The following is a 461373-nucleotide window of genomic DNA, read 5'->3' on the forward strand; positions in this document are numbered from 1 at the left end:
CGCCCCGGAGGCCCGGGTGGCGCTGACCCTGCGCATGGTGGCCGGCCTGACCGTGCCCGAGATCGCCCGCGCCTTCCTGGTCCGGGAGACCGCCATGGAGCAGCGGATCACCCGCGCGAAAGCCAAGATCAGGGCGGCTCGGATTCCGTACCGGGTGCCGTCCGAGGAGGATCTCCCGGTGCGCGTGGACGGCGTGCTGGCGGTGCTGTTCCTGGTGTTCAACGAGGGCTATCTGACGACGAGTTCGGGTGCCGATCCCGTACGTCATGATCTGACCGCCGAGGCGATCCGGCTCACCCGGCTGGTCCGCCGGTTGATGCCGGGCGACGGCGAGGTGGCCGGGTTGCTCGCGTTGATGCTGCTCACCGACGCCCGCCGCGCCGCCCGGCTCTCGGCCGGGGGTGAGTTGGTCGTGCTCGGCGAGCAGGACCGCGGCGCCTGGGACACCGCGCTGATCGCCGAGGGGCACGGCCTGGTCCGTGAGCGCCTGGCCGCCGGCGTGGCGCCGGGCCGCTATCAGATCCTGGCCGCGATCAACGCGGTCCACACGTCGGCCCGCGATGTCCGCGACACCGACTGGTCCCAGGTGGTCGCCCTCTACGACCAGCTCGTGCGCCTCGATCCGTCGCCGATCGTGGCCCTGAACCGGGCCGTGGCGGTCGCCGAGCTGGACGGCCCGGAGGTGGCCCTGGCCGTCGTGGACCGTATCGCCGACCGGTTGGACGGCTACCACATCTTCCACGCCACCCGGGCCGACCTGCTGCGCCGTCTCGGCCGCAGCGCGGAGTCCCGGGCGGCCTACGACCGCGCGATCGCCCTGACCGCCAACTCGGCCGAGGCCGCCCACCTGACCCGCCGGCGCGATCAGCTGGCCTGATCGGGGTCCGGCCGGAAAGGATCGTCCACCACGGACTGGCGACTTCGTCCTATCCTGTCGGCGAGACCAAGGGGGCACCGTGACCGATCCGCAGCCGGAGTTGTCCACGCGGGAGCTGAAGCGGCGATGGACCGGCCAGTTCGGGGTGGCCGCCGGCCTGCTGATCGGCTTCGCCTTTCTCGTGGTGGCGATGATCCTGCTGGCCGGCGGGGACGACGTGGTCTGGCAGCGGCGGGTCTACGTCTTCGGTGCGGTCGAGGCCCTGGTCTTCACCGCGATCGGCTGGCTGTTCGGGCGTGAGGTGCACCGATCGGCCGCGCAGGCGGCGCGCGCCGACGCCGACGCCGCCAACCAGGCGGCCGAGCAGGCTCGCGCGGAGACGCGGACCGAGACCAGCGAGGCGGCCGCCGCGCGGGTCGCCGCGGCCGAGGCCGCGACCACGCTGCGGGCGGTGCGGGCGGCGGCCCTGGCCGCGCCGGCACCGGAGCCGGGCGGCCCGCGCGACGTCGGTCTCCGCCCGCGCGGCGAGGTGGGTTTCGACCTGCGCGGGCTCATCACGGAGTTGACCGATCCGCCGATCCGGCCGGGGTCCGGCGAGCGGGATTGAGATCGGCCGTCCACATTATTCCGTCCGGCCCAGGACCCGAATACAGTCAATCGCGCTCTCCCGATGACCGCGCGAGGACCAGCCTGTTCATGATCGAATTTCGCCGTTTCCGGATCCGACCGGCATGACCGACCCGCAAGACGATTTCGTCCGCCTGGTGCGCCGCTGCCTGGTCCGGATCGACACCGCCGACGGTGGCGCCGGCAGCGGCTTCTGGATCGCTCCCGGACTGGTCCTGACCTGTGCCCACGTCGCGCCCCAGGGGACGGTGACGGTCACCTGGCAGTCGCATCGGCTGACCGGGAAGGTCCGGCAGGCGTCCCCTCCCCGGCGCGCCGACCTGGCCGGTTCCTGGCCCTATCCGGACGTCGCGCTGATCAGCGTTCCCGGGGTCGACAACGACTGTGTCTGGTTGAGCGAGCAGAACCTGCCGATCAACGCGCCGCTGTTTCTGATCGGACACTCGGCGGTCTACGCGCCCGATCTCCAGGTGCACTCGGCCAGTGGCAAATTGGCCGGAACCTATGGCGACGACGCGGAATTCTGGCGTTTCACCGGCGACGAGATCGCTCCGGGCATGTCCGGTGGTCCGGTGCTCGACCTCACCAACGGAACGGTGTGCGGCATGGTCAAGACCAGCCGCGACGTGGAGGCCGAACGGGGCGGGCTGCTGGTGCCGATCCGGGCCCTGGATCACCTCGACCCGGCCGAGCAGGCGGCACTGTGGGAGGGGCACGACCGGTTCCACGCCGCCGGCTCGTGGACCGAGGTTCGCCACCGGCGGACGGTGGAGCTGGAGGCGACCCGCCCGGCCGCCCTCCTGGCCCAGGAGGAGGCCGGGCTGTTCGACCTGCTGAGCCGGTTGAGCGGCACGCCCGACCTGATCGCCCTCTACGCCGAGGCGGTCGGGCCGGCGACCGGTCTGCCGCCGGAGCCGATCACCAGCATCCGCCGGCTCGGTCACCTGCTCGCCGACCGCCCGGCGGGCCGGCCCGGGCAACTGCATCCCCTGCTGCGGCTGACCGATCGGCTCGCGCGGGCGGAATCGAGCGTGACCGGTGCGGCCCTGCACGAGTGGACCGTGCGGGTGGCGGCCCGGCGCGGGGAGTACGGCGAGCTCGAACAGTGGCGACGGACGCCCGCCGAGCCGGGCCGGCACCGCGCCGGTGAACGGCCGTCGATCATCGTGCGGGTCGATCCGCACTCCCTCGACCACACCCGTTACAACGTCACCCTGTGGGTGCACCAGACGGGCAAGCACAGCCGGAAGGTGTACTGCGACGACGGCCTCGGCCAGGACCTGGCCGGCACCCGGGCGACCATCACCGAGCAGCTCCGCTCGCTGCTGAAACGGCTGGAGGGCCGGGCCGGGGTGGAGTTCGTCGTGCCCGCCGAGCTGTTCGAGGAGGACTTCGAGGACCTGGCGGTGACCCGGTACTCCCGGCTGGGCCGGACCAACCCGGTGGTCATCCGCGACCTGGAACGGTTCACCGATTCCATCAGCTGGTCGTCGTGGAAGGAACGCTGGCGAGCCCTGCACACGGGTACGGGCAGTACGGAGTGGCTGGCCTGCACCGATCAACACAGCGAGCCCGAGTTCGACGCCGGCCTGCGCCTGTCGCCCGAGATCGCGCTGCTCGGCCTCGCCCGGCAACCACGCCAGTTCGCCGGGGACACCCTCGGGGTCGCCATCGGCGTCGGTATCCCGGCCGCGGTGTGGAGCCGGAACACCTGCCCGGAACACCAGGCCGACGAGGCCGCCGAGAGCTGCTCGGGGCACCGGTTCCGGCACGGCCTGTCGGAGGCGCTGGCCGGGCACCGGCTGGCCGACCTGCCCGACGTCGTCCAGCGGCTCCGCAACGAGGCGGCGGCCGGCCGGGAGCCGATGTGGGCCGGCATCGTCCTGCTCTGGGACGACCCCGAGCACAATCCCGAGCCTGCCGTCCCGCTCGTCGAGCTGGCGTGACCGAACGGAGTTTCGATGACCGACTGGCACGTCTTCCAGGGTTCGGGGACGCCCCACGACTGGACCATGCCGCCCGCCCCACCCTGGCGGAACTTCGCCACCGAGCCCAGCCTGCACCTGGACGAGGACGGCTGGTGGGAGCGGAATCCGATCAACCTGGAACGGGCCCGGACGTATCAGCCCGAGCCGAAGGAACTGGAATCGCTCAACGTCGCCCTGTTCCTGCGCCGGCCGCTGCTGATCACCGGGCCGCCGGGCACCGGCAAGTCGACACTGCCGTACGCGGTGGCTCATGAGTTGGGTCTCGGCCCGGTGCTGCGCTGGCCGATCAACAGTCGCTCGACCCTGCAGGAGGGCCTCTACCGTTACGACGCGGTCGGCCGGCTGCAGGACAGCAATCTGTCCGGGTCGGACGACCGTCCGGCCCCGGCCGGGATCGGCCAGTACATCCGGCTCGGACCGCTCGGCACCGCCCTGCTGCCGTTCCATCGACCGCGCGTACTGCTGATCGACGAGATCGACAAGAGCGACGTGGACCTGCCCAACGACCTGCTCAACGTCCTTGAGGAGGGCGAGTTCCCGATCCCCGAGCTGATCCGCGGCGGGGAGCGGGGCGAGCAGATCTTCATCCACGGGCAGGACGAGCCGGTGCCGCTGCCCAGCGGGACCGTGCGGTGCAGCAACTTCCCCGTCGTGGTGCTGACCAGCAACGGCGAGCGCGATTTCCCGCCGGCCTTCCTGCGCCGGTGTGTCCGGCTCGAACTGTCCGCGCCGGACCCGGACCGGCTGGCCCGGATCGTCGAGTCCCACCTCGGGCCGGACTACCGGGAGCGGTCGGCCGACCTGATCCAGCACTTCCTGACCCAGCGCGGTTCGTCCCAGCTCTCGACCGACCAACTGCTGAACGCGGTCTTCCTGACCATGAACGTGACCGCCGACGATCGCCGCCAACTCATCGACAGCGTCCTGCGCAGCCTGTCCTCCACGAACTGATCATGCGCACCGGCGAGTTCATCGACGTCCTGCGACGGGCCGGTCTGCCCGTCGAGGCGATGGAGGTCGCCGAAGCGTTGTGGCTCGCGAGCACGGCCGGCACGCTGGCCCCGGCCGCCACCGAGGAAGCCGTCCCGCAGCCGCGGATCCGCCGGCCGCCGAAGCGCGGACCCGCGCTGCCCTCATCGGCGGGACCACCCGGCCCGGACCCCGGCGCGGCCGTGGAGGACCCCGACCCGCTGCCGACCGGGCAACCGGTGCTCGACCCGGGCGCCGAGAGTGTCCCGCTGACGCTGCCCGCAGCCGGAGAACGAGCGGTCACCGAGGTGACCGGCCGGGCCTTCCTGGTCCCGACCGGGCCCACACTGCCCGACCGGGGCGCCTTGCTGCGCGCGTTGCGGCCGCTCAAACGGCGGATCGACTCCCGGCGCGACGAAGTCCTGGACGAGGACGCGACCGCGCAGCGCATCGCCGGCGGCGGACCGCCCAGCCCGGTGCTGCGTCCCGCGCAGGAGCGCTGGCTCGATGCCGTGGTCGTGGTGGACTCGGCGCCGTCCATGGACCTGTGGGCGGGGACGGCCGGCGAGTTGCGTTCCGTGCTGCGTCAGCTCGGCGCGTTCCGCGACATCCGGCTCTGGCGGATGGTCCACGACGGAAACGCCGGGCTGGGCGTGACGCCGTACGGCGCGGCCACCCACCTCGACCTGGGCGTCCGCAGTGGCAGCGAGTTGATCGACTTCTCCGGCCGGCGCCTGTTCCTGGTGTTCACCGACGCGACCTCGCAGGCCTGGCGCGACGGTTCGGCCGGCTCGCTGCTGGCCGCCTGGAGTGCACGGGGCTTCGTGGTGATCGTGCAGCCGCTGCCGGAGCGGCTGTGGTCGCGCACCGGACTGCACGTCCGCAACGGGACCTTCGTGTCCTTCCGGCCCGGGACATTCACCGGTGAGCAGACGTTCGTGGAGCGACGCCGCCGGCCGCGCGAGCTCGCGGCCGTGGAACGTCCGGTGCCGGTGGTCGAGCTGCGACCGGCCTGGATGGCCTCGTGGTCCCGGACGGTGGCCGGGGCGACGGACGGCGGCATCGAGCTGGCGGCCGCGATCATCACCTCCGAACCGTCGGCGCGGGCCGCGCCACCGGCCGAGGGGGTGCCGGACGACGCCGAGACCCTGGTCGGTCAGTTCTTCGCCACCGCCTCACCGGACGCGTGCCGGCTCGCCGTGTGCCTCGCCGCGGTACCGCTCGACCTGCACGTCATCCACCTGGTCCAGCGCGCGATGGTGCCCGCGTCCGGGCCGACCCACGTGGCCGAGGTGCTGCTCTCCGGGTTGCTGCGGCGGGTGGCCAACGGCAGCGCGGCGCTGCACCGGTTCGACTTCCGCCCCCGGGTTCGTGGCCTGCTGCTGGACGAGTTGCGGGTCTCCGAGATGCGGCAGGTCCTGGACCTCGTCTCGGACTACGTCACCACGCACGGCGGCTTCTCCGACGCGACGTTCGGGGCGGTCGCGGCCGTCGCCGGCGGCTCGGCGGCCGAGGTCGTGGCGCGCCCCTTCGCCTGGATCCCGTACGAGTTGGTCGAACGGCTCGAACCGCGGACACCGGTTCCGCCGCCGGGCCAGGTGCCCACCGGGGACGGTTCCGGGGAGGAACCGGCCGACCTCGTCCCCGGCGTCACGGTCGATCACCGCTATCGGCTGGACGAACAGATCGGCGGGGGACGGACGGGGGACCTGTGGCGGGCCACCGACCTGCAGCTCAGTCAGACGGTCGCGGTCAAGGTCTCACCGGCCGAGTTGTTCCCGGACGCGGCGGCCACGGCGGCGTTCCACCGCCGGGCCCAGGCCGTCGGGCGCATCGAGCATCCCGGCGTGGTGCGGGTCCACGGCTCCGGGACGATCGCCGCGAGCGGTGCCCAGTACGTGGTCATGCAACATCTCGACGGCTCCGATCTGTCGGAGATCCTCGGTCCGGGCGAGCAGGTGCTGGCCGCGGGCTCGGCGCTGCTGGTGATCGCCCAGGCCGCGGAGGCGCTGGCCGCGGTCCACGAGCAGGGCCTCGTGCACGGTGACGTCGACCCGGTCGCGCTGCGGGTGCTGTCCAGCGGCCGGGTGGTCCTGACCGGGTTCCGGTTCGCCCGGCCGGCGGCCCGCGGGACGGTCCGGGCCGAGCTGCTCGTCGGTGACGCCGAGTACATCTCGCCCGAGCATTCCCGGTCGGAGCCGCAGCCGAGTTCCGACGTCTACTCGCTCGGTGTGGTCGGATACCGGTGTCTCGCCGGGCAGCCGCCCTTCACCGGCCTCGACGCCCTGGAGGTCATCCAGAAGCACCTGCGGGAGCTGCCGCCGCTGCTGCCCGCCTACGTGCCGCCGGAGGCGCGGACCCTGATCTCCGGCACGTTGCGCAAGGCGCCCGCGGAGCGGCCGGCCGCGCGGGCGCTGGCCGCCGAGGCCTGGGTCGTGCTGAACGGGCCGGGGTTCGAGGGCGTGCGCACGGCCTCCGGACCGTTCCCGCCGGTGACTGTCCGGCCCGGGCCTGATCAGGGGTTCGGCCTTCTCGGCGAGCCGCGGGCCGACCGGCCCGGATTCCTGGAGGGCGACACCGAGGTGTTGCCGGAGGTCCCGGTCCGCGGAGCCCCGCCGTATTACACGGACCCGGAGGGACCGGACGACGACCAGCCGCCGGCCGACGACCCGGAGCAGGTGGCCCGGGCCGAGCAGACCCTGGTCGAACGTTATCCGCCCGCGGCCCGGCGGTTCCTGCGCGGGCCGCTGACCGCCGCGACGATCATGCGGGAGATCCTCGCCGTGGCCGAACGCGGCGTCGAGCCGGAGTCGTCACCGTTCCCACCGGTGCCGAACCGCTTCACGGTCTCGCTCGCCCCGCCCGACCACGAGCATTTCGTGCGGCTCCTGCCGCCGATCGAGGAGGCTTTCGCGGGGCACCTGGCACGTGTTTTCCGCGTTCGCGGCTGGTACCCGGCCGGGACCGTGACCGTCGGGTTCGTGGCCGATGACCTGATCCGATCACCCCAGGTGTCGGTCATCGCGGACAGCGTCCCCGGCGGGGGCATCATCGCGTGACCGGGACCGGCCCGGCTGAGTCAGCCGGCGGCCAGGGCGGCGCGGGCGGCGGCGATCAGGTCGGCGTTGGTGTGGGCGTGGCCCCACAGACCCCAGCCGCCCTCGGGGGCCTCGGTCAGCAGGACCCAGGTGCGCTCGGACACCGACGGGTCGCCGGCCTCGTCGGCGATGATCGCGGTGAGGCGTTCGACCACGGCGAGCTGCTTGTCCCGGTCGAGGGCGCCGGCGTTGGTGAGGACCTGGACCCGTACGTAATCACTGTCCCCGTCGACGTTGGCGATGGCGTCGGCGGGCAGTTCGTGCACGAACGCGGCGGTGTTCTTGCGGAACATCGCGATGTCCGGGACCTGTTCGATCTCCTTGACCGCGGTGGCCAGGGCGATGGCCAGCCGGTGCCGGTCGGGGAACGTGCCGGCGGCCGCGTAGACGTCGATCATGGGCATGGTGGGTCACCTTTCTCCGGGAACCCGCTCATCTGATCAGCCCGTGAGCAGCCGGGACATCACGCGAACACGTGAGGGTCGAGCGCGTCGAGGGCGGTCGTCGCCTCCGGGTCGAGTTCGATGGCGGCGACCGCGATGTTCTCGGCCAGGTGGTCGAGGCTGCGGGTGCCGGGGATCAGCAGGGTGGCCGGGCTGTGGCCGAGCAGCCAGGCCAGGCCGGCCTGGGCCGGGGTGATGCCGAGGCGCGCGGCGTGCGCGGCGACCACCGGGTGACCGGCGACGCCGGGGAAGCCGTCGAAGGCCGAGCCGAGCGGGAAGAACGGGACCCACGCGATGCCCCGCTCGGCGCACTCGGCCAGCAGGTCCTCGTGGCCGCGGGTGAGGACGTTGTACAGGTTCTGCACGCAGACGATCCCGGCCGGCAGCGCCTGGCGCAGCTGGGCCAGGGTGACGTGGCTCAGGCCGATGCCGCCGATCTTGCCCTCGTCGCGCAGGGCGATCAGCTCGGCCAGCTGGAGGTCCAGGTCGACGACCTGGTCGCCGGCGGCGGTGATGCCGGGGCCCATGTCGGCCCGGCGCAGGTTCACCACGGCCAGGTGGTCGGTGCCGAGCGAACGCAGGTTCTCCTCGACCTGTTCGCGCAGCTCGGACGGTTTCTGGGCGGCGATCAGGCGCTCGGTCGGGTGGGTCACGGCGCCGACCTTCGAGACGAGGCGCAGGCTGCCGCCGTACGGATGCAATGCGGTTTTGATCCTGTCGTTGACCTTGCCCTGGCCGTAGAACTGGGCCGTGTCGATGTGGTCGACGCCGAGTTCGACGGCGCGGCGCAGCACCTCGACGGCGGCTTCGGGCTCGCCGTGTTCGAGCTGCATGGCGCCGAAGCCGACGCGCAGGACCTCGTGGTCGCCGAGTTTCCCGTGCATGGTCATGAGGGCCCTCCCGATAGGATGTCGTGTAAGCGGAATCGATTCCGCTTGGCCGGACCGACCATAACAGAAGCGGAATCGATTCCGCTTCGGAGGTGATTGAAGTTTCCGAGCAGCGCCCCACGACGCGCCGGGACGCCCAGCGCAACCGGCAGCGGATCATCGACGCCGCCACCCAGGCCCTCGCCTCCGGCCAGGACCTCGTCAAGATCGAGGCGATCGCGCGGGAGGCGGGCGTCGGCGTCGGCACGCTCTACCGCAACTTCCCGTCGCGCGAGGCGCTGGTCGAGGAGGTCTACCGCAGCGAACTGGCCCGCCTCTGCGCGATGGCCCCGCACCTGGTCACCGACCTCGCACCGCCCGAGGCGATGCGCGAGTTCATGCGCCGCTACCAGGACTTCGTCGCCACCAAGCGCGGCATGGCCGAGGCGCTGCGCGCGGTGATCGCCAGCGGCGCGATCACTTCCGGTCAGACCCGCGAGCACCTCAGCGGGGCGATAAGCACGATCCTGGACGCGGGGCAGGCCGACGGCAGCCTGCGCGCCGACGTCCGGCCCGGCGACGTCACCGCCAGCATGGCCGGCGTCATGCTGGCCGCGGCCGACCCCGAGCAGGCCGGGCGGATGCTGCGACTGCTGGTGGACGGACTGCTCACCACTCGATGACGGCGATGTCGTCCTCGGTCAGGCTGCCGATGACGACCGTGCCGTCCCGCTCGGCCACCGAGGTGACGAACCCGTAGGAGCCGTCGTCGGCCCGCAGATCGTGCACCAGGGTGCCGTCGAGACCGAAAGCGATCACCCAGGCGATCGGGGTGGCCTTCGGGCGCACGGCCGGCGGCAGGTTCCAGACCAGCAGCCGCAGGAAACCCGGCAACGGCAGCAGCCGGTCGACCAGCGGGTTGCGCGGCGCGGCGATCGCCACCCAGAGCAGACCGTCGCTGCCCAGCCACATGTTGTCCGGGAAGCCGGGCAGGTTCTCCACCAGCATGTCGGTGCGCCCGTCGCGCCGGTGCCGCCGGATCCGGTAGCCGGCCGTCTCGGCGACCAGAACGTAGGACTCGTCCGGCGCGAGCACCAGCCCGTTGGCGAACTTGAGGTCGTCCAGCAGCGTCGTCAGTGTCCCATCCGGATCACGACGGATCAGCCGGCCGGTCGACGTGTGCTCCAGGATGTCGCCCTCGTACTCGTCGAGCGTCCAGCGACTGGTCGACGTGGTGAACCAGATCGTGCCGTCGCGCCCCTCGACCACGTTGCTGGCGAACGTTTCCGCGGCCAGGACGTGGGCGGTGCCGTCCGGCCGTACCTCAAGAAGCCCTTGATCGTGATCGCAGACCAGCACGCTGCCGTCCGCCCGCGGATGCAGCCCGAGCGGCCGCCCGCCGGTCTCACCCAGCACGATCCGCTCGCCGGAATCCGGATCAATGCTGACGATCCGGCCGTCCGCGGTGCCCGTGACGACCCGCCCGGCCTGATCAAAAACGACATCCTCGGGCCCGTGCCCGCCGGTCGCCAGCCTCCGCCGCACCCGCAGCCGCGCGGTCGGCCCACGGTCGGCGAGCACGGGCGGCGTCCAGCGCCGGGGCCGGATGAGACGACGCGGCACGCGAACCTCCAGGGGACGGCGAGCTCAGATCAACATCACATTCACAACCATGATGTCCTATCTTCGCCGTGGTCCGGATCGTCGCTCCCGCGGGGACCCTTCCGGCCTGAGCAGGGCGCTGGCGCGCCCAGAACGCTCAGCCCGCAAGGGCGACGTGGTCGGCTGGTTGCGGTCAAACCGCAAAACCCCGTGGTCCCGGTCAGGGCAAAACGGTCAGCGACCGTACTTGTCGAAGGAGACGGTCCAGTCGCCGAGGCCGTTGTAGATCGGCAGAGCGCGCGGGCTGTTCTTCACGTCGACGACGTCACCGAGGATGAAGTTCTCATACACCCACTTGGCGTCGGCCATGCTCAGGTTGATGCACCCGTGCGACAGGTTGGCCCGGCCCAGCGAACCGTTCCACGGCGCGGCGTGCAGGAACTCGCCCGAGTAGGTGATGCGGGTGCAGTACTCCACATTGTCCGACACGTAGTAGTTCGGGTTGCTCGGGTCGTTGACGCCGTAGCTCGCCGAGCTCATCGTGTGGTACCGCTCCTTGGAGAGCACGACGTGCGGCCCGCCGGCGGTCCAGAAGCTGATGTGCTGACCGTTCGCCCCCGTGGTCCCGCCGCCGCGGCCCAGGCTGCTCTTCATGGTGCGCACGAGCTTGCCGTTGATGTAGACCTTGGTCATGTGCGTCCGGTTGTCGCTGATCGCGATCAACTGGCGACCGATCTTGAAGTTGGTCGACGCGTTCTTCTCGCCGTAGACACCCTTGGCCAGCCGCACGCCGAGCACGTTGACGTTCACCTTGATCGACGTGCCGGCGGCCCAGTACTTCGCCGGGCGCCAGTGCACGGTCTTCGAGTCGGCCCAGTAGAACTTGCCCTCGACCGACGGCGAGGTGGTGATCTCGATGGCCTTCTCGGCCACCGACTTGTCCACCTCGCGGCTGAACGCCACGATCACCGGCTGGCCGGCACCGTACGTCTTACCGGTCTTGATCGACGCGAGCCCGTTGGCCTGGAACGTCACCTCGGCCAGGTGCGCCGGCTCCAGCGTCTTGAACGTGTAGGTCTTCGAGGTCGTCACGCCCAGGCTGTCGGCGGCGGTCGCGACGATCTTGTACGACTTGTCGTAGCCCAGATCGTCGGTCGACTTCCACGACCCGTCGGACTGGATCTCGCCGTCGACCTTCGTCTTGCCGGTGGTGACGACGACCGACTTCAGCGTGCCCTCGGTCGCGGTCACGACGATCGGCTTGACCGGGGAGACCCCGGTGGCCTTGTCGGCCGGCGTCACGGTCAGCTCGACCGGCACGGCCGTGGGCGCGGGGGCCGCGGCCTCGTTGTTGGCCACCGACTCGGTGAAGACGGTGTTCGAGTCGCCCGACTTGCTGCCCGACGAGGAGCAACCGGCGGCTGTCGCGGCGGCGGCCACGCCGAGTGAACCGATGATGACCTTGCGTCGCTGAATCATGGCTCTCACAATCGAGGGGGGTCACGGCCGGCGCCCATCGAGGCCGCACGTTAGAAAGACGCGGCTGAGACCCGAAAAGTTGCCCGCTAAGTCGATCAATTTAGCGACGCCGCGCAACCTCGACAACCCGTTCCTGACTGTTATGTCGGTCATTGGATCTCGTGGTTGATTTGTCCCCCGGCGAGGTGCCTCACCAACGCTGTCGTGAAGCCGACGATGGTCGCGCAAAGCCCGAAACAGGTCGCGGCGGGCGATCCCCGGCAGACGGTCGAACTGGTGGATCCCGGGGCCTCAGCCGTAAAATACGTCGCATCGACCCTTTGGGGGCGGGTGATGGACAGCAGCGTGAGCCCGGCCGTTCAGCGGAGGCGCCTTCGGGGGATCCTCCGCCGGGAGCGGCTGGCCCGGGGCCTGTCCCAGGAGGACGTCGCCCAGAAGCTGGAGTGGTCCAAGTCGAAGGTCCTGCGCATCGAGAACGGCCAGAGTTCGGTCTCGACCACGGATCTGCGGGCGCTGCTCTCGCTGTACGACGTGCGGAATCCCGCTGAGGTCGAGGACGTCGTCTCGCTGGGTCGCTACGCCCGGCGTCCCGGGCTGCGTGAGCGCTACCGGGATCTGCTGCCGCGATCCTTCGCCACGTTCCTCGAGGACGAGCAGGCGGCCACCGTCATCCGTCAGTACGAGACGGCTTTCGTCCCCGGTGTGCTGCAGACCGAGGAATACGCCCGGGCTGTCCTCCGAGCCTTCAACCCGGGAAGCAGCGGCGACAGGATCCAGAGTCTGGTCCGGGTCCGGATGGACCGCGCCCGGTTCGCCGCGGGCCACGAGATGATGCACGTCGTCCTGGATGAATCCGCCCTGTGGAGGCGTGTCGGAGGCCGGACCGGTCGGCCCGGCTTGATGATCGATCAGTTGCGCCGCCTCGGCGAGCTGAGTGCACGACCCGAGGTGTCGATCCGGATCCTCCCCTTCGATGTCGGCGAGCATCCGGGAATGAGCACAGGCGCCTTCACGATCCTGACCTTCGAGGCGCCCACCGACGATGAACTGGTCTATTTCGAGCAGCCCGGTGGTGGCGACGTCGTGGAAGGTCAAGCCGCCGAGCTGCCCCGCTATCGGGACGTCTTCGATCAGCTCACCGATCTGACGCTGTCGTCGGCGGAGTCGGCCGACCTGATCGGTGAGCGTATCGAGGAACTGCTCGGCGAGGGCCGGTCGCCACCGCGAGCGGATCCGTGAATGCGGAAGGGGCCGGAAGCAACTTGGCTTCCGGCCCCTTCCGCATTTCTGGTCAGGACGCTGTCGACGGGTGACTCCGTTGATCGATCTCCGGAATCGCGGCGGCGACGGCGGAAAAGAAGGCTGCGGCCGTGCCCAGAATGGCCGTGAGCTCGCCGGCCGTCAGCCCGCACCAGCGGGACGTCGGCAGCAGGACCAGCACGAACACCAGAGCGATGACGATGACAACAATTCTTTTACGCATTCCCGGCTCCTTCTGAATTCGTCGGGACGACTTCAGAAATACTGACATCGCCACGTCGCCGGCGGTATGCCCGCGGCCGAGCCCGACTGAGGAGTCAGAATGCACCCGGCGATTTGCTACGTAGCAGAACGCCGAGTGTCACGGGAGCCCGCTCGACCACGGGACGGCCCGCCGGACGCCGGCGGGCCGTCTTTTCCGGATCGGGTCAGCGGACGCGGCGCGGATCGCCGCCCAGCATGTCGTCGAGCGGAATGTCCGACGCCTGCTTGGCCGCGAACGTCGTCGACACCCCGGCCCACCGGCGCAGCATCGCCGTCGCCGCGGTCGCGTCGGCCGGGTCGAGCTTGGCGATGTTCGCGCCGTGGTTGGCGCCCGGCGCCACGAACAGCGCGGAGTCGCGCCGCGACGGCGTGAACCGTTCGGCGCTCCACGGGTCGTTCTGGCCGTACACGAACAGCATCCGTTCCGAGGCCGTGCGCACCCACAGGTCCACGTCGATCATCGGCACCGGGTTGTGGGCCCGCCGCAGCTGCGGCGGCAGCGACGAGTTGGCGGTGTAGAGCCCCGGATAGTTCCGCAGCCCCCGCAGGTGCTCGAACCGCAGGCTGGGCCACCCGAGCTGGCTCGCCGCCTGGTAGTAGTACGGCCAGTACGGCGCGAGCCCCTGATCGGTGTAGAAGCTCCACCCGGCCACGGTGTCGATCCACTCGTAAAGTTCGTCGTCACCGGCGGTCGACGCAGGCACGGTCGCACAGTCGGCCGCGGTGCTGTACTGCCAGAACGCCCACACCGAGTCCAGCACGGTCATCTCGAACGACTTGTCGGCCGTCCCGATCGACCCGGCGAACGTCCACCCGTTCGCGCTCGCGTCGGCCTCCAGCCGGGCGACCAGCCGCTCCCGGCGACGGAGAGCCTCTCGCTGGACGTCGTCCAGGGCCGTACGGCAGGAAGCAGTGCCGACGGTGTCGAAGAACTTGTCGTAGGCCGAGTCCTCCGGATTGATCACGTCGTCCGGGGCGACGTAGGCCACCACACCGTCCACGTCACCCGGGTAGAACCGGCGGTGGTAGACCGACGTCATCCCGCCCTTGCTCCCACCGGTCTGAATCCACCGTGCGGCATAGATGCTCTTCAGTGCGGTGACGATCCGGTGCTCGTCGGACGCCTCCTGCCAGATGTTCAGGTCGGACCAGTCGGCCGGCGCCGGCCGCGACGGCGTGAAGAACCGGTGCTCCACCGAGACCTGGTTGGCCCCGAGCAGCGCCGTCGGCTCGGTCTGGGTGGCGCGCGGGCTGGCCGCCAGCCCGTACCCGTTGGTGTAGAGCACGGTCGGCGCGGCACTGGACCGATGCAGCAGGGTCAGCCGCTGCTCGAAACTCCCCGCCTTCGGATGGCGATGATCGGCGGGTTGGCGGTAGGTCAGCACGAAGAACCGGTAGTCACTCCCGGTCGTCTCGGAGACGACGCTGAGCCCGGGAACGGCTTTCAGCTGATCGAGCAGGGGGTCGTCCGCGGCCCGCGCGGCGGTAGCCGGCGACAGAACCACGAGAAGGGCGGCGAGAATGGCCACGATGCGAGATCTCACGCCCGCCACCATATCGACGCCCAGCGATCACAAGAAGTGGCGCCGGTCGATGAAATTCAAAGGACGACCCTTGCTTGCGTACCGATCCGGCCGCGCCCTCCTCCCCGAATCCGCCGCCCTGGAAGCGGCCGGCGCGAACCCGCAAGTCGCCACCGACGGCACGGTCCTCTACGCCCGGGGCGACGACGCGCTGGTCATCATCGTGGCCGCCGGCGACCGCCCGACCGGCACCGGCGTGCACACCCGCAACCGCCTGGTGCTCCGGGCCCCGTTCCCCGGGCCCGCGGCGACGTGGGTCGGGGAGACCGGCCGTAAGACCCATGCCTTCGTCCGCCTCGACGAGGGATGCTTCCCGCTCGGCCGGCTCGGCGGGTTCTACCGGGGGCCCCGCGAGGTCACTCGCACCCTGACCGAGCCGCTCACCCCTGAGGAACTCGCCCTGGTCCGCCCGCCCGCCGCCGAGACGCTCCCGCCGATCGACTGGGTGTCGTCGGTGCCGGACGACCCGATTGCCGCCCTGCGCGGATTCCTGACCGGCTGGTACGCGGACATCCCGACCGCCGCCCCGGACGTGGTCGAGGCGCCCCCGCCTCTGGCCGCCTACTTCGAGGCCGCGGCCGGCCGCCACGAAGTCCTCGACACCCTCGACGAGCTGCTGCCCCCGGATCAGTGGCGCCCGGACAGCAGCGGCCTGCAGACCTTCGCCGTCGCCCATCAGGGCGTGTGGACGGCCCTGTTCGACCCGGCCGAGCCCGACCCGCCGGTCTGGTACTGGGGGATGGCCGCCGAGCTGCTCCCGGAGCGCAGCCGGCTGAGCGGCTTCCTCCTGCAGTTCGCCCTGTGCCAGGCGGCCCTGTGCAGCCCGGTGACGGTCGCCGGCGAGATCGCCCCCGACCAGCTTGAGGTCCTGCTCGCCCCGCTGACCAGGATCCCGCTGCCGCCCTCATCCCATCCGGCCGACGTCACCCACTACTACGTCGGCCCAGGCCTGGTGATCGGCCTGATGGAGTATCCCGACGGCCGTTTCGAGGTGTTCGGCGGCAGTCGCCGGCGCTCCCCGGTCCGGCCGTTGCGGGCCCTGGACGTCGACTGGGACGCGCTCGACGACTGAGCTCAGGGCACCGGCGACCCGTGCTCCGGGGCCGGGTCGTCGCGCAGGCGGCTGTAGAGGTGGCCGTCGCGCCACCGCCCGGCCCGGAACTCGCAGGCGCGAATCACGCCGTCCAGCCGGAACCCGGCTTTCACCAGGGATTTCTGCTCGGCGATGTTCTCCGGGTGGGTGCCCGCCTGGATCCGCTGCACCGGCGTGTGGGTGAACAGGTAGTCGCAGAGCACGGCCTGCGCCCGCCAGCCGAGGCCGCGCCCCCGCCAGTCCGGCAGCAGCGCGATGCCGATCTCCCAGCACCCGGTCGTGGCCGGGTTGCCGAAGTCGCGCCGCGACCAGGCCACGTACCCGGCGGTGAGCTGATCGTCCTCGACCATGAGCCGTCCGCCGTCCGGGCCGAGGAAGCCGTCGACGGCGAACTGCCGGGCCGGTTCGCGGGCATCCTTGAACCCGGTCCAGTCCAGGCCGATGAGTCCCGGCTCGGTCCGGAACCGGCGGAAGATGTCGAGGTCCTCTTCGGACACGGGCCGCAACCGCATGCCACCGATGGTAGGACCTCAGGCGGTCAGGGGAACCGCGGCGATCAGGTCGGGCGCGGGCATCGGCCGGGCGTAGTGGTAGCCCTGGCCGCGCTCGCACCCGATGGCCCGCAGCAGCTCGCCCTGGCACGGCGTCTCGATGCCCTCGGCGACCGTGGTCAGATCCAGCGCGCGGGCCAGCTCGATCACGGCCCGGACCAGCGCGATCTGCCTGGTGTCGCGCTCGTCGGCCGGCATCAGCGACCGGTCGATCTTCAGGGTGTCGATGGGCAGGTCGCGCAGGTAGGCCAGCGACGAGTACCCGGTGCCGAAGTCGTCGACGGCGATGCGGATCCCGTCGGCCCGCAGCGTCTCCAGGTGGGCGAGCGCGTGCGCGTTGATCAGGACGCCCTCGGTGATCTCCAGGGTGAGGGCGGTCGCGGGCAGACCGCTGTCGGCCAGCGCGCGGCGGACCTTGGCGGTGAACTCCTCGTCGGCGAGCTGCCGGGGCGACACGTTGACGGTCAGGGCGACCCCCAGGGGTACGGCCTCGGCGCAGGCGCGGCGCAGCACCCACTCGCCCAGCGCGATGATCAGCCCGCTGTCCTCGGCGGCCGGGATGAACGCGTCCGGGCCGATCGGCCGCTCGCCCGGGGGCAGCCAGCGGACCAGGGCTTCGACGGCGACGGTCCGGGTGGTGTCCAGGTCGACGATCGGCTGGTAGTAGACGGCCAGTTCGTCGGCGTCCAGGGCCTGGCGCAGGCGTTCGACGAGGCGGATGCGTTCGGTCTGCCGGTCGCGGAACGCCGGCTCGTACCGGACGACGCAGTCCTTGCCGGCCGCCTTGGCCGCGTAGAGCGCCAGGTCGGCGTCCCCGAGCAGATGATCAGGATCGGTCGTCGCGTCGGCCGGCCGCACACCGATGCTGGCGGTGACGTGCAGCGTGTGCTCGCCCACCGACACCGGCGTGCGCATGGCCCGGACCAGCGCGTCGGCCCGCGCGACGGCCTCGCCACCGGGCACGAGCACCGCGAACTCGTCGCCGCCGGTCCGCGCCAGCAGCTCACCGGGGGCGAGCGCGGCCCGCAGCCGCTCGGCGACGGCGAGCAGCAGCCGGTCACCGATGGCGTGCCCGAGCCGGTCGTTGACGTCCTGAAAACCGTCAAGATCGAGAAGCACGAGACTGTACGGCGTTCCCGACGCGATCCGCTGTTCCAGGAGCCTGCGGTTGGGCAGCCCGGTCAGCGCGTCGTGCTCGGTGAGGTGCCGCAGCGAGCGCTGCGACTCGGCCAGCGAGGCGGCGTGCCGGTGCAGCTGCCGCTGCGCGACGGTCATGCGCATCACGAGCAGCAGCGCGATGATCGCGGTCACCGACAGCGGCACGATGAAGTCGTACCCGTTGAGCTCGCCTTCCCGTTCGTCCTGCAGCAGCGCGTACCCGGTCGCGGCCGGCCCGATCAGCACCAGACCGCCGTGCAGCACCGCGGTCCGCCAGCCGCCCGCGCCGGTGTCCCGGGCCGGTTCGGCGATCGGTTCGGGCGCCGGCTGCAGGGCGGCGACGCCCGGCAGCGCGAACGCGATCAGCCAGGCCATCATGCTGTAGGTCGGCCCGGACCAGGCGCCGCCGAGCGTGACCGAGAGGAAGTACGGGATGTCGGCCGCGGTCAGCAGCACGGCCATGACCAGCAGCAGCACGTGGGTGCGGCGCAGTCGCCGCTGGGCGACCACCATCCGCACGGCCATGGCCACCAGCAGGATGTCCAGGACCGGATAGGCGCCCGCCCCGGCGTCGGCCGGTGACCGCCCCTGGTCGATGAAGTACGGGTCGTAGAGCAGCACCCACACCAGCGTCGCCCCGGTGCAGGCCACGATCCCGGCCTCGGCCACCCCGGCCCAGCCCCGGCGGCCCGGCAGCATCGCCAGCGCGGCCGCGACCAGCGGATACATCGCGAAGTAGACGACGTCGACGGCGGAGAACCGGGGCGGCGGCAGATGCAGGCCGAGTTGCACGCCCCACACGGTGTTGGCCAGCGCCCCGCAGGCCAGCCCGGCGGCCAGCAGCAGCCAGGCCGGGCGCCGGGCGAGACGGTGCCGGCGCACCCCGGCGACGACACCGGCCGCCGACAGGAAACCGATGAGCGCGTACGCGAACTCCTGCCCGGCCGGCCCGGTGAACGGCGCGACCAGGACGAGGACCCCGGCGACCGCCAGAAGTCCCCACGCCGACCGCATCCAGCCCCGCACCCGCGCACCCGCTTCCCGTTCCACCCGCCGTCGCAGTCATCGGCAGGCAAGTGACCGGGATGAGGACCGCGATAGGTTTGGCGGCATGTCGAAGACGCATCGGTACGAGGTGAGCGTGACCTGGACCGGCAACACCGGCACGGGCACGAGCGGGTATCGCGACTACGCCCGCGACCACGACGTCGTCGCCGCCGGCAAGGCCCCGATCGCCGGCAGTGCCGATCCCACGTTCCGCGGCGACCCGTCCCGCTGGAACCCGGAGGAGCTGCTGCTCACCGCCCTGTCGCAGTGTCACATGCTGTCGTTCCTGCACGTGTGCGTGACGGCCAAGGTCGTGGTCACCGACTACTCCGACACGCCCTACGGCACGATGACCACGACCGCGGACGGCGGCGGTGCGTTCGACGAGGTCGTCCTGCGTCCGCGGGTCACCCTGGCCGACCCGGGCCAGGCCGGGCTGCTCGCCGACCTGCACGAGCACGCCCACAAGCTGTGCTTCATCGCGAACTCGGTCAACTTCCCGGTCCGCCACGAGCCCGAGCCGATCGCCTGACTCACTCGCCCCGCGCCGCGGCCGGCCCGGTCATCCGGCGCAGCAGCGGCATCGTCGACAGGATCACCGCCAGCGACGCGAGCAGCCCGCCGATCACGGTCACGTAGTACGCCGGGCCCGGAGCGTGCAGGTCGTAGTGCATCTGCGACCGCAGGAACAGGTGCGCGGCGAGAAGGCCGGCGCCGACGGCGACGATCGAGACCACCATCAGGGGTACGGCCGTCTCCAGCGCCACCACCCGGCGCAGCTCGGCCAGCCGGACCCCGGTCAGTCGCAGCATCGCGAACGGGCGCTGCCGCTCGGCCAGCCCACCGGCCACGCTGACCGCGAGACCGCACCCGGCGATCACCAGACTCGCGATGATCACCACGTCGGCCAGGCGCTGGAACTGGGCCAGCGTGCGGGTCAGGTCGCCCCGGAAGTCGGCCTCGGTCGCCGCCGACCGCCCGTACGGGAAAGCCTGGTTGAGGGTTGTCCGAGCATGCTCGATCGCCGCCGGACTCCCGTCGGTCGCCACGACGACACCCATGACGTCGAGCGTGGCGAGCTGCGCCGCGCTGTGGTCCGACGCCGGCCAGGCCTGGCCGGTGACGTAGCCGTCGAGGGTCTGCAGTCCGGTCAGCCCGGGGAACACCTCGGCGACCTGCGCACCGGCCGGGCACGTGCCGGCGCCGGGCGTGGCCGCCAGGTCGGCGCAGGAGATCAGTCCGGGCAGGTGCCGGTTGCCCGGGTCGGGGTCGGGATTCTTCACGACGAGCCGCGCGGCCACCGACGACGGGAGACGGACGGTGTTCGCCGGGACGCCGGGCGCGACGAGCACCGACACGAGGTCGTGGCCGGCCGAGCCGATCGTGCCGCCGCCCCGCTCGGCCACGATCGTGGTGATCACGCCGGTGGCCGTGCTGGTCACGAAGAGCGCCAGCATGAGCCCGCTGACCGCCCGGAACCCGGCCCGCGGGTCGTCGGCCAGCCGCCGCCCGGCGATGAGCGTGGCCGGGCGGCGGGCCCGGGACGCCAGCAGACGCGAGCCGGCCATGGTCAGCCACGGCCCGGCGATCATCAGGCCGATCATGACGCCGACGATCCCGGACAGGTACCCGAACGTCTGCCCGGCGCGGGTCGGCGGCCGGTTGCCGACCAGGTACGCCAGTTCGGCCAGGGCGACCAGCAGCGGGATCACCCGCCACCCGCGCGGCGACCTCGGCGTGACCCGGCGGGTGACGCCGAGCGGGGAGATCCGCACCCGGCGCAGCGCGATCCGCGCCGCCAGGGCCGCCGCGACCGGCACACCGAGGGCCACGATCAGCCCGTCGGTGCGTGTCAGGGACAGGTCGGCCGGGAAGAACGGCTCACCGGTGAACGGGATCCGGGCCAGCCCGGCCCGGATCGCGAAGAACACCCCGAACCCGGCGAGGGTGCCGGTGACCGCGGCGACCGCCGACTCCACGACGGCGAACCGGGTGATCTGCCGCGGGGTGGCGCCGACCAGGCGCATCGCGGCGAAGCGCTGTTCCCGGCGGGCGGCCGAGAGGCGGGTCGCCGTACCGATGAAGATCAATAGTGGGAAGAGCAGCGCGGCGGCGACTACCGACAGGATGAGGACGATGCCGTCGGAGCCGATGCCGACCTCGCACCCGCCGCAGTCGTCCGGCGCGACCGTCACCACCCGGGTGATCTCGGTCGCCCCCGCGATGCGCCCGACCTGCTCCCGCGTGCCGCCGACGACCACGATCAGCGACTCCGGCGAGGGCAGGGCCGCGTCGCCGAGCACGCCGGCCTCCCGCCCGGGGAACCGGTCCCGCAGCTGATCGGCCGGGTACTCGCGCAGCAGTCGGTCGAGCGCGGGGGAGACCAGGAACTCGCCGGGCCCGGGCAGCGCCGTCATCCCGGGCGCGACCGGACCGTCCGGACCGGAAACGGCCACGTCGACGCGGGCCATCGGATGCCCGTGGAAGTAGTCCTCACGGACCGACCACAGCGCCGGATCGGGGGCCGGCGGCCCGGTCGCGGCGTCCGTGATCACGCTGTTCAGCCAGGAATAGCGCTGGTTCTGCGCGTGCACGGCGTTGATCCCGGCGACCGCGGCGAGCAGCATCCCGACACCGAGGGCGACCGCGGCGGCCAGCACGGTCAGGCGCGTGACTGCCGGCCGGCCACCGGCAACGGCGAGTCGAAGACCGAGACTGATCACGGTGCGACCGCCTCGGCCGGACTGGTCACGCGGCCGTCGCGGACCATGACCTCCCGATCCGCGTACGCCGCCACGCGCGCCTCATGGGTCACCAGCACCACCGTCGTCCCCTGCTCGCGAGCGGTCTCGACCAGCAGGTCCATCACCTGCTCGCCGGTCAGCGAGTCGAGTGCGCCGGTCGGCTCGTCGGCGAACAGCACCCGCGGCCCGGCGACCAGCCCGCGGGCCAGGGCGACCCGCTGCGCCTGCCCGCCCGAGAGCTCCCCGGACCGCCGCCCCTCCAGGCCGCCGACGCCGAGGCGTCCGAACCACTCGCCCGCCCGCCGGATCGCCGCGTCGCGTCGCACGCCGGCCAGCAGCAGCGGCAGGGCCACGTTCTCCACCGCGGTCAGCTCGGGGACCAGCTGCCCGAACTGGAACACGAACCCGAACCGGTCGCGCCGCAGCTCACTGCGGTCATTCTCGGAAAGATCATTCAGCCGTACGCCGTCGAGGACGATCTCGCCGGCATCCGGCACCAGGATCCCGGCCAGGCAGTGCAGCAGCGTCGACTTGCCGGACCCGCTCGGCCCCATGACCGCGACGATCTCGCCCTCGGCGACGGTCAGGTCAGCCCCGCGCAGGGCCGGGGTCGCGCCGAACGACAGCTCGACACCCCGCGCGCTCAGCCCGGCGGTCACGGCTTGACCTGCAGGATCTCGGCCCGCAGGGCGTCCAGCCGGGCGGCCGTCGTGTCGACCCAGCGCAGGTCGGCCTCCAGGTGGAACAGGGCGTGGTCGGCCAGCATCTTCTCGATCAGGCCGCCGGTCTGCTTGATCGTGGTCAGCTCCCGCATCCGGGCCAGGTGGGCGCGGCGCTGACCGTCCAGGTAGGCGTCGGCCGGCCGGTCCAGCATCAGCGCCAGGACGACCTTGGTGAACAGGACGCTCTGCAGGTGCGGCTCGGGTGCGACCGGATCGGCCAGCCAGGTGTTCACCTCGGTGGCACCCTGCTCGGTGATCACGTAGCGCTTGCGCTCGGGGCCGTCGCCGGGCGCGACCTCGTCCATCACCACTTTCCCGTCCCGGGTCAGGCGGCTCAGCGTGGCGTAGACCTGCCCGAACGGCAGGGACTTGCCGACGCCGAAGAACGCGTCGTAGTCACGTTTCAGGTCGTAACCGTGGCTCGGTGCCCGTTCCAGCAGCCCGAGCAGCGTCAGCGGAACACTCATGGCCGCCACTATACGCCGAGAGTATACGCCGCGTACATACCGGCCTAGCGGTCCGCGGCATGGGCCTTACGGGCGGTGTCGACGTCGGGCAGGTGGGTCGTGGCCCAGGTTCACACCGTTCTGGGCCGGGCGCCGCGCCCCTTTGCCGAATGGGTGCGGCGCCACGTCCAGGACTTCACATAGCGCGGGCGAGCAGTTCCCGGCGGGGTGCGGGCCGGGGGAGTCCGTAGTGTTCGCGCAAAGTGGTGCCGGTGTATTCGGTGCGGAACAGGCCGCGTTCCTGCAGGATCGGCACGACCTTGGACGCGAACGCCTCGATGCCGGAGGGCAGCACGGCCGGCATGATGTTGAAGCCGTCGGCGGCGCCGTTCTCGAAGTAGTGCTGGATGGTGTCGGCGATCTGCACCGGCGTGCCGGTGAACGTGCGGTGCCCACGCCCGCCGCCGAGCCGGCCGATCAGCTGGCGGACGGTCAGGTTGTCCCGGCGGGCCCAGTTCACGATCAGCGTGTAGCGGCTCTTGGCGCCCTCGATCTCGTCCTCGTCGGGCAGGTCGGCCGGTAGCGGCTCGTCCAGCACCAGGCGTTCCCGGTCGACGCGCAGCAGGATGGACAGCTGGGCCAGGGCGTGTTCGGGCGAGATCAGCCGTTCCAGTTCGGCGTCGAGCTCGCGGGCCTCGGCCTCGGTGTCACCGATCACCGGCACGATCCCGGGCAGGATGACGACCTGCTCGGGATCGCGCCCGGCCGCGGCGGCCCGGCGCTTGAGGTCGGCGTAGAACGTTTGGCTCTCGGCCAGGGTGGGCTGCGCGGTGAAGACCGCCTCGGCCCACCGGGCCGCGAACTCCTTGCCGTCCTCGGAGGAGCCGGCCTGCACGAGCAGCGGATGCGCCTGCGGCGAACGGGGCACGTTGAGCGGGCCCTCGACCCGGAAATAGGTGCCGTGGTGATCGATGGGAAGGATCCGATCCCGTACGGCGTGAATTCCCGCCTCTTTGTCGGCGATGATCGCGTCGTCGGCCCAGCTGTCCCACAACTTCGTCGCGACCTCCAGGAACTCGTCGGCCCGGTCGTAGCGGCTGCGGTGCAACGGCTGATCCTGCAGCCCGAAGTTGCGCGCGGCGGCATCCCCGGCCGTGGTGACGATGTTCCAACCGGCCCGCCCGCCGGACAGGTGGTCGAGCGAGGCGAACCGGCGGGCCAGGTTGTACGGGTCGTTGTACGAGGTGGACGCGGTCGCGATCAGCCCGATCCGGGTGGTCGTGACGGCCAGCGCGGCCAGCAGCACGGTCGGCTCCAGCTTGCCGGACGGGCGGCGGCCCGGCTCGGCGTACAGGGCCGGGCCGTCGGCCAGGAAGACCGAGTCGAACTTGGCGTCCTCGGCGACCCGGGCCAGGTGCTGGTGGGCTTCCAGGGACAGGTTGGCGTGTGGATCGGACTCCGGCAGCCGCCACGACGCCTCGTGGTGACCGGTGTCGTGCAGGAACAGGTTGAAGTGCAGTTGGCGGCTCATCGCAGGTTCTCCTCGTCGACGCCCAGTTCGTCCAGCAGGTATGTGCGCAGTTCGGCGAAGGCGGCCCCGGCGCGCGAGCGGTCCGGGAGATCGACGCGCACGTCGGTGCGCACCACCCCGCCGTCCAGCAGGATCACCCGGTCGGCGAGCACGATCGCCTCGTCCACGTCGTGGGTGACCAGCAGCACGGCCGGGCGGTGGGCCTCGCAGAGCTTGCGCAGCAGCGCGTGCATCCGCAGCCGGGTCAGCGCGTCCAGCGCGCCGAACGGCTCGTCGGCCAGCAGCAGCTGCGGCTCCCGGACCAGCGACCGGGCCAGCGAGGCGCGCTGCTGCTCGCCGCCGGAGAGCTGGTACGGCCAGGCCCGCTCCCGCCCGGCCAGCCCGACCTCGGCCAGGGCCTGACGTCCGCGCTCGGCCGCGCCGGATCCGCGCAGCCCGAACGTGACGTTGTCCAGGATCCGTTTCCACGGCAGCAGCCGGGAATCCTGAAAAACAACGGACACCGATGGGGGTACGGCGATCCGGCCGTGCCCGGCCACCTCGCGGTCGAGCCCGGCCAGGGCCCGCAGCAGCGTGCTCTTGCCGGTGCCGGAGCGCCCGATCAGCGCCACGAACTCGCCGGCCGCGATGTCCAGGTCCAGACCGTTGAGAACGCCGCCGTTGGCATTGAAACTGCGGTGCAGATCCCGTACGCGGACCGCCGGTTCCGTGGTCAGTCCTCCAGGGTTCGTCGCCATGAGAGCACCCTCCGTCCCGTGAATCGCACCGCGGTGTCGGCCAGATAGCCGAAGACCCCGTAGATGACCAGGCCGACCACGATCACGTCGGTCTGCCCGTACTGCTCGGCCAGGGTGATCATGTGGCCGATGCCGCTGACCGCGTTGTACTGCTCGACCACGACCAGCCCGAGCAGCGCCGACGTGACCGCGAAGCGCATGCCGAGCAGGAAACCGGGCAGCGCCCCGGGCAGCACCACGTGCCGGACGAACTCGCCGCGCCCGAGGCCGATGGTCTCGGCCAGCTCGGCGTACCGGCCGTCGATGCCGCGCAGCCCGTTGTGCGTGTGCACGTAGATCGGCACCAGGCTGATCAGCGCGATCGTGACGATCTTCATCTGTTCGCCGATGCCGAACCAGGCGATGAACAGCGGGATCAGCGCGAGCGTGGGGATCGAGCGCTTGATCTGGATCGGACCGTCGAACACCGACTCGCCGATCCGGGACAGCCCGGAGACGACCGCGAGCACGACCCCGGCGGTCACCCCGAAGGCCAGGCCGACCACGGCCCGCTGCAGGGAGGAGAGCACGTTGCCGAGCAGGTCGTGGTCGCTCCACTGGTCCCGGAAGGCGGTCACCACGTCCCACGGGGCGGTCAGGACGGCCGGTTTGATCAGGCCGGTGGACGAGCCGATCGACCAGACGGCCAGGACCAGGATCGGACCGACCCAGAAGGAGAAGCGGAAACGGCGTCCGGGACCGAGGCGACGGCGTACGACCCGGTCGTCCACCCGGGGGTCATCGGTGGCGGTCCGCCGGAGCGGGATCGTGGCGGTCACGAGGCATCCCCGCTGACCGTCCGGCTCCCGGCCGCTGCGGCCTCGACCGGCTCGAACCGGCGGTCCACGAGCGTGCTCACGTCGAGCTTGTCGTGCTTCTGCTCGGTGGCCAGCAGATCGGCGGTCTCCTGCAGGCGGCTGACCGCGTTGTCCCAGCTGGCCGGGATGCCCTTCTGCCCGTACAGGGTCACCACGGCCCTGGCGTCGGCCGCGGTCAGGCCCTGCGAGTCCTGGTAGTACAGCTTGGCGTAGTCGTCCGGGTGCTCGTTCTGCCACAGCAGGGCCTTGGTCCGTACGCTCACGTAGACCTTGAGCGCGGCGGCCTTGGCCGCGTCCTGCACGGCCGAGGTCAGGCAGTAGAGGGTGGACGCGTCGTCGCGGATGCCGGTGCCGATCGTCGTCGCCCCCGGGTATTTGGCCTCGTAGACCTTGACGAACTGGGCGCCCAGCGGTGCGACGTCGACCGCCTTGGTGCCCAGCGCGGTCACGTACGAGTCACCGGTGCTGGTCAGCTCGACCAGCTGCACGTCCTTCTGGGTCAGCCCGGCCTGTTTGAGCACGCGCAGCACCAGTGCGCCCTGGGCCTGCCCGGCGCTGTAGGCGATCTTCTTGCCGCGCAGGTCGGCCAGGGACCCGACGGCGACGCCGGGCGCGACGCCGAGCTGGTAGATCGGGAACTTCAGCGGATCGACCGTGACCGACTGGAAGACGATCTTCGTGGAGGTGCCGGTCCAGGCCGCGAAGAGCGACGGGATGTCGGCCACTGCGCTGCAGTCGAGCTTGTCGGCGCGGAACGCCTGGATGCTCTGCGGGCCGCCGCTGATGTTGGCCCACTCGACCTTGATCCCGGCGTCGGCCAGTTCCTTGTCGAGGCCGGCCGCGCCGAGCACGGCCTGGACGGGCGGGTCGCCGAGACGGAGAGTGGTGCCGCTGGGCACCTGGTCGGGCAGCGCGGCCGACAACTCCAGGCTGGTCGCGGCCTGGTCACTGCCGCAGGCGGCGACGCCGAACGACAGCAGAGCGGCGAGCGCCAGCGTGGGGAGGGTTCTTCTGGGCATGCAATTCATACTATGCAGATAGGACTAAGGGGCAACTATGCGCCGGATTGAATTAAGTGATCCCCAGCGGAGCCGCGTAGACCCGGTGCAACGCGACCGCCCCACCGGCCACGGCCAGCACGGTGCCCGGGAAACTCGACGCCCGCACCACCCGCTCCGCGTCCACCCCGGCCACCTCGCCGCGCAGCGTCTCCAGGCAGACCGGCAGCCGGTTCGCCCCGGCCTCGGCCACCACCAGCACCTCCGGGTCGAACAGGTCCAGCAGCATCGCCACGGCCCGGCCGACCAGACGCGACCGCTCCCGCAACATCGCCACCGCCTCGGCGTCACCACCCACCGCGACCTCGACCAGGTCACCGATCTCCGGCCGGTCGATCAGCCCGGCCGCCAAGGCCCGGCGCACCACCACCTGCTCCGAGACCGCGGCCTGCAGACAACCCACCCGGCCGCACGAACACGGCTCGTCACAACCCTCCACCGGTAGATGCGCGACCGCCCCGGCCGCCGAGCGCGGCCCCTCGTGAACCACACCGCCGGTCGCGAACGCGACGTCGACCACGTTGCCCACGAACAGGTGCACCGCACTGAGCCCGGCCTCGGCCGCCGCCTCCCCGAACAGCTGCTCGGCCCGCAACAACGCCCGCGAGTTGCTGTCCACATGCACCGGCAGCCCGGTCGCCTCGGCCAGCGTCGCCGCCACCGGCACGTCCCGCCAGCCCAGGAACGGATGCTCGACGACCGTCCCGTTCGCCGTGTCGACCCAACCACCGGTGGCCAGGCCCAGCCCGAGAATCCGGCGCCGACCCCGGTTCTGCCCGCGCACCGCGGCGATCCGAGCGGTCAGTGCGGCCAGCACACTGCGCGGATCGCGCTCCTCGTGCGGGTCACGCCGCTGCAGAATCACCCGGCCCCGCAGATCCAGCAGCGCGACAGTGGTCCGCGGCACCGCGATGTGCACGCCCAGCACGGCGACCGCGTCCGGGTCGATGTCCAGCGGCACATGCGGGCGCCCCATGCCCGGCGGGCCGGCCGCCTCCGGCACCTCCCGCACCAGCCGCGCCCTCAACAGCGAACCGGCCACCCCGGTCACCGTCGCCGACGACAGCCGGGTCACCCGGGCCACCGAACTGCGCGCGATCGGGCCGTGCCGGAGCACGGCCCGCAGCACCGCCGACGCGGAATCCGGTGCCCGGCGTGGACCCGGCACCGGCAGATCGCCACGGCGGGTGGTACGCCGCTCGGCAACGGGCCCGCTCATGCGGCGAGGCTATCCCGGGCGGCGCCCGACCACGGCGGATGGTTACCGGACGTTTTACAGAAGGTAACAACCAGTCCGGCCCTGGCCCGGGCGGCGTTCGTGGCTCCGCGCGTCGTCACCCGGTGGTCGCCGGCCTCGGCCCGTCGGGGCGACCGCTAAGCTCGGGCGGTCGAAAGGGTGGGCATGACGGACACGGTGCGGTCACTGCGGTGGTACGGCGGTCTCGCCGTCCTCTTCTTCGGAGTGCTGCCGGCGGTGATGGTGAGCCTGCTGGTCACGCAGGGCAAGACCCCGCAGTCGGTCGGGTTCGTCCTCGTCCCCGGGATCGCGCTGGTCGTGGCCGCCCTCGTCTACGCGGTCAAGGGCATCACCGGCACCGACCCCGACCTGAGCGCCCGCTGGATGCAGCGCAGCATGGCCTTCGTCGCCGGCGCCGACCTGCTGATGCTCGGCGGCAACGCCCTGATCCGGATGGCCACCAGCTGACCCGGTAGCTATACGGTGACCGGCTTGGGGAAGTGCGGGCGCAGATCGGCGGCCATCATCCGGTCGAGCAGGCGGTCGGGCAGGAAACGGGACAGGCGGGTCATCAGGGCCGCGTCGCGGCCGATCGTGTAGCGGGTGCGCGGGTTGCGGGCGGTGGTGGCCTTGGCGATGATCCGGGCGGCAGCCTCGGCGGTCTGGCCGGCGCGGGTGAACGCAGCCGAGTGGGCCACGATGGCGCGCACCAGATCTCCGTACCTCTCGGTCTGCTCTTCGGTCATGCCGGCGGCGATGCCGCCGGCCGTGGTGGCGCCCCGCTCGGCCATCTCGGTCTGCACGCCGCCGGGTTCGACCACGACGACCTGCACGCCGTGCGGGGCGAGCTCGCGGCGCAGTGAATCGCTCACCGCTTCCAGCGCGAACTTGGTGCCGGCGTAGGCACCGTAGGTCGGCATGGCGACCTTGCCGCCGATCGAGCTGATGTTGACCACCCGGCCGCGGCTGCGCAGCAGCGCGGGAAGAAGGGCCTGGGTCACCGCGATGTGGCCGAAGAGGTTGACCTCGAACTGCCACCGCCAGTCGCTCATCGGCAGGGCCTCCACCGGTGCGTTGACGGCGATGCCGGCGTTGTTGACCAGCGCCCGCAGCGGCCGGCCGAGCGGATCGGACTCGACGCGGGCGGCGACGGCGGCGACCTGGGCGGGCTCGGTGATGTCGAGGAACACCGGCTCGATCCGCTCCGACCGCAGGGCCTCGGCATCCTGCGGCCTGCGCACGCCGGCCAGCACGTGGAAGCCGCGCCCGGCCAGCTCGCGAGCGGTGGCCGCGCCCATCCCGGTCGACGCGCCGGTGACCACGATGATTTCATGTGACAGTGTCATGTGAAATACGGTAGGGATTTCATGTGACGCTGTCAACCGTAAGATGGTCGGCATGGTCACCCGTGCCGAGACGGCCGCCGCCACCCGCCGCGCCCTGCTGGACGCCGCCGCCGAACTACTCGACCAAGGCGGACCCGAAGCGGTGACACTGCGCGAGGTCGGCGCCCGGGCCGGAGTGAGCCGAGGGGCGCCCTACGGCCACTTCGCCGACAAGGAAAGCCTGCTCACCGCGGTCGCGGCCGAAGCCTGGCTCCGGATCGGCGACCAGATCGCAGCGCTGAACGGGGATCCAGCGGCGCCCGCAACCTCACGGCTGCACGCCGCGCTGACCGGGCTGATCGCGGTCGGACGGGGGCAGCCGCACCTGTACCAGCAGATGTTCCGGCCGCCGGCCGGGGACATTCAGGCTGCGCTGAACGCGGCCCAGCGCAGCCAGGACGAATTCCTGACGATCGTGGCCGACCTGGTCGGTCCCGGGGAGGCCCGCCGATACGGCGCGTTGCTGCTGGCCGGGGCGCACGGGATCACCGACATGGCGGTCAGCGGGCACCTGAGCACCGAGAAGTGGCAGACCACCCCCGAAGAGCTGGCCGAGACCCTGGTGGCATTGGTCGCGAGCCGCGCGTGAAGGCAGCCGGGTGCTGGGCGTCGGTCGGCGCGACTGGAACGGTGGCGCCCGCCCTTCCTCGACGTGCCACGAGACGACCGGCAGTCGGGAACCTGGCGAAATCTCATTGTGGCCCGGATAACCGCCATCAGAACCAGCAGAAAAAATTCGCGGTGGTATGCCAGCGGGCCTTGCTGACCCCCTCCCAGAATGCGCGGCAAAATTAATTTCTGTAACCCTGGCCACAGAACGCTGAGTCGCTTCGGCCCGTCGGCATCGGATATTGTTGAGCTCCACCGCTACCAACGGCGCGCAGCAACCAAACTTAATCAATAATGATCCACCTCGCGCCAGCAAATGAGCCTGTGCCACACACGGCTTCGGTTGTTGTCGTGGCAAGACCGTCGGCTCGGGCCGCACTGTGTGCCGGGCCGGAACCGTCGGCACTGAGCCCTCCGAACGCGAGGCCGAACCATTGGCTCGCGAAGTCGGCTCAACCGGCGGCATAGGTGCAGGCCGCGTCTCCGAAGTTCCAGGCTCCGACGTCGCCGGCCGTGGAACTGGTGTGGTGGGGCACAGGGCTGGGCTGGTGGGCGGCCCGCCCGGCCCGGCGGCGTGCGGGGTTGGGGCGGCAGGCCGCGCGCCCGGAGCGGTGGACCTGGTGAGCCGCGTGCTCGGACCGGCGGCGGAGCGTGCGGTTGGTCTTGTGGGCGGCGCGCCCGGGACGGTGGAACGTGGGGTCGGGCTGGTGGGCCGCGTGCCCGGACCGCCGGCGTGCGGGGTCGGGCCGGTAGGCCGCGTGCTCGGGGTGGTCGATCGTGAGGTCGGGCTGGTGGCCCGCATGCCCGGACCGGCGGGGTGAGGAGCCGGAGCGGCAGAGCGCGAGGCCGACGCCCGCCCAGCCCCCACGGAATCACCCTCCCGCAGCCGACGCAGCTTCTCGGCGTGCCGCCGCTTCAGCCCCCAATTTCGCCGAATCTGCTGTTCACGACGAAATTCGTCACGCTCAGCAGAATAGTTCCGCCCCAACGTCCGATCCCGCATATCAGCCGTTTCCGCCCGCCCGAACAACGACAACTGCCCCATACCTAAATTGTCCCAGAAGAAAACACCCTCACGTCAGTAAATGATCATGCCAAATTGACATTCGTGGAGCGCGGAACATTATCAGCTCGCCCCGAGCACCGACAACAACTCCAGCTTCTGATAACTTTCACTCCCGGCCGCCGCCGTATAAACCACCAACGCCTGCGACTGATCCGGATCCACCAGTTGCTGACAGTGCAGATCAAGCACCCCCACCACCGGATGCACCAGACGTTTCGGCGCACAATACGGCCCCGCCACCGGCTGCCCCCGCCACAACTCCTCGAACTCGGCACTGGCACCCCGCAACGCCGCCACCACCTGCCCGGCCCGGGATTCCGGCCCGTCCCGGGTGAACGCCGCCAGCAGATGCGCCACCATCCTCAGCCCGTGCGAGGCCCGCTCCTCGACCGGTATCAGCTCCTGCTCGCCCGGCGAGGTGAACCACCGATAGTGCGGGCTGCGCTCCAACCCGCGGCGCACACTGTCGTCGCCGAGCAACGCCCGAGCCAGGTGTGTCTGCCGCAGCGTCTCCCCGACCCCGTTGACCACGATCGCCGCGGCGTCTCCGAGCCCGTCGAAGACCCGCATCATGCCCGGGTTCAGATGATCGCCCCCGCTCGAACCGCGGCGCGGCGGCGTGTACCCACCCAGCCGGAACAGATGATCCCGTTCGTCCGCGGTCAGTCGCAGCCCGCGCGCGACCGCGGCCAGCGCCTGTTCCGACGGGTGCGGCCCGCGCGGCTGCTCCAGCCGGGTGTAGTAGTCCACCGACAGGTCGCTGAGCAGCGCCACTTCTTCCCGCCGCAGCCCCGAGGTCCGGCGGCGGGCCCCGCGCGGCAGCCCCACGTCCTGCGGTTGCAGCACGTCCCGCCGACTGCGCAGAAAGGCCGCCAGTCGTTCCCGCTCCACCGCCCTATTCTTCCTCGGCGATCCCGCTGACCTGGTGTATCACCCGCCACAACCGTTCGCCGTCCCCGGCCCGCCGCGCCGAGCGGTACACGGGCAGTTCGGTCGGCCCACCCCGGAACTCGCCGAAGCCGTCCGGCCCGTAGAGCCGCCCACCCGCGTCCGGCGCGGTCGCCGCGAGCAGCGGCGGCAGCACCCCACGTTCCGCCGTCTGCGCGAACCGCCCGGTGATCGCCCGCAGCAGCCCCGGCGTCGTCCGGTACAGATTCGTCAGCGTCGTCCCCGGATGCGCCGCGTTGCTCGACACCTCATCGATGCGACGATCAAGTTCAAGAGCGAAGATCAAATTCAAGAGCTTCGAGCGCCCGTACGCCGTGGTGCCCCCGTATTTTCGGTCCCCGTTCAGGTCCTCCCAGTCGATCCTGGCGTGCTTGGCGGCCGAACTGGTAAGTGTCGTCACCCGCGCGCGCCCGGCCCGCAGCAGCGGAAGCAGCCGCAGTGTGAGCGCCGCGTGCCCGATCACGTTCGTGCCGACCTGCAGTTCGAAGCCGTCCGCGGTCACCTGCCGGGCCGGCGGCAGCATCACCCCGGCGTTGTTGACCAGCAGGTCCACGGGACGACCGGCCCCGAGCAGCCCTTCGGCGAACGCGGCCACCGAGGCCAGGTCGGCCAGGTCGAGCCGTTCGAGCTGGATCTTGGCGGTCGGCACGGCCCGCCGGATCAAGGCGGCCGCGGCCTCACCCTTGGCCGGGTCACGCACCGGCAGCACCAGGTCGGCGCCGGCCCGCGCCAGATGGATGGCCAGTTCCCGGCCGATACCGTCGCTGGCCCCGGTCACGACCGCCCGGCGCCCGGTCAGATCAGTTGTCATGCGCTCAAGGCTGCGACCCGGCCGGTCCCACGACCATGCTCTGTCAGGACAAGGCTGGCCGAGAGAAGCGCCCGGCGGCCGATCCGCTGCGGAAGGCCGCGATGAGGCGGCGGCCGGCCCGATGCGGAAGGCCGCGATGAGGTGGCGGCCGGGTCACTGCGGAAGGCCGCGGCGAGGTGGTGGCCGGCCCGGGGCAGGTCAGGTGTCGTGGACCCAGCGGTCGACCAGCGACTCGTGGGCCTCCAGGCGTTGCTGGGTGCGGTGCGGGTCGGTCTTGGCGATGGCGTCGAGCAGGCTGATGGCCAGGGTGACCACGGCCGCGTGGGAGTCGAACACCAGCCCGGTGCCGACCGGGGCGACCAGCAGCACGTCGGCGTCGTCGGCGAACGGGACGAGCGCCGTGTCGGTGACCACCACCGTGGCCAGGCCCAGGCCGCGGGCCAGCCGGACGGCGGCGACGGTCCCGGCCGGGTAGCGCGGCATGGCGAAGACCAGCAGCGCGCTCGCCCCCTGCTGGCTCAGCTGCAGGACGTCGTCGTCGACCGCTCCGGCGTCGGTGCAGACGGTCACCGCGGGCAGGACCCGGCGCGCGAAGTAGCCGAAGTAGCAGGCCAGGGCGGCCGACGCGCGCAGACCGACCACGCCCAGCGGGCCACTGCCGGCCAGCAGTCGTACGGCCTGGTTCATCGGGTCGCCCCCGACCACGCGTTTCAGGCTCTCCAGGTTGGCCCGTTCCTGCTCGATCGCGGCCACCGCGGCGTCCTGGCGGTGCGGGATCCGCTGGTCCGGGATGCCGGCCAGGACCGCGTCACGCAGCGCGGCCCGGAACTCGGGGAAGCCGGCGAAGCCGAGTGCGGCGGCGAGCCGGGTGACCGTCGGCTGGCTGACCCCGGCCCGTTCGGCGATCTCGACGGTGGACAGGAACGCGACGTCGGGGAACATGCCGAGCATGCGCTGCACGATCTGCCGCTGCGCGGGGGAGAGGCGGTGTGCCTGCGCCAGGTCCAGCAACCATTCCCCGGCCCCGTCGTGTGCCATCGATCTCCTTCGTCCTCAGGCCGCCCCTGAATACTCTAAAACACACAGGAGTTATGGTGCATTCGATGATTCACAACGAGCAGGCGATCTGGTTACGGTTCCTGTCCGGTGCCGACATCGACGAGCTGGACATCCGGACGGACGAGGTCATCGCCGCGGTCGAGAACGTGGTCGACGCGCACGGGCGCGGCCGGACGGTTTTCGAGCCGCGCACTCATCTGGTGCCCGACAACGGTGGCGCCGGGCACTTCAACATCCTGCGCGGCCACGTCTCCACCCTCGGCGATCATGGGCTGAGCGGGGTGAAGGTGGTCGGCGACTTCGTGCCGAACTACCAGAAGGGGCTGCCCAGCGAGCTGGCCCTGATGACCCTGCTCGACCCGGCCACCGGCGTCCCCCTGGCGATCATGGACGCGACGCTGATCACCGAGGTCCGCACCGGGGCGATGACCGCGGTCGGCGCCAAGCACCTGGCCCGGCCCGACTCGCGGATCCTGGGGCACGTCGGCGCCCGCGGCACCGCGTTCGCCAACGTCACCATGCTGGACCAGCTCTTCCCTCTGGAGGAGATCCGCGTCACCAGCCGGAGGCCGGAATCGCGCGAGGCGTTCGCCGAACGGCTGCGCGCGGTCACCGACACGCCGGTGCGCGTGGTCGCCACGGCCGACGAGGTCTACCAGGACGCCGACATCCTGGTCGAGGCCTCCCGCCTGCAAGAACCACAACCCTTGTTGCGTACGGCCATGGTCAAGCCCGGCGCGTTCGTGGTGCCCTACGGCACCGTCAGCGCGGTCGAGCTGGACCTGCTCGACGTCATGGACAAGGTGGTGGTCGACGACTGGCGCGAGTCGCGGTCGGGCCGGTTCGGGGCGCTGCGCGCACACGTCGACACCGGGCGGCTGAGCGAGGAGACGCTCTACGCCCAGATCGGTGAGATCGTCAGCGGGGCCAAGCCGGGGCGGGAGAGTGCCGACGAGCGCATCCTGTTCTGGCACCGCGGGCTGTCGATCCTCGACGTGGCGCTGGCCCACCTCATCCTGACCCGGGCCGAGGCGGCCGACGCCGGAACGATGCTGCGCTACCGGTGAGCGGCGAGGTGCGGGTGCGGTCGGGGGCGGACCTCGACCGTACGCGAATCGGTCTTGTGTCTCGAAGAGGGACCCGCGTCGTGCTGGAACCGGCGCTGCTGGCCGAGTTGGCCGCAAGCCGGGCCGAGGTTGTGGCGGCGCTCGCCGGTGACCAGCCGGTGTACGGCGTGAACACCGGGATGGGGGCGCTCTCGGGGGTTCGGCTGGACGCGGAGGCGCAGTCGCGGCATCAGGACACGCTGATGGCCGGGCGGGCCGTGGGGTCGGCGCCGTGGCTGCGGCGCGATCAGGCCCGGGCCGTGCTGGCCGCCCGGTTGCGGACGCTGCTGCATCCGGCGGCCGGGGTGTCGCCGGAGTTGTGCCTGCAGCTGGCCGAGCTGTTGAACGCCGACGTCGTGCCGGCGATCCCGGCGCGGGGCAGCGGGGCGGCCGGGGAGATCCTGCCGCTCGCGCACGCCGGCGCGGTCCTGATCGGGACCGGTCAGGCGCTCGATGACGCCGGCCGGGCGGTCGAGGCCGGGTCGGCTCTGGCGGCGGCCGGGCTGCGCCCGCGGTCGTTCCGGGCCAAGGAGGGCATCGCGTTCCTGCAGGGGGTTCCCGGGCTGACCGGGCTGGCGGTGCTGGCCGGTGCGGACGTGCGGGTGCTGGTCGACCAGGTGATCGCCGTGGCCGGGGCGGCCCAGGGGGTGACCGGCGCGAGCACGGATCCGTTGCGCCCGGAGTTCGCGGTCGGGGACGAGCATCTCCGTACGCTCAATGCCGCCCTTCTGATAGCACGCGGGGACGGGCCGGTCCGAGCGCTGCAGGCGCCGGTGTCGTTCCGGGTGACCGGGCCCGCGCTGGCCGTGGTGGTGCGGGCGGTCGAAGCCCTCGAAGCGGCGGTCGAGCGGGCGTTGATCGGGGTGACCGACTCGCCGGCGTTCCTGGACGGGCGGTTCTACGGCAGCGCCGGGTTCGCCGGGACCGACCTGGTCGCGGCCTGCGGGGCTCTGACCAGCGCGCTTGTCCACCTGGCCGAGGTCGGTGCGGCGCGGCTGCATCGGCTGCTCGATCCGGCCGTCACCGGGCTGCCCAAGCAGCTGTCCGACGCGCCCGGGTTGCATGCCGGGATGGTCGGGGTGCACAAGCGGGCGGCCGGGGTCGTGCACCGGATGCGGCGGTTCGCGATGCCGGCGCTGGTCGGGGCGGTGGAGACGTCGTCCGGGCAGGAGGACGTGCAGAGTTTCGGGTTCGAGGCGGCGGAGTGCCTGGGGGAGGCGATCGACGGGCTGCGGGACGTGCTGGCCTGCGAGTTGCTGGCCGTGCACCAGGCGCAGCTGTTGTCCGCGGCGGCGTCCCAGGCGCAGCTGTCGTCGGCAGCGATGGCGGCGATCCTGCCGGCGGGGACGCTGCCGGCCGGCACCGCCGATCGGCCGTTCGGCCGCGACCTCGACACGCTCATCGACCTGTTGCGCTCGGGCTGGTCGAGTTCCGCGCGGTGAGTCAGGGCGCTTTCACGATCGGGCTGGTCGAGTTCCGGATGATCAGATCCGGTCGGAACATGGGGAAGTCGGCCGGTTCGTCGAGCTGGGCGACGGCCGCCTCCACGATGGCGTCCTCGTCCCAGGCCATCGTCGTCAGGCCGGGGTCGACCAGCGCCGCCAGTTGGTGATCGTCGTAGCCGACCACCGACAGGTCGGCCGGGATGCTCAGCCCGGCCTCGCGGGCGGCCCGGTACACCGCGAAGGCCAGGGAATCGGTCAGGCAGAACACGCCGGTCGGCCGGTCGGGGCCGGCCAGCATCGCGGCCGCCACGGTGACCGCGTCGGTCGTGGCGGCCGGCGCGGAGACGACGGTCAGCTCGATCCCCAGGTCGGCGGCGACCTCCCCGGCCAGGATCTCGGCCGGGCGGCCCGGCGTGGTGGGCAGCGACGGCGCCAGCAGCCCGACGCGGCGGTGACCCAGGTCGGTCAGGTGGGCCAGGGCGGCGCGCACACCGTACGCGTTGTCGAACAGCACGCTGCCCGAGCCCGGACGGTCGACCAGGGCGTCACCGATGGCGACGACCGCGATCTCCGGCCCGAGCAGCCGCCAGTAGTCGGCCGCCGGGTCGACCGGGGAGACCAGCGCGCCGTCGACCCGCTGCGCGGCGAACTGCTCGACGATGAGGCGTTCCTGCTCCGGGTCGGCGTCGGCGTCGGCGATGGTCGCGTACCGCCCGCGGTGCCGCAGCGCCCGGGTCAGCATCACCGAGAGGTCCTGCTGCCACAGATCGCGCAGTGAACCGCTGACCCCGACCTGCCCGGTGCGCCCGCTGGCCAGCGCCCGCGCGATCGGGTCGACCGTGTAGCCCATCTGCTCGGCGAGCTCGCGGACCCGGCGGATGGTGGCCGGGGAGCCGCGGACGCCGCGCAACGCGTACGAGGTGGCGGCGAGCGAGAGACCGGCGGCGGTCGCCAGGTCCTGCAGGGTGCGCCGGGACTGCCCTCGTTGCGTCGGGCCTCGTTGCATCGGCCGAGGGTAACACCGGGACGGAGATACCGGTCTCTGAGATCACCTTGCGCAAACGGTGGTGAAGCGCTTCACTTCACGCATGGAGTGAAGCGCTTCACTCCTATGAAAGTGATGGGAGGTGCCGGGATGCTGTTCGACTGCCACCAGCACCTGTGGCCCGAGCGTTTCGTGGCCGCCCTGCGCGAGCGCGACACGTACCCGTACCTGCGGGAATGGACCCTGTTCCTGCCCGGCGAGGCACCCTACGAGGTCGACCCGGCCGCGCACGACGTCACCCGGCGCCGCGAGCGCGAGCTGGCCGAGGGCCGCGAACGGGTGCTGCTCTCACTCTCCAGTCCGCTCGGCATCGAGCACCTGCCGGCCGGCGACGCGGCCGAGCTGATCACGATCTGGCACGAGAGCGCGCTCGAACTGCCCGACCCGTTCGAGATCTGGGCCGCCGCCCCGGTCGGCGACCCCGACCCGTCGGCGCTGGCCAAGGTGCTGCGCGAGGACCGGGTGGCCGGCCTGCAACTGCCCGCGACCGCCCTGGCCGAGCCGGACGACATCGCGCGGATGCGGCCGCTGCTGGAAGAGGCCGAGGCCGCCGGCAAACCGGTGCTGGTGCACCCCGGGCCGGCCCCGGCCTGCGCGCCCGATCTGCCGTCCTGGTGGCCGGCCCTGGTGCCGTACGTGGCGCAGCAACAGAGCGCCTGGCTGGCCTGGCACATCGCCGGGCGCCGGGCCCACCCCGGGCTGCGGATCGCGTTCGTCGCCCTGGCCGGGCTGGCCCCGCTGCACCACGAGCGGCTGGCCGCGCGCGGGGGAGCGCTCGGGCCGGTCGACCCGTTCGTCTACTACGAGACCTCGTCGTACGGGACCCGGGCGATCGACGCGATGGTCCGGGTGGTCGGTGTCGACCCGATCGTGCACGGCTCCGACCGTCCGTATGCCGAACCGGTCGACCCCGGGCTCGGCGCGGCCTTCACCCACGCCATGTTCACCGCCAACCCCCGCCACCTCCTGAACGGAGAACCACGATGACGACGGTCGCCGGCCCCGGCGCGCTCCCCGCCCTTCCCGGCCGTGTCCTGACCCCTAAAGAACTGCAGCTCTGGGTCGCCGAGCTGGCCGCCCACCCGGAACACTGGGAGCACCTCGTCCGGCACGACACCGGCGGGCGGCACTACGCCTCGCTCTACCGCGACGGCGACATCGACGTGTGGGTGCTGTGCTGGAACGTGCGGGACGACACCGGCTGGCACGACCACGACGTCTCCTCCGGCGCGGTCGCCGTCGTGCGCGGCGCCGTCACCGAGGCCAACCCGCGCATCGGCGGGGAACCGGCGACCCGGGTCGTACCGGCCGGGCGCACGTTCGCCTTCGGGCCCGACCACATCCACCGGATGGGCGGCGCCGTGGACGGGTCGGTGTCGCTGCACGCGTACTCGCCGCCGCTGTGGCGGATGGGCCAGTACTCGATCAGCGGGGACGGGGTGCTGCGCCGTCAGGCCGTCAGCTACGCCGACGAGCTGCGCCCGATCGACGCCTGAGCGCTGCCGAGGCCGCTCATCCGGGCCATCCGGGTCCGCGGGCGAGGCGGATCGGGCCGGTCGCGGTCGCCGGGTCGACGTCGTGGCCGTGCCGGCGGACGGTGATGAGGCCGTCGCGGGCCAGCTCGGTGGCGACCTCCCGGGCGGCGTCCATCAAGTCGCGCCAGGACTCGCCGCCGGCGACCCGGGCCGCGTCGCTCGGGCAGATGGTCGCGTCGGGGCGGCGGTGGCGCAGCAGCGCGCGCATCGCCGCGGCCAGCCGCACCCGCCGGCCGTCGGGCGTGGGTTCCCACCAGGGGTCGCCGCGCTCGCCCAGGGCGACCTTGGCATCCTGTACGCGTGGGCGGGCCGTGTGCGGGTCGCTGCGGACGAGCCGGCGGGCCGCCATCAGCTCGTTCACCAGTTCCTGACGCAGCGGCTCCGGGATCGCCGGGTCGGTGGCTCGCCAGCGCCGGCCGGACACGACCAGGTAGCGGCCGTCGTCGGTCAGCGTGCCGTCATCGCGCCTGCTCACCGGCCCATTGTCCCGGCGAGCCCAATGGATGTGCTGCAGGTCACAGTCGCGGCGCCAACCTTTTCCGGGCCGGCGCGTCCTACCGGGCGACAGTGCACCCGACCGACAGTGCTGGAGCTTTGAGATGCGCAGATCCACCCGGGCCCTCGTGGTCGCCGCCGGAGCCGTGGCCGTCGTCGCCGCCGGCGGTATCTCCGCCGCCGTGGCGTTCGCCGACGACGCGACTCCCGCGCCGGTCCCGGCCGCGACCACGTCGCAGGCCCCGACCGCCGCACCGGTGCCGACGGCCTCGACGAGGAAGCCGACCGCCGCTCCGGCCCCCACCTCCTCGTGGAAGCCGACCGCGGAGCCGGCCCCCACCCCCTCGGGCAAGCCCACCGCGGCCCCGGTGCCGACCGCCTCCTGGAAACCGACCGCGGAACCGGCGCCCACCGCCTCCACCCGCAAGCCGACCGTGGCTCCGACGCCGAGCTTCTCGGCCGCTTCCTGACGGTTCGCGCGCCGGCCGCCTGTGCGGCCGGCGCCGCCCGGTCCACCTACTCCCGACCTGATCCGCGAGGCCCTTTGTGATCTTCGTGTTGCCGATGCCCACGTCGCTGCTGCGCTGGAGGCGAGGGGCCGCCTCGGGCCCGGTCGTGACCGCGGCGGCCGCGGCGCCCTCGGTCGCCGAGCTCTACCGGGAACGCCGTCTGCCGCTGGTCCGGCTGGCCGTGCTCATGGTCGACGACCTGCCCACCGCCGAGGACATCGTTCAGGACGTCTTCACCCGGCTCTACCGCCGGCACGGCGCCGCCCTGGACGCGCTCGACGACCCGAACGCCTACCTGGTGTCGGCCGTCATGAACGCGGCCCGGTCGGCGCTGCGCCGGCGCCGGATCACCCGGGCCTACCGGCCGCCGCGTCCGGATCCGGCACCCGCCGCCGAGGACGAGGCCCTGCTCGGCACCGGCGATCGGGAGGTGATCCGGGCCCTGGGCCGGCTGACCACCCGCCAGCGCCAGGTGATCGTCCTGCGCTACTGGTCGGGACTGTCCGAGCGGGAGATCGCGGCCACCCTGCGGGTCACCGCCGGAACCGTCAAGTCGACCGCGCACCGCGCCCTGACCCTGCTACGCGCCCAGTTGGGGGAGCGATGACCGAGACCGACCTGGAGCAGCGCCTGCGCTCGGCCCTGTCCGCCCGGGCCGCCGCCGTCACGACCCGCGACCTGCGCCACGAGCCGGCACCGTCCGCGACCGGCGGGGACGAAGCGGCGGCGTTCCGGGCCGTCCGCCGCGGTGCGCCGGCGCGGTGGTGGCTGCCGCTGTCGGCCGGCCTGGCCGCCGCGGCCGTCTCGATCACGGCGTTCGCCCTGCTGAGGCCCGATGATCCGGCGCCCGTGCGGCCGGCCTCGCCGGTCCAGGTGACCTCGCCGGCTACGCCGTCCCGGCCCGCCTCGCCGAGCCCGCCGACCTCGGCGCCGAGCATCTCGCCGCCCGTGCCGTCGTTCTCGTGGCCGACCGCCGAGCCGACCCCGACCGCATCCGGGTCCAAGCCGAACGTCACGCCGGCCTCGCCGTGAGGCCGGCAGGCCGTGGGCGGCCAGTCGGGCGGTCGGTCCCGGCCCGCGACGGCCCACGCGCTACCGTCTGTTTGTCGCGGCATCCGCAGCGATTGGTCCGGTCCTGAAACAGCATGAGGAGAAACCGATGACTGACGCTACCGGCGACGCCGAGCCCACCACCGAGGCCGAGGAGCAGCCGTTCGAGAACCGGGCGGCCCGCCGGGCCAAGGGCAAGAAGGCCGCCGCCCAGGCCGTGTCGGCCACGGGTCACGTGCACGGCCGCTCCGGCACCGTGCAGAGCCCCCGCCAGTACGGCAACCGTCGCAGCGGCTGATCGGTGAGTCGCCGGCTCGCCGCGGTGGCTGCTGTCGCGGTCACCGCGGGCGCCGGGGTCATGCTCGCCGCGCTCGTCGCCGATCCGGGGCCCTGGTGGCGGGGCTATGTCAGCGAGGCGGGCGCGGCCGGTCACCCGTACGCAATAATTTATCGTCTCGGTCTGGTTCTTCTCGCCATCGGCGTCGCGCTGCTCGGTCGTGCTCAGCCCCGGATCGGGCTTCTGCTGCTGGTCGCGGCCGGTTTGGCCGGCACGTCCGGGGTGGTCCCGTGCAGTGACGGTTGTCCTCTGCCGCCGTTCGAGCCGACGACCCTCACCGATGTCGTGCACACCGCCGCCAGCATTCTCGGCATGTTCGTGCTGGCCGCCGCGATGGCCGCGCGTCCGGCGCCCCGGTCGCTGAGCACGGTCGCCCTGGCGCTGACCGTGCCGCTCGGCGCCGCCCTGGGTCTGATGATGCTGTTCGCCGGCCGCGGCGCCACGAGCGCGATCCTGGAGCGGGTTCTGCTCGTGGTCGCCGTCAGCTGGCTGGTCGGCATCGCCCTGGCCACCGTGTTCGACCCGGCGCCGGAATCTGACCGTCGGGTGGAGCCGGCCGTCAGACGGTGATGACGGTCTTGCCGGGCAGCGTCGCGCCGGCGGCCTGCGCGTGCACCGTCGCCAGCTCGGCCAGCGGGACCCGCTGCCCGACCTCGACGCGCAGTTCACCGGCGTCGACCATGGCCACGAGCTGGGCCAGCTGACGGGCATCGCTGCGGACGAACAGGTTGATGCCGCGGACGTCGCGCTCGTCGTCGGACGGCGCCGGCATCCACACCGTGGTGTTGACCAGGATCCCGCCGGGGCGGATCACGGTGAGCAGACCGGCCAGCTTGGCCGGCTCGACCGGCGCGAGGTTGAGCACGACGTCGACCGGCTCGGTGACCGCGGTGATCACGTCGGTGGTGTGGTGGTCGATGATCTCGTCGGCGGTGGCGCTGCCCGGGCCGGCGGTGGCGATCACGTACGCCCCGGCGTTCTTGGCCAGCTGCACCGCGTAACCGCCGACCGCCCCGCCCGCGCCGTTGATCAGCACGCGCTGCCCGGCGGTCAGCTTGGCGTGGTCGAACAGGGCCTGCCAGGCGGTCAGGCCCACGGTCGGCAGTGCCGCCGCGTCGGCCAGCGGAATGCTCGTGGGGGCCGCCGCCAGGATGTCGGCCGGGGCGGCCACGAACTCGGCCGAGGCGCCGGTGCCGGTCATCGGCAGGAACCCGACGACCGTGTCCCCGGCGGTGAAGCCCTCGCCGTCCGCGACCACGGTGCCGGCGACGTCCAGGCCGGGCGTGTGGGGCAGGGTCACCGGGATCGGGCCCTGCATGAATCCGGCCCGGATGTTGCCGTCGACGCCGTTGAACGACGTCCCGGCGACCCGGAGCAGAACCTGCCCGGCGCCGGGCGCGGGCTGCTCGACGTCCTCGAACCGCAGGACGCTCGGGTCGCCGTACTCGTGGAAACGCACTGCCTTCATCGCTGGCTCTCTTCTCTCGAACCCTGCCGAGTGCTTCGTATTCGAAGCACTTCTGAACCATAGCTTGCTTCGAGTTCGAAGCAAACCGGAAGTGGTGTGAGCCGCCCGACATTCGGTGCGGCGGCCTGAGAACAGCCTGTCGTGAACCGCGTACCGGGAGAATGTCGCCGTTATCCGGGGATCGATCGTCCGTGGATAAAACGCCCGGAAGCCGGATCAATCCAGCAGGTGCCGGAGCTTCTCCTCGCTCGGTGAACCCGCCTGCGGCAGGAAGACCAGCAGCTCCTGGCCCTCGTCGGGATCCACCAGCCACTGGCTGTGCAGCTCCAGCTCACCCAGGCGCGGATGCCGGTAGCGTTTGAGCTCCTGATGGTGGGTCACGTCCACCTCGTGCAACCGCCACACCTCGGCGAACTCGGGGCTGACGGCCAGCAACGCCTCGACGATCGCCCCGGCCGTGCCGTCCGGGTCGGCCGTGTACGCCGCCCGGATGTCCACGGTGAACACCCGCCCGCGCAGCTCGTGATCCTCGGGCGGATAGAGCGCGCGCTGCTGCGGATCGGTGAACCAGCGATACACGAGGTAGCGCGACATCCCGCTGAACCGCGTGTAGTCGCCGAACATCGCGACCGCCCCGGCGTTCTGCAGCAGCGCCTCGCCGAAACGGGAGAACACGATCGCCGGTGTGTCCCGGGGCAGACGCTCGACGATGCGCCGCATGGTCGGGCTGGCCTGCTCGTCCGGCAGGTCACGGCGCGGCGCCGAGTGCCCGCCGAGCGCGAACAGGTGATCCCGCTCGCTCGGGCTCAGGCTCAGCGCCCGCGCCACCGCGGCCAGCATCGACTCCGACGGCATCGGCCCGCGCTGCTGTTCGAGCCGGCTGTAGTAGTCGGCCGACATGCCGGCCAGCACCGCGACCTCCTCACGCCGCAACCCGCCGGTCCGGCGGCGCGAGCCACGCGGGAGCCCGACGTCCTCCGGTTGCAGCGCCTCCCGGCGGGCCCGCAGGAAATCGGCCAGCAGGGCCCGATCCATTCAGCCGGCCCGGTTACGCCCGGCGCGAGGCTTGGCCGACCGGGGCGGCGTGGCCCGCATGTGGTCGCGGACCCGGCCGAGCACCCCGCTCAGGTCGGCGAGATCGGTGCCGGCCATCGGCTCGATCAGCAGCCGCCGCACCCGCTCGACATGCCCGGGGAGCACGTGGGCGACCAGGTCCCGCCCGGCCGCGGTGACGGTGACGATGACGCTGCGCTCGTCGTCCGGCGACGGCGCCCGGGTGATCAGGCCGCGCTTGTCGAGCAGCCCGGCCTGGTAGGTGAGCCCGCTGCGGCTGAACACGAGACCGTCGGCCAGGTCGGTCATCCGCAGCCGGCCCTCGGGCGCGTCGACCAGGCGGGCCAGGATCTGGAACTGCACGTAGCTGAGGTCGCCGTCGGCCCGCAGGTGCTCGTCGACCGCGTACTGAAGAAGGCTGCTGACCTCCATCAGAGCGAAGTACGCGCCGAGCTGTTCGGCGCTCAGGCCTTCCGGATCACCCACCCGAGACATGCTAGAGCAGCTCGGCCAGGGCGGGCAGCGCGGCGACGGCGCTCTCCAGGTCGGTGCCGAGCGGCCGGTCCTCGAAGCGCGGATCCAGGTTCTTGGCCGCCACCTCGAACGCGTCGCGGGCGGTCCCGTCCGGCAGCCGCCCCGGCGCCATCCGCAGCGCGCGCACGGCCGCGACCAGCTCGGCCGCGAGCAGGGTGGGGGCGAGCCGGGTCATCCGGCGCAGCGAGCGGGCGCCCTGGGTGGCGAAGCTGGCGTGTTCCTCCAGGCCGAGCGAGATGGTCAGGGTTCCGGCGGCGATCGGCTGCATGCCGACGCGGATCTCGGTGAGCACGTCCTGGACCACGTACTCGCTGATCATCACGCCGGAGCTGCCGCCCGGCCCGTCGGCCAGGAAGGCCCGCAGCCCGGTCATGTCCGGGCGCATCAGCAGGCCGACGCGCGCCGAGGAGAGCGACAACACCGGAAGGAACGCGCTGCGTACGGCGTCGAGCCCGGCCGCCAGCGTCGCGGTGTGGAACTGGCCGTGATGCAGGACACCGTCGTCGGTCACCAGGGGGTTCTCCACGGCCGCGTTGAGTTCGGCGGTGAGCACGTCGTGCAGGGACCGGGCGGCGTGGATGGCCGGCGCGGTGACCTGCGGCACCACCCGCAGCCCGAACGGGTCCTGGATGCGCAGCGGCGGCGCGCACCCGGCGACCAGGCCGCTGAGCAGGGTGGCCACCTCGACCTGACCGGGGTGGGCGCGGGCCCGGTGGACGGCCGGGTGGTAGGCCTCCGGGTTGCCGCGCAGGGCCAGGAACGACAGCGCGGCCACCACCACGGAGGCTCGGATCAGCTCTTCCACCTGGGCCAGGGCGAGGATCGAGGTGGCCACGGTGAGCGCGCTGGAACTGATCATCGGCAGGGCGTCGGTGCCGTCGATGGTGATGACCGGGCCGTTGCCGGAGCGCCACGGGCGTTCCCCGGCCAGGGTCAGCCCGAGCTCGGCCAGGGCGGACAGGTCGGCCGTCCCGATCGCACCCCACGGATGCAGACTCGGCACCGCACCGTCGCGCAACGCGGCGGCCAGCGCCTCGGCCACCCGACGGGAAACACCGGAACCACCGGCCAGAATCTGATTGAGACGTACGGTCATGGCGGCGCGAGCCGTCACGTCGTCCTCTTCCGGCCCGACCGCCGCGCAGTGGCTGCGCAGCAGGCGCAGTCCGTGTTCGGCCCCGTCGTCGGCGTTCTCGTGCCGGTTGGCGCCCACGCCGGTGTTGGCGCCGTAGACCGCCCCGCGTTCCCGGGCCGCGTGCAGGCGCGCGTGCCGGGCCTCGACGAGCCGCAGCGCGGCCGGCCCGACCTCGGCCGTGGACCGCCCCGATGCGATCGCGAGCAACCCGGAGATCGACAATGTTCGTCCGTCGAGAGGTACGGCACTGGCGGACTGCATGTAACCTCCTGCCCGCGTGTTAACGAGCCGTAACACCTCTCACGTGCCCGTTGACTTGTTATTCACCACCACACAAGTATGAATAGCAGTATTCACGAGAACGTTCGCCACCGCCAGGAGCGCCATGATCACATTTGCGGACGTCGTCAAGGTCTACCCCGGTGGCAGCACCGCGGTGGACCACCTCTCGATGGAGATGCCCACCGGGAAGATGACGGTGCTCGTCGGCCCGTCCGGGTGCGGCAAGACCACCTCGCTTCGCATGATCAACCGGATGGTCGCCCCCACCTCGGGCCGGATCCTGATCGACGGCCAGGACGTGGCCGGGCAGGACGAGGCGGTGCTGCGGCGCGGCATCGGCTACGTCATCCAGCACGCCGGTCTGTTCCCGCACAAGACGGTCCTGGACAACGTGGCCACGGTGCCGCTGCTGCTCGGCCAGACCCGCCGCGCCGCCCGGGCCGCCGCCCTGGAGCTGCTGGAGCGCGTCGGGCTGTCGGCCGAGTTCGCCGGGCGCTACCCGGCCCAGCTCTCCGGCGGCCAGCAGCAGCGCGTCGGCGTCGCCCGCGCCCTGGCCGCCGACCCGCCGGTGATGCTGATGGACGAGCCGTTCAGCGCCGTCGACCCGGTGGTCCGCGAGGGCCTGCACCGCGAGTTCCTCCGGCTGCAGCAGGACCTGGGCAAGACGATCGCCATGGTCACCCACGACATCGACGAGGCGATCAAGCTGGGTGACCTGGTCGCGGTCTTCCGGCAGGGCGGGCGCCTGGCCCAGTTCGGCACCCCGCAGGAACTGCTGGAGCACCCGGTCGACGACTTCGTGGCCGAGTTCGTGGGCCGCGACCGCGGTCTGCGCAGCCTGTCCTTCGACACCGCGGCCGACCTGCCGGTGCGCCCGCTGACCGAGACCGACGGCGCGGACCTGGTCCTGGACGACGCCGGCCGGCCCCTGGGCTGGCGGCGCGGCGCCACCGGCCCGGTCGAGCCGACCGCCGGCGTGTTCACCAAGGCCGACTCGCTGCGGATGGTCACCGACCTGGCGATCACCTCCCCGGTCGGCGTCGCCGTGCGGGTCGGTGCGGACGGCGCCGCCGACGGTCTCGTCCGCCACCACGACCTGGTCGACTTCCTGGCCGCCCGGCGTGACCGGCGGGCGGCGGAGCGCGACGCATGATCCAATACCTGTCGAACAATCACGCGGTCGTGCTGGCCGCGCTGCAGCAGCACATCTACCTGGCCCTGCTCCCGATCCTGATCGGGCTCGTGGTGTCCCTGCCGATCGGCTACCTCGGGGTGCGCTTCCCCTGGTTCTACCACCCGCTGGTGAACGTCTGCGGCGTGCTCTACTCGATCCCGTCGCTGGCCCTGTTCGTGTTCCTGCCGGTGATCCTCGGCACCAAGATCCTGGCCCCGGCCAACATCGTCGTCGCGCTGACCATCTACACCGTGGCGCTGCTGGCCCGCACGGTCGCCGACGGCCTGCGCGCGGTCGACCCGGTCATCGTCCAGTCGGCCACCGCCATGGGGTACCGCCGGACGCGCCGCCTGCTCGACGTCGAACTGCCGGTCGCGCTGCCGGTCATCCTGGCCGGCCTGCGGGTCGCCACGGTCTCCAACATCAGCCTGGTCAGCGTCGGCGCCCTGATCGGCATCGGCGGTCTCGGGCAACTGTTCACCCGCGGCTTCCAGCTGTTCTACCTGGAGCCGATCATCATCGGCATCATTCTGTCCGTGCTGCTCGCCGCCGTCGCCGACCTGATCATCGTGCTGGTCCAGCGGGCGCTCACGCCGTGGACCAAATACCAGGGCGGGGGCGCCGCGTGAACCTCTCGTACCTCTTCGACTCCGCCCACTGGGACCTCAGTGCGCCCGGCGGCATCCCGCAGCTGATCCTCGCGCACCTCGGCTACGTCGCCCTGGCGCTGCTGATCGGCACGATCATCGCGCTGCCGGTCGGCCTGTACATCGGGCACACCGGCCGCGGCTCGTTCATCGCGATCAACGCCGGCAACGCCGGCCGGTCGCTGCCCACCCTGGGCCTGCTGATGCTGATGGTCACCCTGCTCGGGCTCGGCCTGATGCCGGTCCTGATCGCGCTGACCGTGCTGGTCGTCCCGCCGATCCTGACCTCGGCCTACGCCGGCATGCGGACCCTGGACCACCGCGTCGTCGACGCCGCCAAGGGCATGGGCATGCGCCCCTGGCAGGTGCTGTTCAAGGTCGAGGTGCCGATGGCCCTGCCGGTGATGATGAGCGGCTTCCGCAGCGCCGCCCTGCAGGTCGTCGCCACCGCGACCGTGGCCGCCGCGGTCGGCCTGAGCGGCCTGGGCCGCCTGCTGATCGACGGCCTGGCCGTCAACGACTACTCCCGGGTCCTGGCCGGCGCCATCGTCGTCGCCGTCCTCGCCGTCCTGCTCGACCTGTTCCTCGCGCTCGTACAGCGCTGGATCGTCTCACCGGGCCTGACCGGACGGGCCCAGTCCCGTACCCGCCGGGCCACCCCCTGAAATCCCGCATCGGAAGGTCGAACATGTCCCGCATACGTACCATCGGCGCCGCGATCGCCGGCGTCAGCCTCGCCCTGTCCCTGACCGCCTGCGGCGCCGACAGCGACCCGCTGGCCAGTGGCGACAGCAACAGCAGCGCGTCGGCGTCGGCGGTCACCGTCGGCTCGGCCAACTTCGCCGAGAGCGAGCTGCTGGCCGAGATCTACTCGCAGGCCCTGGAGTCCAAGGGTGTGCAGGTCAAGCGGCAGTTCAACATCGGCGCCCGCGAGCTGTACCTGAAGGCGCTGCAGGACGGCTCGATCGACCTGCTGCCCGAGTACAACGGCGCCCTGCTGGCCGCGCTCTCCACCGGCGGCGTGCCCGAGGGCGTCAGCAGCCCGACCGACGTGCTCGCCGCGCTGAAGAAGGTCCTGCCCACCGGCACCGAGGTGCTCGACCAGTCGGCCGCCGAGGACAAGGACACCCTGACCGTCACCTCGGCGACGGCCACCAAGTACAACCTGAAGAGCATCGAGGACCTCAAGGCGGTCGCGCCCACCCTCAAGGTCGGTGCCGGTCCCGAGTTCCAGGAGCGCTACCAGGGCCTCAAGGGCCTCGAATCGGTCTACGGCGTGAAGTTCAAGGAGTTCAAGGCGCTCGACGCGGGCGGCCCGCTCACCATGAAGGCGCTGGTCGACGGCAACATCGACGTCGGCAACATCTTCTCCACCGACTCCGGCATCGCCACCAACAAGCTGGTCGTCCTCGAGGACCCGAAGAACCTCTACACCTCGCAGAACGTCATCCCGCTGATCCGCACCGAGGCCAAGAACGACAAGGTCTCGGCCGCGCTCAACGCCGTCTCGGCCAAGCTGACCACCGAGAACCTCACCACCTACCTGGCCAAGGTCCAGGTGGACAAGCAGGACAGCGCGACCGTCGCGAAGGCCTTCCTCACCGACAACGGCCTGCTCTGATCATCGACTGACCCCTCACCCGCCGGTCGGTCACGGCCGGCGGGTGAGGACCTGCGGCCCGTCCTCGGTGACGGCGATCGTGTGCTCCGAGTGAGCGGTCCGCGAGCCGTCGGCCGACCGGATCGTCCAGCCGTCCTTGTCATACTTGATCTTGTCGGTGGTCGCGCACAGCCACGGCTCGATCGCGACCGTCAGACCGGGCTGCAGGCGGATGCCACGCCCCGGCCGGCCGTCGTTGTGGATGTGCGGCGCCTCGTGCATCGTCCGGCCGACCCCGTGGCCGCCGAACTCCATGTTCACCGAGAACCCGTACTCCCGGGCGACGCCGCCGATCGCGGCCTCGATGTCGCCCAGCTTGCCGCCCGGCTTGGCCGCGGCGATGCCCGCCTCCAGCGCCACCTCGGTCGCCTCGATCAGCCGCAGGTCGGCGTCGGCCGGCGTACCGGCGATCACCGACACCGCCGAGTCGGCCACCCAGCCGTCGATCGCCACCGCCATGTCGATGCTGAGCAGGTCGCCGTCGCGTAGCTTGTACGAGTGCGGCAGCCCGTGCAGCACCGCGTCGTTGACCGACAGGCAGAGCACGTTGCGGAACGGGCCGCGCCCGAACGACGGCGAGTAATCCCAGTAGGACGACTCGGCGCCGCGCTGCTTGATCCGCCCGCGAGCGTGGTGTTCCAGATCCATCAGGTTGACGCCGGGCTGGGTCATCCCAGCCAGCTCGGCCAGCAGTTCGCCGACGAACTGCCCGGTGACGGCCATCCGGGCGATCTCCCCGGGCGCCTTGAGCTCGATCACGTTGACCCCTCCTCTATGCGGTATAGTTATACCACCGCCGGAGAGGAGCCCCATGATCCGCCCACCGCTCACCCCGGACCTGATCGCCGCCGGCCGGCGTCTCGGCGCCGCGCTGCGCACCGCCCGCGGCGACCGCAGTCAGGCCGAGGTCGCCCTCGCGGCCGGCATCTCCCCGGAAACCCTGCGCAAGATCGAGGCCGGCCGCGTGCCCACCCCGGCCTTCGGCACCATCGTCAACCTCAGCGAGGTCCTCGGCGTGCCTCTGGCCGACCTCGCCGACACCTGGCTCACCGCGGTCCCGGTCAATTCCTGAAAGATCAAACCCGATTCGGCGTACGGTGTTGAGCCGCCCCCGCGTTACGATGCCGCCACCGTAGGAGATGTCCACCCGGGGGCGAGAGCGTGGCCGCGACGACCCGTTCCGTGCAGATCCTCGGCCCGCTGCGACTGCGGCGCGACGGCGCCGACGTCGATCCCGGCCCCCGCCGCCAGGCCCTCCTGCTGACCCTGCTCGCCGCCCGGGCCGGTCGTCCGGCCGCCACGAGCGAGCTGATCGACCTGCTCTGGGGCGACGACGTCCCGGCCAGCGCCCTCAACATCCTGCAGAAGTACGTCGGAGCACTCCGGCGACTCCTCGAACCGCACCGGCCGGCCCGCGAGGCCGGCTCGTTCCTGCAGCTGCGCGGCAACTCCTACCTGTTCACGGCCGATCCGTCGGTGCTCGACGTGGCCGCCTTCCGCGACCTGGTCCGGGCCGCCCGTGGCGCCGACCCGGAGACCGCCCTCGACCACTACGCCGAGGCGCTCGCCCTCTGGCGCGGCCCGGCCGGCGACGGCCTTGCCGACGGGACGGCCGCGGCCACGATCCTGGCCGACCTGGACGCCGAGTTCTACGCCGAGTGCGTCACCGCGGCCGAACTCGCCGCCCGCCTCGACCGGTCGTCGCGGATCCTGCCCGCGCTGCGCCTGGCCGCCTCGATGTCCCCGTTCCACGAACCGGTCCAGGCCGCCCTGGTCACCGCGCTCGGCGCGACCGGGCACCCGGCCGAGGCCCGGTCGGTGTTCCGCACGGTCCGCGACGGGCTCGCCGAGGAACTCGGCCTCGACCCGGGCGCCGCCCTGCAGGAGGCCCACCGGCGCGTATCGGGGCAGGTCACGGCCCGGCCGGCACGGGAAGAGGAGCCGGCCGGGACCGGGCTGGTCGGGCGCGTCGGCGAACTGGCCGTGCTGCGGCGGGCCGTGCAGAGCGCCGTCGCCGGCCGCACGGCCATCGGCATCGTCGAGGGCGAACCCGGCGCCGGAAAGACCCGCCTGCTCACCGAGGCCGCCGCCCTGGCCACCGGACACGGCGCCCTGATCGCCTGGGGCACCTGCCTCGAAGGCGGCGGTGTCCCGTCGATGTGGCCGTGGGAGCAGGCGCTGAGCCGGATCGCCGCCGACCTGCCGGACCCGGACCGGGAGACGTGGCTGGCCGGGGACCTCGGGATCCTGCTCGGCCCGCGCGGCGATACCCGGGCGATCCCCGGCGGCGACGCCCGGTTCCGGCTCTTCGAACAGGTCGTCGCGTTCGTCCGGCAGGCCGCCGTGCGCCGGCCGACCCTGCTGGTCCTGGACGACCTGCAGTGGGCCGACGCCGGGTCGCTGCAACTGCTCGGCCACCTGGCCGCACGGCTGCCGGCCGGCACCGCGATCATCGGCGCGCTGCGTGACCGGGCCCCGATCCCCGGCTCGGGGCTGTCGCGGGTCCTGGCCGCGGCCGGCCGGCTGCCCGGTCACCGGCGGCTGCGGCTCGGACCCCTCGGGCCGGGCGAGGTCGCCCGGCTGATCCGGCGCGAGACCGGGCACGAGCCGGAGGAGGCGGTTGCCCGGGCGGTTCACGCCCGTACGTCGGGAAATCCGTTCTTCGTCCTTGAAGTGTCCCGACTGATCAGCGAAGCCGGCGGCAGCGCCACCGTGCCGGCCACGGTGCGTGACGTCGTCCGGGACCGGATGGCCGGACTCGACCCACGAGTCACCGAACTGCTGCACGTCGCCGCCCTGATCGGCCGCGACGTCGACGTGCGGCTGCTGGCCCGCGCGGCCGGGCTCGGCGTCGCCGCATGCCTGAGCCGCCTCGAACCGCTGCACGGGCTCGGCCTGCTCGAACCCGGCCCGGACGACCCGGCCGCGCTGCGGTTCGCCCACGACCTGGTCCGCGAGTCGATCTCCGAGACCACGACCCGGCCGCACTCCGTCCGGCTGCACCTTCAGGTCGCGGACGCGTTGGAGAGCACGCACGGTGACGACGAGACCGTTGCCGAGCGTCTCGCCTACCACCTGTGGGCGGCCGGTCCCCTGGCCGAGCCGGAACGCACCGCGGGCGCCCTCATCCGGGCCGGACGCCGCGCCGCGACCCGGCTCGCGTTCGAATCGGCCAACCGGCAGCTGCGCTCGGCCGTGCAGGTCACCCGCGCGTCCGGGCTGATGGACCTCGAACTGTCCGCGCTCACCCTGCTGGCCATCGTCGTGCGCCGCGAGTCGGGCTACGACGCGTCCACGTTCGACCTGCTCGAACGCGCCGAATACCTGGCCCGCGGCCTCGGGCGGGACGCCGAGGCGGCCGACTTCTTCTTCATCCGGGTGATGGGCGCCTACACGTCGATCGAGCCGGGGCGCGGCGACCTGGCCCGCCGGATGCACGACCTCGGCCTGGCCTCGGACGATCCGGCCGTGCGCCGCTACGGCCGGCAGGCGTGGGGCCTGCACCGCTGGGACGTCGGCGACATCGACGGCGCCTACCGGTCGTTCACCGAGGACGACGACGGCGACCCCGGCCCGCCGACCCCGCTGCGGCTCGACGGGGCGATCCCGGGGGAGGGGCCGGGCTGGCGGGCCGTGACCACCGCACTGCACGGCGACGTCGGCACCGCCCTGGCGTTCGTCGACACCTGGGACGATCCCGGCGACCCGTACGCGACCTCGGTCTGGGTCTACTACACAACCATGATCGCCACCATGGCGGGCGACCCGGCCCGGGCCGTGCACGCCGCCGAACGTTGGGACGAGAACGGCCTCGGCTCGCAGATCGACCATTACATCCGGCTGAACCGGTGCTGGGCCCGAGCCCTGACCGGCGACGACCCGGCCGGGCCGGCCGCGGAGGCCGAACGTCTGCTCGCCGCCCACCTGCTCGACCCGCCGCAGTGGGGCGTCGCGTTCCACTACGGCCTGATCGCCGAGATGTGGCTGGCCGCCGGGGATCCCGGCCGGGCCGCCGACGCCCTCGACCACGCCGACCGGGCCGTCCGCGAGCACGGCCAGCGCTACGCCGAGGGCCTGCTCCTGATGCTGCGGGCCCGACTGGCCCAGGCCCGCGGTGAGCCGGCCGTGGTCGTGCGCGCCGCCGCCGAACAGGCCGGCACTCACGCCACCACCCGCGGCGTGCACCTGTTCGCCCGCCGCGCCCAGCAGTTGCTATCCGAGCGTCTTCACCATTAGAAGCGTCGGGCCGTCCCAGATCAGGCCCCGGATCTCCTCCAGCGCGACGAACCCGCGGGCGCGATAGAACGCTCGCGTCTGCGCGTACCCGTCGTGCTCGAACGACTCGCCGGTGGTCTTCACCTGCAGGAGCCGCACCCCGTCAGCCCGAAGATCGTCCTCGACCGCCGCGACGAGCAGCGAGCCCACGCCGGTGCCCCGCACCTGCGGATGCACGGCGATGAGATGCAGCTCTGCCGACTCGGGAAAATGCCGGCGAACCAGCGCGACCCCGACCGTCTCGGAATCCCTGACCGCCAGGTAGCTCGGCAGGACGGCGGCGTCGTCCACGTAGTCCAGGACCGCCTCCTCGATGCCGAACCAGGACGGCAGGGCCCGCAGGATCCGGCCGGTCGCCGAGGGGTCGGACCGTCGCTCGATTGTCGTCACGCCGCGACCCAAGCACCGACCACCCCGCAGCGCGAGGGAATTTCGCCGCCCACCTCGGGCCGCGTCGATGCCGTGGTCGAATAGTGCCCTCGGACGGAGGGATCGCATGACCGACCTGAGTGCACTCGCCCGTGGACTGTCCGCGCCCAAGGGCTTCGTCAGCGCCAGCCTCGCCGGTCCCGCCGGTAAGGCGATCCGCCTGCTCGGCGGCATCCCCGCGCCCGAGGCACTGCCGGTCGAGGCGATCGCCCGAGCCTCGGAGCGGGTGTGGCGCGACGCCGGCGCGGACGCCCTGCAGTACTCGGCGCCGCACGGTTTCGACGCTCTGCGGAACTGGATCGCGACCCGGGAGGGCGTCGACCCGCGCCGGATCGTGGTCACCAACGGCGGCATGCACGGGCTGACCCTGTCGGTGCTGACCGTGGTCGAGCGCGGCGCTACGGTGGCGGTGGACGACCCGGTCTTCCCCGGTTTCCTGTGGGCCCTGGAGGTCAGCACGACCCGGGTGCTGCCGGTTCCGGTCCGCGGCGACGGCTTCGACGTCGACCATCTGGCGGCACGGCTCGCGGCGGGGGAGCGGATCGCCGCCGCCTACACGGTCCCCGACTTCCACAACCCGGCCCAGGTGAGCCTGCCGGCGGCGAAACGGCGGGCCCTGATCGAGCTGGCCGAGCGCTACGGCTTCTACGTGATCGTCGACGACCCGTACCGTGAGCTGCGGTTTTCCGGTGTTGATCAGGGTGTTGCGGATTTTCACGACTCGGACCGGGCGATCCACGTCAATTCGTTCACCAAGACGCTGGGGGCGGGCTGGCGGGTCGGCTGGCTGGTGCTGCCCGAGCACCTGGTCGAGCCGGTGACCCGGCTGCGGAACCGGCTCGACGTGCACACCGGTTCGGTCGCCCAGGCGATCGTCGAGCGGCTGCTGCTCGACGCCGACCCGGCCTTCGACGACATCGCCCGCGCCGCCGCCGGGCTCTATCGGGAACGGGCCCGGGTGCTCGTCGACGCCCTGCGAGCTGAGCGCCCCGCGGGAGGCCGCCCGGACCGCCCAGATGTGCGCGATCAGGCCGATGCCCCAGGCCACGATCGACCACAACGGCCAGAAGAACTTGTCCGGGGTGGCCAGCCACCAGACGATGACCTGCGCGATGTTGGCCACGATGTACCAGAGGACGTGGATCCGCACGCCCCACCGGGCCGCGCTCTCACTCTTGTGCATGGTCGGTCGCCGCCTTCTCGATGAGGGCCGCCGCCGCGCCCGGGTGGGAGATGAACACCAGGTGGGAGGCGCCCGGCACGGTCTCGACGTGGGCGCCGGAGCGTTCGGCCATGAATTTCTGCGCGGCCGGCGGGATGATCCGGTCGGCACCGCTGATCAGGTTGTAGGTCGGGATCGTGTGCCACGCCTGCGGCCCCGACGCCGGCTCACCCAGCGCGGCACCGCTGGCCGGACGCTGCGTCAGGGCCAGCAGCGCGGCCTCCTCGGCCGGTAGGTCACCGGCGAAGTTCGGGTGATAAACGGCCGGATCGATGTACAGATCGACCTGCCCGCCCGGCAGCGGCACCGGCCGCAGCGATTCGCCGACCGTGCTGCCCGGGAACTTCTCGACCAGCGACTGCGCGCTCTCCCCGGCCTCCGGCACGAACGCGGCAAGATAGACGAGCGCCCGCACATCAGAACGCGCGGCCGCCGAGATCACCGCGCCACCATAGGAATGCCCGACGAGGACGATCGGTCCCTCGACATGGTCCAGCAGCGCCCCGAGATAGGCCGCGTCCGAACTCAGCCCGCGCAGCGGATTCGGCGCGGCCACCACCGGATAACCGGCCAGGATCAACTGCCGGGCGACCGGCTGGAACCCGCTGCCATCAGCGAACGCGCCGTGCACCAGCACGATCGTGGGTTTCCCGCTCACCATTCACCACCCCTTTGGCTCGGAGAGAAAAGGCACGCCGGGAAAGCTACGAGCGCCCACTGAACGGCCAATTGACCGGGCCGGTCACTGGCGATTCAGTCGGAATAAAGCCGGATTCCGCACCATCAACCCCACGATCAAAACAATGGGGGGGGTACGGCGGTGAAGGTGCACGAGAGAACCGGCGTGCGGCTGCCGCTGCGCGCGCTCGTCCCGTTCGCGGCCGGCTCGATCGGCATGGGCATCTGGGTGACCGTCCCCGGCATCTTCCTGCTCTACTTCCTGACCGACGTGCTGGCCGTGCCGGCCGCCGTGGCCGGCCTCGCGCTGCTGGTGCCCAACGTCCTCGACGTCGTGCTGCACCCGGGCGTGGGCCGGCTCTCCGACGCCGACGTGGCCCGCAGCGGTCACCGGCGGCGGCTTCTGCTGGCCGGCTGCCTGGTCGTGGTCGCCTTCGTGGCCCTGTTCGCGGTGCCCTCGGGCCTGCGCGGCACCCCGGCCGCGGTCTGGGTGGCCGGGGTGCTGATCGCCGGGAACCTGCTCTACTCGCTCTATCAGGTGTCCTACCTGGCCACCCCGGCCGACCTGGGCATCGGCTACCACGAGCGGACCCGGCTGATGGCCTACCGCAATGTGGTCATCACGGTCGGCGTCCTGGTCAGCGGGGTGGCCGCGCCCCTGCTGGCCGGGGCCGCCCCGGGCGTCGGCGACTACGCGCGGATGGCCGTGCTGCTCGGCGCGGTCATGCTGGTGGCGATGCTGACCGGGGTCGGCGGGGTGGCCCGGCTCAACCGGGCCGCGCCCGGCCGCCCGTCCGGGCCGGGCGAGCGCGGGGGACTGCTCGCGGCGCTGCGCGACCGTCAGTTCCGGGCGCTGACCGCGTCGTACCTGACCATGGCGATCACGATGAACCTGGTGCTGGCCGCGATGCCGTACTTCGCCCGGTACGAACTGGGCCGCCCCGAACTGACCACCGTGCTGGTCGGCGCGTTCATGACCCCGGCGGTGCTGGCCACGCCGCTGTGGGTGCTGGTCGCGCGGCGGTTCGGCAAGCAGCGCGGGCTGCTCGTGGCCCAGGCCGCGTTCGTGGCCGGCACCCTCGTACTGGCGCTGGGCGGCGCGGCCGGACTGTCGGTGGTGATCGGGGCGGTGGCCGTGCTGGGCGTCGCGTTCGCCGCCATGCAGCTGATGCCGCTGTCGATGGTGCCCGACGTCATCGCCGCGTCGGGGCCGGGCGGGCCGGCTCGCGCGGGCAGCTACACCGGTGTCTGGACCGCGGCCGAGGCGACCGGGGGCGCGCTCGGCCCGTACGTCTTCTCGGTCTGCCTGGCTCTTGGCGGTTTCGTCGCCGGAACCCGCGATCCCGAGGCGCTGGCCGCGGTCCGCTACGGCTTCACCCTGGTGCCCGCGGTCCTCATGACCCTGGCCGTCGCCCTACAGCGGCGCTACACCCTGGATGCTGCTATCGTTCTGTAAACAGAACGACGGGAGTGCTGGTGAGTGAGTCGGTGGGGGCGAAACTGCGACGGCTGCGCGGCGAGCGCGGGGTCTCGCTGTCCGAGCTGTCACGACGCAGCGGCATCGGCAAGGGCACCATCTCCGAGCTGGAGAACGAACGCCGCGGCGCCCGCCTGGACACCCTGTTCGCGCTGACCACCGCCCTCGAAGCGCCGCTCGGCGCGCTGCTGGACGACGCGGTCCCGGTCGAGGGCGCGTCGGTCGCGGCGGTCCTGCTCGGCCGGTGGCCGATCGAGCCGGACCTGGTCGAGGTCTACCGGGCCACCCTGCACGACACCCCGCAGGACTCGTCGCCGCACGCCACCGGCGTCGAGGAGACGGTGACCGTGGTCCGGGGCCGCGTCCTGGTCGGCCCGGCCGGCGCCGAACGGGAACTCGGCGCGGGCGAGAGCCTGCGCTACCCGGGTGACCGGCCCCACCACTTCCGATCCCTGGGCGGCCCGGCCGAGGTGATCCTGCTCATGCACTACCCACAGCGCACCTCCCAGGAAGGAACCGTTTGACGATGACCGTTGACCAGGAACTGCCCGAACGCAGCCGGATCGTCCAGCAGCACCTGACCGACGCCGGGGTCACCGCCCGGGTCCGGCAGCTCCCGGACTCCGCGCGGACCGCCGCCGAGGCCGCGTCCGCGCTGGGCTGCGAGGTCGGTGCGATCGCCAGCAGCCTGCTGTTCCTCGCCGACGAGGAGCCGCTGCTGGTCATGACCAGCGGGCGCCATCGCGTGGACACGGCCGTGCTGGCCTCGGCGGTCGGTGCCACCACGGTCGCGATGGCCAATGCCAAACAGGTCCGGGCGGTGACCGGGCAGGCCATCGGGGGAGTCTCGCCGGTCGGTCATCCGGCGCCGGTGCGCACGGTCGTGGACGAGGCGCTGAACGAGTACCCGGTGATCTGGGCGGCGGCCGGCACGCCGCACACGGTCTTCGACCTGACCTACGCCGACCTGCTCACCCTGACCGGCGGCCGGCCGTTGAAGGTCGCCGCGGACTAGCTCCAGCCGTGGGTGCGACCGGGCTACCGGGCCGGTGTCGCAACGGCGTGCAGCAGGAAGTCGACCAGTTCGCGGGCGTGCTCGGCGGCGCCCGCGGTCAGTGCGGCCCGCTCGCCGGGCGGGGTGGTCAACGCGTGCATCATCGCCCCACCGGCCAGGGTGTCCAGCAGCAGCGTCACCGACGTCCCACCCGGCAACTCACCCCGGTCGATGCCGCGCCGGATGATGTCCCGCGCCGCCGCGATCTGCGAAGTTCGCAACTGCGCGTAATGCTCGGCCACCCCACCGATCGACGCCGCCTCCAGGTTGAGCCGCAGCGCCGCCTTGCTGCACGGCCCGGCGTAGAGCCCGACCATCTGGGTGGCCAGCTCCACGAGATCCCCGTGCAGCGTCCCGGTGTCGACGTCACTGATCCGCGGCAGCCCCGCCGTCAGCGCATCCGTCAGCAGCGCTTCCTTGCTGCTCCAGCGCAGATAGAGGGTGGCCTTCCCGATCCCGGCCCGCCGCGCCACCGGCTCCATTGCGAACCCGGCCCACCCCGCGTCCCCGAACACGTCCAGCGCCGCCTGCGTGATCCGCCGATCCACCTCCGGGTCCCGCGGTCGTCCCGGCCCGGCCGGCGTCACACTGGTCATCGCCGCCACCCTCCGTATTGCTGAACGGCTCCCGTCAGAATACAGACCAGAACGACCATCATTCCGTACGGGAAGAAAGGTCCTCCTCGGTGATGGGCCGAACCACCCGGCAGGGCACGCCGACCGCGACCGACATCGGCGGGATGTCCCGGCTCACCACACTGCCTGCACCGATCACCGACCCGTAGCCGATGCGCACACCGGGCAGCACGACCACGTTGCTGCCGATCCACACCTTGTCCTCGATGACGATCGGCTCGGAGAACCGCCGGAAGTCCTCCCGCAGGTTCGGGTGGATCGGATGCCCGGTGGTGGTCAGCGTGACCCCCGGCGCGATCATGACCCCGTTCCCGATCCGAATCTCGACATCGTCCACGAAGGTCAGGTTCACGTTCCCGAAGAAGTCGTCACCGATGTGCACGTTGCTGCCGAACCCGGCATGGAACGGCGACAGCAGCACGGTCCGCTCACCCACCGACCCGAGGATGCGTTCCAGCAGCTTGCGCCGCGCGTCCCCGTCGCCGGGCGGCGTGTGGTTGTACTCGAACACCAGGTCGGCCCGCCGCAGCGGATTCTGGAACGACGCCTCCGACTCCGTGTAGAGAAGCCCCCGCCGGATCCGCTCCAGGACCTCGTCCCGCTCACCCATGATCGCCATGAATCCGGTCTACCACGCTTCCCGGCCACGCCGCTCACCCCGGCCGGCGGCCGTTACTGAGCGCAGTTCGTATCAGGCGGGGTCGATCCCTCGGTCGAGCACGCCGGTCAGCGCGCCGGCGAGCACGGCCGTGAACAGGTCCGGTGACGGCGACGTCGGCTCGGCCCGGGACCTGGCGAACTGGGCGGCGAGATAGGGATGCCGGCCCGCTGCGGCGGCGTGGCTGAGGTATGCGCCTTGGCGTGCGGCATTCTCGTTCTGGACGAACAGCGCTGTCAGTCCGGTGGCCCACTGCGCCGGATCACCGCGCGGACCAGCGGATCCTGCACGGTGAACAGGATCCGCTGGTCCGCGTGAGCGCCGCCCGGGCCATCGCCGCCGCCGTGCCCGCCGCACGACTACGCCTCGTGCCCCAAGCCGGCCACTTCCTCTCGCGCGACCTGTGGAGCGTCTACGCCGACGAAGTGCACACCCTCGTCGCCGCCCCCTCAACCATCTGAACCCCAGGATTGTGTACGGACCGGCCGCCGATCGCTTGCCGTCGATTTCTACCGTCGGGGGATGCCTGCCTTCGCCGCCACTGTCGTCACCCTGGTCCTCGGCGCCGGTCTCGGATTTCTTCCGACCTTCCTCATGGAACGGGCCAAACAGCGAACCCAGATCGACACCCGCTGGGATGCCGAGCTGTACCGGGTGTGCGCGGACTTCACCGCCACCGCCCGGCAGCTGATGCACGCCACCGGCCGGCCGCCCGAGGAGCGTGAGCTGGTCGACGACCTCCACGCGCGGCTGCGGGCGCTGCGTGAGCAGATCCGGATTCTCGGGAGCCTGGACGTCCAGGAGTCCGCCCGGCGCATCCAGAGCCATTCCTTCTGGCTGCGCGCCCTCCGCGAAGGCCGCGCCGACGAGGGCGAAGGCAACGACCTCCCGCCGGACCAGCGGGTGATGGCGGAACTGCCCCGGTTCTACGCCGCAGTCCGCCGTCAGCTGCGCGTCCCCGCCGCCGACCAGGTGGATCTCGTCCCGTTCGGCCCGGCCGACGCGCGAATCTCCTGAGCGTCCCGGTCCGAGTCACCCTGCCGTTCGCCACGGCCGCCGTGCTCGTCAGCTATCTATCGAAAGCCATTTCTCGCGAAGCGGCTCATAGCCGCTGCATGTCAATGTTTCCCGAATTTGTGACGGCCGAGCGATAGCTCGACCTGCCGAACAACTCTGACTCGCCCGCGTAGAGAGCCACCAGCATCCCCGGCCGATACCACCAGCCATTCGTAATCCCGTCGACTGACCCCACCGGTTGCATGGAGGACAGGTCGAGACTGTCGACCGCCTCGCCGGACAGCCTGGTGACGGTGTCGGCGACGTCCATGGCTGCGCACGCCATGGCCAGGGACTCAACCCAGCCATCGATACTGCCGTGCAGCGGCACCCACCTTCCGTCTGCACCGCCGGCGACGCCGAAGGTGCCGTCCGAGCTGATCAGGAACGAGTAGGGCACCGCCGTTCGTTGAGGAGCGCCTCGAAGACCCAGCCTTGACCAGGGAAACCGTCTTCTCGCTCCGGGGTGTCAGCCCTGAGCACGCGCGGGCCGGCGGCATCTTCGGGCAGGCCAGGCGCGGCGGGCAGGGCAAGGCCGCCCCATCGAGCGTGATGCTCCACGGCGCGATCTATGACCGCAGGCGGAATTCCGGCTGCTTTCCGGAAGCGCATCACGTAGGCATGTTATCTGCCGCAACTGGTCTCAGAAGATGTTGCGTGACAGACGCAGGTACTTCTGCATGCGGCGGAGGCATTCGTCGCGTTCCGCGGTCTGATCGAATTTGTGCCTGGGGCTGATCTCGATGTCCACGTCCTTACCGGCCGGCGGCGCGGCGAGGGCTTCCTTGCGGAAGGTCTTGTTCGTGAGCTGAATCTTGTCGACCAGGGCGTCGTAGGCATCGCCGAGTTCGGCGGCGTCCATGCGCAGCCAGCGGCGGTGAAACGCCAGGGCCACCTGGACGTCGGCCAGCATCCGGGCCAACTCGTCGCGGATTTCCGCCGTCTCGTTGTGCCGCCGCCGGAATGTGTAGGGAAGCTGTTGGTAACGCTCCACGGAGTCGAGGGCGTCGGCATAGCGGCGCATGCGTTCCGTTCGACGACCGGCGGCGCTGTTGAGCAGGTATCCCACGAGAGCGGTCATGGCCGCCACCGCCGCCACCAGGAGCGGAACGTAGTCCTTCACCGGGCCATTGTGGACGGTCGTTGATCGCGGTGGCAATCGTGCCGCCCGCGCGGATCCGCGGTCCTGCTCGTCGGCCTGATCGAGGAGGCCGCGGGCAACCGTGGCACTCGGTGCGAAGGACGAGTGGCTCAAGGGCAGGGCCGGACTTGCTGGATCTCGCCCGTGTCGGCGTCCAGGACAACCGTCTGGGTGTGGACGGGACCCGCACCGCCGATGAACGGGTCGCAGCCGCCGATCGGAATCGGCTCTCCGCGGAGACCGAGAACGATCAGCGCCACCGGCAGCACGATCAGGAATCGCGGCACCCGCCCCGGAGCGACCGGCGTCGGCGTGTCGAGGTCGATGAGAGGCACAGGGCGAAAGCGTAGGCGCAGTCAGCTGGCCCGCCGCTGAGCCGGGTTACAGCATGCTCGGCGCGGAAGCGTTTGATGAGGTAGCTGACGTTCGGATATCCGATGGCCGCGCCCGGGCCCGGTTCGGCCGGGTGGCGTACTACCGGGCCACCAATTGACCGTTTGGAATCGGCGTGGCCGGGCACGCACCGCCCGGCGCCCGGTAGGTTGAGCCGGCGTTGCACCGTGTCGGCAGAGAAGAGGCGCCCCAGCATGACGACGGACCAGGACCGGCGGGCGCTGTTCGGGCAGTCCACCGCGCTGTTCGCGGTGCTCGCCGGGCGGGATCATCGGCTGGAGTCGGCCAACCCGGCGTTCCTGGCCGCGTTCGGCGAGAACCTGAGCCGGGACCGGCTGGATCACGTCTACCGCACCGGCGCGCCGGCCACCGACCGTGACGTCCGGGTCGAGTCGGGCGCCGGTCCGGACGTACGCGAAGCGTTTTTTGATCTCACGTATGAACCGCGTCTGGATGCCGACGCCGAGGTGACCGGGATCCACGTGATCGGGGTCGAGACCACCCAGGTCAAGCAGGCCCAGCGGCTGATGGCCGAGCAGAGCGCGCTGCTGGAGCAGATCGCCCGGCAGGCGCCGCTGGCCGACATCCTGGACGGGATGGCCCGCCGGATCGAGGAGCTCGCCCCGCAGGAGGTGCTGGTCTCGGTGCTGCTGGCCGACCCGGACGGCCTTCACCTGCGGCACGGCGCCGCGCCCAGCCTGCCCGACTTCTACAACCAGGCGATCGACGGGATCGCCACCGGCGAAGGGGTTGGCTCGTGCGGGACCGCCGCGCATCGGCGTGAGCCGGTCATCGTCACCGACATCGGGAGCGACCCGTTCTGGGACGACTTCCGGGAGCTGGCCGGCCGGGCCGGGCTGGCCGCCTGCTGGTCGACGCCGATCCTGACCCGCGACGGCAGTCTGCTGGGCACGTTCGCCATGTATCACCGGGTTCCGCGCGTGCCGCAGGAGCCGGATCTGGCGTTGGCCCGGGTTTTCGCCGGCACCGCGGCCCTGGCCATCGAACGCCACCACATCGAGCGGGACAAGGCGGTCGCCGAGGCGCAGGCTCGGTCGGCTCACGACGAGCTGGCCAGGGCGGTCCGGGCCGAGCGGGAGTTGCGGGCCGAGGCCGAGCGTCGTGTCGCCGACGCGGCCGAGCTGGCCGCCCGGATGCGCGACGCCGCGGCCGCGCAGGCTGTCGCGCCGCATCCGGAGCGCTGTCAGCTGGGTGGCTCGGCCGGTTGCGCCGAGCCGGCCGAGATCAAGATCGCCGACTCGTGGGGTGACGCGGCGTGGGGCTGTGCCGACCACGTCGAAGAGGCGATCATCAACGTACGGTCGGTGTTCATCGCCAGTGAGGAGCTGGGCGGCCTGGCCGCGTACCGGCATCGCTGAAACGATGAGCCGATGAGGATTCTTGACGGGGATGCCGTTCGTGCTGCCTGCAGCCCCGCGGAGGCCGTGCGGGCGATCACCGCGGCGCTGCGTGGCGGGCTGGACCCGGGCGTCGATCCGGCTCGTCACGGTGTTGCCGTCGGCGCCGGTCAGTTCCTGTTCATGCCGTCGGAGAACGCCCGGCACGCCGGCACCAAGGTCGTGACCATCGCGCCCGGCAACGCGGCGCGCGGGCTTCCACGGATTCAGGCAACCTATTTGCTGTACGACGCGGGAACGCTCGAACTTCGGGCCGTGCTGGACGGGACCGCGCTGACGACGTTGCGGACGCCCGCGGTGTCGGTGGCCGCGGTGCTGCCCCGGCTGGGGGACGAGCTGCGGGTGGCGGTGTTCGGTTCAGGACCGCAGGCGTACGGGCATGTCGCCACGCTCGGCGCGTTTCGGCAGCTCACCTCGGTCACCCACATCGTGCGCGACCCGAGCCGGGTCAAAGGCGCGGTCGGGCTGGGCAGCGCGGCGGCCGAGGAGGTGCTGCGCGGGGCGGATGTCGTCGTCTGTGCCACTTCCGCCCGTACCCCATTGTTTGCCTCTGAATTGATCAAGGACTCGGCCGTGGTCGTCGCGGTCGGGTCGCACGAACCGGACGCCCGGGAGGTGCCCGGCGAGCTGTGCGCCCGCGCCACGGTCGTGGTGGAGGACGTCGCGACCGCGTTGCGCGAGGCCGGGGACGTCGTCCGGGCGATCGGCGAGGGTTTTCTGAAGCCGGCCGACCTGGTGCCGATGAGCGAATTTTCCGCCGGCCCGCTTGATCGGCCGCTGTTCTTCAAGAGCGTCGGCATGTCCTGGCAGGACCTGGTGGTGGCTGAGGCCGTCATCGCCTGAGAAGCGCCGTCATTGCCTGAGAAACAAGGAAGGGCCGGCGAACCGGCCCTTCCTTGCCGGGGGAGTACTAGCAGGTGGGCTCGCCGGACTGGGCCGGCAGGCTGACGGCGTTCCAGGCGGCCTTGACCGCGTTGAAGTTGGTGCAGCTGCCGGGGTACAGGTTCTTGGCCGCCTGCAGCGTCCACACCCGGTACTTCGCGTACGAGGAGCTGGACGTCTTCAGCAGCATCGCGTTGTACATGATCTTGATCGCGGTCTGGATGCCGACCCCGGTCACGCTGGAGCTGTTGCAGGTCGGGCTGGCCGGCTGGCCGTTGCCGCCGCTGCCCTGGGCCAGCAGGTAGAACCAGTGGTTGCCGGGCCCGGCCGCGGCGTGCACCTCCTGGCTCGGGGTGCTGCTGGAGTAGCAGTTGCTGTCACCGGCGAGCGACGGGTTGTACATGTACCGGATCGGGCCGGAGCCGACCAGGTTGACCTCTTCGCCGACCTGGTAGTCGGCCGGGTCGTTCGGGTTCGCCGCGTACGCCTCGGTGGCCGCGCCGAACGTGTCGGCCACGAACTCCTGGGTGCCGCCCTTCGAGATCCCGCCCGGCGTCTTGTCGTCGATGCCGTGGCCCAGTTCGTGCCCGACCACGTCCAGCGACGAGATCCACTTACCGGCGGTGTTCTTGCCGATCTGGAGCTGGGTGCCGTCGTAGTACGCGTTCTGCTGGTTCAGGCCGACCCGGATCGGCCACGCGCCGCCCGAACCGTTCTGGGCGTTGCGGCCCAGCCACGACGAGAGCATCCCGACCTGCTTCTGCGCCACGTACAGCGCGTCCACGCAGCCGGTCTCCTTGCTGGTGCCGACCCCGTTGCCCCACACGTTGTCCGAGCCGGTGAACGTCGCCCGGGTGGACGCGTCCTGGCAGCTCAGGTTCGTGACGGTCGGGTCCTTGAGCGAGTACGTCGAGCCGGACAGCGTCGTGTTCAGCGACACCGAGCCGTTGATCCAGCCGGTTCCGGAGCCGGTCACCTCGGTGACGTGCTCCTCGGTGCCGAGCACCTTGCCGGTGACCGCGTCCACGTCCACGGTGAGCCGGCTGGCGCCCTCGGCGCTGGTGCCGTTGACCGTGGTCTCGTAGGCGAGCTTGGCCGCGGTGCCGTCGGCGGCGACCACGATCAGCCGGGTGCCCTCGACCCCGCTGACGGTCTTGAGCTGCGCCTTCGCCGTCGCCGCGGCCGTCGCGGCGGAGATCGCCGGCGCGGTCGACAACTCACCGATCGGGCTGCTCTGCGCGACCGACGTGTACCGGGTCTGGCCGGCGCCGTCGGTGACCACGACCAGGTCGCCGCCCTTGACGGAAAGACCCTTGTAGGTGCGGTCGTAGGCCGCGTAGGTCAGGCCCTGCGACTGGAGGACCTGCCGCCGCTGGAACGCGTCATGTGAACTGGCCCGCAGCGCGGCCGGCCGGGCGGCCACCACCGAGTCCGCGGCCGCGACGGCGTCCACGGCCGGCGCGGTCGGCTGGGCGGCCGCGGGACCGGAGACCGCGACCAGCGCCGAGGCTGCCGCGGTGCCGACGGCGAGGCCGACGACAAGGGATTTTCGTGCCATCTCGAGCACTCCTCTCCCGCCCGTAGGGGTGTGGGCGGGCTAGACCTCCGATGCGGCGGGGTGGCCGGCACCGGCTGAGCTAGGAGTGACGATATATATGAAGGTCTATTGAAGGAATAGTTTCCTGTGCCTTTCCTATGAACGCCGGAAACATGACCGCTTTACGACGGTTACGACGGTTTCGTGGCGCGAACGGTCACCGCCGGTGTGACCGCCGTTACCAAAGGCCGGATGGTGGAAGAAACCTCCGGCGGGCCGACTTGTCGAGGTCGTGGCCGAGACTCAGACCGTGACCCCACCCGACGACGCGGTGTCCCCCGGGGAACTGCTCCCGTTCGGGCGCCGCTTCCGGATCGTTCTCGTGCTCGGGTTCCTCACCGCGCTCGGTCCGCTCACCATCGACATGTACCTGCCGTCCCTGCCGACCATCACCACCGACCTACACGCCACCGCCGCCGCCGTGCAGCTCACGCTGACCGGCACCCTGGTCGGCCTGGCCTTCGGGCAGCTGCTGGTCGGCCCGCTCGCGGACGCCGTCGGCCGGCGGGTTCCGCTGCTGGCCGGCATCGCCGTGCACGTGCTCGCCTCGGTGCTCTGCGTCCTCGCGCCCAATCTGGCCGTCCTCGGCTCGCTGCGGGTGTTGCAGGGCCTGGGGGCGGCCGCCGCGGCCGTCGTCGCGATGGCCATGGTCCGTGACCTGTTCGACGGGATGGCCGCGGCCCGGCTGTTCTCCCGGCTCATGCTCGTGGTCGGCGTCGCACCGATCCTCGCCCCGACCATCGGCGGCCTGGTCCTGAACTGGACGTCCTGGCGCGGTGTCTTCGTCGTGCTCACCATCGCCGGGGTCGCCATCATGGCGGCGTCGGCGCTGGTCCTGCCGGAGACGCTGCCGCCGGCCCGCCGCCGCAACGGCGGGGTGCTCGGCACGATCCGCGACTACGGCCGGCTGTTCACCGACCGGGTCTACGTCGGCCTGATCCTGGTCGCCGGCCTGGCCATGGCCGCCTTGTTCGCCTACGTCAGCGGCGCCTCGTTCGTCTTCCAGGACGAGTTCGGCCTCAGCGAGCAGGAGTTCGCGTTCGTCTTCGCCGGTGGCGCGGTCGGCCTGATCGGCGCCACCCAGATGAACGTGCGCCTGCTGCGCCGCTGGAACCCGCAGCAGATCATGGGCGGTTCCCTGGTCGCCGGCGTGGTCTTCGGCCTGGCCCTGCTGATCCTGGCCGCCACCGGCACCGGTGGCCTGGTCGGCATCCTGATCCCGCTCTGGCTGGTGATGGTCACGGTCGGCCTGGCCATGCCGAACGCGCCGGCCCTCGCGCTGGGTCGTCACGGGGAAGCCGCCGGCACCGCGGCCGCGCTGCTCGGCGCGGTCCAGTTCGGCGTCGGTGCGCTGGCCGCGCCGCTGGTCGGGGTTCTCGGCACCGGCGCGGTCGCCATGTCGGTCGTCGTCTTCGCCGGGATGCTGGCCGCGACCGTGGTCTGCTTCCTGGTCGTCCAGCCGCACCGTCTCCCGGTCGAGCAGTCCGGCGAGCCGGTGATCGCGCTCGCTCACTGAGGCGTCTTACGCGGGCGTGGCCGGACGGCTGCGCCCGTAGTGGCGGCGGGCCTTCATCCGGTTGCCGCAGACCGCCATCGAGCACCAGCGCGCGCTGTTCGACTTGCTGCGGTCGATCAGGAACAGGCGGCACTCGGCGTTCGCGCACGCCCGCAGGCGCCCGGGGCTGTCGACGCGCAACCCGTCCCAGGCCAGCACCGCGCGGGCCGCCGCCGACCGCCCCGGCGGCAGGTCGAGGGTCCACTCGATCCCCTCGGCCCCTAGCGCGGGACGCCGGGTCACGCCGTCGAGAAACGGCGCGAGGGTTGTCACATCACCCTTTTCGCGTACGAGATCCCGCAGCACCGAACGCACGTCGACCAGCGCCCGCCACTCGTCCTGAGTACCGGGCTGTCCGTGTGTGACCAGCCAGTCCGGGCCGATCAGGTCGTCCCGCGGCACCCCGTCGATCACCGGTGTCGTGTTGAGCAGGGCCAGCAGCAGGTCCTCGTCGGTCGTCGCCACGCTCGCCATTCTAACCCCCAAACGTCGCTTGACAGGTTACACGCTTCCGTGCTTTTGTTCTAACCATCAAACCGACGTACGGAGGTTAGTCATGACCGTGGTGCATCACCGCTACGCGACCGTCCAGGGCCGGCAGCTGTTCTACCGCGAGGCCGGACCCGCCGACGGGCCGGTGATCGTGCTCCTGCACGGCTTCCCGACCAGCTCGTTCATGTTCCGCAACCTGATCCCCGCGCTGGCCGGGCGCTATCGCGTCATCGCCCCGGACCATCTCGGGTACGGACTGTCCGACGCCCCCGCGGCCGACGAGTTCGAGTACACGTTCGACGCGCTCGCCGGCCTCACCGCGGAATTGCTCGCGCAGCTCGGCGTCTCGCAGTACGCGATCTACGTGCAGGACTACGGCGCCCCGATCGGCTGGCGCCTCGCCCTGGCCGACCCGGGCGCGATCACCGCGATCGTCACGCAGAACGGCAACGGGTACGACGCCGGGTTCGTCCCCGGCTTCTGGAAAACCGTCTGGGACTACCAGCAGGAGCAGAACCCGCAGACCGAGGGCGGCATCCGCTGGGCGCTGACCCTGGAGGCCACCCGCTGGCAGTACGTGACCGGCGTCGCCGACGAGAGCGTGGTCAGCCCGGACACCTGGCACCACGACTTCGCGCTGCTGTCGCGGCCCGGCAACGACGAGATCCAGCTCGCGCTGTTCCGTGACTACGCGACGAACCCGCCGCTCTACCCGGCGCTGCACGAATACCTGCGCACCCACCGGCCGCCGGTCCTCGCGGTGTGGGGCGAGAACGACCCGATCTTCGGCCCGGACGGGGCCCGCGCGTTCACCGGCGACGTCCCCGACGCGGAGATCCACCTGCTCGACGGCGGCCACTTCCTCCTGGAATCGGCCGGCGACCAGGTCGCCGACCTGATCAACGACTTCCTCGGCCGGACGGTGAAGGCATGAGCACCACCGGCAGCGACACCTCGGGCGCCCTCGGCGGCAAGACGGTCCTGGTCATCGGCCGCGCCGGTGGCATCGCGGCGGCGATCACCCGGGCCGCCCGTGAGGCCGGCGCGACCGTGGTGGTCGCCGGCCGTGATCCGGAAGCGCTGGCGGCCGCCTACGACGATCCCGGCATCACCGCCGAGCAGGTCGACCTGGCCGACGAGAGCAGCATCGCGGCCCTGGCCGGCCGCCTCGGACACGTCGACCACGTGGTCTCCACGGCCTCGGCCCGCGCTCGCGGGGCCGTCGGCGACCTCGACCCCGGTGCCGTGCTGGCGTCGTTCGAGGTCAAGGTGGTCGGGCCGATCCTGCTGGCCAAACACCTCGCGCCGCGGATGCCGGCCGACGGCTCGTTCGTGCTCTTCTCCGGCGCGTCGGCCCGCAAGCCCACCGTCGGCATGCTGGCCGTGGCCGCGACGAACGGCGCGGTCGACGTGGTGACGCGCGGGCTCGCCGTCGAACTCGCGCCGATCCGGGTCAACGCGGTCTCACCCGGCACGATCGACACGGGTGCCTACGACGCCCTCGGCGACCAGCGCAAAGCCGAGCTGTTCGCGGCCCGCACGGCCACCAGCCCGGCCCGCCGCATCGGCACCGCGGCCGACGTCGCTTCGGCGGTGCTCTTCGCCCTGACCAGCAGTTTCACCACCGGAACGGTCCTGGCCGTCGACGGCGGCGAGCCCCTGGTCTGATCGGCCCCGGCCGGGCTGGACGGGCCGCCCTAGACTCCACGGAAATCGCTCGCGATGGATTCGAGGGGACTGGCCCGATGGCCGAATACGTGCGGGATCTGGCCATGTCCGCGGTCATCTTCGGCTTCTTCGCGTCCAGCTGGTTCGGATGGGCCCAGGAGGCGCCGCCTCGCCGGTGGCGCCCCTGGCTCATCGCCGGTTCCGTGCTCAGCTTCGTCACTCTCGCCGCCGGAATCGTGCTCGCCGTCCGGCACTGGAACGACGGCAGCGCCTTCGACGGCGACACCAGCCGCGTGTTCGGCATCGTCGTCGGCATCGAGTTCGGCGCGGCCGGCCTCGGCGCGATCCTGCTCGCCGTGCGCCACCGCGCCGAACTCATCCCGGTCTGGATCGCCTTCGTGGTCGGCGTCCACCTGTTCCCGGTCGCCGTGATCATGAACTACCCGCTGGTGCACGTGACGGCCGCGCTGGTCACGCTGGCCTCCCTGGCCGCGATCCCGCTCGCCCGGTCCCGCCACCTCACCCCGAGCGCGGCGGTCGGTGCCCCGACCGGCGTGATCCTCGTGGCCACCGGCCTCGTCTCGGCCGTCGCCGCCGCGATCTGAGGTGCCCGGCCCGGCCGGAAACGGTCAGCGGGCGTGAGCCAGGGCCCACTCCAGAGCCTTGTCGGCCACCTGCTCCCAGCCCGGCTCGGCGCAGGTCCAGTGCGAGCGCCCGGCGAATTCGTGGTATTCGGTGACCGTGCCGGGCGCCTTGTAGTGGTGGGCGTTCGACTTGTTCACCGACGGCGGCATGATGTGGTCGGCGCCGCCGGCGATGAACAGCAGCGGGGCCCGGTCCGGGTTGTGGTAGTCGACCCAGGTCTCCTGCTTGCCCGGCTTGAAGTTGGCGATCAGCCCGTACGCCCACACCCAGCTGCCCGGCGCCGGGATCGCATAGCGTTCGTAGGCGGCCAGCGAATCAGAAGCGGACAGCGTGTTGGTGAACGCGTAGTGGAACTGGTCCGGGGTGAACCCGGCCGCCTGATGACGCTTGGCCGGGTTGTCGAGAATCGGGAACAGCGACTTGACCTGCGACGGCGGGGTGACCCGGATGCCCTCCGTCGGCGCCGAGTCGATGACCACCCCGGCCGCGCCGTGGCCGCGGTCGAGGAGCAGCTGGGTGAGGGTGCCGCCGAACGAGTGTCCGATGATGATCGGTTTCTCGGGCAGCGCCGTGATGACCTTCTCGAGGTGGGCGACGGTTTCCGGGACGGTGACCGTGGCGATCGGGGTGGGGTCGGCGCGCAGGGCCTCGACCTCGACCTCGAAGCCGGGGTAGGCGGGGGCGATCACGGTGTGGCCCTGCGCCTCGTAGTACGAGATCCAGTGCTCCCAGCTGCGCGGGGTCACCCAGAGGCCGTGGACGAGAACGATCGTGCTCATGCTTCGTACTCCTTCAGGAACGTCAGCAGGTCGTGACCGAGCTGCTCCTTGTGCGTGTCGGTGATCCCGTGCGGCGCGCCCGGGTAGACGATCAGTTCCGCGCCCTTGACCAGGGCCGACGACGCCATGCCGCCGACCTCGAAGGGCACCACCTGGTCGTCGTCGCCGTGGATGACCAGCGTGGGGACGTCGAATGCGGCCAGGTCGTCGCGGAAGTCGGTGGCCGAGAACGCGGCGATCGACTCGTAGGCGTTGCGGTGCCCGGCGGCCATCGACTGCAGCCAGAACGCGTCCCGGATGCCCGGCGACACGTGCGCACCGGGCCGGTTGTGTCCGAAGAACGGCCCGTCGGCCAGGTCCTTGTAGAGCTGGGAACGGTCGGCCGCGGATCCGGCGCGCAGGCCGTCGAAAACGGACACCGGCACGCCGAGCAGCATCAGCGGCGGCACCGCCGAGACCAGCACGGCCTGGGCGACGCGGGCGGTCCCGTGCCGGCCGATGTAGCGGGTGATCTCGCCGCCGCCGGTGGAGAACCCGACCAGCGTCACGTCCCGCAGATCCAACGCTTCCAGGAGCGAGGACAGATCATCGGCGTACGTGTCCATCTCGTTCCCGTGCCACGTCTGCGTCGACTTCCCGTGGCCGCGCCGGTCGTGCGCGATCACGCGGTAGCCGTTCTCGGCCAGGAACAGCTGCTGCGCCTCCCAGCTGTCGGAGTTCAGCGGCCAGCCGTGGCTGAGGACCACGGGCCGTCCCGTACCCCAGTCCTTGTAGAAGATCTGCGTCCCGTCACCGGTGGTCACGTAGCTCATCGGGCGGCCTTTCGGATCAGGTCGGCGGTGGCGCGGGGCTGGGAGATCATGGCGGAGTGCGAGGAGTTGACCTCGACCTTGTGCGCGCCGGCCCGGGTGGCCATGAAGCGCTGCACGGCGGCCGGGATCAGTTGGTCGTCGCGGGCGACCAGGAAGTACGACGGGATGCTCTTCCACGCCGGCGGCCCGGACGGCGTGCCCAGCGTGCTGGTGTCGCCCGGTCGCTGACCGGCGGCCATCAGGTCGGTCGTCGAGCGGGGCAGATCCCCGGCGAACACCTCGCGGAACACCGCGGGCTTGACGTAGCCGTCGTACCCGCCGGGGTACTGGCGGAAATCCAGCTGCTCCTGACCGAGCTTGGTGCCGGGGTACTTGAGCTGCAGCCCCTGCACGGTGTCGCCCTCGTCGGGCGCGAACGCGGCGATGTAGACCAGCGCCTTCACGTCCGAGCGACCGGCCGCGGCGTTGGTGATCACGAAGCCGCCGTACGAGTGACCGACCAGGACGATCGGCCCGGGCAGGGTGTCCAGGACCGAGGCGATGTAGGCCGCGTCACCGGCGACGCTGCGTAGCGGGTTGGCCGGGGCGATCACCCGGTAGCCGTCGTGCTGCAGGCGACGGGCGACGTCGTTCCAGCCCGAGGCGTCGGCGAAAGCGCCGTGGACCAGCACGATCGTGGGTTTTTGGGAGGAGGCCGCAGCCGGCGCCCCGATCAGGGCACCGGTGGCGACCGCGGCGGAGCCGGCGATCAGGTTACGGCGTGTGGTTGGCATGCCACCAACCTGCTTGATCCACTGATCGCCGGTCATCAGTACCTTGACTGCAAAGGCAACCAGTGCAGCCGGTCGCCCAGCCCGTCGGGTGCGCCCGCGAACGCCCGCTCGACCACGTCACGTCCCTGACTGAAGTGCGACCAGCCCTCGTAGTGCACCGGGATGATCGTCCGCGGCTGGACCAGCCGGCACAGTTCGACCGCGTCGGTCGCGGTCAGGCTGTAGTGCAGGCCGCCGGTGATCGGGAATTTCACCGCGCCCAGGTGCAGCACCATCGTGTCCACGGTCAGCCGCTGCGGGACCTCGCGCAGCTCCGGGTAGAGCACGGTGTCACCGGTGATCCACAGGACGCCGTGCTCCTGGCTGTCCCACTCCAGGGCGAAGCCGATCACCTGGCCGACGATCGGCCTGCTCAGCGCCGGTCCGTGCCGGCACGGGGTGGCGGTCACCCGGATGTCGGAGCGGTCCGGGTCGCTCAGCGTCGTCGACTCCCAGGCCTGCAACCCGCGCCCGCCGACCCGCCGGGACCCGGCCGCCGTGGTGACGACCAGCGGCGCGTCGGCGAGGAGCCGGCGGCCGCGATCGTCCAGGTTGTCGGCGTGATGGTCGTGGCTGAGCAGCACCACGTCGACCGGCCCGACCTCGTCCGGGGTCAGCGCCGGACCGGCCTGCTTGCGCGAGCTCGTCCCCCAGCCGAACGAGTACCGCCGCCCGGGCGGGTCGAACGTCGGGTCGGTCAGGATGCGCCACCCGCCGACCTCGATCAGCGTGGTCGGACCCCCGATATGCGTCACTCGTAGGTCTTTCATGCCCCGACCATGCGCGGCCGGCCGGGCCCACGCATCCGTAACTTGACTGCGTCGCGGCGTCCCGGAACCGGGGCGACCTGGATGTTCGGGTCGGGTTGTTTACAGAGACGTATTTAAGTTTTACGATGCCGTAACGCTAGCGAACGCACATAATCGCGCACAAGCGCACGCAGGAGGACTTCGTGCAACGTCGTACGCTCCTGGCCGCAGCGGCAGTCGCCCCCTTTGCCGGCGCCACTGCAGCCCAAGCCGCCGCCGCTCCCGGATACGTCACGAACCGCGCCCCGCTGCAGCCCGACGCCTTCCTGCGACTGCCGCCCGGCGCCACGCGGGCCGCCGGATGGCTCGCGACGCAGCTGAACTACCAGCTCAACGGCATCAACGGGCGGATGACCGAGATCTCGCACTTCCTGCAGTACGACAACACCGGCTGGATTCATCCCAACCTCGGCGGGTGGGAGGAACTGCCGTACTGGCTGAAGGGTTTTTCCAGTCTCGGTTTTGTCACCGGTGATTCCCGGGTGCAGACCGAGACGACGAGATGGGTCAACGGGGTGCTGGCGACGCAGGCGAGCGACGGCTTCTTCGGGCCGTCGTCGCTGCGCACGAGCCTGGGCGGCGGGCCCGACTTCTGGCCGCACATGCCGATGCTGCACGCACTGCGCTCGTACGCCGAATACACCGGCGACAGTCGCATCGTGCCGTTCTTCACGCGGTTCTTCCGGTTCGTCAACGCGCAGGGCACGGGCGCGTTCAACCAGAGCTGGGGGAGTCTGCGCTGGGCCGACACCCTGGAAGTGGTGTTCTGGACGTTCAACCGCACCGGCGACACGTTCCTGCTCGACCTGGCCCGCAAGATCCACGCGAACTCGGCCAACTATGTGAACAACCTGCCGTCGCTGCACAACGTCAACCTCGCGCAGGGGTTCCGCGAGCCGGCCGTCTACTCGGTGCTCAGCGGCGACGCCACGCACCGGCAGGCCAGCTACAACGACTACAACCAGATCATGAGCACGTACGGGCAATTCTCCGGCGGCGGATTCGCCGGCGACGAGAACGCCCGGCCGGGCTTCGGTGACCCGCGCCAGGGCTTCGAGACGTGCGGCATCGTCGAGTTCATGGCCAGCCACGAGATGCTGACCCGGATCACCGGCGACGCCGTCTGGGGTGACCGCACCGAGGATCTCGCGTTCAACTCGCTGCCCGCCTCGCTCGACCCTCAGCAGCGCGGCATCCACTACATCACCAGCGCCAACAGTGTCGCCCTGCTCGATCAGCCGGGGCGCTCGGGGCAGTTCCAGAACGGGTTCGCGATGCAGGCGTACATGCTGGGCATCGACAACTATCGGTGCTGCCCGCACAACTACGGGATGGGCTGGCCGTACTACGTCGAGGAGATGTGGGTGGCCACCCCGGACGGCGGGCTGGCGGCGACCCTGCACGGGCCGGCGACCGTGACCGCCAAGGTCGGCGACGGCACGACCGTGACGGTCAAGGCGGACACCGCGTACCCGTTCGGGGACACGATCACCTACACCGTGACCACGCCCAAGGCACTGGCGTTCCCGATCTACCTGCGCGTGCCGGGGTGGTGCGCCGGGCCGGCGCTCACCGTGAACGGATCGGCGGTGGCGGTCGCGGCCGGACCGACGTACGCGAAAATCTCCCGGACGTGGAACACGGGCGACAAGATCGTGCTGCGGCTGCCCATGCAGGCGAAAACACGGACGTGGGCGACCAACCACAAATCGGTCTCGGTCGGATTCGGCGCGCTCACGTTCTCCCTGGCCATCACCGAGAACTGGTCGGCCACCGGCGGCACCACGACCTGGCCGACCCGCGAGGTGCGGCCCGGCTCGGCCTGGAACTACGGACTCGACGGGGCCACCCAGTTCGCGGTCACCACCGGGCTCGGCAACGTCAACGACCCGTTCACCCCGGCTACCGCGCCGATCCGGATCACCACCCCGGCCCGCAAGATCCCCGGCTGGACCGCGGACGCCGACTCGATCGTCACCCCGCTGCAGGACAGCCCGACCCCGTCGGCCGAACCGGTCGAACAGGTCGCGCTGATCCCGATGGGCGCGGCCCGGCTGCGGATCACCTCGTTCCCGACGATCGGCGCCGGCACCCCCTGGCAGACCCTCGGCGTCGCGTTCCGGATCCAGAACCAGAACAGCGGCAAGGTCCTCGGCGTCGACGGCATGTCGACCGCCAACAGCGCCCGCGTCGTCCAGTTCGGCGACACCGGCACCGCCGACCACCTGTGGCGATTCGTCGACAACGGCGACGGCTGGCTGAAGATCCAGAACGTCAACAGCGGCAAACTGCTCGGCGTCGACGTGATGTCCACGGCCGACTCCGCGCAGGTCGTGCAGTACGAGGACAACGGGACCGCCGACCACCTGTGGCAGGTCGTCGACAACGGCACCGGCTACGTGCGGATCAAGAACAAGAACTCCGGCAAGGTCCTGGCCGTGGCCGGGATGTCCACGGCCGACTCGGCCGATGTCGTGCAGTTCACCGACAACGGCACCGCCGACCACAACTGGCGGCTGATCCCCGACGGCAACGTGAAACTGCAGGCCACCCACTCCGGGCAGGTCCTGGCGATCAACAACATGTCGACCACCAACGGCGCCCAGCTGCAGCAGTACCCGCCGGTCGGCTCGGCCGACCACATCTGGACGTTCCAGGACGTCGGCGGCGGATACTTCCGGATCACCAGCGTCATGGACGGCAAATGCGTCGACATCTCCGGGCAGTCCACGGCGGACGGCGCCAAGGCCGTCCAATGGGACTACGCGGGCGGCACCAACCAGCAGTGGCGCCTGCTGTGGTCCGCCCCCAACGTCTTCGCGATCGTCGCCCGCCACAGCGGCAAGGTCCTCGAAGTCCAGGGTCAGTCCACCGCCAACAGCGCCGACGTCGGCCAATGGCCCGACCTCGGCCTGGCCAACCAGCGCTGGCGCGTCATCCCCGCCTAAGACCGAAACCGATTTTCCCGTACGGGTGGTGGAGCGCGCCGACCACACTCCACCGCCCGGCTGGAAAACCGGCGAAACCGCCCGCGACCAGGCACGGACGGTGAGAACGTCAGGCCGATATCGGCGGGCTCATCGGTTGCGGGCGGCTCTCTTGGCACCTTTCGTGAAGTCTTCATCGTCGGCCCTGGAACCCTCCGGGCCGGCCGTCGGGCGGCCCACGGTCGACGCGCGCGGCGCGCTGCGGCGCACCCTCACCTTCGTCGCGGCGCTGCTCACCCTCCTGGTGTTCGCGCGATCGGGCCAGGGCGCGCTGACCGTCTGGGTGGTCTTCGCGGTCTTCGTCGCCGCGGCGACCGTCTGGCTGCGCGGGCAGTACGCGGACAGCCTCGACGGAAAGCAGTGGGTCATCCCGTTCTGGGTCGGGTCCGCGATGGCCGGGGTGGCGGTTCCCGTCCTGGCGGTCTCCCTCGTGGCGGTCCACCGCGGTTGGCACCCGAGAGGGGTGGACTTCGGGCTGCTCGGCATCGGCGCGGTGATCCTGATCTACCTGGTGATCGGGTCGGCGATCACCCAGATCCGGCAGACCTGCTCGATCCGCGTGCGCGGCCGGATCCTGTCCCTGCGCCCCTGGGGGCTGCTGCTGACCGTGGCCGGACTGGTGCTCGGCGTCGGCGGCGGCGCGGTGCTCGGCTGGGGCAACTGGATCACCGGCGTGGTGCTGCTCATCCTCGGGGTGGCGGTGCTGGTTCCGGCCGGCATGGCGCTCGGATCGGAGCAGGCCATCCGGTGGATCTGCCGCCGGCGCGAGGCGACGCCCTGGCTGTGGGGGCTGGGCGCAGGTGGTGCGGTGCTGTTCACCGGGATGACCACGGCGGCGGTGGCGGTGTCGAAATCCGATTGGCTGACCCCGGTCATGGTGGTGTTCGGCCTGTTCGTGGTCGCGATGGTGTCGACCACCCACGCCGACGTCGTCGCCGTGATGGCCGGGATCGCGCTGATGGGCATCACGCCCCCGCAGGTGCCCGAGAACCTCATGCCGCACCCGACCGACAAGAACACGAAGGTGCTGGTCGCGCTCGGCGACTCCTACATGTCCGGGGAGGGCGCGTCGATCTTCTACGGCGGCGGCGACCGGCGCGACAAACGGTGGTGCAACCGGGCCCCGACCGCCTGGGCGGTGCTGATCGCGCAGGACGACCATCGGTTCGACGGGCTGAAGTTCCTGGCCTGCGCCGGTGCCCGGGAACAGCAGGTGAGGGAACAGGTCGACGACTATGTGGCCGACGCCGCGCGGGACCACTACGCCAAGCCGGCCATGGTCGTGCTGAGCCTGGGCGGCAACGACGCCGGGTTCGCGAAGATCGCCGAGACCTGCCTGGCCCCCTACGACTGCGACGAGATCAAGAAGAACTGGCTGGGCATGGTCGACCAGATGCCGAAAGTGCTCGACGCGGTGTACCAGAAGGTGGACGACGCGTTCCGTGGCGTGCCCGTCGTGGTCGTGCCGTATCCGCTGCCCATCAAACCTGACGTCGACGGATGCCCCCAGATGGCCTTCTCCCGGAGCGAGCGGGGATTTGTCGAGGAGTTCACCACCAAACTCAACCGGGCGATCATCGACACCGCGGGCCGGCACGGCTTCTACTACGTCGCGCAGATGCAGGAAGCCCTGGCCAAGGAACATCTGCAACTGTGCGACCCGACCAACGGCCGGGCTCCCGGGATCAACTTCATCGGACTGCGTTCCGTGCACGGGCACGCCGGTGAACGGTTCAACCCGTCCAACTGGACGCACATCAGCCTGCACCCGAACGAGAGCGGCCACATCGCGATGCGACGGGTCTTCCGGGAGTGGCTCGACGCGAACTACGCGAGAACGCAGGCCAGCCCCCGCAACTTCCAGGCCTCGTCCTGGAAGGCGACCGGCCCGGCACCGTGCGGCATCGAGGAATGCAAGTCGCTGGCCCGGGCCTGGGAGGCCCACCAGGTCGGCAAGCGGCTGATCAAGCAGTGGCTGTGGCTGTTCCTGGCCGGGACGGCGGCCGGGGCGTGGATGGTGGCGGTCGCGTTCTTCGCCTACCGGCGGCGGGCGCACGCGCCTCGCGGCTGAACCCACCGATCGGCGGACATCAGGAGAGTGACCGAGGGACGCCGGACCTCGAACCCGACGACCGGACCATCATCCGCAGCACGCTGCCGCGCCACGGCAAGATCTCGTCTCTGCTGCGCTGGAACGACGAGGACCCGCCGGACGCGGGTGAGAAGTACCGGAACGACGTGATCTTCGAGCGCTGGCAGCACAACCGGAACCCGTTCATCGACCACCCGGAATGGGTCGACGACATCTACGGCTGATCGTGCGGTAGCGCCTCCAGCGCGGCCCGCAACTGCGCCCGCCCGGTGATGCCCAGCTTGGGGAAGATCCGGTACAGGTGGGAGCTGACCGTCCGGTGGGACATGAACAGGCGCTGGCCGATCTCGCGGTTGGTCAGGCCGGCCGCGGCCAGCATCGCGGTCTGCAGTTCCTGGGCGGTCAGCTGTTCGCCCGACGGTGTCGTGCGGCCGGCACTCTCCTCGCCGGCCGCACGTAGTTCCTCCCGGGCCAGCCGGCCCCAGGCGGTCGCGCCGAGGGCGTCGAAGCCGTCGCGGGCGGCCCGCAGCGGGACGCGTGATTCCAGGATGCGACGGTTGCGGCGCAGCCAGGAGCCGTGGGCGAGCTGCAGCCGGGCCCGGTGGACGGGCCAGGCGGCAAGATCGACGGCGAGGGCGCGGCGGTACGCGGCGGGTGCGTCCGGCTCCGGGCTGAGAACGGCTTGCGCGTACGTCAGTGACCGCTTCAGCATCGGTGACGGCAACCGTGACTCCCGCTCGACGGCCCGGGCCAGGATGTCGTGGATCTCGTCGCGCCGGCTCGCCCGTACGGCGGCATCGGCCAGGTCTGGCAAAGCCCAGCCGGACATGTCCGGATGATAGGTCTCGTCCTGCGGGTCGAAGACCCGCAGCAGCAGGTCGAGCGCCTCGTCGTGGCGGCCGGCGGCGTTGGCGGCGACCCCGCGGGCGTGCTGGGCGGCGTTGGCGACGAACCGGACGCCGACCACGAGCGGGCTGGCCAGCACCGAGTCGGCCAGCCGGAACGCGGTCTCGGCGTTGCCGTACATGGCTTCCTGCAGTGCCTGGGCCGAGCGGGCGGCGACGATCCAGAAGTGGTCGCCGATCTCCTCGGCCAGCGATTCGGCCTCTTCCAGGTCGGCCCGGACGGCCGGCCACCGGCCCAGCCAGAGGCGGATGAATCCGGTCGAGGACAGGTTGCGGGCGAGCAGCGCGGCCCGGCCCTGGCTGCGGTAGCCGGCCGAGGCGGTGCCCATGAACGACGACGCGGTGACGAAGTCGCCGAGGATCAGCGCGGCCCCGCCGAGGAACCGCATGCCGTCGACGTCGGTGCGGTCCGGGACCAGCGCCGGGAGTTGACGCAGCACCGTGGGCCCGTGCACGTCCGGCTGGGCGTAGGCGGCGACCGCGAGCGCGGCCGGGTCGTCGGCGCCGAGCCCGAGCTTGCCGAGCACCGCGGTGACCCGGGTACCGGCCTCGGTCGGCAGGCCGGCCCACCAGCAGCGGGACGCGGCCCGCCAGCACAGCGCGGTGGCCAGGTCGGTGTGCCCGCCGGCCAGGGCTTCCAGGGCCAGGTCGCAGAGCAGGTCGAGGCGGCCGGTGTCGCGGAAGTCGCCCGGTTCGACGATGTCGCGGACCAGGGCGAGGCGGGCCCGGTCGGCGGCGTCCCCCTGGGCCGGGTCGGCCTTGGCCACCAGCTCGGTGGCGATCTGCCGGTCGAGCAGCTGGGAGGCGAGTTCGGCCGCGCGCAACAGCAGCGACGAGCGGCGGGCCGGGTCGGCGGTCAGTTCTGAGGCGCGGTCCAGGTCGGTGACGGCGACACCGAGCGCACCCCGGTCCAGGGCCCGGGTGGCGGCCTCTTCCAGTTCGGTGCTGACCTGCTCGTCGGTGCCGAGGGTGGCCGCGCTGCGGTGCCAGGCCCGCCGGTCCGGGTCGCCGGCCAGGGCGTCGGCCAGCGCGGAGTGGACGGTGAGCCGGGCCATGTCGCCAGCTGCCCGGTAGACCGCGGACCGCACGAGCGGGTGCCGGAAGCCGAGCCGGCGGTCCTGGATCTGCAGCAGCCCGGCGTCGATGGCCGGCTGGATGGCGGTCGCCGCGATCGGGGTCCCGGTCAGGGCCTGCGCGGCGGCCAGCAGCGTCGGCAGGGGGCAGCCGGTGTCGGCCGAGAACGCCGCGACCACGGCCCGGGTCGCTTCGGGCAGCTGCGCGAACCGGTCGGCGAACGCGGTTTCGAGGCGCTCGTTGAGCGGCAGCAGTTCGGGTAGGCTCGCGCCCGGGGTGAGCACGCGCGGCAGCTCGACCAGGGCCAGGGGGTTGCCGGCGGCCTCGGTCAGCACCCGGTCGCGCAGGCCGGGGGAGAGCTCGGGGGCGTGGTCGGTGAGGACCCGGCGGGCCGCGGTCTCGTCCAGTTCGGCCAGTCGCAGCTGGTTGAGGCCGGTGCCGGAAAGCACGCCGGTGTACTGCGCGCGGACCGCCATCACGGCCGCGATCGGTTCGACGGTCAGCCGCCGGGTCACGAAGACCAGCACGTCGAGGGTTTCCGGGTCGAGCCAGTGAGCGTCCTCGGCGACGATCAGCAGCGGGGTTCGGGCGGCCCGGTCGCCGAGCAGTTCCAGCACGGCCAGGCCGACGGTGAACAGGTCGGGCCAGGCGTCCTCCTGCCCGAACGCGCCGCGCAGGGCCCGCTGCAGCCGGGGCGTCAGCGCCCGCACGTTGCCGAGCAGGGGGCCGAGGAGCTGGTGCAGGCCGGCGAACGGCAGCGCCTTCTCGGCCTCGGCGCCGTTGGCGGTCAGCACCACCATCCCGGACTCGGCGGCGATCCGGCGGGCGGCGGTGAGCAGCATCGTCTTGCCGATGCCGGCGTGGCCGCGGACCACCACGGCGGCGCCGTGCCCGGCCCGGGTGCGGACCAGCAGCCGTGCGACGGTGGCCAGCTCGGCGTCGCGGCCGTGCATCAGCCGCTGTGGGGCGTCCAGCTCGATCACACTCTCACCCTAGGTAACGTGGGAGCGTTCTCGGTGTCCGTGATCTCGTAGTCGTCACTGTGGACCTCGTAGTCGTCGCACCGCGTCACGTAGTCTGCTGCCGTGCTGCTGGGACGTGACACCGAACAGGCCGCCCTCGATACCGTGCTCGCGCAGGTCCGGGCCGGGATGAGCCAGGTCGTGGTGCTGCGCGGGGAGGCCGGGATCGGCAAGACCGCGCTGCTCGACGCGATCGCCGCCGCCGGGGCCGATCTGCGCGTGCTGCGGGTGGCCGGGGTGGAGGCCGAGGCCGAGTTCCCGTTCGCCGCGCTGCATCGGCTGCTCATCGCGTACGTCCAAGATCTTGAAGGTCTTCCGGTCACGCAGCGCGAAGCGCTGTCGGTGGCCTTCGGCCTGGCCGACGGCCCGGCCCCGGACCGCTTCCTGGTCAGTCTGGCCGTGTTGTCGCTGCTGGCCGGGGTGGCCGCGCGCGGACCGGTGCTGTGCTGCGTGGACGACACGCAGTGGCTGGACCGGGAGTCGCTCAACGTGCTCGGTTTCGTGGCCCGCCGGGTGCACGCCGAGGGCATCGGATTGTTCCTCACCGTGCGCACCGGCACCGAGGACGTGGCCGTCCTGGAGGGACTGCCCGTGCTCACCGTCGAGGGCCTGGCCCAGGCCGACGCGCTGGAACTGCTGCGGTCGGTGGTGCACGGCGTGCTCGACCCGGCCGTGGCCGCCCGCATCGTGACCGCGACCCGCGGCAACCCGCTGGCCATCACCGACCTGTCGGCCTCGCTGACCGGCAACCAGCTGGCCGGGGCGCTGCTGCTGCCCGAGCCGCTGCCGGTCGGCACCCGCCTGGAGGCGCACTACCTGGAGCAGGTGCGCCGGTTCGCGCAGGCGACCCAGCGCTGGCTGCTCGTCGCGGCCACCGAACCGCAGGGCGATCTGGGGTATGTCACGGCGGCCGCGGCGGAGCTGGGTGTCCGCCCGGAGGCGGCCGACGAGGCCGAACGGGCCCGCCTGGTCACCCTGGACACCGCGATCCGGTTCCGGCATCCGCTGGTGCGGTCGGCCGTCTACGGCGGCGCGACCAGTTCCGAGCGGCGGCGCGCCCACCAGGCGCTGGCCGGCGCGACCTCGCGGGCCGTCGACGCCGACCGGCGGGCCTGGCATCGGGCCTCGGCGGCGCTGCAACCGGACGAGACGGTCGCCGCCGACCTGGTCCTGGCGGCCGGCCGGGCCGCCAGCCGCGGTGGGTACGCGGCCCGGGCCACGTTCCTGACCCGGGCAGCCGAACTCACCCCGGACGAGCGGGCCCGCGCCGGCCGGCTGCTCGAAGCGGCTGACGCCGCGTTCACCTCGGGCGCGCCCACCCAGGCGCACGCGCTGCTCGACGCGACCGACCCGCAGCTGCTGGACGCCACCGAGCAGGGCAACCGGCTGATGCTGCGGGCCCGCACGATCGTGGCGCTCGGCGCCGAACGGGCGATGGCCCAGGTACCGGCGGTCTGCGTGGCCGCCTACGAGGCGTTCCGCGACGTCGACCCGGTCCGGGCCCGGGGTGCGCTGCTGCGCGCCTACGACGGCATCGTCACCTCCGAGTATCTGACCGAGGGCATCAACCTGCGGCAGCTCGCCGAGACCGCGGCCGCCCGGCCGGGACCCCGCGACACCCCGGGTGACCTGCTGCTCGACGCCATGGGCACGACCACCCGGGACGGGATCACCGCCGGGGCGCCGCTGCTGCTGGCGGCGACGGCCGCGTTCGCCACCGGGGAGCTGTCCGACGAGGAACTGCTCAACCACTTCGTCACCGGGGTCACCGCGGCCTCCCGGGTCTGGGCCGACCGGGACCGGGAGGCCATCCTGCACCGGGCCACCCAGGTCGCCCGCCGGACCGGCGCCCTGCACGTGCTGGAGGTCGCGCTCTTCTCCGACGCCCTGCACCAGACCCTGATGGGCCGCCTCGACACCGCCGACGAGCTGCTGCTGGAGGTGCACTCGCTGCGCAGCGCGGCCGGCAGCACGGCGCACATGTGGGAGGTCTACCGCAGCCCGGAGCAGGTCGCCTGGCGGGCGCCGGACGACGCCCGGGAACGCATCGAGCAGGCCCGGCAGGCCGGCTATTGGCTGGGCATGGGGGCCAGCGTGTGCCTGACCGGCCTCGGCCTGATCGTGCTGGAACTCGGGCTGGGCAACTTCGCCGCGGCGGTCACGGCGGCGCGGGAGATCCTGGACGGCGACTACGCGTCGTCGTACTCGCGGGTGCTGCCCGACCTGGTCGAGGCCGCCTTCTACGCCGAGGACCCGGAGACCGCCGCGTGGGCCCTGGAACTGCTCACCGAGCGGGCCACGGCCAGCGGCACACCGTGGGCGCTGGGGCTGCTCGCCCGTTCCCGGGCGGTGCTGGCCGGCCCGGGAGAGGCCGAGAAGCTGTTCGCCTCGGCGATCGAGCAGCTCGGCGCAACCGCCTCGGTCAGCGACCTGGCCCGGGCCCACCTGCTGCACGGCGAATGGTTGCGCCGGCAGCGCCGCCGCAAGGACGCAAGAGATTCCTTGCGTACGGCCTTGACCATGTTCGAGGACATGGGCGCGCCGGCCTTCGCCGACCGGGCCCGGCAGGAACTGCACGGCACCGGCGAGACCGCCCGGCGGCGCGAGGCCGGCACCGCCGGTGAGCTGACCACCCAGGAAGCGGCGATCGCGGCGCTGGCCCGGGACGGCCTGACCAACCCGGAGATCGCCGAGCGCCTGTTCGTCAGCGCCAGCACCGTCGACTACCACCTGCGCAAGGTCTTCCGCAAGCTCGGGGTCGAGTCGCGCCGGCAGCTGGGCCGCGTCCTGTAGGTGCGGTCACGCGGCCGTCTCCGGCCGGAAACATCTGTCAATCGGTTGTCGTGAGTACGTCCACCGTGGGCGGGTTGCCTGTGGCCCATGCGGGGGCCGCTGACGTACCTGGCGACATCGGCCGTCGCCGTGCTGCTGGGCCTGCTGACCGGGCCGCACGGCTCCGCGCTGGTCGCGGTGTTCGGCTGGCTGCTGCTGGCGGCCGGGGTGGAGGTGGCCGCGGGCCGGCCGCCGCGGCTCAACGTGCTGCCGCTCGCCCTGGTCGCCGCCGTCGTGGTGGCCGTGGGCGGCCCGGGCGCGCCGACCGCGCTGCTCGGCGTGGCCGGCGTCGTCTACGGCACGGCCACGATCGTCGCGATCCTGCGGCCGGGGCTACGCCGGGTCCTCCGAGCCGTGCGGGTCGGCCGTGGTGTACGGCAGGGCGGCCAGGGTGAGCACGTGCTGGGCGACGCTGCCGGCCGGCGCGTAGAGACGCAGGCCCGGTGACCGGTACAGGACGGCGACGGCGGCGCTGGCCAGGTGGGTCACGCCGGTCAGGTCGACGATCAGCTCCTGGGTGCCGCCCAGGGTGAGCCGGCCCAGCTCGGCCGAGAGCCGCTCGGTGTTGATCGCGTCGAGCGGCCCGTGGATGGCCAGGCGGCTGCTCGGCGCGGCCGGCCGATCCAGGAAGACGGTGGGCTCGGCCGGCGTGACCGGCCGGTACTCGGCGCCGCTGCTGATCTCGTCGGTGGTCAGCAGCGCGGCCGGGGTGGAGAGCCGGCGCCGGATGGTGACCGTCGTGCCCGGCCCGTCGTGGTCGACGCGCAGCTCGTCGGCGAGCCCGGCCGCCATCGCCAGGCCCAGCCCGTGATCGCGGCGGAAGTCCTGGTCGCCGGGCCGGTCCCGGGGATGCCAGTGGCCGTCGTCGCCGACCGCGACCCGGACGATGCCGCCGGTGTCCAGGTCGGCGGCGACGGTGAGCCGGCCGCCGCCGGTGTCCGGGTGGCTGTGCTCGGCCGCGTTGGTGACCAGCTCGACCACGGCATGTGACAGCGCGGCCAGGTCGGACTCGCCGGCGCCCAGGTCGAGCAGCCAGCGGACCAGCGCGTCGCGGGCCGGGCGGATCGCGGTGGCCCCGGCCGGCGCCGACAACCGCAGCGGCGGCGCCGGGGTGCGCCGGGCCGCGGCCAGCAGCGTGATGTCGTCGCTGTGCCCGGTCTGGCGCACCAGCAGTTCGATGCCGTGCAGGCAGACCCGGCCGGCCGGGGCGAGCTCGGAGTCGTCGAGCCCGCGCCCGGCGACCGCGTCGACCGCCACCCGGGCCAGCTCGACGGTCGCGGTGGCCGGGGTGCGGCCGGGCCGCTCGATGATGCCGTCGCTGTACAGCAGCAGCACCTCGCCCGGGTCGAGCCGGGCCGTGGCCAGGGTGAACGCGGCGCCGGTGCCGAGCGCGCCGACCGTGCCGCCGGCCAGGTAGCGCGACTCGCGCGGCCCGGCGATCAGCGGCGGCGGGTGCCCGGCCGAACAGTAGGTGATCGCCCCGTCGGCCGGGTCGAGCACCACGACGCAGACCGTGGTGGCCCGGGCGCCGGGCACCCGGCGGGCCACCCGGTCGGCGGCGGCGATCGCCACCAGCGGGTCGCCGGTCTCGTCGAGCCGGTCGTGCAGCACCGCGCGGATCTGGCCCATGGCGGCCGAGGCGGCGACCCCGTGCCCGACCACGTCGCCCACGGCCAGCGCAACCCGGCCGTCGGGCAGCGGCACGGCGTCGAACCAGTCGCCGCCGGCCGCGTCACCGGCGTCGGCCAGCAGGTAGCTGCCGGCGATCTGCACGGCCGGCAGCACCGGCAGCCCGTCCGGCAGCAACTGCCGCTGCAGCGTGTTGATCACCTCGCGGGCGTCCTGGTAGAGCCGGACCGCCTCGGCGGTGGCGAGCCGGGCGCGGCGCTGTTCGAGGACGCGTTCGGTGGCGTCGAGACCGAAATAGTTCAGGCCGATGACGGTGCCGTCGGCCGCGAATCGGGGGGACATGGTGAAGTCGACGTACAGCTCGACGAGCTGGCCGGAGCCGGAGTCACGCTCGATGTGGGCGCGCCAGCCCTGCCCGACCTGGGGGACGCCGGTGCGGTAGACGCGGTCGGCCATCTCGTACAGCTGCTGGCCGGCCAGCTCGGGGAAGACCTCGGCCAGCGGGGTGCCGAGGAAGTCGGAGCGGCCCAGGGTCGCGCGGTAGGCGGCGTTCGCGGCGATCACCCGATGATCCGGCCCGGCCAGGCCGCAGAGGATCACCGGGGCGGCGTCGAAGACCTCCCGGACGGCGTCGGCCTCGCCCACGTCCTTGTCGAGACTGCTCATCGTTCCTCTCCGTGTTTCGTCCCTTACATGATGAATTGTAGAGATTGTCAAATGCGGATGCCGCGCCGACGGGGCGGTACGATGCGGTTCTGGTCGCTCCGAGAACCGGGAGTCCGCTGTGGCCGAGGCTGATGTTCAGAATTCGCTGGCCCAGGTGAGCAAGGCGGCCGAGCTGTACGGCGTGACCGACCAGGACGTCGAGCGCTGGCGCGCCGGCATCGAGGAGCGCCCGGCCTGGGCGCAGCGCGCCCACGTCTCCGGCATGCTGGCCCAGCGCCTGGTCATGACCGCCCTGGAGCACCGCGGCGAGTGCGAGCGGGAGGACTGCCGCACCTGCGCCGGCCTGCGCGAGATGCTGGTGATCGCCCTGGCCGGGGTGCGCACGGTGGTCGACGACCGGCTCAACGAGCTCTACCGCCGTCCGGCCCGCTGGCCCTGGCGTCGCCGCAGCTTGTAATAGATAGGTTTCCGGCCTTGCGGGCTCCGTGATCTAGGTATTTACTTTCCTCGCTCTCCGCGATCTCACGCGGATCATCGTCATGCCACAGTCCACAGTGGATCTGCGGCGTCCGTACCTCTCGTCGGGGAAGAGGTGTCACCGCGCGGTGTCCATCGACAAGTTCGGTTACCAGCAGCAGCTCAGACGCGAACTGCGCATTCGCGACCTGATCGCGTACGGCCTGGTCTTCATGGTCGTGATCGCCCCGTTCGGCATCTTCGGCAGCGTCTTCCAGGCCAGCGGCGGCATGATCGCCCTGGCCTACGTGGTCGGCGCCGGTGCGATGATCCTGACGGCGTCCTCGTACGGCGTGATGGTCGAGAAATATCCGGTCGCCGGCTCGGTCTACGGCTACGCCGGCCGCGCGATCCACCCCGCGGTCGGCTTCCTGACCGGCTGGGCCATCCTGCTCGACTACGTGTGCATCCCGCTGCTGCTGTCGCTGGTCGCCGGCGCCGCGATGAACTCGATCGTAACCGGCGTGCCGGTGTGGGCCTGGGTCATCATCTTCATCCTGGTCAACACCGTGACCAACGTGCTCGGCATCAAGACCACCAAGCTGCTCAACTGGGTCTTCCTGGCGGCCGAGCTGGTCATCCTGGTCATTTTCCTGGCGTACGGCCTGAAGGCGCTGGCCGACGGCAAGGGGCAGGGCTTCAGCTTCGACCCGTTCTACAACGGCACCAGCTTCACCTGGTCGCTGATCCTGGGCGGCGTGTCGATCGGCATGCTCTCCTACCTCGGCTTCGACGCGCTGGGGCTGCTCGCCGAGGACGCGGCCGACGGCGCCCGCACGGTCAGCCGGGCCATGTACCTGTCCCTGCTCGTGGTCGGGCTGCTGTTCGTCGCCCAGACCTGGGTGGCCGCGCTGCTCGTGCCCGACCCGGCCGGCCTGATCGCCAACGGCGACGCGGCCGGCACGGCGTTCTACGACGCGGCCGAGGTCGCCGGCGGCCACTGGCTGGGCACCCTGACCGCCCTCGCGACCGCCCTGGCCTGGGGTATCGCCAACAACATGGTCGCCCAGGTCGCCACCAGCCGCCTGCTGATGGCCATGTCCCGCGACGGTCAGCTGCCCAAGTTCCTGTCCCGGGTGTCGCTGACCCGTTCGGTGCCGACCAACGCGATCCTCACCACCGCGGCCGTCTCCCTGGTCATCGGCCTGTGGATGGCTTCGCGCGACGACGGCATCGCGCTGATGGCCGCACTGGTCAACTTCGGCGCGCTCATCGCGTTCGTGGTCCTGCACATCTGCGTCATCTGGGAATGGGCCCGGACCGGTCGGCAGAGCGGGGTGCTGCGTAACGTGGTCATCCCGGTCGTCGGCGCGCTGGTGCTGGTCGCGGTCATCGTGAACGGCAGCTACCTGGCGCAGACGGTCGGCCTGATCTGGCTCGGCGTCGGCGCGGTCGTCCTGATCGTGCTGCTCGCCACCGGCCGCAAGCCGAGCCTGCCCGAGGTGCCCGGCGACGACGACGCGGCCACGACCCCCAAGGCGGTGGAGAATGTCTGACCCGATCCACATCCCGGCCGACCCCGGTCAGTACGGGTACACGTTCGGCGGGCGGGAGGCGATCGCGGCGGTCAAACCGGGCGCACCGATCACCCTGCGCACGCTCGACTGCTTCGGCGGCAAGGTGCGCACCGTCGACGACCTGCCCAGCCAGGTCTGCGAATTCCCGTACCTGAACCCGGTCACCGGCCCGCTGCACGTCGAAGGCGCCGAACCGGGTGACACCCTGGCCGTGCACATCGTGGCGCTGACCCCGGCGTCGGCGTTCGGCATCTCCTCGACGTTTCCGCACTTCGGCGCGCTCACGTCGACCGGCTACACCCGTACGCTGCAGGAACCGCTCGAAGAGCGGGTGTGGCTCTACGACATCGACCTGGCCGCGCAGACCGTGCGCTACCAGGCCCGGCGCAGCGACTTCACCGTCGACCTGCCGCTGGCCCCGATGCTCGGCACCGTCGGCGTCGCGCCGGCCGCCAACGAGGTCCGCCAGACCATCGTCCCGGACGTGCACGGTGGCAACCTGGACACCCCGCTGCTCGGCCCCGGCGCCACCCTCTACCTCGGCGTCAACGTGCCCGGCGCGCTGCTCGCGCTCGGTGACGGGCACGCCCGGCAGGGCGACGGCGAGGTGTGCGGCGTAGCCGTCGAGGTCGCCATGGACGTCACCCTGGTCGTCGACGTGATCAAGGGCGTGCCGACCGGCACCCCGCGGCTGGAGACCGACGACCAGCTCGTCTCGCTCGGCGCCGCGCGGCCCCTGGAGGACGCGTTCCGGATCAGCCAGGACGACCTCGTCCGGCACGTGGCCTCGCTGACCGGGCTCGACCTGCTCGACGCGTACCAGCTGGTCTCCCAGACGACCAGCGCCCGGGCCGGCAACGTCGTCGACCCGCAGTACGTGATGAGCGCCGGCATCGACAAGAAGTACCTCCCCGGCACGGTCGCCTACGGCGGCGTGCACGAACGGCTACGGAACGGCTGATCCTTTGCGACGCCCCGGACTCGATCCGACCCTCGTACGTGAGCAATTCTTTGTTCTTGCTCACGACGAGACCCGGCACATGCGGCCCCGCCTGCACGTGCCCGCCCTGGCCGCCGGCCTGGCCGGCGCGACGGTGATGGATCTGCTCATCACCCAGCGGGTCAGCATCGAGTCCGGGAGCGTCGTGCCGGACTGGCATCAACGCGAACCGACCGGCGACCCGGTCACCGACGACGTCCTCGCCGCGATCATGGAGAAGGCCCCCGGCCCGGCGCTGCCCGCGCTCATCCGCGCCGCGGCCCCCGGACTGTACGAACGCACCACCGCCGCCCTGGTCCACCGAGGCCTGATCGTCGAGGAACCGGCGCGGCGGTGGCGCAAGAAGGAGTACACGATCGCCGACGAAGGCGTGGCCGTCCGGGTCCGCGCCAAGGTCGGCTACCGCATGGACGGCCGCGACGGCCCGTCACCGGACGCCGACTGCCTCTGCGGGCTGGTCTCCGCGCTCGGCCTGCACGGCGCGCTGCTGCGCGGCACCCGGGCCGAGGTCGAACCGCTGCTGCAGCAGGTCATCGAGGAGTTGCCGGAACGCGCCCGCCCGTCCCGGCACCCGGTCGGGCAGGCGCCGGCCGTCGCCGCGGCCGTCCTCGCCGTGGTCCAGGACATGGCGACCTCGGCGATGTAGCTTCAGCGGTGCTCGCCGGCCTTCAACATCTCCAGGGTCTTGGCGACACGGTCGGTGCGGGTCGCCTCGCGCTTGGCCTCGGTGATCCAGCGGGCGAACTCCTTGCGATGCGAATACGCCAACTTCTCGTACGCAGCCCTGGCCTGCGCGTCCCCGGCCAGCGCCGCGTCCAGCTCCGGCGGCGTCTCCACGGTGCGCTCGCCGGCCTCGGCCGCGATCGTCACCTCGTACGCCGAACCGATCTCGACCTTGGCCTTGGCCCGCACCGCCTTGGCCAGGCCGATCATGTTCTCGCCGCCCATCCGGGCCAGGCGCAGCGCCAGCGTCACGTCGTTCACGGTCACCTGCACCGGGAACGCCTTCTTCCCGTCGCCGACCGCGGCGACCTGCTCGTCGGTGAGCAGGAACGCCCCCGCCGGCCCGCGCGACTCCAGCGTCAAAGTCAGATTCAGGATCTCAGCCACGGTGACACGGTAATCAGTCCCGGTCCCGATCGGTCGAAAAAGTCTTGGCCAGGACGGCGGCGAGTCCCACACCGACCACCGCGATGCCGACCTGCACACCCACCACGGCCCAGTCGAAGGTCCGCCCGGTGACCGTGAAGAAATGGCTGCTGTGCAGGTCGTACCGGGACGACACCCACGTACCGGCGACCGCCGCGCCCATGCCGACCAGCACGGTCGCGATCAGCCCGATGTTCTGCCGGCCCGGCAGCACGATCCGGGCCACCACCCCGATGATCGCACCGAAGATGATCGCCGCGATCAGATCCTGAGCATCCACTCGTGTACCTCCCCATCAACATTCCGACCATGCCCATGGTGAGGCCCGCGTCAAACCCGATCATGAACCGATCTCGAAGAGGGTGTGTACACCTATGCGGAGCATCGATTCGGCTTGATCGGCTCGGGTTCGTCGGCCCGGGCTCGCCGACCTGGCTTCATCGACCTGGCTTCATCGACCTGGGGGAGTGGACATGACCGATCAGCTGGACGTCGACCTGGCCCTGCTGGACACCATCGCCGACCGCCTGCGCCGCGCCGGCGCCCTGCTAACCGCCACCGGCAGTCCGGCCACACCGGACGCGGACGAGGCCACTGCGATGGTCGCCGAACTGCTCACCCGCGTCTCCACCAACGTCACCAACCTCGCCGGCGGTCTGCGTTCCGCCTCCGGCCGGGTCGCCGTCGCGAGTCACACTTCCGAGCACGCCCTGCCGATCCGCCAGTTGCCGTGAGGCCGGCAGTTGCGGGGTTGGCCGGGCGGCCCCGATTCGGGTTCGGGGCCACCCGGCCGGGATCAGTAGACGTAGGGCCAGGCCGACGAGTCCCACCCGATCAGGTTGATGCCGAGCTTCGCCGCCCCGGACGACGTGTAGTAGTGGTAGACCAGCACATCGGCGTCGCTGTCGGTGAACACCGCCGGATGCCCGGGCCCGTAGATGCTCCCGTGCGTGGCCAGGATCTCCGTCCCGCCCCCGGCCGTGGTCAGCGTCCCGGCCCGGTCCTTGTAGGGCCCGGTGATCGACGTCGACCGGGCCACCATCACCCGGTACGTGCTGGACGCCCCCTGGCAGCAGAAGTCGAACGACATGAACAGGTAGTAGTAGCCGCCGTGGGAGAACACGAACGGCGCCTCGACCGATTTACTGTTCACGAACCGTTCGGCGATGTTGTACATCGTGCTGTCGGCCCGCTTACCGGTCGACGGATTGATCTTCACCATTTTCAGTCCGGACCAGAATGATCCGAAGGTGAGCCACCATTCGCCGGACGCGGTGACGGTCAGGTTCGGGTCGATCGCATTCCAGTTGCTGCTGGTCGTCGATTCGATCACCAGTCCGGAGTTGGTCCAGCTCCCGGCCGCGCCGGTGGTCGACTGGGCCAGGAAGATCGCGGATTTGCTGGAGCCGAACGTCGAGGCCGCGTAATACATCAAGTACTTGCCACCACGGTACGAGATGTCCGGCGCCCACAGGTTGGCGCTGCCGCCGGTGTACGCGTTCGCCCAGGACGTGCCGCTGGGGAATGCTTTCCCGGCGTCGGCGAACGCCGTCCGGTCCGACGAGGTCTTCAGCGTGATGCCGTCGCCGGTGGTGGCCAGGAGATAGCCGCCACCGGGCTTCTTGACGATGGACGGGTCGTGCGCGCCGGTCGAGCCGGTGACGACGCCCGGGTTGGGGTAGGTGGCGGCTTCGGCGGCCCGCAGGCCGACCGCGCCGGCGGTCACGGCGAGCAGGCCGGTGACGCCGGCCAGGAGCAGTTTGCGGAAGCGAGACGACATGGGGGATTCGCCTTCCGGGAGGGTGCGGTCGCCCGATCGGGGAACCGGGCGACCGCCGGGGGATAGTCATCGACGTCGATTCGATTACCGTCATGTTAACGATCACATCAGTCAAGTCAACCCACTCTTTGCAACGCTGCAAAAACATTTCCCGTACGCCCTGCTCCGCGCGTTGATCCACACCACGATCACCCGGGATCGCGCCGTGCTCGACCGGGAGGAAGTCGTCACGGCGCCCCGTCGACACCTTCCCGGCCCGCCACCAGCACGAATTCACCGCTGCGGGTCTGCCACTGGCCGAGCGGCCCGTACCCGGCCGACGCCCGCATGGCGATCAACTCGTCGGCCGACCGATGCTGATAGCGCCACAGCTGGACGGTCCGCCCGGCCGGCAGCGGGACCCGATTCGCGACCAGCACCGGACCGGTCAGGTGAATCCGGAGGAACCGTTCCCGCGTCACCGCGTCGAAGCCGATCTCCGGCTCATAGCGGTCGCGCGGAACGCCGAGCCGATCGAGCAGCCGGCGTGACTTGTCCGGGATGTCCTCGCCGTTCCCGCCGACGCTGAACCGCCCGACCGGGCGATCGGCGGCATCGGTGCGGCCCGTGTAGACGATGACCTCCGCGGCCGGGCGAAGGTGCCGCAGAACCGCGGCCGGGTCGGCGAAGTTCAGCAGTGTGCCACCGAGCAGGAGCACCATCGTGGCGGTTCCGCGCAGGTCGTCGAGGGGGCTGCCGGTGAAGTCCCGGCAGTGGAATTCGAGCCGCGGGTCCGGTCCGAGCCGGGCGCGCAGATGCGACCGGGCGATCTCGATCATGTCGGGGCTGACGTCCACCCCGACGTACCGCTCCAGGCGCCCCGCATCCAGCAGCCGCTGCAGCAGGCCGAGGATCGGGCTGCCGTTGCCCGGCCCGAGGTCGACGACCCGGATCGGCCCGGGCAGCGCGGCGACCAGGTCCTCGTGGGCGTCCCGAAGCAGTTCGTGCGTGGCGTGCAGGGCGTTGGGCTCCGGGTCATGCTGCTGCCAGGTCGCGAGCCGGTCCCAGGCCGCCGCGCCGTCACCGCGGTACGAGAACCGGCTGTCGATCTCACCCGTGGCCGCCAGGTGCGCGGCAAGCTCGTCCAACTCCTCCGGTGTAAATGTCATGTCGAGCATTGTCGATCGCTAGGACGACGATCCGGTGCGGCGGAGCACCCGGAGCAGGTATTCCTTGCGATCGAGGGGATCCGGGCCGGTCCGCTCCCGGGTCGGTGCCGGGCCCTGCGCCGGCGCATGATGATCAAAGACGCTTTCCAGTACGCCCTCGCCGCGCGTCAGCGCGGGCAGCCGTCGCTGCAGCTCGTGGACCCGGGCCGCCGGGATCTCGCCCGAGATCACGGTCGTCGACGTCGCCAGGGGCACCGCCCGCAGCCGCGCGAGCAGCGGCAGCACCGCGGGCACGGTGTCCGGCGGCACCTCGGCCCGGAACGCGTGGATCGGCTCCAGCACGACCGTTCCCGCTCGGCGGACCGCCTCCAGCAGCACCAGCGGCGTCAGGTTACGGAAATCCCCGGCGGTGCTCGACATGCTCTTGTCGAAGATCGCGTGCGAATGCGACTGCCGCGCCGAATACCCCGAGTGCGTCATCACCACCGCGCAATCCGGCACCGGCCAGCCCCGCAACCCCTGGCGCAGGGTCTCGTGCACGGTCTGCTCCACCGCGGTGAAGAACGCCGGCGGCATCGACCCCGGCTCCACCTCCAGACCGAAACTGACCCCCGCCCCGACCGGCCCCGGCGCGACCCGCAGGCCGATCGTGGCCAGGAACGGGTTCGGCTCGACCTTGTTGAACTCGACCGCCTCACCGACCCCGAGCAACCGCTCGACGTGCAGAGTCGTGGTCTCCCGGAACGTCACGGCCAGCCCGTACTGCTCGGCCAGGGTCGACCCGATCACCTCCTTCTGCACCTCGCCGTAGAGCGACACGTACACTTCCTGCCGCTCGTCGTCCTGACGCAGATTGATCAGCGGATCCTGCTCGGCCAGCTCGGACAGGGCGGCGTGCAGGGCGCCGCGCTCGGCCGGTCGGGACGCGACGACCGCCGTCTCCAGGCTGGGCGGGGCAAAGGATGATTCGTTCGCGCCTATCTCCCGTACGCCGAAATCGTCCCCGATCCGAGCGGAGCTCAGCCCGCGAATCCGGCCGATCCGCCCCGCCGTGATCGCGCCGCAGGCGCGGGCGGCGCCGTCCGCGAACATGTCGATTCCGGTCACCCGGTCCGCGCCCAGGGTGTCCCGCACCCGCAGGGTTCCGCGGAACATCCGCACGTAGGCCAGCCGTTCCCCGGCCCCGCCGCGCTCCACCTTGAAGACCCTCCCGGCCGGCGGACCGTCCTCCCGGATCGTCGCCGCCGGCAGCAGCCGGGTGATCCCGTCCACGAGATCGTCGATGCCGGCGCCGGTGATCGCCGACCCGAAGTAGACCGGATGCACCTTTCCGCGCACCCGGATCCGCGGCATCGGCCGGCCCTCCACGAACGCGGAAAGCACCTGGTCATCGTGGTCAGCGAGCCGCACCATGTCCACGTCGGCGCCGACCTTCGCGTCGCGGGTGCCGATCCCGTCGACCCGGCTCATCGGGATGATCGCCGGACTGATCCGCCCCGCGATCTCGTCCAGAACCCCGTCGAACCGTGCGCCGCCACGGTCCACCTTGTTCACGAAGATCAGCGTCGGAATGCCCAGCCGGTGCAGCGTCCGGGCGATCACCCGGGTCTGCGCCTGCACGCCCTCGACCGCCGAAACCACCAGAACGGCACCGTCAAGAACGGACAGCGCCCGCTCCACCTCGGCGATGAAATCCGGGTGCCCGGGCGTGTCGATCAGATTGACGGTACGGCCGTGCACGCGGAACGAGACGACCGCGGATTTGATGGTGATCCCGCGTCGCCGTTCCAATTCCAGGGTGTCGGTCTGCGTGGAACCGTCGTCCACGCGCCCGATCTCGTCGATGACACCGGCGGTGAAGAGAAGCCGCTCGGTGAGACTGGTCTTACCGGCGTCGACGTGCGCCAGAATGCCGAGGTTGAGGATGCTCAAGCGTGATGTCCTTAAGGATGGGAACGATTCCTTCCGTGGGTGACATGCACGCAGCTCGCATCGCTCGGTTCGCCTTCCGGTCGGGGCACTGACCTTCCCACCCCATCAGCCGGCCCCGTACCCGGGCAACCGATTAACCCGTCTGCGGCGTCCGCTCCCTGGCCACCAGCCGCTGCTGGTCACGATGCCTGCCGCCGCTCGCGCTCCGCTTCTGGTCGCGGCTTGCTTGCCAGGCACCCTCCGCTGCTGGTCACGGTTCCTGCCGCCGCTCGCGCTCCGCTGCTGGTCGCGGTTTGCTTGCCAGGCACCCTCCGCTGCTGGTCACGGTTCCTGCCGCCGCTCGCGCTCCGCTTCTGGTCGCGGTTTGCTTGCCAGGCACCCTCCGCTGCTGGTCACGGTTCCTGCCGCCGCTCGCGCTCCGCTTCTGGTTGCGGTTTGCTTGCCAGGCACCCTCCGCTGCTGGTCACGGTTCCTGCCGCCGCTCGCGCTCCGCTGCTGGTCGCGGTTCCTGCCGCCGCTCGCGCTCCGCTTCTGGTTGCGGTTTGCTTGCCAGGCACCCTCCGCTGCTGGTCACGGTTCCTGCCGCCGCTCGCGCTCCGCTGCTGGTCGCGGTTTGCTTGCCAGGCACCCTCCGCTGCTGGTCACGGTTCCTGCCGCCGCTCGCGCTCCGCTGCTGGTCGCGGTTTGCTTGCCAGGCACCCTCCGCTGCTGGTCACTGTCCCTGCCGCCGCTCGCGCTCCGCTTCTGGTCGCGGCGGCTTCGGAGGTACGTCGTTGGTCCCGGCCCGCCGACGGCCCAGCCCTGGCCGGCTCTCCGGAGGAACCGAGCTGAAGCAGCCCTCAGCACCAGCCAAGCCCGCTCAGCTGGTGGTGAGGGCTGCATCGAGGCCCGAAAACAACCGTGAGCACCAGCTAAGCCCGTCCAGCTGGTGCTCACGGCTGTGTTGGGGCCCGAAAACGACCGTGAGCGCCAGCTCAGCCCGTTCGGCTGGTGCTCAGGGCTGTGTTGGGGCCCGAAAACGACCGTGAGCGCCAGCTGAGCCTGCTCGGCTGGTGGTGAGGGCTGCGCGGAGGCCACGCACCAGCCGTGAGCACCAGCCGGGGCAGCGAACTCACGGTCTGTTTCCGGCCCACCGTGACCAACCGCCGACCGCGGCTGGCGGCAACCGCCGTGACCAGCGGCGGAGGGTGCCTGGCAAGCAAACCGCGACCAGAGGCGGAGCGCGACCGGCGGCGGCCACCGCTGACCAGCAGCGGCGCCCGCCAGACCCCTGAGCGATCCGTCAGGCCCCGCCCACCCGCAAAACCTCGCTCAGCCGGCGCCGCCGCCGAGCCGCCGCCTCCACCGAAACCACCACTACCACCATGACCAGGAACAACACCCCGACCACGGCGATCAGCACCCACGGCAGTACCAGCACCGGATCATCGGTCTGCCCGGTGAGCAGCCGCAACGACAACGGCCCCAGCGTGATCCGCGCGAACAACGCCCCCAGCAACGGCCCCGCCAACGCCGCCACCAGCGCAAGTGGCAACAGTTCAGCCCCCGCAACCCGCCGCGCTTCCCGCGTGCGCAGCCCAAGCGTCCGCAGCCGGCTCAACGTCTGCCACCGCTCCGGCGCCCCCGCCGCCGCCCCGAGCGCGAACCCGAGGAGCCCCAGCGCGACAAGTGTCCCCGCCGCCGCCCAGGCAAGCCGGATCAACCCGGTGACCAGCGGCGCGTCCCGACGCCCCCGCTCCACCTCGGTCCGCAGCGTCACCAGCCCGTCATTACCGTGGGCGGCCACCGCAGCGACGGCTCCTGGCCCGGTCGCCCAGATCGTGTCCGGTTCCACCGTGAACCCGGCCGCGGTCATCGCCGCCGCATCCACCAGCACCACGTCCTCGGCCCCGTCCACCGGCGGCGCCGTCCCGGCCGCCGTGAACGTGATCGGCCGATCCCCTTGGCGGGACAGACTCAGCTGGTCACCGGTGTGTACGAAGGCCGACCGGACCAGCGCGGGCACAACCCCACCCGAGGCCGCCGGCAACGTGGACGACTGGGGGAGCGGTGTGTCCGCGAGCAGTTCCCGATAGGTCGCGCTGTCCACGATGACGAGCCGGGCCGGCCGGGAGGTGTCCCCGACCACGATGGGCGCCTGATCCTGTACCTGGCCCGCCACCGCGTGCCGCACCCCGGACGCCGCCGCGATCTGTTTCACCAGCTCAGGGATCCGCACCCGGGTGTCCGAGGCCACCTCCAGCCGGGCGTCGGCCCCCACCGTCCGCCACGCCCCATCAGTCAGCCCCCGATCCGCGGTAGCGGTCACGGTGAGCGCGAAGCAGGCCAGCCCGGCCGCGCTGACCAGCGCGAGCACCGGCAGCGCGCGCGACGACACGACCGCGGCCCGAGCCGCCCCGAACACCGCGAGCGGCCGCGACGACCGCAGCGCCTGCCGCAACGTCACCCCGGTGACCAGTGGCAACAGCCGGAGCAGCACCACCGACCCGGTCAGCACCCCTAGCGCCGGCGCCGCGGCCGGCAGCAGCACGGTTCCGCCGGTCGACGGCAGCACCCCGTGCCGATCGAGCAGCGACCAGGCCACGGCCGCGGCGGCCAGGACGGCCGCTTCCAGGGTGAGCCGGCGCAGCGCGGCGGTTCGTTCACCGATCCGGCGGGCGCTGCGGTTGGCCGGGACCCGGCGGTCGCGCGTGGCCCGGTAGGCGGCCACGATCCCGAACGCCGGCCCGGCGAGCACCGCGGCGAGTCCGACCGGGAGCAGCCAGCCCCAGGCGACGCCCCCGGCGAACAGCACCGAGGCGAGGACGCCGAGACCGGCCGCGACCGCCGCGACCAGGACCGATTCGAGCAGCAGTTCGACGCCGAGCGCGGTCAGCGACGCCCCGCGCTGCCGGGCCATGGTCAGCGCCGGGGCGCGGCGGGCCACCAGCAGTTGGGCGGCCAGCAGCAGGATCAGGACGCCGACCACAGTCAGCGCGGTGAGCAGCACGGACGCCTGGGCGGTGGCCGCGTCGATCTGGTCCTTGACGTCGCGCAGCACGTAGTCGAGCTGGGTCGACCATTCGGCTTCGAGGGAGCGGTCGCCGGAGCTGGTGGTCGAGGACGCCTTGAGCGCGACCACGGCGGCGACCATCCGCTGGGCCGAGTCGAGGGTGAGCAGGTTCGGGTCGGGGCGGAAGCGGATCGTGCGGGGCATGTCGTCCTGGCCGAACGCGAGGCGGGCGTCGGGCAGCGAGTCGGCCGACAGCATCCCGCCGAACCGGGTGATCCCGGCGCCGTCCTTGCCGTAGATCGGGTCGAGCAGCCAGGGCGCCACCTGCCAGGCCGGGTCGGCGGCGTCGACCGGCCGGAAGACGCCGCTCACCCGTACATTCTTGGGGTTGCGCTCGTTGTCCTCGACCTGGACGCGATCGCCCGGCTTGACCCCCAGCTGGGCCGCGGTCTTCTCGGAGACGCCGACCTGGACCGCCCAGGGTGGCGCGTTGAACGGCACCTCCAGGTCAGGCTCTTCGGAGGTGGCTTTCGGGGCGTTGCCGGCGATCCAGGTGACCGCCGGTCCGCCGGGGCCGGCGACGTAGTCGAGCCGGAAGCTGCGCGGCGACATGCCGTTGACGATCTTCAGGTACGGGCTGTCGGCGAACTCGATCGGCGGCAGCAGCACCGAGCCGAGCGCCCCGAGCTGGCTGAGCGAGCGGTCGCGCAGGTCGTCGAGGGCGGCGGCCGAGCCCGGGGTGCGCAGCCGGCCGCCGTCGGGGCCGTCGTCCCACTCCCAGCGGGCCCGCACCTGCACGTCGCCGTCGTCGCCGGCCTGCCGGACGGCGTCCTGGACGGCCCGGTCGGCGGTGCTGCGCAACTCCACCGGCACGGCGCCGGCCAGGAGCGTCACCACGAGGACGACCAGGGCCGACAGGGTCAGCGGCCCGGCGTCGGCCCGGGCCCGCCCGAGGATGCTGGGCCAGTGCAGCGGGGATCGGATCATGACGCCACCCGGAGTTGGGCCGCGCCGGCGCGGCGGGCCTGAGCGGTCGCGACCGCGCCGACGGCGAGGGTGCATCCGGCGACGAGCAGGGCGATCAGCAGCAGTTCGGACGTCCAGGGCCAGGACGGCAGGACGGACGGGACCGGGGTCGCCCCGGTTTCGGAGCGGATCAGCAGCGGCGCCACGATCACCGTGGCCAGTCCGCCGACCAGCGTTCCGGCCAGCAGCAGTGGCAGCAGGATCGCGGCGTGCTGGCCGAGCAGCGTGGTCCGGATCTCGCGCCCGGTCATGCCGAGTCCGCGCAGCCGGGCCACCTCGACCGCCCGGTCCCGCAGGTCGTGGGTGACGTGCAGCAGCACCCCGGCCAGCAGGAGCAGGACGGCGGCCGGGACGAGCAGGCGCAGCACGGCCGGCAGCCCGGCGTTGAGCGGACCCGAGGTGAGCCGCTGGGTCTCACCGGCCCGGGTGGTGGCCGTGCCCAGGTGCAGCGCGGCCAGGTCGGTGTGAGCGGGGGTGCCGGCCCACCAGGCGTCGGCCGGGTAGGCCAGGTCGCCGTGCAGGGTCAGGACCCGTGACAGCGCGTCGATGTCGGCCAGGACGGCGGCGGCGCCCGGTGCGCCGGGCACGGCCGGCACGATGCCGGCAATTTTGATGGGTACGACGCTGGTCCCGACCGTCACATCGAGGGCCGACCCGGTGGTGACGCTGAGTCCGTCGGCCAGCCGCTGCGAGACGACCACGGGCACCGCCTCGGGCGCGTGGAACGCGGTGGTGACCACGGTCAGATCGGCGATCGAGGCGCCGTTGAGCACCGCGGTCCCGGTCACCCGGAGCCCGTTGCCGGCCGCGGACGTCTTCGGGCCGATCAGGTTGGTGGACTTCGGCTGGGCCGCCACCGTGCTCCAGCCGCCGACGTCACCGGCCGGGCCGGGCAGCCCGAGGGTCACGGTGAAGTCGCTCTGCACGACGTCGCTGAGCCAGCTGAAGTCGTAGTCGATCGGCAGCGCGACCGCGACCAGGCGCATCCCGTCGGCCGGGGCGCAGCCGGGCACCGGGTGGCGTTTGCCGTCCAGCGGGACGGCCGAGCCGGCGCAGACGGTCCGCAGTCCGGCCGAGTCCTGCATGAGCAGCTGCGGGGCGACCCGGATCGGGATCGGCCCGGTCGCCGTCCCGGTCACGGTGAGTGTCGTGCCGGCCGGGACGGCGACGCCGCCGGCCGGGTCGGCCGGGGCCAGCCCGCGGGTTGCCGTCGCCCAGTCGTGGCCGGCCGGCAGCCGGCCGCGCAGCAGCTCACCGGCGTGCACGGTGTCGATCGCGACGAGCCGTGGCGTGTCGTTGGCGCCGCCGAGCCACTGCCCGATGGCGACGCCGCGGTCGGTGGCCGGGCTGACCACCCGCGCGCCGGTGGCCTGGGCGATCGCGGCGCCCTGCCCGGCGACCGGCGGTGTGCTCAGGGTGAGCGCCAGGTCGGTGCCGACGGCCAGGTCGGCCTGGTCGTGCTGGCTGCGGTCCCAGGTCGAGGCCAGCGCGACCCCGAACGTGCCGGTGGCCGCGGCCAGGCAGATCAGCAGTCCGGCGGCGGCCGCCTGCGGGCGGCGGGCCGCCTCGAACGCGGCCAGCGGCAGGGGCAGGCTGTCCGAGCGGGCGGCCAGCCGGTCGGCCAGCCGCAGGGCCGGCGGGACCAGGCGCAGGGCCAGGGCGGCGCCGGCGGCCAGCAGCAGGCCGGGTGCGAGCACCTGCAGCACGTCGGCCTCGGTGCGCCGGGCGTGCAGCTGCCACCAGCCGAGCACGGCGAACCCGACCAGCAGCAGGTCGGCGCCGGAGCGGGCGAGCAGTTCACGACGCCCGCGCGGACCGTGGGCGGGTTCGGCCCGCAGCGCGGTCAGGGTGAGCACGACGGTCAGGATCAGGGCGCCGGCCAGGACGGTGACGATCTGCGCCGGGGCGAGCAGCGGACCCGTGGTCAGCCCGGCGCCGGACATCGGCGCGAGGTGGCTCAGGGCGCTGTGCAGCAGCGACGACCCGGGTACGGCCAGTGCCGCCGAGATCAGCGTGATCAGCCCGGCCTCGGCGGCGGCGGTGACCGCGAGCTGCACCCGGCTGGTGCCCAGGGCCGACAGCAGCGCCGTCTCCCCGGCCCGCAGCCCGGCGGTGAGGCGCCCGGCCAGGGCCAGCGCGGCGGCGGTGAGCACGGTCCCGAGCACGGCCACGGCGAGCACCGCGGCCTGCGTGACGTCCTGCTGGTTGCGGGCGGTGAACAGCGTGTACGGCAGATCGGAAGCCACCCGCGTGAACGTCGCCCGGTCACCGAGCGTCCCGGTCAGCCGCGCGTCGGCCTCCCGCACGTGCGCGCTCGCCTCGTCCAGGGTTGCCGGGGTCGCCCCGGCCAGGTCGGGGTGGGCGGTGATCTCCATCCGCAGCAGCGACGAACCGCCGCCGAGCAGGTCATGCAGGTCGACCAGGAACGGCCCGTACACCGGGAAGTCCCGCATCGTGGTGCCGTCGTTGTGGTTCGGGTCGAAGCCGGTGCCTTCGAGCAGGTCACGGTCCCAGCCGGCGCCCGGTGCGGGCCGGGCGACACCGACCACGGTCAGGTCGACGGCCGGTGCGGGCGCGTCCGAGGAGGTGTCGGCCTTCAGGTGCACCCGGCTGCCGACGGTCAGGCCGAGCAGTTTCGCGGTCGGTTCCAGCAACACCGCCTCGGCGTGCCGCGGGTCGGCCCCGGCTTTCGGCCAGCGGCCGGTGACCAGGGCGGCCCGCTCGGGCAGGTCCTGCACGCTGGACAGGTAGGTCTGCGCGTCGTCGGAGCGGCCGGGCAGCGTCCGCATCACCGACGACGCCCGGACCGCGGAGGTCGCCGGGAACGGCGCGATCGCCGAGGTCAGCACGTCGTGGGTGGTCTGAGTGACCGCGGCCGCGTCCTTGCCGGCGATCGTCGAGGTGTACGCGGTCACGGCCAGGCGGTCCGGGGCGGCCTGCCGGGCGGCGACGGCCAGGGCGACCGGCGCGGTCCGGGTCACCAGCAGCGCGCACACGCCGAGCAGGGTGGCGCCGAGGGTGACCACGGCCAGCAGCGCGGCCAGCACCGGCCACTGGGCGCGGGCCCGGCGCAGCAGCAGGGCGATCACTCGTGCAGCCGCCCGTCGCTGATCCGGATCACCCGGTCGGCCATGGCCATCATCACCGGGTCGTGGGTGGAGACGAGCGCGGTCACGCCCTCCGACTCGACGACGCCGCGCAGCAGCGCCATCACCGAACGGCCGGTCTCGGCGTCGAGCTGGCCGGTCGGTTCGTCGGCGATCAGCAGCCGCGGGGAGGCGGCCAGGGCGCGGGCGATGGCGACGCGCTGCTGCTGGCCACCGGAGAGTTCGCTGGGCCGCTGCTCGGCGTGATCGGTGAGCCCGACCAGGTCGAGCAGCAGTTTCACGCGTTTCTCGCGGTCGGCCGCCGGGGTGCGGGCCAGCCGCAGCGGCGCACCGACGTTCTCGGCCGCGGACAGCACCGGGATCAGGCCGAACGTCTGGAACACGTACGACACCTTGTCGCGCCGCAGCTGCGACAGGCCGTCCTCGTCGAGCGTCGTGATGTCGTCGCCGTCGACGACGACGGTGCCGCCGTCGGCCCGGTCCAGCCCGCCGATCACGTTGAGCAGGGTCGTCTTGCCCGAGCCGGAACGGCCGACGAGCGCGACCATCGTGCCCGGTTCGATGTCGAAGGAGATGTCACGCAACGCGTGGACGGCGGTCGCTCCGCTGCCGAAGGTGCGCTGGATTCCCCGTACGGAAACAATCGGGTTTGAATTGGTCATTTCCCGTTCCGATCGGGATGAATTTGCACGTGGTCGGCTTCGAGGGCGAGGCGCACGCGGTTGGTGAGTTCGAGCGCGTCGCGGTATTCGCGGGGGATCTGGACGCGGCCGGCGCGGTCCATCACCGCGTATTCCTCGGCGATGACGTGGGTGTCGCCGTCCTCGTTGGTCGCGGTCCGGCGCAGCACCTCGCTGCTGGTCCGGCCGTCGCGGATGGCCACCGTCCGCTCGACCTGCCCGCTGACCGCGGCGTCGTGGGTGACGACGACGACCGTGACGCCGTACCGTTGATTGACGTCCCGCAATGCCTCGAACACTTCCGACGAGGTAGTGGTGTCCAATTCGCCGGTCGGTTCATCGGCGAAAAGAACGTGCGGCCGATTCGCCAGGGCGACCGCGATCGCCACCCGTTGTTGCTGCCCGCCCGACATCTCGCCCGGTTTCCGGTCGGCGCAGTCCAAGACCCCAAGAGCCTCCAGCAATTCGGACGTACGTTCACGGCGCTCTTTCGCCGGTTTCCGGGCGGCCGTCATCGGGAGGTCCACGACCTGCCGCGCGGTCAGATAGGGCACCAGATTGCTGGCGGTCTGCTGGCGCACGAACCCGACGGTCTGGCGCCGATAGCGGACCCGGTCGGCCCGCGACATGGCGAGCAGGTCCCACTGCTCGACGCGGGCCTTACCGGCGGTCGGCGCGTCGATGCCGGCCAGGATGGACAGCAACGTCGACTTCCCGCTGCCCGAGGCGCCGACCACGGCGACCATCTCGCCCTGGTTCACGACCAGGTCGAGGCCCTGAAGCGCCTGCACCTCGATCGAGCCGGTCTGGTAGATGCGGACCAAACTTTCGCAGACAATCAGTGCCTCGGACATCGTCCCCCCGATCTTGGGCGTGCCTTTCTACCACGTTTCCTAACCGTCGAGGTACCGGCCCGGGGTAGTGCCGAACGCGATGCGGAACGCCTCGATGAACGCGCTCGGGCTGCGGAAACCGCAGTCGGCGGCCACCCGGGTGACCGGCCGCCCGGCCGCGAGCAGGCCCAACGCGTGGTGCAGGCGCAGCTGCGCCCGCCACTGCGGAAAGGTGAAGCCGGTCTCGGCCCGGAACAGCCGGCTGAGCGTACGTTCGGCGGCCCCGACCTGCCGCCCGAGCTCGTGCAGCGAACGCTGGTCGGCCGGATCCCCGGTCAGCAACTCGCAGAGCGCGACCAGCCGCGGATCGCTCGGCGTGGGCAGCATCAACGGCAGCGACTCGGCCCGCCGCACCTGATGCAGCGCCACCTGCTCCAGGTGGAAGCGGTGCTGCGCGGTCAGGTCGCCGACGTCGCTGAGCGCCCGGATCACCTCGCGCAGCAGCGGCCCGACCTGCACCACGGCCGGCTCGTCGAGCGCGGCCACGTCGAAGATGACCGAGCGCATCTCGGTCGGCCCGTCGGCCTGATGCGCGTGCGGCACCTCGGCCGGCAACCAGACCGCCCGGTTCGGCGGCACCACCCAGACACCGCGCCCGGTGTGCACCCGCAGGACACCGTGCAGGGGATAAACCAGCTGGTGTACGGCGTGATCGTGCCACTCGATCCGCTCCCGGTGCCCGAGCGGGCGGATCGTCGGCCCGGTCAGATCGAGGCGTTCCAGCGACACAATCGGGCAGAATATCGGAAGCCCGCTCCGCCGTCCTTTGACAGCGTCGTCACCATGAGTGATTCCAGCTGGCGGCGAATGCGACTGTGGGGCACCGCGCACGCCGTCGACGACCTGTACCAGGGTCTGGTCCCGGCGACCGTGCCCTACTTCGTGCTCGACCACGGCTACAGCTACGTGGCCGTCTCCGGGCTGACCCTGGCCGCGGCCCTCGGCAGCTCGATCCCGCAGCCGTTCCTCGGCGTGCTCGTCGACCGGTACCGCCTGGACTGGCTGGCCGCGGCCGGCGTCGCCCTGGCCGGCCTCGGATTCGGGCTGTCCGGCCTGGTCGGCGGCTGGTACCCGGCGGTCTGGACGCTGATCCTGCTCTCCGGCCTCGGCGTGGCCATGTTCCACCCGGCGGCCGGCCGCGCGGCGCGGGCCGCGGCCGGCGACAGCACCGGCGCGATGAGCGTGTTCGCGGCCGGCGGCAGCGTCGGCTTCTTCCTGGCCCCGGTGCTGGCCACCCCGCTGCTGGTGCACCTCGGGGTGCCGTCGACCGTGCTGTTCGTGCTCCCGGCCCTGGTCATCGCCGTGTTCCTGCTGCGCCGCCATCAGGCGACCCGGGCCGCCACCTCTCCTCAGCGGACGGGTGCCGATCAGTGGCGGCCGTTCCTCGCGCTCACCGGCATCGAGGTGGTCCGCTCGGCGGCATTCTTCGCGGTGAACACCTTCATCGAGCTGTACTGGCTGCGGCACCTGCACAGCAGCCGCGGCCTGGCCGGCGTGGCGCTGGCGGTGTTCCTGGTCGGGGGAGTGGCCGGGACGCTGCTCGGCGGGCGGATCGCGGATCGGATGGGCAGTGTCCGTACCGTCCGATGGGGTGCCCTGGCGGGATTGCCGGCGCTGGCCGGACTGGCCTTCACCGGCGGCCCGGTCCTGCCGTTGATCTTCGCCGCCCTGGCCGGCGTGGCGCTGAACATCCCGTTCGCGGTCCTGGTCAAACTCGGACAGGACTACCTGCCGTCGCGTCCCGGCACGGCCGCCGGCGTGACCCTGGGCCTGGGCGTCAGCATCGGCGGCCTGTTCGCCCCGCTGTTCGGGCTGACCGCCCAGCACCACGGCCCGGAGGGCGTGTTCGCGCTGCTCTGCTTCACCCCGATCCCGGCCTTGCTGCTCGGCCTGCTGCTCACCGAGCCCCGGAACGCCCCCGCCCGGGAGAACCCGGATCTCGCCGAGGCCTGACCGCGGGCGGTGGACTTCAGGGCGCGATAGTGGCGGCCTCCATGGTGGGGTGACATATCGACGACGCGGTGCGTGGGTTGTTCTCCACCAAGGCCGTATTCTCCCGGGACCGGTGCGTTCGGCGCGGCCTCGGGTTCGGTGTGGCCGGGCACCTGTGACGAAGCCGAGAGCCTGAGTGAGGATGATCGGCGGAGCATCGGGAGGAGCACTGCCCTGATCGACAGACCCTTCGAAAACGACTACACCCAGCAGGTTCGCCGACGGGAGGAGGCGGCGTGGCAGCGTCACGGGCCGGTGGCGTACCGGCTCGTGAAACTGCTTCGCCTCGTCCTCCTGCTCGCCGCGAGCGGTATGGCGATAATTGTCCTCAACACTCTGGCGGCTCTTTACCAGGGCACCGGTTCGGTGGGGGCAACGGGACCGGACGAGCGTCTGGTTCAGGTCCGAGTCGACAGTTGTGATCGGCGCGGTCCCCTGCACGACTGGCGGCTCGGCTTCTGGTGGACTTGTCAGGTCAGCGTGCCGGGTGGTGGTCAGGCTGAAGTCGACCGGTCGATCGTCACCGATCAGGACGTCGGTCGTACCGTCGAGCTCCTGCAGGCCTGCTTCAACCCGCCGGGCGCCCACTGCAACCTGGGTAAACCTGCCAGCGCTCTCGGAGAGGTCTATGCCGGTGGGCTGGGCTTGCTGAAACGGGTCGGCCTGATCGTCGTGGCGGGGTGGGCGTTCACCTATCTACTGGCCGCGGTGATCGGAGCACGCGGATTTATCGGCTTCATCGCGTGGTGGGGGCGCCTGCGATGAGACAGTCGAGTTCCGGCCGGCGCCGTGGGGTGACGGCGCCGGCAACTCCCTGATCAAGAATCGGAAGCCCGCTCCGCCGTCCTTTGGCAACGGCGTCACCATGAGTGATTCCGGCTGGCGGCGGATGCGACTGTGGGGCAGCACGCACGCCGTCGACGTCACATCGGCGGCCTGTTCGCCCCGCTGTTCGGGCTGACCGCCCAGCACCACGGCCCCGAGGGCGTCTTCGTCCTGCTCTGCCTCACCCCGATCCCGGCCTTTCTGCTCGGCCTGATGCTGACCGTTCCCCGGGTGATCCCCGACAGGGAAAGTCCGGATTTCGCCGAAGCGTGAGCGCGACCAGGCTGAGGCTGAAGTCCCAAGAGGAGGATGCTGATGTCTGGACGTACCATCACCGCCCTGATCGCGGCGGCCGCGGTCATGGCCGCCGCCGTGCCGGCCGCCGCCGCGCCGGGCCCGTTCTGGGACGACCTCGGCGCGGTCGTGGCGGGCGGGCCGACCGGCGCGCTCGTGCAGGTCCGCGACGGTCACAGCCGGATCAGCCTGGGGATCGGGGAGCGGAAGCGCGGCACGGGGGAGGACGTCGACCCGACCGGGTGGTTCCGGGCCGGCAGCGTGACGAAGATGATGACCGCGACCGTGGTGCTGCAGCTCGTCGGCGAGCACCGGGTCGGGCTCGACGACGTGGTGTTCGGCGGTGACATCACCGTGCGGCAGTTGCTCGGGCACACCAGCGGGCTCTACGACTACACCAGGACGTTGCCGTTGAGTCCGCCGTCGGCGTTCCTGCCGCTGCGGTGGAAGACGTGGGCACCGCAGGAACTGGTGGATCGGGCGCTCGCCCAGCCGCGGCAGGACCCGCCCGGGTACTCCAGCACCGACTACATCGTGCTGGGCATGCTCATCGAGAGGCTGACCGGACACCCGTACGGGAAAGAAATTGAACGTCGTCTGCATCTGCGGCCCGGAAGTTTCCCCGGGACCCGGACCCGGCTGCCCGAGCCGCACGCCCAGGCTTATCTGCCGGACGGCGACGGTGACGTCATCGACATCACCGAGATGAACCCGTCGGTGATGGGCGCCGCCGGTGAGCTGGTTACCGACGCCACCGCGCTCAACGATCACCTCGCGGCGCTGCTCGGCGGGCGTCTGTTGCGGCCCGCCGAGCTGACCGCGATGAAGAGCGGCCTCGGCCTGGAGGTCCGGACGCTGACCTGCGGCCGGACCGCCTTCGGTCACAGCGGGGACGCGCTCGGCGCCTCCGCCTGGTCGTTCGCCACCGACCCGGACCACGCGATCACCCTGTCGGTGACCTGGGGGACCGGGCGCCCGAGCAACGCGGCCGTCACGAAGCTGATCGACGACGCGCTGTGCCGGAGGTGAGGATGACCAGGCGCTGCGTCGCGCGGGTCATGGCGACGTAGCGGTCGACCGCGCCCTCGATGCCCTCGCCGAACTCCTCCGGGTCGACCAGGATGACCAGGTCGAACTCCAGACCCTTGGCCAGGGTCGGGGTCAGCGAACGAACCCGGTCGCGCTCGGCGAAATCCGGGTCGCCGATGACGCAGGCGATGCCCTCCGGGTTGGCGTCCAGCCAGTCGCCCAGGATGGTTTCCAGCTCGGCGGCGTCGGCGTGCAGGACCGGCAGGTCGCTGCTGCGGATCGAGGTGGGGACGTTGGCGTCCGGCAGCACGGCCCGGATCACCGGCTCGGCCTCGGCCATCACCTCGGCCGGGGTCCGGTAGTTGATGGTCAGCGACGACATGGTGATCCGGTCCAGGCCGACCCGCCGCAGCCGCTCCTCCCACGACTCGGTGAAACCGTGCCGGGCCTGCGCGCGGTCACCGACCACGGTGAAGCTGCGCGACGGGCAGCGCAGCAGCAGCATCTGCCATTCGGCGTCGGTCAGTTCCTGCGCCTCGTCGACCACGACGTGCGCGAACGGCCCGGCCAGCAGGTCCGGGTCGACCTTGGTCAGGGTGCTGCCGGCGTCCAGGACCTCGCGCAGGTCCTGCTGGCGCAGCATGGTCATCAGGCCTTCGCCGTCGTCGTACTCGTTGGAGGCGATCAGGTCCTCGACCACACGGTCCATGTCCTTGCGGGCGGTGGCCGTCGCGGCCGCCTGCTGCCGCTGCCGGGTGGAGACCTCGGCGTCGCCCAGGCGCTGGCCGACCGCGTCGAGCAGCGGCAGGTCGGCCAGCGTCCAGGCCCGCGGGTCGGCCCGCTGCAGTGAGCGGATCTCGTCGATGCTCAGCCACGGCGCGACCTTGCGCAGGTAGGCGGGCACCGACCACAGGTCGGCGACCAGGTCGGCGGCGTCCAGGATCGGCCAGGCGCGGTTCAGTGCGGTCCGCAACTCCCGGCCGGCCGGCTGATCCAGAACGGTCAGCAGCTCCTCCCAGATCTCCTCGCGGGCCTCGTTGTGCGCGATGCCGTCGGCCGCCTCGAACGCGGTCGCCCAGTCGCGCGGCGAGATCCGCACATCCCCGTCGCGGGTCTCGACGACCGTCGGTTTCGAGGGCGGCTCCTCGTAGAACCGGACCGCGGCCTCCATGGCGCGGACCAGCCGCGCCGACGACTTGAGCCGGGCCACCTGCGGGTCGGTCTCCGGCCCCGCCGCGGCGCCCTCGGCGAGCAGGTCACGCAGCGTGCAGGTCTGCACGTCCTCCTCACCGAGACTCGGCAAAACATCTGAGACGTACGCGAGGTAGGGCTCGTGCGGGCCGACGAAGAGCACCCCGCCGCGGCGGGCGCCCAGGCGCGGGTCGTTGTAGAGCAGATACGCCGTGCGGTGCAGCGCCACCACCGTCTTGCCGGTGCCCGGCCCGCCGTCCACGACCAGGGCGCCCCGCGACCCGGCCCGGATGATCGCGTCCTGGTCGGCCTGGATGGTGCCGAGCACGTCGCGCATCCGCGGTGACCGGCTTGCGCCGAGGCTGGCGATGAACGCCGACTGGTCGTCCAGGGCGGCCCGTCCTTGCAGGCCCTCGGCGGTGAACACCTCGTCCCAGTAGTCGATGATGCGCCCCTCCAGCCACCGGTAGCGGCGGCGGCTGATCAGGCCGTCCGGGTTGGCGTGGGTCGCGCCGAAGAACGGTTCGGCGGCCGGCGACCGCCAGTCGACCAGCAGCCGCCCGCCCTCGCCGTCGGTCAGCCCGAGCCGGCCGATGTAGACCGTCTCACCGGACTCGTGGACCATCCGGCCCAGGCACAGGTCCAGGCTGAACCGGCGCAGGGTGCGCAGCCGGGCGCTGATCCGGTGCACGGCGTCGTCCCGGTCGACGGCCTGGCGGCCCTTGCCGGCCGGGGCCTTGCGCTCGATCTCCAGGCGCTGCTCCAGCTCGGCGATGGACTGGGCGAGCGATTCGGCCATCGCGATGAAGTGCTTCTCGTCCTCGCCGATCAGCGTGGCGTCGTCCTTGGCGGGGTGATTACGCAGATCGAAGACGTTCATCGGCCGTACTCCTCGATCAGCAACTCGGCGGCGACGGCGGCGCCGTCCGGGTACATCGCGGCGGCCACGGCGGCGGCGTGCGCCGAGGTCTCCGGGGCCAGGGCCAGCCTCAACGCGTCGGTGATCGACGCACCGGTCGCGCCGATGCCCAGCGCGGTCACCCGCTGCGCCCAGTACGGCTGGTCGCCGCTGTGCGCGACGATCACCTGCGGGACGCCGGCCCGGGCGGCGGTGTGGGTGGTGCCGGAGCCGCCGTGGTGCACGACCGCGGCGACCCGCGGGAACAGGGCGGGATGGCTGATCTCGCCGACGACCAGGCAGTCCTCGGCGTCCGCGCCGGCCCAGCCCTTGGAGAGGATCACCCGGTGACCCAGGGCGCGGATCGCCTCGGCCGCTTCCCGGCCCGCGTCGCCGACCGGCATGCTGCCGAAACCGACGTACACCGGAGGCTCGCCCTGATCGAGGAAATCCTCGACCTCGTCGGGGAGGGGGCCGTCGTCGGGCAGGATCCACGTGCCGGTCTGCACCACCTCGGCATCCTCGTCGAGCCACGGCCCGAGCAGCGAATCCGTCGCCAGCCAGGGCCGATCGGTGAACCCGTAGTCGCGCACGTCCTTGACCTCGGGCAGGCCGTGCCTGGCCCGCTCGGTGTTGAGTACGTCGCGGAACAGCGCGTTGGCGGCCTCGGCGTCCTGCTCCCAGTGCACCCGGTTGTCGGTGACCGCCGGATCCAGCGGATGGCCGGGCCGGGCGATCGGCTCGTGGTGCGCCGACGGCAGCGAGTTCGGCTGGAACGCGACGTACACGTACGGGATCCCGAGCATCTCCGCGACCGACCGGGCGCCGACGGCGGACGGCAGGATCCCGCATGCGACCAGCACGTCCGCCCCGTCCAGGACGGCTTGCAGCTTCTCGAACTGCTCGGCGATCAACGCGGCGGCCCGCTGCGGGATGCTCGCCGGCGTCACCGGGACCTTCGCGGCCATCAACTCCTTCGGCGACCGCCCGACCGGCACGAACGGCACCCCGCGCAGCGGCAGCTCATCCGGCGGCGCGCACAACACCACCTGCGCGCCCAGACCCTGCAATCGCACCGCGAGGCCGATCAGTGGTTCGACGCCGCCCCGAGAGTCGTACGCCGACAGCACCACACGCACTCTGGTTCCCCCATTTTTGCAGCTCACAGCGTTGACTGAGCGATTGTGCCGGAGCACCCGGGTCTTGCCGCAAGCCCCCGGGTCTGCTATAGGTTAGAGATGGGAAGGGGTGGTTTTGCCCCCTTCATCAGCTCCCGTGAATGATCCGGGTCCGATCATGCGCCGCTCGCGGTGATCGTCGCGGCGAGCGGGGCCGGTCGCCAGAGATCGAAAGTTGTTATGCTCCCGCCGGACGGTTGAGGCCCCCGCGGGTGGCACTTTTTTCGCCATCGCCCCCGGCATGCTCGCCGCCGAAGTGTGTCCGGCCTGGGGGTGGTTTCGTGCTGACTTCAATGGTGCGCGGATGGGCGGTCGTCGCGCTCGCGGTGCTGGCCGGCGGGCTGGTCGCGGTGCCACCGGCGCGCGCGGCCGAGCCGGCGGCGGCGGTCGCGGCGGTGGCCGACATGACGCCACTGCCCCGGGAGGGGACCGCGCCGGTCGGGGCGCTCGCGTCCACCCACGCGGTCACCGACGACGGCCGCTCGGTCTACTCGGTGCCGATCGTGACGCCGCCGGGGATCGCCGGGCTGGTCCCGGCCGTCAGCCTGACCGCCACCTCGGGCGCGCCCGACACGCTGGTCGGGGAGGGCTGGACGCTCACCGGCTTCAGCAGCGTCGAGCGCTGCCCGCTGAACTCCGCGCAGGCCGGCGGCTGGGCGCGGCCGATCGAGGATCCGTCCGGGCAGCCCGACGCGTACTGCTTGGACGGGCAGTTGCTCGTGCTCACCGGCGGCACCGCGGGCGGCCTGAACGCGCAGTACCGGACCGAGACCGACACCTTCAGCCGGATCGTGATCACCGACGTGGACGCGGGCGGCCCGAAGGGGTTCGAGGTGCGCCGCAAGGACGGCATCATCCTGCGGTTCGGGTATGCCGCCGACGCGATCGCCTCGGCCGGCACCGTGCATCGCCGCTGGCGGGTGAAGGAGCAGCAGGACCGTTCCGGCAACTATCTGGAGTACGTGTACGGGCAGACCTGCGTCGGCAGCGCGCCGAACACCCCGCCGATCTGCACGATGTTCGCCCCGACCGAGATCCGGTACGGCGGCCACCGGTCCCCGGACGGCACGGTCACCCAGGCCCACGACCGGTCGGTCCGGTTCGTCTACGAGAACCGGCCGGACGGCTGGAGCACGTCCTCCCGGGGACTCAACGAGCAGGAGTTCCGCCGCCTGACCGCGGTCGAGACGCAGGTCGGGGGCGCGGTCGTGCGCCGCTACCGCGTGGAGTACGCCGCGCGGACCGACCTGAGCCGGGTCAGCCGGCTGCGGGAGTGCACGCTCGACGGCACGACCGAGGTGTGCAAGCCGCCGACCACGTTCACCTACGACGACTCCGAGGGCTTCCTGCCGCCGGACGACTTCGGCACCGTGCCGCTGATCTTCGGCAACGGCCTGGGCAGCGACACGGTCGGGCACACCATCGTGCTCGACATCAACGGTGACGGCCTCGACGACCTGATCTATCCGGCACCGACCGAGCACTACACCTGCTCCGACGGCCTGGGGGAATGCGACGGCAACTGGTCCTACTTCCTGCGGCTGGCCACCGGGAACCGGGCCGCGCCGTACGCCATCTCGGAACTGGACCTCGGGTCGAACCAGGAACTGGGGTATCCGTTCTGGTGCATCTCCCAGGACACGGTGATGGACTACAACGGCGACGGCAAGGACGACCTGGTCAGCGACTGCGGCTTCCGGACCAACGGCACCGTCCTGCTCTCCAACGGGGTGGACTTCACCCGGGTGCAGCTCCCGATGATCACGCAGGGGACGCAGACGCCGTTCTGGCTGGCCGACCTCAACGGCGACACGCTCACCGACGTCCTGGTCTGCGACCAGCGCGACGCCGGCAACCTGAAGCTCTACCTCGGCAAGGGCCCGAATCTGGGCTTCGAGGGCGCGCGGGTGCTGCCCAACTACGGCGACGAGGGCGACTCGCCGCTGCACGGGTTCCGCGGCGGGCTGGGGGCGGAACCGTGCGAGGCGCCGATGTTCGTGGACAGCGACGGCGACGGCGTGGCCAACGTGCTCAAGCGGGAGTGGGCGGCGCGGACGCCGGACGGCGACACGTACATCTGGAACCAGAACTGGAAGGCACTGTCGCTCGACGCGACCACGTCGCGCTGGCTCGACACCGGGCTGAACTTCGACGAGCGGGTCGACTCGACCGTCCCGGGCCCGGACGGTCTCTACTCGGTCCTTCCCTACTGGACCTATGACAGCGACGACCCGAACTTCCCGCTCGACGGGGCTTCGGTCATCACCACCTCGTACGCCCGCAAGTGGCAGATCCGGCTGGCCGATGTCAACGGTGACGGACTGCAGGACGTGGTGCGTTACGACGGTGGCCTGGCCAACCCGGTCCGCCTGAACATCAACACCGGCCGCGGGTTCCTCGCCGACCGGCCGATCCTGCTCGGCGACTCCGCGTGGGACTGGTACAAGGTCAGCGCGTACAGCTTCGCCCGCGCGCAGTTCTTCGACTACAACGGTGACGGCCGCACCGACGTGCTGCTCCCGATCGGCAGCCCGCGCTCACCGGACACGCTGCAGTGGGTGATCCAGAAGCTGCAGGACGACACGTCGTTCCGGCCCACCCTGCTGGGCACCATGAACCTGGCCACCGAGGCCATGCCGGTCCGGGCCGACGTGGACGGCGACGGCAGCGACGAACTGATCCTGGCGTCGCACCGCGACGACGTGCACGACAAGTTCGGCAACCCGCTGAACATGCTGACCATCCGGTGGGGGAGATACACCAAGAACAACTACCTGGTGGCGGCGCGCGACGGCATCGGGCAGGACGTGGCGTTCGCCTACGAGCGCGGCGGCCCCGGCCCGTCCCAGCAGACCTACCTGCGGACCTCCGCGTGCCAGGCCGTGCAGAGCTGGTGCGTCAACCGGGCCGGGCCGCTGGTGTCGAGCATCAGCGAACGGGCCGTCGAACGGGTGCTGCCGCGCGGCGAGGCGCTCGGGGTGGTCACCCACCGGACGTTCCACTACGAGGACGCGCGCCGGGGCTGGTACGGCCGCGGAGCGCTGGGCTTCGCACGCCGGGTGGTCAGCGATTACGGCAACGGCACCCGGGAACCGATCTCGGTCGCGACCACCGACTACGACAACATCACCCAGCTCGACCAGGTCGCCGGCTCGGCCGTCCGGCACATGTATCCGTTCGCCGGCCGGCCCGCCGTCCGGGAAACCGTCTCGGCGCCGGTGCAGGAGGGCCTGGGCACGCCCAGGAACGTGCAGATCGTGCGGCGCAGTGATCCGATCGGGCACAGTGTGAAGCTGTCGTCGGCGGGGTTGCCGTTCGTGGCCGACGACGACACCACCGAGTACGAGCGGATCCGCACCGTGGAGGCCGGCCAGACGGTCGACCGGCAGCTCTCGATCACGCGGACCCAGCGGGCCTACGACGCCGACGGCAATGTGACCGACGTCGACACGCTGGTGCGCCGGGGCACCGGTGAGGAGATCGACCACTCCCACAGCACCACGTCGTACGAGAAGAGCACCGCCCGTACCCAGCAATGGTTGATCGGCCTGGCCCAGCGCAACGTGGTCACCGACACCCGGCAGGGCCGCACCGAGACCCGCACCACCGCCTACACCAGCACCGCCGACCGGGGCCTGCCGCTGACGACCACCCAGGAACCGGACGACAACACCTACCTGGTCACCGAGACCACCGGCTACGACGGCTTCGGCAACGTCACCGGCCAGACGACGACCGCGCCGGGCGAGCAGCCCCGCACGACCAGCACCGAGTTCGACGCGAAGGGCCTGTTCCCGACCGCGTCGGTCAACCCCGAGGGGCACCGGACCGCGACGCTGACCGACCCGGCGCTGGGCGAACCGCTGGTCACCGCCGACCCGAACGGCGTGGTGGAGAAATTCGCCTACGACGGGTTCGGGCGGGAGGTACGCGACCGCGGTCCCGACGGCGACACGGTCACCGCGTACGCCCGCGCCGATCTTGATCTGAGCGCCAACCTGAAGGCCCGCACCCGGACCACCACCACGATCGCCGGCGGCGCGTCCACGGTGATCTTCCAGGACGCGATGGATCGCGCGGTCGAGACCTGGACCAGCGGGTACGACGGCACCACGGTGGTGACCGACTCCACCTTCGACTGGGGTGGCCGCCCGCTGACCGTGTCCCGCCCGCACCTGCCGAACGACCGGACCCAGGGCGTCACCGTGCTCACCTACGACGCGCTCGGTCGGATCACCCGGCAGAGCCGGCCGGACGGCGACACCGGCACCGCGGTCGCGGTCACCACCACCCGGTACGGACTGGCGAGCGAGGCGCCCGGCGCCGACGGGTTCAGCACGGCCGTCCGCACCGAGGGCATCCACGCGACCGCGGTCACCGACCCGCTCGGGCACACCGCCGTCACGGTGACCGGCCCGGACGACACGACCGTGGCGCAGAGCGACGCGGCCGGGGCGACGACCCAGTTCGAGTACGCGCCGTTCGGCGTCATCCGCCGGATGCTCGCCCCCGGCGGCGCGGTCACCACCTACGAACCGGACCGGCTCGGCCGCGACACCGCGGTCACCTCGGCCGACACCGGGCGCACGGCCTACGGGTGGACCGCGTTCGGGCAGCTCAAGGTCAAGACCGACGCGCGTGGGGTGACCACCTCCTACGCGTACGACCGGCTCGGGCGCCCGACCGGGCGCACCGACCCGCGCGGCACCTCGACCTGGGCGTACGACACCGGCGTGAACGCGATCGGCAAGGTCGTCTCGGCGGTGGCCGCGCAGGGCACGAGGACCACCTACGCGTACGAGCCGGTCCCGGCGTCCGGGCCGAACCGGGGGCTCCCGTCGCAGATCGTGCAGGTCGTCGGCACCGAGTCGTTCCGGGTCGGCTACGGCTACGACCAGTTCGGCCGCAACACCCGCATCGACTACCCGGAACGGGCCGGCCGGGCGTTCGGCGTGGACAACGCGTACGACAGCACCGGGAACCTGGTCGCGGTCAAGGACGCCGCGAGCGGCCGGTCCTACTGGACGTTCGCCGCCGACGATCAGGGTTACCGGATCGGCCAGGAGCAGTACGGCAACGGGGTGGTCACCACCTCCGAGTACGAGGACCGCAGCGGCAAACTGTCCCGGACCACCGCCGCCGTGCCGGCCGCGAACCCGGTGCAGGCGCTCGGCTACGCCTACGACCCGGACGGCAACGTCACCGCGCAGACCGACACCGTGCGGCCGGAGCGGACCCGGTCCTACTCCTACGACCCGGTCAATCGGCTGACCCACGTGGGTTCCCCGTCGGGCGACGAGTCCTTCACCTACGACGCGTCCGGCAACATGACCACGCAGTCCGGCGTCGGCGACTACACCTACGCGCCGCAGTCGGCCGCGGTCACCAAGGCCGGAACCACGACCTACCAGTACGACGCGGCCGGCAACCAGACGCTGCGCAGCGGACCCGCGGTCACCGGTGGCCTCCAGAAGTTCACCTGGACCCCGGCCGGGCTCCCGGCCACGGTGACCGGTGACGCCGCGACCGGCAGCACCTCCTTCGAGTACGACGCGGACGAGAAGCGCGTGCTCCGGCGCGCCCCGGACGCGGTCACCTCGTACTTCGGCGATCTGTTCCAGACCCGGCGGACCACCGCCGGCGTCGCCGAGCACCGCTACTTCGTGCAGGCCGGCGGGCGGACGGTGGCCCAGGTGGTGCGGACCGAGACCGGCGGCGGGCTGGTCTCCGACGTGACCACCTACGAGCATCCGGACCGGTCCGGCACCCCGATCGACCACAGCGACACCTCCGGCGCCGCCGGGGAGAGCCAGCAGTTCAGCGCGTACGGCCGCAATCTCGAACCGGACTGGGCGACGACCGGGGAGCGGGGTTTCACCGGTCAGGACACCGACTCCGACCTGGGCCTGATCGACCTCAACGGCCGGATGTACGACCCGCGCCTGGCCCGCTTCCTGTCGGCCGACCCGGTGATCACCGACGTGGCCGCCGGCGGCACCGCCCCGCAGTCGGCGATGAGCGGGCGGACCGGGACCGCGGCGACCGGCACGGTGTCGGCGGCCGACCTGATCCAGCCGTACGCCTACGCCGCGAACAACCCGAACTCCTACACCGACCCGAGCGGCCGCGACCCGGAGGAGCCGGGCCTCTACGACCGGGTGACCGACTGGTTCCTGAGCACCCGGCTGGCCCAGGCGGTGGCCGGTTACACGGTCGGGATCACCCAGGCGGCGGCACCCGGCGGGTTCCTGCTGAGCCCGTGGATGCAGAAGTTCGCGCCCAGCCCGACCTTCGAGTTCTTCCGCGGTGCGGGCGAGAGCACCTACGGCGCGATCAAGATGGCCGAAGGCATCGCGGGCATGACCGGCGGTGGCATGGCCAGCGGTACGGGCGTCGGCGCCGCGGTCGGCGTGCCGGTGATGGCGGTCTCGGCGGCCCTCACGGCCAGCGGCGCCGCCGACGTGAAGTCCGGCTGGGACGCGATGGTCAACTCGTTCCGGGTGGAGGATCAGAACCCGTCGGGCACGGCCGGCGGCCAGAGCACCGGCGGTTCGGCCTCCACCCCGGCCGCGCCGCAGTACGGCCCGAAGCTCGCGAAGCCGAACTACACCCCGGCCACCGAGGCCGAGAACACGATCCGGGAGGCGATCTGGGCCCGGGTCCGCGAGATCAACGAGTCGATCCGCAACCCGTTCACCCGCAAGAAGATCACCATGGGGGTCGGTGTGGGCGAGGACGCCGACGGCAACCTGCACACCGTCGTCGGCACCAGCGAGCCGAACGGATACCTGCGCCCCGGCGTCGAACTCAAGCCGGGCGAACTGCTGGCCGGCGTCGGCGTCAAGGATCGGATCCACGCCGAGAACAGCATCCTCGACTTCATGGAACGGATCGGTCTCATCCCGAAGTTCGTGGCGGCCAGCCGGAAGATCTGCAACGGAACCTGCGCCCCCATGATCGAGCAGTCCGGTGCCCTGCCGGCGTCCCCGGTCAAATCTCTGCGGATGCGGGCGCCGACGCCGACACGGGGGAGCTCGATCCCGTCGATCGGCATCGAGCAGAGCATCCGGTAGCGGCCCGGACGCGATCTCAGCGGTTCCTGAGCAACGGTCGGTGTCGATAGAGTGACCGCGTGTACATCCAGGGGATCAGGCTGGAGAACGTGCGGGGCTTCCACGACGCCCGCGCCGTGACGCTCGATCTGACCAGGCCGGACGGTTCGCTCGCCGGGTGGACCGTCCTGGCCGGGCGCAACGGGTCGGGCAAGACGTCGCTGCTGCGCGCGGTCGCGCTGGCCATCGGCGGCCCGTTCCTGGCCCGGGTCCTGGTGCCGGACTTCACCGAGTGGGTCTCCAAGGGCAAGCCGGACGCCGCGGTCGAGGTCCGGCTGGTCCCCGACGCCGAGTACGACTCCGACCCCGGCCTGGGCGTGGCCGACGAGCCGTTCTCGGCCGGCCTGTGGTGGCGGGTCCCGGCCGAGGCCGAACGACAGCCCAAGATGTACGAGTCCCCGGCCAGCCCCCGCTTCGACGCGGCCCGTCAGGACCTGTGGCTCGACGACCCGATCGGCTGGTTCTTCGCCGCCTACGGCCCGTTCCGCCGCCTCGCGGGCGGCTCGGGCGAGGGCCAGCGGCTGGCGCTGCGGCGCGGGCCGGCCGCACGGATGGCCACCCTGTTCCACGAGGACGCGTCCCTGGCCGAGGGTGTGACCTGGCTGATCGAGCAGCACCTACGCGCGCTGGAACGCCGGGCGGGCGCGGCCCGGCTCAAGAAGATCGCGCTGGCCGTGCTCGGCGACGGCCTGCTGCCCGACGGCTACCTGGTCCAGGACGTCGACTCGGACGGGCTGTGGGTCGAACGCGACGGCGAACGGTTCCCGCTGCGGGAGATGAGCGACGGCTACCGGGCCGTCGCCGCGCTCGTCGTCGACCTGCTCAAACAGCTCTCCGAGGCGTACGGGGAACTGCCCGTCGACTCGCTCACCTCGACCGTGGTCACCGCGCCGGGCGTGGTCATCATCGACGAGGTCGACGCGCACCTGCACGTCACCTGGCAGCGGCGGATCGGGAGCTGGCTCAAACAGCACTTCCCGCGGATCCAGTTCATCGTGACCACGCACAGCCCGTACATCTGCCAGGCGGCCGACGGCAACGGCCTGATCCACCTGCCCGGGCCGGACGAGGACGAGCCGCCCCGCATCCTCGACCGGGCCTCGTACGAGCGGATCGTGATCGGCGGCGGGGACGAGGCGGTTCACTCGGAACTGTTCGGGCTCGACACGCCGTACTCGGAGCAGGCCTCTCGCCTGCATCGCGAGTTCACCGAGCTGGAGGCGCGGGTGTTCACCGACCGGGCCGACGAGCAGGAGGTACGCCGCTTTCAGGAGCTGCGACGGCTGCTGGCCCGGTGAGGCGGGGCCAGGACCAGGCCGGTGACCGCGTCCAGCAGCGACGCGCCGATCTCCGGCCAGTCCGGCGCGTCACCGGACTCCTCGTCGGCGCAGGTGTGGATCACCAGCAGACGGACCATCCGCGTACGCAGGGCCCGCTCACGCTCGGGCAGTGCGGGCGCGTGCGACCACACCGCGGCGGCCGCCTCGTCCAGGGCGGCGGCCAGCGCCGGATGATCCTGAACGGTCACGCCGAAGACCGGGTCGGCGGTGATCTGCGCGCTGAACCGGGCCGACCAGCCCGGGTGCCCCCACGAGGCCAGATGCTGCACGTACGGCAGAATCAGCGCGGCGATGTGATCACGGGGCTCGTCGGAGTTCCGCGCGTCGGCCACCATCGCGGCCATGCGCCGGCCGACGTCGACCGCATGCTCGTGGGCGATCGCCCGGATCAGGTCGGTGCGGTCACCGACGTGATAGGTCAGCGCCGAGTTGTTGCCGACACCGGCGGCCTCCACGATCTGGCGCAGGGAGACCGCGGCCAGGCCGCGCTCGGCGTAGAGTCGCTCGGCCGTACGCAGCAGAAGCCCGCGCGTGGCCTCGGCCCGTTCCCGTCGGCGGTCTCCCATCGACCCATGATGGGTCACCAGCGCACCGGAACCTCCTCCAACCCGCCGACGAGCAGCCCCTCGCGGGCCGGCCCGAACGTCAGATGCGGATCGGGGGAGCGGGCCAGGTCCATCTCGGCCGGGCACGAGTGCCGGCGGCCTCTGCTCACGCCGCCGGCGGTGCCTCAGTGGCCCAGGATCACGAAGATCAGGGCGAGGACGGCCGGGACGGTCTGGACGTAGAGGATGCGCTTGCTGGCGGTCAGCGCACCCACGATCCCGGCGATCGCGACACAGACCAGGAAGAACACCTTCGCGGCGAAGCCGGTGTCGCCGCCGGCGATCAGGCCCGCGATCAGGCCGGCAGCCAGGAAACCGTTGTAAAGACCCTGGTTGAGGCCGAGCGTCTTGGTCTGCTCGGCGAACTCCGGGGTCAGGCCGAACGCCTTGTAGCCGCGCGGCTTGGTCCACAGGAACATCTCGAGCACGAGGATGTAGACGTGGATCAGCGCGACGATCCCGGCCAGGACATTCCCTACGATGATCATTCGGGGAGCGTACCGGTCGGGCTATCAGGCTTTGCGTCGTGGAGTTGCTGAAGAGCCACCCAAGCCGATCGCCCACGTAACCGTCACGTTGCGTAGAACCCGCGAGGGCTGGCCGCGCTGTCCAGGCAGGCGCTGGCGGCTCGCAGGTCAGGGCGGCATGCACTTCAGTGACGTAGGTTTGCCGTCCGGCACGGGGCCAGTGCTGCTTGCTAATTAGTGGTTCTGGTTGTCGCGATTTCTTTGTAGACGCAGGGGGATTGGACGTGCAAGCTCAGCCTTCCTTCCACACTTTTTACAAATTTCACGGAAAAGTCATTAGGGTCGCTCACGACGACAGTCCAGCTTGAATTGGGGAGACTGCTGTCGTTGCGAACTGTCTTGTACTGATTGGTGTTCCAGTATGCGATCAGGGTCTGCAGTACGCGGTCGTTGTTTGCTGCAATCAATCCGTTCAGCCAGACGCTTCGCTCGTACATGACCTGACCGGATCCCTCTTCGTCTCTCCAACCGGTGCAGGGAGAGTCACCACCGCCGTTGATCTCCACCTGGGGCTGCGGTTTGAGCTGTTCAGCCGTGGTGGCGATTATCCCGTCCACCATTTCGACGGCTTGCTGGTGGGTGTATTTCGGAGTCGGCAACGGCGTTGGTCGCGAGCAGGCGCCAGTACCCACGAGCGCTGCGCCCGCCGCTAACAGCGCCATCACACGGGTACCTATTCCGTTGTGATCCGGTGCGTCTGGGCTGATCAACGTGGCTCCCGGCTTAACTTGCACCCGCCGGCCATATCGCTCGCGCTCCAGTTGGTTCGGCCGATACAGTCAGTGCGGCCGGCGATGATCGACGCGAAAGCGTTCCGCGATGACGAGTTCTATTACGATACTCAGTGCGGGGCGACGCCGTGCCGGTATTGCCGAAAATAGTCGGGCGGAGAACTGCGTCGTTGTCTGATATCTCCGGCATGGTCGCTGACCGAGCCGCTGCTTTAATGCCATCATCGGTCGCGGTGGTGGCCCGAACCTCTGGGATTGGCCCTGAATATTCGCGCTGATCCAGAAACGGGCGTGATCTTCCTTGCCGTCCTTTCAGGTTCCGCAGAAGGTTTGGTAGGGGCCGAAGTCGCCGGGGGCCGGCTCCGCGTATCGGGCCAGGCCGCGCCGCTCGGTGAACGGGTCGTCGATGGCGTCGAGCAGGCGGTGCAGCGGAGCCAGGTCGTCGGCGACGGCCGCGGCCAGGGCCTCCTCGACCAGGTGGTTGCGCGGGATGTAGATCGGATTCACGCGATCCATCCGGTCGGCGTCCGGCGACAGGGCGCGCCAGCGTCCGAGCCAACGATCACAATCGGCCGGGTCGAGGAAGAGGGCCCGCGTCAGCTCCGCTTTGCCGCGGGCCGCGATTGCCAACGTACGGAAGAAGGTCGTGTAATCCACCCGGCCGGCGTGCAGCAGATCCGCCAGGTCGGTGGTCAACTCGGCCGGCGGGTCCTCGGCGAGACCCAGCTTGTCGCGCATGCCCGCCGTCCACGCCGCGGTGAACGCCGGCCCGAAGCGCTGCAGCGACGCCACGGCCAGGGGGATCGCCTGCTCCTGATCGTCGTGCAGCAGCGGGAGCAGCGCCTCGGCGAGCCGGGCCAGGTTCCACTGGGCGATGGCGGGCTGGTTCCCGTACGCATACCGGCCGCCGCTGTCGATCGAGCTGAACACTGTCGTGGGGTCGACGGCCTCCATGAACGCGCACGGCCCGTAGTCGATGGTCTCGCCCGAGATGGTCATGTTGTCGGTGTTCATCACGCCGTGCACGAACCCGACGAGCATCCAGCGCGCGATCAGTGACGCCTGCGCGGCCACCACCGCGTCGTAGAAGCCCAGGTAATCGCCCTTGAGCTCCGGATAATGCCGGTCGATGGCGTGGTCGGCCAGCCGCCGCAGCAGGTCGGTGTCGCCGGTCGCGCGGGCGAACTGGAAACTGCCGACCCGCAGGTGGCTCGCGGCGATGCGGGCCAGGACGGCGCCCGGCTGCGGCTGCTCGCGCCGGATCGTGCGGCCGGTTGCGGTCACCGCCAGGGACCGCGTGGTGGGGATGCCGAGCGCGTGCATGCCCCGGCTGACGATGAACTCCCGCAGCATCGGGCCGATCCCGGCCAGACCGTCGCCGCCGCGGGCGAACGGGGTGCGGCCCGAGCCCTTGAGGTGCAGGTCACGGCCGTTGATCTCGCCGAGCAGCAGGGCGCGGCCGTCGCCCAGGCGCGGCGAATAACCCCCGAACTGGTGGCCGGCGTAGGCCTGGGCGACCGGTTTCGCCCCCTCGGGGACCTCGGTGCCGGTGAGCAGGCCGGTGGTCAGCTGCCCGGGGTCGAGGCCGAGCTCGGCGGCGAGCTTCTCGTCGACGACCAGGACGCGCGGCTCGGGCGCCTGGTCGGCCTGCCACGGAATCGACAGTTCCGGCAGGTCGTCGGCGAAGCGGTGCCCCAGGTTCACGTCCACCCATCGACGTTATCCCCCTTCGGCCGGACTAACCTCGCGGCATGCGCGCGGCCAATCTCACACTGCGATTTCTGCTGGAGCTGTGCGCCCTGGCGGCGCTGGCGTACGGGGGATGGAAAGTGCCCGGTCCGGTCGCGGTTCGCATCCTGGCCGCGGTTGCCCTGGTCGCCGCGGCCGCCCTGGTCTGGGGCCGCTGGGTGGCGCCGCGGGCGAGCCACCCGCTGCCCGATCCGGAGCGCCTGATCCCGGAGTGGGCGGTCTTCGGCGGCGCGACCGCCGCCCTGATCGTTACCGGACATTTTGTGCTCGCCGGGCTGCTCGCGGTACTCGCCGCGGTGAACCGCTGGTGGTTGTGGGTGTTGAAAGCGACCACCGGCGGCGAGCCGGTGGAAAATGGGGGACATGACTGACACCCAGCTCAGCGGCTCGGTGCCGCGCCAGGCCGGGGCCAAGGCCACCGTCATGGGGTACGCGATGAAGGCCCTGCGCGGCCTGCCGCGCCCGGTCCGGCGGGCCGTGCTCAGCGGCGCGACCTCGGGCGATCTGCCCCCGGTGGCCGACTTCGTGCGGATGTTGGAGATCGCCGGGAACATGCCGGAGTCCGGCCCGACGCACGCCGAGCTGATCGCGCGGTACCCGTCACTGTCGGACGTCGAGGTCAGCGACCCGGGCATCCAGGGTGTGCCGGCGCGGCTCTACCGGCGGCCCGGGACCGACGCCGCGGCGGCGCTGGTGTGGGTGCACGGCGGCGCGTTCGTCTGGGGTGACCTGGAGATGGCCGAGTCGCACTGGACCGGGCTGATGCTGGCCGCGCGAGGCATTCCGGTGCTGGCCCTGGACTACCGCAAGGCGCTGCACGGGGTGACGTTTCCGGCCGGCTCGGACGACGTGCTGGCCGGCTGGTCGTGGGCGGTCAACCACCCGGATCGGCTCGGGGTGCCGGCCGCGAGGATGCACCTGGGCGGGGCCAGCGCCGGCGCCAGCCTGGCCGCCGGTGTCGCGAAACGGCTGCGGGACGGCCAGGGTCGCCCGCCGGCCTCGGTCGTGCTGGCCTATCCGGCCGTGCATCCGGAGCTGACCGGCTGGGACGCGGCCGGGCTGGCCGCGATCCGGGCGAACCGGGACGCCGTGTACTTCTCACCCGAGTGGATCCACGACCTGAGCGTGCACTACGCCGGGGCGGCCGGGCTGACCGATCCGTACGCCTTCCCCGGCGTCGGTGACCTGGTCGGCACCCCGCCGACGCTCATCGTCAACTGCGAGTCGGACACGCTGCGGCGCTCGGGCGAACTGTATGCCGAGCAGTTGCGCGCGGCCGGGGTGGACACGACCGTGCACCTGCTGCCGGACGCTGCCCACGGCACGCTCAACGACCCATTGACCCCGGCCGGCGTACGGACGGTGGACCTGCTCAGCGAATGGCTTCTCCCGAAGTAGCCAGGCCGGCCGCGCAGAACAGGGGGCCGGACGCGCGGGCGCATCCCAGCGCCCGCAGCCGGGCGGCCTCCGGCTCACCGGTGACGCCGTCGGCCGCACTGCTCAGGCCCAGGCCGTGGACCAGCGCGAGCAGGGCGGCCAGCACCGGCGGGTCGGCCAGGAACCGCGGATCCAGACGGATCCCGTCCAGCGGGAGTTCGCGCAGCTCGGCGACGGGCACGGGCTCGGCACCGAAACGGTCGAGGCACACCCGTACGCCGACATCGCGAAGCGACCGCAGAGCGGGAGCCGCGTCGCCCACCTCGACAACCCGGATGGTCAGCGCCTGCGCGGCAACGTCGTGCCTGGTCAGCGCGGTGCGGATGTCATCGACGGCCGAGGCCGAGGCGAGATAGGCGGCGGACAGGCGCACGCTCACGCCGCCCGCCCGATGCTGGTCCAGGGCGGTGTCGAGCAGGCCGCGCTCGACCGACGGGAGCAGGCCGGCCTCGGTGATCGCCTGCTCAAAATCGGACAGATCCTGATCGCGCCAGTACGGCCGCGCCTCGACGCCCAGGATCGCCCCGGTGGCGATGTCGATCTCCGGGAGGTGGACCAGGCGGAACTCGCCGGCCCGGTGCGCGGCGACCAGGTCGGCGGTGAACTGCTCGCGGTCCCGCTCGACCGCGGCGAGCTCGGCGCCGAAGCGGCGGAACCGGCCCCGGCCCTGGTTCTTCGCCTGGTAGAGGGCCAGATCGGCGTCGTGCAGCAGGTGCTCGGCGGGCCGCTGCGGATCCCGCTCGGCGATACCGATACTGGCCGCGACCTGCGCCGCCCGGTCGTCGATCGGGACCGGCTCGGCGCAGGCCCGCAGCAGCGTGGCGGCCAGCTGCTCGGCCTCGGCCATCGTCTTGCCACGCAGCAGGATGGCGAACTCGTCGCCGCCCAGCCGCGCCACGAGACCGTCCGCCACCCGCAGCCGCTGACCGATCGTGATCAGCAGCTGGTCGCCCGCCGCGTGCCCGTAGGTGTCGTTGACCTGCTTGAATCCGTCCAGGTCGAGCATCATCAGCAGGTCGGCCGTGCCCAGCGACGCATGCAGCAGCGCCCGGTTCGGCAGGCCGGTCAGCGAGTCGTGCACGGCCTCGGCGGCCAGCTCCCGGGTCAGCGCGGCGTTTCCGCGCAGCGCGGCGAACTGCCGGGCCAGCAGGGCGGCGACCGTGACCGATCCGATCCACAGCAGCGGCGACTCCAGGCGATGCCCGGCCAGGGTCGGCGCGATGCAGACCACGCCGAGCCCGAACACCGGCAGGTAGGGGAGCAGGTCGGAGAATAGCCCGCGGGGCCGCCACTCGCGCTCGCCGCGAGCCGGCAGCGGGAACAGCGGGGCGACCGCGAGCAGCCCGGCCGCGGTGACATAACCGGTCAGCACGTACGGCCGCATCCAGCCCGCCCCGGCGACCTGCCCGACCACCTCGATCAACAGGGTCAGCGAGACGACCAGGACACCACCGGTGATCGCCCGCAGCGCACCGGCCCCCTTCGCGCCCGACATGATGATCAATGCCAGGGCCAGGACCGCCACGGCGAGCACCGGATAAGCAAGATCAAAAATTGCTGAGCGTACGCCTTCGAGCCGCGTCATCGGCCCCAGCACCAGTGCCCACGCGACGCCGACCAGCGCACTCGCGGCGACCGTGCCGTCCAGGGCCATCCGGGTGCGGCCGGCGCGCGTACGCGGCGCGGTCGGCAGTGCGAGCATGGCGACGACGGCCAGGACCAGGGCGGCCAGGTTGATCAGGTTCGCGACCACATTCCGGCCCGGAGCCACACCGACGGCGATCGCTTTCAGCCCGACCGAGACCTCCGCGTACGCCCAGCAGCCGAGCGCGGTCGCGGTGAGCGCCCAGAAACGCTGCCGGCGGGCGAAGACCGCGTGCAGCACCGTCCCGCCGACCGTGGCCGTGATCATCAGAACGGCGTAGACGCGCGACGCCTGCCGGGGGAACACGAGCATGGCCAGCAGAGCGAACGCGGGCACGAGCCACCCGATCGTGCGGTACGCGCGCTGCGACATTCGCAAGTCTCCCGGGGCCGGCTGCTCCCTGATCATCGCCCTGCCGACCACCGGATATGCGGCTACGCCCCGGTGCGATCCGGTTGCGGACCCCCGACCGGAACGGGGCAGCGCGAAGCTTGATCAACCAGTACCCTGACGCGCTCACAGGTTCTTTACAGTTTTTCGTGCAACGAGGTGACCATGTCCCAGCCGCAGCCCACACCGTGGGGTGGCGCGACCCCCGACCCGACCGCGCCCGCAGCCTTCCCTGCGCCTGGGTCCCACCCGTCCCCGCCCGTCGCTGACCCGGCCGCCTTCCCGGCCCCGCCCCAGCCGGCTGCCTATCCGGGCGCGGCTTATCCGGGTGCGACTCAGCCCGCGGCCTATCCGGGTGCGGCCCAGCCTGCGGCTTATCCGGGCGCCTTCCCGGCCCCGGGTGGTCAGGGGCAGCCGGCGGCGTATCCGGGGGTGGCTCAACCGGCCGCGTACCCGGCGCCCGGGCAGCCCGCGGCTTACCCCGGCCAGCCCGCGGCATACCCCGCTCCGGGGCAGCCCGCTGCTTACCCCGCACCCGGGCAGCCCGCGGCTTATCCGGCTCCGGGGCAGCCCGGTGGTTACGGCGCGCCCGCCGGTTACCCGGGTCAGCCGGGCCAGGCGGCGCCGTACCCCGCGCCGTACTCCGGCCAGCCTGCGCCCGGCTCGCAGCCCGCCTACGCGCCGCAGGGCATGCTGCCGTGCCGGTTCTGCGGCTCGATCCCGGCCGCGCAGGTCAAGTTCCGCGGCCACCAGGGCATGATCGTGATGATGCGGTTCCTCAGCAACGAGGGCCCGTTCTGCCGGGACTGCGGCCTCAGCGTGTTCCGCCACATGACCTCCCGCACCCTGGTCCAGGGCTGGTGGGGTTACGGCTCGTTCATCATCACCCCCGTCACCGTCCTGATGAACCTGGCCCGCCACGGCAAGGTCGCCAAACTCCCGCCGCCGCAGCCCAACCCCTACGGCACCAGTCACCCGCCGGCCGACCCGGGCCCCCGCCTGCTGGAACGCCCCCTCACCTGGGCCGGCCTGGTGATCCCGTTCGCCCTGATCGCCCTGATCATTTTCGCGGCCACCCACGACTGACCGCCCCGCCGCGGGCCCGGTTGACCGTTCCGGCCGTGAGCCTCGGTTGACCAAGCCCGCCGAGACTCGCGGTTGACCAGGTGGCCTGGCCCGCGACCGACTTGCCGCATCGGCTCGCGCCCCCTCCCGGGCCGGCGCGGCTCCCGGGCCGCCGGACCCCACGTCCGGCGGCCCACCTTTATCTATTCGTGCTCGGCGATGTACTTCTTCGGGTCCTTGTTGCTGAAGTCGAGGCCCTTGCCCTGCGGATGCTCGGCGAAGAACCGCAGCCACCGCGCCCCGAGCTCGATCCGCAACTCCATGCTCGCGTGCTTCCGGAAATCCGGCAGCACCTCGTCCTCCTCCTCGGCCAAGTGCTCGCTGTTCTCGGTGCGTGCTGCCCACACGCCGGCCCACCAGCCCTTCGACCCGACCGGATGCTTCGAGGCCTCGACGATCCCGTCCCGGATCTTGTTGTGATCGCGGATCGCGTCGTCGGTCTCCTCCTCCGCGTCCTCCCCGCCGCTGTCGGTCAGCAGATGCGGATAGAGGATCTCCTCCTCGGCGTCCGCGTGGATGTCGAGGTGGAGCGCGAGCGGCTCCCAGAGCGCGCGCAACTGCTCCTCGTCCTCGGCATCGTCCAGCCGGGCGAACCCCACCCGGAACGTGTGGTGGTCCTCCATGATCAGCGCCGTGATCTCGTCCATGCCCGCACCTTACAAAGGTTCGCCCGCCGCCGCCGGGGCACTGTGGATAACTTTTCCGGGCGCCCGGGCACTGTGGATAACCCGCAGAATTCTCGGATTCGCGAGCTAGCTTGCCCCGCATGTCCGCGAACCTCGTACCCGAGACCCGACCGGCCCGCCCGAGCACGAGCCGCCCGGGGTCACCGGTGGCACCCGCCGCTCCGGACGCTGAGCCGCGCGGGGCACCCGCCGCTCCGGACGCTGAGCCGCGCGGGGCACCCGCCGCTCCGAACGTCGAGCCGCGCGCCGCACCGAGAGCCGGGCCGGGCGCTGCCGGTGGCCGCGGGCGCTGCCCTCCGGCGGGCCGGGGCGGGCGTTATTCACGTCCGTACCGGGAAATTGTCTCTTTGGCCTGGGCGGTGATGTCGGTGATCAGGGAGGCGGCGCTCTTGACGGCGTCGATCAGGCCGACGCCCTGGCCGGCCAGCAGCGGCATCTCGTCGAGGTCGCCGCTGGTGACGCCGCGCATCGGGACCAGGTTGGCGAAGCGGGGGACGTCGAATTCGGGGCCGCCGAGGCTGGTCCGGCCGATGATCGGGCGTGGAGTGTCGGCCGGCGGCGGCTCCGGGAACTCGTCGACGACCCGGTTGCGCAGGACCCGCATCGGGTTGAAGTCGGGCGTCTCCGGGCCGAACAGCGACGTGCGCACGGTCGACGTGGGTCCGGCCTCGACCAGGCGATCCTTGTATCCGTCGTGCGCGCCGGACTCGTCGGTGGCGACCAGCCGGGTGCCGATCCAGGCGCCGTCCGCGCCGAGCATCAGCGCCGCGGCCAGGCCACGACCGTCCGCGATGCCGCCGGCGGCGAGCACCAGGGCCGGGGCGACCGCATCCACCACCAGCGGGATCAGGGCGAATGTGGGCAGCGTGGCGAAGTTGTGGCCGCCCGCCTCCAGCCCCTGGGCGACGATCACGTCGATGCCGTCGTCGACCGCCCGCTTGGCCGCGTCGACCGTGCCGACCTGCTCGAAGACTCGCACCCCGGCCGCGTGCAGCTGGTCGATCCAGGCGCGGGACGGGTGGCCCCAGTGGAAGGAGGCGACCGGTACGGCGGCCGCGCAGACGGCGTCGATCTGGTCGGGCTGGGCGAAGCCGGTGATGAAGTTGACGTTGAAGGGCCGTTCCGTTCCGGCTCGGATCCCGGCGATGACCTGGGTGAGCACCGGCGCGGGCATCAGGCCGACCCCGAGTGCTCCCAGGGCGCCGGCGTTGCTGACCGCGACCGGCAGGTCGGGCGTGGACGCCACGAACGCCATGCCGGCCTGGGCGATGGGTGTGGTCAGGCCGTACGCCTCGGTGAATCTGGTTTTCAGCTCCATCCCGATGACGATGGCCTACGCGGGCCGCGCGTTCTGTCAGCCGCCGGACCCATTGCCGGAATTCATGGCGGGGGCGGTCAGCGACGGTCGTCCGGGCGGACCCACTCCAGGGAATCCGGTTCGTCGAGGGCGGGTTCCTCGTCGTCGAGCAGGCCGAACGCGTACGGGAAGAACTCGAACTGGTAGCGGCGGCCCGGATGCGATTCCGAGGTGGCGAGGTCGTCGAGGACCTCCAGCAGGCGCTCGCGGCGCTCCTCGGAGAGGCTGCCGATCACCTCCGCGTTGCCTTCGAGCAGCTTGACCGCGGTGTCCGGGTCGAGTTCCTCCTCGTCGCAGGAGTCCAGCCACCAGCTCAGGTCGGTGAAAAGCCCGACCGCGGCCGGCAGCGTCACCTCGGGCAGGGGCAGAACGTCCTGCCGGAAGACCTCGATCGCGTCCGGGTCGACCTGCGGGAAGTCGGCGTCGTGTTCCTCGGCGAGCCAGTCGAGCACGTCGAGCACGTGCTGGTGGAGCAGTTTGGCCAGCGTGGTGTCCCCGATGGTCGTCACGGCCATGGATGTTAATCCGCGCGGCGCAACGGCTCTACGGCGTACAGGAGAAGAGACGGTGACGCGCCTCTGGGCATACTGCCGGGTAGCAGAGAGACTGGTGGCAAATCTTATGTGGGATCTGCCGCTCCACGGGGCAAGAATGACGGAATGCCGGGAATCAGCTGCACGGTGAACCAGATCGGCACCAGGACAGTGGTGCGGATCGACGGTGACCTGTGCGCGGCCTCGGTTCCCCAGGTGCGGACGATGCTGCTGAGATGCCTGGCCGGGCGGCCGGACGCGGTGATCGTCGAACTGGGCGCGATGACGGTGGTGGAGCCACCGGCGCTGTCCGTGTTCGGGACGGTGGCGCGGCAGGCCGCGATGTCGCCGGGTACTCCGCTGCTGCTCAGCGAGCCGAGCGATCAGGTGGCGGGGTGGTTCGCGAGCGGGCGGTTCGGGCGGGTGCCGGTGCTGGCCACGACCGATGAGGCGCTGGGCGTGCAGCCCGGGGACCAGACGCCCTGGCTGGCGGACAGCTTGCTGCCGGTGAGCGGGTCGACGGCGTACGCGCGGAAGATGGCCGTGGAGGCGTGTGCGCGGTGGAATCTGGGGCAGCTGACCGACCCGGCGCGGATCGTGGCCGGGGAACTGGTGACCAACGCGGTCGTACACGCGCAGACCCTTATCGACCTGCGCTTCTCGCTGGGTAGGCGGTATCTGCTGGTGGCGGTGCGGGACGGTTCGTGCGAGATTCCGCGGAAAGCGGACGCGCAGTCGCTGGAGCCCGGGGCGCCGCGCGGGCTGTTCCTGGTGTCGCACTACGCCAAGCGGTGGGGAACCGTCCCGGCCGAGGGCGGCAAGGTGGTCTGGGCGGCCCTGCGCCGCTGACCACCACGCGGTGGTCAGCGGGCTCGCCGAAACTGCCGACGGCCTACCGGGTGACCGGGGCGCGGCGGATCGTCGTGTGGAACAGGCTGAGCAGCCCGGTTGTGGCCAGCACGCCGTGCACCACCCCGCGCGCGTTGACCACCTGATACGAGCGCCCGTGGTGCAGAGCCACCGCCCGCCCTTCCAGGAGTGCCCGGATCCCGGCCGCGGCCAGGAACGGCACCCGGGCCAGGTCGACGATCACGACGGCGACGCCGGGCTGGGCGGCCGCGTTGCCGATGATCTGGGCCAGCGCATCGCTCACCTCGTCGTCGATCTCGCCACGGACGGCCAGGCGGATGAAGCCCGCGCCCTCGTCGTGCTTGCTCACCGCGAACGAGCCGGTCATGTCGCCCCCGCTGGGTGAAAGTGTCAGGTGTTACCTGGAGAATGATGACGTGCCGCGGGTTCCGTGTGCGGACTTGTCACCCTAACCGTGGCGGGCCGGATCCGCACGGGGTAGTTGTTTCGGCCGATTGTGGCGGGGAACTCGGTGGGCATGCCGATCCTCAACCGCTTGGAAGAAGCCCGCCGGCTCGACGGGGTCAGCGACCGGCTCCAATCGGCGGTGAGCGCCGCGGTCCGGCCGCAGCGTCTGCGCGACCTGCTGCACGGCACCTGGCTCGGGCATCCGCTGCACCCGGTGCTGGTCCAGTTGCCGGTCGGCGCGTTCGTCTCGGCGGCGATCCTGGACCTGCTGCCCGGCACCCGCAGGGCCGCGACGACGCTGGTCGGCGCCGGGGTCGCGGGCGCGGTCCCGGCGGTGGCGGCCGGATGGCTGGACTGGTCGCAGATGACCCGGGACCGGCGCCGGGTGGGCCTGGTGCACGCCGGGGCCAACGCGGTGGCGGTCGGGCTGTACACGGCGTCGCTGCTGGCCCGGCTGCGCGGGCGGTCCGGGCGGGGTCGCGCGCTCGGCTACGCCGGGCTGACGGTCGCGGGGCTCGGTGCCTATCTGGGCGGGCATCTCGCGTACGCGCAAGGTGGCGGAACCAATCAGGCGGCCCCGGACACCGCGCGACTGCCGGAGGACTGGACCCAGGTATGTTCCCTGGCCTCGGTCCCGGAGAAACGGACCGTGGTCCGCTTGGCCGGGGACGTGCCGGTGCTGCTCTACCGGATCGACGATAGGGTGTCCGCCCTGGTCGAGCGCTGCGGGCACGAGACCGGGCCGCTGGGCGAGGGCGACGTGGTCGGCGAGGGCTGGGACGCCTGCGTGGTGTGCCCGTGGCACGGCAGCACGTTCCGGCTCAGCGACGGCGCCGTGGTGCACGGCCCGGCCGCCAACAACCAGCCGGTGATCCCGGTCCGCGTCCGCGACGGCCACATCGAGATCCGCCAGCCGTAAAAGCGACGGCCGCCAGCGATCCGCCAGCCGTGAAGCGCCGGCCCGCCCAGCGATCCGCCGGCCGTGAAGCGACGGCTACGCCGAGATCCGCCGGCCGTGAGATCCGCCGTCGGTGAGGTCGGTCGGGAGATCAGCCGGCCACAGAAGAGACGGGCGCCTTGCGCGTCCGAAATGCCCGGTGACGTCAACATCAACGCCGTGGAGGCGTTCCCCGGAGCGGGGTAGTTTTGGTGAGTCGCGTGCGGGCATACGGCTGATGCACTGTCCCGGAGAGGAAAGTGGCGGGCATGGCGGAGCCGTTGACCTGGACCGCAGCCGAGCAGTCCGGATGCGCCGTCGTCGCGGTGCACGGCCGGCTCGACCTGGCGGCGACCCCGCATCTGTTCGTCGCGTTCCAGAAGTGCCTGGCCGAGCAGCCCAGGGCGCTGCTCGCCGACCTGGCCGGCATGTCACTCGGCGAGGTGCCCGCCCTGGCGGTGTTCACCGCGATCAACCGGCAGGCGGCGGCCTGGCCGGGCACGCCGGTGCTGCTCTGCGCGCCCCGCCCGGAGGTCGCCGATCCGCTGGGGCATCGCCGTTTCGGGGCGCTTCAGGTGCGCGCCGATGTCGGCGCGGCGGTCCGGGAGACCGATCAGAACGGCGCTGACGCGCCGACGATCAGCGATCGGCTGGTTCCGGTCGCCGGTTCGGCCCGGCTCGCTCGGCACCTGGTCACTGAGGCTTGCGTACGGTGGGAGCTCCCCGACCTGGCCGGCCCCGCCGCCATCGTCGCGGGCGAGCTGGTCGCCAACGCCGTCGAGCACGCCGGCACGATGATCACCCTTCAGCTCGTGCGCCGGGCCCGTTACGTGCACGTCGTGGTCCGCGACGGTTCCCCGCGCACCCCGGTGATCATGCACCGCGCCCCGGACGATCCGGCCCGCGGCCGCGGCTTGATGCTGGTGGACAGTCTGGCCGTTCGCTGGGGCACCCTCCCGACCCGCGACGGCAAGGTCGTCTGGGCGACGCTCACGGCGTGAGTCCGAGAACCGGAAACCGGCCTGCCCGCGCACGGGTCCATCTGCAGCAGCCGGGCAGCCCGGGACCGCCTGGCCAAGCAGCGAACGCGGTGTCCTACTCGGCCAGCAGGTTCCGCAGGCCGGCGATCACCAGCACGCGCGCCACATAGGGCTGCACCCCGGTCAGCCGGAACGTCAGCAGCCGGGCCCGTGCGACCTCGTGCACGGCGTTGAGCATCGCGATCCCGGCCGCGCTCAGCAGCGGCACCCGCGACAGGTCCACCACCAGCGTCCGCCCGCTGCCGCACGAGCCGGCCGCGGACAGCAGCTCCCGGCGGATCTGGTTGGCGTTGTCCCGGTCGATCTCGCCGTGCACGGCCGCGCGCACGCCGTCCGCCCCGGCCGTCACGAGCACTCGATGATCGGGTGGCCCGGAGGCCGTCCACGGTGGTGTGACGTCCGACAGCATCGCCTCGCGCAACCAGCTCAACGTACGGCTGAGCAGCCGCGACACGTGCATCTGGGAGATGCCCAGCTCCTCGGCGATCTCCACCTGGCTGCGGTTGCCCCAGAACCGCAGGGCCAGCAGGCGTCGTTCCCGGGCGGGCAGCTCGCAGAGCAGGTTCTCCACGGTGGTCCGGTCGTCGACCAGGGTCAGTTCGCCGTCCTCGGCGCCGAACAGGTCGCCCACCTCGGCGCCGTTCGGATGATCGCCGAGCGGCGCGTTCAGCGACTCGGTGCTGTGCGCGGCCGCCGAGGCCTGCGCGCCCAGCACTTCTGCCTCCTCGAGGCCGAGCCGTGCGGCCAGTTCGGCGACGGTCGGCGTGCGACACAGCTCGGCGGTCAGCACGGCTCGGGCCTGCACGAACTCCAGCACCCGGTCCTGCTGCCCGCGCGGCACGTGCACACCCCACGTGTGGTCGCGGAAGTGGCGTTTGATCTCGCCGGTGATGGTCAGGATCGCGTACGCCGTGAAGGAGCCGCGCTCCGGGTCGTACCGGTCGATGGTCTTGACCAGGCCGAGCCGGGCCACCTGTTCCAGGTCGTCGGCCGGCTCTCCGCGACCCCGGTAGCGCCGCGCCAGCCGCCCGGCGAACGGCAGCGCGTCGCGGACGAAGTCGTCGCGCAGCCGCCGCCCGGCCCGCCGGTCCGCGCCGGATCGGGCCCGGGCGTACTGATCGGCCAGAACGTCCAGGTCGTCGAACGGATCGAGCTGCCCGGCCTCCCGCATGCCCCACCTCCGACACAGACCTCCGGTGCGTGGTTCCCGAATGTTCCAGACGGCAAACATCCGATCCAGCAACCGTAGCCGTTGCGGTGCTTCGGCGCGTGCCGACTCGTACGATGCACCCGGGCGGGAGCACAACTACCGCGCCGGGGGTCAGGTCTGGATCATCGGCCGGTAATCCTCCTCGGTGAGCCCGAACGTCCAGGCGACACCCTCCCGGGCGGTCCGGGTGGCCGGCGGCACCCGCAGCCAGTAGACGCGGCTGGTCCCGTCCGGCTCCGGGGTGGAGTTGACCACCTCGACCATGACCAGGGGCTCGTCACCGGGCAGTTCCAGCCGCCACAGCTTGCCGGCCTCGTCCGTGCCGATCTGGCGGGCGCCGGCCTCACCCAGATACCGCTCGTAGCCGAAGTGCTCCAGCATGACTCGGCGGATCTCGGCGTTCTCCTCCTGCCGGATCCGCTCCACGGTCAGGGTCGGCAGCTCGGCGGCCAGGCTCACCGGGATCGGCATGCCACGCCAGGCCCACAATCCGTACCCGTCGGCGAACTCCAGCGCGGCGCCCTCACCACGGTGCAGCCGGCCCACGTTGTCCCGCGCGAGCAGCCGGGGACGCTCGGTCAGCACGGCCACCCGCTCGTTGGCCCACCACCAGCCGGTCTGCCGGGCCACCTGCGCCAGCCCGACCAGCCCGCTCATCAGGCCGGCCCCGGGACACAGCCGGTCGGCCGCCTCGAACGTGCTCAGCCACGTCCCGTCGTGCTGGCCGTAGATGGCGTCGAGCACCGGCCGCCGCGCGGCCTTGCCGGCCTCGTCCGGCAGATCGGTGACAAGATCCTCGCCGAGCCGCAGCCGCAGCCGGCTCGCCACCAGGTCCATCACCAGCCCCCAGGATCGGCGTCCGGCAGCCGCGCTGAGCTGCGCCCACCCGTCCGGCCCGAGCGCCTCCACGGCCGCCTTCCGCGCGGAGGCCCAGGGCTCGGTCCGCACCCGCCGCCGCACGGAAGCCCCGGCGCTGTCTCCGGGCGCCCAGCCCTGGCGCCGCAGCTCACCGACCACCTCGGCCAGCCACACCGAACCCGAACCCGGCCCGCCGAGCCCGGCCGAATCCGAACCCGGGCCGTCGGGCTCAGCCGCGATCGATCCAAGATCGTCGGCCGGCGGGAGCGAACCGGAAAGCAGCGCCACCGCGGCCGCCCCGGCCCGCGGCGAGCCCACCCAATAGATCCGCTCCGGCCCCGGCAGCCCGGCCAGCCGATAGGCCTCCCGCACGCCGGCCTCGGCCGCCGCCCGGTCGCCGGGCTCGGTCGAGACCGCCGCCGCCAGCCACTGATCCTCGACGGCCGCGGCCATCGCTTCCTGCTCGTGTGTCAGTTTCATTGCCGCGTCCCTCTCAGTCCGCCACCGGCCGGAACGAGCCCGGCACGTATTCCCGCTGCCGAACCACCCGGTAGTGCCCGCCCGGCAACGGAATCGGCCCGTGCTCCTCGTGCGAAACCCGGGCGTGAGTGGGAACGTCGAGAAACATCAGCTCCGGATCGTCAAGATCGGCCAGCAGTTGCACCCCGGGCCCGCCGACCACGTGCGCATGCCCGGTCGCCTCCCCGCGCGCGAGGACCATCCGCCCGCGCCGATCCCGCGGAACGGGCGCGTTGGCGGGTAGGGAACCCTGCGGAATCGGGATGATCAACACGTCGCCCTGCCGGTACATCGGCCCTCCTGACTGACCAGTAGCTGTCAGGGAGGAACCTATCCACGGGGTACGACATTTTCCTCGACCACCGGCGCCAGCCCCAGCGTCGAGAGCGCGTCCCGGCGCAACACCTGCAGCAGCTCTTCGTACGGCCCGATCAGAAACGCCTGGTCCCCGGCCGCGAACCGGGTGTCCCGCCGCGGCGGATGCTCCAGCAATCCGTCGCCGGTGGCCCGCCGGATCGCCACCACCCGGGTCCGGGCCGACAGATCCTGCATGGCCAGCCCGTCCAGCCCGCCCTCGGGCGCCACCGTGAGCCGACCCACCAGCATCAGTTGCGTCCCCACGTAGAACGTGGCGAGCACGTCCAGCCCCAGCGCCGCCCCCACGAACCACGGCGCCGCCAGCGCCGCCGTCGACCGGGTGACCCCGAGGCTGAGAGTGTGCTCGACGGTGTCGGCCAACGTACGATCAAACAGCCTTAAAACGACCGGCACCGAGCCCCACCGATCCCCGAGCCGGTCCTTGACCGCGAGGCCGGTCTCCAGGTTCACCAGGTCGTCGCTGGTCATCACCGCCACCGCCCGGGCCGACCCGAGCTGCACCCGATCCAGGGTCCGGGCCAGCGTCGCATCCCCGATGATCACCGGCACGCCGCTGTCGCGCACCTGGTCGACGTAGCGGTTGTTCTCGTCCGACTCGATCACGACGACGTCGGTCCCGGTCGCCCGCAGCCGCTCCACGACGCGCGCCCCGACCGACCCGATCCCGATGACGATCACGTGATCGTGGAGCCGGTCGAGCAGGCGGTTCCCGAGCGCCTCCTGGATCTTGATCGACACCAGCACGTTGGTCAGCAGCGCGATGAACGTCGCCGCGAAGCACGCCCCGAGGATCATCAGACCGATGGCGAATATCCGGAGCCAGGGGGCCTGCGCTCGGAAGTTGTAGTCCCCGTAGCCGACCGTCGCGATCGACTCGACCGAGAAGTACAGGGCGTCCAGCAGCGTCATCCGGGTGCCGTCGGGCTCCCGGTACCCGAGCTGCAGCACCACCATCGACACGTTGAGCAGCGTGATCAGCGCGATCAACGCGTACGCGATGCGCCGGTCCAGAGCTCGCAGCACGGACCCGGCCAATTGCAGCGACCGCGCCCACCGCCCGGGTCCGGCGTCAGCTGGTCCCTGCTCCTCCTCGACCACCCGCGCCGCCGCCAGTTCCTCCGGCGTGCCCAGCAGGGTCACCCGGTCGCCGGCGCTGACCGGATGATCGCGACCGGGACAGATCACCACCTCGCCGTCGCGGGCCGGGCTGACCGCCAGGGGCGCCAGCGACCCGTAGCGGGACCGCAGCGTGCCCGTCTGGTCGGCCACGACCTGCGCCGCGACGAACGGTTGCCCGTCCAGATCGAGCGCGTGCGTCCCGGTCCGCAGGCACGCCTCGACCACCGAGGGTGCGGAGAGCCCGGCGACGTCGAGCACGCTCACCTGCATCGCCGACAGCGCCCGGCCCACCGCCGGATTCCGCAACTGCACCACCACGCGGACGTCATCACGTAACTCCCGCATCAGCAGCGCCGCCTCGAGGGTGTGCAGGTCATCGGCGAGCACACAGATCACGGCGACCGCGCCGGGCAGCCCGGCCTCGTCCAGCGTCTCCTGCAGCCGCGGACTGCCGACCACGATCGGCACACCCCACCCGCGCACCACCCGGACCAGCCGCGGATCCGCGATGTCCTCGACCACGACGACCCGTACGCCGGCATGGTAAAGCTGCTCGACGGTGCGCAGGCCGACGTCGTCGAGCCCGCAGACGATGATGTGCCCACGCCAATCCCGGCATCCGGTGTCCATCGGAGCAGCATCGGCGCCGGCCATGACGATTACGTTAATCGGGCCGCCGTCCGCAGGTAGATCTCTTCAGCGAGCCCACCCCCAAGATCAAAATCTTCTTCCCGTACGTACGTGGCCGGCACTCCCTCCTCGACGAACCCGCCAACCCCGCTCACACGGTCAGGACGCCGGGCAGCGGTCGTCACAGTCCCCGAGCGGGATGATCATGTCGGCGCTGTCGCGTTCGGCCGGCCAGAACCCGTCGAAGCTGACCGCGACCCACTCGGACCGTGGCCTCTGCGCCCATTCGACCCGGTGGGTCCCGAAGTACTCGACGGTCTTGCTGACGGTCTTCCCGGAGTCGGAGGCGGGCTGCCAGTAGGGAACCGACAGCAGGAACCGCCCCGCGTCCTCGCCCGGCATCGCCACCGTCTGCCGCTCACGCGGCACGTCGAACATCCAGTCGAGCACCACGGTCTCCGGTTCCGGTGCGCCCAGGCCGTCCACGTCCTCGGCGTGCTCCACCTCGGCGAGCCGGTTCCGCGGGCCGGCCGGGTCGAACGGCTTGCCGTCGAGGGTCATCCCGGCCTGCCAGGGAGTGCCGTCCCGCCGGCTCGGAGGGGGCGAGACCGCCTGCATCCGCCGGAACAGCGCCGGCGGCTGCTCGGCGGAGACCTTCGCCGGCGCATACGGGTAGTCCACCGGCCCGCCGAACGAGAATCGCAAAGAATGAACACAAGCGCCGTGCAATTCAACAACCGCGTCACTGACCGCGATGGACATACCAGTCTCCCGTCTTTGATTTCAGTGACTAGGGCAAAGGTTGTCGCAGCCCCCGAGCGGGATGATCATGTCGGCGCTGTCGCGTTCGGCTGGCCAGAACCCGTCGAAGCTGACCGCGACCCATTCGGATTGTGGTTTCTGCGCCCACTCGACTCGGTGACTCCCGAAGTATTCGACGGTCTTCACGGAGTCGGAGGCGGGCTGCCAGTAGGGAACCGACAGCAGGAACCGCCCCGCGTCCTCACCCGGCATCGCCACTGTCTGCCGTTCGCGGGGTACGTCGAACATCCAGTCGAGCACCACGGTCTCCGGTTCCGGCGTGCCCAAGCCGTCGATCTCCTCGGCGTGCTCCACCTCGGCAAGCCGGTCCCGCGGGCCGGCCGGATCGAACGGCTTGCCGTCGAGGGTCATCCCGGCCTGCCACGGAGCGCCGCCTTTCCGGGCGGGCGGAGGCGAGACCGCCTGCATCCGCCGGAACAAGGCCGGCGGCTGCTCGGCGGAGACTTTCGCCGGGGCGTAGGGGTAATCCACCGGCCCGCCGAACGAGAATCGCAACGAATGAACACAAGCGCCGTGCAATTCAACAACCGAGTCGCTAACTGCAAGTGGCATCGCCATCTCCCATCGATTAGAAGCTGATTTACCTGAACTATCGAGCTGACGGGCAGAGATCGTCACATTCAGAAAGCGGAATGATCAGATCAGCGCTGTCGCGTTCGGCCGGCCAGAACCCGTCGAAGCTGACCGCGACCCACTCGGACTGCGGCCTCTGCGCCCACTCGACCCGGTGGGTCCCGAAGTACTCGACGGTCTTGCTGACAGGCGTCCCTGAATCCGATGAAGGCTGCCAGTACGGAACCGACAGCAGGAACCGCCCCTTGTCCTCACCGGGGATCATCATCGCCTGCTGCTCACGCGACACGTCGAACATCCAGTCGAGCACCACGGTCTCCGGATCCGGCGTACCCAGGCTGTCGACGTCCTCAGCAAGTTCCACGTCCGCAAGCCGGTCAACCGGCCCGGCCGGGTCGAAGGGCTTGCCGTCAAGGGTCATCCCGGTCTGCCACGGGGCGCCGCCTTTCCGGGCGGGCGGAGGCGAGACCGCCTGCATCCGCCGGAACAGCGCCGGCGGCTGCGAGTCGGAGACTTTGGCCGGTGCGTAGGGGTAGTCCACCGGCCCGCCGAACGAGAATCGCAAAGAATGAACACATGCGCCGTGCAGTTCAACAACCGAGTCGCTAGCCGCTACACCCATCGCCGTTCTCCTTCGGAGTGGATCGGAATAAAGTCAGGAAGCCGGACACTGGTCGTCGCATCCGCCGAGCGGAATGATCAGATCAGCGCTGTCGCGTTCGGCCGGCCAGAACCCGTCGAAGCTGACCGCGACCCACTCGGACTGCAGTTTCTGCGCCCACTCGACCCGGTGAGTCCCGAAGTACTCGACGGTCTTGCTGACCGCCTCGCCGCTGGCCGAGACCGGCTGCCAGTACGGAACCGACAGCAGATACCGGCCTTCGTCCTCGCCCGGCATTACCATCGCCTGCCGTTCGCGGGGCACGTCGAACATCCAGTCCAGCACCACGGTCTCGGGCTGCGGCGTGTCCAGCCCGTTGATGTCCTCGGCGTGCTGCACCTCGGCGAGCCGGTCCAGCGGACCGTCCGGGTCGAAGGGCTCCCCGTCGAGGGTCATCCCGGCCTGCCAGGGAGCACCGTCTTTCCGGGCGGGCGGAGGCGAGACTGCCTGCATCCGCCGGAACAAGGCCGGCGGATGCTCGGCGGAGACTTTCGCCGGGGCGTAGGGGTAATCCACCGGCCCGCCGAACGAGAATCGCAACGAATGAACACACGCCCCGTGCAGTTCAACAACCGAATCACTGACCGGTGATGACATCTCCATCTCCCATCGCGTGAAGATCAACAGTGGTCACCGGACTCCCGGCGCATCCAGTGCCGCCTCGCCGGCAAGTAGATGAAGGGCGGCACGCGACGGAACCAGCGCGTACACCGACCCGGTAGTTGTCACGAACCCGCCGAACGCCAACGGCGGCGCCTTGTCGACAACCGCCGTCCCCAGCCGCCGATGCGCCACCTCGGCGCTGTCCCCGAGTACCGGATCAAGCCCGTTGACCTGCGGCTTCCCGTCCCCGTCCTCGTCGAACTTGGCCGCGATCCTCGACGGGAACTCGATGTCGTTGGCCCAGCAGCGCTGCAGGAACTCGAACTGGTCCTCGATGCTGGCCATGTAGGCGTTGAACAGCATCCCCCGCTCGTGATCGTCGGGGTTGTCCCGGTCCATCGGCGGCCCGAAGGGAATGCCCCGGCGGATCAGTTTGTGGCTGCGTTCCCGGAACATCTCGTCCCGCCGCGGATTCATCTTGCGGATGTGGGAGTAGAGCGGCGTCCGCGACCCGTCCTCGTCGCCGTGGAAGGTGAAGTCGTTGAGGCCGTCACCGCTCGCTGCCAGGGGCGTCCCGTCGAGCCGGCGCCCGATCGCCCGGGCGGCCACGTCCTCGGCGGTGTTGTCCTGGTCGCTGAGTTTTTCCATCTTGCTCCACCAGCCCGCGGCGTCCTGCCGGAGCCGGCGGAACACCTGGAAGGAGCCGCCCCGCATCCACGGTGCCGGTGCCGGCCGGGGAGCGAAGTTCAACGGCCGGCGTACACCCGCGAAGCCGAGCACGAACTCACCGGCGGCGACGACCGTCGATCCGGTGGTCGCGCCGTCGACGCCTTGCACGGCCGGCTGGGAGATGCCCTCGACGAATCCGAAGTGCTCGATCGGCCGTCCGTCGGCGTTGTGCAGGACCGTGCCGTACTGCACGAGCGGTCCGGTGCCGCTCATTCCGCCGAGCGGCATCACCACCACTCCGGCGCGGGCCGCCTCCGACAATTCGAGCGACACCCGCTGCCGGAGTGCCTGCTCGTCGTCGGCGGCGAGGGTCAGCAGCGCGTCGACCGGGGGCCGCCGGGGGCCGCCGATCAGCCAGGACATCGGGTCGCTGGCGCCGACGTCGCCGATCATCGCCGGGGTGCTGGTGATCTCGCCGCGCTCGTCGAACCGGTTGCCGAGCGGCCCTTTCCAGAAGGCCTCGAAGCGTACGAGGTCGGCGGCCACTTCGGGATGCAACGCGATCAGGCCGGTGGCGGTCAGGCCCACGCTCATCGGGGTGTCGGCGGGGGAGTCGACGCGGGTCGCGGCCGCGCCCAGCCAGGCGCGGGCCTGGTCGCGCCGACAGCCGAACGACAGGAACACGAAGGCCTGGAACCGACCCTCGAAGGGCTGCAGGATGTTGCCCTGCACCTGACCGAATTCACCGAGCGAAGCCCGCTCGTGCCGGCTTTCCCCCATGGCTCTCCTCGCGACGTTCTCGCAGGTCCCGAGGCCGGCAACCGGCCGATCTCGGTCCGTCCACTGCGGAGCATAAATCAAATCGAGGCCGCTGACTGCCCCGTGTCGCGACGGGGTGGACCGAGGCCACCCACGACACTTAGGATCGCGCTCCTGGATGGGCGATCTTCGATCTGAGGTGTTCACTCTGACCACGGAACTCGACCTCGCCGGGCCGCAGGAACGCCGGGCCCGGTTCCCCCTGGGCACGCGTCTGCTGCTGGCCGGAGAGTTGTTCACCGCGTTGGGCGTCGGCCTGACCCAGCCGTACGCCGTGGTGCTGTTGCACGACGTGCGCGGGTTGTCCCTGGCCGTGGCCACCGGCATCTGGGGTCTCGGACCGCTGACCACCATCGGTGGCAACGCGGTCGCCGGCCCGCTGATCGACCGGCGCGGCGCCCGGTTCGTCATGATCGCCGGGCTCGCCATGGTCATCGCAGGCGGACTGCTCCTGGCTTACGGCCCGGGCCTGGTCTCGGCCGTCGGGGGAGTCGCGGTCGGCGGCCTGGGCTGGTCGTTCACCCATCCGGCGCTGGGCACGCGCCTGGCCATCCTGACCCCGGAGCAGATCCGATCGAGGGTCTACACGATCCAGTACGTGTTCTTCAACCTCGGCATGGCGGTCGGTGCCTCGATCGGCGGTCTCGTGGTCGCCCACGTGCCTCCGGCCGGCTCCGAGGGCAGCCGCACGATGCCGATGCTGTGGGCCGCGGCGGCCGGCCTCTCCCTGGTCACCATCACCCTGGCGGTGCTGGCCGGCCGCCAGGTGTCGCCGGGCCAGACCGATGAGCAGGCACCGCGCGGCGGATACCGCAGAGCCTTCACCGACATCCCGTTCATCCGGGTGATCGGCACGGCCGCGCTGCTGTCGACCGTCGGTTACGGCATCTACAACGCCGTCCCCGCGGTGATGGCGCTCGCCGCCGACGACCCGGCCGCGCTCTCGTTCGCCAGCGTGGCGAACTGCGCCGTCATCGTCATCGGCTCGCCCCTCGCGATCCGTCTCACCGAACGTATCTCGGCCCGCGTGGCGCTGCTCGGCGCGGCCGGGCTGTGGGCGCTGGCCTGGGCAATCTGCATCCCCACGGCGCTGGGCACGGGCCTGGGCACCCGGCCGATCCTGATCTGCGCCTCGGTCCTGATCGGAGCCGGCGAACTGCTGCTCGCCGGCGCACTCCCGACCCTGGTCAACGCGCTGGCCCCGGACGAACTCCGCGGACGCTACAACGCGCTGTCGAACCTGTCACTGACCATCGGCATGGCCGCCGGCCCCCTGCTGACCTCGGCCGCCGCGGCCGGTGGCTCGGTCACCACCGCCCTCTACACGGCGGTCGCCCTGTCCGTTCTGGCCGGTGCCCTGCTGCTGCGGCCCACCGGCGAGATCAACGACCGATAGAAGAAAACAATTTATGGGGTACGGTCATGAGTCGCTCGACGAGATGACAACCGTCAACCGGGCGGCCCCGCCGCCCGGTCGGCAATTCTGTGATGTGCCGACGTGGCCCAATCGTGCCGCCTAGGATCCGTGCCATGAATGTGAATTATCGCCTGCTGGTGTCGACTCTTTGTGCCGTCGGCCTGCCGGTGATGGCGGCTTCCCCGGCGTTCGCGAGCGGACCGGCGCATATCGCCCGGCTGACCATCGACAACCAGTCCCAGTGCGACCTGATCGGTGACGGCTACAGCTACGGCACCGCGTCGACCTGGGTCGATGAGCCGACCGAGAACATCTCGGCCGGCGATTCGGGCGAGGGCATCATCTCCACCTCGGAAGGCGCCTTGTACGCCGATGCCGGATACCGCGTCACGTGTGCGGCCGACACGGTTTCGGGCAAGGCGACCTTTACGATCAACGACATCGAGGGGACGTTGGAGGCCGACTCGTCCTACGCCGTCGACAATGCCTCCCTCTGTGTGGTGAAAGCAATCTCCGGTGATTACCGATCAAGGGTTTTCGCATTCACGCTGAAGCATTGCTGAGCATATTCCGGACGGCCGCGATCTGCGCGTCGTAGGTGTCCTGGCCGTCCTCGGAGAGCACGCGGGGGAGCAGGTCGCCGAACGCGTTCACCTCGGCCACCGCATGGTCGCGCCACCCCGCGCGGAACATCAGGTCCACGCCCGCGTGCAAGGTGCGCGGGAAACACGCGGCCGCCCGGACACACGTGTCCATCGCCGCGGCCCAGGACCGCTCGCCGGCCGCGGCCCGGACCGCGGCCACGTCGCCGCGCTCGTTGCCGAGGTGCAGGTTCGTCATCGGTGACCGGCTGGTGCGGACCACCACGTGCCGCGCCTGCCCGGCGATGACGACCACCCGCAGGTCGAGCACGCGCCCGCCGAGCGCGGCCTTCGGATACCACCGCTCCACGTGCAGCCCGTCCGGCCCCAGCCGGTCGACGATCGCCGCGATCGAGTTCTCGTCGTCGTAACGCCGTACGCGCAAGTTGTTGAAGATCTTCCCCTCGCTCAACTCGACCGAGGTCACCGCCATGATCCGCCGCCCGGCCGCGGTCCCTCGGCGCCCGCCCACGGCCAGCGCCAGCACCCCTGAGGCCGACGACCCGTAGGCCGCCTTGACGAATACCCGGCTCCAGCCGGCCGTCTCCATCGCCATCCGCAGCGACTCGTAGTCCCGCACCCCCGGGCCCAACCCGAGATCCCGGCCCGCGCCGGTCGTCGTGCCGTCGGCGTGCAGGGCGGGCGGCAGCGGGATGCCGGCAGCAGTCAGAAGGGCGTGGCAGCGCGGCTTGGCCGTCATCGTCAGAATGTCGGCCGGCTGATTGAGCAGAACGCCCCCACCAGCGGCAACGCGCTCCAACGTGATCCCCAGCCCGGCGAACACGGCGGCCGCCCCGGCGATCTCACCGTGCGCAACGGCCTCCACCGCGGCCGCCCCCGCGATGTCCGCGCCGGCCGAGACCGGCCGGCCCAGGGCCCGCAACAGCTGCTCGACCTCGGCGTTCTCGCCCGGCGAGTCGATGCGCACCAGCGTGCCCGGCCCCGGCACCCGCCCGGACAGAAGCACGTCCCGCCACGGAAACACCTCCGGCGCGGGCAACCCGGCCCGTCCGGCAGCGGCGAGGAACAGGGCGACCCGGCGGTTCTCCGGGTTGCCGACGACGGCGAGGCGCACCCTATTCGGCGCAGACCGTGTAGCGACCCCAGCGCTCCTCGTTCTGCTGCCCGGAGACGTCGACCGTCACTCCGGGCAGCTCGTCGGCGACCCGCTGGGCCATCTCCGCGGTCATGAAGTGATGGTGCAGGTCGAGCGTCTCCAGGTGGGTCAGCGGCTGCCCGGCCAGCAACGCCTCGGCACCGACGTCACCGAGCGTGCCCAGTGACAGGTCGAGGCGCCCGAGCCGGGCCACCACCGGCGCCGCGGCGACCGCGGCGGCCACCTCGTCGGCGATTTCCGCGTTGCACAGCCCGAGGTGTCGGAGCGCGGGCAGCGACCGCCCGCCCAGGATCGTCGCGAGGTCGTCGGCGCGGGCGTCACCACCGTAGTTGGACACGCCCAGCCACAGCTCCAGGTGCTCAAGAGCGGGCAGGTCACAGGCGCTCACGGCCCGGATCACGGAGGTGGGCAGCCCGCCGGACTGCAGGACGAGTTCGCGCAGCGCCGGATACCGCCCCGGGCTGATCTCCAGCCCCTGCGACCCGCGCACCCACAACCGTTCCAGCGCCGGGAACGCCTCCAACAGCGGCGTGATGTCGTTGTGGTTGATCCAGGAGATCTCACACTGCTCATAGGTCATCTCGCCGATGAACAGCGCCCGCAGCCCACTGAACCGAGCCGCGTTCTTGATCATGAATTCGGCCGGGAACTCCGACTCGTACGACGACCCCCACTCGCCGATCACCAGCGCCGCCGGCCCACCCGGACCGGCCCGCTCCAGCACCTTCTCCAGGGCCGCCTCGAACTCCGACACATCGGCCTCGAAGTCCTCCATGTCGATCCGCCAGGCCACCGCCCCCGGATCGTCCGGCTCCTGCTCGCCGTCCACCTCCACGATCGGCAGCCCGGCGAACGTGGTCAGATGCTCGTTGATGGTCACGGGACTCCCTCGGCCAGATGTCACACCCAACGCAACAGTGCGGCGACGTTAGCAAGCCCCACCGACACTTCCGCGCACCGCATAACCCGCCCGAGCCGGCAACGTGCGGCGCGACTCGGGCGGGTGGTGCTCTCAGGTGCGGGGCTGCCGGGCGAGCACCTTCGACAGGCGCTCGCGCACGCCAGGATCGGGCTCGACCGGAACGGCCTCCCGCACCAGCGTCCACGCCTCGTCCGGGATCACCTCCACCGGCCAGGCCTCAAGCGCGTCCAGGGCCATGTTCCGGTTCCGCACCGTCGCATTGCGCAGCGCCGTCGCGATCAAGTTCCAACCCTTCCCCGGGTACGTGTCCAGCCTGCTCACGACCAGATCGAGGATGTGTTCGGGCCCGTTCCCGGCCAGTCCCCGATCCAGGCCGGGTCCCGTGACGAGGGCGTCCAGCGGCAGCAGTTCGACCGCCAGCTCCACCGCGGTGTCGATCTGCGCCGGATCGTCGACCAGGTGATACCAGAGATGCCAGGTGTTCGGCCGGGCCCGTACCTGCCGCACCAGCTGTGACCCGAACGGGAGGCCCAGCCGCTGGGCCGCCCGGACCGCGCTGTCGAACTTGTCGGGTTCCTCGGCCGCGAGTCCGGCCACCACGACGTCCCGCCACTCGGGCCGTCGGGTCAGCGCGAGCGCCTGAGCCAGCCCGTGGACCGTTGCGAAGGATCCGACCACGCCGACCCGCTCGACCGTCGGCCGGTGAAGGCCGGCGTGGTGCAGGAAGCGCTCCGTCACGGCCGTACCTTCGGGATAATCGTCGATGTCGCGGGCCGGTCCGCGACGCCACAGTGCGAGCAGGATCCCGCCGGCGCCGTCCAGCAGTTGTTCGTCGACGGAGTCCGCGGCCAGGGCGTCGGCCAGTCCGCCGGTCGTGGCCGCTATCCAGGCCAGGTATTCGTCGAGGATCCGGTTGCGGAATCCGTCGCGCAGCAGCCAGGCTTTGATCGCCGGATCGGTGGTGCCGGCGAGGCGTTCGACCGCGTGGATGCGGCCCCACCCGTCGACCCGCCGGGCCAGCTCGAAGACGGCCTGGTCGGGGTCGGGCTGGGTGGAGCGCAGCGCCACCACCGCGTACAACGTGAAGTCTTCTAATTGTCCGAGCAGTTGCAGCAGGTCACGGTCGTGCGGTTCACCGCCGAGGCCGAGCAGGACGATGCCGAGCGCCACCGCGCCGCGGCGGGTGCCGTTCTCGGCGAGCCATCGTCCGATCAGCCGGATGTGGTTCTTCGGCGGCCGGCGCCGGCGCAGCTCCCGGATCAGGCCGTCGGCGATGTCCACGGGTGATACGACGGCCGCGGTGTCGTGCAGCGCCTGCAGTGTCGCGGGGGAGGGGACGAGGTCGTGGATCCGCGCGGCCAGCCGGTCGGCCACGTCACGGGTGTCGTCGGGGGAGGACGAGTGATGGGTACGGATGCCGTCCATCACCGTATCGGAGATCAGTTTCGCGCCGGAGCCGTCCGGGAACGGCGTGTGCGGCCACGGGCCGGGTCCGTGCCGGTCGGCCAGGGTTCGAGCGTGCGCGAGATACGTCAGCACGGGCGGCTCCTGGCCACCCGGGGCGCTCATCGAGCGGGGCGGAGGCCGCCCTTCCAGATCGAGGTCATGCGCTCACCCTACCGGATGGATCGACTGTCTGATCTGGGACGCAATGCTCGACCCCGAAGTTGATCACTGCGAGTATTTGCGCCCTGACTGACGGTGCCGACCGTGGGATTCCCCCGTCCGCGATGTATCTGTCCCCGCCGCCGGTGCATCTCACTCTCCAGAAGCGCATCGATCGGATTCGAGGTTGACCATGACGTCCATCAGGCCACTCAGCTGCATCACCCCGCCGTTCATCCTGACCCGGCTGCTCGACAGCGACAACGAGGCGATCCGCCAGGCCGCCCTGTCCACCCTGGTCACGACGTCTCAGCTGCGCGGCGAGCGCACGGTCCGCGGGCTGATCGCCGGGGTGTTCTCGACCCCGGCGGACGGTCGGCGCAGCATCTTCGACTGCCGCCACTCCACGTTCCTGCCGTTGGCCACGCTGGTGCGTTCCGAGGATGACGCGCCGGTCGCGGACGCGGCGGTGAACCGGGCGTATGACGGTTTCGGCGCCACCCGCACGTTCTACCGTGACGTGTTCCAGCGTGACTCGATCGACGGCCGGGGCATGCGCCTGCAGGGGTACGTGCACCGCGGCACCCGGTACAACAACGCGTTCTGGGACGGCTCGGAGATGGTCTTCGGGGACGGCGACGGCGAGGTGTTCACCGATTTCACCGGCTCGCTCGACGTGATCGCGCACGAGCTGGGGCACGGCATCACCGAGCACACCGCGAACCTGGAGTACCACAACCAGTCCGGCGCCCTGAACGAGTCGCTGTCCGACGTGGCCGGTTCGATGGTCAAGCAGTGGGCGCTGCAGCAGAGCGCCGACCAGGCCGACTGGCTGATCGGGGCCGAGGTGTTCACCCCGTCGATCGACGCCGACGCGCTGCGTTCGATGAAGGCGCCGGGCACCGCGTTCGACAACAAGCTGTTCGGCAAGGACCCGCAGCCCGACCACATGGACCGCTTCGTCGAGCTGCCGGACACCGAGGACGGCGACAACGGTGGCGTGCACATCAACTCGGGCATCCCGAACAAGGCGTTCTACCTGGTCGCGACCGGCATCGGCGGGAACTCCTGGGAGGCTCCGGGGCACATCTGGTACGAATCGTTGAAGGCGTCGACGTCGACCACCGAGTTCCAGGCCTTCGCCGACACGACGTACAACAAGGCCGCGGAGCTCTACGGCGCGGACAGCACCCAGCAGCAGGCCGTCAAGGAGGCGTGGACGCAGGTGGGTATCCGGATCACGACGACGCCGACGCTGGCCGGGCGCGGCTAGTGCGGGTTTCCCTGGCGACGCACGGCGGGCTGGCCGCTTCGATCGTCCGGCGGCTGCCGGCCCGCGTGCTCGACACCGACCAGCTCCCGGACGCCGACGCCCGGGAGCTGCGCCGGTTGGTCGCCGCGGCCGCGGCCGACCCGGGCGGGGCTCGCCCGGCGTCGCCCGCCCGCGACGCCATGACCTACACCATCACCGTCCACGACGGCCCGGACGCGACCACTTTGACCAGCTCGGACACGTCGATGTCAGCGGCCTTCGACGCCCTGCTCACCTGGATCCAGCGCCGGGACGGGTAGCGCCGCGTAACCGGCGATCAGGATGTCGACGGCCTGGGTGAACCGCGAGTCGAAGTCCAGGCCGGCGCGGGTCCGGATCACCTCGACCAGGTTCGGGAACTCGGCCGGGTCCAGCTCGTCCGAGCGCTGATCGAGGTCGGGTTCGGAACCCTCGTGGCCCGGGGTCTGCCCGACCTCGGCCAGGGTGTGTCCGATCGTGAACATGGCGATCACGTTGACGACGTCGAGCGCGCGGCCCAGCGGCAGGCCGGTGGCGCGCATCGCGGCCAGCCAGCGCTCCGACATCCGCAGCGCGTCGGGGGAGTTCACCGGGCGGGTCGCGGCCAGCGGCAGCACGCCAGGGTGGGCCAGCAGCGCGGAGCGCAGCGAGTGGGCGAAGCCGCGCGCCCAGGACGTCCAATCCGGGCCCGACGGGTCGCCGAGGCCCGCGAAGGCGGTCTCCATCACCCGGTCGACCAGGCCGTCGAGCAGCGCGTCCTTGTTCGGCACGTGCCGGTAGAGCGACATCGCCTCGACGCCCAGCTGCGCGCCGAGTTTGCGCATCGACAGCGCCGGAAGCCCGTGCGCGTCGATCAGGTCGAGCGCCGCGTCGAGCACCTTCTCCCTGCTCAGGCCTGCTTTCATGAAACCTCTCTTGACGAAGCTTACGGTGTAAGTCATCCTAGCGGAAACGTCGATGCTTACACCGTAAACATAATCCGGAGGATGTCGTGATCGCCCTCGCCCTGACCCTGATCCTGGCCGCTGTCGTCTATCACGCGGTCATGACGCTCGTCGATCTGTATCCGTTCAACAACGTCCGCGCCGCCAAGCGGTCCGAGCAGCTGACCGAGGTCGCGGTGAACGCGCCGGTGATGGCGTTGCCCGCGGTTCTGCTCGCCATCGGCGCGGCCGCTTCGCTGCCGTGGCTGGGCTACCTCGGCGGGGTGATCGAGCTGCTCGCGGTGCTCGGCGGGCTGCTGCTCTGGTGGTCGCCGTACCTGATCGGCGTCACCATGCCGTGGGCCACCGCGGGCACCGGCACGACCTGGCCCCAATTGCATGCGCGCACCTATGCGGACACGGTCATCGTCCTGCCGCGCATCGGCGGGCGCCCGCGCCCGAATCTGGAACACATGCTGCTGCACGCCCTGATGCTCGCCGCCGCGATCGTCACCCTCATCGCAGCCAAAAACCTTTGAAACCGATTTTCCCGTACGGCGTGAAGCTGCTTCGCCGTACGGGAAAATCGTCTTTCATCGACGGCGGACCGGGACCCGGCCGTCGGCCTGGACCGGCGCGAGTTTGATCTTCAATTCCCGGACCGGGAGTGGGTCGACCGGAATCGACCAGTCCACGCGCCAGGCCGGGCGCACCACCGCGGCCAGATACGCCAGTCCGCAGACCCAGAGCGCCGTGGTCAGCCCGCCGAAGTTCAGCAGGGCGGCGCCGAGCAGGCCGCCGAGCGGGATCCCGGCCCAGGCCCAGGCGTTGATCAGGGTCTGCACGCGTCCGCGCAGCGCGGCCGGGATCAACTCCACCTGAAGCGTCTCCAGGAGTGGGTTGAACAGGCCGGACCCGATGCCGGCGAGGGCGTAGACGGCGATCACGGCCTCCGGTGGCAGGCCGAGTGCGAGCACGATGATCCGGGTCGGGCCGCTGCTGAGCACCCCGATCAGGTACGTGGCGCGGCGCGGTAATCGGGCGCCGAAGCCGGCCGAGGCCAGCGCCGACGCGATCGAGGCGAGACCGACAGTGCTCAGGGCCAGACCGACGACCGTTGCGTCGTGACCGCCGGCCCGCGCCCAGACCGGTAGCAGCACCGCCATCAGCGCCTGGTCGAGCAGGTTGGTCACGACGAACATGGTGGTGATGGCCCGCAGCGGCGGATGCGCGCGCAGGAACGTCGTCCCGGTGCGCAGCCGGTCGAAGTAGGACTGATCGTCGCGCCCGCGATCGCGTAACGGATCGGTCACTGTCAGTGTCACGATGAGTGTTGCTACACCGAGCATTGTCGCGGCTACCCACAGTGCGCGATCGCCGCCGAGCGTGGCGACCAGCCAACCGGCCATCGCCGTGCCGACCGCGGTCGCGGTCCGCTCCACGGCCGTGGCCAGCCCGACACCCCGCGCCGTCGACTGCCCGGCGTCCGCGGCGGCGAACGGCACCAGCAGGCGTTTCGCGGCGCTGGCGGGGCCATCGGCACAACCGACGACCAGCAGCATCAGGGTGAGCAGCCAGAGCGGTGGCGTACCGAACAGCGCGGGGATGACCAGCACGGACGCCGAGATCACGTCCCCGGCCGCGCTGATCCGCCGCGGGCCGATCCGATCCAGCAGCGGCCCGGCCAGCCACTGCGTGAACGCGTACGGCAGCACCTGGCAGGCGACCACCAGGCCGGTCTGCGCGGCACTGCCCGTGCGATCCAGGACCAGCCAGGGGACCGCGACCGTGAGCAGGCGGTTCGCGGACAGGGTGCAGGCCTGTGAGCTCAGGACACCGGATAATCCACGCCATCTCACCCGGCCATCACCGGCACGTGCCCGGCATTACGGCGCGGCAGGACCGCGCGATTGATCAAAGGCGCCATCGAACATCCTTCGGCAAAAGGCGAGGCGGTTTCCTCGCACCGTAGATGCCGATGGCCACGGCAGGTAGTCGCCGGTCGATTACGAGATAGCCGGTATCTGCGCTCACGGAGGGTGCAAAGATCCGCTTTCCGGGGTGCTAACCGCAGGTCAGACCACCGAAGGTCAACTTCGGCGGGCCGCGTTTATCGGCTACTCGGCGCGCCGAATTGATGTTCCCGAAGTCGCACAACCAGTCCGTCGTATGCTGCTTTTGCCGCTTGACGGCGGCGATTCCGTGTGAAGGGACAATTGATGACCTTGACGGCGTACCTGGAGCGGGCGGTCGCACTCGCGTGGGAAGCCCGCAACCGCGGCGACCATCCGTTCGGCGCGCTGCTCGTCACCGCCGAGGGTACCGTCATCGAGGCGATGAACTCGGTGGTCACCGGTTCCGACCCGACCGGGCACGCCGAGACCAACCTGGTCCGCCTGGCCGGCCGCCTGACCCGGGCCGAACTGACCGGCAGCACCCTCTACACCAGCACCGAGCCGTGCGCGATGTGCGCCGGGGCCATCTACTGGTCGGGGATCGGGCGGGTGGTGTTCGCGCTCTCCTCGGACGAGCTGAACGCGATGGTCACCGAGGAGGAGGGCATCCCGCCGCTGCACCTGGCCTCGCGCGAGGTCTTCGCCCGCGGCGGCCGCGTGATCGAGGTCGAGGGCCCGTTCCCGCTCCCGTCGGCCACCGAGGTCCACCACGGCTTCTGGCCCTGACCGATGCTGATCACCCACCTGGCCGCGAATCTCGGCTATGGGCTCCTGCTCGTCACCGACCCCGACGCCGACGTCGACCAGCTGCCCGAGACCGTCGCCCGCTGTCGCGTTGAGGTGGGTGCGAAGATCGGCGGGTGTACGGGATCCCGGAAGCGGCGTCGACCTGGGACTGGGAAGTCCACCAGTTCGACGGGTCGCGGCTGCGGCTGGCCGCCGACAACGACCTGACCTACGCCCACGGCTTGGAGGTCGTCCTCACCGACCTCGCCTACATGGCGTGCCCCACCCAGTTCACCAACCCGCGGTTCCGGGAGCCGACCCCGGCCGAACGCCGCCTGGTGCAACGGCATTGTGGTGACGAGCCCGCGGTCATCCTGGCCTTCGACGTGGAATCCGCCCACAGGCTGGACGAATGGCTGCCCTGCCTGATCGCCGCCGATGCGATCCAGGTCGTGCCCGGCACCGTCTACCGGTACTGGCGGGACGACCTCAAACCGGGGGAGCGCCTGTCCCACTGGGCCCGGCGGCCGGACGATCAGACCGGTTCGGGTTCCGGAGCGGGCTCGGCCGGATCGGTCGACGGCTGAGCGGGCACCGGTTCGGCCGGCACCGGCGAGATCGGCGGCATCGGTTCGGCCGGCGCCGGAGGCAGGTCCGGGTTGTAGGGGTCCAGCTCACCCGGGTCGTCGGGGATCGGCGCCCCGGGGTCCAGCGGCGGGTAGCGGTCCGGGTCGGACGGCACTCGTTCGATCGGCATCGAATCCCCCATCTCACCTGGCCCCGGGATCGAGGCTCAAGATCGAATTACCCGCTGGGATCCGGGCCAAACGGATGGGCTAGGCGAGATCGCTCTCGCTCAGGGCATCGGCGATCGCGGTCGCGCCCGCGTTGAAGCGGATCGTCCGCCCGATCGTCGCCGGCTCGACCAGCGTCCGGGCAACCACGGCGGCAACATCCGCCCTGCTCACCGAGCCCGAGGTGGCGCCCGTGTTCGCGGTCTCGATCCGGCCGGTCGGCAGGTCGGACGTCAGCCGGCTCGGGCCGAGAATCGTCCAGTCCAGCTCGGTGCGTTCCAGATACGCGTCGGCGGCGGCCTTCGCCTCCGCGTACGGGAAGAAGCCGCTGTCCTCCGGAATGCCGTGATCGATCTGCGACCCGAAATAGGAGACCATCACGAACCGCCGGATCCCGGCCCGCGCCGTCGCCTCCATCGAACGGATCGCCGCGTCGCGGTCCACCGCATAGGTCCGCGCCGGGCTCCCGCCGCCGGCCCCGGCCGACCAGACGATCGCGTCGTGCCCGCGGAACAGCTCGGCCAGCTCCTCGACGCCGAGCTTCTCGACATCGGCGACCAGCGGATCGGCCCCGGTCTCGGCGACCTCGTCACGATGCGCCGGGTTGCGGAACACCGCGCCGACCTGGTGACCGGACTCCACCAGCAGCGGCAGCAACAGCAGCGCCACCTTCCCGTGCCCGCCCACGACCAGAACCCGCGCATTCTCCATTCCCGCGACGCTACCGCCATCTCCCGACAATTCGCGCACGCCGAGCCTTCAAAATCCCCATTCCCCCGTACGGAAATAATCCGCCCACCGCCCAGCCGCCGATTCCGCGCCGGTGCTCAGGGCTGCTTCGAGCGTTCCGACACAGCCCCGAGCACCAAGCCGCCCCAGCGGTCAGGCCTTGACGATCGGCTTCAGGGCCTCGGCCACCTTCGTGACCATGCCCGGCCGGTGGCCGTTGCGGATCAGGTTGATGGTGATGCCGTCGATGCCCGCCCCGATGACCTTCTCGTGCAACTGTTCGGCGACCTGCTCCGCCGTACCCAGGAAAGCCCGGTTCCGTCGATCTTCCGGGATCAACGCACCGAGCTCCTTGACCTCCTGCTCGTCCTCCCCGACCATGCCCATGACCAGGTAACTGGTCGCCAGGGTGGCCGGGTCGCGGCCGATCTCCTCGCAGCGCTCGCGCAGCACGGCGACCTTGCGGGCCAGGTCGTCGACGTCACAGATCACGTTCATGTGGTCGGCGAACTTGGCGGCCAGCCGGAACGTCTTCTGCTCGCCGGAGCCGCCCAGCATGATCGGGATGGTGGGTCGCACGCGCGGGTTGTTCATGGCGCCCCGGGTCACGTACCACTTGCCCTCGAAGGTCGCCTCTTCGCCCTTGAGCATCGGCGCGATGATGTTGAGCGCCTCTTCCAGACGCTCGAAGCGCTGCCCGAACGTGCCGAACTCGAAGCCGAGGTCGTTGTGCTCGCGCTCGAACCACCCGGCGCCGATGCCGAGCACTGCGCGGCCCTTGGAGACCACGTCGAGGGTGGTCACGGTCTTGGCGAGAAAGGCCGGATTCCGGTACGTGACCCCGGTGACCAGCGTCGACAGCTGGATCGTGGACGTCACGGACGCGAGCGCGCCCAGCGTCGTGTACGACTCCAGCATGTTCTGGTCCGGCGTGCCGATGCCCGGCAGCTGGTAGAAGTGGTCCATCACGAGCACGGTGTCGAAGCCGGCGGCCTCGGCCTCCTTGGCCTGCGCGGCGACCGTGTCGAACAGCTGCTCGTTCGGGATTCCCGGGTAGGTGAAGTTCGGGATCTGATAGCCGAGCCGGATGGTCATGCTGTCCCCAGTTCCATGTAAGCGGTCTCTCACTTGGTATGTAAGAGCCAACTTACACCGCGGCCCGGCGAGGGTCCGGGCGTGTCGCGCGGCCGGCTCCTGACCTGATTTTGCGTCCGGGCCCAGGCGGGTGCCGGGGAACGCTCGAATCAGCGCTTGACCGCTCCCGAGGCCGCCGCGTTGTTGGCGGTGCGGGGATCCTTGACGGCCGAGGCGACCTTGGCGGTCAGCCGGGCGCCGCGCTTGGCCGCACTCGCCGGCCGTACCGTGAACGTGTAGGTCACCTTGCCGCCGGCCCGCACGGTCGTCGTGGTGAACCGCAGCGTCGCCCCGCTCTTGCGACCACCGCCGGCGCTGACCACGGTGACACCCCTGGGCAGGGTCACGGTGGTGGACAGTTTCGACGCGGCCGACGGCCCGGAGTTGGTCACGGTCACCGTGACCCGCAGGTTCTTACCGGCGGTGACCGCCTTGACCGATCCGAACCGGACCGACAGGTCGGCCGCCGCGACCACCGACAGCCCGAAGGCGGTGCTCGCCGTCCCGACGGTTGCGGAGATCCGCACGGCGCCGACCCGGCTGCCGGCCAGCATCGGCGGGCTGGTCGCGAGGCCCTGGGCGTTGGTCACCGCGGTCATCGAGGTCTTCCCGCCGATCGTGGCCGAACCGGACGTCACCGCGAACGTCACCGTCCGCCCCGCCACCGGTTGACCGGCGGCGTCGGACACCTTCACCACCAGCGGTTTCGCGAAGCCGCGCCCGACGATGGCGCTCTGGCCACCGCCACTGACGGCGGCGATCGAGGATGTCACGGCGCCGCCGACCACCTGGAAGGTCGACGTGGCGGTGCCACCGCTGCCGATCGTGCCCCGCACACTGTCCACGGTCGGTTCCGCGGAGCCGCCGTTGACCATGACGAAGTCGACGCTGTACGCCGTCCCGGCGCTCCCGCTGGCGACGACCCGGTAGCCGCCCGCGGCCGGTCCGGAGATGACCGCGATCGACCGGTCGTCGACCTCGGCGTAGCCGGCGTTGGCATAGGTGGACAGGGAACCGTCGGGCAGCCGGCCCACGGTGTTCCCGGCGGCGTCGGTGACGCTGATCCGGGCCGGCGGGTCCTGCACCACGGCCATCGTGTCGATGATCGGCAGGCTGGCGATCAGGGTCAGGTGATAGAACGTCTCGACCCGCTGGACCAGGTCGTCGAAGTCGATGTCCCGGTCGCCGAACAGCGACTCCAGGTCGACGTAGTAGGTAAGCGGACGGGTCGCGAATACCCTCGGGGAGGCGATGCCGAGTGCCAGGTACTCCTCGAAGCCGGGATTGGTCCAGCGTGCGATCACCGAGTGGCTGGAGTCGTTGCTGCGGTCATTGAGCAAACAGTTGTTGGTGCCCGGGGGCGGGGTGAAGACACCATTCTGAATGGCGTTGTTCACGCGCTTGAGGACGCTGAAGTCGCACCGCTGCGGGTCGGTCGTGGCGGCCGGCAAAAAGTCCAGGGTGGCGACGGCGACGCTGTCGGCGACGTGCTGGTGGTAGGGCACGCCCTTGATCGGGAAGACCACGTTCACCGGCAGGTGCCCGCGGTTCGAGGTGGTCGTGCAATAGCTGCCGGAGCCGGCGACGCCGGTGGTGAAGGTGAGCGGCAGATTCCCGTACTCAATGGTGAATGGTTTTACCGCGTGCAGAAGCGCCGGGGGATCGACGTCGACCTTGGGCAGGACGGCGGATCCGGTGTGGCCGTTGTCGGGGCAGGTGAACCGCGGGGTGGCGGCCGCGAAGGTCCAGGACGCGGAGGCCTGCGGCTCGGTCGGGTCGGGCTCACCGTTGTTGATCTGCTCGTACCAGAATTCCAGATCGTCGGTGCTCGACGGCGCGGTGTAGGAATCGGACGCGCGTGAATAGGCGATGTTCGCGATCCCGTTGCCGTCGGTGACATTCGCGCCCTTGAGCCCGATGTCCGGCCCGGCGACCACCCGCCAGGAGACGAACACGCCGGTCCACGGCTTGCCGGCCTCGTCGGTGAGCTGCGCTTTGAACCCGGCCACGTCGTAGGCGGCGCCGAGTTCCGAGGTGGTCGGCGTGACCGTCATCGTCAGCGGCGTGGCCGGAGCGGTCGGCGTCGGGTCGGTCGTCGGCGGCACGCCCGGCTGGAACGTCACCCGCACCGTGTAGTCGAAGTGAAAAGGGTTGTACTGATTGAGCAGTCGGGTGAAAGTCCATTCACCGGTTCCGTCGAAGGCGACCGAGAAGGCATTCTCGTTCGACAGGCTCTCATTGCCGTCGTTTTCCCCCAGGGCAAAATCAAAGATCGACCCCTTTCGCTCGTACGGCGTGGTCCACTGCTGTGCCGCGCAGTAGCCCGAGTCGCACAGCCAGGTGGAGTCGTCCGAGCCGCTCAGGAACAGCAGCGTGCGGGGGTCGTATTTGCCGGCCGGCGTGGTGGTGATCGCGACCCGCAGTGTCCCGTTGCCGGGAAACGTCATCGTGTCGGAGTTCGCCGCACTGGCCGGCGACGTCACCAGCACCGCCCCGGTCACGAGCAGTACGGCGGTGACGGCGGCAGCGGTCAGCAGGCGCCGGAAACGCGTCACGATGATCTCCCGTTCAGCGGCCACCCACGGCAGACGGCCGCCAGCAGTCAATCCGGACGCGGGGGCCGCAACAATCGGGAACCCGGCGCCATGATCGGGACGTTCGCCCGGTCCCGGCCACGAATCGGTGGCCGGAAGTGACCACTCGTCAGGCCGAGCCGCGGACGATCAGCTCGGTCGGCAGGACGGTCGGCGGGGGAGTGGCGGCACCACCCAGCATCGCGGTGATCGCTTCCGCGGCGGCCGTGCCGATGCCGGTCTTGTCCTGGGCGACGGTCGTGAGCCCGGGCGGGATCAGGGTCGCCACCTCGATGTCGTCGAACCCGACGATGGCCACGTCCTCGGGCACGCGCAGCCCGGCCTCGTGCACGGCTCGCAGCGCGCCGACGGCCATCTCGTCGCCCGCGGCGAAGACCGCGGTGGGCCGCGGGTCGAGGTCGAGCAGCTGCTTCATGGCGGTGTAGCCGCTCTCCAGGTACCAGTCGCCGGCCGGTGCGCCGGCCAGGGTCAGCCCGGCTTCGGCGAGCGCGGCGGTGAAGCCTTCCAGGCGTTCCACGGCCGGGTAGGTCGGCATCGGCCCGGTGATCGTGGCGATGCGCCGGTGACCGCGTTCGATCAGGTGCCGGGCGGCCTGTCGGCCGCCGCCGCGGTTGTCGGAGGTGATGTACGTGCACGCCGGCCCGGTGAACCGCAGGTCGAGCGCGACGCAGGGCACCCCGGCGTCGGCCAGGGCGAGCACGGCCGGGTCGCGGCTGCCGTTGTCGATGATGACCACGCCGTCGACGTTGTGCCGCTGGACCGCGCGCAGAAAACGGGCCGGTCCGGGGCTCGGGTCGGGCGCGAGCATGAGCAGGTGCAGCCCCTGGGCGCTGAGGGCGCTCTTGAGCGCGACGAGGATGTCCTGCAGGAACGGGTGCCGCCAGCCGGGCCGGCGGTGGTCGGTGTCCCAGACCAGGCCGACCATGTTGGATTTTTTTGTGGCCAGGGTGCGGGCCGACTCGTTGGGCAGGTATCCGACCTCGGCGGCGATGCCGAGCACGAGCTGTCTGGTCTGCTGGCTGACCACCTCCGGTGTGTTGAAGACCCGCGAAACGGTGGCGACGGAAACGCCGCTGCGACGTGCCACTTCTCTGATGCTGGACACCCTGGACGCCCCTATGTAACCGGTTTCAGGACCGTATCAGCGTCGTGTCGCGACGGTCAACACATGTCGATCTCGTTACCAGCTCGTGACTTGACAGCGCACGCATCGATGTAGGCAAACTCTTGGCTCAAGGCCGCGGAGTTCGGAACCGGCCTGTCTCGTACGTCAGCTCGTCCTGCGCCTTTGATGCTCTGCGTCGTGTAACCGGTTTCATGAAACCGGTTACACCCGAGGAAAAGGATGGTTCTGCATGTCTTTGTCCCGAACAGCGCGAACCCTGGCCGCTGCCCTGGCCGCCGCGGTGGTGCTGACCGCGTGCGGCTCCGGCGGCGACGCCGGCAGCGCCGGCGGGAACGTCACGCTCAACGTCAACCTGTTCGGCAACTTCGGCTACAAGGCGCTCTACGACGAGTACTCCCAGGCCCATCCGAACATCAAGATCGTCGAGCACACCGCCGCCTACAACGACCACCACCGGGACCTGGCCACGCACCTGGCGACCGGGACCGGCGCCGGCGACATCGAGGGCGTCGACACCGGGTTCATCGCCCAGATGCGCGAGGTCGGCAAGCAGTTCACCGACCTGGGCACCGACCGCGCCGCGCAATATCTGCCCTGGAAATGGCAGGCGTCGCTGACCTCGGACGGCAAGCAGATCGGCTACGGCACCGACGTCGGCGGCCTGGCCATCTGCTACCGCCGCGACCTGTTCGAGCAGGCCGGTCTGCCGGCCGACCGCGACGCGGTGTCCGCGCTCTGGGCGTCCGGCTGGGACCAGTACATCGAGGCCGGCAAGAAGTACACCGCGAAGGCACCGAAGGGCACCGCGTTCTTCGACGGCGGCGGCGCGCTCTACAACGCCGTGATCGGCCAGGCTCCGCAGGGCTTCTACAGCGAGGACAACACCATCGTCGTCGGCACCAACCCGGCGGTCCGCAACGCCTGGGACCTGGTGGTCAAGGCGATCCAGGCCAACCTGTCGGCGAAACTGATCGACAGCTCGCCGGAGTGGAACAACGGCTTCGCCAAGGGCCAGTTCGCCACGATCTCCTGCCCGGCGTGGATGATGACCAAGATCAAGGACCAGGCCAAGGCGTACGCCGGCAAGTGGGACGTGGCGGCGGTTCCCGGCGGCGGCGGGAACTGGGGCGGGTCGTACCTGACCGTGCCCAAGCAGGGTAAACACATCGAGGAGGCCAAGGCCCTCGCGGCCTGGCTGACCGCCCCGGAGCAGCAGGCCAAGATCTTCACCTCCAAGGGCCTGCTCCCGTCGATCCCGGCGCTCTACGACAAGCCGGAGATCGCCCAGTACAAGGATCCGTTCTTCAACAACGCGCCGATCGGCACGATCTTCACCACCGCCGCCAAGCAGCTCAAACCGCAGTACCAGGGCCCGCGCACCGGTGACATCCAGACCACCATCCGCGACGGGCTCGTCCGGGTCGAGCAGGGCAAACAGAGCTCCGAACAGTCCTGGCAGCAGACCGTCAGCGACGTCGAGCGACTGAAGAAATAGGCCAACCTCCACGGCCGGCGGTTCTTGGGGGGACCGCCGGCCACCCCGGTGAAGGATTGACGATGACCCTGCTCAACCGGCTCGACACGAAGGGCTCGCCCTACCTCTACGTCACGCCGTTCTTCCTGCTGTTCGCCGCGTTCGGGCTGTTCCCGCTGATCTACACCGGGTACGTCTCGTTCAACGACTGGAACCTGCTGGACGCCGGCGAGCACACCTGGGTGGGCCTGGCCAACTACCGCGAGCTGCTGCACGACCCGTACTTCTGGAACGCGCTGGGCAACACCCTGAGCATCTGGGTCCTGTCCACCGTGCCGCAGCTGCTCGCCGCGCTCTGGATCGCGCACCTGCTCAACCACCGGCTGCGCGCCCGCACCAGCCTGCGCATGGGCGTACTGCTGCCCAACATCACCTCGATCGTCGCCGTGACCATCGTGTTCACGCAGATGTTCGGCCGCGACTTCGGCATGATCAACTGGCTGCTCGGGCTGACCGGGCTCGGCCCGATCGACTGGCAGGCCAACACCTGGAGCTCGCACCTGGCCATCTCGGTCATCGTGGCCTGGCGCTGGACCGGCTACAACGCGCTGATCTACCTCGCCTCGATGCAGGCCATTCCCCATGACCTGTACGAGGCCGCCGAGCTCGACGGCGCGTCCTCCGGCCAGCAGTTCCGGCGCATCACCGTGCCCCAGCTGCGCCCGACGATCATCTTCACCGCGGTCATCTCGACCATCGGCGGCCTGCAGATCATGGCCGAGCCGCTGCTGTTCGCCGGCACCTCGACCCCGACCGGCGGGTCCGACCGCCAGTTCCAGACCGCCGCGCTGTTCATGTACGAGCAGGGCTTCCGCGAATTCCGCTTCGGTTACGCCTCGGCCATCGCGTGGACGCTCTGCCTGGTCATCGCCGTCTTCGCGATCGGCAACTACCTGCTGACCCGGCGCATCGCCAACGACGAGGACTGAGCGCAGTGACCGTTTTAACCGACAAACCCCGCCCTTCCCGTACGGCGATGCAAGCCCCGGAAAAACAGCCGCGCCGCCGCCACTTCGGTTATCCACGCCGCGCCTCCGTGTGGACCTACGCGGCCCTGCTCGCGGTCGTCGCCGGGTCGGTCTTCCCGCTCTACTGGTCCTTCGTCGTCTCCTCGCAGACCAGCGAAGCGGTCGCCCAGACGCCCCCGGTCCTGATCCCGGGCGGGCACCTGTTCGACAACATCGCCCGCGTCTTCGACACCACCGACTTCGCCCGCGCGCTGCTCAACTCGTTCATCGTCAGCGCGTCGGTGACCGTCTCGGTGGTGTTCTTCTCGACCCTGGCCGGGTTCGCCTTCGCCAAACTGCGCTTCCGCGGACGCAAGGTGCTGCTCGCGCTGGCCGTCGGCACGTCGGTCGTCCCGCAGCAGCTCGGCATCATCCCGCTCTACCTGCTGATGGCCAAGCTCGGCTGGACCGACCAGCTCGCCGCCGTGATCGTCCCCGGCCTGGTCACCGCGTTCGGCGTCTTCTTCATGACCCAGTACCTGGGCCGGGCCGTGCCCGACGAACTGCTCGAAGCCGGCCGCATGGACGGCTGCGGCACGTTCGGCCTGTACTGGCACGTCGTGCTGCCCGCCGCCCGGCCGGCCGCGGCCGTGCTCGGGCTGTTCACGTTCATGCAGGCGTGGAACGATTTCTTCTGGCCCCTCGTGGTCCTGCAGAACAACGCCACCGTCCAGGTCGCCCTGTCGTCGCTGGCCAGCGGCTACACCACCGACTACACCCTCACCCTGACCGGCACGCTGCTGGCCACGCTCCCGATCCTGGTGATCTTCATGGTCCTCGGCCGGCAGATCGTCGGCGGCATCATGCAAGGAGCGATCAAAGGTTGACGACCTCACACGAACTTCCCGAGATGCCGGACGGCTTCGTCTGGGGCGCGGCCACCGCCGCGTACCAGATCGAGGGCGGGGTCGCCGAGGACGGGCGCGGCGAATCCGTCTGGGACACGTTCTGCCGCCGGCCGGGAGCGATCACCGGAGGCGCATCCGGGGCGGTGGCCTGCGACAGCTTCCACCGCTGGCGCGACGACGTGGAACTGCTGGCCGGGCTCGGCGTGGACGCGTACCGCTTCTCGGTCGCCTGGCCCCGGGTCATGCCGGCCGGCCGGGGCGCGGTGAACGGACCCGGCCTGGACTACTACGACCGGCTGGTCGACGCGCTGTGCGAGCGCGGCATCCGCCCGTTCGTCACGCTCTACCACTGGGACCTGCCGCAAGCCCTGGAGGACACCGGCGGCTGGCGGGTCCGCGACACCGCCGAGAGCTTCGCCGACTACGCGGCCGTGGTCGCCGACCGGCTCGGTGACCGGGTCCGGGACTGGATCACGCTCAACGAGCCGTACGTGTCGTCGATCGCCGGCTACGCCGAAGGCCGCCACGCCCCCGGCGCCCGCGAGGGCCACGGCGCCCTCGCCGCCGCCCACCACCTGCTGGTCGGCCACGGCCTGGCCGTCACCGCACTGCGGGCGGCCGCCCCGGCCGCCCGCGTCGGCATCACCCTCAACCTGTCCCCGGCGGTGCCGGCCAGCGACTCGGCCGCCGACGAGGCGGCCGCCAACCGGATGGACCTGCTGCTCAACCGGCAGTTCACCGACCCGGTGCTGGGCCGCGCCTACCCGGCCGGATTCGAGCGGCTCTACGCCGGCGTCAGCGACCTGTCCTTCCGGCGCGACGGTGACCTGGCCCTGATCGGCGCCCCACTGGACTTCCTCGGCGTCAACTACTACTACCGCATCCACGCCGCCGACGTGCCCCACGAACAGCACGATCCGGCGCTGCGGACCGCCGACGACATCGGCGTACGGGCGATGCCGCGCGACGGCATCCCGCTGACCGACCTGGGCTGGCCGGTCGAACCGCGCGGCCTCTACGACACGCTGACCGGGCTGGCCGGACGCTACCCGGGGCTGCCGCCGGTCTACGTGACCGAGAACGGCATCGCCGAGGTGCGCGACGACACCGGCCCCGACCCGGAACGCATCCGATTCGTCGCCGAACACGTCGCCGCCGCGGCCCGGGCGGTGGCCGACGCCCGGGTCGACCTGCGCGGATACTTCTACTGGTCACTCATCGACAACTTCGAGTGGGCCCGTGGCTACGGCCCGCGATTCGGTCTGGCCCACGTCGACTACGCGACCGGTGTCCGCACGCCCCGGGCGAGCTACCACTGGTTGCGGGAACAGCTCTCCCGACGTACGGGAAAAGTGGTGTTGACCCGGCCCTCGTCTTGATTGCTGAGACGACGAGCACGTCGTGCAACGAAACAGGGCTCCGGAACGTCTGTCATTTTATGGGGTTCACTCGCCTGCGGGCGTATCTGGTGATCGGTGTGCTGGCGCTGGCCGCAACCGTGGTCGTGGTCGTCGCTCTGGTCAAGGACACGCAGGGCGGCCCGGAAGCCGGCGGCTGCCCGGCCGGCGTCACCATGGTGAACCTCACGCTGCCCAAGGAGGCCGACCAGGTCAAGCTGCGGGTGCTCAACGGCACCAAGTCAGCCGGCCTGGCCGACCAGGTCAGCGCCGAATTCAAGGACCGCGGCTTCGTCACCCAGCCCACCAAGGACAGCAAGACCAAGGTCAAGAACGTCGCCGTCATCCAGTACGGTCCGAAAACCGTCGGCGCCGCCCAATGGATCCGCGCCTACTTCCTCGGCGAAGCCGAACCGGACTACAGCGAGGCCCGCACCAGCGACGTCATCGACATCGTGATCGGCGCCAAATTCCGGTCGCTGGCGACGTTCACCGAGGTCAACCAGTCGATGGCGCAGATCGGGACGCCGAGCGCGCCGCCCGGCACGTGCGCGGCGCCGGCCCCGAAAGGCGCCTGACCCGAACTCGTCCGTGAGGACCGGCACCACCGGCGGACCCACGTCCGCGATGGTGCCGGCCACTGACCGACGATGAGCAGTCGCGTGGCCCGGAGCCCAGCCCGCGCGGCGAGCCGGTGCGAATGTCGATTTCGCCGTATCGACACATCGGTGTTTGATGACCGATTCGCCGTGGTCGCCCCGAGAATGTCTGGTCTGCATCTATGAAGTCACAAAATGATGATCTCGAATGGTTTTCGGATTTGTGACATGGGGCACACTTATAGAAAGAAATGTTTGAATGGCTAGCCGCTGACCTGCGACGCATTGCTGTGAGCGAGCTGTGAGCCCTTCGCGGGCGATGCATTCCATCATTATCGATGTCTTCCAGAGTGGATCAGGTCGTTCTACGGTCTCGGGACCTGCATTCTGATCTTGGAGGCATTGTGGGTCGCCACACCCGCCGTCTCGCACTTCTGCTTGCGTTCACACTCGTTGCGTCCATCGGTATTCCCAGCGGCCTCAAGGGGTCCTGGCCGATGGGTTGGCTCGACTTCCGGTGGACCTTTGGCATGCCTGCCGAGGCATTCGTCGGTATCCCGGTGCAGGAACGCGGCCCCGGCAGCGACGGGCATTACGGCGGGCGGAAGCAGGGCTTTACCGCGGCCAAGCCGGTGAGTCGCGGGTCCTGGTCGGCGCCGAAGGTGCCGGAGGCTGATGCCTTCGATCCGCAGAAGTCGACCAAACTCCCGGGTCGCTCCAACACCTCCAGCGACATTTACCAGAACTCGGACGGTTCGCAGACCGTCAAGGTGTCCACCGGCAAGATGAACTACCAGGGTGCCGACGGCAAATGGCGTGCCATCGACACCACGCTGAGCAAGGGCGCCGACGGCCGGTTGCGGACGGCGGCGAACTCGTTCGACGTGTCGCTGGCCGGCCCTGCGAAGGCGACGCGCGCTCTGGCGGTCACGCCGCAACCGTTGACCGAGGACCTGGTCCGGGTAACGCTGCCGGGCGGCCAGCTTTTCGCCTACCGGCTGCAGGACGCGCTCGCCGTTACGCCGGTCGTCGACGGCGAGCTGAGCACGTATCCGGAGATTCAGCCGAGCGTCGATGTGGAGTTGCGGACGCTGACCAGCAGCGTCAAGGAAACTCTCGTCCTCAAGAGCGCCGCCTCGGCGCGCGAGTTCGTCTTCCCGCTCACGTTGCAGGGACTCACGCCGCGGCTGAACACCAGTGGTGAGCTGGAATTGCTCGACAACGACGGGGCGGTGGCGCTGCTGGTGCCGCGACCGTTCATGGAGGACTCCAGCCCGGTCGATGCGATGGGTGATCGAAAGAAGTCGTACGACGTCGGCTACGAGCTCGTCCAGGTCGATGGCAAACCGGCGTTGAAGGTGGCCGTCGGTGACACCTGGCTCGATGACCCGGCCCGGGTGTGGCCGGTCCGGGTCGACCCGACCGTCTACACCGGCAAAACGCTCAGCGGCGTCGACGCGTTCGTCGACAACGAAGCCGAGACCGGCCCGGCCGACCAGGACGGCAACAACCTCGCGGTCGGGCGCTGGCAGAACAACATCGCCCGCTCGTTCGTGAATTTCTCCAGCTTCGACACCAACGGCTTCGTCGGCAAGCGGGTCACCGGTGCGAAGCTGTGGGTCTACCTCACCTGGACCTGCACCAAGGACACCTACCGCAACATCTACGTGAGCAAGGTGACCAAATCGTGGACGGCCAGCGGGGTCGCGGCCGGAGCGCTGGCCGCCGGCCCGACGTACAGCGGGCCGATCGGCACCCTGAAGATCACTGACCACACACCGGCCAGCACGAACACCGGCGGCGATCGCTCGGTCGGGCAGTGGCACGCGGTCAGCCTCGACCCGACCACGTTCTACGAGTGGGCGACCAAGCGGGGCAGCGCCAACTGGGACTACGGCTTGGCGATCACCGCCGACGAGGACGTCACCGACTCGTGGAAGCGGTTCACCTCCGCCAACTACAGCGACAAGTACAAGACCTGGCTTGAGCTGACGTACGCCAACAACGTGGCGCCGCAGGTCAACGCGCTCTACCCCGGTTCGGGAACGCAGTCGCCCACGCTGACCCCGCAGCTGATCGCGGATGGCTACGACCCGGACGGCTTCCCGGCGACTCTCGAATACAACTTCGAGGTCTTCGAGGAAGCCGCGGACGGCACCCAGACGAAGATCAAGGAGTCGGGGTGGCGGCCGGACAAGACCTGGACCGTGCCCAGCGGCGTACTGAAATGGGGTAAACGCTACCGCTGGCAGGCGACTCTGCACGACGGACGGCTCAATGCCGGTCTGCCGTCGTACACCTGGCAACCGGCCTGGCGAAACGTCCTGACGACGCCGGTGCCTCAACCGGCGACCACGTCGGCCCTGGCCGACAACGGAGCAACCGGGTTCGCCCCGGGCGTCGGCACGTACACCACCTCGGCGACCGACGCGCAGGTTTCCTCGGTCGGGCCGGAACTCGCGATCAGCCGGTCGTACAACTCGGCCGACCCGCGGACGGCCAGTGCCTTCGGCGCCGGCTGGTCATCGATTCTCGATGCGAAGGTCACCGAACGCAAAGACGTCACCGGCGCGCTGACCACCGTCGAGGTCGCCTACCCGACCGGGCAGACGGTCGCCTACGGACGTAACACCGACGGCACGTTCTCGGCGGGCCTCGGCCGGTACGCGAAGTTCACCGCAGTCACCGGCGGCTACCAGCTCACCGACAAATCCGGCGTGAGCTACCTGTTCACCACCGCTCTGACCGGCGGATACGGCCTGACCTCGATCACCGACGGCAACGGGCGAACCCTGAAACTGACGTACACCAGTGGCAAGGTCACCCAGCTGACCTCGACGGCGACCAAACGCAACCTGAACATCCTCTGGTCCGGGGCGCACGTCGCCTCCGTATCCACCGACGCGGCCCGGACCGGCGAACCCGACACGGTCGCCACCTGGACCTACACCTACAGCGGCGACCAGCTCACGACCGTGTGCCCGCCGACCTCGACCACCCAGTGCACGAAGTACGGCTACAGCGACGCCAACCTGTACCCGTCCACGGTCGAGAACCTGGACGCCTACTCGTACTGGCGGCTCGGCGAGAACGCCGGCAACCCGCAGGCCGCGAGCGCCACGGTCGAACGGATGAAGGCCGATTACGGTACCCACACCAATGTGAGCCTGGGCGCGGCCGGCGCGCTGGCCGGCTCGACGGCCACGGCCGCCTCCTACAACGGCACGAGCGCGCGCACCGCGCTACCCGCGAAGCTGGTATCGCAGAGCGGATACCAGTCCATCTCGATGTGGTTCAAGACGGCAGCCGGCGGTGACCAGGTTCTCTACAGCCAGAGCTGGGATCCGATCACGTCGGCGAGTACCAACAACCCGTACAACCCGACTCTCTACATCGGCACCAACGGGCAGCTCTACGGCACATTCCCGACCATCCCCACCGCAAGCCTGGGCAGCATCCTCGGAGGGCCATCGGGACGATGCCTGGACTCCGGCGCCAGCACGCCCGGGACGAAACTGCAGCTCTGGGACTGCAACGGGACCAGCCCGCAGACCTGGTCGTTGAGCAGCACCGGGCAGATCAAGTACACCCTCGACGGCGTGACGCGCTGCATCCAGGAATCGCAGTCCGAGCCCGCGTCGAAGGTTCTCATCCAGGACTGCTCGACGGCCGCTGCCCAGAAGTGGCGGCTCACCGGCGACGGCCGCATCGTGTCGCAGGAGTCCGGGATGTGCCTGCACCCGGACAGCGCCGGCACCGTCAACGGCACAGTCCTGCTGGTCTACACGTGCGGCCGGCCCTACTACGGGCTGCACACCTTCTCCTGGCAGAACCACGCGGCGCTCAACGCCGGTGGCGTCACGGTCAACGACGGCAACTGGCACCACGTGGTGCTCTCCGCCGCCGGTGACCGGCAGAGCCTCTACCTCGACGGCGTTCGCAAGGCGACCCAGACCGGGGTGACGGTCAGCGACATCCAGCCCCGATACCAGTACCTCGGCGCCGGCCACCTCGGTGGCGGCTGGCCCAGCCAGGACAACACCGTCGCCTACAAGAACACCGGCACGCCCGACTACTACTCGGGCTCGCTCAGCGATGCGGCGATCTTCGACCGCCCGCTGACCGACGACCTGGTTGCTGAGTTGTACGCCGCCCGTACCTCTCGCAAGCTGCTCTCCCAGGTCACCCGGCCGTCCGGGGGCGTCGCCGCGACGATCGAATACGACCCCGTCTCCGGCAAGGTCCGCAAGGTCACCGACGCCGACAACGGCACCTGGACCCTGAACGACCCGGAGATCAAGGGCAGTTCCCAGGTGTACGCGTCGGCGGTGCTCGGCGGCAGCCCCGTCGACTACTGGCGGCTCAACGATCTGCCCGGCACCACTGAGCCGTACAACGAGGTCAACGGTACCGCCGCAACCTACTCGGCGACGGTTCTGGGCGGCACCGCCGGTACCGACGGCCCGTTCAGGGATACGACGGCGCCACTGTTCGACGGGGCCGCCGGAACCGGGATCGATGCCGACACGCCATCGGTCAACACGGCGGGATCCTTCACGGTCTCGGCATGGGTGAATGTGGCCGATGTCGCTTCCCACCATCAGGCGGTGGCGATCGTCGGGGCCCGGTCGACGGCATTCATGCTCGGCTACGACAGCGGCGTGAAGAAATGGGCGGCCGTGATGTGCACGGCAGATGCCGACACCGCGAGTTGTCCTCGCACCTACGCGAACACGACAGTTCCTTCCGCCTCGGCCTGGACCCACCTGGCGGGCTCGTTCGACGCGACGACCAAGAAGCTCACCATCTACGTCAACGGCATGCCCGAAGGGTCGAGCATCGCGAGTTTCACCCCGTGGACCGGAACCGGGCCTCTGCTCGCGGGCAGAGCCCGCTGGGTGGGCACCGACGTGGACCCGTGGAAGGGCCGGGTCGCGGAGATTGCGACGTTCGCGACGAAGCTGTCCGACGCTCAGATCAAGGCGCAGTACGACGCCGCCGACCGGAACGCCACCGGCGTCAACGCCGTGCCGATGCCGGCGAAGTCCCTGTCGCTGACCGACCCGACCGGGCAGGTCAGCAAGGACGTCTACGACCTGTACTCGGGGCAGCAGATCGCCGAGGTGGACACGCTGGGCAACCTCACCCAGTACGGCTACGACGCGGAAACCGGCACGATGAAGCTGCTGGTCGACCCGAACGGCAACAAGACCGAATACGTGTACGATGCCCGCGGCAACGTCATCGAGCAGTCCACCTGGCAGGACCAGACGAACGCGGCGACCAAGTCGACGACCCGGTTCACCTACTTCCCGGACGCGACCACGGTCGACCCCGCTCCCGACCCACGCAACGACAAACTACTCACAGTGCGCGACGCCCGAACCGACGGGACGTATGTCACCACGTACGCCTATGACGTACGGGGCAACATGACTTCGGTGACCGATCCGCTGGGACGGGTCACCAGCACCGATTACACCGACGACAGGTGGGATGCGCCCGGGGGCCTGGCCGTAGAGCAGGTCACGGCCGGCGGGGCAGTCGTCAATACCTATTTTGACGACAACGGCGACATCGAGGGTGTTGCCGACGCGGCCGGGCAGGAGACCTGGTTCAGGTACGACAACCTCGGCCGTGTGACCGAACGTCGCGTCGCCACGGGAATCTGCAGGCCCAGCCGGTGCGAGGCCGGCTCTGGTGTGGGCGGTACCACCGTATTCACCTACGACAAGCTGGGCCGGCTGCTAACGGTCACTGAACCGGAAGTCCTCAACCGGGTCACCGGGGCAGTGCACACCCCGATCACGACTTATACCTACAACGCCGACGGTCAAGTCCTGACGACCACCGTCGCGGACGCTACCGGCGGCGACGCCCCACGCACCGAAACCTCGACCTATAACGCCCTTGGCCAGCTCGAATCCCAGACCGACCCGTCGGGAAGCAAGACGACCTTCACCTACAACAAGTACGGCGACCAAGCCACCGCCACCGATGCGGCCGGGACCACCGTCGAGACGAAGACCGACAGCGAGGGCCAGGTCCTTGAGACCTGGTTCAAGAACTTCACCGGTGACCCGGACAAGCCGACCGCCCCTGCCGACCTGCGATCGGAGTCACGCAAGTACGACGCAGGAGGTCGGCTGATCAGCACGACCGACGCCGAAAACTTCGTGACCAAGTTCGAATACACGAACAACAATCTGCTGAAGACGTCAACCCGGTTCGGCGCCAGCGACAGCTTCGTCCTCGAGAACAACGTGTACGACCTCGCCGGCAACATGACCAAGCAGGTCACCAACAACGGGCGCACGACGACCACGTACACCCAGGATCAGGCCGGCCGCACCTACAAGTCCACGATCGACCCGACCGGAGTGAATCGTACGGTCGAGCAGGTCCTCGGCGACGACGACGAGGTACTGGCCACCACCGTCAAGGACTCGGCCGGTGTGACCGTCGGCTACGAGGAGACGATCCAGGACCCGTACGGCCGCGACGTCGTGTCCACCACCTACCCGACAACCGGAACGAGCCCGGTAGCCCGATGGAAGCTCGCCGAGACCGCAGGCGATACCGCCGCGGACTCGGCGGGTAGCACCGTCGCGCGTGCCAGCTCCAGCGGAGCCCGCTGGTCGACCGAACATCCTGCGCGTCCCGGCCTGACCGGCTCGCTTGAGATTGAGTACGACCAGAATCGTGTCCTGGGCACCGACGTGCCGGTCGTTGACACCAAACGATCCTTCAGCGTAGGTGCCTGGGTCCAGCTGGATGACCTTGCTAACGACCACATCGCCATGTCCCAGGGATACCTGGACTACAACGGATTCGAGCTCGGCTATGACGCCGAAACGAAGACTTGGAGCATCGAAGGCTGTCGCGATCGATGGTGGGATTGCGTCACCGCGCGGTCGAACAACCAGGCCACAACTGGCGCCTGGACACACCTGCTGAGCGTGTACGACGCCACCGCCAAGAAACTGACGCTCTACGTCAACGGCCAGCCGCAGAACAGCGTGCCCATCACCGGTATCGACCCCGAACCTGGGTGGATGACCATCGGCGATGGCAGCGAGGGTTGGTCTCCCTCGAAGCGGTGGGACGGCAAGATTGCCGATGTTCAGGCGTATCAGAAGGCGCTCACCAACGCCGAGATCACTGAGATATACAACGGCACCGCGACCTTCGCCGACCGGCAGGTGATCCGGGAGTCCTACCGCCGTGACAGCGGCGGCAACGTGATGTCCTCCGCAGATGCCGAAGGCAACATCACCTACTACGAGTACGACGAGAGCGGCAACCTCGCCGTTACCGTCGAGCCTCCGGTCACCCTCGAAGAGCACGGCCGCGACGCCGTCCAGGTCAATCCGATCAGCTACGCCGGTTACAACACCTTCGGCGAGCAGACCGAGGACAAGGATCCCAACGGCAACACCATCACCACCCGGTACGACGCGAACGGCCGCCAGGTCGAAACCGTCTACCCGGCGTATACCGCGCCAGGCTCCGCCACAGCACTGCGGCCGACCGAATCGGTGGTCTACGACAAGACCGGCCAGGTCAGCAAGGTGATCGGCGCCTCCGGTGAGGAGACCACCTACACCTACGACATGCTCGGCCGGGTCACCAAACAGACCACCCCGGACGGCGAAGCGAGCCGATACACCTACGACAACCTCGGCCGCACACGATCGGTCACCGACCCCAGCGGCGCGAAACAACTCGCCACCTACGACTACCTGGACCGTCCCGAGTCAGCTACGGAACTGGTTCGCCAGACCGGCGCCAGTAACACCACGACCTTCGAGTACGGGCCGGGCGGCTGGCTGAGCAAGACCACCAGCCCCGACAACCTGACCAGCACTGCGCTCTACAACGCGGTCGGCGAGTCGACCTCCATCACCGACGCGGCGCACGTCACCACCACCATGCAATACGACGGTCTCGGCCGGGCCAGCCGGACAACCCTGGCGGACGGTACCTACGCGACGACCAGCTACGACCTGGCCGGGCGTCCGTTGGTGCAGAGCTCGTACGACGCGGCCGACAAGCTGTTGCAGAAGTCCACCACGGCATACGACCGAGAAGGCAACGTCGTCGCGGTCACCGACCCGCGCAATACGACGATGCGGTGGACCTACGACGCCTCCGGCCTGATGACTTCGCAGACCGAGCCGATCTCCGACAATTCGTCGATCGTGACCCGATACGGGTATGACGCGGCCGGCCAGCCGACCCGATTCACCGACGGCCGCGGCAACGACTTCTGGACCACGTACAACACCTGGAGTCAGGTCGAGTCCCGGATCGAGCCGGCCACCACCGCGCACCCTGATCTCGCCGACCGGACCTTCACCACGGCCTACGACCTGTCCGGTCAGCCGGTCACCGACATCAAGCCAGGCGGCGTGCGGGTCGACTACACCTACGATCGGATGGGCCAGCTGGTCAAAGCCGCGGGTTCCGGCGCGGAAGGCGACACCCGCGACCGTGAATTCGGCTACGACAAGGCCGGCCGGATCACCTCTCTTTCTGGCGGGACCGGCACCAACACGCTGACCTGGGACGATCGAGGGTTGCTCACCTCGGTGACCGGACCGTCCGGCAACAGCTCCTTCACCTACACCGGTGACGGCGCGATGAAGACCAGAGTCGACGCCGCCGGCACGACCACCTACGGCTATGACGCAGCCGGGCGACTGTCCTCGATCGCCAACCCGGCCACCGGTGTCCAGGCGAGCCTCGGTTACGACACCCTCTCTCAACTGTCGAAGATCACCTACGGTGACAACGGCAACGCCCGATGGTTCGGGTACGACAGCTCGCACCGGCTCACCAGCGACGAGCTGAAGACAACAGCCGGCGTGTCGATTGCCAAAATCAGCCTCGGGTACGACAACAACTCGAACCTGACGTCGAAGGTCACCAGCGGATTCGCCGGATCCGCGGCGAACACCTACACCTACGACCTGGCGAACCGGCTGCAGACCTGGAACAACGGCACCGCCACGGTCGACTACGAATACGACAAGTCCGGTAACCGAACCAAGGCCGGCGGCAAGACGTTCACCTACGACGCCCGTAACCGCCTGATGCAGTCGTCGACCGGAGACCGATACGACTACACCGCCCGCGGCACGCTGCGCCACACGATCAGTGGGACCGTTGCCCGTGAGACCGTCACGGACGCCTTCGACCAGGTGCTGCGCCAGCAGGGCGACACCGGCACGTACGCCGACTACAGCTACGACGGCCTCGGCCGGGCCATCAAGGACGGGTCCGCCTACACCGGCCTGGGCAACGACCTCGCCGCGGACAGCACATCGGTCTACACCCGCGACCCGGCCGGCGACCTGGCCGCGGTCAAACAGGGCGGCACCAGCGTGTACGCCTGGACCGACCAGCACACCGATGTCGTCGGTGAATTCACCGCGACCGGAACGGCACTGTCCGGCTCCACCACCTACGACCCGCTGGGCGCCGTGGTTGCCCAGTCCGGTCACGTCGGCAACCTGGGCTTCCAGCAGGAATACACCGAACCGGCAACCGGCCGCGTCAACATGCACGCCCGCTGGTACAACCCGGACACCGGCCAATTCGACACCCGAGACTCGGCCGACCTCAGCCCGGCCGGACAGTCGGCCAACGCCAACCGCTATGGCTATGGCAACGGCAACCCGCTGTCCGGTACGGACCCATCCGGTCACTCGTTCCTGTCGATGAACAGCTGCAGCAACGCGTTCACCTGCATGCTGAAGGGCTTCGTCAACTCCTTCGACTTCATCGACATGGCCAAGGACGCGATCAACACGATCTCGGACCTGCGCGGAACCCTCAACAGCATGATCAGCGGGATGATCTCGGAGGCGAACGCCTGGAAGTCCAAGATCGGCAACGCGATCCACGATCGGGTCGACTGCGGCGTCTGGTGGATGCCGGTCTCGGAAAAAACTTGCAACAACGCGATCGACAGCTTCGCCGCCATCGCCGGTTGGGTCTGCGCGTTCAGCGGCGTCTGCCAGATCCTGGACGACTGTGTAGGCAACGGAAGCCGGCTCGCCTGCGCCGAAAACGTCGGCTCGATCCTGGCCGACGGTGTCAAAGCCTTGGTGAGTGCCGGTGCCGGTGCGGTGTACTCAAGAGTCGCCACCCGCATCAACAAGATGTTGAAGAAGTACAAACTGCCAGACCGCCGCAAGAACCATCGTGGCGGTGGCTCCTCGGGCGGTCTCAGCCCGCAGGACGAGAAGAACTACGTTCGCCAGCACCCGGCCAACAACGCCTCCAAGTACAAGGACAACGGCAGCGGCAAGGTCACCTGCAAGTCCAGCAAGTGCAAGAAGAAGCCGAAGGACGGCAAGAACACCCGCAGTGGCAACAAGCCGAAGAACAACAAGCCGAAGAACAACAAGCCGACCAAGGGCGGCAAGACCCCGAGCAAAGCCAAGGGATCCGGATCGAAGAAGCCCACGAGCACGAACAAGGGATCGAAGCCCAGCGGTTCCAAGTCGAGTGACACCGCGGGGCCGAAAGACCCGGGCCGCGACATCCCCACAGGTGCGAAGAGCAACGGTAGCGGCGGGGACCGGCAGGACTACGGCACCTGCGAGCACAGCTTCGATCCCAAGACGCGCGTACTGATGGCCGACGGCTCGACCAAGCCGATCGCGGCTGTCGAGGTCGGTGACCAGGTCACCGCTACCGATCCAGAGTCCGGCAAGACGACCTCGCAACCCGTCACTGTGCTGCACGACAACCTGGACACTGAGTTCGCCGACGTTACCGTCACCGCAGAACCGCAACCGGCTGCAGCAGGAAAGACCACCGGCGAGGGCGACGGGGACCGCTCAACACGCGGCCCGACCGGAACCGTTCTGCACGCCACGCAGAATCATCCGTTCTGGGATGCCACCGCTCAGCGATGGATCGATGCCGGATCCCTGGAGCCAGGCAAATCCACCCTCATCGGCCCTAACGGTGAGATCCAGCACGTCACCGCGGTCCAGGTCTTCACCGGCGCCAAACAGATGCGCGACCTCACGGTCGACAACATCCACACATACTATGTGCTCGCCGGCACCGAACCAGTCCTCGTCCACAACAACAATTGTCCGACGCCAGATGAGCGCGCGCATGCCAGAGCGTCGGAAAATGCCGCCTACTCGACGAGGCCGGGAAACTCGACATCAGCGTCGGGAGCTACTGGCGGCTACCTTTGGATTAAGGGACACGGGACGTTCGATCTCTCATCTGACAAGCTTCACCCGTTGATCAAGGCAAACATGGGCGATATCCCGGCGGAGGCCAGCCCTTCGCCGGGCACGTTCTTCGGTTCACATGTTGAGGTGCAAGCCGCCACCTTGATGAGGATCCTTGCCAAGCAGGCTGGCCCGGGTGCTTCCAAAATGGAGGCCAGACTGATGGTTTCTAAACCAGGTGGCCCTTGCTCGTTCTGCTCGCTCAACGTGGCGGGGATGTTACCAAAGGATTCGGCGTTGGTAGTGCGGTACCAGCTGCGACAAGTGTTTAGCGAAACGGATTTTTGAGAAATTGCGCAAACGCGGGCGGTGGGCGCGGCAATTGCTGGCTGCCTACCGCCGCCGAGGGTCGTGTGTGGCATAATCCAAAAGATGGACGACAAGTTTTCTGACCCATCAGTTATTCTCCAGACTGTCAACTGGTCGGTTATGGATAATGCCGATGGATCTGCTTTCCCTGAAACGCCTGCCAAGCTTGCTGACCTGGCGTCCGGCGATCCTGACGCCGTTCAAAGTGCTCTCGATCACCTTGACAGCACCCTGCTCAACGACGGGGTTGTGTACTCAGCGACAGCTCCAGCGGTTCGGTACGTCGCCGCGCTCTTGGGCGATCCTAGGAGCAGGAAATCACTCGCTCCTGCGTGGGAAAAGGGAAAGTATCCACTCCGGAGTAAGTTGCTAACGTGGTTATCCAATGTCGCCCATGATGTCAGCGTGGAGTCGGAACGGCGAATCCGGTCTTGGTCGGGGCATGCGCCGACCGTTCCGTACCCTCATTTCCTGGAAATTCGTAAACTTTACCCAATCATTTTTCCGAGCGTTGATGCGTATCTAAGTGATCCGGATCCAACAGTTAGGGAAGCCGCCCTCATTGCCGCCGTTCAATTGCTCGAATCGCCGGATTTAGCGTCTCGCCGTCAGGGTTTTGTGCCGCTGGTGAGGAACTTTCTTGAAACCAGTTCAGACAAGTGGCTGAGGCGTCTGGCGATCGAAGCCTTGACGGCTTGGGGCGAAAATGTGGATTCGCTCCCAGGCGTAGTTGATTCAGGGCGAGTCGATGATGATCCGCCAAGCAGTGTCTGGGGTTCGAGTCAGGGGCCGACCGATGAGCCGCCATTCTGAGAATGTGCTTTAGTGCCGACCGGCGTCGGCTGGTGCGCCGTAGGCCGTGGTTGTGCATCCCGCTTGCTGTAACGGCTGATGCCAGTCGATCAAAATTTACGTTCATCGATCATTTTGAGATACTTGCTTCTGGGTTGGCGGTTCGGCGCAAACGCATATGGTTACCGCGGGCGGCAGCTGATGGATCGGCTGCTGGGCTCGACGGTAGGCGTGCGTGCGTGGCCGTAGGCCTTGAGCGCGTGCGCGCGGCCCGGCTTCGGCCGGGCCGCCCCTTTGATCCTGTAAGCCTTTTTTAGCCAATCGGCCCGCTTGTGGAGTGGTTCGCGTGATCGCGGCTTGCGGCGGGCTGGGCGTTACGGGCGTGGTTTGCGGGTGCGGCGCGCCTTCGCCTGCTCGGCCGGCGGTTCGGTGCCGGTGGGCACGATGCCGGCGTTGGCCTTGTACTTAACGATGTCGTCGGCGAGGTCCTGGTGGGCCGTGTTGTGGTCGGCGAGCTCGCGGGCGGCGGCGTTCATGGCGCGGGCGTCTTTGGTGAGCGCGGCGTTGACGACGCGGCTGGCGATCTCGTTCTGGTAAAGCAGAAATTCGGCGATGCGCCGGTTCAGCTCGGGGTCGTCGGCCATGGTGGGTCTGCCGCCTGTGGAGTGGGGCTGGCTGGCGGCCTCGACGCGTTCGCGGGCGTTCGGGTGGACAAAGGTGCCTTTGCCGAGGGCGGCGTAGGCGAGAGTCCGAGGTGTTGCAGTTCGCGCCGCTGTCGTTTGCGGTGGTTGAGCGGTGGCTACGGGTTGCTACGCGGAAGATCACAGTGCTTGCAGGAGCGCGTGTCGGGAACTAATTTTGTTGCGCACGTGGAAACCAGGCGTATGCAAGTATCTCGGGAACGGGCCGTCACCATGTCTTTGCTGTTCACGCCGCTGACCCTGCCCGCGCCGGAAGGGGTGGGGCTTGTTCTGCGGAACCGGGCCATCGTTGCCCCGATGTGCCAGTACGTCGTTGATGCCGAGGATGGTGTGCCTCGGGACTGGCATCTGCAGCATCTGGGGGCGTTCGCTGCGGGTGGATTCGGGCTGGTCACTACCGAGGCGACCGCCGTTGAAGGGCGAGGGCGGATCAGCCCTCGGGACGTTGGGCTCTACGACGATGAGCAGCAGCGGGCGCATGAGCGGGTGGTGGCGTTTCTGCACTCCCAGGGGGCGGCCGCGGCGGTGCAGCTCGCCCATGCGGGCGGGAAGGCTTCGACCTATCCGTGGCTTCCCGGGCAACCGGAGGGCACGGTGCCCGTGGCGGACGGGGGCTGGAACACGGTCAGCGCCGTTGACGGGCCGGTGCTTCCGGGGCTGAGCGCGGCAAGTGGGTTGAGCCGGGAGGGGATCGCTGACGTGGTGGCGGCCTTCGCCGATGCGGCACGTCGGGCGGATGCCGCTGGGTATGACGCGATTCAGCTGCACGGTGCGCATGGCTATCTGATTCACCAGTTCCTGTCGCCGCTGACGAACACCCGGACCGACGAGTACGGGGGAGACGAGGACGGGCGGACTCGGCTGGTTCGGGAAGTGGCCGCTGCCGTGCGGGCGGTCTGGCCGGCGCACAAGCCGCTGGGTATTCGGGTCAGCGCGACCGACTGGGTGGACGGCGGCTGGGATGTGGCCGCTTCGGCGCGGCTGCTGCGGCGGCTTGCCGCGGAACATGGGGTGACCTGGGTGGACGTCTCCTCGGGAGGGCTGGGCCGCGGCGCGGTGATCCCGGTCGGGCCCGGGTATCAGGTGTCACTGGCCGCGGAGTTGACCCGGGAGCTGGCCGGGACACCCGTCGTGGTGAGCGCCGTCGGGCTGGTCGAGGAGGCGTTGCAGGCGGAGACGATTGTGGCTGCTGGGCAGGCGCATGCCGTGTCCGTCGGGCGGGCGGCCCTGCGTAACCCGCACTGGGCGACCGCGGCCGCGGCGCGACTGGGCGTGGATCGCGCTGAACTCGCACACCCGCCGCAGTACTGGCGGGCCAACTGGTAGGCGATCATGGGCGGCGCTGGGCTTGCGCGTGCTGTGGACGTACCAAAGCGAAGGTTTTGATTGTCGGAACGCGGTGGGCCGGGGCTGGTCGAACGGCTCCGGCCCACCGCGTCCGGGTCAGTTGCAGGTGGCGCCGTTGAGGCGGAAGCCGGTGGGGGCGGCGGCGTTGCCGGTGTGGGTGGCCTGGTAGCCGATGGTGGTCGAAGCGCCCGGGGCGAGGGTGCCGTTGTAGCTGACGTTGGTTGCGGTGACCGCACCCGTGGCCGGCGTGTAGGTGGCGCTCCAGCCGGAGGTGATGGTCTGGCCGGTGGCCAGGGTGAAGGTCAGGTTCCAGCCGTTGACGGCCGTCGTCGCGGTGTTGGTGATGGTGATGCTGTTGGTCAGGCCGGTGTTCCACGCGCTGACCGTGCTGGTGACCTGGCAGGCGCCGGCCGGGCTGCTCGTGGACGGCGTGGCCGACGGGGTCACCGAGGGGGTGGCCGACGGGCTGGTGGGCGGGGTGGTGGAGGTGCTACCGCCGGCCGCGCTGATGATGGCGTCGATGATGCTCTGCTGGGTGACCGTGGCCGAGGAGCGGTTGAACAGGCCGAAGCCGTACGCTCCGTTGTAGCCGTTGTCCCAGTAAGCGGTGGCGGCGCCGTATTTCTTGGCGGCGGCGACCAGGGTGCGCGCGTAGTCGGCGCGGTAGCGGTTGTTGGTGGAGTCGGCGGCGGTCTTGTCGATCGAACCGTATTCGCCGACGAGCACCGGGTAGCCGCGGGCGACGAAGGTGTCGTGCACCTTCTTCAGCTGGCCGTCGAGATAGTCGGCCTGCCCCCAGGTCGAGGTCTTCGCGGTGTTGGTCGCGTTCGGACCCCACTGCGTGATGTTGCCGTCCTCCTGACCGGTGAAGTCCCACGGGTCGTAGTAGTGGACGGAGATCATGATCCGCTGCTCGGTACTGGGGATCGAGGTTGACCGGTACTGATCGGTGGGCAGCGTGAACCCGTAGCTGCCGACGGTGTAGTCGATGTTGGTGTTCCAGCCCGGGACGAGCAGCCAGCGTGAGGCGTTGGTGCCGCCGGTCTTGCGGACGGTGTCGACGAAGATCTGGTTGTAGGCGTTGATGTTCGAGTAGCAGGGCTGGGTCGGCGTGCCGTACTGGCCGTCGAACTCCTCGTTCATCGACTCCAGGATCAGGTGTTCGTTGTAGTTCGCGAATCGTGTCGCGACCTGCTGCCACACCTTCTGGTACTTCGCCTTGATCGTCGTCTGGTCGGCGGCGTCGCAGATCAGCCAGGAGCCGGTGACCGATTTGTAGCCGTCACCGTGCATGTTGATCACGACGTACAGGCCTTGGCCGTACGCGTAGTTGACGACCTCTTCGATCCGGTTCAGCCAGGCGGCGTCGACCGTGTAGTTCGGGCCTGCGCCGATGTCGGCCAGGTACGAGATCGGGATGCGGATCGTCTTGAAGCCCGAGGCCTTGACCCGGTTGATCAGGGCCTGGGTGATGGTGGGGTTGCCCCAGGCGGTCTCGCCGGGGACGCCGTTGTTGCTGGCCTCCAACTGGTTGCCCAGGTTCCAGCCGGCGCCCATGTCGGCGACCAGCTGAGGAGCGGTCAGCTGGGCCGTGACGTCGGCCGAGGCCGAGGTCACGCCGTACACGGCGCCCGCGAGGGCCAGGGCGGCGGCGGTGAGAGCGAGCCCGGCCCTTCTTGCCATCGAACTCATCAGCGGTTCCTCTCGTGCGGTCCGTGGCGCGGAAACCGGCGGTGAATCCGGGGTCGCGCCCGGCGAGAAGTGTCGAATGGGAACGCTCCCATGTCAATCGAACCGCTTCGATTGAACTTTCGGATTGCCTACGTTCCGGGCGGCGCGCTGACCCTGGTTGCCGGTCGTTGTCACCCTGAGCGCGGGGAGGTCGGTATGCAGATCGTTGAATTCACCGAGCTCGGCGTACGCTCGGCCGTCATCCGGTTGCGCCGCCGCGGGACATCGATGCAGTTCGTGCTCTACCCGATGATTCACATGGCGGCGCCGGGGTTCTATACCGCGGTCACCCGGCGGCTGAGGAAGGCCGACGTGATCGTGGCCGAAGGGGTCGGGCCCTCGGCCCGGCCGTCGGTGCTGTCCGGGGCGCTCACCCTGAGCTACACGATCCTGCGCTTCAACCGGCGGGCCGGACTCGTCAAACAGGACATCGACTACGGTGCGCTGGGCGTGCCGGTGATCGAGCCGGACGTCAGCGGGGACGAGTTCGCCCGCGGCTGGCGGCGGATGCCGGTCGTGCACCGGCTGCTGTTCTGGCTGGTGCTGCCGGGCGTCGTGCTGGTCCGGCTGTTCGGCGGCACGCGGATGGTCTGGAGCCGGGCCGTCGAGGTGAACGACCTGCCCAGCGCGAAGGACGAGGCGGTGGCCGAGCGTTATCCCGGCTTCGACGACGCGCTGCTCGGCGACCGGGACCGGCGGCTGCTGGACGCGCTGACCCGGCTGCACGACGAGCGGCAGAACGAGAAGATCGAGATCGCGGTGGTGTACGGGGCGGGCCACGTGCCGGCCGTGGTGCACGGTCTGGTCGCCCGGCACGGCTATCGCCCGGCCTCGGCCGACTGGCTGACCGTGGTCGACCTCTAGACCTGTGACCTGCTTTCGCTTGCTAATGTAAGAGGCAACTTACACTGCGGCGAGGGGACAGGATGGGCGAGTCGCGGGATCGCGGTTACCACCACGGTGACCTGCGCGCGGCCCTGATCACGGCCAGTTTCGAGCTGCTCGCCGAAGTCGGGCTGCGGCGATTCTCGGTGGCCGCGGTCGCCCGCCGGGCCGGGGTCAGCTCGGCCGCACCCTACCGTCACTTCCCGGACCGGGACCACCTGCTCGCCGCGGTCTCGGCTGCCGCGGCCCGTGACCTGCGTGCCGCGGTCCTTGCCGCTGCCGATGAGGCCGGTCCCGAACCGGCGGCCCGGTTGGCGTCGCTGGCGGGGGCGTACTTCCGGTTCGTGGTGAGCACCGGCGCCGGGCTTCCGGTGATCTATGCGGCCGAGCTCTACGCCGTGGCCGACGACGGACGGCGGGAACACACGCGGGCGCTGATGGAGACGACGCTGGAACTGGCATTCGCCACCGACGTACCCACGTACCAGCAAGGGGTTGCCCTGGTGGAAGCGATCATCGCGGTCGGGCACGGCTACACCTCGCTATACACCGAGGGGTTCTTCAACCGGGGTGCGCTCAGCATCGACGACACCGCCGGCCGGGCCGTCCGGGCCGCCCAGGCCCTGATCCGCGCCGAGACCGGCCACTGACCGCACGCGCGGGACTCACCCTCGCGGGCTCACCGGTTTCGAGCCGGTCCGGCGGCCGAGGATCGAACCGAGCAGCGGGGCGCCGAACCACAGGAACGTCAGCCACGGCGTGAACCAGCAGAACAGCAGGGTCGCCAGGAAATACCAGGCGACGGTCCACGAGACGCGCACGTCCCGGCGGTAGGCGGTCCGGTCGACGTCCTCGTGCAGCAGATCGTCCTTGAGCGCCCGGCCCTGGATCCCGGAGCGGACCAGCAGCAGCGTGGCCACGGCGACGGTGAACAGGCCGGCCGCCGCCGGGTTGAACGTGTTGTGGTCGTAGACCGTGGTCGCGTACGGCAGCAGGCCGACCAGCAGAAGCAGCGGGAAGTGCAGGCGGATCAGGCCGGGGGACAGGCGTTCGACCCGGTCGAGCAGCTGGTGGTGCTGGCGCCAGACGATCCAGAGAATGTAAAAGGCGAGAAGGTACGCCGAGAAGGACGGGATCTGCTCGTACAGGAAATGCAGCAGATTGCGGGCGGCCTCGGCGCGACCCACCTCGGCGGCGTCGAACTCGGCGCTGCCCTCGGGTTTGGGGATGTCGATGACCAGCAGCGTCATCGCGATCGCGAACACGGCGTCGGTGAAGAAGCCGACACGCTCCGGTGTGTACCCGGCGGGAATCTTCTCATCGTTCTGCACCGCGCGATTCTGGCCTACGAAGATCACCACCGGCTCGCCGCGCCGCCCAACTGTGATGCTCAGCCGCTGCCGAGTGCCTCCGTCGGCGGGAGGGCCGCGGCCCGCATCGACGGATAGACACCGGCGACGACCCCCACCAGCAGGGCGCCACCGAGCCCGGCCAGCGTGGCCGAGACCGGGACGACTACCGGCCACCGGTGCCCGGCCGCCCAGGCCACCGTGGCCGCCGAGCCCAGCAGCGATCCGGTCACCCCGCCCAGCAGCGCGAGCATCGTCGACTCGATCAGGAACTGTCCGCGGATCTGGCCCTTGGTCGCGCCCAGCGCCCGGCGCAGCCCGATCTCGGTGCGGCGCTCCAGCACGGAGATGACCATGGTGTTGGCGACCCCGATCCCACCGACGAGCAGGGCCACCGCGGCCAGGGCGAGGAACAGCGCGGAGAACGCGGTCTCGGTGGCCCGTTTGGCGATCAGCGCCTCCGAGGGGCGGCTGACCAGGACGTCGGCGGGCTGCGCGGGGTTCACGGTCTCGGGCAGGACGGCACGGACGTCCTCGATCGCCGGTTCCGCCGCCTGAAGGTAGAGAACCGTGGGCCGGCCGTCGAAAGCCAGCTCCGAACGGGCGACCGGCCAGCCGACGAACACCGATCGGTCGATCTCCGGGAGCAGCGGGACGGTGGCGAGGATGCCGACGACGGTGAACCACCGGTCGCCGATCATCACCTGCCGGCTGTCGTCTTCACCGCTCGGCACACCGGTGACGCCCAGCCGTGACGCCGCCACCGCGCCGAGAACCACGGTGGGGAAGCGGGCGGTGGTCTCGGTGAGCCACTGGCCGTGGCTGATGTGCGCGTCGATGGCCGGCAGCAGGTCGAGTTCGCCGGCCAGGACGGTCAGCCCGGAGCTGTCCGCGGGATCGGCGCGATCGGAACGGCGTACCGACGTGTGGGTGTTGGCCACCGCGCCGACCCGGGTCACCGCCCCGATCCGGCGGACCATGCCCACCGACTCGGCCGGCAGCCGGGCCTCCGGTTGCCGGTCCGGGACCGCGGTGACCTGCAGCATGTTGGTGCCCAGGGCGGAGAGTTCGCGCATCAGCTGGGCCTGGCTCGACGCCGGGATCCCGATGACCGTGATCATGGTGGCGATGCCGATGGCGATGCCCAGCGCGGACAGCGCGGCCCGGGCCCGCCGTGCGCGAAGGCCGAACCAGCCGAGGCTGACCAGGTCCAGGGCGGACAGCCGGATCGGACGGGCGGCGGTGGCGGCTCGATTCACCCGGCCCTCCCCGTGGAATCGGCGACCAGCCGGCCGTCGAGCAGTTCGACCCGGCGCGGCAGCCGGGCCGCGACGTCCCGGTCGTGGGTGATGACGGCGATCGTGGTCCCGTCACGATGCAACTGCTCCAGCAGGCCCCGCACGGCCTGGCCGTTGCGCACGTCCAGCGCGCCGGTCGGTTCGTCGGCGAGCAGGAGCGCGGGCTCGTGCACCACGGCCCGGGCGATGGCGACCCGCTGCCGCTCGCCGCCGGAGAGCTGATGCGGCCGATGCGCCACGCGATGTGACAGGCCGACCCGGTCGAGCGCCGCCAGGGCCCGGTCCCGGCGGTGCCGGCGGGGGACGCCGGCGTAGAGCAGGCCGGTGGCGACGTTCTCGGCCGCAGTCAGCCCGGCCGACAGGTGGAACTGCTGGAACACGAATCCCAGCCAGCGTCCCCGCAGCGCGGACAGCTGCCGGTCGCGCAGCGTGGCCACATCCAGGCCGCCGAGATGAATGCGGCCGGACGTCGGGCGGGCCAGGGTGCCCATGATGTTGAGCAGCGTCGACTTGCCCGAACCGGAAGGGCCGACGATGGCCAGCATCTCGCCGTCACTGATGTCGAGGGTGACGCCGGCCAGCGCGGTCACACCACCGGGATAGTCCATCCGGGCGTCGTGGACGGACAGCACCGTGGGATCGGTCATGAGCTGGTCACCACCATGTCGCCCGCGGCGAGACCGTCGCCGGTGATCTCGACCAGGCCGGTGGCGAACATGCCGGTGGTGACGGCGACGAGCCGGTTGCCGGCGGCCAGTTCCACGGCGTAGCCGCCCTCGCGCAGCGCGACCAGCGCCCCGACCGGGACGGCGAGGACGTCGTGGTGGGACTCGCCGCCGAAGTCGACCCGTACCTTCGCCGAGTCCAGACCGGCCAGAGCCTTGTCGTCGTCGACAGTCACGGTGATGGACCGTTTCGGGGTGTCCGACGGGCCGGCTCCCTCCTCGACGGCTGCCGCGGCGACGGCGGACACTTCGCCGGTGGCCGACTTGTCGCCCGGGAGCACCACCGTGACCTGGTCACCGCGCTGGATCGTGACGGCCGCGGTGACCTCGGCGGGGACGGTGACGACCTTCGCGGTCGGGGTGACGCTCATCAGCGGCGCGATGGCGGCGTCGCCCGGCTGGGCGGTGACGGCTTCGACGCGTACGGCGCCGGGCAGCACGACGACGTCGCCGACCGTGAGGCTGCCGAGCACCGGGAGGCCGGCGTCCCGCTGCCACTTCTTGATCGCCGCCATCAACGAGCTGGTCAGCACGCCCTCGCCTTTACCGACCGTGACCCGTTTGGTCGCCGGTTTCTCCACCGGAGCCGAGGCCGAGGGGCTCGGCGTCGGGGTGGGCCGGGTGATCGTCTCCCCGGCGCCGGGCTGCCGGCCTACCGGATAGCCGAGCGCTTCGAGGTTGGCCGCCACGATGCGGACGTCGCGTCCCACCGTGCCGATCTCGGTGAGCGGCCGGTACAGCGGCATCGCGCCGTAGAACAGCGGCACGGGCCGATCGTCGACGCGGAAGACCTGGCCACCGCGCCGGATCGGGGTGCCGGGTTGCGGCAGCCAGGTGACGATGCCGTCCTTGGCGCCCTTCACCGGCCGGGAACGGCCGTAGCCGAGCGTGCCGGTCAGTGATTCCGTCGCCGTCATGTCGGTCCGGACCACGGCCACGGTGCGGACCGGGATCGAGGCGTCGGCGGCCGGTGCGGCGCCGCCACGACGTACGGACCAGAGGGCCCCTCCGGTTGCGGCCGCGGCCAGGACCAGCGCGACGGAGAAGGCGAGCCGCCGGCGGGAAGGCGGTTTTTCGGAAGGCATGCGGTGAGCATTGCGGCCGTTTTTCAGGATCTCTTCAGGTCTGTTGATCCTGAACGATCCCTGACAATGATCCGCGATGGTGTGGCCATGTTCGATGTCAAAGTAGTGCGCTACACCATGGCGGCGCTGGCCGTTGCCGGTCTGGCCGCCGGTTGTACGGCCGCGAAGCCGACGCCCTCCGGGGCCGGTCACGTGGCCACCCTGCAGAGTCCGGACTCCCGGACGAGCCCGGCCGCCGATCCGGCCGATCAGCAGCCGCTGATCCGTGTCGACGCCTCCGAAGAGGAACGCAATGCGATGTGGGCGATCTGGCAGCAGTGCGTGAAACAGAAGGGCGGACCGGAGTTCGCCGAGAACTGGAAGCTCGCCTTCGACCCCACACCGGCGGCCAAGGCGGTACGGGCGGCCTGTCTCGCCAAAGAACCGGAAACCTACGAGCAGCGGCAGAAACGCACGGACCTCACGGCCTTCCGGGACAATCAACGGCAGTGGTACGAGTGCGCGAAGAAACAGGGCTACAAGGTCAACACCCCGGACGAGAACGGAGAGTTCGGCCTGACCGAGATCGGTCCGGAAGGCGATTTCCAGTCCCCGAAGATCGAGGCGTGCCGGATCGCAGCGTTCAAGGACTGACCGGCAGCCGAAGGGTCACGCTGGTGCCGTGACCCGGCCGGCTCTGCGCGGTGAGCGTGCCGCCGTGCGCCTCGGCCAGCTCCCGGGCGATCGGCAGGCCCAGGCCGCTGCCGCCGGTGGCCCGCGTCCGGGAGACGTCGGCCCGCCAGAACCGGTCGAAGATCCTCGGCAGGTCGTCGGCCGCGATGCCGATGCCGCTGTCGGCGACCACGACCACGACCTCGCCGCCGGACTCGGCGGCCATCACGGTCACCGTGCCACCGGCCGGGGTGTACCGGATCGCATTCGACACCAGATTGCCGACGATCTGGCGCAGCCGCACCGGATCGGCCTCGGCCACCGGATCGCCGCGGACCTCGGACGTGACGGTCAATCCGGCCCTGGCCGCGACACTCTCGTGGGACTCACCCACCTGTGTCACGAGTTCACGCAGGTAGACCGGCTCGCGGTGCAGCCGCAGACGGCCCGCGTCGGCGGCGGCCAGATCGCCGAGGTCCTCGACGATGCGGCGCAGGACCGCCGTTTCGTCGTGCAGCAGTTCCAGCACGGTCGCCGGGTCCTGCGCCACCCCGTCCTGCGCCGCCTCCAACCAGCCCTGGATGTTGGTCAGCGGGTTGCGCAGCTCGTGCGCGATGTCGCCGACCATGCGACGCCGCTGCGCCTCCGCCTGCTCGCGCCGCTCGGCCAGGTCGTTGAGGGCGCGGGCCAGATAGCCGACCTCGTCGTCGCGGGTGACCGGCATCCGGGCCGCCCGCTCGACCGGCTGGGCGGCGGCCTCGGTCAGCGCGCGCAACGGCCGGACCAGCCGGCGACCGACCAGCACGGTGAGCACCATGGTGGTGAGCAGGACCGCGCCGGTGACCCCGGCGATGCGCAGCCCGTTGGCCCGGGACATGCGGAACACCGGCTCGTCGGCCGGGCTCTGCGGGTCGGTGATGAAAAGCAAGGCAGCCGAGGCGACGTACGGTCTCAGCTGCCGCACCCGGGCATCCTGAATGCACTGCTGGGTCCGCGGGGTGCTCAGGTCGCGGGACCGGTCGGCCGGCGCGACCGACACATGCTCGACGGCGAAGTCCCGATCGATCACCAGTTTGGTCCACGGGCTCAGACCCAGGCACTGGGTGACGAGCGTGGTCAACTCGTCCAGGGCACGAGCCTCGGTGGCGGTCAGCATGACGGTCTTGGCCCGGCACACCCCGGCCAGCCCCTGCAGGTCAGGACCGGTCAACTGTACGGTGGGCCGGCCGCTCGGATCGTCCGCGACCCGGCCGTCGATGTCGCGCACCCGCAGGCAGTCCAGCCTTTCCTGCGCGGAACGCAGCAACTGCGCGCGTTCGCCCGGCGGCAGCCGGTACGGGCCCACGGCCCGCGCGTCGATGCGTTCGGTGCTGCCGGTCAGCGCCTGATCGAGGCGCAGCGGGTCGACCGTGGCCGACGCCCGGACGGCCGCCAGTGATGCGCTCCCACCCGAGTCGGCCAGCACCTCACGGTCCTCGTCGGTCAGGGTGATCCGCCGGCCGATCGCCGCCGCCCGGTCCTGGACCGACTGCTGGACGCCGGACCAGTCGCGGTGCGTGGCGGCGTACGCGATCAGCATGTCGTAGACGCTCTTGTCGTCGGCCAGCGACCGGCCCTGCTGCTGCTGGATGGCGCGACTGGTCGACTGCACGGCCAGCCATGCCGTCGCCGCGGTGGCGGCCACGGCGATGAGCAGAGAGGTGGCCAGCAGGCGCCCGAAAATGCTGCGATGCAGCGGTACGCGGCCCGAGGGCCTCACGGCTCACCGGTCAGCTTGTAGCCCAGCCCGTAGACGGTGACCAGCAACGCCGGCCGGCGCGGATCGGGCTCGATCTTGCGGCGCAGGTTCGACACGTGCATGTCGATCGTGCGGACCGTGGAGCTGCGCTCGATACCGCGCGTGTGGTCGAGCAGCTGGGTGCGGGTGAACACGCGTTCCGGCCTGGCTGCCATGGCCGCCAGGATGGCGAACTCACCGGGCGTGCAGTCGACGACTGTCCCGGCGACCTCGACGCGGTGCCGCCCGGCGTCGACGGTGAGCGGCCCGGCCACGTACACCTCATCGTCTTTGTCCCGGGAAGGACGCCGGCGGCGCAGCAGGGTCCGCACCCGCGCCACCAACTCCCGCGGACTGTAAGGCTTGGTCAGGTAGTCGTCGGCGCCGAGCTCCAGACCGGTCAGGAGATCGTCCTCGTCGGCGCGGGCGGTGAGCATCAGCACCATCAGGCCGCTGTCGTCGCGGCGCAGCGCCCGGCACACCTCCAGCCCGTCCAGGTGCGGCATCATGAGATCCAGGATCAGCAGGTCCGGCGGCTGACGCCGGGACTGGGCCAGCGCGCTGCGGCCGTCGTGCACGACCGTCACCTGGTGGCCGGCCGCGCGTAGATACTGGCGCAGCAGCTCGGCCTGCCTCTGATCATCCTCGGCGACGAGCACATGGGCACACACCAGCGCGACTATAGGGCGCGGCGGCAGCCGCGAAGAAGATCACGCCAAATCTGACAACTTCCTCAAGGTCCGCGGCGCCTGCCGGTTGTTGTGGGCGGGCGGCCGTCAGGAGCGGATGTCCACCCGTACTGTCCCGTGCGGAATGGGTGCGGTGGCGGGCAACCTCGTCGACCGCACGCCTCGTCGGCGTGGCTGGCGCCACCACGTCCCCGTCAGCTCCTAGCGTTGGAGCGCACTCCCGCTCGCCGACGCGGCCCGAAAATGTCCTGGGCTGAGGCTGCCGGTGCTCGGCATCGGCGACGTTCACTGCTGATCGTTCGGGTCCGCTGTGCGTAGCCGCCTCGGCCACCGGTTCATCGGCCGAGAGGGACCTTGCTCAGCGATTCCCGGACGGTGTACGTCATCTCCCACACATCGAGAGTGCTCTTATCGAGTGACTCGATGGCGAATGACAGCAGAAAGAGCCCCGCACACAGAAGGTAGACGGGGAGCACCAAGATCCACAGGGGGCCGAGCACCTGGCTGCCGCGCAGCGGACCGAAGATCAGGCGCCCGGCGCCGGCGCCGCCAGCAGCGCCGGCCAGCAGCGCAACGAAGGTGGCCGCGTCCTTGTCGCCGGCGACGGCAAGCAACGGCTGCGAGATCAGGCAGGACAGCACGACAAAGACGGCGAAGCCGACGGCACCACGGAGCCGGCCGTCGAAGACCGGAGGGCTGGTACGTCGTCGCCGTTCCCGGCGCTGCTGTTCAGCCGGGTCCGGTTGTGGTTCGGCCGCTCGCCCGCTGTGATGGTGGCCGGTGTGGGCGTAGGGCACACCGGCCGCACCGGGTTCACGCTGGCGGTAGATCTTCTCGGTGCTGCTTCCGCTGCCGCCGCAATGGCGGCAGACGTGCTCGACCAGCACCGATCGGTCGTCGGCAGATATCGCGGCTCCGGTACCGTCGCAGCCCAGACATTCGCGGCCGCCTGCTACGAGCCGGTTGCGATAGAACGCCGGAATACGGTCCTCCGACGTCTGGAAGAACCCTTGCAGGTAGTTGTAACCATCCGGGCCGAGGGTCATCTGCTGCCCCGGCCGATATGGAAACTGCGCGAACCGGCTGCGCCGCCAGGCATTGAGCTGCGCGCGGTGCCACCGTTCGTCGCCCGAGTAACCGTCCAGCGGTGTGCCACCCATAGCGACGACCGTATTCACGTCGATGGACTGTGCCATCGTGCGTCCGGACGCCCGCAAACAACGATCATGCCCGGATCGTCGCCGTACGTCGGGTAGACCGCGTTCGCCGCATCGGCCGAGACTTGGTTGATGGAAGTCGATCCGGTGGAGTCGGCCCGCCGTCTGCTCGCCGAGAATCCGGGGCACGGCTTCGACCATCCGCCGTGCCTGGTGCGACTCGCCCTGGCACTGCGCGAGCGCTACGAAAGAACCGGCCTGCGCGGCGATGTGGACGAAGCCGCGAGCCTGATCAGGCAGGCTTTGACGCTGGAGACCTCCACCGACCACCGCCGCGTCGAATGGCTGGCGGAGCTCGCAGCGACGTTGCGACGCCGCTACGAGCTGCTCGGTGAGGCGGGCGACCTGGAGAATGCGATCGCGCTCAGCCGGACCGTTCTCGCGAGTACCGGAACGGACCACCCGGATCGGAGCCGCCGCCTCTCTGACCTCGCACTTGCGCTTCTGTCGCAGCAGGGTCACCCCGGGGGCAGTGGGCTGGTCGAGGCAATCGCCTTGGCGGAGGAGGCCGTCGCCTGCGCCGTGCCGGGGACCATGGAGAGTGCTGGATCCCGGCACAATCTCGCGTTGATCCTGCATGAGCAGCACCTGCTCGCAGAGTCGCCGGACTTGCTGAACAGGGCCGTGCGGCTGGCCGAGGAGGCGCTCGTGCTCTGCCCTCCCGGTCCGAGACGCACGCTTGTCCGGTCGCAGCTCGGTCGCCTGCTCAGGGACCGATTCGCGCTGACCGGGGACCGCGACGACATCGATCGAGCAGTCGACACTGCGCGGGAAGTCTTGGACGAAGCCGCCGGCGACGATCGGCACCGGGCCGGATACCTGTCCGATCTCGGGATCGTCCTGATGGACCGGCACGTGGCGCTCGGAGGTGAATCCGATCTGTCCGATGCCGTCGTCGCTGCCCGCAGTGCCGTGTCGGCGCTGCCGCCCGACCATCGGGAGCGTCCGGACTACCTGTCAGACCTGGCTCAGATGCTCGCAGGCCGCCATCACCGGACGGGCGACCGGCGAGACCTCGAAGAGGCCCTGTCCGCCGCGCGGGATGCTGTCACCGCCGCTCCGGTCGATCACCCGGAGGCCGCCACGTACGCAGCCGACCTCGAGCGGCTGGCCGAACTGCAACGAAGTCTCGACGCGGATGTCATCAACGTGCTCGTGGATCGGCTTGACCGGCGCATCGAGGCGTATCGCAACGATGACGCGGCGCAGGTGACGTCCGACAGTGCGCGGGCGGAAGCCGACGAACTCGACCGGCTGCTGCGGCTCGGCACGGGTGAGGTCCCGCTGGACGTCGCCGCCCATGTGCTCGGCTGGCTGCACCTCGTACGGTTCATCGCCCTGCCGCCCGATCAGGGCATCGCCGACCTGGCCGCGGCCGTGAGGCTGTTCGCCGGATTCTACGACCTCGATGTGGAGCTGGTCCCACAGCGAATGCGCCGCATCCTCGAGCACGGTGCCGACGACTTGTCCGTCCACGCCGCCGAGGTGCTGCGGCAGGCCGACGAGACGCAGGACTGGTCGCGATTGCACGAGGCCGTCACGATCCTGCGCCAGGCGGTCGCGGCGGTCCGGCCCGATCATCCGGACCGCGCGGAGTACCTGGTCGAACTCGCCGACGCATTGGAGACGCGGTTCGAACAGTTCGGTGTCCCGACCGACCTGGACGAGGCTATCGACCTCAGCCGGGAGGCGCTGGCCTCCACCGAGGCCGGACACCCCCACCGCGCGCCCCGGCAGACCCGACTGGCCTCGGCTCTGCGGCAGCGCTTCGGCCGGAGCGCGGCGAAGGCGGACATCGACGAATCGATCGTCACGGGCCGCGCAGCGATTGCCGAGGCATCACCTGACGATCCCTATCAGGCGACGCGGCGCTCGCTGCTCGCCGTGGCCCTGCACACCCGATTCGAGGCGATTGGCGTCGCGGCTGACCTCGACGAGGCGATCACGCTGACCGCCGGCGCGCTCGCCATCCGGGGCGGCAACGACCCCTACCGCGTCGATGACCTTTCCCAGCTGGGCCTCTTCCACCTGCAGCGGTTTCATGACTCCGCGACGTCCTCCGATGTCGAGGTCGCGATCGGCGCACTGCGCGATGCCGTGGCCGGGAGGGCGCCGGATCACCCGTACCTGGTGCGTGACCTGGCCAACCTCGGGTCGGCGCTGCACAGCCGGTTCGAGCGGCTCCGCCGGCGCGCCGACATCGACGAAGCCGTGGACGTCATGGGCGCGGCACTCGCCGCAAGCCCATCGGGTGATCCGGAACTTCCCACGTTGCTGATGAACACGGCTGCCGTGCACAGCGATCGATTTGAGTGGACCGGTGAGGCTGAAAGCCTTGATCAGGGTATCGACCTGACCCGCAAGGTGCTGGCCGCGTTACCCCCAGGTCATCCTGACCGGGAGGCGTGTCTGCCGATGCTGGGGAATCTGCTGCGATCGCGGTTCCAGCGCACAACGGCCCGGGCTGACATCGACGAGGCCATCGCGGTGATCAGCAGCGCCCTCGACGGGGCAGGGCAGCGACGGCCACAGGTGCTTGCGCTGCTCGCGATGGCACTGCACGATCGCTTCGAAGTCATCAACAACGTGGGAGACCTCGATCGAGCTGTCGCGGCCCTGCGGGAGTCCGCCTCCGGCAGCGCCGACCGGCTGATGGCCACCGCCGGCCTCGCCGAGATGCTGCACGCCCGATATGAGGCAGCGGGCCGGGAGGCCGATCTGGACGAGGCGATCGACATCGGTCGAACGGCGTCCCGGGCCGGGGCGTGGCATCCCCACCGGAGGGAGTTCCTGTCCCAGCTGGCTGGCTTTCTGGCCACCCGTTTCCGCAGCCTCGGCCGGTCGATCGACCTCGACGAGGCCACCCGCGTTGCCCGGGAGTCGGTCGCCCATTCCACCGCCGACGATCCCGTACGCCCGTCCCTGCTCGCCAACCTCACCGTCATCCTGCAGCTGCGAGCAGATGGTCCGGCCGGTGCGCAGACACCGGTGGAGACGGCCGGCGAGGCCGTCCGAGCGGGCCGTTCCGCCCTCGCCGGTGCGCCGCCCGGCCACCCCGCGCGGCCGATGTGCCAGCACAATCTGGGCCTTGCCCTGCAGACCACATTTCTGCACCACGGCCGAATCGACGACATCGACGAGGCCATCGCCCTGTTCGACGAAGCTCTCCGGGAGCTACCGGAGAGGGAACCGCACCGGGCTACCGTGTTGTCGAGCCTCAGCATCGCGTTGCAGAGCCGGTTCGGCGCCCGCGGGGACAGCACCGACCTCGACCGTGCCATCGCGGTCATCCGCATCGCCATCGCCTCCACGCCGCACGATCATCGGGACAACATCCGGTATCTCGGCAACCTCGGCACCGCGCTCGCCGCCCGTTTCCTGCGCGACCGCGAACGTACGGACATCGACCAGGCGATCGAAGCATGGCGGACGGCACTGGCGAGCGGGCCGGACGATCTCGAACGGGCCGCGCTGTGGGCGAACCTCAGCGGAGGTTTGCAGACCCGCTTCGGCGCCACGAAGCAGCGTGCAGACATCGACGAGGCCGTCCGCGTGGGCCGGGAGGCCCTCGCCGACGCCCCCGTCGGCCACCCCGGTCGCGCCCGCTTTCTCGGTAATCTCGGCGCAGCACTGCATGCCCGTAGCGTCCGCACGACCGCGTCGGAGGACATCGACGAGGCGGTGCGATTGCACGACGAGGCCGTCGAGCTGGTCCCGGCCGGTCACCCCCTCCGTCCACTGCTGTTGTCTGAACTCGCTGGTGCGCTGCAAGCACGATTCGCCGGCCGCGGCGACGACCGCGACCTCGACCGGGCCGTTGCCGCGTGCGAGGCAGCGGTGGAAGCTACCTCCGACGGGCACCCGAGCGGATCCACCAGGCGATTCAACCTCGGCAGCATCCTGGAGACACGTTATGGCCGGACCCATCAGGCCACCGACCTGCGAAAGGCGCTGAACGAGTGGCGTCAGACGGTGGCCGACCCGGTCGCCCCCGCCTGGCTCCGCATCAACGCTGCGGCCCGCTGGGGGACCGCGGCGGCTGCCCGGCAGGACTGGATCGAGGCGACGCACGGTTTCGAGGGCGCGGTGCGTCTGCTGCCCGTGCTGGCATCGCGGCGAACCTCCCGTACGACACGCGAGGGACTCATCGCAGACTGGTTCGGCTTGGCCGCGGATGCAGCCGCCTGCGCCGTCGCGTCCGGTCGGCCCGAAAAAGCGGTGTCCCTGCTCGAACAAGGCCGGGGCGTGCTGTGGTCGCAACTACTCGACAGCCGCACCGATCTGGGCGAGCTGCGCCGCGCCGCGCCTGATCTCGCCGCCGCGCTGCAACGCATCGGCGCGGCATTGGACGGCCCGACGGAACAGTTGAAAGATGCCACTCCGGTGATCGACAACCGGATGGCGCTGGCCCAGGAGTGGGATCAACTGATTGCCAGAGTCCGGGCGCTTCCTGGCTTCGAGCACTTCCAGCAGCCACCCGCAGTGGCGGCACTGCTGCCCGTGAACGACGAGGAGACCGCCGTCATCCTCAACGTCAGCAGGCTGCGGTGCGACGCCCTCATCGTCGAACGTTCCGGCGTCCGAACGTGCCCACTGCCCGATCTCACTCTTCCGGAGGCCGCCGACCGGACCGCTCGATACCTGCGTGTACTTCAGGAGGTCGAGGTGGCCTCGGACGCGCATGCCGTGGCCGCCGAAACCGCGGCCCGCAGCGGCAGCACCGCCGACCTGCAGGCCCTGCAGCGTGCCGAACGAGTCTTCTTGGAGAAGGACCATGAGAGCGAGCAGACGCTGACCGGACTCCTCGGCTGGCTCTGGCAAGCGGTCGCCGAGCCGGTGCTGTCGTACCTGGGCTTCAGCGGCATACCGGCGCCAGGAACGAAGTGGCCCCGGCTGTGGTGGTGCCCTACCGGACCACTGACACTGCTGCCGATACACGCCGCCGGACATCACGGCGATGCCTCCGCCGCAGCGGTCATCGACCGAGTGGTGTCGTCCTACACCCCGACACTACGGGCGCTGGCGCAGGCACGGGAGCCGCTCAGCGCACCCATGGTCGCCGACCGGATGCTGGTCGTCACGCAAGCGGATACACCTGGCCAGCGTGATCTCAAGGGAGTCGTCGGCGACCTGGCGATGATCAGAGAGCTGCTGCCCGACCGGCGCACCGAGATTCAGGGGACCGCGGCGACCCGTGACCGTGTGCTCGCCGAACTGACCCGGCACCGCTGGGTGCACTTCAGCTGCCACGGTACCCAGGACCTTGTCGACCCGTCGCGTGGCGGCCTGATTCTGCACGACGGCATCATGACGATCCCGGACGTGGCAGCTGGCCGTTTCCACGTGGACTACACCGGAATCGCCGCTTGCAAGACAGCCACCGGTGGGGTGCCATTACTTGACGAATCGGTGACCCTCGCTGCCGCCCTTCACTTCACCGGACATCGACACGTCGTGGCCACCCTCTGGTCCGTCTACGACACCATCGGCACGACGGACCTGTTCCGCGACGTCTATTGCCGGATGACAACCGGAGGGGCGCTCCGGCCCGAGCGTTGCGCCGGCGCCCTGCACGAGGCCGTCCGGAAGCTGAGGCACGCGCACCCCGGCGAGCCGAGCGTCTGGACGCCTTTTATCCACACCGGACCGTGACGATCGCCAGGAGAGACCTTGCCGACCCCACCATCGCAGCCCGAGAACGAGAAGCCTTTGCCGTACGAGGAATGTACGGACGCCGCGTACGCCGAGCACGCGAGCCGATTCGACGTCGAACAGGTCGGCCGGAGCACCGTCCTGCGCGGCATCTGCCAGCGGTGCCGGCACGTCATGGAGTACCTCATTCGAGGTCACGTGGTCAGAACGGGTGGCCGGTGGCCGTTTTCTCGGCCCCAACCCGAGTTGCCTGCAACCGGCACGGAAAGAATGATCTGCACCTGCGACGGTGACCACCCCAACCGGCCGGACGGCTTCAAGGGCTGCGGCGCCTTCTGGGACGTCACCATCACCGCGTCATGATCAATATTGTTTCGTCGCCCGAACCGGATCCTTCAACCGTCGCCGCCAGCCAGGCGACACAACGCCTTCACCGGGAAGCCCTGTCCCGTGTACGCGTCGCGGCCCTCGCCTGGCGCAACGGCCTGGCCGCCCTGCTGGCCGGACTGCTGGGATTCAGCCTGGTCAAGGGCCGATCCGATGTCGGTCAGCTCGCTACCCCCTGGAACATCCTGGTCGGCGGGACGCTGCTCATCGCCGTGATCGCCGGCGGTCTGGGAGCCCTGCGCCTCCTGCAGGCGGCCCACGGCCGCCCGGCACTCACGGATCGCCGAACGGTCCGCTCACTTCTGGCGCTGGAGGTGGAGGAAGCCGAAGCAGGCGCACGCGACCTCCGCATCGGAATAACGTCAACCTTGGTGTGCGCGGCGCTGCTGATCATCGCCGTCGCAACCACCTGGTACGGGCCGGCCAAGCAGACTCCCAAAATCAGAATTACCACCCCGGGAAGCACGCTGTGCGGTTCCACGACCCGAATGGGCCACGGCCAAATGGTCCTGCAAACACAGACCGGCGAACAAGTCGTAGATCTCAGCACCGCAACCGGCATACAGGCCGTTGCTGATTGCTGACCAGCCCTGCGTGTCCGGAGAACCCATCCGTGCTGATCTCCGCGATGGCGTTATGTTGCTCGTAAGACGTGGCCCTCTGCGCGCCGAATAGTTCTTGGCTTCTTCGCTCATGCCTACCGAGGGAACGCGTCGGCCGGGAAGGTGATCGTGATGTCCAGGCCGCCTTCGGGGCGGGTCCAGGCGTCGAGCGTGGCGCCGTGCACGTTCGTAATTGCCCGCACGATGGCCAGGCCGAGCCCGTGGCCCCGGCCGTGCAGGCGCGAGCCGCGCATGCGCTGGAACGGTTCGAACAGCCGGTCCAGTTCGGCCGCCGGGACGACCGGCCCGGTGTTGCGGATGATCAGCCGCCCGTCGAAGCGGCCGTCGGCGGGCCGCCGGCTGACCGCGTAGACGCCGGGGCTGACGAGGCTGTCGTCGATCGGCTCGGTGATCACCTCGACCCGGCCGTCGGGCACGTTGTGCTGCAGCGCATTCTCCACCAGGTTCGTCACCAGGCTTTCGAGCAGCTGCGGATCGCCCCGGACCAGGGTGGGGTCCAGCCTGGACTCGATCGTCACCCCGGCGGCGGATCGGCCGGACAGGACTGTCCCGGTGACCTCGGCCAGGTCCAGCTCGACCGGTCTCTCGACACCTTGCTGGCCGTTGGCGAGTGCGAGCAGCGCCCCGATCAGCCGCTCCTGCGAGTCGCTGAGCGCGAGCACCTGCCGGCAGGCTTCGCGCAGCGATGCCACCGAGGCGTCCGGGTCGGCGAGGGCGACCTGCAGCACCGTCTTCTCCGCGGTCAGCGGGGTCCGCAACTCGTGCGACGCGTTGGCCACGAAGTGCCGCTGCGAGGTGAACGACGCCTCCAGCCGCCCGAACAGCTGATCCAGGGTGGCCGCCAGCTCGGCCAGCTCGTCGCGGCCGCGGCGGGGGACGTTGAGCCGGCGGTGCAGGTTGGTCGCCGAGATGTCCCGGGCGGTCTCGGTCATCAGCCGCAGCGGCCGCAGGAACCGGCCGGACACCACCCAGCCCAGCCCGATCGACAGGACGATCAGCCCGGCCATCGCCGCCGTCCAGGTGCCGATCGGGAACGCCGTGATGTCCGGCGCCGGGTGCGGATCCGGTGAACTGCCGACCGGCGCGGACTGGCTGGCCCCGAGCAGGGGCACGGTCACCAGGATCGACCCGACGACGAAGAACGGCACCGAGTAGAGCAGCATCAGCCGGGTGCGCAGGGTCATGACGGCCCGCCGATCCGATAGCCGCCCTCGCGGACCGTCAGCACGATCGGCGGGTCGCCGAGCTTGGCCCGCAGCCGCTTGACGGTCGTCTTCACGGCGGTGGTGAACGGGTTCGCCGCCTCGTCCCACACCTTCTCCAGCAGCTCCTCGGCCGGCACCGGGCGGGAACCGGCGGCGAGCAGGCACTCCAGCACGCCGAACTCCTTCGGGCTCAGGTCGAGGCGGCGCCCGCCGCGGACGGCGACCCGCAGCGAGCTGTCCACGGTCAGGTCACCCGAGCGCAGCACCGGCGGCACCAGGGTCGTCGGGCGCCGGGCGAGCGCCCGGACCCGGGCCACCAGCTCGGGGAACTCGAACGGCTTGGGCAGGTAGTCGTCGGCGCCCAGGCCCAGGCCCTCGACACGGTCCTGCAGGGTGCCGGAGGCGGTGAGCATCAGGACCCGGCTGGTCGGGTGATGGTCGACGATGCGCCGGCACACCTGATCGCCGTGCGTGCCGGGCAGGTCGCGGTCGAGGACCACCACCTCATACCGGTTCACGGCGAGCCGTTCGAGGGCCTCGTCACCGTCGAACGCGAGATCGACGGCCATGCCCTCGCGGCGCAGGCCGATCCCGATCGTCCGGGTGAGAACCTCGTGATCCTCCACCACCAGAACTCGCATGGGTCCACGATGCCAGCCCGCCGGTGTCATCCAGGTGTCGGCCGCTGATACCTGGCTGACACCGCCTCCGGCGTAGAACAGCGGCCATGATTCTCGTCAGCGAAGTGCGCAAGCGGTACGGCCCGGCCGTCGCCCTGGACGGCATGACCTTCGACGTGCGAGCCGGGCAGGTCACCGGCTTCGTCGGCCCCAACGGCGCCGGCAAGTCCACCACGATGCGCGTGATCCTCGGCCTGGACGCGCCCGACGCCGGCCGGGCCCTGGTCGAGGGCAAACCGTATCGCGAGCTGACCGATCCGATGCGACGCCTCGGTTCGCTGCTCGACGCCGGCGCGCTGCAGCCCGGCCGCACGGCCCGCAACCACCTGCTGTGGCTGGCCCACTCGCAGGGCCTCGGCGCCCGGCGCGTCGACGAGGTCCTGGAACGGACCGGGCTCACCGGTGTCGCCCGGCGCCGGGCCGGCGGTTTCTCGCTGGGCATGCGCCAGCGCCTCGGCATCGCGGCGGCGCTGCTCGGCGACCCGCCCGCGCTGATGCTCGACGAGCCGTTCAACGGCATGGACCCGGAGGGCATCATCTGGATGCGGGGCCTGCTGCGCTCGCTCGCCGGGCAGGGCCGCGCGGTGCTCGTGTCCAGCCACCTGATGGGGGAGTTGCAGGGCACCGCCGATCACGTGGTGGTGGTCGGGCGCGGGCGGGTCATCGCCGACGCCACCGTGGCGGAGCTGCTCACCTCGGCGTCGGGCGGCCGGATCACCGTACGCACGAATGCGCCGGAGGCGCCGGAAATCCTTGCAGCCGCCGGCGCATCGGTCGTGCCCACCGGCGACGGCGCCCTCTCGATCGCCGGCCTGCCGGCGGAGGCGATCGCCGGTCTGCTGCAACGCCACGGCGTCGTGTTCTCCGAGCTCGCGGCCCATCGAGCCACCCTGGAGGACGCCTACCTGGAACTCACCCGCGACGCCGTCGACTATCGGGCGGAGGACCCGCGATGAGCATGCTGCACGCCGAATGGACGAAGTTCCGCAGCGTACGCGGGTGGGTGCTCGGGATGATCGCCGCCGCCGGGCTGATCATGGTGTTCGGGCTGGCCCCGGGCCTGTCCGGGTCGTGCGGGAAGTATGGTCCGGCCTCCGATTGCACACCGACGCTCGGCCCCGGCGGCGAGGAGGTGCGCGACGGCTTCACCTTCGTGCATCAGCCGCTCGGCGGCGACGGCAGCGTCACGGTCCGCGTGGCCGCGCTGACCGGGTCGATCTTCGACGGGCCGGACGCCACCCGGCCCGGGCTCGCGCCGTGGGCCAAGGCCGGCCTCATGATCAAATCGGGGACCACGCCGGGCTCGGCCTATGCCGCGGTCCTGCTCACCGGCGCGCACGGCGTCCGCATGCAGTGGGACTACGTCCACGACAAAGCTGGTCCGTCCGGCGCCGGCCCGCGATGGCTTCGCCTTTCGCGTACGGGGCAGACGGTCACGACGGCGGCCTCGGCCGACGGTGTCACGTGGACGGACGTCGGCTCCACGCGCCTGTCCGGCCTGCCGGCCACCGCCGAGGTGGGGCTGTTCGTCACCTCGCCGCAGTATGACGTCGAACTGCACGAGGGCCTGCTCAACGGTTCGCAGGGCGGCCCGAGCCAGGCGACCGGCACGTTCGAGCAGCTCACCACCGGGGACGGCTGGACCGGCACGGCCTGGCGCAGCGACCTGGTCGGCGGCAAACCGGACTGGACCGAGCTGGCCGGCACCGAACACGACGGCACGTCGTTGCGGGTGACCGGCTCGGGCGACGTGGCACCGGCGGGCGCGGGCTTCTCGGTGACCCAGACCCTGGTCGGCACGTTCACCGGGCTGATCGTCGTGGTGGTTCTCGGCGCCGTGTTCATGAGCACCGAGTACCGGCGCGGCCTGATCCGCACGACCCTGGCCGCCGGCCCCCGGCGCCTGCGAGTGCTGGCCGCCAAGGCCACCGTCATCGGCGCCGGCACGTTCGTCATCGGCGTCATCGCCGCCACCATCGTGGTCGTTCTCGGTCAGCGGATCCTGCGAGCCAACGGCGTGGCCCTGATGCATTCCTCAACCCTTACCGAGGTACGGATCGTGGCCGGCACCGGCGTGCTCCTGGCCGTCTCCGCGGTGCTGGCGCTCGGCCTGGGCGCCCTGTTCCGGCGCAGCGTCACCGCCGTGACCGTCGCGATCGTGACCATCGTGCTGCCCTACCTGCTGGCCGTGTCGGTGCTGCCGATCTCGGCCGCCCGATGGCTGCTGACGTTCACGCCGGCCGCGGCGTTCGCCCTGCAGCAGGCCGTGAAGCAGTACCCGCAGGTCGACGGGGTGTACTCGCCGTCCGGCGGCTACTTCCCGCTGCCGCCGTGGGCCGGTCTCGCGGTCCTGGCCGGCTGGACCGCCCTGGTCCTGGCCGCCGCCGCGGTGCTGCTGCGCCGGCGGGACGTGTGACCGTGACCCGCCGCGCCCTGCACGCCGAGTGGACCAAACTGCGAACCTCGCCCGGCACCCTCGGACTGCTGCTCATGATCGTCGCCGCGACGGCCGGGCTGAGCGCGATCGTGGCCGCGGCCTGCTCCGGGAGCACCTGCGGGCCGGATGTCGCGTTGACCGGCGTTCAGCTCGGGCATGCGGTCGTGGCGATCCTCGCGGTGCTGGTCATCGGCAACGAGTACCAGACCGGCATGATCGCCGTGAGCCTGGCCGCCGTGCCCCGGCGACTCCCGGTCCTGCTCGGCAAGGCGGTCGTGGTCGCCGGCGTCGTGGCGCTCGCCGGTGCGGTTGCGGTGGCCGGCGCGATCGGGTCCGGCGAGCTGCTGCTGCCCGCGTACCACGCGACACTGCGACCGGCCGCCGGCTCGGTGCTCTACCTGGTGCTGATCGCGCTGTTCAGTCTGGGTCTGGCCACGATCGTGCGCAGCCCGGCGGCGGCCATCGGGACCGTGCTCGGGCTGCTCTACGCCGTCCCGATCATCGTCTCGGTGGTCACCGACCAGACCTGGCACGACCGGTTCGAGAAGTACGCGCCGGTCAGTGCCGGCCTGGCCGTCCAGTCCACGGCCGCCGACCCGCTGATCGGCCCGTGGAAAGGACTCGGGGTGCTGGCGCTGTGGACCCTGGCCGCCCTGCTGGTGGCCGCGATCACCCTGCGGCGCCGTGATGCTTGACCTCAACCGAGCTTGAGATTGGAGACTTCCCCACCATGAGAGCAGCGGGATTCTCCGAGCCCGGCGGGCCGGAAGTGCTTCGAGTGCTGGAAGTGGCCACGCCGCAGGCGGGACCGGGGCAGGTCCGGGTGCGCGTCAGAGCCGCCGGGGTGCAGCCGTTCGACTGCGCCGTCCGGTCCGGCTGGACACCACCCGGTGTTACGGGGGACCTGCCCCGGGTTCCCGGCAACGAGTTCGCCGGCGTGATCGACCAGGGTGAGAGCGCGCTGCTCGGGACCGAGGTGCTCGGGTTCGGGGCGCTCAACGCGTACGCGGAGTACATCGTCGTGCCCGCGGAGCAGGTCGTGGCCAAGCCGGCCGGGATGGCGTGGGAGGTGGCCGGCGGGTTCAGCGCCGGCGCGCAGACCGCGCACATCGCGCTGGAGACACTGGGCGTCGCCGAGGGGGAGACCCTGGTGGTCCACGCGGCGGCCGGTGGGGTCGGCACGGCCGCGGTCCAGCTGGCCGTGGACCGCGGCGTCACCGTGATCGGAACCGGACGTCCGGCCAGTCACGAGTACCTGCGCGAGCTCGGGGCGATCCCGGTCGCCTACGGTGACGGGCTGCTCGACCGGATCCGGGAGCTGGCCCCGGCCGGGGTCGACGCCGCGCTGGACGGTGCCGGGGGTGACGCGCTCGCCGTCTCGCTGGAACTGGTCGCCGACCGCGGCCGGATCCTCACCCTGGTCGAGCACGGCGGCGCGCCGGAACTCGGCATCCGGGTCACGCCGCCGGCCCGCTCGGCGGCCCGGCTCGCCGAACTCGTCGACCTGCACACGCGCGGCCGGCTGCGGATCCACGTCCGGGCGACGTATCCGCTGGAGCGGGCCGCCGACGCCCACCGCGACGTCGAGAGCCGCCACGGCCTCGGCAAGGTGGTGATCACGGTGGACTGAGCCGGGTCAGCGATGGGCCGACCAGGCCTCCCACAGGGTGGCGTAGGGGCCGGGGCGCGACGTCAGTTCGGCGTGGGTGCCCAGGTCGACGATGCGGCCGGCGTCGAGGACGACGACGCGGTCGGCGGAGGCGGCCTGGGTGAGGCGGTGGGCGACGATCAGCGCGGTACGGCCGGCGAGCGCGGCCTCGGCGACCCGCTCCAGAAGGCGGGCGCCGGCGCTGCCGGCCTCGGCGGTCGCCTCGTCCAGGATGGCGACCGGGGGATCGGCCAGGATCAGGCGGGCGAACGCCAACTGCTGCGCCTGGGCCGCGGTCAGCGTGTGCCCGCCGGCCCCGACCTCGGTGGCCAGGCCGTCGGGCAGCTTGTCGGCCCAGGTCAGCGCATCGACGGCGGCCAGCGCCGCGCGTACCTGGTCGTCGGTGGCGTCCGGGCGGGCCAGGCGCAGATCCTCGGCGAGCGGTCCGGCGAAGACGTGGACCTCCTGGGTGAGCAGGGCGACCTCGCCGGCCGGCACGTCGACGGTTCCGGCGGTCGGTTCGTGCACGCCGGCGATCACCTTGGCCAGGGTTGTCTTGCCGGCGCCGGTGGAGCCGACGACTGCAACCCGCTCGCCCGGGGCGATGGTCAGATCAATATCGGACAGGACCGTCCGGCCCTCACGGTAGGCGAACCCGAGCCCGCGGACCACGACCGCGGCTTCGGGCGCCGTCGCGGCCGACCGGGATCCGTGCGCGGCCGCTCTGGGCTGGGACGAAGCCGTCGCCGGCTCTGCTGCCGTGGGCAGGATCGGCCGGGGTGAGCGGTCGGCGGTGTCGGTCGGCGCGGGCCGATCGGCCCGGCGCGGTGATGCGGGCCGGCCGGACCGCGACGTCGCGGCGGTCAGGGCGGCGACACCGACCAGCCGGTTCAGGCCGGAGGCGGCCACCTGGGCGTCGTCGACCAGGGCGAGAGCCACGTTGATCGGGTTGAACAGCCCGTGGAAGTACAGGGCCGCGGCGGTCGCGGTTCCGATCGAGACCGCGTCGGCCCGTACCAGGAAGAAGCCGGTCGTCAGCACCGCGGCCAGGCCGGCGAACTCGGCCACGTGCAGCCGCGCGTAGAAGCGCGTCTGCAGCGCCACCGCGCGAAGCAGCAGGTCGACCGCTTGCTGCGAGCGCGTCGCCACCCGGTTTCCGTGCTCGTCGGCGATGCGGAAGGCCCGGATCGTCCGCGCCCCTTCGATGGTTGCCAGCAGGTGATGCTGCTGGGCGGCGACGGCGACGCGCTGCGCGGCGTACAGCGGTCCGGCCCGTCGCGCATACCAGCGGACCGTGTAGACCTGCACCGGCACGGCCACCAGAGCGGCGATCAAAAACCGCCAATCCAGTACGGCCATCCCGGCCAGAGTCAGCCCGATCGTCAGCATCGCCCGGGTGAACTCGGGCAGCGCCCCGCGAGCGGCTTCCGCGATCGCCGCCACGTCGTTGGTCACCCGCGAGGTCAGGTCACCCGCCCCGGCCCGTTCGACCTGCTCCAACGGCAGCCGCAGCGCGGAGTCCACGAACCGTTCCCGCAGCCGGGCCAGCATGCTCTCGGCCCCTTGGGCGAGCAGCGCCACCCCGAATCCGGCCGGCACTGCCTCCCCGAGCGCCCCGGCGACCAGGCCGATCCCGGTGACGACGATCGCTCCGGTGCTGCCACCGGTCGAGGCCAGGTCGACGATCCGCCCGAGCAGCGGCGGCGTGACCAGCCCGGCCACGGTCGCCGCGATGAGCAGCGCGACCGCTGCGGCCATTCGCGCCCGCTGCGGCCCGAGCAGTCGCCGCAGCTCGGCCAGGGTCTGCCGCCCGGTCGCCACCGGCAACAGCAAAGCCGACCCGCTCTCCGCCGGCAGCGGCAAAGCTGACCCGGTCTCCGCCGGCAGCGGCAAAGCTGACCCGGACTCCGCCGCAAGCTCCGAGACCGGCGCGGAATCGCCCGACGGCACTTCGCCACCGTCACCCGGCGTAAGGGTCATGCCAGTACCGTTTCCCGATAGACCGGCTCGGCGGCCAGCAGCTCATGATGGGTCCCGGACGCCCGCACGTCCCCGCCGAGCAGGATCACCCGGTCGGTCACCGCGAGCAGCGCCGGGCTCGTCGTGATCAGGACTGTCGTGCGCCCCGCCCGGATCGCCCGGAGCCGGGATGCGATCCGTGCCTCGGTCACCGCGTCGACAGCGGTGGTCGGGTCGTGGAGCACGAGCACCGCCGGTTCGGCGGCGAGCGCGCGGGCCAGGGCGACCCGCTGTTTCTGCCCGCCGGACAGGGTTCGGGCCTCGAATGCCGGGGCGGGCAGCGATCGTTCGACCTCGTCGGCGTCGGCTGCCAGCATCGCGGCGTCGACCGCGGCCGGGTCGGATCGGCCGCCGAGCGAGATCGCGTCCCGCAACGTCCCGTCGAACAGGTCGGTGTGATGTTCCGTGGCCAGCACCACCGATCGCACCGCATCGGGCGCCAGCGACGACAGTGCGACGCCGTCCAGCGTGACCACGCCCGAGGCCGGATCATGGCTGCGGCCGAACAACGCGACCAGTTCCGCCGCCTGGGCAGGATCGGTCACGACCAGCCCGACGATCTCACCGGCCTCGATGGCCACGGACAGTCCAGGTGTCCGTACCTCCACATTGCCCTGCCCCGGGACCACCGGATCCGCGTCGCCTCCCGGCACCGAGAACGGCGTCGCGAGAATTGCCTCGATCCGGCGGGCGGAGGCCCGCCCCTGCGCGATGTCGGCCCCGACCCACCCGAACATCGCCATCGGCCCGACCAGGAACTGCGCGAGCCCGACGGACGAGATCAGCTGCCCGACGCTCAGGTGCCCGCGCACCGCGAGCACGCCGCCGACCACCGCGATGATCGCGAGAAAAACCCCGCTCAAGAGCAACACCAGGCTTTGGTACGCCGATTCGGTGCGCGCCGCGTGCACGGTCGCGTCGAGCGCGGCCCGGCTGCGGTCCCGGTACCGGGCGACGGCGGCCGGCTCGGCCCGCAGGCCCTTGACCACGCGCAACCCGGCGACCAGGTCGGCGGCGATCCCGGACGCCTGCGCGGCATGGTCCTGTTCGGTCTCGCTGCGCGCCTCCAGGGGCTTGCCGAGCAGCCGGGTGACCAGGATCAGCGGCGGCGTGCCGAGCAGCACGAGCAGCCCCAGCGGCACCGACACCGACAGCAGCAGCACGGCCGCGACCAGCACCGCGCCGATCGCCGAGATCCCGAAGACGATCGCCAGCAGCGCCCCGCCGACGCGGGCGGCGTCACTGGTGGCGACCGAGACGAGCGCGCCGGGCAGCCGATCGTTCTCGGCCCCGCCGCGCTCGTGCAGCACCCGCCGGGTGACCCGCAGCCGCAGTTCGTGCGCGGTCTGCTCGGCCACGCGCTCGCCGAGCCGGTCCGCGTAGCGGAAGCTGTAGCTGAGGACGACGTAGACGGCGCCGAGCGCGCCCAGCCAGAGCGCGAGGTCACCGACGCCGCCGGCCACCGCGCGGTCGATGATGACGCCGATCAGAAACGGTACGGCCGCCTCGCCGGCCTGCCACGACGACGCGAGCAGGGTGCCGGCCACGATCGTCGCGCGCCGGGCGGCGAGGACGTCGGTCAGCAGACCACGGCGGCGGCTCACGCGGTCACCGGCCCCGGCGCGACGACTCGGCCGATCTTCTTTGCGCGCATGCCCCCACCCTCGTGAACTTAGGGGAGCCTAACCTGATCGGTTCGGGGCCGGTCCGGCGGGCATCACGATCTTCTGTGGACGTTCTTGATCGGATTCTTGACAACAGGGGTGCCGGATCGGGTTGCGGCGGGGATCGTCCGAAGGCAATCAATGCCTGACCCATCGAACCGAAGCAGGAGACGTTCCGACGATGGCATCCCCGCTGTCCGACTCATCCCAGATCCAGGGCAACATCCTGCGGCCGTTCCGTGGCGACCACCAGGCCTTTCTCTTCCTGTCGTTCCGCAGCGACCGCGGCGGGGCGCGGGCCTGGCTGGCCGCCGCGGCCGATCGCGCCACCGGCAACGAGGACGTGCCACAGAGCCGCACGGCCGAGCCGCGGGCGCTGCTGAACGTCGGCTTCACCGCGTCCGGCCTGGTCCTGCTGCACTCCGAGGTCTCCGGCGACCTGGTCGGCCACGGCGCGTTCTGGCAGGGCCCGCTCGGTGTCCGGCTCGACGACGCCGGAGCGGTCACCACCGCCCCGGCGCTGCTCGGCGACCTCGGCGCCGGCGACCCGTCCCAGTGGGTCATCGGCGGTCCCGGCCGCCCGGTCGACGCGCTGCTCACGGTGGCCGCGCACGACTCCGGCACGCTGCAGGACGCGGTCGAGGGCGAGGTCCGGGAGGCGGCCCGCCACGGCCTCGAAGTGCTGCTCGTGCAGTGGGGCGACGTGCTGCGCAACGAGGACGGCAAGCGCATCGAGCACTTCGGTTTCGCCGACGGCATCTCCCAGCCCGGCGTGCGCGGCTTCGCCGACACCGTCCGGCCCGGGGCTCCGGTCATCGCGGCCGGCGAGTTCATCCTCGGCTTCCCGGGCGAGCGCCGGCCCCCGTCCTGGACGCCGCGCCCGACCCCGGCGCCGTGGATGCGCAGCGGGTCGTTCCAGGTGTTCCGGCGGCTGCGGCAGGACGTGGCCGGCTGGTGGGACCACATGGGCACGCTCGCCGACAACCCGGAGGACGCCGCCGCCCGCGCCCTCGGCCGCCACCTCGACGGACGGCCGCTGGCCGCTCCCGTCCACGACGGCGAACTGAACGAGTTCACCTACCACGGTGACGACGACGGCGCCCGCACCCCGCGCTACGCGCACATCCGCAAGGTCAACCCGCGCGAGGACGGCGTCTTCCGCGACCGCGGCCACAAGATGTTGCGCCGCGGCATCCCGTTCGGCTCCCGCCTCGACCGGGGCCGGGCCGACGACGGCCAGGAGCGGGGCATGCTGTTCAACGCGTACATGGCCTCCATCGAGGACCAGTTCGAATACGTGCAGCGGCGATGGGCCACGAACCCGGGTTTCCCGGCGACAACCCTTTCCGCGTACGGCCGGTCGGCGCCCGGCGTCGACGGCCTCGACCCGGTCCTCGGCGCCAACGCGCAGGTCGCCTCCGAAACCCTGGCCCCCGACGTGGTCCGGTCCATCCCGGCCGCCGGGTTCGGCGGCTTCGTCACGACGTCCGGCGCGGTGTACGCCTTCGCCCCGTCGATCCCGGCCCTGCGCCTGCTGGCCGGGGACACGATTGTCGGCGGCTGACGTCCGATCAGGCCGCTCGGGGCTCCGGCTCCGAGCGGTCGATCCGCCGCAGCAGTTCGTCCAGGTCGTCCCCGGCGACGATCCAGTCGGGCAGTTCCGGAAGCGGCGGCCCGGGCGGCAGCAGTTCACCGGTGAGCCGCTGGTAGGCGCGGCGGTACTCGACGCTGGGGGCCCGCTCGTACAACGTCCGGTAGATGTCCGCGGCCGTCGTCCGGGCCTGTTCGTTGTGCGGGTCGAGCTGGTGGACGGCGTCGGTCAGGGCGGCCACCTCGTTCGGTTCGGTCCACCCCTCGGTGGCCTTGACCAGCAGGTCGGTCGCCTCGCGGGATTCCAGGCGGCCGTCGCGGACCTGGAGCCGGATCGACAGGATGTATGCGCTCACCCGGGCGTCGCGTTCGTCGTGTTCCTCCGCGGTCCGCAGCGCCTCGGCGTTGAGCAGCTCGGCCTCGGCCGGGCGGTCCGCGGCAAGGCGCAGGCGGGCCAGCCGATGCAGCCAGTCGCACAGGTAGTGGGGCGCGTTGAGCCGGCGGGCGAGTTCGACAGCGCGTTCCAGCAGCCGCTGGGCCTGCTCGGCGTCGTCCTCGGCCGCGGCGATCGCGCCGAGATTGGAGACCTGGTCGGCCACGATCAGCCAATCGCCGAGTTCGACGCCGACGCGCAGGGCGTGCATCGCGCAGGTCCGGGCCCGTTCGAAGTCGCCCTCGTACCGGTAGATCTCGCCCATGTTCCCGACGGTGACGTTCCCGGCGTGCCCGGCGCCGATGTCGCGGGCCACTTCGAGCGCGTACCGGTAGGCGGCGATCGACTGGGCGTGGTCGGCGCCGCGCATCAACGCCAGCCCCAGGTTGCCGGCCGACATGAGCATGCCCTGCCGGTCGCCCGCCGCCTCGGCCGTGGTCAGCGCGCGCCGGAAGTGTTCCTGGGCTTCCTCGACGCGTCCGAGGTTGGTGTAGACCAGCCCGGTGTGTCCCAGGGCCGCGACCATGGCGGTCCGGTCGCCGGTCTCGTTCGCCATCGCGAGGTGACGCTCGGCCATGGCCAGGGCCTCGGCGTAGGAACCCTGCCGGTACAGCGCGAACGTTATCCGGTCCATCGTGCGCGACTGGCCGGCGGCGTCGCCCAGCCGCTCGAACTCGGTGAGCGCGCGCTGCAGCCAGGCGACCGGCTCGGAGTCCGAGCGGGTGTAGGTCAGCAGGTCGCCGAGCTGACGCTGCGCGCTGGCGAGCACGTCCCGGCGCCCGGTGGCCCGCGCGAGCCGCATCGCCTGCAGGTAGTGGTCCTCGGCCTCGGCCCACTGCCCGGTGTGCTGGTTCACGCTGCCGATCTCGACGTGCAGTTCCGCGCTCTCGGCCTCGGACAGCAGCGGGAGCAGCAGCCCGAAGTAGTAGGTCGCGGCCTCGTTGGTGAAGATCTCCTTGGCCCGTTCACCGGCGGCCCGGAACCAGGCGCGCTGCTTGTCCGTCCGCTCGGTGCGCGCGTAGTGGTGGGCGAGCACGTCCACGTACTGCGGGAGCCGGTCGGCGTAGACCTCCTCGATGAACTGGCCGATCCGTTCGTGCAGGGCGGCCCGGGTGTCGTAGGTCATGCTCTGGTACGCGGCCTCCTGCGTCACCGGATGCTTGAACTCGTACTCCAGCTCGGTCTCGTCGGGCACCCGCGGCGTCAGGTCGAGCGCCTGCAGATGGTCGAGGTGGTGCCCGACCTGCACGGCGGTGCCCGCGGCGGGATAGACCGAGGTGATCCACGGGGGCTGGAACCGCCGGCCGATGACGCTGGCCACCTTGAGGGTCGACTTCTCGTCGTCGCTGAGCTGGTCGATGCGGGCCATGACCAGGCGCTGGAGACTGTCCGGGACCGGCACCCCGGCCAGCGCGCGCGGGTCGCCCGGGTCGACGCCCCGGCCGTGCAGGTAGCGGACCAGCTCCTCGATGTAGAACGCGTTGCCGCCGGCCTGCCCGGAGATCTGCCCCAGGACCTCGGGCGCCACCCCGGCGTCCTGACCGAACCGCTCCTGGAACCGCAGGGCGGCCAGTTGCTCGGCGTCGTCCCTGGTCATCTGATCCAGCCGGAGGTCGGCCACGTGCGCCGGGCCGACCAGCCGCTCCGGGATGGGCTCCCGCGAGGTGGCTATCACCAGGACGGGCAGGTCGGCGATCTGGTGAACGAGGTATTCGAGCAGGGCCAGCGAGGCCGAGTCGATCCAGTGGCAGTCCTCCAGGCGCAGGATCAGCGGCCGGGCCGATGCGTGGTCACGCAAGCAGGCGAGCAGAGTGGAACGCAGCAGCTCCTCGCGGCCGGCCGGTTCGAGCTGCGCGGTCAGATCGGTGTCCGGCATCGGCAGGTTGACCACGGCGGCCAGCAGCGGGGCCCGCTGGCTGGCGCCGCCGTAGGTGGCCGCGCTCGCGGCGAGCGCCGTGCGCTGCACCGAGATCGGCAGATCGCGGTCGATGCCCAGCAGCTCCCGCCAGATCGGCCGCCAGACCAGGTAACTCGTGCTGCGGCCCTGCGAGCGGCACCCGCCACCGAGTTCGCCGAAACCCAGGTCCCGCGCGATCCGCCCGGCCTCGTCGGCCAGCCGGGTCTTGCCGATGCCGGCCTCGCCGTGCACCCACACCAGCTGTCCCCGGCCCGACCGCACGTGCTGGGTGAAACCGTCCAGCAGGCCGAGCTCGGGTGTGCGGCCGACCAGCGGGCCCTGCGTGGGCGCCGGCCGGGCCAGCGGCGGACCGACCTCCTGCGCCTCGCGCACGATCCACACCGCGACCGGCATGGTCTTGCCCTTGGCGCTGACCGCGGCCGGTCGGCCGTCGAGCAGGATGTCGCGCACCCGGTCGTGGGTGGCCTGATCGATGAGCAGGTGACCGGGCGGGGCGGCCTGCATCAGGCGGGCGGCCAGATTGACGGTGTCGCCGACGACGGCGTACTCACGCCGGATGTCCGAGCCGACCTCGCCGCAGTACACCTGACCGGTGGAGACGCCGCCCCGATAGGGCCCGCCAGACAGGGCGAGCAGCTCCAGGCAGCAGCGCAGTGCGCGTTCCTCGTCGTCCTCATGGCTGACCGGGGTGCCGAACACCGCCACCAGCACGGTGCCCTTGTCATCGGCCATCAGGTGCCGCAGGTGGCCGTCGTACCGATCGATGATCGCCACCCCGGCCTGCAGGTACCGCTGCAGGGCGTCGATCGTGTCCGGGTCGTCGACCGACAGATCCGGCAGACGTACGAACGCCGTGGTCACCTTGCGATGCTCGTTGACCAGTTCGGTGCGGCCCGAGCGCAGGCGGGCCCGGATCGCCGGATGCAGGAACGGGGTGACCAGCTCGTCGAGATCCGCGATGGGTTCTTTCGCCACCGCGGGCAGCACGGGGGCGGTAGCGGCGGCGATGTCCAGCAGCTCCTGGTCGACGACGATCTCGTCGCGCTCGGCCCGGTGCAGCGCGGCCACCGCCTGCTCCAGCGCGGGACCCGCGACCAGGTGCTGCAGCCGGATCGCCGGGTCACCGAGGACCATCAGGCGCAGCGAGCCGGTGGCCAGGCCGACCCGGATGGCGAGGGAACGCCGGCCGTTCGGCGTCGGCACCGGGGTGACCGACGAGGTCGCCTCCCGGATCAGCTCGGCGCAGTGGATCGCCCGGCGGGCCACCGCGGGGGCGGACTCGGCAGTATGGCGGAAGATCCCGACGAGCGCGTCCCCGGCGAAGTCCACCACGCTGCCCCCGGCCGTGGTGATCGCCTCCGCGGTAACAGCGAACCAGCGGTTGATCACCGAGGTCAGGCGTTCGGTGCCGTAGCTTCCCGAGCCGGCCAGGCTCTCGGCCATGGCGGTGAACCCGGCGACGTCGGCGAAGAGGACCACCGCGTCCTCGCGCTGAATGATCGGCGGATTGCCGACACTTTCAGCGGTCCGAAGTAGATCGATGGCATGCTCTGGCAGATACGACCGCCAGGTCGCGGACAAGTCGTCCGCGGTCTGCGGGACGGGACGAGAGGGATCGTCGGCCATCCTGGTATGGCCACCCTTCGGTTCTCGGCGTGCGGATCAACCGTAGTCGTCGGCAGTTGTTGGTTCGGTCAGGGAGATAGCGGGTAATGACGGGTGTAGGGATCAGTGAGGCGGCCGTCGAGTTGGCCGGTGCGTGTGTTCATTCCCTCCGGTTCGCGGTGGGGGCTCCTCTCGACCGTCCGTATGCCAAGGTCGAGTTGTCCACGACCAATCCAGCTCCGGCGCTCTATCGGCGACTGCAGGTGGTGTCCCCGCCACCGACCCGCGACGGTGAGCCCTGGCCGACCGGCTTGACCCTGGAGGACAAGCCGTTCGAGCCGAGCGAGCTTCCCCATCGCCTGTCGGACGTGCGGATCACCGAGGGCACGCCCTCGCTTGATCTGCCTGATCCGGAGAGGATCGTACTCGACCGATGGATCAGTATCCCAAGGCAGCAGGGCTCGATGGAGTTCAGCAGCATCGGCGATGACCGTTATGTGCTCGCCGTGCAGTACTGGAACCCGGTTCCGGCCGGCGAGCAGAGCGTCACCAAAGAGCTGCAGTACTACGCGACCTACCGCCTCGACTTCGACCGGCCGCCGGCCAGTGACTGGATCGCGGTCAGCCTCGACGCGTTCTGGCCGCCGGAGCGGGACAGCGCTGACCTGCTGATTCCGCTCGGCGACTGCGACGAGCACTGCCCGTCGGACAACTGAGAAACGGCGAAGCCGCCGCCCGAGGGGGGAGGGGCGGCGGCTTCTGTACCGGGGGTCGGCGAGGACGCCGTCCATCCGTGACGACAACCTCCCCATAGGTCCCTGACCGTCCGAAGTGGATCGTAGGGGCAGGGCGTCGGATGATCTACCCCGTTCTATGCCCGGCGGTGTTCACTCATCCACCCGATGGCGAAATCGACCAGGCCGGCCTGTGGCATCAGCCGGGCCACCGCGTTCCCGAAGTTCCCGATCGTGACCGCGCCGGTCTGCTCGTACGCCGCACCGATCCGCTCGAAGTCGGAACTGTCGGTGTCCGGCTCGATCCACGTCACCCACCGTGTCTCGTCGTCGCTGATCCGCACCGCGGCGCCGCAGGCGGTCATCGGCGGGTCCGGCCGCCGGGCCTCGGCCAGGTGCAGTGACGTGTTCCGATTGTGCCCGCATCCGATCAGCAGCACCCGGCCACCGGCACGGTAGACCGCGCCGAGCGGCGATCCGTCGCCCAGCGCGTCCTCCAGCGGGTGGCGGCCGACGACGGCCTCGGCCCGGGCGCCGAGCGCGGCGAAGGACACCTCCGGATGATCACTACGGTGCGCGCCCGGCCAGGTGCGCACGACCTCCGGGAGGATGCCCATATGGCGGCTGGGCGTGCGCCGCACGTCGTACCCGGGAGATCGGTTTTGAATGATCGGCCACCACGACTCGGGGACCGGTGGGTTGCTCCAGTGCGCCGGATCCGAGTTGAACGGCGTGTGCGTCGGCACGACAAGCGTCCCGTGCTGTCCGATAACGTTCAGCAGCGCCTCGACGATCGCCTGGACCTGCCCGGCCACGAAACCGACCGACCGCACCGACGAGTGCACAAGCACCGTGTCACCGTCGGTGAGGCCGAGCTTCCGGAGGTCCGCGGCGAGCGACTCGGTGGTGTGCGGAAACTCCTGCGTCATCGCGTCAGTGTGCCAAGCGGTTCGATCACCGGATAGAACAGAGGCATGCTGCAGCGATACGACGAGCGCAACGCCGACCTCCGCTACTGGGTGAACGGGCGCCTCCTGCACCGCGACGAACCGGGCATCTCGCCCTTCGACTCGGTGGTGCAGGGCGGCGACGGGGTCTGGGAGGGGCTGCGGCTCTACCGCGGCGCGATCTTCGGGCTCGGCGCGCACCTGGCCCGCCTGCGCCGCTCCGCGACCGCCCTCGGTTTCGGAGCGATCCCGGCCGACGAGGAGATCATCGCGGCGATCAGGGAAACCCTCAAAGCCAATGAGATGTACGACGGTGTGCACGTCCGACTGACCCTGACGCGTGGCCGCAAGGTGACCAGCGGCATGGACCCGCGACTCAACAACGAGGGTCCGACCTTGATCGTGCTGGCCGAACACAAGGCGCCGGTCTACGACACCGGCGGGCTCACCCTGATCACGGCCGGCGTGCGCCGTCCCGGCCCGGACGTGCTCGACCCCAAGATCCACCACAACAACCTGCTCAACTCGATCCTGGCCAAGATCGAGGCGAATGCGGCCGGGGCCGACGACGCGCTGATGCTCGACCAGCGCGGTTTCGTCGCCGAGACCAACGCCACCCACCTGTTCGCCGTGGTCAACGGCGCGCTGGTGACCCCGACGACCGCCGCCTGCCCGGAAGGGATCACCCGGCAGACCGTGCTCGACCTGGCCGCGGCCGACGCCATCCCGGCCGCGGTCCGGGACGTGTCGCTGACCGAGATGTACACGGCCGACGAGGTGTTCTGCACCGGCACGATGGGCGAGATCGCGGCGGTCACCACGATCGACGGCCGCGTGATCGGAACCGGTCAGGTGGGCGAGCTGACCCGGCGGATCGCCCGGCGCTACCAGGAGTACGCCGCCTTTCACGGCGAGCGCGTCCTCGAGGAGCAGTCAGAGCCGGTGGCGGGATAGCTCGGCGTAGAACGGACGGGCCGCCTCGACCAGGTGCACGAGGCGGTCCGGGACCACGGCCGGCCGCGGGTCATACGGCGCGAACCCGCTGCTCGCGTTGACCGTGTCGTACCAGAACGGCGCCCACACCCCGTCGGTCGGGCGCGGCCCCGGCGCCCAGGCCAGCATCGCCGGGTCGAAGGCCAGGCCGAGCGCCGAGCACAGCCGCCCCAGCGTCCCCGGCGGATCCCGCAGCACGTCGGCCGAGTCCACCACCGGCCCGCCGAACGCCCGGAAGATCTCCACCTGCTGCGGAAACCCGAGGTCCTCCAGGGTCGGCTCGCCCCGGACCCGCGCGTAGGAGGCGACCACGTGCGCCGGGTCCCGGATCAGGAACGCGTGGGTGAGCTTGCCCAGCCAGTCCCGCCCGATCTCCGGCAGCAGGTGGTGCGTCATGTGCTTCTGATACTGCACCGCCGGGTCACCGGGCAGCGGCCCGGTCAGGTCATCGGCCACGTCCTGCCACCGGCGCGGCTGACCGGCCAGGATCTGCTCACGTCCCGGGTGATCGATGCCGGTCACGTCCAGGTAGTGGGCGTAGAGCGGTTCGTCGACCACCGTCGTGTCCGGCCGGGCGCCGAAGCTGCGCATCATCGCCGTCGAGATGTTCCGCGGGCCCGACCACATCGCGACTCGGATCGTCATTCTCACATGCTTACACCGATCTGTTTCGCGATCGATCAAATCGGACCTGTCCCTCGTGGCGTCCGGGCGTGAGAATGGTCAGCAAGCGGGTAGACGTCGACGGGAAGGGAGGCGGCGAATGATAGCCATCGTGATCCTGTTGTGGCTGACCGCGCTCGCCGTCGGGGTGTGGGCGGTCTGGCCGTCGTCCTCGCCGAAACCGGAGGCGGCGACCGCCGAGACGATGCGCAAACCCGGGCCGGACAGCCTGGAGGGCGTCCTGGTCGCCCAACTGCTGAGCAGCGAGATCACCCCGGCGCAGTACCGGCGCGCCATCGAGGGCCTGGCCGCCCGCGACGAGCAGCGACATCCGATGTCCGTCCCGGGCGACGAGGCCTGACCGTCCGAGAGCTCAGGGCAACTGCTCGCCGATCGCGGCGACGTCGTCCGGGTCGATGCCGTAGAGGCTGCCGAAAACGGACACGGCCTGGTAGTAGATCCACGCGATGGAGTAGCAGGCCGGCCGGGTCGCCGCCGGATAGGTCCGGCACTTGCGCTTGATGTCCTCGTAGAGGGCGACGTCGAGCCGCTTCTTGTTCTCGGCGAAGATCCCGCCCGCGCGCTTGTAGTTCCCGTACCCGAAATCGTGCCGCCAGCAGGCCAGATGCAGGTCGAACCCGAACGGGCGGTCCGGGCTGACCGAGCAGTAGTCGGTGCCCCAGTCGAACTTGTAGTCGGCCCACTTGTCACGGTCCTGCCGGGCCGCGTTCCAGGCGTCGTAGCTGGCCTGACTGGTCTGCGTGAAGGACGCGAGGACGGCGAGCCGGTCCGGCGGGGTGGCCGCCTGCGCGGGCCCGGCCAGGCCGATGACCAGCACCGACGCGACGGCGGCGGCAATCGTCGATCGAAACATTCAACATCTCCTTGGCGTACGGGGGCCGCCCAGTCTCACCGCCACCGGCCTCGAAAATCTCTGGTTACCGCCCCAGTTCTCAATCAGCGCGGATTCCCCGCCCACCATGAATTGCGACGGCTCGACGCCCGCGCCCGCCGATGTCACTGTGGTCGATGGCCTTCGCGCGGCGGGCCGCCGTGGAGCTGACCCGACCCGGGCGAGCGCGCCGCCCGCGGCCGGCCGATCGTGACGTCTGCGCGCCCACGGTGACCTCGCACCTGGCGGCCCGTGCTGACGGGGGCGGCCCGTTAGGTTGGGCGCATGATCGTCGTACGCTCGCTGCTGCTCTTTGTCCTGGCCGCGCTCGCCGAGATCGGCGGCGCGTGGCTGATCTGGCAGGGTTGGCGCGAGAATCGCGGCCTGTGGTGGGTCGCCGCCGGCGTGATCGCGCTCGGCGCGTACGGCTTCGTGGCCACCCTGCAGCCGGACGCCAACTTCGGCCGCATCCTCGCCGCGTACGGTGGGGTCTTCGTCGCCGGCTCGCTGGCCTGGGGCATGGTGGTCGACCGTTTCCGCCCAGACCGCTGGGACCTGCTCGGCGCCGGGATCTGCCTGCTCGGCGTCGCCGTGATCATGTACGCGCCCCGGAGTGCCCAGTGATGAACCTCGTCCCGCGTTTCCCGGTCGACGACGCCGAGCTCAGCGCCCTGCACGCCCGCGCCTTCGGCGGCGATCCGGCCGAGGTCCGCCCGTGGGCGGACCGCCTGCAGCGTCACGCGCTGACCTGGATCGGCGCGTTCGACGGCGCCCGCCTGACCGGTTTCGTCCAGGTCTCCTGGGACGGCGGCCCGCACGCGTTCCTCCTGGACACCGCCGTCGACCCGGACCGGCAGGGCCAGGGTGTCGGCGCCGCCCTGGTCAGGGCCGCCGCCGACCAGGCCCGGGCCGCCGGCTGCGAGTGGCTGCACGTCGACTTCGAGCCCCACCTGGAGCACTTCTACCTCGACGCCTGCGGCTTCCGCCCGACCCCGGCCGGCCTGATCGCCCTCTGACCTTCAACCGGATGGGTCAGGCGGCGGCGACGGTGGTGGCTTGCAGGAGGTCGTCGATGGCTTCCGGGGGCAGGGGGCGGGCGAAGTGGAAGCCCTGGGCGTAGCGGTAGCCGAGTTCGTACAGCCGCCGCGCCTGCGCGGCCGTCTCGACGCCCTCGGCGACCGTGTGCAGGCCCATCGTCTCGGCGATGCCGGTCAGGGCGATGACGATGGCTTCCTGCTGGGGGCCGCCGCCGAGGCCGTCGACGAAGGACTTGTCGACCTTGATGGCGTCGACCGGGCAGGTGCGCAGCAGGCCGAGCGACGAGTGCCCGGTGCCGAAGTCGTCCAGGGCGATGGTCACCCCGAGCGCGGACAGCGCGTTCACCGTGGCCAGGGCGCGTCCGCCGGCGAACACCGCCGTCTCGGTGATCTCGACGGTCAACCGGGAGGCGGGCAGCCCGTGCCGTTCGAGCGCGGAGGAGACCACGTCGACCAGGGCCGGGTCGAGCAGCTGGCGGGCCGACACGTTGACCGCGATCGATCGTAGGACACCGGCACCGTGGCGACGTTCCCAGGCGGCGGCCTGGGCGCATGCGGCATCGATGATCCAGGCGCCGAGTTCGACGATCAGTCCGGTGTCCTCGGCGACCGGGATGAAGTCGGCCGGGGAGATCACCCGTCCGTCCTTGGACCAGCGGACCAGGGATTCGACGCCGGCCATCCGCCCGTGCGGCAGTTCCACGACCGGCTGGTAGAGCAGGTGGAACTCGCCCGCGGTCAGCGCGCGGCGCAGGTCGGCGGCGATCGTCGCCCGCTGCGTGAGCCGCTGTTCCAGCGACGCGTCGTAGCGGACCACGCGCGGGCCGGTGCCGCTCGCGGCCTCCCGCAGCGCGATCTCGGCCTGCCGGTAGAGCTCCCCGGTCCCGGTCGCGATCCCGACCGAGATCTCCACCAGTACGTCGTGCCCGGCGGCGTTCAGCGGCTCGGCGTTCGCACTGGTCAGGCGCTCGACGACGTCGGTCGAGCCGGGCAGCAGCAGACCGAACTCGTCGCCACCCAGGCGGGCGATCACGGCCCGGTCGCCCGAGATCACATGCAGACGATTTGCGTACGCGATGAGCAGCGCGTCCCCGACCTCCGACCCCAGCCCGTCGTTGACCGCCCGGAACTCCCGCAGGTCGATGAGCACCACGGTGTGCGGCCCGGCCGCGCCGGCCGCCGCGGCGGTGAAGTACCGGCGGCTGAACAGCCCGGTCAGCTCGTCGTGCATGGCCTGGCGGGCCACGGTGCGCAGCAGCGTCCCGTTCTCGGCCAGCGCCACCGCCTGCCGGGCCACGACCAGCAGCAGCAGGCACGTCGTCCCGGCCACCTGGACGGTGCTGAGGTGACCGGTGCGCACGAACACGGTGGCCACCAGCACGCTGGTCAGCCCGGTGGCGACCAGCGGGATCGCGGTGCCGCGCCGATGTCCGGGCAGGTCCACCGCCCGTACGCGATGATCGGGGTCATCGGTGAGATGCCGTTGCTGCGCGTGCGCGGCGAGCGCGCCGAACAGGCCGACGAACGGCAGCACGGCGGCGCTGCCGTTGAGGTGCGGCCACGGTGTGAGCAGGGTCATCAGGACCGTGGAGAGCGGCCCGGCCAGTCCGATCGGGGCCAGCCACCACAGGGCGGAGCGGGGGACGGGGCTGCGCCGCGCCGCCATGATCTTGACGACGACGGTGGCGCCGGCGACCGCGATGGCCATCATGGCGATGTTCAGCCACCAGGCCGACGTGCTGACGCCGAAACGATTCATGAACCAGCCGACGTACTCGGACGCGGCGATGCCGCCGGTGACCGCGATCACGGCGACGTCGAGCACGGCGGTCGTCAGCTGCCGCCAGGAGCTGCCGCCGCCGGGGAGGCGGAGCAGGCCGGCGATGGCCAGGACGGTGCCGATCACGTAGAGCAGCAGCGTGTGGGCGCCGATCGGCGGCATGTCGGTGAACGGCATGGTGCAGATGTCGACGCTCTGGCTGACCGCGGCGACCCCGACCATGCCCATCGCCACGGACAGGCGGGCCCAGAACGTACGCAGATCGCCGTCTGTTCTTTCCGATGCGGCGCGGAAAGCGGCGACGGCCGTCGCGACGCCGGCCACCGCCGGGCCCCACACCAGCAGCTTCGAGAAGCCGGTATGGGTGCCCAGCAGGATGAACAGCACCTCGGCCACGGCCATGACCAGGGCGATCGGCGTGAACCAGGCTCGCCAGCGGGCCACCTCGCGCCTCCCTCGTCATGGACTCTTACGTCGCATGTCGAGAGATCGGCTCGGATGGTTGCGAGCTGAGGGTCTTCCGGTTGTGGTGCGCGCCGCGTCGGCGATTCCGATCAGTGGTGGGGGCCGTTCGGCGGCCAGCCGGGGCGTCCCGGGCCCATCGGGCCGCCCGGGTAGCGGGTGGAGCCGTAGCGCTGGACCGTGAGCTGCCACAGCCCCCGGTAGGGGCCGCCGGCCCGGTCGCAGTCGAAGCGCGACCACTGGTTCTGCGAGCGTCCGGTGTTGCCGACCCACTGGCAGTCGTTGGCCGCGGAGAAGTACCCGATCGTGTCGAAATTGCGCGGCGGCTGGGGTGCGGCGGTCGCCGCCGGAATCGGGCCGGCCAGCGTGCACAGGCCGACTACCAGCGCCAATACTTTCGACCTACTCATTTTCCCACTTCTTCCGTATTCGGTTTCTGGTGGATTCAGTACATCACGCAATTGTGCTCCGAAAGTGGGTTCGGAGCTATCCGCCCTATTCCTTGAAATGAACCGGAAATGACCGCAGAATGCGTCCCATCCGATTTCTTACACCGTAGTGGGGCGATCATGGTGGCGGGTGACGATTCGAGGCGTGCTCGATCGTCATAGCGGGGACAAGGTTGTTCGAGGAGAGGGGCCAGACATGCGGTACGCACTGCTCATGCACTACGGGGAGCCGGCCGACGGGGAGCTGGGCGAGGAGGTGATCGCCGAGGCCCGGCGGCAGTTCGACGTCTACGCCAAGGCCCTTGAGCAGGCCGGGGTGCTGCTGTCGGCCGACGTCCTGCAGCCGACGTTCGCCACTACCACCGTCACCCGCCGCGAGGACGGGCCGAGGGTGCAGGACGGGCCGTTCGCCGAGACCAAGGAGGTGCTGGCCGGGATCTTCCTGATCGACGTGGCCGACCTCGACGCGGCGATCGGCTGGGCCGGCAAGTGCCCGGGCGCGAAGTGGGGCTCGGTCGAGGTGCGGCCGGTGGCCACCGCGTTCCTCGACGGCCGATGGTCGAGCTGACCGGTTTGGCCGCCCGGGACCGGTACGGGCGGCTGCTGGCGCTGCTGTCCGCCTCGACCGGTGACGTCGCCGCGGCCGAGGACGCGCTGGGCGACGCCTTCGAACAGGCCGTGCGGACCTGGCCGGACCGCGGTACCCCGGACAACGGCGACGGCTGGCTGCTGACCGTGGCCCGCAACCGGCTGCGGGACCGGTGGCGGTCGGCCGAGTTCCGGCGGGTGATCCCGCTCGACCCGGAGCGGGACGCCCCCGTCCACGTCGACGACCTCGACGTGGACGCGATCCCGGATCGGCGCCTGGAACTGATGCTGGTCTGCGCGCACCCGGCCATCGACCCGGCGGTGCACACGCCGCTGATGCTCAACACCGTGCTCGGCTTCACCGCCGAGCAGATCGGGCGGGCCTACTCGACACCGGGGGCGACGATGGCCACCCGACTGGTGCGGGCCAAGAAGCGGATCAAGGCGGCCGGGATCGCGTTCCGGCTGCCGGACCGCGGGGACCTGCCGGGCCGGATGACCGCGGTGCTCGAAGCCGTGTACGGCGCCTACGCGATCGACGCGACCGGGGAGGCGCTGCACCTGGCCGAACTGCTCGCCGCGCTGGCGCCGGAGGATCCGGAGGTGCACGGGCTGGCCGCGCTGATGCAGCTGGTGGCCGCCCGGGCCGGGGCGCGACTGGATGCCGGCGGGCGGTTCGTGCCGCTGGCCGAGCAGGATCCGCAGCGCTGGGACCGGGGACTGATCGGGCGGGCCCACGAGCATCTACGGGCCGCGCACGCGCGCGGACGGCTCGGCCGGTTCCAGCTGGAAGCGGCCGTGCAGGCCGTGCACTGCGTGCGGCCGACCGACTGGCCGGCGCTGCTCGGGCTGCACGAGGTACTGGACTCGGTCGCGCCGTCACTGGGCGGCAGTGTCGCCCACGCCGTGGTGGTGGCCGAGGTCGAAGGAGCGCAGGCCGGTCTGGCGCGGCTCGACGCGCTGCCGGGGGAGAGCTTCCAGCCGGCTCAGGCCGCCCGGGCGCATCTGCTGGAGCGGCTCGGGCGGGTGGGGGAGGCCGGCACGGCGTACCGAAGGGCAATTGATCTCACCGCAGCGGGTGAGGAGCGGGATTACCTGGAGAAACGCCTGGCCGGGCTCGGTCGGTAGGACTGTCGAACTCCTGGGTGCCGAGCACCCGCAGCAGGTCCAGCCGTTCCCGGGCCTCGGCGTCGGCCGGGGTCAGGACCAGCAGCTGCTGGCGCAGGTCGGGCGTGACCAGGGTTTCGCAGTCGAGCAGGACCGGGCCGACCCGGGGGTGGACCATCGTCTTGCGGTCGGAGCGACGCACCTTGACCTCGTGCTCCTCCCAGCGCTCGCGGAACTCGGCGCTGGCCGCCCGCAGCCGGGCGACGAGCCGGTCGACGTCCGGGTCACCGGCGCGGCGGCCGACGACCGCCCGCAGATCGGACACCAGCTGCCGGGCGTGCCGGTCGGTCTGGCCGGCCGGGTGCACGACCCGGGATTCGGGCTCGGTGAACCACCGGTAGATCAGATAGCGCTTGTCGCCGGTGAAGTGCGTGTGGTCGCCGGTGAGCAGCATCGACATCCGGTTCTGGGCCAGGACCTCGCCGAGATCGGAGATGACCATGGCCGGGGTGGCGTCGAGCAGGTCGAGCATGCGGATCAGCCCGGCGCGGGCCAGCAGCGCGACGCCCTCGGTGCTCGGCGGCTGCTGCCCGGCCAGGTAGAACAGGTGGTCGCGTTCGTCGTCGGTCAGGCGCAGCGCGCGGGCCAGGGCGGTGAGTAGCTGGGCCGACGGCTGGCTGCTGCGGCCCTGCTCCAGGCGCACGACGTAGTCGACCGACATGCCGGCCAGCGCCGCCACCTCCTCGCGGCGCAGGCCCGGGGCGCGGCGGCGCGGGCCCGTGGCCAGCCCGGCCTCGGCCGGGCGGATCGCCTCGCGGCGGCGGCGCAGGAAGTCGGCGAGCTGTTCACGCTGCATGCGTTCCATGCTCTCGCGCGCGGGCCGGCTCAGACAGGGAGCGGGTTGCATAGGATCAGCGGTCCTCTGCCGGCCGGCGGTTCGCGGCGGCAGGCTGGTCGGCATGCAGACACGAACTCTGGGCACCGACGGGCCGGCCGTCTCCACGCTGGGCCTGGGCGCGATGGGCATGACCGACGGGGTGTACGGGAACAACGACCGCGCCGAGAGCATCGCCACCGTGCACGCCGCGCTGGACGCCGGACTCACCCTGATCGACACCAGCGACCACTACGGCGCCGGGCACAACGAGATGCTGCTGGGCGAGGCGCTGCGCGGCCGGCCACGCGACAGCTACCTGCTCAGCGTCAAGTTCGGGGCGCTGCTGCAGCCCGGTGGCGGCTTCAGCGGGCAGGACAACCGGCCCGCCGCGGTGAAGAACTTCCTGATCCACTCGCTGACCCGGCTCGGCGTCGATCACGTCGACATCTACCGCCCGGCCCGGCTCGACCCGGACGTGCCGATCGAGGAGACCGTCGGCGCGATCAAGGAGATGATCGACGCCGGGTACGTGCGGCACGTCGGGCTCTCCGAGGTCGGCGCCGACACCATCCGGCGGGCACACGCCGTGCACCCGGTCGCCGACCTGCAGATCGAGTACTCGCTGATCTCCCGCGCGGTCGAGCCGGAAGTGCTGCCCACCCTGCGAGAGCTGGGCATCGGCATGACCGCGTACGGGGTGCTGAGCCGCGGCCTGATCTCCGGGCACTGGAGTGCGGCCGGCACCGGGCGGCCCGGCGACAACCGGGGGCGCATGCCGCGGTTCCAGGGCGAGAACGCCGAGCACAACCTGGCCCTGGTCGAGGCGCTGCGCCGGGTCGCCGAGGCCAAGGGCGCGACCGTGGCGCAGCTGGCCATCGCCTGGGTGGCGGCCCAGGGCGAGGACATCGTGCCGGTGGTCGGTGCCCGTACCCGTACGCGATTGTCCGAAGCCCTGCCCGCGGCCGACCTGAAGCTGTCGGCAGCCGATCTCGAAGAGATCGAGAAGGCGGTGCCGAAGGGCGCAGCCCGAGGCGACCGCTATCCGACGGCGATGATGTCGAGCGTCGGCGTCGGCAACTGACGCGCTGACCGTCAGCCGTCGTCGCTCAACCGGAGCCGGCCGCCGGTGGTCAGCTCCGGTTTGAGGACGAGCTTGACCACGTGCGTCGCGCTCGTCGCGTGATCGACGCCGGCGCCGACGGTCACCACGCTCCACAGGCCGGCCTTCGCCTCACCCTTGCGGGTGTTCGTGACGACCACCTGAAGCTGAACCTCGACACTCTCACAGGTGAACGAGAGGTTCTTGCCCTGCGCCCGGTCGACGGCCTCCTCCAGCTGATCACGTAGGGACTCCAGCGCGTCGGCCAGCAGCAGGTCACCCTGCATCAGACCGCCCTGGGACAGCTTCTCGGCAGCATCCACATCGCCATTCATACCGGTCCGCGAATGCGGACGGCATCGACCATCCGGAGGTACGCATCGGCGAAGATCTACCCCGATAGTCATCCGGAAGTGTCTATTGAGGGCGCCCGGCGGCGATTCGGCCGGTGGCACACTGATCCGAAAGTCCACCGTAGTCCGGGTGATCGGTCCTCTGCATGACGTGTGCGGATCCATTTAGGGTGAACGCGACGCCGGCTTCGGCCATTGATCAATGCCATCGCGTCTTTCTACGGGATCCGGGAGTTCGGTGATGGGGCGGCGGGTCGAGCAGATCGTCCGGATCAGCCGGGACGCCGGGCGGTCCGGGCGCGGCTCGGGCTACGTCATCGCCCCCGGCCTCGTGCTCACCGCCGGTCACGTCGTCGACGGCCTGGACGACCCGGCCCGGCTGCACGTCGGGCGCCTGCCCGGCGGCGACCTCACCGTCACCGAGATCATCCGGGCCGGCTCCACCGACCTGGACATCGCGCTGCTGCGGGTGCGCAAGGACGACACCGACGAGGTCGCGACCTATGCCGTCGTCGACGTCGACGAGCCGGTCGAGATGTCGGCCACCGGCTTTCCGAGGGTCCAGAGACAGGATCAACATCGAGATCCCGAGAACGTACGCGGGGTGAGCGAACCCCTGTCCGGCCCGCACGACGCGATCTCGCTGGACGTCACCTCGTCCGTCCCGATCGACGAGGCCGGCTGGTCCGGGTTCTCCGGCGCCGCCGTGTTCACGGTCGGCGGCATGCTGCTCGGCGTCGTCGTCACCTCGCACAGCGGGTTCGGCGGCCGGCGCCTGGAAGCAGTGCCGATCACCCGGCTGCTCGACGACCCGCGGCTGCGCCCGGCGCTGCCCACCGCCTGGCACAGCAGCGCCCGGCGCTACCTGAGCCACCTGCTGGCCTTCCGGATCGGCTCCGACCTGTCGATCCGGGTGCGCGGCTTCGAACCGCTGATGACCGCCTCGCTGCGCGAGAGCCTGCTCGCCTCCTGGCTCAAACCGCTGCGGGCCGAGTTCCAGGTGGTCCCGTTCATCGGCCGCGACGAGGCGCTGGGCCGGCTGTCCGGCTGGCTGAGCCCGACCGGGCCCCGGTTCAGCTTCGCCGTGGTCACCGGCCCGGCCGGCAGCGGCAAGAGCCGGACCGCGGCCGAACTGTGCCGGCGCGCGATCGCCGACGGCTGGGTGGCCGGGCTGGCCGAGAACTGGACCCGAACCGCGCAGGCCGACCTGGCCAACCTGCGCCTGCCGGTGCTGCTGGTGCAGGACTACATGGACAACAGCGCCGAGGCGGCGGCCAACTTCATCGAGCGGGCCATCGCCCTCGACCGCAAGGAACCGATCCGGGTCCTGTTCCTGGTGCGCTCCGCGGACCGCTTCATCCGGCAGGTCAACGCCGGCATGACCTACGACGACATCCTGCCCGCCGAGGTCATCCGGCTGCAGTCGCAGCAGCTCACCGAGCCGGAACGCCGCGAGCACTACGACCGGGCGTCGGCGGCGTTCGCCACCCTGCGCGGCGTCGACCGGCCGGCCGGGCGCACCGGCGACCGGGTGCTGGCCGCCTACCCGACCCCGCTGCTGGTGCACGCGCAGGCCCTGGTCGACCTGATCGACGAACCGGACGAGACCGGTGACGCCGACCCCGACGCGCTGGCCTACCGCCTGCTCGACCGGCTGCTGGGCCGCGAGGACGAGAAGTTCTGGGAACCGGCGCTCACCGAGTTCCACGTACGCCCGGACACCCGGCAGGACTGCTTCGCCATCGCCAGCATCGTCGACGCCGTCTCGGCCGACGACGCCGGCCGGCTGCTCACCCTGGCCCGCGGCCTGGACGGCAAGGTGGACCTGGCCACGGCCATCGCCGAGCGGATGAGCGAGATCTACGCCGACGAGGGCTTCCTGCCCCCGGTGCAGCCCGACCTGCTCGGCGAGCGCCTGGTCGAACGCCGCCTGCTGGACAACCTGAAGATCGACAAGCTGTTCGTGGTGGCCGACGCGCCGGCCCAGCGGTCCCGGATGCTGGAGATCCTGCTGCGCATGTGCGGGTCGCCGTACCCGTCGGCGCGGGGCAAGGCCACCGCCGCCCTGGAACGCATCCTCGGCGAACATCTGACCGAGCTGGTCGGGCAGGCGGTCGCGTACACGTCCGGCCCGGGGGACCCGGTGACCGATCCGCTGGCCGACCGGGTGGCCGCGGCCCTGTCGCTGGTCCAGGTGCCGGGCGCCGCGGTCGGGGCCGCCCGGGTGGAGTTCCCGCTGGCCAGCCGGATGCAAGCGCTGGCCGCGGCCGTGTACGAGCAGGCGGCCCAGCACGCCGAACAGGAACACGACCAGAACGCGATGATCGACATGCTGCAGAAGGCGACTATCGCGCGGATCCAGGCCGGTCAGCCCGACGCCGCCCTGCCGCTGTCGTCGCGGATGATGAGCGTGGCCTCCCGGGTGCCGGACCTGGGGCAGCAGCAGCGGCTCGGGCGGGTGCTGGGGTCGCAGTCACTGGTGCGGGTGTGGACCGGGAACGCGACCGGGGCGGTCGAATCGGCGCGGCGGGCCGTGTCGATGATCGAGGAGGCGGCCCAGGAGTCCGAAGACCCGGGACAGTTCGTGGAGGCGCTCGCCGAGTCCCGCAACATCCTGGTCCAGGTACTGATCATGGCGGCCGAGCCACTACAAGCAGCCGGTGTACTGGCCGACACCGTCGCTGATCTCGACCAACTGCCGCCGGCGACCGCGATCAAAGCTCTCGAGTTGCACACTCTGCTGGCCAACCTGTTCGAAGAGGCGCCGGAGGCGCTGTGGGCCACATCCCGAGCCCGTGAACTTCTTCCAGTCACTTCAGAGGACTACGCGGTGCAGACGATCATGTTGGCTTCGCTGCACGACGACAACGGCGACGAAACAGAGGCGCTGCGCTTCGTCGCCGAGGCGATCGACTCGGTCGATGCGTTGCCGAACCAGACGGCTGAGCAGGTCCGTTACCGCCGCTCCATGGTCCGGTTCGTTGCCGGGTCGGTGATCCTTGACCGGGACGAGGAGACCGCCGAGCGTTATCTCGCTGAGGCCCGTGCCGAGTTGGGCCATCTCTTCGACGACGCACCCGAGTTGTACGGCTCCGCCTACGTTGCGGTCCGGCTGGCCTGGGCCGCAATTCAAACGGGTGAGCAGGCCTTCCGCGAGATGTCGATCATCACTGACATCGTCGACGACCTCTTCCAGCGCCGGCCCGGAACCACGTGGGGCCTGCTCATCCTGTTGGCCATCGCCCGGGTGCCCATGCTCGTCGACGCCGAACGCGTGACCGACGCGGTTGCGGTAGTCGATGAGACGGTCGAGAAGATTGGCCGCTTCGAGATGCCTGGCGGGGCAGCTGCGATCGCTTCGCTGTTCATCATGAGGGCCGTCCTGATCTCCGAGTACTTGGAGGACGACGACGCGGCGCTTGCGGCGGTCGCCGAGGCCTGCCGCATCTACGAGAAGCTGGTCGCAGAGAATCCGGTGCAGTTCCTCGGCCAACTTGTCCATGCCCAGATCGCACGCATGGCCGCATTGGACGTGCTGGATCGCACCTCGGAGGTGATGGAGGCCTCCCAGGAAGCGATCAGCAACGCTGAGCGATTCGGCGAGCTGATCCGCTCCGACCTCGGGCTGAGGCTGCGCGCGGCCGTGCTGACCGCGCGTGGCCGCATCCATCGGGACAACGACCGGCTGACCGAGGCGCTCGCGGATCTGCGAGCCGCCCGCGCCGACCTGGCCGAGGTGACGGCCATCACCGACGAGGACGAGATCGAGGAGCTGGATGAGGAGATCCTGGAATTGGCCGAACACCTTGGTGTCGCCCCCGAACTCGGCGACGCACCCGAACCCCGGCCGGCGCTGCCGGTGACCGCCGCCGAGTCCGGCCCGGCTCCGGTGGCCGACGAGGTCCCGACCGACGAGACAGTGGCGGCCGCGCTGGGCCTCGCCCCCGTCCCCAAGGACGGCACGGCCAAGGTCGTCGTCGCCATCGACTTCGGCACCAACGGCACCGGTTACGCGTTCGCCCTGGTCAGCCCCGAGAACGACGACCCCACGAAACGTACGGTCTACTTCCGCGACGAATGGCCGAAAGCCCCCGCCCGCGGCGCCAAGGACCTGTCCGCCATCGTGGTCGACGAGAACCTGAAGCCGGTCGCCTGGGGCTACGAGGCGTACTCCTGGTGGCAGCTCAACTCCGCCTACAAGCGGGCCGAACTCAAACTGCGCGGATACGCGTACGCGTTCAAGATGGCCCTGAGCACCCATCCGGAGAACCGCCGGGTCGCCCGGTCCGAGGGCGACCTCGACCTGGACCAGGACGCCACCGTCCGCCGGTTGATCGTCTCGATGCTGCGCTACATGCGTGAGCAGGTGATGGCCCGGCTGAAGTCGCTCGACGTCGGCCTGACCCCGGACGACATCCGCTGGTGCATCACCGTGCCGGCGATCTGGACGGACGCGCAGAAGCAGCTCATGCGCCAGACCGCCGAGGAAGCCGGGCTCGACCCGGCCGACCAGGTGGTCATCGCCATCGAGCCGGAGACCGCCGCCCTGTACGGCATCCTCGACGCCCGCCGCCGCGGCACCGACGCCTCCCTGGAGGCCGGCGAGGCGCAACGGTTCATGGTCGTCGACTGCGGCGGCGGCACCATCGACATCTCGGCGTTCAGCGGCAGCATGACCGACGGCCGCCTGCAACTGGCCGAGATCGGTGGCGGCAGCACCGGCGCGGCGCTCGGTTCGCAGTACGTCAACGCCGCGTTCCGCACCGAACTGCTGCCCGCCCGGCTCGGTGTCGACCCGGTGGCGTTCCTGGAGGAGAACCACGCCGAACTGCTCAGCGAGCTGGAGAACCAGTGGGAGAAGGCCAAGCAGTCGGTCGCCGTGGCCGAGGGCGACGACGGCCGCCCGGTCATCTCCGGGCCGGTCTACCTGGACCTGACCGGCGTGTGGAAGGAGTTGCCGGGCCCGGTCCGCAAGCGGTTGATCGAGGCGGCCGACGGGGAGGGCCGCACCCTGTTCGTCACCGCCGACGAGGTCCAGGCCCTCTTTGACAAGATCATCGACCCGATCGTACGGCTGGTCCGGCGTGCCTTCACCGACCTGCTCGGCCACGTCCACGGCGCGCCGATCACCGTCCTGCTGGTCGGCGGTTTCGCCGTCAACGACTACCTGCGCGCCCGGATCGGCCACGAACTGCAGGGCGAGGCGACCGTGATCCGCCCGGCCGAGCCCCGGGAAGCGGTCCTGCACGGGGCGGTGCACTTCTGCTACGACCCGCGCCTGATCACACAACGAAGGGCCCGTCGGACGTACGGATTCCAGATCGCGATGCCGCTGCGCTCCGGCACGAAAGATCTGGAGCACGACATCTTCCGCCCCGAGGGCAGCAAACAGTGGCTGTGCCGGGACCGGTTCCAGATCGCGGTGCGCCGCTCCCAGGCCATCGACGTGAGTCAGACCTACCAGAAGGTGCTCACCCCGTCCTCCGCCGAGACCGCGAAGCTGCAGGTCAGCTTCTTCTCCAGCCGGCGCATCGACCCGGAGTACGTCAGCGACGAGGGCGTGGACCGGCTGGCCGAGATCACCATCGACATCAGCGGCAGCGTCGGGCGGCCACCGGCCGAACGCAAGGTGCGGCTGGAGATGAGCTTCGGCGACACCACGATCACCGCGACCGTCACCACCGTCGACACCGGGGAACGGCAGAAGGTCGACATCCCGTTCGAGACCCGGTTCGACGACCCCGACGCCCTTTAGCAGCAGGAGGAACCTGTGATTCGCTGGCTTCGCGCGCTGGTCGCGATCGCCGACACGCGCGACCGGATGAATCGGCTGGAGACTCCACCCGCGATCGAGGCGCCGCCGGCCGAGCCGCTCACGCCGGCCTCGCCGGCGGCGGAATCCGAGGCGGCCTCACTGGCTGAGGAATCCGAGCCGGTCTCGGCGATTGAGGAAGTGGAACCGGCCGAGGAGCCCGAGCCGGTCGAGCCGCCTCTGGACCTGGACGGGATCCGCGCCGAGCTGGGCACCCTGCGGGCCCGCCTGGTCGCTCTGTCCGGCGACACCGACGAGGACGACCTGGTCCACAACAGCCTCGCCGAGCTGTACCAGAACCTGGTCACCCAGCAGCTGCGCGAGGTCGCCCGGCTGCGCTGGGCCCGGATCCGCGCCGACCGCCCGGCCACCGACGGCCCGGCCGCGCAGGCCCGCCTGGTCCGCGAACTGCTCCGGCTCACCGTCACCGGCAGCGCCGACGAGCAGGACCTCACCGACTGGCTGACCGCGGACGGGGACGAGGTGAGCGGCCCGGAACGCCGGGCGATCGAGGGCGCCTGCGGCCAGGCCCGCCGCCTCACCACCGGACTGGCCGGCACCGGCAAGCCGGCCGCGTTCGTCGAGGACGTACCCCGCGGAAAGCCGCTCACCGAGGGCACCGGCCGCCCGTGGGCGAGCTGCTCACCGCAGGGCAGGGTCCTCTTCGTCGTCGCCCCCGCCTACGTCGTGCGTGGCCGGGTCCTGGCCGAACCCCTGGTCTTCACCGAGCAGGAGGAGGACGACGACTGATCACGTCAGCCGTCGGCCCGGATCCGCCGGGCGAGGCCCGCGTCCAGCGGATAGACCCGCTCCGGCGGCATCAACCGCTCCGCCTTGGCCGCCTGACCGGATTGGATCAGCGTCGCGACCTTCCGCACCGTCGGCGTGAGGTCGGTGATCCCGGTGATCCAGTCGTCGACGAAGGTCCGGATCAGCCCCCGCCCGATCCCCACCTGAATGCTGTACTGGTTGAGCGGCGCACCCCGCAGCGACCGCTCCGGATCCCACTGCAGGTGCACATCGGCCGCCTCGAACCGCCGGTTCCACTCGGCCGCGCTGCCGTACACGACCGGGTCGGGCGCGGTCAGCACCGCCCGAGCCAGCGCCTCTTCCCATCCGCCCCGGGTGATGCGCACCGCGAGGATGCGTTCCTGACCGGCCTTGCGCGCCCAGTTGCTGCGGTGCATGAGCCACCGCAGCGACGGCTTGATCCAGGTCATCCGGGTGAACGAGAACGGCGGCACGAACGTCCCGGCCGCCCGGGCCGCCTCGGCGATCGCAGGGGAGTAGGCCTGGTACACCACGATCGTCGAGGCATCGAAGTCGGCGCGGATCTGGCGGATCATGCCGGAAGTATCGCGAGCCGCACCAAACGATTTAGGCCGTGACCACCGAGGTGTCGCCGGGCGGCGGATCGGCCGGGTCGAGCCGGCGCTCGGCATCCTCGGCCCGATCCTCGGCCTCGGCCTCGTCGTCATCGGTCGGTTCGGTGCCCGGCGGTTCGTGATCCGGGGTCGGCTCCCCGCCCGGGTGGCTGACCAGGTAGCGGATCGCGGTGTTCAGCACGGCCAGCAGCGGCACCGCGACCAGACCACCGACGATGCCCGCGACCACGACACCGGTCGCGATGGCCAGGATCACGGCCAGGGGATGCAACGCCACCGCCCGGCCCATGATCAGCGGCTGGAGCACGTGACCCTCCAGCTGCTGCACGGCGACGACCACGGCCAGGATGCCCAGTGCGGTCACCGGCCCGTTGGCCACCAGCGCGATCAGCACGGCCACGGCCCCGCTGATCGTCGCGCCGATCACCGGGATGAACGCGCCGAGGAACACCAGCGCGGCCAGCGGCAGCGCCATCGGGACACGGAAGGCGAACAGCCCGATCCCGATGCCTACGGCATCGACAAAAGCCACAAGAACCGTTGCGCGTACGTACGAGACCAGCGTGTGCCACGCGTAGTGCCCCGACCGTGCGGTCGGCACCCGGGCGTCGCGCGGCAGCAACCGGCACAGGAACGACCAGATCTGGCCCCCGTCGCGCAGGAAGAAGAAGAGTGTGAACAGGACCAGGAAGAACCCGGTCACCACCTCGCCCACCGTGGTCGCGGTGCTCAGCGCGCCGCTGGTGAACGATCCCTGGCTGGACGTGAACGACTCGCGCGCCCGATCCACGTACTGGCTCAGTTGTTGATCCGTGACGTGCAGAGGGCTGTCCCGGAGCCAGCGCTGCACCTCGTCGATGCCCTGGCCCACCTTCGTCGACAGGTTGTCGAACTGGCCGATGAACGTCCGGACGATCAGCCCGAGCCCGCCGAACACCACGAGCAGTGCGGCGATCTCCACCAGGCCCGCGGCCAGCGACTTCTTCATGCCGTTGCGGATCATTACCGCGCTCAGCGGCTGGAACAGCGCGGCCAGCAGCATCGCCACCGCGACCGGGATGAGCACCACGTGCAGCAGCGCGACGATGCGCAGGAACAGGTACGCCGCGATCACGAAGAGGATGAAACGCCAGGCCCAGGCGCCGGCCGTGCGCACCCCGCGGGGCAGGACGTCGGCCGCGGACGGCGCGGGCTGGTTCACGACCACCACGGGAGCGGCGGTGTCGTGCAGATCGGGGCCGACCGTGAACGGCGGCGGCGTGTTGCGACTGGCGGCGGTCGCCAGTGTTGTCCGGGCGCGCTCCCGGACGGTCTGTGCCCAGCTCATCATGTTCCCCTTCGGTTGCAGGTTCGATGCCCGGGGACACGTGATTTCATGCTTGATCACGCCGTTTAAGGTCGCCGTATGTGGCGAATCGTGAGATGGGCGCTCGTCGCGCTGTGGCTGGTCGCCGCGGGCGCGGCCTGGTGGGGCGCGCCCCGCGAGACCGGCTACGACCGGGCGATCGCGGACATCACGGCCCACCGTGTGTCCGCCTACGAACTGGGCTCCCAGTGGCGCGACCAGTCCCCGGACCGCTGGTTCGCGATCCCCACCCTGGACGACAGCGGCCAGGACACGATCTTCGCCTGGCGCACACCGGACGGCCGCACCCATTGGACCGACGTCAGCGCCGTCCCCGACTTCCAGGGCCGGCTGGAGTCCTACCACTCGGCCAACGTGCTGAATCTGAGCACGCTGATCAACGGCATCGGCCTGCTGTTCACCCTGGTCTTCCTGGCCGTGCTGTGGGCCGGCCCGACCCCGGTCACCGCCACCCGCTGGTACTGGTGGTGGCTGTTCGCCCTGATCCCTTTCGGTCTCGGCCTGCTGTACTGGACCTTCCGCGAGGTGCCCTGGACCCGCCCGGAGATCCCGGAGTCCCGCCGCACCGGCTGGCGCGGCCTGGGCATCGCGATCCTGACGTCCGTCGCCATCTCGGTTGCCCTGTACGGCCTTACCCGCCTGGCCGGCGAGACGGCCTTCCCCGACGTCCTGAGCCCCTGACCCGGAAAGTTACGGTGAGCAGGTGTTGTGGGAGGACGGGCTGTCCGGTTTCGACGTGCGAACCGCCCTGGCGAACCGGCCGCCCGGCGTCGTGACCATCCGCGACTTCCCGTGGGACGAGACGCCGGGCCTCGCCCCCGACCTGCTCAGGATCGAAGCGGCCCTGCACGCCCTGCACGGCCCCGCCCCCGTGGCCGCCGCACACGACCTTCGCGGTCTGATCTGCGCCGACGGCCACACCCGGAGCTGTGCGGCTTTCGTCTTGCCGACCCTGCTGCGTAGCGCGGCGCGACCGGATACCCCGGTGCGCGGCGAGTTGCTGCAGCTCGCGGGTGACCTGGCCCGGGTCGACAGCGACCGTCAGCCGGACCGATCGGATCTGCTGGAGGCCGGATTTCCGCAACTGGTCTTCGACGGCTGGGGACACGTCGTGAACCGTGCCGTCGAGGCGGTCCGCCTGATGATTGGCCGGGACGCCGACCTTCTGTTTCCGCTGCTCCACGACCCCGATCCCGGTGTCCGCAGCGGCAGCGCCTACACCCTGGCCACCGCCCTGCCCGCCGCCGGCATGGTCACCGATGCGCTGACGAGCCGATTGGCGGTCGAGGCCGACGACGCTGTCCAAGCCGCACTGGTGCTCGCGATCGCCCAGCACGAACGGGAGCGAGGACGGTTCGCCGACGCCCTGGCCTGGTGTGCGCAGCGATGGATCGACCCGTCAGTGTCGTTGGGTGTTCGCTTCGGCACCGGGCTCGCCTGGCTCGGCCTTACCGCCGAGCCGGCGCCGGGTGCGCTCCGAGCCTTTCTCGCCGAGCTGCCGCAGTTCGTCGCCCACGACCTGCTGAGGCAGCTGCCGTGGTGGTGGTTCACGTTCGCGGACGGGCGTTCGCCGCGGCGGTGGCTCGACCATCTCGACCCGCCGGTGGGACCGGCGTAGGCCTCCGGGCGTCTCCATCCCGCGGCGGAGGCGGTACACGGCGACGATGATCACGACGTTGCGGTACTCGTCGAGGCGGACGAAACCCTTGGCAGCTCCGTCGGGAGCTTGCGGCTCTCGGCTTGGCCTTGCAGGTGGGCGGGGCGCGGTTCGCCGCTATGTTCTTCCGGGACCCTATGCAGAACTAGGCATAGGGGATAAGGTCGCCGTCGTGAGTTCGCTGCGCATGACTACACCGCGTCTGCTGGCGCTGCGTGTGTTGCTCGACGATCCCGGTCGTGAGAGATACGGGCTGGATCTGGCGCTGGAAGCCGGTCTCGAACCGGGGACGGTGTATCCGATCCTGGTCGCCTTCGAGTCGGTGGGGTGGCTGTCGAGCCGGGAGGAGGACGTCGACGTCCATGCCGAGGGCCGCCCCCGCCGGCGTTACTACCGGCTGACCGCGCTCGGTGTGACCGCCGGCCAGGAAAGGTTGGCCGCGGTACGGCAAAGGCGCTCGACCGGCACCAGCGGTCGGCGGCTGGCGTGGTGACGACAGCGACCGCCGAGCGGATTCTGGTCGCGGTACTGGCCGGTCTGCTGCCTCCCGGCTTTCGGGAGCGGCAGCGGGCCGAGTGGTCGGCCGACCTCGCCGACCTGCGATCAGCCGGGCCCGCCGTGCGCTGCCGATATCTGATGGCGGCCGCATGGACGCTGCCGACGTTGCGCCGGGCGGTGCGCCGGAGTCGTGCCACCTCGCTGCCGTTCCTGTCGCCGCGTCGCCTACGAGCCGGCCTCGGGCGTCCCGGAACACCGGGCATCGTGGCTTTGGCGACGCTGGTGTCGCTGTTGGCGGGCCTGTTCGGGGCGGCGTACGCGACCCGCGCCGGCTGGGAGTACGCGACGCCGCTTCCCGTCGGCACGCAGGCCCAGATGCTGGGGCGGACGGTCTTTCCCGGCCTGACGGTGCGTGGCGGGAACGATGCTCCGTTCTGGAACCCGTCCGGCGAGCAGGCCGAGTTCGGTGCGGTTCGCTTTGTCGTCGATCCGGCTGACACGCGGCCGGTGACGACTACGACGGCTGCGATTCGTGACCGGCTGGCGGCAACGGGATGGCGAGCCGTCCGGAACCCCGATGTCGGCATGCCCGGGTTCGCATCGTCGGCGCAGACCGCCGTACTGAAGATGGCTCGTGATGGTCTGGTTGTCACCTATGACGGCGGTGACGATTTCACGGTGGCGCGGGCGGTGCCGCCCTGGATGGGATGGGTCGCCGCGTCGGGGGCGCTGGTGGGCGGGTTGATCGGCTGGGCATTGACCGGCTGGGCGGGACGGCGGGCCGATGTCGGCTCGGCGGGCGGCCAGCTCGCTGCGATGGTGGCCTGGCCGACCGTGGTGGTCATGCTGGTCCAGCTGCTGGGTGGTCTTCTCGGCCGGCCCGGTGGGCAGACCTGGCACGACATGTTCTACCTGCATCTGCTCTACATAGTCGAGGGGCCGCCGAAGTGGACCGGCGCGGTGGCCTTGGTGGCGGTTGTGATCGTTGCCGTCCAGGCTCGCCTGTCGCGTCGACCGGGACAGTATCCGCCACCCGGTCGTCCAGGCCCGCTTCCGGCCGCTTGAGGGTGCTTCCGGCAGCCGGGAAGTCGGTGCGCCGGGCCGGCCGCCCCACGCGAGCGGGGCGGCCGCCGTACGTCAGAACAGCACCGCCGGATGGACGGCGGCCATGGATAAATGCCGCTCACATGGTTGAGAACAGGCGCTGCAACTTCTCCTCGGTCGGCGAGCCCGGCTCGGCCGCGAAGACCAGCAGATCCTGGCCCTCGTCGGGGTCCACCAGATACCGGCTGTACAGCTGCAGCTCACCCAGTTCCGGATGCAGGTAGCGCTTGAGGTCGAGATGGTGCGTGACGTCCACCTCGTGCCGGCGCCAGACCTCGGCGAATTCCGGGCTGACGGCCAGCAGCGCTTCGACGATCTCGCCGGCGACGCCCGTCGGGTCGGCCGTGTACACCTTGCGCAGATCCACGGTGAAGACCCGGCCACGCACGTTGTGGTCCTCGGGCGGATAGACGGCTCGTTGTGCCGGATCCGTGAACCAGCGGTAGATCAGGAAGCGGGACATCCCGGTGAAGTGGGTGTAATCGCCGAACAACGCAACCGCCGACGGGGTCTGCAGCAGCGTCTCGCCGAAACGGGAGAACACCATCGCGGGCGCGGCGCCGAGCTGTTCGACGATGCGTTGCATGGCCGGGGTGACCTTCTCGTCACGCCGGCTGTCCCGCGGCGCCGAATGCCCGCCCAGGTCGAACAGATGCCTCAGCTCACTCGGGCTGAGCCGCAGCCCACGCGCCAGGGCCGCCAGCATCTGCTCGGACGGCATCGGACCGCGCTGCTGCTCGAGCCGGCTGTAGTAGTCGGCCGACATCCCGGCGAGAACGGCGACTTCCTCGCGCCGCAGCCCGCCCGTACGGCGACGCGAACCCCGGGGAATCCCGACATCCTCCGGCTGCAGCGCCTCCCGGCGCGCCCGGAGGAAATCCGCCAGCAGTGCTCGATCCATCGACAAGTCCGTCTTTCCTGGAAAACAGGCTCTCCGGGCCGAGCCGGAGCCGGATGGTGATCCGCATTCATCTATTACCGTACGGCCGTGCGCGGCCCCCGGAACCGGGCCGCCCCACGCGACGCCTGTTCCGGGGGACCGCACCTGCTTCGCCGCCCATGCCCCGGGCGACAGGTACCGCAGCGCTCAGCTCCGGTACACGGCCTCGATCACGCCGGCCAACTCGTCCGGGTGGGACAGGAATGGCGAGTGCGACGAGTCGAGCTCGAAGACCCTGGTCGGGGCGGCTGACACGGCGTCGATCTCCCGGATCAGACGACGTTGCAGGGCGGGACGTACGGCGTTGTCCCGCTCGCACACCACATAGCTGTGCGGGACCGCGCCGTACCGCCGTGGGGTCACCGACAGCACCTCGGCCGGAATGCCCATCGGGCCGTCCACGCTGAGCAGGGCGACCGCTGCGTCGGCCGTGCTCTCGTCGATGCCGTTGTAGAAGCACTCCCGCACCTGGGGCCGCCGGTCCTCGGGCCGGATGCGCAGGGCGCCGACAGCGGCCGGATCGGCGGCGAGCAGGGAGCCCACCATGTCACCCTCGTTCTCCGGCATGACGATGTAGTCGACCGTGGCGTGCCCGCTGACCGGCGCGAACGCGGTGACGTACATCAGGTGGGCGAACAATTCCGGCGCCTGCTCGGCCGCCGCGGTGGCGACCGGGCCGCCCATGCTGTGGGCCACCACCACGCACGGGTCGCCGCCGCCGATCTCGCGGAGCTGCCGGATCAGGGTGGCCGCGGCGGTCGAAGCCGTGACGGTGGCCACCGGTGACGGCTCGGTGGCGAACGCGGCCGGATCGAACGGGGCGGACCATCGCGACCGGGGCGAGTGGGCGCCCAGGCCGTGACCGTCGAGATCGACGGCCACGGACGGAATGCCGCGCCCGGCCAGCCGAGCGGTGACGGGGCTCCAGCACCAGCTGCCGTGCCAGAAACCATGTACGAGAACAACGTTGCGCATGGTCCCGAACGCTAGGGGCGGGCCGCGCCGCCAACCACGTCCTGTTTGTGCGGGGCAGATCGAGGCGACGGCCGGTAGGAGTGCAGGGCAGCGATCCGGGCGGCGCTGGGCGTACCGGGAACGGGTTTGAGCAGGAGCATGCGCTGCCGCCAGGCCGAACTGGTCACGATCGCGCAGTCCAGGTCGAGTCGGCCGACCCGTGGGTCGTGCACGACCTTGGTCGGGCAGTGCAGGGTTGCCACCGTGTGCCGCGCCCACATCCCGCGGAACTCACGACTGACCTCGATCAGCCGTTCGGCCAGGTCCCGGGCCGCGCTGTCCTCGCCCCGCTCGGCGATCAACGTGCGCAGGTCGGCGACGTACGCGGCGCCGGTCTGCTCTTGATTTTCCGGCGGATCGATCCGGTGCCGCCATTCCGGCGAGGTGAACCAGTGCCAGATCAGGTTTCCGGTCAACCCCGGTCGCCCGGTGAACCGGCCGAACAGCGTGACGTTGAGCCAATTCTGGGCCAGCACCGTGCCCAGCTCGTCGGTCACGAAAGCCGGGGTGGTGTCCGAGACGGCGTCGAGCACGTGGGCCAGCCCCGGATCGACCTGCTGCGGCTCATCGCGGCGAACCGGCGCACTCTGACCGGCCAGCCGGAACAGGTAGGTCTCCTCGTCGCCGGTCAGCTGTAACGCCGCCGCGATCGCGGCCAGCACGGTGGCCGACGGCCGAGGCCCTCGACCCTGTTCGAGCCGCTCGTAGTAGGAGGCCGAGACGGTGGCGAGGGCGGCGACCTCCTCCCGGCGCAGGCCCGGCGTGCGCCCGGTCGTCCGGGCGGTCAGACCCACCTCGGCCGGGGTGAGCTCCTCCCGCCGGCGTCGAAGGAACTCTCCCAGCCACGCTCGGTTCTCCACGGTGCTCAATCCTCGCTCGCCCCAGTCGCCTCGACGCACCGGCGCCGGACGTTCCGGCCCGCGCCGCCGACTTTGCGCTGATCAAGCTACCTGAGCATCTTTCCGGCGACACCGTCACCGTCGCGTCCGGCGCGGCGCCGGCACCTTGTGGATCACATGCGGCAGGCTGCAGCCGGCCTTGACTGAAACACGCGCGAAATGGCCGTACGGCCAAGTTTTGAGGTCTTGATCTTGATTGCATAATGTGCCGTCCCCTGTGGCACATTTTCCCTGGAAGGCCAGCTATGACGTATCCCGCTGCCCAAGGCGCGATGCTGACCGTGCAACGCCCGGTCGAGATCACCTACGCGGCTCGCGACTACAAGATCTTCGTCGACGGTGTGAAGGCGGACTCCGTCAGCGTGCGCAGCTACATCGACATCCCGATCCCGGCCGGCCGGCACGTGGTCAAGGCCAAGATCGACTGGTGTTCCAGCCCCGAGTTCGTGATCGAGGCCGCGCCGGGGCAGCGGGTGCTCCTGGAGGTGCGGGCCGACGGCCTGTTCTACGAGAAGATGTTCAACCAGGTGTTCCGGCCGGGCCGTTTCCTGGCGCTGAACCCGCTGCAGGGCTGAGCCGAACCCGCCGGCCCGCGACGACGACCGCCGCGGGCCGGCGCGATTCACCAGTCGCTGTTCGTGGCTCCCACCCCGAGGATGATCTGGTCGAACAGATTGCCGTCGTTGTCATCGGTGTACGCGACCGGCACCTCACCCCAGGCCGAGACCGCCACCTGGAACTGATCCTGCCGCCCGGTCGTCGTGCTGGTCAGCGTCTGCGCGCCGAGCCGCCCGGTGAACGTCCCGTCCGGGTTGATCCCGCGCACCCAGCCGTCCAGCCCGGAGACCGTCCAGCCGACGACCGCGCCGCCCTGATCGTCGAGCCCCACGCTCGGCGCTGCCGCCCCGGTCGTGGTCGAGACCTCGACCTCGGTGTGCTCGGCGACCCCGTCCGCGGTGAACGAGCGGGCCCATACCCCGTTGGTCCCGGTGTGGTCGGACTCCCAGCCGATGACGAAGTCCCCGTTGTAGTTGGCCGCGACGGCCGGTCGCCGCTGCTGCCCGTCACCCAGCGAGTTGGCCGACCGGCGACTGAGCGTGACCGCGCCGTTGGCCCGGGCCAGGCGCACGAGACCCACGTTGTCGTACCCGTTGCCGTCGGAGTCCTCCTCCCACACGACGTCGGCGTCGCCGGAGGCGGAGACCGCGACGTCCGGCCGGTGATGCGCCCCGGTCGTCTGGGAGGCCGTCACCTCGTACGCCTTGGTCGTCGCGGCCGTATAGCCGGCGGCCTTGACCGTGTGAGCGGAGCCCTGGATGTCCTCCCACACGACGGTGAACGCCACCGCCGAAGCGCTGCCCGAACTCCCGTCGGGGTCGACCGCTACGCGCGGAACCCGCTGGTCACCGGCGGTGTCGGCGTTGGCCCGGCCGGACGCGAGCACGGTCCCGGTCGGCGACACCACCCGGTACGGGATGTTGAACACGCCGTTGCCGTCGGGGTCGTCGGCCCAGACGACCACCGCGTTCCCCTTGTCGTCGAGCCCGACGTCGGGCGTGATGTGCTTCCAGTTGACGCCGCTGGTCCCGCCCGCGGACAGTTTGATCTCGTAGACCGGCGTCCCGTCCTTGAACAGCCGCAGGTAGATCTCGGAGTGCGTGTCGTCCTCGGGCGCGGTCGTGTCCCGATCGTCCTCCCAGACCACCGCCACCTGACCATTACGGTTGGTGGCGATCGAGGGTCCGTCCTGGTCACCGGTAGCGACGCTGTTGGCCGTCGAGAACGACACGAGCGCGGTGGACAGCACCGCGAGGTGGGCGATCACAGCGCCACCAGCCCGGGCGTGCCGTCAACGATCGCGAACGACTTCAGCGTGGAGACGGCCGCGCCGTGCTCGGTCACCGATGCGACCGCCCGGAAATCGGCCCGCACCTGGTCCGGGCTGATCGTCGTCAATGTGTAACCTCGCCGTTCGGAGTAGAACTTCAGATGCGGATTGGTCGCCACGTTCGGAATTGTGCTGGTCGCGGTGCCGTTCCCGCCGGACGCGATCGACGTGCAGACCAGCTCGGTGCCGATCACCGCCGAGTTCGGGCTGGCGTAGTCGGCGAGCAGGTTGTTGGCCCACGCGGCATGAACATCACCGGTCAAGACCAGAGGATTACGTACGTTGCGATCGCGCCACCCCTGCTGAATCCGCGCCCGCGAAGCCCGGTACCCGTCCCAGGCGTCCATGTTGGCCGCGCCCGTCGCGTCGAACTCCCGCGCGAAGAACACCTGCTGCCCGAGGATGTCCCAGGTCGCGGTGTGCTGGTCGAGGCCGTCGAGCAGCCAGCTCTCCTGCGCCGCCCCGGTCAGGGTCCGCGTCGTGGTGTCGGCCGCCGCGCACACCTTCCAGCCGTCGCTGCAGGCCTGGTCGTCGCGGAACTGCCGGGTGTCGAGCATGTGGAAGGTGGCCAGCTTGCCCCACTGCAGCCGCCGGAACAGCGGGATGCCGTTCCCGCTGGGCGCCTGCGCCGGCCGCAGCGGCATGTTCTCGTAGTACGCCCGGTAGGCGGCCGTGCGGCGCGCGGTCCACTGGGCGGTGGTCAGCGCCGGGCTGCTGTCGGCGCGCACCATGTTCGCGTAGTTGTTCTCCACCTCGTGGTCGTCGGGCACCACGATCCACGGCGCGATCGCGTGCGCGGCCTGCAGATCCGGGTCGGCCTTGTACTGCGCGTAGCGACGCCGGTAGTCGGCCAGGCTGACGATCTCCGCGCCCGCGTGCTCGCGGACCGACCCGGTGGTGGCCGCGTCCTCGTAGATGTAGTCGCCCAGGTGCAGGATCAGGTCGGGCCGGTCCTCGGCCATCCGCCGGTACGCGGTGAAGTAGCCCGACTCGTAGTGCGCGCACGACGCGAACGCCATCCGCAGGTCGCTGCCGAACGTCCCGTCGGCCGGCGCGGTGCGGGTGCGGCCGACCGCCGAGATGTGCCCCTGCGCGCGGAAGCGGTAGTAGTACTCCGCGCCGGGCGCGAGCCCCTCGGCCACGACATGCACCGAGTGCGCGTCGGCGTACCGGGCGGTGACCGTGCCGGACGCGACGAGCGAGGCGAAGGTGGAGGTGGTGGAGACCTGCCAGTCGACGGTGACATCGGCATCGGCCATGCCACCCTGGCCGTCGGCGTTGAGCGGCGCGGGCGCCAGGCGTGTCCAGAGGACGACGCTGGAGGAGTCCGGCTCGCCCGAGGCGACACCGAGGGTGAACGGGAACGGGACGGCGGCGCTGGCCAGCGACGGAACGGCCAGCGAGCCCGCGGTTGCCAATCCGCCGAGCACAAAGATTCGGCGATTGATGACTGTCATGGACGCAGACGTTCGGCGGTCCGCGTTAACTATAGGCATCCATCAATCTAACGGGACCTACACCGGAAAGATACTTTGTAGACGGTGCGGTGCCTAAATCGGGGTGACGATGCGCAGCGCGGCCGCCGCCACAGTCTCCCGCAGCGCCGCCACCGGCGGCAGATCAGGCAGGTCCCGCCGCATCCCGATCACGCTCTCGACCAGGCCGAACACCAGATCCCCGGCAACATCCGCCCCGCTCAACCGGCGATAGGCGGCCCGCAACTCGTCGCGCTCGCGGCGGAACCGGGCGAACGGCTCGGTCGCGATCTCCGGCAACGCGTACAGAATCCCGATGTTCCACCGCGCGGTCAGCAACACCTCGACATCGAAGCGCACCAGCGACTGCAACGCGTCGGCCGCGCTCAACTCACCCAGCGACTCGGCGTGCGCCAGCGACGGCCGCACCGTAGCCTCCAACAGCTCGGCGAGGATCTGCTCCTTGGTCTTGAAGTGGTAATACAGCGACGCCTGCCGGATACCGACCCGCTCGGCGATCAGCCGCGTCGAAGTCGCCGCATAACCCCGCTGCGCGAACAACTCGGCCGCCGCGTCGAGAATCTCCTCACGCGCGGTCGCGGCCGGCAGCCGGCGCGCCCCCGAGCGCGGCCGGCCCACGGATGCTGCTGATGGTGCTGAGCTCACCCCTGAATCCTGCCACGGCGCTGGGCCGGGGCCGGGCGGCGACCCTGACCGCCCGGCCCCGCTCGGTAAGGCTCAGCCGGCGTCCGGGTCCTCGATCGGCGGATTGATCGGCAGGTTCGCGGTCTCCAGGAACGCCTGCAGCCACGTGGTGAACGCCGGAAGCTTGTCGTTCTCGACAAAGGCGAAACCGTGATCGGCCATCACGCAGGCCAGCGCCTCACCCATCCCGTCGATGGTCAGCTGCGTCATCAGGTGCTCCTTCCGGTTGGGCCCGGCGGACGCCGGGAGGTATGCGGCGCAGGCCGTTCACCTGCACGAAGATGGATCGGCGATCGATCGCGTCGCCCGCCGAGTTGATCTCGTAGACATCGAGCCAGATCCAGCCGACATACGTCTGCCAGTCGTGCACGCGAATGACGCGAACCATGATCGGCGTGGTGAACTGCACGCTTGCCGCACGCCCGACCAGCAGAATCTCGCCGGATCGGGGGAGCGGCGGTTCGTCAGGCACGGCCGCGTCCGGTCACATGCCATTCAAGATCAAAACGACTATGACGTACGTCCATGGCTGGCCCCTGTCCGCTCGGCGAGAAGGCCCGGATCGTCGGCTCGCGAAGGCGTCGGGGATCTGGGCGGCGAGATGGCGCGCTGCCTGCGGTGGGGGAACGGTCGACTGTGAATATCAGCCGTTGCGCCCGGCGTCGCGCTGCATGCTGACCAGAGTGGCACCGGCGCTGCGGGACGTCAATCTTATGCCGTAACTTTTCGCGGCTCGAACGAGTGACAAGATGGTGATCATAAATGCGACAGTTATTGCAAGTTGCATAAGAAGCGAGAATGATGTCCTCGATCGTCACTCCAGTGGAGGAGGAATTCCCGCCATGGCTCGACCGATCGGCCCGACCATCCCGCGCTGGCAACTCGGCGAACAGCTCAGCCAGCTGCGCTCGGCGGCCGGCAAATCCCAGCAGGACGCGGCCAACCGTCTGGGTTGCTCAGTCAGCAAGATCCAGAAGATCGAGGGCGGGGAGGTCGGCACCAAGCCGGTCGAGCTGGAGGCGCTGCTCGCCCTCTACGGTGCTGCGGAGTCGCTGAGCAGCCAACTGCTGGAGCTGCGAGCTCTCGGCGCCCAGCGCGGTTGGTGGTCCAAATACGGTGCTGTGCCCAGCCCCTTCGCGACTTTCCTTGGTATGGAGAGCGCCGCGACAAAGATCCGAGTCTTCGAGCCGCTCATGGTCTACGGCCTGCTCCAAACCCAGGACTACACCCATGCGCTTATCGAGGCGCACACCCCTGCCCTGACTGATGCGGAAGTCGACCGGCAAGTTCAGATTCGTATGGAACGCCAAGAGCGGGTGTTTTCGGACGAACCGCCGGACATCTGGGTCGTACTCGATGAGGCCGCGCTTCGCCGTCAGATCGGGAGCCCTGAAGTTATGGCCCGCCAGCTCAACCACCTGCTGAGATTGCCGAAGCGGGTAACGGTTCAGGTCGTTCCCTTCGCGAGCGGTGGCTACCCGGGCGGGCTTGGCGGCCTGACGATCTTCGAGTTTGCCGACGAAATGCACTCGCCCGTCGCCTACGTTGAGTGCCAAGCTGGCAACCTGTACCTCGAACGAGAAGATGATCTGGCTCGGAGTAACGTTGCTCTCAACCACATCGCCGCAGCAGCTCTGAGCAAGCAGCAATCCCGCGAGCTGATCGCGGCGATCGCCCGCCAGTTCGTGCCAGAGTAGTAGGAGCATTCGATGGACAAGTACCAGGTCAACCTGGCCGGCGCGCAGTGGCGTAAGTCCACCAAGTCAAGCACCAACGGCCAGTGCGTTGAGTATGCTCAGGTTGACGGTTTCGTGGCGATTCGTGATTCGCAAAATCCCGACCGTGAGCCGCTGATCTTCGACGCCAACGAGTGGGAGTGCTTCCTCGACGGCGTCGCGAAGGGTGAGTTCCCGGTGCCCGCCGTGTGAACCTGAGCCCCATCTGACGGCCCGACCCCGCGCGAGCGGTGGCCGGGCCGTTGCTGTTGATCACTGTTGAGGCGCGGGGAACTCCCCGTCTGCGGCTCCTTCCAGGAAGGAGTCCCACTCGTTGGCGTCGAAGATCAGCGGCGGCCGCTCAGGGTTCTTCGAGTCGCGGATGGCGACAAAACCCTCGACTTGGGTGTACTCGACACATCCGCCGTTGGCGGCCGATTTGGTGGACTTGCGCCACCGTGCTCCGGAGAGATCGATCTCGTACCTTTCCATGGCTGCCCCTTCCTGAGGTGTCGGTTGATCGCCCGGACGAGACGTACCTCGCCCGGGCTCCCTCACCCGCCAGGGTGTAGCGCCAGGCTAACTCCGCCCGGCCCTCCACAGCAGACATCGACCAACTTCTTATGCCGTAAGCCTTCAACTTGGCATTTTGCGATGCAACTTGCACGTCGCGAAACATCGCCGCTGACGTCTTCTGCAAGGGCATAACCGCCACGAATCCGCGCGCCTGGATGCATCGCCGCGAGGCGTTGGTGAATCCTTACGTGCGGGCGTTCCCGCCTGGTCTTCGCTGGAAGGTCCACCGGGTGGTTCCTCGTCGGATTCGACCGCGTCCCGGACGCACCGATCCCCAACCAGCCGGCAACCGCTGGGGCGATTGGCTCAGTCCTGCTCTTCGCCGCAGCTCGCCGAGACTGCATGATCAGGTATTGCTATTGCTCCTGGCGGGCGGTCGATCACTCTTCGCCGGAGAATCGTTCCCAGGCGGATTGCCGGGTGATCCGCAGGGCGGTACCGATGCGCGCCCAGGTCACTCTCCGTTCGCGCAGGATGTTGACCAGCCGTTGAAGGCTCGCCTCGGTTTGAGCTCCGACCGCCAGGACCTGGGGAAGCAGTTCGAGGATCTGCTCATCGGTCATCCCGTTCTCCCGGGCCGCCATACGCCCACCCGAGTTGGCCGGGTCATCCTCATCCGACCGCAGGATGTCGTTGCACAGGTCGACGCACTCGTTACAGATGTACACGCCCGGCCCGGCAATCACCTTCTCGACCTCCGAGCTCGGCTTGGCGCAGAAAGAGCAGCACAACTGCACGGCTGTCGCGGCGGTGCTCGTTTCGCTCGACATCTCATCTCCCGACGCTGAGGGGTTGTCAGGTAAAGCCTGACATCTGTCAGGGTACGCCTGACGGCCTCCTCGGGTCCAGGGTCATGAAGGCAGATACTCACGCTCTTCGATCCCGCGTGCCGTCCGATGTGCGGACCCTCGCAATCCGCGCGTTTGACGGGATCGTGGCGATCAACGGTGTTCCGATGGTGTTCGCGATCAGTGGTGTGGCCGCGCTGGCCAGATCTGCAGGCGGTACTGCTCGTCCGGCTCGTGGTAGGCGATGACCCGGACTCCGTAGGACCCGGCACCGCCCGGTAGTGGCGTTCCGGCCTGGACCGTCGAGTCGTGTGACTCGTCGATGCACCACTGCCCGGTGCTCAGGTCGATCTCGCCTTCCACCGCGTAGTCGAACGGCGGTTCCTCGCCGGTGAGCAGCGGCCGGCGCGACCAGATCTCGACCGTGGCGCGCACAGCACCCGGGTCGGCCGTCGTGTGCACGGCGACCGCCGATCCGGAGAAACCGACGTCGTCGGCGTCGGCCAGCTGGCCTGCCGCCTGCATGTCGGCGAGGTATCCATCGGCCCGCGCATGCAGCCAGAAGGTGCGGAACGAAGGCGAGACCACCGTGTCGACGGCGGACAGTCGAACGGCCATGCCGACCATTCTCCCAGCCGTCAGCCCCTCGGGGCCGGTGCGCTGTGACCGAACTTTCGGAGGTGTCGGCCGGGTTCGGGAAGGCGCTGTACTGGGTTCGCATGATCAAGTGGGCTGCGGTGCGGTGGTCCGGATGAGGGTCGGCGGTCCATTGGGCAACGGCCCTGACCCCTCGACGTCGGCTGTTTCTCTCCGGGCGCCGGCGAGCTGCGTGCCGAGTTGAGACGACGCGTCCCGTAGCCACAGGTGGACGCTGCGGATCATGTGCGGTGTGGAGGCGACGTCGGTGACAGGCGCGCCATGGCGAGCAGTGCGACGACCGCGGCGAGCAGGATGCCGGCGACCGGTGAGCGCTGGACGCCCAGGGCCAGCCCGGACCACGCTCCGACGAGGGTGCCCGCGGCGGCGGCGGAGTGGCTCCAACCCACCATTTGAGCCAGGCCGTGGCCTCGGTACTGGACTTGGCGTGCGGTGGCCTGGACGACGGAGGAGGCCATGACGGTGGCGCCGAAGCAGGCGGTGAGCAGCAGCATCCACGCGAAGCGCACGGTGCTTCCCGCGCTGGTGGTCAGCGCGACGGCGAGGATCGCCCCGAGGGCCGCGATGCGGGCGGTGAGGAGAAGGCGGGCGCCGGTCGTGAAGTTCGTCGTGGCGGGGCGGGCGAGGTAGGGGCCGGCGGTGGCGCCGATACCGGTGGCGACGAGCAGAGCGGCCAGCGCTCGGCCGGGATGCGGCATCGCGTGGGCGACCCATTGCGCGAGATAGCCGGTGACGACGGTGGTCGAGCAGGCCAGCAGCCCGGAGACCACGGGGCTGCCCGGCCCGGCGGCTCTGGCGATCTCGCCCCAGGACGCGGTCGCATGAGCCGGCTCGTCCGGCTCGGGGCTCGGTGCGGACTCGTACGGCGCGCCGGCAATCGTCGAAAGACTTCGTACCGAGCGGCGACGCAGCAGGAGTCCGGCGAGTGAGGCGCACAGGTTGATGGCGAGGGCCGCCGGCAATGCCGCGGTCGCGAGCAGGCTGCCCAGCGGCTTGGCCACCAGCGATCCGGTGAAGCCGATCATCGCGTAGATCGCGATGTTGAAACGCAGTGCTTCGCCACGGCTGATCCGGGCGATCTCGCCGGTGAACAGCTCTTCGGCGACGTCCACGACCAGTGGGATCGCCGAGGCGACGAGCACGTAGGCGATGAACACGATCGCCGGGTGGATCGATGTCGTGTAAATCAGCGCCAGAGCGAGGATGCAGGCCAGCGCGTCGAACGCCTCGCAGGCGACCAGCACGCGCCCGGGATCCTTGTCGCGCAGCAGCCGGGCGACGGCCGGGCTGCTCATGTCCTCGATGGTCTCGACGCTCTGGATCACCGGCAGCCAGACGATCGAGAGCGCCCCCGCGGCCACGGCGCCGGGAATCACGCCGGCGACGACGAAGGACCCGGACAGCGAGGCCAACAGGCCCGCGGCCATGTAGCGCCGCACCCGGCGAAACCCGCGGAGCGTTTCCGGCCGAAGACTGCTATCCGGTGTGGCCACGGTAGGAAACCCTAGTGAGTGGACCGGGGTCATGTGCCCCGGCCAGCGCCAGGACCAGCACCCTCGACGGCGACGTGTATGTAGGGCATCGCGGCCGCCGACGACGTCTCAGTCGAGCGCCATGATCCGGATGTCGTTCATTGCGCCGGCCATCATGTGCAGCCGTTGGGCCGACACGTGGCGACGTAGCAGGGGAAACTCATCACTCTCCTGGTCGGCGGCGTGGGCGAGCAAGCCGTCGGACAGGGTCGCGAAGGTGGCGTCGAAGTCGGCGTGCTCGACGCCGAGCCGGAGGATCTCGGTGAGCGAGCGGTCGAGCTGCTCGGACTTCAGCTGAATTCCGAGGGCAATGGCGTTGCCGTCCGCGCCGCTGTTGCGAACGGCCGGATGAGCAACGGCGCGTTCCCCGAGCTGGTGCCGGTAGAAGGTTTGCCCCAGGGCGGCGAGCTCCTGCCTCCTGCGGCCGGGCCCGGCCTTGCGCACGTCGATGCACAGCTGCCGGATCTGTTCGTGCTCGTGGCGCAGTACGTCGACGACGTCGGGTGAGATGACGATCTGAAATTTTTCCATGGCAGCCTGACGTTCGCGCAGCGGCGCCGAGGTCCAGGGCGATGACACCGATGACAGTACGCGCGCAGCATCGTCCCGGCGCACGCGACGTGCCACATGACCGGTGGGGAGTCTTGAGAAGTCGCCCACCGGCGTAAGGTCGATGGCGACGGGATCGTTCCGTACACCCGGGCATGCTGTCCGAGACCCCGACAGCCGGCAGCGGCGTCGCCCGACTGGACCCGCGTTTGCCCCGCAACGCGCATGGGGAACTCCGCGCCCCGGCGCGGGCGATATCGATACGGGATCACCCTCATCACACCAGCCGAGGGGAAGTTGTCGTGAGCACCGAAGCCACAAGGCGATACAAGGTCACCGACTGGGACGAGACCCGTTTCGACGCGCTGGACGAGGTGCGGCAGCTGAGCAGGACCCGTATCACGAACACGTTCGAGGGCGACATCGAAGGCCAGGGCGTCGCCGACTACGTGATCACCTACAACGGCGGCACGAACGCGAACTTCGTCGGCCTGCAGCAGGTCGTGGGCCGCCTCGCCGGCCGTACGGGTTCCTTCGTCCTGCAGACCTCCGGCACCTTCGCCGTCGGTGTGACGCGAGCCGAATGGTTCGTGGTGCCGGAGTCGGCCACCGGGGAACTGGCCGGCCTGAGCGGCAGGGGCGGCTTCTCGGCGCCGGAGGGGACCACCTGCGATGTGGAGCTGGTCTTCGACCTGAACTGACCTCGCGGGCTCCCGGCCGATCAGCCGGTCTGTCCACCGCGATGGCGGTCGCGGAACGCGGCGATCTTGGCGCGATTGCCGCAGTTGGCCATGTCGCACCAGCGTCGCGAGCAGTTCCGCGAACCGTCGATGAAGACCCATCGGCAGTCGTCCCCGCGGCACGCCTTGACCCGTGGCCAGCTGGGCCGGGCGGTGGCCCGCAGCAGAGCGGCGGCGGCTGCGGCGCAGATGTCGCGCGCAAGGTCGCCGGCCGGGTCGGCGCGCAAGGTCGGGGCGCCGCGCAGGTCGAGGCGCAGGGGCAGCGCCTCAAGGTCGGCGAAGTCGGCCGGTGCGGGCTCGATGCCGTTGTTGCGCAGGGCCAGGCCGCGGATGAGGCTGCGCATCGTCCGCAGCGCCGCGACGTTCTGACTCGACGGATCGGTGGCCCCGGGCACGCCGAGCCCGCTCCACCAGGCCTTCATGGTGCCGGCGTCGGTGAATTCGTCCTGCTCGCCGTGTGCAGTGTTGGCCACCGCGATCAGCAATTCCTCGTCGCCGAGGCCCGGCCGGGCGGGCGCCTGTGTCATGTAACCACCGTAGCCGGTTTATCGGTTGACGGCCTCCGTAACCGGTGTAACCGTTTAGATGGTTACACCGAGGAGGCGACGATGATCGGATCACGACTACGCCACGGCGATCGGGCCCTGCTCCTGTCGGCCGCGATCTACGGCGTGAGCACCACCGTCTCGGTCGTCGCGCTGCGCACGGTCCGCCCGGTCGACCTGCTGGCGGTGGAGATCTCCGGTGCGGCCGGCCTGCTGCTGGTCACCGCGGCGGCGCAGCGGCAGCTTCGCCGTCGTGGCGCGCTCCGGCAGATGCTTGTCGGTTGCCTGGTGCCGGGTCTGGCGTTTCTCCTCGGCGACCTGGGTCTGGCTCGCACCAGCGCGTCGAGCGCCAGCCTGCTGCTGGCCGCCGATCCGCTGCTGTCGGTGCTGCTGGCCGTCGTCGTGCTGCGGGAACGGCTGACCGGCCGGGCCGCGGCGGCGGTGGCCGTCGGGCTCGTCGGCGCGGCGCTGGTCGCCGCGCAGCCCGGCGACTCCGCCGGCGTGGACACCGTGCTCGGCAATGTGCTGGTCCTGCTCGCGGTGGCGGCCTCCGCGCTGTACCTCGTCGCCACTCGCCGCTTCAACGGCGACGATGACGGGCTCAACGCGAGTGCCTGGCAGGCCGTCGGCGGTGCGCTGAGCGTGGTGCCGTTCGTCGTCTACTCGTGGTCGGCCGGAGGCAGCAGGCTCGGCGCGGCCGGGTTCGCGGGCTGGCCGGCCTGCCTGGCGGTGCTCGGGTGCGGGGCGCTCGGCAGCGTCCTGTTCAACCGGGGCATCGGTTCGGTGCCGGCGGCCCGGGCCGCGCAACTGGGCAACCTGACTCCCGTGATCGGCACGCTGTCGGCGATCGTCTTTCTCGGTGACCGTCCCTCGTTACTGCAGGTGGTCGGCGGTGTCGCTGTCCTCGGTGGCATCGGTTTGCTGTTACGCGGCCCCGCCGGCCCGGACCGACCCGCCCTGCCCGCAACTGCACTCGCCGAGGAGCAACGATGAACAACCGCACGCCACTGTTCTGCGACACCGGCCTGGCCGCCCGCATCGAGCGAGCCGAAACGCAGCTCATCACCTCGTGGAACGAGATCGCCCGGGACCGGCTCGGTGACTCGCCGGGCTTCGCGATTGCCGTGGCCGGCGGGGTGGCCAGCTTCGCCGAGCCCGACTCGCCGATCAACAAGGTCGCCGGCCTCGGCTTCGCGGGCGTGCCTGCGGCGGCCGATCTCGAGAAGATCGAGTATGCGTACGCCGAGCGCGGCGCACCGGTCCAGGCGGAAGTCGCCGGCCTTGCCGACCCGGCGCTGCTGGAGCTGCTGGCCGAGCGCGGCTACCGGCTCACGTCGTTCGAGAACGTCCTGGGCCGGGCCCTCGGCGGCGCCGTCGAACCGGTCGTGGCACCGGGCATCGAGGTTCGTCCGTGCGGCGACGACGAGTTCGAGGCCTGGCTGCAGGTCGTGGTCGAGGCCACGCTGCACCCGGACACCCAGGGCGTGCCGTGGGCCGAGGAGTTCCCGCGGGCGATCCTCGAGAACGCCGAGCGGGACACGGTCGGCCTGATGTCGCGGTATCTGGCCACGGTGGACGGGGTGCCGGCCGGCGGGGGCAGCATGCGCATCGCCGACGGCATCGCCCAGCTCACCGGGGCCGCGACGGCACCGGCGTTCCGGCGCCGCGGCATCCAGAGCGCACTGCTGGCCGCCCGGCTCGCCGAAGCCACCGCGGCCGGCTGCGACGTCGCGGTCATCACCGTCCAGCCCGGCTCCCGATCCCAGCAGAACGCCCAGCGTCGCGGCTTCGACCTGCTCTACAGCCGAGCCGTGCTCACCCGGACCGCGTGACCGGCCGGGCCGCGAGCAGGCGAAGGCTCGCCTGCGACAGCGATCCCGGCTCGGCGGTGTAGGTGACCAGGGTCTGATCGGGATCGCCGGGCGCTCGCAGCGCCTCCTGCGCCAGGACCATGGGGCCGGCGAGGGGATGCCGGACCTCGTAGGCGGCGTGGCTCTTGTCGCCGACCGGATGTTCCGCCCACAGCTGCCGGAACAGCGGGCTGTGCCGGGACAGTTCGCCGACGAGTTCGGCGAGCAGCGGATCCTCCGGATGCCGGCCGGCGTCGAGGTGCAGGAACGCCACGACGTCGCGGGCCTTGCGGTGCCGGTCGGTGAACAGGGCGCCGACCTGCCCGTCGAGAAGGATCAGGCGAGCGAAGTTGCGCCGGGCCGGTGGCAGCGCCGGGAAGTCCGCGATGAGGGCGGCGCCGAGCGGGTTCCAGGCCAGCACGTCGGTGCGCCGGCCGACGACGAACGCGGGGACATCGGTCATGGCGTCCAGCAGTTGACGCAGCTGGGGGCGGACCTGTTGCGGCCGGACCGGTTCGCGGCGGGACCGTTCGGGGCGGGCGAGGTCGCGAAGATGAGCCCGCTCGTCGCCGCCGAGGCGCAGAGCGTTGGCGACGGCGTCGAGAACGGAATCGGAGACACGGGTGCCGCGGCCCTGTTCGAGCCGGACGTAGTAGTCGACGCTGACGCCGGCCAGCTGGGCGAGCTCCTCGCGGCGCAGCCCGGGCACCCGGCGCCGGGTGAGCATCGGTCGCAGACCCACATCCTCGGGACGCAGCCGGGCCCGTCGAGAACGCAGGAACTCACCCAGGGTGGTGTGCCGTTCCATCGGACCAGTATCGCTCCGCTCGGGCGGGTGAGCCTGGTTCTGTCAGACCCAGGTTGGCGCCGCCCAGGGGCGACCGGTGCTCTGGGTGGCCTCCGCGGAAGGGCGGAATCTGACGGGGAACAGAACCTCATCGAGTACGGGACGGAGAACAACCATGGTGACGACAACCGGGGTGACGGCGCTGGTCACCGGCGCCAACCGCGGCATCGGCCGGGCGATTGCCGAGACGCTTCTCGCCCGGGGAGCGCGGAAGGTGTACGCGACCGCCCGCCGTCCGGAGACGTTGACCGATCTGGCCGCCGACCCCCGGGTGGTGCCGTTGCGACTGGACCTGGTCGACGGCGGCGACATCGCGGCCGCGGCGGCCACCGCCGGCGACGTCACGCTGCTGGTGAACAACGGGGGCTCGCTGGAGTTCGCCGACCTGCTCAGCGGTGATCTCAGCGCGATCCGTTCGGATTTGGACACCAACTATTTCGGTACGCTCGCTGTCACGCGGGCGTTCGTGCCGGTGCTGCGGCGCAACGGCGGTGGGGCCATCGTCAACCTGCTCTCCCTGGTGGCGCTGGGTGCGGTGCGGGGCATGGGTGGTTACAGCGTGTCCAAGGCGGCCGCGGCGTCGATGACCCAGGCGATCCGAGCGCAGGTGTCCGAGTTGGGCATCTCCGTGCACGGGGTGTTCCCCGGCGCGGTCGACACCGACATGATCCGGGCGTTCGACATGCCCAAGACCGGCCCGCAGGAGGTTGCCGGCGCGATCCTCGACGGGGTCGAGGCCGGCGACGAGGACATCTTCCCGGACGCCATGTCCCGCGCCGGCCGTCAGACGTGGCGCGCCGACCCGAAGGCTCTGGAGCGGCAGATGGCGTCGATCTGACCGGCCGGACGGATCGCCCGGCAAGTGATCACCGCGAACGGCCAGGGGGTGACGTAACGCTGCCGACACACTCGGCAACTCAAGGTTTACCGCGGAGAAACCGCTGTCGATGCTGCCCACCGGAATCTGTCAACTGACAGGAATTGGGGGCGGCGAGGTCAGGCCGCCTGTACATAGGAGGCGGCCATGTCCGTAACCTCTGCTCCGCCCGACACCGACAGCGCGGATCTGCGCGGCTTCGGCTACGAACCGCAACTGCGCCGCAGCATCGGCAGCTACGCCAGTTTCGCGGCCGGGTTCTCGTTCGTCTCGATCCTCACGACCGTCTTCCAGCTGTTCGCGTTCGGCTTCTCGTTCGGCGGGCCGGCGTTCTTCTGGACCTGGCCGCTGGTGTTCGCCGGGCAGTTCATGGTGGCGCTCACCTTCGCCGAACTGGCCGCCCGCTACCCGATCTCGGGCTGCATCTACCAGTGGTCGCGCCGGCTGGCCAACGCGACGGTCGGCTGGTTCGCCGGCTGGGTGATGATCATCGCGCAGATCGCCACGGTCGCCGCCGCGGCGATCGCGCTGCAGGTGGTGCTGCCGTCCATCTGGTCGGGATTCCAGCTGGTCGGCGGTGACCCCGCACTCACCTCGACCACCGGGGCGACCAACGCGGTGATCCTGGGTTCGATCCTGATCGCCATCACGACGATCATCAACATCAGCGGTGTACGCCTGATGTCGATCGTCAACAGCACCGGCGTGACCCTGGAGATCATCGGCGTCGCGGCCGTGGTCGTGCTGCTGCTCACGCACGCCGAGCGCGGTCCGGGCGTCGTCTTCGACACCGGCGGGACCGGCTCGGGTCTCGGCTACGTCGGGCCTTTCCTGGTGTCGGCGCTGATGGCCGCGTACGTCGTCGTCGGTTTTGATTCTGCTGGTGAACTGAGCGAGGAGACCCGCGACCCGCGGCACACCGCACCCCGGACGATCCTGCGGGCCCTGGCCGCGGCCGGGATCGGCGGCGGCCTGATGCTGATCGCCGCGCTGATGGCCGCGCCCAGCCTGACCGACGGCCGCCTGGCCACCGAGGGCCTGCCGTATGTGCTGACCAGCCGGCTCGGTGAGACCGGCGGGCGGATCCTGCTGGTCGACGTCGCGATCGCGATCGCCGTGTGCACCCTGGCGATCCAGACCGCGGGCAGCCGCATGGTGTTCTCGATGGCCCGCGACAACGTGCTGCCGTTCTCCGGCGCGCTGCAGAAGGTGTCGCCGCGCACCGGCACGCCGATCCTGCCGTCAATCGTCGTGGGTGTCGGCGCGGCCGCCGTGCTGCTGGTCAACATCGGTCAGCCGGCCCTGTTCACGGCCATCACCAGCGTCTGCATCGTCATGCTCTACATCGCCTACGCCCTGGTCACCGTCCCGCTGCTGGTCCGCCGGCTGAAGGGCTGGCCCTCGAAGGAGCAAGCGGCGACCACCGAGCGCGGCGGCAAGCTGTTCTCCCTGGGCAAATTCGGCCTGGTCGTCAACGTCCTGGCCGTCGTCTACGGCATCGGGATGATCTTCAACCTGGGCTGGCCGCGTCCCGAGGTGTACGACCCGGCCGGCGCGCACTGGTACCTGCACTACTTCTCGCTGCTGTTCGTCGGCGGCGCGCTGGTCGCCGGTGCCCTGGCCTACCTGCGCTACCGCACGAAGGCGATGTCGCTGCACCTGAGCCTGCCGGTGCCGGCCGTCGCCGAGGAGGTCGCGTGAGCACGGCGACCACCACGGGTGCCCGTGAGCACGCCCGCGCCCAGGGCGGAACGATCGTCGAGCACATGCCGACCGTTCCCGCCTCACCCGGACTCACCTGGGAAGAGACCATTCCCGGGGGCGGCTATGCGAGCAAGCGCCTGGCCCGCGGCACGACGTTGAGAATCACCGATGTGTACGGCGATGCCTGCGTCTCGGTCCTGTTGTTCAACGCCGACGAGCCGTGGGAGCGCCTCAACGTCGCCGACACCGTGAAGGTGCTCTGGCAGGCCTACGTCGGGGCGGGCCACCTGCTGCTGTCCGACCAGGGCCGCGTCCTCGCGTCGGTGACCGCCGGAGCCCAGGACCGCTCGGACACCTTCTGCGGCACGTCCACGCTGCTCGCCAACACCGAACGCTACGGCGACGGCACCCCGCACGGGCCCACCCCGGCCGGCCGGGAACTGTTCACCCTGGCCGCCGCCAAGCACGGCCTGACCCGCCGTGACCTGCCTCCCAGCATCTCCTTCTTCCAAGGGGTACGGGTCGGCGACGACGGCGGGTTCACCTGGCTCGGCTCGGCCGGCCCGGGCGCCGTCGTCGAACTGCGCGCCGAGATGCCGGTGACCGTGCTCCTCGCGAACGTGCCGCACCCGCTCGACCCGCGAGAGCAGTACACCTGCTCCGCGGCCCGCATCGAGGCCCGGCTCGGCGAGCCGGCCACGGACTGGACACGCTCACCGGAGGGCGAGCGCGCCTTCCTCAACACCGCCGACTACCTGAACGCCCGGGGGATCGCGTGACGACCGCCATCGACCGGACCGTCCTGCTCGACCAGACCGTCGCCGCCCGGGCGCCGTGGTCCGCGGTCGTCCGGGCCGGGCAGACGCTGACCATCGTCGACCTGCAGGGCAACCAGGCCGTGGACTGCCTGCTCTACAACGCCGACGACACGTCCGAGCGCTACTCGGCGCCGGACACCATCGCCGCCCAGCGCAACATCTTCCTGACCACCGGCAGCGTGCTGCGCTCCGGTGAGGGCCGCCCGCTGATGACCGTCGTCGCCGACCAGGTCGGCCGGCACGACACGGTCGGCGGGGCATGCAGCCGCGAGTCGAACAGCCTGCGCTACGGGCACCACACCAAGCACCAGCACGCCTGCGTCGAGAACTTCCTGATCGAGGGCAGCCGCTGGGGCCTTGGCAAACGCGACCTGGTCTCCAACATCAACTGGTACATGAACGTGCCCGTCGACCCGGACGGCAGCCTCGGCATCGTCGACGGCATCTCCGCCCCGGGCCTGTCGCTGACCCTGCGCGCCGAGATGAACGTGCTGGTCCTGGTCTCGAACTGCCCGCAGATCAACAACCCGTGCAACGGCTTCGACCCCACCCCGGTCCGCATGATCATCACCGGCTGACCCCGCGCGAGCCCGCCGCCGCTCCCGGCGCTCGACCTCGACCCGCTCCACGGAAGGCCGTTCTCATGTTCGACACCCTGCTCGTCGCCAACCGCGGCGAGATCGCCTGCCGGATCATCCGCACCGCCGCGCGGATGGGACTCAAGACGGTGGCCGTCTTCTCCGACGCCGACCGGGCCGCGCCGCACGTGCGGATGGCCGACGTCGCCGTGCGGCTCGGGCCGGCCCCGGCCCGGGAGAGTTACCTGCTGATCGACCGGGTGCTCGACGCCGCGCTGTCCACCGGCGCCGGCGCCGTGCACCCCGGATACGGCTTCCTGTCCGAGGACGCCGGGTTCGCCGGCGCCATCGAGGCCGCCGGGCTCGCGTTCGTCGGGCCCACCCCCGACCAGCTGACCGCGTTCGGGGCCAAGCACACCGCCCGGGACCTGGCCCGCCGGGCCGGGGTGCCGATGATCGAGGGCACCGGGCTGCTGTCCGGGATCGATCAGGGGCTGGCCGAGGCCGAGCGGATCGGTTACCCGGTCATGCTCAAGGCCACCGGTGGCGGCGGCGGCATCGGCATGCAGGCCTGCCACAACCCCGAAGAACTCATTGAGGCGTACGACCGGGTCGAGCGCCTGGCCGTGGCCAGCTTCGGCAGCGGCGGGGTCTTCCTGGAGCGCTTCGTGCAGCGGGCCCGCCACGTCGAGGTGCAGGTGTTCGGGGACGGTCACGGGCAGGTCGTGGCGCTCGGCGACCGCGACTGCAGCCTGCAGCGACGCAACCAGAAGGTGATCGAGGAAGCGCCCGCGCCCGGACTGCCCGACGCCGTGCGGGCGCGACTGCACGAGTCGGCCGCCGCGCTGTGCGCCTCGGTCAACTATCGCTCGGCCGGCACCGTCGAGTTCGTCTACGACGCCGAACGCGAAGAGGCGTCGTTCCTGGAGGTGAACGCGCGGCTGCAGGTCGAGCATCCGGTGACCGAGGAGATCTTCGGGATCGACCTGGTCGAGTGGATGCTGCGGCTCGCGCGGGGCGACTCCGGATTCCTGGACGAGCCGCGGCGGGCGGCGGGCGCGGCCGTCGAGGCCCGCGTCTACGCCGAGGATCCGACGCAGGGGCACCGGCCCAGCGCCGGGCTGATCACCCAGGCCGTATTCCCCGATGGCGTACGGGTCGACGGCTGGGTCAGCGCCGGCACCGAGGTGTCCACGGCCTACGACCCGATGCTGGCCAAGGTGATCGTCACCGCGGAGACGCGCGCCGACGCGTACGCCACATTGGGTTCGGTCTTGAAAAGAACCCGGATCGACGGGATCGAGACGAACCTCGGTCTGCTGCGGGCGGCGGCGGCGAATCCGCAGGTCCTGGCCGCGACGCACTCGACCGCGACCCTGGCCGGGGTTCACGACGCGGAACCGCGGATCGTCGTCGAGCGCGGTGGGACGCTGACCACCGTGCAGGACTGGCCCGGCCGCACCGGGCTGTGGGAGGTCGGCGTGCCGCCGTCCGGGCCGATGGACGACCTGTCGTTCCGGCTCGGCAACCGCGCGCTCGGCAACCCGGAAGGCGCACCCGGCCTGGAGTGCACGGTCGACGGGCCGGCGCTGCGGTTCAGCGCGGCGACCACGATCTGCGTGACCGGGGCGCCGGCGCCGGTGACCGTCGACGGGGTGCGCGTGCCGCGCTGGGAACCGGTTGTCGTGCCGGCCGGTGCGGTCCTCGACGTGGGCCGGGTCAGCGAGTCCGGGCTGCGCATCTACGTGCTGTTCGCCGGCGGGCTCGACGTGCCGGAGTATCTCGGGAGCGCGGCGACGTTCACGCTCGGACAGTTCGGCGGGCACGGCGGCCGGGCGCTGCGGATCGGCGACGTGCTGCGGACCGGAACCGATCAGGACACGACCGCGGCCGGCCCGGTGCCGGTCGCCGACCGGCCGGCCATCCGGCGCGACTGGCGGATCCGGGTGACCGAGGGGCCGCACGCGGCGCCCGAGTTCTTCACCCGCGACGACATCGACGAGTTCTACGCGGCGTCCTGGGAGGTGCACTTCAACTCGGCGCGCACCGGGGTACGCCTGGTCGGGCCGAAACCGCGGTGGGCGCGGACCGACGGCGGCGAGGCCGGACTGCACCCGTCGAACATCCACGACACGCCGTACTCGGTCGGGGCGATCGACTTCACCGGGGACGTGCCGATCCTGCTCGGACCCGACGGCCCCAGCCTGGGCGGGTTCGTCTGCCCGGCCACGGTGATCACCGCCGAGCGGTGGAAACTCGGGCAGCTGAGCCCGGGGGACACCGTCACGTTCGTACCCGTCAATGATCTTGATTTCACGCCGTTGATCACGCCGCAGGACGACGGGATCCTGTTCCGCGACGGTGAGGCGACCTACCGGCGCTCCGGGGATGACAATCTGCTGGTCGAGTACGGGCCGATGACCCTCGACCTCGGGTTGCGGATGCGCGGGCACGCGCTGATGGACCGGCTGCGGGCCGAGGGACTCGACGGGGTCGTGGACCTGACACCCGGGATCCGGTCGCTGCAGATCCATGTGGACCCGGCCGTGCTGCCGGTGCGCAAACTCCTGGACGTCGTGAAGTCCATCGAGCTGCCGGCGACCGCGGACCTGGAAGTGCCCAGCCGCACCGTGCACCTGCCGCTGAGCTGGGACGATCCGGCGACCCGGGAGGCGATCGCCCGGTACATGGCCGGGGTGCGCGACGACGCGCCCTGGTGCCCGTGGAACATCGAGTTCATCCGGCGGGTCAACGGCCTGGACAGCGTGCAGGAGGTGTTCCGGACCGTTTTCGACGCCAGCTATCTCGTGCTCGGCCTCGGCGACGTCTACCTCGGGGCACCCGTCGCGACCCCGCTCGACCCGCGGCACCGGCTGGTCACCACCAAGTACAACCCGGCCCGGACGTGGACGCCGGAGAACGCGGTCGGGATCGGCGGCGCCTACCTGTGCATCTACGGCATGGAAGGGCCCGGCGGGTACCAGTTCGTGGGGCGCACCGTGCAGGTGTGGAACCGGTGGGCGCGGCAGGGAACGCCCTGGCTGCTGCGGCACTTCGACCAGATCCGGTGGTATCCGGTCGGGGCCGAGGAACTGCTGGATCTGCGGGCCGACGTGGCGGCGGGGCGGCATCGGTTCCGGATCGAGGACGGGACGTTCAAACTGGCCGAATACCAGACGTTCCTGGACGACAACGCCGATTCGATCGCCGACTTCCGGGCCAAGCAGGCGGCCGCCTTCGGAGACGAGCGAGCGGCGTGGGCCGCGGCGGGCGAGTTCGATCCCCGGCCGGAACCGGTGGCGCCGGCCGCGCTCGGTGCGGTCGACGTGCCGGACGGCGGGACGCTCGTGGAAGCGCCGTTCGTGTCCAGCGTGTGGCGGGTCGACGTGCGGCCCGGCGACAGCGTCGTGGCCGGGCAGCCGCTGCTCGCGCTGGAGGCGATGAAGCTGGAGACCGTGGTCGCCGCACCCTGCGACGGGCTCGTCGCCGACATCCTGGTCACGCCCGGCGCGCAGGTCGCGCCCGGAAACCCCCTCGTCGTACTCGTCGGAAAGGATGCCTGAATGACGCCGCAGGAACGGGTTCGGGCCGCGTTCGAGCAGCTCGCGCTCCAGGAACGGCCAGAAGCGTGGATCTCGTTGCGGTCCCTGGACGAGGTGCTCGCGGACGCGGACGTGGTCGCGGAGCGAGTCGCGGCGGGGGAGTCGCTGCCGCTGGCCGGGAAGCTGCTCGCGGTCAAGGACAACGTCGATGTGGCCGGGCTGCCGACCACGGCCGCGTGCCCCTCGTTCGCGTACTCGCCGGCGGTCAGCGCGACAGCCGTCCAGCGGCTGGTGGACGCCGGGGCGATCGTGCTCGGCAAGACCAATCTGGATCAGTTCGCCACCGGGTTGGTGGGGACCCGCAGCCCGTACGGGGCGGTGCGTGACGTGCGGGACCCGGCGCGGGTCTCCGGCGGGTCGAGTTCCGGATCGGCCGTGGTGGTGGCGCTCGGCATCGCCGATCTTGCGATCGGGACGGACACGGCCGGGTCGGGGCGGGTGCCGGCCGCGTTTCAGCAGATCGTCGGGGTCAAGGCGACCCTCGGCGTGGTGCCGGTCGACGGGGTCGTGCCGGCCTGCCGGAGCTTCGACTGCGTGACGATCTTTGCCCGGACACTCGACGAAGGACGCCAGGCGATCGCGATCATGAGCGATCCGGTGTTTCCGCCGTCCGCGCCTCTCGCCGCGCCGCCCCGGCCGGTCGTGGCGGTGCCGGCCGAGCTGGTCGGGATGTCACCGGCGTATGCCGAAGCCTTCGAACGCGCGGTGAAAACGCTGGAAGCGGCCGGGGCGCGGCTGCGGACCATCCGGCTCGAACCATTCCTGGCGGCGGCGAAACTGCTGTATGAAGGCGGATTCGTCGCGGAACGGTACGCGGCGGTCGGCGCGTTCATCGACCAAGGGCCGGCCGGGGTGGATCCGACCGTCGGGGCGATCATCGGGCGGGCCCGCGACATTCCGGCGCACGAGCTGGTGGCCGATACCGAACGGCTGGAAGCACTTCGGCGCGAAGCCATGACGGAATGGGGGGACGCGGACGCGCTGCTGCTGCCGACCGCGCCTTTGCACCCGACGATCGCCGAGGTCGAGGCCGATCCGATCGGGGTGAACGCGCTGCTCGGGACGTACACGAACTTCTGCAATCTGTTCGGGCTGGCCGCGGTGGCGGTACCCGCGCCCGGGATCGGGGTGCAGGTTGTCACCCGCGGGTTCGCCGATGAAGTGGCCGCCGACATTGCCGGGATGATCGTGGGGGAGGGGCTGACCTCGTACGCGCAAAGGGGTTTGCCCTTGCTCGTCGTCGGTGCCCATTTGAGTGGGCAACCGCTCAACCCTCAACTGACCTCGGTCGGAGCGCGCCTTCGCGGGGCGGTCACCACCGCGGCGTCCTATCGGTTGCACGCTCTGCCGTCCGGAAAACCGGGATTGGTTCGGGTTTCATCCGGGGGTACGGCGATAGCCGGCGAAGTGTGGGAATTGCCGCCCGCCGCCGTCGGGCCATTCCTGGCAGCGCTGCCGTCGCCCATGGCGCTCGGGAAAGTGGTACTCGCGGACGGAAGCTCGGTGACCGGATTCCTGTGCGAGCAGGCCGATCTTGACAGCGCACCCGACATCACCGGCCATGGTGGCTGGCTTGCCTACCTGGAGTCGCGATGAACAACGTCACGCTGCACGCACCGCGCTATGTCCTCGGCGATCTGCTGCTGACTCGGCTCCGGGCCCGGGACGTGGCCCTGGTCCTCGGTGGGGCGGGGCTGATCGGGCTGTCGGCGCAGATCGCGATCCCGGTTCCCGGCAGTCCGGTTCCGGTGACCGGGCAGACACTGGCGGTTCTGCTCGTCGCCGCGGCGTGCGGGCCGTGGCGGGGGCCGCTCGCCTGCCTGACCTATGTGCTGGCCGGGATCGCGGGAGTTCCGTGGTTCGCCCACGGCGCGTCGGGGCTGGTCGGGGCCACGTTCGGCTACCTTGTGGGTATGACGATCGCGTCCGCGGTGGTGGGTGAACTGGCGCGTCGCGGCGCCGATCGCACGCCCTGGCGGGTCATCCCGACGATGCTGCTGGCGACGGTGATCGTCTACGCCGTCGGGGTGCCGTGGCTCGCGGTTTCGCTGCACCTCGGCGTCGGGGCGGCGCTGAGTGCCGGGCTGGTTCCGTTCCTGCTCGGTGACGCCTTGAAGGTGCTGATCGCGGCTGGGCTGCTGCCCGCGGCCTGGCGGATAACCGGGTCGCCGTCGCGGTAAAGCCTGGCGGACAATCGGCTCGCCGTTGCGGTAACGGCCCGGCGGATAACCGGCTCGCCGTCGCGGTGACGGCCTGGCACGATGGTCGGCGATGACGATCAATACCCTCACCTGGGCGGACGTTGATCCCGACCGGCATCCGTTCGATCCGCGCACGGTGCTCGACGTGGTGCGGGCGGTGGCTCCGTCGGATGGTGTGCCACCGCCGTATCGGTACGTTCCCCGTCAATTGTTTGATGCCGCCGCGGAGGACGCGCGCTGGAAGTGGCAGGGCGAGATGACGGACGGGCTCGTCGAACACTACGGTTCGTGGGCCGACGGCTGGACCGCGCAGATGGCCGGACGCACGGCGGACGGTGCGCTGGTGTCGCGGTGGAGCGGGGCCCGCGACTCGATCACAACACCGGAGGAAACGCTCGACGCGGTGGCCGGGGCGCTGCTGGATTGGCGGACGTTCCTGGAAGACCTGGCCGAGATCTTCGCACGGCACCTGCCGTTGCCCACCGACGCCCGCGAGGTCGTCGCCGCCTGGGAGGCCACCGTCGCCTCCCTGGTGGCGGCGGTGGCGGCTCGGTCCGGAGCGGACGAGCACTGGTTTCCCATGTGCGCGCTCACGCTGAAGTGGTTCCTTGCCGTGGCCGAGGTGCCGGGGGAGAACCGGGACGCGCTCGTGGACGATGCGATCGGCGGGCGGTTCTTCAGTTACGTGTCCCCGCTGGGTTCCGAGGTGGCGGACACCGCGGAATCGCTGGCGGCGATGCTCACCGGGATCACGCCGGCGCCGGACGACGCGTGGCCCGACATCTGGCCGCAGGACTGGCCGAGCCGGCGCAGCACCGAGATACCGACCGCCGAGCGGGCGCCGCGGATCTGGCCGCCGGCGGCTCCCGACGCGCTTACGGCCTGGCGGCGGATCCGGCAGGAAGCCCGGTGGGAGGACGCCGTCGAGGACGTCACCGGGCCGGTGCGTACCACCCGGGACGGTGTCGCCGAACATTTCGCGACGCGCAAACACGGTGCCGGGCGTGTCCTTGCGGCGCTGGAACTGGTGCGTGAGGACGCTGTCGACGGTGCGGCGCTCACATTCGAGCGCCTGGAGCGGTGGCAACGAGAAGTGCTCGGCGTGACGGCCGCGCTGTTTCGCACCACGACCGCCTGGGCTCGGGCCGGGCAGGAACGATACGGGTACCGCGACGAACTGCCCGACGCTTTCTCGGCGTGCCTGGCCGACGCCGACGATCCGGCCGTGCCGGTGCCGGCCCGGGCCGCGCGGGTGTTCCTCGACGTGCTGCACTTCCATCCGTTCAGCGACGGGAACGCGCGGTCGGCGGCGCTGGCGCTCTACTTCGTGCTCGCCCGCGAAGAGGTGGTACTCGATCGGGCCGCGGCGCTGCTGATGACCCGGTGGCCGGCCTCCGACACCCATGGGGCGGAAGGGCTCGCCCGGCTTGTCGCCGTGCTCATCAAACAGACTGCGGCGCGCTCGGCTCGTCGCTGATATTGCCGTCGCGGGGGCGGGTGACATCGCTGTACGGTCTGCGGGTGGACAGCACGTGGCTGCGGGCCGACCGGGTCGACGTCCGGCAGACCGAGGACGAGCACACGCTGATCCTCGGCGGCGCGGGCGTCCACGTCATGCTGATCCGGCTGCGGTACGACGGCTGGGTGGACGAGGTGATCAACGGCGCCGGTTCGGTGGCCAGAGGCCCGGGCGCCTGGACCCTCATCGGACGCGAGTTGAGCCTTGAGATGGACTCGCGGGCGGTCGCGGAGCTCGGCTTCCCCCGCGACTGCCGGGTGTATCTGGACGTGGACGACGACGGGATCCGGCTGGTCCGGGCCGCGCTCCTGGAGATCCTGGACTGCGCCTGCTTCGTGGTCGACACCGCCGAGGGCCGCGTCACCAGCTGAAGACGTACGGGAACCCGGTTGCGCCGGCTCGCCCGCCCAAGGCCCGGTGTGCTTCCAGCAGACGGACGCCGGCTCCCGCCTCGGCGACCGTGATCGTCCTGCTGGTGGACGGCGTCACCGGACGGCCGCCCCGAGCTCGGCCGCCGCCGATCGGCGACGCCAGTAGTGCACGGTGCAGACCCACACCAGCGGGCCCCACAGCAGGAGCGGGGAGTACGCGGCCCAGAACAGCACCATCTGAGCGCCGTCGAAGTGCATGACGCCGGGAGTACCGTTCAACTTCTGGCCCTCGGCCAGCATGAAAAGGGCGTACGGCCACAGGATCGTGCAGATGGTGGCACCGGCCGCCGCCGGGACCACCGCGGCGAGCACCGGAATCGGGCGTCCGCCGAGCCGGGGCACCCAGCGGGGCACGACCTCACCCCAGACCGCCACCAGGCCGACCGTCAGATACGCGAGCAGCTCACTGACCACTGTCAGCACCACGACGTACAACGGGCCGTCCCAGACCACCGGGCCACGTCCCTCGGCCGACGGTGCCTGGTCGATCAGATGGGCACCGGCCACGACGAGGGCGAGACGCCAGATGCCCGAGGGAAGGACGGTGAAAGGCGCCGCGTACGCGCACCAGATCACCCATCGGGGAACACCCTCGGCGACCCGGCCGTGCAACGTAACCACGCTGCTGTCCTCCTCGCGCTGACCGATACTCGGACGGTCTCGAACCCATCGGAAGCATCGATGACGGGCGCTGTGAAGGTGCTGAGCCGAGACCCGGGTCCGTCCTCAGGGGAGGCCGAGGACGGCTGCCGCTGCCAGGAAACGGAAGAACGGGTCGTCGGGCTCAGGTCAGCCACAGGGCATCGCTGCGAGGATCGAGGTATGGCAATCAGTTCCCGGCCGAGGAGGATGACCAGCCGCTCTGGCCGACCCATGGCCGGCGCGTGCGGGCGGCGCCGCTCGCCGGTCTCAGGCTGGTGGAATCGCCGATGGCCTACCTGATCCGGCGGATGATTCCCGGCGAGTGGCGTGAGCTTCGTGCGATCAGGCTTGAGGCGGTGCGTGACACCCCCACGGCCTTCAGCTCGTCGTATGCCGATGTGGCGGGCCGCACCGACGTCTTCTGGCGGGAACGGGCGACTGCGGAGGCGACCTCCGGCAATGGTGCGACCTTCGTCGCCTGCGATGAAAACAACGACTGGGTGGGATCGGCGAGCGTCGAACCCCTGGTGGAGGTGCCTGACCATGCGCACATTCATGCCGTCTATGTTCGTGCCGGACATCGTGGGCCAACCGGTCTTGGCGCCCGTCTTGTCGAGGCGGCGATCCTTTTTGCGGAACAGCACATCGACGTCTCGCGGTTGACGCTCGGGGTCCATGAGAGCAACGGGCGGGCGTTGGCGTTCTACCGGCGGATCGGATTCCGGATGACGGAGAAGGTGATCCCATACCTACCCAACCCGGTCGAACGGTGCCACATCATGGAGTACAGCAACTTCAGGCAACGTCATTAGATTCATAGGCGTATCACGCGCGACGCTTGGTAAGCAGCGCATCCGTTTCAGGCCTCAATGCTGATAGCCACCCAGCAGTAGGGGCGGTCTTCCGTATACCTTCCGGCTGGGCCTGACAGGGAATTCGGCGGCGATCTGGTGTGCCGGCGGATTGAACGAGCGACCTGCAGGAGGCCTCGCTCGCCGTGCGCGCCACGAACAAGGTGGTGAGCTGCAGCACTGCGACCCGCTCAACGTTTCCGCCGGGCCTGGCTGCGCTGGATGATCACCGTTACCCTTGTCGCGCCCGGCTGTAGACCCGGACGTGTAATGCAGTCGAGGAAAGCCTTCCGTCCCGATCCGCGATTGCCGGAGCATCGGGTCAGAATTACGTGGAGCGAAAGTTGGCACCGAAATATAAATGTGCGATGGCAGCGATCGTTGTTGCGGTCGTCGCGGTCGCTGCGGCGATTGTCATAACGGTGTGGAACCGCGAGAAGTCTCAGTCTGGTGACGAGTTGGACACGGAAGGCATGCGGCCGTATGGCTGGTCGGGATCAAAATCGGTAGGTACGCGATTCACCGACGGGCTCATCCATCTGAAGCTTTCGCCCAATAATGCGGAGTCCATTAAGGTTATCTCGGTTACGCCGATAATGGACAACGATACAACCCTTCGGGTCGTGGGAGTGCTGGCCAGGGTTGTGCCGGATATGCTCCCCGCAGATCATGAGGTGGGATGGTTTCAGCAGGATAAAGGGTTCCCGCCGGCGGACCATGATAATTCTGGTGGTATCGACCCTCGTGGCCTGCTGGTTCAGAACACTGCACGCCGCGACGATTTTTCAGTCGAATTCCAGATTGGGTACGATGTCGTCGGCAACGGCAAGACGAGCAGAAGCGGTGTTGAAGTCGTCTACCAATACCAAGGGAAGACGAAACGCTTCGTCATCCCGAGCCACTTGTCGATCTGCGCGCCCGCAACGGTGAAGTGCTCACCGGAGGACGAGTAGTCCAGCAACAGATCCCAGGCGGCTGTCGTGACCTGCGCGCGGTGGCCGCACTAGGCTGGGCCGATGGATGGCGTGCCGCTCGTCGTGGAAACGGACCCGGTTTATCCCGACTGCGCCACCGTTCTGGTCGACGGGACGATCGCGGGCAGGCCGTACCGGTTCGTCCTCGACACCGGCGCGGCCCGCACCCACCTCACCGCCGATGACGAGCTGGCGCGGCTGGCGCAGCGCGGCAGCCAACAATCATCCGCACTTGTCGGCACGCGTCACGAGAACCTGCTGCTCCTGCCCGAACTGACCATCGGACCGCGAACCTGGACCGACCTGGAGATCAGCAGCGTCGAGGCCGACCACCCGGGCCAGCGCAACCTGCTCGGCATGGACGCGATCGGTGCCAGCGCCGGCCGGTTCGACCTGGCCCGCGGCAGCTGGCAACCGGTGCCGACCGGCACGCTGCCGACCCGGTGGCCACTTGCCCGCGGCAGCCGCGGTCACAGCTACGTCGACGTCGCATGGCCCGGCGTCACGGCACGCGCCCTCTGGGACACCGGAGCCGACATCACGGTCGTCGACAGCGGCTTCTACGCCCGCAACCCCGAGCTGTTCCGCTTCGCCGGCAACTCGACCGGCACCGACGGCACCGGCGCCGTTCTCGAGGGGCCGACGTACTGGCTCGACGAGGTCAGAATCGGCGACCGCACCTTCGCACCGCACCGGGCCTTCGTCGCCGACCTGCCGCAGGACGTCGGCCACATGGATCTGGTCCTCGGCTACCCGGCGATCCGCCAGGCCGTCTGGGTGTTCGACTTCCCGGCCCGGCGATGGGCCATCGAATAAGCACTCCACCAGCCAATTTTCAAACCACAGACCTTCGCGTACGGGCGTCCGCCCGCCCGATTCCGACGGTCATCACCCGGTTTTGGCGTGCCACGAAGGTCGCCGACCGCGGGATAGCGGCTGTCGCCCACCTGGTTCGGGTCCGGTATCGGCCAATGATGACGTGGGTCGTGCGGGCGCCGGTCGGATCCGGCGTGAGCGCATGCAACCTGGGGCGGCATGATGCAGGTCTTGAGGGGTGTGAAAGCAGACGGAGAGCGTGACACCGAGTTCGCCGCGTTCGTCGGGGAGCGGCGGGGGCGGATGCTGCACACCGCGCGGTTGCTGACCGCCGGCGACGCCTATCTCGCCGAGGATCTTGTGCAGACGGCGCTGACCAAGCTGTACGTGTCGTGGGCCGCTTTCCGGCGGGCGGGCAGCTCCGACGCGTACGTGCGAAGGGCTTTGTTCAATGCCCTCCTCGATGAGAAGCGTCGGGTGTGGCGGCGCTTCGAGAGGCCGTTCGCCGAGGTGCCGGATCGGGCCGGGGACGTCGGGGACGACGGCGACCCGGAGCTGGCGCGGGCGCTCGGGGAGCTGCCGCCACGGATGCGGGCGGCGGTCGTCTTCCGGTTCGTCCATGACATGGACGTCGTGGACACCGCGAAGGCGATGGGCTGTTCGGTGGGCAACGTCAAGAGTCAGACCGCGCGGGCGCTGGAGAAGCTGCGCGCGTCGCTGGACACCTTTCAAGAGCTGGGAGTGAACTGATCATGGATCTGCAGACCAGGTTGCAGCACTTCGGGGGGCCGATCGAGGCCGTCTCGGCGGACACGATCGCCGAGGACGTGGCGCGGGGACGGCGGGCCGTGCGGCGGCGCCGGACGATTCTGACGACGGCCGTGTCCGCGTTCGGGGCGGTCGCGATCGTCGCCACGATCTCGCTGACCGGGGCGGTGACCGGAGCGCCCTCGGCGCCCCCGGTGGCCGGGAGCACGAACGCGGGGCGAGGCCTCACGCTCGTCGACTACGTGGGGGAGCAGCCCCGGTACTTCACGGTCGACAAAGTGCCCGAGGGCTATTTCATCCAGAACGACGACGAGGGCGGCCTGACCATCGCCCCCGACGCGGTCAAGAATCCGCCCGCCGGCATCGACCCGTCCAGGGCGCCGATGTACGACCCGCGTGACCTCGGCGGGAAGATCGGCATCTACCTGGAGCCGAAGTGGTACCGGGAGGGCAACGACGACGGCGAGAAGGTCACGGTCGGCGGGCATCCGGCGGTCATCCACGGCATCGGGCCCACCCAGCAGCTGATGATCCTGGTGTCGCCCAAGGTGTACGCGACCGTGCAGGCCGACGTGCCGCTGAGCCGCGAGCAGCTGCTCGAACTCGGTGCCGGGCTGCACGTGCACCAGGAGGCGATCGACCGGATGGCCGCGGCGACCGGCAACACCGGTAAGTGAGCCCGCCGGCCCCGAAGTCGGAAACTGCCGACACCGGAAAGTGAATTGAACGATCGCCGGGCACCGTCGTGTCATCTGATGGAGGCAGGATCAGTGACGGGAGGTGGCCATGGCGACGCTGGTGTCGGTGAACGTGGGCATGCCGAAAGAGGTGGCGTGGCACGGCCGGAGCGTGCGCACCGGCATCTGGAAGACGCCGGTGCCCGGCCCGACCATGGCCCGCCGCCTCAACCTCGACGGCGACGGGCAGGGTGACCTGGGCGGGCACGGCGGCGAGCAGCGGGCCGTGCTCGTCTACCAGGTCGACTCCCTGGCCTACTGGCGTGACCAGCTCAAACGCGACGACTACGAGTTCGGTCAGTTCGGCGAGAACTTCACCGTCGACGGGCTGCCCGACGACGAGGTGTGCGTCGGCGACCGGTACCGGATCGGGGAGGCCGAGTTCGAGGTCACCCAGCCGCGGGTCACCTGCTACCGGCTCGGCCTGCGGATGGACGCGCCGACCCTGCCGTCGCTGCTGGTCTCGCACCGGCGGCCCGGCTTCTACCTGCGGGTGATCACCGAGGGCCGGGTCGCGGCGGGCGACGAGATCACGCTGGTCGCGAAGGGCCGGCACGCGATGACCGTGGCCGAGATCGACGCCCTGCTCTACCTGCCCGGCCGTGACACCGAACGGCTGCGGCTGGCCGCCGACATCCCGGCGCTGAGCCCCGGCTGGCAGCAGTCGTTCCGTGAGCTGCTGGCCGGTGGGGACGCGCCGCCGGTCGGCACGGAACCGGGCTGGGCCGGCTTCCGGCCGCTGCGCGTGACCGATCTTGTTCAGGAGAGCGAGCAGATCCTGTCGATCCGGCTGGCCGCACCGGACGGGAGCGCACTGCCGCGGGCCGAGGCCGGCCGGTATCTGACGCTGAGGGTGCCGGGCGACCCGGCGCCGGTGCGCAGCTACTCGCTGTCGTCGGGGCCGGGCGAACCGGCGTACCGGATCAGTGTCAAACGCGACGGGCGGGTCAGCTCCTGGCTGCACGCGCAACTGCGGGTCGGCGCGACCATCGAGGTGGCGGCCCCGCGCGGCGAGTTCGTGCTCGACCAGGGCACCGAGCCGGTGCTGCTGATCTCGGCCGGGGTCGGCGTCACCCCGATGCTGGCCATGCTCAAGGAGTTGGCGGCCGAGCACAGTGAACGCGAGATCTGGTGGCTGCACACCGCCCGCGACGCGTCCCGGCTGGCGTTCGCCGACGAGGCGGCCGCGCTGCTGGCGTCCCTGCCGCACGCCCACTCGCGCATCTTCCTGACCGCTTCCGGTCATCGCCTGACCGCTGCCGCGATCGCCGATCTGGGCCTGCCCGCCGCGGCCTCGGCCTACATCTGCGGCCCGGAGAAATTCATGGACGATGTGGGTACGGCGTTAGCCGCGCTCGACCCGAGTCGCATCCACACCGAACGGTTCGGCGAACGGTCGGCCATCAACCCGGGCGTGACCACGCCCCTCGGCGCCTCGCCGCACCAGCCGCCCGGCCCGCCCGGCACCGGCCCGCTGGTCACGTTCGCCCGGGCCGGCCTGTCCGTGCCCTGGCCGGACGAGCAGTCGTCGCTGCTCACCCTGGCCGAGGCGTGCGACGTCCCGACCCGCTGGGCGTGCCGGACCGGGGTGTGCCACACGTGCGTGACCCCGGTCCTCGGTGGCTCGGTGACCTACGACCCGCAGCCGTTGGAGATGCCGTCGGCGGGCGAGGCGCTGCTGTGCTGCGCCCGGCCCGCCGACGACGTGGTGCTCGACCTCTGATCGCCCAGCCGGTCAGAGGTTGGTCTGGGCTTCCAGGAAATCGGGGTAGCGGCCGCCCTGGATCTCGATGGTGTCGGACAGGTCGGTCAGCCGTTGCCGGTCGTCGCTGGTGAGTTCGATGTCGAGGGCGCCGACCATCGCGGTGATCTCGTCGACCATGGCCAGGTTGTGGGCGAGCGCGCCGGCCGAGAAGCGTGGGATCTGCGCGCGCAGGTCGTTGCCGGCCGCGAGGGTGGTGGATCGGCTCGCGCCGAGCGCGGGCCGCGACGACCGGGGTGGTGGGTCAGCGGGTGGTCTCGCCCGTTCGGGTCGGGTTCGGCTGTTCGCCGGGGGCGGTCCAGCTGGCCAGCAGGTTCAGTGCCTGTTCGGACGGGGAGCCGGGCTCGGTGCTGTATGCGGTCAGGGTCAGGCCGGGGTCGGCGGGCAGCGGCATCGAGTCGAAGGTGACGTCGATGCGGCCGACGATCGGGTGCTGGAAGTGTTTGTGGCCGTGCTGGTGCAGGGTGACGTTGTGCGAGGCCCATTCGGTGCGGAAGACGTCGCTGCGGGTGGCGAGCTCGCCGACCAGGTCGGTCAGGTCCCGGTCGTGAGGGTCGCGGCCGGCCGCGGCGCGCAGCACGGCGACGGTGGCGCGGGCGACCTGCGCCCAGTCCGGGTAGAAGGTCTGGGACGCCGGGTCGAGGAAGCAGAACCGGGCCATGTTCGCCGGCCGGGTGGGATCCTCGAACACCGGTGCGTAGAGCGCCCGGCCGAGGGTGTTGATCGCCAGCACGTCGAGGCGCCCGTTGCGGACGAACGCCGGGGTGCTCATCGCGTCGATGACCCTTCGCACGCTGTCGTGCAACGCCGGTGGGGTCCGCCGGGTGCGGTTGGCGCGCTGGGGTTTCGCGGCGCGGGCCAGGTTGAACAGGTGCAGGCGTTCGGCGTCGTCGAGGTGCAGGGCGCGGGCGACGGCGTCGAGGACGTCGTCGGAGACGCCGTCGATGTGGCCCTTCTCCAGGCGGACGTACCAGTCGGTGGACACCCCGGCGAGGACGGCGACCTCTTCGCGGCGCAGCCCGGGAACCCGGCGCAGGCCGGTGCCGGCGGGCAGACCGACCTGCTCCGGCGTGATCTTGGCGCGCCGTGAGGCGAGGAACTCGCGGATCTCGGCTCGGTTGTCCATACGATCGACGCTACGTCACGGTCCGTGCCGGTGAGGGGTTGAGTTTCCACCCCCGAACGCTCGCCCTGCCGCGTCCGCCCGCAACCGGGTTCTCTGTACTGCATGCCGGCATCCGGGTCGCCGCCGAGCGGCGTGCGACCGCGACGCTCCTGCTGCCCTGACCGACAGGCACTGCCGTTCCCGACGAGAGGCTCACCGTTGTCCACCACGAGTCGGCAAGCGACCGTCGACGCACCTCATGCCCGTACCGTCCTGGCGGTCGGGTCTTTGGGTTTTTTCCTGATCACGCTCGACATCTCGATCGTCAACGTGGCCCTGCCCGACATCACCCGCGCCCTCGGTGGTGGTACCACCGGTCAGCAGTGGACCATCGACGGCTACACGCTGTTGTTCGCCTCGCTGCTGCTGTTCGCCGGGAACCTGGCCGACCGGGCCGGGGCGAAGAGGGCCCTGGTCCTGGGCATCGCCGTGTTCACCCTCGCCTCGGCCGCGTGCGCGACCGCCGCGGGCATCGGCGCGCTGGTGGCCGCCCGCTGCGGGCAGGGCGCCGGGGCCGCCGTGATGCTGCCCGCCTCGATGGCCCTGATCCGGGAGGCCTTCCCGGACAGCCGCCGCCGCGCGCGGGCCTTGGGGGTGTGGGCCGTCGGCGGTGCGGTCGCCGCGCTGGTCGGTCAGCCCCTCGGTGGCCTGCTCACCACCCTCGACTGGCGGCTGGTCTTCGTCGTCAACCTGCCCGTCGGCATCGGCATGGCGCTGTTCCTGCTCGCCGTCGCCCGCTCGGCCACCCGACCGGCCCGTTTCGACTGGGCCGGCCAGGTCCTCGCTGTCGTCGCCCTGGCCGGACTCGTCTACGGCCTCATCGAGGGCGGCCACCTCGGCTTCACCTCGCCCGCCGTCGTCGCCACTCTCGTGGTCGCCACCGCCGCGACCGTCGCGTTCGTCGTCGTCCAGGCCCGCGTCGCCCACCCGATGATGCCTCTCGAACTGTTCCGGTCGAGGAGTTTCCGGATCGCGCTCGGCGTCGGATTCGCGTTCATGGTCGGCAATTACGGCAACGTGTTCATCACCAGCCTGTTCCTGCAGCAATACCTGGGCCGGTCACCGCTGCACGCCGGACTGGTCTACATCCCGTCGGCGATCTTCGCCGTCATCGGCAACCTCACCAGCGGCCCGATCACCAACCGCTTCGGCCCCCGGCTGCCGGTCGTCGCCGGCCAGCTGCTGATGGTGGCCGGCCTGGCCGCCCTCGTGGGCGCCGTTCACCTGAGGTCGGTGCCGCTCGTCGCGCTGTGCGTCATCCCGATCGGTGCCGGCGGCGCGCTGGCCATGCCCGCCGTCACCGGTGTGGTCCTCGACGGTGTCGACCCGGATCGGGCCGGCACGGCCAGCGCCGTCTTCAACACCTTCCGCCAGGTCGGTGGCGCCGTCGCCATCGCCGTCCTCGGTTCCCTGATCGCCGGGTCCGCGACCTTCGTGCCCGGCGCCCGGGCCGGCCTGGCCATCGCCGCCGCGCTCCTCCTGGCCACCGCCCTGACCAGCTTGAGGATCCGAGACGGCCGGGCCTGACGACGGCGTACCCGATCTTTAGTGCCGTTCTTGCAGGGTCCAGTGGTTGCCGTCGGGGTCGGTCACGTCGGCGAAGCTGGCGTAGGAGCGCCGCTGCGGGTCCAGCCCGGCCGTGAAGTCGCCCTGCCAGTCGGCGCCGGTCTTGTGCCGCACGTCCGAGACCACCGCCCCGGCCGCCTGCAGGCGCTGACGGGTCGCGTCGAGGTCGGCGACGACCAGGTAGGGCGCGGTCGGGGCCAGCCCGGTCCCGAACTGGATCGAGCACGACGAGCCGGGCGGGGTGAGCTGCACGACGCGGAAACCGTCGTGCGGCTGGTAGTCGACGTCCAGGCGGAAACCCATCACGTCGCGGTAGAACGTGAGGGCGCGGTCGACGTCGGTGACGGCCAGGACGATCACCTCCAGGGGCATGTCCATCAGAGTTCTCCCTGCTTGCGGAACTCGTCGACGTCGAGGCCGCGGTCCAGGCCGTGCGGGGTGACCGACTGGCCGGGTTCCAGCCGCAGCTGCTGCCCGTCGAGGAACACGTCGATGCGGTCGGGTTCGAACGACAGGTGCCCGGTGATCCGGTCGACCTCGGGCCACGCGTCCGGATACGACCACACCGCGGCCACCCGCTCGTCGACGTCCCAGTAGCGGGCCAGGCCCTTGTACGGGCAGAACGTCCGCAACTCGTTCGGTGTGAGCGCGTCCAGGTCGACGTCCTCGCGCGGCACGTACCAGCGCGGCGCGAACCCGGACTCGTAGAGCACCACCGGGCGCCGTGTCTCCGCGATCACCCGGTCGCCGTCGGAGACCCGCAGGTGGCGGGAGGTGCGGCGGATGTCGATGCGGTGGTACGGGTCGGCCGCGTGCCCGGCGATCCGCTCGTCCTCCTCGTAGAACGCGTCCATCGCCCGCCACGCGAACGCCACCCGACCGGCCATTTCGCCGGCGTGCGCGGGCGGCTCGGTGTGCTGCCAGGCGGCCCGCTCGGCCCGGCCCTCGCCCGCGGCGACAGTAAACCAGGCGGTGGCGCCGAGCTCGCGATGCTTGGTGCTGCGGCCGGTGGTCACCAGGGCGTCGCCCCGGATGTCCGTACGCGGGAAATAAGCCACCGGATAGTGGCCCGGCTCGTGCAGGAGCAGCACGTCCTCGCTGTCGGCGATCCACTCGCCGCCGAAGCGGACCCGCATCCGCCGGCGCAGCCGTTCGGCGTAGAGCAGCCGTTCGGGCAGCGGTTCCGGGGTCAGGAACCGGCCGACGGCCCGTCCCGAGAGCGGTCCCTGTTGCCATCCGAGTCCCATCGGGACCCTCCTTCGTTCTCAGTTGTCCAGGATCGCGGTCCGCAGGGACCGCATCGCGTAGTGCGCGCGTGATTTGACCGTGCCGGCGGGAACCTGCAGGTCACGGCCGGTGTCGGCGGCTGATCGCCCGTTGAGGTGAATGTCGCGCAGGGCCCGCCGCTGCCCGTCCGAGAGGTTGCGGAACGCGGCCAGCATCGACTCGGTGGCCACCACGACCGCCATCGGATCGCCCGGCTCGGCCCGCGCTTCGAGGCCCTCGAACGCGGCCTCGGGCGGGCGCCGCCGACGCCGCCGGGCCTCGTCGGCCGACACGTTGCGGGCGATGGTCAGCAGCCACGGCTGCAGGTGTTCCTCGGTGGCCGGCATCGTGCCCAGGTGCCGCCAGACCCGCAGCATCGTCTCCTGCAGCAGGTCCTCGGCGATGTGCGGGCGATCCACGTTGATCCGCCGCAAAAAGCGCAGGAGCAGTCCGGACCGTTCCTCGAACAGCTGCCGGATCCGCTCACCGTCCGGTGTCGTCGCCATGGCACCGAGCGTCGCCGCCGCACGACCCCGGCCGCCTCCGTAGAACCACCGGTTCAGACCCGGGCCCGCAACTGATGCCGGGAGGTCACGCCGAGCTTGCCGAAGATCTTTCCCAAATGCCATTCGACGGTACGGGGGCTCAGGTACAGCCGAGCCCCGATCTCCGCGTTGGACAGCCCGTCGCGGACCAGCCGGACGATCCGCGCCTCCTGCCCGCTCAACAGGCCGTTCACCGGTGTCGGCCGCGTACCGAACCCGCTCATCCCGATCGACTCGCCCACCTCGGCGGCCAGGCGCAACTGCTCACCGGCCTGCGCCTGGCGCCCCTGGCCCCACAACCACTCGCCCAGATGCAGATGCGCCCGAGCAAGAAAACCCTTCTTGCGCGTACGGCCCAGCCGCGCGACCGCCTCGCGAAACCCACCCTCCGCACCGGGACCGTCGTCGAGCAGCGCCCGCGCGCAGGCCTCCAGCCCGAGCGCCCCGTCGACGCCGCCGGCCTGGGTGAGTTCGGCCAGCCGGTCCAGGGCCTCCTTGGCGGCGACCGGCTCGCCGAGATGGGCGGCAGCCACGACCAGCTCGAACGCGGGTCCCCAGGTCAGATGGCCGCGTTCGGGGCCGCCCGGGCCGAGTGCGGAACGGGCGGCGTCCAGGGCCTCGGCGTAGCGGCCGTCGCCGTTGGCTCGTACCGCCCGCGCCCACCCGCACGTCTGCTCCCCGCGCCCGGCCCACGCGTCCGCCAGCTCGTCGCCCAGCTCATCGGCCGTACCCCGGTCCGCCGGGTTCCGGCCGCCCGGGTTCGGGCCGGCCGCCGGGAGGTGGCGCCCGCTGCCGGTGAAGTCACCGGTCAGCGCCAGCGCGGTGGCCCGCAGCGATCGAGCCCGGGGCAGTGCCGCCTGGTCGCCGGTGGCCCGGGCCCGCCGCAGGTACTCGGCGCTCAGCCGGTCGGCGGCGTCGTCGTCGAACAGGTCGATCGCGGCCGAGCAGGCGAACCACAGCACGTCGTCGGCGGGGGAAGGGTCGGCGATCAGCGCGCGCAGGCCCGGCCCGGCCGCCGCGAACCCGGCGGTGTGGCGCAGGACGAGCCCGTCGAGCCGTGGATCGTCCAGCCGGACCGCCTCGGCCACCTCGCGCACCAACGCCTGGTCGCCGGTGTGCCAGGCCGCGCGCAGCGCATCCAGGTAGGTCGTGCGGGCCAGAGCGGCGTTCGTCGGCCGGAGCCGGTCGGCCGCCCGCACCAGCAGCCCGGGCGCGTCCCGGCCGGGGCCGGCGGCGACCGCCAGGTGCGCCCGCAACAGGTCGGCGTCGTCGGAGGGCACGGTGCTGCCCATCGCGAGCAGCCGCGACGCGGCCTGCGGCCGACCGGCCCGGTGTTCGGCCCGCGCGGCCTGCACGAACCGCCGCCCTCGCCGGACCGGATCCGGGGTCAGCCCGGCGGCCCGCTCCAGGAACGCGGCGGCCGCGGCCGGACCACCCCGGGAAGCCGCCTGATCGGCTCGTTGTTCCAGCTCGGCGGCCACCTCCTCGTCGGGTCCGGCGGCGGCCTGGGCCCGGTGCCAGGCCCGCCGGTCCGGGTCGGTGGCCGCGTCGGTGACCTCGGCCAGCGCGGCGTGCGCCCGCCGCCGATCCTCCGGGGCTGCGGACTGGTAGACGGCCGAGCGCAGCAGCGGATGCCGGAACCGCACCCCGGCGTCGAAGTCGGCCAGCCCGTTCGCGCCGAGCTCGGCGGCGGCCGTACCGTCCGGGTCGGCGCCCAGCCGGGCGACCGCCCGCCACACCAGCACCGGATCACCGGTCGGGTCGGCCGCCGCCACCAGCAGCACCGCCCGCGCGGCCGGGGGCAGCGCGGCGACCTGACGGCGGTAGCTCTGCTGGATGCGGCGCGGCACCGACGCCGGGCCGAGCAGCCCGAACCCGCCGGCCAGCTCGGCCGGGGTGAACCCGCGCGGCAGCTCGGCCAGGGCCAGCGGATTGCCGCGGCACTCGGCGATCAGCCGGTCCAGGACCCGGTCGTCGACCGGGCCGGGATGATCGGTGGCGGCCAGCACCCGGCGGGCCTCGTCGTCGGAGAGCCCGGCGATCGGCAGCTCCGGCACACCGGCCAGGTCCGGCAGTTCGCCGTCCACCTCCGGCCCGCGGGCCGCGAACAGCATCGCCACCGGGCCGTCGCCCAGCCGCCGGGCGACGAACCCGAGGACCTGCGCCGACGCCCGGTCGAGCCACTGCACGTCGTCGACCAGGCAGACCACCGGCCGCTCCTGGGCCAGGTCGGTGAGCAGGCCGAGCACGCCCAGACCGATCAGGAAACGGTCCGGCGGGTCGCCCGCGCCGAGCCCGAGCGCGACCTGCAGCGCCTCCCGCTGCGGGCCGGGCAGCCGAGCCAGCCGGTCCGGCTCGGGGGCGCAGATCCGGTGCAGCGCGGCGAACGCCAGCTCCCGCTCGGCCTCCACACCGGCGATGCGGATCACCCGGCAGCCGGTGGCCCGGCCGGCGGCCCAGTTCAGCAGGGTGGTCTTGCCGATGCCGCACTCGCCGCGCAGGAACAGGGCACCGCTGTCACCGGCGCGGACGGTGATGAGCAGGTCGTCGAGGGCGGCGCGTTCGGGGCCTCGGTCCAGGAGCATGCTGCCCGAGTCTAGGAGTGGTTGCCCCCGCGACCGGGGTGCGCGGCCATGCGAAAAACCGGGGGCAGCCAGGGAAAAGTCTCATAGGTCGATCGGTGAACGCGAGGCAGGCTGGTCACCGTGAGAGATGCTGTGCCGGCCCGCCTGGACGGGCTCGTCGCGACCGGGGGCGTTCTGCGGATCACGGGGGAGCCGGGGCCGGGCCGGTCGGCGGTCCTCGGGTACGCGGTCGAACGGGCCGACGGGCACCGGATCCTGCGGATGGTGGCGGTGCCGGCGGAACAAGATCTGCCGTACGCGGGACTGCATCTTCTTCTGAGAATGACCGGCGGTGACGCCTCGGCGGTGCTCGACCGGCTCGACGAGCTCGGCGGGGGCGGGCCGCTGCTGGTGGCCGTGGACGACGCCGACCGGCTCGACAGCGCGTCGCTGCGGGCCCTTGCCGGTGCGGCTCGCGGTCTCGGGCGGCGGCGGGTGGTCATGCTGTTCGCCGATCGGGGCGAGACGGCCGAGCTCGACGGGCTGCCGGAGCTGCGGCTGGTGCCGGGGGCCGGCTCGTCCGTACCGAATAAATCGGGTTTGACCGTGCGGGAGGCGCAGGTGACGTCGCTGGCGCGGGACGGGCTGAGCAACGCCGAGATCGCGGAACGCCTGGCGCTGGGGCGGCGGACCGTGGAATCGCATCTGCAGCGGGCATTCGCGAAGCTCGGCGTGCACTCGCGGGCCAAGCTGCGACTCTAGGCGGGGATGCGGCCGTCGCCGGGCAGGCCACGGCGGTGCAGTTCGGCGACGAAACGGCGGCTCAGGGCATCGGCGGGGGCGGCGATCGTGACGATGACGTCGCGCAGCACCGGCGGGTCCAGGGGACGGACCGTGCCCTCGGCCGCGCCGGCCAGGGCGGAGACCGGGACGATGGCGACACCCATGTTCGCGCCGGCCAGCTGGGCGGCCGTGCGGGGGCTGCGGGTGTGCAGGACCGTGTCGTAGGCGATGCCGTGCCGGTCGGCCAGCTCGTCGACCCAGATCGCCATGCCGTTCTCCGGGTCGTAGTGGATGAACGGTTCGGTGGCGACCGCGGCCAGCGACACCGCGGGCTCGTCGGCGAAGCGGTGGCCGGCGCCGGCGACCACCACCATCTCCTCCTGGCCGATCCGCTCGACGTGGTGGACGGTGGTGGTCGGTTCCGGGCCCACGATCAGGTCGGCCTTGCCCGCGGACAGGAACCGGTCCATGCGGTCGGCGCTGGAGAACTCGCTCAGCTCGAACGCCACCTCCGGATGGCGGGCCCGCCACTGGCGCAGAATCGGGGCGAGCAGCCAGGTCGTCATGGTCTCGGCCGAAGCGATGCGCAGCCGGCCGGCCCGGCCCTCGCCGACGCGGCGGCCGACCGTGACCGCGCGGCCGGCGTGGTGCAGGGCGTTGCGGGCCTCGGCGGCCACCGCCAAGCCGGCCACGGTCGGGCGGATGCCGCGGGGCAGGCGCTCGATGACCGGCGTGCCGATCTCGCGTTCCAGAGCCGCGATCTGGTGCGACAGGGCCGACTGGGACATGTGCAGGCGGGCGGCCGCGCTGGTGACCGAGTCCGACTCGACCAGCGCGACCAGGCATTCGAGCGCCCGCAGGGTGATCACCGGAGCATTATCCGACCTACCATCCGAGCGGGCCGTGGCGGTCGCTGAACGTGCCGGTCGGGCCGTCCGGGCCGATGGTGGCCAGGGCGACGATCGCATCCGTGCCCTCGGTGACCGTCTGCGGGCCGGAGTGGCCGTTCAGGTCGGTGGCGGTGTAGCCCGGGTCGACCGCGTTGATCCGGATCTCCGGGAGGAACTGGGCGTACATCGAGGTCATCATGTTCAGCGCGACCTTGGCCGCCGAATAGCCGAGCGACGGAACCGAATGCTCGATCCGGGACGTGTCGGCCCGGACCGTGAACGAGCCGAGACCGCTGGACACGTTGACCACGACCGGGTTGGCCGACTCCCGCAGCAGGGGGAGCAGGGCGTGAAGGGTGCGGACCGGGCCGACCGCGTTCGTGTCCAGGACGGCCAGGACCTCCGGGCCGTCGAACTTCTCCAGGTCGGCGATCAGGCCGGCGACCCCGGCATTGTTGATCAGGACATCCAGGTGGCCGAACCGGGTGCGCAGCTCGGCGGCGGCCGCGGCCACGGAAGCGTCCGAGGTCACGTCGGCCGTGACCCAGTCGACCCCCAGCGTCTCGGCGGCCTGCCGGGTGCGGTCGGCGTCACGGCCGCCGATGACCACCTGGTGGCCGAGGTCCTTGAGCCGCCGGGCCGTCTCGAAGCCGGGCCCCTTGTTACCGCCGGTGATGAACGTCGTCGTCATGGGAACGACCGTGGCACGGAAAATCGGGGCCCGGGTAGGACCATCAGTACCACTCAGGTCCGCAGCGGCCGGATTATCGTTGCCCGGGTGAGCGAACCCGGCGTCTTCTCCACCCTCCTGCGCTCGTGGCGGGATCGCCTGCCGCCGTCCGCGGCCGGCCTCCCGGCCGGGCCGCGGCGCACCCCCGGGCTGCGCCGGGAAGAGGTGGCGATGCTGGCCGGGCTCTCGGTCGACTACCTGGTCCGGCTGGAACAGGGCCGCGCCGACCGGCCGTCGGATCAGGTCGTCGGCGCGCTGGCCCGGGTGCTGCAACTGTCGGACCGGGAGCGCGATCAGCTGTACATCGCGGCCGGGCTGTCGGCGCCGCTGCCCAGGGTCGTCCCGACCGACATTCCGGGCAGCGTGCGGCGGCTCGTGGAGCGCCTGCCGGATGCGGCTGTGGGGGTCTACACGTCGTACTGGAAGCTTCTGATCGCGAATGCGACCTGGGTGGCGATCCTGGGCGAGGTCGACCCCGACCGGAATTTGATCTACGAGGAGTTCTCCGGGTCGGGGATCTGCTCGGTGCGCACGCCCGCCGAGCGGGACGATCTGCGGCGTTCGCTCGTGTCCGACCTGCGGGCCACCGCCATCCGCTACCCGGCCGACCCGACGGTGCGCGACCTGGTGGCGCGGCTGGAAACGGTCAGCGACGTGTTCGGCCGGATGTGGGCGCAGAGCGTGATGGTGGAGGAACAGCCCAAGGTCAAGACGTTCGTGCACCCGGTGGTCGGGCCGGTGACCCTTGATTGCGACGTGTTCACCGTGGTCGGGAGTGATCTGCGGGTGCTGGCCTATACGGCCGCGCCCGGAAGCGAGGATGCCGTCCGCTTCGACCGGCTCCGCGCGCTGGCCGAACGGCCCCTGCAGCATTCCGGTACCTGACGGGTTCCGCCATTGCCTCGGGCCGGACGCGAACGACCCCGGACACGAGGGCAGCCCGCGTCCGAGGTCGTTCCTGGCGGCGAATCAGGTCAGGGCAGGGCGATCGGGCGCAGAACCCGGTCGATGCCGTGGGCGATCTGACGGTTGCCCTTGTTGATGTCGAAACGGTTGATGCGCGGGTTGCGGTCGGACCGGTCGGCGTCGATGAGCGCGATCCGCCGGTGCCGGCGCGGCCCGTACACGTCGACCTTGATCTTCGCGCCGGCGGCGGTCGTCAGCTGGGCGTTGTCGGACCTGAGCGCCGCACTGCTGGTGATCGTGGCGCCCGGCACCACGTGGTAGAGCAGCACGGTCTCGACGGTGTCGATGCCGAGCCCGGCGACCGCCGTGAACGCTTTGCTCTCGCTGGGCAGCTTCCTGCTCTTGGTGATGTCCTGGACGAGCAGCTCGAACGCGCGGTCGTTGGGCAGGAAGGCGGTCAGAGCGGTCGTGCCGTCGGCGAGCACCGCGACCTTGCTGGCCGGCTTGGCCTTGAGCACCGCGGTCACCGCGGCAGTCAGGATGTCGTAGTCGTAGCCGTTGTGGTCGAAACCGCTCTTGTCGGCCATCAGCACCGCGGCCAGAGACTTCGTCTTGAGCGGCTTCTTGCCGGTGGCCTGAGCGGGCGCGGCAGCCAGGGCCGATGAGACAACCGCGGCGGTGACGACAGCGGCGGCCTGCTTGCCGATACGGGCGAACCTCATGGTCGAGCCTCTTTCCGGTCGGTTACGGGTGGTGGCGTTCGACTGCCACCACCCGTACTTCGTCCGGGCTCCGCGGGTTGGATGCACTCAGTTCGTGAGAGTTCCCCGCAGCAGGCTCTTGCCCGAATGGGTGGCGTCACCGTCGTGGGGTTCGTCGCTGACGTCGACCAGGCGATACCGGTTCAGGTCGGTGCCCGGCGGCACCTCCAGAACGGCGTCCGGCCGGCCCGACAGGTTGCCGATGGCCACCATCTTGCCGGGGCTGTCCGGATCCAGCAGCCAGACCTCATGAAAACCTGAGGTCAACGGCAGATCGCGTACGTCGATGCGCAGTGTGCCGTCGGCATAGACCTGAACGTCGCCGCCGGCACCGGCCGGCACCGTCTGCAGCGGGGTGAGCGTGGCCCGGGCGGTCACCCGCTCGGCCGGCGCCGAGCCGGTGAACCGGCTGACCGCAACCGTGCCGGCCACGGCCAGGACCGCGGCGGCCGCCGCAGCCACCACGGGCATGAGCCACCGCGGGCGGGAACGGCGTTGCGGCAGGTCGATCACGGTCGCCGATTCGTCCGGTGTCACTACGGCCGGCGTGATCGTGCCGGTGCCCACCGGGGGAGCGGTGATGTCGGCGGCGATGGCCTGCCACACGTGTTCCGGCGGCGGGGGCAGATCCTTGAGATCCTGCGAACCGACGCCGAGCTCGGCGACGTGGCGCAGAGCGTCCATCTCGCTGCGGCATTCGGCGCACCGCTCGAGGTGTTCGAGTTCGGTCAGATCCTCGAGTTCTTCAGAGAGCGCGAGAAGGACCAGCCGATCGGGATCCAAGTGTTGCACCGTCCACCTCCCAACGACGTCGCAGGCTCGCCATTCCCCGACGGATATGACTTTTGACCGTTCCCAGGGGCAGCCCGGTGGCCGCCGCTATCTGCGGATGAGTGAGATCGTCGAAGAACGCCAGCTCCAGTGTGCGCCGCTGTTCCTCGGGCAGCCGACCCAGCTCGTCGGCGACCACCAGCCGGTCGACGATCCGCTCCGGGCTCTCCTCGACGACCGGAGTCGCCTGCTGAGCCTGCACGGTCTCGGCGATCCGCTGTTCGCGCGCCCCGGCCCGGAAGCGGTCCATCACCTTGCGCCGGGCGATACCGAGCAGCCAGCTCAGCATGGTTCCGCGTTGCGGATCGAAGCCGTCCCGGCCGTTCCACGCCGCCACGAACGTCACCTGGGTGACGTCCTCGGCGTCGGCCCGATTGCCCAGCAGGCGTTGGGCCAGATACAGCACGGCCGCGCCGTGCCGGTCGTACGCCTCACGTAATGCCTTCTCGTCGCCGGCGCGTAAGCGCTCGGCGAGCTCACTGTCGAAGCTCATCGACCTCCTTCCTGATCACAGGGTTCTTCATGTATTTCGTCCCGCGCGGCCCCGCCGGTTGCAGCCGAACACTTTTTCGTTCAGCTGCATCCAACCGTCGCGATGGTGGCGAAGGACCTGACACAGCCCGTCAACGAGGACCATGTGGAGGGAACAGATGCGCATTCTGCCTTTCGGCGCCGCCGCCGCTGTCGGCGCAGCGTCGTTGCTCGCGTTCGGCGGCCTCGCCGCGTCGCCGGCCTACGCCGCGGCGACCTCGAAGGTCACGGTGGTGCACGGCATTCCCGGCCAGCCGGTCGACGTCTACGTCAACGGCAAGAAGACCATCCCGGACTTCCAGCCCGGCAAGGTCGCCGGACCGTTGAGCCTGCCGGCCGGCGAGTACGACATCGCGCTCACCAAGCCCGGCGACGCCATCGGCAAGGCTCTGCTCAAGGTCGACGACGCCAAGGTTGCCGGTGACGCCAACATCAGCCTGGTCGCGCACCTCGACGAGAACGGCAAGCCGACCCTGACCCCGTTCGTCAACGACACCAGCAAGCTCGGCCCCGGCCAGGCCCGGCTGATCGTCCGGCACACTGCGGCGGCGCCGGCCGTCGACATCCGCGCCGGCGGCAAACCGGTGTTCAAGGACGTGACCAACGGCAAGGAGGGCAAGGCCGATCTGCCCGCCGGCACGGTCTCGGCCGACGTGGTGCTGGCCGGCTCCGACACCCGGGTGCTCGGTCCGGCCGACCTCGACCTGAAGGAAGGCACCGCGACGATCGTGTACGCGGTCGGCTCGGCCGACGACAAGACCTTGGACATCGTGTCGCAGAGCATCGACGGACTGCACTCCGCGCCCGGTGGTGTGCCCAGCGGTGACGGTGGTGCCGCCGACGGCAACAGGTCACTTCCCTGGTACGGCGCCGGCGCCGTCGGCATCCTGCTCGCCCTGTTCGGCCTGACCCGGCTGGTCACCGCCCGCCGATGAGCGGCACGCCCGCGGACCGCACGCCCCGGCGATCGCCGGGGCGTGCCCTGCTGCTCATCGCACTCGGTGTGGTCCTCGCCGGTGCCGCCGGCCTCGTCGTCCACCGGTCGCAACCCCGCCCGGACTTCGGGGCCCCGGCCGTCACCGCCCTGGAGGCCCCGGCGCCGTCCGAGGCGATCGCCCGGGTACCCGTCATCGACGGCACCGTGCCCGCCGTCACCGCCGTCGACCGGCCGTCCCGGTTGCGCATCCCCGGCCTCGGCGTGGACGCGGCGGTCGACGTCGTCGGCATCGAAGCCTCGACCGGCGAGGTCGCCGTCCCTCCCGGCATCGACCGGGTGGGCTGGTACCGGTTCGGGCCGGGGTTCTCCGCCACCGCCGGGTCGATCGTTGTCGCCGGGCATGTCGACGGCGCCGCAGGGAAAGGGGCGTTCTTCCGGCTGGGTTCCCTCGACCGGGGCGAAAGGATCACTCTGACCGGTGGCGACGGCGCCGAACGACAATTCGAGGTGGTCGCCCGTGAGCGTTATCGCAAGACGGCAATCCCGTTGGCGAAGTACTTCGCCCGCGACGGCGCCGTGCGGCTCACCCTCATCACCTGCGGCGGCCCTTTTGACGCCAGAACCCGGCACTACCGGGACAACGTCGTGGTGACGGCTTCACCCGCACCCGAGAAGTGAAGAACCCTCCTTAATATCGTCGGGTGCGGCGCGACCGGGCGCCCGGCAGATCGGTTCAACCTGCGTTCAACACACGCCACCCTAATTACCGAATGACTCGACCTCGGTGGCGACACCAGCGACCGGGGTGCGACCGGTGAGCACGGGCAGGCCGCGCCGGTCGTCGTTGAGGGCGTACTCGAAGAACGACGTCAGATACGTGGCGGCCAGGTTCTGCTGCTGTGCGGCGGTGGGCCGCCCCTCGGTCTGCGGGCACGTGGTGTCGTCCCCGCCGGTCGGCCCGGGCCCCTTGGTCCATGCGGTGTTGAAGTAGTTGTGGTTGGCCAGAGGAGTCCTGACCAGGAAACCGCCGACGCCGTGGTGACTTTCCGCGTCGCGGTAGAAACCCTCCTGGTCCCTGGCGGTCCAACAGCCCACCGACAGAACCGCTACCTGCGCCTTGGTGACCGTCGTGTCGATGAGCTTGAAGTAGGGCGAGGCCACCGCGGCGACGCCTCTGATCCGCACACCGGGCGGCAGCTCCGCTTGCTGGGTGTCGGCGGCCTGGTAGAAGACACCCTGACCGGCGACCGAGTGGCCCATCGTCCCGACCCGGCTCAGGTCCAGATGGCCGCGGAAGTCGACGTCGGCCCGGCGGCCGGTGGCCGGGTCGGTGAACCGGCCCGACAGCGGCCCCCGGCCCGTGGTGGTGAGCTGCTGCAGCATCGTCAGGTGCCGGTTGATTAGATGGGCGCGCTCGGGAGCGGTGCCCGTGTAATGGTTGAGGCCGTTCGCGGCCGGGGCGACGACCACGAAGCCGGCCCGGGCCAGGGCACGGGCGAGATAGTCGTAACCGCGGTTGCTCGGATACGGCTTGATGCCGGGCGGGCACGGCCACGTCCAGTCATCCTCGTCTGTCGAGTAGCAGGCGAGCTGCTGGCCGTGCAGCAGGACGACGACGGGCAACTTGCCCGTCAGCTTCTTCGGGTAGTGCACGACGGCCCGCAACTCCGAGACACCGCCCCAGCCCGGATCCGTGAACGCCTTGTCACCCAGGTTGTACTCGACGACACCCACCGCGTTGCCGTCCGTGAGCTCGGTGCTTGCGTCGGCGGTGGTGCCGCGGGTCGTCATCACGACGGCCGCGGCCAAGGCGGCTACCGCCACCACTGCCGTACTCAAGATGGTGCGCTTTCTCATGACATCTCCCCGATCACGCCGTTCACATGGTCGGGACCGGACAGTATTGGTAGAAGATTTGAACAATGTCAGGTTTGGCGAGCCGCGTTCAGGGCGCCTTTACGTGGTGTGCGGTGCGGTGGCGTTCAGGACGCCGCGCGCCAGGCTGCCGCGTTGTCGCGGTGCAGGCGGGCCGTCCACAGCAGGGCCGGCGCCAGGATCAGGCTGACGAAGCCGGCGACGGCGCTGACCGCGAACCGGGCATCGGTCGGTGCGTTCTCGTCCACCGTCTGGTTCGCCCTGCTGAAGAAATAGAATGCCGAGACGACGAAGACGGCCGAAGCGGCAAGCCCGCACACCAGACACGCCGCTGCGGGGTGGCGCAAGGTGCGGCGGAGCGCCCGAACAGGCGGCACATGGTGGTACCGGCCCGGGCGGGTCAGTGATGGAAGCCGTGCCCGCCGTGTGTGGCCGGTCCGGGCTGCGCCTGCAGTTCGGGCAGCAGCCGGCGGAGGTCGTCGAGGAGCAGGTCGGCGAGGTCCTGGGTGAATCCGTTGCGGACCACGATCCGCAGCACACTGAGGTCGGTACGGTCGGCGGGGAAGGTGTAGGCCGGTACCAGCCATCCGCGTTCGCGCAGGCGGCGTGACACGTCGAACACGTCGAACGCGGTGACGTCGTCGGCCGTGGTGAACGCGAACGCGGGGACCTGGTCGCCGCGGCTGATGAGCCGGAACGAACCGGTTTTCTCGATCGCCTCGGCGAGGCTCATGGCGATGTCGCGGGAGGCCTGCTGGACGGCGCGGAAGCCGGAGCGACCGAGCCGGAAGAACGTGTAGTACTGGGCGACGACCTCGGCTCCGGGGCGGGAGAAGTTGAGGGCGAACGTGGGCATCGTGCCGCCCAGATAGCTGACGTGGAAGACGAGGTCCTCGGGCAGGCAGGCCTGCGAGCGCCACAGGATCCAGCCGACCCCGGGGTAGACCAGGCCGTACTTGTGGCCGGAAGTGTTGATCGAGGCGACGCGGTCCAGCCGGAAGTCCCAGGCGAGCTCAGGGTCGAGGAACGGGGCGATCATCGCCCCGGAGGCGCCGTCGACGTCGCGGGTGCCGCGGCCCGGAGAGCGCTGCGGGGCGCGGATCGCAGGAGGCCGTTGACTGAGCTGACATTTCGACCTTAGGTGCGGTGCGTCTGCCGGGGCCGGGGCACATCGGCTTCGGGGTCGGCGACTTTCGGGCCGGAGGTTGCCAGATGCGCTGTGCCGGCGAGGGCGAGCACCGTCGTGGCGGCCACGACCACGATGACCGCGAACGCCGCCGCGGGCAGCCAGCCCGGACGGACGGTGTCGCCGAGAAGGGGGACCGCGACGACCGCGGGCACCACGACTTCGACCGCCCACAGCTGAGCGGTGGCCGGCCCGACCGGGCCGCGTTGCAGCGCGGCCGTGTACGACACGGTTCCGGCCACCCCCGTGACGACGACGACCCAGGGCAGCGGGTGCAGCACGGTGTGCCACACCGGCGTGTCGATGCGAACGGCGCGGCCGGCGAGCGCCGTCGCGGAGAAGCTGAGCCCGCCCACCAGCGCGAGGACCGACGGCCCGCGGTCGCTGCGGCCGTGGGCGGCGACCAGCGCGATGCCGACGGCCAGGACAGCGACCGTTCCGAAGACCGTCAGGCTGATCGTGGTGAGGCGATCGACGAGCGGTGCGCCCTGTTCACGACCGGCGTACGCGATGACGGCCAGCGCCGGGATCACGGCGCCGATCGCGACGAGGTCGCGAGCACGGAGCCTGGCATGCTGCCAGATCCGGGCGAGAACCACCGTGAACGCCAGCGAACCGGCCAGCACCGCCTGCACCACGTACACCGGAAGGTGTCGCAGCGCGACCAGCGAGAGCAGCCAGGCCGCCGCGTCCAGGGCCAGTCCGGCGAGCAATCGCACGATCCGTGCCGTCGTCGCGGCGTGGACCCGGCGGCTGACGGCCGCGCTCTGCAGCAGCGATCCGAGGGCATATCCCAGCGCGGCGAGGACGGCGATCAGCAGACTCATCGAAATCCTTCCGTGGAAACCCCGGCTTGAGCCGTGGGAGAAACGGAACGCCTGCGGAGGCTGTGCGGAGTCCGGTCACGGGGATCACCCCCTCCGGTGACAAACCTACGGCCGTGTCGATGAGGTGACGATGAGAACCGGCGGACACCTCGTCGCGCCGTGCCGCCCGGCACTCGATCGATCAGCGCCGACAGGCGACTTGACGATTCCCCGGATCAATTACCAGGTCGGACTGCTCGTCGACCCTGGCTGCTGTGCCGGTGGGGATGCAATTACGATCTTGCCGCCCGGCACTGCGATCAGCGGGACGCATCCGGCTTTCGGGGAGGCCTCGCATGTTCCGTTCGATCCGTCGCGTCCTGCCGGTGCTGCTGCTGGCGACGGTCGCCCTGGCCGGCTGCAAAGCGGCGGCCCACCAGGCGACCACGGCTCTGGCGAGTGCCGCGCCGGCACCGTCCGCCTCGGTCGCGCCGTCCGCTACGACACCACCGCCGGCCCCGGTCAAGCCACGGGTCAGCAAAGCGGGGCTCACCTACTTCTTCGCGGTCGCGTTCGGTGCGGACAGCGGCGACAAGTACAACGTCGTCACCAAGTGGTTCAGCCCGCAGGTCACGGTCCGCGTGCACGGCGGGAACGCGGCGAGCCGGAGCTGCCTGGACAAGGTGATCTCCGACTTCAACGGGCTGACCGCCACGACCGACCTGAAACTCACCACCGCGCCCGCTGACATCGAACTGCACTTCGTGCCGAAGTCGAAGTTCAAATCGATCGACCCGCGTGCGGGCGGCGGTGACGCCTCCGTCAGCATCGACTGGTCGGATCTGCACTTCATCACCGACGCGATCGTCCTGGTCCGGTCGAACGGGATCACCGAGCACTCGCGGTGCGTCCTGATCCGCGAGGAACTGACACGGGGGATGGGGTTCCTGAAATCCTCCAAGACGTACCGGGACAGCGTCTTCTACTACGACTACGACGCGGCCGCTACGAAGTACTCGGCGATCGACAAAGAGCTGATCCGGCTGATGTACAGCGGCGTGCTGCAGGTCGGCGACGACCGGAAAGCGGTCACGGGCGCGGTGACGGTCAAGTAGGAGGTGCGTGCACCCTGCCACGGGGTGCGGCGTTGCCTGTTTCGATGGTCGGCTTGAACGGATCGAGTCAGGACGGCCTGCGGGCTGGCTTGTTTTGCGTGTTCGTCACTGTTGAGACGCTCGTGGACCTGCGATTCGCGCCCGCCCCGTCGTGGGACGGGCGCGAGGGCAGGGTTCAGGGTTTGTCGAACTCGCCGTCGCGGGTGCCGGCGAGGAAGGCGGACCATTCGGCGTCGGTGTAGACGATCACCTCGGCGCCGGGGCGCTGGCTGTGGCGAACGGCGACATAGCCCGGTGCATTCGGCAGTTCCAGGGCGACTTCGACGCAATTTCCGCTGCCGCCGGATCGAGTCGACTTACGCCAGTGCGCGCCGGTCAGGTCAAGACTCACGATCGTTCAGCTCCTTCAACTTATAGATATCAACTCTGCTGGGGCCGCCGTGTCCGGTGCGGTGGCCTCAATCGCTGCCCACATCTGCGGCTTCTGCGCGACGCAACCGGAGTCGAGCCGCCGGCGGTGACCTGACCGCCCCGAAGGCTTGCACCAGCCTTATTGGCCGACCGATCCGATGGCAAGCAGCCAGGCATCTCGGTCGAGCGTGCCGCAACTGCGAGATCGGGCTGCTGTGATCGGGATCGGTCAGTGTTCGGGGCGGAATCGCGCTGGCCGACGATAGCCGTCCAACTGGGGAGCAGGCGCAGCGAGTCGGCAGCAGAACGGCAGGCAGTTACCGCTCGTCGCGCCCGCTCCCAGATTGCGGACGGGCGCGAGGTCGGCGTTCAGGGCTTGTTGAACTCGCCGTCGCGGGTGCCGGCGAGGAAGGCGGACCACTCGGCGTCGGTGTAGACGATCACCTCGGCGCTGGGGCGCTGGCTGTGGCGAACGGCGACGTAGCCCGGAGAGCTGGGCAGGTCGAGGGCGACCTCGACGCATTCGCCGCTGCCACCGGACCGGGTCGACTTGCGCCAGGCGGCGCCGGCGAGGTCAACCTCAAAGCTCACGATCGTTCAGCTCCTTAAGCGTCTGGGACATCAACTACGACGACAACGTGGCCGTGACGACCTGTTCGGCGACCGGCGAAGAGTTGATCCGCCCGATGCACATGGGCGCGCTGCAGGTCGGTGAGGCTTGTAGATCCGCGGCTCGCGCCCGTCTCCGATCGTGGGACGGGCGCGAGAGCGGTGGTTAGGACTTGTCGAACTCGCCGTCGCGGGCGCCGGCGAGGAAGGCGGACCACTCGGCGTCGGTGTAGACGATCACCTCGGCGCCGGGGCGCCGGCTGTGGCGAACGGCGACATGGCCGGGAGCCTCCGGGAGATCCAAGGCGACCTCAACGCACTGGCCGCTCCCGCCGGACCGGGCCGATTTGCGCCACACCGCGCCGGAAAGGTTAGGACTCATGATCGTTTAGCTCCTTCAACCTCTGGGACATCAACTCTACTGATCCGGCCTGATCCAGCGCAGCGGCATCGAGCGCGGCCCAGACCTGCTCGTAAGATGCGATCTCCTGCGGCTTGTCCAGGTAGATCGCTCCGGTGTGGCTTTCGCTGTAGACGAGACTTGGCGGTGTCGTCCCGTTCTCTGACGGAAAGTTCAAGAGCGTGAAAGGGCCGGCGACCGAGGCGCGGTGCAGCCCCGCCGACAACGGCAGTACCCGGACGGTCACGTGGCCCAGCTCGGTGGCCTTCAGAAGGTGCCACAGCTGGGCCCGCATCACGCTGTCGGGCATCTCGACGAGCAGCACGGTTTCGGTGAGGATCACCTCCAGCCGTGGCGGCTGCGGGAACGAGCGAGTCAGCTGTCGCTGACGGGATCGTCGGACCTCGGTGCGGGCAGCAACGTCCTCGGCTGTGAGGTCGGGCTCGACACCCAGAATCGCGGCGGCCATGTATCCGGATTCCTGTAGGAGTCCGGAAACCAGCAGGGGATCGAAGGAGCGAATGCGGTCGGCGGTCTGTTCCAGAGCCACGTACAGCTCGAACCAGGCCGGGACGACGTCGCCGTAGGAATGCCACCAGCCTTTCGACTTTGTCTCCGTGGCGAGTTGTTCCAGAACGGCCCGGGTCGTCGGCGGCAGGCGGTAGGCCATGCACAAGACTGTCACCTTGGCTTTGGGGGTGGAGACGGTGCCCTGCTCGATGCGACGGAGGCTTTGGACGGATTGGCCGATCGCGTCGGCCGCCACGACCATGGTGACGCCGGCGCCTTCTCGAGCTTTCCGCAGAGCCAGCCCAAGCGTCCGCCGGGGGATGGTGGAGCCTGCACTATCGGAAGCCAACACGTTTCTCCCTTTCTATGTGAAATCAGTCGGGATTACAGGTTGGAAGGGTCCGCTCGGCCCTCTGATACGTCAAGGCTGCAAGTTGCATATTTGGTTTGATTGATGGGAAAAACGCAGTTCAAGGCGTTGCTGAGTGTTGTCTGTCAAGGTGAGCATCGAGACCCGCAAGAGTCAATCGACTTCGGGAGGATCGCGATGCTTGCCATCATCGCCGTGGCGGGAGTCATGATCGGATTGATCAGCGGGCTCTCTGTCGGACGAAATCGGGGTCGCTGGTGCCCCGGCTGCGGTCGGACGCTTGACTGTGCGGTCTGCCACACCGTGCGGTCCGGGGGCCCGGCAGCCGGCCGGGCCCCTGGACAGGTCAGGCGTTGAGGCCGCGCCGTACTGCAGCGACCAGGGTGTTCTTCGCATGCTGGGAGACGGCCACGTCGGGGACGACGTTGTGGGAGCCGTGGAAGGTTCCTGGCCACAGGTGGATCTCGGTGGGTACGCCGGCTTCGAACGGCCGGCGGGCGTAGTCGAGGCCTTCGTCGCGCAGGACGTCGAGTTCGTTGACGGCCAGGTAGGTCGACGGCAGTCCGGTCACGTCGGCGCGGGCCGGCGCCGCATACGGCGACGGGTCACCGGCTTGCTCGCCGAGGTAGAACTGCCGGGGCCGGGAACGGATATTCAGGTGCGAGCCGGTAGTCGACCGAGACGACGGTGCGGGTCATAGCAGTCACCTCCCGGCCTGGTTGCCCTGAGCGAGGCGGGAGATGTGGTCCCACTCCTGCAGGCCGGCCAGGCGGGCGGCGTATTCGGTGCGGACGGCGTCGAGGCCGTTGGTGCCGAACAGGACGCGCAGGGGTGGGTTCGGGGCGTCGGCCAGGGCGAGGATTGCTCGCGCGGTGGCGGCCGGGTCGCCCGGGACGAAGCCGGAGGCGGTGGCGCCGGTGTACAGGGCTTCGCGGGCGTGTCCGTACGCCGAAATCGGTGTTGATTGTGGTGAGGTGGCGGCCAAGCCGGTGGGGAACATGATGGGCTCGATCAGAGTGACGTGGATGCCGTGGGCGGCTACCTCGGCGGCCAGGGATTGACTCATGGCTTCCAGGGCCCACTTGGAGGCCTGGTAGATGCCGAGGGCCGGGTAGGCGAGCAGGCCGCCGATCGAGGAGACCTGCAGGATGCGGCCGGAGCGGCGTTCGCGCATGCCCGGTAGTACGGCGCGGGTGGTCCAGAGGGCGCCGAAGTAGTTGACGTCCATCTGTGCGCGGGCCTGGTCGGCGCTGACCTCCTCGACGGCGCCGTGCAGCATGTGCCCGGCGTTGTTGACCAGGATGTCGATGCTGCCGAAGTGCTGCTCGGCGGTACGGACCGCTTCGTTGACGGCGGCTTCGTCGGTGACGTCGAGATCGAGCGGCAGCAGACGGTCGCCGTGGCGGTCGGCGAGCGGTTTGAGCGTGGCGGCGTCGCGGGCGGTGGCGACGACCTGGTCGCCGTACTCGAGAATCGCTTCGGTCCAGAGCGCGCCGAGGCCTCGGGAAGCGCCGGTGATGAACCAGGTACGGGAAGAAGTCATGTGACCGAGCGTCGATCGTCGCGCGGTCGGTAGGCAGAGTGAGGTTCTCTCTGCCTACCGACCGGCCGGGAACGCAGACTTCTGTTCGTGGACAGCAAGCAACTCGCCCAGTTCCTGCGGATCCGGCGTGAAGCGCTCAGCCCGGCCGATGTCGGTCTGGCCGTGGCCGGGCGGCGGCGTACGCCGGGGCTGCGCCGCGAAGAGGTGGCCGGGCTGGCCGGCGTCTCGACCGACTACTACACGCGGCTGGAGCAGGAACGGGCCACGGCGACGCCGTCGGAGTCGGTGCTGCGGGCGCTGACCCGGGCGCTGCGGCTGAGCCTGGACGAACGCGATCACCTGTACCGGTTGTGCGGGCTCAACGTGCCGGGCCGGCGGCGTGGTGATCGGCACGTCGCCCCGACGCTGCTGGCCGTGCTCGACCGGCTGCACGACGTGCCCGCGCAGGTGATGACTGATCTTGGGGAGAGCCTGGCGCAGAACCATCTTGCCCGTGGCGTGTTCGGGAACCTCATCGGTCGAGGGAGCGTCATCCATCGCTGGTTCACCGAATCCGGCACGCGCACCGGGTATTCGGTCGAGGACCATGCCGAGGAGTCCCGGGCCCTGGTCGCCGACCTTCGGGCCGCTGTCGGCCGCCGCGACGACGAACCCGCTCGTGGCCTGGTCGAGCGGCTGCGCCGCGACAGCCCCGAGTTCGCGGCGCTGTGGGAGTTGCACGATGTCGCCGTCATGCGGGGCCGCCGCAAACGGATCCTGCACCCCGAGGTCGGGCTGCTCGAACTGGACTGCCAGTCACTTGTCGACGAGGACCGCACCCAGATCCTCGCCCTGTTCTCCCCGGTCCCCGGCACCGCGACCGCGGACCGGCTCACCCTGCTCGCCCTGCACACCCCGAAAGCAGCCTCGTGACCTCCATCAGCCCGGTACGGAGTATCGGTTGGTGCGGACGGTGACCTGGCTGAACCGGTCGACCCGAGGGGTGAGCCAGGTGCCGGTCTCGAACGCCTCGTCCGGCAGCAGCGCCAACTGCGGCTGCTCGACGGCGAAGTACTCGCCGACGGTGTGCGGGCGGGTGCCGATCCGCCTCGTGCCGTCAGCGGCATCCCAGTTGTCGACCATGGCGTTGAGCTGCTCGAACGAGTCGACTTGTGGGACCGGGACGAGGTGGTTGCGGCGGAACCAGCCGATCTGACCTTCGACGCCGCCCTTCTCGTGAGCGCCCTGGATGCCTGGCTGGCAGTCGAAGGCATCGATGCCGTAACGCGAACGGAACGCAGTCCACCTGGCGGTCTCCACCCGCTGCCGGGAGTACCCCAGGACCTGGGCGACGGCAGATCGCAGATTGTCGTAGCGCACCTGGCCGGTCGGCACCCCTCTTGTATGCGGGTCTCGATGTCAAGACCCGCGTCCCGATGATCGGCTTGAAGAAGCGTCGTCTGGAGCACCAGCAGGGATACTGGCGTCGTGAAGACATCCCGTGCGGATGCCGGCTCGACCGGGCCATCCTTGATCTGGGTCGAGTCGATGGGCGGCCCACTGATAGTGGTGCCGGTCGCTGCGTTGCCCCGGTGGCATGGTTGCACCGAGTCAGGAAACGCCGCCGGCAGCGGAGACGTCGTGGACGACTACGACCGCGCCTGCGAAGTCGACGGTCTGGCAGGTGTGATCGCTTTCGGTGAAGACGGAGACCAGGGACTCGTTCTGGCAGACGAGCCCGCCCTCAGCTGCTATCTGCCCGAACATCAAGCGTTCGTCCGCTGGCTGGGTGCCGACAGCGAAGTCGACCTGATCGCGGCGGCTCAGGCGGTGCTTGCCGACCCAGCAACGGTGTGGGAGGAGTGCGGAGTCTGGACGACGGGCGGACCGGCGGTGCTCATAGACTCGGTGACTGCCGGCGCCGAGCTCACATCCGAGTATCCGAACGGCGGTGGCTTGCCGGATCAGTCGCCTGTCTCTATCCCGCCCGGTAGCTGGACGATCCGGGCTGTCCATGCCTCTCCGACCGAAGACACCTCCGTCGGCGTGATCCAGCTATCGCCTCGGTCACCGAGCTGACCGCGATGCGTCTTGCGCAAAGATCAGCATGCTTCCCCATCGAATCGGCTGAGTAGCCCATCGAAGATTTGCTCGCGGGCGACTTGTCCCTTGGCTGCGGCGTCGTCTCGTTGTCGTTCGAGGGTGGGCCGGAACTCGATGGTTGTGACGAAGAAGGTGCAGGACTCGCAGATCGACTCGAAGTGGCAGTCCATCTCGACGGGCCGGGCGCAGTAGCCGTTGCCGAGCATCCGGCGGTGCATCTCGCGGCGGAGTTTGCCCATCTCGGAGCCCTCGGCCTCGGCGGGTAGCCGTCGCGTGGCGTCGTAGCTTTATCCGGAGCAGATCGAGGCGGTGCAGGCGCTCACCGGAGCCGTGTCCGTGGCACCGCAGTCGTGGGGCGCAAGCGCTTTCGGGACGGCCGCGTTCCTCCGGGCGTGGGCGGCAGCACCGGGGTTCCGGCTGGTCAAGTAAAGATCAGCCAGCTACCCGCCAGACACGCCGACGCGAGCGGTGCGGAGTTGCCCGTGTGGCTCTTGCCGGTGCCGAGTCTCCGATCAGGCAGAACGGTAAGCCCTTTCTCATCCAGTCGCAGCCGCCGAGGGCGTGAACGACGGCGGGGTCGACGCTGGGGTTCGCGGCGAAGTCGAACGCTCAGGGCCTTGTCTCGGGGGAACGCGACGGCCTTGATGCGGTGTTCGGAGCGGCGCCGGTTCCGGTCATCGCACTCAGCCATGAGTAGGTCGGCAAGGAATCCGCGATAGGTCATCTGGTCACGGGCGGCGGCTTCGGCGAGGTCGGTGGACTGAGTGCGGTTCGTGCGCAGGGACGGGGTGAGTTCAATCTTCGCCGGCTGGTGCTCGACGATAGGCGCGTGGAGATCCTCGACCTGCTGCGGCCGGAGGTAACCAAGCCGCACGTTGATCCCGCCGCGCGGGCTTCCTGGCTCGTCGCCGTGCACGAGGCGATGAGGAGCGTCGGCGGTGCCGTCGTCGCCGCTGCCGAGGGGCCGGCAGCGGGCCGCAACCACTACCGGCTGGGCGTGGAAACCCGTGATGGTGTCACAGGGGTCATCCTGCTCAACGCGGCCGCGCTGTTGGTCGCTGCGGCCGAAGCGGCCGACCCTCAAGAGGTCGCCATGGCGTTCGTCGCAGTGCCTGGGAGCAAGGTTTTCTCCGACCGAGGCTTTCAGGTGGCCGGCCCAGCGCAGCTCAATGAACCACTCAGCGAACGCCATCTGCACGCGCTCACTGCGGATGAGCGGCGTGACGTGGCCTACCATCGTCCGCCGCGACTCGGAGATCTGTTGTTCAACTGGTTCGACTGACGCGTGATGTCATGTGGCAGAGCACGACGGAGTGGGCGCCGGCGATAGTGCCGATCGTGAACTTCCCTCTGGACGGGCTGAGACCAGCCGCGACGGCTCGGGCGGCAGATCCGTCCGGTCGCGGCGGCGGCTATGTTCGCCGACCGGCCCTCGTCCGGGACGCCATCCCGAGCATGAGCAGCGCTAATAGGGTGACGGCGGCGCAGACCAGGAACACCGCGCCGTAGCCGAGCCGGGTTGCCGAGCCGACCGCGATGATCGGCCCGGAGACGATCGCGCCGACGCGGCGGGTGTTCACGTACAGGCCGGAAGCGAGCCCCGGGCGCGGAATGATCTCCTGGAACAGGGGCAGTCCGACACCGGCGACCGCGGCGAAGAACCACGCGTTGAGCACCTGCAGACCGATCAAAACCATGGGACCTTTCGCGTACGGCATGGCCAGGTAGTACGCGATGCCGGCCAGGCAACCGACCGCGATCAGGCCGGTCGCCGAGAAGCGGCGGCTCAACCGTCCGATGGCCAGCAGGGCCGGGATCTCACACGCCGCGGCCACGCCCAGCGCGATCCCGGCCCAGGCGACGTCGAGGTGCATCCGATCGGCGACGAACAACGCCATGATCGACACGACGGCGCTGTTGGTGGCCTGCAGCGCGACGAAGACGACCAGAATCGTGGCGATGTGGCCCCGGCGAACCGGCCCGCGGTCCTCGGCGTCGACGGGAACCGGGGGTGACGCCGCGTGGGTGCGGAGCAACCCGGCGGTCGCGGTGATGGTGAGGACGGCGACGGCGGCCAGCAGGACCAGGACCGCCTTCGGCTCCGACCCGGTCAGGACGAACGCGGCCAGCGGCGGCCCGGCGACCCAGGCGAACGAGACGACCGCCCGGGTGCGAACCACCTCCGGCGCGGCGGCGCCACTGTGCTTGAGATGGGCGAACAGCAGCGAGTTGCCGACGCCGGCCGGGCCGCCCAGCACGACCAGGGCACACACCGCGACCGGCAGCGATGTGGTCACGGCCAGCAGCCCGGCCAGCGCGAGCGTCAGCACGGCGCAGGCCAGCATCGGCCGTACATAATCGTGTTTTTTATCCGCGTAAGCGGGCAGGATCAGGGAAGCGACGAAACCGCTGGCGTTGTAGACCGCGAGCGCGCCACCGACCTGGGCCGCGGATGCGCCGAAGACGCCGGCGAGCAGGACCGCCAGGACCGGGTTGAGCAGGGCGAACTGCAGGCCCCAGAGCAGTGCGGCGGACGGGATGAGCAGCCGCCGGCTGTCGTACGCGGGGATGGGGTTGACCTTCGGCCGATGGGAGCTGAAGTACGCCCGTACCCCGTCCCGATTGTCCATAAGGCCAGGTTAAGCAGCTGATTCGGCGTGAGGGGGTCCCTGCTGGTACCCCTTTGGGCGGTGTCTCCCTGACCGCCGCGGCGGGGTGTTTGCTGGTAGGCACGTCAAGCTTCACGCCGCCTCGCAGCCCCGGGAGTTGATCGGCAGCGACGAGTTGCCTGGATCCGATGGGCCGGCTCCGTCCGTACCGAATCGGGGTGAAGGTTTTGAAAGGAATGTCGTGATGGCTGAACCGATGATGACCACCTGGACCGGCGAGGAACTGACCGCCATCGGCGGCGCCGAGGAGCTGGGGCTGGCGACTCCGCGTGGTGACGGGACGATGCGGCCGTACGTGACGATGTGGGTGGCCCGCGCCGGTGACGAGCTGTACGTGCGCTCGGCTCGTGGCCCGGCCAACGGCTGGTATGTGCGCGCGCTGCGCGCCGGGGCGGGCCGGATCCGAGCCGGCGGCCTGGAACGCGAGGTCACTTTCGCGCCGGCTGAGTCGGACGTGCACCCGGGCATCGACGCCGCCTACCACAGCAAATACGACCGTTACGGGCCCGCCATCGTGGGTTCCGTCGTGGGGGAGCAGGCCCACGAGGTCACCATCCGCCTGCTGCCCCGTTCCTGAGAGGACCTTTTCCATGACCACCGTCCCGAACCTGACGCTCAACAACCGCGTCGAGATCCCCGCCATCGGCCTCGGCGTCTTCCAGACCCCGCCGGACGAGACCCGCGCCGCCGTGCAGGCCGCCCTGTCGACCGGCTACCGGCACATCGACACGGCCGCCGCCTACGGCAACGAGCGCGAGGTCGGCGAGGCCATCGCCGCATCCGGCCTCGACCGCTCCGCGGTCTTCGTCGAAACCAAAATCTGGATCAGCGATTACGGGTACGACGAGACGCTGCACGGCTTCGACAAGAGCGCGGTCAAGCTCGGCGTCGAGCAGATCGACCTGCTGATCCTGCACCAGGCGCTGCCGTCGGACTTCGACAAGACCCTGGGCGCCTACCGCGCGCTGGAGAAGCTCTACGCCGACGGGAAGGTCCGGGCGATCGGCGTCAGCAACTTCATGGTCGACCACCTGACCGCCCTGCTCGACCAGGCAACGGTCGTGCCGGCGGTCAACCAGATCGAGGTGCACCCGTACTTCGCCCAGCGTGAGGTGCAGGAACTCGGCGCCGAGCAGGGCATCGTCACCCAGGCCTGGTCACCGATCGGCGGCATCACCTTCTACCGCGACAGCGAGCACACCAGCACGCTGCAGGACCCGACGATCGGGGAGATCGCCAAGGCGTACGGCAAGAGCCCGGCCCAGGTGATGCTGCGCTGGCACCTGCAGCAGGGCCGCCAGGTCATCCCGAAGTCGACCAAGCCGGAGCGCATCGCCGAGAACTTCGACGTGTTCGACTTCGAGCTCACCGCCGAGCAGCTGGCCGCGATCGACGCCCTGGATACCGGCAAGCGCGGCGGCCCGGAACCGGAAGCCATCACTCTGGAGACGTTCGGCCGGCCGATCCCCGAAGCCTGAATCTTACGAAGGAGCACCATGCACAACGCGAAGCTCGGAGACCTCGAAGTCGCTCGGATCGGCCTGGGTGCGATGGGCATGTCGCACGGCTACACCGGCGCCGGCAGTGACGACGCCGAGTCGATCCGCACCATCCACCGTGCCATCGACCTCGGGGTCACCCTCATCGACACCGCCGAGATCTACGGCCCCTACACCAACGAAGAGCTCGTCGGCCAGGCGTTGAAGGGCCGCCGCGACCAGGTGGTTCTGGCCACCAAGTTCGGCCTCGTCTCGCACGGCGGGGCCGGAACGTGGAACCTCGACAGCAGCCCGGACAACATCCGCACCGCCGTCGAGGGATCGCTCACGAGGCTCGGCACCGACCACATCGACCTGTACTACCAGCACCGGGTCGATCCGAAGACGCCGATCGAGGACACCATGGGCGCCCTCGCCGACCTCGTCGAACAGGGCAAGATTCGGTACGTCGGACTGTCCGAGGCCTGGGTCGACACCATCCGCCGCGCGCACGCCGTGCACCCGGTCACCGCGTTGCAGTCGGAGTACTCGCTGTGGACACGGGACCAGGAAGCAGTACTGCCAGTGCTGCGTGAGCTGGGCATCGGCCTGGTGGCGTACTCGCCGCTGGGGAAGGGTTTCCTCACCGGCGCCCTGCGCACCCCCGCCGACGTGGAGAAGCTCGACGACAGCGACTTCCGCAAGACCAGCCCGCGTTTCATCGGCGAGAACTTCCGGCGCAACCTGCGCCTGGCCGACCAGGTGCAGGAGATCGCGGACCAGGTGGGCGCCACCCCGGCCCAGGTGGCGCTGGCCTGGCTGCTGACCCGGGGCGACGACATCGTCCCCATTCCCGGCACGAGGCGGGTCAGCCGGGTCGAGGAGAACGTCGCCGCGGACGCGATCACGCTCACGACCGAGCAGATCGCCGCCCTCGACGCGCTGCCGGTGGCCGAGGGCGGCCATCACACCGACGAGCAGATGCAGATGATCGAACGCTGAACCGCACGGGCCGGGCGGCTGCGCACAAGGTTGGCGGGTTTCCGGTATACGAAGAGCAATCACCGGTGGTGGTACGGGTGATGTCGCGCCGATAGTGGCGGCATGGCTGAAGTGGAGAAACGTACGGCGGTCGTCGTTGTCGGAGCAGGGGTCGCCGGTCTCACGGTCGGCAATCTTCTTCGGCGTAACGGTGTCGACTGCATCATTCTTGAACGCCGTTCGCGTGAACATGTCGAGGCGCGGCAGCGGGCGGGGACGCTCGACACCCGCGGGGTGCGGTTGTTCCGGGAGTGGGGGCTGGCGGAAGTGCTGGACGCCGGCCCCACTACGGAAGTGGAGGGCAGCTTCTTCATCGACGGCCACGCGATGCCGATCGAAGTCGACGAGGACGACAACGAGAGCATCTTCATCCCGCAGCAGTTTCTGGTCCGCCGGCTCGCCGACATCTTCCTGCGCGAGGGCGGGGAGATCCGCTACCAGGCCGACGTCGAGCCGAGCGGCATCGCCGGTGCGAGCCCGGCGGTGCGATACCGGGACAGCACCGGTGCGACGGTGGTCCTTCACTGTGACTACGTCGCCGGCTGCGACGGTGATCGCGGCGCCACCCGCGGGAGCATCCCGGCCGGTGTGCTCACCCGGTATGCGTACGAGTTCAAGTACTCGTGGCTGAGCGTTCTGGCCGCGGTGCCGGGAAAAACCTCCGGCATGGCCATCCACACCCGTGGCCTGGCCGGTCTGATTCCCCGAGGTGCCGAGAACAGCCGTATCTACCTGCAGTGCCCGGTCGGGGACACGGTCGCGCAGTGGCCCGACAAACGGGTCTGGGACGAGTTGGAAGCTCGTGTCGGTCAGTCGCTGGGCCGGGGCGAGATCCTCAGCAAGGAGGTCGTCGCCCTACGCGGCGTCGTGCACGAACCGATGCACCACGGGCGCGTCTATCTGCTGGGCGACGCCGCCCACATCGTGCCGCCGATGAGCGCCAAAGGCATCCACCTGGCCCTCTTCGACGCCGAGACCTTCGCCAAAGCCGTGATCGCGCAGGTCAGAGACGGCGATCCGAGCCTGCTCGACTCCTATTCCGACACCTGCCTGGGTCACGTCTGGAACTACCAGGCCTTCGCCACCTGGATCACCGACCTCATGCACAACGCCGGCGATCCGTCCTCCGAGGGGGAGTTCCGTAAGCAGGTCGCCCGGGCGGAGCTGCGCCGCCAATTCGAGTCCGAGGCGGCGAACCGGGTCTTCAGCGAACTCACTTCCGGAACCGCCTGAAAAGTGAGCCGAGGTCGGCTCATCTGACATCGTTGCGCAGGTTCGCCTGGTATCGGCCCGGAGTCTGGCCGACGACCTCGGTGAACGCCTCGATGAAGCTGGTCGGGTTCGACCAGCCACACATCACGGCGGTCTCCGTGACCGAGCGGCCGTCAGTGAGGTGGATCAGCCCGTGGTGGATGCGCAGGATGGTGCGCCAGCGGTGAAAGCTCATGCCCAGCTCGGCGTGAAACAGACGGCTGAGGGTGCGCTCGCCCGCTCCTACGGCCCGGCCCAGCTCGGCCAGGGTGGCGTTGTGGCCGGGGTCGGCGTGCAGGCGGTCGGTGACGGCCCGCAGCCGGTCGTCGCCCGGTTCGGGCAGGTGAAGGGACTGCTCGGGGGTTTCGACCAGCTCGTCGACGGCCACGGCGCGGAGCCGGTCGTACGCGCCGGGCCGGGTCTCCGGCCGGTCGGTCAGGGCCAGCAGGACCTCGCGGAGCACGGGGCTGACCGCGAACACGCTGGGTTGCGCGACCAGCTCGGCGCAGAGGTCGACCGGGATGGCGACGAGACGCACGTCGGTCTCGCCGTAGAAGCGGTGAGCGTGCTGGAAACCCGGCGGCGTCCAGGTGACCCGGTTGGCGGGGGATACCCAGGTACCCCGCTCGGTGGTGGTGGCCAGGGCGCCGGCCGCCGCGTAGACCAGCTGACCCTCGGGGTGCGAGTGCATCTCCATGTGGAAGCCGTGCGGGAGCCAGCCGGCTCCTGCGGGCGTGCCTTCGGGCACCGCGTCACGCCACGAAGAGGGCTGGCGGATTTCCGGCATCGCCGGTCAGGATACTGCAAATCAGCAATCCCGGAAGCCGGACTGTCGCCACCGCTCATGGCTGCGCGCGGGCGAGCCACCGGTTCGGGTCCCGGCGAACCTGATCGATCGAGCTCAGCGCGGCGCCGATCACCGCGGCGTCCGGACCCAGCGGCGCCGGTCGTACCTGCACCGGCGCCCACCGGTCGCTGAGCACCCGGGCCCGGATCTCACGTTCGACACCCTCGGTCAGCCACGACGCGAGCAGCGAGTAGCTGCCGCCGAGCAGCACCGTGTCCACCTCGACCAGGTTGAGCAGGGCGGACACGGCGACCCCGAGCGCGCCGGCGGCCCGGTCGAGCGCGGTCAGGATCGCCGGGGATCCCGCCGAGACCATCTCGTCGATCGCCACCGCGGGGGCCGGCGCCGAGTCGTCGCCGCCGGCCGCGGCCAGGATCTCGCGCAGTCCGGCGTAGCTCTGCAGGCAGCCGGTCGCTCCGCAGGCGCACGCCGGACCGGTGCTGTCGACCATGACGTGGCCGAGGTGGCCGCGGGAGCCACGCTGTGGGCTGCCGTCGAGCACGACGCCGGCGCCGATGTCGAACTCACCGCTGACGCAGACGAAGCTGCGCAGGTCGGCCGCGCCGGCGTACAGCTCGCCGAGCGTGGCCAGGGCGACGTCGTTGCCGACCACGACGGGCGCGCTGATCAGGGCACCGAGCTCCGTGCCGGCGTCGACGTCGCGCCAGCCCAGGGCCGGTGCGAACCGCACCAGGGAACCGTCTCGTACCGGGCCCGGGGCCGCGAACGTCGCGCCGACCACGGTGAGGTCCTCGGCGGCCGCCGCCGCGATGGCCTTGCGCGCCATCGCGGCCAGGCTGTTCAGGGTGTCGGCCGGTGGCACGTCGCGGCCGGTGTGCGCGGCGAAGTCCAGGTGACGCACGGCGCCGGTGAGATCGACGACGCAGGCTGAGAGCACCCCGGTCCGGATGTCCAGGCCGAGCCCGGCCGGTCCGGTCCGGGCCAGGCCGAGTCCGACCCGGGGGCGTCCGCTGTTGCCGGAGCGGGCCGGCTCGGCTTCGACGATCAGACCGGCGCCGAGCAGCTCGTCGACGATGCGGGAGATCGTCGGGCGCGTCAGGCCGGTGCCGGCGGCCAGCTCGCTGCGGGAGATCGGCGCCTGCCGGGCGTCGACGATCTGCTGGAAGGTCAGGCTCAGGTTGTGGGCGCGCAGCCCGTCCTGCCGGATCGGGGTGTCGGTGGTGGGGGCGACCCGGTGCACCGGGCGGATCATGAGGCCAGGTCGGCGGCGTAGGCGGCGGCGCGGTCCGCGTCGACCGGGCCGTCGGCGATCACGGTGACGACCTGCCGGGCCAGCGTCGCGCCGGGGTCGAGCAGCAGCGGGTGTTCCCAGGTGAGGGCGGACCCGATGCCGAGATAGTCGCGGGTGCGCACGAACCACCGGTCGTCACGGGTCTGCAGACTTCCGGCGATGAAGACCAGCGTCCAGTCCGGGCCGGACACCGACAGCCAGGGGGCCCGCCGTCCATGGATGGCCGCCACGCCCTCGCCGTGGGGGGAGGTTATCCGGCTGTCGCCGGCCGGGGCGCGCCAGAAGAAACCGCCGTAGCCGGCGCCGGTACGCCCGTGCGCGGCCGGGCTGCGGATCGGCAGCGGCTCGGTGGTGGCGTTGGTGAGTGCGAACCCGTAGCTCAGCGCCCAGGCGTCCGGCCCGGCCGGGCGGCAGGTCAGGTCGCGGCGCTCGGTCAGCAGCAGCCGCCCGTCGATCGCGGTCCAGCGCAGGGTGTGGTTCAGCCGGGTGTCGGTTCGCCGCAGCCAGCGCACGTGTTGCTGGGCTCCCTGGTTGTCGAGCCAGGCGGGGCCGTGCCCGGGTATGAAGGTGCGCCCGCCCCAGAAGTTCGCGCCGTCCACCTCGGCGACCGCGACGCTGACACCGAGGTGGTGCCGGTGCGAGGCCGGCATCAGCTCGGTGACGGTCACCCCGGCGAGGGTGCGGACCGGGTGCAGGTACGGCCGGGGTGACAGCGCGACGGGCAGGTCGGGACGCCACGCGTACTCGGCGACGGGGCGGCCGGCCAGACGCAGGACTGCTGTGGCGTCACCGGTCACGGGTGCCTCCGGGCGGGTCGGGCGATTCCTGAGCAGGATAGTCATCGGCGCGCTCAGATGCGGGGACGCCAATCGTGGCCGAGGTACGCGTCCACCGTGTACCGCCCGGCCTGTCGCGGTGACAACTGTGGCCGTCCGGGGCCGGTCACCGCGCCCGGGCCGGTGTCGGCGTATTCGGCGAAGCGGGGCAGCGGGTCGCCGCTCCACGCCGCGGCGGCCGTCGCCGGACCCAGTTCGCTCTCGCGGACGACGACCTGGGCGAGGGTGCCGGCGGCGCCGGGCCGGCCCAGCAGCCCGGTTCCGGTGATCACGCAGTGGGTGAGCAGGATGCCGTACCGCTGCGTGGCCGGGGTGTCGGCGGCGGTGACCGCGCCGGTCCCGGTGGTCAGCGCGCACCCGTCGAGGACCGCGACGGCGGGCCCGGTGATCAGGTCGTTCTCGGCCTCGACGGCGCAGTCGCGCAGGTAGGTGCGCCCCCGCTCGGCGCGCAGCGGGCCGGTCAGGCGTGTGCCGTCGAGCAGGCTCCGGTCGCCGGCCGAGCGCAGCGCCGGTGCGGTGGTCGCGTCGATGGTCAGCCCGCGCAGCGTCGTCCCGCTGCCGAGCAGCGTGACCGTTGCCGCGTCGGCGCCCAGCAGACCGCCGTAGAACTTCTGCGCGGCCGGGTCCAGGTCGTAGGCGACGATCGCGTCGGCCGGCCCGGTGACGGTCACTCCGGCCTGGTCGGGCCAGATGCGCACCTGCTCGCGGTAGAAGCCCGGTGCCAGTGCGATGGTGACCGGCCCGCGGGCGTCACGGGTCGCCCCGAGGGCGGCCAGCAGACTGCCGTAGTCGCCGGTGCCGTCCAGCGCGACGGTGATCGCCCGGGGTGTGCGGTGCACGGTCGGTGCCGGTCCGGCGTACCGGGTGACCAGGTCGCGGACCCGGGAGGCGGGGTCGGGGGAGTAGGGGTAGAACGTGGCCGGGTCGAACGGCACGCCGGCCCTGTCGTTGCGGCCCGGGCTGGCCGTGAACAGGTTGCGGCGCCCGGTGAGCGAGGCCGTCGCGTCCTTGACCACGAGCGGGTCGTTCACGTGGTCGAAGACGCTGTCCTCGACCAGTACCCGGGCGTTGTTGCGGCTCATCGTGCCGTACTGGGTGATGTCCTGCAGGTAGTTGTCGAACAGGTGCGCGGCGGCGGTGTTGTCCAGGCTCCAGTTGCGCTGCACGGTGTTGCGGATCCAGTTGTGGTGCGCGGTCAGCCGGGTGATCACGTTGGCGGTCCAGCCGACGCCGAGAGCCTTGTTGATGTCGCTGATCACGTTCCAGGACAGGGTGATGTAGTCGCTGTCCTTGCGGATGTCGATGCCGCCGTCGCCCACGCGTTCGATGCGGGTGTGGTCGATCCAGACGTGGTGGGCGGTGTCCAGGCGGATGCCGTCGTTGTCGTTGTCGGCGCGTTTGCCGTCGAAGTCGCCGGGGATGTAGGAGTCGCGGATGGTCAGGTTCCGGATGATCACGTTGTGCGTGCCGTTGAGGAACAGGCCGCCGCCGACGAGTTCGGCGCCCGGGCCGGCCCCGATGATCGTCTTGTCGGAGGCGACGGTGATCATGTCGCCGAACGGATCCACGCGGATGCTGCCGGCCACGGTGACGACCAGGGGTTCGGTGGCGGCGGCGTAGGAGCGCAACTGGTCAAGGGTCTGCGCGCGGACGGTGGGCCCGGCGGCCCCTCCGGTGGTGGCGTGCCCGTCCGGTCCGGCCACGGCGGCGAAGCCGATCGGCCGGTCGGTCCAGGTCACCGGCGCGTCCGTGGCGGCCGGCGCCGGGGGCAGCAGCAGGGCGACGGCGACGAGTTTCGCGATCATGTGTCCTCCAGCGGGCTGACCAGGAAGCGGTCGAAGGTCGCGTGGCCGCCGGGTCCGGCGGCGAACAGGCCGAGGGTGGCGCCGATCCAGACGCCCGGGGTGGCGGTGAACGGCGGGTCGCACACCCACCGTTCACCGCCGATCTCCGCGGTGAACCGGACCGTCGCCGGTTCGGTCACGGTCACGGCGAGCCGCACCCCTGCTCCCGCCGGGACCGCGACCGGGTTCGCCGCGTCCTGTTCCGCCTCGCCTTCGGCTTCGGCGAAGCGGCAGGTCAGATACGCGCCATCGGACCGGTGGTCCAGGCCGATCCAGGCGTACGTACGGCCGTGCACCACCAGTCCCGCCCGCGCTCCGGCCGGGGCGTCGAGTCGCAGCCCGGTCTCGGCGCGCAGCCGGGGGCCGGGCAGCCGCTGGCCGAGCACGTCCGGTCGGCGCCGCAGGTCGTCGTCGCCGGGCCGGCAGGCCAGTCGCAGCCCGCCCTCCGGGTTCGGCCGCACCCGGCCGATACCGGGGTTGGCCGGCCAGCTCCACTGCGCTCCGGGCCGGCCGCCGGGGAACGTGTCGCTGGTGACCGGCGCGCTCGGGCGGCCCGAGCCGGGCATCGGTTTACGGTGGCCGGCGACCGGGACACCGTGGTCGCCGAGCTGCGGCCAGCCGTCGCCGGTCCAGCTCATCGGCTGCAGGTGCACGACCCGCCCGTACGCGCGAAGGTCCTGAAAATGCACGAACCAGTCCTCGCCGGCCGGGGTGCGCACCCATGCCCCCTGGTGCGGGCCGTTGACCTCGGTGTCGCCCTGGGCGAGCACGATGCGCGGCTCGTAGGGGCCGAACACGTCGCGGGAGCGCAGGGCGTACTGCCAGCCGGTGGCGACGCCGCCGGCCGGGGCGAAGATCCAGTACCAGCCGTCGCGCCGGTACCACTTGGGTCCTTCCAGGGTGCGGCAGCCCGGGATGGCGTCGCCGTCGACGACCGGGGTCGCGGGGCCGAGGGGCTCGGCGAGGTCGGGCGTCATCTCGTACGCGGAGAGCCGGTTGTTGAAACCGCACCGGCTGCGTGCCCATGCGTGCACCAGGTAGGCCCGGCCGTCGTCGTCCCACAGCGGGCACGGGTCGATCAGTCCGCGTCCGGCCAGGATCAGCCGTGGCTCGGTCCACGGGCCGGCCGGGTCGCTGGCGGTGGTCAGGAAGATGCCGTGGTCCGGGTCGGGGTAGCAGATCCAGAACCGGCCGTCGTGCCGGCGCAGTGACGGCGCCCAGACGCCGCAGCCGGGTTGCGGGGTGGCGTGCTCGGCGGGCAGCCGATGCAGCGCGTGCCCGGCGATCCGCCAGTTGACCAGGTCGGTGGAGTGCAGCACGGGCAGGCCGGGGACCCGGTTGAAGCTGGAGGCGGTCAGGTAGAAGTCGTCGCCGGAGCGGATCACGTCCGGGTCGGACCAGTCGGCGTACAGGATCGGGTTGCGGTAGGTGCCGTCACCGTTGTCGGCGATCCACGGCGCGCTCACGACCAGGCCTCCGCCGCCGCGATGGTGGCCGGGGTGGGCGGGCCGTCGGCGATCACGACCCGCAGCCGGCGGGTGAAGACCTCGCCGGCCGCGACGACCAGGCGCCGGTCCCAGGCGATCGCGGAGCACACCCCGGCGTAGTCGTCGGCGCGGACGAACCAGGGATCGGCCTGCGGTGTCGGGGCCAGGAAGATCAGTGTCCAGGCGTCGCCGCTGAGCACGACCCAGGCGTCGCGGCTGCCGTGCACGTCGCCGTCGGACTGCTGCCCGAAGGCCCGGACGGGGTCCGGCCCGGCCGGGGCGCGCCAGAAGAAACCGCCGTACCCGGCGCCGGTGCGCCCGCGGGCGGCCGGGCTGTCGATGGTCAGGGCCGTGCCGGTGGCGCTGCGCAGCGTGTAATCGACCTGCAGCAGCCAGGCGTCGCCGGTGAGCTCGTGGACGGTCAGGGCCCGCTCCTCCCGGGCCAGGGCCGTGCCGTCGTGCCCGGTCCAGCGCAACTGGTGCTCGACGCGGTCGCCGGAGCGGTGCAGCCAGCGGTGGTGCTGCTGACGCCCGTGATTGTCCAGGTGGGTCGGTCCGTGGCCGGCGACGTAGGTGCGCCCGCCCCAGAAGTTGGCCTCGTTGAGGGCCGGCACGGCGATGCTGGCGCCCAGGTGGTGCCGGTGGTCGGCGGGCATGAAGCCGGTGACCGTGGTCCCGGCCAGGGTGGTGACCGGGTGCAGGTAGGGCCGGGGCGAGACGCTGGTGGGTAGCTGAGGGTCCCAGACGTAGCGGGCGACGACGCGGCCCGCGCAGTGCAGGTCGTGTGCCTGAACGTTCGGCATGAGCGGCAAGTTACCGACGCCGCCCGAGTTACGTCAACCACTGCAACAAATTATGTGCCGGGCTGTTGACATGGACTTAGCTCGATAGATAAAACACTGAAACAAATCTGTTCGCCGATCGGGAGGATCGACCGTGACCCATGTCGACAGTGGCGCCGGACTCGGCCGGCGTCAGGTGCTCAAGCTGGCCGGCCTGGCCGGAGCGGCCGCCGCGCTGCCCGCCTGCGGCCGTGGGTTCGGGGGCAAGGGCGGCGACGACGGCAAGATCGAGATCAACATGGCGTGGTGGGGCGACGCGCAACGCGCCGAGTTCACCCAGAAGACCCTGGACCTGTTCCAGGCGGCCAACCCCGGCATCCGGGTGCGCACCGAGTACCAGGACAGCAGCCCGTACAAGGACAAGCTCGCCGCGCGGTTCGCCGCCGGGGACCCGCCGGACCTGCTGGCGATGCGCTTCGACAGCCTGCGCGAGTACACCGACCGCGGCACCCTGCTCGAACTGGGCGCGCACGCCGACCGTCTCGACCTGGCCGCGCTGACCCCGCAGGCCAAGGCCCTCGGCCAGGTCGGCGCCGACACCTTCGGCGTACCGTCCGGGCTGAACACCATCGGCTTCGTCGTCGACAAGACGCTGACCGACAAGTACGGCGTCGAGGTGCCCGACGGCGACACGTGGAGCTGGGATCAGTACGCCGACTTCGCCAAGAGGGTCACCAAGGCCAGCGCCGGCCAGGTGTACGGATCCAACTTCGAACCGTGGACCGTCGCCAACCTGCTGGTCTTCGCCCGCCAGCGGGGTGAGGACTTCTTCACCCGCGACGGGCGGCTGGGCGCCACCGCGGCCACCGTCACCGCTTGGTACCAGCTCAGCGTGGACCTGCGGGCCCAGGGCGGTCTGCCCCCGGCCGGCTTCATCGACCAGAACAACGGGACCTCGCCGGCCCAGTCCTACCTGGCCAAGAAGTCGATCGCGTCGCAGATCATCCCGACCAACAACCTGTTCGGCTACAACCAGGCGTGCGGAGGCAGCCTGGCGCTGCTGCGCATCCCCGGCGAATCCCAGGCGAAGCAGCGCGGGCAGTCGGTGGACACCCCGGCGCTGTGGTCGATCGCGGCCAGGACCAAGCACCCGCAGGAGACCCTCACCCTGCTCAACTTCCTGATCAACGACGCCGAGGCGGCCAAGGCCGCGGGCGCCACCCGGGGCGTGCCGCCCAACCGGGCGCTCGCCGTGCAGACCGCGCCGACGCTGGACCCGGACAGCCGGCGCTCCGCCGAGTTCCTGACCCAGCTGCAGGACGAGGAGCTGCCGCCGTCGTACCCGTACCCGGTGGGCGCCAGCAAACTCACCAACATCCTCAAGGTGATCAGCACCGAGGTGGAGTTCGGGCGGATGACCCCGGCCGACGCCGGACAGCAATTCGTCACCGAGGCGCACAAGGCGATAACCACGTGACCCGGCAGGACCGTGCCGGCTATCTGTTCCTGCTGCCCTGGTTCGGCGGGACGCTCTTCATGATCATCCCGTTCTTCGCGTCGCTCTACCTGGCCTTCACCGACTACGACCTGCTCACCCCGCCGCGCTGGGCCGGACTGGCCAACTTCCGGGAGATGTGGCACGACGCCACCCTGCACACCTCGCTGGGGGTCACCACGATCTACACCCTGGTCTCGGTGCCGCTCTCGCTCGCGGTCGCGCTGGCCGTGGCCATGGTGCTCGACCGCGGCGTGCGCGGGCTGGCGATCTACCGCAGCATCTACTACCTGCCGTCACTGCTGGGCGGCAGCGTCGCCGTGGTCATGCTCTGGCGCTACATCTTCGGCTACCACGGCATCGTCAACGACTTCCTGGCCTGGTTCGGCATCCAGGGGCCGGGCTGGTCGACCGACCCGCGATACGCCCTGAGCACGCTGATCCTGCTGCACGTGTGGACCTTCGGCTCACCCATGGTGATCTTCCTGGCCGGCCTGCGGCAGATCCCGGCGATGTACTACGAGGCGGCCTCGATGGACGGCGCCTCGTCCTGGCGGCAGTTCCGGTCGATCACACTGCCGCTGCTGAGCCCGATCATCTTCTTCAACCTGGTGCAGTCGCTGATCGCCTCGTTCCAGACCTTCACCCAGGGGTACGTGATCAGCAACGGCAGCGGCGGGCCGGGGCAGTCGACGCTGTTCTACAACCTGTACCTGTACCAGAAGGGCTTCGCCGAGTTCGACATGGGTTACGCCTCGTCGATGGCCTGGCTACTGCTGACGATCATCGCCGGGTTCACCGCGATCAACTTCCTGGCCGCCCGCTGGTGGGTGTTCTATGACAACTGACACGACGGAGAAGACCCAGGTCGGATTCGTTCCCGTACGGGATGAGCAGGCCCCGCCGACCAAGAGACCACGGTTCCTGCGCCACCTGCTGCTCTGCGTCGCCGGCCTGGTCATGATGTACCCGCTGCTCTGGATGATCTCCAGCTCGCTCAAGCCCAGCAACACCGTCTTCACCGACGAGTCGCTGTGGCCGGCCGCCTGGGACCCGGGCAACTACGCGCGCGGCTGGACCTCGCTGAGCGAGCCCTTCCAGATCTACCTGGTCAACTCCCTGGTCATCGTCACCCTCAGCATCGTCGGCAACCTGCTGTCCTGTTCCCTCGCGACGTTCGCGTTCGCCCGCCTGCGCTTCGCCGGCCGCAAGATCTTCTTCGCGATGATGCTCGGCACCATGATGCTGCCCGGGCACGTCCTGGTCGTCCCCCAGTACGTGCTCTTCGACAAGCTCGGCTGGCTCAACACCTACTACCCGCTGCTGGTCCCGCACTTCCTGGCCACCAACGGCTTCTACATCTTCCTGATGGTCCAGTTCATGCGCTCGCTGCCGACCGAGCTCGACGACGCCGCCCGCATCGACGGCTGCGGCCCGTTCGGCACGTTCTGGCGGGTGATCCTGCCGCTGTGCCGGCCGGCGTTCGCGACCACCGCGATCTTCACGTTCATCTCGGTGTGGAACGAGTTCTTCGCCCCGCTGCTGTACCTGACCGACCCGCAGCTCTACACCGTCCCGCTCGCGCTGCGCCAGTTCATGGACTCGGAGGGTCAGAGCCAGTGGGGCGAAATGTTCGCGATGTCGTTCGTCTCGCTCGCGCCCGTCATCGGCTTCTTCATCGCCGGCCAGAAATACCTGGTCAAGGGCATCGCCACCACCGGACTGAGGTGAACCCGCGTGAAACTGATGCACCTGCTGGCGGCCGTCGTCGTGTCGCTGCCGCTGGCCGGCGTCCCGGCCGGCGCCGCCCCGATCTACCTCGACCGCTCCTACTCGCCGGCCGAACGCGCCGCCGACCTGGTCTCCCGGATGACCCTGGCCGAGAAGGCCACCCAGCTCAACAGCAGTCAGGCGGCCGCCGTCGCGCGGCTCGGCGTGGCCGCCTACGGATGGTGGAACGAGGCCGGGCACGGCGTCGCCCGCGAGGGCACCCGCAACGGTGGCGGCCCGCCGACCCTGCTCAACACCACGTCGTACCCGGTCAGCCTGTCGCTCGGCGCCACCTGGAACCCGGAGCTGGTCTACCGCGAAGCCTCGATGATCTCGGACGAGACCCGGGAGATCTTCCGGCAGAACAAGCTCGACCTCGGCCTGTACTCGCCGACGGTCAACCTGGCCCGCGACCCGCGCTGGGGCCGCAACGACGAGGCGTTCAGCGAGGACCCGGTGCTCACTGCCGCCCTCGCCGGCCAGTACGTGAACGGCCTGCAGGGCCAGAGCATGACCGGCGACCCGCTGCCGGAATCCGGCGGATACCTCAAGACCATCGCCACGCTCAAACACTTCGCCGCCAACAACAGCGAGTACAACCGGACCACCGGCAGCTCCGACGTGGACGAGCGCACCCTGCGCGAGTACTACACGGCCCAGTTCCGCGACATCATCGCGGCCAGCCACCCCGGCTCGATCATGAGCGCCTACAACCGGGTGAACGGCACCCCCGCCCCGGCCAGCACCTACCTGCACGAGACCCTGGCCCGGCAGACGTTCGGGTTCGGCGGCTACTTCACCTCCGACTGCGACGCGGTCTACATCATGCAGTCCGGCCACCACTGGCAGCCGCCTGGCGCGACGGAACCGGTGAACGAGTTCACCCGCACCGCGTACGCGCAGTCGGCCGGCGAGGACCTCAACTGCAACGCCGGCTACAAGGACGGCAAGAACTACGGCACGACCATCCCGGCCGCGATCGACCAGCACATCTCCACGTTCACCGGCATCTACAACGAGAACGACGTCGACGTCTCGGCCGTGCGGCTGTTCACCGCCCGCATCGCCACCGGCGAGTTCGATGCCGAGGCCGAGGTGCCGTGGGTCGCCGCGGCCCGCGCCCGGCTGGCCCCCGGCACCTGGACCAACACCGAGGCCAACAACGCCGTCACGCAGACCCCGCAACGGCTGGCGATGGCCCGCGAGGTCGCCGCCGAGAGCCTCGTGCTGCTCAAGAACGACGACAACGCGCTGCCCCTGCGCGTACCCGCCACCGGCGGCTACCGGGTCGCGGTCATCGGCACGTACGCGCATCCGGCCACCCTCTACCTGGGCGGCTACAGCAGCATCCAGGGCCCGTCCGGGCAGGCGAAATCGGTCAGCGGATACGCCGGGCTGAAAGCCGCGATCCAGGCCGTCAACCCGGGCGCCACCGTGGACCTGCTCACCGACAGCGCCGCCGCGGCCGGCTACGACACCGTCATCGTCTACGCCGGCACCGACGAGACCACCGCCCGCGAGTCGCACGACCGTACCGACCTGGCCCTGCCGAACGGACAGGCGCAACTGATCCAGCAGGTCGCGGCGGTCAACCCGCACACGATCGTCTACCTGGAGACCGTCGGCCAGGTCGACCTGACGCCGTTCGCCGGCCAGGTCCCGGCGATCCTGTGGAGCTCCTTCAACGGCCAGCAGAAAGGCGCCGCCCTGGCCGATGTGGTCACCGGCGCGGTCAACCCGAGCGGCCACCTGCCCTTCACCTGGTATGCCGACGCATCCCAGCTCCCGCCGATCGGCGACTATGCGATCCGGCCCACCACGACCACCCTCGGCCGCACCTACCAGTACTTCACCGGCGAGGTCGCCTACCCGTTCGGACACGGCCTCAGCTACACCCGGTTCCGTTACTCGCATCTGCGTACCGACGAGCGCCAGGTGGACGCCGACGGCACCATCCGGGTCACCGCCGAGGTCACCAACACCGGCCGGGTGCCCGGCGCCGAGGTCGCCCAGCTCTACGCGGGCACCCCGCAGGCCGCCGACCGGCCGCGCCGGCGTCTCGCCGGTTTCCAGAAGATCACCCTCAAACCCGGCCAGACCAAAAAGATCACCTTTCCCGTACGGGTGAGCGACCTCGCCTACTTCGACGAGTCCGCCGGCCGCTTCCGCGTCGACACCGGCCGCTACGAGCTGCTGCTCGGCGCGTCCAGCAGCGACGTCCGCGCTCGTACCGCCGTCACCGTGACCGGCCGGCTGCACGCGACACCCCGGTTCGTCACCGCCCGGCCGGTCGTGACCGGCGACGCGGCCGCCGGCATCTCCCAGCGGGTGAACTTCGCGCCCGGCGCCCGCATCGACCCGCAGCTGACCGTCGCGTTCAGCGACGACAGCCGGGCCGGCTACCGCACCCTAGGCGACAGCACCCCACTGCCCGCCGACCTGCGCATCCGGTACGAGTCCAACCGCCCCCAGGTGGTCTCGGTCCGGAACGGCGTGCTCACCACCGAGCAGGCCGGGGTGGCCACGGTCACCGTGACCGTCCACCAGCACGGCAGGACCGCCCGCGGCACGTTCGTCGTCCTCGTCCGCGCGTCCTGAATCCCCCCGTAGGAAGGACCATCCCCATGCGAAGAACCGCCGCGCTCGCTCTGGTCGCCGCGGCCGCCGTCCTCGGCGTACCGTCCCCGGCGTCCGCCGCCCCCACCACCGGCGTCGCCTACCAGCTCAAGGTCACCAAGTCCGGCCTGTGTCTCGACGTGCCCAGCGCCTCCACCGCCAACTCCGTGTTGTTGCAGCAGTGGGGTTGCACCGCGAACTCGGCGTGGCAGCAGTTCACGCTGGTCGCGTCCGGCTCGAACTATCTGATCAAGAACGTGAACAGCGGCAAGTGCGTGGACGTGCCGGACTTCTCGACGGTGTCGGGTGTGCAGGTGCAGCAGTACACCTGCGTCGGTAGCCAGACCAACCAGCAGTGGAAGCTGACCGCCAGCGGCACCGGTACCTACCAGGTGATCAACGTCGGCAGCGGGCTGTGCCTGTCCGACAAGGACGCGTCCACGTCGTCCGGTGCGGCGATCATCCAGGAGACGTGCACCGCCAACACCAACAAGCAGTGGGCCTTCGTCACCGCCTCGACCGCCGGGGCCACCGTCGCGAAGGACGGCAGCGGCCAGTACACCACCGTGCAGGCGGCGATCGACGCGGTGCCGGCCGGCAACACCACCCGCCGGACCATCACCATCGCGCCCGGCACCTACCGCGAGATCGTCACCGTCCCGGCCAACAAGCCGTACATCACGCTGCAGGGTCTCGGGTCGTCGGCGAGCCAGACGGTCATCGTGAACAACCACAGCTCGGCCGGCGGCTACGGCACCTCCGGCAGCGCCAGCGTCTTCGTCAACGGCGCCGACTTCGCCGCCACCAACCTGACCATGTCCAACGACTACGGCGAGGGCAGCCAGGCCGTCGCGGCCAACCTCAACGGCGACCGGTCGGTCTTCGACAACGTGCGGTTCCTCGGCGCGCAGGACACCCTGCTGATCAACAACTACCGGGCGTACGTCAAGAACAGTTACGTCGAGGGCACCGTCGACTTCATCTTCGGCGGCGGCACCGCGGTCTTCAACGCCACTGCGATCTACGAGAAGCGCAGCACCGGCGGCCCGATCACCGCGTCCAGAACCGATGCCGCCAACCCGTACGGCTTCCTCTTCTACAAGTGCACGATCACCGGTGCGACCAACAACACCACCCAGCTCGGCCGGCCCTGGGGCGCCGACGCGCAGGTGCTCTACCGGGAGTCGAACCTGAGCGCGACCATCGCCACCGCCCAGCCGTGGATCGACATGTCGTCGAACTCGTGGAAGAACGCCCGCTTCCTCGAGTACAAGAACACCGGCTCCGGAGCGACCGTCAACAGCAACCGGCCGCAGCTCGCGGACTCGCAGGCGGCCAACTACACCCCGCAGAAGTACCTCGCGGGATCCGACAACTGGAACCCGGTGGGCTGATGATGCGCCGACTCATCACACCCCTGCTGATCCTGGCGGCGCTGCTCGTCGCACCCACCCCGGCATCGGCCGCCCCCACCACCGGCGTCGCCTACCAGCTCAAGGTCACCAAGTCCGGCCTGTGTCTCGACGTGCCCAGCGCCTCCACCGCCAACTCCGTGTTGTTGCAGCAGTGGGGTTGCACCGCGAACTCGGCGTGGCAGCAGTTCACGCTGGTCGCGTCCGGCTCGAGCTATCTGATCAAGAACGTGAACAGCGGCAAGTGTGTCGACGTGCCGGACTTCTCGACGGTGTCGGGTGTGCAGGTGCAGCAGTACACCTGCGTCGGTAGCCAGACCAACCAGCAGTGGAAGCTGACCGCCAGCGGCACCGGTACCTACCAGGTGATCAACGTCGGCAGCGGGCTGTGCCTGTCCGACAAGGACGCGTCCACGTCGTCCGGTGCGGCGATCATCCAGGAGACGTGCACCGCCAACACCAACAAGCAGTGGGCCTTCGTCGCCGCGTCCGGTCGCACCTGGCCCGCGACCCCGGACGGATTCGCGAGCACCGGTGGCGGCACCACCGGGGGAGCCGGCGGCACCACGGTCACCGTCACCACCCAGGCCGACCTGGCCCGGTACGCCGCCGCGTCCGGCGCGTACGTGATCCGGGTGGCCGCCGCGATCACGATCAGCCCCAAGGGCACCGAGATCCCGATCAGCTCCGACAAGACCGTCGTCGGGGTCGGCACCTCGGGCCAGATCGTCGGCGGCGGCTTCTTCCTGGGCACTGGCGTCACCAACGTGATCATCCGCAACCTGACCATCCGCGACACCCGGATGGCCGACGACGACCCGGACGACAAGGTCTACGACTACGACGGCATCCAGATGGACACCGCCGACCACGTGTGGATCGACCACAACACGATCGAGCGGATGAACGACGGCCTCATCGACTCGCGCAAGGACACCACCTACCTGACCGTGTCGTGGAACGTCCTGGCCGAGAACAACAAGGCCTTCGGCATCGGCTGGACCGACAACGTCACCGCCCGGATGACCATCCATCACAACTGGATCCACGACACCAACCAGCGCAACCCGAGCACCGACAACGTCGCCTACGCCCACCTCTACGACAACTACCTGCAGAACGTCGCGTCGTACGGGAACTACTCGCGCGGCGCCACCAAGATGGTCCTGGAGAACAGCTACTTCGACACGGTGAAGGACCCGTACTACCCGGACTCGACGGCCCAGCTCAGGCAGAGCGGCAGCATCCTGGTCAACTGCACCGGCAACCAGGTGACGAGCGGGTCCGCGTTCACCCCGAGCAGTTTCTACTCCTACACCCTCGACGCGGCGGCCGACGTGCCGGCGCTGCTGCGCCAGTACGCCGGGCCGCAATCGAGCATCGGCGTTTGAGCGTCACGCGGACGAGATCTGAGGCCGGGGCAGCCTCCCGGCCTCCAGATCCCGGAAGCCGTCCGAGGAACGTCCGTGATGCGGGTTCCCGGAGGGTCGCACATCCGCCGACTCGTCGTCCGCCTTTGCCGGCGAAACCCGATCTTTTGGTTATCGCCGGGCCCGAGATTCATCTACCACCCGGACGTCCTCGATCCGAGGGCACCTCGCCGTCCCGGCCGGCCGTTCTCCGACCAGAGGGCGACGACCATGCACCGGCATGCCGAAAGGATCATCCGTGCCTCCGTTCCCGCAACGCAAGAAGCGACTGCTCGTCACCGCCCTCGCTCTGGCCGTGCCCAGCGCGGTGGTAGCGCTGACGATGCAGCCCTCGCAGGCGGCCACCGTCCCGGTCGCCGGCGGCGTCTACCAACTCGCCTCGGGCGCCAGCGGCAAGTGCGTCGACGTCACGGCTGCGTCGACGGCCAACAGCGCCCTGCTGATCCAGGTGGCCTGCAACGGCACCACGACCAGCCAGCAGTGGAAGGCCCAGGGCTCCGCGCCGGCAAACCTGACCAACGTCAACAGCACCCGCTGCATCGACGTGCCGAGTTCATCGACGGTCTCCGGCACCCAGCTTCAGCAGTACGGCTGCGGTGACGGGACCAAGAACAATCAGCTCTGGACATTCACCGCCTCGGCCGGGGTGCCCGGCAAGTACCTGGTCAAGAACGTCGCCACCGGCCTGTGCGTCAGCGACAAGGACGGCTCCACCGCCGGGAACAACCCGATCGTCGAGGAGACCTGCTCCGACATCGCCCGGATGCAGTGGTCGTTCAACTACGTCTCCGGGCCCACCACCAGCCCGCCGACCAGCACACCCCGGCTGCCCTGCGACAGTTACGCCGGCGGCGGGACGCCCTGCGTGGCCGCGCACAGCACCGTACGGGCCCTGTACGCCGCCTACAACGGCAACCTCTACCAGGTCCGACGTGCCTCGGACGGCACCACGAAGAACATCACCCCGCTCGCCGCGGGCGGCGTGGCCAACGCTGCCCTGCAGGACTCGTTCTGCTCCGGCACCACCTGCCTGATCAGCATCATCTACGACCAGTCCGGCAAGGGAAACCACCTCTACCAGGCACCGCCGGGGCACTTCACCGGCCCGGCCTCGGGCGGCTACGACAACCTTGCCGACGCCACCAAAGCCCCGACCACGGTCGGCGGACACAAAGCGTACGGCGTCTATGTCGAACCCGGCGTCGGCTACCGCAACAACAAGACCACCGGCATCGCCACCGGCGACAACCCCGAGGGCATGTACGACATCATCGACGGCACCCACTACAACGGTGGCTGCTGCTTCGACTACGGCAACGCCGAGACCAACGGCGAGGACAACGGCAACGGCACCATGGAGGCCATCTACTTCGGCAACACCACCAAGTGGGGCTCCGGCGCCGGTGACGGCCCGTGGGTCCTGGCCGACATGGAGAACGGCGTCTACGGCGGGTCGAAAGCACAGGACAACACCAACGACCCCACTCTCACCCACCGCTACCTCACCGCGATGATCAAGGGCAAGCCGCACAACTTCGCCATCCGGGCCGGCAACGCCCAGGGCGGCACGGTATCCACCTACTACGACGGGGTGCGCCCGACGGAATCGGTGCTCGATCCGGCAGTCAGCGGATACGACCCGATGCGCAAGGAGGGTGCGATCATCCTCGGCACCGGCGGCGACAACAGCATCAAGGGCGCCGGCACCTTCTACGAAGGCGCCATGACAAGTGGCTATCCCACCGCGGCGGCCGAGAACGAGGTGCAGGCCAACATCGTCGCCGCAGGCTACCGGTAGGGCCGTTCGCCGGCCGACCGAGATGGAGTTCCGGCGGGACCTCCGCGTTCATGTCGTCGAGCCGGCGGGCCTGGATCGGGTGCCCGCCGGGACCCGCTGAACGGAGGCGGGTCCCGGTTACCGTGAAGATCCATACGGCGGCAGGAGTGGCAGCGGTGCAGGTCTGGATGACGCCGGCTGGTGAACTCCTTGTCGAGGGCCCGCAGGAGTCGGCCGAGACCGTCGGCGGTCATGTCCTGGATCAGGCCGGCGATCCGGTCCTCGCGCCGCGCACCTACTATCTGCTCGACACCGGCTGGACACTCACGCGGATCTTCAGCGGCCGGACCTCTTCCGTCGACGACAGCCTGTACGGCGCGGTCTGCAAGGTGGACGGCGACACCCTCTACGAGTTCTGGACCTCCTGGAACACCCGCCGAGGCGAGGTCGAGTCCTCCTGGCACGATACCGAGATCACCGGTCTGGTCAGCGTGCCGCTCGACGAGGTCACCGGCTGGCGGACCCGGGCCGGGACCGTGGAGCAGGCGCTCGCCGCAGCGCTCGCCGATCACGAGCGTCGCCGGTTGGCGGAAGCGAGCGAACGTCAGCGTCCGATCGATCTGCTGGCAGCCCGATTCGTCGCCACGTTGCCCGACTACTCAGGGGATCAGCCGGTGGATCTGATCTTTGGCTACGACGAAGGGGCTCTGGTCCGTGAGCCGGCCGGCCGTGTCCTCTGGCGCCTCGTCGAGCAGTGGCCGTATCGGGGCAAGGACCTCCACGACTTCCTGCGTATCCAGCTCGGGCGCCACTACGGGGAGCGGCTCGGCTCGTTCGTCACCGACATCGACGATGCCCCGTGGTGGTTCTGGGCTCCCGACCTGTGATCGGCCGAGAAGTGTCCCTCGGTCGCGTTTCTCCTCGGCCGTCCTGTTTCGTGGCGGGCCGGGCCGGTCCCGGCAAAGGGCCGGTCGGGAGAGGCCAACATCCAATTGATCCGAGAGGCCGCCGGCCGCCGTATGACCTGGTAACACGAAAAGGTTTACGGAAGGACGGTCGCGTTAGTGGCGCCCGCGCACCTGGATCAACCGGCGGTATCCGACAGGATTCCGCGCCCCCGCGTTGCGTATCTGCAGCCCGGGAGCGAACCCGATCAGTGGCTCGGGGATCGGCCGAACATGTACCAGACGGACTGGTCGCCTCGTCGCCGCCACCGTCGGCGGCGGTCCGGTCGCGGGAGATCCGTCGTGGTCGTGATGACCGCTGTCGCGGCCGCCGCGGGTGGCGTGTTCGCCGTCCACCGAGCCGACTCCCAGCCGGTGGCCGCGCCGGTCACGGTCGACGCCGCGTTCTCCACGGCCCGGCCGCAGACGAAGGCGGCTGCCAGCCCTCAGGCCCGCGTGTTCTCGGCGCCGTCGGCCCGGGCGAAGTCATCGTCGCCTGTGCCCCGGACGCCTCGGCCGATCAAGGGTCTGAACCAGAAGCAGATGAACATTGCCGCGGTCATCGTGCGGGTGGCCCAGCAGCGGGGGCTGCCTCGCCGGGCGATGCTGGTGGCGACGATGACCGGGTTGCAGGAGTCCGGTCTGCGAAATCTGGCCAATCCGACGGTCCCGGCCTCCCTCGACCGGCCGAACGAGGGCAGCGGCGACAACTTCGACTCGCTCGGTGTCTTCCAGCAGCGCCCGAGCCAGGGGTGGGGCACGGTGGCGCAGCTGATGGATCCGCGTTACGCCGCCGGGGCCTTCTACGAACGGCTGCTGCGCGTCGACGACTGGGAGACCAAGAGTCTCGGTGACGCGGCGCAGGCCGTGCAGCGATCGGGCGTGCCGGACGCGTACGCCGACCACGAGGACCGGGCAGCCGAGATCGTCGACGCGTTGCTGTGAGCTCGGGGTCGACAACCCACCCAGGCGACTGTCGGCCACCAACGCGGGTGATGCTGCGGATCGGCCGATCGGGCGGGGCCAGGCGATGATCGGCTATTTCCATGTGCGACGGGGTGTCCGCGACGCCTAGGAAGGAGCCATGGCCAACGAGGTAACCGTTCCCCTGCTGCCCTGCGCGTCGATCGACGACATCGAAGCCTTCTACACGGTTCTCGGCTTCAGCACCACGTACAAGCAGCGCAAACCCAACCCCTGCGTGGGACTGCAACGTGAAGACCTGCAACTGCAGTTCTTCGAGATCGCCGGGTTCGATCCGGAGCAGTCCTACGGCTCCTGTCTTGTGCTCACCTCGGACATCGCTGAGCTGCACCGGGCTTTCGCCGCCGGCATGCGGGCCGCATACGGCAAGGTCCTGGTGTCCGGAATGCCGCGGATGACCCGGCCCAGGGCTCGGAGGAACGCCGACGGAGTGGGCGGATTCAGCGTCGTTGACCCGGGCGGCAACTGGATCCGTGTCTTCCAGAACGCCGCGACGATGCCCGCGTCGGCCGGGCGGCTCGCCAAAGTGCTGGCGAATGCCGTCGTGCTGGCCGACTCCAAGGGTGACGCCGGTCAGGCCGTCCGCATTCTTGACAGCGCGTTGGCCCGCCCGCAGGCCGACGATGATCCCGTCACGCACGTGGAGGTTCTGGCGTACCGCGCGGAACTGGCGATGGTGCTGGATGACCGGGAGACCGCAACCGCGATGCTGGCCCGCATCGAGGACGTCGCGCTGAACGCGGACGAGACCAGACGAGCGGCACCGACCTTCGAGATCGCTGCCGACCTGGCGGCGGCGCTGCGATGAGTTCGGGGGCGGCGCCGCTGTAGGGGATGCCCTCTCGTCGGCTGGAAACGCGTGGCGACGTTGTGGTCCAACAGTGCGCTTCGGCAGCGAAGAATGGCGGGCGTGGCGGTCAGGGAAGAGCGTAATCGTGGGAACGGCAGTGGTTCGGGACCCGCGCCTCAGGCGTGGGTATCCCGCATCGCGTCCACCACCGCCGCGCGTACGGGTTCGTGAACGAGCGCAGGCAACTCGTCGGGCCGGAACCAACAGATCTCGTCGTGTTCTTCGGGGGCTGCGTTTGTCGGTGTCCCCTCCCATTCCGTGACAACCCACGCGCTGAGGTGCACTGATTCTTCTCGGCGGCCCACCTGCAGCCGGCACAGATGGATCGCCGATCCGACCGCTATCCGCACACCCAATTCCTCGCCCATCTCCCTGGCGAGCGCAGACAGCTCTGTTTCACCCGCATCGATGTGCCCACCGGGCAGATCCCACACGTTCGGGTAGACGTGGCGGTCCGGACTTCGGTGGACGAGCAGGACTCGACCTTCGCGAACCAGCGCCGCGGTAACGATCTCGGGCATGGGCGGGATTCTGGCACGACCATCCGACAAGAACGTCCGCGACCGACTCGATCAGCGTTGCGCTTTGACCGCAAACCGCAGGACCGAAGCCAGGCCACGGGACGGTGCAGGTCAGAAGGCCACGTAGCAGTAGAGCCGGTTGTTCTCGGCGACGGCTCGCTGCGCCAATTCAGCGAGGGCACCCAGCAACATCGTCAGGCTCTCCGCCGAGGCCGCGTCGAACTCTGCGTCAGCCCACTGCCGCGCCACCTGGGGCTGCGCCGCCGGTTCCAACGATGCCAAGGCGTCGCGGACCGTGTCGGAAACTGACAGAACCAGGCATCCGTCGATGTCTTCTTCTGCCGGCGCGACGAGGGCAGCCTGCCGAGGATCGGCCTTCACCTCGTCATCCGGGCGGCCGGTAAGAATCTGTTCCAGCCGTGCCAGGCGGGTCGAGTCGACACCCTTGCTCTGCACGACGAGTGTCCCCGATTGCGCGATTTTCACCTGCGGCCGCAACGCCTCGTCCGGTGACATCCGATAGAGCGCCTTGCCGGCCGCGACGTCCTCGGGCGTGAGATCGAGCAAGCGCGGCTGCCCGTCGACGGCGGTCGCCGCCACACCGTCGGAGGGAGCAGCGAAGTAGTCGGTCAGAACAGACACCAGGGCATCATGGCACGTGCGCGACCATCCGCTCACCAGCCCCGTCGCGCGCAGGATCAAATCGGGTCGCGTCACCGTGACGGCCAGGCGAGACAGAATTCGGCTGACCAGAACGGGCACCGGCCTTGATAGGCCTGCGGCCGGGCCCGGATCGCTCCGGGCCCGGCCGCTCGGTCACTCGAAGCTGATGTCGTCGAACACGGCCTGATCGCCGATGCCCAGGGTGCTTCCGCTGGAGAACGTCGCCCCGGTGAACGATTCGCCCTTAACGCCCTCGCTCTCCGGCAGCGTGCCGATCAGCGTCCGCTGCCCGGCCCCGTCGACGGTGTACAGCGTTGCCCCGCTGGTGGTGGACACGACCTGGAAGGTCGTCCACGACTTGAGCGGTACGGCCGCCCCGCCCAGGCCGGTCCAGCCGCCGGCGCTGGTCCAGGCCATCCACCGGTTCCCGCTGTTGATGCCCAGGTGGTAGATGACCGCGGCCTTGTGATCACTGGCCCGGACCCCGTTGATGTCGAACAGGATGCCGTTGGTGTTGGTCACCGGGTAGATCCCGGCCTGCAGGGTGCGGGCCGGCGCGGCCGGCAGGGAGACGCCGGGGCCCGGGTAGACGAACTTGCCGATCGTCGTGCTGCCGTCGCAGTACGTCGTGTCGGTGCCGTCGTTGAGCCGTACCCCGTGCTCGCTGTCGTGGTCCGGGTCGCCGTTGCCCCAGACCGAGGTGACCCGGGCGCAGGCCACGTCCGACACGCCGTGCGGGATGGCGAACTCGTTCTCGAACGAGTTGACCGTCGAGTACAGCTCCAGCTCGTTGATCATGCTGCAGGCGTCCGGGCCGCCGACCGTGGTGCAGGTGGAGGCCTCGGTGGTGATTCGCAGGTACTTGGCCGTCGCGTTCAGCGTGTAGTAGCGCAGGGCGCGGTCACCGGCCGTACGGATCAGGCCGGTCTCGCCCGGGTCGGCGCTGCCGGCCGGGTAGCCGAGGGTGGCCGGCGTCCAGGTGGTCCCGTCGGTGGAGGTGCTGACGCGGGCGCCGGCGGCGACTCCGGGGAGCAGGCCCAGCCCGATGGTGGTCAGGTGGTACGTCCGGTCCAGGTTCAGCTGGTAGGTGCCGGTGCCGTCGGCGCGGCTGGACAGCGCGCCCGCCCAGTACGCGTTGCTGCCGTCGATCGCGCCTTCCGCGCCGGACCAGTAGCCGGTGCTGGTGGCGTCGGCGGCCGACGGCGTGCTGCCGTACGGGGTCGGCGGGGTGACCGCCCCCACCGGCGGCACCCCGGTCAGGTCGGTGTCCAGGGTGACCGTGCCGTGCCGCAGCTTGCCGGCCAGGTCGATCTTGCCGAGGCCGGCCGGGAGGATGCCCACCTGCCGGTCGACGATCCGGTAGTTACGGTCGTGGTCGAAGGTCAGGTTCGACGCGCAGCCGTTGACCCCGCCGCCGTTGGGGGCGGCACAGTTGTCGGCGAACTGCAGCAGCCGGGTCCCGCCGGTCGGCACCAGCGAGGTGTAACCGGACGAGCCGTACCACCACGTGCCGCTGACCGGGGCGTTCCAATACGTCTGCTGCTCCAGCATCCAGCTGGTGCCGGTCGCGTCGGTGGAGACGGCCAGCCAGTTGTCCGGCCGGCCGCTGCCCAGCAGCAGCTGCCCGGACGGCATCATCGCCAGCTGCGGGTAGACCCCGCTGACCGCGCAGCCGGCCTGGTCGGCGAAGCTCACCTGCTTGTAGTCGGTCCAGGTGGCGCCCTCGTTGGACGACAGCCGGTAGGTCAGGAACTGCACGGCCGCGTCCTGCCGGGTGACCGCGAGCAGCAGCCCGTCCTGGCGTTCGATCACCGCGGTCTCGGTGAAGTCGACGGTGGCGCTGGCCGAGATCGGGCGCAGCGTGAAGTCCCAGGTGGCGGCCGTGTTGATCGTGCCGTCGGCGAAGCCCGGGTGCGCGGTCAGCACCGCGGCGAACGCGATCGTCTGCTCGCTGCCGTTGGCATTCTTCTGACCGTTCCACATGTTGAAGTAGACCGGCAGCACCAGCGTGCCGTTGGTCATCTGGATCGGCCGCCCGGCTGCCCGGATCCCGCGCAGCGTCGACACCTTGCGCACCGGCAGCACGGCCGGCAGCTGCGAGTCGGTGAACCCGGTCTTGGCCTGCACCCGCGACCAGGTCTTGCCCTTGTCCCGGGACAGGCTCAGGATCAGCGGGAAGTCGGCCCGCTGCTGGCTGCCGTCGGTGCTGTAGGTCACCCCGCCGTTGATCACGAACTGGACGCCGAGCAGCTGCCCGTCGAGCAGCTGGCCCATCTCACTGAGGGCCGAGCCGACCACCGTGGACGGCGCCGCGGTGAACGTGGCCCCCGAGTCGGCCGACACCCGGGCACCCGACGAGGTCGCGGTCGGCCCCTGCGAGATGTCGCGGGTCGCCGAATAAATCAAGAGCATTTGCTTGCGTACGGTGTCAGCGCCGGTCCCGGCATCGCGGGTGACGACGTCGGTGCCGATCGCCTGCGGTGCCCAGGCGATGCTGCCCGACGCCGGCGTGAACGCGGTCTGGGTGTTGCCGAGCGCGACCGACGTCCGGTCGGCGCGCTGGGCGCTCGCCGCGACCGGCACGGTGATCGGTGAGGTGCAGGCAGCCTGGGCAGCGCCGGGCGCGGAGGCCACGGCGAGAGCGGGTGCGAGACAGACGGCCGCGGTCGCGGCCGCCCATCGCCGGGTACGAGACGGCAAGAGTTCCCCCGTTATCGACGAACGACTATCGGAGGAGGACGCTAACAGCATGATCAGCCCGCCGCCGCCCGGCGGGGGACCGGAACCTCAGCGGTGCAGTTCGAGCGGGTTGTCGGCCATCTCCCGCAGCTGCTGGGCGATCCGATACGCGTCCACGTCCGATTCCGGGCGGTTGATGGTGATGGCGTCGGCGAGCGCGCGGAGCTCGGGCGGCGGCAGCCGGTCCAGGCCGGTACCCTGCAGGGCCAGCGTCACCTTGCGCCCGGTCGCCGGGTCACGGGCGATCAGGGTCGGCACGCGCCGGACCCGGGTGCGGGTCTCGTCGCTGCTGGTGTGGGTGACGATGCCGGCGGTCACGTCGGCGGTCGACAGGTCGACGGTGCGGGTGCCGAACGTGCGCCGGACCCGCAGGCTCGCCCCGTCCAGCCAGGCGGCGCTGCCGCGCAGCGAGGCGAGCACGATCAGCAGGCCGACCAGAGCGAAGAAGCCGCCGGCGAGCACGGCGACGACGCCGAAGACGCTGATGCCGTCCGGCAGCCAGCTCCCGCAGTAGTCGAGGCCGTCGGGCAGCAGCTCGGGCGGCAGGCCGGCGACGTCGTCGGGCTTCACACAGTCCGAGGTCGCACCGAACGGGCCGAGCGTTTCGGTGAAAAGCACCCCGGCCGCGAACAGAACGCCGAAGGAGGCGAAGACCAGGCCGAAGACGGCACCGATGATGCGGGCGGCAGTCGTCGATCCGGTCGACAGCCGGCGAGGCTCGTTGGGCATGGCCGAATCATAGGTCCGACCTGCAAGAACACCCCGCCCACCCGGGATTTCGGCCAAATCCCCCAAACATCAAGAGCTTCGATTTCCGTACGTTAATCGGGCATTTGGGGGTGGAAAGGCCGACGGTGGTGCGGCTGCGGACCACAGGAAAACTGCAAGGAAACCTCCATGACGCTCGGGCAGCCTGACGGCATTCGCCACTCGGGGAGGATTAATTGATCAAGTCCATGATGGCGCGGGTACTCGTGGCGCTCGCGCTGGGAACGGGCATCGTCGCCGCCCAGCCGCAGGTCGCTCTGGCCGCCGGCTGTTCCGGGTACTCCTGCGACGGGAAGGACCCGATCGCCATGGGATGCGGCAGCACCAAGACCGCCCACAGCGTGTTCGTCCTGGTGAACGGCAACTACGCCATCGGCGTGATCGAGCTGCGGTACAGCTCGGTCTGCCGTACGACGTGGGCCCGCATCCAGCTCTACAAGGAGGACTGGGAGCGGGGCGCCACCAACAGCCCGATCGGGCAGATCATCCGGATCGGCGACAACAAGCACTATCGGTGCAGCAACGTCGGCTGGAGCAACGACCTGCGGACGTACACCTGCTACACGCCCATGGTCAACGACGCCGGGCTGACCTCGTACGCCAATGCGCAGGTCAGGTACTTCAACGCCGACCAGTACGCGGAGACCGCCGCCTACTGAGCGGACCGGCCGCTTGACCCCGGGATTCACCGTCGTCAAACTCCTAGCGTTGATGCGCGGGGTTCGGGGGACGTCGGTGGATCTTCGGTTGCTCGGGCCGGTGGAGGTGTGGGTCCGGACCGGCCCGGTCGGCCTGGGAACGCCCCGCCAGCGCAGCGTGCTGGCCGCGCTCGCCTGCGACCGCGGCCCGGCCGTACCGGCCGACGTCCTGATCGACCGCGTGTGGGGGGACCGGCCGCCCGATCAGGCCCGCGCCACCCTGCACTCCTACCTCGCCCGGCTCCGCAAGATCCTGGAGGCCGCCGGCGCTGTCCGGCTCGTCCGGCGCTCCGGCGGCTACCTGCTCGACGGCGATCCGGGCCTGGTCGACCTGCACCGGTTCCGGACGCTCACCGGACGAGCCCGGCAGCGGGGCGGCGATCCGGACCTGCTGCACCAGGCCCTCGGACTGTGGCGCGGCCTGCCGCTGTCCGGCCTGACCAGCCCCTGGGCGGCCGAGACGCGCGCCGCCCTGCAACGCGAACACCAGGACGTGACGCTCGAATGGGCCCGGGCCGAGCTGAACCGGGGCACCGCGGCCGTGACCGTGCCGCCGCTGGCCGCACTGCTTCGCGCTGATCCGTACGCCGAGCCGGTCGCCGCGATGCTGATGCGGGTCCAGCACGCGCTCGGCCGCACCGCCGACGCCCTCGGCATCTACACCACCATCGCCGGCCGTCTGGCGGACGACCTCGGCGTCAACCCGTCCCGCGAACTGCGCGAGGCCCACCTGCTGGTCCTCCGGGGCGACCGGCCCGGCCCGGCCACCGCCCCCGATCGGCCCGCCCGCCGTAGACGTGGACCGGCTCTGCTGCCGGCCGGTCCGTACGGTTTCGTCGGCCGCAAGGATCACCTGACCCGGCTCGACCGGGCCGCCGGCCGCGGCGCCCGCGCCCCGGTGTGCCTGCTGACCGGGCCGCCCGGCGTCGGCAAGACCGCGCTGGCGGTGCACTGGGCGCACCGGGCCCGGCACCGCTTCCCGGACGGCCAGCTCTACGTGAACCTGCGCGGCTACGACGACGGGCAGGTCACCACGGCCGGCGAGGCCCTGCGCGGCTTCCTCGCGGCGCTGGGCGTGGCCGCCGAACGGATCCCGGACCGCCTCGACTCGCAGGCCGGGCTGTACCGCAGCGAGGTGGCCGGGCGCCGCATGGTGGTAGTGCTGGACAACGCCCGTGACGCCGAGCAGGTCCGGCCCCTGCTGCCCGGCGACGACGGCATCGTCACCGTGGTCACCAGCCGCAGCCAGCTCAACGGGCTGGTCGCCGTCGACGGCGCCCGCCCGTTCCCCCTCGGCGTGCTCTCCAACGGTGAGGCCCGCGAACTGCTGACGGAACGGCTGGGCGCGGTGGCCGCCGGCCCGGACCGCGACGCGCTCGCCCGGATCATCGGCGCCTGTGACCGGCTGCCGCTGGCCCTGACCATCGCGGCCGCCCGGATCCAGGTCACCGGCTTCCCGGTCACCGCGGTCGCCGCCGAACTGGCCGACGCCGGCCGCCTGCTGGACGTCCTCGACACCGGCGACCGGCCGGGGCAGGTCCGGGCGGTGTTCTCCTGGTCGTACTCGGCGCTCACCCCGGCCGCGGCGCGGATGTTCCGGCTGCTGGGCCTGCACCCCGGCCCGGACATCTCGGCCGACGCGGCGGCCGGCCTGGCCGCCCGGCCGCTGCCCGAGGCCCGGGCGTTGCTGGCCGAACTGATCCGCGCCAGCCTCCTGACCGAACACCGCCCCGGCCGGTTCGCCTTCCACGATCTGCTCCGCGCGTACGCCTGCGAACAGGCCCACCGCGAGTTCAGCGACCGCGAACGGACCGAGGCGGTCGGCCGGCTCCTGGCGTACTACCTGCACACCGCCCACGCCGCCGACCGGCAGCTCAACCCGTACCGGGATCCGATCGTCCTGCCGGAACCCCCGTCGTCGCCGGTCACCGAACACCACACCGACCAGGCCGCCGCCTTCGCCTGGTTCACTCGCGAACACGCCGGCCTGCTCGCCGCGGTCCGCCACGCCGCCGCGATCGGCGAACCCACCACCTGCTGGCAGCTCACCTGGACCCTCGCCACCTACCTCGACCGGCGCGGGCACTGGCAGGACCTGGCCACCGCCGCGCAGACCGCCCACGACGCCGCCCGCGCGCACGGCGACCACCGCGCACAGGCCCACGCGCTGGCCGGGCTGGGCCGCGCCTACGGCTGGCTCGGCCGCCACGACGACGCCCGCGCCGAGCTCGGCCGCGCCCTGCAAGCCTTCACCGCCCTCGGCGATCCGGCCGGGCAGGCCCTCGTCCACAGCCACCTGGCCTGGCTGATGGACCAATGGGAAAAACCCCAGGAGGCGTACGACAGTGTCCGGCGGGCCCTGCACTGCTACGAGGCCGCCGGATTGCGGACGGGCGTGGCCGACGCGTTGTCCCGGCTCGGTTACCACCAGGCCAAAGCCGGAAGACCGGAGGGGGCGCTGCACCCGTCGGAGCGAGGACTGGCCCTGCACCGGGAACTGGGCAACCGGCGCGGGGAGGGAATCACCCTGGCCATGATCGGCAACATCCACCAGCTGCTCGGCGATCCCGAGGCCGGCGCCTCCTGCTACGAGCGCGCCGCGGCCCTGCTGCACTCCGCGGGTGAACGCTATTACGAGGGTCGATCCCTCGCCGCCCTCGGCGACACCTACCGCGACAGCGGCCGCGACACCGACGCGCACCTGGCCTGGCAGCGCGCCCTGGACATCCTCACCGAGCTCGACCACCCGGGGAGCGACGCCGTCCGCCTGAAACTCCACGCCGCCGAAGGTTCCCATCAGTGAACGTCGTCCGCCGGTTCCCTCCCGCCGCTCGGCACGATCGGCAGCGCGATTCGGACTGTTTCCGCACGCCGGGATGATCACACGACGGAACGGGCCGGCCAGGGGACAGCGAGGCTGGGTCCCGGTCTCTCCGGGTTCGTTCTGGATCGGCAAATCGCTTGCCGGCGATGGTTCCTGTGGCCAGGGTATGGCTATGGACGCCGTCGTCGACCACTACACGAATGGTGACGAGGACGTCCGGATGACTCTCGACCGCAATCGGGTCGAGTGGGTCCGGACCTGTGAACTTCTGGATCGGTGGCTTCCGCCGCCACCCGCCGCGGTGATCGACATCGGCGGAGGGCCCGGCCGGCAGGCCCGATACCTGGTGGACCGCGGCTACGACGTCACCTTGTACGACCCGGTTCCGAAACACATTGAGCAGGCCCGGGCACGGGGCGTGCCGGCCTTTCCGGGTGACGCCCGCCGGATACCGGTGGACGACCGGGCGGCCGACGCCGTGCTGTTGTTGGGTCCGCTCTATCACCTGCCCGCTGCGGCTGACCGGGCACAGGCGCTCTCGGAGGCGGTCAGGACACTGCGGCCGGGAGGAGTCGTGGTGGTGGCGGCACTCTCGCGATGGGGGCGACTGTTCGTCCGTGCCGCCGGAGACCAACTCAATGATCAGACGTGGCACGAGCACACCATGTCGACCATGCTGGACGGGCGCGTCGACAGCGGGGATGCCTGGGACAATGTCGCCTATCTGCATGACCCTCAAGAACTTGCGGCGGAGCTCCAAGCGTCAGGACTCGGTGAAATCCGGGTCGTCGGGGTCGAAGGGCCGATCGGCGCATGGGCACGCCTCGACCCGACGCTCAACGTCAAAGCGCTGGAGATAGCGCGCACCGCTGAGGCAACCATGGCCGAGACATCGATACATCTCCTGGCCGTCGGCGTCAGAACGGAGTGACGGAGTTCGGGGTGTCACCGTTCGCCCCGCCCGAGGTTGTCGTGATCAAGAGACTGCCCGGTTCGGGTCGAGCGCGTCGAGGTGTCGGGCCCCCGCTCGGTCCTGAACCGGCCGGTCGGGTGCCCTGTGGCGGCTCGGCCTGCATCCCGATCAGCCGCTGTCCCGGATCATCAGCCGGCCGCTGCCACCCTCGTACGTCAAGAAGATCCTGGCGGAACGGTTGACGCTCGAGGCGTGGCAGTGATCCTCCCCGCTGTCAGACCGGGGCCTCGAAATGCTGATAGTCCTTGAGCGACGTCCAGTCCCCACCCCAGGTAAAACCGTGCGCCGTGAACGCCCGCCACACCGGGTCACCGTGCCGGATCATGCCCGGCCGGACATCGGCACGGTTCGTGAACGTCTTACCGGCCGGCGGCTGCACGACCGTGCCCTTCACGTACGGATTCTCCAGCGTGTTGATGTCGATCGCCTTACCGTACGAGTGCACCGAGAAACCACGCGTCGAGCCGGTGATCGGCCGGCAGTTGAACGCCGAGGTGTTGTCGGCGGCCATCGACGCGTTGTCGTCGGCGCCGAAGCGATCCACCGGAAGCATCGTCCTGACCGGAAAACGCATCGAGTACAGGATGTGGAAGATGTCCACCACGCTGCGCGCCACATCCTGGTGGACGATCAACTCACCTCGGTGCCGGGCACCGTCGAAACCCCAGTGCGTCAGCTCCACCCGGCGCAGCTCCGAGATCCGCACCGGGCAGCCGCGATGCCACGAGACGCCGGTCATCGCTTTTGCGTCGGCGAGGCCAACGGCCTGGACCGAAGCCCGATAGCCGTCGTCGGCCGCAGCCGGCGCGACGATGCCGATCACGCCAAGAACTGCGCTGGTCAGGGCCGACATGATCGAGGCAGGCACGGAAGGACGCACGTCCGGATACTCCCAGCCTCACCGGCAGCGGCCTCCTCGCGAAGGCCCGGTGTCACCCGGCTGGGCTACCCACCGTGGCGGTGTTTCGCGGCTGGCGCGGCCCCCCGCGGGTCGCCGTGATGGGGCAGTCTGTGGGACATGACCGACTACGCGTACTCGACCGCGGCCGGACTGGCCACGGCGTTGGCGAAGGGCGAGGTGTCGGCGGTCGAGCTGACCACGGCGGCGATCGCCCGGATCGAGCGGCTCGACGGCGACATCAACGCGATCTGCGTGCCCGACTTCGATCGGGCCCTCGCCGCGGCGGGCGAGGCCGACGCGGCGAGGGCCCGGGGTGAGGCCGGCCCGGTGCTCGGCGTCCCGATGACCATCAAGGACTCGATCGACATCGCCGGGCTGCCCACGACCTGGGGCCTGCCGCCGTTCAAGGATCACGTGCCGGCCGCCGACGCGGTCGTGGTCGCCCGGCTCAAGGCGGCCGGGGCGGTCATCCTCGGCAAGACGAACGTGTCCCTGGCCCTCGGCGACTTCCAGTCGTACAACGCGATCTACGGCACCACCAACAACCCGTGGGACCTCGGGCGTACACCGGGTGGCTCGTCCGGTGGTTCGGCCGCCGCCCTGGCTGCCGGTTTCGGTGCACTGTCGATGGGGTCGGACATCGGCGGTTCGCTGCGCGTGCCGGCGCACTTCTGCGGGGTGTACGCGCACAAACCCTCGATCGGTCTGCTGCCGTTGCGCGGGCACACGTTCCCGGGCACCCGGCCGCTCCCCGAGATCGGCGGTGACCTGGGCGTCGTCGGGCCGATGGCCCGCAGCGCGACCGACCTCGCGATGATGCTCGGCCTGCTCGCCGACCCGGACGAGACCGGCCTCGGCCTCGCCTACCGGACCGCGTTGCGCCCGGCCCGGCACGACGACCTGAGCGGATTCCGCGTCCTGATCCTGCCGGAGCACCCTCTGGTCCCGGTGTCGTCCGAGGTGCTGGCCGCGGTCGACGAACTGGCCACGCGGCTGGAGGGGCTCGGGGTGACGGTCCGGCGGGGGAGCCCGCACCTGCCCGATCTGGCCGAGGGCGCCCGCACCTACATGCGCCTGCTGCAGTCGAGCATCGCGGTCGGTTTCCCGCCGGAGGTCTACGCGGCGGCCCGGACGGCGGCGGCCGCCCTCGACCCGTCCGACACGTCACTGTTCGCCGAACGGGCGAGGGGCGTGGTGCTGAGCCATCGTGACTGGCTCACGGCCGACACCGCCCGCGGCGTCCAGCGAACGCAGTGGGCCGAGCTGTTCACCGACGTCGACCTGGTGATCGCACCGGTGTCCTCGACCCCGGCCTTCCCGCACGACCACAGCCAGCCGATGGGGAAACGCACCATCACGATCGACGGCGAGAAGCACGACTACATCGACCAGCTGGCCTGGGCCGCCATGGCGACCGCACCCGGCCTCCCGTCGACCGCGGTGCCGATCACCCGCTCGGCGCAGGGGCTGCCCATCGGCGTACAGCTGATCGGTCCGCTCTTCGAGGACCACACACCGATCCGCTTCGCCGAACTGCTCGAACGCGAGTTCGGTGCCTTCGCACCACCCCCGCTCGCCGGGCCCGCGTAGCGGAAGATCTTCGATACGATACCGATCGACGCCTGTCCGTTGTTCATGAAGGAGCCGTGGTGAGCAGCGAAGACACACCGTTCAAAGTGGACGGCACGACGGCCCACCCGGCGCGGCGCTACGACTACTGGCTCGGCGGCAAGGACAACTTCCAGGTCGATCGGGACGCGGCCGACGCGATCGAGAAACACTTCCCGACGGTACGGCTGCTCGCGCAGGAGAACCGGTGGTTCCTGCACCGCGGCGTGCGCTTCGCCGCCCAGGAGCTGGGCATCCGGCAATTCCTGGACATCGGCACCGGCATCCCGACCAGCCCCAACACCCACCAGGTGGCGCAGGAGATCGATCCGGCGGCCCGGATCGTGTACGTCGACAACGACCCGCTCGTGCTCACCCATGCCCGCGCCCTGCTGACCGGCACCCCGCAGGGCCGGACCGCCTACATCGACGCCGACCTGCGCGAACCCCGCAAGATCCTGGACCACGCCGACACCGTCGCCGCGCTGGACCTCACCCGGCCGGTGGCGCTGATGATGCTCGCGGTGCTGCATTTCATCAGGGACGAGGAGAACCCGCGCGCCATCGTCGACACCCTGATCGACGCCCTCCCGGACGGCAGCCTGGTCGTCGTCTCGCACGGCACGCCCGAGCACGTGACCCCGGAACAGGCCGCCAGGATCGGCCGGGCCGATGCCAGCCAGGCGCGGGTGCGTTCCGGAACCGAGCTGGCCGCGCTGTTCGCCCGCCCCGACCTGCAACTGGTCGGGCCGATCACGTCGATCTCGCAGTGGTGGCCGGAGACCGCACCCCAGCCCCGACCGTCCGTCGCCGACGTGGCCATGAACGGCCTCGTGGCCCGCGTCGTCCGGCACTGATCAGGAGACGAACCAACGGCCGAGCGGGCGTCGAAGGACTGCCGCTGAGCTGGGGCGCAGCTATGGCCGTACGGGAAAAGCAATGGGCCTTTGTCGTTCCGGCCGAGACCGGCGAAACGGAACGCCCGGTCCGGGAACAACGCCGGACCGGGCGGACGCTGGCACTTTTGTGATCGACTCCAAGGTTCGCCTCTCCCTGCTGGATCGCTCGCGGGTCCGGGTGGGGGAGACGGAGGCCGCGGCGCTGCGGGGCAGCGTCGCGCGGGCGGCCGCCGCCGAACGGCTCGGCTACGACCGGTTCTGGGTCGCCGAACACCACGGCGTGCCCGGGATCGCCGGCTCCGCCCCGGCGGTGCTGCTGGCCGCCGTCGCCGCGGCCACCAGCACGATCCGGCTCGGCTCGGCCGGCGTGATGCTGCCGCACCACCAGCCGCTCGTCGTCGCCGAGCAGTTCGCCACGCTGTCCGCGTTCGCGCCGGGCCGCGTCGACCTGGGCCTGGGCCGCTCACCCGGCTTCACCGCGCCGGTGCGCCGGGCCCTGCGGCAGGCCGACGGCGACTTCGCCGCCGACCTTCAAGAACTGAAAAACTTCCTTCGGGGTACGGCGGAGATCTCCGTGCGCCCGCAGCCGGCCGCCCCCATTCCGATGTACGTGCTGGCCACCGGAACCGGCCTGCCGATCGCGGCCCGACTCGGGCTCCCGGTGATCGTCGGCGGCCCGCTGCTGCGCGCCGGCGGCGAGCAGGCGCTGGCCGGCTACCGGCGCGAGTTCCGCCCGTCCGAGCAGCAGCCCGAACCGTGGGTCGCGATCAGCCTCGACGTGCTGGTCGCCGGCACCGACGCGGAAGCCGCCGACCTGCTGCTGCCAGAAGCGTGGGCGATGGCGCAAAGCCGTACCACCGGGGTGTTCCCGCCCCTGGAACCGGTGGCCGCCGCCCGGGCCGCCACCAAGACCGCCCGCCAGCAGGAGTACCTGGGACAGACCGCCGCGGCGGCGATCACCGGCCCGCCGGACCGGGTCGAACGCCGGCTCACCGAACTGCTCGACCGCACCGGCGCCGCCGAACTGGTCACCGCGAGCAGCACCTTCGACCGCGCCGCCCTGCACAGCTCGGACGCGGCCCTGGCCGCCATGTTCTCCCGGTCGTAACGCCGGCCACGGCAGAATAGGGACGAACCCATCACCGTGACCGGAAGAGGTACACATGGGAGTCGTCACCGCAGCCGATCTCATCGCCGGCCCGCCCGCGGACCTGCTCGCGCGGATGCGGCAGCGCATCGGCGAGGCCCGCGACCACATCGCCGCGATCACCCGGGGCGAGGCGAAGGGCCTTGAACTCCTGCACCGGTACGACGACGCCCGCGCCCTGCTCGCCGACGGCGGCAACCTGGCCAAACACGTGCAACAGCTGCATCCGTCGGCCGCACTGCGCGACGCCGCCCGGGTCGCGGCGCACGAGCTGCGCGCGGCCGAGCTGGCGGTGCGCCTCGACCTCGACGTGTTCCGGGCGCTGCAGACCGTCGAGACCGACGACCGGGCCACCCGGCACTACCTCGACCGGACCTTGCGTGACCTGCGCCGCTACGGATTGGACGCCGACGAGGAGACCCGCGCGAAGGTGCGCGACCTGCAGCTGCGGATGCTCGGCCTGGAGCAGGACTTCGAGAGCGCCATCCGCGACGACCACCGGCAGGCCGCGTTCCCTGCGCAGACGCTGGCCGGGCTACCGACGGACTATCTGGACGCACGACCGCCGGCCGGCGACGGTCTCGTGCACCTGAGCATGGCCTACCCGGACTACCAGCCGGTGCTGCGGTACTGCCACGACGCGGGCGTGCGCGAGACCATGTGGCGGCTGTTCCAGCAGCGTGGCGGCCCGGCCAACATCACCGTCCTGCGCGATCTGCTCGCCGTGCGGGCCGAACTGGCCGGCCTGCTCGGATACGCCGACTACGCCGACCTCGCCGCCTCGGACAAGATGATCGGCTCCGGCGCGGCGATCGGCGCGTTCATCGACGAGATCGCCGAGGCCACCGCGGCGGGGGCGGCAGCCGACCGGGAGCGGCTGCTGGCCCGCAAACGCGCCGACAATCCGGACGCCACCGACCTGGACCCGTGGGACACGATCTACCTGGCCGAACAGGTCCGGGCCGAGGACTTCGGCTCCGACAGCCGTGAGTTGCGGGCCTACTTCGCCTTCGACCGGGTCAAGGCCGGCATCATGGACCTGCTTCAAAACCTTTTCGGCGTACGTTTCACCGCGGTGCCCGAGGCGTCGGTGTGGCACTCGGATGTCGAGACCTTCGACGTGTCCGACAACAGCGGAAAGCTCGGGCGGATCTACCTGGATCTGCACCCGCGCCCGGACAAGTACACGCACGCGGCCGTCTTCGCCATGGACTCCGGCCAAGCCGGCCGGCGTATGCCCGAGTGCACCCTGGTCGGCAACTTCCCGCAACCGGGCGAGGCGCCGGCACTGATGCTGCCGTCCGAGGTGCGCACCTTCCTGCACGAGTTCGGGCACCTGCTGCACTACGTCCTGTCCGGGCAGGGCGAATGGGCGGGCCTGAACGGGCTCAGCGTGGAATGGGACTTCGTGGAGACACCGTCGCAGATGCTGGAGGAGTGGATGGCCGACGCGCCCACGCTGGCCGCCTTCGCCGTGCACCACGAGACCCGCCGACCCCTGCCGGCCGACGAGGTGGACCGGATGCGCGCGGCCGCGGAGTTCGGCCGGTCACTGGACACCCGGCGGCAACTGTTCCTCGCCGCGCTGAGCCTCGGCCTGCACACATCATCACTGTCCCCGGAGCAGGTCGAGCGGGCCGCCGCCGAGCGGATGCTGCCGTATCCCGTCCCGGGCGACGTGTACTCGTACGTGAGCTTTCTGCATCTGTCCTGGTATTCGGCTTTGTACTACACGTATCAGTGGTCGCTGGTGATCGCGAAGGACCTGTTCACCGCGTTCGCCGCCGAGGGCATCCGGGATCCGGGAGTGGCCCGCCGCTACCGCGACCGTGTCCTCTCCCGAGGTTCGTCCGCCCCGGCCGCCGAGCTGGTGGCCGACTTCCTCGGCCGCCCATACAACTCGGCGGCCTACCGGGAATGGCTCTCCTGACAGCAGCTGATCCTCTTCAGCGCGCAACGCCATCCCGCGGCGGCGGAACGCACCTCGACTGTCCGCGTGCTGGTTTGAGCTGGAAGTTCATGCTTCGGGCGGCATCAGCGGCGGCCTGCGTCGTTGCGAGCGCGAAGCAGGATGGTGAGAACGGTGCGGGCGTCGCGGCGCCGATCTGCGCTCCGGGACACCAACGCGGTAATGGCGGCTGCGGTGACGGTGGAACTGTAGAGAACGGCGCCGGCGCCCGCGGCGAAGGCACCGTTCTGGATCATGTCGAGCGCAGTGGACATCGAGGGCTCCCCGGCTGGTCGGGCATCGGTGCCCCAGTTCTCGGGCATCCGGCGGCTGTCCGTCGATGTCTGCCTCGGTTACTGTCTGAGCGTGTCCAGGTCACCACGGGTAGCCAACTGTCCGGTCCGGTCCGGGTCCGGACACCCGGCCGGAGGCCGGTGATGACCGGGAACCCGGCCGCGGACGAGTTCTTCGCCGCTCTCGACAAGTTGCGCCGGGCGACCGGCTCGATCTCGTACGCCACATTGGTCCGCCAGGCCGCCGCCCAGCGGCCGCCGTTGCAGATCAGCAGCCAGCGGTTGAGTGACTGGTTCGGTGGCCGGGCGGTGCCGGCCGACCCGGCGGTGGTCCGGTTTCTGGTCGGCTGCCTGCAACAGCGGACAGCTCGCGATCCCGGCTACCGTCCACATCCGTTGTCCTGGTGGCTGGCCGTCCACGAACGGGCCCTGCGCCAGCGCCAGCTCAGCAGGGAACCCGGCGGCCGGCAGCCGCCCCGCGCGGCCGACGAGCGCAGCGATCCGACGGTCGCCGGACGGCTCGGCGAACCGATCGGCGACAGCGACCCGCTCGCCCTGGAAGTGCACCCGGCCATCCAGATCCCCGGCACCGAACCCGGCGCGGTACTGCCCGACTACGTCATCCGATCGCACGACGTCGACCTGCGCAAGATCGCCGACGCCCTGCTCGACAACGGACGGTCACGGCTGATCACCCTGGTGGGTGGCTCGTCCACCGGCAAGACCCGGGCAGGCTGGGAACTCGCCTGCTACCTGGAAGTACAACAGCCGGGCCGGTGGCGGATCTGGCACCCGTACGATCCGACCCGCCTCGACGCGGCGCTGGCCGAACTGGACCGCGTTGGTCCGTACACGATCGTGTGGCTCAACGAAGCCCAGCACTACCTGATGCCCACCGACACGGCCCGGGGCGAGCGGATCGCCGCCGCTCTGCGGACCCTGCTGCGGGATCCGGACCGTACCCCGGTGCTGGTCCTGGCCACCCTGTGGCCGGACTACTGGACCACCCTGACGACTCGCCCTGGCGGCGACAGCCCGGACGTCTACGCGCAGGCCCGGGAGCTGCTGTCCGGCACCGCGGTAACTCTGACCGAAACGTTCACCGCCGCCGAGATGGCCGCGCTGACCGGCCCGACCACCGATGTCCGGCTGCGATACGCGGCCCGGCACGCCGAGAACGGCCGGATCACCCAATACCTGGCCGGAGCGCCCGTCCTGGAAGCACAGTACCGCACCGCGCCACCGGCGGCCCGGGCCGTCCTGCGGGTCGCGATGGACGCCCGCCGACTCGGGCACCCGCTCGCTTTGTCCCGCGCCCTGCTGGAACAGGCCGCACCCGGCTACCTCGACAACGACGAGTGGGACAGTCTCGGCGAGGATTGGCTGGACCGGGCGCTGACCTACACCGCGGTGTCCTCGGCAGGCGCGCGGGGAGCGCTGACCCGGATCCGGGCCCGGCCCGGGGAGGAGATCACGCCGGCCGGCCAGCCGCTCTACCGGCTCGCCGACTACCTGGAGCAGCTCGGCGTCATCGAACGGCACGGCGTGTACCCGCCGGACAGTCTTTGGCGAGCCGTGGCGTCCGTGGCCACCGAATCCGGCACGCTGATGACGTTCGGCCGCCAGGCGGAGGGCCGCGGCCGGTACCAGCATGCGGCGATGTTCTACCGGCTGGTCGCCGACCGCGGCGACACGATCGGGATGCGGGAACTGGCGCGCCGGCTCGACGCGGCCGGTGACAGCGCCGGCGCCGAGGCGATGGCGATCCGGGCCGCCGACCAGGGCGACGTCCTGGTCCTGCGGGAGCTGGCCGCACTGCGCGAACAGACGGGCGACGTGGCCGGGGCCGCAGCGCTGTACCGGCAGGCCGCGCAACGCGGTGACATTGTCGCCCTGCGCGACCTCAAGGCGCTGCGCCAAGAGGCCCCGGGCATGTTGGGGACACCCCGCTCCAGCGACTCCCTCTGGTTCTACCAAATGGCCGAGCTGCAGAACCTCGACCGACTCCGGGACCTGGCGGCCCGACAGGAGCTGACTCGGCTGAACACGCGCGCCGACGACGACGGGGCCATGCTGTTGGGGGCGATGAACGCCAGCCCGCAAGCCGCCGAGATATGGGGGAGGGTCGGCCGCCAAGTCCGCGACGGCGACTTCGCCGGGGCCGAGGCGCTGTGCCGGCAAGCTGCCGACCTGGGCAACAGCAGCGCGCTGTGGGTGCTGGCCCGGATCCGGGAGGGAGCCGGGGATTCCGCCGGCGCCGACCGGATCCGCCGCTTCGGCCTGACCGGATCGGGCGAGATCGCCACCAGCCTCGATCTATCTGACTGAACAGGTCCGGGCCGAAGACTTCGGCTCGGACAGTCGCGAGCTGCGGTCCTATTTCGCCTTCGGCCCGGGTCAAGGCCGGCATCATGGACCTACTTCAAAACCCTTTCGGTGTACGTTTCACCGCGGTGCCCGAGGCTTCCGGATTCTATGCGGTGCCTGTTGACCACTACGCTATGAGGCCACCGGTCATCCAGGTTCGAGGGAGATAGGAAACTCCGGCTCTATGGTCAATCTGATTGAGGGATGATTCCCGTTGAGGTTAGGGGGTCGCATATGAATTTTTCGGTCGGACAGAGGCTGCTAATTTGGAGTGATCCATGCGCAGTTCTTGTAGATGATGCTTTCGGAGATTATGTTACTGTTCGTTGGCCTTGGGGTGCGGTGGATACAGGGTCCAAATTCAAATGGGACGGCACGGTGGGGATACCGACCGATCCTTCCGTTCTTGAATGGGTTCAGACGCCATGGCGTATTGAGCCACGAGTTGGCCTGCAGGTAGGTGATATCTGCCAGCTATTCATCCCTCCAACTCAATTCAAAATCGAAAAGTTCGAGAGACTTGATGCTCCTGAGGACACCGGAAGTCTTCCTCGTCCGACGTCTGCCTTGACGGTGACATTCACTGAATTACCTCCTGACCTGAGCAAGTGCGGCGACGAGGCCGGTTTTACGATCTACTTTACGGACGCTGGGCCAGTAGACGAATCCCTATATTTCAAAATCGTTGATTAGCTGGATGGGGGCGTGCTTCGTTCAGCGACGAGGAGATAGTTAGCGGCCAGGGTCGCGAAACCCTGACTAGGAATGCGAAGGTTGCTCTCGGCAGTTGTCTCAATGCGATGGGTTTGCTTCGCGGAAAAGTCTGGGGGATGCCGACCATGTCGAGACCAAGGTGGTCCACATGATGCACGAGCGAGGCATTGAACATGCGGAGGTGGTGATCAACAACGTTAATGGTCCGTGTGTCACGGCTCCGCCTGGCCTTGCTTGTTCCAATACCTTGGCGCCGTTGTTGGTGGCATAGCGTGATGGCCGGTTGGCTGGTGCCTGCCGGCTGATGTTGACCTGGAGGGCTAGCTGTGGATATTGAAGATGTCGCGGTCGGCGATATTGCTGAGCGTTGGTTCGGGCGTAGCGGCCCAGGTGAGGTCTTACCATCTGACATCGACTGGCTGCCGGACGGTATCCGGCGACAGTATGCGGATGTATCGTCGCTATTATGGAGAAAGCGGAGTCTCTTCCCCGTCGAAACGCCTCGTCGCTCACGCGTCAATTCTGAAAAGTTCATTTTCATGAGCTTTGACGAGAGGGAATGGTTGTGGGCATATGATGAAAATTGCGTCGATCGTTTTTATGATCATGGGCCCTATTCGGATGAGGGTTGGAAGGCTGTCGAGTCGAGTCTTGCTGGCCTATTGGCGCAAAGAGTGTTGCTTGAGATAGCATTAGGGCCGATCTCTTGGCGGTGGGCTTCGGTGATTCCCCAGGATCTGGTGCCTGATGTTACTAATGGCCTAACGGAAATCCGTGTATGCCAATGGCAAGCATTTCCCGGCTTGCGTATCTACATCGGCGACGGAATTCTGGCGGTAGTCAACTACAACTTCGGGGAGCCAGCACTATCCGGAGCTGACGAGAATATGCTTGAGGTCACTGTAGCGGCAGATAGCCAAGGCCGCCTCGGCAATCTGGCGCATCGTGAGTGGCCGTTTCCTGTGCAGATTCATCCCGGCCGATCGCTGGAGTGGCTGAGGAAGGATGAAGTCTTTTGGAGGGATTGAGCCTTTTTCATCCTTCGAGCAATTCGATGGAGGAATTTTATGTACGTTGAGGACTTTGCGGTCACTGAAGTCGCCGAACGGTGGTATGGAAGGATGGATCCCGGCGAGGTGATGCCGTCCGAACTCGCCTGGTTGCCGGAGAAAATTCGACAGCAATACTCGACCACGTCCCCGCTCTTATGGGGAAGGCGAAGCTTTTTCCGTGTGGAAAATCCACGCCCGTCAAGCTCTGATGCGGGAAAGATGACTTTCATGACCTATGATGAGGGGAATAGGGGTGGGCCTACGATGTGCATAATTCAAGTCAATTGTTCGATCAAAGCCCAGATGCTGATGCAACCTGGCAGCCGGTCGATTCAAGTCTCGTTGGCTTGTTGGCGCAGAGGACCTTGCTTGAGGTGGCCCTAAGTCCGCTTTCTTGGAGATGGATTTCGGTAATTCCCACTCAGCTGATAGACCGCGTTGTGCGGCGGTATGATCAAAATCGATGCCAGTAGCTGGCAAGCATTTCCAGGACTGCGGATCTACGTCGGCGATGAAGTCTTAGTGTTAGCGAGATTCGATCTCACGAGTGTTGTGCCGCACGTGGTGGACGATAGAATATTGAAGATTACTGTTGCGGCAACGGGCTTGAAAAGAATACAGCATCTAGTGGATGGTGACTGGCCATTTCCCTCAAGGGTTTATCCAGGTCGCTCGTTGGAGTGGTTGAAGAAGGTTAACGCTTACTTCGAAGACTAAGAGAGGCTGATCAGTAATCTCAGATTCGCCCGGCCGGCTAGCGCGGATCCCTCAGTCTTCCCAATATGTCAGCCTCAGGCCGAGATCCCCGTCGGCATCCGGCGCGGATGTAACTTCAAGGAGAGCAACTCCATCGTATACGGTTACGCAGATTCTTGTTGCTTTCTTGAGGCTCGTGATGGGCTTTGTATTGGGCCGAGTGTCGACGGCGTCTTGGCATCCTTGCCTAGTGGGATCCTCGATAAGGATGCTGGTGCGCCCACCCATGCCGTCCCTGATACGAGGCTTCCCGCCCGCAGGCGCGTCGTAGTAGAGGTCGGCAGCTCCCCTGCTCTCCTCGATCTTGGCCGTGCTCAGCGACAACGACGTGTAGTTGGTAAGAGGCACCACGAGGTCTTTGACGAAGGTCGGTGGGTCGGTTTCTGCGAAATCGGTGCTGCTCGGCGCCTCGCCGGCAGTGGCGGTCGGCATTTCAGAGAGGGCGCCGGTCGGGGTGCGATCGATGGCGATGGGGCCCCCTGGCTGCTGAGTTCCAGCTGCAGGTTTCGGATCACTGTGGGGGTACTGCCATGCTGCTACCGAGATCAGCCCAGTCACAACGGCGGTGGCGAGTCCCCATAAAGCAATCTTGTCGCCAGTCTTTAAGACCATTGTCTCCGCATCCTTGCGTTTGATGTCCCCATTGCGGGCAGGTCAGGCCAGCCTACTTGATCAACGAATGATGATACTTTCGCGGCCAGCCACCTGCCCTATTTGGTGACCCTGCAATCAGCGAAGTCCGATCAATCGGAGTACTGCTCAACGATCCAATCCGCACGACGTACCACACCGCGCCGCTGGCTAGGTGTTCGTGATCCTGAACAGTTCTCGCATCTGGACTGCCGAGATGAATGCCCGGCTATGTGCGCGACCTGAACTGCGCCCAAGAACTCGATATCACCCTCGTCCTCATGGGCTGTTGCTTGGGCCGCCCGATTAAAGGCATTGAGTCAGTCCTTCCTCAATTGAGGCCCGATGTTAAGATTGCCTATAGTATCCCGCTTGCAAATCCGGCATCGTGACCTGCGGCAAGAAAAGCGAAAACGACCCTTGTCAAGGATATTTTTGGATGAGAGGTGCCAGGGGTTGAGTTCAGAATTCGTTACGTATGGTGGAGAGTCGCCAGCGGGTTGTCCGAAAGTGGTCTGGAAAGATCTCTGCGATGTATGTCTTCCTAGGGTACGAATCAACCTCTTTACACCAGCGCTTAATCTTATGCCTGTGTCTACAAAAATAGATGAAATTCTAGTTGAGGGAATTTTTCTTGGGCATAACTTGGGAGGTGCTGAGTTCTTCTTAGAATATATTTCCGGCAGTGTATGGCTGGGCTTGCCCTGGGAATTTGACAGCCTTTTGGTCAACAGCTCTTTGGTTGCATTCCGTCAATCGCTGCTCCAGGTTGATTCCAGGTGCCCGTTCAAATTTAGTGGTGAAATCGAATCTGCGTGGGTTGCCGCAGATGAGCTCCGGGAGCTTCTGGTTGAAATAGATCCAAAGTCTATGGAGGATCTGTATGGGTATTGGCCGGCCTTCTTGGAGGACGTGGCGGTCGGTGACTATTCAGTCGGCGGAAACCCCGATTGACGTTCGGGTTATGAGAATTTGGCATGCTAATTACTTGCGACGCGATATCGGATTAGGTTGCTTGCGGCTGGCCATCCGGCGCTGATTTTGGGCTGATTGAGCTGTCGTGGCGCTGTGCGTTGAGCGATCAGGCTCCGTGGAGGGGATGGACTTGAACGTGGAGATTTCTGACGTTGATTGGTTCGCCTGTGCGGAACCAGGTCCAGCGAGAAGTATCCCGCTCCGCTTGAGGGAACTCCGGAACGCCACCGATGATGGTGCGGCCATAGAGGCAACACACGCCTTGCATGAGCTGCTTTGCTATGGAGCTGTTACCGTTGAGGAAGCGACGGTTCCTGCGGTTCGCATTTTGTACACGATATTGGCCGACGCTGAATTTCGATGGAATCAGTACGTCCTTCAACTGCTTGACACTATTGCTTGTGTGGATATGGTTGCGGAATCCGATTCGGGGCAGGTGGCGAGTTCGTCTTTGGGGGCTCGCGTCCGCAGCGAGATTATTGACGGGCTGCCGCTGGTGGAGGCGGCGACGAACAGTGAAGTCCGCGATATTCGTGGTGCTGCAATTGTGTTGCTGGCTGATGCTGCCGAGGATTCGTCGAATATGTTCGAGCGCTTTAGTGCCGAACTCGTTCAAGAACGCGATCCAGTCGTGCAGGCTGACCTTGCTTATGCTGCGACAACGTGCTGTTTTCGAAAGCTGAAGGCCGCGGCATCGGGCAGCTGCTCGGCCTGGCTGGATTCTGTGCTGGCGCATCCGAACCCGGCTGTCAGGTATCGGGTTGCCCAACGCCTGGTGGAGTTGAAGGTCGAACACCGGGGCGCCGCGCTGCTTCCGATTCTCCAAAGCTCCGAAGCGGAGGTAGTGCAGAAGCGGCTTTTTCGACAGGAATACATGTAACTGAACTTTGTCGAGAGAATTATGCCGCTCGTTACGCAGATGATGGTCGCATACGTTGGGGCTGACGGTGTGACGTATCTGGACGGTGTTGAGGCAATCAACAGCTCGCGAGGATTGTAAGCGCATCTGGGAGGGTTTCAGAGCGCGTAGCAGGACCGATAGATGTGGCGCTCAAGTTAAAGATCTAGGTCAACCGGCTATTACAGTTGCCGGTTATGAAGCGGGACTTCGCTGTGGGCGCATCCATCGAAACGATTCGGGCGCGTCTGCTCCGCTACAAGAACGGGGACGACGACGCTGTGCGGTCGGTGACCGCGCTGATCGAGGTCGGGGCTCTGCTCGACACCGACGACGTCGACCTTGAGACCGCACGGGTCTGCGGTCTGCTGCTGTGGGTCCGCAGCACCTTCCAGAGCGACGACGCCGACCACGATGACCTGATTCCCGCTCTGGCGCTGCTGCACCCGGTCTGGCGCGCCGATCCGACCTCCGTGCCGGAGCCGATTGCCGAGTACTTCGCCACGCTCGGCCTGAGCCCACTGCGGCCCACCGACGCCGCGCAAGGACCGGCCGCGGCTCTCATCGACCACGCACGCCGCACCGGGGACACCACGGCCGCCACGATCGCCGTGGCACTGCTTCGCCGGATCGTCGACAGCACACCTGACGACGATCCCGAGTCCTGCATGTACCTGTCCAACCTGGCGATGGCCGTGCAGATCCGGGCCGACCTGACCGGGGACCCGGACGGCATCGACGAGGCGGTCCGCCTCGGTGAGCAGGCCATGGCCGCGTTCAGCGACGACGACCCGCGCCGCGCCGTGCCCGCCGCTGCCACCGCGGTCGCGTTGCGCCGCCGATCGGCACAGACCGCAGCGCTCGGGGACCTCGACGAGGCGATCACGCTCGGACGCCGGTACGCGGGCACCGACCCGGACCGGTGCACCAACCTGGGCGTGGCTCTCACCTACCGGTTCGAATGGGCGGGCCACGAGGACGACATCGCCGAGGCCTTCACCGCTCATCACATCGCCCTCGCCGCGCCCGGCCACCCGCGGCGTGCCCGCCACCTGGCCAATCTGGCGGTCACGCACACGGTTGCGTTCGATGCCGACGGCGATCCGGCCCACCTCGACGCCGCCCTCGCCGCCGGCGAGGAAGCCACCCGACTGCCGGACGTCACACCACAGGACCGGGCCGCGATCCACGGCGGACTCTGCAACACACTGCGCGCCCGGTTCCGCTACACCGGGAACTCCGCCGACCTGGACCGGGCTGTCGGATACGGCGAGGCAGCGGTCTCCGCGCTTGCTCCGGGGCACCCAGGTCGGGCCGGCGCGCTGGCCAACCTCGGTCTGGCCCGGCACGTGCGCGCGGTTCGCCGGAACGCCCCGGACGATCTCGACACCGCGATCGACGAACTCTACGAGGCTGCCGATGCCACACCCGCACAGGACCCTGACCTGGCCGGCCGGCTCTCCAACCTCAGTGACGCCCTGCTGTCGCGATCCGGACCCGGCGACACCACCGAAGCGGTACGGCGAGCCGAAGCCGCGGCCGACGCGGGCAGCCGATCCCGGCAGCACGCGTACTACCTCACCAACCTGGGCAACGCCCTGCAGGCCGCCGGGGAACTGGACCGCTCGATCGACGTACATCGGAAAGCTGTTGATCTTTGTGATCCTGGCGCGCCGCAGCGTGCGGCCTGCCTGGCCAATCTTGCCGCCACCCGCACGGCTCGGCTGAGCGGCGACGACGCCGACCGGGCGATCGACGAAGCCGGCCAGGCCGCTCGCATCGCGAACGCGCCGGTGGAGGTCCGGATCCGGGCGGCCGTCCGATGGGGGCACTGGTCCGCGGTGGCGCGGCGCTGGGCGGACGCACTCGACGGATACACCCTGGCGGTGGAGCTGCTCAGCACGGTGTCGCCGCGCGAACTGCCCCGGGCCGACCAGGAGTTCGAGCTGGCACGGCTCGGGGGAGTGACCACCGACGCGGCCGCCTCCGCGCTGCGGGCACAGCAGCCGCACACCGCCGTCGAGCTGCTGGAGAAAGGCCGCGGCATCATCCTGTCGCACGCCCTGGACGACACTCCGCAGCCGGGTGCACCGGACCTCACGCATCCGGGGCCGATCGCCATGATCAACGTGAGCAACTTCGGCAGCGACGCACTGCTGCTCCGCGATGGCATCGTGACTGTGATTCCCTTGCCAGAGGCCACACCCGCGGAGGTACGGCGGCAAGTGCGCCACTTCGCGACGGCGATCACCACCGACGACAACGATGCCGCGAGTGACGTCCTCGGATGGCTGTGGGATGCCGTGGTCGCACCGGTCATCGCCGCGCTGGATGCGGGCGGGCGGCTGTGGTGGTGCCCGACCGGACTGCTGGCCCTGCTGCCGTTGCACGCCGCCGGCCGGCCCGGCAGCGGCTCGGCACTCGACGCGGTGATCAGCTCGGTGACCCCGAACCTGCGCGCTCTGTCGGCCGCCCGGGCGCGTCCGGCCGCCCGTACGGGGGAATCAGAGATTTTGATCGTCGCACCTGAATCGGGGAACCTACCCGCCGCCGCGGCCGAACAACGCGTGCTGTCCGCACTGCTCGGTGGCCGGGCGGTCACCACCACCGAGGTCGACCCGGCGGAGCTGGCCCGGTATCGGAACGTGCACGTCGCGGCGCACGCGATCGCCGATGCGGTCAACCCGTCGCGGGGCGGCATTGCCCGCTCCGACGGTTCGCTGGTCACCGCCGATGAACTGAGTCGCGCCCGCCCTGACGGTGGGGGTGAGCTGATGTTTCTGTCCGCGTGCGAGACCGCCCGCACCGGGCCCGACCTGGCTGACGAGACCGTGCATCTGGCGTCGGTGCTGCATGTTGCCGGCTATCGGAATGTGGTGGCCACTCTGTGGCCGGTGCCGGACCGGCCGGCGCTGCGCTTGGCGCGGGCGGTCTATGAGCAGCTCACCGCCGATGAGCCGGTCGAGATAGCAACGGCCCTGCACCGGGCGGTGCGACTACTGCGCGAGCGTTATCCGAATCATCCGTTGGTGTGGGCGGCGTATCTCCATCTCGGACCGTGACCGCCAGGAAAGGTTTCTCAGAAGTCCTCAGCCAATCCCCATGGACCGCGATGACTTCTGGCCCGGCCCCATTTGGGTGGGCCCTGTTCGTACTCCTGGATAGGGTCACCACATGTCCCGAACCCGCCCGTCGTTGATCACCGAGGCGGCGGCTTTCTCCGTTGCCGGCGACGGACTCCATCGGTACGAGATGGGCCCAGCGCTGATCGGGGCAGGGGCGGACGCAACCGTGGTCATCGTCGCGCCCGGGGACAACCCCAGACACAGCGGCGTCCAGGACTCCACCGAGGTGCTTCTGCGCGGGGACAGGATTCCGGACCTTCACTCAAGGTTTATGAGCCGTGCCCCTCTACCGATCTACCTATTCGTCCGCATGGACCAGGGCTGCCTTCCCCTGGGCACCGCGGTCTGCAGAGGTGGAGCTTCGGAACGCTCCAGTTTCAACTTCGCCAACCTGGTGCTCGACCAGCCTCTGTCCCGCGACGTGCTGGACGCGGTCCGGCCCGTCCCGGTACCCGGCCCGGTGCCAGGGGTGGAGTGGATCGACCATGTGGAAAAGGATCCGATCCGGGCCTTGGAATCATTCGTGCTCGGCTGGTTCCCCGCCGAGGTGCAAGAGGCGACCGAGTCAGAGAGTTCGCCCGACGCACTGGGCAGCCTGCCGAAGGCCCTGGCTGCCTTCCACCGCTTGGCCCGTCTGCGCCCTGCGATCCACAGATTTCATGATCCGGTGCTGAAACAGCCCAGGCGTGCCTCCGGACCACTCGGCGAACGGCTCGTCTTCGCGGTGTGGGACGGAGGCGGGATGGACTGGTCCATCCCATGGCCGGCGGAGAACCCAGGCGAGGCCGATCCGCGCGTGTGGCTTGCCGAAGACCCCTACGCCGAGGAACCGGAGATGATCCTCGAAGAGGAGCCACTCGGTCGCTTCCTCCTGCAGTTCACCCTTAACGAAGCGATGAATGCCGCCCCCTACCGCGCATGGACCTACTGCATGCCGACCGCGGGCCTGGACGCGCTGTGGAGCATGGTGCGTCCCGTACCGCTGAGCCCATTCCTGCCGACCTACACGGCCGAGCGATTCTTCATGGCACCGGGCTTGCTCACGCAGGTGAGCGGCGACACGAAGGAAGCAGTCGTAAGCTTCGGCGCGCTCCACCGCGGAACCCTGACTCCGCTCCTCGCGCAGGGATTCCGCTGGGCTCGCTTCGATGGGTGAAGCAGGAGTGAGTTTGTAACTGAGTTCGGGGCTCTGGCGCGAACTGTGCTATGGACGTCGGGCAATGAGTGGCCGAGCGATGCTCCCTGGCCGAGGTTCTGCTAACTTCCTATCGATGAGCAGGGACAATAGCCTTGCGGACGCTCTCCGCGAGTGGAGCGGATGGTTGAGTGGACTTGGCGCTCCAGTCGCTTCGTGGCTGCGTCCTGGACGGCCGTCCGAGGAGATCACTGCCGTTCTCGGCCCGGAGTTGCCTGCGGCCGTCCGCACCTGGTTCTCGTGGTGCGACGGCGTCGAAGATGCGCCTGGCCAGTCGATCGGCGAGTGCTGGGTGATCCCGGGCTATTGGCCGGTTACGCTCGCCGAGACCCGCGCTGAGTTAAACGTGGAGCTGCCCTATCCCCACTCGGTGCCGTTGCTGCGCGACGGCGGCACCGATCTGTATGTTGCCGCGTGGTCGGCAGCCGGCGAGGAACCAGTTGTCGTATCTCTGCTGAACCCTGGTGACCCGGTCGTCGAGTACGGCTCCATCGCCGAGCTGGTCGCCGTTACCAACGCCTGCTTCGCTCGAGGCATTTACGCCTTGGACGAGCGTGGTTTGCTCGACCTCATAGATGGTGCCGGGTACGACGCCATCTATGAAGAGATCACCGGCTTGCCGGCCACGTGACGCTGGCCGACCTCCCCGCCCGGCGATCACCTGATCGTCTACCACGATGTCGTGGTGGTGGCCGGCGCTACCCGGCGCCGCCGTGGTGCTGCTCGTCGCCCGGCACCGGTCGCGGTCGGCGACCGCGGTGCTCGCCGACCTCACCGAAGCGGCCGTCGACCTCTACGGCAACGCCCTGGCCGTGCAGCTGGGGCTGGCCGACACCGGGGCCCTCGACGACGCGACCGGGCTGCTGATCACCCGGATCACCCGCAAGGACCGGCGCAAGCCGGCAGCTCCATGATGGAAGGGTGCAGACCCTCGCCGCATTGGTCGCGTTGTGCCCGGGTTCCGGGACTCCGGCGCAGGCCGCCGCCCTGGCCACCCAGCTCGGTGACGACCCGCAGGCCGGCCGGCTGGCCGTCACGTACCTCACGGCAGGCGCCCGCACCTTCACCGGATATCGGATCGAGCTGCTGCTCAGGCGCACCCCACAACTGGACACCGCGATCGAACTGGCCCTGGAACGGCTGGACGACGAAGGGCTCGGCCAGGCGCACACACTGCTGCGGCTGCTCGCACTCCTGCCGGACTCATCCGTACCATATCGGTGGTTTGTGAAGTCGGATCGGCTCGCGGACTCCGAGCTGTTCCCACGCCTGACCGGCCCGCATCTGGACGCCCTGCTCGACGGCCTGTCCGCGCTGGCCCTGATCGACACGACGGCCGACCTGCTGACGATGGATCCGGCGATCCGGGAGTTCGCCGATCGGGACAACCGCGACTCGGGCCAGCGTCCGGCGCACCTCGCGCTGCTGGCGACGCTCGTCTGTGCCGCCGCACCGGCCGCCGAACTCGCGGACACCGCCGTCCACGTCCTGCAACTGGTGGACGACGCCGACGTGGACCTGATGGCCAACACGTGCCTGCTCATCGGCGAGATCCTGGCCGGCCAGGACCGCTACGACGAGGCCCGCACGATCAGCGCGGCCGTGGTCGCCCGGACGCGCCGGGTGCTCGGCGCCAGCCATCCCCGCACCCTGTTCGGCCTCACGTTTCTCGCCGGGTGGACCGGCAACGCCGGGGATCCGGCCGCCGCCCACGACATCCTCGCCGAGGTCACCGACACCTACCGCCAGATTGCCGGCCGGGACGATCCGGATGTCCTCGTCGCGTTCTCCAACCGGGCGTACTGGGCGGAGAAGTCCGGCGACGCCGTCGCCGCCCGCGACGCGTTCACCGATTTGGTGCTGATCCGTACCGGACAGTCCGGCCCCGACGACCCGGACGTGCTCTACGACTGTGGCGCGCTCGCGCAGTGGACGGGCATGGCCGGGGACGCGGCGCGCGCCCACGCCCTGTTCCGCGAGCTGCTTCCCGATTTCGAACGGATCTGGGGACCCGACGCGCCCGACGTCGTGGCCATGCGCGAGGCGATCACCCGGTGGGGAGCGTGACCGCGAAATCTGCTCCCACGTGCACATAGGCCGCCCAGCAGGTCGGCCGGCGCGGATACCTGCGGCGAAGCGCCCGGGTGACCGCGTTGACCGCCCGGGCCGGTGACCCGGTGCTCAGCCCGTCGTAGAACAGGCGCGCCGCACGGACCGCGACCGCATCCGGCACCGGCCACGACGTGGCGACCACATCCGCGAACCCGGCCAGGCACAACGCCGCCGCGATGTGGATGTTCTCGTCCGGCAGGCGCGGCCCGCCCTGCAGCGTCGAGCAGGCCGACAGATAGGCCAGTGTGCGCGTCCGGCGTACCCCCGCCTGGTCTTTGAGCAGGTCACGGATGCGCAGCGAACCGTCGTGCAGCGCCAGATGGCTGTCGGACGGCCGAGCCGGATCCGCGGTGGCGTGGCCGGCGAAGTGCACCCAGTCGGCGTCGGCGAGCAGGTCGCGCACCCGGGCCACGCTCGCATCCTTTTCGGTCACAAGATCAGAACCAGGACCAAGACGATGGTGTACGTGGTGAGCCTCCCGCCGCGTGGCCGGCAACGGCGACGGCGCGATCACGGTGGTGCTCACCGCAGCGGCCGGCCCGCCGATGGCCGCCAGGCTGTGCAGCGTCGGAGCGAAGGAACTGACGACGCGATCGGGAACCGAACGTCCCGGCTCGTCGTACCCGGCAGCATGCAGCGGCAGGAACGACAGCGCACCGGTCGGGATCCACCACAGGTGAGCGCCCGGGTTCACCTGCTGCAGGACGGGCTCGGCAACGGTGTCCCAGAGCCATTCCAGCATCTCCGTGAGCCCCGCATCGGTGGGCTGCAGCGCCGTGACGGCGTAGCGCCGGATGTCGCCGTCGGTGAGAGCGGGCAGCCGGACATGGCGGGTCGAGGTGGCGGTGACCAGCAGCGCGTCACAGCGATGAGCGGCCACATTGACGATCACGGCCGTGCCGTCGCCGAGCCCGGCCCGCAGACCGTCGAGGCGAGGCGGACGCAGGAAACGCTCCAAACCCTCGACACGGTGGATCTCGGCGAGGACCGCGTCGCGTTCCCGGACCGCGTCATGCCGGTCCCAGACCGCCGGGCCGTCGCCGCGATGCGTGGACTCGATGAGATCGTGCGCAGCGCCGAGCCGCCGAGCCAGACCGGGCGCCCGAGCACGGATCTGCTCGGTGCCGGCCGAGCGGGACAGCGCCTGGGCATACAGAACACCCCGCCCCTGCTCCAGGATCTCCACAGCCCCGTCAAGATCGTCGAGTTCGAGCGCACACGCGGCCGCCGTCGTGGCCAGCCCGGGGAACTGCGTCAGCAGACGCTCCTGGTCGTCGCGACCCAGCCCGGCCCAGGCGACCAGGTCGAGCAGCTGCACCGCACGACCCAGCGCTTCCCGAGCAAAAGACCATTCCCTTTCGCGTACGTACAGGTGGCCGAGGCTCTGCGCGGCCATCGCCCGCGACAGGGCGGCCGCCACCTCGGTGTCGAGCAGCGTGCGGTACGCCTCGGCGGCCCGCCGCAGGCCGTCGGCGCCGCCCTGCAGCTCCCACGCGTGACCCAGGTTCAGCAGCGAGTTGGCCAGCGCCGGATCATCGGGTCCGGCCCCGGCGGTCGCCTCGGTGAGAACATCGATCGCCTCCTGCGGATCAGCGCCGCTGGGGCCGAGTTGAGCGGCCGCGAGCAGGACCGCGCCCAGATTCGTCCGGTGCTCGCGGTGCTCCGGCCGGTCCGGGGACAGCATCGCGGCGGCGTCGCGCAGCAGCCCGGCCGCGCGGGCCAGCACCTCCCGATCCCCGGCCTGCACACCCTGGCGGTGCAGCGCGTTGCCCAGCGCGGCCAGCCGGGTGGACCGCTCCCGATCACCCGGGGCGGTGGCCGCGACCACGTCCTCCAGCTCGCGCACCGCCTCGTCGAGCGCGGCGACATCGGCGACCGTCTCGAACCGGTTGCGCAGTGCGCCGGCCCGGTTCGCGCGGTACGCGGCCCGGTCGGGATGCCCGGCCGGGAGCAGCCGGATCGCCTCGGCCCAGTCGCGGATCGCCTCGTCGAGAGCGTCGAGATCACCCGTACCGGAAAAGGTGGTTCGCCCGGCGATGGCGATCTGATGGAGATAGATCGGACGGTCGGGGTCGTCCGGTGCCATCGTGCGCATGCTGCGCCGCAGCCGGCGGGCGGCCTGGGCCGCCGACGTCCGGTCACCGGTGACCGCGGCCCGGTCGAGCAGCGCCCGCAGCAGCGCCGCCGCGCAACCGGGCACAGCCGGGTCACCGGCCGGCACCAGCGCGCACGCGGCCCGGGCGGCCTCCACCGCCGCGTCGAGCTGCTCCCGGTCACCGGTCAGCTCCCACGCCGCCATCAGGATGCTGCTGCTGTTGCTCAGGACCTGCGCGCCCGCCGACGGCCGCAGCCGGGCGGCCTCACCGGCGGTCCGCGTGGCGACCAGCGCCTCCGGCAGCAGCGTCACGTCCCCGGTGCGTTCCAACTGGCGCATCAGCCCGAGCACCAGGTTGGCGTGCGCGGCGACATTCCCGGGACGATCCTCGGCGGCGGAGCGCAACAGCGGCAACGCCTCGTCCAGCGCGGCGGATCGGCCGAGGCTCTCGCTCTCCCGGACAAGACAGAGGCCGAGATGGGTACGGCGATGAAGCGCGCCCCCGGCCACGGCCGCCCGATACGCCCGCTCGGCGGCCAGCAGCGGACGGGCGTCGCCGGTGCGGTCGGCCAGCCAGTACAGGGCGTCACCGAGGTCACCGGCCCGGTCGGCCGGGGCAGTGTCGAGATCGGTCAGCCCCACCAGTCGTTGCACGGCCTGGGCCAGGGCCGGCGTGTCGCCGTCCCGGTAGGCCTGTTTGACCAGTCCCAGCACCGCGGGGAATTCGTCCGGTTCGGAGCTGCCGCTCATGACCGTGAGGCTACCGGCGACACGGCGCGCTTCGGATCATTGCGGGCACGATCGGGATGAGTCGCCTACGAGGCCGGTGGCACCCAAAGCCACGCCGGCTTGTCGTACTCCTTAATCCGGACCTGTCGTTGCTGCAGGCTCCCTGCCGGTAGGTCATCCCTGGTCAGTCCGGGTTTGATCACGAAATCGTGCAACGTATCGGAGATCAGCGCCACCAAGTCGGCCTCCGGGTTCTCCACAGCGGCCGTTTTCAGCGTCGGGCTGTTCAGCAATCGGCTGACCTCGACGATCAATGATCCTCTGAACCCGATTGCCCCGTCGCCGATCATGCCGACCCCGGCCGAGAGCCGAAGACGCAGGCGGTCGCGAAACCGGCGATTTCCCGTGGCGAGTTCACGGCGCACCGTGTGGAGCAGAACAGGCAGGGATTCGTGCAGCGACACACCGGCCGGTAGAACAATGTTCATTCCGTCGCCGGTGGTCTGCCGGTCCACGCCGGCCAGCGTCAGGTTCAGCCGGTCGAGTGTCCGGTCGAGCAACTCGGCAAGGCGGCTCTGGGCATCCTGCTGCTCGGGATCCTCCCGAGTGCTGTAGCCCACGATGTCGACCGCGAAGCACATCCTCAGGTCGAGGCTGTCCTGGGCCGGCTCCGGTTCCGGCGCGGGCTCCGGCGCGGACAGTACCGATGGCAGCGGCGCGCTTCGCTGCGGCGTCTCGTCCAGCACACGGCGCACAGCTTGCACCTCGTCGACAAGGATCTGCAGGTAGGCGAGGTCGTCGGGTATCCGGATCCGTAGGGCGTCGCTGACGTCGGCGTCCGTGGTCAGCAGCGGTGGATATGCGGCTCGCATGTTGTGTTCGGCGATCTCCGCGGTGTGCTGCAGAGTTCGCAGATGGGCGACGGTGCCCGCGAGCCGGCGCTGGTCCGCTCCGAGTTCCGAGGCCTCGACGTCCGGCCGGTCGAGCCGGCTGCGGACCTCTTCGTGCAGGGTGCGCAGCAGGCTGCCGTCGCCGCGGACCCGCGATTGATAGCGCAGCTTGGCGGCGTGCATGAGGTAGCGCGCCAACGGTGGCATATCGGTGCTCCCGTCGGACCAGGTGAGGTTGCTGAGTTCCGAGTCCTGGCCGGGACCGGCGAGCACCACGATCCGTCGGGCCGGCCCGTCGCCGGGTGGTGAGGCCTCCCACAAGGCGAAACCCTCCGGTGTCCGATGCCCTCGGGACCACCAATCCGGCGCATCGGCGGGGTCCGCCGCGAGATCGTCGCGGACGTCTGCGGCGAGCGCTTCCGGATCGACGTCGTCGGTGGGCGCTTTCGCCTGGAAGACGACGGCGCTGCCGAGCATGGCCGTGGTGCCACCGACGACGAGCCGTCGCCACCACTCGTACAGCTCGGACCACTGCTGCGGGGCAGCCGATCCGATGCGAAGCACCCGTTCCGCGCCGATCGGAGCGGCGAACACCATCGACAGGTTGATCACATCGTGATCGCGGCGCACGATCGCCTGACGGTCGAACCCGAGATCCTGCTGGGCCGCGACCACCGTGTAGTCGCCGACTCCGGGCCAGATGTCGGGCAGGTCGGTGTCGGCAACACCGTGCACCGGCTCCGACATCGCGAGCTGGGTCCGGCACTGCCGCCAGACCTGCTCGAGTTGGCGGCGTGCCGTCGCGGCGTGCGGGCCGTCCGCGGGTGCGAAAAGATGAGCGACCAACTCGTGTTCAACGAGGCGGCTGGTCTGCACCGTCGGCCTCCTGATCGGTGCCGGCCCGCCTGCGCAGATCCGCGGAGGCAGTGTTCAGATCATGAACGAGGGTGTTCTGACGTTCCTTGATCGATGCGTTCGCCGGTGCCGGATCCTTGGTGCCCATCCGGTTCGCCCGGACCGGGCCGTGCAGCTCCAGATCGGCGGTGGCGTCGCGCAACTCCACGACGTCACCCGCGTCGAACGCCTGCCGCATCCGGTCCACGATCGAGCTGACCTGTTCCCACCGGGGCGACGGCAACCGCCACTCGGGCAGGTCGCCGAGCACGTCAAGTGCGTCGTCCAGCGTCTCCGAATCCCATCGCCCGTCCACGACAATTCACTGTAGAGCAGGGCCGGGTCACGAACGGGTAATTGTGCCCGGGCCGGCGCCGGCGATACCGTCGCAGGGGGTTGTGATGACCGATGACGTATTCGGGCAGGCCGCTCAGCTCCTGCTGCAGGCCAGGAGCGAGATGCAGGTCGGCGACGACCCCGGCCGCACTGACGCATTGCTGCGCCGCAGCATCGAGCTGTTCCGCAGCGCGCGCGATGCCGACCCGGCCGCCGTCTGCGCGAACCTCGGCGTAGCGCTGCGGATGCTGGCCGAGCGGACCGGCGACCGCACGGCCGCGGCCGCGGCGGTCGCCGAAGCGCAGGCTGCCGTCGCGGCCGAGGCCACCTCCGGGCGCCAGCTGAATCTGGCTTCGGCGCTGCACGTGAGCTTCCTGCTCACCGGCGACGGCGCCTGCCTCGACGACGCGGTCACGGCTGCCCGGGACGCGCTACGAACCTGCCAGGACGACCTCAAGCTGCCGTCGCGGCTGGCGAGCCTGGCCGGCCTGCTGCTCGACCGGGGCGGGCGCACGGGTTCCGGCCACGATCTGGACGAAGCGCTGACCCTGACAACCCGGGCGTTCGCTATGCCGGCGCCGGAGGACGAATTCTGGTCCGTCGTGGTCAACAACCATGTGTTGGCCCTGCGTACGGCCTACGAGCGCGGGTTCGATCCGCAGCTCGCCGATCTCGCCACGGAGATCGGCCACGCCGCCCTCGCGCAACTGCCGGACGGCTCGCCCGGGCGCGTCTCGACCGAGGGCAACCTCGGCCTGGTCCACCTCGCCCGGCACAAGGCCGGCCACCACGAACAAGATCTTCGTGAGGCTGTTGCGATGCTGACCAGTGCGGCCGCCCATCCCGGGCCGCTTCAGCACCAGTGGCTCGCCAACCTGGTGATCTGCCGGACCGAGCAGTACCGCCGGGATCCGCGACCGGCGACGTTCCGCGAGATCGAGACGTCGGCGCATCGGGCGCTGCGTGCTCTGCCCGCCGGCGATCCCCGGCAGGGGCCGCTGCTGGTCAATCTCGGCGGCGCCCACCTGGAACGCTACGAGCGCACCGGTGCCCCGGACGCGCTCGACGAGGCCGAACGGCTGCATCAGGAGGCGGTCGCGGCGACCGCCGGTACACCCGCGCATCAGACGATCGCCAAAGCCGGGCTCGCAGTGGTGTGGCAGCGCCAGGCCGCCGCCGGCTCGGCCGGCGACCGCCTCACCCGAGCCATCGAGCTGGGCCGTGAACTGGCCGGACACTCGTTCGCGAATGCCGACGACCGGGCTTCCAGCCTGTCGAACCTCGGATTGGCGCTGGCCGCCCGCTTTGCCGCCGACGGCCGAACCGAGACCGCAGAGGAAAGCGCGAGACGGCTGCGCGACGCCGTCGACGCGCTGCCCGCCGGCCACGTGGCACGCCTCGCCCACCTGTCCAACCTGGCGGTGTTCCTGCTGTCGTGGTCCGAGGCGACCGGCGAGGAGCACGTCAGCGTGGAAGCGGTCGAAGTGGCCCGGGCCGCCGCCGACGCGGCCGGCGACGACCCGGACCGGGCGGGCTATCTGGCCAACCTGGGCGGGGCACTGTGGCGGCTCTACGTGCGCACCCAGGATCCGGCCGCGCTCGAACAGGGAGTACTGGCCGCGCGGGCGGCGCTGTCGGCCACCCCGGCCGGGCACCCCGACCGGCCCATGTACCTGTCGAACCTCTCCGGTCTGCTGGCCCGGCAAGCCGACAACGGACGCCACGAAACGCTCATGAGAGAAGCGGTCGAGCTTGCCCGAGAAGCTGTCGAACGCACCGAACCGGGCCACCCCGATCGGGCCATGCGGATGTCCAACCTCAGCCTGACTCTGCGCTACCTGGGCCGGCACTACGGTGTCGTGGACGCTCTCGACGACGCCGTCCAGGTGGGCTACGACGCCCTCGCGGCGACACCGGACACCCATCCCGCACAGCCCGGCCGGATGAGTAACCTCGCCGCCACGCTTCTCGCCAGAAACACGCGCGACCCGTCCGGCCCCGACCGGACGGCCGCGGTGAACCTGTTCGCTGCCGTAGCCGGCCACGACCTCGGCCCGGTGACACTGCGCATCCAAGCCGCCGCGCAGGCGGGTGCGCTGTGTGCCGAGGACAACCGGTGGGCGCAGGCCACCGACCACCTCGGCCTGGGCGTGGAGCTCATGCAACGGCTGGCCACCCACTACACGGTCCGCTCCGACGAGGAACACGACCTGTCCCGTTTCGCTCAGCTGAGCGCGGACGCCGCGGCGTGCGCCATTCACCTCGGCGACCTCCGGCGAGCACTCGATCTGATCGAGGCCGGTACCGGTGTGATGCTCTCCCGCACCCTCGCGCTGCGCTCCGACGTCGACGACCTGCGGTCACACCACCCCGAGGTGGCATCGCGCCTCGACCAGCTGACGGCCGCGGTCGCCGCCGGACAAACACCCGGCACCGGGATCGCCGGGGCCACCCTGCACGGGTTCGACCGCCGGGGAGCCGACAGCGCCTGGCGGGACCTGCTTCACGAGATCCGGCAGCTGGCCGGCTTCGAGCGCTTCCAGACGCCCCCGTCCGGCCCGGAACTGCGCAGACTCGCCGAACCCGGGCCGATCGTCATCGTCACGACGAGCCGCTATCGCTGCGATGCGCTGCTTGTCACCGCCGATCACGACGTCCGGCTCGTACCTCTGCCGAACCTCGCGCACGCCGACGTGGTCGCCGCTTCCGAGTCCCTGCTGACCACGGATCCCACCGAGGACCCCGGTCTCCTGCAGGACATGCTCGGCTGGCTGTGGGACACCGTCGCCGCTCCGGTCCTCGACGCGCTGCCCGAGGCGCCGGCGCAGACGTCCCGGCTCTGGTGGATGCCGGTCGGCGTGATCGCCCTGCTGCCGCTGCACGCGGCCGGTCACCGGGGTGGGCCGTACGTCGATGACCGGGCCGTGTGCAGTTACACGCCGACGCTGGGTTCCCTGCGCCACCATCGGCTCCGCCCGCACGGTGCCGACGTGCGGGCACTGGTGGTCGAGGCGCCGCAGGGATCGGTGCCGCTGCCGGCCGCCCGTCGCGAGGCCGCACTGGTCGCCAAGATCCTGGCCGGATGTGTGACCCGGACATCCGGCCAGGAGAAGACCCTGGCCGCGTTGACCAGCCACGGCTGGGTGCACTTCAGCGGCCACGCCGAGACCGACCTGCAGCAGCCCTCGCGCAGCAACCTGCAGCTGGCGGATGCGCCGCTGAGCGTCGTCGACCTCGCCACCCACGACGTGGCCGGTGAGGTCGCGGTGCTCTCGGCGTGCAGCAGCAACCGGACGCGTGCCGACCTGGCAACCGAGGCGGTGCATGTGGCCGCCGCCTTTCACCTGGCCGGGTTCCGGCAGGTCGTCGGCACCCTCTGGCCCGTCGGCGACATCGTCTCGCTGCGCCTGGCCGGCCATCTGTATCCGGCTGTGCTCGAGGAAGGCGCACTGCGGCCACAACGGCTACCGGCGGCGCTCAGGGACGCCACCCGCGCGCTGCGGGCCCGGTGGCCCGACCGTCCGGCAGCCTGGGCTTCCTACGTCCACATGGGCTGCTGAACGCCGGCGTCGACCGGTCGGGCAGGACATCCTCGGAGGTGACAATGGCGGCGTCCCGCTCGCCCGTGACGGTGCCGACCCGGTCGCCGAAACCCGTTCGTCCGTTGTCGCCGACCGGCGACGGTAAGGAGCCGTGATGCCGGACGACGAGGCCGTCGGAGGCGAGCCCTGGGCCAGGAAGATGGACGAGGTGGCCGAGGCCTGGGTACGAGACGGTGATCTGGACCGTGCGATCGAGGTCCGTCGCGAGACGCTGGCCCGCCTCGACGGCGACGTGCCCGGCGGGATTCGTCTCGACCTGTCGACGAATCTCGGCATCGACCTGATGGATCGGTACCGGCGCGACGGCGACCCGGCCGATCTCCGTGCGGCCTGTGCGATCGGCGAGCAGGTCTGGCAGCAATCGCTGCCGGGCACGCGCCTTGAGGTTGCCGCCAACCTGGCCGGGCGACTGTCCGCCCGGTCGCTGCTCCCCGGCGAACCCGACCGGACCGAACAGGCCCGCGAGCTGCTTGAAAGCGAACTCGCGGCGGCCGCCGGCGACGACCCGGAACGGCCCGTGGCGATATCGGCGCTCGCCGGGATTCACCTGCAACTGTGGCGCCGTGGCGGCGACCGGAGCCGGCTCGAGGCCGCCCTGCGAACACTCACCGACGGCCTGGACCCGCAGACCGCCGGCCCAGAGGTGGTCAACGTCGCGGGCCTGCTCGCCACGGCCGCCGAGCAGAGCTTCGACCGGGACCTGCTCGGCCTGGCCGAGCGGCTGACCCGGTCCGGGATCGCGGCCGGGCGCCCGGCCACCGCGTCGGTGCGAATGGCGCTGCACCGGTTACTGGCGTCGGTGCTGCATGCCCGGTACGAGTGGGCCGGGGACCGAACCGCTCTCGCCGAGGCGATCGAGGCCGCCGGGGCCGCCGTGCGTGAAGCCGGCACCGCGGCAGACCGGGCGCTGGCCCTGTCGGTCCGGTCAACGGTGCGGGCCACCGCGGCGCGCCTGACCAACGACCGGGCCGAGTTCACCGCGGCGGTCGACGACGCCCGGGCGGCACTCGAGAGCGCCTCGGATCACTGGCGCGACGGTGAGTACGCCACCAATCTGGCGTCGTTGCTGGCCGAACGGTACGACCTGTTCGGCGACAGCACCGATCTGGACCGAGCCATCGCACTGCTCGATCGCCTGCTGGCGACCGACCCGGACCCGGACATGGCGCCTGCGGTCGCCAACAACCAGGCCAACAACCTGCTGGCCCGGTACGAGCGGGACACCGCCGCCAAGGATCTGGACCGGGCGATCGAGCTGGCCGGACAGGCCATCGAGCTGACCGACCCGGACAGCTCGGAGCTCGCCGCCCGTCACGACACCGCCGGGCGCCTTTACGCGGCCCGCGCCCATCATCGCCACGACCCCCACGATCTGGACACAGCCGTACGACATGCCGGTCTGGCTGTGGCGGCCACCGGCAATGGCTCCCCTGACCGGGCGTTGTACCTGAACAACTGGGCCAACTGGGAGTCCGAGCGTTGGCAGCGCGACGGCGACGAGCAGGTGCTGGACCGGACGATCGGGCTGCTCGAACAGGCGCTGGCCGCGACCGGACGAGCCGAGGACGACATCCAGGGATCGATGGCGGCGACGATCGCGTTCAACCTCGGGGCCCGCCTGCAGGACCGGTTCGATGTGCTGCGGGACAGAGGCGAGGTGGACATGGAGACACTCCAGCGTGCCGCCGACCTCTTCGACGAGGTGCTCGGCGCCGGCTATCCGCATCTGGCGGTGGTCGCCGGGCGGCGCCTCGGCGGCATCACCTGGCTGGCGCGGATGTGGCCGCAGGCGCAACAGTCGTTCGCGGCCGCGTTGCAGGCCGCCGGTGAGCTGACCGGGTTGCGTCCGCTGCAGGCCGACAAGGAACGAGCCCGTTCCGGGGTACAGGGCATCGGTGCGATGGCCGCCCTCGCCGCGGTGCGGTCCGGTGACCCCGCGGCGGCCGCGGTTCACCTGGAACAGGCGTCAGCGACGCTGATCGCCGAAGCGATCGGCATCCGGGCCGAGGCGGTCACCTTCGCCGGCATCACCGCCGCGGCGGCCCGGATGAACCGGCACATCCTGTTACTCGGGTGCACGCCGGATGCCGGCGTCGCGGTGCTGGTCGCCCCGCACGGCGTCGTGAGCACCGCGGAGCTGCCGTTGATGGACGAGGCCGGCGTGGCCGAGGCGGCCACCGTGTTCCGGCAGGACCTGCGCCGGGCCGAGGACAGTTCCGACGCCGCACAGATCCGGCTGACGGCGGCCGACCGGTTCGCGGCGTGGACGTTGACGTCGCTGGTCAACCCGGTGCTGCCACTGCTGGACGGGGTGTCACGCCTGGCGGTGCTGCCGCTCGGGCGCCTCGCCTGGCTTCCCGTCACGACCTGCGGGAGGCCGGGGGAGGGGGCCGCCCTGAGCGACTACGAGCCGATCCTGCTGATTCGGGCCGGTGCCTCCGGCCAGGCCCGGACGCTGACGGGCGAGGCACCGCGGGTGGTGGTGTGGGCGGACACCGGTTCGGTGGCCCGGCCGATCCCCGCCGTTGCGAAGGAGGCCACGGCAGTGGCCGGCCAATACCCGGGCGTGCGACCGCGGGTCGACGAGGAGAGCGGCCTGGACGCTGACGCCGCACTGGATCTCCTGCTCGACGCTGACCTGGCACACCTGGCCTGCCACTGCGATGTGGACGTGGACAACCCGCAGGAGACGATCCTGCGGCTACGACCGCCGATCCGGGTGAGCCCGCGCCCGGCCGCCGGCGCCCGGCGTGGACACATCGTGCTCAGCGCCTGCGATGCCGCACTGACCGGTGCGGCGCTGCCCGACGAGGCGTTCAGCGCGGCGACGGCGTTCCTGCTGGCCGGTGCCGGAATGGTCACCGCACCGCTGTGGCCGGTCAACGACGTCACCGTGCCGAAGCTGATGCGCGACTACCACGCCCAGCTGGCTCAGGGTGTCCCGCCGGCCACGGCCCTGGCCGCGGTGCAACGGCGGTGGGCGTTGAAACGATCGGCGTACGTACACGGTCCGTGGGTGGTCACCGCGTGGCCGGACGTGGTGAGCGATCCGGCGATCAATGGTTGAACAGCGTGATCACCGCGGCGACGGTGAGCAGGACGAATCCCGGCAGCAAGGCGAGGACGGCCACGTTGAGAGCCCGGTACTTACGGGTGGCGACGTTGGCGTTGGACCAGATCTGCCGGGTCAGCTCGGCGAGCAACGCGGGCCGATCGGCGACCAGTTCGGTGTATGCCGTGGTGAAACCGTCGGCATCGGTGCCGAACCGGTCGGTAATACTGCGGTAGAAGATCAGTCCGCTGTGTCCGCCACGGCTGCCCAGACGGGGCAGGATGGCCATCGCCCCGGCGACCGCCGCCACGGTGATCGCGGCCGCGCAGATCGAGGCGACGACGATCAATGCGCCGCCGGGCCGGTCGGCCGTGTTGATCAGCGTGTAGAGAAGACCTCCGGCCACCCCCGCCGAGGCGAGCGTCGCGGTCGCCTTGGTTTCGGCGTGCTTGATCCATTCGACCACCAGGCCCAGCGTGCGCCAGGCGTCCTCGGGGGTCGGTTCCGGTCTGACTTCGGGAACAGGCGGGGTCTGAGCGTGGCGGCGGCGGAAGACAGTCGCCAAGGTCACCTCCTTCGATGTGACCCAATGTACTCAACCGACTCCAGTGTGCATACCCAGCTGACCTGGGCCGAGCGTCGATCCACGGCCACGGCCGGTGGGTCCGCCAGATCGGCGCGCTGACGATCGCAGTGTGCGGCCCGGCTTGCGAACTCGTCGCTGGTCGGGATGGTTTCGGCGGTCATACCCGGATGCCGCTGGATCACGAAAGAACCATCGATCAATTTCCGGTCAGACCATCCGGGGCTGTCCGGTGATCAATGGCGACGAGGTTCACCTCAGGGCGGCTCGGTCGATTCTCCGACCGGATAACCTGGTTCCTGAACAGCCGCGGCTGGGAGCGGTGCCGTCGCGGTCCTGTCCCATGCGGGCCGGTCGGCGAGCGTCTTCGAGAGCGACGGGGCGTACCTGCTGTCGTTGCATGGCAGCGGGCGGCAACTGGCGCACGGACACACTTCCGAGATCTCCGCGGCCGTTGACGCGGCGCGCCGATGGGTCGAGGGAGACGGCTTGGAGCAACTTGCCGTTGCCCAGCCCTTCGTCGAGTTCTCGGGGCTTCAGCTCGCCTGCGAGCGAGGCGACGCCCGCGACTTCCAGTGGGCTGCGGTGCTCGACGCGGCCGAGCGGGACGAGCAGCACTTTCGCGAACTCGTGGTCCTGGCCGCGCGGGACGAGTTCCTGAGGCGGCTCTTCCCACATCTGGGCCATCGCTTCGCGCTCTCGGCCGATGAGCACAGCGGCAGCGTGCTCGTCGCCGTGTTCGCCCACCGGCCCGGATGGTTCGTGATCTACAACCGTGGTGGCGACGACGGCCACGCGTTCGCGGGCGACGCGCCCCGGACGGTTCGATACCTGGTCGACCGGCTTCGGGATCAGATTGCTCGATGACGAGAGGCCACCCTCGGCCGAGAGATCCGAACGAGGGGCGAGGGTGGCCTCACGGTCCGACATGGATGGCGTCAGCCGGTGATGATTGGTGGCGCGGTGCGTTTCCGGGTGATGCGGCCGATCTTGGCGCAGGGCTTGCCGGTCTCCGGCAGGGCCGTCGACGCTCAGGCTGCGGACATTGACGACTGGCGATGCCAATCCAATGCTCGGCCCACTGGCAACGTTGTTATCCCACTGCGGTCGTCCACCGCCTCAGTGAAACGCAGGTCACCTTCATGATCATGAAGGTGAAGACTCCCTCTCCCGCATGTCGAGGAAGCAGGACAAGCCGACGTGTGTCTGGCCGGGTGCCGGATCGGCCCGCTGTTCTGGCGGATTCTTCCCAGGCTGGTGCCTTGTCTTTGAACAATGGCGGTGCAATCCGACGGTCTTGAACCTGCTTCGGGCAGACCGTGAAGTGTTCTACGGCCAGGCAACGCTCGCCGCCGCACCCTGCAGTGTCCCCAATCCGGATGGACCACTCAACAACGTCGTCCGCAGCGGCGACGACACCGGGTAAAGCGCTCGAGGACGGGAGCGCAGCCTTGCGTCAGATGCCGAGAGGCGCGTTGATCTGCAGACGCCGGTCCACGGCCGCGGCCAGTGGGTCCGCCAGATCGGCATGGATGCCCAGCACCCATGCATGCAGAGCGTTCAAGAAACCGGCGAGATCCTGCTGAACCTCATTCAGAAGCTTCGGCAGGGCAAAGCGTGAGATGTCGATGTGCGGTTCGCCCGGGTCGCGGACCGACCCTGAATGAAGTTGACCGCTGTTTTTCCACACGCGGACCGCCGCCCCTCGATGCTCGATCAACGGGTCGGGGTCGTGGCCGAGATCGATCACCTCACCGTCGATTACGCGTAGCCAATCACGCCATTCGTCGAGGCCGACGCAGCAGCCGGGGTCGATGACAACAACCTCACTGCCCACCTGCAATCCACCTGGCGCGAAGTCTTCATCGTCGCTGGCCAGATACTTTTGGATTGCCTCGGCGGCGTCAGGCTCGGTGATGGAAAGGTCGTCGGCGGTCACGCTGCGGCCGATCAATGCCCAGACCACCGCCCCCACCTGCTGTGACGTCGGCACACGCGGAACCGTGATATAAAAGTCGGTCAGCTCGGCCGACCAGAACGGGCAGTCGGCGGACCACCGCTCCAGCACCGGCCTCAGCGTGATCATCGTATGAGGCTGGCGGGCCGAAGACGCGCCTGCGACAGCATTGACCGCCCCGTCGCAGGGTCCGGGCCCTACCGGGCTCATTCACGGACCGGATCAGGTTCAACGACAAAACTGAGCTCACTGCGGCCCGCCGCAGCGGTCCACGACATAGCCACCGTGACCGTCAGCTGACCACGCCCGGAGACGGTTCGGAGGTGAGCCGGCCGAGCAGTTCGACGAGCTGGGCGAGATCGTCATCAGACCATTCCCGCGTACGGGCGTGGAACACATCGCCGCGGTCCTGCAGGGTGGCGGCGACGCGTTCGCGCCCGTCGGTGCTGAGCCCGACGATGACGCTGCGCTTGTCGTCCGGGTTGGGGGAGGCCTCGAGCAGACCAAGCGTGCGCATCTTGCCGATCAGGGTGCTGGTCGAGCTGCGGTCCATGTGCACGGCCTCGGCGACCTCGCTGGGTTTCGCGGGGCCGAAGGCGTAGAGCCAGCGCGCGATGTGGAATGCCGCCGGTTGCAGCTGCGAGTGGAAGTGCGCGGCGCTGCGTTCGCTCAGCGCGCGGGTCGCGCTGACGAGGGCGTTGATGCCCTCGCCGAGGGCCAGTTCGAGTTCTCGCCGCGAAGTGGTTTGCATATTTCCATCATACCTGCTTATTGTGATGGGGATATGCAAATTACCTGAGGCTTCCGAACAGGATCGACATGCGGCCCACCATCGTCATCACCGGCGCGACCAGCGGCCTCGGCCGGCTCGCGGCCATCGACCTCGCCCGGCGCGGCGCCCGTCTCGCGATCACCGCCCGCGACGCGGACAAGGCCGAGCAGGTCCGCCAGGAGATCGGCACCGACCTGGTCGACGTCTTCCTCGCCGACTTCACCCGGCTCGACGACATCCGGCGCATCGGCGCCGAGATCGCCGCCCGTTACGACCACATCGACGTCCTGATCAACAACGCCGGCATTCACGCATTCGAGCCACGCACCACGCCCGACGGCTACCCGGAGATGGTCGCCGTCAACTACCTCGCCCCCTGGCTGCTGACCCAGGCCCTGCTACCCGCCCTGCGCCGGGCGCCCGCCGCGCGGATCGTCACCGTCGCCTCCGAAGCGTCACGCCGCCACGGAACCCTTCGCCTTCCCCAGGGCCTGACCGAGACGGTCGCCTTCACCGCCCGTGGCTCTTCCGAGCATTACGGCCGGTCGAAACTGCTCGACATCATGTTCACGATGGAGCTCGCCCGCCGGCTGGCCGGCGCAAGCGTCACCGCGAACTGCCTCGACCCCGGCTTCAACACCACCGGCCTGGGCCGCGAGCTGCGATTCGCCGCCGTCCTGGAGAAGGTCCTCACCCGGCTCGGCATCGGTGATCCCAGCCGGGGTGCCGGCCTGATCGTCGCCCTGGCCGCCGACCCCGCTTTCGCCGATCGGACCGGGGGCTACTACACGGTCCGCGGAACCCGCCGGACCAAACCCGTCACACCCGGTGACGACCCGCAACTGCAGGCCACCCTCTGGCGCGAGACCGAGCACCTGCTCGGCATCCGCCGATGAACCGGGTCGTAGACGACTGTGAACGGTGAATGGTCAGACGCCCGGCCGGCAGCGTGACGCCGGTCTGGGGCGCAATGACCTCGTCGACCGGGGTGCGGATGAAGCGCCCACGACCCCTGATGACCAAGGTTTGTGGCCGATGCCACGTACCGGGGCGTGACCTTGACTCTTGGGGCACCGGCGGACGGTAGGCAGATCGCGGCACAGAGATCAAGATCTTGCATAGATCAAATGTCATGGCACAGAATTCGCCGAATCTTGGAAGAAGCTGTGAACACGGGGGCTCCACATGCGACGGCGTATCGCTGTCATCACTGCGCTTGCCTTGGGTCGATCAGGCCGGTCGGCAGCCAGAACAGCACCGGCCAGCGCAACTGCTGCTGATGCAACGTCCGATACCCGGCCAGCTTGGCCGCCCCGGTCGCGTGGCTCTCGGTGCCGGTGTCGTGTTCGAGAAAGAACGCCACCTGCGCCTCCCGCTCCCGCCACACCCCGTGCCCGTCCGGCCGGGTCCCGTGGTTGATCTTCGCGAAGGTGCGGGCCGGCGACCACCACCGTGCCAGCCGCGCCCCGGGGTTCCGGCGGGATCATCGCAGGTCAAGCTGGCCGGCCTGCCGGCGCTCGGATTCCCGGTCGCGACCTGCGTGCGGGAGCCGGCCGCCGACCCGGCCGGCCCGATCTGGCGGCCGGCCGGAGCAGATCGCCGCCGGCTGAGGCTGGGCGAGCTTCCGGGCGGGCACGGCGGTGCCGCTCGGCTGGGTCCCGGCCCGGCCGAGCCGGGGCAGCACCCGCTGGCCCTGCTCACCGGCGTCGCGCTGCGGCCGTGAGCGCCGACCCGGGACCGGTCAGTCGGCGCGGCGGTAGTGCATGGCCACCACGCCGTTGCGCAGCGGCTGCGCCGAGATCAGATCGAGGCGGCGCGTGGCGGGCAGCCCACCCTGGTACAGCGTCGGGCCGTGCCCGGCGATCCGGGGGTGCACCAGCAGCCGGTACTCGTCGATCAGATCCAGGCGGTCGAGTTCGGTGGCGAGTGTGCCGCTGCCGAGCAGGACCCCGGCCGGGGTCGCGTCCTTGAGCGTCTGCACGTCCGCGCGCAGGTCGCCGCCGAGGTGGTGGCTGTTGGCCCAGGTGAGGTCGGTGCGCGTGGACGACACCACGTACTTGGGTTTGGCCTGCAGCTTGACCGCCCACTCGTGGATGGCCGGCGGGGCCTGCACGTCGCCGCGGGCGACGGCCGGCCAGTAGCCTTCCATCATCTCGTAGGTGACCCGGCCCCACAGCATGGCGCCGTTCTCGTCCAGGAGCCGGGTGAAGTAGGCGTGGGTCTCGTCGTCGGCGATCCCCTCCTGGTGGTCGACGCAACCGTCCAGGGTGACGTTGAGGCTGAACGTGAGCAGGCCCATGGCCCGCGAGTCTAGTGCCACGACGGGCTCGGCTCAGGGGCGACGCGTCGGCGTACCCGACGGAGCCGGGGGCCGTGCGGTAGTTCACAGCGTGATGGGTTCTGCGGTGGGATAGAACCGAGCTATGACGAGGATCGGTAGTGAGATCGAGGTTTTCCCGCTCGCGCTCGGCGGCAACGTGTTCGGGTGGACCAGCGACGAGAAGGCCTCCCACCAGGTGCTGGACGCCTTCGTGGCCTCCGGCGGGAATTTCGTCGACACCGCGGACGGGTACTCGGCCTGGGTGCCCGGTAACTCGGGCGGCGAGTCGGAGACGATCATCGGGTCGTGGTTGGCCGCGCGCGGCAACCGCGACCAGGTGGTGATCGGGACCAAGGTCAGCCAGCACCCGGACTTCCGGGGCCTGGCCGCGGCCACCATCGCGGCGGCGGCCGAGGCGTCGCTCAAGCGGCTCGGGACCGACTACATCGATCTGTACTGGGCGCACTACGACGACGCCGCGACGCCGCTCGTGGAGACCGCCGGCGCGTTCGACGCCCTGGTCAAGGCCGGGAAGGTACGCACGATCGGCGTCTCCAACTACACCGGCGAGCGCATCCGGGAGTGGTTCACGATCGCCCGCCGGGAGGGTTTCGCCCTGCCGGTGGCCGTGCAGCCGCACTACAACCTGGTCGCGCGCGGCGGCTACGAGCGCGACATCGCACCGGTCGCGGCCGAGGAGAACCTGGCCGTGGTGCCGTACTACGCGCTGGCCAGCGGCTTTCTGACCGGCAAGTACAAGACGTCGCAGGACCTGGCCGGGGCGGCCCGCGGCGGCGCGGCGGCCAACTATCTGAACGAGAACGGCCTGGCCGTGGTGAAGGTCCTCGAGGAGGTCGCCGCCGCGCACGAGGTCACCGCGGCCAGTGTGGCCCTGGCCTGGCTGCGCGGGCGCCCGGACGTGGCCGCGCCGATCGCCAGCGCCCGCACCCCCGAGCAGGTGCCCGCCCTGGTCACGCTCGTCGAGTTGACCGGCGACGAGCGCAGCGCCCTGGACGAGGTGTCCGCGCGCCTGGCGTAGGGACACTCACGGCGGGAGGCTCAAGGGCCTCCCGCCGTACGCCGAAATCGGGGTTTAATGTCGGAAACCGCCGACCAGGGTGGTCATGTCCTCGGCGAGACGGTTGAGTTCGGCGGCGGTGCGCTGGGTGGTCTGCGCGGCCTCGGCCGTCGAGGTCGCCACGTGCGCGACCGTGGAGACCGTGCCGGCCACACCGCTGCTGCCGCCGGCCGCCTCGGCGACCGTGCGGCTCATCTCGCCGGTGGTCGCGGTCTGCTGCTCGACCGCCGACGCGATGGTCGTCGTGTAGTCGCTGATCCGCTCGATCACCTCGCTGATCTCGCGGATCGCCAGCGACGCGGCCTCGCTCGACCCCTGGATGGCGCCGATCCGCGAGGTGATCTCCTCGGTGGCCTTGGCGGTCTGCTGGGCCAGTTCCTTGACCTCACCGGCCACCACCGCGAAACCTTTGCCCAGCTCACCGGCCCGCGCCGCCTCGATCGTGGCGTTCAGGGCGAGCAGATTGGTCTGCTCGGCGATCGTCGTGATCAGCTTGACCACGGCCCCGATCTCCGCGCTGGCCGCCCCCAGTGACGCCACCTGCTCGTTGGTCCGGGCCGCCACCACCAGGCCCTGCTGCGCGACCCGGGCCGCCTGGGAGGCGTTCGACGCGATCTCGCTGATCGACGCCGACATCTGCTCGGCGCCCGCCGCGATCGACTGCACCCCGGCGCTGACCTCGTGTGACGTCGCCGTCGCGTCGGTCGCGCGCTGCGCCACCTCGGCCGCTTCGGACTCCAGGCGGGTGCTGACCGTCGACAGTTGCGCGGCCTGCTGGGTGAGCGCGGCCGCGGCCTGTTTCATCCGCCCGCCGATGGTCTCGCGCAGCCGGGCGCCGGCCGAGTTCAGCGAGGTGGCCATCACCGCCAGCTCATCGGTGGTGTGCACCGGGACGCAGACGGTCAGGTCGCCGCCCTCCAGCGCGCGCAGCGCGTCGGTGACCTCGTGGACCGGGCCGGCGATGCGCCGGGCCAGCACCAACCCGGCCGCCGCCATGCCCAGCAGCAGCACACCGCTGCCGATCGCGATGATCGCCTCGGTCCGGGTGACCGAGTCACCGGCGGCGGCGTTGCGGGCCTTGAGCAGGGTGACCTCCTCGGCCTGCATGTCCGACAGGACCGTGCGGATGTCGTCCATCACGGCCTTGCCGGAGCCGGCCAGCACGACTTTCAGCGCCGCGGCGAAGCCGCCGCCGCCGGAGCGCAGGTCGATGGTCTGTCTCAGCTCGGCCAGCTTCGACTCGACCAGCGGTTCCAGACTGTCGAGGCGTTTCTGCTGCACCGGGTTGTCCGAGGTCAGCCCGCGCAGCGACTGCTGCTCGGTGGCCAGGTCGCTGCGGGCCTGCGTGTACGGATCCAGGTAGCTCTGCTCCCCGGTGATCAGGAACCCGCGCTGTCCGGTTTCGGCATCCTTGAGACTGCTGGAGATCGACGCTATCTGTGCGAGCACCCGATACGTATGGTCGACCTGAGCCGCACTGTCGCCCAGCGAACCCACCGACCGATATCCGGTGGCCCCGATGATGACGAGGCCGATCCCGGCCGCCGCCAGGACCACCGCAATCTTGCGGCTCAACGTCCAGCGGAGCCGCGGCTCACTCACCGTCACGAGGGAAAGCCTGTCAAACAATCGGACCGAACAACCCCAGGATGGGAGCGTACGAATATGTGCATCGAACACGGCGTCACGCGCCGGGCCGCACTCTTCGGCGGTGCGGGGGTCGCCGCGTCGCTGGCCCTGAGCGCGCCGGCGGTGGCCTCGGCGGCCGGCCAGCTCGATCTGACCTACACCCTGGGCCCGGCGTTCCCGCCGTTCTCGCCGGGGGAGGAGGCCGTGCGGCGGACCGTCACGACGATCGCCGAGGACGGTTATTTCATGCAGGAGTGGCGGGTCCTGGAGCACATCGGCACTCACGTCGATGCGCCCGCGCACTTCACCGCGGGCGGGCGGACCTCGACCGAGCTGCGGCTGTCCGAGCTGCTGCTGCCGGCCGTGGTGGTCGACATCGCGGGCCGGGCGGCGCATGAGCCGGACGCCGTCGTGACCGTCGAGGACCTGCTCGCCTACGAGCGCCGCTACGGCCGGATCCCGGACGGCGCGGCCGTGCTGATGTACTCGGGCTGGGGCGCGAAGATCGGCGACGCCGCCGCGTACCGCGCGCACTTCCCGGGTTTCGGCCCGGACGCCTGCGAGTGGTTGTTGCGCCGCCGCCGGATCCGCGCGCTGGGGGTCGACACGCTCAGCATCGATCCGGCGCCGTCGGAGACGTTCGACGTGCACGTGGCCCTGACCGGCGCCGACCGTTACGGCGTCGAGAACCTGGCCAATCTGGCCCACCTGCCGCGCAAGGGTGCGCGGATCTTCGTGGGGCTGATCCCGTACGAGGGCGGCTCCGGCGGGCAGGCCCGAGTCATCGCGAACTGGTAGACCTCTTTACATCTTCAGTTAACAGTCCTAATAATTGCGCATGCGTCGATCCGTGATCCTCGCGGCCGTCACCGCCCTGGCCGCTGCATGCTCAACCGTCTATGTCGCGACCACCGCGAGCGCAGCCGTGGCCTGCGCTCCCGCGTGGAGCGCGACCGCGACCTACGTCAAGGACAACGTCGCCTCCAAGGGCGGCAACAACTACACCGCGAAGTGGTGGACCCAGGGCGAGGACCCGGTCCTCAAGAGCGGCCAGTGGGACGTCTGGATCAACAACGGCGCCTGCGGCGGCGGCACGACCAACCCGTCCCCGTCGCCGTCCACCACCAGCGCATCGCCCTCACCGTCGCCGTCGGTCACCCCGTCCACGTCACCGACCCCGTCGACCTCGCCGAGCACGCCCATCCCGGTCGGCGGGCTGCCCAAGCACGCGCTCATCGGCTACCTGCACGCCAGCTTCGCCAACGGCTCCGGCTACCTGCGGATGGCCGACGTCCCGGCCGACTGGGACATCATCAACCTGGCCTTCGGCGAGCCGACCAGCGCCACCTCCGGTGACATCCAGTTCAAACTCTGCCCGGCCACCGAATGCCCCGGCGTCGAGTCCGAGGCCGAGTTCACCGCCGCGATCAAGGCCAAGCGCGCGGCCGGCAAGAAGGTGCTGCTCTCCATCGGCGGCGCCAACGGCCAGGTCCAGCTGACCACCACCGCGGCCCGCGACAAGTTCGTCAGCTCGGTCAGCGCCATCATCGACAAGTACGGCCTGGACGGCGTCGACGTCGACTTCGAAGGCCACTCGCTGTCGCTGAACACCGGCGACACCGACTTCAAGAACCCGACCACCCCGGTCATCGTCAACCTGATCAGCGCGCTGAAGTCGCTCAAGGCCCGCTACGGCGCCGGGTTCGTGCTGACCATGGCCCCGGAGACGTTCTTCGTCCAGCTCGGCTACCAGTACTACGGCTCCGGGCCGTGGGGTGGCCAGGACCCGCGCGCCGGCTCCTACCTGCCGGTCATCTACGCCGTCCGCGACTTCCTGACCGTGCTGCACGTGCAGGACTACAACTCCGGCTCGATCATGGGCCTGGACAACCAGTACCACTCGATGGGCGGCGCCGACTTCCACATCGCGATGACCGACATGATGCTGGCCGGCTTCCCGGTCGCCGGCAACACGGCCAACATGTTCCCGGCCCTGCGCGAGGACCAGATCGCCTTCGGCGCACCCAGCTCGGTCAGCGCCGGCAACGGCTACATCTCCCCGGCGGCGATCCAGCAGGCGGTCAACTGCCTGGTCAAGGGCGTCAACTGCGGCTCCTACACGCCGCGCAGCGGCCTCAACCCGAACTTCCGCGGGCTGATGACCTGGAGCATCAACTGGGACAAGTTCTACAACTGGGAGTTCAAGAACAGCCACGAGCCGTTCCTCAACGCCCTGCCCTGATCACGTGACCGCATAGGTGCGCAGCAGACGCAGCGCCTGGTCGCCATGAGGTCCAGCAGTTGCGAGACCGGACTTCTCCGGCGCCAGGCGCTGTGCGCCGACCCGGCAGAACTCGCCTGCGGCGCCGGAGATCATCGACTCGGCGCCGGCATCGCCGAATTCCCACCGTGATCCGTCGGGCGCGGTCAGAACACAATTGACGGGTACGGGCGTCAGCCCGGCCAGCCGCCACGCATACGGCAACGTGCTGTGACCGAGCCAGGCCACGTGACGCAGCCGCGCCGTGTCCGGATAGTCCAGCCCGAGCGCCTCGGTGATGTCCAGGGCGTGCGCCCAGTGCTCGGCCAGCCGGGTCGTGGCCAGCGTCCGCGGCTTCAACGCGTTGGTGACCCACGGCAGCGGCCGGCTCGGATCGGCCGCGCGCAGGGTGGCGACCGACGCCCGTCGCGCGGCCTGCCACCGTACATAAATCTGTTCCGGCGCAGCCGGGTCGTTGCCGACCATGCCGTTCATGCCGTCGTCGACCGTGTCGCCGAACCGGCGCCAGTCGACACCGCCGGAGGCCACCGCCTCCTCGGTCTGCGCGAGATGCAGCACGACGTCGGCCACGCTCCACCCGGCCGCCGCCGACGGGCGCCTCCAGTCCTCGGCGCTCAGCCCGTCCAGCACCACGGCCAGTGCGTCCTGCTCAGCCTCAAGATCGTCGATGACGTCCATGAGTCACCCTATCGCGCACCGAAGATCACCCGCTCGCGTCGAAAGTGTGCAGGTAGCGTCGATCCGTGAGAATCACGGCGAATCCCGCCACCGCCTTGCCGGCCGTTGTGCCGGCTGCGACTCTGGAGCGCTGGCGTCGGCACGGTGGTGTCCAGGAGGCCGTGCTGTGGACCGGCGAGGACGACTCCGGGCTGGTCACAGCCGCTGTCGAGGTGCATCGGCCGCTCACCGCGTACCGTCTGATCCTCGATCTTTGGGAAGTTGACGGTCGCGGCGATGAGCTGGTCGCAGCCATCGAGCACGCCGCCTGGGAGGCCGGGGCGGCCGGGGTCAAGCGGTGGTTCCCGGCGGCCGGCGGCCAGGCCTGGGAGCGGTCGCTGGCCCGCGGCTACGAGGAGGTCGCGGTACCGCGATGGTCGGGGCCGGTCGCCGGGCCGCATCACCGGGACCCCGGGGCCGGGCAGGTCAAATGGCGTTCGGCGCCCGCGCGGCGCGTCCCCTATCTGCGGCAGACCACCGACTTCACGTGCGGGCCGGCCGCGCTGCTCATGGGGCTGGCCGCCCTCGGGCTGCGGGGTGAGCCGACGCGCGACGACGAGATCCGGTTGTGGCGTTCGGCCAACACGATCGGCGGGAGCGAGCCGCTCGGGCTGGCACTGGCCGCCCTGGGGGAGGGCGCGGTGGCGCGGGTGTCGCTGTCCACCTCGGCGTCGACCCTGCTCGAACTGTGCGGCACCGACGAGGAACGGGACCTGCGCGGGTTCATCCAATCCGGGTTCCGGACCGACCTGGCCGCTGCGAACGCCGACGTCCGCACAGAGGCCTTCACCATCGCAGATGTCCAGGCGATCCTCGACGCGGGTGGGGTGTCCCTGGTCCTGATCGAGCAGTTCGGCATGCACGCCTCCAGTTGCCCGCACTGGATCCTGGTCCACAGCCACCGCGACGGCATCCTCTACGCCAACGACCCGTGGACCGACGCCGACCTGGGGGAGACCTACCTGGACGGGCTGGACCTGCCGTTGCCCGCGCTGACCCTGGACGGGCTGGCCTGGTACGGCCGCCCCGCCTATCGAGGTCTGCTCGCCCTCAGTCCGCCGCGGTAGCCCCGTCACCGTCTCCGGTTCACGCCGGGGCCTCGCGACTCAGATACCGGACCGGCTTGCCGAGCGACTGCGCGTAGGCGATCTCCCGCCGGGTCGACTCACCCACGTAGCCGCCCGGATCCACGATGTACACCTCGTCGGCCATCCGGATTTTCTGCAAGTGCACGCGGCCCAGCCGCCCCTTGAGGTCCGAACCGTCGACCGTCCAGTCGTAGCCCGGCAGATCGGGAAGGCGGAACATCCCGAGGCTGAGCACGACGCAACCGTCCAGCGTCAGCCGCTGGTTGACCTCGGCGAACTCGGCCTCGAACCGGGTCGAGCCGCAGAGCGTGACGACCTTCGCTTCACCTTCCACGAGATCCATGATCGGCGATCCGCTACGCGAGCGCGCCCTGTGGGGGTGAGGGCGCCGAATCTTGAGAGACTGGAAACGTGACACGCACCGGAGAGGGAGTTCGCATCTTCCATGGTCCCCGAGGGGCTCCGCAGGGTGCGCTTCGACGCTTCGTCGGCAAGACCGATCGCCAGGCGCAGGCCTCGCTCGATCGTTGCAAAGAGCTGTTGATCGCAGTCACGCACTGGATTCCGCCGCGCGACGCCCGACCTGCCCGCGTCGAGGACTGGAAGGCCCGGACACCGGAATGGTTCGTTCGTGCCTGCGCCCCCGTCCCGGCCGAGGAGGAACTCCGGGCCGGGAGAGCACTCGACGAAGCGGGAAAGGCTCACCACCGAGCGGAGCAGCCGTGGACCTTCGCCGACTGGATCGGATGGTTCGACCACTCGTCCGGCCGGCAGCGCTCATGGCGCTGGTGGGACGGCGGGATCGACGACGACTCCGATTTCTGGATCGACGTCGAGGTCGTCGAGCTCCCTACGGAGGCCGGAGCGTTGACGTGGATGATGCGCGCGGCCGGGGCACGAAACGTCGTTGAGGCCGGTTCCCGCGACCGGTAGTCGCCGAGAGCGCTCCGCCCGGCCGCCGCGAAACGCCCGCAGGACAGGAAGGAGCCGGTCGTGGAGATGATCGAGCAGCTGGTTTCCCGGACGGACGCCGTCTACCAGCGGTGGCTGACGGAAGCCGTCGACGATTTTGCCGCCGACACCACCGGACTGACCGTGTTCGGCCGGGAATCCCTGCTGGAGCGCAACACGACCTACGAAATCGGCGCGTGGCCGGCGGGCCATCTGATGATCGGCCAGGAAGGGGATCGAGGATATTTCCTCAGATGCGACGGCGGCGGCGGCGGTCCGGTGTACTCGGCCGACCTGGGCGCTCTCGGCCCGGCTGACCTCGACGTGGTTGCTCCCACGTTCGGAGTGTGGCTGCGTTCCGGGTTCGCCCTGCCGGCCGAGCCGGAGCCGGACATGCCACTGATCGCCGACGTCTACATCGACAAGATGCCGGTCGACGCGGTGGCGCTGCTGATGCGCGCAAGCAAGCTGCTGGGCGCGGATTGGCGGGTCGCAGATCTTCGGAACATCCTCGCGGCCCAACCGTTCCTGGCCGCGAGGTCAGCCCAGCCGTGGAAGGTACGGGGCAGGCTGAGATCCGCTCCCGAACTGCGGCAGCACCTGTTTTACGCCGCTGATGACGGCCTGGAGGCGGTATGGGCGACGGAGGGCCCAGATATGCGACCCGGGCGCCGCTGAGCCTCGACCCGGGCTTGCGCCACGCTCGTTGAACGCTTGGTTACCGGCGAGGAACTTCGAAAACGGAGTGCACCCAGGCGGGCATGCTTGGATCCCTGGTCATGGCCCATCCTTTGCAGCCCAGTGTCGGTCACCCCGGATCGCGGATCCTGAGCGTGGCCTCGTACCGCCCCCGAACCGAGGTGGGCAACGAGGCGATTGCCGCTCTGATCGACTCGAGCGACGAGTGGATCCGCCGGCGCTGCGGCATCGAGTCGCGCCGGCGCGCCGCACCCGACGAGGACCTGGTCATGATGGCCACGGCGGCCGCCTCCAAGGCCCTGGCCGGTGCCGGCGTCGACCCGTACGACGTCTCGGCCGTCCTGGTGGCGACGATGTCCCACCGTGGCCCCGCGGCCACGGTGGGCCCCCTGGTCGCCGACGCGTTGGGAGCCACCCAGGCGGCCGCGATGGATTTGGGAGCGGCATGCGCCGGATTCCCGTACGCCCTGGCGACCGCCGACGCGCTCGTCCGCGGCGGCTCGGCCCGCTACGTGGTCCTGGTCGGAGCCGAGCGCATGACCGACATCATCGACGAGCGTGACCGCGGCACGGCGTTCCTGTTCGGCGACGGCGCCGGCGCGGTGGTCATCGGCCCGTCGCCGACGTGCGACATCGGCCCGGTGGTGTGGGGCGCCGACGGCTCCGGCAGCGAGCTGCTGCGGTACGACGAAGCGGGCTTCCTGCGCATGGCCGGCCCCGAGGTCTTCCGCTGGGCCACCTCCATCGTCCCCGACCTGGCCCGGCGCGCGCTGGACGCGGCGGGCATCTCGGCGGCCGACCTTGCGGCCTTCATCCCCCACCAGGCCAACCTGCGCATCATCTCGGCCACCGCGAAGGCCCTGGAACTCGGCCCGCACGTGCGCGTGGCCACCGACATCACGACCAACGGCAACACCGGCGCGGCGTCCATCCCCCAGGCCATGGCCGCCCTGCCCGACACGACGGGTCCCGCCCTGCTCGTCGGCTTCGGCGCCGGCCTCTCGTACGGGGCTCAGGTCGTCATGATGCCCTGACCCGCGGTGGCGATGCCCGTTGGTGACGCTCGCCGGCAGCCGGCAAGGATTGTTCCCGCTTCCCTCGATGACCGGGCCATCAGCCCCGTGGAGCGGCTGGCCAAGTCTTGTCAGCGCTGGGTTCAGGTGATGCGGCTTTCCTTGTCGGTCCACCAGGTGACGAGTTGTTCCGCGACGCCCGTGGTGCGAAGCCCGGTAGCCGCCGGGCCGAGGTGGCGGCGGATCTCCTCGTCCAGAAGCCGGGCGTCCGGGGCATCGCCGGCGCAGGCGAGTGCGACCAGGACGGGTCCGATCAGGTGGTCGTACGCGTCGGTGGGGTTTTCCGGCTCGAAGGCGTTGCCGAGCAGTTCCCGGACCTCGCGGATCGCTTCGTGGTGGCCGGTGGCCATGGCGCGGATCTGCTCGTCAGGGTCGTCGCCGAGCTGCGCGGTCAGCCGGCTCACCGCCGGAACGTCCAGGCCGCCGATCTCCCGGGTCGCGGCGTACAGCGCGTAATAGCGGGTGTCGGCGTCGTCGTCGTGGCAGAGCCGGATCAACGCGTCGGCGGCCTCAAGTTCCACACGGTCGAGGTCGACCAGGCTCGGCAGTGCGGCCGCCACGTGGAACCGCACCCGATCGTCCGGATGATCGGCCAGGGCCACCACCTCCGGCAGCGCCTCCCGGCCGTGGTGACAGCCGAGCGCGGACACTATCCAGCGTGTCACCGCGGGATCGGTTTCCTCGCCGAGCCGGACCCGCATCAGAGAGACTGTCTGGTCCCTGAAATGCCGCTGCTCGTTGCCGAGTTCCCGCAGGATCCGCACGCCCAGTTCCCGCTGCGTGGCGTCGCTGTCGCAGGTGAGCGCGGCGGCCCGGTCGAAGACCTCCCGGGACGGCCGCCGATGCAGTGCGGCAAGCGCCGGGGTCGAAACGTTGCCGTCGTCGTCCTCGACCTCCCGTCTGGCCAGCCGCAGCAACACCGCAAGCGGCAGGTCTTCCGGGGACGGCACATCCAGATCGGTCACCTGCCCAAGTCTGCTCGCCGGCCGCCAGTTCTCACCACGGAGTTCACTGGGCCTCGTTGTCGCAGGTCGTGGCGGGTCCCGGCCGGCCTCGCGCTCATCGTCGCCCTTGACACTTCAGGAACTCATCGCCTCGACGAGGTGGGGGTGATGATTGCTCCATCTTTACAGCAGGTCGATCACGACCTTGCCGTGCACGTGCCGGCCGGACTGGAGTTCGACCGCGGCCCGGATCTGGTCCACCGGGAAGGTGGCCGCGATCGGCACCCGCAGCCGGCCGGCCGCGACCAGGCCCGCGATCTCCTCGATGGCGCCGGGGGCCGCGTTGGCGCCGTTGGCCGAGGTGATCCCGTCGACCAGCCCGGCGATGGTGGTGATCCGCTTGTCGGGCACGCCGAGGTCCCGGGCCACCTGCACGGTGTCGGTCCCGAACAGGTCGATCGCCGCGGTGATGCCGTCAGGGGCCAGGGCGCGGACCCGGTCGGCCAGCCCGTCGCCGTAGACGACCGGCTCGGCTCCGAGCGCGCGCAGCGCATCGGCCGAGGTCGCCGACCCGGTTCCGATCACGCGGGCGCCGGCGAGCCGGGCGAGCTGCGTGGTGAACACGCCGACCCCGCCGCCCGCGCCGCCGATGAGCAGCGTGTCGCCCGGGCCGGCCTGGACCACGGCCAGGGCGGCGGCGGCCGTGCATCCGGCGATGGTCAGGGTGGCGGCGGTGCGGTCGTCGACCCCTTCGGGCGTACGGTGTGCGTCGCCGCCGACCGCGATGGTCCCGCCCGCGTCGATCACCACGTGGTCGGCGATCGCGCGGGACATGGCGCCGCCGAACACCCGGTCACCGGCCGCGAACCCGGTCACGCCGGCACCGACCTGGTCCACGACGCCGGCGTAGTCGGTGCCGAACCCGCACGGCAGGCTCAGGCCGAACCGTTTGCCGGTCTCCGCGTCCGAGGTCATGAACCAGTCCATCGGATTCAGCCCGGCCGCGGCGACCCGCACCCGGATCTGCCCCGGACCGGCCTGCGGCACCGGCACCTCGCGAACGGTCAGGACCTCGGGGCCGCCGAACGAGTCGAGCTGGACCGCCCTGTTGACGCTTGATTGCTGCATTACCACCGGTCTCCTTAAACGGACTATGCTCCGTTTCCAGGAAGCACCGTAGCACAACCGGAGCGTGATCCGTTTTGAACCAGCAGGAGACTCGTGGGCAGCGGGCGGACGCCACCCGCAACCGCGCCCAACTGCTCGAAGTCGCCACCCGCGTGTTCATCGCGGCCGACGACGAGCCGTCGATGCGCGCGATCGCCCGCGAGGCCGGCGTTGGCATCGCCACGCTCTACCGGCACTTTCCCACCCGGGAGTCACTGGTCGACGCCATCTACCGCGATCAGGTCGAGCGGCTCACCGCCGGCGCCCGCGAGCTGCTGGCCGAGCTTGCCCCGCCCGTGGCCCTGCGCCGCTGGATGGACCTGTTCGGGGACTGGATCGCCGCCAAGAACGGCATGCTCGACACGCTGCTGGCGATGATCGAGTCCGGCGAGATCGCCCACACGCAGACCCGGTCCGAGCTGCTCGCGGCCATCGATGCCATCCTCGGGGCCGGCCGCGCGACCGGCGAGCTGCGCGCGGACGTCACCGCCGAGGACATCGCCGCCGCCCTGATCGGCATCTTCACCGTGGCCCGCCCGCCCCAGCACGAGGCCCGGGCTGCCCGCCTGCTGACCATCCTGATGAACGGCATCATCGCGCCGGGACGGTGAAGGCGCGCAGTGTCGCGCCGTCGGTCGTGTAGAGCCAGCCGTGGGTGACGACGGTCCGGTCCGGGCCGCCGGATTCGTGGACGGCGTCGGGCAGGTCGAGCGGCACTCCGGTCACCGGGTCCAGGGCCTCCAGCTGCCAGCCGGCGTCCGGCGTGGAGTGCCCGGCCCACAGGACACCCCCGGCCACCGACGGCGTCAGACCGGCCGCGAGCTGCCACTGCGTCTGCCCGGTGTACAGGTCGACGGCGACGATCGTCTCCGGCTCGCCCTCGGCGCCGGTGTAGACCCGGTCGTGGTCGATCGCCGGGTTGCCCCACAGCCCGGAGCGTGACCACACGACGTGCCCGTCGTCGGCGCGGACCTTGGACAGCTCGGCGTCCTGCCCGACCAGGAAGAACCGGCCGGTCGGGTCGGCCGCATACCCGAACCAGTCCTTCGGGCTCTCCCAGACGACCTGCCCGGTGGCGATGTCGACCGCCTGCATCCCGCCCTGGTACGGCCGCGACAGCAGCATCTTGCCGTCGGCGACCGGCCACTGCGGGTCCAGCCCCAGCCGCTGCCATCGCGGTTCGCCCGTGGCCACGTCGAACGCCCAGGCGCCGAGGGTGGTGCCGTCGTTGCCGCCGACCACCGCGACGCCGTCGTCGAGCAGCAGCCGCCCGGCCGGTGCGGCGGCCGGGATCGGCTTGCGCCAGCGCACCGAGCCGTCCGCGGTGTCCAGCGCGACCAGTTCGCCCGAGCGCACGTACGCGAGCAGCGTGTCCCCGTCGGTCGCCAGCAGCGGCGCCTCGGTCAGCGGGAACCGCCAGTCGGGATCGCCGGTGGTCGCGTCGTACGCGCCCACGCCCGAGCTGTCGGCCAGGAACAGCTGCGTCCCGGCGACGATCGGGGCCTGCTGTTGGGTGGCCCCGCCCGTGGTGGAGATCGACCAGCGTTGCACCAGGCGTTTCACCGTGCCCGCGGTGATCTGGTACTCGTCCGGGTTGAACCCGTCGTGTGTGGCGTCGTGCCCGTCCTGCGCCCAGTCCGAGGCTGCCGGCCGGGGGAGAGCCGCGATCGCCGGGGTGGCGGTGACGGCGAGCGCGGCGAGCGCGGCGAGCGCGGCCATGGCCGTACCCAATCGGCCTGGGGTTTCTCGCATAACCGGCAGGCTAGGCGGAATGCGGGACCGGAACCCGGGGATCTCGCGGATGCGCCCTGACCAGGGCGAACCGGGCTGTCCCGCACCGGGTCCGGGTCGCGCCGGGCGGGCCGCCGATGCAGTGGGATTTCACGGTTCGCTCGGTTCGTTCAGTGTCGCTGTAGAGTGCGGCCATGCTCGACCTGCATCGCCTGCGCATCTTCCGGTCGGTGGTGGCCAGCGGCTCGGTGCACGCCGCCGCGGCCAACCTCGGGTACACGCCGTCGGCGGTCAGCCAGCACCTGGCCGCGCTGCAGCGCGAGACCGGCCTGGTCCTGCTCGAACGCGCCGGTCGCGGCCTGCGTCCGACCTCGGCCGGGCTGGCCCTGGCCGCCGAGGCCGACGAGCTGCTGGCCCGGGTCGGCGCGGTCGAAGCCCTGGTCGCCGACCTGAAGGCCGGGCGGACCGGGGAGCTGTCGATCGCCTACTTCCCGTCGGCCGGCATCGTGTGGATGCCCGCGCTGGTCGACGGGCTGATGCGCGCATTCCCGGGGGTGCGGCTCGACCTGCGGCTCAGCGAGGAGATCGCGGACCGGCCCGAGCAGCGCCCCGACGTGCAGCTGGTGGTGGCCGGCGACGAGGTCCCGCGCCGGGCCGGCTTCCGGACCGAACATCTGCGCGACGACCCGTACGTGGTGGTCCTGGCCGAAAATCACCCCCTGGCCGAGCGCGGTGAGATCGAGCTGGCCGAGCTCGCGCAGCAGCGGTGGATCGACAACGATTTCGTGCAGGGCCGCTGCCGGCAGGTGGCGCTCGACGCGTGCGCGGCCGTCGGATTCCGGCCGTCCTTTCACGTCGAGGCCCACGATTATCGGGCCGCATTGGCATTTGTCGCGGCCGGGATCGGCATCACCGTTCTGCCGTCGCTCGGCGCCGATCAGCCGCCGCCCGGAGTGGTCCGGGTCCCGATCGTGCGCCCGACACCGGTCCGCCGCATTCACGTCGTCATGCGCGAGTCGGTGGTGTCCACCGAGCTCGGCCGGACCGCGCTTGAGCTGCTGCGCGGCTCAGGCGAGCACGCGTAGCGCCCGTAGCGTGTTCCAGCGGCTGGGCTGCCCGTCCTGTTCCAGCGGGAACCACACCTTGCCCGGATGGGTGTTCTCCAGCAGCCAGGTCCCGTCCGGCTGCTGTTTCGAGCGCACCAATTCCCGGGCCTGCTCCAACCGCGGGTCATCGCTGCGTCCGACGGCCCGGAAATAGTCGAGCGCCCGCAGAACGTCATATTTCCAGCGCGTCGGAAAAGAAAATTCCAGCCATTCCCGTACGGGAACATCGCCGTTGCTCTTGCGCCGGAAAAGGTGCCTTTCCAGCAGGTATTGCTCGCCGCGCTCCCGAGCCGCAAGGGTCTCGGGAGTTGCCGGGTAGGCCAGCAGGCCGTCGAGGACACAGAGCGTGCTTGCGAACGAGGAGACCTCGGACTCGTAGCAGTTCCAGCCGCCGTCGCCGAGCTGGTCGGCCAGCAGCCGGGCCACCACCTCGTCGACGTCGTGGCCGAAGTAGGCGCCGAGCGCCACCACCCGCCCGTTGATGCAGGCCTCGACCTCGCCGCGGAAGAACAGCTCGTTGTTGTACTCCCAGCGTGACCCGTCCCGGGCCCGCTCGACGGCCGCCCGCACGACCGGATCGTCCGGGTCGACGCCGAACTCCATCAGCAGCTGCAGCGTGGGCAGGGTCGAGGTCCACGGCTGGCCCGGCCCCTTGTCGGCCACGTCGAACCAGCCGCCGGGGAAGCAGGCGCCGCCGTCCCACTGGCCGTCCTCGCCCTGCCGGTCGAGCAGCTGTCTGCCCCAGCCCTCGTGAGCGATCCGCCGCCGTTGCGCCGCGACCTCAGCTCCGGGCGCGCCGGTCAGGTCCCGCAGCACCTGCCAGCGGATCGCCGGGTCCGCGTCCAGCAACCAGTCCACGCCGCGACCATACCGAGACGGCCCAGCGCCCGCACTCCGGCTAACATTTGGCGAGGTCAGCGGAACCTTGTTCCGGATTTGGGTGGAGGAACCGGGTGGGCGAGAGCACGGCGGAACCGGTACGGCGGGTGCGGGCGGACGCACAGCGCAGCCGCGACGCACTGCGCGAGGCGGCCCGGGAGGTCTTCGCGGTCTCCGGCGTGGACGCGCCCGTGCGGGAGATCGCGGAACGCGCCGGGGTCGGGCTCGGGACCGTCTACCGCCACTTCCCGCAGCGATCCGACCTGGTCGCGGCCGTGTTCCAGCACGCGATCGACCGGTGTGCGGCGGCGGCGCGGGAGATCGCGGCGCAGCATCCGCCTCTGGAGGCGCTGCGGCTCTGGCTGGACCGGTACATCGAGTTCATGGCGACCAAGCGGGGTCTGGCCGCGGCGCTGCACTCCGGGGATCCGGCGTTCGCGACACTGCCCGCCTACTTCGACCGCAACCTGCGGCCGGCGCTGGTCTCGCTGCTCGACGCGGCCGCCGCGGCCGGTCAGGTCCGCCGCGACGTGGCGGCCGAGGATCTGCTGATGGCGGTGGCCAACCTGTGCCTGCCGGCCGAGGGGGACCCGGAGCACACCCGGCGGATGGTGTCGCTGCTCGTCGACGGGCTGAGGTTCGGCGCCGGACACTGACGAGTGTCAACTTCACGATTTCCCCGGATTCCGTCGAACCGGATGGGGGTGTCGCGGTGTGTTCCCTGGCATACGCAGGCGCGGCCAGGGGGAGATAGCGATGAGCCAGGGATATCCGTCGTTCCCGTCGTGGGATGAGGCGCAGCCGGTCGAGTACGCGCCGCCGCCCGCGGTGGCCTACCCCGGGCCGCCGGCCGCCCGTCCTTCCGCGCCCCCGGCCGCTCCTGCGAGCATGCCCTATGCCGCGCCTTATCCGGCGCCGCCTGCGCCGTCCTTCTTTGCGCAGCCGGCCGTCGGGAGTTCCGTGCCGACGGTGATCACCGAGATCCCGATGGCGCCCGCGTTCGGGCGGGCCGCGCCGCCGCCGGCCGGCTACCCGGACTTCGACTACGCGACCGGCATCGACTACGCGGCCGGTCCGGTCGCCCCGCCGGTCGCCCGCAAGGTTCCGCGGGCCGCGATCTACGGGATCGTGGCGACCGCGCTGCTCGCCGCCGGGGTGCTCGGCTACGCGAACCTGCATTCGCGGCCGGCGGCGTCGCGGCCGGCCGCGGCCACGCCGACCCCGCGGGCCTCGGCGTTCGAGGCACCGCCGTTCCCGGTCGACCCGACCGGTCCGGCCGTGCCGACGTTCCCCGGCGCATCCAAGGGTGCGCCGGCCGGCCTGCGCGCCGACGCGCCCGCCCGCCAGGTTGCCGGGGCCACGTTCGGACGCGACGAGGATGTCTCGGTGGCGACCTCGGGCGGGTGGCCGTTCGCATTCCGGATCCCGGCCGACTGGAAGTGCGTCGGTGGCAAGGTCGACCTGCCCGACTCCGAGGCCATGGTCTGTTTCGACAAAAGGACCGAGAAGAACGAGCGGGCCGGGATCATCCTGCGCACCTGCCCGTCGACCTGCGACGCGGCCGACCGGGCGAAGCTGGACCAGCAGTGGTTCGAGAACACGGCCGGGCTGCGGCGGGCCGACGGCGACACCCGGTTCCGGCAGACCGCCGAGAACGGCGCCGGCAAGTACCAACTGGAGCTCGGCCACTTCTTCACCGACCCCGCGAGCGGGGTGAAATACCAGGTCGGCGTGGATGCGCGGACCGCGCCGGCGCAGAAGGCCAAGGCGCAGAAGGTCGTCAACGACGTACTGTCGCAGACGACCTTCTGACCTCAGGTCAGGCCGCGCTCTTGAGCTCGGCGGCCTCGGCGATGTCGGCGTCGGTGACCGCGGCGAACGAGCCGAAGACCGAGACGGCCTGGTAGTAGGTCCACGCGAGGGCGTTGCAGGCCGGCCGCACGGCCGACGAGTAGGTGGCGCACTTGCGCTTGAGGTCCTCGTAGAGCGCCGAGTCGAGGCGGCTCTTGTTGGCGTCGAACTGGCCGACCGCCTTGTAGTTGCGGTAGCCGAAGTCGTGCCGGGCGCAGGAGAGCGTGAAGTCGAAGCCGAGCGGGTTGTCCGGGCTCGACGAGCAGTAGTCGGTGCTCCAGTCGAAGGCGTAGGACGACCATGCGCCCTGGTTGTTGCGGGCCGCGAGCCAGGTGTTGTAGCTGGTCGCGCTGGTCTGGGTGAAGCTCGACAGGACGGCGAGCTTGTCGGCCGGGGCGGCCGCGGCCGGGGCGGCCAGGCCGATCGTGAGGGCGGCGGTGGCGACGGCGGCGGAGAACAGGGAACGGACTGCGGTGGCGGTCATCCGGGGCTCCTTGATGCGGGGGCTGCCTGATCAACGATCCTGAGGTCCGCAACTTGCCGCGGGCCACCGCGCAAATAGACTTTTGTCAATCTAAGTGGAAACGGTTCGGTTCGGGGGCGGTAAGCGGGGAGGGGGTCCCCACTTACCGGAACTGTGCGTGAGGCACCGCGCTGACCTGCCGATACATCGCCGAAAGCAGTTTCGGCGCATTGACACCGATTAACACGCCGTTCACAGTGGCGGGCAAGAGAGCGCTTTCTTACACCCCCCGTCCTCCTGTGGTTGGAAAGGCTCGTCGCCCATGCGCAAACGTCCCCTGCTCGCCGCTGCCGTAGCCGCGGCCCTCACCGCCTACGTGCTGGTCGCCGCCACCGCGGCCAGCGCCGCCGACACCCTGCTCTCGCAGGGGCGCACCGCCACCGCGTCGTCCGTCGAGTCGGCCGCCTTCCCGGCCGGCAACGCCGTCGACGGCAACGCCGGCACCCGCTGGTCCAGCGCGTTCGCCGACCCGCAGTGGCTGCAGGTCGACCTCGGCGCCAGTGCCACCATCACCTCGGTGAGCCTGGACTGGGAGGCCGCGTACGCGAAATCGTTCTCGATCTCGACCTCGGCCGACGGCAATTCCTGGACCAGCCGCTACAGCACCACCACCGGGACCGGTGGGCACCAGAGCGTCACGGTCAACGGCACCGGTCGCTACGTGCGGCTCACCACCACGGTCCGGGCCACCCAGTGGGGTGTGTCGCTCACCGAGTTCCAGGTCTACGGCACCGGCGGCGGCACGACCACACCGCCGACCATCCCGCCGGGCGCGGTCCGGGTCGCCGAATTCCTGGCCGACTGCCCGTTCACCCACCGGCTGCCCGACGACCCGATCGTCTTCCCCAACCTGCCCGGCGCCTCGCACATGCACAGCTTCTTCGGCAGCGAGGTCACCAACGCGACGACCACGGTCAACGACCTGATCAACGCCAACAGCAACTGCAACCCGTCGATCGACAAGTCGTCCTACTGGATCCCCACCCTCTACCAGGACAACGTCGCGGTCGAACCGGTCACCGGGGTCTTCTACTACCTCGGCGAAGGCGTCTCGGACGCGCTGATCGCGCAGACCCAGCCGCTGCCGCTCGGCCTGCGCATCGTGGCCGGCAACGCCAAGGCGACCGGGCCGGCCGACAACACCATCGCCCGCTGGTCCTGCCTGAGCCACGGCGAGGTCAACCCGCTGTCCGACTTCGTGAACTGCCCGGCCGGGTCGATGCTGGAGTCCTACCTCGACTTCCCGCACTGCTGGGACGGCAAGAACCTGGACTCGGCCGACCACAAGAGCCACATGGCGTACCCGGTCAACAACGCCTGCCCGGCCAGCCACCCGGTCGTCGTGCCCAAGCTGCGCCAGGTCATGCGCTACCCGGTCAACGGTGACCCGTCGCGGCTGCGGCTCGCCTCCGGCCCCGGCTACACCATGCACGGCGACTTCTTCAACGCGTGGCCGGTCGACGAGATGGCCCGCCGCGTCAACAACTGCATCCGGATCATCGTGAAGTGCGGAGCCGACGGCCGACCTTGATCATGCCGGCGGGGGCAGCATGACATATGTTGCCCCCGTGAGTTCATCCGAAAGTGACCAGCAGCGCCGGCAGCACGCGGCGTCGTTCGGGGCGGCCGCCCAGGCATACCGGCGGGGCCGCCCCACGTACCCGCAGGCGGCGGTCGACTGGCTGATCCCGGCCTCCGCCAAGACGGTCCTGGACCTCGGTGCGGGCACCGGCAAGTTCACCGAACTGCTGGTCGCGTCCGGGTTCGACGTCATCGCCGTCGAACCGTCGGACGGCATGCGCGCCCAGCTGGCCGAGGTGGTGCCGGCAGCGGCCGTGCACGCCGGCACGGCCGAGAAGATCCCGCTTCCGGACGGCTCGGCCGACGCCGCCGTGATGGCCCAGGCCTGGCACTGGGTCGACCCGGCCGTCGCCATCCCCGAGATCGCCCGCGTGGTGCGCCCGGGCGGCACGTTCGGCCTGGTCTGGAACATCCGCGACGAGAAGGAACCGTGGGTCGCCGAGCTCGGCGAACTGCTGGAACACCACAGCAGCCAGGCCCTGGACACGGCACCGGCTTTGGGCGCACCGTTCACGCAGGTCACCCGGGCCGAATTCGGCTGGGTGCACACGATGACCCGGGCCGCGCTGATCGACATGGTGGCCTCGCGCAGCTACGTGATCGTCCTGCCCGACGCGGAACGCGCCGAACTGCTCGGCAACGTGGCCGAACTGCTCGACTCGCACCCGGACCTGGCCGACCACGACGAGATCCGGCTGCCCTACGTGACCCGCTGCACCCGCGCGATCCGGGCATGACCCACGAGCTGCTCGCGGAGATTCGTACGATGCTCGGGTGAGGGACGCGGACCAGTGGCGGGTGTATCTGGCTGACTACAGCGCTGACGTTCTGCGGACCGCGGAACCCGCGGTGCTCCGCGACGTCAGTGAGAAGCAGCGGGCCGACCGCTGGCTCGGCTTCGGCGGGGCCCGCCCCGAGCAGCTCGCGGCCCTGCAGAAGCGTCTCGGGACCGCGCTGCCGCCCAGCTACCGGGCGTTTCTGCAGGTGTCCGACGGCTGGCTCAACCTCGGCTCGTTCATGTACACGATGCGCACCACCGGCGAGGTCGGCTGGCTGCGCGACGTCGAGCCGGACATGTGCCACGACGAGCACGACGAGGAGACCCGGATCGTCGCGCGGTCGCTGCTGATCTCCGGGGACGGTGACGCGCAGTACTGGCTGCTCGATCCGGGTGACGTGAACGCCGACGGCGAGTGGGCCGCGTACGTCTGGGCCAGCTGGTATCCCGGCCTGGGTGACCGGCTGGAATCCTTCGAGGCGCTGGTCGACGGGGAGCGGGACTCCTACGAGCGGCTGCGCGGGGCCGACGGGCACCCGGTCCACCCGGAAGGCGCGGAGGAGCTGGTCGCCGAGGGCCGCGCTCTGGCGTTGCGCGGCGAGGTCGAGGCCGCGGCCGACGCGTTCGAACGGGCCGCGGTCAAGGGCTCGGGCGCCGGCGCCTACCTGGGCACCGTTCTCAGCGCGTTCCTCAAGCCGGACCTGGTCCACCACGAGATCCGCAACCAGGTCCTGGCGCACGCGCACGTGGTCATCGCGGTCGGCGCCGAACTCGTCCGGGCCGAGGCGGTTCCGCTGTTCCTGCGCCGTGACCGGATGCCGTCGCACCTGCGGCTGCTCAACGGGGTGCTGACCGAGGCGGAGATCAGCGGCCGGTTCGCGCCCCCGGTCCTGCCCGAGGCGCCGCTGTTCCAGGCGGCGCTCGACCGGGCCCGTGAGCTCGTCCACGCGGATCGCCCCGACGAGGCGTGGCAGGTCATCGTGCAGGCGCTGCCGGCCTGGAGTTCGGACTCCCCGCACCGGATCGCCCCGGTCATCCTGCTGACCGATCCCGATCTGTGTCATCTGATCACCCGGGAGCGCGCGCAGATCGTCATCCGGACGCCGCGCGGGGCGGATCAGCCGGTCCGGCGGTAGCGGCCCGGGGGAGTGCCGAAGCGGCGTTTGAAGGCGGCGGCGAACGCGAACTCGGAGCTGTAGCCGACCGCGGCGGCGATCGAGGTCAGGGGTGCGTCGGAGGACTTCAGCAGGCGGGCCGCGCAGGTCAGGCGCCACCAGGTCAGATACGTCAACGGCGGCTGGCCGGCCAGTGCGGTGAAGCGGCGCGCGAACGGGGTCCGGGACAGCCCGGCCTCGCCGGCCAGCGAGGCGACGGTCCACGGGCGTTCGGGGCGAAGGTGCATCGCCCGCAGCGCGGCGGCGATCGGCGCGTCGTTGAGGGCGAGCGCCCACCCGCCGGCCGGAACCTGGTCGAGCCAGGCGCGCAGGATGTGCAGCAGCAGTGTGTCCAGCAGCGCGGCAACGATCGCGTCGGTGCCCAGGCGCGGGTTCAGCAGTTCGCCGGCGAGCAGGTCGACGGTCGAGCGCAGCGACGGGTGCCGGCCCAGGTGCGCGGGCAGGTGGATCAGCTCGGGCAGGCCGGTGAGCAGCGGATGCGTGCGATCGGTGTCGAGCTCGTAGCCGCCGCACAGGACCACGGCGGCCGGGTCGGGCACGGTCCGGCTGGCGAACCGGGCCACCGTACGCGGATCGCACGACGGCCCGTCCGCCCTGCTCAGCGGGCTGCCGCCGAGCGTGTGCCCGCGCCCGTGGGGACGGAACACCACGTCCCCGGCGGCCAGCTCGACCGGCTCACCCTCGGGCGGGGTCAGCCAGCACGGGCCGCGCAGGATCACCTGGAAACCGGCGGCGCCGGGCACCGGCCCGAACTCCTGCGCCCACGGTGCCGCCCACTCGACCCGGGCCGAGCGGGCCTCGCCGGTGCGCATCACCGTGATCATGTCGCTGAGCACATCCATCGTCCGGGACGATAGCGCAGGAAAGCAGGCTTCTGACACATGGTTCGTCCCGCGCCGGGATCGTAGCGTCGTGGTGTGCGAGCGATGCGAATTCATCGGTACGGCGATCCCGGCGTCATTCAGGCCGACGACGTCCCGCGGCCCGAGCCCGGTCCGGGTGACGCCCTGGTCAAGGTGGCCGCCACGTCTTTCAACCCCTCCGATCTGGGGGTACGCCGTGGGCTGCTCCCGACCGATCTGCCGTTCACGCTCGGCGGCGACGTCGCCGGCACCGCCGAGGGCGAGCGCGTCATCGGCCGGATCGTCGCCGCGTCCGCCGACTACGTCAGCGCCCCCGCGCAGGACCTGGTCCCGGCCCCGGCCACGATCCCCCTGGCGCACGCCGCGGCCATCCCGATCGCCGGCCTGACCGCCTGGCAGGCCGTGTTCGAGCACGCCAAGGCCGGCCCCGGCATGCGCCTCCTGATCAACGGCGCCGGCGGGGGCGTCGGCGGTTTCGCCGTGCAGCTGGCCAAGTACGCCGGGGCGCACGTCACCGCGACCGCCTCGGCCCGCAGCGCCGCCACGGTCCGTGCCCAGGGCGCCGACGAGATCGTCGACCACACCCGCGAGCCGCTGCCGCAGGGCTTCGACGCCGTCCTCAACCTGGTCCACGTCGAGCCGCCCGCGATCGACGAACTGCTCGGGCTGGGCCCGGTCGTGGTCTCGATCACGGTGCCGTTCGGCATCCACTTCGTGGCCCGCAACGACACCCGGCAGCTGTCCGAGCTGGTCGCGCTGATCGATGCGGGTGCCGTCACGGTCGACATCGCCGGCGTGCGCCCGCTGACCGAGCTGGCCGATGTGCACCGGGCGGCCGAGGCCGGACGGCTGCGCGGCAAGACCGTTCTCGTGCCGTGACGGCGAGGTTGACCTCGGTGGCTAGCCTGGCGCGATGGGTTCGGGGGCTACGTCACGACGTACGCGAAACGTGGTTGTCGCTGTGATCGTGGTGATCGCAGCGCTGGCCTGCCTGTGGGGCGCGAAATTCGTGTATCTGGTGGCCCTCGGCGACGAGGGGTCGATGCCCCCGCAGTCGCGGATCCCGCAGGTGCCGGCCGGGGCGACAGTGGTCTCGCAGGAGAAGTCGTGCGGGTCGGGCGGCTGCTGGTGGGAGGTCACCGTGCAGCCGCCGGCCGGGCAGAGCCCCGAGGAGCTGGCCCGGCAGATGGGCCTGGGCAACGAGCAGGAGAAGGCGCCGACGCTGACCGATCCGGGGTCGGTCTACGTCGGCGCCACCGCGGTCGGCGGGCAGCTGAAGATCCATGTCGGGTACCAGTAGGCGGCTCAGCAGGCGGGGCGCAGGACCTCCGTACGCATGCGCGGTTCGAATGCCCGGCACGTGCCCGGCTTGGTCTTCTTGGCCCGATACATCGCCAGGTCGGCCTCTTCGAGCAGGCCCTCCGCGGTCCGCCCGGGTTCGCTGTAGGCGATGCCGACGCTGGCCTGGGTGGCCACCGAGCGGCCGGCGATCTCGAACGGCTCACCGATCGCGTCGATGACCCGGTGCGCGATCTCCCACGCCTGGGTGCGCCCGGAGATCGGCTCCAGCAGCACCGCGAACTCGTCGCCGCCGAACCGGGCGGCCATGTCGGTGTCGCGGACCGCGTCGCGCAGCCGCGCGGCGACCCCGCGCAGCAGTTCGTCGCCCGCAGCGTGCCCGAGCGTGTCGTTGACCTGCTTGAACAGGTCCAGGTCGAGGTAGAGCAGGGCGGCCCCGCCGTTGTCGGCGAGCACCTGCTCGACCCGCCGCAGGAACAGGGTGCGGTTGGGCAGCCGGGTCAGCGGGTCGTGGTGGGCCTCGTGGACCGCGGCCTGGGTGTGCGCGCCGGTCAGGGCCAGGCTGGCCTGCTCGCTGAACGCCGCCAGGACGTCGCGGCGCTCGGATTCGCGCACGTCACCGCCGTGCCCGGAGATCACGAAACCGCCGGCGAGCCGGTCACCGATGTACACCGGTGCGGCGGCCAGCATGCCGTCGGAGATCGGCTCGCCGGCCGCCATGGCCCGGCGGGCGGCGTCCAGCACGGCGGCCCGCCCGGATCCGGTGCCGCCCGAGGCCGAGGCCACGGTCAGCTTGCCCGCGTCGCCGACGTCGTTGAGCACCAGCGCCGCGACCCCGTCGTCGAGCAGGGTCCGGGCGCCGAGCGTGATCGAGTCGAGCAGCTCGCCCAGCGGCGTGCCCTGGCTGGCCGCCCGCTGCACACGCAGCAGCGTCTCCAGCAGCCGTTCCCGGCGTTCGAGAGCCTCCAGGAGCACCAGCCGGGCCTCGGCCTCGCGCTCGCGTTCCAGGCGCAGCTGCTGCTCGGCGGCGATCGTGCGCAGCCCGCGCAGGGCCAGGCCGAGCACCTTGGCCATGCCCTGCAGCATCTGGCGTTCCTCGGGCGCGAACGGCTCGCCCGCCCGGGCCACGACCAGGCGTTCGTCGAACTCGCCGGCCAGCACGTGCACGGTGACGAAAGCCGGGCCGAACCCGGGGAACGACACGGTCTCCTCACCCGAGCGGACGCGGGTGAACACGTCCGGGTCGGGGGAGCGGCCCAGCCCGACGGACGCGGCCAGCTCACCGCCGAAGATCACCGCGCCCAGTTCGGCGTCGGTGGCCTCGGTGGCGCGCTGCACGGCGATCCGGGCGGCGCTCGGCTCGTCGCCGGCCCGGGTGATGGCGCTGAAGTATTCGCTGAGCCGCAGCATCGACCACGCGGTCATCGGCTCAGCTCACTGCGAGGGCGGCCACGGTCAGATGATGCATGCCCTTGGCTCCCCGGGTCAGGACGATCTCGCCGTTGGAGTAGAAACCGCCGAACGGAACGGGCTTGAGGGCGTCGCGCAGCCGCTCGGCGGCCAGATCGGCGTTGTCCTGGCCGAGCGCGATCGGCCGTACGCAGCAGTCGAAGACCAGGACCCCCAGCGGTGCCGCGCCCTCCAGCGCCTCGGTGGCGGCCCCGGCGGCCGACGCCGCGGCACCGACGACGGCATCGACGTCCTGCTGCATGAACCAGACCATCGCGCCCTCGGGCGTCTCGGCCAGACTCGAGATCGACCGCCCCTCGGGGTCGCATTCGAAGATGATGCGTACGTCCTCGCCGGTGCGCCGGGCCAGCCCGAGCGGCCGCACGGTCGCGAACGTCAAAAACGCCGTCGCGTCGCCGGCCAGCTCCGGTGATCCGCCGGTGCGGCGCAGGTAGACGTCGAGCGCCGGTTCCCCGTCGAGCTCGAAGATCTTGCCACCCTCGCTGCGGGTGACCACCATCGGCTCGCCCGTGCGGTGCCAGCCGTGCGCCATCCCGATCCCGAACGGCGTCTCGGAGCCGAGCGCGGCCCCGAGCACCGCGTTCTTGAGCACCCGGACCTCACGGCCGTCGCTGAAGAACGCGTACGTCCCGGTCTGGGTCACGTCGTCGCCGGCGCACCCGCCGATCAGCGGCACCTGCGCGCCCGCCACCGAATAGGCCCCGCGCACGACCTCCTGCTGGTCGCCGCTGCGCCCGTCGCCGAGCATCAGCAGCACCCGGTGCGGGGAGCCGACGTCGTCCAGGGCGGACGCCACGGTCTCGCCCGCGGCATAAAGATCCATGCTGTTGTACGGCACGGCCCGCCCCGACACGCTGAACCCGTCCCCGCCGAGCGCGTTGACCACCACGCCGGAGCCGCGACCGTCCTCGGTGAACTCGCCGGAGGTCGAACAGCCGATCATGAGAACGTCCCCGCCGGCCGCCGCGTGCACCGCGGCCGCCATCGCCGGCGTCGAGTGCGACAACGCCGCGAACACGATCACCATGCTCGCCCGGCGCCCGCCGAGCGCTTCCCGGCACGCCTGCGCCCCGGCCTCGGCCGGGTCGGCCAGAAGACTGCGTCCCACCCCGAACCAACGCTCCACGATCGCCCCCTCCTGCCGACGGCACGCGGTGGGCCGTCCGGGTCCAGCAATCGGTCGGACGTTCGCGGAACTGAGCTTTAGCGACTCTTGATACCGCGGGGCATGATGGCCGGATGGATTACGAAACCGCGCTCGGCTCACTTTTCCAGCCCGAGGGACGCCTCGATCCATACCCGGCCTACGACGTGATCCGCGCACACTCCCCGGTCCTGGCGGCCATGGAGAATCAGTACTTCGTCAGCAGCCACGCTGTGGTCAGCCGTCTGCTGCGCGACCCGGGGCTGCGGGTCGCCGACAAGGACGACTACGACCGGTTCTGGCCGACCTGGCGGGAGAACCGCGGCGTCGCCTCGGTGGTGCTGTCGATGCTGCAGACCAACCCGCCGGACCATTCGCGGGTGCGCCGGGCCGCCGCGTCCACGTTCACCGCTCGCCGGGTCGCCGCCATGCGCGAGGTCATCACCGCCCAGGTCGGTGAGCTGATCGACGAGATGCCGGCGCAGGCCGACTTCATGACCGCGTTCGCCTACCCGCTGCCGATCGGCGTGATCTGCGCCCTGCTGGGCATCCCGGAGGGCGAGCGCCGCTGGTTCCGCCAGCGCGCCGCCGACCTGACCGTGGTCCTCGAACCGATCAGCACCGAGGAGGAGATGGGCCGCGCCGACAAGGCCGGCCGCGAGCTGGAGGCGTATTTCACCGGCCTGATCGCCGACCGCGCCCACACCCCGCGCGAGGACCTGACCAGCGCGCTGGTCGCCGCCTCGACCGACGACGACGCCGTGCTCACCGGGGAGGAACTGCTGGCCAACCTGGTGCTGCTGCTCGTCGCCGGCTTCGAGACGACCACCAACCTGCTCGGCACCGGCCTGACCGTCCTGCTCGACCACCCGGCGCAGGCCGATCGCCTGCGGTCGGACCCGTCGCTCGCGCCGGCCTTCGTCGAGGAGATCCTGCGCTACGACTCGCCGGTGCAGCTGACGTCCCGGTTCACCACCGAGCCGCTCGACCTGGACGGGGTCCCGGTCGGCGCCGGCGCGATGCTGACCATGCTGCTCGGCGCGGCCAACCGGGACCCGGCGCGATACCCGGACCCGCACCGCTTCGACCCGGACCGGCCCAACATCCAGCCGGTGTCGTTCGGCGGTGGCGCCCACTACTGCCTGGGTGCGCCGCTGGCCCGCCTCGAGGCACAGGTGGCGTTCCCGCTGCTGCTCGACCGGTGGCCGGGCCTGGCCCTGGCCGGCGAGCCGGTCCGCCGGGACCGGCTCACCCTGCGCGGCTACTCGTCGCTGCCGATCACCACTTCGGCCTGAGCTCGCTCGCGAAGAAGTCCAGGAAACCGTCCGGGTCCGGACCCGCGTTCTGCAGGACCAGGTGATCAAAACCGGCCTCGGCGTAGGTTTTCATCGCGTCCAGGTAGGGCTGCGGGTCCGGGCCGCAGACGAACTTTTCCCGTACGTCCTCGACCCGTACCGTCTCGGCCGAGGCCGCGAAGTTGATCGGGTTGGGCAGCTCGGCCATCACCTTCCACCCGCTCAGTGACCAGCGCGACGTCCGGTGCGCCTCCTGCGCGGCCGCCTCCACGGTCGGCGCCCACGCCATCGGGATCTCCGCGTACTTCGGGCCGCCCCCGGTGTAGGCGTCGACGAGATCCTTGCGCGGCTCGGTCGCGAACAGCCCGGTGCCGTGCGTCGAGGCCAGCTCGGCGGCCTGGGTCCCGCCGGCCGCCACCGCGATCACCGGCAGCGTCTGCGGCAGGTCGAAGACGCGCGCGTCGTCCAGCTGAAGATATTTTCCCGCGTACGAGCGGTAGCCGCCCTGCCACAGCAGATTGATGATGTCCAGGGCCTCGGCCAGCATCTCGTGCCGCACCCGCACGCTCGGCCAGCCCTGCCCGGTGACGTGCTCGTTGAGCCGCTCGCCGGAACCGATGCCGAGCGTGAACCGGTCGTCCGAGATGATCGCCAGCGTGGCCGCCGCCTGCGCGACGATCGCCGGGTGGTAGCGCACGGTCGGGCAGGTCACACCCGTGGCCAGACCGAGCCGCTCGGTGCGCGCGGCGATCGCACTGAGCACGTTCCACGCGTACGGCGAATGGCCCTGCTCCTCCAGCCACGGGTGGAAGTGGTCGCTGATCTCGACGAAGTCGAACCCGGCCCGCTCGGCGGCCACCGCCTGCCGGATCAGCTCCTTCGGGCCGAAGCCCTCGGCCATGAGTTTGTATCCGAATCGCATGCCGAGGGCCCTACCCCACGAGCGCCCTTCTATTCAGGCGCGCTCCAGGACCACCACGGGGATCTCGCGGTCGGTCTTCTTGGTGTACTCGTCGTAGTCCGGCCAGGCCTCGACCATGGTGGCCCACATCGCCGGCTTCTCGGCCGGGGTCGCGACCCGGGCCACCGCCCGGAACCGGTCACCCTTGATCTGGACCTCGACGTTCGGATCGGCGCTCAGGTTCACGAACCAGGCCGGCGGTGCGGCGGCGCCGCCCTTGGACGCCACCACCAGGTAGGCGCCCTCGTGCTCGCGGAAGATCAGCGCGTGCGACCGCTCCTCACCGGACTTGCGTCCCTTGGTGAACAGGATCAGGATCTCCGTCCCGTTACGCCAGTGGAAGCCGTCCTCGCCGTCGGTCTCCAGATACCGCGCGACGTGCGGGTCGCCATGCAATTCCATCGCAGAAACCATGCCGCAAACCTACAACGCCGATGATCGGCCTGCCCGGTTTGCCACCGACCGGTGCATTCGCCGACTTGAGGGTTTTTCGGGAGCTAACCGAATGGCAACCGGGCGGAGACCGGACTGCACTCGAACCGGCCCGGGAACACCCGAACAGAAGGGCATGACCGACACGATGGTGGTTGAGCTGGGGCTGCAGGCCATGACGGTCGCGGCCAAACTGTCCGCGCCCATCCTGCTGACCGCGCTGGCGGTCGGGTTCGCGATCTCGCTGTTCCAGTCGGTGACCCAGATCCAGGAGGCGACGCTGTCGTTCGTGCCGAAGGCGATCGCCATCGGCGCGGTGCTGCTGTTCGCCGGCAACTGGATGCTGCACGAGATGATCACGTTCACCGTGCAGCTGTTCGAGCGGGTGCCTGACCTGCTTCGTTGAGTCCGTGCCGCACGTCGGAAAGGCCGCCCTGGGGGCGGCCTTTCGGCGTTTCGGTGCACGATCTGCCGGAGACTTCCAGCTTTATCCGGGAATCAGGTCGGGTTCGGCGGTTGCTCCGGCGTCGACGTCACCGGCCGGCACGACCCGGGCCACCGGCTCGTCGCCCAGGCGCACGCGGAACCCCATCGGCGGCCCGACCGGCCCCCACTCCATGCCGATCACCGTGGCCTCGCGCCCGTCGACCCGCACCCGGGTGCCCGGCGCGGGCGCCCCGAACGGCTCGGCCAGCAGTGCGTCCAGAATGTGGCGCACCCCTTCGAGCGACCCGCGCAGGCTGGTCGAGCGCAGCTCGCGCCCGAGGGCGATCGCCGCGTCGCGCACCCGGCGGTCGGGGTCGGCCTCTCCGGCGGTCAGGGCGGCCTCCACCCGGGCCCACAGCTGCCAGCGCCCCTGATCGAGCAGCCGGCGGGCCGCCCGGTCGAGCGCGGCGCACGGGATGTCCACGGCCGCCTCCTCGCCCAGCTCGGCGGCCCAGGTCAGCTCGTCGGCGTGCGGCTGCAGGGTGGGTGACTCGTGGGCGAGCACCGCGTACAGCATCGCGATGATCGTCTCCCGGCCCTCGCCCGCGTAGAGCGGCCCGGCCGCGGTGATCGCCCGCAGCGGCGGGAAGCGCCGGACCAGGTGTTCGGCCCGGCCCAGCGGCAGGTCGGCGGCGAGCCGGGTGTCGTTGACCCGGGCGTGGAAGGGCCGGCCGGCCCGGGCGTCGAACATCCAGGCGCGATGTTCGTCACCGTCGGCCGGGGCGTCCGGGTGCGGGCGTGCGCCCGGGGTCTGCGCGGCCATCAGCCGGGCGGCGACCGAGTAGGCGACGCCGAGCTCGGCGGCCAATGCCCGGATCGCCCGTTTACGGGCCCGGTCGGGCACGGGTCGTCGGTTTCGCGTAGCGGTCATGGGCGTCCTCCCGGGCATATCGTATGCCGCCGCCGTTGTAAGGTGGTGGAGCAGCGCGCCTGCACGAGCGTTGTGCGGTTCCCCACGCGGGCCGCGCGTCAACGCCAAGAGGCCCCGACTCAGCGCATGTGACACCTGTCCGTTTCCGCACGTCTGCGTGCGTTTTGTTGGGCGGGGTGCGTGGGGCTTCGCCGTGAGGACGTGTGTCGTGTTCGAGCGGTTCACCGACCGGGCTCGCCGGGTTGTCGTCCTGGCCCAGGAAGAGGCCCGGATGCTCAACCACAACTACATTGGTACGGAACATGTCCTGCTCGGTCTGATCCACGAGGGCGAGGGTGTCGCCGCGAAGGCTCTGGAGAGCCTCGGCGTCTCGCTTGAGGGTGTCCGGCAGCAGGTCGAGGAGATCATCGGTCAGGGTCAGCAGGCGCCGAGCGGGCACATCCCGTTCACGCCGCGGGCGAAGAAGGTGCTGGAGCTCTCCCTGCGGGAGGCGTTGCAGCTCGGCCACAACTACATCGGTACCGAGCACATCCTGCTCGGGCTGATCCGTGAGGGCGAGGGCGTCGCCGCCCAGGTCCTGGTCAAGCTCGGCGCCGATCTGGGCCGGGTCCGCCAGCAGGTGATCCAGCTGGTGGCCGGGCACACCGAGGCGCCGGCGGCCGCCGGTCCGACCGGCGAGACGACCGGTACGACGAATTCGGCCCTGCTCGACCAGTTCGGCCGGAATCTGACCCAGGACGCCCGCGAGGGCAAGCTCGACCCGGTCATCGGCCGGGAGAAGGAGATCGAGCAGGTCATGCAGGGCCTGTCCCGGCGCCGGAAGAACAATCCGGTGCTGATCGGCGAGCCCGGCGTCGGCAAGACCGCGGCCGTCGAGGGCCTGGCCCAGGCGATCGTCAAGGGCGACGTGCCCGAGACGCTCAAGGACAAGCAGCTCTACACCATGGACATGGGTTCGATGGTGGCCGGCTCGCGGTACCGCGGTGACTTCGAGGAGCGCCTGAAGAAGGTGCTCAAGGAGATTCGCACGCGCGGCGACATCATCCTGTTCATCGACGAGATCCACACCCTGGTCGGCGCCGGCGCGGCCGAGGGCGCGATCGACGCGGCCTCGATCCTCAAGCCCATGCTGGCGCGAGGCGAGCTGCAGATGATCGGCGCCACCACCCTGGACGAGTACCGCAAGTTCGTCGAGAAGGACAAGGCCCTCGAACGGCGGCTGCTGCCGATCCAGGTCGGTGAGCCGTCCCTGGCCCACTCGATCGAGATCCTCAAGGGCCTGCGCGACGCCTACGAGGCGCACCACCGCGTCTCCTACACCGACGCCGCCCTGGTCGCGGCGGCCACCCTGGCCGACCGCTACATCTCCGACCGTTTCCTGCCGGACAAGGCGATCGACCTGATCGACGAGGCCGGCGCCCGGATGCGCATCCGCCGCATGAGCACCCCGCCGGACCTGCGCGATCTCGACGAGAAGATCGCTCAGGTACGCCGCGACAAGGAATCGGTCATCGACTCGCAGGACTTCGAGCGGGCCGCCCAGCTGCGCGACGACGAGCGCAAGCTGCTCGACCAGCGGGCCCAGCGGGAGAAGGAGTGGAAGGCCGGCGACCTGGACGTGGTCTCCGAGATCGACGACGAGCAGATCGCCGAGGTCCTCGGGCTCTGGACTGGCATCCCGGTCTACAAGCTGACCGAGGAGGAGACGACCCGGCTGCTGCGCATGGAGGACGAGCTGCACCGGCGCGTCATCGGCCAGGAGGATGCGGTCAAGGCGGTCTCCAAGGCGATCCGGCGTACGCGGGCGGGCCTCAAGGACCCGAAGCGGCCCTCCGGCTCGTTCATCTTCGCCGGGCCTTCGGGTGTCGGTAAGACCGAGCTGTCCAAGGCCCTGGCCGAGTTCCTGTTCGGCAGCGAGGAAGCCCTGATCCAGCTCGACATGTCCGAGTTCCACGACAAGTACACGGTGTCGCGCCTGGTGGGTGCCCCTCCCGGCTACGTCGGTTACGACGAGGGCGGGCAGCTGACCGAGAAGGTGCGGCGCAAGCCGTTCAGCGTGGTGCTGTTCGACGAGATCGAGAAGGCCCACCCGGACGTGTTCAACACGCTCCTGCAGATCCTGGAGGACGGTCGGCTGACCGACGGCCAGGGTCGGATCGTGGACTTCAAGAACACGGTCATCATCCTGACCACCAACCTGGGCACCCGGGACGTGGCCAAGGCGGTGTCGCTGGGCTTCCAGGCCTCGGAGGACACCGAGTCGAACTACGACCGGATGAAGATCAAGGTCAACGACGAGCTCAAGCAGCACTTCCGGCCCGAGTTCCTGAACCGTATCGACGACACGATCGTCTTCCACCAGCTGCGCCAGGAAGAGATCCTGGAGATCGTGGACATCTTCACGGCCCGCATCGAGGGCCAGCTGAAGAACAAGGACATGGGTCTGGAGCTGACCGACAACGCCAAGAAGTACCTGGCGAAGAAGGGCTTCGACCCGGTCCTGGGTGCCCGGCCGTTGCGCCGCACCATCCAGCGCGAGCTGGAGGACACCCTGTCCGAGCAGATCCTGTTCAACGAGCTGCGCCCCGGCCAGCTGGTGCTCGTGGACTGCGACGGCGACCCGGAGAACATCGACAAGTCGAAGCTGGTGTTCCGCAGCGCCGACCGTGAGCCGGACGTTCCGGACACCGTTCCGGCCGGCATCGAGTAGTCAGGACCGGCGATGTGTACGACCGTACATTCCGGTGTACGGTCGTACACATCTCGTCCCCCTGGCTGCTGAGGATCGCCCGTGAGCGGTAGTACCGGTGTCGCCGCCCGGCGCACCGCCCTGTTCCTGCTGTTCCTCATCCCCGGACTGCTGCTGTCGTCCTGGGTGACCCGCACCCCCGACGTGCGCGACCTGCTCGGGGCCTCGACCACCGAGATGGGCCTGGTGCTGTTCGGCCTCTCGGTCGGCTCGATGCTCGGCGTGCTCGGCTCCGGGGCGCTGGTCCTGCGGTTCGGCGCCCGCCCCGTGATCACCGCCGGGATCTGCGCCGTACTGGTCAGCATGGCGGTCGTGGGCCTCGGCGCCCACCTGCACCAGAGCGTGCTGGTCGCGATCGGCCTGTTCCTGTGCGGCTTCGGCGTCGGCGGCGGCGAGGTCGCCATGAACGTCGAGGGCGCCGACGTCGAGAAGATCACCGGCCGGGTCGTCCTGCCGACGCTGCACGGCTTCTACAGCCTGGGCACGGTGATCGGCGCCGCCGCCGGAACCCTGCTCACCGTCGTCGGCCTGCCGGTGCTCTGGCACCTGATCGTCGTCAGCGTGGTCTCGGTGCCGATGGCGTTCTGGTCGGTGCGCACCCTCCCGTACGGGGTGGGCCGCTCGACCGCCACCAAGAGCACCGACGGCCCGGCACCGCGGCTCTGGCGCGACTCCCGGCTGCTGCTCATCGGCGCCATCGTGCTGGCGCTGGCGCTGGCCGAGGGCTCGGCCAACGACTGGCTGCCGCTGATCATGGTGGACGGGCACGGGCTCGCCCCGGCGCTCAGCTCCGGCGTCTACCTGGGCTTCAACATCGCGATGGCCACCGCCCGGTTCGTCGGCGGCTGGTTCCTGGCCCGCTTCAGCCGGCCGGTGATGCTCGGGGCCAGCGCCGTGGTCGGCGGGATCGGCCTGGCCCTGGTCGTGGTGGCCGACAACGCGATCGTGGCCGGCCTGGCCGTGCTGCTCTGGGGCGCCGGCGCCGCGCTCGGCTTCCCGGTCGCCCTGTCGGCCGCCGGCGATTCCGGTCCGAACCCGACCGCCCGCGTCGCGCTGGTGGCCACCGCCGGCTACGTGGCGTTCCTGGTCGGCCCGCCCGCCCTCGGTTTCCTCGGCGACCACTACACCCTGCGCGGCGCCATGATCGTCGTGCTGGCCCTGGTGGCGCTCGCGGCCGTGCTCACCGTCCCGCTCAACGCCCGCCTGCAGCCGTCCCCGCCGGTCCCGGAGCAGGCGCGCCCGGCGGGCTGAGGGCGGCCGGCTCGGACCAGGTGGCCAGCAGGTCCAGGGCGTGCCGGGCCGGCGACGCCGCCCTGGCCAGGTACACCATCAGCATCTGATCCGGGTCACCCGGCAGCGTCAGCGCCTCGGTCTCCAGCCGCACCGCACCCACCAGCGGATGGTGCAGCGTCTTGACCCCGAAACTGAACTCCACCACCTTCTGCTCGGCCCACCACCGCCGGAACTCCTGGCTGCGCATGGACAGCTCGCCGACCAGCGCGACCGTCCTCGGATCGTCCGGATGCCGGGCCGCGTCCATCCGCAACGTCCCGACCATGTCGGCCGCGACCCGCTCCCAGTCGTCGGCGAACAGCGACCGCGCACCCTCGTCGAGGATCAGCCAGCGGGTCGCATTGCGTTCCCGGGCCGGCATCGCCGGGAAGTCGGCGAACAGCAGCCGGGCCATCCGGTTGGTGGCCAGCATGTCGGTGCGCCGGCCCAGCACGAACGCCGGCGTGTCACCCAGCTGCTCGATCAAGGTCAGCAGACCCGGCCGCACGGCCTGCGCCCGCGACGATCCGCGCCGGCGCGGCGGCGGCGACTGCCGGGCCACCGTGTGCAGGTAGTCGCGTTCGGCCGCGTTCAACCGCAGCGCCGAGGCGATCGCGTCGAGCACCGCCTCGGACGGGACGATCGGCCGGCCCTGCTCCAGCCGGGTGTAGTAGTCGACGCTCACCCCGGCCAGCGACGCCAGCTCCTCACGGCGCAACCCGGGCACCCGCCGCCCCGACGGCAACGGCAGACCCGCGGCTTCCGGGCTGAGCGCGGCCCGCCTCGTACGTAAGAACGCTCCGAGCTCTTCGTTGTGCGCCATGACCCCATCGTGCCGTGCGTCGCGGGCTCGGCGGACGGCCCCGGGTGGCCCTGCGCGTCCTAGGTTCGAGCGGGCCGATCAGCGCCCACCATCGGGCTGCGGAACGTGGCCTGATTGAGGCGTCAAGGCCGTACCCCAAAGGAGCTTCTCCCATGTCAGAAATCTGGCTGATCACCGGCGCGACCTCCGGATTCGGGCGTCTCGTGGCCGACCGGGCCCTGGCCCGGGGCGCCCACGTCCTGGCCGTCGGCCGCCGCGCCGATCTGCTCGACCGGCTCGCCGCGACGGCGCCGGGCCGGGTCACGACGATCCCGCTGGACATCACCACGCCGCGCACCCAGTCGGTGATCAGCGCCGCGATCGCCTCCGCCGGCGGGCTCGACGTGCTGGTCAACAACGCGGGCTACGGGCTGTTCGGCGCGGTCGAGCAGATCAGCGACGCCGAGGCCCGCCGCCTGTTCGACACCAACGTGCTCGGCAACCTCGCCGTGCTGCGCGCCGCACTGCCCGCCCTGCGCGCGTCGAAGGGCCGCATCGTGCAACTGTCGTCGATGAACGGGCAGCTGGCCTGGGCGTCCTCGGGCGTCTACTCGGCCTCCAAAGGTGCCGTCGAGCTGCTCACCGAGGCCCTGGCCGAGGAACTCGCCCCGACCGGGGTGCGGGTCACGCTGATCGAGCCGGGCGTGTTCGCCACCGAGTTCGCCGGCACCGCGCACGCCGTGCTGCCCGACGAGACCTACGACCCGACCGTCGGCAAGTTCCTGCGCGACTTCTCCCAGCTGCCGCCGTCCGCGTTCGGCGACGCCGGCCGCGTCGCCGATGCCATCCTCACGATCGTCGACACCGCGGAGCCGCCGCTGCGCCTCGCGATCGGCGCCGACGCGATCGCCGCGATCCGCGCCTCCCTGCAGTCCCGCCTCGCCGAGCTGGACACATGGGAGATCAAAATCTGAAAAGACGATGGGCGCGTACGGCGTGAGCACCGCCGGAGAAAAAATCCCGCCGTCGTGTCGAAACGGGCGGCTCCCGTTCGAGAGAGAGGGTGAAGGGCCGGAAGGCGGCCCGGGAGCACAGGGGGTTCTCTTGAAGCGGTGGTCGAACGCGCTGCTGTCCGCGGGCGTGGTGGCAGGCCCGCTCTACGTCGTGGTCTCGCTGGTCGAGGTCACGGTCCGGGACGGATTCGACCCGACCCGGCACGCGTGGAGCATGCTGGCGAACGGGCCGTACGGCTGGATCCACAGCCTGACCCTGTTCGCCGGCGGGCTCCTGGTCGTGGCCGGGGCGGCCGGATTGCACCGGGTGCCGGGCGCGCGGCCGGCACCCGGCCACCCCGCCGCCGCCCGAGCTGATGGCGGCGATCATGGCGCTCGGTGAGGAAGCGACCAAGGCGGGCGCCCTGCTCGACACCGCCGGGCCGGCGCCGAGCGCGAGCGGCGCCCGGCTGAACCTGGCCGCGGGCGAGCTGGCCACCGTCGACGGCCCGTTCGCCGAGTCGAAGGAGGTCATCAGCTACGCGATCTACGAGGTGGGTTCGAAGGAGGAGGCGGTGGAGTGGGCCTCCCGGTTCCTGCGGGTGCACCGCGACCTGTGGCCGGAGTGGGAGGGTGAGGTCGAGGTGCTGAAACTGTTCGGCCCCGAGGACTCCCGGCCCCGGCCTGACCATCGTGGGGGAGGAGACCCGGGTGACCACCGGTGACGAGGACGTGACAGCGGTCGGGCGCGTCCTCGAAGCCGTGTGGCGGATCGAGTACGCCCGGCTGGTCGCCGGGCTCGCGCGACTGGTCCACGACATCGGGCTGGCCGAGGAACTGGCCCAGGACACCCTGGTCATCGCCCTCGAACAGTGGCCGCGCGACGGCGTGCCGGCCGAACCGGGGCAGTGGCTGCGGGCCACCGCCAAACACCGGGCCATCGGCCTGCTGCGCCGGCGTTCCCGCTACGCCGAGAAGCTCGCGCTGCTCGGCCGGGACGCCGAACGGCGCGAGAGCGACGGGCAGGACGAGGTCGTCGACGCGCTCGACGACCACTTCGGCGACGACCTGCTACGGCTGATCTTCACAGCCGCCCACCCGGCCGCCCGCGGCGAACTGCTCGCGCTGCTCAACCGGCCGGGCGGCCGGGCTCACCCGCAACCACAGTGAGCGCACGCTGTTCACCGCCCGCGCCGAAGCCCTGTCCCCTCGGGAACCGAGCGGTACTGACCGATAGAAGGGTCACCGGCGGTCCGGGGCCGTAACGTCGGACGCATGCGGGCCCCGGGCTACGTACGACGGTGGCGGTCGGGGGTGATCGTCGCCCTCGTCCTGGTGCTCGGAGTGCTGGGGACCGCCCTGTCCGCGGTCGCGCTGCACGAGTCGGCGCAGCGCTGGAGCCGGGCCGCCTACGCGCAGAAGCAGGACCTGATCACCAAGGTGGTGATGGCCGAACTGGGACAATACGGGGTGACCCTGGCCGACCTGTCCGCCTCGATGGGCGCCCAGCCGGAACTGGACGCCACCTCGTTCGCGGCGATCACCGCGCCGATCAACAGCTTCCGGCTGCCCGGCGCGATCGCCGTGGGCTACGTCGTGGCGGCCACCGATGTGCGGGTCGGCGACGTGCAGACCGAATGGCGCCGGCGCGGCGGCACCGGCCTCACCCTGACCCCGGCCGCCGGGACGGACCAGCACTACTTCACGGTGCTCACCCGTACCCTCGACGGAAGCCCGCCCGAAGTCGGCGGCGACCTCGCGGCGACACCGGAAGTGGCGCGGACCTTGCGTAAAGTGCTCCCCGGGGGCCTGGTCGAGGCCAGCCCCAGCTACCGGCCACCGGACGGCGGCGATCCGACGTTCACCGTGGCGACCTCGGTGCTCGACCGGTCCGGGAAGTTCGACGGCTGGGTCACCATGACCTTCCGCGGACGCGACTTCCTCGGACCGGGCGCCGGCATGCTCGGCGAGGACCAGGTGGCCGTCAAGTTCGTCGACGTGTCCGCCGACCCGCCGATCACCCTGGTCTCCTGGTCGTCGCCGGCCCGCACCGACCCCGGCCTGCGCGTCGCCCGGGTCGGCCTGCCCGCCGACAACCCGCACTGGATGCTCGTCTTCCGGCCGACCGTGGAACTGGTACCGGCCTCCCAGGCGTGGCTGGCCCGCGGCGCGCTGATCATCGGGGGAGTGCTGACCCTACTGCTGACCAGCCTGACCGCCACCGTCGTGACCTCCCGCGACCGCGCATTGCGGCACGTCGACCGGGCCACCGCGGCGCTGCGCCACGACATCGAACGCCGGGAGACCGTCGAACAGCAACTACGGATCCGGGAGGAGGAACTGGTCGGCTTCGCCGGGGTGATCGCGCACGACCTGCGCAACCCGCTGTCGAACGTGATCGGCTACTCCGAGCTGATCTACGTCGCCGACCAGGGCGGACTCAGCGAGAAACAGCAGAGCTACCTGACCCGGGTGCGCGGCAGCGCCGCCCTGATGCAGCGACTCATCGACGACCTTCTGGACTACGCGACGGCCGACAACGCGACCCTGCGGATCACCGAGATCGACCTGGACCAGCTGGTCGGCGAGATCGTCACCGAACGCCTGGACGAGAACGGGGCCAACGCGACGATCGAGCACGTGGCACTGCCGACGGTGCCCGGCGACCCGACGCTGATCCGGCAAGTCCTGGACAACCTCATCGGCAACGCGATCAAGTACACCCCGTTGGGGCAGAAAGCGCAGGTCACGGTCGAGGCGGTCAGCCCGGAGCCGGGGATCTGCCGGGTCGAGGTGGCCGACCGGGGCATCGGCATCCCGCCCGAGCAGCACGGGGAGGTGTTCAACGCGTTCACCCGGGCCGAGGGCAGCGAACGGTACCCGGGGACCGGGCTCGGCCTGGCCATCGTGCAGCGGATCGTGCAGCGCCACGGCGGCGCGGTCGGCGTCGAGTCCAACCCGGGCGGCGGCAGCCGTTTCTGGTTCACGTTGCCGACCGTGGTTCCGGACTGATCGGGGCGGCAGGGCCAGACGCCGAATGAGATCCTCTACGCGTCAGGGTCGACCGTTCAACTCAAGGCCTCGAAATGCACATCAAGGATATCGAGTCGCATTTCGTGGCTCCTTTCTACCTGGACATGATGGGATTCAACTGCCTCGGTCTGACGGCTGAGGTGGAGGCGGACGTGATCTCCGCCGGTCGCCGGATCGCATCGAGTGACGTCGCCCGGATGCTGCGGGCCGGCCATTGGCGGCCAGTCATCATGGGAGCCTGGTACAGCCTGGCCGTTTCGGCCGAATCGATCCAGCACGAGCTTCTCAGGGCAATGGCACAATCCCGAGGTTCGTTGACGGCGCCACCCCTCGCCGCTGCCGCAACAGTTGTTGCCGGTCCAGCTGCGGTGCCGGCCATGGTCGACTACATCGGTACCGTCATGGCGTCGGACTGGCGCGACGGGTCGGAGGGCGTCGTGGCCGCTGCCGTGGAGCACCTGGACGGGGTACCTCCGTTAATTCCTTCCGATCAGGATCGGCGTTCTTTCCGGGCAATCCGTGAATTCGCCATGCGCCTCAACGGCGACTGGCGGGTGCGTTGACGGTCTCGCGCGCCGTCCTCATCCGTGGTCGGCCTCAGCGCCGGCGGGAGACTCGGGCACCATGACCATGTGTTGCCATGGCGAAACGCGTACGTTCCCAACGAGCTGTTGAGTCGTCTCGTCGGCTGCCGCCTCTACGCGATCGAGTTCGTCATGGACTACGTCCAGCTGCGCTTCGACGGGCCGACCGAGGACACGCCACTTCTCAACTGCGACGTGCTGCCCGTCGTCGAAACGCCCTCCGGGCCGGTAGCTCCCGGACAACTCGGCTGGGCCGACGCGTTACGAGCTCTCATCCCACGACCGGTCGTCGCAACGGCAGAGAAGACCGGCCAAGGCCTCCGCATCGAATTCGACACGGGAACGATCCGCTTGCACCCCGAGACCGGCGATCAGATCGGACCGGAAATCGCGCTGCTGACCGGCTTCAAGGACGGACGCTGGATGTGTTGGCGCCCTGGAGAAGACTCTTTCGAAGACCTTGCCTGACGCTCACCGCGGAAGGATATTCCTGGTGCAGCAACGCATGATGCGCCGCATCGTCAGGCGACCACCCGCACGAAGATCGCGTCGCCGGCGGCTGCCGCGGCGGCGAAAAGGTCCGCGACCTCACGGGCGTCCCGCACGACGATCTCCACGATCTCATCGGGCAGCTCCGGCAGGTAGAACTCGGCCGCGAGCGCGCCCCGGCAACGTTCCGCCCATTCCTCGATCGGAGAACCGACGAGAAGATCAGATATTTCCCGTACGTCATCAGCCCCGACCATTGACGTCATCAGGTCGTCGTCCCAGCCGGACGGCCAGAAGAGCCTCGACGCCGGATGGTCGGGCGCCGCGAGCTTCACCAGCGCCGGGACCATTTCGCCGAAGGCCTCCGCCCCGACGAGCAGCCCGGCCTCGACCGCTTCGTGATAGCCGTCCTCGGCAAAGTGCGGCGCCAGCGCCCGGACTTCCGCCATCGATCCGGGCATCACGAAGTCGTCCCGACTGACCCGCCGCCAGAAAACGTCCACGCCCCCCACGACCAGAGAATCTATCGGCCCCCGGCCGCGAAGGTGCCTGGCACGACGGATTTCGTGTCTCCGGATAGGGTCGCCGCGTGACGACAGAGGTGAAGCGGCGGCCCGAAGCCGAGATCGACCCGCAACTGCACGTCGCTCTGCAATCCCTGCTCGTTGCCTGTTTCGCCGACTATCCCTCGCGCATTTACTTCAAAATCCCACCCCATTTCCGGTACGTCGTGACCGAGGGCCCCGCGGTATTGGCGCAGCTCGGGGTCGAACTTCGCGTGATCCGCGTCGGCGAGCAGGTCCTGCGTACGTTCGCAGTGGTCGATGTCTGTGTCCGCGACGACCGTCGTGGGCAGGGGCTGGCGAGCCGGCTGCTGGCCGAGGTGACGAGCTACGCCACCGCGTGCGGGATGGACTTCGTCCTCCTGTTCGCCGACAACGACGCTCTCTACCGCCGCCACGGCTTCGTACGGGTCGACAACCCGCTGACCTGGGTGAAGATCAACGACCACCGCACGATCGGCCTGGCGCGGGCGGTGACGCCGCACGAGATGATGATCCGGCCGGTGACCGGGTCGACGTGGCCCACCGGCGAGATCGACCTGCTCGGCCACGTCTTCTGACCGTGTCCGGGTGCTCGTCAAGGATGTGAGGCTTCGCAACCAGCCTCAGATGCTGAGCCCTTCCGGGACCCGCCACTCCGGGTGCGGGTCCTCGTCCGGGGTCGGCAGCTGCGATCCGCCCTGCGTGGCTCGCAGCAGAAAGTGGGTGCCGTCCGCGCACACGATGCTCAGCCCGGCCGGCGTGGCACCGCGGGCATCGGTCGGCCCCAGGTCGGGCAAGGCGACCGGGCGCCACGCCTGCAGCTGCGCAGGCCGGGCCGCGTCGAGCAACATGATGGTCAGGGTCGCGATGCGTTGCACGCCTTTCTTCGGCGGCGGCAGTACCGCAGGCGTCTCGACCGGGGACTCGCGCTTCCAGTCCGAGCCGGATAGGAAGGTGCTGCCGGACCACCTGTCCTTCACCGCGACACCGTTACGGGCAAGCTCGGGGCCGCGGGAGAACACGCTGACATCGGTGATGTCCGGGTGTTGGCCGGCTTCGATGAGGCGCTTGAGCAGGTCCAACAGTTCGGCGAGCTGCACAGCGCCTCCAAGATCGTAGAACGTGAGGGAGTCTAGCGGTCGGCTGAGACTGCCGGGCACGACATCCGCACGATCTCATCTCGCTCGATGCGCCAATCCGACGCCGTCCGATGGATGACAGTCCGATCCGGGCGGGTCTCATAGCCTCACCGTGATCGAAGCCGATCTATTGAGGAGAGCCATGCGTATCGGCAGACTGCCCACCGCGATCGCCACCGTTGCCCTTTCCCTGCTCACCCTGCTCGTCGTCCCGGTGGCGGCGCAGGCCGCCGGCCCGATCTACATCAGCGTGCTCAAGCCGACCAGCATCAGCCCGACCCGGGTTCTCGACATGACCGGCTGGTCGATGGACGACCTGACCCAGGCGCAGCTGTGGATCTACCGGAACCAGGACGAGGTGCGTAACCAGCGCTGGTACGTCGACCTCATGTACAAAGACTCCGGCATGGGCGTCTACCACCTGCGCAACGCGCTGAGCAACAAGTGCCTGGACCGCCGCCTCGACGGCTCGCTGGACAACGGGGACGTGGTGCAGCAGTACACCTGCAACAACTCGAGCAAGAACCAGCAGTGGCGCGCCCACATGATCCCCCAGCAGACCGGTGACACGAACCTGAACTGGGTCCGCCTGGAGAACATGTCCGACGGCCGGTGCCTCGACGTCACCAACGCCAGTCACACCGACGGCGCGAAACTGCAGGTCTGGGACTGCGGCTGGGCCTGGAACCAGCGCTGGAACATCTACTGACCGGGGAAACACGGAGGTTACTGGTGGCGGCCGGACGTGCTGATCGACGGACAGCCGCACCGTCGCCACCCCGGCGCGGCCGGCCGAGGACGCGTCGACACGTCGTAGGTGATCCCGGCCCACAACACCAGGATCACCACGATCTGGTCACACGCGCTGGCCCGGCTCAGCCGGTGCGCGACGACGATGGAGGTGCGCCCGCCGATCAGTGCGGCGACCGCGGGTTCGAGGTCCGCGGGCGCCCGCGCTGCCGGCCTCGTCGAGGTCGACCACGGGCGGGTCGCGCAGCTCAGCCGAGCCAGGGCGAGTCGCTGCACCTGCGCGGCGGTGAGAGCGTGTAGTCCGTTGCTCGAGCCCATCGGGCAGCCACGGTGACCGTCCCGGCCGCGCCGAGCCATCCAGATGGGCTCACTGATCTGCCGATCTTTGTGCGCCGCTTCGCGGCTTATGATCGCCTCATGCAACCGGTCATTGACGCGACGCTGGGCGCCGCGGGTCCTCCACACGAGGTGGTGCTCAAGCTCCAAGGCGGTGACAACTGGGAGCTGAATGTCTGGGCAGCCTTCGAGGATCTGGCCAAGCTGCGCGGCGTCCGAGTCGCGGCGTGGGACCAACGTAGGTCAATCGCGGCTGGAGTAAGCGCCGGTGGCAGGGTCTTTTGGTGTGCTCCCGGCGAGGGGGCAGATCCTGAGATCGCGACGGTGTTGATCGGACATGACGACGAGGCGTGGGACATCGCCTTTCTGATACCCGTGACCGTTGTCGAGAAGATCGGCACTCTGGCAAGCGCACGACAGCTGGACTAGCCGGTCGAGAGGCTCTCGAGTTAATCATTTACCGCAAGTCGCCCGTCAGACGCCATCGAGCACATCTCGCACGGTGGCCTGCACTGCGGCGGCGCCGGCAGCCGGATCCGGTGAGTTGAGTGCCCGGCGGCAAAATTCACGCGAAGCTAATCGGTGATCGGATCAAAGTCTTCTTAGCGTCGGACCTGACGGCGACGGGCTGACCCTCCTGCGGGACGTCTCGATCCGCCGTAGAGATGGACTCGTTGGTCAACGTCGTAGTCCGGCTCGCGGGAGATGAACCCGTCCGTCTTTACCTCGCCGTTGGCGACCAGCACCAGCCAGTCCTCGTAGTACCAGCTCGGATTGCACGCACACGTGGTGACAGTGAACCGGAAGTTCGCCCGGTACCGGCCCACCTGGCCTGGCAGAAGAGCGAAAAGACGGCCTGGACCGCTGTGCCTTGGGTAGGCGGCCCGGCCGGGCAACCGGTCGACGAGCAGCGCGGAGTCGGCCACCGTCAGCCACAGCCCGAGGTCTCGGACGCGATCCGGACCACCGGTGACTACAGCGTCATGGCGTGCGTAGCGGGTCCCTTCGTCGGCGAGCACGTCATGGATGAGCAGGTCGTCGGTCGCGGACGACGCCGGAAGCGTCACCGGCCGGCACAGGCCACGGCGAGCATTCGACTGCGGGACGCCGCGTGCGGCCGCGCTCCACCGAACCCGTACTCGCTGGATGGTGATCACGACTCAGGCTGGCCCAGCAGAGCGTGGAACGGCCAGCCATTTTCCGGATCTGCCGCCTACAACACGCTTCTCATCGCCTGGCCACCTGACGTCTGACCAGGTTGATGTCGACATCGAGTTTGTTGAACTCCGGCATCCTCCAATAGGTTTCCGTCGTTGGTCCCGGTCCCTCCACAACCCCTCCGCATGATCTTGTACCGTCAGCGACCATGGGCACTTTCGGCACCGGTCCGTTCTCCAGCGACGGCGCCATGGACTTTCTCGGCGAGCTCGCCGGCCACCCTCCGGCTGAGCGGCAAGCCGTCCTCAGAAGCACCTTCCTGCTGGTCAAGGAGAGCCCCGACCTCCTCTGGCGGGAGTTCTTCCCGGACGAGATCGTCGCGGCCGCAGCCGTCGTCGCGGCTGCTCTTCCCGGCGGGCAGCAGTTCGACGAGGAGCTCGCAAGGCTCGAAGACCGCGACCTCATCTCCGACGTCCGATTGGTTCCGCCCCTGCGAGACCTGGTCGGCCACACCCGGGAAGCCCTGCTCTCCGTTGCAGACCCCTGGCTGCAGGGGTGGACGACCGAAACAGCCGACGCCGAGGCGCGCGACACCTTCGCCGCACTGTCCCAGGTGCTTATCCACGGCTGTGACAGCCCCGACGACCTCGACCTCATCTGGGACGAAGCCAACGACTACGGCATCACGGGCGAGGTACCCGAGGGCATCCCGCCTGGTATCGAGCACCTGGCTCACCTGATGGGCGTCTACAACTCGGCGATGGGCGGTGGCCTGTACTTCGCACTGGAGGCTAACGAGCCGTCCAGCGTCCGGCGCGCGATCATTGCCCTGCGTTACTTCAGGCTTACCGAGGCTGCCACCTTGCTCGATGAGGCCCTGAACAGTGAATCCCCCGACTCGGTGCCGGCCGACGCCGACTTCTATGCCCTCGTCAACGGCGGAACCGATCTCCTGGGCAAAGCGTTCAGAGCGAAGGCCGTCGAATATCCGGCCGACTTCAAGCGTGGGTTGGAATAGCTTGCCTTATCGGACAGCCACTGACGCGATCAGCATCCAGTTAATTTCTGCTTCAGTTCCGGATTACCGTCGATTCCTGACGCGGCGTATGGCCCGGTCAGTCGCTGAGCCTGCTAAAGGCACTCATCTGCCGCCGAGGAGGCGGTACGGCCATGGCGGCTCAGACCTTGTACCGGTCGGGGCACGGGTGTGCCACCGCGGGTCGCGAGCGCCAGTAATGATGTCTCCATGTCGTCGGAGCAGGATTCGTCCCGCGTAGCGCCCCGGTCGTCCGGTCAGTGGAATCCGGCCAGGCTCTTCGGGCCGACGGCCGATGAGGCTGATGACCGTACGGTTGCTGGCCTGCTCGCCTATCACGCGCTGGTAGAGATACGGGCGTCTGCCCGGAAGCCTTCCCGCCAGCCGGAGACCTCGACCGCCGAGGTCCTCGAGTCGATCTCGTTCCTTGCCGATCTGGTGCACAACCTGCCTTTGGTGGCTCGGTCTCAACGACCATGGCGATACCGCCGGCCCAGACCTGCCAACCGCCGCGAGCAAGCGATGCAAGCCCGGCCGATGAGCTGGACCTGGAATGCGGCGGGCGAATCGGGACGGCAGTGGATGCTGCGCCATATCGCGAACGCCGGCTTCCGGTGGGCACCACCGCCGCCGTTACCGATCCCGGTGAAAAACTTCGCCGATTGGAATCTACGGCGACGGCTCCAGGTGCTGACTGGCTGGCCGGTTCGGACGCCATCGGGCCGGCGGCCTCTGCCCAAGGCGGCCCGGGTGCTGAAAGCGCTGGGACGCGACCAGATGTACGCCCTGTACGAGGAAGCCGGCCGTCGCCGACTCGGTCTGGGCTCCAGCAGCGCCGCCTTGTACACACATCTGGATCCCGAGGCCAGGCACTACTTGTTCCCTGACCCAGCTGAGCACTATTGGCCTGGCGACGATCGGCCCTGGTGGCAGTGCCGAGTGCTCCTTCGGATGGTCGACGGAGAGCAGATCACCGGCTCGTTGGCGGTTCTCCCGGAGACCTTCAGCGCATTGCCGTCGAACGTCTCCCGAATGCGGCAACGCCGGCTCGTGTTGACCGCTCGTATGTTGGAACGCGACTTCTACCTCTGGCACCAGGAGCACGAAGCCGTCTGCTCACCGCATGGATGCGGCTACTCCGCCGAACCAATCGAGCGCTGAGCTCCCAAGCGGCACACGAAGGCTTCTACCCGCTTGTTCGGCTGCCCTTTCTGCCGCTGATCGCGCCCTGAATCAGGAGCCAGGTTGTTCAGGCTGGGTGCGAGATCTCCCGGCGGCGGGCCAGTATCTGCACCGCTTCCGCCGGATTGCCGTTCATGGTGAAGACCTCGATGTGGCGTTCGTCGGTGATGTGGAAGTCGGTGAGTAGGCGCCGCAGGTGCGCGACGTCGTGGTGCCGGCATGCAGCGCCGTCGTCGGTGATGAAGACGCCGTAGGGGGTGCCGGCTCGTTCGGCGTGTGTGTCATATCGACGGCGGCTGCGTTCGTCCGGCTGCACCGTCAGTTCACTGAGGTAGAGGACGCCGCCGGGCGCAAGGAGTCGGTGCAGTTCAGTGACGAGTTCGCGCTGGGCACGGTCATCGGGGACGCAAGTGAGCACGGCGAACAGCGTGACCATGTCGAAGCTCGCCGCCGGGTGGTTGAGCTTCGGCGGTGATTCGATGAGTTCGAAACGCAGGTGCGGTCTGGCCCGGCGGCCGCGGGTGATCAAGGCGGACGATATGTCGGCACCGCGGACCCGGCCGAATCCGAGGTCCTCCAGTTCCGCCATGGTTCGCCCGTAGCCGCATCCGTAGTCGAGAACACGCGAGGTCGAGCTGACCGCCGCGAGCCACTCCCGGTGTACAGGATGCGTGAAGGTTTTTGTCGCTCCGGTGGTCTCCCAGTAGCTCTGCTGGCGTTCCAGACCATCCATACAAATTCTCCCTACCGGCATTCTGTACGGACACCACAGCGCGCTGCTCGCCGATGTCCTCCTCTGCCGCCGATCGTGGAGGTAGGCCAGCAGAGAGCGCCACGCGCGGTGGCTTCTGATACGGCCGCCTTGATCTTCCGATGAGTGCTGGTTCCCTATCCTGCCGCCATGGCGGGGAGAAGATTGAGCGTTTCTCGCATGGGGTTGGGCGATTGACGGTCGGCCAGTTTCCTGATGCTCTCTGCGGTTTACCTGACGACATGCTGTTCCGCGTTGAGGTTGCGCGCGGACCGAGCATGCTGCATCCGGATCCATGGGGTGCCACCTCGCGCACGCGCTGCATGGTCTTGTCGAGGTTGGCCGAGTTGAGATCCTTCAAGGTGATCCGTCCGATCAGGCCGCCGGCCTGCCCGGGGCCGCCACCCCGGCCGGACCAGCACTTTCACCCGTTCGCGTACTTACTCGAAGGACAGGTCGTCGAGGACGATCTCGTCGCCGAAGGTAGCCGAGCCGTTGGTCGCGACCGTGTAGGCCGAGATCGAGCCGACCGGGTCGCCGAGCTTGGGCAGCGCGCCGACCAGCACCTCGGCGCCCTGCGCGTCGGTGGCGTACAGCGTGGCGCTCGTGGTCGAGGCCACCACCCGGATCGACGTCCACCGGTCGATCGTCGCGGCCGGGCCGTTGGCGAAGGTCACCCAGCCGGATCCGCTGTCGTACATCCAGTGGTGGGCGGCGTCGTTGCTGATGCCGAAGTGGTACGCCAGCGAGGTCGTGCCGTTCGAGGTCCGGGCGCCGTCGATGTCGAACAGCAAGCTGTTCGTCACCTGGTGCGGATAGACCTGGGCCTGGAACGTACGGGCGGTCTTCGTGCCCGCGCCCTGGTAGGTCAGGCGCCCCTGGACCTTGTCACCGTCGCAGTAGGAGTCGTCGGTTCCGCCGACGTCCTTGAGGCGGATCGCGTACTGACTGTCGTGGTTCGGGTCCAGGTTGTTGCCGGGCTGGGTGACACGGGCGCATGCGGTCTCGGCGAAGCCGCGCGGGATCGAGACCTCGTCCTCGACCGACGCGGTCGTCGAGAACAGCTGCAGCTCGTTGATCATGCTGCAATTTCCCGGTACGCCGATTCCGGCGCACGGCACGCCGCCGGTCTCCACCCTGATCCAGCGGGCGGCGGCGTTCAGCCCGTAGAACCGGGTGCCCCGGTCGCCGGGCGTGCTGATCAGGCCGGCCTCCGCACCGGCCGGAACACCGCTCGGATAGGACAGCGTGGCCGGGGTGAAGATCACGCCGTCGGCGGAGGTGGAGATCCGGGCGGTCACGGCGGCGCCCGGCAGCAGGGCAAGGCCCAGCTTCGTCAGGTTGTACGTACGGCCCAGGTCCAGCTGGTAGGACCCGTCCCCGTCGGCCAGCGCGCCCGACCAGAACGCGGTGCTGCCGTCGACCGCGCCTTCGGCCTGCGACCAGTAGTCGGTGCTGGTGGCGTCGGCCGCGGACGGCGCGGAGCCGTACGGCGTCGTCGGCCCGGTCACCTTCGCCGGCGACGCGCTGGTCATGTTCGTGGTCAGGTGCGCGGTCCCGTGACGCAGCCGGCCGGCGATGTCGATCCGCCCGGTCTCGGCCGGCAGCACGTCGACCGTGCGCGACTCGATCCGGTACACGTTGTTCGTGGTGTACGTGTAGGCACCCGCGCACCCGTTCTTGCGCCCGCCGTTCGGGCCCTGACAGTTGTCGACGAAGTCGAGCACCTGGTTCCCGGCGACCGGTTCGAGGGACGTGTAGCCCGACGATCCGTACGTCCAGTTCGAGCCGGAGCCGCTGGCCCGGTTCGTCCAGGTGTTCGTCTCGTGCGACCAGACCTTGCCGGTCTCGTCGGTGGCGATCGCCACGAAGTTGTCCGGGCGGCCGCTGCCCAGCACCAGCGTGCCATTCGCGAGCCGGGTCAGCTGCGGCAGGACGCCGTTGACCGGGCAGCCCGCCTTGTCGGCGAACGAGATCAGGCCGGTCTCGGTCCCGCCCGGGCCCAGGATCGCGTAGTTCAGCCGCGGGTCGGGCGCGCTCGCGCCCCGCACCTCACCGCGCACGACCGCGAGCAGCCGGCCGTCCTGCAGCTCGGCGACCGCGCCCTCGGTGTAGTCGTCGGCCGCACTCGCCAGCAGCGGGACCATGGTGAAGACCCAGTCGGTCGTGCCGTACTGGCCGTCGACGCCCATCGTCGGCGTGTAGGTCAGCGCCGCGAAGTACGAGTGCCGGGTCTGCGCCGCGGTGGTGTCCTTGACCGCGACGTACACCGGTATCGCGATCGTGCCGTCGGCCTTCTGGATCGGCCGGCCCGCCGCCGACATGCCCAGGAAACTGCCGACCGTGTACCCACTCGCCGGGTAGTGCAGGACCGCGCTCGGCGTCGGCACGCTGCTCCAGGTGGCGCCCTTGTCCCCGGAGATCTGCAGCTTGACGTAGTACTGCCCGGTGGTGCCCGGGACCGCGCCGTTCTGCACGACGAAGTTCACCGCAAGCAGCCGGCCGTCGTTGAGCTGGCCGACCTCGCCCAGATTCTTCAGCTGGTCGGTGCTGAACGAGAGGTTCGAGAAGGTCGCGCCCGAATCGGTGCTGAGCATTCCCTGGTACGGATTCGCGGCCGACCCGCCGTCGAAATCCTTCTGGTAGACCATGGTGATCGCGCGCGACTTCACGTCGTTGCCGGACGCGTCCCGCTTGACCACATCGGCGCCGAACGTGAACGGCCGCCAGGCGATCTTCGCCGGGTCGGTCGTGTTCCCGGCCCCGGCGGTGACCGGCTCCTTCCCACCGGCGACGGCCACGACGGGCCCGGCCGCATACGGAAACGAGGGTGAGCCGGCCACCGTCGACGGTGTCGAGCAGGCCGCTTCGGCAGCCGTGTCGGCTGTGGCCACGGCGAGGGCGGGCACGAGCAGGCCGGCGGCCACGAGAGCAGCCAGCCGGCGGGGGGATGAACGCAAGATCTCACTCCAGATCGGATGGACAGTGCGGCCAACCTTTCCATCGATCCGTGCCGTCTGCCGCCCCGCTCAGAGCTCGATCATCTGTATCTGGGCACTGCCTGACGATCTCGGCCGGCTCGTAGTTGGATGTTGACCATGAGGTTCACCATCACGTCGGATGTCGCGATCACGGTGGCGTTCGAGCCAACCGCGGCGATCTATCCGTTGCGCGCAGGCGAGGAGATCATCGTGGAATGGACCGATGGCGCAGACGACGGCGCAGTCACCCTGGAAGCCGGTGACATGGTCGTACACACGCCCAGCGGAGGTTCCAGGATGAGAGCATGGCGGTCCGACGGAAGCGAGATCCATATCGGTCCGGACTCCGGACCCGAGGCCATGTGAATCACTGTTGACCCGGACTCGATCCGGAGCGTCCTGGCTGCCGTTGCTGCGGACCGCAGGCCAAGGACAGACGCACTTGTCTGCCCGGCGATTCTGCCGGTGTGAACGGCCCGCAGCTGATCATTGTGGCGGTACGTCACCGGTCCGCCGTGCCGACCTCGCCGCCCGGCTGCGGATGCACTGCGATCAGGATCAGCGCGTCGAGTGCTCGCTTGTGCTGAAGATCGCGGGTTACGCTGCCTGAAGCGCCGGGTTCTGGTGTTCGCCAACTTCGAGCCCTGGTATGCGCCACTCGAAGACCAGCCTCATGCGAGGGCTGAATGTGAGCGGAAGAGACTCAGGCGACTCCTGCCGGCCCGCCTTGCCCGGTCTCGCAGCTCGTCCGCAGTGGCACCTTGCAAGAGTGCATCAATGTCCTCGTACTGACTTCGCTCTTCTGCGCTGAGGAGGTAGTGCGCGGAACGAATGAGGCGCTCGAGGCGGAAGGCTGCGTTGCGGGCTGCCATTGAGCAGTCCTCCACGTTTTCGAGTGTGGTTTCGACTGCAACGCGCAGACCAGAATGAAGAACTAGGACCGAATGGAACCCGTAAGCAGGCGGCCCGATCAACTCGTCCGCCAGAGCCATTTCGCGCATCTTCTCCAACTGTGCCATCTTCGCGTCAAAAGCTCGCGTATCCTTTAGCTGCGGACGCCATAGGAACTCCAAGGCTTCTACGTATACGACGGCATCATCCGGTCGCCCGTCCAGGGCAGCCGCCCACGAAGCAATCTCTACCGCACGTTCGGCACACGCTGCGGCAAAAATGACAGCCCGCACACGCGATGTCTCGGCAAATAGTCTATTCAACATGTGTTGCGTCAGCATACTCATCTCCCGCAGGCAGCGTGCCGTCGTGGTTTGCCGCGACCCGCACCGGCTCCATCGCCGGCACTCCCCGTAGTTGCCCCGGATGACGCAGCGGACTGGTCCGCGGGGAGCTGGCTGACAAAAGTACAGATTGGACCTTCCGGGCCCGTGCTGAGGCGCGGGCCCGAACAGCGCCGGTAAGACCACGACGCATCTGGGGCGCGGGCTCACGGGCACCGGGGCGGCCTCGGGCGTGCCGGCCGGTTGCGGTGCCGCGATGGCCGCGGTGCTGGTCTCGGTGTTCGGGCCGCCGCTGTCCGGCTGGCAGACCGAGTTGCTCGCGCAGCCGGCCGTGTGAACGGTGCCGCCCGCGTTCACGGTGATGGTGGCGGGTCCGCGGTCGGGTGCCCGCGGATGCGGGCGCGACGATGCATGCCCCGGGAGTCTCGTTAAAGAAACTTTAAGGAAAGCTTGCTCGGCGTCATGAACTGCTGCCACCGCACTGCTCGTACATCTCGGCACAAGCAGTACCGAAACGAAGAGGAGCCGTGCATGTATCGACGCGGAGTCAGCAGCCGGACGCGCAAGCTGGTGATCGGAGGCGCCGCCGCAGCGCTGCTCGGTTCGGCGCTCGCGGTCGGCACGGGGATGAGCCAGGCCGCCGTCCAGCCCGGGGGCAACGCCGCAGCCAGTTCCGGTGGTATTAACGCTTTGGTGCCGGCGCTGGGTTTCAGCCCGGGTAATCCGAACGCGACGGCCGACCGTGTGGGTCCTACCGGGGTGAACGTTCCTGGTCGTTGCCCGCCCACGCAGGCCCAGGTGAACGCGCAGGTGGCGCTCAAGAATGGGAGCCTTCCGAGTGGAACGGATCTTGAGAGCCGCATCCAGCGTTTTGAGAAGACCTTGTCGGCGATTCAGGACTTGAAGTGCCCGGCGTCGTCCACGACGTTGCTGGGCCGTTTGAATTCCTTGACCGCGCTGCGCGGAAACCCGAACCGCGATAACATTCTGCGCGGTTTGGGTTTGAACGAAACGCCGGCGGATAAAGCCGCCGCAGGATCCGGTGGTGCGCCCGCGAGTGGGGCGACAGGGAACCCCGGAGCCAGTTCCGGTGGCATTAACGCTCTGGTGCCGGCGCTGGGTTTCAGCCCGGGTAATCCGAACGCGACGGCCGACCGCGTGGGTCCTACCGGGGTGAACGTTCCTGGTCGCTGCCCGCCCACGCAGGCTCAGGTGAACGCGCAGGTGGCGCTCAAGAATGGGAGCCTTCCGAGTGGAACGGATCTTGAGAGCCGCATCCAGCGTTTTGAGAAGACCTTGTCGGCGATTCAGGACTTGAAGTGCCCGGCGTCGTCCACGACGTTGCTGGGCCGTTTGAATTCCTTGACCGCGCTGCGCGGAAACCCGAACCGCGATAACATTCTGCGCGGTTTGGGCTTGAACGAAACGCCGGCGGATAAAGCCGCGGGGAGCACGGCAGCGAAATAAGCGGCTCGCAGAGCGGCGCCGCGGACAACGGCAACCTGATCCACCGCACGGAACCGCCTCGCCGGAGGCCCTCGAACCACGGGGGTCTCCGGCGCGTCCGTGTGTGGACCGTGCGCGCGGTGATCTTCGGCGACTGAGGTCTACAGGGTGGCGCCGACCGCCGGCGCGTCCCAGCACGAGTCAACACAGGGGGTCTTGGCCTGCCCCCGGTCAGTTCGGCTGCCGCAGCAGGACGTCGAAGACGGTCGTGAAGAAGGCGGCGAACGACTCCTCGGAGCGCGCCGCCCGAGCCCCGAGCAGCGCCCCCTCCCAGGCGTTGAGCACGAACCGCGCGGTCGTCGCCGCATCCAGCCCGGCAGCCACCACGCCGTCGCGCTGGGCCTGGGCGATCGCGCCGGTGATCAGCGCCGCCCAGTCGTCGAATCCCTGCTCCAGGTGTCCGCGGATCAGCGGGCTGTGGTCGGCCACGTCGGCGGTCAGGTTCCCGAACAGGCAGCCGCGCGCGAATTCCCGCTCCCGCGCCTGCCCGGCCAGCAGTTCGAAGTGCGCCCGCAGCCGGTCCAGCGGCGCCACCGACTCGTCGGCCAGTTCCTCCAGGCCCAGCGTCGCCCCGTAGGCGGCCAGGGCCTCGACGGCCATCGCCTCCTTGCTGGGGAAGTGGTTGTAGAACGAGCCTTTGGGCACCCCGGCGGCGTCGGTGATGTCCTTGACCCCGACCGCGTAGCCGTGGGCGTGGAAGCGGTCCAGGGCGGCGGTGGCGATCTCGGCGCGCATGCTTCGACGAGGCATCCCCCCAATATGACCGGTCGTCTGCGCCAGCGCCATGTGATTCACGAGACGCTAGCCACCAACCAAGACGACCGGTCATATTCAAAGCATGAACTACGACGTGCTGCATCTCGAAGCCCTCCCCATCACGCCCCACGAGCCGCTGCCCAACGGCGACGAGCGCCGGTTCCAGCCGATGGCGATCACCCTGATCTCCGGCGAGAACGACGCCGTCCTGGTCGACCCGCCCACCACCTCCGGCCAGGCCGCCGCGGTCGCCGAGTGGATCGCCGCCGGCGGCAAGAACCTCACCCACATCGCGATCACTCACGGACACGGCGACCACTGGTTCACCGCCGATCTGCTCGCCCGGCGCTTCGGGGCGACGGTGGTGGCGACCGCCGAGACCATCGCGCACATGCGCCAGCAGGCCGGCATCCGCGAGTTCCTCTGGGACGTCACCTTCCCCGGCCAGATCCCCGCCGCCCCGGTCACCGCGGTCACCGTTCCCGACAACAAATTCCTGCTTGAGGGGTACGAGATCAGCCTGGTCCCGGTCGGTGCCAGTGACGCCGAGGACAGTTCCGTGGTGCACGTGCCGGAACTCGGACTGGTGGTCGCCGGCGACGTGCTCTACAACGGCGCCCACATGTACATCGGCGACGCGGCGGTCGACGGAGTCCAGCGCTGGCGCGACGCCATCGCCGTGGTGGCCGCCCTGCACCCGCGCCACGTGGTCGCCAGCCATGGAGATCGCGACCTCGACCACGACGCCGACCGGATCATCGCGGGATCCCTGGCCTACCTCGACTACGCCGAGTCCGTCCTGGCCGGCAAGCCGTCCGCCCACGAGCTCTTCGACGCGCTGCTGAAGCGTTTCCCCGACCTCAGGTACGGCACCACCCTCGCCTGGGTCGGCGCCCGCACCATCGCCGCGGTCCGCGACGGCCAGGACCGCCCGACCGCAGCCCTGCTGGCGTGGACCACGGCCTAATCTTCGGGCAGGTCACCGAGGACCTGTTCGGGCCGCCGGAGGACAAGGCGGATCCCGCCGAGCACCCAGCGCCACACGCCCAGGTCGTCGAGGTCGCCGCCGATCCGGTCCACGACGGCGTCCATGTCGGCCTCCGCGAGCTGTTCGAACTCCCGGAACGTCAGGAACCAGCGGGAGAGCCGGGGTATCCGGGGGTCGCGCAGCAGGCGGCTCCAACCCTCGGTGGCGGCCCGCGCGTCGATCGTGGCGAGCACCAGCAGGGCATACGCGCGATCACTGGTCCGGTTTCCGGGGGCGGCGAGCGCGGTCAGCAGGGACCGGGCCTCGTCGAACGGCAGTGCGGCCGAGGCCGGCAGCCGCAGGGCGGTCGGCGTCGCCGGGTCCCGCGCCAGGGCGGCCACCCGGGCGCGCAGGTCGAGGCTGCGCATCAGCGGCGTCTCCAGGACGTCGCCGGGGACGGGCCGGGTGAGGGTGGCGAGGGCCTCACGGCGTACGGAAATCGGCACTTGATCGTCGAAAGCGAGATCCTCGAGCAGCGTCCAGTCACCGAGGCGCCGCACCGCGGCCGACGAGGCCTCCAGGCGCAGCCGCGGCCGGCCGGGACGGGTCGCGAGGCCGGCCAGCACCTCGCGACCCTGGCGCGGCGCGATGGTGAGCAGGCTGGCCGTGGCGCGCATCCGGGTCCGGGTCCGGGCGAAGCGCCGACCGGCGACCCGCGACAGCAGGTCACGGCCGTGCGCATCGTCGAGGTCGGCGAGCACGACCGCGGTCCAGATCGAGGTGAGCGAGCCGGGCCGATGATCGGCCAGCCGGCGCAGGCGCCGCAGGGCCGGGCCGTCGCCGTAGGCGGCCATCACGTACCAGAGCTCGATGGTGCGGTGCAGGCGCAACGGATGACGGCGCACCAGCTCGGCGAGGCCGGGCAGGTGCCCGGCCCGCCCGGAGCGCAGCAGCTCCACCCGAACGGCGACCTCGTCGCGGGGTTCCAGCCGGTCGGCCAGCATCCAGGTCAGGGGATCGACCTCGCCGAGCGCGGCCAGCCGTCGCGCGGCCGCGAGCCGGATCTGCGGCTGGTCACCGGACCGGACGAGCCAGCGCAGCGGCTCCCGGTCGCCGAGGACCGCGCTGCGGGCGGCGGCACCGAAGGCCATCGGACGGTCGAAGTGCTTCATGGCGATCTTGCTGAGCGCCGCCTCGGCGTACTGGTCGCCGCGGTCGAACAGGGCGACCGCGGCGGCGTACTGCGCCGGCACGGAGACGTTGCGGTAGCGGCCCAGGACCCGCAGCAGGTCCGGATCCCCGGCGTCGGCCAGCCACGTCGCGATCGTCACCTGGTCGAGCGGGTCGACGCCCGGGGCGGCGGCCATGGCCCGCAACGGTTCCAGATCACCGGCCCGGGCCAGTTCCTGGGCGGCGGCCATCCGTTGCGAGCCGGTCACCCGGGCGTCGGTCAGCCGCAGGGCCAGCGCGTGACGGCCGAGCGCGCCCGGCGGCGGCCCGGTGGCGTCGCGGCTCAGCGGGACCCGCAGGTGCGGGTCGACCTTGCCGCCGTGGTCCTCGACCGCGTCGGCGATCCATGAACGCAGCACGTCGTCGGCCTGCTTCGACACCCGGTGCAGCAGCTCGTTGCCCCGGGCCGGGTCGACGTCGGCCAGCCGGTCGGCGATCAGGGCGCGGGTCCAGCCGGGCACGTCCGGCCGCCCCGCGAGATCCACCAGCCGCTGGAAGACCCACGTCTCGACGCTGAGCTCGCCCAGGATGCGCAGGGCCTCGGGCGCCTGGCCGGTCTCGTCGACGACCTGGTCCACCAGCAGGTTGATCGTGCGGGCGGCGGTCTCCGGGCGGGCCGGAACACCGTCGGCCAGCAGGTCACCGGCCGCGACGATCGCACCGCCGTCCAGCAGGGCGGTGATCAGGTCGTCGGACTCCGGGCGGCGGGCCGCCGCGAACGCGACCACGCTGCGTTCGGCCGGGTTCGCGGCCCGGGCCAGCCAGGCGGCCCGGTCGAAGGCCGGGTCGCCCGCGCGGGCCGCGAAATACTCGGCGAAGCTGAGATGCGCGAAGACCACGCGCTCCTGCCGCAGCGTGCAGATCCCGGTGGCGATCAGAAGATCACGAAGCACGCGTACGCCGTCGGGCGTGACCGCGATGAGATCACGCAGCCGGGTGGCGGCCACGTCGGCCAGGTCGGTCTCCGGGTCGGCCAGCCACGCCTCGCCGCAGGTCTCCAACAGGGCGCCGACGTGCCGGCGGATGTCGGCGAACAACCACTCGGCGACCGCCTTGCCCGCGGTGCCCCGGGCGAGCAGCTCCGGCTCGATCGCCTCGCGGAAACGGTCCAGTGACCGCTGCCCGTCGAGCAGATGATCCACGAACCGGTCGTAGAGGGCCGCCCGGCTCGACGGCAGCGCCCGCCCGTCCTGGAACTCGTAGACCAGCGCGGCGATGGTCGCCAGCAGCGGGATGCGGGCCACCGGCCCGAGCCGGGCCCCGGCGATGCGGGCCAGGAAGCGCCCGGCCGTCGCGTCGGCCCGGCGGCGGTCGTGCGGGTAGCGGGCGGCGAACCAGCGGCGCGCGAACTCGTCCAGCTCGGCCCGGTCGAAGGGCCGCAGGTCGTACAGGCCGACGTCCGGCCCGTGCAGCGAGTTCAGCTCGGAGCGGGTGAGGGGCCGGCAGGTGAGCAGGAACCGGTACGGCCCGTCGCCGCCGATCAGGTCCCGGATGCGCCACAGCACCTTGTCGCGGTCGGGGGCGGCGACCACCTCGTCCAGCCCGTCGACCAGGACCCGCCACGCCTGCCCGGATCTCGGGGCCCGTTCGAAGATCTCGGTCGGCAGGTCGATCCCGTGCTCGCGCCGGGCGGCCCGCACGATCGCTTCCGGCACCGCGTGCTCGACCAGGTCGGACGCGTGCAGCAGAACCGCGATCTCCCCGCCGGCGCGGCGGGTCAGGGCGCGCCGGGCCAGGTCGCCGGTCACCGTGGCCAGGAAGGTGGACTTGCCGGCGCCCGCGTCACCCAGCAGGACGGCATGCCGGTGCGCGGTCAGCACCTGGACGGCCGGGATGGTCCGGCCCTTCTCCGGCTGCGGGCCACCGGGGGCGGCCCGGGTCCGCACGTACAGATCGGTCAGCGCCGGGACGTGCTCACCGAAGAACCGGTACCGGTGCCGGGCGGCGTCGGCGCGCTGGGCGGTGAGCAGGGGGTGCAACACCTGCGGGGTGGCGCGCTGCCGGCGGCGCAGACCGGCGCGGACGGTGAGCCAGAGCCCGATCACGGCGGCGATCCCGCCCACGATGGAGGAAACCTTGTCGCCGTTGTCCAGGAAGGAACTCAGCCACGCCGCCATCGCCCGCGATCGTAACGCCCACGCGGGTCAGCCCAGATAGTCGCGCAGGGCGCCGGAGCGGGCCGGGTGGCGCAGCTTGGACATCGTCTTCATCTCGATCTGGCGGATGCGTTCGCGGGTCACCCCGTACACCTGGCCTATCTCGTCCAGGGTGCGCGGGACGCCGTCGCTGAGGCCGAACCGGAGGCGGACCACGCCGGCCTCCCGCTCGGTGAGGGTGGCCAGGATCGACTCCAGCTGGTCGCGCAGCAGGCCGAAGCTGACCGCGTCGAGGGCAACGACGGCGTCGGTGTCCTCGATGAAGTCGCCGATCTGGGCATCGCCCTCGGAGCCGACCTCCTGGTCCAGGGAGATGGGCTCACGCGCGTACTGCCGGATCTCCAGGACGCGGGCCGGGGGCAGGTCCATCTCGACGCTCAGCTCGGCCGGGGTGGCCTCGCGGCCCAGCTGCAGCAGCATCTCGCGCTGGACCCGGACCAGCTTGTTGATCAGCTCGACCATGTGGACCGGGATCCGGATCGTGCGGCTCTGGTCGGCCATGGCGCGCGAGATCGCCTGGCGGATCCACCACGTCGCGTACGTCGAGAATTTGAAGCCCTTGGTGTAGTCGAACTTCTCGGCGGCGCGGATCAGTCCGACATTGCCCTCCTGGATCAGGTCCAGGAAGGGCATGCTGCGGCCGCTGTAGCGTTTCGCGATGCTGACGACCAGGCGCAGGTTGGCCTCGAGGAGGTGGCTTTTCGCGCGCTCGCCGTCACGGGCGATGAACCGCAGGTCGCGCAGCCGGTCGGCGGTCAGCGGCCGCTCGGCGTCCTCGTGGGCGCGCAGCAGCTCGGTCGCGTACAGCCCGGCCTCGATCCGCTTGGCGATCTCGACCTCCTGCTCGGCGGTGAGCAGGGGGACACGGCCGATCTCGCGCAGGTACGCCTTGACGGTGTCGACATCCACATAGCCCTGCGGTATCCGGGCCGGGGCCTGCTCGTCCTCGTCGGTTGGCTCCACCGTGCGGGTGCGGTCGATCGTTGCGGTCACGTAATCAACTCCGGCTGGATACGGAGGCATCGCAGCCTGGGAAGAAGCGCTGCCGAGAGGCCCTCTGGCTCTTCGGGGGTGTGGCGCGAAGCGATTGCGATTGTACCCGTGCGAGCGCCGTATTCCCCTCAGGCGAATTGGCGTGGATCGCCCGGTGAACAATTCGGCCCGGGGCCGAGACCTGCGGGAACCCTGTCGTCCCGCGCGGGCTAGGGTTGTGCGCGGTGTGCCGGGAAGTCTGGTCGGCGATGTGACGACCCATGCCCGGACAGGAGTACTTTGTGCCCGAGACACCGCATTCGACCCCTTCGCTGCTGGCCCGGGGCACCTGGGCCGAGGCCCGCCGCGTCGCCGCGGTGCTGCGCAAGGAGACGGTCGGCGGGGTCCTGCTGCTGGCCGGCACCCTGATCGCGCTGGGCTGGGCGAACTCGCCCTGGTCGGCCGGCTACCGCACGATGATCGGCCGGACCGTCGGCCCGGCCGCGCTGCACCTCGACCTGTCCCTGGCCACCTGGGCGGCCGACGGTCTGCTGGCGATCTTCTTCTTCGTCGCCGGACTGGAACTCAAACGCGAGTTCGTCGCCGGCGACCTTCGCGATCCGCGCCGGGCCGCGGTGCCGGTGGCCGCCGCCGTCGGTGGCGTGGTCGTGCCCGCGGTCGCCTACACGCTGATCAACCTGGGCGGGGCGGTCCGCGGCTGGGCCGTCCCGACCGCCACCGACATCGCGTTCGCCCTGGCCGTGCTCGCGGTGATCGGCCGCTGGCTGCCGTCGGCGCTGCGCACGTTCCTGCTCACCCTGGCCGTGGTCGACGACCTGCTGGCCATCGTGATCATCGCGGTCTTCTACACCGCCCACCTGTCGGTGCTGCCGCTGCTCGGCGCGCTCGTGCCGCTCGGGCTGTTCACGCTGCTGGTGCAGCGGCGGGTGCGGTCGTGGTGGCTGCTGCTGCCCCTGGCGTTCGCGACCTGGGCCCTCGTGCACGCGTCCGGGGTGCACGCGACCGTGGCCGGGGTGCTGCTCGGGTTCGCCGTGCCGGTGCTCGTCTCCGAACGCTCACCGCGACCCGACCCCGGACTGGCCGAACACTTCGAGCACCGGTTCCGGCCGATCTCGGCCGGGATCGCGGTGCCGGTCTTCGCGCTCATGTCGGCCGGCGTGACCATCGGCGGGGTGGCCGGGCTGCGGTCGGCGCTGACCGACCCGATCGCGATCGGCGTGATGACCGGCCTGGTGCTCGGGAAACCGGTCGGCATCCTGGCCGCCACCTGGCTGACCGCGCGGTTCACCCGGGCCCGCATCGACGACGGGCTGGCCTGGATCGACGTGGCCGGCCTGGCCGTGCTGGGCGGGATCGGGTTCACCGTGTCGCTGCTGATCGGCGAACTGTCCTTCGGCGCGGGCGACGGGCACGTCAAGGTCGCCGTGTTGGTCGGCTCGCTGACGGCCGCGCTGCTGGCGACCGTCGTGCTGCGCCTGCGCAACCGGACCTACCGCCGGTTGTACGAGGCCGAGCAGCTCGACGAGGACCACGACGACATCCCCGACGTCTACCAGGAAAGATCGCCCTGACCCGGCGGGTCAGAGCACCCGCTTGCCGCGCAGGACGACGGCTCGGGGCTTGTCGAACTGGGTCAGGTCGGTGCGGGGATCGGCGTCGTAGACGACCGCGTCGGCCGGCGCGCCGTCGGCCAGGCCCGGCAGCCCCAGGTAGGAACGCGCGGTCCACGACGCGGCGGCGATCGCGTCGTGCGCGGGCACGCCGGCCGCGACCAGGGCACGGATCTCCCCGCCGATCGCCCCGTGCGGCCGTGAGTCGGTCCCGGCCAGGACGGTGACGCCGGCCTCGACGGCGGCCGCGGTGAGAGCGGCGTGCACGCTCGCGCCGGGCACGGCCCAGCTGCGGCGGGCGCGTTCCGGGTCGGCCAGGATCGTCGCCAGGCTCGACGAGATCGCCGCCAGGGTGGGGGTCAGCGCGATACCGCGCTCGGCCATCGGCGGCAGCAGCTGCGGGTCGAGGCCCATGCCGTGTTCGATCGTGTCCACGCCCGCCTCGACGGCGACCGCGCCTCCGGCGGTGTGCTGGGTGTGCACCGCCAGGCGCCCGCCGGCGGCGTGCACGCGGGTGACCGCCTCGCGCAGCAGCGCGACCGGAATGACCTGGTCATCCGGCTTCCAGTCGATCACGATCTTGGCCCAGCCGGTGCGGGCGGCCTGCTCGGCGGCGACGGCCGGCAGTTCGGCCGGGTCGGGGCGGCGACCCCACCCGGGCATGAACTGGCCGTGCTGGGCGATCCACGGGCCGGCATGGAACGCCCGCGGGCTCTGGTCGCCGTGACCGAACCAGTCCGGCGGGTCGTCGGCCAGGCCGGGGGAGCGGATGAGCGTGACGCCCGATTCCAGGTGGGCCCGCAGGTCACTGCGCAGGATGCCGTCGTCCAGGGGGTCGCCGGGCGCCTCGGCTCCGGGGTGGGTGTGCGCGTCGACCAGGCCGGGCAGGATCCAGCCCTCGGCGACCAGCTCGGCGCCGGGCACCGGGTCGGACGTCCACCGGTCGCCGTCCGCGTACAGGTCGACCGGTTCGCCCTCGGGCAGGGCGAACCCGCGGATCCGGAGCACCGACACCCACACCACCACATTCCGGGAAGTAGTTCGAGCGGCCAGCATGCCACCTCGGGCTCGTCCGTGTGGTACCCGCAGCGTCGATGGATCAGGGCCGGCCGAGCAGGGCCTCGTGCAGGGTGGACGGGAGCAGCGAGGTCAGCGGTCGCGCGGCCAGCCAGGCCGCCCCGGCCGCCGGATCGTGGCTGGTCCGCGGGTTCTGACCGCGGGCCCGCAGGGTCGCCAGGACGCCGTCGCGGACCGGGGTGTCGCAGGCCAGCAGCCCGCCCCCGAGCACGACCGGCCCCGGCGTGCCCAGGTCGTCGAGCGTCTGCACGAGATGCGTGACGGCTTCCGCGACGATCGCCGACGCGTGCCCGTCCCCGGCCCGGGCGGCTTCGCAGACCAGTGGTGCGAGCGCGCCGATCTCGTCCCAGGGCAGTGCCTGCGCCCAGTAGACCATCTCGTCCGCGCTGCTCACCCCGGCGCGGGCGGCGATCTGCCCGGCCAGTGGCGCCGACCAGTTGCGCACCGCGACCCGCACGGCCTGCAGGCCCAGCCACCGCCCGGAGCCCTCGTCGCCGAGCAGCCAGCCGAGGCCGTCGGCGGTGCGGACCACGGCGTCGGCGTGCACGGCGGCCGCGATCGCCCCGGTCCCGGCGATCAGCACCGCCCCGGAGGCGGCCGGGCTGCCGGCCGCGAACGCGGTGACCACGTCGCCGACCACGGCGACCGGCCCGGTCACGCCGAGCGCGGCCAGGGCGGGCGTGAACTGCGACGCCGACGCCGGCCCGGCGATGCCCAGGGTGGCCGCGCGGACCGACGCGGGGGAGTGCCCGCCCAGCGCCGATCGGACGGCCGCCGCGACCGCGGCCGCCGCGTTGCCGGCGCCCGCGGTCAGCGGGTTGCCCGGGCCGGAGCGTCCCCGGCCGACGACCGTGCCGCTGGTCGTCGCGACGACGGCGTTCGACGCGGTGCCGCCCGCGTCCACGCCCACCACCAGATCCATGAACGAGATCGAAACATAGGAAAGACTTATTGACTAGACCGCGTGGCGGTCGTAATTTTCATCAACAACGGCAGGCAATGAAAAGGATGACCACAGTGACGGGTGAGAGCGGTGGGCTGCTCGGGCGGCTCCGGATCGAGGGACCGGCCATGCCGGAGGCCCTGGCGAGAATCGCCGAGACGATCCTGAACGACCCGGAGACGGCGGCCAACGCGAGCATCGTCGATCTGGCCGAGCGGTCCGGGACGTCGACCGCGACGGTGACCCGGTTCAGTCGCACGCTGGGCTTCAAGGGGTATGCGAACCTGCGCGTCGCCGTCGCCACCGAGACCGGCCGGGCCACCCAGGCCCGGTGGGAGACCGACATCAGCGGCGACATCGCCCCCGGCGACCCGCTGACCGACGTGCTCGGCGTGGTCACCGCGGCCGACACCCGGGCCATCCAGGACACCGCGTCCGGCCTCGACATGGCCGCCGTCGAACGGGTCGCCGCCGCGATCGCCGGCGCCGGCCGGGTGGAGATCTTCGGGCTGGGCAGCAGCGGCACCTCGGCCCGGGAGATGGCGTTCCGGCTCGAACGGATCCGCGTCCCCGTCTGGCACCGGCCCGACTCGCACACCGCACTGACCAACGCCGCCCTGCTGCTGCCCGGGGACGTGGCCATCGGGCTGAGCCACTCCGGCCGTACCCGGGAAGTCATTGAAACGCTCGCCGAAGCAGCCGATCACGGCGCGCTCACCGTCGCCCTGACCAGCTACAGCCGCTCACCCCTGGCCGAGGTGGCCGACGTCGTCTTCACCACCGCGGTGCAGGAGACCACGTTCCGGCTGGCCGCGCTCTCCGCCCTGCACTCCCAGCTGCTGATCCTCGACATGATCTACGTCGCCGTCGCCCAGCGCACCTACGAGCGGACCGCCGAGGCGCTCGAACTGACCGTGCGCGCGGTCGACGCCCACCGCCTCCCCGAGAAGAACCCGACCCGTAACCGGGGCCGTAACAACAAATGATGAAGGAGTCCCATATGCGCCGACGCCGCTATATCGCCGCCGCCGCCCTGTGTACCGCGACCCTGTTGACCCTGACCGCCTGCGGGGGTGGCGGAACGTCGGCCGCCGGTGACGACGGCTCGCCCAAGACCGTGCCGAACACCCGCGGCGAGGGCAAGACGCTCACCGTGTGGGTGATGGACGGCGACTACACCGATGCCACCGTCAAGGCCATCAACGACCAGTTCGAGCAGGCTACCGGCGCCAAGGTGGACGTGCAGATCCAGCAGTGGGAAAGCATCACCACCAAGATCAGTACGGCGTTGTCGACCTCCGGCACGCCCGACGTGCTCGACCTGGGCAACACCCAGGTGCCCGGTTTCGCCGCCAACGGCGGGCTGCTCGACCTGACGCCGTACGCCGCCGATCTCAAGCAGGGCCGGACCTGGCTGGCCGGTCTGGAGGAGCCGGCGACCGTCGACAAGGCGCTCTACGCGGTGCCCGGTTTCGCCGGGGCGCGCGCGGTCATCTACAACAAGAAGACCTGGGCCGCGGCGGGGGTGACGGCCGCTCCCACCACGTACGCCGAATTGACTGCCGCTCTTGACAAGGTGAAAGCAGCCAACCCGGCGGCCGACTTCTCCCCGTTCTACCTGCCCGGGCAGTACTGGTACGCCGGCATGCAGTTCATCTGGGACGCCGGCGGCGACATCGCCAGCAACGACGGCGGCACCTGGAAGGGCGGCTTCTCCAGCAGCGCCGGACAGAAGGGCCTCAACGACTTCAAGACCTTCCAGAACACGTACTCCTCGAAGGCCTCGCAGGCCATCGACACCATCACGCCCGATCAGAACCAGGTCTTCGCCGACGGCAAGACCGCGACCATCCTGTCGACCGCCGGGTCCCTCGGCCTGATCCAGAAGGCCAACCCCAAGATCAAGCCCGAGGATCTGGGTACGTTCCCTCTCCCGGGAGTCTCCGGCAAGGCGCAGCCCGTGATGCTCGGCGGCTCCGACTGGGGCATCGCCACCAAGAGTGACACCCCCGAGCTGGCCCTGCAGTGGGTCAAGATCGCGGCCAGCCCGACCGTGCAGGACAAGAACGTGTTCGGCAACGACGGCTGGATCCCGAACAGCACGCAGGGCATCGAGGCCGCCCAGCCCAGCCTCAACGAGCAGCAGAAGGGCTTCTTCACCGCGGCCCTGACCTCGAAGGCGACCCCGGCCGCGGCGCAGTGGCCGACCCTGGAGGGCGACAAGAGCATCAACCAGGTGTTCTCCAACGTCGTCTCCGGCGCCAAGTCGTCCGCGGACGCCGCCAAGGAGTTCGACGACCACCTCGACTCCACGCTCGCCGGCGGCAAGTGACCGTCGTGCCCGTCACCACCGTTGCAAGGGATGCGGCCGGCGCCAATCCGGCCGCACCACCCTTCCCGACCCCGCAGTCCCGCCGCCGGCGGCGGCGGGACCTGGCACCCCTGTGGCTGCTCAGCCCGGCCGGCCTGGTCCTGGCCGTGGTCACGCTCGCCCCGATCGGGTTCCTGATCTTCACCGCGTTCACCGACTACAACCAGCGGACCCTGTTCACCGGGCGGTACTCCTACGTCGGCCTCGACCAGTTCTCCGAACTGCTGGCCGACAGCGCGTTCTGGACGTCGCTGCTGCGCACGGTGCTGTTCACCGCGGCCATGGTGGCCGGCAGCGTGCTGATCGGGATGGGCGTGTCGCACCTGCTCACCCGGCTCGGACTGTGGATGCGCTACACCGTCACGGTCGTGCTGATCGTGGCCTGGGCGATGCCCAACGTGGCGTCCTCGGCCGTGTGGAACTGGCTGTTCCAGCCCGGATACGGGATCGCCAACTGGGCTCTCGACCAGCTCGGGATCTTCGGCGACACCACGGATCTGAACTGGGCCCAGGACCCCGCGCGGGCGTACGTCGCCATCTGGCTCCTGATCGTCTGGCAGGCGGTGCCGTTCATCGCACTGACCCTCAACGCCGCCGAGACCCAGGTGCCACCGGAGTACAAGGAAGCCGCCCGCCTCGACGGCGCGAGCGAACTGGCCGTCTACCGCATCGTCACGCTCAACCATCTGCGGCCGATCCTGCTGCTGGTCACCATCCTGTCGGTGATCTGGGACTACAACGTGTTCAACCAGATCTGGCTGATCTCGCGCGGCGGGCCCGGCGACTCCACGTCGACCCTCGGCGTGTTCACCTACAAGACCGCGTTCGTCGGTTTCCACATCGGGCAGGGCGCGGCCATCTCGGTCGTCACCACACTGCTGCTGCTCGGGCTGACCGCCGTCTACATCCGGCGCCTGCTGCGATCGGGGGAGGACCTGTGAGACACCGCAGCCGCTGGGCGGTCAACAGCATCGCGGCGATCTTCTGCCTGGTGTGGATCTTCCCGGTCTACTGGATGGTCAACACCGCGTTCAAACCGCGGCCGGAGATCATGACCGCGACGCCGCACTTCGTGCCGTTGCACCCGACCCTGTCCAACTTCGCCGACGCGATCGGCCAGGAACAGTTCCTGACCAACCTGCTCAACAGCGTCGTCGTGGTGGCGCTGACCGTGCTCACCTCGATCGTGCTGGGCATCTTCGCCGCCGCGGCCCTGTCCCGGTTCCGGTTCACCGGCCGCCGCACGATCATGGTGGTCATCCTGGCCGTGCAGATGCTGCCCAGCACCGCGCTGCTCATCCCGATGTTCGTCATGTTCAACCAGCTCGACCTGCTGGGCACGTACGCGGCCCTGGTCCTGGCCTACGTCGCCACCGTACTGCCGTTCTCGATCTGGGTGATGCGCGGCTTCTTCGTGGCCATCCCGGACGAGATCGAGGAGGCCGCCCGGCTCGACGGCGCCACCACCTGGGGTGTGCTCACCCGGGTGCTGTTCCCGCTGGTCGCGCCCGGGGTCATCGCCACCGGCATCTTCGCGTTCATCGCCGCCTGGAACGACTACCTGTTCGCGTACACGTTCATGCAGGACCAGAGCCGGTACACGCTGCCGGTGTGGCTGGCCTCGTTCACCAACCCGCACGCCGGGACCGACTTCGGCGGGCAGATGGCCGCGTCCGTGCTGTTCTCCATCCCCGTCGTCGTGTTCTTCCTGATCATCCAGCGCAACCTCGTCGCCGGGATGTCCGCCGGCGCTGTGAAGGGCTAGGTTCCACCTTGCTTGACTCCCGCCGACCCGCCCACAGGCTTACCCCCCGCCCGCTCACCTTCACCACAAATGAGGGCGAGCTCGCCTTGAGCGACAGCACCACCCTGTCCGCACCTTCCCCGCTCGGCGGTGTCCTGGCCTGGCTGCAGCAGGCGCTGCGCCCGGCCACCGGTCTGCCTCTGCGGGAAGCGGCCTCGGCCACGATCACTCTCGGTCTCGCCGATGACCTCGGCCCCGAGGCGTATCGGCTGCGGGTCACCCCCGACCGGGCCGTGATCGTCGGCGGAGGCGCGGCCGGCGTGTTCTACGGCTGCCAGGCATTGCTCCAGCTGCTCCCGGCCGCGATCTACCGCCGCTCGCCGGTGGCCGGGCAGCGCTGGGCGATCCCGGCCGTCGAGATCACCGACGAGCCGCGGTTCGCCTGGCGCGGGGCGATGCTCGACGTGGCCCGGCACTTCATGCCCAAGCACGACGTGCTGCGCTTCATCGACCTGATGGCGCTGCACAAACTCAACACCCTGCACTGGCACCTGACCGACGACCAGGGCTGGCGCGTCGAGATCAAGAAGTATCCGCGGCTCACCGAGGTCGGCGGATGGCGCCGCGAGAGCCAGGTCGGGGCCACCCGCGACGCCCCCGGCGACGGTCGCCCGCACGGGGGTTTCTACACCCAGGACGACGTACGGGAGATCGTCGCCTACGCCGCCGAACGCTTCGTCACCGTCGTGCCGGAGATCGAGTCCCCCGGTCACGTGCAGGCCGCGCTCGCCGCCTACCCGCAGCTCGGCGTCGGCGGCGAACCCCTCGACGTCTACACCCGCTGGGGCATCAACCGGAACATCCTCAACGTCGAGGAATCCACCGTCGGCTTCTTCCGCGACGTCCTCGACGAGGTCATCGACCTGTTCCCGTCCCGCTGGATCGGCGTCGGCGGCGACGAATGCCCCCGCGACCAGTGGCGCGACGACCCACGCACCCAGCAGCGCATGGCCGAACTCGGCCTGACCCGCGAGGAGGAACTGCAGGCCTGGTTCATCCGCCGCCTCGACGACCACCTCACCGCGGCCGGCCGCCGCCTGTTCGGCTGGGACGAGATCCTCGAAGGCGACCTCGCACCCGGCACCACCATCGCCAGCTGGCGCGGCATGACCGGCGCGGTCGCCGCCGCCCGCCGCGGCTACGACGTGGTGGCCTGCCCCGACGACCAGGTCTACCTCGACTACCGGCAGTCCGACTCGCCGGACGAACCGATCCCGGTCTCCATCCCGCTCACCGTCGCCGACGTCTACGCCTTCGACCCGGTCCCCGACGGCCTCACCCCGGACGAGGCCCGGCACATCCTCGGCGGGCAGGCCAACATCTGGACCGAACACGCCGACTCCCCGCGCACCGTCGACTACCTGGCCTTCCCCCGCCTCTGCGCGGTCGCCGAAGCCCTCTGGAGCCCGGCCGCCCGCGACTACACCGACTTCGCCCACCGCCTCGCCCACCACCTGACCCGCCTCGACGCGCTCGGCGTCGAATACCGCCACCCCGACGGACCCCTGCCCTGGCAGCGCCGCCCCGGCGTACCCGGCCGCCCGGACACCCGCCAGCAGCGCGCCGCCCACATCGCCCGGCTGGTCGAGAACATCGCTCTCTGAGGAGCCCTCGCATGACGTTTTCCGCCGGCCGACGCGGCCTGCTGATCGGCGCGTCCAGCGCATTCACCGGATTGTTGACCGGCGCCTACCTGCCGACCCCGGCCTCGGCGGCACCCCGCTGGACCGCCGGGTGCAGCCCATCCTCTGTACGCGCGGCAATTGATTTTCTCAATACCAAATTCGACGAGTACGGCGGTGGGGACGCGCTGCGCGTGCCCCGCAGCTACACCGGCGGCTTCTTCGAGACGCCGACCTGGACGTTCGTCAGCTCGTTCGCGTACGACGACGCGCTCATGATCCTGGCGTGGCTCGCGCACGGGGATGTGGCGCGGGCGGCTCTGCTGGGGGACACGTTGCTGTACGCGCAGCAGCACGATCCGATCGGGGACGGACGGACCCGGGCGTCCTATCAGCCCGACTCGTTCACCGTGCTGAACGGGACGCTGGACATCGGGTCGCCGGCCGCGTACACCGGCAATCAGGCGTGGGTGGGAATGGCATTCGCCCACCTGTACGCGCGGACGAAACAGCGCCGATTCCTCGACGGCGCACTGCGGCTGGCGCGGTGGATTTTCGCGAATACACACAGCGATTACGGCTACAGCGGTGGGCGCACGGCCGATGACCAGGCGATCACGTACAAGGCGACCGAACACAACATCGACGTCGGTGCCTTCTTCACGATGCTGGCGTCGCTGACCGGCGAATCGCAGTGGCGCACCCGGGCGAAAACGGCGTTCTCGTTCGTGGCCGCGATGCAGGACCGCGCGTCGGGCCACCTGTGGACCGGAACCGACCCGGACGGGGTGACGACCAACCGCAGCCCCATCCCCGAAGACGTCCAGGTCTGGGCCTTCCTGGCGACCCTCGACGACCGCTATCGGCGGTCGGTGTCGTGGGTTCTCGACAACCTTTCCGCGTACGACGTGGGCCTGCACGGCGTCAGCTTCAGCGACACGGACACGACGAAGGTGTGGCTGGAAGGGACCGCCCAGACCGCCCTGGCCCTGGCCGTGCGCCGCTCCAAAGGCGATGCGCTGCTGAGCAAGCGGCTGCTGTGGAACATCTCGCAGGCCCAGGGCCCGAACGGCGGCATTCCGGCGGCGTCGAGTGACGGCCTGGACACCGGCTTCGGTGACCTGTACTACCGCAGTTTCCACACGGGCGCGACCGCTTGGTACCTGCTCGCCGCCCAGACCAGCAACCCGTTCCGTCTCTGAGGAGCGCCGATTCGGTGATTCGCCGCCTCGAATCGCCGCGGGCGCCGGGTCAGGGCGGCACCGGGGCGGGCCAGGGATTCCGATTTCGGAATTCCCACCGCCGCACCGTCGTCACCTCCGAGCCCAAGGACCTCGCCCAGGAAACCGCCCGCGTCGCCGAGGACGTCTCCTGGCGGGTCGCCGCCATTCAGGCCGACGCCCAGAGCGCCGCGGCATCGACCAGCGAGATCGCCGGGGCATCGAGAAAATTCAACCAGCGCCGGGCCGCCGCCGTCCCGGCCGAGGAGCAGACCGCGATCACCGGTGAGACCAGCGGCAACATCGCGTCAAGTCCGGATGCCTAACCGGCGCCGGACCCGTGTGCCCGCCTGGCTGATCTCCCCGCCCGACGGATACCCCCCCAACGCTCGCCATCGGCAATTCCATGGTGGCGTTGCCGGAGAAGAAGGAAGCGTGAGGCGGTACGGGAGGACCAGGGTTACCAGTGCGGCCAGCAGGTAGACGGGGGCCAGGACCGCGAACGTCGCGGTGAAGTAGATGCCGGCTTGCGCCGCAGGGCTTTCCCAGCCGTGGAGGAATCGTAGCCAGATTGCCGCTGCGACCGTGAAGGTCGAGGCTGGGGCAATAGCCATGGCGGTGATCAGGCCGTCGGCTCCACGCCGGACGAGGAGATAGGCGACGACGGTGCCGCCGGCGGCCGCCATGGCCCAAGAGTCGCGCAGAAGAACATTCGGCGGGTTGGTGGGATGGGTGATGACGAGCCACCGGACAACCAGCGCGGCGGCTGCCGGGAGGAGGACCAGGACCGCGATCAGGGGGAGTCGTGGACGGTGTCTTGTCCAGCGCAGAGCGAGCACGCACAGCCCCACCACGGCGCAAGCACCCGTGTAGTTGAAACCGAAAGAGCCCAAGCCCACCCATAACCCGGCCACCCAACCGTGGCTGTGCACCCAGGGGAAGGCGCCCCAGCTGATCCAGAGAGCGCCGCTGAACAGCAGCGTGTTGAGGCCCCCGATCGCGACCCAGGTCCTACCAGCCACCGGTGCTCGGACTGCGCCGCGGGCCCAAGCGCGGGCGAGCAGGCCGCTGGCCGCGGCGGCCGCACCGACCGACGGTGGCAGCAAAGCGAGCATGATCAGGCTGTCAAAAATGCCCTGCCCGGGAATGGTTCTCTCGGAGAAGCCGGCCAGCAGCCCGGCCGCGGTCGCGACGGCCAGCGTCGTCGAGGTGGTGCGCAGTGGCGTCGGAAGGCCGATGTGCTCTGCGATCAGCGTAGCTCGCCACAATGTCGTCCCCCAGACCGACGCGAGCACGACGCCAGCCGTGACACCGGTCAGGTGGATTCCACTGGGCAGCCAGCCGTCGGCGTCGTACGCAGGCAGCGCGCCATAGAATCCCGGGATCATGATTCCGGCGAGCAGGCCGGCCGCAGCCGCGTCAACCAGGCGCAGTTCTGAGATGCGGTGGGGCTGCGTGAGCATGGCTACGCGACGATGGGTGGTGGGGTGGACTGCCAGGAGGCGGTGCCACAGCGCGTGTCGTGGTGCCGGCCCGTCGCTTAGCAGGTGCAGCAGACCCGCGGCGCCGCCCTCGGCAGCGGCCAAGTCAGCTTCGTGTTCGCGGGATCGGAGTGCGGCCGCTGACAAGATGGCGGCCACGGCCAGCAGGAGCAGAGCCCGCAGCGAGTAGTTGACCGTAACGGCGTGACCGACGACGGACCAGAGCACTGGTAGCGGAGCTTCGACCAAGGCCGCGGGGTTGGCCAGCACCGCCTTGTTGAGCAGAAACAAGGGTGTGAGCAGGGCCGGGATCAGCGCCCACCGGACTCCGCGGGTGAGCCACACCAGGGTGACATCGCCCGCGCGGACATGGGCCGTCTCGTGTCGCAGGACCGCATCGACCTGCTCCGGAGGCAAGCGGCGCAGACCGCGTGGCAGGATGATCCGGATGCCGCGCAGGGCGCGTGCGGTGAAGGGTTCATGCAGCCGCCAGTTACCGAAGAACACTTTCGGTGGTTGGCGCATCCCGAGGAAATCAGCCGCCGATGCGGCGCGGCCGGCGATCTCGGCCTCGGCGGGAACCAACGGCCGGGCTCGCCATAACAGCCGGTACGGTAGCACCAGCATCAGCAGCACCCCGGACAGCAGCACCGCCAGTACTCCGACGGCAGCAGAGCCGACTCGCTCGTAGTCCACCGTGTTCACGCAGCGCAGGTAGGCCCGCTCCTCGGTTGTATCACCGGCGATGCTCAGATCGACCGGGTGCGCGGTAGCGCATTGCTCGAGGATTACCTTCCGGTGGTTGCCGCGGGTCGCGTCATAAGAGGTCTGTCCGGCGAACATGCCGGCCACGGCGAGTACCAGGAGGATCGCTGCGTACCGAGCAACCCCGGGTGAGGGAAGTCTTCCGGTTCCCGGGACGGGCGTCATCATCGACCAGCTTCGTCTCGACGGCGCATCGCCGCCACGATCTGCGCCGCCGTCATGGCAGCCAGGTCGGCTCGCATACCGCGTTCGGTCAGCAACAACGTCCACAGCGCAGTGATCTCCGACCAGGCGGTCTCGGAGCAGACGGCGCCGGTGTCCACTGTTCCGCCTGGCCGGAAGAGCCTCGTGACCACTTCGTAGGCGGCCGAGCTCAACCGATCCATCGCCCCGTCGATTAGATTCGTGGCCGCAGCAGCGGCCACGAACGACAGCGCGGAAAGCAACGCAGGCGTGGCCAGCGCGAGGTCGATGCCCATCCCGACCGGCGCCCGCAATCGCCGAACCCGCAACTGCCGCGGATCCGCAGCGGACCTGGCCAGCAGCTCGGGAAGAAGGTCCAACTCGTCAGGAAAGACGGCGGTCACCACCTCGACGGCGATCGAGGACACCAGCATGCCGGTATTGGGGGTTGCCGCAGAATGTGATTCGAACAAGCCTTCCTCCACGGGATCGTCGGGCGCCGAAGCTCCCACAGCGACGATCTCGATCGCACATTCGTGAAACCGGCCATGCTTGGCAATTCCCCCACCATCCGAGCGAATCTTCATTCCATCGGGTATGCCGGCGGTGCACCTGACTTCCAAGGGTGAACCGGTGCGGGGAGTTTCGACGCCAACGCCCGGTCACAGGCCCCATCGCCCTCGATCACCGACCCTGACCAACCGAACCGGTTCGTCACCTGCTGTAGCGACCGCCTCAGCGGCATCCTCCACGGAACCCGAAGCCTGACGTGCCGGCCGCGACGCGAACGGCCTCGATCCGCCTTCGGCGTGCGGCACGGCGGGTGACTGCTCACCGCAGGCCAACGCGGTCGGTGGCCGAGAGCGCGCGATTTCCGTGTCCGCTGATCTGCTGTCCACATTCTTCGCGGCGACTCCATGGCAGTGCCCGCGCGGCGCACAAACAGCGCTCGACAACTGAGAAGCGCACGCCTACGCGGCTCAACAGCGCCGAGGGTCCGTCTACCGGACCTATTTGCCGATGCCGGAGCGTTCTCTGTTCCGAGCGTTGATCCCGCCGTCTTACCGCTGCTCGGTGACGGGAGCGCTCAAATGCGAGAGCGGTTGCACGGGTGCTGACCCTTGGATCTTGCTGAAAGCCGACAGTCGGTGCTTGAACGGTACACATCAGATTTTTCTCCGATGCCGACGGCGGTGATGGCTCTATAGCGTCATGCGCGGTCTGCCGGACGTACCGTCGACATCGTCACGAGGATGCCGTGAGCCGTACAAGAGTCGCCCTTGGCGCTGCCGTGGTCCTGGCCGTCGCTGTGACGCTGACGTTCGGATATCTGGCCGCGGCTCATGACCGGGCGCTGGCCGGTTCGATCATCCAGGCGGTGACCGCGACCGTCACCCTGGCCGGTGTCTGCGGTACCTCGTTGTGGCGGTACACCCGTGGGCGTACCCGGCGGCCGGCGACCGATGTCGGGGAACACCTCGACCAGCTCGCGGACGCCGTTACCCGGCAGTGGGAGAACGCGGTGATGGAGCGCGGTCTGCGGTACCCGACCCCCGTACCGATGCGGTGGAAATGGTCCTCCCGATGCATTTCTGCCTCGGCCGAGGATGCCGTGGGAATCCCGTCGGTGGTCCGTACCGCGCCGCTCCCGGGAACCGATCGGGTGACGCCTGCCGACCTGGCCGGGGGCGACGCCGAGGATCTCTTCCGGATTTACGCGGGATTGGACTCCGGCCGGATCCTGTTGACCGGCCGGGCCGGCGCCGGCAAGTCCAGCGCCGGAATCCTGTTGTTGCTGCACGCGCTGCAGCATCGCAACCGGCAGGCCGACCGCACCCCTATTCCGGTGCCGGTCATGCTTACCTTCTACGGATGGGATCCGCGCCGTCAGGACTTCGCGTCGTGGCTGACCGATCGTCTGCTCGGCGACTACCCGGCACTCGCAGCTGCCGGCCGTACCGCCGTCGCAGCGATGGTGCGCGACGGCCGCATCGCGGTTTTCCTCGACGGCCTCGACGAAATCCCGGAAGGCCTCCGGCCGGTGGCCGTCCGCGCACTGGACCGCCAGGTCACGCATCGGATCGTACTCATTACCCGACTCGGTGAGATGGTTCGGACTGCCCAGGACACCCACCTGCCGGGCGCCGCTGCGGCGGAACTGCTGCCGGTGCCCGTCGATCATGCCGTGGAATATCTGCTGCGGGTGAGCGTCAGTCCCACACGCCCCGGTTGCCGAGCGGTGGCCGACCATCTGATGCGGGCGCCGAACGGTCCCCTCGCCCGCACCGTGGCTCAGCCCTTGATGCTGGCACTGCTGCGTGACCGCCTCGCCGCCGACGACGACGTCCACGAGCTGCTGGAGCTGGAACGTGCCGGCAACGCGACGGGCATCGAGGAATGCCTGCTCGACCGGGTGATCGCGTTGGCTTATCGGTCACCCGGGAGAGTCTCGCCAACAGCGGCCCAGGCGCTGCTCAACTTCCTGGCGGCCAACCTCAACAGCCGTGGGGTCCGCGATTTCGCGTGGTGGGACATGCCGAAGTGGCTGCCACAGGGTCCACGGACGCTGGCCACGATGGTCCTCGTCACTGTCGTCTGGAGTATCGGCAACGGGGCAACGATATTGGCCGACCGGCTGGTGCTGGGCCCGGGTTTCGGAACAGCACGTGACGTTCTGATTGCCGCCTTGCTAGACGGACCCGGAACGGCGATGTTCGCAGCGCTTGCCGTCGCCCAACCCGGACATGGCGCGGCGGCCAGGCGCCGGGCCGCATTCTCCCGGACGGTGATCAGATACGGCTTCGTCTGCGGAGTGTTCTCTCACATCGGGGCCCAGATGACACTGCCGATGAGGTACGCACCGTTTGATATCGCGGGGACTGTGGTCTTCACCCTGCTTCTGGCCAAGAAGCCTGCGCTTCGTCGGCGCGATGGACGGCTGCGGGTCACTTTCGACAACCCCGCGACGCTGTCGGCACCGATCGGTGCGTGTGCCGTCCTCCTCGGCATGTTCATCCGCTTCCTGCCCGACGGGGTAGTACCCGCATTCAGCGGAGCCGTAGGGCAGACGCTGGCACTCGGACTGCTTCTCTACTTCCTGCAGCCACCACGTGAGGTGACACCTGCGAGGATTGCCGGCACGGGGCGCCCGGGCCTGCTCGGGCGGGCGACGCTGGTTGTGGGCCTGTCTGCCGCGACCGCTTTTGGGCTCCTCACGCTGTCGATGCTGGCCGATTCCCGTACTGGCGACATGCCCTCCCGTTCCCTGCTCGCGTTGATCGCCGCTCTGATGTTTTTCCTGGTCATCCTGCCGATAATCGGCCTGTTCCCGCATCGTGACCTGGCAGACGGCGGTGTCCCGGCGAGCCCGCTGCGTCTGATGCGCCAGGAGCTCCGCTGCCGGGTGGCGGCCGGATGCGCGCTCGGTCTAGCGCTCAGCCTGCCCGTCGTTCCGTCGGCGATGCTGTTCGAGCCACCGCCCGGCGCGCGGGTCGACGCGTGGGTGGTGAACTTGCTGTTCGCCTCCGAGACCCTGCTGCTCATCGGTGCTGTGGGCGGTCCCACGTTCGCTGTCGTCTCCAGCCGTACGTGGCAGACGATCCTGCTCGGCCTGCAGATGCGCGCCGCCGGGCTCGGTCCCTGGCAACTGCCCCGCTATCTCGACGACGCTCATCGCCGAGGTGTTCTGCGTGTCCTCGGTCCGGTGTACCAGTTCCGGCACGCCCGGCTGCAGGACATGCTGGCCCGCCCCAGGACGCTGACGTGCAGTCTCCGGCCGGCCCCCGAGCAGAACAGGGCCGAGCCGGCACCGTCGAGCGCTACGCAACCCGACCGGCCGAGTGAAGATGCCGATGGCCGGGACGCGATCTTCATCGGCACGAGCACGCCCCCGGCTTCGATCGCGCGAAGCGTGACGGCCACGCGGTGCCTGTCGTGCCCGACCGGCGGCGGATCCGTACGCGGCCGCTGCCCAGCTCGCTGAAGCCCGCGCCGCGCCACAGCCGCCGAATCTGTTCGCTGCCGTGCACGGCCGTCGGACGGACCACGCCTGATACGAAACGCACGGTCTCGCAGCCGTATACCTCACAAGGCGGGTTGCGGCGCACCGCGGGCGGGTATGTAAAGGGCTCGGCACACAAGGAGGCACCACGATGGCGACCATCGGCCAACGCGTCAGCGCATTCTTGCGGAGCCCACGAGGTCAGCAGCTGGTGGATCAGGGGCGCCGGCAGCTGGCCAAACCGGAGAACCAACGTCGGCTGCGCGGGCTGTTCGAACGGCTGCAGAAGCGGCGTCGCTGACGAGAATTGAGGGGTACGGCCGCTATGGCCGTACCCCTCAAACGTGTTGTGAATTTTTGATTGTCAGCAGTAGAGGTTGGCGCCCGGGGTCACGCCGAGAATGCTGGTGAAGCGGTTGTAGGCGTCGACCCGGCTCTGGACCTGGGCCGGGTTGCCGCCGTTGCATTCGAGGGAACCGTTGATGCTGCGGATGGTCTCGCCGAAGCCGCGGCTGTTGACCATGGCGTCGTGCGGGGTCATCGTGCCCGGGCCGCGCTGGGTCATCCAGTACCAGACGGCGGTCTGGTAGGCGACCGACGCCTCGTTCTTGACCCGGTCGGGGTTGTTGAGCAGGTCGATGCCGAGCGCGTCGCCGGCCGCCTTGTAGTTGAAGTTCCAGCTCAGCTGGATCGGGCCGCGGCCGTGGTAGGCGCTCTGCCCGGCCGGGCAGCCGTAGGACTGGCTGCGGTCGCAGTAGAGCGGCCAGTTCGCCTGGTTGATCTCCTCGACGTAGACCAGGCCGCCGGACTCGTGGTTGACGTTGGCCAGGAAGGCCGCGGCCTCCTGCTTCTTGACCGTGTCGCTGCCGGTGGTGGTGAACGCCGGGAACTTCTTGATGGCGTCGATCAGGCCGGCGTACGAGTAGAACGCGATCCGGTTCGGGAACATCTGGTTGAACTGGGCCTCGGTGACCGGGAAGCTCCCGGATCCGGTGGGCGGCGGGGTGGTGGTGCCGCCGCCGGAGCAGGAGTACGGCGACCAGTACCAGGTGCTGATGACCGGGTCGTAGCCCGGGTTCTCGTGCGAGGCCTGGTAGTAGAGCCCGTTGGTGTAGCGGACGATCGCGCCGGCGGCGTAGTACTGACCGGCCACCCAGTTCGGATAGTTGCAGGTCGCCGGGGGAGTGGTGGTGCCGCCGCCACCGCCGCAGGTGCCGTTGTCGGCCCAGACGCCGGAGCCGCCGGTGCTCGGCGCCTCACCCTGGGTCCACCACTTGGCGGTCCAGTTGTGGCTGTTGTACGAGGCGGTCATCCCACCGGTGTACACCTGCGAGCTGCTGTACGCGGTCACGCAGGCCGCGGCCGCGTTGGAGGCGGTCACCGGCAGCAGGGCCGCGGCGGCGCCGGCGATGGCGACGCTCACGGCGGCCAGGATCGACACAAGCCGTCTTCTGGGCATAGTTCACCTTCCGTACGTCGGGGACGTACTGGCGGGAGAGGGGATGAGAGGTACATCGACTCAACTAGATACCGACAGGCGAGTCAAGGTATCTGTTAAGAAAGTTCAGAAATTATCAACGCGGCCGGTGAGATCGTGGCGCTGACGCATGAGGCGGCCGCGGGCCCGGCGGGGGCGACGCCGCGGCGGAGCTGGGAACGTGGGGCGGCGCTGACGCCGCCCCACGGGTGGATCAGGAAGCGCGGAACGCCGCGAACTCGCCCGCCCGGAACGTGCGCAGCGTGCCCAGGCCGACCGCCGCACCGGTGCAGTCCGCCCCGGCGTAGGCGTGGACGGCGGTGACGTCGCTCCAGCCGACGAGGGAGTCGGCCGAGGCCGGCAGCGCCGTGCAGGCGCCGTCCGGGTGGGCGACGTTCAGCACCGGGGTGGCGAACGACCCGCTGTAGAAGGTCAGCCCGGTGTGCGGGTCGGTGACGGCGGCCCCGGCCGGGGTCACCGACAGGCCGACCGCCGCGGTGGCGACGGCCAGGCCGATGGCGGCGCGGGTGACGTTCTTGGTCATGGTGGCGTCCTCCTTCGTCGATGGATCGGCTGATCCACATCGGACGACGTATGCCCGCGCCGGAAGTTCACCGCGTGCGGAAAGGCCCACCCGCCCCGAAGGTGTGCTCGGCGAAACGTTCGCCGATCAGCTGATGCGTCGCCGTGTCCGGGTGCAGCGCGTCCGGCAGCGGATGCCCGGCCGCGTCCTTCTCCCCGTACAGCAGCGTCCCGTCCAGGTAATGCAGGTTCGGATCGTCCGCCCGCCGCTGCACCAGAGAACTCAGCGCGTCACGGATCACCCGCAGCGTGAGCCGCCCCAGTTCGGTGTCGCCGGTGCGCCCGGTCGCGACGAACCGGATCTGCTCCGTGCCGACGGAGTCCGGGTCGATGGCCCCAGGGCCGGGCGTGTCCTCGTGGATGCCGCAGAAGATCGAAGAGATCACCATCAGCGGCGTACGGGGATGAGCCTCCCGGATCGTGTCCAGGAACCCGTGCACCGCGGGCACGAACGTCCGCAACCGCATCCCGTCCAGGTTCACCACGTTGATCCCCAGCTTGACGCTGATCAGGTCGGCCGGCGCGTCCCGGATGACCCGGGCGGTGAACGGGTCGACCAGCGCGCTGCCGCCCAGCCCGAGGTTGCGCAGCTCGACCCCGGCGCGACGGGCGGCGACGGCCGGCCAGATCCGCGCCGGGCTCGCCGCGTTCGAGCCGTGGCTGATCGAGCTGCCGTGATGCACCCACAGCTTCTTACCGGTCACGACCGGCCGGACGGGCTCGTCGGCGCTCAGCTCGATCAGCTCGACCGTCTCGTTGTGCGGCAGCCACAGCTCGACGATCTTGTCGCCGGCCGGCAGCCCGTCGAAGCTCGCGGTGTGCGCGTCGCCCGGCCGGAACTCGGTCGCCCCGGTCCGCAGGTCCACCGCGACGAGGTCGCCGCCGGTCAGCCGGTCGGTGGCCACGATCTCGTCGCCGATGACGAGGTCGACGGCGCCGCGTGGGCGCTCGGCCCCCACGTAACCGACCCGTGTCGCATGGCAGACCATTCGGAGGGTACGGGCGGTGGTCGCCACGACGACCCGTACGCCGGAAGGTTGTGACTCGGTCATGGTCAGCTGCGGATCGGGGAAACGCTCGCGCACCCACGCGGGCAGCCGGTGGGGTTTGAGACCACGCGCGGTGGTCTCCAGCTCGGCGGCGCCGTGGACGAATTCGGGGTTGATCATGGGTTCTCCCGGGGCCAGGTGGTGAGGAGGGTGTCGAGGGCCTGCACGGTCTTGCGCCAGGACACCTCGGAGGACGGGCTGCTGTGGTCGAAGCCGCCGATGCGTTCGAGCGCGAGGTAGCCGTTGATCGTGGCGCCGAGCAGCCGCACGGCGTGCACGTGCTGGTCCTCGGGCACGGGATAGCCGCGCAGCACGGCCTGGTTGAGCGTGACGATCTGGCGGGCCGCATCCGAGCGCACCACGGCGTCACCGGCGCGACGCTGCAGCGACTGCCAGCGCCCGGGCGCGTCCCGGGCGAACTCGCGGTGCGCGGTGGCGAAGCCGTCGAGTGCGTCGTGCCCGGCCCGGCCGGCGATCGCCGCCGCGACGCGCCGTGACAGCTCGCCCAGGGCCAGCGCGGCCACGCCGTCGCGCAGCGCCTCCAGATCGCGGACGTGCGAGTAGAGGCTGGGCGCGCGCACGCCGAGCCGCCGGGCGACCGCCGACAGCGTGACGGCCTCGAATCCGGCCTCGTCGGCCAGGTCGGCCGCGGCGGAGACGACGGTGTTCGAGCTGAGCGTGATGCGTTCCACCTGCACAGCCTATACCCATTAGGTGATGTCCTACGATCCGTAGTCGGTGCATTTCGGACGGACGAGGGAAAGATCACCCACCCCGAATGCCTTTCGCGTTCGCCGGGGTGTGTGGCAGATTGGTGCCGCGCGGCGAAAGAAAGCGGGGAACCGGGCTGTGAATCAGAGCAGGCGAGCACGACCACGATTGACCACCATCGTTGCCGGTTCGATCGCTCTGAGCTTCGTCACCGGCTCGATCCTGACCCCGTCGGCCGCCCAGGCCCAGCCCGACACCACGCCCTCGGCCGCCGCCGGCACCTGTCGCCCGGGCGACGTGACCGCGGCCGACAAGGTGATCGCCGACCAGATCCGGCCCCTGATGAGCGGCCGGCGCCTCGGCTCCTGGGTCAGCGGCGGCAGCATCGCCTGCGCCCGGATCATCGTCCGCACCGTTCAGGACCGCGGGCTCGGCCAGCGCGCCGCCGTCATCGCGGTCGCCACCGCGATCGCCGAGAGCACCCTGAACAACCACACCGAGGCGACCGACCACGACAGCCTCGGCCTGTTCCAGCAGCGGCCCTCGCAGGGCTGGGGCAGCCCTGGGCAGCTCGTCGACCCGGTCTACGCGACGAACGCGTTCCTCACCGCGATGATCCGCAAGTTCCCGGGCAACAGCTGGGTGACCGGTGACATCGGCTCGATCAGCCAGCGCGTGCAGATCTCGGCCACCCCGGGGGCGTATGCGCCCGAGGTCCCGGACGCCGCGCTCATCGTCGGCGCGCTGTGGGCCCAGGTCGCGGCCCCGCCGCCCGGCACGGCGAAGGCCACCCCGGCGGCGACCCCGACCGGCCCGTTCCAGCGCACACTGGCCGCCACCGCCACCGAGCTCGGCTCGCTGGACGGCGCGCACGCGCTGACCCTGGCCGACTGGAACGGCGACGGCAAACCCGACCTGGTCGTGGTGAAAGCGGCCGGCACCGTCACCGGCAAGACCGAGCTGCGCATCATGGACGGCTCCCGCGGCTTCTCATCGCTGCTGCTGCTCACCGCCACCGCGGTCGGCCCGTCCGATGGCACCCAGACCTACGCGGTGACCGACTGGAACGCCGACGGCAAACCCGACCTGGTCGTCGTGCAGCGCTCCGGCACCGCGAGCGGCCACGTCGAGATCCGGGTCGCCGACGGCGCGTCGTACTTCCAGAAGATGCTGGTCGAGACCGCCACCGCGCTGCCGGCGGCCGACGAGCACCATCAGTTCGTGATCACCGACTGGAACGGTGACGGCAAACTCGACCTGGTCAGCGCCCAGACCGCGGGCACCGCCAGCAAGAAGGTCGAGGTGCGCGTCCTCGACGGCGCCACCAACTTCCAGCAGCCGATCGGCCCCGACCTGGTCACCGCCGAACCCGCCGCCGACGGCCTGACGGTTTCGGTCACCGACTGGAACGCCGACAAGCACCCGGACCTCGTGACGATCCGCAAGGCGGCCCAGGCCGACGTGCACATCCTCGACGGGGCGGCGTCGCTGGGGCGCTACCTGACCCAGACGAGCACCGGGCAGCCCTCCGACGACCAGCACGAGTTGCTGGTCAGCGACTTCAACGCCGACAAGCACCCGGATCTGGTGGTCATCCAGAAGAGCGGCACCGCCTCCGGCCGCGCCGAGGTCACCGTCCTCGGCGGCTGACGCCTCAGGCCACTCAAAACCAGTCAAAAGCCTTGCGCGTACGGCGGTAGCGGCCGCTCCCGCCGCATCACGGCCGTGCCCAGCCCCGGAGCGGCCGGGCTCAGCGTTGCGCGGCTCCGGTGAAGAAGCGTCGGGCCGGGCGGGTCACCAGCATGCCGAGCGCCGCCAGAGCGAAGCCGTCCACCACCGTCCCCAGGAACGACATCACCAGTGACGTGCCCAGCTGCTCGGCGACGCGCCTCTCGGAAGATCCGTTCGGCCAGGTCGGCGCTCGTTCACCGGTTTCAACCCAGGTTCCTAGGATGCTCCAGCGGGTGTGTGGTGGCCGACCGGCGACAGGGCGCTTGGCCGGGGGCGTTCAGGATGGGAAGGTCCGGGGGAGTCGTTTCACCCGGGGAGGCCACAGTGGACGAGTCGGAAGCCACCGCCAAGGCGCGCCGCGTCTGGGATCAGACCGCCGATCGGTACGACCGGCAGATCGAGTTCATGGAACGGCACTGGTTCACCGGCGGCCGGGAGTGGCTCGGCGAACGGGCCCAGGGCCGCATCCTCGACGTGGGCGTGGGCACCGGGCGGAACCTGCCGCACTATCCGCCCGACACGACCCTGACCGGCATCGACCTGAGCCCGGCGATGCTCGCGTTCGCCCGCCGCCGCGCGACCGACCTCGGTCTCAAGGCCGACCTGCGGGAGGGCGACGCCCAGCACCTGCCGTTCGGGGACGAATCCTTCGACACGGTGGTGTGCGCCCTGTCGCTCTGCACCATCCCGAACCCGGGCGCAGCCATCGCCGAGATGCGGCGCGTCCTCATCCCGGGCGGGCGACTGCTGCTGGTCGACCACATCGGGAGTTCCTGGCCCCCGGTCCGGGCCGCGCAATGGCTGTTCGAGCGTTTCACCATCCCGACCGCCGGCGAGCACTTCACCCGCCGCCAGCGCCCGCTGGTCGAGGCGGCCGGCTTCACCGTCGTCGAGGCGACCCGCCTGAAGGCCGGCAGCATCGAGCGCATCCACGCCCGCAAACCGGCCACGCCGTGACGCCGGCAGTGCGGCCGAGGTGGTGGCGGCAGAATCCGGGCAGGCCGGCTCAGGACAGGCAGTGGATGGCCACCACGACGCGGTAGGTCGTTCCGGTCAACTCGGCGGAGAGCACGTCTATCTCGGCGGGGCGCCGATCGGTGCGGACCAGGGAACCCTTCTTCGCCGCCAGGCAGCTCGGCCAGTGACCGACGGTGCGGACCTTTTTCGCGTCGACCCATTCGGTGATGGCCGTCTGATACTCCCCGCTGTCCTCGCTCGTCCCGGCCTCGAAGACCAGACGCTGAGCGTCCTCGTTCGACCAGGTCACCGTCCCCTTGATCCGCCGAGGCGCGGCCGTGTGGTCCCGCCAGGCCCACGCCGCCCCGAATCCCACACCGACCGCCACGACCAGCCCGGCCACGAACGACGCCCGCACTCCCTTCACAAGATCACGTTACTGCCGCCGAGCGGGCGCCGGAGGGCGATCATCCGAGCGCGTGCACACCTGGCCGGGCGGGTCTGCTCTTGCGGGAAGTCGCGTTCCTGGGCACGGGTCACAGCCGGATCAGATCGGCGACCTCCTCGGGCAGGCCGGGTGACGTCAGGGCATGGCCCATCCCGGGCACCACGTGCAGCACCGCGCCCGGGATCGCGGCCGCCAGGGCCTCGCCGTGGCCGAGAGGATGAAGCGGATCCTGGTCGCCGTGCACGACCGAGGTCGGCGCGGTGATCGACCACAGCGGGGCGAGCAGGTCGGCTTCGGGCCGCCACGCGGCCCGCTCATGGTTGGCGGCGGCCGCCGGATCGGTGGCCCGCGACAACGCCAGTTCCAGCATCGCCCGGGCGGCCGGCTCGTCGAACGGGCGCACCGGCCCGTTGAAGACCCGGAACAACGCCACGTCGGACTCCACCCCGGGCGGCAGCCCGGCGGCCTGATGGGCGAGATAGGCCGGTGTCGGCGGCGGCAGCCGATCCAGGTCGGCCGGCTCCCCGGCCAGCGCCCGGGCCCAGGCCCGCACCGGCGAGCTGGAGATCATCGTCAAGGACCGGACCCGGCCCGGTGCGTGCACCCCCAGCCACTGCGCGATCATGCCGCCCAGCGAAGCCCCCGCCACGTGGGCGGACTGCAGGCCATAGCCGTCCAGCACGGCCAGGCAGTCGCGGCCGAGATCGGCGATGGTGTACGGGTGAGCGTCGAAGTCCACCACGCTGGACCGGCCGGTGTCGCGATGATCGAACCGGATCACCTGGACCCCACGCTCGATCAGCCGGCCGACCAGCGCATCGGGGCAACTGACACCCTGAGCCGCCGACCCCATGATCATCAGGACGGCGGGAAGCTCCGGATCCCCGACCCGCTCGGTCCATATCCGTAACGGTCCGGAAACCACAAAACGCTCGTGCGTGTCCAACATGGCGGCACCATAGCGGCGACCACCCGTCCACCGCGTCGTGATGGTCACCGGCCGGAGCAGCGGGCTGGAGTCTCGTCTATACAGTCCCGGCCATGAGGCGCATTGTCATCAGGCCCCGCATCCAGGTCCCGCTGCTGGTGGTGCTCTTCACCGTGTGGACCCTGCTCGGCGTCACCTACTTCACCAACGGAGACGTCCTGGCCCAGCGCGACTGGTTCGGCATCGCGCTGGGAATTATGTGCGTTGTCACGGGTCCGTGCGGGATCTGGCGGGCGCTGCGACTCGGTGCCGTCATCGACGACACCGGCGTTCGGCTCCGCAACTTCGACAGCCGGGACGACCTCATACCGTGGAGCAGCGTGCGATCGGTGGAGTGTGCGCAGATCGATGAACGATCCGGCCTGCCGCTGTACGGTCCTGTCCTTGACCTCGGCGATGACGCCGGTGTGTTGCCGATTCGACTGCTCGGCTCCTATTCGAGGCGAGATGCCGAACGAAAAGCCGAGAAACTGCGGGCGTTCGCCGTCAGCAACGGACCTTCGTGAGGCGAGGCGACGTACTCATCTGCTGACCGCAGATCGGCTTGGCCGGGCGGTGCCGTCGCAGTGAAGGTGGAGACGGCACGCAGGACCGAGCCGGAGGAGAGAACCATGTATCCATTCACTGCCACGACACCAGGCGGAACCGGGTCTGTCGATGACCAGCTGTCCGTCCAGCTGCTGCACCAGCGCATCATCGTGCTCGGGACCGAGGTCGACGACCCGATCGCCAACCGGATCTGCGGGCAACTGCTGCTGTTGTCCGCCGAGGACCCGCTGAGCACCATCAACCTGTACATCAACTCGCCGGGCGGTTCGGTCACCGCCGGGCTGGCGATCTACGACACCATCCGGCTGATCCCCAACGACGTCAGCACGCTGGCCCTCGGCCTGGCCGGAAGCATGGGGCAGTTCCTGCTCACCGCCGGTACTCCCGGCAAGCGGTACGCGCTGCCGCACGCCCAGATCCTGATGCACCAGGGCTCGGCCGGCTTCGGCGGCACCGCGGCGGACGTGGAGATCTACGCCAACCAGTTGGAGCGGCTCGGCCAGACACTGCTGCGGCTGACCGCCGAGCACACCGGGCAGCCGATCGACACGGTCGAACGCGACAGCCGACGTGATCGCTGGTTCACCGCCGAGGAGGCGCTCGAGTACGGTCTCATCGATCGGATCCTCGACAGCGTCGACGACGTTCGCCCGGCGACCGCCCGCCAGCCGATGGGACTGAGCGCATGAGCCAGTACACCATCCCGACGGTCGTGGAGAAGACGCCGACCGGGGAACGCGCCTTCGACATCTACTCCCGGCTGCTGTCGGACCGGATCATCTTCCTCGGCACCGAGATCGACGACGGTGTCGCCAACGTGGTGATCGCCCAGCTGATCCACCTGGAGTCCACCGGGGAACAGGAGATCGGGCTGTACATCAACTCGCCGGGTGGCTCCTTCAGCGCGCTGACGGCGATCTACGACACGATGAACTTCATCCGGTGCGACATCGCCACCATCTGCGTCGGCCAGGCCGCGTCGGCATCGGCGGCGCTGCTGGCCGCCGGTACCCCGGGCAAACGCTCGATGCTGAAGCACGCGAAGGCCACCCTGCACCAGCCGTCCGGCCAGGCCCGCGGCACGCTGCCGGACCTGGCCGTGGAGGCCAAGGAGGTGGCCAAGGTCCGGGCCGAGATGGATCAGATCCTGGCCGAGCACACCGGGCACTCGATCGCCCGGATCCGGGAGGACACCGACCGCCGGATGACCCTGTCGGCCGTCGACGCCGTCGCCTACGGCCTCGTCGATCGGGTGATCACCCGGCGCGAGCAGCTCGGCTACCGGCTCACCGCCGCCTGATCAGGCCGCCAGCAGCACGACGTCGCCGGACCGCAAGCCGCGCGGCGCATGTGCCGCCCGGCGCGGGCGGGCCGTCTCCAGCCGCAGAACCGGGGCGCGATACGCGGTGAGATCGCGCCCCACCTCGGTCAGCAGATCATCCAGCCCGATACCCAGCGAGTCGCAGACGGCCGCCACGATCTCCGAACTCGCCTCCTTGCGGCCACGTTCGACCTCGGACAGGTACTGCACCGAGACACACGCGTCCCGCGCGACCTCGGCCAGCGTCCGCTCCTGTTCCAGCCGGCGGCGCCGCAGCACCTCGCCCAGCAGGTTGCGCAACAGTGGCCGGTGCCGGTACGTCACATCTTCCATACGCCGACGGTAGTGAGCCGTCGCCGTCGCCGACACCCGGTCGAGCCCGCTTCTGCCAGAAGCAGAGGAGCTGCCCGAACGGCCTGCGAACGGAGGCCCCGGTGCGGTCATCGCGCACGCCTCGCGGCAAAAGAGCACGCCACTTCACCGGCAATCTCGCAATGGAAATGCTACTTTAAAATCGAGGTTTCATAACATGCGACGGTGATTATAGACTGCTACTAAATTGCCGGTTTCTCGATGTTAATCGAGGCTCCGTGGAAGCGCGGTCGGCGCAGATATCTTGGAGGTGCACGGTGGCAGTTGGGGACACTTTCGGACCTGCAGCAACCTAATCCTTGGGGTCGCAACAGTCCTTTTCAGCGTCAATAATATTCGCCGCGCAGACTTCGAACGCGCTCGGCAACTGCACGCCGATCTCACAGGCGGCCCCGTTGCGGATGCTCGCCATGTCTTCGGCTCAGTCATGGAGGATCCAGCGCGAACAAGCAATCCGGAACTGAAGAACGAAGAGATCAAGTCTCTATTTGTCGTGTTGTGGTGCTTCGAGCGCATCGACGTCGCGCGTCGTAGCATTCTTGGCCAATGGCGACATCTGCCGAGGTGGCTCAACCCGCGACTGGCGCTCGATGAGAGCATCCGCTATCACGTAAGGATCTACACGGAATATATTCATCGCGCGAGGATCAACGGCATGTCAGTTTGGGAGGTACTATTCGTCACCGACGATGCGGGCCTCCCGCATCTCGCCAAATCGCTGCAGATCAACCATGCAGAGATGGGGACCGGCGAATAGAATGGACGGCTGACGCATATTATCATCGGCATGACAGTGCAGCGCGAATCGCCAACGCCTAGGTCTCGGCTGCGCGGGGACCGAGATCTGGGTCTCGGGCAACTCGGCAGGCTATGTAGGCGGTCTGCGTCGGAGCAGCTCTAACGCATGAACGAATGTAGATGTCCGGCCCGGTTCGCCGTAGTCTTCCCTTAGGTGTGCACCCCAAGACCGAGCGAGGGATCTCATGCGCGATCAGCTTAACGGAATGACATGTGACGCACAGCATCCTTTTCCCGCACCCCCAAGCGGTGCTTGGCAGAATTCTTTAGATTTTGGCGCAGCGAGCCAACGATCGGCGATCGGCCCGTACTCCACCGACGTCAACCCTTCTCCGATCTGGCGCGCGATAGCCGCGTCAATCTGGGATGCCCCATGCCGCGAGAAACATGAACTTGAGATCTCCGAGGAGGAGGGCACAGTTCTGACGACATACTTACTTGCAGCTGCTATGCGTTCGAGCAAGTCACCGACTGCCATGACCGGCTTGTCTATATCCTTCGTCAACTCAAGCCGCGCCGTCGACGCACTCAACCGAAGTGACTTCAGAGCGGCGGATGATGAAATTCAAGAAATGCTGCCGAAGACGCGACATCAATTGGTGAAAGAGTGCATCGCACTCATTTTGATTGGCTTCACCAATTTGCAGGCTGACTTGCTGGGAGAATATTTGCGCAGGCAACCTCCTGCGAATGATGCTTGATTTGGAAGGTTTGTCTCTGGCCGCTGTTTGGCGCGCGCCACCCATCAGCTCAAAGGCCGCAGCGGCTCCAGGTTGGCGCGACTCTTCAGCTGAATCGATCAATGGCTACCCGGACGCACTGTCATCGGCACGAGCGCGTGCCTGGCTTCCGCCGGTATAACGCCGTGCCTGCTTGCTGTCGGCTGATGTGCGCGCTCGGCGTGGTTGACGGTGCGTTGCCGGGCCATCACGCAGATTTGGGAGGCGGCGTATCGTGGTGAGATGCGGGAGCCCGAGCTCGATGAGAGACAGCGCGCAGACGCTGCGCGGGTCGCCGCCATGATCGATCGCTTCGCTTTGGGAGAGTTGGCCGGCGGTCGCCTGGAAGCGCTACCGGAGCTACGCCGGATGACCAGCGACCGAATGGTGCTGGGCGATGTGCTCGGGGACGTTCTTCACCGAGTGGTTGTCGGTTCACAAGCCGAGACGATCTCTTCGTGGCCGGTGTTGGATCTGCTGCGAGCCGCGGGTGCCGATGAGGAGCGCGCCGCGGCGAAAGCCGCCTGGCTCCGCCACCGAGCTGAGGACCTGTCGCGTGCACCGAAGTAGCCCTCGGTCAGGGCTTCGCCGCGAAGTGCGAGCGCGGCCGGCGGCACATCCGGGATACCTTGTGGTCGCGGGAGATATGAATGATCGGTGACCGGTGGGGCGTGACGAGCGGCGAGATGTCGCGCTTCTATCCGTGCGATGACTTCATCTCGTCTCCAGCTCTTCAGGTGTGGCGAGGGGTGCACGTCGAAGCGCCGGCCGTAGCGGTCTGGCCCTGGGTCGCCCAGATCAGGATCTCGCCGTACTCATATGACTGGATCGACAACCTCGGCCGACGCTCACCTCGGCACCTGCTGGGCCTTCCCCCGCCTGTTATCGGAGAGGCATTCACTACAGCGGGCGGGCGGAAGCGGGGCCGCATCGTTTCGGTGGACCTCGAGGAACAGCTCACCGGGCGCATCATGAGTGCCTTCATGTCGTACGTGCTGGTGCCCCAGCGACACGACACCACGCGCCTACTACTCAAGGTCGTGAGCCGGGCGAACCGCTGGGCGGCGATCGGACTGTCAGTCGGTGACCTGCTCATGGCTCGACGACAGCTGCTGAACCTGAAGCACCTTGCCGAACGACATCACCTGGGCACTGCTGCCGGATGACATCAGACGTGCGCTCAGCGACAGGTCACTAAACGTGGTCATGCGGTGAGGCGGCGGCTGACGCCGTACGCGGAAAATGGGTTGGTCCTGGTGGGGAACTCGGCGAGGATCCGGGCCATGTCGCCTGAGGTGAAGGTCGGGAGCGGGACGCTTCGTGGCCTGCTGGAGTCCGGGATCGCCGTGTTCCGGGGTGTGCCGTTCGCCGCGCCGCCGGTCGGGCCGCATCGGTTTCAGGCTCCGCAACCGGTCGTGAGCTGGGACGGGGTGCGGCCGGCAGAGGTTTTCGGGCCGCCACCCCCGCAGAGTGACCTCATGGGGAGCGGGCCGGTAGCGCGGGCCGGCGACGAGTGGCTGACCGTCAACGTCTGGTCGCCTGATCTCGGCGCGCGGCTGCCGGTGATGGTGTGGATCCACGGCGGTGGTTACACGATCGGCCATTCCGGCCGGCCGGAGTACGACGGCGGCAACCTGGCCCGCGACGGTGTCGTGGTGGTCACCTTCAACTACCGTGTCGGTTTCGAGGGCTTCGGGCACGTCGACGGGACGCCGGCCAACCGTGGCCTGCTCGACCAGGTCGCCGCGCTGGAGTGGGTGCGCGACAACATCAGCGCGTTCGGTGGTGACCCGGCGCGGGTGACGATCTTCGGCGAGTCGGCCGGTGGCGGGTCGGTGGCCGCGCTGCTGGCCATGCCCCGGGCCGAGGGCCTGTTCGGCCAGGCGGTCGCGCAGAGTGTCGCCGGCACCCTGTTCACTCCCGGGCTGGCGGCCGACATCGCGGCCGAGGTGCGGTCGCGGGCCGGTTCCGACGACCCGGATCGCCTGGTCGCGGCCGCCGATGCGCTGGTCGCCGATGCGCCCGCCCGGTGGGGTCTCGCGGGTTTCCGTTCGATTCTTTTCGCGCCGGTCGTCGACGGAGACATTCTTCCGCGTACGCCGTGGGAGGCTCTCGCCGGCGGCGCCTCCCGTGACGTGGTGCTGGTGGCCGGTCACACCCGTGACGAACATCGGCTGTTCGACATCATCTCCGGTCCGGCCAGCCCGGAGCAGGCGGCCACCGGTCTGGAGCGGATCGCGCCCGGCCCGGACGGCCCGCAGCGCTACCGCGAGGCGTATCCGCAGGCCGGACCGGGTCTGCTGTACGAGCTGGTGCAGTCCGACTGGCTGTTCCGGATGCCGAGCGTGCGGCTGGCCGACGCGCACACCGGGCGCCGCTACCTCTACGAGCTGACCTGGCCGGCGCCGGGGCTGGGCGGTGTGCTCGGCGCGTGTCACGGGCTGGACGTGCCGCTGGTCTTCGGGAACCTGACCGACGGGCAGCCCGGCATGCTGATCGGGCCGGAGGCCGGGCCGGACGCCATCGCGCTCTCGGAGCGGATGCGCAGCGCGTGGACCGGGTTCGCGACGAGCGGCGACCCCGGCTGGCCGGTGTATGACCAGGTCCAGCGTCTGACGAAGGTGTTCGACACGGAGGATGTCGTCACGGCGTACCCGGAGAGGTCCTCGTCCTTGATCTGGGCGGGTTTTCCGCTCGGCCCCCTCGACCTATATCCAAAGTTATAAGCCAGGTTCTGACTTCGGTCAGATTCGCGAAGGCCGCCCGGCTGCCAGACTTTCGGCCATGGACAGCGACATCGAGAACCCCGCCCGCGTCTGGCTCCGCCGCCTGGTCATCGCCGTCTCGTGCGCGCCGCTGGCCGCGGTCAGCGTGCTGCACACGATGGGCCGCTCGGGCGACTTCGGCGTCCTCGGGCGGTGGTATGTGCTGCTCGGCCTGGCCGTCGCCGGCTTCTTCGCGTGGGATCTTATAGAGAAAGCGATCGCCTGGGCGACCCGCCGCTGACCTATAAACCCGTGTGTATAGTGGCG

General features: G+C 70.2%; 422 protein-coding genes and 6 pseudogenes (1 of these 428 only partly in view). 224 read left to right on the forward strand and 204 right to left on the reverse strand.

The window, feature by feature from the left end; translation table 11 throughout:
• The 5 genes from ACSHV8_RS11620 to ACSHV8_RS11640 all read left to right on the forward strand — a co-directional run.
• Nucleotides 1-877, forward strand: the 3' portion of a protein-coding gene (locus ACSHV8_RS11620; protein WP_436532201.1) for an RNA polymerase sigma factor. It extends 356 nt beyond the left edge of the window; the window shows 877 of its 1233 coding nt (coding positions 357-1233); its start codon lies beyond the left edge, outside the window; it ends in the stop codon at nt 875-877.
• 79 nt (nt 878-956) lie between these two features.
• A complete protein-coding gene (locus ACSHV8_RS11625; protein WP_436532203.1) occupies nt 957-1484 on the forward strand; it encodes a hypothetical protein in 528 nt (175 codons plus the stop codon).
• 124 nt (nt 1485-1608) lie between these two features.
• Nucleotides 1609-3450, forward strand: coding sequence for a trypsin-like peptidase domain-containing protein (locus tag ACSHV8_RS11630; protein WP_436532205.1), 1842 nt, complete (start codon nt 1609-1611; stop codon nt 3448-3450).
• A gap of 15 nt (nt 3451-3465) precedes the next feature.
• On the forward strand, nt 3466-4443 hold the full coding sequence (locus tag ACSHV8_RS11635) for an AAA family ATPase (protein ID WP_436532207.1): 978 nt from the start codon (nt 3466-3468) through the stop codon (nt 4441-4443).
• 2 nt (nt 4444-4445) lie between these two features.
• Nucleotides 4446-7520 carry an FhaA domain-containing protein gene (locus ACSHV8_RS11640; protein ID WP_436532209.1) on the forward strand — a complete coding sequence of 1025 codons (3075 nt, stop codon included), beginning with the start codon at nt 4446-4448 and terminating at the stop codon, nt 7518-7520.
• A 20-nt stretch (nt 7521-7540) separates the two neighbouring features.
• Here the strand turns inward: ACSHV8_RS11640 and ACSHV8_RS11645 are convergent, their stop codons facing one another.
• Together ACSHV8_RS11645 and ACSHV8_RS11650 are read right to left on the reverse strand one after the other, a co-directional pair.
• Complete coding sequence (locus ACSHV8_RS11645) at nt 7541-7963, reverse strand: tautomerase family protein (protein WP_436532211.1); 423 nt, start codon at nt 7961-7963, stop codon at nt 7541-7543.
• A gap of 59 nt (nt 7964-8022) precedes the next feature.
• Nucleotides 8023-8892 (reverse strand): aldo/keto reductase, encoded by an 870-nt coding sequence (locus ACSHV8_RS11650; RefSeq protein WP_436532213.1) that lies wholly within the window; start codon nt 8890-8892, stop codon nt 8023-8025.
• A gap of 92 nt (nt 8893-8984) precedes the next feature.
• On the opposite strand from ACSHV8_RS11650, the gene ACSHV8_RS11655 reads away from it, so the two are divergent.
• On the forward strand, nt 8985-9554 hold the full coding sequence (locus ACSHV8_RS11655) for a TetR/AcrR family transcriptional regulator (RefSeq protein ID WP_436532215.1): 570 nt from the start codon (nt 8985-8987) through the stop codon (nt 9552-9554).
• On the opposite strand, the gene ACSHV8_RS11660 is transcribed toward ACSHV8_RS11655, so the two are convergent.
• Nucleotides 9541-10494, reverse strand: coding sequence for an SMP-30/gluconolactonase/LRE family protein (locus ACSHV8_RS11660; RefSeq protein ID WP_436532217.1), 954 nt, complete (start codon nt 10492-10494; stop codon nt 9541-9543). The two genes, ACSHV8_RS11655 and ACSHV8_RS11660, sit on opposite strands and share 14 nt — an antisense overlap.
• A gap of 213 nt (nt 10495-10707) precedes the next feature.
• Nucleotides 10708-11952, reverse strand: coding sequence for an Ig-like domain-containing protein (locus ACSHV8_RS11665; protein ID WP_436532219.1), 1245 nt, complete (start codon nt 11950-11952; stop codon nt 10708-10710).
• 204 nt (nt 11953-12156) lie between these two features.
• On the opposite strand from ACSHV8_RS11665, the gene ACSHV8_RS11670 reads away from it, so the two are divergent.
• Nucleotides 12157-13191, forward strand: coding sequence for a helix-turn-helix domain-containing protein (locus tag ACSHV8_RS11670; RefSeq protein WP_436532221.1), 1035 nt, complete (start codon nt 12157-12159; stop codon nt 13189-13191).
• A 52-nt stretch (nt 13192-13243) separates the two neighbouring features.
• Here ACSHV8_RS11670 and ACSHV8_RS11675 read toward each other — a convergent pair whose 3' ends face one another.
• Both ACSHV8_RS11675 and ACSHV8_RS11680 read right to left on the reverse strand, forming a co-directional pair.
• The gene (locus ACSHV8_RS11675; protein WP_436532223.1) at nt 13244-13540 is read right to left on the reverse strand and encodes a hypothetical protein; all 297 of its coding nucleotides are present in this window, start codon (nt 13538-13540) and stop codon (nt 13244-13246) included.
• A gap of 100 nt (nt 13541-13640) precedes the next feature.
• Nucleotides 13641-15020, reverse strand: coding sequence for a S28 family serine protease (locus ACSHV8_RS11680; RefSeq protein ID WP_436532225.1), 1380 nt, complete (start codon nt 15018-15020; stop codon nt 13641-13643).
• A 70-nt stretch (nt 15021-15090) separates the two neighbouring features.
• On the opposite strand from ACSHV8_RS11680, the gene ACSHV8_RS11685 reads away from it, so the two are divergent.
• Nucleotides 15091-16131 (forward strand): hypothetical protein, encoded by a 1041-nt coding sequence (locus ACSHV8_RS11685; RefSeq protein WP_436532227.1) that lies wholly within the window; start codon nt 15091-15093, stop codon nt 16129-16131.
• Nucleotides 16132-16133: 2 nt separating this feature from the next.
• On the opposite strand, the gene ACSHV8_RS11690 is transcribed toward ACSHV8_RS11685, so the two are convergent.
• Nucleotides 16134-16664, reverse strand: coding sequence for a GNAT family N-acetyltransferase (locus tag ACSHV8_RS11690; RefSeq protein ID WP_436532229.1), 531 nt, complete (start codon nt 16662-16664; stop codon nt 16134-16136).
• An 18-nt stretch (nt 16665-16682) separates the two neighbouring features.
• Nucleotides 16683-18911, reverse strand: a complete 2229-nt coding sequence (locus ACSHV8_RS11695; RefSeq protein ID WP_436532231.1) for a putative bifunctional diguanylate cyclase/phosphodiesterase — start codon at nt 18909-18911, stop codon at nt 16683-16685.
• 61 nt (nt 18912-18972) lie between these two features.
• Here ACSHV8_RS11695 and ACSHV8_RS11700 point away from each other — a divergent pair, with 61 nt between their 5' ends.
• Nucleotides 18973-19440, forward strand: a complete 468-nt coding sequence (locus tag ACSHV8_RS11700; RefSeq protein WP_436532233.1) for an OsmC family protein — start codon at nt 18973-18975, stop codon at nt 19438-19440.
• Nucleotide 19441: 1 nt separating this feature from the next.
• Here the strand turns inward: ACSHV8_RS11700 and ACSHV8_RS11705 are convergent, their stop codons facing one another.
• The 8 genes from ACSHV8_RS11705 to ACSHV8_RS11740 form a co-directional block, all read right to left on the reverse strand.
• Nucleotides 19442-21631, reverse strand: a complete 2190-nt coding sequence (locus ACSHV8_RS11705; protein ID WP_436532235.1) for an FtsX-like permease family protein — start codon at nt 21629-21631, stop codon at nt 19442-19444.
• Nucleotides 21628-22311 carry an ABC transporter ATP-binding protein gene (locus ACSHV8_RS11710; RefSeq protein ID WP_436532237.1) on the reverse strand — a complete coding sequence of 228 codons (684 nt, stop codon included), beginning with the start codon at nt 22309-22311 and terminating at the stop codon, nt 21628-21630. The genes ACSHV8_RS11705 and ACSHV8_RS11710 overlap by 4 nt, the downstream gene beginning before the upstream one ends.
• Nucleotides 22308-22841 carry a PadR family transcriptional regulator gene (locus ACSHV8_RS11715; protein ID WP_436532239.1) on the reverse strand — a complete coding sequence of 178 codons (534 nt, stop codon included), beginning with the start codon at nt 22839-22841 and terminating at the stop codon, nt 22308-22310. Before ACSHV8_RS11715 ends, ACSHV8_RS11710 begins: the two co-directional genes overlap by 4 nt.
• Before the next feature lie 175 nt (nt 22842-23016).
• Entirely contained in the window at nt 23017-24351 is a 1335-nt protein-coding gene (locus ACSHV8_RS11720) for an LLM class flavin-dependent oxidoreductase (protein WP_436532241.1), read from the reverse strand.
• Nucleotides 24348-25088 carry an ABC transporter ATP-binding protein gene (locus ACSHV8_RS11725; protein ID WP_436532243.1) on the reverse strand — a complete coding sequence of 247 codons (741 nt, stop codon included), beginning with the start codon at nt 25086-25088 and terminating at the stop codon, nt 24348-24350. Before ACSHV8_RS11725 ends, ACSHV8_RS11720 begins: the two co-directional genes overlap by 4 nt.
• Nucleotides 25064-25906 carry an ABC transporter permease gene (locus ACSHV8_RS11730; protein WP_436532245.1) on the reverse strand — a complete coding sequence of 281 codons (843 nt, stop codon included), beginning with the start codon at nt 25904-25906 and terminating at the stop codon, nt 25064-25066. Before ACSHV8_RS11730 ends, ACSHV8_RS11725 begins: the two co-directional genes overlap by 25 nt.
• The gene (locus ACSHV8_RS11735; protein ID WP_436532247.1) at nt 25903-26964 is read right to left on the reverse strand and encodes an ABC transporter substrate-binding protein; all 1062 of its coding nucleotides are present in this window, start codon (nt 26962-26964) and stop codon (nt 25903-25905) included. The genes ACSHV8_RS11730 and ACSHV8_RS11735 overlap by 4 nt, the downstream gene beginning before the upstream one ends.
• A gap of 52 nt (nt 26965-27016) precedes the next feature.
• A complete protein-coding gene (locus ACSHV8_RS11740) occupies nt 27017-28222 on the reverse strand; it encodes an ROK family protein (RefSeq protein ID WP_436532249.1) in 1206 nt (401 codons plus the stop codon).
• A gap of 183 nt (nt 28223-28405) precedes the next feature.
• On the opposite strand from ACSHV8_RS11740, the gene ACSHV8_RS11745 reads away from it, so the two are divergent.
• The gene (locus ACSHV8_RS11745) at nt 28406-28708 is read left to right on the forward strand and encodes a hypothetical protein (RefSeq protein WP_436532251.1); all 303 of its coding nucleotides are present in this window, start codon (nt 28406-28408) and stop codon (nt 28706-28708) included.
• An 8-nt stretch (nt 28709-28716) separates the two neighbouring features.
• Here the strand turns inward: ACSHV8_RS11745 and ACSHV8_RS11750 are convergent, their stop codons facing one another.
• A complete protein-coding gene (locus ACSHV8_RS11750) occupies nt 28717-29586 on the reverse strand; it encodes an SDR family oxidoreductase (protein ID WP_436532253.1) in 870 nt (289 codons plus the stop codon).
• Between the two features lie 52 nt (nt 29587-29638).
• Between ACSHV8_RS11750 and ACSHV8_RS11755 the strand changes: the two genes are divergently transcribed.
• A complete protein-coding gene (locus tag ACSHV8_RS11755) occupies nt 29639-30214 on the forward strand; it encodes a TetR/AcrR family transcriptional regulator (RefSeq protein ID WP_436532255.1) in 576 nt (191 codons plus the stop codon).
• 1146 nt (nt 30215-31360) lie between these two features.
• Here ACSHV8_RS11755 and ACSHV8_RS11760 read toward each other — a convergent pair.
• From ACSHV8_RS11760 to ACSHV8_RS11770, 3 genes are all read right to left on the reverse strand, one after another.
• Complete coding sequence (locus tag ACSHV8_RS11760; protein ID WP_436532257.1) at nt 31361-32191, reverse strand: helix-turn-helix transcriptional regulator; 831 nt, start codon at nt 32189-32191, stop codon at nt 31361-31363.
• A 4-nt stretch (nt 32192-32195) separates the two neighbouring features.
• Nucleotides 32196-33059 (reverse strand): SDR family oxidoreductase, encoded by an 864-nt coding sequence (locus ACSHV8_RS11765; RefSeq protein WP_436532259.1) that lies wholly within the window; start codon nt 33057-33059, stop codon nt 32196-32198.
• A gap of 198 nt (nt 33060-33257) precedes the next feature.
• Nucleotides 33258-34097, reverse strand: coding sequence for a MurR/RpiR family transcriptional regulator (locus tag ACSHV8_RS11770; RefSeq protein WP_436532261.1), 840 nt, complete (start codon nt 34095-34097; stop codon nt 33258-33260).
• 65 nt (nt 34098-34162) lie between these two features.
• Between ACSHV8_RS11770 and ACSHV8_RS11775 the strand changes: the two genes are divergently transcribed.
• Together ACSHV8_RS11775 and ACSHV8_RS11780 are read left to right on the forward strand one after the other, a co-directional pair.
• Entirely contained in the window at nt 34163-35185 is a 1023-nt protein-coding gene (locus tag ACSHV8_RS11775) for an ornithine cyclodeaminase family protein (RefSeq protein WP_436532263.1), read from the forward strand.
• A 56-nt stretch (nt 35186-35241) separates the two neighbouring features.
• Nucleotides 35242-36666 (forward strand): aromatic amino acid lyase, encoded by a 1425-nt coding sequence (locus ACSHV8_RS11780; protein ID WP_436532265.1) that lies wholly within the window; start codon nt 35242-35244, stop codon nt 36664-36666.
• A gap of 1 nt (nt 36667) precedes the next feature.
• Here ACSHV8_RS11780 and ACSHV8_RS11785 read toward each other — a convergent pair whose 3' ends face one another.
• The gene (locus tag ACSHV8_RS11785) at nt 36668-37675 is read right to left on the reverse strand and encodes a LacI family DNA-binding transcriptional regulator (RefSeq protein WP_436532267.1); all 1008 of its coding nucleotides are present in this window, start codon (nt 37673-37675) and stop codon (nt 36668-36670) included.
• Between the two features lie 129 nt (nt 37676-37804).
• Between ACSHV8_RS11785 and ACSHV8_RS11790 the strand changes: the two genes are divergently transcribed.
• Entirely contained in the window at nt 37805-38701 is an 897-nt protein-coding gene (locus ACSHV8_RS11790; RefSeq protein WP_436532269.1) for an amidohydrolase family protein, read from the forward strand.
• On the forward strand, nt 38698-39210 hold the full coding sequence (locus ACSHV8_RS11795) for a cysteine dioxygenase (protein ID WP_436532271.1): 513 nt from the start codon (nt 38698-38700) through the stop codon (nt 39208-39210). The genes ACSHV8_RS11790 and ACSHV8_RS11795 overlap by 4 nt, the downstream gene beginning before the upstream one ends.
• Before the next feature lie 16 nt (nt 39211-39226).
• Here the strand turns inward: ACSHV8_RS11795 and ACSHV8_RS11800 are convergent, their stop codons facing one another.
• Nucleotides 39227-39724, reverse strand: coding sequence for a DUF3253 domain-containing protein (locus tag ACSHV8_RS11800; RefSeq protein ID WP_436532273.1), 498 nt, complete (start codon nt 39722-39724; stop codon nt 39227-39229).
• A gap of 124 nt (nt 39725-39848) precedes the next feature.
• Here ACSHV8_RS11800 and ACSHV8_RS11805 point away from each other — a divergent pair, with 124 nt between their 5' ends.
• From ACSHV8_RS11805 to ACSHV8_RS11825, 5 genes are all read left to right on the forward strand, one after another.
• Nucleotides 39849-40214 (forward strand): hypothetical protein, encoded by a 366-nt coding sequence (locus ACSHV8_RS11805; protein ID WP_436532274.1) that lies wholly within the window; start codon nt 39849-39851, stop codon nt 40212-40214.
• Between the two features lie 94 nt (nt 40215-40308).
• Complete coding sequence (locus tag ACSHV8_RS11810) at nt 40309-40860, forward strand: RNA polymerase sigma factor (RefSeq protein ID WP_436532275.1); 552 nt, start codon at nt 40309-40311, stop codon at nt 40858-40860.
• Entirely contained in the window at nt 40857-41285 is a 429-nt protein-coding gene (locus tag ACSHV8_RS11815) for a hypothetical protein (protein ID WP_436532277.1), read from the forward strand. The genes ACSHV8_RS11810 and ACSHV8_RS11815 overlap by 4 nt, the downstream gene beginning before the upstream one ends.
• Before the next feature lie 127 nt (nt 41286-41412).
• Complete coding sequence (locus ACSHV8_RS11820) at nt 41413-41601, forward strand: hypothetical protein (protein WP_436532278.1); 189 nt, start codon at nt 41413-41415, stop codon at nt 41599-41601.
• A 3-nt stretch (nt 41602-41604) separates the two neighbouring features.
• Nucleotides 41605-42210 (forward strand): DUF998 domain-containing protein, encoded by a 606-nt coding sequence (locus ACSHV8_RS11825; protein ID WP_436532280.1) that lies wholly within the window; start codon nt 41605-41607, stop codon nt 42208-42210.
• Here the strand turns inward: ACSHV8_RS11825 and ACSHV8_RS11830 are convergent.
• From ACSHV8_RS11830 to ACSHV8_RS11845, 4 genes are all read right to left on the reverse strand, one after another.
• Complete coding sequence (locus ACSHV8_RS11830) at nt 42200-43108, reverse strand: NADP-dependent oxidoreductase (RefSeq protein ID WP_436532281.1); 909 nt, start codon at nt 43106-43108, stop codon at nt 42200-42202. The genes ACSHV8_RS11825 and ACSHV8_RS11830 overlap by 11 nt on opposite strands.
• A 216-nt stretch (nt 43109-43324) precedes the next feature.
• Entirely contained in the window at nt 43325-44143 is an 819-nt protein-coding gene (locus tag ACSHV8_RS11835; protein ID WP_436532283.1) for a helix-turn-helix transcriptional regulator, read from the reverse strand.
• The gene (locus ACSHV8_RS11840) at nt 44144-44656 is read right to left on the reverse strand and encodes a MarR family winged helix-turn-helix transcriptional regulator (RefSeq protein ID WP_436532285.1); all 513 of its coding nucleotides are present in this window, start codon (nt 44654-44656) and stop codon (nt 44144-44146) included.
• 1 nt (nt 44657) lies between these two features.
• The gene (locus ACSHV8_RS11845) at nt 44658-46091 is read right to left on the reverse strand and encodes an aromatic amino acid lyase (protein ID WP_436532287.1); all 1434 of its coding nucleotides are present in this window, start codon (nt 46089-46091) and stop codon (nt 44658-44660) included.
• Nucleotides 46092-46215: 124 nt separating this feature from the next.
• Between ACSHV8_RS11845 and ACSHV8_RS11850 the strand changes: the two genes are divergently transcribed.
• Genes ACSHV8_RS11850 through ACSHV8_RS11865 form a run of 4 tightly spaced genes read left to right on the forward strand, consistent with a single transcriptional unit; the run spans nt 46216 to nt 49554 of the window.
• Entirely contained in the window at nt 46216-47265 is a 1050-nt protein-coding gene (locus ACSHV8_RS11850) for an ABC transporter ATP-binding protein (protein WP_436532289.1), read from the forward strand.
• Nucleotides 47262-47915, forward strand: coding sequence for an ABC transporter permease (locus tag ACSHV8_RS11855; protein WP_436532291.1), 654 nt, complete (start codon nt 47262-47264; stop codon nt 47913-47915). The genes ACSHV8_RS11850 and ACSHV8_RS11855 overlap by 4 nt, the downstream gene beginning before the upstream one ends.
• Nucleotides 47912-48598, forward strand: a complete 687-nt coding sequence (locus ACSHV8_RS11860; protein WP_436532293.1) for an ABC transporter permease — start codon at nt 47912-47914, stop codon at nt 48596-48598. The genes ACSHV8_RS11855 and ACSHV8_RS11860 overlap by 4 nt, the downstream gene beginning before the upstream one ends.
• A 23-nt stretch (nt 48599-48621) precedes the next feature.
• Nucleotides 48622-49554, forward strand: a complete 933-nt coding sequence (locus ACSHV8_RS11865; protein WP_436532295.1) for an ABC transporter substrate-binding protein — start codon at nt 48622-48624, stop codon at nt 49552-49554.
• A gap of 30 nt (nt 49555-49584) precedes the next feature.
• On the opposite strand, the gene map is transcribed toward ACSHV8_RS11865, so the two are convergent.
• Entirely contained in the window at nt 49585-50352 is a 768-nt protein-coding gene (gene map / locus ACSHV8_RS11870) for a type I methionyl aminopeptidase (RefSeq protein WP_436532297.1), read from the reverse strand.
• 52 nt (nt 50353-50404) lie between these two features.
• On the opposite strand from map, the gene ACSHV8_RS11875 reads away from it, so the two are divergent.
• Nucleotides 50405-50665 (forward strand): helix-turn-helix domain-containing protein, encoded by a 261-nt coding sequence (locus ACSHV8_RS11875; protein ID WP_436532299.1) that lies wholly within the window; start codon nt 50405-50407, stop codon nt 50663-50665.
• Nucleotides 50666-50754: 89 nt separating this feature from the next.
• On the forward strand, nt 50755-53829 hold the full coding sequence (locus tag ACSHV8_RS11880; RefSeq protein WP_436532301.1) for an ATP-binding protein: 3075 nt from the start codon (nt 50755-50757) through the stop codon (nt 53827-53829).
• Here the strand turns inward: ACSHV8_RS11880 and ACSHV8_RS11885 are convergent.
• Nucleotides 53806-54258: a GNAT family N-acetyltransferase gene (locus ACSHV8_RS11885; RefSeq protein ID WP_436532303.1), complete on the reverse strand. Its 453-nt coding sequence runs from the start codon at nt 54256-54258 to the stop codon at nt 53806-53808. The genes ACSHV8_RS11880 and ACSHV8_RS11885 overlap by 24 nt on opposite strands.
• A 106-nt stretch (nt 54259-54364) precedes the next feature.
• Between ACSHV8_RS11885 and ACSHV8_RS11890 the strand changes: the two are divergent.
• A pseudogene (locus ACSHV8_RS11890) lies at nt 54365-55267 on the forward strand (PLP-dependent aminotransferase family protein); the annotation flags it as partial.
• A 96-nt stretch (nt 55268-55363) separates the two neighbouring features.
• Here the strand turns inward: ACSHV8_RS11890 and ACSHV8_RS11895 are convergent.
• Nucleotides 55364-55480 (reverse strand): annotated as a pseudogene (locus tag ACSHV8_RS11895) (2TM domain-containing protein); the annotation flags it as partial.
• A complete protein-coding gene (locus ACSHV8_RS11900) occupies nt 55467-56180 on the reverse strand; it encodes an alpha/beta fold hydrolase (RefSeq protein ID WP_436532305.1) in 714 nt (237 codons plus the stop codon). The gene ACSHV8_RS11900 and the pseudogene ACSHV8_RS11895, both read right to left, overlap by 14 nt.
• Before the next feature lie 165 nt (nt 56181-56345).
• On the opposite strand from ACSHV8_RS11900, the gene ACSHV8_RS11905 reads away from it, so the two are divergent.
• Genes ACSHV8_RS11905 through ACSHV8_RS11915 form a run of 3 tightly spaced genes read left to right on the forward strand, consistent with a single transcriptional unit; the run spans nt 56346 to nt 58689 of the window.
• Nucleotides 56346-57653: an MFS transporter gene (locus ACSHV8_RS11905; protein WP_436532307.1), complete on the forward strand. Its 1308-nt coding sequence runs from the start codon at nt 56346-56348 to the stop codon at nt 57651-57653.
• Nucleotides 57654-57673: 20 nt separating this feature from the next.
• Nucleotides 57674-58198 carry a helix-turn-helix domain-containing protein gene (locus ACSHV8_RS11910; protein WP_436532310.1) on the forward strand — a complete coding sequence of 175 codons (525 nt, stop codon included), beginning with the start codon at nt 57674-57676 and terminating at the stop codon, nt 58196-58198.
• A 2-nt stretch (nt 58199-58200) separates the two neighbouring features.
• Complete coding sequence (locus ACSHV8_RS11915) at nt 58201-58689, forward strand: YbaK/EbsC family protein (protein ID WP_436532312.1); 489 nt, start codon at nt 58201-58203, stop codon at nt 58687-58689.
• Between the two features lie 23 nt (nt 58690-58712).
• Here ACSHV8_RS11915 and ACSHV8_RS11920 read toward each other — a convergent pair whose 3' ends face one another.
• Together ACSHV8_RS11920 and ACSHV8_RS11925 are read right to left on the reverse strand one after the other, a co-directional pair.
• On the reverse strand, nt 58713-59324 hold the full coding sequence (locus ACSHV8_RS11920) for a TetR/AcrR family transcriptional regulator (protein WP_436532314.1): 612 nt from the start codon (nt 59322-59324) through the stop codon (nt 58713-58715).
• A 58-nt stretch (nt 59325-59382) separates the two neighbouring features.
• Nucleotides 59383-59973, reverse strand: coding sequence for a sugar O-acetyltransferase (locus ACSHV8_RS11925; protein ID WP_436536743.1), 591 nt, complete (start codon nt 59971-59973; stop codon nt 59383-59385).
• Nucleotides 59974-60335: 362 nt separating this feature from the next.
• Here ACSHV8_RS11925 and ACSHV8_RS11930 point away from each other — a divergent pair, with 362 nt between their 5' ends.
• The gene (locus tag ACSHV8_RS11930; protein WP_436532315.1) at nt 60336-60482 is read left to right on the forward strand and encodes a hypothetical protein; all 147 of its coding nucleotides are present in this window, start codon (nt 60336-60338) and stop codon (nt 60480-60482) included.
• 61 nt (nt 60483-60543) lie between these two features.
• The gene (locus ACSHV8_RS11935) at nt 60544-61038 is read left to right on the forward strand and encodes a hypothetical protein (protein WP_436532317.1); all 495 of its coding nucleotides are present in this window, start codon (nt 60544-60546) and stop codon (nt 61036-61038) included.
• A gap of 85 nt (nt 61039-61123) precedes the next feature.
• Here the strand turns inward: ACSHV8_RS11935 and ACSHV8_RS11940 are convergent, their stop codons facing one another.
• The 3 genes from ACSHV8_RS11940 to ACSHV8_RS11950 all read right to left on the reverse strand — a co-directional run bounded on the left by ACSHV8_RS11940 (nt 61124) and on the right by ACSHV8_RS11950 (nt 62553).
• The gene (locus ACSHV8_RS11940) at nt 61124-61477 is read right to left on the reverse strand and encodes a hypothetical protein (protein ID WP_436532319.1); all 354 of its coding nucleotides are present in this window, start codon (nt 61475-61477) and stop codon (nt 61124-61126) included.
• Between the two features lie 243 nt (nt 61478-61720).
• Nucleotides 61721-62200 (reverse strand): hypothetical protein, encoded by a 480-nt coding sequence (locus tag ACSHV8_RS11945; RefSeq protein WP_436532321.1) that lies wholly within the window; start codon nt 62198-62200, stop codon nt 61721-61723.
• Nucleotides 62201-62328: 128 nt separating this feature from the next.
• Nucleotides 62329-62553: a hypothetical protein gene (locus ACSHV8_RS11950; RefSeq protein WP_436532323.1), complete on the reverse strand. Its 225-nt coding sequence runs from the start codon at nt 62551-62553 to the stop codon at nt 62329-62331.
• A gap of 252 nt (nt 62554-62805) precedes the next feature.
• Here ACSHV8_RS11950 and ACSHV8_RS11955 point away from each other — a divergent pair, with 252 nt between their 5' ends.
• Both ACSHV8_RS11955 and ACSHV8_RS11960 read left to right on the forward strand, forming a co-directional pair.
• On the forward strand, nt 62806-63990 hold the full coding sequence (locus ACSHV8_RS11955; protein WP_436532325.1) for a GAF domain-containing protein: 1185 nt from the start codon (nt 62806-62808) through the stop codon (nt 63988-63990).
• A 12-nt stretch (nt 63991-64002) separates the two neighbouring features.
• Nucleotides 64003-64872: an ornithine cyclodeaminase family protein gene (locus ACSHV8_RS11960; protein ID WP_436532327.1), complete on the forward strand. Its 870-nt coding sequence runs from the start codon at nt 64003-64005 to the stop codon at nt 64870-64872.
• Between the two features lie 67 nt (nt 64873-64939).
• Here ACSHV8_RS11960 and ACSHV8_RS11965 read toward each other — a convergent pair whose 3' ends face one another.
• On the reverse strand, nt 64940-66469 hold the full coding sequence (locus ACSHV8_RS11965; protein ID WP_436532329.1) for a M4 family metallopeptidase: 1530 nt from the start codon (nt 66467-66469) through the stop codon (nt 64940-64942).
• Between the two features lie 271 nt (nt 66470-66740).
• Here ACSHV8_RS11965 and ACSHV8_RS11970 point away from each other — a divergent pair, with 271 nt between their 5' ends.
• Nucleotides 66741-68024, forward strand: a complete 1284-nt coding sequence (locus tag ACSHV8_RS11970; RefSeq protein WP_436532331.1) for a multidrug effflux MFS transporter — start codon at nt 66741-66743, stop codon at nt 68022-68024.
• Between the two features lie 6 nt (nt 68025-68030).
• Here ACSHV8_RS11970 and ACSHV8_RS11975 read toward each other — a convergent pair whose 3' ends face one another.
• Nucleotides 68031-68528 carry a CGNR zinc finger domain-containing protein gene (locus tag ACSHV8_RS11975; protein ID WP_436532333.1) on the reverse strand — a complete coding sequence of 166 codons (498 nt, stop codon included), beginning with the start codon at nt 68526-68528 and terminating at the stop codon, nt 68031-68033.
• Between the two features lie 91 nt (nt 68529-68619).
• Here ACSHV8_RS11975 and ACSHV8_RS11980 point away from each other — a divergent pair, with 91 nt between their 5' ends.
• The 3 genes from ACSHV8_RS11980 to ACSHV8_RS11990 all read left to right on the forward strand — a co-directional run bounded on the left by ACSHV8_RS11980 (nt 68620) and on the right by ACSHV8_RS11990 (nt 70828).
• Nucleotides 68620-69489: an alpha/beta fold hydrolase gene (locus tag ACSHV8_RS11980; RefSeq protein WP_436532335.1), complete on the forward strand. Its 870-nt coding sequence runs from the start codon at nt 68620-68622 to the stop codon at nt 69487-69489.
• Nucleotides 69486-70223: an SDR family oxidoreductase gene (locus tag ACSHV8_RS11985; RefSeq protein WP_436532337.1), complete on the forward strand. Its 738-nt coding sequence runs from the start codon at nt 69486-69488 to the stop codon at nt 70221-70223. Before ACSHV8_RS11980 ends, ACSHV8_RS11985 begins: the two co-directional genes overlap by 4 nt.
• A 77-nt stretch (nt 70224-70300) precedes the next feature.
• Nucleotides 70301-70828: a hypothetical protein gene (locus tag ACSHV8_RS11990; RefSeq protein ID WP_436532339.1), complete on the forward strand. Its 528-nt coding sequence runs from the start codon at nt 70301-70303 to the stop codon at nt 70826-70828.
• Nucleotides 70829-70852: 24 nt separating this feature from the next.
• Here the strand turns inward: ACSHV8_RS11990 and ACSHV8_RS11995 are convergent, their stop codons facing one another.
• From ACSHV8_RS11995 to ACSHV8_RS12010, 4 genes and pseudogenes are all read right to left on the reverse strand, one after another.
• Nucleotides 70853-71647 (reverse strand): alpha/beta hydrolase, encoded by a 795-nt coding sequence (locus ACSHV8_RS11995; protein WP_436532340.1) that lies wholly within the window; start codon nt 71645-71647, stop codon nt 70853-70855.
• Nucleotides 71644-72501: pseudogene (locus ACSHV8_RS12000) on the reverse strand (alpha/beta fold hydrolase); the annotation flags it as partial. The pseudogene ACSHV8_RS12000 and the gene ACSHV8_RS11995, both read right to left, overlap by 4 nt.
• Nucleotides 72456-73232, reverse strand: a complete 777-nt coding sequence (locus ACSHV8_RS12005; protein WP_436532342.1) for an alpha/beta fold hydrolase — start codon at nt 73230-73232, stop codon at nt 72456-72458. The pseudogene ACSHV8_RS12000 and the gene ACSHV8_RS12005, both read right to left, overlap by 46 nt.
• A 35-nt stretch (nt 73233-73267) precedes the next feature.
• Complete coding sequence (locus ACSHV8_RS12010; RefSeq protein WP_436532344.1) at nt 73268-74041, reverse strand: MBL fold metallo-hydrolase; 774 nt, start codon at nt 74039-74041, stop codon at nt 73268-73270.
• 182 nt (nt 74042-74223) lie between these two features.
• Between ACSHV8_RS12010 and ACSHV8_RS12015 the strand changes: the two genes are divergently transcribed.
• The 3 genes from ACSHV8_RS12015 (at nt 74224) to ACSHV8_RS12025 (ending at nt 79383) form a co-directional block, all read left to right on the forward strand.
• Nucleotides 74224-77028 carry an RICIN domain-containing protein gene (locus ACSHV8_RS12015; protein WP_436532346.1) on the forward strand — a complete coding sequence of 935 codons (2805 nt, stop codon included), beginning with the start codon at nt 74224-74226 and terminating at the stop codon, nt 77026-77028.
• Between the two features lie 163 nt (nt 77029-77191).
• Nucleotides 77192-79138, forward strand: coding sequence for a GDSL-type esterase/lipase family protein (locus ACSHV8_RS12020; protein WP_436532348.1), 1947 nt, complete (start codon nt 77192-77194; stop codon nt 79136-79138).
• On the forward strand, nt 79078-79383 hold the full coding sequence (locus ACSHV8_RS12025) for an endonuclease (RefSeq protein WP_436532352.1): 306 nt from the start codon (nt 79078-79080) through the stop codon (nt 79381-79383). The genes ACSHV8_RS12020 and ACSHV8_RS12025 overlap by 61 nt, the downstream gene beginning before the upstream one ends.
• Here ACSHV8_RS12025 and ACSHV8_RS12030 read toward each other — a convergent pair.
• Nucleotides 79374-82121 (reverse strand): ATP-binding protein, encoded by a 2748-nt coding sequence (locus tag ACSHV8_RS12030; RefSeq protein WP_436532354.1) that lies wholly within the window; start codon nt 82119-82121, stop codon nt 79374-79376. The genes ACSHV8_RS12025 and ACSHV8_RS12030 overlap by 10 nt on opposite strands.
• Before the next feature lie 102 nt (nt 82122-82223).
• Between ACSHV8_RS12030 and ACSHV8_RS12035 the strand changes: the two genes are divergently transcribed.
• Together ACSHV8_RS12035 and ACSHV8_RS12040 are read left to right on the forward strand one after the other, a co-directional pair.
• Entirely contained in the window at nt 82224-84953 is a 2730-nt protein-coding gene (locus ACSHV8_RS12035) for a helix-turn-helix transcriptional regulator (RefSeq protein WP_436532355.1), read from the forward strand.
• Nucleotides 84954-85040: 87 nt separating this feature from the next.
• Nucleotides 85041-85439, forward strand: coding sequence for a hypothetical protein (locus tag ACSHV8_RS12040; protein WP_436532357.1), 399 nt, complete (start codon nt 85041-85043; stop codon nt 85437-85439).
• Here ACSHV8_RS12040 and ACSHV8_RS12045 read toward each other — a convergent pair.
• Nucleotides 85326-87287, reverse strand: a complete 1962-nt coding sequence (locus tag ACSHV8_RS12045; protein ID WP_436532358.1) for a SpoIIE family protein phosphatase — start codon at nt 87285-87287, stop codon at nt 85326-85328. The two genes, ACSHV8_RS12040 and ACSHV8_RS12045, sit on opposite strands and share 114 nt — an antisense overlap.
• 118 nt (nt 87288-87405) lie before the next feature.
• Here ACSHV8_RS12045 and ACSHV8_RS12050 point away from each other — a divergent pair, with 118 nt between their 5' ends.
• From ACSHV8_RS12050 to ACSHV8_RS12065, 4 genes are all read left to right on the forward strand, one after another.
• Complete coding sequence (locus ACSHV8_RS12050) at nt 87406-87744, forward strand: hypothetical protein (protein WP_436532360.1); 339 nt, start codon at nt 87406-87408, stop codon at nt 87742-87744.
• Nucleotides 87745-87892: 148 nt separating this feature from the next.
• Nucleotides 87893-89299 carry an APC family permease gene (locus tag ACSHV8_RS12055; protein WP_436532362.1) on the forward strand — a complete coding sequence of 469 codons (1407 nt, stop codon included), beginning with the start codon at nt 87893-87895 and terminating at the stop codon, nt 89297-89299.
• The gene (locus ACSHV8_RS12060; RefSeq protein ID WP_436532364.1) at nt 89292-90281 is read left to right on the forward strand and encodes an acetamidase/formamidase family protein; all 990 of its coding nucleotides are present in this window, start codon (nt 89292-89294) and stop codon (nt 90279-90281) included. The genes ACSHV8_RS12055 and ACSHV8_RS12060 overlap by 8 nt, the downstream gene beginning before the upstream one ends.
• A 4-nt stretch (nt 90282-90285) precedes the next feature.
• The gene (locus ACSHV8_RS12065; protein ID WP_436532365.1) at nt 90286-90966 is read left to right on the forward strand and encodes a GOLPH3/VPS74 family protein; all 681 of its coding nucleotides are present in this window, start codon (nt 90286-90288) and stop codon (nt 90964-90966) included.
• A gap of 2 nt (nt 90967-90968) precedes the next feature.
• On the opposite strand, the gene ACSHV8_RS12070 is transcribed toward ACSHV8_RS12065, so the two are convergent.
• Together ACSHV8_RS12070 and ACSHV8_RS12075 are read right to left on the reverse strand one after the other, a co-directional pair.
• A complete protein-coding gene (locus ACSHV8_RS12070; RefSeq protein WP_436532367.1) occupies nt 90969-91430 on the reverse strand; it encodes a YdeI/OmpD-associated family protein in 462 nt (153 codons plus the stop codon).
• A 13-nt stretch (nt 91431-91443) separates the two neighbouring features.
• On the reverse strand, nt 91444-91749 hold the full coding sequence (locus ACSHV8_RS12075; RefSeq protein ID WP_436532369.1) for a GlsB/YeaQ/YmgE family stress response membrane protein: 306 nt from the start codon (nt 91747-91749) through the stop codon (nt 91444-91446).
• Between the two features lie 193 nt (nt 91750-91942).
• Between ACSHV8_RS12075 and ACSHV8_RS12080 the strand changes: the two genes are divergently transcribed.
• The gene (locus tag ACSHV8_RS12080) at nt 91943-92203 is read left to right on the forward strand and encodes a hypothetical protein (RefSeq protein ID WP_436532371.1); all 261 of its coding nucleotides are present in this window, start codon (nt 91943-91945) and stop codon (nt 92201-92203) included.
• Nucleotides 92204-92265: 62 nt separating this feature from the next.
• Here the strand turns inward: ACSHV8_RS12080 and ACSHV8_RS12085 are convergent, their stop codons facing one another.
• The 8 genes from ACSHV8_RS12085 to ACSHV8_RS12120 form a co-directional block, all read right to left on the reverse strand.
• Nucleotides 92266-93249 (reverse strand): arabinan endo-1,5-alpha-L-arabinosidase, encoded by a 984-nt coding sequence (locus tag ACSHV8_RS12085; RefSeq protein ID WP_436532373.1) that lies wholly within the window; start codon nt 93247-93249, stop codon nt 92266-92268.
• A 227-nt stretch (nt 93250-93476) separates the two neighbouring features.
• On the reverse strand, nt 93477-94397 hold the full coding sequence (locus ACSHV8_RS12090) for an L-histidine N(alpha)-methyltransferase (protein WP_436532375.1): 921 nt from the start codon (nt 94395-94397) through the stop codon (nt 93477-93479).
• A gap of 18 nt (nt 94398-94415) precedes the next feature.
• A complete protein-coding gene (locus ACSHV8_RS12095; RefSeq protein ID WP_436532376.1) occupies nt 94416-96329 on the reverse strand; it encodes a GTP-binding protein in 1914 nt (637 codons plus the stop codon).
• A 1282-nt stretch (nt 96330-97611) separates the two neighbouring features.
• On the reverse strand, nt 97612-100308 hold the full coding sequence (locus ACSHV8_RS12100; RefSeq protein WP_436532378.1) for an FtsX-like permease family protein: 2697 nt from the start codon (nt 100306-100308) through the stop codon (nt 97612-97614).
• The gene (locus tag ACSHV8_RS12105) at nt 100305-103436 is read right to left on the reverse strand and encodes an FtsX-like permease family protein (RefSeq protein WP_436532380.1); all 3132 of its coding nucleotides are present in this window, start codon (nt 103434-103436) and stop codon (nt 100305-100307) included. The genes ACSHV8_RS12100 and ACSHV8_RS12105 overlap by 4 nt, the downstream gene beginning before the upstream one ends.
• Nucleotides 103433-104116: an ABC transporter ATP-binding protein gene (locus ACSHV8_RS12110; RefSeq protein ID WP_436532382.1), complete on the reverse strand. Its 684-nt coding sequence runs from the start codon at nt 104114-104116 to the stop codon at nt 103433-103435. Before ACSHV8_RS12110 ends, ACSHV8_RS12105 begins: the two co-directional genes overlap by 4 nt.
• Nucleotides 104113-104988: an ABC transporter ATP-binding protein gene (locus tag ACSHV8_RS12115; protein ID WP_436532384.1), complete on the reverse strand. Its 876-nt coding sequence runs from the start codon at nt 104986-104988 to the stop codon at nt 104113-104115. Before ACSHV8_RS12115 ends, ACSHV8_RS12110 begins: the two co-directional genes overlap by 4 nt.
• 39 nt (nt 104989-105027) lie before the next feature.
• A complete protein-coding gene (locus ACSHV8_RS12120) occupies nt 105028-105756 on the reverse strand; it encodes an AraC family transcriptional regulator (protein ID WP_436532386.1) in 729 nt (242 codons plus the stop codon).
• A gap of 54 nt (nt 105757-105810) precedes the next feature.
• Here ACSHV8_RS12120 and ACSHV8_RS12125 point away from each other — a divergent pair, with 54 nt between their 5' ends.
• The 4 genes from ACSHV8_RS12125 (at nt 105811) to ACSHV8_RS12140 (ending at nt 109167) form a co-directional block, all read left to right on the forward strand.
• Nucleotides 105811-106980: an MFS transporter gene (locus ACSHV8_RS12125; RefSeq protein ID WP_436532388.1), complete on the forward strand. Its 1170-nt coding sequence runs from the start codon at nt 105811-105813 to the stop codon at nt 106978-106980.
• A 138-nt stretch (nt 106981-107118) separates the two neighbouring features.
• The gene (locus tag ACSHV8_RS12130; RefSeq protein ID WP_436532390.1) at nt 107119-107784 is read left to right on the forward strand and encodes a DUF6346 domain-containing protein; all 666 of its coding nucleotides are present in this window, start codon (nt 107119-107121) and stop codon (nt 107782-107784) included.
• Between the two features lie 132 nt (nt 107785-107916).
• The gene (locus ACSHV8_RS12135) at nt 107917-108117 is read left to right on the forward strand and encodes a hypothetical protein (RefSeq protein WP_436532392.1); all 201 of its coding nucleotides are present in this window, start codon (nt 107917-107919) and stop codon (nt 108115-108117) included.
• A gap of 42 nt (nt 108118-108159) precedes the next feature.
• The gene (locus ACSHV8_RS12140) at nt 108160-109167 is read left to right on the forward strand and encodes a serine hydrolase domain-containing protein (protein ID WP_436532394.1); all 1008 of its coding nucleotides are present in this window, start codon (nt 108160-108162) and stop codon (nt 109165-109167) included.
• Here the strand turns inward: ACSHV8_RS12140 and helR are convergent.
• Together helR and ACSHV8_RS12150 are read right to left on the reverse strand one after the other, a co-directional pair.
• A complete protein-coding gene (helR, locus tag ACSHV8_RS12145) occupies nt 109130-111238 on the reverse strand; it encodes an RNA polymerase recycling motor ATPase HelR (protein WP_436532396.1) in 2109 nt (702 codons plus the stop codon). The genes ACSHV8_RS12140 and helR overlap by 38 nt on opposite strands.
• On the reverse strand, nt 111235-112395 hold the full coding sequence (locus tag ACSHV8_RS12150) for a glycosyltransferase (protein WP_436532398.1): 1161 nt from the start codon (nt 112393-112395) through the stop codon (nt 111235-111237). The genes helR and ACSHV8_RS12150 overlap by 4 nt, the downstream gene beginning before the upstream one ends.
• Before the next feature lie 320 nt (nt 112396-112715).
• Between ACSHV8_RS12150 and ACSHV8_RS12155 the strand changes: the two genes are divergently transcribed.
• Nucleotides 112716-119507, forward strand: coding sequence for an RHS repeat-associated core domain-containing protein (locus tag ACSHV8_RS12155; RefSeq protein ID WP_436532399.1), 6792 nt, complete (start codon nt 112716-112718; stop codon nt 119505-119507).
• Nucleotides 119508-119566: 59 nt separating this feature from the next.
• Nucleotides 119567-120844 (forward strand): AAA family ATPase, encoded by a 1278-nt coding sequence (locus ACSHV8_RS12160; protein WP_436532401.1) that lies wholly within the window; start codon nt 119567-119569, stop codon nt 120842-120844.
• Here the strand turns inward: ACSHV8_RS12160 and ACSHV8_RS12165 are convergent.
• The 5 genes from ACSHV8_RS12165 to ACSHV8_RS12185 all read right to left on the reverse strand — a co-directional run bounded on the left by ACSHV8_RS12165 (nt 120814) and on the right by ACSHV8_RS12185 (nt 124459).
• On the reverse strand, nt 120814-121452 hold the full coding sequence (locus ACSHV8_RS12165; RefSeq protein ID WP_436532403.1) for a TetR/AcrR family transcriptional regulator: 639 nt from the start codon (nt 121450-121452) through the stop codon (nt 120814-120816). The two genes, ACSHV8_RS12160 and ACSHV8_RS12165, sit on opposite strands and share 31 nt — an antisense overlap.
• A gap of 14 nt (nt 121453-121466) precedes the next feature.
• Nucleotides 121467-121601 carry a hypothetical protein gene (locus ACSHV8_RS12170; RefSeq protein ID WP_436532405.1) on the reverse strand — a complete coding sequence of 45 codons (135 nt, stop codon included), beginning with the start codon at nt 121599-121601 and terminating at the stop codon, nt 121467-121469.
• A gap of 15 nt (nt 121602-121616) precedes the next feature.
• Nucleotides 121617-121979, reverse strand: a complete 363-nt coding sequence (locus tag ACSHV8_RS12175) for a DUF1304 domain-containing protein (protein WP_436532407.1) — start codon at nt 121977-121979, stop codon at nt 121617-121619.
• Between the two features lie 209 nt (nt 121980-122188).
• A complete protein-coding gene (locus ACSHV8_RS12180; RefSeq protein WP_436532409.1) occupies nt 122189-122728 on the reverse strand; it encodes a hypothetical protein in 540 nt (179 codons plus the stop codon).
• 333 nt (nt 122729-123061) lie between these two features.
• The gene (locus ACSHV8_RS12185; protein WP_436532411.1) at nt 123062-124459 is read right to left on the reverse strand and encodes a protein adenylyltransferase SelO; all 1398 of its coding nucleotides are present in this window, start codon (nt 124457-124459) and stop codon (nt 123062-123064) included.
• A 41-nt stretch (nt 124460-124500) separates the two neighbouring features.
• On the opposite strand from ACSHV8_RS12185, the gene ACSHV8_RS12190 reads away from it, so the two are divergent.
• Nucleotides 124501-124869, forward strand: coding sequence for a YrdB family protein (locus tag ACSHV8_RS12190; RefSeq protein WP_436532413.1), 369 nt, complete (start codon nt 124501-124503; stop codon nt 124867-124869).
• Entirely contained in the window at nt 124862-125896 is a 1035-nt protein-coding gene (locus tag ACSHV8_RS12195) for an alpha/beta hydrolase fold domain-containing protein (RefSeq protein ID WP_436532415.1), read from the forward strand. The genes ACSHV8_RS12190 and ACSHV8_RS12195 overlap by 8 nt, the downstream gene beginning before the upstream one ends.
• Here the strand turns inward: ACSHV8_RS12195 and ACSHV8_RS12200 are convergent.
• On the reverse strand, nt 125871-127952 hold the full coding sequence (locus ACSHV8_RS12200; RefSeq protein WP_436532417.1) for a diguanylate cyclase domain-containing protein: 2082 nt from the start codon (nt 127950-127952) through the stop codon (nt 125871-125873). The genes ACSHV8_RS12195 and ACSHV8_RS12200 overlap by 26 nt on opposite strands.
• A gap of 183 nt (nt 127953-128135) precedes the next feature.
• On the opposite strand from ACSHV8_RS12200, the gene ACSHV8_RS12205 reads away from it, so the two are divergent.
• Nucleotides 128136-129056, forward strand: coding sequence for a hypothetical protein (locus ACSHV8_RS12205; protein ID WP_436532419.1), 921 nt, complete (start codon nt 128136-128138; stop codon nt 129054-129056).
• A 182-nt stretch (nt 129057-129238) separates the two neighbouring features.
• On the opposite strand, the gene ACSHV8_RS12210 is transcribed toward ACSHV8_RS12205, so the two are convergent.
• From ACSHV8_RS12210 to ACSHV8_RS12220, 3 genes are all read right to left on the reverse strand, one after another.
• The gene (locus ACSHV8_RS12210) at nt 129239-129742 is read right to left on the reverse strand and encodes a hemerythrin domain-containing protein (protein WP_436532421.1); all 504 of its coding nucleotides are present in this window, start codon (nt 129740-129742) and stop codon (nt 129239-129241) included.
• A 355-nt stretch (nt 129743-130097) separates the two neighbouring features.
• On the reverse strand, nt 130098-131099 hold the full coding sequence (locus tag ACSHV8_RS12215) for an NAD(P)H-dependent flavin oxidoreductase (protein WP_436532423.1): 1002 nt from the start codon (nt 131097-131099) through the stop codon (nt 130098-130100).
• 77 nt (nt 131100-131176) lie between these two features.
• On the reverse strand, nt 131177-131647 hold the full coding sequence (locus ACSHV8_RS12220; protein ID WP_436532425.1) for a hypothetical protein: 471 nt from the start codon (nt 131645-131647) through the stop codon (nt 131177-131179).
• A 150-nt stretch (nt 131648-131797) separates the two neighbouring features.
• On the opposite strand from ACSHV8_RS12220, the gene ACSHV8_RS12225 reads away from it, so the two are divergent.
• A complete protein-coding gene (locus tag ACSHV8_RS12225; protein ID WP_436532427.1) occupies nt 131798-132520 on the forward strand; it encodes an STAS domain-containing protein in 723 nt (240 codons plus the stop codon).
• A 43-nt stretch (nt 132521-132563) separates the two neighbouring features.
• On the opposite strand, the gene ACSHV8_RS12230 is transcribed toward ACSHV8_RS12225, so the two are convergent.
• Nucleotides 132564-132908: an STAS domain-containing protein gene (locus tag ACSHV8_RS12230; protein ID WP_436532429.1), complete on the reverse strand. Its 345-nt coding sequence runs from the start codon at nt 132906-132908 to the stop codon at nt 132564-132566.
• A gap of 150 nt (nt 132909-133058) precedes the next feature.
• Here ACSHV8_RS12230 and ACSHV8_RS12235 point away from each other — a divergent pair, with 150 nt between their 5' ends.
• Together ACSHV8_RS12235 and ACSHV8_RS12240 are read left to right on the forward strand one after the other, a co-directional pair.
• Complete coding sequence (locus ACSHV8_RS12235; RefSeq protein WP_436532431.1) at nt 133059-133907, forward strand: Rieske 2Fe-2S domain-containing protein; 849 nt, start codon at nt 133059-133061, stop codon at nt 133905-133907.
• Nucleotides 133908-134194: 287 nt separating this feature from the next.
• Nucleotides 134195-134926: an ATP-binding protein gene (locus ACSHV8_RS12240; RefSeq protein ID WP_436532433.1), complete on the forward strand. Its 732-nt coding sequence runs from the start codon at nt 134195-134197 to the stop codon at nt 134924-134926.
• 94 nt (nt 134927-135020) lie between these two features.
• On the opposite strand, the gene ACSHV8_RS12245 is transcribed toward ACSHV8_RS12240, so the two are convergent.
• The 9 genes from ACSHV8_RS12245 to ACSHV8_RS12285 all read right to left on the reverse strand — a co-directional run bounded on the left by ACSHV8_RS12245 (nt 135021) and on the right by ACSHV8_RS12285 (nt 143787).
• A complete protein-coding gene (locus ACSHV8_RS12245; RefSeq protein WP_436532435.1) occupies nt 135021-136136 on the reverse strand; it encodes a sigma-70 family RNA polymerase sigma factor in 1116 nt (371 codons plus the stop codon).
• Nucleotides 136137-136286: 150 nt separating this feature from the next.
• Complete coding sequence (locus tag ACSHV8_RS12250; protein ID WP_436532437.1) at nt 136287-137513, reverse strand: DUF6745 domain-containing protein; 1227 nt, start codon at nt 137511-137513, stop codon at nt 136287-136289.
• Between the two features lie 13 nt (nt 137514-137526).
• Entirely contained in the window at nt 137527-137844 is a 318-nt protein-coding gene (locus ACSHV8_RS12255) for a hypothetical protein (protein ID WP_436532438.1), read from the reverse strand.
• Between the two features lie 38 nt (nt 137845-137882).
• Nucleotides 137883-139703 (reverse strand): NAD-binding protein, encoded by a 1821-nt coding sequence (locus tag ACSHV8_RS12260; RefSeq protein ID WP_436532440.1) that lies wholly within the window; start codon nt 139701-139703, stop codon nt 137883-137885.
• Between the two features lie 135 nt (nt 139704-139838).
• Nucleotides 139839-140384 (reverse strand): hypothetical protein, encoded by a 546-nt coding sequence (locus ACSHV8_RS12265; protein WP_436532442.1) that lies wholly within the window; start codon nt 140382-140384, stop codon nt 139839-139841.
• 78 nt (nt 140385-140462) lie between these two features.
• On the reverse strand, nt 140463-141053 hold the full coding sequence (locus ACSHV8_RS12270; RefSeq protein ID WP_436532444.1) for a hypothetical protein: 591 nt from the start codon (nt 141051-141053) through the stop codon (nt 140463-140465).
• Nucleotides 141054-141090: 37 nt separating this feature from the next.
• Nucleotides 141091-141495: a hypothetical protein gene (locus ACSHV8_RS12275; protein WP_436532446.1), complete on the reverse strand. Its 405-nt coding sequence runs from the start codon at nt 141493-141495 to the stop codon at nt 141091-141093.
• A 234-nt stretch (nt 141496-141729) separates the two neighbouring features.
• Entirely contained in the window at nt 141730-142131 is a 402-nt protein-coding gene (locus ACSHV8_RS12280; protein WP_436532448.1) for a hypothetical protein, read from the reverse strand.
• 234 nt (nt 142132-142365) lie between these two features.
• Nucleotides 142366-143787 (reverse strand): Dyp-type peroxidase, encoded by a 1422-nt coding sequence (locus ACSHV8_RS12285; protein ID WP_436532450.1) that lies wholly within the window; start codon nt 143785-143787, stop codon nt 142366-142368.
• Between the two features lie 157 nt (nt 143788-143944).
• Between ACSHV8_RS12285 and ACSHV8_RS12290 the strand changes: the two genes are divergently transcribed.
• Complete coding sequence (locus tag ACSHV8_RS12290) at nt 143945-145222, forward strand: MFS transporter (protein WP_436532452.1); 1278 nt, start codon at nt 143945-143947, stop codon at nt 145220-145222.
• A 134-nt stretch (nt 145223-145356) separates the two neighbouring features.
• Nucleotides 145357-145806 (forward strand): hypothetical protein, encoded by a 450-nt coding sequence (locus tag ACSHV8_RS12295; RefSeq protein ID WP_436532453.1) that lies wholly within the window; start codon nt 145357-145359, stop codon nt 145804-145806.
• Here ACSHV8_RS12295 and ACSHV8_RS12300 read toward each other — a convergent pair.
• The 3 genes from ACSHV8_RS12300 to ACSHV8_RS12310 form a co-directional block, all read right to left on the reverse strand.
• The gene (locus ACSHV8_RS12300) at nt 145787-146959 is read right to left on the reverse strand and encodes an STM4014 family protein (protein WP_436532455.1); all 1173 of its coding nucleotides are present in this window, start codon (nt 146957-146959) and stop codon (nt 145787-145789) included. The two genes, ACSHV8_RS12295 and ACSHV8_RS12300, sit on opposite strands and share 20 nt — an antisense overlap.
• 1 nt (nt 146960) lies before the next feature.
• A complete protein-coding gene (locus tag ACSHV8_RS12305) occupies nt 146961-147881 on the reverse strand; it encodes an STM4015 family protein (protein ID WP_436532457.1) in 921 nt (306 codons plus the stop codon).
• Between the two features lie 132 nt (nt 147882-148013).
• Nucleotides 148014-149462 (reverse strand): hypothetical protein, encoded by a 1449-nt coding sequence (locus tag ACSHV8_RS12310; RefSeq protein ID WP_436532459.1) that lies wholly within the window; start codon nt 149460-149462, stop codon nt 148014-148016.
• A 259-nt stretch (nt 149463-149721) separates the two neighbouring features.
• On the opposite strand from ACSHV8_RS12310, the gene ACSHV8_RS12315 reads away from it, so the two are divergent.
• Both ACSHV8_RS12315 and ACSHV8_RS12320 read left to right on the forward strand, forming a co-directional pair.
• The gene (locus ACSHV8_RS12315) at nt 149722-150801 is read left to right on the forward strand and encodes a M4 family metallopeptidase (RefSeq protein WP_436532460.1); all 1080 of its coding nucleotides are present in this window, start codon (nt 149722-149724) and stop codon (nt 150799-150801) included.
• Nucleotides 150801-151100, forward strand: a complete 300-nt coding sequence (locus ACSHV8_RS12320) for a protealysin inhibitor emfourin (RefSeq protein ID WP_436532462.1) — start codon at nt 150801-150803, stop codon at nt 151098-151100. Before ACSHV8_RS12315 ends, ACSHV8_RS12320 begins: the two co-directional genes overlap by 1 nt.
• Here the strand turns inward: ACSHV8_RS12320 and ACSHV8_RS12325 are convergent.
• Nucleotides 151050-151724, reverse strand: a complete 675-nt coding sequence (locus ACSHV8_RS12325; protein WP_436532464.1) for a TetR/AcrR family transcriptional regulator C-terminal domain-containing protein — start codon at nt 151722-151724, stop codon at nt 151050-151052. The two genes, ACSHV8_RS12320 and ACSHV8_RS12325, sit on opposite strands and share 51 nt — an antisense overlap.
• An 86-nt stretch (nt 151725-151810) precedes the next feature.
• On the opposite strand from ACSHV8_RS12325, the gene ACSHV8_RS12330 reads away from it, so the two are divergent.
• The gene (locus tag ACSHV8_RS12330; protein WP_436532466.1) at nt 151811-152281 is read left to right on the forward strand and encodes a hypothetical protein; all 471 of its coding nucleotides are present in this window, start codon (nt 151811-151813) and stop codon (nt 152279-152281) included.
• A 54-nt stretch (nt 152282-152335) separates the two neighbouring features.
• On the opposite strand, the gene ACSHV8_RS12335 is transcribed toward ACSHV8_RS12330, so the two are convergent.
• Complete coding sequence (locus ACSHV8_RS12335) at nt 152336-153601, reverse strand: MFS transporter (RefSeq protein ID WP_436532468.1); 1266 nt, start codon at nt 153599-153601, stop codon at nt 152336-152338.
• A gap of 360 nt (nt 153602-153961) precedes the next feature.
• Here ACSHV8_RS12335 and ACSHV8_RS12340 point away from each other — a divergent pair, with 360 nt between their 5' ends.
• Both ACSHV8_RS12340 and ACSHV8_RS12345 read left to right on the forward strand, forming a co-directional pair.
• Nucleotides 153962-154423 carry a nucleoside deaminase gene (locus ACSHV8_RS12340; RefSeq protein ID WP_436532469.1) on the forward strand — a complete coding sequence of 154 codons (462 nt, stop codon included), beginning with the start codon at nt 153962-153964 and terminating at the stop codon, nt 154421-154423.
• A gap of 134 nt (nt 154424-154557) precedes the next feature.
• Entirely contained in the window at nt 154558-155010 is a 453-nt protein-coding gene (locus ACSHV8_RS12345; protein WP_436532471.1) for a hypothetical protein, read from the forward strand.
• Here the strand turns inward: ACSHV8_RS12345 and ACSHV8_RS12350 are convergent.
• The 5 genes from ACSHV8_RS12350 to ACSHV8_RS12370 all read right to left on the reverse strand — a co-directional run bounded on the left by ACSHV8_RS12350 (nt 154959) and on the right by ACSHV8_RS12370 (nt 160761).
• Nucleotides 154959-155180 carry a hypothetical protein gene (locus ACSHV8_RS12350; protein WP_436532473.1) on the reverse strand — a complete coding sequence of 74 codons (222 nt, stop codon included), beginning with the start codon at nt 155178-155180 and terminating at the stop codon, nt 154959-154961. The genes ACSHV8_RS12345 and ACSHV8_RS12350 overlap by 52 nt on opposite strands.
• Before the next feature lie 79 nt (nt 155181-155259).
• Entirely contained in the window at nt 155260-155928 is a 669-nt protein-coding gene (locus ACSHV8_RS12355) for an SDR family oxidoreductase (RefSeq protein ID WP_436532474.1), read from the reverse strand.
• Between the two features lie 171 nt (nt 155929-156099).
• Entirely contained in the window at nt 156100-157041 is a 942-nt protein-coding gene (locus ACSHV8_RS12360) for an LLM class F420-dependent oxidoreductase (protein WP_436532476.1), read from the reverse strand.
• 149 nt (nt 157042-157190) lie between these two features.
• Nucleotides 157191-159635 (reverse strand): CARDB domain-containing protein, encoded by a 2445-nt coding sequence (locus ACSHV8_RS12365; RefSeq protein WP_436532478.1) that lies wholly within the window; start codon nt 159633-159635, stop codon nt 157191-157193.
• 148 nt (nt 159636-159783) lie between these two features.
• Entirely contained in the window at nt 159784-160761 is a 978-nt protein-coding gene (locus ACSHV8_RS12370; RefSeq protein WP_436532480.1) for a LacI family DNA-binding transcriptional regulator, read from the reverse strand.
• Between the two features lie 268 nt (nt 160762-161029).
• On the opposite strand from ACSHV8_RS12370, the gene ACSHV8_RS12375 reads away from it, so the two are divergent.
• From ACSHV8_RS12375 to ACSHV8_RS12405, 7 genes are all read left to right on the forward strand, one after another.
• Complete coding sequence (locus ACSHV8_RS12375) at nt 161030-162295, forward strand: ABC transporter substrate-binding protein (RefSeq protein WP_436532482.1); 1266 nt, start codon at nt 161030-161032, stop codon at nt 162293-162295.
• Between the two features lie 62 nt (nt 162296-162357).
• Complete coding sequence (locus ACSHV8_RS12380) at nt 162358-163263, forward strand: carbohydrate ABC transporter permease (RefSeq protein WP_436532484.1); 906 nt, start codon at nt 162358-162360, stop codon at nt 163261-163263.
• 47 nt (nt 163264-163310) lie between these two features.
• Nucleotides 163311-164168, forward strand: coding sequence for a carbohydrate ABC transporter permease (locus ACSHV8_RS12385; protein ID WP_436532486.1), 858 nt, complete (start codon nt 163311-163313; stop codon nt 164166-164168).
• A 23-nt stretch (nt 164169-164191) separates the two neighbouring features.
• A complete protein-coding gene (locus ACSHV8_RS12390) occupies nt 164192-165568 on the forward strand; it encodes a GH1 family beta-glucosidase (RefSeq protein WP_436536745.1) in 1377 nt (458 codons plus the stop codon).
• Nucleotides 165569-165627: 59 nt separating this feature from the next.
• Nucleotides 165628-166164 (forward strand): LytR C-terminal domain-containing protein, encoded by a 537-nt coding sequence (locus ACSHV8_RS12395; RefSeq protein WP_436532488.1) that lies wholly within the window; start codon nt 165628-165630, stop codon nt 166162-166164.
• A gap of 518 nt (nt 166165-166682) precedes the next feature.
• Entirely contained in the window at nt 166683-177734 is an 11052-nt protein-coding gene (locus tag ACSHV8_RS12400) for a LamG-like jellyroll fold domain-containing protein (protein ID WP_436532489.1), read from the forward strand.
• A gap of 84 nt (nt 177735-177818) precedes the next feature.
• Nucleotides 177819-178568: a hypothetical protein gene (locus ACSHV8_RS12405; RefSeq protein ID WP_436532491.1), complete on the forward strand. Its 750-nt coding sequence runs from the start codon at nt 177819-177821 to the stop codon at nt 178566-178568.
• 353 nt (nt 178569-178921) lie between these two features.
• On the opposite strand, the gene ACSHV8_RS12410 is transcribed toward ACSHV8_RS12405, so the two are convergent.
• A complete protein-coding gene (locus tag ACSHV8_RS12410) occupies nt 178922-179191 on the reverse strand; it encodes a hypothetical protein (protein ID WP_436532493.1) in 270 nt (89 codons plus the stop codon).
• Nucleotides 179192-179461: 270 nt separating this feature from the next.
• Here ACSHV8_RS12410 and ACSHV8_RS12415 point away from each other — a divergent pair, with 270 nt between their 5' ends.
• The gene (locus ACSHV8_RS12415) at nt 179462-180574 is read left to right on the forward strand and encodes an oxidoreductase (protein ID WP_436532494.1); all 1113 of its coding nucleotides are present in this window, start codon (nt 179462-179464) and stop codon (nt 180572-180574) included.
• A 117-nt stretch (nt 180575-180691) separates the two neighbouring features.
• On the opposite strand, the gene ACSHV8_RS12420 is transcribed toward ACSHV8_RS12415, so the two are convergent.
• Nucleotides 180692-182287 (reverse strand): cellulase family glycosylhydrolase, encoded by a 1596-nt coding sequence (locus ACSHV8_RS12420; protein WP_436532496.1) that lies wholly within the window; start codon nt 182285-182287, stop codon nt 180692-180694.
• 195 nt (nt 182288-182482) lie between these two features.
• On the opposite strand from ACSHV8_RS12420, the gene ACSHV8_RS12425 reads away from it, so the two are divergent.
• Both ACSHV8_RS12425 and ACSHV8_RS12430 read left to right on the forward strand, forming a co-directional pair.
• Nucleotides 182483-183190: a hypothetical protein gene (locus tag ACSHV8_RS12425; RefSeq protein ID WP_436532498.1), complete on the forward strand. Its 708-nt coding sequence runs from the start codon at nt 182483-182485 to the stop codon at nt 183188-183190.
• A 62-nt stretch (nt 183191-183252) separates the two neighbouring features.
• Nucleotides 183253-183861, forward strand: a complete 609-nt coding sequence (locus tag ACSHV8_RS12430; RefSeq protein ID WP_436532499.1) for a TetR/AcrR family transcriptional regulator — start codon at nt 183253-183255, stop codon at nt 183859-183861.
• A gap of 15 nt (nt 183862-183876) precedes the next feature.
• Here ACSHV8_RS12430 and ACSHV8_RS12435 read toward each other — a convergent pair whose 3' ends face one another.
• The 4 genes from ACSHV8_RS12435 to ACSHV8_RS12450 are packed head-to-tail and all read right to left on the reverse strand — an operon-like array spanning nt 183877 to nt 187668.
• On the reverse strand, nt 183877-184542 hold the full coding sequence (locus ACSHV8_RS12435) for a TMEM175 family protein (RefSeq protein WP_436532501.1): 666 nt from the start codon (nt 184540-184542) through the stop codon (nt 183877-183879).
• A 59-nt stretch (nt 184543-184601) separates the two neighbouring features.
• Nucleotides 184602-185819, reverse strand: coding sequence for an ABC transporter permease (locus ACSHV8_RS12440; protein ID WP_436532503.1), 1218 nt, complete (start codon nt 185817-185819; stop codon nt 184602-184604).
• On the reverse strand, nt 185816-186505 hold the full coding sequence (locus tag ACSHV8_RS12445) for an ABC transporter ATP-binding protein (RefSeq protein WP_436532505.1): 690 nt from the start codon (nt 186503-186505) through the stop codon (nt 185816-185818). The genes ACSHV8_RS12440 and ACSHV8_RS12445 overlap by 4 nt, the downstream gene beginning before the upstream one ends.
• Entirely contained in the window at nt 186502-187668 is a 1167-nt protein-coding gene (locus tag ACSHV8_RS12450; RefSeq protein WP_436532507.1) for an efflux RND transporter periplasmic adaptor subunit, read from the reverse strand. Before ACSHV8_RS12450 ends, ACSHV8_RS12445 begins: the two co-directional genes overlap by 4 nt.
• Nucleotides 187669-187671: 3 nt before the next feature.
• Here ACSHV8_RS12450 and ACSHV8_RS12455 point away from each other — a divergent pair, with 3 nt between their 5' ends.
• Nucleotides 187672-188301, forward strand: a complete 630-nt coding sequence (locus ACSHV8_RS12455; RefSeq protein ID WP_436532509.1) for a hypothetical protein — start codon at nt 187672-187674, stop codon at nt 188299-188301.
• On the opposite strand, the gene ACSHV8_RS12460 is transcribed toward ACSHV8_RS12455, so the two are convergent.
• The 3 genes from ACSHV8_RS12460 to ACSHV8_RS12470 form a co-directional block, all read right to left on the reverse strand.
• Nucleotides 188291-190078, reverse strand: coding sequence for a sensor histidine kinase (locus ACSHV8_RS12460; protein ID WP_436532511.1), 1788 nt, complete (start codon nt 190076-190078; stop codon nt 188291-188293). The two genes, ACSHV8_RS12455 and ACSHV8_RS12460, sit on opposite strands and share 11 nt — an antisense overlap.
• Nucleotides 190075-190767 (reverse strand): response regulator transcription factor, encoded by a 693-nt coding sequence (locus ACSHV8_RS12465; RefSeq protein ID WP_436532513.1) that lies wholly within the window; start codon nt 190765-190767, stop codon nt 190075-190077. The genes ACSHV8_RS12460 and ACSHV8_RS12465 overlap by 4 nt, the downstream gene beginning before the upstream one ends.
• A gap of 353 nt (nt 190768-191120) precedes the next feature.
• Entirely contained in the window at nt 191121-191981 is an 861-nt protein-coding gene (locus ACSHV8_RS12470; RefSeq protein WP_436532514.1) for a hypothetical protein, read from the reverse strand.
• 93 nt (nt 191982-192074) lie between these two features.
• Here ACSHV8_RS12470 and ACSHV8_RS12475 point away from each other — a divergent pair, with 93 nt between their 5' ends.
• Genes ACSHV8_RS12475 through ACSHV8_RS12485 form a run of 3 tightly spaced genes read left to right on the forward strand, consistent with a single transcriptional unit; the run spans nt 192075 to nt 198625 of the window.
• Entirely contained in the window at nt 192075-197654 is a 5580-nt protein-coding gene (locus ACSHV8_RS12475) for a CHAT domain-containing protein (RefSeq protein WP_436532516.1), read from the forward strand.
• 18 nt (nt 197655-197672) lie between these two features.
• A complete protein-coding gene (locus ACSHV8_RS12480) occupies nt 197673-198017 on the forward strand; it encodes a hypothetical protein (protein WP_436532518.1) in 345 nt (114 codons plus the stop codon).
• Nucleotides 198014-198625: a hypothetical protein gene (locus ACSHV8_RS12485; protein ID WP_436532520.1), complete on the forward strand. Its 612-nt coding sequence runs from the start codon at nt 198014-198016 to the stop codon at nt 198623-198625. Before ACSHV8_RS12480 ends, ACSHV8_RS12485 begins: the two co-directional genes overlap by 4 nt.
• 113 nt (nt 198626-198738) lie before the next feature.
• On the opposite strand, the gene ACSHV8_RS12490 is transcribed toward ACSHV8_RS12485, so the two are convergent.
• Both ACSHV8_RS12490 and ACSHV8_RS12495 read right to left on the reverse strand, forming a co-directional pair.
• Nucleotides 198739-199848 carry a sensor histidine kinase gene (locus tag ACSHV8_RS12490; RefSeq protein WP_436532522.1) on the reverse strand — a complete coding sequence of 370 codons (1110 nt, stop codon included), beginning with the start codon at nt 199846-199848 and terminating at the stop codon, nt 198739-198741.
• Nucleotides 199845-200510, reverse strand: coding sequence for a response regulator transcription factor (locus tag ACSHV8_RS12495; RefSeq protein ID WP_436532524.1), 666 nt, complete (start codon nt 200508-200510; stop codon nt 199845-199847). Before ACSHV8_RS12495 ends, ACSHV8_RS12490 begins: the two co-directional genes overlap by 4 nt.
• Nucleotides 200511-200596: 86 nt before the next feature.
• Here ACSHV8_RS12495 and ACSHV8_RS12500 point away from each other — a divergent pair, with 86 nt between their 5' ends.
• From ACSHV8_RS12500 to ACSHV8_RS12515, 4 genes are read left to right on the forward strand one after another with little or no spacing between them, the layout of a single operon-like run.
• Nucleotides 200597-201505, forward strand: coding sequence for an ATP-binding cassette domain-containing protein (locus ACSHV8_RS12500; protein WP_436532526.1), 909 nt, complete (start codon nt 200597-200599; stop codon nt 201503-201505).
• Nucleotides 201502-202965: an ABC transporter permease subunit gene (locus ACSHV8_RS12505; RefSeq protein WP_436532528.1), complete on the forward strand. Its 1464-nt coding sequence runs from the start codon at nt 201502-201504 to the stop codon at nt 202963-202965. The genes ACSHV8_RS12500 and ACSHV8_RS12505 overlap by 4 nt, the downstream gene beginning before the upstream one ends.
• A gap of 2 nt (nt 202966-202967) precedes the next feature.
• Nucleotides 202968-203681 carry an ABC transporter permease subunit gene (locus ACSHV8_RS12510; RefSeq protein ID WP_436532530.1) on the forward strand — a complete coding sequence of 238 codons (714 nt, stop codon included), beginning with the start codon at nt 202968-202970 and terminating at the stop codon, nt 203679-203681.
• A 35-nt stretch (nt 203682-203716) separates the two neighbouring features.
• The gene (locus ACSHV8_RS12515; protein ID WP_436532532.1) at nt 203717-204616 is read left to right on the forward strand and encodes an NADP-dependent oxidoreductase; all 900 of its coding nucleotides are present in this window, start codon (nt 203717-203719) and stop codon (nt 204614-204616) included.
• A 6-nt stretch (nt 204617-204622) separates the two neighbouring features.
• On the opposite strand, the gene ACSHV8_RS12520 is transcribed toward ACSHV8_RS12515, so the two are convergent.
• Both ACSHV8_RS12520 and ACSHV8_RS12525 read right to left on the reverse strand, forming a co-directional pair.
• Nucleotides 204623-206455 carry an ABC transporter ATP-binding protein gene (locus ACSHV8_RS12520; RefSeq protein WP_436532534.1) on the reverse strand — a complete coding sequence of 611 codons (1833 nt, stop codon included), beginning with the start codon at nt 206453-206455 and terminating at the stop codon, nt 204623-204625.
• A gap of 155 nt (nt 206456-206610) precedes the next feature.
• Nucleotides 206611-208257, reverse strand: a complete 1647-nt coding sequence (locus ACSHV8_RS12525) for an ABC transporter transmembrane domain-containing protein (protein ID WP_436532536.1) — start codon at nt 208255-208257, stop codon at nt 206611-206613.
• Nucleotides 208258-208498: 241 nt separating this feature from the next.
• Here ACSHV8_RS12525 and ACSHV8_RS12530 point away from each other — a divergent pair, with 241 nt between their 5' ends.
• Entirely contained in the window at nt 208499-209881 is a 1383-nt protein-coding gene (locus ACSHV8_RS12530; RefSeq protein ID WP_436532538.1) for a Dyp-type peroxidase, read from the forward strand.
• Nucleotides 209882-209888: 7 nt separating this feature from the next.
• On the opposite strand, the gene ACSHV8_RS12535 is transcribed toward ACSHV8_RS12530, so the two are convergent.
• Entirely contained in the window at nt 209889-213884 is a 3996-nt protein-coding gene (locus tag ACSHV8_RS12535) for a tetratricopeptide repeat protein (RefSeq protein ID WP_436532540.1), read from the reverse strand.
• Nucleotides 213885-213970: 86 nt separating this feature from the next.
• Between ACSHV8_RS12535 and ACSHV8_RS12540 the strand changes: the two genes are divergently transcribed.
• Nucleotides 213971-214579, forward strand: coding sequence for a hypothetical protein (locus ACSHV8_RS12540; RefSeq protein ID WP_436532542.1), 609 nt, complete (start codon nt 213971-213973; stop codon nt 214577-214579).
• 155 nt (nt 214580-214734) lie between these two features.
• On the opposite strand, the gene ACSHV8_RS12545 is transcribed toward ACSHV8_RS12540, so the two are convergent.
• Nucleotides 214735-215526, reverse strand: coding sequence for an aminoglycoside N(3)-acetyltransferase (locus ACSHV8_RS12545; protein WP_436532544.1), 792 nt, complete (start codon nt 215524-215526; stop codon nt 214735-214737).
• Nucleotides 215527-215571: 45 nt separating this feature from the next.
• On the opposite strand from ACSHV8_RS12545, the gene ACSHV8_RS12550 reads away from it, so the two are divergent.
• On the forward strand, nt 215572-216498 hold the full coding sequence (locus tag ACSHV8_RS12550; protein ID WP_436532545.1) for an aminotransferase class IV: 927 nt from the start codon (nt 215572-215574) through the stop codon (nt 216496-216498).
• On the opposite strand, the gene ACSHV8_RS12555 is transcribed toward ACSHV8_RS12550, so the two are convergent.
• Nucleotides 216478-217182 (reverse strand): HAD family hydrolase, encoded by a 705-nt coding sequence (locus ACSHV8_RS12555; protein ID WP_436532547.1) that lies wholly within the window; start codon nt 217180-217182, stop codon nt 216478-216480. The two genes, ACSHV8_RS12550 and ACSHV8_RS12555, sit on opposite strands and share 21 nt — an antisense overlap.
• Nucleotides 217183-217300: 118 nt before the next feature.
• Between ACSHV8_RS12555 and ACSHV8_RS12560 the strand changes: the two genes are divergently transcribed.
• Nucleotides 217301-217561, forward strand: a complete 261-nt coding sequence (locus ACSHV8_RS12560) for a hypothetical protein (RefSeq protein ID WP_436532549.1) — start codon at nt 217301-217303, stop codon at nt 217559-217561.
• 12 nt (nt 217562-217573) lie between these two features.
• Here ACSHV8_RS12560 and ACSHV8_RS12565 read toward each other — a convergent pair whose 3' ends face one another.
• Nucleotides 217574-218074 carry a phospholipase gene (locus tag ACSHV8_RS12565; RefSeq protein WP_436532551.1) on the reverse strand — a complete coding sequence of 167 codons (501 nt, stop codon included), beginning with the start codon at nt 218072-218074 and terminating at the stop codon, nt 217574-217576.
• A gap of 303 nt (nt 218075-218377) precedes the next feature.
• Between ACSHV8_RS12565 and ACSHV8_RS12570 the strand changes: the two genes are divergently transcribed.
• On the forward strand, nt 218378-218716 hold the full coding sequence (locus ACSHV8_RS12570; protein ID WP_436532552.1) for a YnfA family protein: 339 nt from the start codon (nt 218378-218380) through the stop codon (nt 218714-218716).
• Nucleotides 218716-219108 (forward strand): GNAT family N-acetyltransferase, encoded by a 393-nt coding sequence (locus tag ACSHV8_RS12575; RefSeq protein ID WP_436532554.1) that lies wholly within the window; start codon nt 218716-218718, stop codon nt 219106-219108. Before ACSHV8_RS12570 ends, ACSHV8_RS12575 begins: the two co-directional genes overlap by 1 nt.
• Before the next feature lie 16 nt (nt 219109-219124).
• On the opposite strand, the gene ACSHV8_RS12580 is transcribed toward ACSHV8_RS12575, so the two are convergent.
• Nucleotides 219125-221353: a putative bifunctional diguanylate cyclase/phosphodiesterase gene (locus ACSHV8_RS12580; protein WP_436532556.1), complete on the reverse strand. Its 2229-nt coding sequence runs from the start codon at nt 221351-221353 to the stop codon at nt 219125-219127.
• 110 nt (nt 221354-221463) lie between these two features.
• A complete protein-coding gene (locus tag ACSHV8_RS12585; protein ID WP_436532558.1) occupies nt 221464-221781 on the reverse strand; it encodes a hypothetical protein in 318 nt (105 codons plus the stop codon).
• Nucleotides 221782-222016: 235 nt separating this feature from the next.
• On the opposite strand from ACSHV8_RS12585, the gene ACSHV8_RS12590 reads away from it, so the two are divergent.
• Together ACSHV8_RS12590 and ACSHV8_RS12595 are read left to right on the forward strand one after the other, a co-directional pair.
• On the forward strand, nt 222017-222388 hold the full coding sequence (locus tag ACSHV8_RS12590; RefSeq protein ID WP_436532560.1) for a YciI family protein: 372 nt from the start codon (nt 222017-222019) through the stop codon (nt 222386-222388).
• Nucleotides 222376-223536 carry an RNA polymerase sigma factor gene (locus ACSHV8_RS12595; RefSeq protein ID WP_436532562.1) on the forward strand — a complete coding sequence of 387 codons (1161 nt, stop codon included), beginning with the start codon at nt 222376-222378 and terminating at the stop codon, nt 223534-223536. The genes ACSHV8_RS12590 and ACSHV8_RS12595 overlap by 13 nt, the downstream gene beginning before the upstream one ends.
• On the opposite strand, the gene ACSHV8_RS12600 is transcribed toward ACSHV8_RS12595, so the two are convergent.
• Nucleotides 223475-224371, reverse strand: a complete 897-nt coding sequence (locus tag ACSHV8_RS12600; protein ID WP_436532564.1) for a helix-turn-helix transcriptional regulator — start codon at nt 224369-224371, stop codon at nt 223475-223477. The genes ACSHV8_RS12595 and ACSHV8_RS12600 overlap by 62 nt on opposite strands.
• A gap of 103 nt (nt 224372-224474) precedes the next feature.
• Between ACSHV8_RS12600 and ACSHV8_RS12605 the strand changes: the two genes are divergently transcribed.
• Nucleotides 224475-225473, forward strand: coding sequence for an aldo/keto reductase (locus ACSHV8_RS12605; RefSeq protein WP_436532566.1), 999 nt, complete (start codon nt 224475-224477; stop codon nt 225471-225473).
• Between the two features lie 11 nt (nt 225474-225484).
• Here ACSHV8_RS12605 and ACSHV8_RS12610 read toward each other — a convergent pair whose 3' ends face one another.
• A complete protein-coding gene (locus ACSHV8_RS12610; protein WP_436532568.1) occupies nt 225485-225814 on the reverse strand; it encodes a trypco2 family protein in 330 nt (109 codons plus the stop codon).
• Nucleotides 225815-226085: 271 nt separating this feature from the next.
• Here ACSHV8_RS12610 and ACSHV8_RS12615 point away from each other — a divergent pair, with 271 nt between their 5' ends.
• Together ACSHV8_RS12615 and ACSHV8_RS12620 are read left to right on the forward strand one after the other, a co-directional pair.
• Nucleotides 226086-231599: a trypsin-like peptidase domain-containing protein gene (locus ACSHV8_RS12615; RefSeq protein WP_436532570.1), complete on the forward strand. Its 5514-nt coding sequence runs from the start codon at nt 226086-226088 to the stop codon at nt 231597-231599.
• 15 nt (nt 231600-231614) lie between these two features.
• Nucleotides 231615-232406 (forward strand): hypothetical protein, encoded by a 792-nt coding sequence (locus tag ACSHV8_RS12620; RefSeq protein WP_436532572.1) that lies wholly within the window; start codon nt 231615-231617, stop codon nt 232404-232406.
• Between the two features lie 5 nt (nt 232407-232411).
• Here the strand turns inward: ACSHV8_RS12620 and ACSHV8_RS12625 are convergent, their stop codons facing one another.
• On the reverse strand, nt 232412-233002 hold the full coding sequence (locus ACSHV8_RS12625; RefSeq protein WP_436532574.1) for a DUF4291 domain-containing protein: 591 nt from the start codon (nt 233000-233002) through the stop codon (nt 232412-232414).
• Between the two features lie 31 nt (nt 233003-233033).
• Nucleotides 233034-234371 (reverse strand): AI-2E family transporter, encoded by a 1338-nt coding sequence (locus ACSHV8_RS12630; protein ID WP_436532576.1) that lies wholly within the window; start codon nt 234369-234371, stop codon nt 233034-233036.
• 75 nt (nt 234372-234446) lie between these two features.
• Between ACSHV8_RS12630 and ACSHV8_RS12635 the strand changes: the two genes are divergently transcribed.
• From ACSHV8_RS12635 to ACSHV8_RS12650, 4 genes are all read left to right on the forward strand, one after another.
• On the forward strand, nt 234447-235088 hold the full coding sequence (locus tag ACSHV8_RS12635) for a hypothetical protein (protein ID WP_436532577.1): 642 nt from the start codon (nt 234447-234449) through the stop codon (nt 235086-235088).
• A gap of 22 nt (nt 235089-235110) precedes the next feature.
• Nucleotides 235111-236025, forward strand: coding sequence for a hypothetical protein (locus ACSHV8_RS12640; protein ID WP_436532579.1), 915 nt, complete (start codon nt 235111-235113; stop codon nt 236023-236025).
• Nucleotides 236026-236236: 211 nt separating this feature from the next.
• The gene (locus tag ACSHV8_RS12645; RefSeq protein WP_436532581.1) at nt 236237-236557 is read left to right on the forward strand and encodes a PadR family transcriptional regulator; all 321 of its coding nucleotides are present in this window, start codon (nt 236237-236239) and stop codon (nt 236555-236557) included.
• Nucleotides 236554-237627 carry a hypothetical protein gene (locus ACSHV8_RS12650; protein WP_436532583.1) on the forward strand — a complete coding sequence of 358 codons (1074 nt, stop codon included), beginning with the start codon at nt 236554-236556 and terminating at the stop codon, nt 237625-237627. The genes ACSHV8_RS12645 and ACSHV8_RS12650 overlap by 4 nt, the downstream gene beginning before the upstream one ends.
• A gap of 118 nt (nt 237628-237745) precedes the next feature.
• On the opposite strand, the gene ACSHV8_RS12655 is transcribed toward ACSHV8_RS12650, so the two are convergent.
• The 3 genes from ACSHV8_RS12655 to ACSHV8_RS12665 all read right to left on the reverse strand — a co-directional run bounded on the left by ACSHV8_RS12655 (nt 237746) and on the right by ACSHV8_RS12665 (nt 240480).
• Nucleotides 237746-238567, reverse strand: coding sequence for a helix-turn-helix transcriptional regulator (locus tag ACSHV8_RS12655; protein ID WP_436532585.1), 822 nt, complete (start codon nt 238565-238567; stop codon nt 237746-237748).
• 186 nt (nt 238568-238753) lie between these two features.
• The gene (locus ACSHV8_RS12660; RefSeq protein ID WP_436532587.1) at nt 238754-239581 is read right to left on the reverse strand and encodes an alpha/beta fold hydrolase; all 828 of its coding nucleotides are present in this window, start codon (nt 239579-239581) and stop codon (nt 238754-238756) included.
• Nucleotides 239582-239592: 11 nt separating this feature from the next.
• Complete coding sequence (locus ACSHV8_RS12665; protein ID WP_436532588.1) at nt 239593-240480, reverse strand: helix-turn-helix transcriptional regulator; 888 nt, start codon at nt 240478-240480, stop codon at nt 239593-239595.
• A gap of 284 nt (nt 240481-240764) precedes the next feature.
• Between ACSHV8_RS12665 and ACSHV8_RS12670 the strand changes: the two genes are divergently transcribed.
• Nucleotides 240765-241094 (forward strand): hypothetical protein, encoded by a 330-nt coding sequence (locus ACSHV8_RS12670; RefSeq protein ID WP_436532589.1) that lies wholly within the window; start codon nt 240765-240767, stop codon nt 241092-241094.
• A gap of 47 nt (nt 241095-241141) precedes the next feature.
• On the opposite strand, the gene ACSHV8_RS12675 is transcribed toward ACSHV8_RS12670, so the two are convergent.
• The 5 genes from ACSHV8_RS12675 to ACSHV8_RS12695 form a co-directional block, all read right to left on the reverse strand.
• Entirely contained in the window at nt 241142-242344 is a 1203-nt protein-coding gene (locus ACSHV8_RS12675; RefSeq protein ID WP_436532591.1) for a hypothetical protein, read from the reverse strand.
• Nucleotides 242341-243864: an alkaline phosphatase D family protein gene (locus tag ACSHV8_RS12680; RefSeq protein WP_436532592.1), complete on the reverse strand. Its 1524-nt coding sequence runs from the start codon at nt 243862-243864 to the stop codon at nt 242341-242343. Before ACSHV8_RS12680 ends, ACSHV8_RS12675 begins: the two co-directional genes overlap by 4 nt.
• Nucleotides 243865-243957: 93 nt before the next feature.
• On the reverse strand, nt 243958-244521 hold the full coding sequence (locus ACSHV8_RS12685) for a TetR/AcrR family transcriptional regulator (RefSeq protein WP_436532594.1): 564 nt from the start codon (nt 244519-244521) through the stop codon (nt 243958-243960).
• 99 nt (nt 244522-244620) lie between these two features.
• The gene (locus tag ACSHV8_RS12690; protein ID WP_436532596.1) at nt 244621-244797 is read right to left on the reverse strand and encodes a hypothetical protein; all 177 of its coding nucleotides are present in this window, start codon (nt 244795-244797) and stop codon (nt 244621-244623) included.
• Nucleotides 244766-245059: a hypothetical protein gene (locus ACSHV8_RS12695; RefSeq protein ID WP_436532598.1), complete on the reverse strand. Its 294-nt coding sequence runs from the start codon at nt 245057-245059 to the stop codon at nt 244766-244768. Before ACSHV8_RS12695 ends, ACSHV8_RS12690 begins: the two co-directional genes overlap by 32 nt.
• A gap of 370 nt (nt 245060-245429) precedes the next feature.
• Here ACSHV8_RS12695 and ACSHV8_RS12700 point away from each other — a divergent pair, with 370 nt between their 5' ends.
• Nucleotides 245430-246284 carry a helix-turn-helix domain-containing protein gene (locus ACSHV8_RS12700; protein WP_436532600.1) on the forward strand — a complete coding sequence of 285 codons (855 nt, stop codon included), beginning with the start codon at nt 245430-245432 and terminating at the stop codon, nt 246282-246284.
• Between the two features lie 12 nt (nt 246285-246296).
• Nucleotides 246297-246515, forward strand: coding sequence for a DUF397 domain-containing protein (locus ACSHV8_RS12705; RefSeq protein ID WP_436532602.1), 219 nt, complete (start codon nt 246297-246299; stop codon nt 246513-246515).
• Between the two features lie 60 nt (nt 246516-246575).
• On the opposite strand, the gene ACSHV8_RS12710 is transcribed toward ACSHV8_RS12705, so the two are convergent.
• From ACSHV8_RS12710 to ACSHV8_RS12730, 5 genes and pseudogenes are all read right to left on the reverse strand, one after another.
• The gene (locus ACSHV8_RS12710) at nt 246576-246794 is read right to left on the reverse strand and encodes a DUF397 domain-containing protein (protein WP_436532604.1); all 219 of its coding nucleotides are present in this window, start codon (nt 246792-246794) and stop codon (nt 246576-246578) included.
• Between the two features lie 674 nt (nt 246795-247468).
• Nucleotides 247469-247648: pseudogene (locus tag ACSHV8_RS12715) on the reverse strand (ClpX C4-type zinc finger protein); the annotation flags it as partial.
• 198 nt (nt 247649-247846) lie between these two features.
• Nucleotides 247847-248284: a hypothetical protein gene (locus ACSHV8_RS12720; protein ID WP_436532605.1), complete on the reverse strand. Its 438-nt coding sequence runs from the start codon at nt 248282-248284 to the stop codon at nt 247847-247849.
• A 260-nt stretch (nt 248285-248544) separates the two neighbouring features.
• Nucleotides 248545-249762 carry an MFS transporter gene (locus tag ACSHV8_RS12725; protein WP_436532607.1) on the reverse strand — a complete coding sequence of 406 codons (1218 nt, stop codon included), beginning with the start codon at nt 249760-249762 and terminating at the stop codon, nt 248545-248547.
• A gap of 162 nt (nt 249763-249924) precedes the next feature.
• Nucleotides 249925-250515, reverse strand: coding sequence for a hemerythrin domain-containing protein (locus ACSHV8_RS12730; RefSeq protein ID WP_436532609.1), 591 nt, complete (start codon nt 250513-250515; stop codon nt 249925-249927).
• Between the two features lie 191 nt (nt 250516-250706).
• Here ACSHV8_RS12730 and ACSHV8_RS12735 point away from each other — a divergent pair, with 191 nt between their 5' ends.
• A complete protein-coding gene (locus tag ACSHV8_RS12735) occupies nt 250707-251105 on the forward strand; it encodes a DUF3224 domain-containing protein (protein WP_436532610.1) in 399 nt (132 codons plus the stop codon).
• Between the two features lie 20 nt (nt 251106-251125).
• Here the strand turns inward: ACSHV8_RS12735 and ACSHV8_RS12740 are convergent, their stop codons facing one another.
• A complete protein-coding gene (locus tag ACSHV8_RS12740) occupies nt 251126-251671 on the reverse strand; it encodes a CGNR zinc finger domain-containing protein (protein WP_436532612.1) in 546 nt (181 codons plus the stop codon).
• 81 nt (nt 251672-251752) lie between these two features.
• Between ACSHV8_RS12740 and ACSHV8_RS12745 the strand changes: the two genes are divergently transcribed.
• A complete protein-coding gene (locus ACSHV8_RS12745) occupies nt 251753-252682 on the forward strand; it encodes a DMT family transporter (RefSeq protein WP_436532614.1) in 930 nt (309 codons plus the stop codon).
• On the forward strand, nt 252679-253521 hold the full coding sequence (locus ACSHV8_RS12750) for a GNAT family N-acetyltransferase (RefSeq protein ID WP_436532615.1): 843 nt from the start codon (nt 252679-252681) through the stop codon (nt 253519-253521). The genes ACSHV8_RS12745 and ACSHV8_RS12750 overlap by 4 nt, the downstream gene beginning before the upstream one ends.
• Here the strand turns inward: ACSHV8_RS12750 and ACSHV8_RS12755 are convergent.
• The gene (locus ACSHV8_RS12755; RefSeq protein ID WP_436532616.1) at nt 253505-254347 is read right to left on the reverse strand and encodes a helix-turn-helix transcriptional regulator; all 843 of its coding nucleotides are present in this window, start codon (nt 254345-254347) and stop codon (nt 253505-253507) included. The two genes, ACSHV8_RS12750 and ACSHV8_RS12755, sit on opposite strands and share 17 nt — an antisense overlap.
• Before the next feature lie 154 nt (nt 254348-254501).
• Here ACSHV8_RS12755 and ACSHV8_RS12760 point away from each other — a divergent pair, with 154 nt between their 5' ends.
• The 9 genes from ACSHV8_RS12760 to ACSHV8_RS12800 all read left to right on the forward strand — a co-directional run bounded on the left by ACSHV8_RS12760 (nt 254502) and on the right by ACSHV8_RS12800 (nt 266056).
• Complete coding sequence (locus ACSHV8_RS12760; protein ID WP_436532618.1) at nt 254502-255224, forward strand: SDR family oxidoreductase; 723 nt, start codon at nt 254502-254504, stop codon at nt 255222-255224.
• 186 nt (nt 255225-255410) lie between these two features.
• Complete coding sequence (locus ACSHV8_RS12765; protein WP_436532619.1) at nt 255411-256964, forward strand: amino acid permease; 1554 nt, start codon at nt 255411-255413, stop codon at nt 256962-256964.
• Nucleotides 256961-257746, forward strand: coding sequence for an urea amidolyase associated protein UAAP1 (locus ACSHV8_RS12770; RefSeq protein ID WP_436532621.1), 786 nt, complete (start codon nt 256961-256963; stop codon nt 257744-257746). The genes ACSHV8_RS12765 and ACSHV8_RS12770 overlap by 4 nt, the downstream gene beginning before the upstream one ends.
• Nucleotides 257743-258363, forward strand: coding sequence for an urea amidolyase associated protein UAAP2 (locus ACSHV8_RS12775; RefSeq protein WP_436532623.1), 621 nt, complete (start codon nt 257743-257745; stop codon nt 258361-258363). Before ACSHV8_RS12770 ends, ACSHV8_RS12775 begins: the two co-directional genes overlap by 4 nt.
• A gap of 65 nt (nt 258364-258428) precedes the next feature.
• The gene (locus tag ACSHV8_RS12780; RefSeq protein ID WP_436532625.1) at nt 258429-261926 is read left to right on the forward strand and encodes a 5-oxoprolinase/urea amidolyase family protein; all 3498 of its coding nucleotides are present in this window, start codon (nt 258429-258431) and stop codon (nt 261924-261926) included.
• On the forward strand, nt 261927-263561 hold the full coding sequence (gene atzF, locus ACSHV8_RS12785; protein ID WP_436532627.1) for an allophanate hydrolase: 1635 nt from the start codon (nt 261927-261929) through the stop codon (nt 263559-263561).
• Nucleotides 263558-264145, forward strand: coding sequence for a biotin transporter BioY (locus ACSHV8_RS12790; protein ID WP_436532629.1), 588 nt, complete (start codon nt 263558-263560; stop codon nt 264143-264145). Before atzF ends, ACSHV8_RS12790 begins: the two co-directional genes overlap by 4 nt.
• Before the next feature lie 91 nt (nt 264146-264236).
• The gene (locus tag ACSHV8_RS12795) at nt 264237-265643 is read left to right on the forward strand and encodes a Fic family protein (protein WP_436532631.1); all 1407 of its coding nucleotides are present in this window, start codon (nt 264237-264239) and stop codon (nt 265641-265643) included.
• Nucleotides 265644-265687: 44 nt separating this feature from the next.
• Nucleotides 265688-266056: a hypothetical protein gene (locus ACSHV8_RS12800; protein WP_436532633.1), complete on the forward strand. Its 369-nt coding sequence runs from the start codon at nt 265688-265690 to the stop codon at nt 266054-266056.
• Between the two features lie 114 nt (nt 266057-266170).
• Here ACSHV8_RS12800 and ACSHV8_RS12805 read toward each other — a convergent pair whose 3' ends face one another.
• The gene (locus ACSHV8_RS12805; RefSeq protein WP_436532634.1) at nt 266171-266737 is read right to left on the reverse strand and encodes a hypothetical protein; all 567 of its coding nucleotides are present in this window, start codon (nt 266735-266737) and stop codon (nt 266171-266173) included.
• A gap of 308 nt (nt 266738-267045) precedes the next feature.
• Here ACSHV8_RS12805 and ACSHV8_RS12810 point away from each other — a divergent pair, with 308 nt between their 5' ends.
• The 6 genes from ACSHV8_RS12810 (at nt 267046) to ACSHV8_RS12835 (ending at nt 272627) form a co-directional block, all read left to right on the forward strand.
• Nucleotides 267046-267570, forward strand: coding sequence for an N-acetyltransferase family protein (locus tag ACSHV8_RS12810; RefSeq protein WP_436532636.1), 525 nt, complete (start codon nt 267046-267048; stop codon nt 267568-267570).
• Between the two features lie 407 nt (nt 267571-267977).
• On the forward strand, nt 267978-268562 hold the full coding sequence (locus ACSHV8_RS12815; protein WP_436532638.1) for a hypothetical protein: 585 nt from the start codon (nt 267978-267980) through the stop codon (nt 268560-268562).
• 63 nt (nt 268563-268625) lie between these two features.
• Nucleotides 268626-269399 carry an aspartyl protease family protein gene (locus ACSHV8_RS12820; protein WP_436532640.1) on the forward strand — a complete coding sequence of 258 codons (774 nt, stop codon included), beginning with the start codon at nt 268626-268628 and terminating at the stop codon, nt 269397-269399.
• 240 nt (nt 269400-269639) lie between these two features.
• The gene (locus ACSHV8_RS12825) at nt 269640-270149 is read left to right on the forward strand and encodes a SigE family RNA polymerase sigma factor (RefSeq protein WP_436532642.1); all 510 of its coding nucleotides are present in this window, start codon (nt 269640-269642) and stop codon (nt 270147-270149) included.
• A 2-nt stretch (nt 270150-270151) separates the two neighbouring features.
• Nucleotides 270152-270844 carry a hypothetical protein gene (locus ACSHV8_RS12830; protein ID WP_436532644.1) on the forward strand — a complete coding sequence of 231 codons (693 nt, stop codon included), beginning with the start codon at nt 270152-270154 and terminating at the stop codon, nt 270842-270844.
• Nucleotides 270845-270953: 109 nt separating this feature from the next.
• On the forward strand, nt 270954-272627 hold the full coding sequence (locus ACSHV8_RS12835; protein WP_436532646.1) for an MOSC domain-containing protein: 1674 nt from the start codon (nt 270954-270956) through the stop codon (nt 272625-272627).
• A gap of 12 nt (nt 272628-272639) precedes the next feature.
• Here ACSHV8_RS12835 and ACSHV8_RS12840 read toward each other — a convergent pair whose 3' ends face one another.
• Nucleotides 272640-272786, reverse strand: a complete 147-nt coding sequence (locus ACSHV8_RS12840; protein WP_436532647.1) for a hypothetical protein — start codon at nt 272784-272786, stop codon at nt 272640-272642.
• 124 nt (nt 272787-272910) lie between these two features.
• Nucleotides 272911-273792 (reverse strand): helix-turn-helix transcriptional regulator, encoded by an 882-nt coding sequence (locus ACSHV8_RS12845; RefSeq protein WP_436532649.1) that lies wholly within the window; start codon nt 273790-273792, stop codon nt 272911-272913.
• A gap of 267 nt (nt 273793-274059) precedes the next feature.
• Here ACSHV8_RS12845 and ACSHV8_RS12850 point away from each other — a divergent pair, with 267 nt between their 5' ends.
• Complete coding sequence (locus ACSHV8_RS12850) at nt 274060-275358, forward strand: MFS transporter (RefSeq protein ID WP_436532651.1); 1299 nt, start codon at nt 274060-274062, stop codon at nt 275356-275358.
• An 18-nt stretch (nt 275359-275376) separates the two neighbouring features.
• On the opposite strand, the gene ACSHV8_RS12855 is transcribed toward ACSHV8_RS12850, so the two are convergent.
• Genes ACSHV8_RS12855 through ACSHV8_RS12870 form a run of 4 tightly spaced genes read right to left on the reverse strand, consistent with a single transcriptional unit; the run spans nt 275377 to nt 279793 of the window.
• On the reverse strand, nt 275377-275775 hold the full coding sequence (locus tag ACSHV8_RS12855) for a VOC family protein (RefSeq protein ID WP_436532652.1): 399 nt from the start codon (nt 275773-275775) through the stop codon (nt 275377-275379).
• A complete protein-coding gene (locus tag ACSHV8_RS12860) occupies nt 275775-276644 on the reverse strand; it encodes a DUF427 domain-containing protein (protein WP_436532654.1) in 870 nt (289 codons plus the stop codon). Before ACSHV8_RS12860 ends, ACSHV8_RS12855 begins: the two co-directional genes overlap by 1 nt.
• 18 nt (nt 276645-276662) lie before the next feature.
• Nucleotides 276663-277169: a sigma-70 family RNA polymerase sigma factor gene (locus tag ACSHV8_RS12865; protein ID WP_436532655.1), complete on the reverse strand. Its 507-nt coding sequence runs from the start codon at nt 277167-277169 to the stop codon at nt 276663-276665.
• 53 nt (nt 277170-277222) lie between these two features.
• Nucleotides 277223-279793 (reverse strand): ATP-binding protein, encoded by a 2571-nt coding sequence (locus ACSHV8_RS12870; protein WP_436532657.1) that lies wholly within the window; start codon nt 279791-279793, stop codon nt 277223-277225.
• A gap of 120 nt (nt 279794-279913) precedes the next feature.
• Here ACSHV8_RS12870 and ACSHV8_RS12875 point away from each other — a divergent pair, with 120 nt between their 5' ends.
• Nucleotides 279914-280534 carry a helix-turn-helix transcriptional regulator gene (locus ACSHV8_RS12875; RefSeq protein WP_436532659.1) on the forward strand — a complete coding sequence of 207 codons (621 nt, stop codon included), beginning with the start codon at nt 279914-279916 and terminating at the stop codon, nt 280532-280534.
• On the opposite strand, the gene ACSHV8_RS12880 is transcribed toward ACSHV8_RS12875, so the two are convergent.
• The gene (locus ACSHV8_RS12880) at nt 280531-281424 is read right to left on the reverse strand and encodes a LysR family transcriptional regulator (RefSeq protein ID WP_436532661.1); all 894 of its coding nucleotides are present in this window, start codon (nt 281422-281424) and stop codon (nt 280531-280533) included. The genes ACSHV8_RS12875 and ACSHV8_RS12880 overlap by 4 nt on opposite strands.
• A gap of 16 nt (nt 281425-281440) precedes the next feature.
• Nucleotides 281441-282136, reverse strand: coding sequence for an SDR family NAD(P)-dependent oxidoreductase (locus ACSHV8_RS12885; protein ID WP_436532664.1), 696 nt, complete (start codon nt 282134-282136; stop codon nt 281441-281443).
• Between the two features lie 87 nt (nt 282137-282223).
• Here ACSHV8_RS12885 and ACSHV8_RS12890 point away from each other — a divergent pair, with 87 nt between their 5' ends.
• Nucleotides 282224-283060: a helix-turn-helix transcriptional regulator gene (locus ACSHV8_RS12890; protein WP_436532666.1), complete on the forward strand. Its 837-nt coding sequence runs from the start codon at nt 282224-282226 to the stop codon at nt 283058-283060.
• Between the two features lie 89 nt (nt 283061-283149).
• Here ACSHV8_RS12890 and ACSHV8_RS12895 read toward each other — a convergent pair whose 3' ends face one another.
• The 3 genes from ACSHV8_RS12895 to ACSHV8_RS12905 all read right to left on the reverse strand — a co-directional run bounded on the left by ACSHV8_RS12895 (nt 283150) and on the right by ACSHV8_RS12905 (nt 285166).
• Nucleotides 283150-283803: a fasciclin domain-containing protein gene (locus ACSHV8_RS12895; protein WP_436532668.1), complete on the reverse strand. Its 654-nt coding sequence runs from the start codon at nt 283801-283803 to the stop codon at nt 283150-283152.
• A gap of 87 nt (nt 283804-283890) precedes the next feature.
• Nucleotides 283891-284634 (reverse strand): anti-sigma factor, encoded by a 744-nt coding sequence (locus ACSHV8_RS12900; protein ID WP_436532670.1) that lies wholly within the window; start codon nt 284632-284634, stop codon nt 283891-283893.
• Nucleotides 284588-285166 (reverse strand): RNA polymerase sigma factor, encoded by a 579-nt coding sequence (locus ACSHV8_RS12905; RefSeq protein WP_436532671.1) that lies wholly within the window; start codon nt 285164-285166, stop codon nt 284588-284590. The genes ACSHV8_RS12900 and ACSHV8_RS12905 overlap by 47 nt, the downstream gene beginning before the upstream one ends.
• A gap of 157 nt (nt 285167-285323) precedes the next feature.
• Between ACSHV8_RS12905 and ACSHV8_RS12910 the strand changes: the two genes are divergently transcribed.
• Both ACSHV8_RS12910 and ACSHV8_RS12915 read left to right on the forward strand, forming a co-directional pair.
• A complete protein-coding gene (locus ACSHV8_RS12910) occupies nt 285324-286139 on the forward strand; it encodes a DUF4397 domain-containing protein (protein ID WP_436532672.1) in 816 nt (271 codons plus the stop codon).
• Nucleotides 286136-286819, forward strand: a complete 684-nt coding sequence (locus tag ACSHV8_RS12915) for a class F sortase (protein ID WP_436532674.1) — start codon at nt 286136-286138, stop codon at nt 286817-286819. Before ACSHV8_RS12910 ends, ACSHV8_RS12915 begins: the two co-directional genes overlap by 4 nt.
• A gap of 81 nt (nt 286820-286900) precedes the next feature.
• Here ACSHV8_RS12915 and ACSHV8_RS12920 read toward each other — a convergent pair whose 3' ends face one another.
• The 4 genes from ACSHV8_RS12920 to ACSHV8_RS12935 all read right to left on the reverse strand — a co-directional run bounded on the left by ACSHV8_RS12920 (nt 286901) and on the right by ACSHV8_RS12935 (nt 290029).
• Entirely contained in the window at nt 286901-287998 is a 1098-nt protein-coding gene (locus ACSHV8_RS12920; protein ID WP_436532676.1) for a hypothetical protein, read from the reverse strand.
• A gap of 125 nt (nt 287999-288123) precedes the next feature.
• A complete protein-coding gene (locus tag ACSHV8_RS12925) occupies nt 288124-288264 on the reverse strand; it encodes a hypothetical protein (RefSeq protein WP_436532678.1) in 141 nt (46 codons plus the stop codon).
• 152 nt (nt 288265-288416) lie between these two features.
• Complete coding sequence (locus ACSHV8_RS12930) at nt 288417-289118, reverse strand: pyridoxal-dependent decarboxylase (RefSeq protein ID WP_436536747.1); 702 nt, start codon at nt 289116-289118, stop codon at nt 288417-288419.
• 35 nt (nt 289119-289153) lie between these two features.
• The gene (locus ACSHV8_RS12935) at nt 289154-290029 is read right to left on the reverse strand and encodes a hypothetical protein (protein WP_436532679.1); all 876 of its coding nucleotides are present in this window, start codon (nt 290027-290029) and stop codon (nt 289154-289156) included.
• Nucleotides 290030-290364: 335 nt separating this feature from the next.
• Here ACSHV8_RS12935 and ACSHV8_RS12940 point away from each other — a divergent pair, with 335 nt between their 5' ends.
• Nucleotides 290365-291123, forward strand: a complete 759-nt coding sequence (locus ACSHV8_RS12940) for a DUF2927 domain-containing protein (protein ID WP_436532681.1) — start codon at nt 290365-290367, stop codon at nt 291121-291123.
• Nucleotides 291124-291298: 175 nt separating this feature from the next.
• Here ACSHV8_RS12940 and ACSHV8_RS12945 read toward each other — a convergent pair whose 3' ends face one another.
• The 6 genes from ACSHV8_RS12945 to ACSHV8_RS12970 form a co-directional block, all read right to left on the reverse strand.
• A complete protein-coding gene (locus ACSHV8_RS12945; protein WP_436532683.1) occupies nt 291299-291514 on the reverse strand; it encodes a DUF397 domain-containing protein in 216 nt (71 codons plus the stop codon).
• A 389-nt stretch (nt 291515-291903) separates the two neighbouring features.
• The gene (locus tag ACSHV8_RS12950; RefSeq protein WP_436532685.1) at nt 291904-292125 is read right to left on the reverse strand and encodes a DUF397 domain-containing protein; all 222 of its coding nucleotides are present in this window, start codon (nt 292123-292125) and stop codon (nt 291904-291906) included.
• Nucleotides 292126-292309: 184 nt separating this feature from the next.
• Nucleotides 292310-292525, reverse strand: a complete 216-nt coding sequence (locus tag ACSHV8_RS12955; RefSeq protein WP_436532686.1) for a DUF397 domain-containing protein — start codon at nt 292523-292525, stop codon at nt 292310-292312.
• Nucleotides 292515-293405, reverse strand: a complete 891-nt coding sequence (locus ACSHV8_RS12960) for a helix-turn-helix domain-containing protein (RefSeq protein WP_436532688.1) — start codon at nt 293403-293405, stop codon at nt 292515-292517. Before ACSHV8_RS12960 ends, ACSHV8_RS12955 begins: the two co-directional genes overlap by 11 nt.
• A gap of 364 nt (nt 293406-293769) precedes the next feature.
• Nucleotides 293770-294081, reverse strand: coding sequence for an alpha/beta hydrolase (locus ACSHV8_RS12965; RefSeq protein ID WP_436536749.1), 312 nt, complete (start codon nt 294079-294081; stop codon nt 293770-293772).
• Nucleotides 294082-294126: 45 nt separating this feature from the next.
• A complete protein-coding gene (locus ACSHV8_RS12970; RefSeq protein WP_436532690.1) occupies nt 294127-294966 on the reverse strand; it encodes an SDR family NAD(P)-dependent oxidoreductase in 840 nt (279 codons plus the stop codon).
• An 87-nt stretch (nt 294967-295053) separates the two neighbouring features.
• On the opposite strand from ACSHV8_RS12970, the gene ACSHV8_RS12975 reads away from it, so the two are divergent.
• The gene (locus ACSHV8_RS12975) at nt 295054-295878 is read left to right on the forward strand and encodes a helix-turn-helix domain-containing protein (RefSeq protein ID WP_436532692.1); all 825 of its coding nucleotides are present in this window, start codon (nt 295054-295056) and stop codon (nt 295876-295878) included.
• A 6-nt stretch (nt 295879-295884) separates the two neighbouring features.
• Here ACSHV8_RS12975 and ACSHV8_RS12980 read toward each other — a convergent pair whose 3' ends face one another.
• The gene (locus ACSHV8_RS12980; protein WP_436532694.1) at nt 295885-296340 is read right to left on the reverse strand and encodes a hypothetical protein; all 456 of its coding nucleotides are present in this window, start codon (nt 296338-296340) and stop codon (nt 295885-295887) included.
• Nucleotides 296341-296493: 153 nt separating this feature from the next.
• Between ACSHV8_RS12980 and ACSHV8_RS12985 the strand changes: the two genes are divergently transcribed.
• Entirely contained in the window at nt 296494-297024 is a 531-nt protein-coding gene (locus tag ACSHV8_RS12985; RefSeq protein WP_436536751.1) for an Imm21 family immunity protein, read from the forward strand.
• 23 nt (nt 297025-297047) lie between these two features.
• On the opposite strand, the gene ACSHV8_RS12990 is transcribed toward ACSHV8_RS12985, so the two are convergent.
• Entirely contained in the window at nt 297048-297287 is a 240-nt protein-coding gene (locus ACSHV8_RS12990; protein WP_436532695.1) for a hypothetical protein, read from the reverse strand.
• A 61-nt stretch (nt 297288-297348) separates the two neighbouring features.
• Here ACSHV8_RS12990 and ACSHV8_RS12995 point away from each other — a divergent pair, with 61 nt between their 5' ends.
• Nucleotides 297349-297477 carry a DUF6368 family protein gene (locus tag ACSHV8_RS12995; RefSeq protein ID WP_436536753.1) on the forward strand — a complete coding sequence of 43 codons (129 nt, stop codon included), beginning with the start codon at nt 297349-297351 and terminating at the stop codon, nt 297475-297477.
• A gap of 400 nt (nt 297478-297877) precedes the next feature.
• Entirely contained in the window at nt 297878-298330 is a 453-nt protein-coding gene (locus ACSHV8_RS13000) for a hypothetical protein (RefSeq protein WP_436532697.1), read from the forward strand.
• A 130-nt stretch (nt 298331-298460) separates the two neighbouring features.
• Here the strand turns inward: ACSHV8_RS13000 and ACSHV8_RS13005 are convergent, their stop codons facing one another.
• Nucleotides 298461-299678, reverse strand: a complete 1218-nt coding sequence (locus tag ACSHV8_RS13005) for an MFS transporter (RefSeq protein ID WP_436532699.1) — start codon at nt 299676-299678, stop codon at nt 298461-298463.
• Nucleotides 299679-299901: 223 nt separating this feature from the next.
• Here ACSHV8_RS13005 and ACSHV8_RS13010 point away from each other — a divergent pair, with 223 nt between their 5' ends.
• The 4 genes from ACSHV8_RS13010 to ACSHV8_RS13025 all read left to right on the forward strand — a co-directional run bounded on the left by ACSHV8_RS13010 (nt 299902) and on the right by ACSHV8_RS13025 (nt 303469).
• A complete protein-coding gene (locus tag ACSHV8_RS13010; protein WP_436532701.1) occupies nt 299902-300294 on the forward strand; it encodes a DUF2255 family protein in 393 nt (130 codons plus the stop codon).
• Nucleotides 300295-300307: 13 nt separating this feature from the next.
• Entirely contained in the window at nt 300308-301195 is an 888-nt protein-coding gene (locus ACSHV8_RS13015) for an aldo/keto reductase (RefSeq protein ID WP_436532702.1), read from the forward strand.
• 18 nt (nt 301196-301213) lie between these two features.
• Nucleotides 301214-302197: an aldo/keto reductase gene (locus ACSHV8_RS13020; protein ID WP_436532704.1), complete on the forward strand. Its 984-nt coding sequence runs from the start codon at nt 301214-301216 to the stop codon at nt 302195-302197.
• 102 nt (nt 302198-302299) lie between these two features.
• The gene (locus ACSHV8_RS13025) at nt 302300-303469 is read left to right on the forward strand and encodes a 4-hydroxybenzoate 3-monooxygenase (protein ID WP_436532706.1); all 1170 of its coding nucleotides are present in this window, start codon (nt 302300-302302) and stop codon (nt 303467-303469) included.
• A 19-nt stretch (nt 303470-303488) separates the two neighbouring features.
• Here ACSHV8_RS13025 and ACSHV8_RS13030 read toward each other — a convergent pair whose 3' ends face one another.
• Genes ACSHV8_RS13030 through ACSHV8_RS13055 form a run of 6 tightly spaced genes read right to left on the reverse strand, consistent with a single transcriptional unit; the run spans nt 303489 to nt 310556 of the window.
• Nucleotides 303489-304274 carry a helix-turn-helix domain-containing protein gene (locus tag ACSHV8_RS13030; protein WP_436532708.1) on the reverse strand — a complete coding sequence of 262 codons (786 nt, stop codon included), beginning with the start codon at nt 304272-304274 and terminating at the stop codon, nt 303489-303491.
• A 55-nt stretch (nt 304275-304329) separates the two neighbouring features.
• Nucleotides 304330-305535 carry an ROK family protein gene (locus ACSHV8_RS13035; RefSeq protein ID WP_436532710.1) on the reverse strand — a complete coding sequence of 402 codons (1206 nt, stop codon included), beginning with the start codon at nt 305533-305535 and terminating at the stop codon, nt 304330-304332.
• A gap of 8 nt (nt 305536-305543) precedes the next feature.
• On the reverse strand, nt 305544-306383 hold the full coding sequence (locus ACSHV8_RS13040; RefSeq protein WP_436532712.1) for a PmoA family protein: 840 nt from the start codon (nt 306381-306383) through the stop codon (nt 305544-305546).
• A gap of 53 nt (nt 306384-306436) precedes the next feature.
• Nucleotides 306437-308227 (reverse strand): pectinesterase family protein, encoded by a 1791-nt coding sequence (locus ACSHV8_RS13045; RefSeq protein ID WP_436532714.1) that lies wholly within the window; start codon nt 308225-308227, stop codon nt 306437-306439.
• Nucleotides 308224-309732, reverse strand: a complete 1509-nt coding sequence (locus ACSHV8_RS13050) for a family 43 glycosylhydrolase (protein WP_436532716.1) — start codon at nt 309730-309732, stop codon at nt 308224-308226. Before ACSHV8_RS13050 ends, ACSHV8_RS13045 begins: the two co-directional genes overlap by 4 nt.
• Nucleotides 309729-310556 (reverse strand): PmoA family protein, encoded by an 828-nt coding sequence (locus ACSHV8_RS13055; protein ID WP_436532718.1) that lies wholly within the window; start codon nt 310554-310556, stop codon nt 309729-309731. Before ACSHV8_RS13055 ends, ACSHV8_RS13050 begins: the two co-directional genes overlap by 4 nt.
• Before the next feature lie 133 nt (nt 310557-310689).
• Between ACSHV8_RS13055 and ACSHV8_RS13060 the strand changes: the two genes are divergently transcribed.
• From ACSHV8_RS13060 to ACSHV8_RS13105, 10 genes are all read left to right on the forward strand, one after another.
• Entirely contained in the window at nt 310690-312012 is a 1323-nt protein-coding gene (locus ACSHV8_RS13060; protein ID WP_436532720.1) for an ABC transporter substrate-binding protein, read from the forward strand.
• Nucleotides 312009-312878 (forward strand): carbohydrate ABC transporter permease, encoded by an 870-nt coding sequence (locus ACSHV8_RS13065; protein ID WP_436532722.1) that lies wholly within the window; start codon nt 312009-312011, stop codon nt 312876-312878. The genes ACSHV8_RS13060 and ACSHV8_RS13065 overlap by 4 nt, the downstream gene beginning before the upstream one ends.
• Nucleotides 312868-313761 (forward strand): carbohydrate ABC transporter permease, encoded by an 894-nt coding sequence (locus ACSHV8_RS13070; protein WP_436532723.1) that lies wholly within the window; start codon nt 312868-312870, stop codon nt 313759-313761. Before ACSHV8_RS13065 ends, ACSHV8_RS13070 begins: the two co-directional genes overlap by 11 nt.
• Nucleotides 313762-313776: 15 nt before the next feature.
• Nucleotides 313777-316398 (forward strand): glycoside hydrolase family 3 C-terminal domain-containing protein, encoded by a 2622-nt coding sequence (locus ACSHV8_RS13075; RefSeq protein WP_436536755.1) that lies wholly within the window; start codon nt 313777-313779, stop codon nt 316396-316398.
• Nucleotides 316399-316424: 26 nt separating this feature from the next.
• Complete coding sequence (locus ACSHV8_RS13080) at nt 316425-317810, forward strand: pectinesterase family protein (RefSeq protein ID WP_436532725.1); 1386 nt, start codon at nt 316425-316427, stop codon at nt 317808-317810.
• Nucleotides 317810-319219 carry an RICIN domain-containing protein gene (locus ACSHV8_RS13085; protein ID WP_436532727.1) on the forward strand — a complete coding sequence of 470 codons (1410 nt, stop codon included), beginning with the start codon at nt 317810-317812 and terminating at the stop codon, nt 319217-319219. Before ACSHV8_RS13080 ends, ACSHV8_RS13085 begins: the two co-directional genes overlap by 1 nt.
• Before the next feature lie 277 nt (nt 319220-319496).
• The gene (locus ACSHV8_RS13090; protein ID WP_436532729.1) at nt 319497-321056 is read left to right on the forward strand and encodes an arabinofuranosidase catalytic domain-containing protein; all 1560 of its coding nucleotides are present in this window, start codon (nt 319497-319499) and stop codon (nt 321054-321056) included.
• Nucleotides 321057-321211: 155 nt separating this feature from the next.
• Nucleotides 321212-321922, forward strand: coding sequence for a hypothetical protein (locus ACSHV8_RS13095; protein ID WP_436532730.1), 711 nt, complete (start codon nt 321212-321214; stop codon nt 321920-321922).
• 369 nt (nt 321923-322291) lie between these two features.
• Nucleotides 322292-322924: a hypothetical protein gene (locus ACSHV8_RS13100; protein ID WP_436532731.1), complete on the forward strand. Its 633-nt coding sequence runs from the start codon at nt 322292-322294 to the stop codon at nt 322922-322924.
• Nucleotides 322925-323063: 139 nt separating this feature from the next.
• Complete coding sequence (locus ACSHV8_RS13105; RefSeq protein WP_436532733.1) at nt 323064-323771, forward strand: VOC family protein; 708 nt, start codon at nt 323064-323066, stop codon at nt 323769-323771.
• Nucleotides 323772-323929: 158 nt separating this feature from the next.
• Here ACSHV8_RS13105 and ACSHV8_RS13110 read toward each other — a convergent pair whose 3' ends face one another.
• The 4 genes from ACSHV8_RS13110 to ACSHV8_RS13125 form a co-directional block, all read right to left on the reverse strand.
• Nucleotides 323930-324334, reverse strand: a complete 405-nt coding sequence (locus ACSHV8_RS13110; RefSeq protein ID WP_436532735.1) for an NUDIX domain-containing protein — start codon at nt 324332-324334, stop codon at nt 323930-323932.
• A 111-nt stretch (nt 324335-324445) separates the two neighbouring features.
• A complete protein-coding gene (locus ACSHV8_RS13115; RefSeq protein ID WP_436532736.1) occupies nt 324446-325096 on the reverse strand; it encodes a hypothetical protein in 651 nt (216 codons plus the stop codon).
• Between the two features lie 54 nt (nt 325097-325150).
• Nucleotides 325151-327697, reverse strand: a complete 2547-nt coding sequence (locus ACSHV8_RS13120; protein ID WP_436532738.1) for a hypothetical protein — start codon at nt 327695-327697, stop codon at nt 325151-325153.
• 87 nt (nt 327698-327784) lie between these two features.
• Nucleotides 327785-328465, reverse strand: a complete 681-nt coding sequence (locus tag ACSHV8_RS13125; RefSeq protein ID WP_436532739.1) for a hypothetical protein — start codon at nt 328463-328465, stop codon at nt 327785-327787.
• A 215-nt stretch (nt 328466-328680) separates the two neighbouring features.
• Here ACSHV8_RS13125 and ACSHV8_RS13130 point away from each other — a divergent pair, with 215 nt between their 5' ends.
• The 3 genes from ACSHV8_RS13130 (at nt 328681) to ACSHV8_RS13140 (ending at nt 332957) form a co-directional block, all read left to right on the forward strand.
• On the forward strand, nt 328681-329163 hold the full coding sequence (locus tag ACSHV8_RS13130) for a DUF2690 domain-containing protein (RefSeq protein ID WP_436532741.1): 483 nt from the start codon (nt 328681-328683) through the stop codon (nt 329161-329163).
• Nucleotides 329164-329239: 76 nt separating this feature from the next.
• A complete protein-coding gene (locus tag ACSHV8_RS13135; protein ID WP_436532743.1) occupies nt 329240-332005 on the forward strand; it encodes a BTAD domain-containing putative transcriptional regulator in 2766 nt (921 codons plus the stop codon).
• A 193-nt stretch (nt 332006-332198) separates the two neighbouring features.
• Nucleotides 332199-332957 (forward strand): methyltransferase domain-containing protein, encoded by a 759-nt coding sequence (locus ACSHV8_RS13140; RefSeq protein ID WP_436532745.1) that lies wholly within the window; start codon nt 332199-332201, stop codon nt 332955-332957.
• 256 nt (nt 332958-333213) lie between these two features.
• Here ACSHV8_RS13140 and ACSHV8_RS13145 read toward each other — a convergent pair whose 3' ends face one another.
• Complete coding sequence (locus ACSHV8_RS13145; protein WP_436532746.1) at nt 333214-333879, reverse strand: M15 family metallopeptidase; 666 nt, start codon at nt 333877-333879, stop codon at nt 333214-333216.
• 138 nt (nt 333880-334017) lie between these two features.
• Here ACSHV8_RS13145 and ACSHV8_RS13150 point away from each other — a divergent pair, with 138 nt between their 5' ends.
• The 4 genes from ACSHV8_RS13150 to ACSHV8_RS13165 all read left to right on the forward strand — a co-directional run bounded on the left by ACSHV8_RS13150 (nt 334018) and on the right by ACSHV8_RS13165 (nt 339484).
• Complete coding sequence (locus ACSHV8_RS13150) at nt 334018-335490, forward strand: amidase (protein WP_436532748.1); 1473 nt, start codon at nt 334018-334020, stop codon at nt 335488-335490.
• Between the two features lie 59 nt (nt 335491-335549).
• A complete protein-coding gene (locus tag ACSHV8_RS13155; RefSeq protein ID WP_436532750.1) occupies nt 335550-336365 on the forward strand; it encodes an SAM-dependent methyltransferase in 816 nt (271 codons plus the stop codon).
• 169 nt (nt 336366-336534) lie between these two features.
• Nucleotides 336535-337515 (forward strand): MsnO8 family LLM class oxidoreductase, encoded by a 981-nt coding sequence (locus ACSHV8_RS13160; RefSeq protein WP_436532752.1) that lies wholly within the window; start codon nt 336535-336537, stop codon nt 337513-337515.
• A 55-nt stretch (nt 337516-337570) separates the two neighbouring features.
• Nucleotides 337571-339484: a M3 family metallopeptidase gene (locus ACSHV8_RS13165; RefSeq protein ID WP_436532754.1), complete on the forward strand. Its 1914-nt coding sequence runs from the start codon at nt 337571-337573 to the stop codon at nt 339482-339484.
• Between the two features lie 104 nt (nt 339485-339588).
• Here the strand turns inward: ACSHV8_RS13165 and ACSHV8_RS13170 are convergent, their stop codons facing one another.
• Nucleotides 339589-339777 carry a hypothetical protein gene (locus ACSHV8_RS13170; RefSeq protein WP_436532756.1) on the reverse strand — a complete coding sequence of 63 codons (189 nt, stop codon included), beginning with the start codon at nt 339775-339777 and terminating at the stop codon, nt 339589-339591.
• A 162-nt stretch (nt 339778-339939) separates the two neighbouring features.
• Between ACSHV8_RS13170 and ACSHV8_RS13175 the strand changes: the two genes are divergently transcribed.
• The 3 genes from ACSHV8_RS13175 to ACSHV8_RS13185 all read left to right on the forward strand — a co-directional run bounded on the left by ACSHV8_RS13175 (nt 339940) and on the right by ACSHV8_RS13185 (nt 343904).
• Nucleotides 339940-342123, forward strand: a complete 2184-nt coding sequence (locus ACSHV8_RS13175) for a hypothetical protein (RefSeq protein ID WP_436532758.1) — start codon at nt 339940-339942, stop codon at nt 342121-342123.
• An 826-nt stretch (nt 342124-342949) separates the two neighbouring features.
• A complete protein-coding gene (locus ACSHV8_RS13180; protein ID WP_436532760.1) occupies nt 342950-343147 on the forward strand; it encodes a DddA-like double-stranded DNA deaminase toxin in 198 nt (65 codons plus the stop codon).
• A gap of 55 nt (nt 343148-343202) precedes the next feature.
• Nucleotides 343203-343904, forward strand: coding sequence for a hypothetical protein (locus ACSHV8_RS13185; RefSeq protein WP_436532762.1), 702 nt, complete (start codon nt 343203-343205; stop codon nt 343902-343904).
• A 792-nt stretch (nt 343905-344696) separates the two neighbouring features.
• On the opposite strand, the gene ACSHV8_RS13190 is transcribed toward ACSHV8_RS13185, so the two are convergent.
• Nucleotides 344697-345296, reverse strand: coding sequence for a hypothetical protein (locus tag ACSHV8_RS13190; protein WP_436532764.1), 600 nt, complete (start codon nt 345294-345296; stop codon nt 344697-344699).
• Nucleotides 345297-345770: 474 nt separating this feature from the next.
• Here ACSHV8_RS13190 and ACSHV8_RS13195 point away from each other — a divergent pair, with 474 nt between their 5' ends.
• The 7 genes from ACSHV8_RS13195 to ACSHV8_RS13225 all read left to right on the forward strand — a co-directional run bounded on the left by ACSHV8_RS13195 (nt 345771) and on the right by ACSHV8_RS13225 (nt 353574).
• Nucleotides 345771-346268, forward strand: a complete 498-nt coding sequence (locus ACSHV8_RS13195) for an SUKH-4 family immunity protein (protein WP_436532766.1) — start codon at nt 345771-345773, stop codon at nt 346266-346268.
• A 157-nt stretch (nt 346269-346425) separates the two neighbouring features.
• Nucleotides 346426-347169 (forward strand): hypothetical protein, encoded by a 744-nt coding sequence (locus tag ACSHV8_RS13200; protein ID WP_436532768.1) that lies wholly within the window; start codon nt 346426-346428, stop codon nt 347167-347169.
• Between the two features lie 215 nt (nt 347170-347384).
• Entirely contained in the window at nt 347385-350249 is a 2865-nt protein-coding gene (locus ACSHV8_RS13205; protein ID WP_436532770.1) for a CHAT domain-containing protein, read from the forward strand.
• A gap of 112 nt (nt 350250-350361) precedes the next feature.
• Nucleotides 350362-351468, forward strand: coding sequence for a hypothetical protein (locus ACSHV8_RS13210; protein ID WP_436532772.1), 1107 nt, complete (start codon nt 350362-350364; stop codon nt 351466-351468).
• A gap of 115 nt (nt 351469-351583) precedes the next feature.
• Nucleotides 351584-352138 carry a hypothetical protein gene (locus tag ACSHV8_RS13215; RefSeq protein WP_436532773.1) on the forward strand — a complete coding sequence of 185 codons (555 nt, stop codon included), beginning with the start codon at nt 351584-351586 and terminating at the stop codon, nt 352136-352138.
• Nucleotides 352139-352184: 46 nt separating this feature from the next.
• Complete coding sequence (locus tag ACSHV8_RS13220; RefSeq protein ID WP_436532775.1) at nt 352185-352421, forward strand: hypothetical protein; 237 nt, start codon at nt 352185-352187, stop codon at nt 352419-352421.
• Nucleotides 352422-352428: 7 nt separating this feature from the next.
• Nucleotides 352429-353574 (forward strand): tetratricopeptide repeat protein, encoded by a 1146-nt coding sequence (locus ACSHV8_RS13225; protein WP_436532777.1) that lies wholly within the window; start codon nt 352429-352431, stop codon nt 353572-353574.
• On the opposite strand, the gene ACSHV8_RS13230 is transcribed toward ACSHV8_RS13225, so the two are convergent.
• The 3 genes from ACSHV8_RS13230 to ACSHV8_RS13240 form a co-directional block, all read right to left on the reverse strand.
• Complete coding sequence (locus tag ACSHV8_RS13230; protein WP_436532779.1) at nt 353555-356464, reverse strand: CHAT domain-containing protein; 2910 nt, start codon at nt 356462-356464, stop codon at nt 353555-353557. The genes ACSHV8_RS13225 and ACSHV8_RS13230 overlap by 20 nt on opposite strands.
• 65 nt (nt 356465-356529) lie before the next feature.
• Nucleotides 356530-358209: a CATRA conflict system CASPASE/TPR repeat-associated protein gene (locus ACSHV8_RS13235; protein WP_436532781.1), complete on the reverse strand. Its 1680-nt coding sequence runs from the start codon at nt 358207-358209 to the stop codon at nt 356530-356532.
• Nucleotides 358187-358543, reverse strand: a complete 357-nt coding sequence (locus ACSHV8_RS13240; RefSeq protein WP_436532782.1) for a CATRA system-associated protein — start codon at nt 358541-358543, stop codon at nt 358187-358189. The genes ACSHV8_RS13235 and ACSHV8_RS13240 overlap by 23 nt, the downstream gene beginning before the upstream one ends.
• A gap of 85 nt (nt 358544-358628) precedes the next feature.
• Here ACSHV8_RS13240 and ACSHV8_RS13245 point away from each other — a divergent pair, with 85 nt between their 5' ends.
• On the forward strand, nt 358629-362123 hold the full coding sequence (locus ACSHV8_RS13245) for a CHAT domain-containing protein (protein WP_436532783.1): 3495 nt from the start codon (nt 358629-358631) through the stop codon (nt 362121-362123).
• Nucleotides 362124-362259: 136 nt separating this feature from the next.
• Entirely contained in the window at nt 362260-365232 is a 2973-nt protein-coding gene (locus ACSHV8_RS13250; protein WP_436532785.1) for a CHAT domain-containing protein, read from the forward strand.
• On the opposite strand, the gene ACSHV8_RS13255 is transcribed toward ACSHV8_RS13250, so the two are convergent.
• Nucleotides 365222-365782: a Pycsar system effector family protein gene (locus tag ACSHV8_RS13255; protein ID WP_436532787.1), complete on the reverse strand. Its 561-nt coding sequence runs from the start codon at nt 365780-365782 to the stop codon at nt 365222-365224. The two genes, ACSHV8_RS13250 and ACSHV8_RS13255, sit on opposite strands and share 11 nt — an antisense overlap.
• Nucleotides 365783-366289: 507 nt before the next feature.
• Between ACSHV8_RS13255 and ACSHV8_RS13260 the strand changes: the two genes are divergently transcribed.
• On the forward strand, nt 366290-366667 hold the full coding sequence (locus ACSHV8_RS13260; RefSeq protein WP_436532789.1) for a hypothetical protein: 378 nt from the start codon (nt 366290-366292) through the stop codon (nt 366665-366667).
• Between the two features lie 589 nt (nt 366668-367256).
• On the opposite strand, the gene ACSHV8_RS13265 is transcribed toward ACSHV8_RS13260, so the two are convergent.
• Nucleotides 367257-367886, reverse strand: a complete 630-nt coding sequence (locus ACSHV8_RS13265) for a hypothetical protein (protein WP_436532791.1) — start codon at nt 367884-367886, stop codon at nt 367257-367259.
• Nucleotides 367887-368049: 163 nt separating this feature from the next.
• Nucleotides 368050-368508, reverse strand: coding sequence for a MarR family winged helix-turn-helix transcriptional regulator (locus ACSHV8_RS13270; protein ID WP_436532792.1), 459 nt, complete (start codon nt 368506-368508; stop codon nt 368050-368052).
• A 68-nt stretch (nt 368509-368576) separates the two neighbouring features.
• Between ACSHV8_RS13270 and ACSHV8_RS13275 the strand changes: the two genes are divergently transcribed.
• Nucleotides 368577-369425 carry an SDR family NAD(P)-dependent oxidoreductase gene (locus tag ACSHV8_RS13275; RefSeq protein ID WP_436532794.1) on the forward strand — a complete coding sequence of 283 codons (849 nt, stop codon included), beginning with the start codon at nt 368577-368579 and terminating at the stop codon, nt 369423-369425.
• 311 nt (nt 369426-369736) lie between these two features.
• Here ACSHV8_RS13275 and ACSHV8_RS13280 read toward each other — a convergent pair whose 3' ends face one another.
• Complete coding sequence (locus ACSHV8_RS13280; RefSeq protein ID WP_436536757.1) at nt 369737-369988, reverse strand: replication-relaxation family protein; 252 nt, start codon at nt 369986-369988, stop codon at nt 369737-369739.
• Here ACSHV8_RS13280 and ACSHV8_RS13285 point away from each other — a divergent pair.
• Nucleotides 369941-370252: a hypothetical protein gene (locus tag ACSHV8_RS13285; protein ID WP_436532796.1), complete on the forward strand. Its 312-nt coding sequence runs from the start codon at nt 369941-369943 to the stop codon at nt 370250-370252. The two genes, ACSHV8_RS13280 and ACSHV8_RS13285, sit on opposite strands and share 48 nt — an antisense overlap.
• A gap of 18 nt (nt 370253-370270) precedes the next feature.
• Here ACSHV8_RS13285 and ACSHV8_RS13290 read toward each other — a convergent pair whose 3' ends face one another.
• Complete coding sequence (locus ACSHV8_RS13290) at nt 370271-370828, reverse strand: dihydrofolate reductase family protein (protein WP_436536759.1); 558 nt, start codon at nt 370826-370828, stop codon at nt 370271-370273.
• Nucleotides 370829-370952: 124 nt separating this feature from the next.
• Here ACSHV8_RS13290 and ACSHV8_RS13295 point away from each other — a divergent pair, with 124 nt between their 5' ends.
• A complete protein-coding gene (locus ACSHV8_RS13295) occupies nt 370953-371888 on the forward strand; it encodes an aldo/keto reductase (RefSeq protein ID WP_436532798.1) in 936 nt (311 codons plus the stop codon).
• Between the two features lie 54 nt (nt 371889-371942).
• Here ACSHV8_RS13295 and ACSHV8_RS13300 read toward each other — a convergent pair whose 3' ends face one another.
• Nucleotides 371943-373535, reverse strand: coding sequence for a methyl-accepting chemotaxis protein (locus ACSHV8_RS13300; RefSeq protein ID WP_436532800.1), 1593 nt, complete (start codon nt 373533-373535; stop codon nt 371943-371945).
• Nucleotides 373536-373592: 57 nt separating this feature from the next.
• On the opposite strand from ACSHV8_RS13300, the gene ACSHV8_RS13305 reads away from it, so the two are divergent.
• Nucleotides 373593-374354 (forward strand): cyclase family protein, encoded by a 762-nt coding sequence (locus ACSHV8_RS13305; protein WP_436532802.1) that lies wholly within the window; start codon nt 373593-373595, stop codon nt 374352-374354.
• Nucleotides 374355-374394: 40 nt separating this feature from the next.
• Nucleotides 374395-375798: a chitinase gene (locus ACSHV8_RS13310; RefSeq protein ID WP_436532804.1), complete on the forward strand. Its 1404-nt coding sequence runs from the start codon at nt 374395-374397 to the stop codon at nt 375796-375798.
• On the opposite strand, the gene ACSHV8_RS13315 is transcribed toward ACSHV8_RS13310, so the two are convergent.
• Complete coding sequence (locus tag ACSHV8_RS13315) at nt 375799-376515, reverse strand: maleylpyruvate isomerase family mycothiol-dependent enzyme (RefSeq protein ID WP_436532806.1); 717 nt, start codon at nt 376513-376515, stop codon at nt 375799-375801. It abuts the gene before it with no gap.
• A gap of 65 nt (nt 376516-376580) precedes the next feature.
• Here ACSHV8_RS13315 and ACSHV8_RS13320 point away from each other — a divergent pair, with 65 nt between their 5' ends.
• Entirely contained in the window at nt 376581-377621 is a 1041-nt protein-coding gene (locus tag ACSHV8_RS13320; protein WP_436532808.1) for a peptidase C39 family protein, read from the forward strand.
• Between the two features lie 19 nt (nt 377622-377640).
• Here ACSHV8_RS13320 and ACSHV8_RS13325 read toward each other — a convergent pair whose 3' ends face one another.
• Complete coding sequence (locus ACSHV8_RS13325) at nt 377641-377985, reverse strand: hypothetical protein (protein WP_436532810.1); 345 nt, start codon at nt 377983-377985, stop codon at nt 377641-377643.
• A gap of 68 nt (nt 377986-378053) precedes the next feature.
• Between ACSHV8_RS13325 and ACSHV8_RS13330 the strand changes: the two genes are divergently transcribed.
• From ACSHV8_RS13330 to ACSHV8_RS13340, 3 genes are all read left to right on the forward strand, one after another.
• Nucleotides 378054-378575 (forward strand): hypothetical protein, encoded by a 522-nt coding sequence (locus tag ACSHV8_RS13330; RefSeq protein ID WP_436532812.1) that lies wholly within the window; start codon nt 378054-378056, stop codon nt 378573-378575.
• 60 nt (nt 378576-378635) lie between these two features.
• The gene (locus ACSHV8_RS13335) at nt 378636-379271 is read left to right on the forward strand and encodes a hypothetical protein (protein ID WP_436532814.1); all 636 of its coding nucleotides are present in this window, start codon (nt 378636-378638) and stop codon (nt 379269-379271) included.
• A gap of 83 nt (nt 379272-379354) precedes the next feature.
• Entirely contained in the window at nt 379355-380326 is a 972-nt protein-coding gene (locus tag ACSHV8_RS13340; RefSeq protein ID WP_436532816.1) for a beta-ketoacyl-ACP synthase 3, read from the forward strand.
• Nucleotides 380327-380448: 122 nt separating this feature from the next.
• Here the strand turns inward: ACSHV8_RS13340 and ACSHV8_RS13345 are convergent, their stop codons facing one another.
• The gene (locus ACSHV8_RS13345) at nt 380449-381330 is read right to left on the reverse strand and encodes a HEAT repeat domain-containing protein (RefSeq protein WP_436532817.1); all 882 of its coding nucleotides are present in this window, start codon (nt 381328-381330) and stop codon (nt 380449-380451) included.
• A 162-nt stretch (nt 381331-381492) separates the two neighbouring features.
• Nucleotides 381493-382437: an NADP-dependent oxidoreductase gene (locus ACSHV8_RS13350; RefSeq protein ID WP_436532819.1), complete on the reverse strand. Its 945-nt coding sequence runs from the start codon at nt 382435-382437 to the stop codon at nt 381493-381495.
• Nucleotides 382438-382511: 74 nt separating this feature from the next.
• On the opposite strand from ACSHV8_RS13350, the gene ACSHV8_RS13355 reads away from it, so the two are divergent.
• Entirely contained in the window at nt 382512-383087 is a 576-nt protein-coding gene (locus ACSHV8_RS13355; RefSeq protein WP_436532821.1) for a TetR/AcrR family transcriptional regulator, read from the forward strand.
• Here ACSHV8_RS13355 and ACSHV8_RS13360 read toward each other — a convergent pair.
• Nucleotides 383068-384228: an outer membrane protein assembly factor BamB family protein gene (locus tag ACSHV8_RS13360; RefSeq protein WP_436532823.1), complete on the reverse strand. Its 1161-nt coding sequence runs from the start codon at nt 384226-384228 to the stop codon at nt 383068-383070. The two genes, ACSHV8_RS13355 and ACSHV8_RS13360, sit on opposite strands and share 20 nt — an antisense overlap.
• Before the next feature lie 173 nt (nt 384229-384401).
• Here ACSHV8_RS13360 and ACSHV8_RS13365 point away from each other — a divergent pair, with 173 nt between their 5' ends.
• Nucleotides 384402-385292 carry a LysR family transcriptional regulator gene (locus ACSHV8_RS13365; protein ID WP_436532825.1) on the forward strand — a complete coding sequence of 297 codons (891 nt, stop codon included), beginning with the start codon at nt 384402-384404 and terminating at the stop codon, nt 385290-385292.
• Here the strand turns inward: ACSHV8_RS13365 and ACSHV8_RS13370 are convergent.
• Entirely contained in the window at nt 385275-386171 is an 897-nt protein-coding gene (locus ACSHV8_RS13370; protein WP_436532826.1) for a hypothetical protein, read from the reverse strand. The two genes, ACSHV8_RS13365 and ACSHV8_RS13370, sit on opposite strands and share 18 nt — an antisense overlap.
• A 95-nt stretch (nt 386172-386266) precedes the next feature.
• On the opposite strand from ACSHV8_RS13370, the gene ACSHV8_RS13375 reads away from it, so the two are divergent.
• On the forward strand, nt 386267-386848 hold the full coding sequence (locus ACSHV8_RS13375; RefSeq protein ID WP_436532828.1) for a TetR/AcrR family transcriptional regulator: 582 nt from the start codon (nt 386267-386269) through the stop codon (nt 386846-386848).
• A 100-nt stretch (nt 386849-386948) separates the two neighbouring features.
• The gene (locus ACSHV8_RS13380; protein ID WP_436532830.1) at nt 386949-388004 is read left to right on the forward strand and encodes a hypothetical protein; all 1056 of its coding nucleotides are present in this window, start codon (nt 386949-386951) and stop codon (nt 388002-388004) included.
• A 7-nt stretch (nt 388005-388011) separates the two neighbouring features.
• On the opposite strand, the gene ACSHV8_RS13385 is transcribed toward ACSHV8_RS13380, so the two are convergent.
• Nucleotides 388012-388527: a phospholipase gene (locus ACSHV8_RS13385; protein ID WP_436532832.1), complete on the reverse strand. Its 516-nt coding sequence runs from the start codon at nt 388525-388527 to the stop codon at nt 388012-388014.
• 301 nt (nt 388528-388828) lie between these two features.
• Between ACSHV8_RS13385 and ACSHV8_RS13390 the strand changes: the two genes are divergently transcribed.
• The 3 genes from ACSHV8_RS13390 to ACSHV8_RS13400 are packed head-to-tail and all read left to right on the forward strand — an operon-like array spanning nt 388829 to nt 392061.
• The gene (locus ACSHV8_RS13390; RefSeq protein ID WP_436532833.1) at nt 388829-390097 is read left to right on the forward strand and encodes a DUF1996 domain-containing protein; all 1269 of its coding nucleotides are present in this window, start codon (nt 388829-388831) and stop codon (nt 390095-390097) included.
• A 37-nt stretch (nt 390098-390134) separates the two neighbouring features.
• The gene (locus ACSHV8_RS13395) at nt 390135-390884 is read left to right on the forward strand and encodes a class I SAM-dependent methyltransferase (protein ID WP_436532835.1); all 750 of its coding nucleotides are present in this window, start codon (nt 390135-390137) and stop codon (nt 390882-390884) included.
• A 37-nt stretch (nt 390885-390921) separates the two neighbouring features.
• Entirely contained in the window at nt 390922-392061 is a 1140-nt protein-coding gene (locus tag ACSHV8_RS13400; protein WP_436532837.1) for an SMI1/KNR4 family protein, read from the forward strand.
• On the opposite strand, the gene ACSHV8_RS13405 is transcribed toward ACSHV8_RS13400, so the two are convergent.
• Complete coding sequence (locus tag ACSHV8_RS13405) at nt 392043-392942, reverse strand: AraC family transcriptional regulator (protein ID WP_436532839.1); 900 nt, start codon at nt 392940-392942, stop codon at nt 392043-392045. The two genes, ACSHV8_RS13400 and ACSHV8_RS13405, sit on opposite strands and share 19 nt — an antisense overlap.
• A gap of 84 nt (nt 392943-393026) precedes the next feature.
• Here ACSHV8_RS13405 and ACSHV8_RS13410 point away from each other — a divergent pair, with 84 nt between their 5' ends.
• Both ACSHV8_RS13410 and ACSHV8_RS13415 read left to right on the forward strand, forming a co-directional pair.
• Nucleotides 393027-393842, forward strand: coding sequence for an NADP-dependent oxidoreductase (locus ACSHV8_RS13410; protein ID WP_436536761.1), 816 nt, complete (start codon nt 393027-393029; stop codon nt 393840-393842).
• 82 nt (nt 393843-393924) lie between these two features.
• Nucleotides 393925-394263, forward strand: coding sequence for a hypothetical protein (locus tag ACSHV8_RS13415; RefSeq protein WP_436532841.1), 339 nt, complete (start codon nt 393925-393927; stop codon nt 394261-394263).
• Between the two features lie 5 nt (nt 394264-394268).
• Here ACSHV8_RS13415 and ACSHV8_RS13420 read toward each other — a convergent pair whose 3' ends face one another.
• Nucleotides 394269-395687, reverse strand: coding sequence for a diguanylate cyclase domain-containing protein (locus ACSHV8_RS13420; RefSeq protein WP_436532842.1), 1419 nt, complete (start codon nt 395685-395687; stop codon nt 394269-394271).
• A gap of 4 nt (nt 395688-395691) precedes the next feature.
• Nucleotides 395692-396858, reverse strand: a complete 1167-nt coding sequence (locus ACSHV8_RS13425) for an FIST signal transduction protein (protein ID WP_436532844.1) — start codon at nt 396856-396858, stop codon at nt 395692-395694.
• 113 nt (nt 396859-396971) lie between these two features.
• Between ACSHV8_RS13425 and ACSHV8_RS13430 the strand changes: the two genes are divergently transcribed.
• Nucleotides 396972-398171 carry a cytochrome P450 gene (locus tag ACSHV8_RS13430; protein ID WP_436532846.1) on the forward strand — a complete coding sequence of 400 codons (1200 nt, stop codon included), beginning with the start codon at nt 396972-396974 and terminating at the stop codon, nt 398169-398171.
• Here ACSHV8_RS13430 and ACSHV8_RS13435 read toward each other — a convergent pair.
• Nucleotides 398155-399093 (reverse strand): TIGR03557 family F420-dependent LLM class oxidoreductase, encoded by a 939-nt coding sequence (locus ACSHV8_RS13435; RefSeq protein ID WP_436532848.1) that lies wholly within the window; start codon nt 399091-399093, stop codon nt 398155-398157. The two genes, ACSHV8_RS13430 and ACSHV8_RS13435, sit on opposite strands and share 17 nt — an antisense overlap.
• Before the next feature lie 33 nt (nt 399094-399126).
• On the reverse strand, nt 399127-399546 hold the full coding sequence (locus ACSHV8_RS13440) for a nitroreductase family deazaflavin-dependent oxidoreductase (protein WP_436532850.1): 420 nt from the start codon (nt 399544-399546) through the stop codon (nt 399127-399129).
• 154 nt (nt 399547-399700) lie between these two features.
• Between ACSHV8_RS13440 and fliQ the strand changes: the two genes are divergently transcribed.
• Nucleotides 399701-399970, forward strand: coding sequence for a flagellar biosynthesis protein FliQ (gene fliQ / locus ACSHV8_RS13445; RefSeq protein ID WP_436532852.1), 270 nt, complete (start codon nt 399701-399703; stop codon nt 399968-399970).
• Nucleotides 399971-400051: 81 nt separating this feature from the next.
• On the opposite strand, the gene ACSHV8_RS13450 is transcribed toward fliQ, so the two are convergent.
• A complete protein-coding gene (locus tag ACSHV8_RS13450; RefSeq protein WP_436532853.1) occupies nt 400052-400921 on the reverse strand; it encodes a hypothetical protein in 870 nt (289 codons plus the stop codon).
• Between the two features lie 208 nt (nt 400922-401129).
• On the opposite strand from ACSHV8_RS13450, the gene ACSHV8_RS13455 reads away from it, so the two are divergent.
• Complete coding sequence (locus tag ACSHV8_RS13455; RefSeq protein WP_436532855.1) at nt 401130-403631, forward strand: ATP-dependent Clp protease ATP-binding subunit; 2502 nt, start codon at nt 401130-401132, stop codon at nt 403629-403631.
• Between the two features lie 81 nt (nt 403632-403712).
• Nucleotides 403713-404921 carry an MFS transporter gene (locus ACSHV8_RS13460; protein ID WP_436532857.1) on the forward strand — a complete coding sequence of 403 codons (1209 nt, stop codon included), beginning with the start codon at nt 403713-403715 and terminating at the stop codon, nt 404919-404921.
• Here the strand turns inward: ACSHV8_RS13460 and ACSHV8_RS13465 are convergent.
• Nucleotides 404863-405765 carry a helix-turn-helix transcriptional regulator gene (locus tag ACSHV8_RS13465; RefSeq protein ID WP_436532859.1) on the reverse strand — a complete coding sequence of 301 codons (903 nt, stop codon included), beginning with the start codon at nt 405763-405765 and terminating at the stop codon, nt 404863-404865. The genes ACSHV8_RS13460 and ACSHV8_RS13465 overlap by 59 nt on opposite strands.
• Nucleotides 405766-405917: 152 nt before the next feature.
• Between ACSHV8_RS13465 and ACSHV8_RS13470 the strand changes: the two genes are divergently transcribed.
• The 7 genes from ACSHV8_RS13470 to ACSHV8_RS13500 all read left to right on the forward strand — a co-directional run bounded on the left by ACSHV8_RS13470 (nt 405918) and on the right by ACSHV8_RS13500 (nt 410821).
• On the forward strand, nt 405918-406718 hold the full coding sequence (locus ACSHV8_RS13470; protein ID WP_436532861.1) for an SDR family oxidoreductase: 801 nt from the start codon (nt 405918-405920) through the stop codon (nt 406716-406718).
• A gap of 130 nt (nt 406719-406848) precedes the next feature.
• On the forward strand, nt 406849-407139 hold the full coding sequence (locus tag ACSHV8_RS13475) for a DUF998 domain-containing protein (protein ID WP_436532863.1): 291 nt from the start codon (nt 406849-406851) through the stop codon (nt 407137-407139).
• Complete coding sequence (locus ACSHV8_RS13480; RefSeq protein WP_436532865.1) at nt 407126-407461, forward strand: YciI family protein; 336 nt, start codon at nt 407126-407128, stop codon at nt 407459-407461. The genes ACSHV8_RS13475 and ACSHV8_RS13480 overlap by 14 nt, the downstream gene beginning before the upstream one ends.
• Nucleotides 407448-407906: a sigma factor gene (locus ACSHV8_RS13485; RefSeq protein WP_436532867.1), complete on the forward strand. Its 459-nt coding sequence runs from the start codon at nt 407448-407450 to the stop codon at nt 407904-407906. Before ACSHV8_RS13480 ends, ACSHV8_RS13485 begins: the two co-directional genes overlap by 14 nt.
• A 105-nt stretch (nt 407907-408011) precedes the next feature.
• Nucleotides 408012-409748: a sensor histidine kinase gene (locus ACSHV8_RS13490; protein ID WP_436532869.1), complete on the forward strand. Its 1737-nt coding sequence runs from the start codon at nt 408012-408014 to the stop codon at nt 409746-409748.
• 74 nt (nt 409749-409822) lie between these two features.
• A complete protein-coding gene (locus ACSHV8_RS13495) occupies nt 409823-410332 on the forward strand; it encodes a hypothetical protein (protein ID WP_436532871.1) in 510 nt (169 codons plus the stop codon).
• Between the two features lie 69 nt (nt 410333-410401).
• On the forward strand, nt 410402-410821 hold the full coding sequence (locus ACSHV8_RS13500; protein WP_436532872.1) for a hypothetical protein: 420 nt from the start codon (nt 410402-410404) through the stop codon (nt 410819-410821).
• 53 nt (nt 410822-410874) lie between these two features.
• Here ACSHV8_RS13500 and ACSHV8_RS13505 read toward each other — a convergent pair whose 3' ends face one another.
• Nucleotides 410875-411354 (reverse strand): hypothetical protein, encoded by a 480-nt coding sequence (locus tag ACSHV8_RS13505; protein ID WP_436532874.1) that lies wholly within the window; start codon nt 411352-411354, stop codon nt 410875-410877.
• 77 nt (nt 411355-411431) lie between these two features.
• Between ACSHV8_RS13505 and ACSHV8_RS13510 the strand changes: the two genes are divergently transcribed.
• Nucleotides 411432-411965 carry a GNAT family N-acetyltransferase gene (locus tag ACSHV8_RS13510; protein WP_436532876.1) on the forward strand — a complete coding sequence of 178 codons (534 nt, stop codon included), beginning with the start codon at nt 411432-411434 and terminating at the stop codon, nt 411963-411965.
• A 45-nt stretch (nt 411966-412010) separates the two neighbouring features.
• On the opposite strand, the gene ACSHV8_RS13515 is transcribed toward ACSHV8_RS13510, so the two are convergent.
• A complete protein-coding gene (locus tag ACSHV8_RS13515; RefSeq protein ID WP_436532878.1) occupies nt 412011-412487 on the reverse strand; it encodes a hypothetical protein in 477 nt (158 codons plus the stop codon).
• A 181-nt stretch (nt 412488-412668) separates the two neighbouring features.
• On the opposite strand from ACSHV8_RS13515, the gene ACSHV8_RS13520 reads away from it, so the two are divergent.
• Nucleotides 412669-413235 carry an RICIN domain-containing protein gene (locus ACSHV8_RS13520; protein ID WP_436532880.1) on the forward strand — a complete coding sequence of 189 codons (567 nt, stop codon included), beginning with the start codon at nt 412669-412671 and terminating at the stop codon, nt 413233-413235.
• A 17-nt stretch (nt 413236-413252) separates the two neighbouring features.
• Here ACSHV8_RS13520 and ACSHV8_RS13525 read toward each other — a convergent pair whose 3' ends face one another.
• A complete protein-coding gene (locus tag ACSHV8_RS13525) occupies nt 413253-413594 on the reverse strand; it encodes a hypothetical protein (RefSeq protein ID WP_436532882.1) in 342 nt (113 codons plus the stop codon).
• Between the two features lie 12 nt (nt 413595-413606).
• Here ACSHV8_RS13525 and ACSHV8_RS13530 point away from each other — a divergent pair, with 12 nt between their 5' ends.
• On the forward strand, nt 413607-414041 hold the full coding sequence (locus tag ACSHV8_RS13530) for a hypothetical protein (RefSeq protein WP_436532884.1): 435 nt from the start codon (nt 413607-413609) through the stop codon (nt 414039-414041).
• A 173-nt stretch (nt 414042-414214) separates the two neighbouring features.
• Here the strand turns inward: ACSHV8_RS13530 and ACSHV8_RS13535 are convergent, their stop codons facing one another.
• On the reverse strand, nt 414215-414769 hold the full coding sequence (locus ACSHV8_RS13535) for a hypothetical protein (protein WP_436532886.1): 555 nt from the start codon (nt 414767-414769) through the stop codon (nt 414215-414217).
• Nucleotides 414770-414978: 209 nt separating this feature from the next.
• Between ACSHV8_RS13535 and ACSHV8_RS13540 the strand changes: the two genes are divergently transcribed.
• On the forward strand, nt 414979-415788 hold the full coding sequence (locus ACSHV8_RS13540; RefSeq protein ID WP_436532888.1) for a DUF4259 domain-containing protein: 810 nt from the start codon (nt 414979-414981) through the stop codon (nt 415786-415788).
• 228 nt (nt 415789-416016) lie between these two features.
• Nucleotides 416017-416967, forward strand: coding sequence for a hypothetical protein (locus tag ACSHV8_RS13545; protein WP_436532890.1), 951 nt, complete (start codon nt 416017-416019; stop codon nt 416965-416967).
• An 88-nt stretch (nt 416968-417055) separates the two neighbouring features.
• Here ACSHV8_RS13545 and ACSHV8_RS13550 read toward each other — a convergent pair whose 3' ends face one another.
• Together ACSHV8_RS13550 and ACSHV8_RS13555 are read right to left on the reverse strand one after the other, a co-directional pair.
• Entirely contained in the window at nt 417056-417721 is a 666-nt protein-coding gene (locus tag ACSHV8_RS13550; RefSeq protein ID WP_436532891.1) for a class I SAM-dependent methyltransferase, read from the reverse strand.
• Between the two features lie 458 nt (nt 417722-418179).
• Complete coding sequence (locus ACSHV8_RS13555) at nt 418180-420699, reverse strand: hypothetical protein (protein WP_436532893.1); 2520 nt, start codon at nt 420697-420699, stop codon at nt 418180-418182.
• A gap of 138 nt (nt 420700-420837) precedes the next feature.
• Here ACSHV8_RS13555 and ACSHV8_RS13560 point away from each other — a divergent pair, with 138 nt between their 5' ends.
• Entirely contained in the window at nt 420838-421086 is a 249-nt protein-coding gene (locus tag ACSHV8_RS13560) for a hypothetical protein (protein WP_436532895.1), read from the forward strand.
• A gap of 305 nt (nt 421087-421391) precedes the next feature.
• Here ACSHV8_RS13560 and ACSHV8_RS13565 read toward each other — a convergent pair whose 3' ends face one another.
• The gene (locus ACSHV8_RS13565) at nt 421392-421952 is read right to left on the reverse strand and encodes a hypothetical protein (protein ID WP_436532897.1); all 561 of its coding nucleotides are present in this window, start codon (nt 421950-421952) and stop codon (nt 421392-421394) included.
• A gap of 202 nt (nt 421953-422154) precedes the next feature.
• Between ACSHV8_RS13565 and ACSHV8_RS13570 the strand changes: the two are divergent.
• Both ACSHV8_RS13570 and ACSHV8_RS13575 read left to right on the forward strand, forming a co-directional pair.
• A pseudogene (locus tag ACSHV8_RS13570) lies at nt 422155-422398 on the forward strand (cation acetate symporter); the annotation flags it as partial.
• A gap of 88 nt (nt 422399-422486) precedes the next feature.
• A complete protein-coding gene (locus ACSHV8_RS13575; RefSeq protein ID WP_436532898.1) occupies nt 422487-423422 on the forward strand; it encodes a hypothetical protein in 936 nt (311 codons plus the stop codon).
• Nucleotides 423423-423632: 210 nt separating this feature from the next.
• On the opposite strand, the gene ACSHV8_RS13580 is transcribed toward ACSHV8_RS13575, so the two are convergent.
• Nucleotides 423633-424211 carry a TetR family transcriptional regulator C-terminal domain-containing protein gene (locus tag ACSHV8_RS13580; RefSeq protein ID WP_436532900.1) on the reverse strand — a complete coding sequence of 193 codons (579 nt, stop codon included), beginning with the start codon at nt 424209-424211 and terminating at the stop codon, nt 423633-423635.
• Nucleotides 424212-424299: 88 nt separating this feature from the next.
• Between ACSHV8_RS13580 and ACSHV8_RS13585 the strand changes: the two genes are divergently transcribed.
• Entirely contained in the window at nt 424300-425184 is an 885-nt protein-coding gene (locus ACSHV8_RS13585; RefSeq protein WP_436532902.1) for an MBL fold metallo-hydrolase, read from the forward strand.
• Here the strand turns inward: ACSHV8_RS13585 and ACSHV8_RS13590 are convergent.
• Complete coding sequence (locus ACSHV8_RS13590; RefSeq protein ID WP_436532904.1) at nt 425181-428531, reverse strand: NACHT domain-containing protein; 3351 nt, start codon at nt 428529-428531, stop codon at nt 425181-425183. The two genes, ACSHV8_RS13585 and ACSHV8_RS13590, sit on opposite strands and share 4 nt — an antisense overlap.
• A 27-nt stretch (nt 428532-428558) precedes the next feature.
• A pseudogene (locus tag ACSHV8_RS13595) lies at nt 428559-429470 on the reverse strand (RNA polymerase sigma factor); the annotation flags it as partial.
• 353 nt (nt 429471-429823) lie between these two features.
• Between ACSHV8_RS13595 and nhaA the strand changes: the two are divergent.
• Complete coding sequence (nhaA, locus tag ACSHV8_RS13600; RefSeq protein WP_436532906.1) at nt 429824-431134, forward strand: Na+/H+ antiporter NhaA; 1311 nt, start codon at nt 429824-429826, stop codon at nt 431132-431134.
• Nucleotides 431135-431143: 9 nt separating this feature from the next.
• On the opposite strand, the gene ACSHV8_RS13605 is transcribed toward nhaA, so the two are convergent.
• Entirely contained in the window at nt 431144-432187 is a 1044-nt protein-coding gene (locus ACSHV8_RS13605) for an amidohydrolase family protein (RefSeq protein ID WP_436532908.1), read from the reverse strand.
• Nucleotides 432188-432272: 85 nt separating this feature from the next.
• A complete protein-coding gene (locus tag ACSHV8_RS13610; RefSeq protein WP_436532910.1) occupies nt 432273-433172 on the reverse strand; it encodes an N-acetylglucosamine kinase in 900 nt (299 codons plus the stop codon).
• Nucleotides 433173-433258: 86 nt separating this feature from the next.
• Here ACSHV8_RS13610 and ACSHV8_RS13615 point away from each other — a divergent pair, with 86 nt between their 5' ends.
• The 7 genes from ACSHV8_RS13615 to ACSHV8_RS13645 are packed head-to-tail and all read left to right on the forward strand — an operon-like array spanning nt 433259 to nt 440536.
• The gene (locus ACSHV8_RS13615) at nt 433259-434179 is read left to right on the forward strand and encodes a MurR/RpiR family transcriptional regulator (RefSeq protein ID WP_436532912.1); all 921 of its coding nucleotides are present in this window, start codon (nt 433259-433261) and stop codon (nt 434177-434179) included.
• Nucleotides 434180-434193: 14 nt separating this feature from the next.
• Nucleotides 434194-435525, forward strand: coding sequence for an extracellular solute-binding protein (locus tag ACSHV8_RS13620; protein WP_436532914.1), 1332 nt, complete (start codon nt 434194-434196; stop codon nt 435523-435525).
• Nucleotides 435522-436505 carry a carbohydrate ABC transporter permease gene (locus ACSHV8_RS13625; protein ID WP_436532916.1) on the forward strand — a complete coding sequence of 328 codons (984 nt, stop codon included), beginning with the start codon at nt 435522-435524 and terminating at the stop codon, nt 436503-436505. The genes ACSHV8_RS13620 and ACSHV8_RS13625 overlap by 4 nt, the downstream gene beginning before the upstream one ends.
• Complete coding sequence (locus ACSHV8_RS13630; protein WP_436532917.1) at nt 436502-437329, forward strand: carbohydrate ABC transporter permease; 828 nt, start codon at nt 436502-436504, stop codon at nt 437327-437329. Before ACSHV8_RS13625 ends, ACSHV8_RS13630 begins: the two co-directional genes overlap by 4 nt.
• 8 nt (nt 437330-437337) lie before the next feature.
• Nucleotides 437338-438972, forward strand: coding sequence for a beta-N-acetylhexosaminidase (locus tag ACSHV8_RS13635; RefSeq protein ID WP_436532919.1), 1635 nt, complete (start codon nt 437338-437340; stop codon nt 438970-438972).
• Between the two features lie 11 nt (nt 438973-438983).
• Complete coding sequence (locus ACSHV8_RS13640; RefSeq protein WP_436532921.1) at nt 438984-440192, forward strand: hypothetical protein; 1209 nt, start codon at nt 438984-438986, stop codon at nt 440190-440192.
• Between the two features lie 14 nt (nt 440193-440206).
• On the forward strand, nt 440207-440536 hold the full coding sequence (locus ACSHV8_RS13645) for a hypothetical protein (RefSeq protein ID WP_436532923.1): 330 nt from the start codon (nt 440207-440209) through the stop codon (nt 440534-440536).
• Here ACSHV8_RS13645 and ACSHV8_RS13650 read toward each other — a convergent pair.
• Entirely contained in the window at nt 440519-442534 is a 2016-nt protein-coding gene (locus tag ACSHV8_RS13650) for a M48 family metalloprotease (RefSeq protein ID WP_436536763.1), read from the reverse strand. The two genes, ACSHV8_RS13645 and ACSHV8_RS13650, sit on opposite strands and share 18 nt — an antisense overlap.
• 86 nt (nt 442535-442620) lie before the next feature.
• A complete protein-coding gene (locus tag ACSHV8_RS13655) occupies nt 442621-443226 on the reverse strand; it encodes a hypothetical protein (RefSeq protein ID WP_436532925.1) in 606 nt (201 codons plus the stop codon).
• A gap of 722 nt (nt 443227-443948) precedes the next feature.
• Between ACSHV8_RS13655 and ACSHV8_RS13660 the strand changes: the two genes are divergently transcribed.
• Nucleotides 443949-446621 carry a hypothetical protein gene (locus ACSHV8_RS13660; RefSeq protein ID WP_436532927.1) on the forward strand — a complete coding sequence of 891 codons (2673 nt, stop codon included), beginning with the start codon at nt 443949-443951 and terminating at the stop codon, nt 446619-446621.
• Nucleotides 446622-446790: 169 nt separating this feature from the next.
• Nucleotides 446791-446940, forward strand: a complete 150-nt coding sequence (locus ACSHV8_RS13665) for a hypothetical protein (RefSeq protein WP_436532929.1) — start codon at nt 446791-446793, stop codon at nt 446938-446940.
• Between the two features lie 63 nt (nt 446941-447003).
• Here ACSHV8_RS13665 and ACSHV8_RS13670 read toward each other — a convergent pair whose 3' ends face one another.
• The 4 genes from ACSHV8_RS13670 to ACSHV8_RS13685 all read right to left on the reverse strand — a co-directional run bounded on the left by ACSHV8_RS13670 (nt 447004) and on the right by ACSHV8_RS13685 (nt 450439).
• Nucleotides 447004-448098: a glycoside hydrolase family 19 protein gene (locus ACSHV8_RS13670; RefSeq protein ID WP_436532931.1), complete on the reverse strand. Its 1095-nt coding sequence runs from the start codon at nt 448096-448098 to the stop codon at nt 447004-447006.
• Nucleotides 448099-448330: 232 nt separating this feature from the next.
• Nucleotides 448331-448660, reverse strand: a complete 330-nt coding sequence (locus ACSHV8_RS13675; RefSeq protein WP_436532933.1) for a hypothetical protein — start codon at nt 448658-448660, stop codon at nt 448331-448333.
• Between the two features lie 67 nt (nt 448661-448727).
• Entirely contained in the window at nt 448728-449867 is a 1140-nt protein-coding gene (locus ACSHV8_RS13680) for a GDSL-type esterase/lipase family protein (protein WP_436532935.1), read from the reverse strand.
• The gene (locus ACSHV8_RS13685) at nt 449864-450439 is read right to left on the reverse strand and encodes a TetR/AcrR family transcriptional regulator (RefSeq protein ID WP_436532937.1); all 576 of its coding nucleotides are present in this window, start codon (nt 450437-450439) and stop codon (nt 449864-449866) included. Before ACSHV8_RS13685 ends, ACSHV8_RS13680 begins: the two co-directional genes overlap by 4 nt.
• A gap of 187 nt (nt 450440-450626) precedes the next feature.
• Between ACSHV8_RS13685 and ACSHV8_RS13690 the strand changes: the two genes are divergently transcribed.
• Together ACSHV8_RS13690 and ACSHV8_RS13695 are read left to right on the forward strand one after the other, a co-directional pair.
• Nucleotides 450627-452108: an FG-GAP repeat domain-containing protein gene (locus ACSHV8_RS13690; RefSeq protein WP_436532939.1), complete on the forward strand. Its 1482-nt coding sequence runs from the start codon at nt 450627-450629 to the stop codon at nt 452106-452108.
• Between the two features lie 405 nt (nt 452109-452513).
• Entirely contained in the window at nt 452514-453146 is a 633-nt protein-coding gene (locus ACSHV8_RS13695; protein WP_436532941.1) for a class I SAM-dependent methyltransferase, read from the forward strand.
• Nucleotides 453147-453195: 49 nt separating this feature from the next.
• Here ACSHV8_RS13695 and ACSHV8_RS13700 read toward each other — a convergent pair whose 3' ends face one another.
• Both ACSHV8_RS13700 and ACSHV8_RS13705 read right to left on the reverse strand, forming a co-directional pair.
• On the reverse strand, nt 453196-453573 hold the full coding sequence (locus tag ACSHV8_RS13700; RefSeq protein WP_436532943.1) for a hypothetical protein: 378 nt from the start codon (nt 453571-453573) through the stop codon (nt 453196-453198).
• Between the two features lie 109 nt (nt 453574-453682).
• Nucleotides 453683-454543 (reverse strand): alpha/beta fold hydrolase, encoded by an 861-nt coding sequence (locus ACSHV8_RS13705; protein WP_436532945.1) that lies wholly within the window; start codon nt 454541-454543, stop codon nt 453683-453685.
• 92 nt (nt 454544-454635) lie between these two features.
• Here ACSHV8_RS13705 and ACSHV8_RS13710 point away from each other — a divergent pair, with 92 nt between their 5' ends.
• The 3 genes from ACSHV8_RS13710 to ACSHV8_RS13720 all read left to right on the forward strand — a co-directional run bounded on the left by ACSHV8_RS13710 (nt 454636) and on the right by ACSHV8_RS13720 (nt 456431).
• The gene (locus ACSHV8_RS13710) at nt 454636-455088 is read left to right on the forward strand and encodes a hypothetical protein (RefSeq protein WP_436532947.1); all 453 of its coding nucleotides are present in this window, start codon (nt 454636-454638) and stop codon (nt 455086-455088) included.
• A gap of 105 nt (nt 455089-455193) precedes the next feature.
• Entirely contained in the window at nt 455194-455820 is a 627-nt protein-coding gene (locus ACSHV8_RS13715) for a ClpP family protease (protein ID WP_436532949.1), read from the forward strand.
• Nucleotides 455817-456431: an ATP-dependent Clp protease proteolytic subunit gene (locus ACSHV8_RS13720; protein ID WP_436532951.1), complete on the forward strand. Its 615-nt coding sequence runs from the start codon at nt 455817-455819 to the stop codon at nt 456429-456431. The genes ACSHV8_RS13715 and ACSHV8_RS13720 overlap by 4 nt, the downstream gene beginning before the upstream one ends.
• Here the strand turns inward: ACSHV8_RS13720 and ACSHV8_RS13725 are convergent, their stop codons facing one another.
• Nucleotides 456432-456785, reverse strand: coding sequence for a helix-turn-helix domain-containing protein (locus tag ACSHV8_RS13725; RefSeq protein ID WP_436532953.1), 354 nt, complete (start codon nt 456783-456785; stop codon nt 456432-456434).
• 283 nt (nt 456786-457068) lie between these two features.
• On the opposite strand from ACSHV8_RS13725, the gene ACSHV8_RS13730 reads away from it, so the two are divergent.
• The 6 genes from ACSHV8_RS13730 to ACSHV8_RS13755 all read left to right on the forward strand — a co-directional run bounded on the left by ACSHV8_RS13730 (nt 457069) and on the right by ACSHV8_RS13755 (nt 461347).
• On the forward strand, nt 457069-457581 hold the full coding sequence (locus tag ACSHV8_RS13730; RefSeq protein WP_436532955.1) for a hypothetical protein: 513 nt from the start codon (nt 457069-457071) through the stop codon (nt 457579-457581).
• Between the two features lie 226 nt (nt 457582-457807).
• Nucleotides 457808-458323, forward strand: a complete 516-nt coding sequence (locus ACSHV8_RS13735) for a hypothetical protein (protein ID WP_436532957.1) — start codon at nt 457808-457810, stop codon at nt 458321-458323.
• A gap of 261 nt (nt 458324-458584) precedes the next feature.
• Entirely contained in the window at nt 458585-458911 is a 327-nt protein-coding gene (locus tag ACSHV8_RS13740) for a hypothetical protein (RefSeq protein ID WP_436532959.1), read from the forward strand.
• Nucleotides 458912-458991: 80 nt separating this feature from the next.
• Complete coding sequence (locus tag ACSHV8_RS13745) at nt 458992-459507, forward strand: polyketide cyclase (protein ID WP_436532960.1); 516 nt, start codon at nt 458992-458994, stop codon at nt 459505-459507.
• Between the two features lie 117 nt (nt 459508-459624).
• Nucleotides 459625-461067: a carboxylesterase/lipase family protein gene (locus ACSHV8_RS13750; RefSeq protein WP_436532962.1), complete on the forward strand. Its 1443-nt coding sequence runs from the start codon at nt 459625-459627 to the stop codon at nt 461065-461067.
• Nucleotides 461068-461125: 58 nt separating this feature from the next.
• Nucleotides 461126-461347 carry a hypothetical protein gene (locus tag ACSHV8_RS13755; RefSeq protein ID WP_436532963.1) on the forward strand — a complete coding sequence of 74 codons (222 nt, stop codon included), beginning with the start codon at nt 461126-461128 and terminating at the stop codon, nt 461345-461347.
• Nucleotides 461348-461373: the final 26 nt, after the last annotated feature.

The organism is Actinoplanes sp. HUAS TT8 (genome assembly GCF_051380535.1).
In the GTDB taxonomy this organism is placed as follows: Bacteria; Actinomycetota; Actinomycetes; order Mycobacteriales; family Micromonosporaceae; genus Actinoplanes.

Coding starts and splice junctions, on each gene's coding strand:
- ACSHV8_RS12605 (WP_436532566.1), top strand. CDS start 224,475: ATGCAGACACGAACTCTGGGCACCGACGGGCCGGCCGTCTCCACGCTG.
- ACSHV8_RS11835 (WP_436532283.1), bottom strand. CDS start 44,143: ATGGATCGGGCCCTGCTGGCCGATTTCCTGCGGGCCCGCCGGGAGGCG.
- ACSHV8_RS11725 (WP_436532243.1), bottom strand. CDS start 25,088: ATGGCGACGAACCCTGGAGGACTGACCACGGAACCGGCGGTCCGCGTA.
- ACSHV8_RS12385 (WP_436532486.1), top strand. CDS start 163,311: ATGCAAGCCCCGGAAAAACAGCCGCGCCGCCGCCACTTCGGTTATCCA.
- ACSHV8_RS12710 (WP_436532604.1), bottom strand. CDS start 246,794: ATGGAAAGGTACGAGATCGATCTCTCCGGAGCACGGTGGCGCAAGTCC.
- ACSHV8_RS12400 (WP_436532489.1), top strand. CDS start 166,683: ATGGGTTGGCTCGACTTCCGGTGGACCTTTGGCATGCCTGCCGAGGCA.
- ACSHV8_RS13590 (WP_436532904.1), bottom strand. CDS start 428,531: ATGGCGGCGTGGCTGAGTTCCTTCCTGGACAACGGCGACAAGGTTTCC.
- ACSHV8_RS12340 (WP_436532469.1), top strand. CDS start 153,962: ATGACCTTGACGGCGTACCTGGAGCGGGCGGTCGCACTCGCGTGGGAA.
- ACSHV8_RS12380 (WP_436532484.1), top strand. CDS start 162,358: ATGACCCTGCTCAACCGGCTCGACACGAAGGGCTCGCCCTACCTCTAC.
- ACSHV8_RS12505 (WP_436532528.1), top strand. CDS start 201,502: ATGAGCATGCTGCACGCCGAATGGACGAAGTTCCGCAGCGTACGCGGG.
- ACSHV8_RS13230 (WP_436532779.1), bottom strand. CDS start 356,464: ATGAGCGGCAGCTCCGAACCGGACGAATTCCCCGCGGTGCTGGGACTG.
- ACSHV8_RS12670 (WP_436532589.1), top strand. CDS start 240,765: ATGACGTATCCCGCTGCCCAAGGCGCGATGCTGACCGTGCAACGCCCG.
- ACSHV8_RS12755 (WP_436532616.1), bottom strand. CDS start 254,347: ATGGAACGGCACACCACCCTGGGTGAGTTCCTGCGTTCTCGACGGGCC.
- ACSHV8_RS13560 (WP_436532895.1), top strand. CDS start 420,838: ATGAGGTTCACCATCACGTCGGATGTCGCGATCACGGTGGCGTTCGAG.
- ACSHV8_RS13680 (WP_436532935.1), bottom strand. CDS start 449,867: ATGATCAACCCCGAATTCGTCCACGGCGCCGCCGAGCTGGAGACCACC.
- ACSHV8_RS12780 (WP_436532625.1), top strand. CDS start 258,429: ATGTTCGACACCCTGCTCGTCGCCAACCGCGGCGAGATCGCCTGCCGG.
- ACSHV8_RS11795 (WP_436532271.1), top strand. CDS start 38,698: ATGACGACGGTCGCCGGCCCCGGCGCGCTCCCCGCCCTTCCCGGCCGT.
- ACSHV8_RS12235 (WP_436532431.1), top strand. CDS start 133,059: ATGCCGATCCTCAACCGCTTGGAAGAAGCCCGCCGGCTCGACGGGGTC.
- ACSHV8_RS13640 (WP_436532921.1), top strand. CDS start 438,984: ATGACGTTTTCCGCCGGCCGACGCGGCCTGCTGATCGGCGCGTCCAGC.
- ACSHV8_RS11645 (WP_436532211.1), bottom strand. CDS start 7,963: ATGCCCATGATCGACGTCTACGCGGCCGCCGGCACGTTCCCCGACCGG.
- ACSHV8_RS12700 (WP_436532600.1), top strand. CDS start 245,430: ATGGCTCGACCGATCGGCCCGACCATCCCGCGCTGGCAACTCGGCGAA.
- ACSHV8_RS11755 (WP_436532255.1), top strand. CDS start 29,639: ATGGTCACCCGTGCCGAGACGGCCGCCGCCACCCGCCGCGCCCTGCTG.
- ACSHV8_RS13045 (WP_436532714.1), bottom strand. CDS start 308,227: ATGATCGCGAAACTCGTCGCCGTCGCCCTGCTGCTGCCCCCGGCGCCG.
- ACSHV8_RS13550 (WP_436532891.1), bottom strand. CDS start 417,721: ATGGATGGTCTGGAACGCCAGCAGAGCTACTGGGAGACCACCGGAGCG.
- ACSHV8_RS12350 (WP_436532473.1), bottom strand. CDS start 155,180: ATGCCGATCGAACGAGTGCCGTCCGACCCGGACCGCTACCCGCCGCTG.
- ACSHV8_RS12745 (WP_436532614.1), top strand. CDS start 251,753: ATGATCGGATCACGACTACGCCACGGCGATCGGGCCCTGCTCCTGTCG.
- ACSHV8_RS12860 (WP_436532654.1), bottom strand. CDS start 276,644: ATGGGACTCGGATGGCAACAGGGACCGCTCTCGGGACGGGCCGTCGGC.
- ACSHV8_RS13315 (WP_436532806.1), bottom strand. CDS start 376,515: ATGGACGTCATCGACGATCTTGAGGCTGAGCAGGACGCACTGGCCGTG.
- ACSHV8_RS12530 (WP_436532538.1), top strand. CDS start 208,499: ATGGCATCCCCGCTGTCCGACTCATCCCAGATCCAGGGCAACATCCTG.
- ACSHV8_RS13410 (WP_436536761.1), top strand. CDS start 393,027: ATGCGAATTCATCGGTACGGCGATCCCGGCGTCATTCAGGCCGACGAC.
- ACSHV8_RS12245 (WP_436532435.1), bottom strand. CDS start 136,136: ATGCGGGAGGCCGGGCAGCTCGATCCGTTCGACGACCTGGACGTTCTG.
- ACSHV8_RS13655 (WP_436532925.1), bottom strand. CDS start 443,226: ATGAAGATTCGCTCGGATGGTGGGGGAATTGCCAAGCATGGCCGGTTT.
- ACSHV8_RS13610 (WP_436532910.1), bottom strand. CDS start 433,172: ATGGATCTGGTGGTGGGCGTGGACGCGGGCGGCACCGCGTCGAACGCC.
- ACSHV8_RS12010 (WP_436532344.1), bottom strand. CDS start 74,041: ATGAAAGACCTACGAGTGACGCATATCGGGGGTCCGACCACGCTGATC.
- ACSHV8_RS13030 (WP_436532708.1), bottom strand. CDS start 304,274: ATGCCGGAAATCCGCCAGCCCTCTTCGTGGCGTGACGCGGTGCCCGAA.
- ACSHV8_RS12535 (WP_436532540.1), bottom strand. CDS start 213,884: ATGGCCGACGATCCCTCTCGTCCCGTCCCGCAGACCGCGGACGACTTG.
- ACSHV8_RS11635 (WP_436532207.1), top strand. CDS start 3,466: ATGACCGACTGGCACGTCTTCCAGGGTTCGGGGACGCCCCACGACTGG.
- ACSHV8_RS11700 (WP_436532233.1), top strand. CDS start 18,973: ATGTCGAAGACGCATCGGTACGAGGTGAGCGTGACCTGGACCGGCAAC.
- ACSHV8_RS12045 (WP_436532358.1), bottom strand. CDS start 87,287: ATGAGCAGTCTCGACAAGGACGTGGGCGAGGCCGACGCCGTCCGGGAG.
- ACSHV8_RS13715 (WP_436532949.1), top strand. CDS start 455,194: ATGTATCCATTCACTGCCACGACACCAGGCGGAACCGGGTCTGTCGAT.
- ACSHV8_RS13735 (WP_436532957.1), top strand. CDS start 457,808: ATGCGCGATCAGCTTAACGGAATGACATGTGACGCACAGCATCCTTTT.
- ACSHV8_RS13085 (WP_436532727.1), top strand. CDS start 317,810: ATGATGCGCCGACTCATCACACCCCTGCTGATCCTGGCGGCGCTGCTC.
- ACSHV8_RS12515 (WP_436532532.1), top strand. CDS start 203,717: ATGAGAGCAGCGGGATTCTCCGAGCCCGGCGGGCCGGAAGTGCTTCGA.
- ACSHV8_RS13405 (WP_436532839.1), bottom strand. CDS start 392,942: ATGGATGTGCTCAGCGACATGATCACGGTGATGCGCACCGGCGAGGCC.
- ACSHV8_RS13665 (WP_436532929.1), top strand. CDS start 446,791: ATGGCGACCATCGGCCAACGCGTCAGCGCATTCTTGCGGAGCCCACGA.
- ACSHV8_RS13325 (WP_436532810.1), bottom strand. CDS start 377,985: ATGGATCTCGTGGAAGGTGAAGCGAAGGTCGTCACGCTCTGCGGCTCG.
- ACSHV8_RS13360 (WP_436532823.1), bottom strand. CDS start 384,228: ATGCGAGAAACCCCAGGCCGATTGGGTACGGCCATGGCCGCGCTCGCC.
- ACSHV8_RS13125 (WP_436532739.1), bottom strand. CDS start 328,465: ATGCCCAACGAGCCTCGCCGGCTGTCGACCGGATCGACGACTGCCGCC.
- ACSHV8_RS12295 (WP_436532453.1), top strand. CDS start 145,357: ATGAATGTGAATTATCGCCTGCTGGTGTCGACTCTTTGTGCCGTCGGC.
- ACSHV8_RS12570 (WP_436532552.1), top strand. CDS start 218,378: ATGATCGTCGTACGCTCGCTGCTGCTCTTTGTCCTGGCCGCGCTCGCC.
- ACSHV8_RS11855 (WP_436532291.1), top strand. CDS start 47,262: ATGATCCAATACCTGTCGAACAATCACGCGGTCGTGCTGGCCGCGCTG.
- ACSHV8_RS12475 (WP_436532516.1), top strand. CDS start 192,075: ATGGAAGTCGATCCGGTGGAGTCGGCCCGCCGTCTGCTCGCCGAGAAT.
- ACSHV8_RS12565 (WP_436532551.1), bottom strand. CDS start 218,074: ATGTTTCGATCGACGATTGCCGCCGCCGTCGCGTCGGTGCTGGTCATC.
- ACSHV8_RS13755 (WP_436532963.1), top strand. CDS start 461,126: ATGGACAGCGACATCGAGAACCCCGCCCGCGTCTGGCTCCGCCGCCTG.
- ACSHV8_RS12680 (WP_436532592.1), bottom strand. CDS start 243,864: ATGACAGTCATCAATCGCCGAATCTTTGTGCTCGGCGGATTGGCAACC.
- ACSHV8_RS13245 (WP_436532783.1), top strand. CDS start 358,629: ATGACCGATGACGTATTCGGGCAGGCCGCTCAGCTCCTGCTGCAGGCC.
- ACSHV8_RS13310 (WP_436532804.1), top strand. CDS start 374,395: ATGCGTCGATCCGTGATCCTCGCGGCCGTCACCGCCCTGGCCGCTGCA.
- ACSHV8_RS12195 (WP_436532415.1), top strand. CDS start 124,862: ATGACTGACACCCAGCTCAGCGGCTCGGTGCCGCGCCAGGCCGGGGCC.
- ACSHV8_RS12970 (WP_436532690.1), bottom strand. CDS start 294,966: ATGACTTCTTCCCGTACCTGGTTCATCACCGGCGCTTCCCGAGGCCTC.
- ACSHV8_RS11875 (WP_436532299.1), top strand. CDS start 50,405: ATGATCCGCCCACCGCTCACCCCGGACCTGATCGCCGCCGGCCGGCGT.
- ACSHV8_RS11990 (WP_436532339.1), top strand. CDS start 70,301: ATGGCCGAATACGTGCGGGATCTGGCCATGTCCGCGGTCATCTTCGGC.
- ACSHV8_RS13725 (WP_436532953.1), bottom strand. CDS start 456,785: ATGGAAGATGTGACGTACCGGCACCGGCCACTGTTGCGCAACCTGCTG.
- ACSHV8_RS12355 (WP_436532474.1), bottom strand. CDS start 155,928: ATGGAGAATGCGCGGGTTCTGGTCGTGGGCGGGCACGGGAAGGTGGCG.
- ACSHV8_RS13430 (WP_436532846.1), top strand. CDS start 396,972: ATGGATTACGAAACCGCGCTCGGCTCACTTTTCCAGCCCGAGGGACGC.
- ACSHV8_RS13745 (WP_436532960.1), top strand. CDS start 458,992: ATGATCGGTGACCGGTGGGGCGTGACGAGCGGCGAGATGTCGCGCTTC.
- ACSHV8_RS11935 (WP_436532317.1), top strand. CDS start 60,544: ATGCCTGCCTTCGCCGCCACTGTCGTCACCCTGGTCCTCGGCGCCGGT.
- ACSHV8_RS12490 (WP_436532522.1), bottom strand. CDS start 199,848: ATGACCCTGCGCACCCGGCTGATGCTGCTCTACTCGGTGCCGTTCTTC.
- ACSHV8_RS12395 (WP_436532488.1), top strand. CDS start 165,628: ATGGGGTTCACTCGCCTGCGGGCGTATCTGGTGATCGGTGTGCTGGCG.
- ACSHV8_RS13150 (WP_436532748.1), top strand. CDS start 334,018: ATGACCGACTACGCGTACTCGACCGCGGCCGGACTGGCCACGGCGTTG.
- ACSHV8_RS11810 (WP_436532275.1), top strand. CDS start 40,309: ATGCCCACGTCGCTGCTGCGCTGGAGGCGAGGGGCCGCCTCGGGCCCG.
- ACSHV8_RS13470 (WP_436532861.1), top strand. CDS start 405,918: ATGTCAGAAATCTGGCTGATCACCGGCGCGACCTCCGGATTCGGGCGT.
- ACSHV8_RS11750 (WP_436532253.1), bottom strand. CDS start 29,586: ATGACACTGTCACATGAAATCATCGTGGTCACCGGCGCGTCGACCGGG.
- ACSHV8_RS11815 (WP_436532277.1), top strand. CDS start 40,857: ATGACCGAGACCGACCTGGAGCAGCGCCTGCGCTCGGCCCTGTCCGCC.
- ACSHV8_RS13275 (WP_436532794.1), top strand. CDS start 368,577: ATGCGGCCCACCATCGTCATCACCGGCGCGACCAGCGGCCTCGGCCGG.
- ACSHV8_RS12315 (WP_436532460.1), top strand. CDS start 149,722: ATGACGTCCATCAGGCCACTCAGCTGCATCACCCCGCCGTTCATCCTG.
- ACSHV8_RS13080 (WP_436532725.1), top strand. CDS start 316,425: ATGCGAAGAACCGCCGCGCTCGCTCTGGTCGCCGCGGCCGCCGTCCTC.
- ACSHV8_RS12165 (WP_436532403.1), bottom strand. CDS start 121,452: ATGGGAGACCGCCGACGGGAACGGGCCGAGGCCACGCGCGGGCTTCTG.
- ACSHV8_RS13440 (WP_436532850.1), bottom strand. CDS start 399,546: ATGGTTTCTGCGATGGAATTGCATGGCGACCCGCACGTCGCGCGGTAT.
- ACSHV8_RS12255 (WP_436532438.1), bottom strand. CDS start 137,844: ATGTACCGGCAGGGCGACGTGTTGATCATCCCGATTCCGCAGGGTTCC.
- ACSHV8_RS11735 (WP_436532247.1), bottom strand. CDS start 26,964: ATGCCCAGAAGAACCCTCCCCACGCTGGCGCTCGCCGCTCTGCTGTCG.
- ACSHV8_RS12215 (WP_436532423.1), bottom strand. CDS start 131,099: ATGGAGCTGAAAACCAGATTCACCGAGGCGTACGGCCTGACCACACCC.
- ACSHV8_RS11955 (WP_436532325.1), top strand. CDS start 62,806: ATGACGACGGACCAGGACCGGCGGGCGCTGTTCGGGCAGTCCACCGCG.
- ACSHV8_RS12495 (WP_436532524.1), bottom strand. CDS start 200,510: ATGCGAGTTCTGGTGGTGGAGGATCACGAGGTTCTCACCCGGACGATC.
- ACSHV8_RS12240 (WP_436532433.1), top strand. CDS start 134,195: ATGGCGGAGCCGTTGACCTGGACCGCAGCCGAGCAGTCCGGATGCGCC.
- ACSHV8_RS12420 (WP_436532496.1), bottom strand. CDS start 182,287: ATGAGTTCGATGGCAAGAAGGGCCGGGCTCGCTCTCACCGCCGCCGCC.
- ACSHV8_RS13170 (WP_436532756.1), bottom strand. CDS start 339,777: ATGTCCACTGCGCTCGACATGATCCAGAACGGTGCCTTCGCCGCGGGC.
- ACSHV8_RS12740 (WP_436532612.1), bottom strand. CDS start 251,671: ATGACACAGGCGCCCGCCCGGCCGGGCCTCGGCGACGAGGAATTGCTG.
- ACSHV8_RS12885 (WP_436532664.1), bottom strand. CDS start 282,136: ATGACGACGACGTTCATCACCGGCGGTAACAAGGGGCCCGGCTTCGAG.
- ACSHV8_RS13710 (WP_436532947.1), top strand. CDS start 454,636: ATGAGGCGCATTGTCATCAGGCCCCGCATCCAGGTCCCGCTGCTGGTG.
- ACSHV8_RS11925 (WP_436536743.1), bottom strand. CDS start 59,973: ATGGGTGAGCGGGACGAGGTCCTGGAGCGGATCCGGCGGGGGCTTCTC.
- ACSHV8_RS12790 (WP_436532629.1), top strand. CDS start 263,558: ATGAACAACGTCACGCTGCACGCACCGCGCTATGTCCTCGGCGATCTG.
- ACSHV8_RS13650 (WP_436536763.1), bottom strand. CDS start 442,534: ATGTTCGCCGGACAGACCTCTTATGACGCGACCCGCGGCAACCACCGG.
- ACSHV8_RS12230 (WP_436532429.1), bottom strand. CDS start 132,908: ATGACCGGCTCGTTCGCGGTGAGCAAGCACGACGAGGGCGCGGGCTTC.
- ACSHV8_RS13385 (WP_436532832.1), bottom strand. CDS start 388,527: ATGACCGCCACCGCAGTCCGTTCCCTGTTCTCCGCCGCCGTCGCCACC.
- ACSHV8_RS12115 (WP_436532384.1), bottom strand. CDS start 104,988: ATGTCCGAGGCACTGATTGTCTGCGAAAGTTTGGTCCGCATCTACCAG.
- ACSHV8_RS13565 (WP_436532897.1), bottom strand. CDS start 421,952: ATGCTGACGCAACACATGTTGAATAGACTATTTGCCGAGACATCGCGT.
- ACSHV8_RS12060 (WP_436532364.1), top strand. CDS start 89,292: ATGTCTGACCCGATCCACATCCCGGCCGACCCCGGTCAGTACGGGTAC.
- ACSHV8_RS12175 (WP_436532407.1), bottom strand. CDS start 121,979: ATGATCATCGTAGGGAATGTCCTGGCCGGGATCGTCGCGCTGATCCAC.
- ACSHV8_RS12990 (WP_436532695.1), bottom strand. CDS start 297,287: ATGGGCAAACTCCGCCGCGAGATGCACCGCCGGATGCTCGGCAACGGC.
- ACSHV8_RS11630 (WP_436532205.1), top strand. CDS start 1,609: ATGACCGACCCGCAAGACGATTTCGTCCGCCTGGTGCGCCGCTGCCTG.
- ACSHV8_RS11830 (WP_436532281.1), bottom strand. CDS start 43,108: ATGAAGGCAGTGCGTTTCCACGAGTACGGCGACCCGAGCGTCCTGCGG.
- ACSHV8_RS12445 (WP_436532505.1), bottom strand. CDS start 186,505: ATGACCGATCCCACGGTGCTGTCCGTCCACGACGCCCGGATGGACTAT.
- ACSHV8_RS13575 (WP_436532898.1), top strand. CDS start 422,487: ATGTATCGACGCGGAGTCAGCAGCCGGACGCGCAAGCTGGTGATCGGA.
- ACSHV8_RS11995 (WP_436532340.1), bottom strand. CDS start 71,647: ATGAGCACGATCGTTCTCGTCCACGGCCTCTGGGTGACCCCGCGCAGC.
- ACSHV8_RS12585 (WP_436532558.1), bottom strand. CDS start 221,781: ATGAGTAGGTCGAAAGTATTGGCGCTGGTAGTCGGCCTGTGCACGCTG.
- ACSHV8_RS12110 (WP_436532382.1), bottom strand. CDS start 104,116: ATGACCAATTCAAACCCGATTGTTTCCGTACGGGGAATCCAGCGCACC.
- ACSHV8_RS11715 (WP_436532239.1), bottom strand. CDS start 22,841: ATGAGTGTTCCGCTGACGCTGCTCGGGCTGCTGGAACGGGCACCGAGC.
- ACSHV8_RS12275 (WP_436532446.1), bottom strand. CDS start 141,495: ATGACCCTTGACGGCAAGCCCTTCGACCCGGCCGGGCCGGTTGACCGG.
- ACSHV8_RS11865 (WP_436532295.1), top strand. CDS start 48,622: ATGTCCCGCATACGTACCATCGGCGCCGCGATCGCCGGCGTCAGCCTC.
- ACSHV8_RS12870 (WP_436532657.1), bottom strand. CDS start 279,793: ATGCTCCTGGACCGAGGCCCCGAACGCGCCGCCCTCGACGACCTGCTC.
- ACSHV8_RS12260 (WP_436532440.1), bottom strand. CDS start 139,703: ATGGCCGGCGCCGATGCTGCTCCGATGGACACCGGATGCCGGGATTGG.
- ACSHV8_RS12835 (WP_436532646.1), top strand. CDS start 270,954: ATGGCGACGCTGGTGTCGGTGAACGTGGGCATGCCGAAAGAGGTGGCG.
- ACSHV8_RS11790 (WP_436532269.1), top strand. CDS start 37,805: ATGCTGTTCGACTGCCACCAGCACCTGTGGCCCGAGCGTTTCGTGGCC.
- ACSHV8_RS11840 (WP_436532285.1), bottom strand. CDS start 44,656: ATGTCTCGGGTGGGTGATCCGGAAGGCCTGAGCGCCGAACAGCTCGGC.
- ACSHV8_RS12910 (WP_436532672.1), top strand. CDS start 285,324: ATGCGCATTCTGCCTTTCGGCGCCGCCGCCGCTGTCGGCGCAGCGTCG.
- ACSHV8_RS11915 (WP_436532312.1), top strand. CDS start 58,201: ATGACCGTTGACCAGGAACTGCCCGAACGCAGCCGGATCGTCCAGCAG.
- ACSHV8_RS13670 (WP_436532931.1), bottom strand. CDS start 448,098: ATGCCCAGAAGACGGCTTGTGTCGATCCTGGCCGCCGTGAGCGTCGCC.
- ACSHV8_RS11650 (WP_436532213.1), bottom strand. CDS start 8,892: ATGACCATGCACGGGAAACTCGGCGACCACGAGGTCCTGCGCGTCGGC.
- ACSHV8_RS11765 (WP_436532259.1), bottom strand. CDS start 33,059: ATGACAACTGATCTGACCGGGCGCCGGGCGGTCGTGACCGGGGCCAGC.
- ACSHV8_RS13250 (WP_436532785.1), top strand. CDS start 362,260: ATGCCGGACGACGAGGCCGTCGGAGGCGAGCCCTGGGCCAGGAAGATG.
- ACSHV8_RS12655 (WP_436532585.1), bottom strand. CDS start 238,567: ATGGATCGAGCACTGCTGGCGGATTTCCTCCGGGCGCGCCGGGAGGCG.
- ACSHV8_RS13380 (WP_436532830.1), top strand. CDS start 386,949: ATGAGCCAGGGATATCCGTCGTTCCCGTCGTGGGATGAGGCGCAGCCG.
- ACSHV8_RS12555 (WP_436532547.1), bottom strand. CDS start 217,182: ATGACGATCCGAGTCGCGATGTGGTCGGGCCCGCGGAACATCTCGACG.
- ACSHV8_RS12210 (WP_436532421.1), bottom strand. CDS start 129,742: ATGGACGAGATCACGGCGCTGATCATGGAGGACCACCACACGTTCCGG.
- nhaA (WP_436532906.1), top strand. CDS start 429,824: ATGCCCGGACAGGAGTACTTTGTGCCCGAGACACCGCATTCGACCCCT.
- ACSHV8_RS12760 (WP_436532618.1), top strand. CDS start 254,502: ATGGTGACGACAACCGGGGTGACGGCGCTGGTCACCGGCGCCAACCGC.
- ACSHV8_RS12985 (WP_436536751.1), top strand. CDS start 296,494: ATGGGCGGCCCACTGATAGTGGTGCCGGTCGCTGCGTTGCCCCGGTGG.
- ACSHV8_RS12895 (WP_436532668.1), bottom strand. CDS start 283,803: ATGAGGTTCGCCCGTATCGGCAAGCAGGCCGCCGCTGTCGTCACCGCC.
- ACSHV8_RS13435 (WP_436532848.1), bottom strand. CDS start 399,093: ATGCGATTCGGATACAAACTCATGGCCGAGGGCTTCGGCCCGAAGGAG.
- ACSHV8_RS13190 (WP_436532764.1), bottom strand. CDS start 345,296: ATGGTCTTAAAGACTGGCGACAAGATTGCTTTATGGGGACTCGCCACC.
- ACSHV8_RS12200 (WP_436532417.1), bottom strand. CDS start 127,952: ATGTCGCAGCGCGCGTACCGCACGATCGGGTGGCTCGTGCCCGCGTTC.
- ACSHV8_RS13390 (WP_436532833.1), top strand. CDS start 388,829: ATGCGCAAACGTCCCCTGCTCGCCGCTGCCGTAGCCGCGGCCCTCACC.
- ACSHV8_RS13675 (WP_436532933.1), bottom strand. CDS start 448,660: ATGACCAAGAACGTCACCCGCGCCGCCATCGGCCTGGCCGTCGCCACC.
- ACSHV8_RS12815 (WP_436532638.1), top strand. CDS start 267,978: ATGGCAGCGATCGTTGTTGCGGTCGTCGCGGTCGCTGCGGCGATTGTC.
- ACSHV8_RS13100 (WP_436532731.1), top strand. CDS start 322,292: ATGACCGCTGTCGCGGCCGCCGCGGGTGGCGTGTTCGCCGTCCACCGA.
- ACSHV8_RS13750 (WP_436532962.1), top strand. CDS start 459,625: ATGTCGCCTGAGGTGAAGGTCGGGAGCGGGACGCTTCGTGGCCTGCTG.
- ACSHV8_RS13740 (WP_436532959.1), top strand. CDS start 458,585: ATGCGGGAGCCCGAGCTCGATGAGAGACAGCGCGCAGACGCTGCGCGG.
- ACSHV8_RS13075 (WP_436536755.1), top strand. CDS start 313,777: ATGCACCTGCTGGCGGCCGTCGTCGTGTCGCTGCCGCTGGCCGGCGTC.
- ACSHV8_RS12410 (WP_436532493.1), bottom strand. CDS start 179,191: ATGGCCGACGACCCCGAGCTGAACCGGCGCATCGCCGAATTTCTGCTT.
- ACSHV8_RS13620 (WP_436532914.1), top strand. CDS start 434,194: ATGCGCCGACGCCGCTATATCGCCGCCGCCGCCCTGTGTACCGCGACC.
- ACSHV8_RS12040 (WP_436532357.1), top strand. CDS start 85,041: ATGCGGGGGCCGCTGACGTACCTGGCGACATCGGCCGTCGCCGTGCTG.
- helR (WP_436532396.1), bottom strand. CDS start 111,238: ATGAACGTCTTCGATCTGCGTAATCACCCCGCCAAGGACGACGCCACG.
- ACSHV8_RS12540 (WP_436532542.1), top strand. CDS start 213,971: ATGACGGGTGTAGGGATCAGTGAGGCGGCCGTCGAGTTGGCCGGTGCG.
- ACSHV8_RS13545 (WP_436532890.1), top strand. CDS start 416,017: ATGTCGTCGGAGCAGGATTCGTCCCGCGTAGCGCCCCGGTCGTCCGGT.
- ACSHV8_RS13615 (WP_436532912.1), top strand. CDS start 433,259: ATGACCACAGTGACGGGTGAGAGCGGTGGGCTGCTCGGGCGGCTCCGG.
- ACSHV8_RS11640 (WP_436532209.1), top strand. CDS start 4,446: ATGCGCACCGGCGAGTTCATCGACGTCCTGCGACGGGCCGGTCTGCCC.
- ACSHV8_RS11740 (WP_436532249.1), bottom strand. CDS start 28,222: ATGAGCGGGCCCGTTGCCGAGCGGCGTACCACCCGCCGTGGCGATCTG.
- ACSHV8_RS13465 (WP_436532859.1), bottom strand. CDS start 405,765: ATGGCGCACAACGAAGAGCTCGGAGCGTTCTTACGTACGAGGCGGGCC.
- ACSHV8_RS12450 (WP_436532507.1), bottom strand. CDS start 187,668: ATGCCTTCCGAAAAACCGCCTTCCCGCCGGCGGCTCGCCTTCTCCGTC.
- ACSHV8_RS13520 (WP_436532880.1), top strand. CDS start 412,669: ATGCGTATCGGCAGACTGCCCACCGCGATCGCCACCGTTGCCCTTTCC.
- ACSHV8_RS12820 (WP_436532640.1), top strand. CDS start 268,626: ATGGATGGCGTGCCGCTCGTCGTGGAAACGGACCCGGTTTATCCCGAC.
- ACSHV8_RS12140 (WP_436532394.1), top strand. CDS start 108,160: ATGTCTGGACGTACCATCACCGCCCTGATCGCGGCGGCCGCGGTCATG.
- ACSHV8_RS13525 (WP_436532882.1), bottom strand. CDS start 413,594: ATGGGCTCGAGCAACGGACTACACGCTCTCACCGCCGCGCAGGTGCAG.
- ACSHV8_RS11920 (WP_436532314.1), bottom strand. CDS start 59,324: ATGACCAGTGTGACGCCGGCCGGGCCGGGACGACCGCGGGACCCGGAG.
- ACSHV8_RS12225 (WP_436532427.1), top strand. CDS start 131,798: ATGCCGGGAATCAGCTGCACGGTGAACCAGATCGGCACCAGGACAGTG.
- ACSHV8_RS13490 (WP_436532869.1), top strand. CDS start 408,012: ATGCGGGCCCCGGGCTACGTACGACGGTGGCGGTCGGGGGTGATCGTC.
- ACSHV8_RS11820 (WP_436532278.1), top strand. CDS start 41,413: ATGACTGACGCTACCGGCGACGCCGAGCCCACCACCGAGGCCGAGGAG.
- ACSHV8_RS12375 (WP_436532482.1), top strand. CDS start 161,030: ATGTCTTTGTCCCGAACAGCGCGAACCCTGGCCGCTGCCCTGGCCGCC.
- ACSHV8_RS13010 (WP_436532701.1), top strand. CDS start 299,902: ATGGCTGAACCGATGATGACCACCTGGACCGGCGAGGAACTGACCGCC.
- ACSHV8_RS12845 (WP_436532649.1), bottom strand. CDS start 273,792: ATGGACAACCGAGCCGAGATCCGCGAGTTCCTCGCCTCACGGCGCGCC.
- ACSHV8_RS11805 (WP_436532274.1), top strand. CDS start 39,849: ATGCGCAGATCCACCCGGGCCCTCGTGGTCGCCGCCGGAGCCGTGGCC.
- ACSHV8_RS12430 (WP_436532499.1), top strand. CDS start 183,253: ATGGGCGAGTCGCGGGATCGCGGTTACCACCACGGTGACCTGCGCGCG.
- ACSHV8_RS13365 (WP_436532825.1), top strand. CDS start 384,402: ATGCTCGACCTGCATCGCCTGCGCATCTTCCGGTCGGTGGTGGCCAGC.
- ACSHV8_RS11720 (WP_436532241.1), bottom strand. CDS start 24,351: ATGAGCCGCCAACTGCACTTCAACCTGTTCCTGCACGACACCGGTCAC.
- ACSHV8_RS11985 (WP_436532337.1), top strand. CDS start 69,486: ATGAGCACCACCGGCAGCGACACCTCGGGCGCCCTCGGCGGCAAGACG.
- ACSHV8_RS12560 (WP_436532549.1), top strand. CDS start 217,301: ATGATAGCCATCGTGATCCTGTTGTGGCTGACCGCGCTCGCCGTCGGG.
- ACSHV8_RS13720 (WP_436532951.1), top strand. CDS start 455,817: ATGAGCCAGTACACCATCCCGACGGTCGTGGAGAAGACGCCGACCGGG.
- ACSHV8_RS13140 (WP_436532745.1), top strand. CDS start 332,199: ATGGACGCCGTCGTCGACCACTACACGAATGGTGACGAGGACGTCCGG.
- ACSHV8_RS12290 (WP_436532452.1), top strand. CDS start 143,945: ATGGGCGATCTTCGATCTGAGGTGTTCACTCTGACCACGGAACTCGAC.
- ACSHV8_RS12705 (WP_436532602.1), top strand. CDS start 246,297: ATGGACAAGTACCAGGTCAACCTGGCCGGCGCGCAGTGGCGTAAGTCC.
- ACSHV8_RS12125 (WP_436532388.1), top strand. CDS start 105,811: ATGAGTGATTCCAGCTGGCGGCGAATGCGACTGTGGGGCACCGCGCAC.
- ACSHV8_RS12635 (WP_436532577.1), top strand. CDS start 234,447: ATGTGGCGAATCGTGAGATGGGCGCTCGTCGCGCTGTGGCTGGTCGCC.
- ACSHV8_RS13005 (WP_436532699.1), bottom strand. CDS start 299,678: ATGGACAATCGGGACGGGGTACGGGCGTACTTCAGCTCCCATCGGCCG.
- ACSHV8_RS12920 (WP_436532676.1), bottom strand. CDS start 287,998: ATGAGAAAGCGCACCATCTTGAGTACGGCAGTGGTGGCGGTAGCCGCC.
- ACSHV8_RS12865 (WP_436532655.1), bottom strand. CDS start 277,169: ATGGCGACGACACCGGACGGTGAGCGGATCCGGCAGCTGTTCGAGGAA.
- ACSHV8_RS12575 (WP_436532554.1), top strand. CDS start 218,716: ATGAACCTCGTCCCGCGTTTCCCGGTCGACGACGCCGAGCTCAGCGCC.
- ACSHV8_RS12765 (WP_436532619.1), top strand. CDS start 255,411: ATGTCCGTAACCTCTGCTCCGCCCGACACCGACAGCGCGGATCTGCGC.
- ACSHV8_RS11775 (WP_436532263.1), top strand. CDS start 34,163: ATGATTCACAACGAGCAGGCGATCTGGTTACGGTTCCTGTCCGGTGCC.
- ACSHV8_RS13295 (WP_436532798.1), top strand. CDS start 370,953: ATGACGAGGATCGGTAGTGAGATCGAGGTTTTCCCGCTCGCGCTCGGC.
- ACSHV8_RS12955 (WP_436532686.1), bottom strand. CDS start 292,525: ATGAGTCCTAACCTTTCCGGCGCGGTGTGGCGCAAATCGGCCCGGTCC.
- ACSHV8_RS13025 (WP_436532706.1), top strand. CDS start 302,300: ATGGCTGAAGTGGAGAAACGTACGGCGGTCGTCGTTGTCGGAGCAGGG.
- ACSHV8_RS12485 (WP_436532520.1), top strand. CDS start 198,014: ATGATCAATATTGTTTCGTCGCCCGAACCGGATCCTTCAACCGTCGCC.
- ACSHV8_RS13420 (WP_436532842.1), bottom strand. CDS start 395,687: ATGACCGCGTGGTCGATGCTGCGGCTCAGCGAATACTTCAGCGCCATC.
- ACSHV8_RS13450 (WP_436532853.1), bottom strand. CDS start 400,921: ATGACCGCTACGCGAAACCGACGACCCGTGCCCGACCGGGCCCGTAAA.
- ACSHV8_RS12615 (WP_436532570.1), top strand. CDS start 226,086: ATGGGGCGGCGGGTCGAGCAGATCGTCCGGATCAGCCGGGACGCCGGG.
- ACSHV8_RS12205 (WP_436532419.1), top strand. CDS start 128,136: ATGTCCCAGCCGCAGCCCACACCGTGGGGTGGCGCGACCCCCGACCCG.
- ACSHV8_RS12690 (WP_436532596.1), bottom strand. CDS start 244,797: ATGACGCAGCTGACCATCGACGGGATGGGTGAGGCGCTGGCCTGCGTG.
- ACSHV8_RS12425 (WP_436532498.1), top strand. CDS start 182,483: ATGCAGATCGTTGAATTCACCGAGCTCGGCGTACGCTCGGCCGTCATC.
- ACSHV8_RS13215 (WP_436532773.1), top strand. CDS start 351,584: ATGAGCAGGGACAATAGCCTTGCGGACGCTCTCCGCGAGTGGAGCGGA.
- ACSHV8_RS12810 (WP_436532636.1), top strand. CDS start 267,046: ATGGCCTACCTGATCCGGCGGATGATTCCCGGCGAGTGGCGTGAGCTT.
- ACSHV8_RS13175 (WP_436532758.1), top strand. CDS start 339,940: ATGACCGGGAACCCGGCCGCGGACGAGTTCTTCGCCGCTCTCGACAAG.
- ACSHV8_RS11980 (WP_436532335.1), top strand. CDS start 68,620: ATGACCGTGGTGCATCACCGCTACGCGACCGTCCAGGGCCGGCAGCTG.
- ACSHV8_RS12500 (WP_436532526.1), top strand. CDS start 200,597: ATGATTCTCGTCAGCGAAGTGCGCAAGCGGTACGGCCCGGCCGTCGCC.
- ACSHV8_RS13705 (WP_436532945.1), bottom strand. CDS start 454,543: ATGTTGGACACGCACGAGCGTTTTGTGGTTTCCGGACCGTTACGGATA.
- ACSHV8_RS12545 (WP_436532544.1), bottom strand. CDS start 215,526: ATGACGCAGGAGTTTCCGCACACCACCGAGTCGCTCGCCGCGGACCTC.
- ACSHV8_RS11965 (WP_436532329.1), bottom strand. CDS start 66,469: ATGGCACGAAAATCCCTTGTCGTCGGCCTCGCCGTCGGCACCGCGGCA.
- ACSHV8_RS13495 (WP_436532871.1), top strand. CDS start 409,823: ATGCACATCAAGGATATCGAGTCGCATTTCGTGGCTCCTTTCTACCTG.
- ACSHV8_RS12855 (WP_436532652.1), bottom strand. CDS start 275,775: ATGGACATGCCCCTGGAGGTGATCGTCCTGGCCGTCACCGACGTCGAC.
- ACSHV8_RS13585 (WP_436532902.1), top strand. CDS start 424,300: ATGAACTACGACGTGCTGCATCTCGAAGCCCTCCCCATCACGCCCCAC.
- ACSHV8_RS13055 (WP_436532718.1), bottom strand. CDS start 310,556: ATGCCGAACGTTCAGGCACACGACCTGCACTGCGCGGGCCGCGTCGTC.
- ACSHV8_RS12405 (WP_436532491.1), top strand. CDS start 177,819: ATGGACGACAAGTTTTCTGACCCATCAGTTATTCTCCAGACTGTCAAC.
- ACSHV8_RS12590 (WP_436532560.1), top strand. CDS start 222,017: ATGCGGTACGCACTGCTCATGCACTACGGGGAGCCGGCCGACGGGGAG.
- ACSHV8_RS11900 (WP_436532305.1), bottom strand. CDS start 56,180: ATGGTGAGCGGGAAACCCACGATCGTGCTGGTGCACGGCGCGTTCGCT.
- ACSHV8_RS12940 (WP_436532681.1), top strand. CDS start 290,365: ATGTTCCGTTCGATCCGTCGCGTCCTGCCGGTGCTGCTGCTGGCGACG.
- ACSHV8_RS12625 (WP_436532574.1), bottom strand. CDS start 233,002: ATGATCCGCCAGATCCGCGCCGACTTCGATGCCTCGACGATCGTGGTG.
- ACSHV8_RS11690 (WP_436532229.1), bottom strand. CDS start 16,664: ATGCGGTTGCGGCCCGTGTCCGAAGAGGACCTCGACATCTTCCGCCGG.
- ACSHV8_RS12935 (WP_436532679.1), bottom strand. CDS start 290,029: ATGAGTCTGCTGATCGCCGTCCTCGCCGCGCTGGGATATGCCCTCGGA.
- ACSHV8_RS12390 (WP_436536745.1), top strand. CDS start 164,192: ATGCCGGACGGCTTCGTCTGGGGCGCGGCCACCGCCGCGTACCAGATC.
- ACSHV8_RS12270 (WP_436532444.1), bottom strand. CDS start 141,053: ATGCCACTTGCAGTTAGCGACTCGGTTGTTGAATTGCACGGCGCTTGT.
- ACSHV8_RS12630 (WP_436532576.1), bottom strand. CDS start 234,371: ATGATGAGCTGGGCACAGACCGTCCGGGAGCGCGCCCGGACAACACTG.
- ACSHV8_RS13480 (WP_436532865.1), top strand. CDS start 407,126: ATGGCGCTCGGTGAGGAAGCGACCAAGGCGGGCGCCCTGCTCGACACC.
- ACSHV8_RS13105 (WP_436532733.1), top strand. CDS start 323,064: ATGGCCAACGAGGTAACCGTTCCCCTGCTGCCCTGCGCGTCGATCGAC.
- ACSHV8_RS11845 (WP_436532287.1), bottom strand. CDS start 46,091: ATGCAGTCCGCCAGTGCCGTACCTCTCGACGGACGAACATTGTCGATC.
- ACSHV8_RS12325 (WP_436532464.1), bottom strand. CDS start 151,724: ATGAAAGCAGGCCTGAGCAGGGAGAAGGTGCTCGACGCGGCGCTCGAC.
- ACSHV8_RS12100 (WP_436532378.1), bottom strand. CDS start 100,308: ATGATCCGATCCCCGCTGCACTGGCCCAGCATCCTCGGGCGGGCCCGG.
- ACSHV8_RS12190 (WP_436532413.1), top strand. CDS start 124,501: ATGCGCGCGGCCAATCTCACACTGCGATTTCTGCTGGAGCTGTGCGCC.
- ACSHV8_RS13270 (WP_436532792.1), bottom strand. CDS start 368,508: ATGCAAACCACTTCGCGGCGAGAACTCGAACTGGCCCTCGGCGAGGGC.
- ACSHV8_RS12595 (WP_436532562.1), top strand. CDS start 222,376: ATGGTCGAGCTGACCGGTTTGGCCGCCCGGGACCGGTACGGGCGGCTG.
- ACSHV8_RS12470 (WP_436532514.1), bottom strand. CDS start 191,981: ATGGCACAGTCCATCGACGTGAATACGGTCGTCGCTATGGGTGGCACA.
- ACSHV8_RS13350 (WP_436532819.1), bottom strand. CDS start 382,437: ATGCAGCAATCAAGCGTCAACAGGGCGGTCCAGCTCGACTCGTTCGGC.
- atzF (WP_436532627.1), top strand. CDS start 261,927: ATGACGCCGCAGGAACGGGTTCGGGCCGCGTTCGAGCAGCTCGCGCTC.
- ACSHV8_RS13580 (WP_436532900.1), bottom strand. CDS start 424,211: ATGCCTCGTCGAAGCATGCGCGCCGAGATCGCCACCGCCGCCCTGGAC.
- ACSHV8_RS13220 (WP_436532775.1), top strand. CDS start 352,185: ATGTCGTGGTGGTGGCCGGCGCTACCCGGCGCCGCCGTGGTGCTGCTC.
- ACSHV8_RS12660 (WP_436532587.1), bottom strand. CDS start 239,581: ATGCGCAACGTTGTTCTCGTACATGGTTTCTGGCACGGCAGCTGGTGC.
- ACSHV8_RS11785 (WP_436532267.1), bottom strand. CDS start 37,675: ATGCAACGAGGCCCGACGCAACGAGGGCAGTCCCGGCGCACCCTGCAG.
- ACSHV8_RS13540 (WP_436532888.1), top strand. CDS start 414,979: ATGGGCACTTTCGGCACCGGTCCGTTCTCCAGCGACGGCGCCATGGAC.
- ACSHV8_RS13205 (WP_436532770.1), top strand. CDS start 347,385: ATGAAGCGGGACTTCGCTGTGGGCGCATCCATCGAAACGATTCGGGCG.
- ACSHV8_RS13165 (WP_436532754.1), top strand. CDS start 337,571: ATGGGAGTCGTCACCGCAGCCGATCTCATCGCCGGCCCGCCCGCGGAC.
- ACSHV8_RS11960 (WP_436532327.1), top strand. CDS start 64,003: ATGAGGATTCTTGACGGGGATGCCGTTCGTGCTGCCTGCAGCCCCGCG.
- ACSHV8_RS13015 (WP_436532702.1), top strand. CDS start 300,308: ATGACCACCGTCCCGAACCTGACGCTCAACAACCGCGTCGAGATCCCC.
- ACSHV8_RS11850 (WP_436532289.1), top strand. CDS start 46,216: ATGATCACATTTGCGGACGTCGTCAAGGTCTACCCCGGTGGCAGCACC.
- ACSHV8_RS11665 (WP_436532219.1), bottom strand. CDS start 11,952: ATGATTCAGCGACGCAAGGTCATCATCGGTTCACTCGGCGTGGCCGCC.
- ACSHV8_RS12005 (WP_436532342.1), bottom strand. CDS start 73,232: ATGCCAACCACACGCCGTAACCTGATCGCCGGCTCCGCCGCGGTCGCC.
- ACSHV8_RS13340 (WP_436532816.1), top strand. CDS start 379,355: ATGCTTGGATCCCTGGTCATGGCCCATCCTTTGCAGCCCAGTGTCGGT.
- ACSHV8_RS11745 (WP_436532251.1), top strand. CDS start 28,406: ATGACGGACACGGTGCGGTCACTGCGGTGGTACGGCGGTCTCGCCGTC.
- ACSHV8_RS13020 (WP_436532704.1), top strand. CDS start 301,214: ATGCACAACGCGAAGCTCGGAGACCTCGAAGTCGCTCGGATCGGCCTG.
- ACSHV8_RS12080 (WP_436532371.1), top strand. CDS start 91,943: ATGACCGATCAGCTGGACGTCGACCTGGCCCTGCTGGACACCATCGCC.
- ACSHV8_RS13265 (WP_436532791.1), bottom strand. CDS start 367,886: ATGATCACGCTGAGGCCGGTGCTGGAGCGGTGGTCCGCCGACTGCCCG.
- ACSHV8_RS12795 (WP_436532631.1), top strand. CDS start 264,237: ATGACGATCAATACCCTCACCTGGGCGGACGTTGATCCCGACCGGCAT.
- ACSHV8_RS12915 (WP_436532674.1), top strand. CDS start 286,136: ATGAGCGGCACGCCCGCGGACCGCACGCCCCGGCGATCGCCGGGGCGT.
- ACSHV8_RS12360 (WP_436532476.1), bottom strand. CDS start 157,041: ATGACCATCCGGCTCGGCTATCAGATCCCGAACTTCACCTACCCGGGA.
- ACSHV8_RS12280 (WP_436532448.1), bottom strand. CDS start 142,131: ATGACCCTCGACGGGGAGCCCTTCGACCCGGACGGTCCGCTGGACCGG.
- ACSHV8_RS12550 (WP_436532545.1), top strand. CDS start 215,572: ATGCTGCAGCGATACGACGAGCGCAACGCCGACCTCCGCTACTGGGTG.
- ACSHV8_RS12905 (WP_436532671.1), bottom strand. CDS start 285,166: ATGAGCTTCGACAGTGAGCTCGCCGAGCGCTTACGCGCCGGCGACGAG.
- ACSHV8_RS13290 (WP_436536759.1), bottom strand. CDS start 370,828: ATGGGCCTGCTCACGTTCAGCCTCAACGTCACCCTGGACGGTTGCGTC.
- ACSHV8_RS12285 (WP_436532450.1), bottom strand. CDS start 143,787: ATGGGGGAAAGCCGGCACGAGCGGGCTTCGCTCGGTGAATTCGGTCAG.
- ACSHV8_RS12830 (WP_436532644.1), top strand. CDS start 270,152: ATGGATCTGCAGACCAGGTTGCAGCACTTCGGGGGGCCGATCGAGGCC.
- ACSHV8_RS13305 (WP_436532802.1), top strand. CDS start 373,593: ATGTGCATCGAACACGGCGTCACGCGCCGGGCCGCACTCTTCGGCGGT.
- ACSHV8_RS12090 (WP_436532375.1), bottom strand. CDS start 94,397: ATGACATTTACACCGGAGGAGTTGGACGAGCTTGCCGCGCACCTGGCG.
- ACSHV8_RS13210 (WP_436532772.1), top strand. CDS start 350,362: ATGTCCCGAACCCGCCCGTCGTTGATCACCGAGGCGGCGGCTTTCTCC.
- ACSHV8_RS12600 (WP_436532564.1), bottom strand. CDS start 224,371: ATGCAGCGTGAACAGCTCGCCGACTTCCTGCGCCGCCGCCGCGAGGCG.
- ACSHV8_RS12840 (WP_436532647.1), bottom strand. CDS start 272,786: ATGGTCGACGAGATCACCGCGATGGTCGGCGCCCTCGACATCGAACTC.
- ACSHV8_RS13070 (WP_436532723.1), top strand. CDS start 312,868: ATGACAACTGACACGACGGAGAAGACCCAGGTCGGATTCGTTCCCGTA.
- ACSHV8_RS13110 (WP_436532735.1), bottom strand. CDS start 324,334: ATGCCCGAGATCGTTACCGCGGCGCTGGTTCGCGAAGGTCGAGTCCTG.
- ACSHV8_RS11770 (WP_436532261.1), bottom strand. CDS start 34,097: ATGGCACACGACGGGGCCGGGGAATGGTTGCTGGACCTGGCGCAGGCA.
- fliQ (WP_436532852.1), top strand. CDS start 399,701: ATGACCGACACGATGGTGGTTGAGCTGGGGCTGCAGGCCATGACGGTC.
- ACSHV8_RS12085 (WP_436532373.1), bottom strand. CDS start 93,249: ATGTCGTCTCGCTTCCGCAAACTGCTCCTGGCCGGCGTCACCGGCCTG.
- ACSHV8_RS12720 (WP_436532605.1), bottom strand. CDS start 248,284: ATGGCCGTTCGACTGTCCGCCGTCGACACGGTGGTCTCGCCTTCGTTC.
- ACSHV8_RS12750 (WP_436532615.1), top strand. CDS start 252,679: ATGAACAACCGCACGCCACTGTTCTGCGACACCGGCCTGGCCGCCCGC.
- ACSHV8_RS12250 (WP_436532437.1), bottom strand. CDS start 137,513: ATGAAACTGACACACGAGCAGGAAGCGATGGCCGCGGCCGTCGAGGAT.
- ACSHV8_RS12415 (WP_436532494.1), top strand. CDS start 179,462: ATGTCTTTGCTGTTCACGCCGCTGACCCTGCCCGCGCCGGAAGGGGTG.